Annotated in this window: 390 protein-coding genes and 7 pseudogenes (1 of these 397 cut by a window edge); 185 read left to right on the top strand and 212 right to left on the bottom strand. The window is 72.7% G+C overall.

The annotated features are described in order from the left end of the window. A protein-coding gene (locus tag IE274_RS12845; RefSeq protein WP_190115785.1) for a VMAP-C domain-containing protein crosses the window boundary here: on the bottom strand, window positions 1-202 show its 5' portion. It extends 1,589 nt beyond the left edge of the window; only the first 202 of its 1,791 coding nucleotides appear in the window; its start codon is at window positions 200-202; its stop codon lies off the left edge, out of view. 8 nt (window positions 203-210) lie between these two features. Continuing rightward, the gene (locus IE274_RS12840; protein WP_190115784.1) at window positions 211-549 is read right to left on the bottom strand and encodes a CU044_2847 family protein; all 339 of its coding nucleotides are present in this window, start codon (window positions 547-549) and stop codon (window positions 211-213) included. A gap of 160 nt (window positions 550-709) precedes the next feature. Between IE274_RS12840 and IE274_RS12835 the strand changes: the two genes are divergently transcribed. Continuing rightward, on the top strand, window positions 710-1,411 hold the full coding sequence (locus IE274_RS12835; protein ID WP_190115783.1) for a bleomycin resistance protein: 702 nt from the start codon (window positions 710-712) through the stop codon (window positions 1,409-1,411). A gap of 121 nt (window positions 1,412-1,532) precedes the next feature. Here IE274_RS12835 and IE274_RS12830 read toward each other — a convergent pair whose 3' ends face one another. From IE274_RS12830 to IE274_RS12815, 4 genes are all read right to left on the bottom strand, one after another. Then, window positions 1,533-2,585: a class I SAM-dependent methyltransferase gene (locus IE274_RS12830; RefSeq protein WP_229909495.1), complete on the bottom strand. Its 1,053-nt coding sequence runs from the start codon at window positions 2,583-2,585 to the stop codon at window positions 1,533-1,535. Between the two features lie 423 nt (window positions 2,586-3,008). Further along, window positions 3,009-3,752 carry a class I SAM-dependent methyltransferase gene (locus tag IE274_RS12825; RefSeq protein ID WP_190115782.1) on the bottom strand — a complete coding sequence of 248 codons (744 nt, stop codon included), beginning with the start codon at window positions 3,750-3,752 and terminating at the stop codon, window positions 3,009-3,011. 265 nt (window positions 3,753-4,017) lie between these two features. Beyond that, window positions 4,018-4,380: a 4a-hydroxytetrahydrobiopterin dehydratase gene (locus tag IE274_RS12820; RefSeq protein WP_190115781.1), complete on the bottom strand. Its 363-nt coding sequence runs from the start codon at window positions 4,378-4,380 to the stop codon at window positions 4,018-4,020. A 194-nt stretch (window positions 4,381-4,574) separates the two neighbouring features. Continuing rightward, entirely contained in the window at window positions 4,575-5,693 is a 1,119-nt protein-coding gene (locus IE274_RS12815) for an ADP-ribosylglycohydrolase family protein (RefSeq protein ID WP_372447061.1), read from the bottom strand. Here IE274_RS12815 and IE274_RS12810 point away from each other — a divergent pair. Then, window positions 5,692-6,579 carry a helix-turn-helix domain-containing protein gene (locus tag IE274_RS12810; protein WP_190115779.1) on the top strand — a complete coding sequence of 296 codons (888 nt, stop codon included), beginning with the start codon at window positions 5,692-5,694 and terminating at the stop codon, window positions 6,577-6,579. The two genes, IE274_RS12815 and IE274_RS12810, sit on opposite strands and share 2 nt — an antisense overlap. A 40-nt stretch (window positions 6,580-6,619) precedes the next feature. Here the strand turns inward: IE274_RS12810 and dnaK are convergent, their stop codons facing one another. After that, the gene (gene dnaK, locus IE274_RS12805) at window positions 6,620-8,641 is read right to left on the bottom strand and encodes a molecular chaperone DnaK (protein WP_190115778.1); all 2,022 of its coding nucleotides are present in this window, start codon (window positions 8,639-8,641) and stop codon (window positions 6,620-6,622) included. Between the two features lie 212 nt (window positions 8,642-8,853). Further along, window positions 8,854-9,279, bottom strand: a complete 426-nt coding sequence (locus IE274_RS12800) for an OsmC family protein (RefSeq protein WP_190115777.1) — start codon at window positions 9,277-9,279, stop codon at window positions 8,854-8,856. A gap of 350 nt (window positions 9,280-9,629) precedes the next feature. Between IE274_RS12800 and IE274_RS12795 the strand changes: the two genes are divergently transcribed. Both IE274_RS12795 and IE274_RS12790 read left to right on the top strand, forming a co-directional pair. Continuing rightward, window positions 9,630-12,983, top strand: a complete 3,354-nt coding sequence (locus IE274_RS12795; protein WP_229909515.1) for a S8 family peptidase — start codon at window positions 9,630-9,632, stop codon at window positions 12,981-12,983. Between the two features lie 286 nt (window positions 12,984-13,269). Continuing rightward, window positions 13,270-14,904 carry a DUF6345 domain-containing protein gene (locus IE274_RS12790; protein WP_190115776.1) on the top strand — a complete coding sequence of 545 codons (1,635 nt, stop codon included), beginning with the start codon at window positions 13,270-13,272 and terminating at the stop codon, window positions 14,902-14,904. Window positions 14,905-14,954: 50 nt separating this feature from the next. On the opposite strand, the gene IE274_RS12785 is transcribed toward IE274_RS12790, so the two are convergent. The 5 genes from IE274_RS12785 to IE274_RS12765 form a co-directional block, all read right to left on the bottom strand. After that, window positions 14,955-16,367 carry an amino acid permease gene (locus IE274_RS12785; RefSeq protein ID WP_190115775.1) on the bottom strand — a complete coding sequence of 471 codons (1,413 nt, stop codon included), beginning with the start codon at window positions 16,365-16,367 and terminating at the stop codon, window positions 14,955-14,957. 83 nt (window positions 16,368-16,450) lie between these two features. Then, window positions 16,451-18,904, bottom strand: coding sequence for a phage holin family protein (locus IE274_RS12780; RefSeq protein ID WP_229909494.1), 2,454 nt, complete (start codon window positions 18,902-18,904; stop codon window positions 16,451-16,453). A 228-nt stretch (window positions 18,905-19,132) separates the two neighbouring features. Continuing rightward, entirely contained in the window at window positions 19,133-19,999 is an 867-nt protein-coding gene (locus tag IE274_RS12775) for an AraC family transcriptional regulator (RefSeq protein ID WP_190115774.1), read from the bottom strand. A 58-nt stretch (window positions 20,000-20,057) separates the two neighbouring features. Further along, on the bottom strand, window positions 20,058-20,858 hold the full coding sequence (locus IE274_RS12770) for a phytanoyl-CoA dioxygenase family protein (protein WP_190115773.1): 801 nt from the start codon (window positions 20,856-20,858) through the stop codon (window positions 20,058-20,060). A gap of 591 nt (window positions 20,859-21,449) precedes the next feature. Next, on the bottom strand, window positions 21,450-21,878 hold the full coding sequence (locus IE274_RS12765; protein ID WP_190115772.1) for a hypothetical protein: 429 nt from the start codon (window positions 21,876-21,878) through the stop codon (window positions 21,450-21,452). An 82-nt stretch (window positions 21,879-21,960) separates the two neighbouring features. On the opposite strand from IE274_RS12765, the gene IE274_RS12760 reads away from it, so the two are divergent. Together IE274_RS12760 and IE274_RS12755 are read left to right on the top strand one after the other, a co-directional pair. Further along, window positions 21,961-22,755, top strand: a complete 795-nt coding sequence (locus tag IE274_RS12760) for an MBL fold metallo-hydrolase (protein WP_190115771.1) — start codon at window positions 21,961-21,963, stop codon at window positions 22,753-22,755. Continuing rightward, window positions 22,752-23,384, top strand: a complete 633-nt coding sequence (locus IE274_RS12755) for a DedA family protein (protein ID WP_190115770.1) — start codon at window positions 22,752-22,754, stop codon at window positions 23,382-23,384. Before IE274_RS12760 ends, IE274_RS12755 begins: the two co-directional genes overlap by 4 nt. An 81-nt stretch (window positions 23,385-23,465) precedes the next feature. On the opposite strand, the gene IE274_RS12750 is transcribed toward IE274_RS12755, so the two are convergent. The 4 genes from IE274_RS12750 to IE274_RS12735 all read right to left on the bottom strand — a co-directional run bounded on the left by IE274_RS12750 (window position 23,466) and on the right by IE274_RS12735 (window position 27,798). Next, window positions 23,466-24,482: an MBL fold metallo-hydrolase gene (locus tag IE274_RS12750; RefSeq protein ID WP_190115928.1), complete on the bottom strand. Its 1,017-nt coding sequence runs from the start codon at window positions 24,480-24,482 to the stop codon at window positions 23,466-23,468. 104 nt (window positions 24,483-24,586) lie between these two features. Further along, on the bottom strand, window positions 24,587-25,834 hold the full coding sequence (locus IE274_RS12745) for an aminotransferase class I/II-fold pyridoxal phosphate-dependent enzyme (RefSeq protein ID WP_190115769.1): 1,248 nt from the start codon (window positions 25,832-25,834) through the stop codon (window positions 24,587-24,589). 108 nt (window positions 25,835-25,942) lie between these two features. After that, complete coding sequence (locus IE274_RS12740) at window positions 25,943-26,860, bottom strand: hypothetical protein (RefSeq protein WP_190115768.1); 918 nt, start codon at window positions 26,858-26,860, stop codon at window positions 25,943-25,945. A gap of 239 nt (window positions 26,861-27,099) precedes the next feature. Then, window positions 27,100-27,798 carry an ANTAR domain-containing response regulator gene (locus IE274_RS12735; protein WP_190115767.1) on the bottom strand — a complete coding sequence of 233 codons (699 nt, stop codon included), beginning with the start codon at window positions 27,796-27,798 and terminating at the stop codon, window positions 27,100-27,102. A gap of 81 nt (window positions 27,799-27,879) precedes the next feature. Here IE274_RS12735 and IE274_RS12730 point away from each other — a divergent pair, with 81 nt between their 5' ends. After that, on the top strand, window positions 27,880-29,001 hold the full coding sequence (locus IE274_RS12730) for a PAS domain-containing protein (protein ID WP_190115766.1): 1,122 nt from the start codon (window positions 27,880-27,882) through the stop codon (window positions 28,999-29,001). On the opposite strand, the gene IE274_RS12725 is transcribed toward IE274_RS12730, so the two are convergent. Then, a complete protein-coding gene (locus IE274_RS12725; protein WP_190115765.1) occupies window positions 28,982-29,920 on the bottom strand; it encodes an RNA polymerase sigma factor SigF in 939 nt (312 codons plus the stop codon). The genes IE274_RS12730 and IE274_RS12725 overlap by 20 nt on opposite strands. A gap of 357 nt (window positions 29,921-30,277) precedes the next feature. Here IE274_RS12725 and IE274_RS12720 point away from each other — a divergent pair, with 357 nt between their 5' ends. After that, on the top strand, window positions 30,278-30,670 hold the full coding sequence (locus IE274_RS12720; RefSeq protein WP_190115764.1) for a CBS domain-containing protein: 393 nt from the start codon (window positions 30,278-30,280) through the stop codon (window positions 30,668-30,670). Window positions 30,671-30,715: 45 nt separating this feature from the next. On the opposite strand, the gene IE274_RS12715 is transcribed toward IE274_RS12720, so the two are convergent. The 3 genes from IE274_RS12715 to IE274_RS12705 form a co-directional block, all read right to left on the bottom strand. After that, window positions 30,716-31,300, bottom strand: coding sequence for a TIGR03086 family metal-binding protein (locus tag IE274_RS12715; protein WP_190115763.1), 585 nt, complete (start codon window positions 31,298-31,300; stop codon window positions 30,716-30,718). 403 nt (window positions 31,301-31,703) lie between these two features. Further along, the gene (locus IE274_RS12710; RefSeq protein ID WP_229909492.1) at window positions 31,704-32,666 is read right to left on the bottom strand and encodes an AraC family transcriptional regulator; all 963 of its coding nucleotides are present in this window, start codon (window positions 32,664-32,666) and stop codon (window positions 31,704-31,706) included. A gap of 55 nt (window positions 32,667-32,721) precedes the next feature. Then, on the bottom strand, window positions 32,722-34,350 hold the full coding sequence (locus IE274_RS12705; RefSeq protein ID WP_190115762.1) for an ABC-F family ATP-binding cassette domain-containing protein: 1,629 nt from the start codon (window positions 34,348-34,350) through the stop codon (window positions 32,722-32,724). A 186-nt stretch (window positions 34,351-34,536) separates the two neighbouring features. On the opposite strand from IE274_RS12705, the gene IE274_RS12700 reads away from it, so the two are divergent. Further along, window positions 34,537-36,024: a bifunctional phosphatase PAP2/diacylglycerol kinase family protein gene (locus IE274_RS12700; RefSeq protein WP_190115761.1), complete on the top strand. Its 1,488-nt coding sequence runs from the start codon at window positions 34,537-34,539 to the stop codon at window positions 36,022-36,024. Between the two features lie 169 nt (window positions 36,025-36,193). Further along, on the top strand, window positions 36,194-37,021 hold the full coding sequence (locus tag IE274_RS12695) for a methyltransferase domain-containing protein (RefSeq protein ID WP_190115760.1): 828 nt from the start codon (window positions 36,194-36,196) through the stop codon (window positions 37,019-37,021). A 50-nt stretch (window positions 37,022-37,071) separates the two neighbouring features. Here the strand turns inward: IE274_RS12695 and IE274_RS12690 are convergent, their stop codons facing one another. The 11 genes from IE274_RS12690 to IE274_RS12640 form a co-directional block, all read right to left on the bottom strand. Continuing rightward, a complete protein-coding gene (locus tag IE274_RS12690; RefSeq protein ID WP_190115759.1) occupies window positions 37,072-37,341 on the bottom strand; it encodes a gas vesicle protein K in 270 nt (89 codons plus the stop codon). Window positions 37,342-37,350: 9 nt separating this feature from the next. After that, a complete protein-coding gene (locus IE274_RS12685) occupies window positions 37,351-37,584 on the bottom strand; it encodes a gas vesicle protein (RefSeq protein WP_190115758.1) in 234 nt (77 codons plus the stop codon). Next, on the bottom strand, window positions 37,581-38,429 hold the full coding sequence (locus tag IE274_RS12680; protein WP_190115926.1) for a GvpL/GvpF family gas vesicle protein: 849 nt from the start codon (window positions 38,427-38,429) through the stop codon (window positions 37,581-37,583). The genes IE274_RS12685 and IE274_RS12680 overlap by 4 nt, the downstream gene beginning before the upstream one ends. Beyond that, window positions 38,422-38,820: a gas vesicle protein gene (locus IE274_RS12675; protein ID WP_190115757.1), complete on the bottom strand. Its 399-nt coding sequence runs from the start codon at window positions 38,818-38,820 to the stop codon at window positions 38,422-38,424. Before IE274_RS12675 ends, IE274_RS12680 begins: the two co-directional genes overlap by 8 nt. After that, window positions 38,817-39,899, bottom strand: coding sequence for an SRPBCC family protein (locus IE274_RS12670; RefSeq protein WP_190115756.1), 1,083 nt, complete (start codon window positions 39,897-39,899; stop codon window positions 38,817-38,819). Before IE274_RS12670 ends, IE274_RS12675 begins: the two co-directional genes overlap by 4 nt. Continuing rightward, window positions 39,892-40,506, bottom strand: coding sequence for a DNA primase (locus tag IE274_RS12665; RefSeq protein WP_190115755.1), 615 nt, complete (start codon window positions 40,504-40,506; stop codon window positions 39,892-39,894). Before IE274_RS12665 ends, IE274_RS12670 begins: the two co-directional genes overlap by 8 nt. Further along, on the bottom strand, window positions 40,503-40,817 hold the full coding sequence (locus IE274_RS12660; RefSeq protein ID WP_190115754.1) for a gas vesicle protein GvpG: 315 nt from the start codon (window positions 40,815-40,817) through the stop codon (window positions 40,503-40,505). Before IE274_RS12660 ends, IE274_RS12665 begins: the two co-directional genes overlap by 4 nt. Window positions 40,818-40,834: 17 nt before the next feature. Continuing rightward, a complete protein-coding gene (locus IE274_RS12655) occupies window positions 40,835-41,593 on the bottom strand; it encodes a GvpL/GvpF family gas vesicle protein (RefSeq protein ID WP_190115753.1) in 759 nt (252 codons plus the stop codon). Further along, entirely contained in the window at window positions 41,590-42,024 is a 435-nt protein-coding gene (locus IE274_RS12650) for a gas vesicle structural protein GvpA (protein ID WP_190115752.1), read from the bottom strand. Before IE274_RS12650 ends, IE274_RS12655 begins: the two co-directional genes overlap by 4 nt. A 138-nt stretch (window positions 42,025-42,162) precedes the next feature. Beyond that, on the bottom strand, window positions 42,163-42,492 hold the full coding sequence (locus IE274_RS12645; RefSeq protein WP_190115751.1) for a gas vesicle protein GvpO: 330 nt from the start codon (window positions 42,490-42,492) through the stop codon (window positions 42,163-42,165). 91 nt (window positions 42,493-42,583) lie between these two features. Next, entirely contained in the window at window positions 42,584-43,942 is a 1,359-nt protein-coding gene (locus tag IE274_RS12640) for an NAD(P)/FAD-dependent oxidoreductase (protein ID WP_190115750.1), read from the bottom strand. A 149-nt stretch (window positions 43,943-44,091) separates the two neighbouring features. On the opposite strand from IE274_RS12640, the gene IE274_RS12635 reads away from it, so the two are divergent. Next, complete coding sequence (locus IE274_RS12635; protein ID WP_190115749.1) at window positions 44,092-45,195, top strand: enolase C-terminal domain-like protein; 1,104 nt, start codon at window positions 44,092-44,094, stop codon at window positions 45,193-45,195. 30 nt (window positions 45,196-45,225) lie between these two features. Next, window positions 45,226-45,798 carry a nucleoside/nucleotide kinase family protein gene (locus IE274_RS12630; RefSeq protein WP_190115748.1) on the top strand — a complete coding sequence of 191 codons (573 nt, stop codon included), beginning with the start codon at window positions 45,226-45,228 and terminating at the stop codon, window positions 45,796-45,798. Here IE274_RS12630 and IE274_RS12625 read toward each other — a convergent pair. Continuing rightward, window positions 45,773-46,414: a hypothetical protein gene (locus IE274_RS12625; protein WP_229909491.1), complete on the bottom strand. Its 642-nt coding sequence runs from the start codon at window positions 46,412-46,414 to the stop codon at window positions 45,773-45,775. The two genes, IE274_RS12630 and IE274_RS12625, sit on opposite strands and share 26 nt — an antisense overlap. Window positions 46,415-46,553: 139 nt before the next feature. Between IE274_RS12625 and IE274_RS12620 the strand changes: the two genes are divergently transcribed. Continuing rightward, window positions 46,554-46,913 carry a VOC family protein gene (locus IE274_RS12620; protein ID WP_190115747.1) on the top strand — a complete coding sequence of 120 codons (360 nt, stop codon included), beginning with the start codon at window positions 46,554-46,556 and terminating at the stop codon, window positions 46,911-46,913. Window positions 46,914-47,224: 311 nt separating this feature from the next. Here the strand turns inward: IE274_RS12620 and IE274_RS12615 are convergent, their stop codons facing one another. The 9 genes from IE274_RS12615 to IE274_RS12575 all read right to left on the bottom strand — a co-directional run bounded on the left by IE274_RS12615 (window position 47,225) and on the right by IE274_RS12575 (window position 57,788). Further along, on the bottom strand, window positions 47,225-49,183 hold the full coding sequence (locus IE274_RS12615) for a DUF5107 domain-containing protein (RefSeq protein WP_190115746.1): 1,959 nt from the start codon (window positions 49,181-49,183) through the stop codon (window positions 47,225-47,227). Between the two features lie 149 nt (window positions 49,184-49,332). Then, complete coding sequence (locus IE274_RS12610) at window positions 49,333-50,229, bottom strand: arginase family protein (RefSeq protein ID WP_190115745.1); 897 nt, start codon at window positions 50,227-50,229, stop codon at window positions 49,333-49,335. 33 nt (window positions 50,230-50,262) lie between these two features. Further along, entirely contained in the window at window positions 50,263-50,844 is a 582-nt protein-coding gene (locus IE274_RS12605) for a GNAT family N-acetyltransferase (protein WP_190115744.1), read from the bottom strand. Window positions 50,845-51,001: 157 nt separating this feature from the next. After that, complete coding sequence (locus tag IE274_RS12600; protein WP_190115743.1) at window positions 51,002-51,253, bottom strand: LapA family protein; 252 nt, start codon at window positions 51,251-51,253, stop codon at window positions 51,002-51,004. Between the two features lie 177 nt (window positions 51,254-51,430). After that, on the bottom strand, window positions 51,431-52,384 hold the full coding sequence (locus IE274_RS12595; protein ID WP_190115924.1) for a S66 peptidase family protein: 954 nt from the start codon (window positions 52,382-52,384) through the stop codon (window positions 51,431-51,433). Window positions 52,385-52,461: 77 nt separating this feature from the next. Then, a complete protein-coding gene (locus IE274_RS12590; RefSeq protein ID WP_190115742.1) occupies window positions 52,462-54,462 on the bottom strand; it encodes a S9 family peptidase in 2,001 nt (666 codons plus the stop codon). 16 nt (window positions 54,463-54,478) lie between these two features. After that, entirely contained in the window at window positions 54,479-55,804 is a 1,326-nt protein-coding gene (locus IE274_RS12585; protein ID WP_190115741.1) for a M20/M25/M40 family metallo-hydrolase, read from the bottom strand. Next, complete coding sequence (locus IE274_RS12580; protein WP_190115740.1) at window positions 55,797-56,630, bottom strand: M55 family metallopeptidase; 834 nt, start codon at window positions 56,628-56,630, stop codon at window positions 55,797-55,799. Before IE274_RS12580 ends, IE274_RS12585 begins: the two co-directional genes overlap by 8 nt. Before the next feature lie 576 nt (window positions 56,631-57,206). After that, window positions 57,207-57,788, bottom strand: coding sequence for a TetR/AcrR family transcriptional regulator (locus IE274_RS12575; RefSeq protein WP_190115739.1), 582 nt, complete (start codon window positions 57,786-57,788; stop codon window positions 57,207-57,209). A gap of 162 nt (window positions 57,789-57,950) precedes the next feature. Between IE274_RS12575 and IE274_RS12570 the strand changes: the two genes are divergently transcribed. Then, entirely contained in the window at window positions 57,951-58,277 is a 327-nt protein-coding gene (locus tag IE274_RS12570) for a TetR family transcriptional regulator (RefSeq protein ID WP_190115738.1), read from the top strand. Between the two features lie 207 nt (window positions 58,278-58,484). Continuing rightward, a complete protein-coding gene (locus tag IE274_RS12565; protein WP_190115923.1) occupies window positions 58,485-59,642 on the top strand; it encodes an agmatine deiminase family protein in 1,158 nt (385 codons plus the stop codon). Window positions 59,643-59,812: 170 nt separating this feature from the next. On the opposite strand, the gene IE274_RS12560 is transcribed toward IE274_RS12565, so the two are convergent. The 4 genes from IE274_RS12560 to IE274_RS12545 all read right to left on the bottom strand — a co-directional run bounded on the left by IE274_RS12560 (window position 59,813) and on the right by IE274_RS12545 (window position 66,718). Next, entirely contained in the window at window positions 59,813-60,565 is a 753-nt protein-coding gene (locus IE274_RS12560; protein WP_190115737.1) for a class I SAM-dependent methyltransferase, read from the bottom strand. 207 nt (window positions 60,566-60,772) lie between these two features. Next, window positions 60,773-63,217: a SpoIIE family protein phosphatase gene (locus IE274_RS12555; RefSeq protein ID WP_190115736.1), complete on the bottom strand. Its 2,445-nt coding sequence runs from the start codon at window positions 63,215-63,217 to the stop codon at window positions 60,773-60,775. Between the two features lie 227 nt (window positions 63,218-63,444). After that, window positions 63,445-65,763: an MFS transporter gene (locus tag IE274_RS12550; RefSeq protein WP_190115922.1), complete on the bottom strand. Its 2,319-nt coding sequence runs from the start codon at window positions 65,761-65,763 to the stop codon at window positions 63,445-63,447. Window positions 65,764-66,274: 511 nt separating this feature from the next. Further along, window positions 66,275-66,718, bottom strand: a complete 444-nt coding sequence (locus IE274_RS12545) for an SRPBCC family protein (RefSeq protein ID WP_190115735.1) — start codon at window positions 66,716-66,718, stop codon at window positions 66,275-66,277. A 181-nt stretch (window positions 66,719-66,899) separates the two neighbouring features. Between IE274_RS12545 and IE274_RS12540 the strand changes: the two genes are divergently transcribed. The 3 genes from IE274_RS12540 to IE274_RS12530 all read left to right on the top strand — a co-directional run bounded on the left by IE274_RS12540 (window position 66,900) and on the right by IE274_RS12530 (window position 70,157). Beyond that, window positions 66,900-67,934: an Rv2578c family radical SAM protein gene (locus IE274_RS12540; protein WP_190115734.1), complete on the top strand. Its 1,035-nt coding sequence runs from the start codon at window positions 66,900-66,902 to the stop codon at window positions 67,932-67,934. A 144-nt stretch (window positions 67,935-68,078) separates the two neighbouring features. Beyond that, window positions 68,079-69,656: an alpha/beta hydrolase gene (locus tag IE274_RS12535; protein WP_190115733.1), complete on the top strand. Its 1,578-nt coding sequence runs from the start codon at window positions 68,079-68,081 to the stop codon at window positions 69,654-69,656. A gap of 84 nt (window positions 69,657-69,740) precedes the next feature. Further along, window positions 69,741-70,157: a RidA family protein gene (locus IE274_RS12530; protein WP_190115732.1), complete on the top strand. Its 417-nt coding sequence runs from the start codon at window positions 69,741-69,743 to the stop codon at window positions 70,155-70,157. A 179-nt stretch (window positions 70,158-70,336) separates the two neighbouring features. On the opposite strand, the gene IE274_RS12525 is transcribed toward IE274_RS12530, so the two are convergent. Continuing rightward, a complete protein-coding gene (locus IE274_RS12525; protein ID WP_190115731.1) occupies window positions 70,337-70,939 on the bottom strand; it encodes a TetR/AcrR family transcriptional regulator in 603 nt (200 codons plus the stop codon). A 61-nt stretch (window positions 70,940-71,000) separates the two neighbouring features. On the opposite strand from IE274_RS12525, the gene IE274_RS12520 reads away from it, so the two are divergent. Next, a complete protein-coding gene (locus IE274_RS12520) occupies window positions 71,001-71,501 on the top strand; it encodes an SRPBCC family protein (RefSeq protein WP_190115730.1) in 501 nt (166 codons plus the stop codon). Here the strand turns inward: IE274_RS12520 and IE274_RS12515 are convergent. Next, window positions 71,496-72,092, bottom strand: coding sequence for a HEAT repeat domain-containing protein (locus IE274_RS12515; protein WP_190115729.1), 597 nt, complete (start codon window positions 72,090-72,092; stop codon window positions 71,496-71,498). The genes IE274_RS12520 and IE274_RS12515 overlap by 6 nt on opposite strands. 350 nt (window positions 72,093-72,442) lie before the next feature. On the opposite strand from IE274_RS12515, the gene IE274_RS12510 reads away from it, so the two are divergent. From IE274_RS12510 to pssA, 9 genes are all read left to right on the top strand, one after another. Next, window positions 72,443-74,224, top strand: coding sequence for a 3-hydroxyacyl-CoA dehydrogenase family protein (locus IE274_RS12510; RefSeq protein ID WP_190115728.1), 1,782 nt, complete (start codon window positions 72,443-72,445; stop codon window positions 74,222-74,224). A gap of 118 nt (window positions 74,225-74,342) precedes the next feature. Beyond that, the gene (locus tag IE274_RS12505) at window positions 74,343-75,170 is read left to right on the top strand and encodes a TetR family transcriptional regulator (RefSeq protein ID WP_190115727.1); all 828 of its coding nucleotides are present in this window, start codon (window positions 74,343-74,345) and stop codon (window positions 75,168-75,170) included. 677 nt (window positions 75,171-75,847) lie between these two features. Further along, window positions 75,848-77,185: a crotonyl-CoA carboxylase/reductase gene (gene ccrA, locus IE274_RS12500; RefSeq protein ID WP_190115726.1), complete on the top strand. Its 1,338-nt coding sequence runs from the start codon at window positions 75,848-75,850 to the stop codon at window positions 77,183-77,185. 17 nt (window positions 77,186-77,202) lie between these two features. Next, window positions 77,203-79,254, top strand: a complete 2,052-nt coding sequence (locus IE274_RS12495) for an ethylmalonyl-CoA mutase (RefSeq protein WP_190115725.1) — start codon at window positions 77,203-77,205, stop codon at window positions 79,252-79,254. Next, complete coding sequence (locus tag IE274_RS12490; protein WP_190115724.1) at window positions 79,251-80,234, top strand: HpcH/HpaI aldolase/citrate lyase family protein; 984 nt, start codon at window positions 79,251-79,253, stop codon at window positions 80,232-80,234. Before IE274_RS12495 ends, IE274_RS12490 begins: the two co-directional genes overlap by 4 nt. Before the next feature lie 5 nt (window positions 80,235-80,239). Continuing rightward, window positions 80,240-80,764 carry a MaoC family dehydratase gene (locus tag IE274_RS12485; protein WP_190115723.1) on the top strand — a complete coding sequence of 175 codons (525 nt, stop codon included), beginning with the start codon at window positions 80,240-80,242 and terminating at the stop codon, window positions 80,762-80,764. Between the two features lie 7 nt (window positions 80,765-80,771). Further along, window positions 80,772-81,977, top strand: coding sequence for an acyl-CoA dehydrogenase family protein (locus IE274_RS12480; RefSeq protein WP_190115722.1), 1,206 nt, complete (start codon window positions 80,772-80,774; stop codon window positions 81,975-81,977). Between the two features lie 182 nt (window positions 81,978-82,159). Beyond that, entirely contained in the window at window positions 82,160-82,816 is a 657-nt protein-coding gene (locus IE274_RS12475) for a phosphatidylserine decarboxylase (RefSeq protein ID WP_190115721.1), read from the top strand. Between the two features lie 22 nt (window positions 82,817-82,838). After that, a complete protein-coding gene (gene pssA / locus IE274_RS12470) occupies window positions 82,839-83,654 on the top strand; it encodes a CDP-diacylglycerol--serine O-phosphatidyltransferase (protein ID WP_190115921.1) in 816 nt (271 codons plus the stop codon). A 120-nt stretch (window positions 83,655-83,774) separates the two neighbouring features. On the opposite strand, the gene IE274_RS12465 is transcribed toward pssA, so the two are convergent. Next, window positions 83,775-84,896: a glycerate kinase gene (locus tag IE274_RS12465; protein WP_190115920.1), complete on the bottom strand. Its 1,122-nt coding sequence runs from the start codon at window positions 84,894-84,896 to the stop codon at window positions 83,775-83,777. A gap of 306 nt (window positions 84,897-85,202) precedes the next feature. Between IE274_RS12465 and IE274_RS12460 the strand changes: the two genes are divergently transcribed. The 4 genes and pseudogenes from IE274_RS12460 to IE274_RS39410 all read left to right on the top strand — a co-directional run bounded on the left by IE274_RS12460 (window position 85,203) and on the right by IE274_RS39410 (window position 87,792). Further along, on the top strand, window positions 85,203-86,324 hold the full coding sequence (locus IE274_RS12460; RefSeq protein ID WP_190115720.1) for an ADP-ribosylglycohydrolase family protein: 1,122 nt from the start codon (window positions 85,203-85,205) through the stop codon (window positions 86,322-86,324). A 43-nt stretch (window positions 86,325-86,367) separates the two neighbouring features. After that, window positions 86,368-86,826, top strand: a pseudogene (locus IE274_RS40195) (tetratricopeptide repeat protein); the annotation flags it as partial. Next, complete coding sequence (locus IE274_RS40365; protein ID WP_372447069.1) at window positions 86,738-87,301, top strand: tetratricopeptide repeat protein; 564 nt, start codon at window positions 86,738-86,740, stop codon at window positions 87,299-87,301. The pseudogene IE274_RS40195 and the gene IE274_RS40365, both read left to right, overlap by 89 nt. Continuing rightward, window positions 87,298-87,792, top strand: a complete 495-nt coding sequence (locus IE274_RS39410) for an NUDIX domain-containing protein (protein ID WP_229909514.1) — start codon at window positions 87,298-87,300, stop codon at window positions 87,790-87,792. The genes IE274_RS40365 and IE274_RS39410 overlap by 4 nt, the downstream gene beginning before the upstream one ends. 33 nt (window positions 87,793-87,825) lie before the next feature. On the opposite strand, the gene IE274_RS12450 is transcribed toward IE274_RS39410, so the two are convergent. The 7 genes and pseudogenes from IE274_RS12450 to IE274_RS12420 all read right to left on the bottom strand — a co-directional run bounded on the left by IE274_RS12450 (window position 87,826) and on the right by IE274_RS12420 (window position 96,240). Further along, a complete protein-coding gene (locus tag IE274_RS12450; RefSeq protein WP_190115718.1) occupies window positions 87,826-88,311 on the bottom strand; it encodes a methylated-DNA--[protein]-cysteine S-methyltransferase in 486 nt (161 codons plus the stop codon). A gap of 33 nt (window positions 88,312-88,344) precedes the next feature. Further along, window positions 88,345-89,964 (bottom strand): AlkA N-terminal domain-containing protein, encoded by a 1,620-nt coding sequence (locus IE274_RS12445; RefSeq protein ID WP_190115717.1) that lies wholly within the window; start codon window positions 89,962-89,964, stop codon window positions 88,345-88,347. Between the two features lie 611 nt (window positions 89,965-90,575). Beyond that, a pseudogene (locus IE274_RS12440) lies at window positions 90,576-91,176 on the bottom strand (O-acetyl-ADP-ribose deacetylase). Beyond that, entirely contained in the window at window positions 91,173-92,585 is a 1,413-nt protein-coding gene (locus IE274_RS12435) for a phytoene desaturase family protein (protein WP_190115716.1), read from the bottom strand. Before IE274_RS12435 ends, IE274_RS12440 begins: the two are co-directional and overlap by 4 nt. Before the next feature lie 143 nt (window positions 92,586-92,728). Then, complete coding sequence (locus tag IE274_RS12430; protein ID WP_190115715.1) at window positions 92,729-93,583, bottom strand: inositol monophosphatase family protein; 855 nt, start codon at window positions 93,581-93,583, stop codon at window positions 92,729-92,731. 103 nt (window positions 93,584-93,686) lie between these two features. Continuing rightward, window positions 93,687-95,534: a gamma-glutamyltransferase family protein gene (locus IE274_RS12425; protein ID WP_190115714.1), complete on the bottom strand. Its 1,848-nt coding sequence runs from the start codon at window positions 95,532-95,534 to the stop codon at window positions 93,687-93,689. A gap of 268 nt (window positions 95,535-95,802) precedes the next feature. Then, window positions 95,803-96,240 (bottom strand): SsgA family sporulation/cell division regulator, encoded by a 438-nt coding sequence (locus IE274_RS12420; RefSeq protein WP_190115713.1) that lies wholly within the window; start codon window positions 96,238-96,240, stop codon window positions 95,803-95,805. Between the two features lie 258 nt (window positions 96,241-96,498). Here IE274_RS12420 and IE274_RS12415 point away from each other — a divergent pair, with 258 nt between their 5' ends. Beyond that, window positions 96,499-97,725, top strand: coding sequence for a cytochrome P450 (locus IE274_RS12415; RefSeq protein WP_190115712.1), 1,227 nt, complete (start codon window positions 96,499-96,501; stop codon window positions 97,723-97,725). Between the two features lie 47 nt (window positions 97,726-97,772). On the opposite strand, the gene IE274_RS12410 is transcribed toward IE274_RS12415, so the two are convergent. The 8 genes from IE274_RS12410 to IE274_RS12375 form a co-directional block, all read right to left on the bottom strand. Beyond that, window positions 97,773-99,056 (bottom strand): cytochrome P450, encoded by a 1,284-nt coding sequence (locus tag IE274_RS12410; RefSeq protein ID WP_190115711.1) that lies wholly within the window; start codon window positions 99,054-99,056, stop codon window positions 97,773-97,775. Further along, window positions 99,053-99,667 (bottom strand): GTP-binding protein, encoded by a 615-nt coding sequence (locus IE274_RS12405; RefSeq protein ID WP_190115710.1) that lies wholly within the window; start codon window positions 99,665-99,667, stop codon window positions 99,053-99,055. The genes IE274_RS12410 and IE274_RS12405 overlap by 4 nt, the downstream gene beginning before the upstream one ends. After that, window positions 99,648-100,004, bottom strand: a complete 357-nt coding sequence (locus IE274_RS12400; RefSeq protein WP_190115709.1) for a DUF742 domain-containing protein — start codon at window positions 100,002-100,004, stop codon at window positions 99,648-99,650. Before IE274_RS12400 ends, IE274_RS12405 begins: the two co-directional genes overlap by 20 nt. After that, the gene (locus IE274_RS12395; protein WP_190115708.1) at window positions 100,001-100,447 is read right to left on the bottom strand and encodes a roadblock/LC7 domain-containing protein; all 447 of its coding nucleotides are present in this window, start codon (window positions 100,445-100,447) and stop codon (window positions 100,001-100,003) included. Before IE274_RS12395 ends, IE274_RS12400 begins: the two co-directional genes overlap by 4 nt. A gap of 199 nt (window positions 100,448-100,646) precedes the next feature. Beyond that, window positions 100,647-102,758, bottom strand: a complete 2,112-nt coding sequence (locus IE274_RS39405; protein ID WP_307822145.1) for a sensor histidine kinase — start codon at window positions 102,756-102,758, stop codon at window positions 100,647-100,649. A gap of 441 nt (window positions 102,759-103,199) precedes the next feature. Next, entirely contained in the window at window positions 103,200-103,964 is a 765-nt protein-coding gene (locus IE274_RS39400; protein ID WP_229909489.1) for a DUF4232 domain-containing protein, read from the bottom strand. 193 nt (window positions 103,965-104,157) lie between these two features. Further along, window positions 104,158-104,844: a response regulator gene (locus IE274_RS12380; RefSeq protein ID WP_190115707.1), complete on the bottom strand. Its 687-nt coding sequence runs from the start codon at window positions 104,842-104,844 to the stop codon at window positions 104,158-104,160. Then, window positions 104,841-106,001, bottom strand: coding sequence for a sensor histidine kinase (locus IE274_RS12375; RefSeq protein WP_190115706.1), 1,161 nt, complete (start codon window positions 105,999-106,001; stop codon window positions 104,841-104,843). The genes IE274_RS12380 and IE274_RS12375 overlap by 4 nt, the downstream gene beginning before the upstream one ends. Window positions 106,002-106,276: 275 nt before the next feature. On the opposite strand from IE274_RS12375, the gene IE274_RS12370 reads away from it, so the two are divergent. Continuing rightward, on the top strand, window positions 106,277-107,131 hold the full coding sequence (locus IE274_RS12370; protein WP_190115705.1) for a class I SAM-dependent methyltransferase: 855 nt from the start codon (window positions 106,277-106,279) through the stop codon (window positions 107,129-107,131). Window positions 107,132-107,203: 72 nt separating this feature from the next. On the opposite strand, the gene IE274_RS12365 is transcribed toward IE274_RS12370, so the two are convergent. Next, window positions 107,204-108,763, bottom strand: coding sequence for an NCS1 family nucleobase:cation symporter-1 (locus IE274_RS12365; protein WP_190115704.1), 1,560 nt, complete (start codon window positions 108,761-108,763; stop codon window positions 107,204-107,206). 262 nt (window positions 108,764-109,025) lie between these two features. Here IE274_RS12365 and IE274_RS12360 point away from each other — a divergent pair, with 262 nt between their 5' ends. The 3 genes from IE274_RS12360 (at window position 109,026) to IE274_RS12350 (ending at window position 113,088) form a co-directional block, all read left to right on the top strand. Further along, a complete protein-coding gene (locus tag IE274_RS12360) occupies window positions 109,026-109,964 on the top strand; it encodes a dihydrodipicolinate synthase family protein (RefSeq protein WP_190115703.1) in 939 nt (312 codons plus the stop codon). Window positions 109,965-110,115: 151 nt separating this feature from the next. After that, on the top strand, window positions 110,116-110,835 hold the full coding sequence (locus tag IE274_RS12355) for a GntR family transcriptional regulator (protein WP_190115702.1): 720 nt from the start codon (window positions 110,116-110,118) through the stop codon (window positions 110,833-110,835). Window positions 110,836-111,201: 366 nt separating this feature from the next. Beyond that, window positions 111,202-113,088: a collagenase gene (locus IE274_RS12350; protein ID WP_190115701.1), complete on the top strand. Its 1,887-nt coding sequence runs from the start codon at window positions 111,202-111,204 to the stop codon at window positions 113,086-113,088. A gap of 81 nt (window positions 113,089-113,169) precedes the next feature. On the opposite strand, the gene IE274_RS12345 is transcribed toward IE274_RS12350, so the two are convergent. From IE274_RS12345 to IE274_RS12325, 5 genes are all read right to left on the bottom strand, one after another. Continuing rightward, window positions 113,170-114,186, bottom strand: a complete 1,017-nt coding sequence (locus IE274_RS12345; RefSeq protein ID WP_190115700.1) for a TIGR03842 family LLM class F420-dependent oxidoreductase — start codon at window positions 114,184-114,186, stop codon at window positions 113,170-113,172. Between the two features lie 48 nt (window positions 114,187-114,234). Next, on the bottom strand, window positions 114,235-115,638 hold the full coding sequence (gene hydA, locus IE274_RS12340) for a dihydropyrimidinase (protein ID WP_190115699.1): 1,404 nt from the start codon (window positions 115,636-115,638) through the stop codon (window positions 114,235-114,237). 91 nt (window positions 115,639-115,729) lie between these two features. After that, window positions 115,730-117,013 carry an aspartate aminotransferase family protein gene (locus IE274_RS12335; protein WP_190115698.1) on the bottom strand — a complete coding sequence of 428 codons (1,284 nt, stop codon included), beginning with the start codon at window positions 117,011-117,013 and terminating at the stop codon, window positions 115,730-115,732. Next, entirely contained in the window at window positions 117,010-117,852 is an 843-nt protein-coding gene (locus IE274_RS12330) for a nitrilase-related carbon-nitrogen hydrolase (protein ID WP_190115697.1), read from the bottom strand. The genes IE274_RS12335 and IE274_RS12330 overlap by 4 nt, the downstream gene beginning before the upstream one ends. 237 nt (window positions 117,853-118,089) lie before the next feature. Beyond that, window positions 118,090-119,586, bottom strand: a complete 1,497-nt coding sequence (locus IE274_RS12325) for an amino acid adenylation domain-containing protein (RefSeq protein WP_190115696.1) — start codon at window positions 119,584-119,586, stop codon at window positions 118,090-118,092. 446 nt (window positions 119,587-120,032) lie between these two features. Here IE274_RS12325 and IE274_RS12320 point away from each other — a divergent pair, with 446 nt between their 5' ends. The 3 genes from IE274_RS12320 (at window position 120,033) to IE274_RS12310 (ending at window position 123,207) form a co-directional block, all read left to right on the top strand. Beyond that, window positions 120,033-121,223, top strand: a complete 1,191-nt coding sequence (locus IE274_RS12320) for a Cmx/CmrA family chloramphenicol efflux MFS transporter (protein WP_190115695.1) — start codon at window positions 120,033-120,035, stop codon at window positions 121,221-121,223. Window positions 121,224-121,312: 89 nt separating this feature from the next. Then, entirely contained in the window at window positions 121,313-122,755 is a 1,443-nt protein-coding gene (locus tag IE274_RS12315) for an MFS transporter (RefSeq protein WP_190115694.1), read from the top strand. Continuing rightward, window positions 122,755-123,207, top strand: a complete 453-nt coding sequence (locus IE274_RS12310; RefSeq protein WP_190115918.1) for a MarR family winged helix-turn-helix transcriptional regulator — start codon at window positions 122,755-122,757, stop codon at window positions 123,205-123,207. Before IE274_RS12315 ends, IE274_RS12310 begins: the two co-directional genes overlap by 1 nt. A 36-nt stretch (window positions 123,208-123,243) precedes the next feature. Here IE274_RS12310 and IE274_RS12305 read toward each other — a convergent pair whose 3' ends face one another. Then, window positions 123,244-123,495: a helix-turn-helix domain-containing protein gene (locus IE274_RS12305; RefSeq protein WP_190115693.1), complete on the bottom strand. Its 252-nt coding sequence runs from the start codon at window positions 123,493-123,495 to the stop codon at window positions 123,244-123,246. Window positions 123,496-123,545: 50 nt separating this feature from the next. Between IE274_RS12305 and map the strand changes: the two genes are divergently transcribed. Further along, window positions 123,546-124,313: a type I methionyl aminopeptidase gene (gene map / locus IE274_RS12300; RefSeq protein WP_190115692.1), complete on the top strand. Its 768-nt coding sequence runs from the start codon at window positions 123,546-123,548 to the stop codon at window positions 124,311-124,313. Between the two features lie 145 nt (window positions 124,314-124,458). Here map and ggt read toward each other — a convergent pair whose 3' ends face one another. Next, a complete protein-coding gene (ggt, locus tag IE274_RS12295; RefSeq protein WP_229909488.1) occupies window positions 124,459-126,366 on the bottom strand; it encodes a gamma-glutamyltransferase in 1,908 nt (635 codons plus the stop codon). A 104-nt stretch (window positions 126,367-126,470) separates the two neighbouring features. On the opposite strand from ggt, the gene IE274_RS12290 reads away from it, so the two are divergent. From IE274_RS12290 to IE274_RS12280, 3 genes are all read left to right on the top strand, one after another. Then, window positions 126,471-127,232, top strand: a complete 762-nt coding sequence (locus tag IE274_RS12290) for a hypothetical protein (RefSeq protein ID WP_190115690.1) — start codon at window positions 126,471-126,473, stop codon at window positions 127,230-127,232. A gap of 187 nt (window positions 127,233-127,419) precedes the next feature. Then, window positions 127,420-128,643, top strand: coding sequence for a L,D-transpeptidase (locus IE274_RS12285; RefSeq protein ID WP_372447056.1), 1,224 nt, complete (start codon window positions 127,420-127,422; stop codon window positions 128,641-128,643). Between the two features lie 118 nt (window positions 128,644-128,761). Then, window positions 128,762-130,357, top strand: a complete 1,596-nt coding sequence (locus IE274_RS12280) for a CocE/NonD family hydrolase (RefSeq protein ID WP_190115689.1) — start codon at window positions 128,762-128,764, stop codon at window positions 130,355-130,357. 47 nt (window positions 130,358-130,404) lie between these two features. On the opposite strand, the gene IE274_RS12275 is transcribed toward IE274_RS12280, so the two are convergent. The 6 genes from IE274_RS12275 to IE274_RS12250 form a co-directional block, all read right to left on the bottom strand. After that, complete coding sequence (locus tag IE274_RS12275; protein ID WP_190115688.1) at window positions 130,405-131,301, bottom strand: amino acid ABC transporter permease; 897 nt, start codon at window positions 131,299-131,301, stop codon at window positions 130,405-130,407. Next, window positions 131,298-131,942, bottom strand: a complete 645-nt coding sequence (locus IE274_RS12270; protein ID WP_190115687.1) for an amino acid ABC transporter permease — start codon at window positions 131,940-131,942, stop codon at window positions 131,298-131,300. Before IE274_RS12270 ends, IE274_RS12275 begins: the two co-directional genes overlap by 4 nt. A 9-nt stretch (window positions 131,943-131,951) precedes the next feature. Then, entirely contained in the window at window positions 131,952-132,860 is a 909-nt protein-coding gene (locus IE274_RS12265; protein ID WP_190115686.1) for a glutamate ABC transporter substrate-binding protein, read from the bottom strand. A 13-nt stretch (window positions 132,861-132,873) separates the two neighbouring features. Continuing rightward, the gene (locus IE274_RS12260) at window positions 132,874-133,617 is read right to left on the bottom strand and encodes an amino acid ABC transporter ATP-binding protein (protein WP_190115685.1); all 744 of its coding nucleotides are present in this window, start codon (window positions 133,615-133,617) and stop codon (window positions 132,874-132,876) included. A gap of 121 nt (window positions 133,618-133,738) precedes the next feature. Next, window positions 133,739-134,179, bottom strand: a complete 441-nt coding sequence (locus IE274_RS12255; RefSeq protein ID WP_190115684.1) for a DUF6278 family protein — start codon at window positions 134,177-134,179, stop codon at window positions 133,739-133,741. Between the two features lie 193 nt (window positions 134,180-134,372). After that, window positions 134,373-134,816, bottom strand: a complete 444-nt coding sequence (locus tag IE274_RS12250) for a DUF3093 domain-containing protein (protein ID WP_190115683.1) — start codon at window positions 134,814-134,816, stop codon at window positions 134,373-134,375. A gap of 178 nt (window positions 134,817-134,994) precedes the next feature. Here IE274_RS12250 and IE274_RS12245 point away from each other — a divergent pair, with 178 nt between their 5' ends. Continuing rightward, complete coding sequence (locus tag IE274_RS12245; protein ID WP_372447055.1) at window positions 134,995-136,875, top strand: SGNH/GDSL hydrolase family protein; 1,881 nt, start codon at window positions 134,995-134,997, stop codon at window positions 136,873-136,875. Between the two features lie 201 nt (window positions 136,876-137,076). Here IE274_RS12245 and IE274_RS12240 read toward each other — a convergent pair whose 3' ends face one another. From IE274_RS12240 to pcaDC, 3 genes are all read right to left on the bottom strand, one after another. Continuing rightward, window positions 137,077-137,856 (bottom strand): exodeoxyribonuclease III, encoded by a 780-nt coding sequence (locus IE274_RS12240; RefSeq protein WP_190115682.1) that lies wholly within the window; start codon window positions 137,854-137,856, stop codon window positions 137,077-137,079. Window positions 137,857-137,922: 66 nt separating this feature from the next. Continuing rightward, window positions 137,923-138,555, bottom strand: coding sequence for an MBL fold metallo-hydrolase (locus tag IE274_RS12235; RefSeq protein ID WP_190115915.1), 633 nt, complete (start codon window positions 138,553-138,555; stop codon window positions 137,923-137,925). Window positions 138,556-138,621: 66 nt separating this feature from the next. After that, a complete protein-coding gene (gene pcaDC, locus IE274_RS12230; RefSeq protein ID WP_190115681.1) occupies window positions 138,622-139,917 on the bottom strand; it encodes a bifunctional 3-oxoadipate enol-lactonase/4-carboxymuconolactone decarboxylase PcaDC in 1,296 nt (431 codons plus the stop codon). 81 nt (window positions 139,918-139,998) lie between these two features. Between pcaDC and IE274_RS12225 the strand changes: the two genes are divergently transcribed. Continuing rightward, the gene (locus tag IE274_RS12225; RefSeq protein WP_190115680.1) at window positions 139,999-140,766 is read left to right on the top strand and encodes a DnaB-like helicase N-terminal domain-containing protein; all 768 of its coding nucleotides are present in this window, start codon (window positions 139,999-140,001) and stop codon (window positions 140,764-140,766) included. Between the two features lie 55 nt (window positions 140,767-140,821). Continuing rightward, entirely contained in the window at window positions 140,822-142,222 is a 1,401-nt protein-coding gene (locus tag IE274_RS12220; protein WP_190115679.1) for a DUF317 domain-containing protein, read from the top strand. Between the two features lie 65 nt (window positions 142,223-142,287). On the opposite strand, the gene IE274_RS12215 is transcribed toward IE274_RS12220, so the two are convergent. Beyond that, window positions 142,288-143,301: a DUF5655 domain-containing protein gene (locus tag IE274_RS12215; protein ID WP_229909486.1), complete on the bottom strand. Its 1,014-nt coding sequence runs from the start codon at window positions 143,299-143,301 to the stop codon at window positions 142,288-142,290. 96 nt (window positions 143,302-143,397) lie between these two features. On the opposite strand from IE274_RS12215, the gene IE274_RS12210 reads away from it, so the two are divergent. Then, complete coding sequence (locus IE274_RS12210; protein ID WP_229909485.1) at window positions 143,398-143,676, top strand: helix-turn-helix transcriptional regulator; 279 nt, start codon at window positions 143,398-143,400, stop codon at window positions 143,674-143,676. A 510-nt stretch (window positions 143,677-144,186) separates the two neighbouring features. Continuing rightward, window positions 144,187-144,369, top strand: a complete 183-nt coding sequence (locus tag IE274_RS12205; RefSeq protein ID WP_190115678.1) for a hypothetical protein — start codon at window positions 144,187-144,189, stop codon at window positions 144,367-144,369. Window positions 144,370-144,496: 127 nt separating this feature from the next. Here IE274_RS12205 and IE274_RS12200 read toward each other — a convergent pair whose 3' ends face one another. Then, window positions 144,497-144,982, bottom strand: coding sequence for an Asp23/Gls24 family envelope stress response protein (locus IE274_RS12200; protein ID WP_190115677.1), 486 nt, complete (start codon window positions 144,980-144,982; stop codon window positions 144,497-144,499). A 454-nt stretch (window positions 144,983-145,436) separates the two neighbouring features. Between IE274_RS12200 and IE274_RS12195 the strand changes: the two genes are divergently transcribed. From IE274_RS12195 to IE274_RS12180, 4 genes are all read left to right on the top strand, one after another. Further along, the gene (locus IE274_RS12195) at window positions 145,437-145,886 is read left to right on the top strand and encodes an STAS domain-containing protein (protein ID WP_190115676.1); all 450 of its coding nucleotides are present in this window, start codon (window positions 145,437-145,439) and stop codon (window positions 145,884-145,886) included. Window positions 145,887-145,942: 56 nt separating this feature from the next. Continuing rightward, entirely contained in the window at window positions 145,943-146,548 is a 606-nt protein-coding gene (locus tag IE274_RS12190; protein WP_229909484.1) for a hypothetical protein, read from the top strand. Further along, complete coding sequence (locus tag IE274_RS12185; RefSeq protein WP_229909483.1) at window positions 146,545-147,306, top strand: GAF and ANTAR domain-containing protein; 762 nt, start codon at window positions 146,545-146,547, stop codon at window positions 147,304-147,306. Before IE274_RS12190 ends, IE274_RS12185 begins: the two co-directional genes overlap by 4 nt. Window positions 147,307-147,391: 85 nt before the next feature. Next, window positions 147,392-148,108, top strand: a complete 717-nt coding sequence (locus IE274_RS12180) for a GAF and ANTAR domain-containing protein (RefSeq protein WP_190115675.1) — start codon at window positions 147,392-147,394, stop codon at window positions 148,106-148,108. A gap of 526 nt (window positions 148,109-148,634) precedes the next feature. On the opposite strand, the gene IE274_RS12175 is transcribed toward IE274_RS12180, so the two are convergent. Continuing rightward, on the bottom strand, window positions 148,635-149,477 hold the full coding sequence (locus IE274_RS12175) for a DUF1206 domain-containing protein (RefSeq protein WP_229909482.1): 843 nt from the start codon (window positions 149,475-149,477) through the stop codon (window positions 148,635-148,637). A 123-nt stretch (window positions 149,478-149,600) separates the two neighbouring features. Between IE274_RS12175 and IE274_RS12170 the strand changes: the two genes are divergently transcribed. Both IE274_RS12170 and IE274_RS12165 read left to right on the top strand, forming a co-directional pair. Then, a complete protein-coding gene (locus IE274_RS12170; RefSeq protein WP_229909481.1) occupies window positions 149,601-150,944 on the top strand; it encodes a bifunctional phosphatase PAP2/diacylglycerol kinase family protein in 1,344 nt (447 codons plus the stop codon). A gap of 191 nt (window positions 150,945-151,135) precedes the next feature. Beyond that, on the top strand, window positions 151,136-151,738 hold the full coding sequence (locus tag IE274_RS12165) for a GNAT family N-acetyltransferase (protein WP_229909480.1): 603 nt from the start codon (window positions 151,136-151,138) through the stop codon (window positions 151,736-151,738). Window positions 151,739-151,901: 163 nt separating this feature from the next. Here the strand turns inward: IE274_RS12165 and IE274_RS12160 are convergent, their stop codons facing one another. The 4 genes from IE274_RS12160 to IE274_RS12145 all read right to left on the bottom strand — a co-directional run bounded on the left by IE274_RS12160 (window position 151,902) and on the right by IE274_RS12145 (window position 153,413). Further along, the gene (locus IE274_RS12160) at window positions 151,902-152,252 is read right to left on the bottom strand and encodes an ANTAR domain-containing protein (protein ID WP_190115672.1); all 351 of its coding nucleotides are present in this window, start codon (window positions 152,250-152,252) and stop codon (window positions 151,902-151,904) included. A 67-nt stretch (window positions 152,253-152,319) separates the two neighbouring features. After that, on the bottom strand, window positions 152,320-152,676 hold the full coding sequence (locus IE274_RS12155; protein WP_190115671.1) for a PRC-barrel domain-containing protein: 357 nt from the start codon (window positions 152,674-152,676) through the stop codon (window positions 152,320-152,322). A 41-nt stretch (window positions 152,677-152,717) separates the two neighbouring features. Next, window positions 152,718-153,077: an ANTAR domain-containing protein gene (locus IE274_RS12150; RefSeq protein WP_190115670.1), complete on the bottom strand. Its 360-nt coding sequence runs from the start codon at window positions 153,075-153,077 to the stop codon at window positions 152,718-152,720. 66 nt (window positions 153,078-153,143) lie between these two features. After that, window positions 153,144-153,413 carry a hypothetical protein gene (locus tag IE274_RS12145; protein ID WP_190115669.1) on the bottom strand — a complete coding sequence of 90 codons (270 nt, stop codon included), beginning with the start codon at window positions 153,411-153,413 and terminating at the stop codon, window positions 153,144-153,146. Between the two features lie 707 nt (window positions 153,414-154,120). Here IE274_RS12145 and IE274_RS12140 point away from each other — a divergent pair. The 4 genes from IE274_RS12140 (at window position 154,121) to IE274_RS12125 (ending at window position 155,738) form a co-directional block, all read left to right on the top strand. After that, complete coding sequence (locus tag IE274_RS12140) at window positions 154,121-154,300, top strand: hydrophobic protein (protein ID WP_087886388.1); 180 nt, start codon at window positions 154,121-154,123, stop codon at window positions 154,298-154,300. Between the two features lie 92 nt (window positions 154,301-154,392). Beyond that, window positions 154,393-154,566: a CsbD family protein gene (locus IE274_RS12135; protein ID WP_087886387.1), complete on the top strand. Its 174-nt coding sequence runs from the start codon at window positions 154,393-154,395 to the stop codon at window positions 154,564-154,566. A 129-nt stretch (window positions 154,567-154,695) separates the two neighbouring features. Further along, window positions 154,696-155,322 (top strand): hypothetical protein, encoded by a 627-nt coding sequence (locus IE274_RS12130; protein ID WP_190115668.1) that lies wholly within the window; start codon window positions 154,696-154,698, stop codon window positions 155,320-155,322. Continuing rightward, entirely contained in the window at window positions 155,319-155,738 is a 420-nt protein-coding gene (locus IE274_RS12125; protein WP_190115667.1) for a hypothetical protein, read from the top strand. The genes IE274_RS12130 and IE274_RS12125 overlap by 4 nt, the downstream gene beginning before the upstream one ends. 192 nt (window positions 155,739-155,930) lie before the next feature. Here the strand turns inward: IE274_RS12125 and IE274_RS12120 are convergent, their stop codons facing one another. The 5 genes from IE274_RS12120 to IE274_RS12100 form a co-directional block, all read right to left on the bottom strand. Beyond that, entirely contained in the window at window positions 155,931-156,359 is a 429-nt protein-coding gene (locus IE274_RS12120) for a hypothetical protein (RefSeq protein WP_190115666.1), read from the bottom strand. A 140-nt stretch (window positions 156,360-156,499) separates the two neighbouring features. Further along, window positions 156,500-157,060 (bottom strand): DUF6328 family protein, encoded by a 561-nt coding sequence (locus tag IE274_RS12115; protein WP_229909479.1) that lies wholly within the window; start codon window positions 157,058-157,060, stop codon window positions 156,500-156,502. Window positions 157,061-157,192: 132 nt separating this feature from the next. Continuing rightward, complete coding sequence (locus IE274_RS12110; RefSeq protein WP_229909478.1) at window positions 157,193-158,257, bottom strand: fatty acid desaturase family protein; 1,065 nt, start codon at window positions 158,255-158,257, stop codon at window positions 157,193-157,195. Window positions 158,258-158,276: 19 nt separating this feature from the next. Next, entirely contained in the window at window positions 158,277-159,392 is a 1,116-nt protein-coding gene (locus IE274_RS12105) for a ferredoxin reductase (RefSeq protein WP_308437271.1), read from the bottom strand. 1,066 nt (window positions 159,393-160,458) lie between these two features. Further along, window positions 160,459-160,725 carry a DUF1876 domain-containing protein gene (locus IE274_RS12100; protein WP_190115664.1) on the bottom strand — a complete coding sequence of 89 codons (267 nt, stop codon included), beginning with the start codon at window positions 160,723-160,725 and terminating at the stop codon, window positions 160,459-160,461. Window positions 160,726-160,853: 128 nt separating this feature from the next. Between IE274_RS12100 and IE274_RS12095 the strand changes: the two are divergent. The 3 genes and pseudogenes from IE274_RS12095 to IE274_RS12085 all read left to right on the top strand — a co-directional run. Further along, window positions 160,854-161,689, top strand: a pseudogene (locus IE274_RS12095) (APC family permease); the annotation flags it as partial. A gap of 89 nt (window positions 161,690-161,778) precedes the next feature. Continuing rightward, entirely contained in the window at window positions 161,779-161,964 is a 186-nt protein-coding gene (locus IE274_RS12090; protein WP_190115663.1) for a hypothetical protein, read from the top strand. A gap of 78 nt (window positions 161,965-162,042) precedes the next feature. Continuing rightward, on the top strand, window positions 162,043-162,510 hold the full coding sequence (locus IE274_RS12085; protein WP_190115662.1) for an ABC transporter permease: 468 nt from the start codon (window positions 162,043-162,045) through the stop codon (window positions 162,508-162,510). A gap of 165 nt (window positions 162,511-162,675) precedes the next feature. On the opposite strand, the gene IE274_RS12080 is transcribed toward IE274_RS12085, so the two are convergent. From IE274_RS12080 to IE274_RS12070, 3 genes are all read right to left on the bottom strand, one after another. Beyond that, the gene (locus tag IE274_RS12080; RefSeq protein WP_190115661.1) at window positions 162,676-163,167 is read right to left on the bottom strand and encodes a LysM peptidoglycan-binding domain-containing protein; all 492 of its coding nucleotides are present in this window, start codon (window positions 163,165-163,167) and stop codon (window positions 162,676-162,678) included. Between the two features lie 242 nt (window positions 163,168-163,409). Continuing rightward, entirely contained in the window at window positions 163,410-163,847 is a 438-nt protein-coding gene (locus IE274_RS12075; RefSeq protein WP_190115660.1) for a hypothetical protein, read from the bottom strand. 955 nt (window positions 163,848-164,802) lie between these two features. After that, window positions 164,803-168,114, bottom strand: a complete 3,312-nt coding sequence (locus IE274_RS12070; RefSeq protein ID WP_307822142.1) for an AfsR/SARP family transcriptional regulator — start codon at window positions 168,112-168,114, stop codon at window positions 164,803-164,805. Between the two features lie 85 nt (window positions 168,115-168,199). Here IE274_RS12070 and IE274_RS12065 point away from each other — a divergent pair, with 85 nt between their 5' ends. Next, window positions 168,200-169,189, top strand: coding sequence for an ornithine cyclodeaminase family protein (locus tag IE274_RS12065; RefSeq protein WP_190115659.1), 990 nt, complete (start codon window positions 168,200-168,202; stop codon window positions 169,187-169,189). 61 nt (window positions 169,190-169,250) lie between these two features. Here the strand turns inward: IE274_RS12065 and IE274_RS12060 are convergent, their stop codons facing one another. The 8 genes from IE274_RS12060 to IE274_RS12025 form a co-directional block, all read right to left on the bottom strand. Further along, entirely contained in the window at window positions 169,251-170,516 is a 1,266-nt protein-coding gene (locus IE274_RS12060) for a sulfite oxidase (protein WP_190115658.1), read from the bottom strand. Between the two features lie 258 nt (window positions 170,517-170,774). Further along, window positions 170,775-171,383: a sugar kinase gene (locus IE274_RS12055; RefSeq protein ID WP_229909477.1), complete on the bottom strand. Its 609-nt coding sequence runs from the start codon at window positions 171,381-171,383 to the stop codon at window positions 170,775-170,777. 2 nt (window positions 171,384-171,385) lie between these two features. Continuing rightward, on the bottom strand, window positions 171,386-172,543 hold the full coding sequence (locus IE274_RS12050) for an ROK family glucokinase (protein WP_190115657.1): 1,158 nt from the start codon (window positions 172,541-172,543) through the stop codon (window positions 171,386-171,388). 240 nt (window positions 172,544-172,783) lie between these two features. Beyond that, entirely contained in the window at window positions 172,784-173,611 is an 828-nt protein-coding gene (locus IE274_RS12045; RefSeq protein ID WP_190115656.1) for an ATP-binding cassette domain-containing protein, read from the bottom strand. Beyond that, entirely contained in the window at window positions 173,608-174,669 is a 1,062-nt protein-coding gene (locus IE274_RS12040; RefSeq protein ID WP_190115655.1) for an ABC transporter permease, read from the bottom strand. Before IE274_RS12040 ends, IE274_RS12045 begins: the two co-directional genes overlap by 4 nt. Then, on the bottom strand, window positions 174,666-175,679 hold the full coding sequence (locus IE274_RS12035; RefSeq protein WP_443732139.1) for a sugar ABC transporter substrate-binding protein: 1,014 nt from the start codon (window positions 175,677-175,679) through the stop codon (window positions 174,666-174,668). The genes IE274_RS12040 and IE274_RS12035 overlap by 4 nt, the downstream gene beginning before the upstream one ends. Window positions 175,680-175,857: 178 nt before the next feature. Beyond that, window positions 175,858-176,850: a sugar ABC transporter substrate-binding protein gene (locus tag IE274_RS12030; protein WP_190115653.1), complete on the bottom strand. Its 993-nt coding sequence runs from the start codon at window positions 176,848-176,850 to the stop codon at window positions 175,858-175,860. A gap of 112 nt (window positions 176,851-176,962) precedes the next feature. Beyond that, complete coding sequence (locus tag IE274_RS12025; RefSeq protein WP_307822147.1) at window positions 176,963-177,712, bottom strand: GntR family transcriptional regulator; 750 nt, start codon at window positions 177,710-177,712, stop codon at window positions 176,963-176,965. Between the two features lie 140 nt (window positions 177,713-177,852). Between IE274_RS12025 and IE274_RS12020 the strand changes: the two genes are divergently transcribed. Beyond that, window positions 177,853-178,893, top strand: coding sequence for a Gfo/Idh/MocA family protein (locus IE274_RS12020; protein ID WP_190115652.1), 1,041 nt, complete (start codon window positions 177,853-177,855; stop codon window positions 178,891-178,893). Between the two features lie 70 nt (window positions 178,894-178,963). Here IE274_RS12020 and IE274_RS12015 read toward each other — a convergent pair whose 3' ends face one another. The 5 genes from IE274_RS12015 to IE274_RS11995 form a co-directional block, all read right to left on the bottom strand. Then, window positions 178,964-179,404: a PaaI family thioesterase gene (locus IE274_RS12015; RefSeq protein ID WP_190115651.1), complete on the bottom strand. Its 441-nt coding sequence runs from the start codon at window positions 179,402-179,404 to the stop codon at window positions 178,964-178,966. Window positions 179,405-179,500: 96 nt separating this feature from the next. Next, the gene (locus IE274_RS12010; RefSeq protein ID WP_190115650.1) at window positions 179,501-180,169 is read right to left on the bottom strand and encodes a response regulator; all 669 of its coding nucleotides are present in this window, start codon (window positions 180,167-180,169) and stop codon (window positions 179,501-179,503) included. Window positions 180,170-180,219: 50 nt separating this feature from the next. Continuing rightward, window positions 180,220-181,623, bottom strand: coding sequence for a molybdopterin-binding domain-containing protein (locus tag IE274_RS12005; protein ID WP_190115649.1), 1,404 nt, complete (start codon window positions 181,621-181,623; stop codon window positions 180,220-180,222). Further along, window positions 181,620-182,867: a hypothetical protein gene (locus IE274_RS12000; RefSeq protein ID WP_229909476.1), complete on the bottom strand. Its 1,248-nt coding sequence runs from the start codon at window positions 182,865-182,867 to the stop codon at window positions 181,620-181,622. Before IE274_RS12000 ends, IE274_RS12005 begins: the two co-directional genes overlap by 4 nt. A 170-nt stretch (window positions 182,868-183,037) precedes the next feature. Beyond that, window positions 183,038-184,312: a sensor histidine kinase gene (locus IE274_RS11995; RefSeq protein ID WP_229909475.1), complete on the bottom strand. Its 1,275-nt coding sequence runs from the start codon at window positions 184,310-184,312 to the stop codon at window positions 183,038-183,040. Between the two features lie 181 nt (window positions 184,313-184,493). Between IE274_RS11995 and IE274_RS11990 the strand changes: the two genes are divergently transcribed. Next, window positions 184,494-184,700: a hypothetical protein gene (locus IE274_RS11990; protein ID WP_190115648.1), complete on the top strand. Its 207-nt coding sequence runs from the start codon at window positions 184,494-184,496 to the stop codon at window positions 184,698-184,700. A gap of 18 nt (window positions 184,701-184,718) precedes the next feature. Here IE274_RS11990 and IE274_RS11985 read toward each other — a convergent pair whose 3' ends face one another. Together IE274_RS11985 and IE274_RS11980 are read right to left on the bottom strand one after the other, a co-directional pair. Then, window positions 184,719-185,144, bottom strand: a complete 426-nt coding sequence (locus tag IE274_RS11985; RefSeq protein WP_190115647.1) for a guanyl-specific ribonuclease — start codon at window positions 185,142-185,144, stop codon at window positions 184,719-184,721. A gap of 170 nt (window positions 185,145-185,314) precedes the next feature. Then, window positions 185,315-185,923 (bottom strand): dihydrofolate reductase family protein, encoded by a 609-nt coding sequence (locus tag IE274_RS11980; RefSeq protein ID WP_190115646.1) that lies wholly within the window; start codon window positions 185,921-185,923, stop codon window positions 185,315-185,317. Between the two features lie 198 nt (window positions 185,924-186,121). Between IE274_RS11980 and IE274_RS11975 the strand changes: the two genes are divergently transcribed. Further along, window positions 186,122-186,910 (top strand): SDR family oxidoreductase, encoded by a 789-nt coding sequence (locus IE274_RS11975; protein ID WP_229909474.1) that lies wholly within the window; start codon window positions 186,122-186,124, stop codon window positions 186,908-186,910. 167 nt (window positions 186,911-187,077) lie between these two features. Here IE274_RS11975 and alc read toward each other — a convergent pair whose 3' ends face one another. Continuing rightward, the gene (alc, locus tag IE274_RS11970) at window positions 187,078-188,199 is read right to left on the bottom strand and encodes an allantoicase (RefSeq protein WP_190115645.1); all 1,122 of its coding nucleotides are present in this window, start codon (window positions 188,197-188,199) and stop codon (window positions 187,078-187,080) included. Window positions 188,200-188,204: 5 nt separating this feature from the next. Then, window positions 188,205-189,542 carry an allantoinase AllB gene (allB, locus tag IE274_RS11965; RefSeq protein ID WP_190115644.1) on the bottom strand — a complete coding sequence of 446 codons (1,338 nt, stop codon included), beginning with the start codon at window positions 189,540-189,542 and terminating at the stop codon, window positions 188,205-188,207. A 321-nt stretch (window positions 189,543-189,863) separates the two neighbouring features. On the opposite strand from allB, the gene IE274_RS11960 reads away from it, so the two are divergent. Continuing rightward, on the top strand, window positions 189,864-190,664 hold the full coding sequence (locus tag IE274_RS11960) for an IclR family transcriptional regulator (RefSeq protein ID WP_190115643.1): 801 nt from the start codon (window positions 189,864-189,866) through the stop codon (window positions 190,662-190,664). A gap of 277 nt (window positions 190,665-190,941) precedes the next feature. Here the strand turns inward: IE274_RS11960 and IE274_RS11955 are convergent, their stop codons facing one another. Further along, entirely contained in the window at window positions 190,942-191,439 is a 498-nt protein-coding gene (locus IE274_RS11955) for a universal stress protein (RefSeq protein WP_190115642.1), read from the bottom strand. A 135-nt stretch (window positions 191,440-191,574) separates the two neighbouring features. On the opposite strand from IE274_RS11955, the gene yczR (IE274_RS11950) reads away from it, so the two are divergent. Beyond that, window positions 191,575-193,059, top strand: a complete 1,485-nt coding sequence (gene yczR / locus IE274_RS11950) for a MocR-like transcription factor YczR (RefSeq protein ID WP_190115641.1) — start codon at window positions 191,575-191,577, stop codon at window positions 193,057-193,059. 219 nt (window positions 193,060-193,278) lie between these two features. Here the strand turns inward: yczR (IE274_RS11950) and IE274_RS11945 are convergent, their stop codons facing one another. Beyond that, entirely contained in the window at window positions 193,279-193,596 is a 318-nt protein-coding gene (locus tag IE274_RS11945; RefSeq protein WP_190115640.1) for a DUF5955 family protein, read from the bottom strand. Window positions 193,597-193,776: 180 nt separating this feature from the next. Between IE274_RS11945 and IE274_RS11940 the strand changes: the two genes are divergently transcribed. Further along, window positions 193,777-194,400 (top strand): nucleotidyltransferase family protein, encoded by a 624-nt coding sequence (locus tag IE274_RS11940; RefSeq protein ID WP_190115639.1) that lies wholly within the window; start codon window positions 193,777-193,779, stop codon window positions 194,398-194,400. Window positions 194,401-194,684: 284 nt separating this feature from the next. Continuing rightward, window positions 194,685-196,307 carry a malate synthase A gene (gene aceB, locus IE274_RS11935; protein WP_190115638.1) on the top strand — a complete coding sequence of 541 codons (1,623 nt, stop codon included), beginning with the start codon at window positions 194,685-194,687 and terminating at the stop codon, window positions 196,305-196,307. Between the two features lies 1 nt (window position 196,308). Here the strand turns inward: aceB and IE274_RS11930 are convergent, their stop codons facing one another. Together IE274_RS11930 and IE274_RS11925 are read right to left on the bottom strand one after the other, a co-directional pair. Further along, the gene (locus tag IE274_RS11930; protein ID WP_190115637.1) at window positions 196,309-196,674 is read right to left on the bottom strand and encodes an Rdx family protein; all 366 of its coding nucleotides are present in this window, start codon (window positions 196,672-196,674) and stop codon (window positions 196,309-196,311) included. A gap of 4 nt (window positions 196,675-196,678) precedes the next feature. Next, a complete protein-coding gene (locus IE274_RS11925) occupies window positions 196,679-197,590 on the bottom strand; it encodes a HipA family kinase (RefSeq protein ID WP_190115636.1) in 912 nt (303 codons plus the stop codon). A 70-nt stretch (window positions 197,591-197,660) separates the two neighbouring features. Here IE274_RS11925 and IE274_RS11920 point away from each other — a divergent pair, with 70 nt between their 5' ends. Continuing rightward, window positions 197,661-198,944: a VWA domain-containing protein gene (locus tag IE274_RS11920; protein ID WP_190115635.1), complete on the top strand. Its 1,284-nt coding sequence runs from the start codon at window positions 197,661-197,663 to the stop codon at window positions 198,942-198,944. Then, complete coding sequence (locus tag IE274_RS11915) at window positions 198,944-199,753, top strand: hypothetical protein (RefSeq protein WP_229909473.1); 810 nt, start codon at window positions 198,944-198,946, stop codon at window positions 199,751-199,753. Before IE274_RS11920 ends, IE274_RS11915 begins: the two co-directional genes overlap by 1 nt. Window positions 199,754-200,060: 307 nt before the next feature. Here IE274_RS11915 and IE274_RS11910 read toward each other — a convergent pair whose 3' ends face one another. Then, window positions 200,061-200,708: a winged helix-turn-helix transcriptional regulator gene (locus IE274_RS11910; protein WP_190115633.1), complete on the bottom strand. Its 648-nt coding sequence runs from the start codon at window positions 200,706-200,708 to the stop codon at window positions 200,061-200,063. 84 nt (window positions 200,709-200,792) lie between these two features. Between IE274_RS11910 and IE274_RS11905 the strand changes: the two genes are divergently transcribed. The 3 genes from IE274_RS11905 to IE274_RS11895 are packed head-to-tail and all read left to right on the top strand — an operon-like array spanning window position 200,793 to window position 203,932. Beyond that, entirely contained in the window at window positions 200,793-202,004 is a 1,212-nt protein-coding gene (locus IE274_RS11905; protein ID WP_190115632.1) for a pyridoxal phosphate-dependent aminotransferase, read from the top strand. Between the two features lie 26 nt (window positions 202,005-202,030). Next, window positions 202,031-202,666, top strand: a complete 636-nt coding sequence (locus tag IE274_RS11900) for a cysteine peptidase family C39 domain-containing protein (RefSeq protein ID WP_190115631.1) — start codon at window positions 202,031-202,033, stop codon at window positions 202,664-202,666. Window positions 202,667-202,714: 48 nt separating this feature from the next. Continuing rightward, window positions 202,715-203,932: an FAD-dependent monooxygenase gene (locus IE274_RS11895; protein ID WP_190115902.1), complete on the top strand. Its 1,218-nt coding sequence runs from the start codon at window positions 202,715-202,717 to the stop codon at window positions 203,930-203,932. Between the two features lie 148 nt (window positions 203,933-204,080). Here IE274_RS11895 and IE274_RS11890 read toward each other — a convergent pair whose 3' ends face one another. Next, the gene (locus tag IE274_RS11890; RefSeq protein WP_190115630.1) at window positions 204,081-205,730 is read right to left on the bottom strand and encodes a glycine/sarcosine N-methyltransferase; all 1,650 of its coding nucleotides are present in this window, start codon (window positions 205,728-205,730) and stop codon (window positions 204,081-204,083) included. Between the two features lie 135 nt (window positions 205,731-205,865). On the opposite strand from IE274_RS11890, the gene IE274_RS11885 reads away from it, so the two are divergent. From IE274_RS11885 to IE274_RS11875, 3 genes are all read left to right on the top strand, one after another. After that, window positions 205,866-206,459 carry a histidine phosphatase family protein gene (locus IE274_RS11885; RefSeq protein ID WP_190115629.1) on the top strand — a complete coding sequence of 198 codons (594 nt, stop codon included), beginning with the start codon at window positions 205,866-205,868 and terminating at the stop codon, window positions 206,457-206,459. Between the two features lie 194 nt (window positions 206,460-206,653). After that, on the top strand, window positions 206,654-207,295 hold the full coding sequence (locus IE274_RS11880) for a hypothetical protein (protein ID WP_190115628.1): 642 nt from the start codon (window positions 206,654-206,656) through the stop codon (window positions 207,293-207,295). Window positions 207,296-207,536: 241 nt separating this feature from the next. Next, window positions 207,537-207,941: an acyl-CoA thioesterase gene (locus IE274_RS11875; RefSeq protein ID WP_190115901.1), complete on the top strand. Its 405-nt coding sequence runs from the start codon at window positions 207,537-207,539 to the stop codon at window positions 207,939-207,941. Window positions 207,942-207,980: 39 nt separating this feature from the next. Here the strand turns inward: IE274_RS11875 and IE274_RS11870 are convergent, their stop codons facing one another. Then, the gene (locus IE274_RS11870) at window positions 207,981-208,898 is read right to left on the bottom strand and encodes an oxidoreductase (protein ID WP_190115627.1); all 918 of its coding nucleotides are present in this window, start codon (window positions 208,896-208,898) and stop codon (window positions 207,981-207,983) included. A gap of 103 nt (window positions 208,899-209,001) precedes the next feature. Between IE274_RS11870 and IE274_RS11865 the strand changes: the two genes are divergently transcribed. After that, window positions 209,002-209,676, top strand: a complete 675-nt coding sequence (locus IE274_RS11865; RefSeq protein ID WP_190115626.1) for a helix-turn-helix domain-containing protein — start codon at window positions 209,002-209,004, stop codon at window positions 209,674-209,676. 170 nt (window positions 209,677-209,846) lie between these two features. Here the strand turns inward: IE274_RS11865 and IE274_RS11860 are convergent, their stop codons facing one another. Next, entirely contained in the window at window positions 209,847-210,527 is a 681-nt protein-coding gene (locus IE274_RS11860) for a S1 family peptidase (protein WP_190115625.1), read from the bottom strand. 138 nt (window positions 210,528-210,665) lie between these two features. Between IE274_RS11860 and IE274_RS11855 the strand changes: the two genes are divergently transcribed. The 3 genes from IE274_RS11855 (at window position 210,666) to IE274_RS11845 (ending at window position 213,503) form a co-directional block, all read left to right on the top strand. Continuing rightward, window positions 210,666-211,412, top strand: a complete 747-nt coding sequence (locus IE274_RS11855) for a hypothetical protein (RefSeq protein WP_190115624.1) — start codon at window positions 210,666-210,668, stop codon at window positions 211,410-211,412. A gap of 236 nt (window positions 211,413-211,648) precedes the next feature. Continuing rightward, window positions 211,649-212,911 carry a Cmx/CmrA family chloramphenicol efflux MFS transporter gene (locus tag IE274_RS11850; RefSeq protein WP_190115623.1) on the top strand — a complete coding sequence of 421 codons (1,263 nt, stop codon included), beginning with the start codon at window positions 211,649-211,651 and terminating at the stop codon, window positions 212,909-212,911. 10 nt (window positions 212,912-212,921) lie between these two features. Beyond that, complete coding sequence (locus IE274_RS11845; protein ID WP_190115622.1) at window positions 212,922-213,503, top strand: TetR/AcrR family transcriptional regulator; 582 nt, start codon at window positions 212,922-212,924, stop codon at window positions 213,501-213,503. 21 nt (window positions 213,504-213,524) lie between these two features. Here IE274_RS11845 and IE274_RS11840 read toward each other — a convergent pair whose 3' ends face one another. After that, window positions 213,525-215,366 carry an alpha-L-fucosidase gene (locus tag IE274_RS11840; RefSeq protein WP_190115621.1) on the bottom strand — a complete coding sequence of 614 codons (1,842 nt, stop codon included), beginning with the start codon at window positions 215,364-215,366 and terminating at the stop codon, window positions 213,525-213,527. 251 nt (window positions 215,367-215,617) lie between these two features. Between IE274_RS11840 and IE274_RS11835 the strand changes: the two genes are divergently transcribed. After that, window positions 215,618-216,220, top strand: a complete 603-nt coding sequence (locus IE274_RS11835; protein ID WP_190115620.1) for a hypothetical protein — start codon at window positions 215,618-215,620, stop codon at window positions 216,218-216,220. A gap of 122 nt (window positions 216,221-216,342) precedes the next feature. Continuing rightward, entirely contained in the window at window positions 216,343-218,574 is a 2,232-nt protein-coding gene (locus IE274_RS11830; protein WP_190115619.1) for an alpha-N-acetylglucosaminidase, read from the top strand. 127 nt (window positions 218,575-218,701) lie between these two features. Here IE274_RS11830 and IE274_RS11825 read toward each other — a convergent pair whose 3' ends face one another. Further along, complete coding sequence (locus IE274_RS11825) at window positions 218,702-219,346, bottom strand: DUF4360 domain-containing protein (protein WP_190115618.1); 645 nt, start codon at window positions 219,344-219,346, stop codon at window positions 218,702-218,704. A 407-nt stretch (window positions 219,347-219,753) separates the two neighbouring features. Between IE274_RS11825 and IE274_RS11820 the strand changes: the two genes are divergently transcribed. Further along, window positions 219,754-220,623 carry a chitosanase gene (locus IE274_RS11820; protein ID WP_372447052.1) on the top strand — a complete coding sequence of 290 codons (870 nt, stop codon included), beginning with the start codon at window positions 219,754-219,756 and terminating at the stop codon, window positions 220,621-220,623. Between the two features lie 135 nt (window positions 220,624-220,758). Here IE274_RS11820 and IE274_RS11815 read toward each other — a convergent pair whose 3' ends face one another. From IE274_RS11815 to IE274_RS11775, 9 genes are all read right to left on the bottom strand, one after another. Continuing rightward, window positions 220,759-222,168 carry a nucleobase:cation symporter-2 family protein gene (locus IE274_RS11815; protein WP_190115617.1) on the bottom strand — a complete coding sequence of 470 codons (1,410 nt, stop codon included), beginning with the start codon at window positions 222,166-222,168 and terminating at the stop codon, window positions 220,759-220,761. Between the two features lie 131 nt (window positions 222,169-222,299). Further along, window positions 222,300-223,667, bottom strand: coding sequence for a nucleobase:cation symporter-2 family protein (locus IE274_RS11810; RefSeq protein WP_229909510.1), 1,368 nt, complete (start codon window positions 223,665-223,667; stop codon window positions 222,300-222,302). 399 nt (window positions 223,668-224,066) lie between these two features. After that, complete coding sequence (locus tag IE274_RS11805) at window positions 224,067-225,467, bottom strand: 8-oxoguanine deaminase (protein WP_190115615.1); 1,401 nt, start codon at window positions 225,465-225,467, stop codon at window positions 224,067-224,069. Between the two features lie 77 nt (window positions 225,468-225,544). Beyond that, window positions 225,545-226,918, bottom strand: coding sequence for a nucleobase:cation symporter-2 family protein (locus IE274_RS11800; RefSeq protein WP_190115614.1), 1,374 nt, complete (start codon window positions 226,916-226,918; stop codon window positions 225,545-225,547). 62 nt (window positions 226,919-226,980) lie between these two features. Next, window positions 226,981-227,952, bottom strand: a complete 972-nt coding sequence (gene pucL, locus IE274_RS11795) for a factor-independent urate hydroxylase (RefSeq protein ID WP_190115613.1) — start codon at window positions 227,950-227,952, stop codon at window positions 226,981-226,983. A 5-nt stretch (window positions 227,953-227,957) separates the two neighbouring features. Then, window positions 227,958-228,365, bottom strand: coding sequence for a hydroxyisourate hydrolase (gene uraH, locus IE274_RS11790; RefSeq protein WP_190115612.1), 408 nt, complete (start codon window positions 228,363-228,365; stop codon window positions 227,958-227,960). Further along, entirely contained in the window at window positions 228,362-228,874 is a 513-nt protein-coding gene (gene uraD / locus IE274_RS11785; RefSeq protein ID WP_190115611.1) for a 2-oxo-4-hydroxy-4-carboxy-5-ureidoimidazoline decarboxylase, read from the bottom strand. The genes uraH and uraD overlap by 4 nt, the downstream gene beginning before the upstream one ends. 169 nt (window positions 228,875-229,043) lie before the next feature. Continuing rightward, window positions 229,044-229,421: a helix-turn-helix domain-containing protein gene (locus IE274_RS11780; protein WP_190115610.1), complete on the bottom strand. Its 378-nt coding sequence runs from the start codon at window positions 229,419-229,421 to the stop codon at window positions 229,044-229,046. Then, on the bottom strand, window positions 229,418-229,714 hold the full coding sequence (locus tag IE274_RS11775) for a YkoF family thiamine-binding protein (RefSeq protein WP_190115609.1): 297 nt from the start codon (window positions 229,712-229,714) through the stop codon (window positions 229,418-229,420). The genes IE274_RS11780 and IE274_RS11775 overlap by 4 nt, the downstream gene beginning before the upstream one ends. 145 nt (window positions 229,715-229,859) lie before the next feature. Between IE274_RS11775 and IE274_RS11770 the strand changes: the two genes are divergently transcribed. The 3 genes from IE274_RS11770 to IE274_RS11760 all read left to right on the top strand — a co-directional run bounded on the left by IE274_RS11770 (window position 229,860) and on the right by IE274_RS11760 (window position 233,285). Continuing rightward, the gene (locus IE274_RS11770) at window positions 229,860-230,678 is read left to right on the top strand and encodes a TIM barrel protein (RefSeq protein ID WP_190115608.1); all 819 of its coding nucleotides are present in this window, start codon (window positions 229,860-229,862) and stop codon (window positions 230,676-230,678) included. A gap of 39 nt (window positions 230,679-230,717) precedes the next feature. Then, on the top strand, window positions 230,718-231,608 hold the full coding sequence (locus IE274_RS11765) for a 2-hydroxy-3-oxopropionate reductase (protein ID WP_190115607.1): 891 nt from the start codon (window positions 230,718-230,720) through the stop codon (window positions 231,606-231,608). Window positions 231,609-231,818: 210 nt separating this feature from the next. Further along, on the top strand, window positions 231,819-233,285 hold the full coding sequence (locus IE274_RS11760) for a catalase (RefSeq protein WP_190115606.1): 1,467 nt from the start codon (window positions 231,819-231,821) through the stop codon (window positions 233,283-233,285). 347 nt (window positions 233,286-233,632) lie between these two features. On the opposite strand, the gene IE274_RS11755 is transcribed toward IE274_RS11760, so the two are convergent. After that, window positions 233,633-234,211 carry a YdeI/OmpD-associated family protein gene (locus tag IE274_RS11755; protein WP_190115605.1) on the bottom strand — a complete coding sequence of 193 codons (579 nt, stop codon included), beginning with the start codon at window positions 234,209-234,211 and terminating at the stop codon, window positions 233,633-233,635. A gap of 124 nt (window positions 234,212-234,335) precedes the next feature. Here IE274_RS11755 and IE274_RS11750 point away from each other — a divergent pair, with 124 nt between their 5' ends. Next, window positions 234,336-235,049, top strand: coding sequence for a hypothetical protein (locus IE274_RS11750; protein ID WP_229909472.1), 714 nt, complete (start codon window positions 234,336-234,338; stop codon window positions 235,047-235,049). On the opposite strand, the gene IE274_RS11745 is transcribed toward IE274_RS11750, so the two are convergent. Further along, entirely contained in the window at window positions 234,953-235,672 is a 720-nt protein-coding gene (locus IE274_RS11745; protein ID WP_190115604.1) for a TetR/AcrR family transcriptional regulator, read from the bottom strand. The two genes, IE274_RS11750 and IE274_RS11745, sit on opposite strands and share 97 nt — an antisense overlap. A 168-nt stretch (window positions 235,673-235,840) precedes the next feature. Here IE274_RS11745 and IE274_RS11740 point away from each other — a divergent pair, with 168 nt between their 5' ends. After that, window positions 235,841-237,277 (top strand): MFS transporter, encoded by a 1,437-nt coding sequence (locus IE274_RS11740; RefSeq protein ID WP_229909471.1) that lies wholly within the window; start codon window positions 235,841-235,843, stop codon window positions 237,275-237,277. Window positions 237,278-237,322: 45 nt separating this feature from the next. Here IE274_RS11740 and gcl read toward each other — a convergent pair whose 3' ends face one another. Beyond that, window positions 237,323-239,101: a glyoxylate carboligase gene (gene gcl / locus IE274_RS11735; protein WP_190115603.1), complete on the bottom strand. Its 1,779-nt coding sequence runs from the start codon at window positions 239,099-239,101 to the stop codon at window positions 237,323-237,325. Window positions 239,102-239,437: 336 nt separating this feature from the next. On the opposite strand from gcl, the gene IE274_RS11730 reads away from it, so the two are divergent. Continuing rightward, entirely contained in the window at window positions 239,438-240,205 is a 768-nt protein-coding gene (locus IE274_RS11730; protein WP_190115899.1) for a hypothetical protein, read from the top strand. A gap of 63 nt (window positions 240,206-240,268) precedes the next feature. On the opposite strand, the gene IE274_RS11725 is transcribed toward IE274_RS11730, so the two are convergent. Continuing rightward, on the bottom strand, window positions 240,269-241,924 hold the full coding sequence (locus IE274_RS11725) for an AMP-binding protein (protein WP_190115898.1): 1,656 nt from the start codon (window positions 241,922-241,924) through the stop codon (window positions 240,269-240,271). 8 nt (window positions 241,925-241,932) lie between these two features. Further along, complete coding sequence (locus tag IE274_RS11720) at window positions 241,933-243,684, bottom strand: AMP-binding protein (RefSeq protein WP_190115602.1); 1,752 nt, start codon at window positions 243,682-243,684, stop codon at window positions 241,933-241,935. A gap of 170 nt (window positions 243,685-243,854) precedes the next feature. On the opposite strand from IE274_RS11720, the gene IE274_RS11715 reads away from it, so the two are divergent. Beyond that, on the top strand, window positions 243,855-244,733 hold the full coding sequence (locus IE274_RS11715) for a helix-turn-helix transcriptional regulator (protein WP_190115601.1): 879 nt from the start codon (window positions 243,855-243,857) through the stop codon (window positions 244,731-244,733). A gap of 99 nt (window positions 244,734-244,832) precedes the next feature. Here the strand turns inward: IE274_RS11715 and IE274_RS11710 are convergent, their stop codons facing one another. Further along, window positions 244,833-245,984, bottom strand: a complete 1,152-nt coding sequence (locus tag IE274_RS11710; RefSeq protein WP_190115600.1) for a winged helix DNA-binding domain-containing protein — start codon at window positions 245,982-245,984, stop codon at window positions 244,833-244,835. A 374-nt stretch (window positions 245,985-246,358) separates the two neighbouring features. Between IE274_RS11710 and IE274_RS11705 the strand changes: the two genes are divergently transcribed. Further along, window positions 246,359-247,543 carry a magnesium and cobalt transport protein CorA gene (locus IE274_RS11705; RefSeq protein ID WP_233103061.1) on the top strand — a complete coding sequence of 395 codons (1,185 nt, stop codon included), beginning with the start codon at window positions 246,359-246,361 and terminating at the stop codon, window positions 247,541-247,543. 168 nt (window positions 247,544-247,711) lie between these two features. On the opposite strand, the pseudogene IE274_RS39395 reads toward IE274_RS11705, so the two are convergent. Next, window positions 247,712-248,321, bottom strand: a pseudogene (locus IE274_RS39395) (ISKra4 family transposase); the annotation flags it as partial. A gap of 105 nt (window positions 248,322-248,426) precedes the next feature. After that, a complete protein-coding gene (locus IE274_RS11690) occupies window positions 248,427-249,359 on the bottom strand; it encodes a hypothetical protein (RefSeq protein ID WP_190115596.1) in 933 nt (310 codons plus the stop codon). Window positions 249,360-250,335: 976 nt separating this feature from the next. Here IE274_RS11690 and IE274_RS11685 point away from each other — a divergent pair. Beyond that, complete coding sequence (locus IE274_RS11685; protein WP_190115595.1) at window positions 250,336-250,917, top strand: helix-turn-helix domain-containing protein; 582 nt, start codon at window positions 250,336-250,338, stop codon at window positions 250,915-250,917. Continuing rightward, window positions 250,914-251,468: a transposase gene (locus tag IE274_RS11680; protein ID WP_190115594.1), complete on the top strand. Its 555-nt coding sequence runs from the start codon at window positions 250,914-250,916 to the stop codon at window positions 251,466-251,468. Before IE274_RS11685 ends, IE274_RS11680 begins: the two co-directional genes overlap by 4 nt. Before the next feature lie 79 nt (window positions 251,469-251,547). Here the strand turns inward: IE274_RS11680 and IE274_RS11675 are convergent, their stop codons facing one another. Next, window positions 251,548-252,021: an NUDIX hydrolase gene (locus IE274_RS11675; RefSeq protein WP_190115593.1), complete on the bottom strand. Its 474-nt coding sequence runs from the start codon at window positions 252,019-252,021 to the stop codon at window positions 251,548-251,550. Window positions 252,022-252,155: 134 nt separating this feature from the next. On the opposite strand from IE274_RS11675, the gene IE274_RS11670 reads away from it, so the two are divergent. Further along, window positions 252,156-253,025, top strand: coding sequence for a hypothetical protein (locus tag IE274_RS11670; RefSeq protein ID WP_190115592.1), 870 nt, complete (start codon window positions 252,156-252,158; stop codon window positions 253,023-253,025). A 262-nt stretch (window positions 253,026-253,287) separates the two neighbouring features. On the opposite strand, the gene IE274_RS11665 is transcribed toward IE274_RS11670, so the two are convergent. Together IE274_RS11665 and IE274_RS11660 are read right to left on the bottom strand one after the other, a co-directional pair. Next, window positions 253,288-254,475 (bottom strand): hypothetical protein, encoded by a 1,188-nt coding sequence (locus IE274_RS11665; protein WP_229909468.1) that lies wholly within the window; start codon window positions 254,473-254,475, stop codon window positions 253,288-253,290. Window positions 254,476-254,652: 177 nt separating this feature from the next. Then, window positions 254,653-256,743, bottom strand: a complete 2,091-nt coding sequence (locus IE274_RS11660) for a nuclease-related domain-containing DEAD/DEAH box helicase (RefSeq protein ID WP_190115591.1) — start codon at window positions 256,741-256,743, stop codon at window positions 254,653-254,655. 265 nt (window positions 256,744-257,008) lie between these two features. Between IE274_RS11660 and IE274_RS11655 the strand changes: the two are divergent. Beyond that, window positions 257,009-257,203, top strand: a pseudogene (locus tag IE274_RS11655) (CorA family divalent cation transporter); the annotation flags it as partial. Window positions 257,204-257,319: 116 nt separating this feature from the next. Here the strand turns inward: IE274_RS11655 and IE274_RS11650 are convergent. Continuing rightward, window positions 257,320-258,225 carry a MerR family transcriptional regulator gene (locus tag IE274_RS11650; protein ID WP_190115590.1) on the bottom strand — a complete coding sequence of 302 codons (906 nt, stop codon included), beginning with the start codon at window positions 258,223-258,225 and terminating at the stop codon, window positions 257,320-257,322. A 164-nt stretch (window positions 258,226-258,389) separates the two neighbouring features. On the opposite strand from IE274_RS11650, the gene IE274_RS11645 reads away from it, so the two are divergent. Next, window positions 258,390-258,917, top strand: coding sequence for a 2'-5' RNA ligase family protein (locus tag IE274_RS11645; protein WP_190115589.1), 528 nt, complete (start codon window positions 258,390-258,392; stop codon window positions 258,915-258,917). 228 nt (window positions 258,918-259,145) lie between these two features. Here the strand turns inward: IE274_RS11645 and IE274_RS11640 are convergent, their stop codons facing one another. Together IE274_RS11640 and IE274_RS11635 are read right to left on the bottom strand one after the other, a co-directional pair. Beyond that, entirely contained in the window at window positions 259,146-259,586 is a 441-nt protein-coding gene (locus IE274_RS11640; RefSeq protein ID WP_190115588.1) for a hypothetical protein, read from the bottom strand. Between the two features lie 300 nt (window positions 259,587-259,886). Continuing rightward, window positions 259,887-260,516, bottom strand: coding sequence for a TetR/AcrR family transcriptional regulator (locus IE274_RS11635; RefSeq protein ID WP_190115587.1), 630 nt, complete (start codon window positions 260,514-260,516; stop codon window positions 259,887-259,889). 88 nt (window positions 260,517-260,604) lie between these two features. Between IE274_RS11635 and IE274_RS11630 the strand changes: the two genes are divergently transcribed. After that, window positions 260,605-261,036 carry a DUF4345 domain-containing protein gene (locus IE274_RS11630; protein ID WP_190115586.1) on the top strand — a complete coding sequence of 144 codons (432 nt, stop codon included), beginning with the start codon at window positions 260,605-260,607 and terminating at the stop codon, window positions 261,034-261,036. Beyond that, window positions 261,033-261,218: a hypothetical protein gene (locus IE274_RS11625; RefSeq protein WP_190115585.1), complete on the top strand. Its 186-nt coding sequence runs from the start codon at window positions 261,033-261,035 to the stop codon at window positions 261,216-261,218. Before IE274_RS11630 ends, IE274_RS11625 begins: the two co-directional genes overlap by 4 nt. A 73-nt stretch (window positions 261,219-261,291) precedes the next feature. Here IE274_RS11625 and IE274_RS11620 read toward each other — a convergent pair whose 3' ends face one another. Both IE274_RS11620 and IE274_RS11615 read right to left on the bottom strand, forming a co-directional pair. After that, entirely contained in the window at window positions 261,292-261,654 is a 363-nt protein-coding gene (locus IE274_RS11620) for a nuclease-related domain-containing protein (protein ID WP_372447067.1), read from the bottom strand. A gap of 358 nt (window positions 261,655-262,012) precedes the next feature. Then, window positions 262,013-262,588: a CGNR zinc finger domain-containing protein gene (locus tag IE274_RS11615; protein WP_190115584.1), complete on the bottom strand. Its 576-nt coding sequence runs from the start codon at window positions 262,586-262,588 to the stop codon at window positions 262,013-262,015. 103 nt (window positions 262,589-262,691) lie between these two features. On the opposite strand from IE274_RS11615, the gene IE274_RS11610 reads away from it, so the two are divergent. Next, complete coding sequence (locus IE274_RS11610; protein ID WP_190115583.1) at window positions 262,692-263,864, top strand: epoxide hydrolase family protein; 1,173 nt, start codon at window positions 262,692-262,694, stop codon at window positions 263,862-263,864. A gap of 84 nt (window positions 263,865-263,948) precedes the next feature. Here the strand turns inward: IE274_RS11610 and IE274_RS11605 are convergent, their stop codons facing one another. From IE274_RS11605 to IE274_RS11585, 5 genes are all read right to left on the bottom strand, one after another. Continuing rightward, window positions 263,949-264,767, bottom strand: a complete 819-nt coding sequence (locus tag IE274_RS11605) for a GNAT family N-acetyltransferase (RefSeq protein WP_190115582.1) — start codon at window positions 264,765-264,767, stop codon at window positions 263,949-263,951. A 55-nt stretch (window positions 264,768-264,822) separates the two neighbouring features. After that, the gene (locus tag IE274_RS11600; protein ID WP_190115581.1) at window positions 264,823-266,346 is read right to left on the bottom strand and encodes an amino acid permease; all 1,524 of its coding nucleotides are present in this window, start codon (window positions 266,344-266,346) and stop codon (window positions 264,823-264,825) included. Window positions 266,347-266,455: 109 nt separating this feature from the next. Continuing rightward, complete coding sequence (locus IE274_RS11595) at window positions 266,456-267,490, bottom strand: hypothetical protein (protein ID WP_190115580.1); 1,035 nt, start codon at window positions 267,488-267,490, stop codon at window positions 266,456-266,458. Window positions 267,491-268,644: 1,154 nt separating this feature from the next. Then, entirely contained in the window at window positions 268,645-269,115 is a 471-nt protein-coding gene (gene cynS, locus IE274_RS11590) for a cyanase (RefSeq protein WP_190115579.1), read from the bottom strand. A 115-nt stretch (window positions 269,116-269,230) separates the two neighbouring features. Continuing rightward, a complete protein-coding gene (locus IE274_RS11585) occupies window positions 269,231-269,839 on the bottom strand; it encodes a carbonic anhydrase (RefSeq protein ID WP_190115578.1) in 609 nt (202 codons plus the stop codon). A 125-nt stretch (window positions 269,840-269,964) separates the two neighbouring features. On the opposite strand from IE274_RS11585, the gene cynR reads away from it, so the two are divergent. Next, window positions 269,965-270,858 carry a transcriptional regulator CynR gene (gene cynR / locus IE274_RS11580; RefSeq protein WP_190115577.1) on the top strand — a complete coding sequence of 298 codons (894 nt, stop codon included), beginning with the start codon at window positions 269,965-269,967 and terminating at the stop codon, window positions 270,856-270,858. An 81-nt stretch (window positions 270,859-270,939) separates the two neighbouring features. On the opposite strand, the gene IE274_RS11575 is transcribed toward cynR, so the two are convergent. Genes IE274_RS11575 through IE274_RS11565 form a run of 3 tightly spaced genes read right to left on the bottom strand, consistent with a single transcriptional unit; the run spans window position 270,940 to window position 274,741 of the window. Next, window positions 270,940-272,193, bottom strand: a complete 1,254-nt coding sequence (locus tag IE274_RS11575; protein ID WP_190115576.1) for an LCP family protein — start codon at window positions 272,191-272,193, stop codon at window positions 270,940-270,942. A 2-nt stretch (window positions 272,194-272,195) separates the two neighbouring features. After that, window positions 272,196-274,286, bottom strand: a complete 2,091-nt coding sequence (locus IE274_RS11570; protein ID WP_190115575.1) for a bifunctional polysaccharide deacetylase/glycosyltransferase family 2 protein — start codon at window positions 274,284-274,286, stop codon at window positions 272,196-272,198. Beyond that, window positions 274,283-274,741, bottom strand: a complete 459-nt coding sequence (locus tag IE274_RS11565; RefSeq protein WP_190115574.1) for a hypothetical protein — start codon at window positions 274,739-274,741, stop codon at window positions 274,283-274,285. Before IE274_RS11565 ends, IE274_RS11570 begins: the two co-directional genes overlap by 4 nt. Before the next feature lie 510 nt (window positions 274,742-275,251). Between IE274_RS11565 and IE274_RS40040 the strand changes: the two genes are divergently transcribed. The 3 genes from IE274_RS40040 (at window position 275,252) to IE274_RS11550 (ending at window position 277,938) form a co-directional block, all read left to right on the top strand. After that, on the top strand, window positions 275,252-276,082 hold the full coding sequence (locus IE274_RS40040; protein ID WP_268255568.1) for a helix-turn-helix domain-containing protein: 831 nt from the start codon (window positions 275,252-275,254) through the stop codon (window positions 276,080-276,082). Between the two features lie 163 nt (window positions 276,083-276,245). Continuing rightward, the gene (locus tag IE274_RS11555; protein WP_190115572.1) at window positions 276,246-276,776 is read left to right on the top strand and encodes a hypothetical protein; all 531 of its coding nucleotides are present in this window, start codon (window positions 276,246-276,248) and stop codon (window positions 276,774-276,776) included. A gap of 58 nt (window positions 276,777-276,834) precedes the next feature. Continuing rightward, entirely contained in the window at window positions 276,835-277,938 is a 1,104-nt protein-coding gene (locus tag IE274_RS11550) for a DUF5937 family protein (protein ID WP_190115571.1), read from the top strand. A 6-nt stretch (window positions 277,939-277,944) separates the two neighbouring features. Here the strand turns inward: IE274_RS11550 and IE274_RS11545 are convergent, their stop codons facing one another. The 4 genes from IE274_RS11545 to IE274_RS11530 form a co-directional block, all read right to left on the bottom strand. Next, entirely contained in the window at window positions 277,945-278,178 is a 234-nt protein-coding gene (locus tag IE274_RS11545) for a helix-turn-helix domain-containing protein (RefSeq protein WP_190115570.1), read from the bottom strand. Further along, entirely contained in the window at window positions 278,178-278,765 is a 588-nt protein-coding gene (locus IE274_RS11540; RefSeq protein ID WP_190115569.1) for a DUF2975 domain-containing protein, read from the bottom strand. The genes IE274_RS11545 and IE274_RS11540 overlap by 1 nt, the downstream gene beginning before the upstream one ends. A gap of 86 nt (window positions 278,766-278,851) precedes the next feature. Then, a complete protein-coding gene (locus IE274_RS11535; RefSeq protein ID WP_190115568.1) occupies window positions 278,852-279,856 on the bottom strand; it encodes a hypothetical protein in 1,005 nt (334 codons plus the stop codon). A 96-nt stretch (window positions 279,857-279,952) separates the two neighbouring features. Next, window positions 279,953-281,335, bottom strand: a complete 1,383-nt coding sequence (locus tag IE274_RS11530) for an FAD-dependent oxidoreductase (RefSeq protein ID WP_190115567.1) — start codon at window positions 281,333-281,335, stop codon at window positions 279,953-279,955. Between the two features lie 363 nt (window positions 281,336-281,698). Here IE274_RS11530 and IE274_RS11525 point away from each other — a divergent pair, with 363 nt between their 5' ends. Both IE274_RS11525 and IE274_RS11520 read left to right on the top strand, forming a co-directional pair. Then, window positions 281,699-282,412 (top strand): Pvc16 family protein, encoded by a 714-nt coding sequence (locus IE274_RS11525; RefSeq protein ID WP_190115566.1) that lies wholly within the window; start codon window positions 281,699-281,701, stop codon window positions 282,410-282,412. After that, window positions 282,409-284,433, top strand: coding sequence for an ATP-binding protein (locus IE274_RS11520; protein ID WP_190115565.1), 2,025 nt, complete (start codon window positions 282,409-282,411; stop codon window positions 284,431-284,433). Before IE274_RS11525 ends, IE274_RS11520 begins: the two co-directional genes overlap by 4 nt. 137 nt (window positions 284,434-284,570) lie before the next feature. Here IE274_RS11520 and IE274_RS11515 read toward each other — a convergent pair whose 3' ends face one another. Then, a complete protein-coding gene (locus tag IE274_RS11515) occupies window positions 284,571-285,986 on the bottom strand; it encodes a hydrolase (protein WP_190115564.1) in 1,416 nt (471 codons plus the stop codon). Window positions 285,987-286,322: 336 nt separating this feature from the next. On the opposite strand from IE274_RS11515, the gene IE274_RS11510 reads away from it, so the two are divergent. Continuing rightward, window positions 286,323-288,914 (top strand): hypothetical protein, encoded by a 2,592-nt coding sequence (locus IE274_RS11510; protein WP_190115563.1) that lies wholly within the window; start codon window positions 286,323-286,325, stop codon window positions 288,912-288,914. Between the two features lie 22 nt (window positions 288,915-288,936). Here IE274_RS11510 and IE274_RS11505 read toward each other — a convergent pair whose 3' ends face one another. Then, the gene (locus IE274_RS11505) at window positions 288,937-289,608 is read right to left on the bottom strand and encodes an eCIS core domain-containing protein (protein WP_229909465.1); all 672 of its coding nucleotides are present in this window, start codon (window positions 289,606-289,608) and stop codon (window positions 288,937-288,939) included. Between the two features lie 326 nt (window positions 289,609-289,934). Between IE274_RS11505 and IE274_RS11500 the strand changes: the two genes are divergently transcribed. The 13 genes from IE274_RS11500 (at window position 289,935) to IE274_RS11440 (ending at window position 304,859) form a co-directional block, all read left to right on the top strand. Next, the gene (locus IE274_RS11500; RefSeq protein WP_190115561.1) at window positions 289,935-291,536 is read left to right on the top strand and encodes a phage tail sheath family protein; all 1,602 of its coding nucleotides are present in this window, start codon (window positions 289,935-289,937) and stop codon (window positions 291,534-291,536) included. A 64-nt stretch (window positions 291,537-291,600) separates the two neighbouring features. Then, window positions 291,601-292,044, top strand: a complete 444-nt coding sequence (locus IE274_RS11495) for a phage tail protein (protein WP_030360083.1) — start codon at window positions 291,601-291,603, stop codon at window positions 292,042-292,044. Then, window positions 292,044-292,550: a hypothetical protein gene (locus IE274_RS11490; RefSeq protein WP_190115560.1), complete on the top strand. Its 507-nt coding sequence runs from the start codon at window positions 292,044-292,046 to the stop codon at window positions 292,548-292,550. The genes IE274_RS11495 and IE274_RS11490 overlap by 1 nt, the downstream gene beginning before the upstream one ends. Next, entirely contained in the window at window positions 292,547-292,705 is a 159-nt protein-coding gene (locus IE274_RS11485) for a DUF6760 family protein (protein ID WP_087886307.1), read from the top strand. Before IE274_RS11490 ends, IE274_RS11485 begins: the two co-directional genes overlap by 4 nt. Before the next feature lie 3,120 nt (window positions 292,706-295,825). Next, on the top strand, window positions 295,826-296,335 hold the full coding sequence (locus IE274_RS11480; RefSeq protein ID WP_190115559.1) for a hypothetical protein: 510 nt from the start codon (window positions 295,826-295,828) through the stop codon (window positions 296,333-296,335). A gap of 79 nt (window positions 296,336-296,414) precedes the next feature. After that, a complete protein-coding gene (locus IE274_RS11475) occupies window positions 296,415-296,837 on the top strand; it encodes a phage tail protein (protein WP_190115558.1) in 423 nt (140 codons plus the stop codon). A gap of 33 nt (window positions 296,838-296,870) precedes the next feature. Further along, window positions 296,871-297,590 (top strand): CIS tube protein, encoded by a 720-nt coding sequence (locus tag IE274_RS11470; RefSeq protein ID WP_190115557.1) that lies wholly within the window; start codon window positions 296,871-296,873, stop codon window positions 297,588-297,590. Then, window positions 297,590-299,506 (top strand): VgrG-related protein, encoded by a 1,917-nt coding sequence (locus tag IE274_RS11465; RefSeq protein WP_190115556.1) that lies wholly within the window; start codon window positions 297,590-297,592, stop codon window positions 299,504-299,506. The genes IE274_RS11470 and IE274_RS11465 overlap by 1 nt, the downstream gene beginning before the upstream one ends. Window positions 299,507-299,558: 52 nt before the next feature. Next, window positions 299,559-300,011: a GPW/gp25 family protein gene (locus tag IE274_RS11460; protein ID WP_190115555.1), complete on the top strand. Its 453-nt coding sequence runs from the start codon at window positions 299,559-299,561 to the stop codon at window positions 300,009-300,011. Further along, entirely contained in the window at window positions 300,011-301,969 is a 1,959-nt protein-coding gene (locus tag IE274_RS11455; RefSeq protein WP_190115554.1) for a putative baseplate assembly protein, read from the top strand. Before IE274_RS11460 ends, IE274_RS11455 begins: the two co-directional genes overlap by 1 nt. A gap of 49 nt (window positions 301,970-302,018) precedes the next feature. Then, a complete protein-coding gene (locus tag IE274_RS11450; protein WP_190115553.1) occupies window positions 302,019-302,576 on the top strand; it encodes a phage tail protein in 558 nt (185 codons plus the stop codon). Beyond that, entirely contained in the window at window positions 302,573-303,964 is a 1,392-nt protein-coding gene (locus IE274_RS11445; RefSeq protein ID WP_190115552.1) for an NADase-type glycan-binding domain-containing protein, read from the top strand. Before IE274_RS11450 ends, IE274_RS11445 begins: the two co-directional genes overlap by 4 nt. Before the next feature lie 97 nt (window positions 303,965-304,061). Beyond that, window positions 304,062-304,859 carry a polysaccharide deacetylase family protein gene (locus tag IE274_RS11440; protein WP_372447140.1) on the top strand — a complete coding sequence of 266 codons (798 nt, stop codon included), beginning with the start codon at window positions 304,062-304,064 and terminating at the stop codon, window positions 304,857-304,859. A gap of 82 nt (window positions 304,860-304,941) precedes the next feature. Here IE274_RS11440 and IE274_RS11435 read toward each other — a convergent pair whose 3' ends face one another. Together IE274_RS11435 and IE274_RS11430 are read right to left on the bottom strand one after the other, a co-directional pair. Next, window positions 304,942-306,237 carry a cytochrome P450 gene (locus IE274_RS11435; RefSeq protein WP_190115551.1) on the bottom strand — a complete coding sequence of 432 codons (1,296 nt, stop codon included), beginning with the start codon at window positions 306,235-306,237 and terminating at the stop codon, window positions 304,942-304,944. A 177-nt stretch (window positions 306,238-306,414) separates the two neighbouring features. After that, window positions 306,415-307,032: a TetR family transcriptional regulator gene (locus IE274_RS11430; RefSeq protein ID WP_190115550.1), complete on the bottom strand. Its 618-nt coding sequence runs from the start codon at window positions 307,030-307,032 to the stop codon at window positions 306,415-306,417. Between the two features lie 81 nt (window positions 307,033-307,113). Here IE274_RS11430 and IE274_RS11425 point away from each other — a divergent pair, with 81 nt between their 5' ends. Further along, the gene (locus IE274_RS11425) at window positions 307,114-308,091 is read left to right on the top strand and encodes an oxidoreductase (RefSeq protein WP_190115549.1); all 978 of its coding nucleotides are present in this window, start codon (window positions 307,114-307,116) and stop codon (window positions 308,089-308,091) included. A 60-nt stretch (window positions 308,092-308,151) separates the two neighbouring features. Here the strand turns inward: IE274_RS11425 and IE274_RS11420 are convergent, their stop codons facing one another. The 5 genes from IE274_RS11420 to IE274_RS11400 all read right to left on the bottom strand — a co-directional run bounded on the left by IE274_RS11420 (window position 308,152) and on the right by IE274_RS11400 (window position 315,020). Next, a complete protein-coding gene (locus IE274_RS11420; RefSeq protein ID WP_190115548.1) occupies window positions 308,152-309,372 on the bottom strand; it encodes an XdhC family protein in 1,221 nt (406 codons plus the stop codon). Between the two features lie 69 nt (window positions 309,373-309,441). Then, window positions 309,442-310,899: an NCS2 family permease gene (locus IE274_RS11415; protein WP_190115547.1), complete on the bottom strand. Its 1,458-nt coding sequence runs from the start codon at window positions 310,897-310,899 to the stop codon at window positions 309,442-309,444. Window positions 310,900-311,122: 223 nt separating this feature from the next. Then, the gene (locus IE274_RS11410; protein WP_190115546.1) at window positions 311,123-313,513 is read right to left on the bottom strand and encodes a xanthine dehydrogenase family protein molybdopterin-binding subunit; all 2,391 of its coding nucleotides are present in this window, start codon (window positions 313,511-313,513) and stop codon (window positions 311,123-311,125) included. Between the two features lie 2 nt (window positions 313,514-313,515). After that, complete coding sequence (locus tag IE274_RS11405) at window positions 313,516-314,127, bottom strand: (2Fe-2S)-binding protein (RefSeq protein WP_190115545.1); 612 nt, start codon at window positions 314,125-314,127, stop codon at window positions 313,516-313,518. Next, window positions 314,127-315,020: an FAD binding domain-containing protein gene (locus tag IE274_RS11400; protein ID WP_190115544.1), complete on the bottom strand. Its 894-nt coding sequence runs from the start codon at window positions 315,018-315,020 to the stop codon at window positions 314,127-314,129. Before IE274_RS11400 ends, IE274_RS11405 begins: the two co-directional genes overlap by 1 nt. A gap of 384 nt (window positions 315,021-315,404) precedes the next feature. Here IE274_RS11400 and IE274_RS11395 point away from each other — a divergent pair, with 384 nt between their 5' ends. After that, complete coding sequence (locus IE274_RS11395) at window positions 315,405-317,099, top strand: PucR family transcriptional regulator (RefSeq protein ID WP_190115894.1); 1,695 nt, start codon at window positions 315,405-315,407, stop codon at window positions 317,097-317,099. A 233-nt stretch (window positions 317,100-317,332) separates the two neighbouring features. Further along, on the top strand, window positions 317,333-318,094 hold the full coding sequence (locus IE274_RS11390; protein ID WP_229909464.1) for a hypothetical protein: 762 nt from the start codon (window positions 317,333-317,335) through the stop codon (window positions 318,092-318,094). A gap of 117 nt (window positions 318,095-318,211) precedes the next feature. Here IE274_RS11390 and IE274_RS11385 read toward each other — a convergent pair whose 3' ends face one another. Further along, window positions 318,212-319,111, bottom strand: a complete 900-nt coding sequence (locus tag IE274_RS11385; RefSeq protein WP_233103346.1) for a GntR family transcriptional regulator — start codon at window positions 319,109-319,111, stop codon at window positions 318,212-318,214. Window positions 319,112-319,293: 182 nt separating this feature from the next. Between IE274_RS11385 and IE274_RS11380 the strand changes: the two genes are divergently transcribed. Then, window positions 319,294-320,163 carry a (2Fe-2S)-binding protein gene (locus tag IE274_RS11380; RefSeq protein ID WP_190115542.1) on the top strand — a complete coding sequence of 290 codons (870 nt, stop codon included), beginning with the start codon at window positions 319,294-319,296 and terminating at the stop codon, window positions 320,161-320,163. Window positions 320,164-320,398: 235 nt separating this feature from the next. Beyond that, window positions 320,399-321,466 carry a DUF2637 domain-containing protein gene (locus IE274_RS11375; protein WP_190115541.1) on the top strand — a complete coding sequence of 356 codons (1,068 nt, stop codon included), beginning with the start codon at window positions 320,399-320,401 and terminating at the stop codon, window positions 321,464-321,466. Between the two features lie 178 nt (window positions 321,467-321,644). On the opposite strand, the gene IE274_RS11370 is transcribed toward IE274_RS11375, so the two are convergent. Beyond that, window positions 321,645-322,133, bottom strand: a complete 489-nt coding sequence (locus IE274_RS11370) for an ATP-binding protein (RefSeq protein WP_190115540.1) — start codon at window positions 322,131-322,133, stop codon at window positions 321,645-321,647. A gap of 217 nt (window positions 322,134-322,350) precedes the next feature. On the opposite strand from IE274_RS11370, the gene IE274_RS11365 reads away from it, so the two are divergent. Next, a complete protein-coding gene (locus IE274_RS11365) occupies window positions 322,351-325,413 on the top strand; it encodes an alpha-mannosidase (protein WP_190115539.1) in 3,063 nt (1,020 codons plus the stop codon). A 451-nt stretch (window positions 325,414-325,864) separates the two neighbouring features. Here IE274_RS11365 and IE274_RS11360 read toward each other — a convergent pair whose 3' ends face one another. Continuing rightward, window positions 325,865-326,269, bottom strand: a complete 405-nt coding sequence (locus IE274_RS11360) for a putative type II toxin-antitoxin system PemK/MazF family toxin (protein ID WP_190115538.1) — start codon at window positions 326,267-326,269, stop codon at window positions 325,865-325,867. A gap of 167 nt (window positions 326,270-326,436) precedes the next feature. Here IE274_RS11360 and IE274_RS11355 point away from each other — a divergent pair. Together IE274_RS11355 and IE274_RS11350 are read left to right on the top strand one after the other, a co-directional pair. Next, window positions 326,437-326,790, top strand: a pseudogene (locus IE274_RS11355) (transposase); the annotation flags it as partial. A 292-nt stretch (window positions 326,791-327,082) separates the two neighbouring features. Beyond that, on the top strand, window positions 327,083-327,835 hold the full coding sequence (locus IE274_RS11350; RefSeq protein WP_190115537.1) for a hypothetical protein: 753 nt from the start codon (window positions 327,083-327,085) through the stop codon (window positions 327,833-327,835). Window positions 327,836-328,606: 771 nt separating this feature from the next. On the opposite strand, the gene IE274_RS11345 is transcribed toward IE274_RS11350, so the two are convergent. Then, the gene (locus tag IE274_RS11345) at window positions 328,607-330,349 is read right to left on the bottom strand and encodes a pyruvate dehydrogenase (protein WP_190115536.1); all 1,743 of its coding nucleotides are present in this window, start codon (window positions 330,347-330,349) and stop codon (window positions 328,607-328,609) included. 54 nt (window positions 330,350-330,403) lie between these two features. Continuing rightward, window positions 330,404-331,429 (bottom strand): protein phosphatase 2C domain-containing protein, encoded by a 1,026-nt coding sequence (locus IE274_RS39380; protein WP_372447139.1) that lies wholly within the window; start codon window positions 331,427-331,429, stop codon window positions 330,404-330,406. 1,530 nt (window positions 331,430-332,959) lie between these two features. Here IE274_RS39380 and IE274_RS11335 point away from each other — a divergent pair. From IE274_RS11335 to IE274_RS11315, 5 genes are all read left to right on the top strand, one after another. Continuing rightward, window positions 332,960-334,096, top strand: coding sequence for a helix-turn-helix transcriptional regulator (locus IE274_RS11335; protein WP_190115535.1), 1,137 nt, complete (start codon window positions 332,960-332,962; stop codon window positions 334,094-334,096). Window positions 334,097-334,138: 42 nt separating this feature from the next. Further along, window positions 334,139-334,624 (top strand): DUF456 domain-containing protein, encoded by a 486-nt coding sequence (locus IE274_RS11330; protein ID WP_190115534.1) that lies wholly within the window; start codon window positions 334,139-334,141, stop codon window positions 334,622-334,624. Between the two features lie 199 nt (window positions 334,625-334,823). Next, window positions 334,824-337,130, top strand: coding sequence for a glycosyl hydrolase family 95 catalytic domain-containing protein (locus IE274_RS11325; RefSeq protein WP_190115533.1), 2,307 nt, complete (start codon window positions 334,824-334,826; stop codon window positions 337,128-337,130). Window positions 337,131-337,235: 105 nt separating this feature from the next. Next, complete coding sequence (locus IE274_RS11320; RefSeq protein WP_190115532.1) at window positions 337,236-337,769, top strand: hypothetical protein; 534 nt, start codon at window positions 337,236-337,238, stop codon at window positions 337,767-337,769. Between the two features lie 16 nt (window positions 337,770-337,785). After that, entirely contained in the window at window positions 337,786-339,879 is a 2,094-nt protein-coding gene (locus IE274_RS11315) for an immunoglobulin domain-containing protein (RefSeq protein ID WP_229909461.1), read from the top strand. An 89-nt stretch (window positions 339,880-339,968) separates the two neighbouring features. Here IE274_RS11315 and IE274_RS11310 read toward each other — a convergent pair whose 3' ends face one another. Both IE274_RS11310 and rsgA read right to left on the bottom strand, forming a co-directional pair. Further along, window positions 339,969-341,402 carry a DNA-3-methyladenine glycosylase 2 family protein gene (locus IE274_RS11310; protein ID WP_190115531.1) on the bottom strand — a complete coding sequence of 478 codons (1,434 nt, stop codon included), beginning with the start codon at window positions 341,400-341,402 and terminating at the stop codon, window positions 339,969-339,971. A gap of 186 nt (window positions 341,403-341,588) precedes the next feature. Further along, complete coding sequence (rsgA, locus tag IE274_RS11305; protein WP_372447138.1) at window positions 341,589-342,713, bottom strand: ribosome small subunit-dependent GTPase A; 1,125 nt, start codon at window positions 342,711-342,713, stop codon at window positions 341,589-341,591. A 529-nt stretch (window positions 342,714-343,242) separates the two neighbouring features. Here rsgA and IE274_RS11300 point away from each other — a divergent pair. The 6 genes from IE274_RS11300 to IE274_RS11275 all read left to right on the top strand — a co-directional run bounded on the left by IE274_RS11300 (window position 343,243) and on the right by IE274_RS11275 (window position 351,716). Beyond that, the gene (locus IE274_RS11300; protein ID WP_190115530.1) at window positions 343,243-344,850 is read left to right on the top strand and encodes an AbeC-like domain-containing protein; all 1,608 of its coding nucleotides are present in this window, start codon (window positions 343,243-343,245) and stop codon (window positions 344,848-344,850) included. A gap of 16 nt (window positions 344,851-344,866) precedes the next feature. After that, the gene (locus IE274_RS11295; protein WP_190115529.1) at window positions 344,867-345,742 is read left to right on the top strand and encodes a 5'-methylthioadenosine/S-adenosylhomocysteine nucleosidase family protein; all 876 of its coding nucleotides are present in this window, start codon (window positions 344,867-344,869) and stop codon (window positions 345,740-345,742) included. A 76-nt stretch (window positions 345,743-345,818) separates the two neighbouring features. Then, window positions 345,819-346,364, top strand: coding sequence for a hypothetical protein (locus tag IE274_RS11290; protein WP_190115528.1), 546 nt, complete (start codon window positions 345,819-345,821; stop codon window positions 346,362-346,364). A 103-nt stretch (window positions 346,365-346,467) separates the two neighbouring features. Continuing rightward, the gene (locus IE274_RS11285) at window positions 346,468-349,350 is read left to right on the top strand and encodes a glycoside hydrolase family 2 TIM barrel-domain containing protein (RefSeq protein ID WP_190115527.1); all 2,883 of its coding nucleotides are present in this window, start codon (window positions 346,468-346,470) and stop codon (window positions 349,348-349,350) included. 136 nt (window positions 349,351-349,486) lie between these two features. After that, window positions 349,487-350,890, top strand: coding sequence for a prenyltransferase/squalene oxidase repeat-containing protein (locus IE274_RS11280; RefSeq protein ID WP_190115526.1), 1,404 nt, complete (start codon window positions 349,487-349,489; stop codon window positions 350,888-350,890). A gap of 61 nt (window positions 350,891-350,951) precedes the next feature. Further along, window positions 350,952-351,716 (top strand): hypothetical protein, encoded by a 765-nt coding sequence (locus tag IE274_RS11275; RefSeq protein WP_190115525.1) that lies wholly within the window; start codon window positions 350,952-350,954, stop codon window positions 351,714-351,716. Window positions 351,717-351,802: 86 nt separating this feature from the next. On the opposite strand, the gene IE274_RS11270 is transcribed toward IE274_RS11275, so the two are convergent. After that, the gene (locus IE274_RS11270) at window positions 351,803-352,228 is read right to left on the bottom strand and encodes an NUDIX hydrolase (RefSeq protein WP_190115524.1); all 426 of its coding nucleotides are present in this window, start codon (window positions 352,226-352,228) and stop codon (window positions 351,803-351,805) included. A gap of 126 nt (window positions 352,229-352,354) precedes the next feature. On the opposite strand from IE274_RS11270, the gene IE274_RS11265 reads away from it, so the two are divergent. After that, entirely contained in the window at window positions 352,355-352,804 is a 450-nt protein-coding gene (locus tag IE274_RS11265; RefSeq protein WP_190115523.1) for a VOC family protein, read from the top strand. Between the two features lie 6 nt (window positions 352,805-352,810). Here the strand turns inward: IE274_RS11265 and IE274_RS11260 are convergent, their stop codons facing one another. Continuing rightward, window positions 352,811-353,599, bottom strand: coding sequence for a helix-turn-helix domain-containing protein (locus tag IE274_RS11260; protein ID WP_190115522.1), 789 nt, complete (start codon window positions 353,597-353,599; stop codon window positions 352,811-352,813). A 9-nt stretch (window positions 353,600-353,608) separates the two neighbouring features. Beyond that, window positions 353,609-354,565 carry an AraC family transcriptional regulator gene (locus IE274_RS11255; protein ID WP_190115521.1) on the bottom strand — a complete coding sequence of 319 codons (957 nt, stop codon included), beginning with the start codon at window positions 354,563-354,565 and terminating at the stop codon, window positions 353,609-353,611. Between the two features lie 81 nt (window positions 354,566-354,646). Here IE274_RS11255 and IE274_RS11250 point away from each other — a divergent pair, with 81 nt between their 5' ends. Further along, window positions 354,647-355,537 (top strand): NmrA family NAD(P)-binding protein, encoded by an 891-nt coding sequence (locus tag IE274_RS11250; RefSeq protein ID WP_190115520.1) that lies wholly within the window; start codon window positions 354,647-354,649, stop codon window positions 355,535-355,537. A gap of 1,186 nt (window positions 355,538-356,723) precedes the next feature. Here IE274_RS11250 and IE274_RS11245 read toward each other — a convergent pair. Next, complete coding sequence (locus tag IE274_RS11245; RefSeq protein ID WP_190115519.1) at window positions 356,724-357,863, bottom strand: YihY/virulence factor BrkB family protein; 1,140 nt, start codon at window positions 357,861-357,863, stop codon at window positions 356,724-356,726. A gap of 17 nt (window positions 357,864-357,880) precedes the next feature. Between IE274_RS11245 and IE274_RS11240 the strand changes: the two genes are divergently transcribed. The 14 genes from IE274_RS11240 to IE274_RS11175 all read left to right on the top strand — a co-directional run bounded on the left by IE274_RS11240 (window position 357,881) and on the right by IE274_RS11175 (window position 372,408). Continuing rightward, a complete protein-coding gene (locus IE274_RS11240) occupies window positions 357,881-359,515 on the top strand; it encodes an acyl-CoA dehydrogenase family protein (RefSeq protein WP_190115518.1) in 1,635 nt (544 codons plus the stop codon). A gap of 365 nt (window positions 359,516-359,880) precedes the next feature. Next, window positions 359,881-361,176, top strand: a complete 1,296-nt coding sequence (locus IE274_RS11235; protein ID WP_190115517.1) for a GAF domain-containing protein — start codon at window positions 359,881-359,883, stop codon at window positions 361,174-361,176. Between the two features lie 139 nt (window positions 361,177-361,315). Then, window positions 361,316-361,888 (top strand): GNAT family N-acetyltransferase, encoded by a 573-nt coding sequence (locus tag IE274_RS11230; protein WP_190115516.1) that lies wholly within the window; start codon window positions 361,316-361,318, stop codon window positions 361,886-361,888. A gap of 405 nt (window positions 361,889-362,293) precedes the next feature. Further along, window positions 362,294-364,000, top strand: coding sequence for a nitrite/sulfite reductase (locus tag IE274_RS11225; RefSeq protein WP_190115515.1), 1,707 nt, complete (start codon window positions 362,294-362,296; stop codon window positions 363,998-364,000). After that, entirely contained in the window at window positions 363,997-364,176 is a 180-nt protein-coding gene (locus IE274_RS11220; RefSeq protein ID WP_190115514.1) for a hypothetical protein, read from the top strand. The genes IE274_RS11225 and IE274_RS11220 overlap by 4 nt, the downstream gene beginning before the upstream one ends. Then, window positions 364,173-364,889: a phosphoadenylyl-sulfate reductase gene (locus IE274_RS11215; RefSeq protein ID WP_190115513.1), complete on the top strand. Its 717-nt coding sequence runs from the start codon at window positions 364,173-364,175 to the stop codon at window positions 364,887-364,889. The genes IE274_RS11220 and IE274_RS11215 overlap by 4 nt, the downstream gene beginning before the upstream one ends. Beyond that, window positions 364,886-365,470, top strand: a complete 585-nt coding sequence (gene cysC, locus IE274_RS11210; protein ID WP_190115512.1) for an adenylyl-sulfate kinase — start codon at window positions 364,886-364,888, stop codon at window positions 365,468-365,470. The genes IE274_RS11215 and cysC overlap by 4 nt, the downstream gene beginning before the upstream one ends. After that, window positions 365,467-366,435, top strand: a complete 969-nt coding sequence (gene cysD, locus IE274_RS11205) for a sulfate adenylyltransferase subunit CysD (RefSeq protein WP_229909460.1) — start codon at window positions 365,467-365,469, stop codon at window positions 366,433-366,435. The genes cysC and cysD overlap by 4 nt, the downstream gene beginning before the upstream one ends. Window positions 366,436-366,437: 2 nt before the next feature. Next, entirely contained in the window at window positions 366,438-367,790 is a 1,353-nt protein-coding gene (locus IE274_RS11200; RefSeq protein ID WP_190115511.1) for a sulfate adenylyltransferase subunit 1, read from the top strand. 252 nt (window positions 367,791-368,042) lie between these two features. Beyond that, entirely contained in the window at window positions 368,043-369,173 is a 1,131-nt protein-coding gene (locus IE274_RS11195) for an ABC transporter substrate-binding protein (protein WP_190115510.1), read from the top strand. 43 nt (window positions 369,174-369,216) lie between these two features. Further along, window positions 369,217-370,008 carry an ABC transporter ATP-binding protein gene (locus IE274_RS11190; RefSeq protein ID WP_190115509.1) on the top strand — a complete coding sequence of 264 codons (792 nt, stop codon included), beginning with the start codon at window positions 369,217-369,219 and terminating at the stop codon, window positions 370,006-370,008. Further along, window positions 369,995-370,903, top strand: coding sequence for an ABC transporter permease (locus tag IE274_RS11185; protein WP_190115508.1), 909 nt, complete (start codon window positions 369,995-369,997; stop codon window positions 370,901-370,903). The genes IE274_RS11190 and IE274_RS11185 overlap by 14 nt, the downstream gene beginning before the upstream one ends. A 4-nt stretch (window positions 370,904-370,907) precedes the next feature. Continuing rightward, entirely contained in the window at window positions 370,908-371,771 is an 864-nt protein-coding gene (locus IE274_RS11180) for a sirohydrochlorin chelatase (protein ID WP_229909459.1), read from the top strand. Between the two features lie 100 nt (window positions 371,772-371,871). Continuing rightward, window positions 371,872-372,408 carry a GNAT family N-acetyltransferase gene (locus IE274_RS11175; RefSeq protein ID WP_190115507.1) on the top strand — a complete coding sequence of 179 codons (537 nt, stop codon included), beginning with the start codon at window positions 371,872-371,874 and terminating at the stop codon, window positions 372,406-372,408. Between the two features lie 48 nt (window positions 372,409-372,456). On the opposite strand, the gene IE274_RS11170 is transcribed toward IE274_RS11175, so the two are convergent. Beyond that, a complete protein-coding gene (locus IE274_RS11170; RefSeq protein ID WP_190115506.1) occupies window positions 372,457-373,458 on the bottom strand; it encodes a ketopantoate reductase family protein in 1,002 nt (333 codons plus the stop codon). Between the two features lie 143 nt (window positions 373,459-373,601). On the opposite strand from IE274_RS11170, the gene IE274_RS11165 reads away from it, so the two are divergent. Then, complete coding sequence (locus tag IE274_RS11165) at window positions 373,602-374,534, top strand: transglutaminase-like domain-containing protein (RefSeq protein ID WP_190115505.1); 933 nt, start codon at window positions 373,602-373,604, stop codon at window positions 374,532-374,534. On the opposite strand, the gene IE274_RS11160 is transcribed toward IE274_RS11165, so the two are convergent. From IE274_RS11160 to IE274_RS11150, 3 genes are all read right to left on the bottom strand, one after another. Beyond that, entirely contained in the window at window positions 374,506-374,925 is a 420-nt protein-coding gene (locus IE274_RS11160; protein ID WP_229909458.1) for a nuclear transport factor 2 family protein, read from the bottom strand. The genes IE274_RS11165 and IE274_RS11160 overlap by 29 nt on opposite strands. Then, a complete protein-coding gene (locus IE274_RS11155; RefSeq protein WP_190115504.1) occupies window positions 374,918-375,469 on the bottom strand; it encodes a DUF1697 domain-containing protein in 552 nt (183 codons plus the stop codon). Before IE274_RS11155 ends, IE274_RS11160 begins: the two co-directional genes overlap by 8 nt. 131 nt (window positions 375,470-375,600) lie before the next feature. Further along, a complete protein-coding gene (locus IE274_RS11150; RefSeq protein ID WP_190115503.1) occupies window positions 375,601-376,809 on the bottom strand; it encodes a S8 family peptidase in 1,209 nt (402 codons plus the stop codon). Between the two features lie 472 nt (window positions 376,810-377,281). Between IE274_RS11150 and IE274_RS11145 the strand changes: the two genes are divergently transcribed. Continuing rightward, entirely contained in the window at window positions 377,282-379,561 is a 2,280-nt protein-coding gene (locus IE274_RS11145; protein WP_190115502.1) for an MMPL family transporter, read from the top strand. A gap of 37 nt (window positions 379,562-379,598) precedes the next feature. Here the strand turns inward: IE274_RS11145 and IE274_RS40555 are convergent. Continuing rightward, window positions 379,599-380,033 (bottom strand): annotated as a pseudogene (locus IE274_RS40555) (YczE/YyaS/YitT family protein); the annotation flags it as partial. A 374-nt stretch (window positions 380,034-380,407) separates the two neighbouring features. On the opposite strand from IE274_RS40555, the gene yczR (IE274_RS11135) reads away from it, so the two are divergent. Continuing rightward, window positions 380,408-381,868 carry a MocR-like transcription factor YczR gene (gene yczR / locus IE274_RS11135; protein ID WP_190115501.1) on the top strand — a complete coding sequence of 487 codons (1,461 nt, stop codon included), beginning with the start codon at window positions 380,408-380,410 and terminating at the stop codon, window positions 381,866-381,868. A gap of 96 nt (window positions 381,869-381,964) precedes the next feature. Here the strand turns inward: yczR (IE274_RS11135) and IE274_RS11130 are convergent, their stop codons facing one another. The 3 genes from IE274_RS11130 to IE274_RS11120 form a co-directional block, all read right to left on the bottom strand. Beyond that, window positions 381,965-383,050: a CDP-alcohol phosphatidyltransferase family protein gene (locus IE274_RS11130; protein WP_190115500.1), complete on the bottom strand. Its 1,086-nt coding sequence runs from the start codon at window positions 383,048-383,050 to the stop codon at window positions 381,965-381,967. A gap of 277 nt (window positions 383,051-383,327) precedes the next feature. After that, a complete protein-coding gene (mgt, locus tag IE274_RS11125) occupies window positions 383,328-384,569 on the bottom strand; it encodes a macrolide-inactivating glycosyltransferase (protein WP_190115499.1) in 1,242 nt (413 codons plus the stop codon). 103 nt (window positions 384,570-384,672) lie between these two features. Next, window positions 384,673-385,062, bottom strand: coding sequence for a MarR family winged helix-turn-helix transcriptional regulator (locus IE274_RS11120; protein ID WP_229909506.1), 390 nt, complete (start codon window positions 385,060-385,062; stop codon window positions 384,673-384,675). Window positions 385,063-385,198: 136 nt separating this feature from the next. Between IE274_RS11120 and IE274_RS11115 the strand changes: the two genes are divergently transcribed. Then, window positions 385,199-386,251, top strand: a complete 1,053-nt coding sequence (locus IE274_RS11115; RefSeq protein WP_190115497.1) for a hypothetical protein — start codon at window positions 385,199-385,201, stop codon at window positions 386,249-386,251. A 68-nt stretch (window positions 386,252-386,319) separates the two neighbouring features. On the opposite strand, the gene IE274_RS11110 is transcribed toward IE274_RS11115, so the two are convergent. From IE274_RS11110 to IE274_RS11100, 3 genes are read right to left on the bottom strand one after another with little or no spacing between them, the layout of a single operon-like run. Continuing rightward, window positions 386,320-387,615: an ABC transporter substrate-binding protein gene (locus IE274_RS11110; protein WP_190115496.1), complete on the bottom strand. Its 1,296-nt coding sequence runs from the start codon at window positions 387,613-387,615 to the stop codon at window positions 386,320-386,322. Then, complete coding sequence (locus tag IE274_RS11105; protein ID WP_372447133.1) at window positions 387,615-388,529, bottom strand: carbohydrate ABC transporter permease; 915 nt, start codon at window positions 388,527-388,529, stop codon at window positions 387,615-387,617. The genes IE274_RS11110 and IE274_RS11105 overlap by 1 nt, the downstream gene beginning before the upstream one ends. After that, a complete protein-coding gene (locus IE274_RS11100) occupies window positions 388,451-389,437 on the bottom strand; it encodes a carbohydrate ABC transporter permease (protein ID WP_229909457.1) in 987 nt (328 codons plus the stop codon). Before IE274_RS11100 ends, IE274_RS11105 begins: the two co-directional genes overlap by 79 nt. Before the next feature lie 193 nt (window positions 389,438-389,630). Between IE274_RS11100 and IE274_RS11095 the strand changes: the two genes are divergently transcribed. Next, window positions 389,631-390,497 carry a phosphotransferase enzyme family protein gene (locus tag IE274_RS11095; protein ID WP_190115494.1) on the top strand — a complete coding sequence of 289 codons (867 nt, stop codon included), beginning with the start codon at window positions 389,631-389,633 and terminating at the stop codon, window positions 390,495-390,497. A gap of 103 nt (window positions 390,498-390,600) precedes the next feature. Here IE274_RS11095 and IE274_RS11090 read toward each other — a convergent pair whose 3' ends face one another. The 4 genes from IE274_RS11090 to IE274_RS11075 form a co-directional block, all read right to left on the bottom strand. After that, a complete protein-coding gene (locus tag IE274_RS11090; protein WP_190115493.1) occupies window positions 390,601-391,323 on the bottom strand; it encodes a 3'-5' exonuclease in 723 nt (240 codons plus the stop codon). A 147-nt stretch (window positions 391,324-391,470) separates the two neighbouring features. Then, window positions 391,471-392,712: a DUF5919 domain-containing protein gene (locus tag IE274_RS11085; protein WP_190115492.1), complete on the bottom strand. Its 1,242-nt coding sequence runs from the start codon at window positions 392,710-392,712 to the stop codon at window positions 391,471-391,473. A 105-nt stretch (window positions 392,713-392,817) separates the two neighbouring features. Beyond that, the gene (locus IE274_RS11080) at window positions 392,818-394,143 is read right to left on the bottom strand and encodes a copper amine oxidase (RefSeq protein WP_190115491.1); all 1,326 of its coding nucleotides are present in this window, start codon (window positions 394,141-394,143) and stop codon (window positions 392,818-392,820) included. Window positions 394,144-394,227: 84 nt separating this feature from the next. After that, a complete protein-coding gene (locus IE274_RS11075) occupies window positions 394,228-395,022 on the bottom strand; it encodes a Tat pathway signal sequence domain protein (RefSeq protein WP_190115490.1) in 795 nt (264 codons plus the stop codon). A 161-nt stretch (window positions 395,023-395,183) separates the two neighbouring features. Between IE274_RS11075 and glgX the strand changes: the two genes are divergently transcribed. Continuing rightward, window positions 395,184-397,292 carry a glycogen debranching protein GlgX gene (glgX, locus tag IE274_RS11070; RefSeq protein ID WP_190115489.1) on the top strand — a complete coding sequence of 703 codons (2,109 nt, stop codon included), beginning with the start codon at window positions 395,184-395,186 and terminating at the stop codon, window positions 397,290-397,292. On the opposite strand, the gene IE274_RS11065 is transcribed toward glgX, so the two are convergent. Next, window positions 397,267-398,727, bottom strand: coding sequence for an MFS transporter (locus IE274_RS11065; protein WP_190115488.1), 1,461 nt, complete (start codon window positions 398,725-398,727; stop codon window positions 397,267-397,269). The two genes, glgX and IE274_RS11065, sit on opposite strands and share 26 nt — an antisense overlap. Window positions 398,728-398,808: 81 nt before the next feature. On the opposite strand from IE274_RS11065, the gene treY reads away from it, so the two are divergent. Together treY and IE274_RS11055 are read left to right on the top strand one after the other, a co-directional pair. Then, a complete protein-coding gene (treY, locus tag IE274_RS11060) occupies window positions 398,809-401,268 on the top strand; it encodes a malto-oligosyltrehalose synthase (protein WP_190115487.1) in 2,460 nt (819 codons plus the stop codon). A gap of 117 nt (window positions 401,269-401,385) precedes the next feature. Beyond that, complete coding sequence (locus IE274_RS11055) at window positions 401,386-402,636, top strand: M14 family zinc carboxypeptidase (protein ID WP_190115486.1); 1,251 nt, start codon at window positions 401,386-401,388, stop codon at window positions 402,634-402,636. Window positions 402,637-402,771: 135 nt separating this feature from the next. Here the strand turns inward: IE274_RS11055 and IE274_RS11050 are convergent, their stop codons facing one another. Next, window positions 402,772-403,332, bottom strand: coding sequence for an FHA domain-containing protein (locus IE274_RS11050; RefSeq protein WP_229909456.1), 561 nt, complete (start codon window positions 403,330-403,332; stop codon window positions 402,772-402,774). A gap of 166 nt (window positions 403,333-403,498) precedes the next feature. On the opposite strand from IE274_RS11050, the gene treZ reads away from it, so the two are divergent. Continuing rightward, a complete protein-coding gene (treZ, locus tag IE274_RS11045; protein WP_190115485.1) occupies window positions 403,499-405,271 on the top strand; it encodes a malto-oligosyltrehalose trehalohydrolase in 1,773 nt (590 codons plus the stop codon). 141 nt (window positions 405,272-405,412) lie between these two features. Continuing rightward, window positions 405,413-406,414, top strand: coding sequence for an aldo/keto reductase (locus IE274_RS11040; protein ID WP_190115484.1), 1,002 nt, complete (start codon window positions 405,413-405,415; stop codon window positions 406,412-406,414). 139 nt (window positions 406,415-406,553) lie between these two features. Here IE274_RS11040 and IE274_RS11035 read toward each other — a convergent pair whose 3' ends face one another. Then, a complete protein-coding gene (locus IE274_RS11035; RefSeq protein ID WP_190115483.1) occupies window positions 406,554-407,681 on the bottom strand; it encodes an aminopeptidase P family protein in 1,128 nt (375 codons plus the stop codon). An 88-nt stretch (window positions 407,682-407,769) separates the two neighbouring features. Beyond that, a complete protein-coding gene (locus IE274_RS11030) occupies window positions 407,770-408,390 on the bottom strand; it encodes a LysE family translocator (RefSeq protein WP_190115482.1) in 621 nt (206 codons plus the stop codon). Window positions 408,391-408,518: 128 nt separating this feature from the next. Between IE274_RS11030 and IE274_RS11025 the strand changes: the two genes are divergently transcribed. Then, a complete protein-coding gene (locus IE274_RS11025; protein WP_190115481.1) occupies window positions 408,519-409,268 on the top strand; it encodes a metallophosphoesterase in 750 nt (249 codons plus the stop codon). 44 nt (window positions 409,269-409,312) lie between these two features. Here IE274_RS11025 and IE274_RS11020 read toward each other — a convergent pair whose 3' ends face one another. Both IE274_RS11020 and IE274_RS11015 read right to left on the bottom strand, forming a co-directional pair. After that, window positions 409,313-410,143, bottom strand: a complete 831-nt coding sequence (locus IE274_RS11020; protein ID WP_190115480.1) for a PDZ domain-containing protein — start codon at window positions 410,141-410,143, stop codon at window positions 409,313-409,315. 48 nt (window positions 410,144-410,191) lie between these two features. Continuing rightward, on the bottom strand, window positions 410,192-411,058 hold the full coding sequence (locus IE274_RS11015; protein WP_190115886.1) for a LysR family transcriptional regulator: 867 nt from the start codon (window positions 411,056-411,058) through the stop codon (window positions 410,192-410,194). A gap of 95 nt (window positions 411,059-411,153) precedes the next feature. Between IE274_RS11015 and IE274_RS11010 the strand changes: the two genes are divergently transcribed. Beyond that, the gene (locus tag IE274_RS11010; RefSeq protein WP_190115479.1) at window positions 411,154-411,912 is read left to right on the top strand and encodes a CTP synthase C-terminal region-related (seleno)protein; all 759 of its coding nucleotides are present in this window, start codon (window positions 411,154-411,156) and stop codon (window positions 411,910-411,912) included. 85 nt (window positions 411,913-411,997) lie between these two features. On the opposite strand, the gene phsA is transcribed toward IE274_RS11010, so the two are convergent. Continuing rightward, the gene (phsA, locus tag IE274_RS11005) at window positions 411,998-413,908 is read right to left on the bottom strand and encodes an O-aminophenol oxidase PhsA (protein ID WP_229909505.1); all 1,911 of its coding nucleotides are present in this window, start codon (window positions 413,906-413,908) and stop codon (window positions 411,998-412,000) included. 402 nt (window positions 413,909-414,310) lie between these two features. On the opposite strand from phsA, the gene IE274_RS40035 reads away from it, so the two are divergent. The 10 genes from IE274_RS40035 to IE274_RS10955 all read left to right on the top strand — a co-directional run bounded on the left by IE274_RS40035 (window position 414,311) and on the right by IE274_RS10955 (window position 433,142). Next, complete coding sequence (locus IE274_RS40035) at window positions 414,311-414,784, top strand: hypothetical protein (RefSeq protein WP_190115478.1); 474 nt, start codon at window positions 414,311-414,313, stop codon at window positions 414,782-414,784. 31 nt (window positions 414,785-414,815) lie between these two features. After that, window positions 414,816-417,197, top strand: a complete 2,382-nt coding sequence (locus IE274_RS10995; protein WP_190115943.1) for a tetratricopeptide repeat protein — start codon at window positions 414,816-414,818, stop codon at window positions 417,195-417,197. Window positions 417,198-417,206: 9 nt separating this feature from the next. Continuing rightward, window positions 417,207-423,593, top strand: coding sequence for a CHAT domain-containing protein (locus IE274_RS10990; RefSeq protein ID WP_190115477.1), 6,387 nt, complete (start codon window positions 417,207-417,209; stop codon window positions 423,591-423,593). After that, window positions 423,590-423,937, top strand: a complete 348-nt coding sequence (locus IE274_RS10985; RefSeq protein WP_190115476.1) for a hypothetical protein — start codon at window positions 423,590-423,592, stop codon at window positions 423,935-423,937. Before IE274_RS10990 ends, IE274_RS10985 begins: the two co-directional genes overlap by 4 nt. Window positions 423,938-424,023: 86 nt before the next feature. After that, the gene (locus tag IE274_RS10980; protein ID WP_190115475.1) at window positions 424,024-424,578 is read left to right on the top strand and encodes a nucleotide exchange factor GrpE; all 555 of its coding nucleotides are present in this window, start codon (window positions 424,024-424,026) and stop codon (window positions 424,576-424,578) included. Beyond that, window positions 424,575-426,716 (top strand): Hsp70 family protein, encoded by a 2,142-nt coding sequence (locus IE274_RS10975; RefSeq protein ID WP_190115474.1) that lies wholly within the window; start codon window positions 424,575-424,577, stop codon window positions 426,714-426,716. The genes IE274_RS10980 and IE274_RS10975 overlap by 4 nt, the downstream gene beginning before the upstream one ends. After that, entirely contained in the window at window positions 426,713-428,665 is a 1,953-nt protein-coding gene (locus IE274_RS10970; protein ID WP_190115473.1) for an Hsp70 family protein, read from the top strand. Before IE274_RS10975 ends, IE274_RS10970 begins: the two co-directional genes overlap by 4 nt. A 113-nt stretch (window positions 428,666-428,778) precedes the next feature. After that, the gene (locus IE274_RS10965) at window positions 428,779-430,467 is read left to right on the top strand and encodes a chromosomal replication initiator protein DnaA (RefSeq protein WP_190115472.1); all 1,689 of its coding nucleotides are present in this window, start codon (window positions 428,779-428,781) and stop codon (window positions 430,465-430,467) included. After that, window positions 430,464-430,964 (top strand): hypothetical protein, encoded by a 501-nt coding sequence (locus IE274_RS10960; RefSeq protein ID WP_229909455.1) that lies wholly within the window; start codon window positions 430,464-430,466, stop codon window positions 430,962-430,964. Before IE274_RS10965 ends, IE274_RS10960 begins: the two co-directional genes overlap by 4 nt. Before the next feature lie 3 nt (window positions 430,965-430,967). After that, window positions 430,968-433,142 (top strand): hypothetical protein, encoded by a 2,175-nt coding sequence (locus IE274_RS10955; RefSeq protein ID WP_190115471.1) that lies wholly within the window; start codon window positions 430,968-430,970, stop codon window positions 433,140-433,142. Between the two features lie 66 nt (window positions 433,143-433,208). Here the strand turns inward: IE274_RS10955 and IE274_RS10950 are convergent, their stop codons facing one another. The 4 genes from IE274_RS10950 to IE274_RS10935 form a co-directional block, all read right to left on the bottom strand. Continuing rightward, the gene (locus IE274_RS10950; protein ID WP_190115470.1) at window positions 433,209-434,561 is read right to left on the bottom strand and encodes a protein kinase domain-containing protein; all 1,353 of its coding nucleotides are present in this window, start codon (window positions 434,559-434,561) and stop codon (window positions 433,209-433,211) included. Then, window positions 434,558-435,541 (bottom strand): protein phosphatase 2C domain-containing protein, encoded by a 984-nt coding sequence (locus IE274_RS10945; protein ID WP_190115469.1) that lies wholly within the window; start codon window positions 435,539-435,541, stop codon window positions 434,558-434,560. The genes IE274_RS10950 and IE274_RS10945 overlap by 4 nt, the downstream gene beginning before the upstream one ends. Next, window positions 435,538-436,230, bottom strand: a complete 693-nt coding sequence (locus tag IE274_RS10940) for a vWA domain-containing protein (RefSeq protein ID WP_190115468.1) — start codon at window positions 436,228-436,230, stop codon at window positions 435,538-435,540. The genes IE274_RS10945 and IE274_RS10940 overlap by 4 nt, the downstream gene beginning before the upstream one ends. 193 nt (window positions 436,231-436,423) lie before the next feature. After that, a complete protein-coding gene (locus tag IE274_RS10935; RefSeq protein ID WP_190115467.1) occupies window positions 436,424-439,354 on the bottom strand; it encodes a GTPase-associated protein 1-related protein in 2,931 nt (976 codons plus the stop codon). 144 nt (window positions 439,355-439,498) lie between these two features. On the opposite strand from IE274_RS10935, the gene IE274_RS10930 reads away from it, so the two are divergent. From IE274_RS10930 to IE274_RS10915, 4 genes are all read left to right on the top strand, one after another. After that, on the top strand, window positions 439,499-440,305 hold the full coding sequence (locus IE274_RS10930; protein WP_190115466.1) for an alpha/beta fold hydrolase: 807 nt from the start codon (window positions 439,499-439,501) through the stop codon (window positions 440,303-440,305). After that, window positions 440,302-441,573, top strand: a complete 1,272-nt coding sequence (locus IE274_RS10925; RefSeq protein WP_190115465.1) for a cytochrome P450 — start codon at window positions 440,302-440,304, stop codon at window positions 441,571-441,573. The genes IE274_RS10930 and IE274_RS10925 overlap by 4 nt, the downstream gene beginning before the upstream one ends. 154 nt (window positions 441,574-441,727) lie before the next feature. Then, window positions 441,728-442,996: a DUF1266 domain-containing protein gene (locus tag IE274_RS10920; protein WP_190115464.1), complete on the top strand. Its 1,269-nt coding sequence runs from the start codon at window positions 441,728-441,730 to the stop codon at window positions 442,994-442,996. Between the two features lie 198 nt (window positions 442,997-443,194). Beyond that, a complete protein-coding gene (locus tag IE274_RS10915) occupies window positions 443,195-445,477 on the top strand; it encodes a tetratricopeptide repeat protein (RefSeq protein WP_190115463.1) in 2,283 nt (760 codons plus the stop codon). A gap of 402 nt (window positions 445,478-445,879) precedes the next feature. On the opposite strand, the gene IE274_RS10910 is transcribed toward IE274_RS10915, so the two are convergent. Next, entirely contained in the window at window positions 445,880-447,139 is a 1,260-nt protein-coding gene (locus IE274_RS10910) for a hypothetical protein (protein WP_190115462.1), read from the bottom strand. A gap of 322 nt (window positions 447,140-447,461) precedes the next feature. Here IE274_RS10910 and IE274_RS10905 point away from each other — a divergent pair, with 322 nt between their 5' ends. Then, a complete protein-coding gene (locus IE274_RS10905; protein WP_190115461.1) occupies window positions 447,462-450,869 on the top strand; it encodes an AfsR/SARP family transcriptional regulator in 3,408 nt (1,135 codons plus the stop codon). Window positions 450,870-451,120: 251 nt separating this feature from the next. Here IE274_RS10905 and IE274_RS10900 read toward each other — a convergent pair whose 3' ends face one another. The 5 genes from IE274_RS10900 to IE274_RS10880 form a co-directional block, all read right to left on the bottom strand. Further along, window positions 451,121-451,687 carry a hypothetical protein gene (locus IE274_RS10900; protein ID WP_190115460.1) on the bottom strand — a complete coding sequence of 189 codons (567 nt, stop codon included), beginning with the start codon at window positions 451,685-451,687 and terminating at the stop codon, window positions 451,121-451,123. 47 nt (window positions 451,688-451,734) lie between these two features. After that, complete coding sequence (msrB, locus tag IE274_RS10895) at window positions 451,735-452,142, bottom strand: peptide-methionine (R)-S-oxide reductase MsrB (protein ID WP_190115459.1); 408 nt, start codon at window positions 452,140-452,142, stop codon at window positions 451,735-451,737. A 48-nt stretch (window positions 452,143-452,190) separates the two neighbouring features. Continuing rightward, window positions 452,191-453,576: a UDP-N-acetylmuramate--L-alanine ligase gene (murC, locus tag IE274_RS10890; RefSeq protein ID WP_190115458.1), complete on the bottom strand. Its 1,386-nt coding sequence runs from the start codon at window positions 453,574-453,576 to the stop codon at window positions 452,191-452,193. 148 nt (window positions 453,577-453,724) lie between these two features. Next, the gene (locus tag IE274_RS10885) at window positions 453,725-454,198 is read right to left on the bottom strand and encodes an indole-3-glycerol phosphate synthase (protein ID WP_190115457.1); all 474 of its coding nucleotides are present in this window, start codon (window positions 454,196-454,198) and stop codon (window positions 453,725-453,727) included. 133 nt (window positions 454,199-454,331) lie between these two features. Next, window positions 454,332-455,168, bottom strand: a complete 837-nt coding sequence (locus IE274_RS10880; protein WP_190115456.1) for a pyrimidine reductase family protein — start codon at window positions 455,166-455,168, stop codon at window positions 454,332-454,334. 47 nt (window positions 455,169-455,215) lie between these two features. Between IE274_RS10880 and zapE the strand changes: the two genes are divergently transcribed. Further along, window positions 455,216-456,310: a cell division protein ZapE gene (gene zapE / locus IE274_RS10875; RefSeq protein ID WP_190115455.1), complete on the top strand. Its 1,095-nt coding sequence runs from the start codon at window positions 455,216-455,218 to the stop codon at window positions 456,308-456,310. Window positions 456,311-456,506: 196 nt separating this feature from the next. Next, the gene (locus IE274_RS10870; RefSeq protein ID WP_190115454.1) at window positions 456,507-457,889 is read left to right on the top strand and encodes a PhoX family protein; all 1,383 of its coding nucleotides are present in this window, start codon (window positions 456,507-456,509) and stop codon (window positions 457,887-457,889) included. Window positions 457,890-458,025 lie beyond the last annotated feature (136 nt).

The following is a 458,025-nucleotide window of genomic DNA, read 5'->3' as shown; positions in this document are numbered from 1 at the left end:
CGGGATCGTCTTGTCGCCGCCAGTCGCCGGACCAGGACACGGTGGCCCGCAGCCCGTCGGCGCACCCGGGCAGCGTCACACGGACTTCACGCAGGCCGTCGACGACGTGGGCGCAGGTGATCAGCCGGGTGCTGTCGACGAGCACGCCCGCCCCCAGCGGAGCACCGCCGCCGACGGTGCCGATGCGGGCACGCCAGTGCATGTCCGCCATTATTCGCCTTGCGCACCCTCGCGGGACCAGGTCAGTTTCACGGTCAAGTGCCCCTCGGCCGCGGTCTTCGCGATGACGGCACCCGCGGCGGCACTGAGCTTCACCCCGAACTCCAGTGAGATCTCATCGGGGTTGAGGGCCTGCGTACGGAAAGTGCGCAGGGCGGAGAGGGCCGCGCCGCGCACGTTGTCGAGCGCCGACTCGAATCTGCCCTCCACGTCGTGGATCTCACCGTTGCCGTCCCGCCGCGACACGGACTTGTACCCCGGGTCCCTGGAGTCCACCTCCACGACGACCGGCCCCTCGTCCGACTCCCACCGCATCAACTCGTTCGCCATGCACGCCCCCCTGGGTCAGGTGTCCCGTTCCCTTCCCTCCACGATCCCTCAACACGTCCTCCGAATACGCCAGAGTGGGCAAATACGTCCGCCCCTGCCGACCAGCCCCCCGGGCAGCAACCCCTCACTCCCTCTATTCAACTTTGACTAGACTGTCCGCATGGCTGAGAAGACCATCCCGCTGCTGCCCTGCCAGACCGTCCAGCCGATCGTCGACTTCTACACCGCACTGGGGTTCGAGACGACCTACCTCCAGAAGAGCCCGTACGCGTACGCCGTCGTCGAACGCGGCACCGTGGAGCTGCAGTTCTTCGGCATGAAGCAGTACGACCCGAAGGTGTCCATCTCGGGCTGCTACATCCTCACGGACGACGTGGAATCCCTGCACGCCGCGTTCCGCGCGGGGCTCAAGGCCGCGTACGGGAAGATCCCGAGCCGGGGGCTGCCGCGCATCGGGCCGCTGAAGGACATGTCCTACGGGGTGCGGCAGTTCCTGATGACCGATCCGGGCGGGAACAGCATCCGCGTCGGCCAGCCGATCAGCGAGGACCAGCAGCACCGGGCCGCCCCGAAGGAGACCTTCGCGCGGGCCCTGCACATCGCGGACCTCTTCGTGGACTCCAAGGAGGACCTGCCGGGCGCCGCGAAGGTCATCGACCGGGCCCTGGCCCTGACCGACGAGCGGCCCACACCCGCGCAGCACCTGCGGCTGCTCGTGCTGCGCGGGGACCTCGCCCAGCGGCTCGGCGAGGACGCCCTCGCGGGGCGGCTGCTGGAGGAGGCGGCCGGGATCGCGCTCACGGAGGAGGAGCGGGAGGAGGCGCGGGACGCGGTGGTGCGGCTGGTGGAGTTGCGGGAGTGAGGAGGTCGGGGGTGCGGCGGTCCGGGGAGGGGGCGGGGGTCGGGGGTGCGGGGGCCGGGGCGGCCCGAGGCAGCCCGGTAACCCCGTCCCGCGCCCCCCTCCGGCGCCCCGCCCCGGTCCGTCAGGCCTCCCGTACCGCCACGTGCACCGTGTGCGCCGTCAGCAGGAACAGGTCGGCGCGCCGGTGCAGGCTCTCCGGGTCCTGCGGGTCGAGGAGGCGGTCGAGGGTGGCGCGGTCCTCGGGGGCGAGGAGCGGGGTCTCGGCCTCGGCGGCGAAGTCGCGGTAGCGACCGAACGTGGTGACGATGTGGGCGCGGGCCGCGTCGTCCAGCGGTGCGGGCAGGTCGACGAGGAAGCTGCGGGTCGCCACGTGGCGCAGGCCGGCCGCGGCGAGCAGCGCGGCCCAGTCCTCCGTGGCCTCCTTCGCGCCCGGCAGGTCGGTCCGCATCCGCGCGAACCACTCCTCGTTGGCCGCGTCCAGGCGGGCCTGGAGGCCGGGGCGGCCGATGCCGAAGTCGCGGGGCAGGCTGCGCGGCGGCAGGCCGCCTTCGAGGATCGCGAGCGCGCCGCCCGGCGCGAGCCGGTCCGCGAGCGCCGTCAGGGCGGCCACCTGGTCGCCCACGTGGTGCACGGACCGAGCCGCCCAGATGAGGTCGGCGGGCGGCAACTCGCCGAGCCCGTCGGGGAGTTCCGCGCGGTGCGTACGCACCCGGTCCGCGAGGCCGAGGCGCGCCGCGCGGTCCGTCGTGCGCTCAAGCAGCGCCTCCTCGGGGTCCGCCGCGATCACCTGCGCCTTCGGGAACACCTCGGCGAACAGGCAGGTGACGACGCCGGGGCCGCTGCCCGCGTCGACGATCAGCGCCGGGTCGCCGTCGGCCGGGCTCCCGTCGGCCGCGGTGCGCCCCGCCTCGCGTACCGCGCGCAGATCGCGCAGCCAGGCTGCCACCTCCCGGTAGACGGGCGCCGTGACCTCCGCGTTCTGCTCAAGGACGGGGGCCATGACGGCCCAGTCGATGTCGGTGTGCCCGTGGCCGTGCCCATGCCCATGCCCGTGCCGGTGGCCGCCCCCGTGGTCGTGGCCCTGCTCATGCCCGTGGCCGCCCGCGCGCTCGGCCCCGTGCCCCTGCCCCGTGCCCGCTCCGTGCGCCATGCCCTCACGCCCCGTCACCGTCATCGCCGCCTCTCGTACGCTCTCCGCGCTCTTGCGTGGTTACGTCGCCAGCGTGCTCCCCCTCCCCCGGTTTCGGCCAGTCAGCTTGCCGTTTCGGCAAATGGGTGCGCTGCCGGGCGGCCGTCCCCGGGCCCGTGCCACCGCCCTCGCGGCCGGAACATCGCGTGCGCGCGGCCGACGCCGTCGTGGAGCACTGTGCGCGGCCGCTGTGAGCTGCGCGCGGCTGCTATGGCGGGAGACCGGCTGCGACCCGGACGATCCGGCGTCGTGGACCCAGCCGGTGCGCTGCGGGTCCGGCAGGGCGCGGGGTCCGTTCGCCGCCGCGTCCCACTCGCCCGTCCCGCATGCCGTGTTCGGCCCGATGGCCGGGGCGGGCCGCGGGGAGGCGCGCGCTTCGGTCGGCAGCGGGTCTGCGCCGACCAGCCCTCAGGCAGGCGGCTTGTGGAACGCGAGCAGCGTGAACTCCGGGTCGGGGCGCCGCACTTCCTGGTCCGGCAGCTCCGCGAGGCGCCGCGCGAACCGTCCCGCCAGCGGGCTGTCCGGCGGGATGCTGGTGAACCAGCCCCGGCGCAGGTCCTCGACGGTGCTGCGGGGGCTGCGGCCCTGGCCGTGGCCCGGGAAGCGGGCCCGGCCGACGCGGGTCAGGCCGTACGCGCCCGCATACCCTTCGACGCGCGCCGCCGCGTCCACCGGTGACCGGACGGGGCGGCCCGCGAGCACCGCGTCGATGTCGCTGCCCACGTTGTGCGAGGCGGCCTTGTCGACGGTGACGACGAGGACCCCGCCGGGCCGCAGGACCCGCGCGCACTCGCCGACGACGGCCGCCGCCTCGTCCGGATCGGACAGCAGGTGCAGCAGCCACACCGCCGACGCCGCGTCGAACGCGCCGTCGCGGAAGGGCAGGCTCCGGCTGTCCCCGAGCACGATGGCGCCGGGTACGCGGTCGGCCGCCATCCGCGCCATGCCGTACGCGGCGTCCACGCCCACCACACGCAGCCCCGGCCGCGCCGCCAGCCGCCGGGTCACCGAGCCCGTGCCGCAGGCCACGTCGAGCAACGTACGGGCCCCGGCGGGCAGCAGCGAGAGCACCGCGGCGGCGGCGGCCACGGCCCGCGGCTCACCCCCGCGGGACGCGTCGTACCGCACCGCCTCCTTGCCGTAGTCGAGCATCAGCCACCCACTCCGCATCCGGACCGCGCACGGCCGACCGACGCCTGCCCCCGGCCGGGCCCCGGCCCGGGCGGACGGCTCCCGGCGGGCCTCGAACCGGGTGGGCGGCGCATGGCCGTGACCGGACCGGGCGGACGGAACGTCGGAGTAGCCGGGCCAGGCTGACGACGCGTCGCAGCAGCCGGGCCAGGCCGACGACGCGTCGCCGCGACCGCACCACGCGGCTGCCGCCCGGCCACCCCGCCCAGCCCCGTTCCGTCCCGCATCATTCCGCCCCGTGGCCCGACGCCAGCGCCTCGACCCTGCGGGCCAGTTCGAAGTCCAGGTCGGTGAGGGCCCCGCCCGCGCTGTGGGTGTTGACGGCGAACACCACGGTGTTGTAGCCGAGGGTCAGGTCCGCGTGGTGGCCCAGTTCCTCCTGGACCTGGGCGATGTGCACGACGAACGCGGTCGCCGCGAAGTGCGCGACGAGGCGGTAGGAGCGGGTGAGCCTCACCTCGGCGGCACCCGAGGCACCGGCGGCGCCGGAACCGTCGGCGGCCTCCGTGCGGGGCGATGTGAGCGACCAGCCGGGAAGCTCGGCGAGCCGGTCCTCGATCTCCTTCTGCGACAGCGGTTCGAGAGGCATGGCCGCGCTCCTTCCTGCGTTTGTGCGGGTGTCGATCCTGTCGTGCCAGCGTGCCACAGCACCTGCCGGGCGGAGCGTCGGCGGCACGCCCCTTCGGGCCGCCGCCGCGCACATCCGGCCGCGCGGCCGACGTGGCTCCGCACACGCCCACGCCCACGCCCACGCCGTACAAGAGGCGCCCCCGCCCCGCCCGCTCAGCGCCGCACGCACTCCCCCGACAAGTCGTCCGCCACCGCCGCGATCACCGCGCGCCCCTCGGTCAACCGCACCCACTCCTCCGGCAGTTCGTGGTCGCCGTGCAGCGCGCCGAGCAGGTTGCCGCAGACGGAGCCGGTGGAGTCGCTGTCGCCCGAGTGGTTCACGGCGAGCAGGAGCGCGTCCGCGACGGCGGGGGTGGCCAGGGCCGCGTACACGCCGATGGCCAGGGCCTCCTCCGCGACCCAGCCCGCGCCCAGGGACTCGACGCGCTCCGCGCTCGGCTCGCCCGCGGCGGCCAGGTCGACGGCGGCGGTCAGGGCGGTGGACGTCTCCTCGTGCCCGGGGTACCGGGCGAGCAGCCGCAGGGTGCGCAGGACGGCGCCCTCCAGGGAGTCACCCGCGACGAGGTGCGTGACGATCGCGGCGAGGGCGCCCGCCGCGTAGTAGCCGGTCGGGTGGCCGTGGGTGATCTGGGCGCAGCGCGCGGCGAGTTCGAAGGCGCGGTCGGCGGGGGCGCGGGTGAGGCCGAAAGGCGCGGAGCGCATGACGGTGCCGCACCCCTTGGACTCGGGGTTGACGCGGCCGCGCGGGCCGAGCGCCAGGGCGGGGTCGGGGACGTAGCCCTGTTCCAGGCCGCTCAGGCAGGCGTTGCCGGGGGCCCGCTGGGCGTACAGCCAGGCCTGGGAGCTGAGGTCGGCGGGCCGCGGAGGTCCGGGCGGGGTGCCCTTCGCCTCGGGCCCCGGCTTCCGCTGGGTGTCCAGCCAGCGCAGATACCCCTCCTGCACCAGCCTCGGCGCCGCCCCGCCGATCCCCTTCCGCCGCTCGCGCGCGTGCGCGGCCCGCAGCGCCTCGGCGGTGAAGAGCGTCATCTGCGTGTCGTCGCTGATCAGGCTCACGCCCGCCGCGTCGGCCAGCGGGCCCCGGAGGCCGCGCGGGCCGTGCGCGGCGCGGATGGCATCGAGGGAGCTGAACTCGACCGCGTACCCGAGCGCGTCACCGACCGCGCCGCCGAGCAGACAGCCGCGCACCCGGGCCCGGTACGCGACGGTGGCCTCCCATGACAGCGGGCCCCACGGATTCTTCATGCACCACTCCTCGATTACCGTCTGTGCCATGCCAACTGTCGCGCCTCGCCGCCGGAACAGTGAAGTCGGCCCCCCGAACGCCGGGCCCCGCCGCGCCAAGGGCCCGCGCGCGGCCGAGCCGTCCGGTGCGGCCGAGCCGTCCGAGGTCGGCGCGCTGCTGCGCGCCTGGCGCGAGGAGCGGCGCGTCAGCCAGCTGGAGCTGGCGCTGCGCGCGGACTCCTCCGCGCGCCACATCAGTTTCGTCGAGACGGGCCGCGCCAAGCCCAGCGAGGACTTCGTCCTGAAGCTCGCCGAGCACCTGGACGTGCCCGTGCGCGAGCGCAACGCGCTGCTGCTCGCCGCCGGGTACGCGCCCCGCTTCAAGCAGACGCCCCTCGACGACCCGTCGATGGCCACGCTGCGCGCCGGTCTCGACCAGCTCCTGCAGGGCTACGAGCCGTATCCGGCGCTGGTCGTCGACGCCACGTACCAGGTGGTGGCCGCGAACCGCGGCATCGCGATGCTCCTCGGCGACCTCCCCGAGGACCTGCTCGCCCCGCCCCTCAACGCGATCCGGCTCGTCCTGCACCCGCGCGGCCTCGCCCCGAAGGTCCGCAATCTGCGCGAGTGGCGCGAGCATCTGCTGCACCAGATGGGGCGGCAGATCGCCCTGCACCGGTCGGCCGAGCTGAAGGCGCTGTACGACGAGGTGGCGGCGTACCCCGTGGCCGATCCCGGCGAGGACACGGCCGCCGACGGACAGGTGGCGCACTTCGCGCTGCCGCTGAGGATCGAGCACGAGGGCCGGGTGCTGTCCTTCGTCTCGTCGATCTCCACGTTCAACACGCCGATGGACGTGACCGTCGCCGAGCTGGCCATCGAGACGCTGCTGCCCGCCGACCCGGCGACGGTCAAGTACCTCCAGTCGAAGGCGTAGCCGGGCGCCCCCGTAGCGGCCCAGGAGCGGGGGCGCCGGGTCAGGTCCTGGGCGGCTGGTCGTCCTTGCCGCCGCCCTGCCAGCTACCGCCGTCGTCCCGCCTGCCGCCGCTCTCGCCCTTGCCGTCCTCGGGTTCCTCCTCCACGATCTCCGCCTCGACGACGCCCTCGTCCGCGCCGCCCCGCGCCCCGGCCCCGCCGTCTCCCGGCCCGGCGGTGTCCCCCTGCGGCGGCGCGGCGTCCTGCGGACCGCCACCGCCGTCCGGACCGGCCTGGCCTGCCTGGTTGGCCTGGTTCGCCTGCGCGGCCGCGTACATCGCCTGCCCCATCCGCTGGCTGACGGCGGCCAGCTTCTCCGCCGCCGCCCGCATGGCGAGCGTGTCGTCGCCCGTGAGCAGGGGCTTCAACTCGGCCGCGGCGGCCTCAACTTCGGCCTTGGTGTCGGCGGGGATGAGGCCGTCGGCGCTGTTGTCGCGCAGGAACTTCTCGGTCTGGTAGAGGAGCTGCTCGGCCTGGTTGCGGGTCTCGGCGGCCTCGCGGCGCTTGCGGTCGTCCTCGGCGTGCGCCTCCGCCTCGCGGACCATGCGCTCGATGTCGTCCTTGGGCAGCGCCGAGCCGCCGGTGACGGTCATGCGCTGCTCGCGCCCGGTGGCCTCGTCCTTCGCCGAGACGTGCATGATCCCGTTGGCGTCGATGTCGAAGGTGACCTCGATCTTCGGTACGCCGCGGGGTGCGGGCGGCAGGCCGGTGAGGTCGAAGACGCCGAGCTTCTTGTTGTACGCGGCGATCTCGCGCTCGCCCTGGAAGACCTGGATGCCGACGGAGGGCTGGTTGTCCTCGGCGGTGGAGAAGGTCTCCGAACGGCGCGTGGGGATGGTGGTGTTGCGCTCGATGAGCTTGGTCATGATGCCGCCCTTGGTCTCGATGCCGAGGGACAGCGGCGTGACGTCGAGCAGCAGGACGTCCTTCACGTCGCCGCGGATCACGCCCGCCTGGAGGGTGGCGCCGAGGGCGACGACCTCGTCGGGGTTGACGCCCTTGTGCGGGTCGCTGCCGGTGAGTTCCCGCACCAGCTCGCCGACGGCGGGCATCCGCGTGGAGCCGCCGACGAGGATGACGTGGTCGACGGCGGAGAGCTGCACGCCGGCGTCCTTGACGGCCTGGTGGAAGGGGCGCTTGCAGCGGTCGAGGAGGTCGGCGGTCAGCTCCTGGAACTGGGCCCGGCTGAGCTTCTCGGCGAGGTGCAGCGGGCCGTCCGCGGACGCGGTGACGTAGGGCAGGTTGATGTCGGTCTCGCTGGACGAGGACAGCTCGATCTTCGCCTTCTCGGCGCCCTCGCGCAGCCGCTGCAGGGCCATCTTGTCCTTGCCGAGGTCGATGCCGTGCGCGTTCTTGAACTGCCGCACGAGGTGCTCGACGACCCGCTGGTCCCAGTCGTCGCCGCCGAGCTGGGTGTCGCCGTTGGTGGCCTTGACCTCGATGACCCCGTCGCCCATCTCCAGGAGCGACACGTCGAAGGTGCCACCGCCCAGGTCGAAGACGAGGACGGTCTGGTCGTCGCCCTTGTCGAGGCCGTAGGCGAGGGCGGCAGCCGTCGGCTCGTTGATGATCCGCAGGACCTTCAGGCCCGCGATCTCCCCGGCCTCCTTGGTGGCCTGGCGCTGGGCGTCGTCGAAGTACGCGGGCACGGTGATCACGGCGTCGGTGACGTCCTCGCCGAGGTAGGACTCGGCGTCCCGCTTGAGCTTCTGCAGCACGCGGGCGGACAGCTCCTGCGCGGTGTAGCGGGTGCCGTCGACGCTGGTGCCGGACGCGCTGTCCGGGAAGCGCCAGCCGCCGTCGCCCATGTGGCGTTTGACGGAGCGGGCGGTGCGCTCCACGTTGGTGACCGCCTGGCGCTTGGCGACCTCGCCGACGAGGACGTCGCCGCTCTTGGCGAAGGCGACGACCGACGGTGTGGTGCGGGCGCCCTCCGCGTTCGCGATGACGGTGGGTTCACCGCCCTCCAGGACGGCCACCACCGAGTTCGTCGTCCCGAGATCGATCCCGACCGCACGAGTCATCTCCAACAACCCCTTCCGACGCGGCGCCACTTCGGCCTCCAGCACAAAACTTGAGCGGGCCATTGTCAATGCCGCGTACGGGGGTGGGGTGTGCGGGCGGGGCCCGGTCGGGAGGCGGGGCCCGGGCCCGGCGTCCGGCGCCGGGCGCCCGGACATGGCGAAGCCGCCGACCGATGGCTCCGGTCGGCGGCTTCGCCGCGGTCCTGCGGGGCTCAGGCCAGCTTGGCCGAGAGCGTGATCGTCGTGCCCGTCAGCGCCTGGCTGACCGGGCAGTTGGCCTTGGCGCCCTCGGCGGCCGAGAGGAACGCGGCCTCGTCGAGCCCGGGCACCTCGCCCTCGACGGTGAGGTGGATGCCGGTGATGCCCGTGCCCGGCTGGAAGGTCACGTCGGCGGACGTGACGAGCTTGGTGGGCGGGGTGCCCGCGCCGGTGAGGCCGTGGGACAGGGCCATGGAGAAGCAGCTGGAGTGCGCGGCGGCGATGAGCTCCTCCGGGCTGGTCTTGCCGTTCGCCTCTTCGGCGCGGGACGGCCAGGAGACGGCCTGCTGCCCGATGCCCGAGGAGTCGAAGGTCACGGTGCCGGAGCCCTCGGTCAGGCTGCCTTCCCAGACCGTGTGTGCGGAGCGCGTGGTAGCCACGATGCCAAATCCCTTCGGTGAAGTTCCTTGGGGTCCATCCGATCACACTCCGGGGCGGATCGGCGCGTCGGGCGGCCGTGCGCGACCGAAGCGGGGACCGCCCGATCCGGGGCGGCCGCACGCGCCGACCGAGGACCATGCAACGCGATGATCCCAACCATGCGTCCATAGAGATGAGTTGGGGCGCGGCCGAGCGCCTCGGCCAGGGCACTCCACCTGCACGAGGGGGAACGTTGCACCATCACACCGAGGGAACGACGGGCGGACGAGGGGCGGGAAGACCGTCCCGGCCGCGTGGCGCGTACGCGGCGGCCGTCGCCGCGGCGGCGGCCGTGGCGCTGGCGGCGGGCATGACCGACCCGGCGGCGGCGACCACGGACCGCGCACCAAACCGCGCACCGGACAGCCGCAGCACCGGCACCACCACCACCGACCCCAGCCCCGGCACCACCACCGGCGGGAACCCCGGCGCCACCACCAGGAACCCCGCCACGGCCCCCGCGAAACCGGGGACCGCGCACCACGTCACCCTCGTCACCGGCGACCGCGTCACCGTCGACGCCAAGGGCCGCCTCACCGGCTTCCGCCCGGCGAAGGGGCGCGAGCACATCCCCGTGCGCACCCGCGCCTTCGCCGGGCACACGCTGGTCCTGCCGTACGACGCGCAACGGCTCATCGCCGCGGGCAAGGTCGACCAGCGCCTGTTCGACGTCACGGAGCTGAGCCGGAAGGCGAACCGCGAGGCCCGGAAGAACGGCCTGAAGCTGATCGTCGGCTATCGGGGCGCCGCGGCCCGTGACGCCCGTACCGGGGTGCGCGCGGCCGGTGACACCACGGTCCGCCACGCCTTCACGTCCCTGGACGCGGACGCCGTGACGACCCCGGAACGGGACGCGGCGGCGCTCTGGAAGGCACTCACCGCCGAGCGGGGCGCCGCGACCACGACGGCCGCCGGGATCGGCCACCTGTGGCTGGACGGCACCCGCAGGGCGAGCCTCGACAAGTCCGTCCGGCAGATCGGCGCGCCGAAGGCGTGGGAGGCCGGGTACGACGGCAAGGGCGTCAAGATCGCCGTCCTGGACACCGGTGTCGACGCCACCCACCCGGACCTGAAGGAACAGGTCGTCGGGGCGAAGAACTTCACGCCGTCACCCGACACCAAGGACCGCGTCGGCCACGGCACGCACGTCGCGTCCATCGCGGCGGGCACCGGCACCAAGAACGCCGCCTACAAGGGCGTCGCCCCGGGCGCGAAGGTCCTGGCGGGCAAGGTCCTGGGGGACGACGGCTCCGGCAGCGACTCGGGGATCATCGCGGGCATCGACTGGGCCGCCGCGCAGGGCGCCGACGTGGTGAACCTGAGTCTCGGCGGCGGCGACATGCCCGGCGTGGACCCGCTGGAGGCGGCGATCAACAAGGTCTCCGCCGAGAAGGGCATCCTGTTCGCCGTCGCGGCGGGCAACAGCGGCGCTCCGGGCTCCGTCGACTCCCCGGGCAGCGCGGACGCGGCGCTGACCGTCGGCGCGGTCGACGACAACGACAAGCTGGCCCAGTTCTCCAGCCAGGGCCCGCGCATCGGCGACGGCGCCATCAAGCCCGACGTGACCGCGCCCGGCGTCGACATCACCGCGGCCGCGGCCCCCGGCAGCCAGATCGACCACGAGGTCGGCCAGAAGCCCGAGGGCTACCTGACGATCTCCGGCACGTCCATGGCCACCCCGCACGCGGCCGGTGCCGCCGCCCTCCTCAAGCAGCAGCACCCCGACTGGAAGCAGCCCGAACTCAAGGGCGCGCTCACCGCGTCCACCAAGGGCGGCAAGTACACGGCGTTCCAGCAGGGTTCGGGCCGCATCGCCGTCGACCGGGCCGTCAAGCAGAGCGTGTACGCCGATCCGGTGTCCCTCAACTACGGCACCCAGCTCTGGCCGCACACCGACGACAAGCCGGTCACCAAGAAGGTGACGTACAGAAATCGCGGCACGAAGGACGTCACCCTCGACCTGTCCGTGTCGGCCCTCGACCCGAAGGGGCGTCCGGCGCCCGCCGGGTTCTTCGGCCTCGGCGCGAAGAAGGTCACCGTCCCGGCGGGCGGGACGGCCGCCGTCGACCTGACCAGCGACACGCGCCTCGGCGGCACGGTCGACGGCGCGTACAGCGCGTACGTGGTGGCGAGCGGCGGCGGGCAGAGCGTGCGGACCGCGGCGGCGGTGCAGCGCGAGGTCGAGTCGTACGACGTGACGTTGAAGACGATCGGGCGTGACGGGCGGCCCACGGCGGACCACGAGACGATGCTGTCGGCGATCACCGGCGCCGACACCGGCACGAACCTCCACCCGAACGACCCGTCCGGCACCGTCAAGGTCCGGGTCGCCAAGGGGAGTTACCTGCTCGACTCCGCGATCTACGTCGATCCGCAGGACGGGGACAAGGGCGTGGACTGGCTGGTCCAGCCCAGGCTGACCGTCGACAGGAAACAGACGGTCACGCTCGACGCCCGCAAGGCCGAGCCCGTCGACATCACCGTCCCGGACCGCGGCGCGAAGCTCGCCTTCATGGACACCCGCTACACCTACGCGGGTTACGAGCTGGGCGCCCTGCGCGTCAGCGCCTTCCAGAGCATGCGCACCGCCCATCTCGGCCCCGCGGTGCCCGACGGCCTCGGCCAGCAGTGGCTCGGCACCTGGCGCAAGGGCGCCGACACGTCGTACGAGATGCTGCTCGGCGGCAAGGTGACCAGGCTCGCCACCGGCTACGTCAAGCACCTCAAGGCAGCCGACTTCGCGACCGTGAAGGTGAGTGTGGGCGCTTCGTCGGCGAACAAACAGGGCGGCCTGAGTGCGGCGGGGTATCTCCCGGAGGCGGGTGGCATCTCGATGATCCCGCAGGCGCAGAAGCTGCCGCGCACCAAGACGCTGCACCTGTCGGCGCTCGGCAAGACGAGGTGGGAGCTCACCTTCGAGCAGTACGGCGGTACCAGTGAGGAGGGCGAGCCCCTCATGGAGGGCTACTACCGCTCCGTCGCGCCGCGTGCGTACACGGCGGGCAGGAGCTACCGGGAGGCGTTCGGCGTCGGCGTGTTCGGTCCGCGTGTCGGCTCGGGCATGGGCGTGTTCCGCGACGGCGCCGAGCTGTACGGAGAGCTGCCGCTGTTCGCCGACGGGAAGGGCAACGTCGGCTGGACGGACCTGACGTCGGTGAAGACGGAGCTGTACCGCGACGGCACGAGGATCGGCGCCAACGAGGACCCGCTGTACGGCAGGGGCGGGGCCTTCGACGTCCCGGACGCGGACGCCACGTACAAGCTGACCACCTCGGTGCGGCGCGGCGCCGCCGTGTCGGCGGCCTCCACCCGGGTCGACGCCTCCTGGACGTTCCGCTCCCAGCGGGGTGGCCCGAAGGAACTCCCCGTGTCCACCGCCCGGTTCGCCCCGAAGCTGGACCTGACCAGCCGGGCGCCCGCGGGCGAGAAGCAGCGGGTGCCGGTGACCGTGCAGGGCGCGGCGGCCGGGGCGAACCTCAAGTCGCTTCAGGTGTACGCCAGTTACGACAGCGGCCGCACCTGGACCGAGCTGAGGGTAACCGACGGGCGCATCACCTTGCGCAACCCCGCCCCGGGCAAGGGCGTCTCTTTCCGCGCCAAGATCGCCGACAGGAAGGGCAACAAGTCGACCTTGTCGGTCCACAACGCGTACTACGGCAAGTAGCACCCAGGGCGTTCGAGGGGGCCGCGCTGGTGCGCGGGGTTCGGTACGAACAGTGAGACACCGTGGCGCGTTCCTTGTCATTGCGCCGCCCCCCTCGGCCGCCCGGCCCTGTACCACCCCACGCGCCCCCGCCACCGGGGCGCGTGGGGCACGCGACATGCGCGGTACGGGGTGCCAATGGCCGGAATGCCAACTGGGCAAGGCCCCCACGCAGTGACACTTTTAGGCCCCCTCGACCGTGTGCGCCTCAGCCACGCGACGGGGAGATCACCCAGGGGGTAAGGCCATGCGCATGATCTACGTGGACCGCGGTCCGTCGCCGGTGGAGCCGGAGAAGCCCGGCGCGGCCGGGGAGCGGGACTCGACGTTCGGCTGGTGGGGGGCGTTCAGCGTCGAGACGTTCGCCGACGCGTCGCCGCTGCGCTACACGCACGAGGACGCCACCGGCTGGCTGGCGTATCCGCAGAAGTTCTACGACCGCAACTTCTGGTTCGCCGACGGCGGCGTCCAGGTGTGGGCGTACGAGGAGACGTTCGACAACTGGCAGGACCGCTACGGCATGGACGCGGTCTGCGCCGTGTACCACTCGGGCCACGGCAACATGGACGGCAACGGCGTCTTCGAGGCCTGTCTCGGCGCGGCCTGGGACGGCCGCACCCGCGCGTACTCCAACCGGATGGCGCTCGGCAACGAGAAGGCCAAGTACATCTTCTGGTCGACGTGCTTCTCGCTGCGCGTCCTCGGCGGACACTCCCCGATCCGCACGTGGGCCGGTCCCAACGTCGGCTTCCGCATGCTCTTCGGCTTCGAGACGACCAGCATCGACCACCCGGACTACGGCCGGAAGTTCTGGGACAAGTGGGTGGCCGGGCAGACGTACTCCGATGCCTGGCTGAACGCGAGCTGGGACATCTGGAAGAACCAGGCCCCCTCGGTGTGCGCGGTCGGCGCCACCCAGGCCGAGGCCGTGAACCGGCTCAACACCGAGCGGACCTTCTTCCGCGACGCGGTGCCGGACAACTGGTACGCGTGGCGCTGGTACAACGCGCGCGCCTCGCTCGCCGAGCAGCTCACCGCGCTGCCGCAGGGCACCCAGACCGTCCAGCTCGCGCCGCGCGACCCGAGCGCCGAGCTGACCCAGGCGGGCCGCATCGCCTCCTTCCCGTCCGCCGCCCTCGAAGAGGTGCAGGTCGACCAGCGGGGCGTGCTCAGTGCCAGCTCCGGCGACCGCATCGCCTCCACGGGCCCGCTCGCGGCGCGCTGGGTGCGCCTCGCGGAGCCCAACGCGCGCAACACCACGCAGCTGCCCACCGACCGCGCCGTCGAGCTGGCGCGAGCCTTCGCCGAGCAGCACGCCGACGGCGCCGAACTGGTCGTCGACAGCGTGCACGACCTGATGCAGAACTCCGGCACCAAGGACGGCTCGGAGATCGGCGCCCCCACGACCCTCCAGACGCACGTCACGTTCCGGCAGGCCTTCGACGGCGTCCCGATCATCACGCCGGACCGCGGCGTGATCCGGGTCGGTCTCGACAACGACGGCACGGTCGTCCAGGCGCAGCTGTCCACCCGGCAGGCGACGAGCGCCCGGCGCGAGCCGAGCAGCCAGGTCGCGCCGCCGGCGGCCGGCGGCGGGCGGGCACCGCAGGCCCCCGCGTCCAGCGACCCGAACGAGGCCCTGGCGGCCGCGCAGCAGCGCCTGCTCGCCGACCTCGCGATCCGCGCCGCCGGCGACGGCGACATCCCCTCGGCGGTCTCGCGGGAGCAGCAGCCCGAGGTCAGGGACGTGCCGGGCACGTTCCAGGTCGGCTATGAGGTGGAGGGCAACGAGGCCTACCCGGCCGCCCGCAAGCTGATCGAGATCGGCCCCGAGGACGGCTTCAAGACCCAGCGCTGGGTGACGGCTCCGCTGGCACGGTAACCGGCGCGCCAAGGAGGCCGGGGAGACTCGCGGTAAGGAGGCTGAGGAGCCTACCGGGTGGCGGTCCGCTGCTTGCGGGCCGCCATCCACGCGTACACGAGGACACCCACGAAGAGGAACAGGACGCCCTGGTAGACGGCCGCGTACCCGGCGCCCGCGACCAGCCACATCGAGAAGCCGAACGCGAGCGCCGCGAGGACCGCGTCGCGCACCAGTCGGCCGCGGTGGACGCGGTCGCCCTGCCCGGAGGCGAGGAAGTAGATCTGCGCGGCGGTGGCGAGGAGATACGGCACGGTGGCGGTGAACGTGGTGACGAGCACGAGGACTTCGAAGACGCCCGCCGAACCGGCCGTGTAGTTGTAGACGGTAAGGAGCGAGGCGAGGACGACGGTGACCAGGACACCGACGGTCGGCACGCCGCGCCGCTTGCGCGCGAACGCGCTCGGGAAAAGACCGTCGCGCGCGGCGGCGTACGGCGTCTGGGCGCTGAGCAGCGTCCACCCGTTGAGGGCGCCGACCATCGACACGAGCGCGGCGAGCGCCACGGCCGTGCCGCCCCAGGAGCCGCCGAACATGGCGTTCACGGCGTCCGTGAACGGCGCCGTGGAGGCGACGAGCTTGTCGTGCGCGACCGTCCCGAACACGGCGAGGGTGCCCAGCAGATAGACGACGGCGGCGCCGAGCGTGCCGAGGACGGTGGCGCGCCCCACGTTGCGCCGGGGGTCGCGCACCTCACCGGCGCTGACGGCGGCGGACTCCACGCCCAGGTACGAGAACAGCAGGATCGCGGCCGACGCGGACACCGCGCCGACGGGGCTCTCGTCACCCGCGCGGAACGGCCCGAGGTTCGCGCTGTCGAAGAAGAAGAGACCGCCGAAGGCGACGAGCAGCAGCGGCAGGAACTTCAGGACGGTGGCGACGAGTTGGACGGCGCCGACGTAGCGGGTCCCGGCGAGGTTGGCGAGCGCGGGCAGGAGTTGCAGCGTCAGCGCGGCGAGACAGGCCGTCCACTTGTGGTCCGCCACCGGTATCAGCACGTCGAGATAGCCGACGGCGGCGACGGCGAGCGCCGCGTTCGACACCCACGTCGTGATCCAGTACGACCAGGCGGCGAGGAACCCCGCGAAGTCACCGAACGCGGCGCGCGCGTACACATACGGGCCGCCGGTGCGCGGGTCACGGCTCGCGAGCCGCCCGAAGACCAGCGCCAGACAGATCGCCCCCGCCGTCAGGACGGCGAACGCGACGAGGCTGATGGTGCCGAACGGCGCGACGGAGGCGGGCAGCAGGAAGATGCCGCCGCCGATGATGTTGCCCATGACGAGGCAGGTGGCGACGGGGAGGCCGAAGCGGCGGGCGTGCTTGTCACTGCCGTGCGGCGCTGCGTCCTCGTGCGCCGCGGCCGGAAGTTCCCCCAGGTCAGGGGCCGGAGCCGACGAGGAAACGGTTCCGGTGTCGTGCATGGGGTGGTGCGCCTCTCGTTGTGCCGTGCGCCCGGGATCGCCGGGGCCCGCCCATGGTCGGGCACGGCACACGCTGCGCAAAATCAATGTGTTTTGTCCTGTACGGCGTGGTCGGCGGCGGGAAATGCTGTCGGGGGACAGGCTTGCGGAAGGCGATTGTCCGCGGGGACGGCGGGGACGACGGGGGCCGTGGAATCGGCGGGCGCGGTGGCGGTGGAGACCGTGGGCGCGGTGGCGGCCGTGGGCGCCGTGGAGGCTGTGGACTTCACCCGCACCGCGTGCCCGCACTCCTCCTCCCGCCAGCGCCGCAGCACCGCGTGCACGGCCTCGGCGCCGACGAGTTCACCGCCGTCCTCGACGGCCGGGGACAGCGCGAGCGGGGACAGCAGGAACGGGCGGGACTGGGCGCCGCCGAGGCCGCCGTGGGAGCCGATCTGCTCCTCGAAGGCGAGGACTTCGCCGTCCTCGGGGTCGTACCAGGAGTTGACCATGATGTCGGCGGTGTGCGGGAAGGAGTCGGTGCGGCGGACGGCGTCGGCGGCGCCGGGGCCGAAGTCGGCGAGCGGGCCGGGGTCGGCGAGGGGGCCGGGGTCGGCGAGGGGGCCGGGGTCGGCGAGCGGGCCGGGGCCGCCGGGGCCTTCGGGACCGCCGCCGTCCAGGGCGCCCGCCGGCCCCTCCCGTGCCTCGTCCAGGCGGACCTCCGCGCCGCGCGCCCCGAGGACCAGCGCCCCGTGCTCGGCGCTGCGGACCAGCAGGAAGCCGACGCCGGGGTGGTTGGCGAGGGTGGGCAGGAGGGCCGGGTGGCGGCGGTCGATCTCCTCCCGGGTCATGCGGTGCGGCACGTCCGGGAAGGACACCAGGCCGAGGTTGCCGGAGGCGAGGACGATCGGCTCGGCGCGGCGGCCCGGCCGGTGCTCGCCCGCGCCCTCCTCGACGGGGCGGCGCAGCGCCGCCCGCACCGCCGAACGGGCCTCGGCGCCGCTGTGCGTACGCCGCGCCCTGCGGGGCACGGGCAGCCCGCACCCGGCGCGCACCAGGTCGGCGAGGGACAGGCCGTAGCGGGCCCGGAAGGTCTCGCCGGGGCTCTGGCCGTGGTCGGAGAGGAGCACGATGCGGTACGGCCGGGGCGCGTGGTCGGCGACCTGCTCGATGAGGGCGAGGGACCGGTCCAGGCGGCGCAGCACCTTCTCGGCGTCGCCGCTCGTGGGCCCCGAATGGTGGGCGACTTCGTCGTACGCGACCAGGTCGGCGTAGACGGCGGCGCGTCCGGCGAGCATGTCGCCGATGACGGCGGCGACCACGACGTCGCGCTCCACGACGGTCGCGAAGGCGCGGATGAACGGGTAGAGCCCGCCGCGGCTCACCCGGGGGCGGCGCTTGCGGAGCCGGGCGCGCGTGGACTCGCCGACCTCGCGGCCGACCTCGGCGACGAAGGAGAGGGCGGTGCGGACGGCGTTGGCGGGGTCGGAGAAGTAGGCGAAGTACCCGGCGCGGGACCGGTTGCGCTTGCCGCGCCGGGCGGCCATCGACAGGACGAGGGCAAGCTGGTCGGCGCCCCCGCTGAACAGGTTGCCGCGGCTCGCGCCGTCGTCGGCGAGCAGCCCCGGACCGCCGGTGCGGGCCACGGCGCGGCGCTGCAGCTCCGCCGCCGACGCCGGGCGGTTGGACACCATGACCTCGCCGGTGTCCTTCTCGTACCAGCGGAAGGCGGGGACGTCGAAGTTGCTGCCGTGCAGGATGGCGAGCTGGCTGGCACCGGTCTGGCTGGACCAGTCGGTGCGCCAGGGGGTGAGACGGTGGGTGGGAGGTGCGGGGGGTGCGCCCGGGGTCCGGGGGCTGCTCGCTGTCGCAGGTGCGCCCGCGCCCGCCTCGTCGCTCGCGCCCTCCTTGACGCTCCCGCCCCCGCGCTCGCTCTCGCCCCGGCTTCCACTCTTGCTCTCGCTCTCGCCGAGCCAGCGGGCGACAGTGGGCATGAGGCCCTTGCCGAGGGCGTCCCGCAGCACGTCGTGGCCGACGCCGTCGAGCTGGAGGAAGAGGATGCCCGGGGTGCTCGGCCCCTGGGCCCCGGCGGCGCGGCGGCGTCTTCGGTCGGCGAGACGGTACAGACGGCGGCGGTACGCGTCGTCGTCGCGGACGGCCAGGGCGCCGCCGGTCGCCGAGGCCACGGCCGACATCACGGCCGCGACGACCACAGCCGTCTCGGCGTTGGCGTCGCCGCGGCCGTCGGGGATGAGCCGCAGGGCGAGCAGCAGCAGCGACCCGTTCAGGAAGAAGTTGAGCAGGCCGAGTACCAGAGCGGGTACGAGGAGCAGCGCGCGGACGAGCAGCGGCCACACCAGCGCCGACAGGAGGCCGAAGGCACCCGCGCCCAGAGCCGCCGTGATCGCGATGCGGGTGGCGCTGTCGCCGTCGTCCGACTGCAGCTTGAAGTCCGGCAGGATGCCGGCGAGGGCGAGCATCGTGACCGTGCTCACCGCCCACACGACGATCACACGCCACAGTGCGCGCCCCACTGCCCGCCATCGCCCATCGCGCACCGCGTCCGCCCACCTCACATGCCTTGGCCTTGCCCCCAGCGTGTCACAGGCCAGGGGCCCGCACCGGTCCTGCCTGCCTCGGCCGTCCCCGAGCCGCCGGGCGGCAGCCCTTCCGCCGCTCCGCGGCGGTTCTCCCCACCCGCCCGCCGTGACTGTCGTCCCCGACGCACCCTCGACGGCCCGACCCGCCTGCCCGCCTGCCCGCCGCGGCCGTGGCGGGCCCCCTGCTCAGCCGTGTTCGGGCTCCACCGGGAGCCACAGTTCCGCGTCGGCCTCGGCGCTCCCCGATGACCAGCGGGTGCGCAGGATCTCCGGGCCGGTGCGGGTGCGGTACGGGTTCGACGGGAACCACTCGGTGAACACGTCCCGCCACAGCTCCTGGATGGCCCCCGGTACCGGCCCGGAGGTGGTGAAGACCGCCCACGTACCGGCCGGGACGGCCAACGCGGTGGTGCCCTCCGGCGCGGCCGCGGAGGTGATCACGCCGTGGTGGTAGTCGAGTTCGGTGCCCTCGGCGCGGCTGGGGTCCAGGTCGTCGCAGACCGCGACGATGCCGTGCGGCTCCTGGTCCGACAGTTTCTCCAGGCGCTCCAGGGTCCGCGGGTCGAGCCCGCGGACGAAGTCCATGATCGCCTGGTTCGGCCCCGCGTGCACCAGCGGTACCCGGGCCTTGAGCCCGACGACGGTGAAGTCCCCCTTGTCCACCACCCGGTACCGCATGCTGCTGCTCCCCTCGACGGTGAGGCGGAAGGCCATCCGCGACTGGGAGCTGAGCGCCGCGCCGGTGCGCCGGGCCTCTCCCGGCCCGATGCCGTGCATGGCGCGGAACGCCCGCGCGAACGCCTCGCCGGAGCTGTAGCCGTAGCGCACCGCGATCGTCAGGAGCGTCTCGCGTCCCGCGAGCACTTCGGCGCCCGCGAGGGTGAGCCGACGGCGGCGGACGTACTCCGACAGCGGCATGCCCGCGAGCGCGGCGAACATCCGCCGCAGGTGGTACTCCGAGGTGGCCGCGGTACGCGCCAGCTCCGCCACCTCGACGGCCCCGTCGAGATGGCGCTCGATGTGCTCCATGGCCTGGTTCAGCCGCTCCAGCATGCCCGCCCGGCCACCTTCCTCTTCTCCGTTGCCGACCACCGCGCCGGGACCCGGCGCTTCAGTCAGTGTCGGTCCTGTCCGGACCGGGGGTGTCCTGGCCCAGGCCCCGGCGGATCGCGAGCTCCACGGGTGCGTACGCGCCGTCGGCCCGCTCCAGTGCGTACGGCGCGGTCGGCAGCAGCGGCGGCTGGGCCAGGAAACGCGGCCGCACACCATGGTGCGGTTGCGCCGCGTGCACCAGGAACGGATGGCACAGGAAGACGTCGCCCGGGGACCCGGTGGCGAGGGCGAGGGGCCGGTGGTCGGACGCCGCCACCAGATCGGGCGCGAGGGCCAGCCCGCTCGCCCCCTCCTCCCCGTACTTCTCCAGCACCTTCGGTACGTCCAGGTGGGAGCCGACCCGGATCCGGGTCGGGGCGTCCTCCTCACCGACCTCGCTGAACAGGAACAGCATCAGCAGCGCCCGGCCCCGGGAACGCAGGTTCGTGAAGTACCAGCTCTCGCCCTCCGGCAGATAGCTCCCCTCGATGTGCCAGCCCGCGTCGTCCGGCTCCTCCGCGTGCGGGAAGCGCAGCGGGAACGTGCCCAGCGAGTAACGCGGCTCCCAGCGGCCCGCCCCGACCAGCAGGTCGTACGCGCGGTGCAGGGCCGGGGAGTTGGGCGCGGCGGCGAACGGGCCCTGCGCCATGCCCGCCACCCAGTGCACCGGCCGCGTCCACGTCGCCGGGTCGTCCGGGTCGCAGCCCGTCTCCCGCCACAGCAGCCGCGCACAGTCCGCGGCCACGCGTGGCGCGACGGCGCCCGGCAGCTTCACGAAGCCGTCACGAAGAAACCGGGATACCAACGTCGTGTCGTCCATGCCCCCACCCTGCGACACCCCCGCCCCCACACACCCGACACCACCCGCACCACATTTGTCAGGCACACCCCGCCCCCGACGGCCCGCCCCACCCCTGGCGACCGTCGCCCCCACGCCCCCACGCGGCAACCCCACCCCGCCGCTCCGCGACGCTCCTCCCCACCCACCCACCCGCAACTGTCGAACCCGTCGCGCCGGGGACAACGGTCACCACCGACGGGGCGAGCCGACGAGGGGCACCCGGGGAGGACCACAACCACACGCGGGCACCCGGACAAGATCGCCGCGGAGCGGCGGGGAGCAGGTGCCGTACGAGGAGGCGGGGACGACGCTCACCACGGCCGGGCCGGGCCGTCGGGGACCGCGCGGGGACCACAGTCACAGGCACGCGGGCGGGGGAAACCGCCGCACAGCGGCGGGCAAGGGATGCCACGCCAGGAAACGGGGACAACACTCACCACAGCCCGGCCGGACCGCCAAGGGCCACGCGGGGACCACAGTCACGGGCGGGCGGGTGGGAGACGCCGCGGAGCGGTGGGGGTTGCCGCCCCGGGGGCGACATGACGACGGGTGGGGGCGCCCGCGCCAGAATCAGCAACCGTCGTACCCCGCCGTAGGCATAGAGAGCCGACGGTGCACCCGCGCCTTCATCCCCGAGTCGTACGCCGGTTCCGCGAACCCGGCGGTTTCGATGCGGACGCCGCGCCGCGCGCACTCCGCGGTGAACTCGTCGGCGGAGCGGAGGGCTCGTTCGAGGACGCGGCGGCAGGGGACGACGAAGAGGTCGACGAGGCCGGCGTCGACGTCGCCCCAGAGGACGGCGTGGTCGGCGCGCAGGCCGCGTACGACGAGCTCCCGCGTCACGACGTACCCCTGGGCGGCAGCCCACTTCGCGCACATGGCGTGCTGGCTGCGCGAGTCCACGAGGAAGGGGTCGGCGTCCAGTTCCTCCAGGGGGGTCAGGCTGGCGATCGCCGCGACCCGCACCGCGCGTGCGGTCCCCGCGCCGGCATCTCCCATGGCGTCCCCCTCACCTCTGGCGTCAGCCGTTGACACTACTCCTGGCCGTAGGCTCGGAGACAGTCACACGAAGGAGGAACGGGTGCGGGCGGACGTCACGGTCACCTGGTGGGGCCATGCCACGTGCACGGTGGAGGATTCGGGCACCCGGGTGCTGACCGATCCGCTGTTCGTGCGCCGTCTCGCGCACCTGCGCCGCCGCCGGGGCGCGCTGCCGCCCCCGCAGGCCGCCGTCGCCGATGTCGTCCTGTTGTCGCATCTGCATGCCGACCATCTGCACGTGCCGTCCCTGGCCCGCCTGGCCCCGGGCACCCGGGTCCTGGTCCCGCGCGGCGCCCCCCGCTCCGTGCCGGGCCTGCGCAGGCTGTCCCACCTGCGGTTGACGGAGGTGGCCCCGGGCGACGAGGTCCCCGTCGAGAACAACAGCGGCGGCGGTGTTCTCGTACGCGTCGTACCGGCCCTGCACGACGGCCGCCGCCTCCCCCTGGGCCCGCACCGCTCCCCCGCCCTCGGCTATGTCGTCGAGGGCCGCGCCCGCACGTACTTCGCCGGTGACACGGGCCTGTTCGACGCGATGGCCGACGAGGTGGGCCCCGTCGACGTGGCCCTGCTGCCCGTCGGCGGCTGGGGCCCCTACCTGGGCCACGGCCACCTCGACCCGGCCCGCGCCGCCGAGGCCCTGGCCCGGCTCGCGCCGCGCAGCGCGGTGCCGGTGCACTACGGCACGTACTGGCCGATCGGCATGGACGCGGTGCGCCCGCATGAATTCCACGGGCCGGGTGACGAGTTCGTGCGGCAGGCCGCCCGCCGCGCGCCGGAGGTCGCCGTGCACCGGCTCGGGCACGGCGAGTCCGTACGGCCGGAGGTCGCCCGATGATCCTTGCCGCCGCGGCGGCGGTGGCGCCGGACTCCACCCAGCAGGCGGTCGGCTATCCGTCGTTGTTCCTGCTGGTGGTGCTCGGCGCGCTGGTGCCGGTGGTGCCGACGGGCGCGTTGGTGAGTTCGGCGGCGGTGGTGGCGTTCCATCAGAGCGATACGTCACCGTTCGCGCTGCTCATCGTGTTCGGGGTGGCATCGCTCGCGGCGTTCGCCGGGGACATGGGGCTGTACTGGCTCGGGCAGCGCGGCATGCGGTCGAAGAACGGTTCGCGCTGGCTGGAGGCCATCCGGGACCGTGCTCCGGAGGACCGCCTCAGCCAGGCCCAGGACAAGCTCCAGGACCACGGCGTCCTGGTCCTCGTCCTGTCGCGTCTCGTCCCGGCGGGCCGCCTGCCGGTGATGCTGGCCTGTCTCCTGGCCAAGCTGCCCCTGCGCCGCTTCGCCCGCGGCAACCTCCCTGCCTGCCTGGCCTGGGCGGTGACGTACCAGCTCATCGGGATCCTCGGCGGCTCCCTGTTCAACGAGCCGTGGCAGGGCGTGGCCCTGGCGGTGGGCCTGACGGTCTTCATCAGCCTGGCCCCGACGGTGTGGCGCCGCCTGCGCAGGGTCCGGTCCACGGCCTCTTGACCGCGCCGGGTGGTTCCGGCCCGTCCGGCGGCTGGTGACGGCCCGTCCGGCGGTCGCGGACGAGCGCGCGGCGCGGCCCCCTCAGCCGGAGAGCACCCGGGACCCGCCCACGGGCAGATCCCACAGGTCCTCCCGGTCCCGGCCGACGGCCGCCCACGCGTCCCGGACCCGCGTCAGCGGCTCGAGCACGGGCTCGGCCGACAGCAGGAACGTCCCCCAGTGCATGGGCGCCATCCGCCGCGCCCCCACGTCGAGCGCGGCCCGCACCGCCTCCTCCGGGTCGCAGTGCACGTCCCGCAGCCACCAGCGCGGCTCGTACGCCCCGATGGGCAGCAGCGCCAGATCGATCCCGGGGTAGCGCTCCCCGATCCGCTCGAACCAGTGCCCGTACCCGGTGTCCCCGGCGAAGTACACCCGCTGCCCGTCCCCGTCGGTGAGCACCCAGCCGCCCCACAGGCTCCGGCAGGTGTCCCGCAGTCCGCGCTTGGACCAGTGGTGTGCCGGTACGAAGTCGAAGCGGACTCCGCCGAGTTCGGCGCCCTCCCACCAGTCGAGTTCGACGACCCGGGTGAAGCGGCGGCGGGTGAACCAGCGGGCGAGGCCCGCGGGGACGAGGACGGGGGTGTCGCGCGGGAGTCTTCTGAGGGTGGGCGCGTCCAGGTGGTCGTAGTGGTTGTGGCTGACGACCACCGCGTCGACGCGGGGCAGCGCGTTCCAGGGGACGCCGACGGGGGTGACCCGGGCCGGGGTGCCGAGGATCCTGCGGGACCAGACGGGGTCGGTGAGGACGGTGAGTCCGCCGACGCGCACCACCCAGCTCGCGTGGCCCGCCCACGTCACCGCGACCGTGCGGGAGTCGACGCGGGGCAGCGGGCCCGGCTCGTACGGCAGCCGCGGGAGGTCGGCGAGCGCCGAGGGCGGCGGCCGGAGCGCGCCCTCGCGGGCGAACCGGGCGAAGGCCCGCAGCCCGGGCAGCGGCGCGGTGAGCCGGTCTGCGAAGGTCTTGGGCCACAGCCGGACGGTCCGCGTATCGGCCCGTGCGGACCCCGCGTCGGGCCAGGCGGTCCGCGTGCCCCGAACGCCCCCGCCCTCCGGCACCTCCCGTCCCCGCCGTCCCGGCTGCGTCTGCTCCGCCTGTTCGCTGTCCCTTGACAACTGCTCCGCCTGTTCGCTGTCCCGTGGCTGCTGCTGCGTCTGCTGCGTCACCGAGGAGGCTCCCATCGCTGTGCTTCGGCACGGAGGTCTTCGAAGGCAGTTCCGAACAAGCTCAACGCCCGTTCCACGTGCGGCAATTCCAGTGGCTCTGGGGCGGTGAGCGCGGCCATCCGCTCCTCCGGGTCCGCGCCGAGGAACGGTGCCGTGGACAGCCGGACGCGCAGCGCGCCGGGGTCGTCGCCGAAGCGGTGACCGCCGGGGGCGGGCATGCCGAGGCGCGCCTGGAGGAAGTCCTCCAGTTCCTGCGCGTCGGTGACGCCGCGCGCGGCCAGCTCGGACCGCAACGGCCCGAGGTCGGCGTACAGATGACGCCCCGCCCGGGCCGGCCGGGCGAAGCCGCCCGCCGCCACGACGGCCTGCCGGAGGGCCGCGGCCACGCGCGCGTGCAGCCGGGTGGCGGCGGTCAGGCGAGCGGTGATCTCGTCCGGTTCCCCGAGGGCGTACGCGGCCGCGGCGGCGACCGGCGCGGCGGGGGACGCGCCGAGCGCGGTGAGGACGTCCAGGACCCGGGCGCGCAGGGCCGCGGCGGGGCCGCCCGCCGGGAACCGGGCGATGGCGGCGGGCAGGGCGGGCGGCAGGAAGGCACCGGACAGGTCGCAGACGACGGTGACGCGTTCGGGGGCCATCTCGGCGGGGCCGACCAGGACGGTCTCGCGGGGGCGGTGCAGGGTGTCGCGCCAGGTCTCGTCGCTGACGATGTGCAGGCCCTCGCCCGCCGCGGCCTCGACGGCCTCGTACACGACGTCCGGCGGCGGCACGGTGGCCGTCGGGTCGTCGGCGACCGACATCACGAGCAGGCGCGGCGAGCCGCCCTCGGCGCGGACGCGGCGGACGGTTTCGAGGAGGGCGTACGGGTCGGGGACGCCGCCGCACTCGGCGGGCGTCGGCACGTGGTACACCGACCGGCCCAGGAGGCGTACTTGGGGCTCCCACCAGGCGGCGCACGGGCGCGGCAGGAGGACGTCGCCGCCGACGGCGGCGGTGAGCGCGAGCAGCAGCGGCGCGGCGCCGGGTGCGGCGGCGACGTGGTCGCGCTCGGCGGGCAGGCCGCGCCGGGTCCAGTAGCCGCAGGCCGCGTCCAGGAGGGCCGGGTCGCCGCCGGGCGGCTGTGCGTGCGAGCGGCCCGCGGCGGACGCGAGGGCGGCGGTCAGCTCGGCGAGGACCGGGAGCCCGGGTTCCGGCAGCGGCGGGCCGTAGCGGACGCGGCCGCGACCCTCGTGGTCCGTCCGCCGCATGGGTACCTCCGTGCGCTCCCGTGACCTCTCGTGTGCCGTCGGGTGTCTCCGTACCCACGGCTGTGCCGCTCCACCTTCCGGCGGTCGGCCTCGTGCCCCGTCCCGCGGTCAGCGCGGGGACGTCCGGTCGCGGCGCAGCCGGTGCACGGCGGCGCCGAAGGCCCCGGTGACCAGCAGTCCGCCCGCGGCCAGGGCCGCCGGGGAGTCGGTGAAGCCGCCGTTCCGCCCGGCGTGCACGCCGTGGGCCGTATGGGTGGCGGTGTGGGTGGGCTGATGGGTGGGCTGATGGGTGGGGGTGTGGGCGGTACGGGTGACGGTGAACGTCGCCTTCCACCGGCCGTCGTCGGGGCAGGCGCCGTCCACGGCCCACTGTGCGTCGGGGCCCACGGCGTTCGGGCCGCCGCCCTCGAAGGACGCGGCGGTGGCGATGCGGGCGGTGCCCTGGTAGGCGGCTCCGGCGCCGTCGGCGTTCTCGCCGTCGTCGCTGTTCTCGCCGTCGTCGCCGTTCGCGCCGTCGCTGTTCGCGCCGTCGCTGTTCGCGCCGTCGCTGTTCCTGGCGTCGCTGTTCCTGGCGTCGCCCCGGATGCCGACCTCGTCACCCGTCCCCGACGTCCCCGGGTCCGTGCCTGTCCCGGGGTCGGGCTCCTCGCCGGGTACGGTCCCGAGGTCGGGCTCGATGTCGGTCCCGAGGTCCGGCTCCGGCCCTTGCGGGTCCGTGAGGCCGTACGGGTCGCTCTGCTCGTGCCCGTCGCTCGGGAGCGGGAGCCCCTGGCCGCCGCCGCTCCGCACGCGCTGGAGCTGGACGCTGCCCTGCTCGAAGGCCTGGGAGCTGGCGGTCATGGTCTGCGGGGGCGCGGCGCCGGTGGCGGGGCAGGACACGGAGACGGTGACCTGTTCGCCGGGGGCGATGTGCTGGGGGGTCACTTCGGCGGTGGCGTCTCCCGCGTACGCGGACGGGGTGGCGGCGAAGGTGCAGAGGGCGGCGGTGGTGAGGGTCACGGCGAGGTGCGGGACGGAAGTGCGCATGAGGTCATTCGAGCGTGGGGGTGCGTCATCCGCGCGGTGTGGCCTCCGGCCGGGTGAGCGGTGGGGTGACGCTCCCGGGCACTCGGCGGACCTCCGCGCGGCCCTGCTGCCATCGGACGCCGAGGCCCACGCCCCGACCCTGCTGCCATCGGACGCCAAGGCCCACGCCCCCGTCCACCAGGACCGGCCGCCGAGCCCCGTACCCCGGCTCACCGCCCCGCGGCAGCCCGTGCCCCGCACTACGCCAACGACCGCAGCTCCCCCTCCAGCCCCCTCCCCCGCGTCTCCACCAGCGCCGCCGCCACCTCCGCGAGCTTGCGGTTGGACTGCTGGGAGACGCGGCGCAGGAGGGTGAAGGCGCGGTCGGCGTCGCAGGTCACGATGTGCATGATGATGCCGCAGGCCTGGTCGACGACGGGGCGGGTGCGCAGCGCCTCGCCCAGGTGGTCCAGTTCCGTGAGCGCCGCGCGGTAGTGCCGGTCGCGGACCAGACCCGCCGCCGCGAGGTCGCCGAGGGCCTGCGCGGGGCCGCAGCCCGCGTCGTCCAGGGTGCCGGGGCGGAAGCTGAACAGGCTGAGGGTGAGGGTGAGCCCGGAGCGCCGGAAGGGCAGCGTGACGCTCGCGCGGACCCCGGAGTCCAGGGCGAGCGCGCGGTACTCCGGCCACCGGTCGTCGTGCAGCAGGTCCTCCGCGTCGACCGGCGCGCCCCGCTCCTGGGCCGCGGGGATCGGCCCGTCGCCGGAGCGCAGCTGCGCCGAGACGAGGCCGGACAGGTCCGGGTGGGTGACGGCGGCCGGGTGCACCTGGCCGCCCTCGGTGACGGTCGCGCCCGCGCCGCAGCACTCGGTGGTGCAGCGCAGCGCCTGTTCGGCCAGTTCCGAGAGCCTGCGCGCCGGCAGGGCGGATTCCGGTCCGTCCGTTCCGAGCAGCATCGGCATCGTGACGCACCTCCTCGTGTCCTCCTTGTCGGGTTCCCGGTGGCACCCCCGGAAAACGGCCCCAGCCGATACGTTCGAGGCATGGCGGACACCGACCGTTTCGGCGAGGACCTGGCGGACTTCGTGCGCCGGGTCGCGGAGTTGAAGGCATCGCGTGCCGTCCCCTCCGGTGACCTGCGCACCATGCTCGACGCGGCACTGTTCGAACTCGACCACGTGGCGGAGCGCCTGTGGCCCGACTTCGAGCGCCTCGCCGCGGACGGCCCGGCGGCGGGCACGACGGCCGTGCGGGACGAACAGCGGCTGCTGCGCGCCGTCTTCCAGCGGTTCCCGCTGCCGGTCGCCCTGGTCGACGGCGAGACGGTGGTGCGGCGCATGAACACGGCGGCGGCGGATCTCACGGGCGTACGCGGCGGGTACGCGACGGGGCGGCCGCTCGCCGCCTTCCTCACACCGTCCGACCGGACCGCGTTCCGCTCACAGGCCGCGGCGGTGGCCCGCAGGGAGGGCGACCGCAGTCTGACGGTGCGGTTGCAGCACCAGCCCCGGATCCCGGTGCGGGCGACCCTGACCGCGCTGCGGCCCGGCAACGAGCCCCGCACGGTGGTCCTCGTGGTCCTGCAGCCCCCGGGCGCCCGGGACCCGCTGCCGCGCGGTGTGCGGGGCCGGACGCCGGACCTCGCGGAGGCGACCCGCAACGCCGAACTCCTGGAGCTGACCGACGCCATGACGGTCACGCTGCTCACCGCGCCGGGCGGCGATCCCGCTCAGGTGCTCGCCCGGGTCCCCGAGGTGCTGCACGGCCGGTTCGCGGACTGGGTGATCGCCGACGAGGGCGCGGAGCGGCCGCGGCGCCGCACGGTACTCGGGCCCGAGGGAGGCCCGGTCGCCGATGTCCTCGCGCAGGATCCGGCCGACTGCCCGCTGGTCATGGAGACCGCGCGGTGCGCGGCGCCGACGTTGCAGGTGCGGCCGGATCCCCCGGACAGCTTCGGCCGGGACCTCGACGGCGCCCCGGTCCTGGTCCGCGCGCATGTCACGTCGTTGCTGTGCGTGCCGATCGCGCGGGGCCCCGGCGGTCCGGTCGAGGGGGTGCTGAGCCTGTTCAGGACGGGCGCGCGCCTCGCGTTCTCGATGGCGGAGGCGCGCGCCGTGGATGTGATGTCGCGGCACATCGCCCTGGCTATGCGGCGTTCGGGGTGACCCGGGCGGCGCGGGCCCGCTCCTCGCGCCGGGCGGCGGTCGTGTGGTGGGACGCCTCCCGCAGGACCTCCTCGCGCATCCGCCCGCAGCAGCGGCTGATCAGGCGGGACACGTGCATCTGGGAGATGCCCAGGTGCTCGGCGATGCGGCTCTGCGTCATGTCGCGGAAGAACCGCAGGTAGAGGATGGTCCGCTCGCGTTCGGGGAGTTGCGCGAGGCGGGGTTTGACGGCCTCGCGGTCGACGACGACGTCGAGTGCGGGGTCGGGGCCGCCGAGGGTGTCGCGCAGGGCGTAGCCGTCGTCGCTGCCGGGGAGTTCGGCGTCCAGGGACAGTGCGGTGAAGCTGTCGAGCGCTTCGAGTCCGGTCGCCGCGTCCTCCTCGCTCATTCCGGCCCGCTCGGCGATCTCGGCGACGCTGGGGGCGCGGCCGGGGGTGGTCTGGGTCAGGTCCTGGCAGGCGAACCGCACGCGGTTGCGCAGGTCCTGCACCCGGCGCGGTACGTGCAGGGTCCACATGTGGTCGCGGAAGTGGCGCTTGATCTCGCCGGTGACGGTCGGTACGGCGTAGCTCTCGAAGGCGTTGCCGCGCTCGGGGTCGTAGCGGTCGACGGCCTTGACCAGGCCGAGGGCCGCGACCTGGCGCAGGTCGTCGAGGGCTTCGCCGCGGTTGCGGAAGCGGCCCGCGAGCCGGTCGGCCATGGGCAGCCAGGCCCGCACGATGTCGTCGCGCAGGGCGTCGCGCTCGGGCCCGTGGGGCAGTTCGCAGAGCCGCCGGAAGGCGTCGGCGGTGTCGGGGGCGTCGTCGTGCGGGTGCCGCTTGGATCGCGGCCGCTGGGCGCACGGCGGCTGGGGGCGTGCGGGGCGGATCGCGCCGTGGTGGCGTGTCGCGTCCTGGAATCGTGCTGCATCGGATCGCATGATGCGGGCAACTCCTTGAGCCGGTGCCTGGTGTGGACGGTCACCGTGGGAGGGCGCGCGCTTGCCGCACGGGGCACACCCGGGCGAGCGATACGGCTCCCACGGACGTGCCTCCGGTCCGAAGCACTGTTTTTCCGCCTGCCCCGCGCGCCGCGGGGCAAACACCTGCCTGCGCACACCGGGGTCACGGCGGCCGAGTGCGGCACGCGTCCGCCGCTCCCCTCGCCCGGATCCCCTGCTTCCGGAACCTCGGTGTGAGAGGGCCCGCCGGAGGGGTACCCGGGCAGCGGTGGCCAGGACCGGCGAGGCCGGAGCGACCGAAGTGACCGGAGTGACCGGAAAGAGGGGCTCAGCGCCATGGAGCAGCGGTACGTGCGGGACGTCATGACACCGGGAGTGGCGGCGGTCAGGCCCGACGCGTCGCTGGTGGAGGCCGCGCAGTTGATGCGCGCCGAGGACATCGGCGGGGTCGTCGTGACCGGCGGCGGTCAGGTCCTCGGGGTGCTCACCGACCGGGACATCACGCTGCGTGCCGTGGCCGACGGCGTGGACCCGCTGACGGTCAGCGCGCAGTCCGTGTGCACGCCGAACCCCGTGGTGGTCGCCCCCGACGACGCGGTCTCGGAGGCCGTCGGCCTGATGCGGGCCCACGCGGTGCGCCGACTGCCCGTCGTCGAGGACGGCAGGCCCGTCGGGATGGTGAGCATCGGTGACCTGGCGGTCGAGCGGGGCGGCGGGGCCGGGAGGTAGCGGGGGCGCCCGGAAGCCCCGGCGTCCGGCAAGGGCGCCCGGGAGCTAGGGCGTGCGGCCGAGGAGGTTCAGGAGCGCGGTCCGGGCGTCCGCTCCCGGCGGTGGCTGCACGGCCGGGGCGAACAGGCCGCTCTTGCTCAACTCGGCGGCGTACGGCGTCACCTCGCGTACGGCGTCGGCGACGAGGTCGTCCGGCAGGTGTTCGTCGGCGCCGATCGCCCGGGACAGGTCCCAGGTGTGCACGACGAGATCGGTGACCATCTGGGCGCAGTAGTCGGCCGCGGGCGTCCGGCCGTACGAGAGGTGCACGGCGCCGTCGAGGGCGCCCGGCTCGCCGAACGCGGCACGCGCGGCGTCGGCCGCGGTGTCCCAGGAGGCGACCGGGTCCGGGCCGAGGACGTCGCCGTCGAAGCTGTCGCCCACGGACGCGAGAGTGGCGCCGTCGCGTACGAGCGGCGGGACCCACAGCTGCTCGACGACGAGGTGCGTGACAAGGTCCCGTACGGTCCACTCCACGCAGGGCGTCGGCGCGTCCCACTGGTCCGGCCCGACGGCGTGCACCCGGTCGGTGAACAGGTCGAGGGCCTGGCCGTGGTGCCGCAGCAGCCGGGTCCTGTCCGTCGCGCTCATGCCGCCTCCGGTCGGTCGCCGGTGCGCGCCACCGCTGTGCGCACCCTCCTTCGAGTGTGACCCCGTCGCGCGCCGCGGGCACGGGCCGGACGGCCGGAATTCCCGGCAGGAGTGCCGGAGAGAGGGCGGGCCCGATAGCACCGCGCGGGTGCGAGGGGGGCGCGGAGAGGGGCGACCGGGCCCGCGGTCCAAAGCCGGCCCGGCAGACTCCGCCGGGCCGGAAGCACCGGGGTTCCGTCCGCGGCCGACGCCCCGGGGGAAGGCTAGGACCCCCGCGACGGCGACCGGTCCACCCGGTGCCGACGACACACACTAGGCGGGTGCCCCCGAGCCCACGATCCGCTCGGCGCGCCGGGTGTCCGAATAACGCACCGCACACCGGGGCGCGCGGCACCCCGTGCCCTCACCCCCGCAGCGTCTGCGACGGCAGCTCCCCGAAGCGGGCCCGGTACTGCTCGGCGAAGCGGCCCAGATGGGTGAAGCCCCAGCGGTGCGCGACATCGCTCACGCACCGCTCGTCGGGCCCGGCCGCGCGCAGTTCGTCCCGCACGCGCTGCAGGCGTACGTCGCGTACGTACGCCATGGGGGACATCCCCACGTAGCGGCGGAAGGCCTCCTGGAGCCAGCGCACGCCGACGTGCGTCTCGGCGGCGAGCGCGGCGGTGGTGAAGGGGTACTCGGGCCGCTGCTGGACGGCGTCCATGGCGCGCTTGACCGGGGTGGGCCGCAACTTGGCGACGGGGTCGGTGAGTTGCTCGCGGTAGCGGTGCCCGGCGGCGAGCAGCAGGCCGTTCAGCAGGGCTTCCTGGAGGGGCGCGGCGACCAGGGACCCGCTGAGCATCGCGGACTCGTCGAGCAGGTCGTCCGCGACCGCGCGCACGAGCCGGGTCCAGCCCCGGCCGGGCCCCCGGCTGGTGTCGAAGCCCGGATCGAGCTGCACCGGGCCGCGGGTGGGCCGGCCGAGCAGCCCCTCCAGGGTGTCCTCGAGCGCCGCCCGCTCCAGCTTCACGGCGAGCACCCGGCAGTCGCCGGACCAGCGGTCGACCACGGTGTCGCCGCACGGCTGGTAGACGGCGGCGCTGCCGGGCGTGGTGAGCGTGCCCGCGCCGGAGCCCTGGCGCCAGGCCATGTGGCCGCTGAGCGGGATGTTCACGTGGTAGGCCCCGAGTTCCCCGAGGCGCACGCGCACGTCCGTGCCGCAGGTCAGGCCCCCGACGGTGAGCGCGCCGAGGTGTCCGATGGCGAACTCGGCCAGGAAGGACCGCCGCCGGTCGAGCACGTCCAGGAAGTTGCTGTAGTAGGCGGATACCAACACCTCCCGGGCCTCGTCCACATCACTGGTCCGAAAGGGCGTCCTGACAGCCACGGTCTCTCCAACTGCGCAGCGTACGGCGTGGGTTTCACCACGCTACCCCGCGGCGCTACCGGGCCCGTTCCACTCTTTGCTCGTCCCATACGGCGGCCGGCGTCTCCCGGACGCGGCCGTCGGCACCGAAGACCAGGTACCGGTCGAAGGAGCGGGCGAACCAGCGGTCGTGGGTCACGGCGAGCACCGTGCCCTCGTACGCCTCAAGGCCTTCCTGCAGTGCCTCGGCCGACTCCAGGTCGAGGTTGTCGGTGGGCTCGTCGAGCAACAGGGCGGTGGCGCCCTCCAGTTCCAGGAGCAGGATCTGGAAGCGGGCCTGCTGGCCGCCGGACAGCTTCTCGAAGCGCTGCTCGGCCTGCGCGGTGAGTTCGTAGCGGCGCAGCCGGGACATCGCCGCGCCCCGGTCCTTGGCGTGCTCGCGCCACAGGATGTCGAGGAGGGTGCGGCCGATCAGCTCCGGGTGGGCGTGGGTCTGCGCGAAGTGTCCGGGCACGACGCGGGCGCCGAGCTTCCACTCCCCCGTGTGGGCCACCGGGTTGTCGGCATCACCCGCGAGGAGGCGCAGGAAGTGCGACTTGCCGGAGCCGTTCGAGCCGAGGACGGCGACCCGCTCGCCGTAGAAGACCTCCAGGTCGAAGGGTTTCATCAGGCCGGTCAGCTCGAGGTTCTTGCAGGTGACGGCGCGCACGCCGGTGCGGCCGCCGTGCAGGCGCATGGTGATCTCCTGCTTGCGCGGCGGCTCGGGCGGCGGCCCGGCCTCCTCGAACTTGCGCAGCCGGGTCTTCGCCGCCTGGTAGCGCGAGGCCATCTCGTCGCTGCGCTTGGCGTACTGCTGCATGTCCAGGACGAGCTTCTTGAGCTGCGCGTGCTTCTCGTCCCAGCGTCGGCGCAGCTCCTCGAAACGCTCGAAGCGCTCCTGCCGCGCCTCGTGGTACGTCCCGAAGCCCGCGCCGTGCACCCACACCTCCGAGCCGCCGGGGCTCGGCTCGACGCTGACGATCTTCTCGGCGGAGCGGGCGAGGAGTTCCCGGTCGTGGCTGACGAACAGGACGGTCTTGCGGGTCTCCTTGAGGCGCTCCTCCAGCCAGCGCTTGCCGGGGACGTCCAGGTAGTTGTCGGGCTCGTCCAGGAGCAGCACCTCGTCGGTGCCGCGCAGCAGCGCTTCGAGGACCAGGCGCTTCTGCTCGCCGCCGGAGAGCGTGCGCACCTCGCGCCACTGGGCCTTGTCGTACGGGACGCCGAGCGCCGCCGTCGTGCAGATGTCCCAGAGCGTCTCGGCCTCGTACCCCCGGGCCTCCGCCCAGTCGGAGAGGGCCTGCGCGTAAGCCAGCTGGGCCGCCTCGTCGTCGACCGTCATGATGGCGTGCTCGGCGCGGTCGACGGCCCGCGCGGCCTCCCGGATGCGGGGCTGTGCCACGGACACCAGCAGGTCCCGCACGGTCGTGCCGTCCCGCACGGAGCCGACGAACTGGGGCATCACACCGAGGCCGCCGCTCACCGTCACGCCGCCGCCGTGCGGCTGCAGCTCCCCCGCGATGAGCCTGAGCAGCGTCGTCTTGCCCGCGCCGTTCGCCCCCACGAGGGCCACCACCGCGCCTTCGCCCACCCGGAACGAGACATCACCGAGCAGCGCTCGCCCGTCCGGCAGGTAGTACTCGATGTGCGCGGCTTCCAGATGTCCCATGGGGACGATTGTCCGGGGCGCCGTTCGGTGACGGCAAACGGGTTTCCCGGGGCCAGGGCGAGGGGGTGCGGGCCGCCGGGGAGGGCGGGAGGCGGGGCATTCGGGCGCCGGAAGCGTCGGCGGGGGCCGGGGAGGCGTAGGCGCGTCGATCCGTTGCGGAACGCCGCCCGGGGGTACGCGACAGGTATGACCTCAGATGCCGACCGCCCCCTGTCCCCGGCCCGCGGGCCAAGGAACCGGCTGATCGCGCTGGACCGCCGGGTCTTCGACGCCGTGGCCACGCGGCACTGGCCCGGCGCCGATCGGCTGCTGCCGCGGCTCAGCCACGCCGCGAACCACGGGCGGCTGTGGTTCGCCACGGCCGCCGCGCTCGCCGCGACCCGGGAGCCCCGGGCCCGGCGTGCCGCCGCCCGCGGGGTCGCGTCCCTCGCGGTGGCGTCCGCGACGATCAACACCCTCGGCAAGCGGTCGGTACGGCGGACCCGGCCCGCCCTGGACACCGTGCCGCTGGTGCGCAGGCTGCGGCGGCAGCCCGTGACCACGTCCTTCCCCTCGGGGCACGCCGCGTCCGCGGCGGCCTTCGCCGTCGGCGTGGCCCTGGAGTCGCCCCGGCTCGGCGCGGCCGTCGCGCCGCTCGCGGGGGCCGTCGCCCTCTCCCGCGTCTACACGGGCGTGCACTTCCCGAGCGACGTCCTGGCCGGTGCCGCCCTGGGCGCGGGTGCCGCGTACGCCGTACGCGGCCTGGTGCCGACCCGGTCCCAGCTCCCGCCGCCCGGCCGGCCGCGCGCCGAGGCCCCCGCGCTGCCCGGCGGGCGCGGCCTCGTCGTGGTCACCAACAGCGGCGCGAAGACCTCCGACCGGGTCCGCGAGCTGCTCGACGCCCTGCCACATGCCGAGGTGGTGACCTGCGCGCCGGACGGCCTCGTGGCCGAGCTGGAGAAGGCGGCGGCCCGCGCCCGCGCGCTCGGGGTGTGCGGCGGCGACGGCACCGTCAACGCGGCGGCTTCGGTGGCCCTGCGGTACGGCGTGCCGCTCGCGGTGCTGCCCGGCGGCACCCTCAACCACTTCGCGTACGACCTCGGGGTGGAGGGGCCCCGGGAGCTCGCGCGGGCCGTGGAGGCGGGGGACGCGGTCGCCGTGGATGTCGGCCGCTTCCGCTCCGGCGCCGGTACGGGGCACTTCGTGAACACCTTCAGCCTCGGCGTCTACCCCGAGCTGGTGCGCGAGCGGGAGCGGTGGTCGCACCGGGTCGGCGGCTGGCCCGCGGGCGTGCTCGCGGCGGCGCGCGTCCTGCGCTCCGACCAGCGGCCGCTGCGCGCCGAGATCGGCGGCACCGAGCGGGCGCTGTGGCTCCTGTTCGCCGGGAACTGCGTGTACAACCGCCTCGGCCCGGCGCCCACGCGGCGCTTCGACCTCGCCGACGGGCTGCTCGACGTTCGCATCGTGCACGGCGGCCGCAAGCCCGGCTCCCGGCTGCTCGCGGCGGCGCTGACGGCTCCGGTGGAGCGCTCCCCCGTCCAGACGACGGCCCGGCCGCGGCGGCTGCGCATCGACGGCCTGACACCCGGCACGAAGATCGCCTACGACGGGGAACTCACGTCGGTGGAGGGCGAGTTGCTGTTGGACAAGCTGCCGGAGGCGCTGGCGGTGTACCGGCCGTCGCTGGCGACGTGAGCCACGCGGCGGCCTCGGGCGACCGGGCACCGGCCCGGTCGCCCCGGCCGACCCACCTGATCCGGCCGACCAGGCAGACCAGGCAGACCAGCTTGCCCAGCCGACCCAGCTTGCCCAGATACTGAGACCGGGGTCTCATCATTCGGCATGCGGCGCTTACAGTGCCGTCATGTCGAAACCGCAGCAGCCCCCCGCCGAGACCGCCGTCTACACGCACGGGCACCACGAGTCCGTCCTGCGCTCCCACACCTGGCGCACCGCCGCCAACTCGGCGGCGTACCTCCTCGGTTCGCTGCGGCCGCACCTGCGCATCCTGGACGTCGGCTGCGGCCCCGGCACCATCACCGCCGACCTGGCCGCGCTGGTCCCCGACGGGCACGTCACCGGCGTCGACCGCGCCCCCGGCATCCTCGACCAGGCGCGCGCCACGACGGCCGGGCGCGGCCTGGACAACGTGACGTTCGCCGTCGCCGACGTGCACGCCCTCGACCACGCCGACGACACCTTCGACGTCGTGCACGCCCACCAGGTGCTCCAGCACGTCGGCGATCCGGTGCGGGCGCTGCGCGAGATGCGCCGGGTGTGCCGCCCGGGCGGCATCGTCGCCGTGCGCGACAGCGACTACGAGGCGATGACCTGGTACCCGCATGTGCCGGGCCTGGACGACTGGCTCGACCTGTACCGCCGCGTGGCGCGCGCCAACGGCGGCGAACCGGACGCCGGGCGGCGCCTCAAGTCCTGGGCGCTGGAGGCGGGGTTCACCGAGATCACGGCGTCCGCCGGCACCTGGTGCTACAGCACGCCGGAGGAGCGGGCGTGGTGGAGCGGGCTGTGGGCGGACCGCACGGTGGCGTCCGCGTACGCCGAGCGCGCGACGGCGGGCGGGCACGCGGACCAGGACCAGTTGGCGGCGGTCGCGGCGGCCTGGCGGGAGTGGGGGCGGGCGGAGGACGGGTGGTTCACGGTGCTGCACGGGGAGTTGCTGTGCCGGGTCTGAGGTGACCCGACGGGCGGGGCGGCGGCAAGGGAGCGCGGACCGTGGCGGGTTCACTCCCTCGGCAGCAGGGGGCCCAGCGGTCCGAGGTCCAGGTTCAGGTCCTCGGGCCGCAGCCCGTAGCGCTCGCGGAGCCGCGTCATGCGGTCCTCCAGGAGCATCAACGTCCTGCCGACCCGCTCCTCCTGATCTTCCGTCAGCTCACCGGAATCGAAGCGCCGGATCGCCTGCCGCTCCATCAGCTCGCGCAGCAGCTCGACGACGGTCAGGACGAGGGCGACGAGGTCGCGCTCCACGGTGTCGGGTTCGAGGTCCATCCTCATCGCGCCTCCCTACTCAGGGCGCCACTCGCCCGCGCCGCCGCCCGCCACGGCCGTCGGCCACGGCGACGGCACCTGGGCGTTGACCGCGCTGATCAGCACCTTCAGGTCGATGCGGACGAGGTCGACGTCCGCGATGCGCAGGGTGATGTCGCCCGCGATGACCACCCCACCGGCGAGCAGCCGGTCGAGCACGTCGACGAGGGCGATCTCCCGCCGCGCGAACGGTTCGACGGACGCGCTCACGGCGCACCGCCCGCGTCCTGGTGTTCCGCCGCGCCCTCGTCGCCGTGCGGCTCCGCCCCGGACTCGGGGTCGTCCGTGAAGGAGTACGCCGCCCACGGTCCGGTCACCTCCACCCGCAGCCCCGGCCGCGCGCCCTGCGTGCGGCCGATCAGCTCCAGGAACTCCTCGGACCACGTACGCGGCACCAGATAGGCCGAGTTGAGGATGTTCCGGCCCGCTCCGGCGTCCGTCAGCGGGCCGCTCTGCACGGGGTGCAGCCGCGCGCCGGCCGCGTACCGGGCGAGGTCGCCGTGCAGCCGTCGCGCGAACACCTCAGCCCGTGCCGTGGACTCCTCGCGGGCCGCGTTCCCGGCGCGACGGCGGCGCAGGTAGTCCCGGCCGGACTCCGGCGGGCGCCGCGACGGCGGGGCCGCGTCCCCGGCGGCGGCACCCTCGCCGTCGGCGTCCCCGCTGCCGAGCCACACCTTCACACCCCACTCCACATGGCCGTCGATGCGCTCCAGGATGCGGTGCAGCCGGTCGGACTCGTCCTCCAGCATGGCGCGTACGCCGCTGTCGTCGCGGAAGACGGTCGCGAGCCGCAGCGGCAGCGGGCAGGTCACGGTCGCGAGAGCGGCGACGACGTTCTGGTGCGCGCGGGCCGTCGCGGCCAGCCAGGCCAGGTCCTCCAGGTGCGCGCGCAGCGGCTCCCGCCCGAAGTCCCGCTCCGGCACCGGGCTGACGACGGCCACCAGGCCCTCGTGGACGAGCTGGTGCGGCGGCGCGCCGCCCACGCCGGTGAGGTCGGCGTGCAGCGGCGCGGCCAACGGGCGGCACACGGCGTACACATAGCGCAGGTCATCGATCACGTTCACGTTCTCCTCGGCCGTCTTGCCCGGTGTCGTCGCGTGCGGACTCCCCGCCCCGGTCGAGGGCGCCTCGGCCCGCCGTCGGCGCACGCGTCTCCAACTCCTCCACCCGGCGCCGCAGTTCCTCGTTCTCCCGCGCGAGCGCGGTCCGGCGCGCACCGCTGGACAGCGCCGGGTCGTCCTCCCACCAGTCGATGCCCATCTCCTTGGCGCGCTCCACGGACGCGACGACGAGGCGGAGCTTGATGGTGAGGAGTTCGATGTCGAGCAGGTTGATCCGGATGTCGCCCGCGATGACGATGCCCTTGTCCAGGACCCGTTCGAGGATGTCGGCGAGGTTCGCGCCGCCCTGGGGGTAGGGCTCCGGCAACCGGCTCGCGGTCGTCATCGGCGGCTCCGGCCGCCGTCGGCCGCGACCAGGTCCTCGTCGGCGTCCTCGGCGGCCACGTCCTCGCCGTCTTCTGCCACGTCCTCGGCCCCGTCATCCACGTCGGCCGCGTCGTCGACGTCCTCGACGTCGCCCTCGTCGTCCGCGTCATAGGACTCCTCGCCGTCCTCGTACCCGGCCTCGTCCTCGTACGCGCCTTCCTCGTACGCGCCCTCCGCCTCCGCGACCGCCTCGTCGTGGCCGCGCACCACCTCGCCGTCGCGGATCTCGCCGCGCCAGCCGTCGCTCGCCTCGCCGCGCATCGAGATGTGCCGGGCGAAGTGCTTGAGGTCGAGGCGGACCCGGCGGCCCTGGGCGCGCCAGATGTTGCCGGTCTTCTCGAACAGGCCCTTCGGGTAGTACTCGACGACGAGCAGGACGCGGGTGAGCTGTTCGCCGAGCGGGTGGAAGGTGACCACGCCCTTGGTGGTGCCCTTCGCGCCCTCCGACGTCCAGGAGATGCGCTGGTCCGGCACCTGCTCGGTGACGTGCGCCTTCCAACTCCGGCTCGACCAGAAGACCTTGAGCTGCCAGTCGGAGTCCGTGTCGCCCGCCGCGGTGGCACCCTTGACGCCCTTGGCGTACGTGGCGAACTCCTGGAGCTGCGTCCACTGGTCGTAGGCCTCGCGCACCGGCACACCGACGTCGACGTACTCGAGGATGACGGTGGGTGTCTGGCCGCCCCCGCCCTTCTTGCGGCGCCCGGTGAGGTTCTTCAGGGCGCCCTTGACCGAGTCCTTGAGGTGGCTGCCGCCCAGCTCCACGGCGCTGCGCAGCGGGCCCTTGCCCTGGGCGAGCTTGCGGCCGCCGTCGAGGGCGAGCCTGCCGAAGCCGGGGCTGCGGCCGTCCGCGATGTCGTTGAGCTTGACGGTGGCCTCGCCGAGCTTGCGGCCGACCCCGATCAGGGCGCGCTCGGCCTGCGCCAGCGCGAAGGCCTTGGCCTCGTCCTTCAGGCGGTCCGCCGCCGGGCTGTGGGCGGCGGCGCGCAGCGGGTTCGGGGCGGTGGCCGTCCCGCCGGACTCCGTACGCGTGTCAGTCATCGCTGCCTCCCCTCGCCCGGGCGGTCTTCTTCGCGGTACGCCGCTGCGGGCTCCGCTTCTCCGTACCGCGTGAGGTCTGGGTGCCGCGCGAGGCCTGCGGCTTGCGGGCCGGGGCGGTCTTGCGCTCGCTACGGGTGGCCGCGGTGGCCTTCTTCGTGGCCGAACCCGCCTTCCGCGTACCCGACTTGGCCGCTCCGCCCGCGCTCCCGCCCGCGTCCCGGGCCTTGCCGGACACCTCGTCGGCGTCGGGAACGTCATCCGCGTCAGGCACGGCATCCGCGTCGGGGGTGACCCCCGACAGCCGGTCCCGCACGTCCAGGGTGCGGTCGTGCAGCCGGTCGGCGAGGCCTTCGAGCTGCCGGTCGAGCAGCGAGCCCGTCGCCGCCTTGCCGACGCCCCGCAGATCCTGCTTGAGCTGGTCGCCGATCTCCTTGAACTGCGGGTTGTTCTCCCACTGCCGTGTCACCGCGTGGGCGAGCGCGCCGGGGCTGAGCTGGAGCCTGCGGCCCGCCACCATCGTGCCCACGGCGAAGGCGAGCTTCGCCTTCTTCGTGCGTCCGAGAAGGTACCCCGCGCCCACGGCGAGGCCCACTGCCAGTCGATTCATGAGTTCCCAGTCCTGACTGTTCCGGCTGTTCCGGCTGTTCCGGCTGCGTCGGCGATCGTGCCGTCCGTCCGGGTCACGTCGCCGACGGGTCCGTGACCGAGACGGGCGAGGAGTTCGTCCTCGCGGCGGTCGAACTCGGCCCCGTCGATCTCACCGGCGTCCAACCGCTCGGTGAGCAGGGCGAGTTCCTGGGTGATGGCCGAGGGGTCGTAGTACTGCCGCTCCGCCTCCGCGGCCACCTGCCGGAGCACCCACAGGGTGCCCCGGGCGGGGGCCAGCGGCAGTGCGAGCAGTTCGCCGATGAGTCCCATGGCCGGGCCTCACCGCCTCACCGCACGCCCGCCGCGTCGTCGGCGGGCCGTGCCGGGCCCGGGTCGACGAAGCTGTACGGGGGCAGCGGGCCGTGCACGCGCAGCTCCAGGTGGGGCTGGTTCCTGCGCAGCTCCTCGACGGCGGCGACGAATCCGTCCGCGCTGTCGCGGGCCACCAGGAACGACACGTTGGCGAGCCAGCCAGTGCCCTCGGGGCCGGCGCTCACGGAGTCGGCGCACGGTTCCAGGGCGCGCCGCACCTCGGCGCCGTCACCGGCCTCGCGGGCCCACACGGCGGCGGTCACCTGTTCGCCGAGGCGCAGCTTCTGCTCGTAACTGCCGCCGCCCGCACGCCGGTTGACCTCGACCAGGGAGCGCAGCTCGGGGTTCTCGGCGAGCACCTGGTGCAGCACGGCCTGCTCGTCGTGGGCGGCCTTGACGTTGTACTCGGCCTTGCCTTCCAGGGCGCGCAGCCGCTCCGTGTAGTGCTCGGCGCGGTCGGCGAGCACCGCGACGACACTGTCGTCGTCCTCGGCGAGGCTGCCGAAGCGCATCGGGAGCACCGGTCCGGCCGCGCCCGCCTCGTCCAGGACGCTCTGGTGCGCGAGCAGGTCGCGGCGCTTGGGCCGCAGGTCGTCGGGGCTGTCGGAGACGAGCGCGGCGAGGTCGCCGTGCCGCACGACGCGCACCTTGTGCGCGGGGTCGCCGATGCCGCCCATGCCCTCGGGGAGCGCCGGGTGCGTTGCGGCGGCGATGCCGTAGATGTACGTGGTCACTCCTGCTCCTCCTTCCGGCCGCGGGACGGTGCGCGCCGGGCGCGCGGCCGGGCGGGCTCCTCCTCGCCGCGGCCCTCGTCGCGGGCCTGCCGGAACGCGTCGGAGACGGTCTCCGCGGCGCCGGACAGGGCGCCCTTGGACTTGCCGCGCGCGCCGGACTCGGTGATCTCGCCGACGAGGTCGGGCAGACCGGGGCTCTTGTGCGGGCCGGCCTCCAGGTCGAGGCGGTTGCAGGCCTCGGCGAACCGCAGATACGTGTCGACGCTGGCGACCACGACCCGCACGTCGATCTTCAGGATCTCGATGCCGACGAGCGAGACGCGGACGAAGGCGTCGATCACGAGCCCGCGGTCCAGGATGAGTTCGATGACGTCGTACAGGCCGCTGGTGCCGCCTGCGCCGCCGGACTGCTGTGCTGGGACGACGGTCATGCCGACCGGTCCTCCTTGCCTTGGGGATGTCGGGGGTTGTCACTGGGGGTCTGTGGGGGCTGGGGGTGTCAGGGGATGCGCGGCGGGCGCGTCGCGGGCGTCCGGGGCGGGTCTGTCTGCCGTCCGGCGGGGCGGGTGTCAGCCGCCGCCCGGCCGGGGCGGGTCGGCCCGCCCTCGTTCGTAGCGCCGCACGCGCCGGTACCCGGTCAGTTCGCCCCGCGGGTCGAGGGTCACGGCGTAGGTCGCGAGCAGGCTCATCGTGTCCGGCACGCGGACCAGTTCGAGGACCTCGACGGCCAGGTCCCAGCCCTCTTCGGTACGTTCGAAGGACGACACGGACTCGGCCGCCAGACCGGTGAGTTCCGCCAGTTGCTCACGCGCGCAGCGGAGTACGGCGACGGGTCCGGGCAGGTCGTCGGTGTCGGCTTTGGTCTTGCCGCCGTTCTGTTTGCTCGATGTCTGGGTCATGGCCACCTCCTGGTCCGAGTGACCCGGCGGGCGCGGGCCAAACCGCCGGGGTGTGCTTCCCGAACGGCGCGGGGCCCGCCGCCCGCCGCCGTCACTCCTCGGTCTTCTCGGCGGCCCCCTCGGCCCGCTCCGGCGCCCCCGCCACCCGCGCGGTCTCCGGCGACGCCGTGTCCAGCGGCACCGACCAGGACCTGACGAGGCCCAACTGCACGCCCTGGCGCGGCAGTACAGCGTCCAGGAGCCAGTCGGCGGCGACCCGGACGCGGTTGCCGGGCATCGCCGCCAGGTGGTAGCCGCGGGTGACGGCCCCGGCGAGCGGGCCGGACAGCGGGACGCCCAGCGGGTTGGCGGCGCCGCTGACGCCGCCGAGGTCGACGGTGAAGCCGAGGTCGTGGTGGCGGTAGGGGCGCCGGTTGCCGAGGTCGAGGGAGGCGGCGACGTTGCGGCCCGCGGCCTTCCCCTGCCGCCAGGCGTGCTGGGCGGTCATCGCCGTGTACTGCCCGGTCTCGGTCAGGTCCGGCACGGCCGCCGCGTCGCCGCACGCGAACACCTCCGGGTGGCCCGGCACGTTGAGGTACGGGTCGACGAGCAGCCGGCCCCGCTCCATCGGGCTGCCGATCCCGGCGACGAGCGGGTCGGGCCGCACGCCCACGCACCACAGCAGGGTGCGCGTGGGCAGCAGGTCGCCGTCGGAGAGCAGCACGCCGTCCCGCGTCGCCTCCTTCACGGACGTCCCCGTGCGGACCTCGACGCCGCGCCGCCGCAGCACCCGGTCCGCCGTGCCGGACAGCCGCCGGTCCAGCTCCGGCAGGACCCGTGGAGCGATGTCGAGCAGCACCCAGCGCGGCTCGATCCCGGCCCGCAGCGGCTGGCGGCGCACCAGCGAACGCGTGAACAGCGCGCCGTGCGCGGCGACTTCGACGCCCGTGTAACCGGCACCGGCCACCACGAAAGTGCACCGCGCCCGGCACGCCCCGGGGTCGTCGGCGGCCGCGGCGAGCTCGATCTGCCGCGTCACGTGGTCGCGCAGGTACAGCGCCTCGGGCAGGCCGCGGAAGCCGTGCGCGTGCTCGGCGACCCCGGGCACGGGCAGGAGTTTGTTGACGCTGCCGACGGCCAGCACCAGGCGGTCGTAGGAGAGTTCGCCGTCCTGGCCCTCGGGGTCGGCATAGCGCACGGCGCGCCGCGTCAGGTCGATGCCGTCCGCCTCGCCGAGTACGAGGCGTACGTGACGTAGTGCGCCCGCGAGCGACACGGTGACGCGGCGCGGTTCCAGGACGCCCGCGGCGACCTGGGGCAGCAGTGGCAGGTACAGGAAGTAGTCGGTGGGGTTGAGCAGGGTGATGTCGGCCCGGCCGCGGGTCAGGCGGGACAGGGTGCGGGCGGCCTGGAACCCCGCGAAGCCGGCACCGACGATGACGACGTGCGGTCGGCTGGCAGTTCGGCTCACAGCGTGCCTCCGGCGTGGTCCGGTACGTCCGGTGTGTTCCGGAACGGACCTCCCGCGTGCCCGGGCCCGCCCGCGGTGAAACGCCCGCCGTTTGCCGCCGCGCCCCGGGGTAACCCGATCCTCACACCACAGCGAAGGGCGTGTGCCCCATGGCCGAGTCCGGATACGTCAGCGTGGAGCCACCCATGGTGTCGGCGTACACGATCCCTGCGGACGCCCCGGAGGCCGACGGCACGTTCGCGTGGGACACCACGACGATCGTCGTCGCCGAGGTCTCCGCGGGCGACGCCACCGGCACCGGCTGGACCTACGCGCCCGCCGCCACCGTCGATCTCGTACGCGAGCAGCTCTCGCCCGTCCTCGCGGGCCGGGACGCCCTCGACATCCCCGCCGCGCACGACGCCCTGACGAAGGCGGTGCGCGACACCGGCCGCGAGGGGCTCGCCGCCCGGGCGATCTCGGCTCTCGACATCGCCCTGTGGGACCTCAAGGCCCGCCTCTTCGAGGTCCCGCTGGTGCGCCTCATCGGCGCGGCGCGCGACGACGTGCCCGTCTACGGCAGCGGCGGCTTCACCACGTACCACGACACGCATCTCGCGGCCCAGCTCAACGGCTGGGTGCACGGCCAGCAGATACCGCGCGTCAAGATCAAGGTCGGCGAGAGCTGGGGGCGGGCCGCGGCCCGTGATGTGTCGCGGGTGCGCCGGGCGCGTGATGTCATCGGCCGCCAGGCCGAGTTGTACGTCGACGCGGGCGGCGCGTACACCCGCAAGCAGGCGGTCCGGATCGGGCGGGTGCTCGCCGAGCACGGCGTGGGCTGGTTCGAGGAGCCGGTGGCCGCGGACGACCTGCGGGGGCTCGCGCTGGTGCGCGACGCCCTGGTCTGCGACATCGCCGCGGGCGCGTACGGGCACGGCCTCGCGTACTTCGCCCGGCTCATCCCCTCCGTCGACTGCCTCCAGGCCGACGCCACCCGCTGCGGCGGCCTCACCGCGTGGCTGCGCGCCGCCGCGCTCGCCCAGGCCCACGGCCTGGAGGTGTCGGCCCGCGGCGCCCCGCACGCCCATGCGGCCGTCGCGGCCTGCGTCCCCAACCTCCGCCACGTCGAGTGGTTCCACGACCACGTCCGCATCGAGTCCATCCTCTTCGACGGCGCCCTCGACCCCACCGGCGGCACAGTCCGCCCGGGCGCCGGCACCGGCCACGGGCTCCTCCTGCGCACCCCGGACGTGGAGGAATACCGGGTCGCGTGAGGGGGCGGGGCGGGGGCATGCTCGGCGGTCATGGATGCGATGAGGAGCAGCAGCAGTGGGGTGGCCGCCGGGTCGGCGGGGCCGGACGTCGTGCTGATCGGGGGGTGTTCAGGGGTGGGCAAGTCGTCGGTCGGATGGGAGGTGGCGGCGCTGCTGCGGGCCGCGGACATCGGCCACGCCCTGATCGAGGGCGACTTCCTGGACGCGGTCCACCCCGCCCCGGCGGGCGACCCGCACCGCTCCCACCTCACCCGCCGCAACCTCGCCGCCCTCTGGGCGAACTACGCCGACCTGGGCTGCCGCCGCCTGATCTACCCGAACACGGCAAGCGTCCTGCCCTCCGAGGAGTGGCTGTTCACGACGGCCCTGGGCGGCCCCCGCCTCATCCGCGTGCTGCTCACGGCGACGGCGGACACCGTCGAACAGCGGCTCAGGGGCCGCGAGTTGGGCTCGGAACTGGACCAGCAGCTGCGCCGGAGCGCGTTCATGTCCCGGCACCTGGACGCGCGGGTACCGCCGGACACCCACCGCGTGCCGACGGACGGTCGCGCGGTGGGTGACATCGCGGCGGAGGTGATCAGACGGGCGGGTTGGGGGGCCTGAGGGGCGCGCGGGAAGGCGGGACGCCGGGGAAGTCGGCGGTGCCACCGGGGTGGTGGTCGGGCGGGGTCACCGGAGGTGCGGGCGGCTCGGGGGCTCCGGACGGCTCGGGGGCCGCGGGCACCTTGGGGACCGCAGGGGCGTCGGAGGCCGCAGGGGCTTCGGAGGCCGGAGGCGCATGGGGGACCACGGGGGCCGCTGGCTGCCCGTGGGCCTCGGAGGCCTCGGCCGACCCGGGGGCCTTCCCCGGCGCTCGGGCCGCGTTGCGCATCAGCACGGCCGCCACGGCCAGCAGCGCGGTCACGATCAACGCGGCCGCCCAGCCCGGCAGGCCGAGCGCGATGACCAGGCCGAGGGTGAGCGCGGCGGCGGCGCCCGCGTACAGGGCGGCGACGCCGGACGACGCGTACAGCGCGGCCTTGCGACGCTGCTTCCGTGCCGCCCCGGAGACCTCCGCACGCAGTTCCTCGCGGAGTTCGTGGCGCAGTTCCTCGCGCAGCGACTGCCGTACCGTCTGCCGCAGGGATTCGTGCACCGCGTCGCGGACGACCTGCGACAGGGCGTCGCCCAGGGTCCTGTCCGCCGGCGGAGCCTTCTCGTCCTGGACCGGCATGGGCATGTTCTCGTCCTTCCTGTACGAGGCGATCGGAGCCGTCCGGGTACCCGTCGGGCCGGTCGCGTAACGGCCACGGCGGGACCGGGTGCGGGAGAGCCGGAAACGATCTCCTGTCCGCGCGGCGCCAACTAGGCTCGTCCCCATGGAGATCCTGGGAACCGTGCTGCGCGTCTGCGTCAGCGACTTGGAGGCGTCCGTCACGTTCTACGAGCGGCTGACGGGCAGCACCGCGATGCGTTTCGAGCGGGGTGGCGTGGCCGTCGCCTCGGTCGGCTGCTTTCTGCTCATGAGCGGGCCCGAGGCGGAGTTGGAGGTGCTGCGCAAGGTCGCCGCGACGATCGCCGTCAAGGACGTGGACGAGGCGCACGCGACACTCACCGCCTCCGGCGCGCACATCGTCGCCGGACCGGTGCCCACACCCGCCGGCCGCAACCTCATCGCGATGCACCCCGACGGCGCGGTCTTCGAGTACGTCGACCGCAACGCCCCCACCGCCCCCTGACCGCCGCCCCACCCTCAACCACCCGACCCGCACAGCCCACCCGTCACCGTCGCCCCACCCATCCCGGGGCGGACCGGGACGGGCAGGGCAGGGCGGGGCGGCGCAGACCGGGAGGGCGGGCCGGGGAGCGTCAGGACCGGCCGAGCCGCAGGCGCCGTGCCCGCACCCTGGGCAACGGCTCCGCCGCCGCACCGGACAGCGGCACAGCCACCAGACCCGACGCCCGCCCTACGGGCACCCGCCCCACCCGCACCGCGGGCATCGGCCCCGCCAGCACCCCGCACCACGGCCCCGCCCAGGCCCCCCGCCCCTCACGGCCGCATCCGGAAGTCGTACCTCTCCGGCAGCGGCTCGTCCGACACGGCGGCCCACACCTCGCCGATGACCTCGTCGGCCTCGCGCAGGTCCGCCACCTCGAAGTCCTCGTCGAAGACGGCGCGGGCGGCGGGGCAGTCACCCTCGGCGAGGAGCAACTGGGCCTCGATCAGGCGGAATCGGCCCGTTCGGCGGGTGCGGGGGTGCAGGCGGTGCCACACCGCGCGGGCCGCTTCGGCGCGGTGCGCGGTCAGGAGGGCGGCGATGGCCTCGCGGCCGAGGGCGGCGGTGGCCGCCGACCATACGACGCCGTCGTCGCGGCGCTCCGCGCACAGGTCGTCGAAGGCTTCGGTGTAGCGGTCGGCGCAGCGTTCGACGTGGCCGGACTCCTGGTCGGCGACGGCGAGGCAGCGCAGCAACGCCCAGCGGGACGGGGCGAGTTCCAGGCCGCGTTCCCAACTGCGCACGGCCTGGGCCAGATCACCGGCGTGCCACTGGGCGACGCCCAGGTGGTACTCGGCCTGCGGGCGTGCGGGCGCGGTCTCCAGCATGTCGCGCCAGTGCGGGGCGACCAGGGTGGGTCCGGGCGGCCCGACCCGGCGGGGCTCCGGCACGGCGCCGCTGCGCAGGAGTTCGAGCCAGGGCTCCTGCTCGGGCCCGAGCGTGGCCTCGGCGAACGGCGTGCCGGGCACCTTGTACTGCCCGCGCAGCACTTCGAGGGCGCCCCACCCCGACCCGACGGCGAGGACCTCGCCGGGCTCGGCGTCGGCGCAGGGCCGCCACTGGGCGTAGGCGGCGTCCACGGCCGCGGCGGGCAGGGCGTGGTCGAGGCGCTCCTGGGCCGCGCCGCGCGCCACGGCCCAGTCGGCGCCGTGCACCGCGTCCGGGGCGGCGGACAGCGGGCCGTACGACTCCAGCCACGCGAACTCGCTCTCCGCGTCGAGGCGGACGTGCTCCAGCTGGGTGCGGGCGAGCCCGGCCTGGATCTCGGCGTAGCCGCCGGTGCCGGGCTCGGTGAGCCACCGCTGCCAGCTGCGCCCGCCCGCGCCGGTGCCCCACACGAAGAGCTTGCGGCCGCGCAGCAGGGGGGTGGAGGTCTGCACGAGGCCGTGCCCGTCGGCGTCGAGGGCCGCGATCCAGCGGCGGTCCCCGTCGGGGACGTCGTAGAAGTAGTCGGCCGGGAAGTCGGCGCGCGGCGGGCGGGTGCGGTCCACGCCGTCGTACTCGGGCACCGGCACCTTCCGCAGCGTCCGCGCGTACCCGTAGTGCCAGGCCTCGTCGGCGGGGACGAGGACCCGACGGTCCTCGGGCACGGCGATGTTGGACCACCAGTAGACGGGCACGGGCCGCTCGTGGGGGTTGCGGAGGCGCACGCCGACGTGCAGGAAGTCGGAGTCCTCCGGCAGCCACAGGTCGACCTGGAAGGGGATGTCGCGCAGCCGCTCCCACTCCCACAGGCGCACCATCTCGCCGCCGTCGGGCGCGGTCAGGCGCGCGGCGTGCAGGGGCGCGCAGGACAGTGCCGTGTGGCCGGTGGCGCCGATGTTCCACTCGATGCCGCCGGAGTACCAGGCGCCGTTGAGCGCGAAGTCGGCGGGCTGGAACACCGGGTTGCGGTAGAGGAGTTCGCGCCCGGTCGGCTTGTGGAAGAGCGAGTGGACGCGGCCGCCGAGGCCGGGCAGGACGGTGACGCGCAGCCGGGTGTTCTCGATGACGACCGTGTCGAAGGACGTGGGGGTCCGCTCGCGGCCGTAGCCGTCGCGGATGCGCGCGGGCAGCACCGACCGGAGCGGTTCGTACGTGAGCTGCCGCGCCATGTCGCGCGGCAGCCCTTCGCGGTCCCGGTCGTCGAGTCCGTGCGCCGCGTCGAGCGGCTTGAGCGGCGGCAGCGGGTTCTCCGGCCCCAACTCGGCGGCGGGCAGGGTCAGTACGTCACGTCGCACGGTCGTCGCCAAGGCGTCCTCCTCAGTTCAAGGACGCTCCGCACGCCCCGGTGCCCCCGATGGCCTCCGTTGACCATGGAACACGCTCTTCCGCGCTCCGGCCAGGGCCTTCGCCGGTCAGGATTGCGCCCGGATTCCGTACAGCGGGGTGTGGTGCGGGGTCAGGATTCGGCAAAGGCGGCCACGACGACATCGGTGAGGATGTCGCCCGCGGTGCCGTCGGGGTCCAGGTCGGGGTCGTAGATCGTGACGTTGAGGCCGACGCAGCGCGGGGACCGCAGCAAGGGGCGGAGCAGCGCGAGGAGTTCGTCGGGGTGCAGGCCGTCCGCGTCGGGGGCGTCGACGGCCGGCATCACGGAGGGGTCGAGGACGTCGGCGTCGAGGTGCACCCAGAAGCCGTCCAGGTCGTCGTGTTCCAGGCCGCGGAGGGCTTTGCGGGCCACCTTGTCGGCGCCCCACTGGCGCAGCTCGCCGACGGTCACGGTCGGTATGCCCAACTCGCCGAGTTCGGCCCGGTCCTCGTCCTCGTCCCGCATCCCGAAGAGCCGGACGTCCTCGTCGCGCAGGTAGGGGCGCAGCCCTTCGAGATCGGTGAGGTCGCGCTGGCCGCGCCCGGTGGCGAGCGCCAGCTCCTCGCCGCCCGCGGCGCCGACGCGGTCGGAGTTGCCCGGGTGCCGGAAGTCCGCGGAGGCGTCGACGGCGGCGAGGCCGAAGCGTCCGACGCGGCGCAGCGCGAGGGACGCGCCGAGCTGGATGGAGCAGTCGCCGCCGAGGACGACGGGCAGGTCACCGGCGCGCACATGGCGCTCGATGCGGTCGGCGAGCCGTGGTGTGTACGCGGCGATGGCGGCCGCGTTGAAGACGCCGTCGCCCTCCTTCCAGTCGCCGCGGTCGTAGCGCGGCGGCACGACGACGCCGCCCTCAACGGCGTTCAGGCGCCGCAGGATGCCGCGCTCGCGCAGCGCTCCGGCGAGCTTGTAGCAGCCGGGCACGGTGCCGGGGGCGGGCGGACGCAGCCCCAGGTTGGAGGGCGCGTCGATGATCACAACAGTTCGCATGCCGCTCATCCTCCGTGACCGGCGCGGCCGCTTTCAATGCCCCCCGGCCGCGGTCTTCGCCCGCTCCGTGATCTCGGTCATCTCGGTGGTGAGGGCCCACCGCTGGTGGTCGCGCCAGGCGCCGTCGATGAACAGGAAGCGGGGCGAGAAGCCTTCGAGGCGGAAGCCCGCGCGCCGGGCCAGCGCGATGGAGGCGGTGTTGCGGGGCTGGACGTTGATCTCCAGGCGGTGCAGTCGCAGTTCCCCGAAGGCGTGGCGCACGACCAGCGCGAGCGCCTCCCCCATCAACCCGCGCCCCGCGGCGTGCGCGAAGGCCCCGTAGCCGAGGGCCCCGGACCGGAAGCCGCCCTCGACGATGTTGTTGATGTTGATGAACCCCGCGATGCCGCCGCCCGCCCGCTCGTACACGAGGCACCCGGCCTTGGTGGGGTCCTCGATGAGCACGCGCGCGTACGCCGCGTAGGTCTCGTCCGTCGTCGGCGGGAACAGCCAGGGCCGGTGCAGCTCACCGCTCTCCCGGGCCCGTGCGGTGAACTCGGCGGCGTCCGCGTACGTGAAGGGGCGGATGCCGACGCGGGGGCCTTCGGCGAGGTGGGCGGGGTGGGCGCGCGACATCCGGCCACGCTACCCGGCGGCCCGGGGCCTCACGGCACCCGGCCACCACCACGGACCGCACGCACCCGGCCACCACCACGGACCGCACGCACCTGCCCGCCACCACGGGCCGCACTCAGCTGCCCGCCGCCACGGGCCCGCCCCGACCGGCCCGCCCTCACTTGCGTCGGCTGACGAAGAACGCCCCGCACAGCGCGCCGATGAGGCCGGTGCCGAGCAGGGCCATCCACAGCGGCACGGTGACTTCCGGGATGAGCAACCGGATCTTGGTGCTGCGGGTGTTCTCGAAGATGAAGACCAGCGTGAGCAGGGCGATCACCGCGACGGTCACTCTGCCGGGCGTCATCAGCGCACCCACGCCGCCCTTCGAGGGGCTCGCCGAGCCGCCCGTGGAGCTCTTGGGGCTCATGTCTGGACCCTTCCGTTCCGTCGGAGCGCCGACCGCTCCCCCAGGGGTTCCAGGATGGGCAGCGGCACGGGATCCCGCGCGGTGGGTGTCGCCGGGGGCGGGACGGCGTGGGCCATCCGGGTGACGGCCCGGCCCCGGCGGCCCCTGACGGCCCCCGCCCCGGCGCCCCGTCCGGCGTCAGCCCGAGCGCTCCGCGAGCGCCGGTGTGTCAAGCCGCAGCACCCCCGCGTCCGCGTCCAGCTCCCCCGCCACCCCGAACGGAATCGTCAGCGCCCCGTCGCAGTGGCCGAAGCCGAACTCCTCCACGATCGGCACGCCGAGGCCGCCGAGGCCGCCGAGGCCGCCGAGGCGGTCGCGGAGGACGGAGCGGACGGTGTCGTAGGGGCCGCAGTCCTCCCAGGAGCCGAGGGCTACGCCGGTGACGCCGTCGAGCCAGCCGGCGCGCAGGAGTTGGGTGAGGTAGCGGTCGAGGCGGTACGGCTCCTCGCCGATGTCCTCCAGGAAGAGCAGCCCGCCGCGCGCGGGCAGCCGGGTCCCGGGCACCCCGGCGTCCGCCGACAGCAGGGAGAGGCAGCCGCCGAAGGTGACCCCGCGGGCCCGGCCGCCGACGAGGGGGCGGCCGGGTGAGTCGATGACCTGCACCGCCTCCGGCTCGAAGAGGGTGCGGCGGAGGTGTTCCTGTGCGCGGGCGTTCTTGAGGAAGTCGGCGGCGGCGACCATCGGCCCGTGCAGGGTGACGAGCCCGAGGCGGCGCGCGAACGCCTCGTGCAGGGTGGTGATGTCGCTGTAGCCGAGGAACACCTTGGGCGGGAAGGCCCGCAGGGCGTTCCAGTCCACCAGCTCGACCATCCGCGCGGCGCCGTAGCCGCCGCGGGCGCAGAACACCCCGGCCACGGACGGGTCGCGCCAGGCCCGCTCCAGGTCCCGGGCCCGGTCGAGGTCCTCGCCCGCGAGGTAGTCGAACTCCCGGTGCACGTCCAGGACATGGGGGGCGACGACGGGTTCCAGGTCCCAGCCGCGCAGGATGTCCAGGCCCGCTTCGAGGCGGTGCGCGGGCACGGGTCCGCTCGGCGCGACGACGGCGACGCGGGCGCCGGGATACAGCCGGGGCGGCCGGATCAGGGGCGGCATGGCGGCTGCCGGGCCCGGGGCGGGTGCGGGTGGCGGCACGGTGAGCTTCGGCGTGTCCACGGGCTCCTCGGACGCGGTCACTTGACCAGCTCCAGCGTCGGCGTGCCACCCGCCGGGTCGAGGCGGAACACCTGGGCGTACAGGGAGAGTTCGGCCTCCAGGGCCCTGATCATGGTGTCCGCGCGCCGGAACCCGTGTCCCTCGCCCTCGAAGGCGATGTAGGCGTGCGGCACCCCGCGCCGCTCCATCCGCTCCAGGAGGAGTTCGCACTGCGCGGGCGGGCAGATCACGTCGTCGAGGCCCTGGAGCAGCAGGAACGGGGCGGTGATGCGGTCGGCGTGGCGGGCGGGCGAGCGTTCCTCGTAGCGGCCCGGCACGTCGGCGTAGGGGCCGACGAGGGTGTCCAGGTAGCGCGACTCGAAGTCGTGGGTGTCGCCGCCCTGCCAGGAGGTGAGGTCGAGGACGGGGTAGATGATGGTGCCGCAGGCGTACACGTCGGTCGTGGTGAGGGAGGCCGCCGTGGTCCAGCCGCCCGCGCTGCCGCCCCGGATCGCGAGCCGCGCGCGGTCGGCGGTGCCCTCGTCGGCGAGCGCGAGGGCCACGGCCGCGCAGTCGTCGACGTCGGCGATGCCCCACTGCCCGCGCAGCCGGTTGCGGTAGGCGCGGCCGTACCCCGTGGAGCCGCTGTAGTTGACCTCGGCGACGCCTATGCCCCGGGATGTGAAGTAGGCGATGGCGAGGTCCAGGACGAGGGGGGCGCGGGTGGTGGGGCCGCCGTGCGCCCACACCACGTAGGGCGGCAGTTCGTCGCCGGGGGCGACGTGGCCGGGGTGGTGCGGCGGGTAGATGTGGGCGTGGATCTCGCGTCCGGCGGGGCCGAGGAAGGTGCGGATCTGGGGTTCGGGGTAGTACGTGGGGTCGACCGGGTCGTCGTGCGCGGCGCCGATGACGCGGGCCCGGCCGGTGCGGGTGTCCAGCTCGACGACCTCGTAGGCGCTGCGGGGGCTGGCGGCGATGCCCGCGACGCGGGTGCCGTGCACGGCGAGCGAGGCGGACCACTCCGTCCAGGGGCCGGCCGCGTCGACGACCTCGCCGGTCTCCGGGTCGAGGATGCCGAGCGCGCTGGCGCCGGTGCCGTGCACGACGGCGATGAGGCCGCTGTCCAGGGGCGCGAACCAGTTGAGGCCGAGCTGCCACAGGGGCCCGCCGAACTCCTCCTCGCGCGGACAGAGCGCCGTCGCCGTGCCGTCGGGCGCCGCCCGGTACAGGTTCCACCAGCCGGAGCGGTCGCTGACGTACAGGAGCCGCCCGTCCCGCGCCCAGTCCACCTGCGCGATCGACTCGCCGGGGCCGCCCGCGAGGACCCGGGCGCCGTCGAAGGTGCCGTCCGCGCCGACGTCGGCGACGAGCAGTTCCGTGCCGTCCCACGGCATCCGCGGGTGGTCCCAGGCCAGCCAGGCGACCTTCGTGCCGTCCGGTGCGAGCCGCGGCCCGGTGACGAAGCGGTGCCGCCCGTCGGACAGTTCCCGCACGGCCGTCCGGTTCTCGGCGGCCGAGCCGTCCAGCGGCACGGCGACCAGGACGCGCCGCACGTCGGTGGGCTCCTCGCCGGTGAACTCCTCCAGGACGCACCACACCTCGCCGCGGTCGAGGCGGATCTGCGGGTCGGCGAGGCGCAGCCCGCCGCCGACGCCGGACAGCGGGGTCAGGGGTCTGGGTTCGGCCTCGGGGACGTCGGGCTCGTAGGCGTACAGGCGCTGGTCGGTGAAGTGGGCGAACACCAGGAGCGGTCCGCGCGGGTCGCCGGGCCGGGCGACGGCGGCCCAGGGCAGGCCGCCGTACTCGATGACGCGGCTGCGGACGTTCCACGGCGCGGGCAGCACCGGTTCCTCGGCCCCGTCGGGGCGGCGCCGCACCAGGGCGCGCCGCCCGCCCTCGACGGGCCGTGGCTCCGTCCACCAGGCTTCGTCCCCCACGAAGCCGACGAACGCGGGGTGGCCGTCGTGGGCCGCGGCGAGCGCGGCGTCGATCGGGGACAGCCACGAGCCGTACGGCTTGGTCTTCGCCATGTCGTTCATCTCCCCCAAGGGTCGGTCAGGCCGTGCGCAGGAAGCGGTCGAGCACCCGGGTGCCGAAGTGCAGCGCCTCGACCGGCACCCGCTCGTCCACGCCGTGGAAGAGGGCCTGGTAGTCGAAGCCCTCCGGCGTCCGCAGCGGCGAGAAGCCGTAGCCGCGGATGCCGAGCCGCGAGAACTGCTTGGCGTCCGTGCCTCCCGACATGCAGTACGGAAGGACATGGCCCTCCGGTGCGAACTCCTCGACCGCCGCCCGCATCCTGGCGTACGTGGGTGTGTCCACCGGCGCCTGCAGCGCCACCTCCCGGTGGTGGAACTCCCAGTCGACGTCCGGTCCGGTGATCTGGTCAAGGGTGGCGCGGAACTCTTCCTCGCCGCCGGGCACAAATCGGCCGTCCACGTAGGCCGTGGCCTCGCCGGGGATCACATTGACCTTGTACCCGGACTGGAGCATGGTCGGGTTGGCGCTGTTGCGGACGGTGGGCTCGACGAGGGCGGCGGTGGGGCCGAGCTTCTCCATGAAGGCGTCGACGTCGAAGCCGGGCGCGTCCGGGTCGGCCTCCAGGCCGTACAGCGCGGCGAGTTCGACGAGGGCGGCCCGCACCGTCGGGGTGAGCCGCACCGGCCAGCGGTGCTCCCCGATGCGGGTGACGGCCGCGGCGAGCCTGGAGACGGCGTTGTCGCGGTTGACCTTGGAGCCGTGGCCGGCCTTGCCGCGCGCGGTGAGCTTGAGCCAGCCGGTGCCGCGCTCGCCCGCCGCGATCGGGTAGAGCTGGTTGCCCCGGCCGTCGTGGAACGTGAACGCCCCCGACTCGCTGATGCCCTCCGTGCAGCCCGCGAACAGGTCCGCGTGCCGGTCGGCGAGGAACCCGGAGCCGTCGAGGGCGCTGGCCTCCTCGTCGGCGGTGAACGCGATCACGATGTCCCGGCGCGGCCGCACACCCGTCCGCGCCCAGCTGCGCACGGCCGCGAGGATCATCGCGTCCATGTTCTTCATGTCGATGGCACCGCGCCCCCACACGACACCGTCGAGGATCTCGCCGGAAAAGGGGTGCACGCGCCAGTCCCCGGCCTCGGCCGGTACGACGTCCAGGTGGCCGTGGACGAGGAGCGCGTCGGCGGCGGGGTCGGTGCCCTCGACGCGGGCGACGACGTTCGTACGGCCCGGTGTGCGCTCCAGGAGCGTGGGCTCGACGCCCGCCCCGGCGAGCTGCTCGGCGGCGTACTCGGCCGCGGGGCGCTCGCGGCACTCGCCGTCACCCCGGTTGGTGGTGTCGATGCGGATGAGGTCTGAGGTGAACCGGACGACCTCGTCCAGTGCTTGAGGGTCGACCTGGTCAGCCATACTGCTCCTCAACAGCGGCGGAGGCGATCGTGGTGACCGCCTTGAACGTGCGGATGCCTTCGTACATGGTGTCGCTCGTGTAGGCGATTTTCCGTTCCGCGACGCGCCGCACGCCCGGAACGACCGTCGCGGCCATCGACAGGTGTTCCGCGTCGAACTCGACCTCCACGGTGTGCGGGCCGCCCGCCACCGGCTCGTGCCGCACGGCGAGGGCCGCCGCTTCCTTGGCGGCGGCCCTGATGTCGGCCGCGGTGCGCGCGGGGGTACGGCACACCGCCGCGTACCGCGACACATGGTCCTTGACGGCGACCTTCAGCGCGCCCGGCGCGTAGCCGAGGGCGTCCTCGCAGGCCAGGTCGTCGCCGGTGACGAGGACCACCGGGACGCCGTACTCCGCGACGACGTGCGAGTTCAGCAGGCCCTCGCTGGCGCGGACGCCGTCGACCCACACGCCGGTGATCTGGTTGGCGAGGTAGGTGTGCGCGAGGACGCCCTCCATGCCGGCGCCCGCGTGGTAGCCGACGAAGGCGATGCCGTCGACGTCGCCGTGCTGGACGCCTTCGATCATGGAGAGGGACTTGTGCCTGCCGGTGAGCATCTCGGCCCGCTCGTCGAGCTGTTCGAGGAGCAGATTGCGCATGGTCCAGTGCGCCTCATTGATGAGCACCTCGTCGGCGCCGCCGTCGAAGAACCCGAGCACGGCGGCGTTCACGTCCGAGGTGAACATCGACCGGCACCGCTCCCACTGGGGCGTGCCCGGCAGCACGTCGGCGGGCCAGGTGACGCCGGTGGCGCCCTCCATGTCGGCGCTGATGAGGATTTTCATGAGCTCCAGCCTTGGGTGCGGGACGGTGCGAGGGGGGCGTGGGCGCGGGGAGCGGCATCAGCACCGCTCACCCGGCCCACGGGCACCGCCGGTCCGAGGTAAAGATCTTCACACGGCGTCACGCTACGCCGTGTGGATCGCCCCGGCCTAGACCTCTCCGCCAAGGCTGCCGCTCGGTCACCCCCGCTCCGGGGCGACGTTCAGTCGCAGCAGCCGGTGACGTTCGGTGGGAGTCAGCGGCATGGGTCCATCCCTCGCTCCGGGAAGTTCGCAGAAGTTCGCAGGGCCTCGGTGCTCGACGGCGGGCGGGGCCTGCGCCGTCGGCGGGAGTGACGCCGCGGGGGCACTGACTGTATTTTCAGTCGAGAGTTTGGAGTGCGTCTGAGAGTGAGCAGGGAGCCGCCCGGCCGTCGGCCGTCAGCGGGGAGAGGGGTGAAGGCAGGGATGCGCAGGCCGGGCGGGATCAGCGGGCGGCAGACAGCGAGCAGCGAGGAACCGTAAGCGGCCAGCCGCGAGCAGCGGAAGGCGAGGGCGGGCCGGAAGAAACAGGCGGCGGGCAGGGGGCCCGCGCGGGCGCTACGTCCGCCGCAGCAGCGCCAGCTCCGCGTCGATGGCCCCGCGCAGCAGGTCCCGCGCGTGGTCGAGCTGCGTCCCGCCGCTGAGCCAGCGCATGCTGAGCCCTTCGAGGAGCGCCGTGAGTCGCTCACCGGCGGCGGCCAGGGCGGGCGCCGGGGTCATCGGCTGCACCTGGCCGAGGAGGGCGGCCACCTCCTGCACCCACACCAGGGTCGCCCGGGCGAGGTCCTCCCGAAGCACCGGGTCGAAGACGGCGCTGGCCCGCAACTCGCCCCAGGCGGAGCTGTTCTCCCTGACCTCGGGGGTGTCCTGGAGCTCCTGGAGGAGGGTCTCCTCCAGCTCCTCGCGGGGCGCGAGGGGTTCGGCCTCGGGGTCGCGGCCGGTGGTGTAGCGCTCGGCGCGGTTGCTGATGAACTCGAGGGTGTGGCGCAGGATCCCGGTGCGGTCCTTGAAGTGGTAGTAGATCAGCCCGGTGGAGACGCCGGCCTCGGCGGCGAGTTCTTCGACGCGCAGGCCGCGGACACCGCGACGGGCGATCAGCCGTGCGGCCGCTTCGAGGATCTGGGTAGTGCGAGGCGCCATGGATCCGAACCCTACCGGGCCGTCAGGGGCCCGGTGATCTCGGCCGAGCAGCACGGAAGGGCTCCGAAGGGCCGGTGGGGGCGCGGTGGGGGCGGACCGCGGGACGGTCATCCTGAGAGGGGCGGCCAGGGTCATCACCCGCCGCGGGGTCCGGGGCTGCGCGTGACGGAACTCGCCGCCGAGGCGGGCGTCTCCACGGCGCTCGTCTCCTACCACTTCAAGGACCGCGCGGGCATCCTGCGCCAGACCCTGGAGTTCATCAGCAACTGCGCCGAGCACTACACCGCCGGAAGCGACGGAGACGCGGGAGACGCGGGAGACGCCGGGGCCGAGCACCTCCCCCGTGACCCCCTGCGGGCACTGGAGCACGCCCTCCTGCTGGAGTTCCAGGACCTGCCCGAGGTCCCCGAGAACAGCACGGCCTGGGGCCGCGCCGCCGAAGCCGGACGTACCGCCGACGCCAGACACACCACACCCCTCTTTGACTGAATTTTCAGTCCGTGTCAGAGTGGCGGCACGGCCACCGCGAAGTGGCCGCCCGGCCGCACCCCTGGCGCAGCGCGCCATCCGGCCGCCCCCGGTACAGCACCCGCCGTCCACGCCACGCTCATCGAGCGCCCCACCAGGTCGACGGCTAGCTTGTGACCATCACGATGATCGGAGTTCACCGTGTCCCCCCTCACCCCCTTCTCCCCGATGGCCTCGATGCGCCCCTCCCGCCGCTCCGCCCTGCGCGGGCTCGCCGGGATCGGCGCCGTCGTCCTGGGCTCCGCCGCGTGCGGGCCCGGCGGCTCCGGCGTGACGAAGGCCGCGGGCACCGGGGGTGAGAAGACCTCCGCCGAGGGGCTCCGGCTCGGCGCCGAATGGGAGAGCCACGCGCGCACCTTCATGTCGTGGCCCGCCCTGGAGTCGGTGTGGGAGGAGGACCTGCCGTACGTACGGGAGGACATCGCCCGCATCGCGCGCGCCATCGCGGAGTACGAGTACGTAGTGATGATGGCCAGGCCCGACCAGCAGAAGGCCGCGCAGCGGGCGTGCGGGCGCGACGTCGAGGTCATCCCCCTGGCCGTCGACGACCTGTGGGCGCGCGACACGGTACCCGTGTTCGTGGAGGACGACGGCGAGGTCGTCGGCGTCGACTTCAACTTCAACGGGTGGGGCGACAAGCAGGAGCACACCAACGACGCCCGGGTGGGCCGCGCCCTGCTGTCCGAGTACGACATCCCCCGCGAGAAGGCGCCCCTGGTCGCCGAAGGCGGCTCCTTCGAGACCGACGGCGAGGGCACGCTCCTGATCACGGAGAGCTCGATCGTCAACGACAACCGCAACCGGGGCAAGAGCCGCGACCGGATCGAGGATGAGCTCAAGGAGACCCTGGGCGTCGAAAAGGTGGTCTGGCTCAAGGGCGTGCGCGGGGAGGACATCACCGACGCGCACGTGGACAGCCTCGTCCGGTTCACCGCGCCCGGTGTGGTGCTCCTGGACCGGGCCTTCCCCGGCATGCCCGCCGACTCCTGGTCACGCGCCGCCGACCAGGCCAAGTCCGTCCTGAGCGAGGCCACGGACGCCAAGGGCCGCCGCTTCGAGGTCATCGACCTGCCGCAGCCCGACCTGGACCGGATCACCGGCGAGGGCGACGAATTCGTGTCGACGTACGCCAACTTCTACGTCGCCAACGACTCCATGTTCATGCCGAGGTTCGGCGACCGCAAGGCCGACAAGCGCGCCAAGGGCATCCTGCAGGAGCACTTCCCCCAGCGCGACATCGTGCAGGTCGAGATCGACACCATCGCCTCCGGCGGCGGCGGCATCCACTGCTCCACGCACGACCAGCCCGGCAAGCCGGTCGACTGACCATCCGTCCCACCCCTCGGAGCGGTGGTGGTCACGATCCGACGCCTCCCCCCCCCGTCCCGCGCCAGAGCGCTGGTCGCGGGACTCGTCCTGCTCGCCGTGGCGGCGGCCGTCGCCTGCCGGACTCACCGGCACCGGCCTCAGGCCCGGCCGCGCCCGTGTGACGTGTCCTAAGGCGTGCCCGACGGGTCGGTGAAGGCCTGGCCGCGCCCCACCACCAGCCACTTCGACGGCAGTTCGATGCGGGTCCCGTCCGCTCTGCACTCCGTCGTGGTCAGCGGCAGCGACCCTGCGGCAAGGACGGTCAGGCCCGCCGAGCGGATCAGCTCCGGCACGGCGGCGTCGGCCACCTCGCCCGGTGCGATGCCGTGCGCGAACACGGGCGCCAGCTTGGGCGGCGGGCCCCCGGCGTCCTGGGCCAGGCCGCGCAGCACCGGCCCCGCGGCCTCGGCCAGCTCGACGAGGCAGGCGCGCCCCCGCTCGCCGGTCAGGGTCGCGATGGAGTCGACGAGCGGCTGCCGGTCGGCGGGCTCGCACTGGTGGAGTACGCCGCGCATGTACACGTTGGCGTCGCCGAGTTCGGCGTGCAGTTGCTCGGCGGTGCTCTTGTCGGCCACGTCGAGCTGGCGGAACTCGGCCTGGCCCGCCGGGTCCGCGTGCCGGGCGCGGTCGACGGCGGCGGCCGCCAGGTCGACGCCGAGGACGCGCGGGAAGCGGTCGGCGAGGAAGCGGGTCTGGGTGCCGTTGCCGCAGCCGAGGTCCACCATCGGCAGGTCGGGGGCCGTCAAATGCGGCTCGAACAGGGCCAGGTGGATGCCGGCGGTGAGGACGGGCTCGGAGTCCCAGAAGACGCCGCCCTCCTCCTGGGGTGCCTCGCTCCAGAAGCCCTCCCAGGCCTCCTGATACCGACTGGTGACGCCCATGCCAGCTCCCCGGGGTGCGACAAGCGCCGCCGAACCCGGCGACAAGATCGGTCTACCGCTCGGGGCAGCGCCCGACAAGCCGCACGCGCACACCTTCACGGCGCTTTCGAGGCGTGTTCCCCCCGCGTGCGCCTGCGCGCGGGGCCGTTCCCCCGGCGTGCGACCCACCGGCCCGGCTCGACCCGGCGCGACCGGGCCGGGTGCGGCCTACCGGTGCGGCGGCGACAGCTCGAACCACACGGTCTTGCCCGTGCTCGTCCGGCTGGTGCCCCACTCCTTGGCGAGGCTGGTGATGATGCGCAGGCCGCGCCCGAACTCGTCGCCAGGCCCCGTGGCGAGCAGCGAGGGCAGGGTCGTGTCGTCGTCCTCGACCTCGCACAGGAGCTGCCCGGAGCGGACCAGGCGCAGGCCGATGCGGCCGCCACGCGCGTGTCGTACGGCGTTGGTGACGAGTTCGCTGGCCAGGAGCACGGCGGTGTCGGCGATGGCGTCCAGGCCCCAGTCGCGCAGTTGGCGGCGGACCAGGTCGCGGGCCCTGCTGACCTCGCTGGGGTCGGGCGCGAGCCGCCAGTGCCCGACGTCGGCGGAGGACACGCCGTTCAGCCGGGCCATCAGCAGGGCGACGTCGTCCTTGCGGCCGCCGCGGCCCGCTTCCGAGAAGGTCGCGGCGAGGGCGCGAATGATCGTGTCGCAGGCGTCGTCCATGGAGGCGGCCGGATGGGCGGCCGACTCGACGAGGGTCGCGAGGCCCACGCCGATGTCCTCGCCGCGCACCTCGACCAGGCCGTCGGTGCACATCAACAGCCGGTCGCCGGGCGCGACCCGGACCCGTACCGACTCGAACGGCACGCCGCCGACGCCGATGGGCGCGCCGGTGGGCAGGTCGAGCAGTTCGCTGCGGCCGTCCAGGGCGCGCACCAGGACCGGTGGGATGTGCCCGGCGTTGGCGAGGTGGAGTTCACCGGCGATCGGGTCGTACACGGCGTACAGGCACGTCGCCAAGTAGTGCTCGCCGAGCCGCTGGGCGAGGTCGTCGAGTTTACGCAGGAGCTGGGCGGGCGGCAGGTCGAGGGCGGCCATGGTCTGCACGGCGGTCCGCAACTGGCCCATCATCGCCGCGGAGTTCAGGCCATGGCCCATGACGTCGCCGACCACGAGGGCGGTGCGGGCGCCGGGGAGTTTCACCGAGTCGAACCAGTCGCCGCCGACCCGGCCGAGCAGGGTGCCCGGGAGGTAGCGGGTCGCGATGTCGCAGCCGGACATCCGCGGCTGGATGTGCGGCAGCATGCTGTCCTGGAGGGTGTCGGCGACCGACTCCTGGTACGTGTACATGCGGGCGTTGTCCAGGACGAGCCCCGCGCGGGCGGCGAGTTCGGCGCCGGTGACGCGGTCCATGTCGTTGAAGACGGGCCGCTCGCGGTGGCGCAGCAGGATCATGAAGCCGAGGACGACGTTGCGTGCTTTCAGGGGCACGACCAGCATCGAACGGTGGTTGATCAGCGGCCGGATGTCGCGCTTCTCGAACTGCGAGGCGATGGCGTTGCCCATCTCCTCGGTGATGCGCGGTACGAGGACGGGGTCGCCCGACGTCATGCACTGGAAGAACGGGGTGTGCGCCGGGAACGGCATGGACTCGCCGACGGGCACCACGTCGTCCCAGCGGCCCGGCTCGTCCGTGTGCTCCACGGCGACGCGGTGCCACAGGGTGGTCTCGTCGGGCGGGCCCTCGGGGAAGCCCTCGCCCGCGACGACCTGTTCGCGCAGGTAGGTGCCCGCGACGTCGGTGAAGCGCGGCACGACGGCCTTGCTGACCTCGACGATGGTGCGGGACAGGTCGAGGGAGGTCCCGATGCGTCCGCTGACCTCGTTGAGGAACTCCAGGCGCTCCCGCACGGCCGCGTATTCGAGGTCCTCGCCGTCGTCGTCGGCGACGGCTGCCGGGGGCGTGCCCCCGGCAGCCGTCGCTGCGGCGCGCTGCCTGCGGGCCCGGCGCTCGGCGCGGCGCGGGACGCCCCAGTCGGGCGTGACGGGCACGCGGTCGTGCTGGCTGAACTCCAGGACGGGATAGCCCAGTTCGAGGACCTGGGCGGCGATGCGGGCGCTCTCGCCGACGCTCATGCTCGGCAGGATCTCGGGGAGGCGGTCCGCGAGTTCGTCGGCGCCCGGGAAGTCCGTGTGCAGGGCGAACCCCGGCGCTATGCGCTCCACCCGGTCGGTGTCCGGGTCGCCCGCGACGGCGAGGCGGGCGGCGTCGGCGGCCAGCACGAGCAGCCGCTCCGGTCCGGGCCCGACGAGCGGGTAGGCCCACCACAGGACGTCGATGCGCTCGCGCGCGCCGGTCGGGGCCGTGAGACGGGCGCGGCCCGCGGCGGGGTAGGAGAGCCGTCCGTCCAGGGAGCTGCCGAGGTCGGGCCCGAGCACGTCGTACTCCCCGTAGGCACCGTTGTCCTGCGGGAGGGCTCCGGAGACGGGCCGCAGGTCACCGGCCGGGCGGCCGACGGCCTCCTCCTTGGCGTACCCGAAGAGGCGGCGCGCGCCGGTGCTCCAGTGCGAGACGAGGCCGTCCGCGTCGACGACGACCACGGCCAGCGGGACTCGGCCGGACATGCCGCTCGGCGCGACCGGCTCGCCGTCCGGGATCTCACGCTCCATGGCCTCGGCTCCCTCCCTCGGCACGGCAAGATCTGCAACGCCCCCAACCACCGTACGACCGTATGGGGTTGCGGTGCGGCGCTATCGGTGAATTGGCCCGGCGAGGGGGCGCCTCCGGAGCGAGTCCCGCCCCTTCCTGTCGCCGGGCGGCCCGGCGCTCGCCGCGCGGCCGGACGGCCGGACGGTCGGACGGCCGCGCCGTGTCCTGGTGTGCGTGCGGCACGCGCTCAGTCCTCGTGGCCCAGTTGCAGGTCCCGCTCCGTGCGCCCGCCGCCAGCGACCTGGAGCACGGTGGCGACGGGCGGGTACCCGGCGGCGATCACCGTGTACTCGCCGGACGACAGGTCGACGAAGCGGAAGGTGCCGTCGGCGCCCGTGGTCAGCGTGTCCACGACGTTGCCCGCCGCGTCGAGGAGCGTCACGCGCGCGTCCTCCACGGGCCGTCCGCCTCCGGCCCGCACGGTGCCGCGCAGGACCGCTCCCCCGGCCAGCTCGATGTCCTGGCGGGTCTCGCGGGACGCCTGCACGCTGACGGGCAGGGCCGCCGGGCGGAACGCGGGCGCGCTGGCGGCCAGCGTGTACTCCCCCGCGACCAGCTCCGTGATCGCGTACCCGCCCTCGCGGCCGCTGCGGGCGGTGGCGACGACGTCCCCGCGGACGTCGGTGAGGGTGACGGCGGCGTCCCGGACGGGCGAGCCGTCGGCGGTGCGCACGCTTCCGGCGAGGCGGCCCGCGCCGCCGAGGACCACGTCGAGCTCGACGGCGCGCTCGCCGACGGTGACGGTGACGGCCTGCGGCTGGTGGCCGCCCGCCGCGGCGATCAGGACGAACGATCCGGCGCCGGGGGTGCCGAGCGCGTAGCGCCCGTCGTCGCCGCTCGCGCCGCGCCCGATCTGCTGGCCCGCGACGTCGATGAGGGTCAGGGCCGCGCGCGGTACGACGGTGCCGTCCGGGTGCTGCACGGTGCCGCAGACGGGCACTCCGGCGGCGTACGGATTGCGGGCCCCCGGGACGGTGGCCTGCTCGCCGGCGGGGGCGTGCGGGGTCTTCGAGGACACGGCGCTGGACACGAGGGGGGTCTCCTTGAGGAAGAAGGCGAGCAGCAGGCCGAGGACGAGGACGGGGACCAGGTAGAGGAAGATCCGCGGCATCGCGTCGGCGTACGCCTGGATGTAGCCCTCGCGCAGCGACGCGGGCATCGTGTGGACGAGCTGGGGAGTGATCGATTCGGCATCCGGCAGCCCCGCGGTGGCGGGCAGCCGGTCGGCGAGGGCGTCGGTGAGGCGGTCGGCGAAGAGCGTGCCGAAGACCGCGGCGCCGACGCTGCCGCCGATCTGCCGGAAGTAGTTGTTGGCGCTGGTGGCGGTGCCGAGGTCGGCGGGCGGCGCGGCGTTCTGCACGGCGAGGATCAGGACGGGCATGACCAGTCCGACGCCGGCGCCGAGGATCGCCATCCAGATGCTGTAGTGCAGCCGGGGCGTGTCCGCTTCGAGCCGGGAGAGCAGATACATGCCCACTACGGAGAGCGCGCCGCCGAGGATCGGGTAGATCCGGTAGCGCCCGGTGTGGCTGATGAGCTGCCCGGCGATGATCGAGGCGCCGACGACGCCGCCCATCATGGGCAGCATCAGGAGGCCGGACTCGGTGGCGCTCGCGCCGTCGACCATCTGCAGGAACGTCGGCAGGTAACTGGCCGCTCCGAAGAGGGCGATGCCGACGACGAGCCCTACGAGACCCGTGATGTTGAAGACCGAATCACGGAACAGGCGCAGCGGGATGATCGGTTCTGCCGCGAACCGCTCGGCGACCAGGAAGAGCACGGTCGACACGACCGCTCCGGCGGCGAGGCCGAGGATGACGCGCGAGCCCCAGGCGTACTCCGTGCCGCCCCAACTGGTCAGGAGCACCAGGCAGGTGGAGGCGGCGACGAGCAGCAGCGCCCCCAGCACGTCGAGCCTGCCCCGCGACACGGGCTTGGGCAGCTTCAGGACGAGCGCGACCACGAGGAGGGTGACCAGGCCGAACGGCACGTTGAAGTAGAAGCACCAGCGCCAGGAGACATGGTCGGTGAAGAAGCCGCCGAGCAGCGGCCCGGCGACGGACGCCAGGCCGAAGGAGGCGCCGATGAGGCCCATGTAGCGGCCCCGCGCGCGGGGCGGCACGATGTCGGCGATGATCGCCTGCACGCCGATCATGAGGCCGCCGGCGCCGACGCCTTGGAGGGCGCGGAAGGCGATGAGCTGGTCCATGGTGCGCGAGGCGCCCGCGAGCGCGGAGCCGATCACGAAGACGACGATGGCGAACTGGAAGACGCCCTTGCGTCCGAAGAGGTCGCCGAGCTTGCCGTAGATCGGCAGGCCGACCGTGGAGGTCAGCAGGTACGCGGTGATCGCCCAGGACATCTTGTCCAGGCCGTGCAGCTCGCCGACGATCTTCGGCAGCGCGGTGGCGACGATCATCTGCTCGAGGGCGGCGAGCAGCAGGGCCAGCATGAGGCCGACGAAGACCATGCGGACCCGGGCGGGGCTGAGGCCGTGCGGGGGCATCCCGGTGGCGTCCGCGGGTGGTGGTGGCCCCTGCGCGGGGTGCTGCTTGTCCGGATGGCCCCCGTCCGGATGAGGCGTGTCCGGGCGGTGCGGGCCCTCGGCCCGGCTCCGCTCCGGGCCCGCCGCCGGGGGCTGCGCGGCCGCCCGTTCGCCGTGCCCGGCGCCCATCGCCAGCGTCGTCCCGCCCACCTGCTGCTCCCCTCGTCGCGCTTGCGCCGCCCATTTCTCGCATTACGCGACAACTGGAGCAAGCGCGACGAGTCGCCCCCGGGCGCGCACCGGCGCGCGTAAGCGCCGGTGGGAGCCCTACGGCGTACAACTGGGCCGTCCCGAAAACCACTCGAAACGGTGAGCGTGACAACAACCCTGATGGGTTAGGGGAGTTGGCCGAGAGGGAGCGCCAACCGGCCGGTTGGCGCTCCCTCTCGGCCCGGGGCCGCTTCTCGCTCTCCGGGACTACTTCCCGGTTTCTCGCCCTCCGGGACTACTCCTCGGCCCTCGCCCTCCGGGACTACTTCTCGGTCTCGGTGGCGAGCTTGTCGAGCACGGCGTCGTAGATCCGCGCGAGGCCCTTGGGGGCGAAGGTCTTCTCGAAGAAGCCGCCGATGCCGCCCGCGCCGTTCCACACGCTGGTGACGACCACGCGCGAGGAGCCCTCGCCCGCCGGGGTCACGCGCCAGGTGGTGACCATGGACGAGTTGCGGTCCTTCTCGACGAGTTCGCCGTCGGTGGGCTCGCTCACCTCGAGCAGACAGTCGCGGATCCGCTTGCTGGTGGCCTGGAGCTTCCAGTGGACGAGGGTGCCCTCGCCGTCGCCGCCCTCGCGCACCTCGTACTCGCTGAAGTGCTCCGACAGGATCTTCGCGCGCGTGCCGCTGTAGTCGGCCAGCGCATCGAAGACGTCCTCCGGCTGCGCCGCGATGATCCGCTCCGTGGTCGCCTCGACCTGCGCCATTGCACTTCCTCCAGCAGTTGGGTGTCTCAGGGGTGGGACGGTCAGCCAACCACCCCGCGCACCGGCGCCCCAAATCGGGTCCGGGCCACGTTCGCACGATCAAGGGAACATGTGTTCTATTCTGTGGTGAGTGTTGTTGTCCGTGCTGGTCACTGCTGGTCAGTGCTACGGAGGAGGCGCCATGCGCTGGGAGAACCTGTCCGACGGGCCGCGAGGGAGCGCCGGGGACGCCGCCCTGTTCGGCGCCGACGCCGTGACCACCCGGACCTTCGACACCCCCGAGTTCCGCGGGATCACCTTCCACGAGGTGCGGGCGAAGTCGATCGTGAACCGGGTGCCGGGGGCGTCGCGCATGCCCTTCGAGTGGACGGTCAACCCCTACCGGGGCTGCACGCACGCGTGTGTGTACTGCTTCGCCCGCAAGACGCACTCCTATCTGGACCTGGACACGGGCCTGGACTTCGACAGCCAGATCGTGGTGAAGATCAACGCGCCCGAGCTGCTCCGCCACCACCTCGCCTCGGCGCGTTGGGGCGGCGAGCACATCGCGATGGGCACCAACGTCGACTGCTACCAGCGCGCGGAGGGCCGGTACGCGCTGATGCCGGGCATCATCGCGGCGCTGCGCGACCGCGCCAACCCGTTCTCGATCCTCACCAAGGGCACGCTGATCCTGCGTGATCTCGACCTGCTGCGACAGGCCGCCGCCGTCACCGACGTCGGCATATCGATGTCCGTGGGCTTCCTGGACGAGCAGTTGTGGCGCACGGTCGAGCCGGGCACCCCGGCCCCCGGGCGACGCCTGGAGGTCGTGCGCACCTTGAGCGGGCACGGCATCGAGTGCGGCGTCCTGATGGCCCCGGTGATCCCGTTCCTCGGCGACCACCCGGACCAGCTGCGCGCCACGGTACGGGCGATCGCGGCGGCCGGGGCGACGTCGGTGACCCCGCTGACGCTGCACCTGCGGCCCGGCGCGCGCGAGTGGTTCATGGCCTGGCTCACGCACCACCACCCGCATCTGGTGCGGCGGTACGAGCGCCTGTACGCGGACGGCGCGTACGCCCCGAAGTGGTACCAGCGCCGCATCACCCGCCAGGTGCACGACCTGGCACGGGAGTTCGGCATCGGCCCGTCCCGCGCGGGCGCCGCACGCCGCATCCCCGAGCCCCGGGGGACGGCACCCGCACCGGGTGCCACCCAGCTCACGCTGCTCTGATCCGGGCTGGGCCATCGGCGGGCTTCGTCATGCTCCTTTCAGGTAATTAGCCCTCAGAACGGCCGCTTCCGGGCGGGGATTCCGGGACGATGCCGCGGGGGTCGTGGGCCTCGCGGCCCCGAACCCTCCGCTCTGGGAGGCTCGATGAGAGCAACCGCCGTCTCACTGTGCGGCGCCGCCGCGCTGGTGACCGGTCTCGTCGCGGCGGTGCCGTCCGCCGCGGGCACCGATGCGAAGTCCGCACCGCGCACCGCGCACCACCTCGCCTGGAAGAAGTGCGCGACCAAGGACTACCCGAAGCTCCAGTGCGCGTCCCTGAAGGTCCCGCTGGACCACGACCACCCGCACGGCGAGCAGATCACGCTCGCCCTGTCCCGGATCGCGCACACCGCGAAGCGGTACCAGGGCCCGCTCCTGGTGAACCCGGGCGGCCCCGGCGGCAGCGGCCTGTCCATGGCCGGGTACGTCGCCAAGAAGCTCCCTTCGAAGGTCGCCGCCGGCTACGACGTCATCGGCTTCGACCCGCGCGGCGTCGGCCGCAGCAAGCCCGCCCTCACCTGCCGCCCCGGCCACTTCAAGCCCGTACGGCCCGCCACGGTGCCGGACACCGCCGCCCTGGAGCGGGCCAACCTCAACCGCGCGCGGGCCTTCGCGAAGGCGTGCGCCGCCAAGTACGCGGACGTCCTGCCGTTCATCGACACGGTGAGCGCGGTCAAGGACATGGACGCGATCCGCGCGGCGGTCGGCGCCGACCGGATCAACTACTTCGGGTACTCGTACGGCACCTACCTGGGCGCCGTGTACGCGAAGCTGTTCCCCGGCCGGGTGCGTCGCATGGCCCTGGACTCCGTGGTCGACCCGCACAACGTCTGGTACGAGGCGAACCTCACCCAGGACCACGCCTTCGACAGCCGCCACAAGGCCTTCATGGCCTGGGTCGCCAAGCACCACAAGCAGTACCGGCTCGGCAAGGACCCGGCCAGGATCGAGGCCGAGTGGTACGCGATGCGTGCCGCCCTCGCCAAGAAGCCGGCGGGCAAGAAGGTCGGCGCCGCCGAGCTGGAGGACACCTTCATGCCGGGCGCCTACTTCAACGGCTACTGGCCGTTCCTGGCGGAGGCGTTCTCCTCGTACGCGCGCACCAAGGACACCGACCTCCTGGTCGAGGCGTACGAGAACTTCGGCGCCGTGGACGCGGCGGGCGACAACAGCTACTCGGTGTACACCTCGGTGGGCTGCCGGGACGCGGCCTGGCCGCGCGACTGGGAGCAGTGGCGCCGGGACAACTGGCGGACGCACGCGAAGGCGCCGTTCATGACCTGGAACAACGCCTGGTACAACGCCCCGTGCGCGTTCTGGCCGGTGCGGTCGCTGCACCACCCCGACGTCACCAACACCTCGGTGGCGCCGGTGCTGCTCTTCCAGGCCACCGACGACGCGGCCACGCCGTACGAGGGCGCGATCACGATGCACCGCAAGCTGCGCGGATCGAGCCTGGTGGTGGAGCAGGGCGGTGGCAACCACGGCATCACGCTGAGCGGGAACGCCTGCCTGGACCGGCACCTGGCGGCGTACCTGACGAACGGCAAGGTGCCGCACAGCGGCGGTGAGGTCGACGCGGTGTGCAAGCCGCTGCCGGAACCCGAGCCGAAGGCCGCGGCCCGCGCGGGTTCGGCGGGCAGTGGCGCGGAACTCCACCGGATGCTGGGCTTCCGCGGCTGACGCGTGGGCTCCGGCGCCTGGTCGAACCCGGGCGCCGGGCATCCGTCGGGGGCGTTGTCGGACCCGTGGTCCACCATGGTCACCATGAGCCGACTGACACACCTTCACGCCCCCGACGGGGTCGCGCCCGCGACCGCGTACACCCACGTGGTGACCGGCACGGGCCGCCTCGTCGCCGTCTCCGGTCAACTCGCCCTGGACGAGCGGGGCGAGCTGGTCGGCGCGGGGGACGCGGCGGCGCAGGCCCGCCAGGTCTTCGAGAATCTGCGGCGCTGTCTGGCGGCCGCGGGCGCGGACTTCGACGACGTGATCAAGCTGACGTACTTCGTCACCGACGTGGCGCACATGCCCGCGGTCCGGGCCGCCCGCGACGCCTACCTCGACCCGGCCCGCCTGCCCGCCGCGTCGGCGGTGCAGGTGGCGGCGCTGATGGGACCCGAGTTCCTGATGGAGATCGAGGCGCTGGCGGTGGTTCCGGAGGAGGCCGCGACGGGCGCCTAGCGCTCCGGGCACCTGGCGGCTCCGGGCCCGCCCCGGACGCCTAGGGCGTTTCTGATGGCTCTTGGTCGGCCGCCAGGGAGATCGTCGGCGCAACGGGAGCTGCCCCGCGAGGTGCTGCTCGCCCCGGCGCCCACACCCGTGACAGCCATCTGACGGTTTCAAGAGCCGTCAGAAACGCCCTAGCGGTTCCCGGGCCCGGCGCCCAGCAGCAACAGCGCGCTCTCCCCCGCCAGTTCCTCCGCGTGCGCGGGCAGCTCCTGGCCGCGGCGCAGCTGGCGGCGGACGATGGTCAGCGGCATGTCGATCACGGCGAGCGCGACCCGGTCCGCGGCGGGCCCCGCCTCGGCGCCCAGCGCCGCGCACAGCCCGGCCACGGCCTCGCCCACCCGCCGGTGCCCCGCCGCCGCCCGCCCGGCACTCGCCGCGGGCCAGTCGGCCTCGGCGAAGTCGGCGGCGCCGTACAGGAGCAGGGCGGCTTCCCTCGGATGCGTCCGGCTCCACGCGACCACATGGACGGCCGCCGCCCGGGCCGCCGCGCGCGGATCTCCCCCGCCGGACCCCAGCGCCGCGAACCACCCCTCCTGGAAGCCCTCGACGGTCCGCAGCCACACCTCCGCGAGCAGCGCCGGACGCCCCGGGAACCGGTGGTACACCGACCCGCTGGGCGCGCCGACCGCCTTGGCCACGGCCGCCATGGTGACCGCGGACGGGCCCGCCGCCGCGGCCAGTTCGACGGCGGCGTCCAGAAAGCGGCTCACGTCGTACCGGGGTGGTCTCGCCATGTATTGGAGAGTACCCTCCAATTAAAGAGAGAGGCCCCTCTAAAACGCCCTTGGAGCCACCATGGCCGTCCTCAACGTCCACGAACGCCTCCTGCCCGTCGAGCCGGGCGCGGTCGGCGGTCTCATCGACGCCCTCGCCACCCCGGACGACCCGCTGTGGCCCACCGCCGACTGGCCGCCCATGAAGCTGGACCGGGGGCTCGCGCCCGGGTCGCGCGGCGGCCACGGGCCGGTCCGGTACACCGTGGCGGCGTACGCGCCGCAGCAGTGGGTGCGGTTCGCCTTCACCGGGCCGCGCGGCTTCGACGGGTTCCACGAGTTCACGGTCCACCCGCTGGACGACGGCAGCGGGCAGACGGTCCTGCGCCACACCCTGACGATGCGCGCCCGCGGCCCGGCGCGGCTGACCTGGCCACTGGCGTTCCGCGCCTTCCACGACGCCTGCCTGGAGGACAGCCTCGACCGCGCGGAGCGTGCCCTGACCGGCACGGTCCGGCGCCCCGCACGCTGGAGTCCCTACGTGCGCCTCCTGCGCCGCCTCACCCCCGACCGCCCCTCATGACGACCCCTGGGCCCGCACCGACACCCGGGCCAGGGCCGCCGCCGCGGCCGCCGCGAGGCGCGGGTGGCCGCAGGCGGCCGTGAGCACCGGTATGGCCCGCGCGTCCCCGAGCGCCCCGAGCCCCTCGACGCACGCCAGCGCGACCTTGCCGTAGGGGTCGTTGGGGGTCAGGCGGCGCTGCAGCGTGACGATCAGGGCGGGGGCCGACTCCGGGGCCCGCAGCTCCGTCAGGAGCCGCACGGGATGCAGGGCGTAGGCGACCCGCAGCTCGTTGGTGGCGAGCGCCGCCGCCGCGCGTGCCGTGCGCCGGTCGCCGAGTCGCGCGAGGGCGTACGCGGCGGCGGCGCAGCGCGGCGGATCCCGGTGGTTGAGCAGCAGCACCAGCGCCTCGAAGGCCCGCCGGTCCCCCAGTACCCCCAGCTTGACCGCTGCCAACTCCCGCGCCCACAGGGGCTGTCCGGCCGCGAGCAGCACCCCCGCGAGCTCGTCCGCGGCATGGGCGGCCAGCAGTCTCTCGTACGCGTCCAGCGCTCCCGACGCCGCCGCCTCGCGTCGTAAGCGATCCGTCACCGTCCGCAACTCCGCATCCATGCGCCGAGCCTAGTCGCGACGGACGTCACAGACACCGGGGGCTGGCGCGCTCGTTACTCACGGGTTAATCTCATGTGAGCGGGGCACACTCCTCGCGCAGCATTCTTTGCTCTTCGCACTTCGACTCTGGACGGCCTGGTGACGCAGCCGTCTCGAGTGTTGTCGGTTCGGTACGCATGTACCGCAGGACGGCGTGGCCACGGGACAGGGCCTGCCGGTTCTCCCTTCGCGCAACCTCCGCACGCCGTACGCCACTTCACGCCCGCTCGCGTGGCCCGTGTCCGGTGCGCCCCCGCCACGCGCCGTGCGCGTGCGCCCCTCAGTCGTCACTCACTTCCTGGAGTCCACGCATGGACACTCCCTTCAGCACGGTCGCCGTCGTCGGTCTCGGCACGATGGGCACCGGCATCGCCGAAGTCCTCGCCCACGCGGGCCGCGAGGTCATCGGCATCGACGTCAGCGAACAGGCCACGGCCCACGCCGTCGCCGCCCTGGAGGCCTCCACCGCGCGTGCCGTGCGCCGCGAACGGCTCACCGAGAGCGAGCGCGAGGACATCCTCGCCCGCTTCCGCGCCGGCACCGACCTGCGGGCGGCGGCCGAGGCCGACCTGGTCATCGAGGTCGCCCCCGAGTCGTACGAGATCAAGCAGCAGATCTTCCGTGAGCTCGACGGCATCGTGCGCCCCGACACGGTCCTGGCCACCGGCACGAACGCGCTGTCCGTGACGCGTCTCGCCGCCGAATCCGCGCACCCGGAGCGGGTGTTGGGCCTGCACTTCTTCAACCCGGCGCCCGCCATGAAGCTCGTCGAGGTCGTCTCGTCGGTGCTCACCGCGCCGGCCGCCGTGGCCGCGGTGACCGACCTCGCCGCCGCGCTCGGCAAGGAGCCCGTCGCCGTCGGCGACCGCCCCGGCTTCGTCGCCGACGGGCTGCTCTTCGGCTACCTCAACCAGGCGGCGGCGATGTACGAGGCCAAGTACGCGAGCCGCGAGGACATCGACGCGGCGATGCGGCTCGGCTGCGGCCTGCCCATGGGACCGCTCGCGCTGCTCGACCTGATCGGCGTCGACACCGCCCGCACCGTCCTCGACGCCATGTACACCGAGTCGCAGGACCGGCTGCACGCGCCCGCCCCGATCCTCAAGCAGCTCAGCGAGGCGGGCCTGACGGGTCGCAAGTCGGGCCGAGGCTTCTACACGTACGCCGAGTCCGGCAGCGACGAGGTCGTGCGGGACGCGGCGACGCCGCTGGAGGGCACCCGGCAGGCGCGGGGGCGTGAGGTCCGCTCCGTCGGCGTGGCCGGTTCCGGCACCATGGCGTCCGGGATCGCGGAGGTCTTCGCGAAGGCCGGGTACGACGTGGTGCTCGCCGCCCGCAGCGCGGAGAAGGCCGTCGCGGCCAAGGCCCGGGTCGCCAAGTCGCTCTCGCGCTCCGTCGACAAGGGGCGGCTCACCGCGGAGGCCGCGGCGAAGACCCTCGACCGGATCACGCCCAGCGGGTCCTACGAGTCGTTCGCCGACGTCGACCTCGCCCTGGAGGCGGTCGCGGAGGATCTGGAGATCAAGCGGCAGCTCTTCGCGACCCTCGACAAGGTCTGCAAGCCCGGCGCCGTCCTCGCCACCACCACGTCCTCGCTGCCCGTCGTGGCCTGCGCCCGCGCCACCTCCCGGCCCGGCGACGTGATCGGCCTGCACTTCTTCAATCCGGCGCCCGCCATGAAGCTCGTCGAGGTCGTGCGCACCGTCCTGACCGAGGACGACGTGCACGCCACCGCCCGCGAGGTGTGCGCCTCGATCAAGAAGCACCCGGTGGACTGCGGGGACCGGGCCGGGTTCATCGTGAACGCGCTCCTGTTCCCGTACCTCAACAACGCGATCAAGATGGTCCAGGAGCACTACGCGTCCCTCGACGACATCGACGCCGCCATGAAGCTGGGCGGCGGCTACCCGATGGGGCCCTTCGAGCTCCTCGACGTCGTCGGCCTGGACGTCTCGCTGGCCATCGAGAAGGTGCTGCACCGCGAGTTCCGCGAGCCCGGCCTCGCACCCGCGCCGCTCCTGGAACACCTGGTGGCTGCGGGCTGCCTCGGCCGCAAGACGGGCCGCGGCTTCCGCGAATATGCCCGGCGCTGACCGGCGCGCGGACCCCGGGCCCAGAGCACACGAGGCGGTGCGCGCCGAGCGCGCGGACTGGGGCGGGCTGCTCGAACCGTCGGGCAGCCCCCTCCCGCAGGCGCACTCAGCTGCGCACATGCAGTACGTTCGGGGCATGCCCAAGGCCGCCAAGTCCTCACGTACGACAGCTACGCCCGACGCTCCGGAGAGCGCCGCGGGCAGCCGCGCCGCCGCACAACGGCTCAAGATGCGCCGCGAGCTGGCGGCCGCCGCCATGGAACTCTTCGCGTCCAAGGGCTACGAGGCGACCACGGTCGACGAGATCGCGGCGCAGGCCGGGGTGGCCCGCCGGACTTTCTTCCGGCACTTCCGGTCCAAGGAAGAGGCGATCTTCCCCGACCACGACGACACCCTGATCCGGGCGGAGGCCGTGCTCAACGCGGCGCCCGCGCACGAGCACCCGCTCGACACGGTGTGCCGGGGCATCAAGGAAGTCATGAAGATGTACGCGGCCTCGCCCGCCGTGTCCGTGGAGCGGTACCGCCTCACGCGCGAGGTGCCCACGCTGCGCGAGCGGGAGATCGCCTCCGTGGCGCGCTACGAACGTCTCTTCACCCGCTACCTCCTCGGTCACTTCGACGAGCACGCGCACCACCACGGCAACGACGACCCGCTCCTCGCGGAGGTCGCCGCGTCCGCCGTCGTCACCGCCCACAACCACGTCCTGCGGCGCTGGCTCCGGGCCGGGGGCCAGGGGGACGTGGAGGGGCAGCTCGACCACGCCTTCGGGATCGTCCGCCGCACCTTCGGCACCGGGATCCCCGCCGGGCGGGACACGACGCCCTCCGGGGCCTCGGCCACCGTCTCCGACGGCGGGGAGGTCCTCGTCACGGTGGCCCGCACGGACGCACCCCTCGACGAGGTCATGCGCACCATCGAAAAGGCACTGCGCACCCGCGCCTGACCGTCGGCCGCTCCCCCGCCGATCGGCGCTGCCCGCCTCGCCCTCACACACCGGGCGGGCTCTCTCCCACCCGCCCACCCTCCCTCCGGCCCTCCGGGGCGAGCAACAGCCCGGCACCCTCAGCCCCCGAAACACCTCGCCCCACATCCCCCTTCAGCCTGCCCCAGCAGGTTTCAGCCCGTTCGGCATTGCGGACGAGCGCGCCCCACGATCGGCGCGGGCTGCCGCACCCGCACGGGACGTCAAGCGGCGGCTGGGGTTCAGGGGGCGCGGCGCCCCTGGTTTCGGGAAAGGGGTGGGGCTGGGGCGCCCCGCGACGGACAGCCCACCCGCACACGCCCTCTGACCTGCAATGATCGATCATCGCTCAGATGAACCCGCCCGGTGACAACTGAGAGAAATTGTTGGCACTGAGTGTCTTGCCGACTGGCACGCGGTGTCATACGTTGATGTTGTCCGAGCGGCCGACGGGTGGAGAACTTCCCCCCTGACGCTGTCCCCGCAAGCCATTGGCGAGCGCGCCCGGACGCCTGCGTCACAGGCACCCCGCGCCCCACCACGGCGCCGCCACCGCACCACCTCCGCCGAACCGACGGCACCACCCCGCTTTCCAGCACCACCCCGACGTACCCCTCAGAGCGCCACCCCCCGGTGGCGCCCTTCGCCGGAGGCAACCCATGCAGGAAATCCTGGACGCGATCCAATCGCCGGACACCTCGGCCGCCGACTTCGCCGCGCTGCCGCTGCCCGAGTCGTACCGCGCCGTGACCGTGCACAAGGACGAGACGGAACTGTTCGCCGGGCTCGCCACCCGCGACAAGGACCCGCGCAAGTCGCTGCACCTGGACGAGGTGCCGGTGCCGGAACTCGGCCCGGGCGAGGCCCTGGTGGCCGTGATGGCCTCGTCCGTGAACTACAACTCCGTGTGGACGTCGATCTTCGAGCCGCTGTCGACGTTCGGATTCCTCGAGCGCTACGGCAAGTTGAGCGACCTCACCAAGCGCCACGACCTGCCGTACCACATCATCGGCTCCGACCTCGCGGGCGTCGTCCTGCGTACCGGCCCCGGCGTGAACGCCTGGCACCCGGGCGACGAGGTCGTCGCGCACTGCCTGTCGGTGGAGCTGGAGTCCTCGGACGGCCACAACGACACGATGCTCGACCCGGAGCAGCGCATCTGGGGCTTCGAGACCAACTTCGGCGGCCTCGCGGAGATCGCCCTGGTGAAGTCCAACCAGCTCATGCCGAAGCCGGACCACCTGAGCTGGGAGGAGGCGGCGGCGCCGGGCCTGGTGAACTCCACCGCGTACCGCCAGCTCGTCTCGCGCAACGGCGCCGGCATGAAGCAGGGCGACAACGTGCTCATCTGGGGCGCGAGCGGTGGACTCGGCTCGTACGCCACGCAGTTCGCGCTGGCCGGTGGCGCCAACCCGATCTGTGTGGTGAGCAGCCCGCAGAAGGCGGAGATCTGCCGCGCGATGGGCGCCGAGGCGATCATCGACCGCAACGCCGAGGGTTACCGGTTCTGGAAGGACGAGCGCACCCAGGACCCCAAGGAGTGGAAGCGCTTCGGCAAGCGCATCCGCGAGTTCACCGGCGGCGAGGACATCGACATCGTCTTCGAGCACCCCGGCCGCGAGACCTTCGGCGCCAGCGTCTACGTCACCCGCAAGGGCGGCACCATCACCACCTGCGCCTCCACCTCGGGCTACATGCACGAGTACGACAACCGCTACCTGTGGATGTCCCTGAAGCGCATCATCGGCTCGCACTTCGCCAACTACCGCGAGGCCTGGGAGGCCAACCGGCTCATCGCCAAGGGCAGGATCCACCCGACGCTCTCCAAGGTGTACTCCCTGGCGGACACCGGGCAGGCCGCCTACGACGTGCACCGCAACCTCCACCAGGGCAAGGTCGGCGTGCTCGCGCTGGCGCCCGAGGAGGGGCTCGGCGTGCGCGACGCGGAGAAGCGGGCCCTGCACCTCGACGCCATCAACCGCTTCCGCAACATCTGAGGGGCGAGGGCTCATTCATGACTGAGCGTCAGAAGGACCGGCCGTGGCTGATGCGCACCTACGCCGGCCACTCCACGGCGGAGGCGTCGAACGAGCTGTACCGGCGCAACCTCGCCAAGGGCCAGACGGGCCTGTCGGTCGCCTTCGACCTGCCGACGCAGACCGGCTACGACCCGGACCACATCCTCGCGCGCGGGGAGGTGGGCCGGGTCGGCGTCCCGGTGTCCCATCTCGGTGACATGCGGCGGCTGTTCCAGGACATCCCCCTGGAGCAGATGAACACCTCCATGACGATCAACGCGACGGCCATGTGGCTGCTCGCGCTGTACCAGGTCGTCGCCGAGGAGCAGGGCGCGGACATCACCCAGCTCCAGGGGACGACGCAGAACGACATCGTCAAGGAGTACCTGTCGCGCGGGACGCACGTCTTCCCGCCGGGGCCGAGCCTGCGGCTGACCACCGACATGATCACGTACACGGTGGCCAACATCCCGAAGTGGAACCCGATCAACATCTGCAGCTACCACCTGCAGGAAGCCGGGGCCACGCCGGTGCAGGAGGTCGCGTACGCGATGAGCACGGCGATCGCCGTGCTCGACGCGGTGCGTGCCTCCGGACAGGTGCCGGAGGAGAAGTTCGGCGATGTCGTCGCGCGGATCTCGTTCTTCGTGAACGCCGGGGTGCGGTTCATCGAGGAGATGTGCAAGATGCGGGCCTTCGGGCGCATCTGGGACCGGGTCGCGCGCGAGCGGTACGGCATCACCGACGCCAAGCAGCGGCGCTTCCGCTACGGCGTGCAGGTCAACTCGCTCGGCCTGACCGAGGCGCAGCCGGAGAACAACGTCCAGCGCATCGTCCTGGAGATGCTCGCCGTCACGCTGTCGAAGGACGCCCGCGCGCGTGCCGTGCAGCTGCCCGCCTGGAACGAGGCGCTCGGCCTGCCGCGCCCCTGGGACCAGCAGTGGTCGCTGCGCATCCAGCAGGTCCTCGCGCACGAGAGCGACCTCCTGGAGTACGAGGACATCTTCGCGGGCTCGCACGTGATCGAGGCCAAGGTGGACGCCCTGGTCGAGGAGTCCCTGGCGGAGATGGACCGCATCGAGCAGATGGGCGGCGCGATGGCCGCCGTCGAGTCGGGCTATCTGAAGTCGCAGCTGGTGTCCTCGCACGCCGAGCGCCGGGCCCGGATCGAGGCGGGCGAGGACAAGATCATCGGCGTGAACGTCTTCGAGACGACGGAGCCGAACCCGCTCACCGCCGACCTGGACACCGCGATCATGACGGTCGACCCGGCGGTCGAGGCGCGCGTCGTGGCCGCCATCGGCGACTGGCGCACCACCCGGCAGGAGTCCTCCGACCGGCAGGGCCTGGGCGACCCCTTCCACTTCCCCACCGTCCACCAGGCGCTCGACCGGCTCAAGGAGGTCGCGGCCGGGACCGGCAACCTGATGGAGGCCACCCTGGAGTGCGCCCGCTCCGGCGTGACGACCGGCGAGTGGGCGGGCGCCCTGCGGGAGGTCTTCGGGGAGTTCCGGGCGCCGACGGGCGTGTCCGGGGCGCCGGTGGCCGTCACCGCGGAGGCGGGCACGCCGCTCGCCGTCGTCCGCGAGAAGGTCGAGAAGACGTCCGCCGACCTCGGCAGCGGCAAGCTCCGTTTCCTGGTCGGCAAGCCGGGCCTGGACGGGCACTCCAACGGCGCCGAGCAGATCGCGGTGCGCGCGCGTGACGCCGGGTTCGAGGTCGTCTACCAGGGCATCCGGCTCACCCCCGAGCAGATCGTGGACGCCGCGCTGGCGGAGGACGTGCACGCCGTGGGCCTGTCGATCCTGTCCGGCTCGCACGCACAGCTCGTGCCGGACGTCCTGACCCGGCTGCGGGCGGCGGGCGCGCACGACATTCCCGTGATCGCCGGGGGCATCATCCCCACCAGTGACGCCGAGGACCTGAAGGCGGCGGGTGTGGCCGCCGTGTTCACCCCCAAGGACTTCGGCATCACGGAGATCATCGGCCGTATCGTCGACGAGATCCGCAAAGCGAACCACCTCGACCCCCTGGAGGTCCCCGCATGACCCCGTCCCAGCCGCAGCCCGGCGCCGTGAACCGGCTCCGCCCGCGCCGCTCCTGCCTGGCCGTGCCGGGCTCGAACCCGCGCTTCCTGGAGAAGGCCCAGGGCCTGCCCGCCGACCAGGTGTTCCTGGACCTGGAGGACGCGTGCGCGCCGCTCGCCAAGCCGGAGGCGCGGCACACCATCGTCAAGTTCCTCAACGAGGGCGACTGGACGGGCAAGACCCGGGTCGTGCGCGTGAACGACTGGACGACCGAGTGGACGTACCGCGACGTCGTCACCGTCGTCGAGGGCGCGGGGCCGAACCTGGACTGCATCATGCTGCCGAAGGTCCAGGACGCGCAGCAGGTCGTGGCCCTGGATCTGCTGCTCACCCAGATCGAGAAGACGATGGGCTTCGAGGTCGGCAAGATCGGCATCGAGGCGCAGATCGAGAACGCCCAGGGCCTCAACAACGTCAACGAGATCGCGACGGCCTCCCAGCGCGTCGAGACGATCATCTTCGGCCCGGCCGACTTCATGGCGTCGATCAACATGAAGTCGCTGGTCGTGGGCGAGCAGCCGCCCGGCTACCCGGCGGACGCGTACCACTACATCCTGATGAAGATCCTGATGGCGGCCCGCGCCAACAACCTCCAGGCGATCGACGGCCCCTACCTGCAGATCCGCAACACCGACGGCTACCGCGAGGTCGCCCGGCGCGCCGCCGCGCTCGGCTTCGACGGCAAGTGGGTGCTGCACCCGGGCCAGGTCGAGGCGTCCAACGAGATCTTCTCGCCGTCCCAGGAGGACTACGACCACGCCGAGCTGATTCTGGACGCGTACGACTACTACACGTCCGAGGCGGGCGGCAAGAAGGGCTCCGCGATGCTCGGCGACGAGATGATCGACGAGGCCAGCCGCAAGATGGCGCTCGTCATCTCCGGCAAGGGCCGGGCCGCCGGCATGAAGCGCACCAGCACGTTCGAGGCCCCGGAGGCGTAGGGATCATGCAATTCGGCCGCACCTACGAGGAGTTCGAAGTCGGCGCCGTGTACAAGCACTGGCCCGGCAAGACGGTCACCGAGTACGACGACCACCTCTTCTGCCTGCTCACCATGAACCATCACCCGCTGCACATGGACAGCAACTACGCGGAGAGGACGACCGACTTCGGCAAGAACGTCGTCGTCGGGAACTACATCTACTCGCTGCTCCTCGGCATGTCCGTGCCGGACGTCTCCGGCAAGGCGATCGCCAACCTGGAGATCGAGTCGCTGCGGCACGTGGCGCCGACGTTCCACGGCGACACGCTGTACGGCGAGACGACCGTCCTGGACAAGACGCCGTCGAAGTCCAAGTCGGACCGCGGCATCGTCCACGTGGAGACCAAGGGCTACAAGCAGGACGGCACGCTGGTCTGCGTGTTCCGCCGCAAGGTGATGGTGCCCACGGAGACGTACATCAAGGAGCGCGGCGGCGAACAGCCCGGCCGCCCGGAGCTGAACACCCCGCCGCAGAAGACCGAGAAGTGAGGCCGTGATGAGCCGACTCGCCCAGACCGCCGGTCTGACCGACATCCAGCAGGAAATCCTGGCCACCGTCAGGGACTTCGTCGACAAAGAGATCATTCCGGTGGCGACGGAGCTGGAACACCGCGACGAGTACCCGCAGGCGATCGTGGACGGCCTCAAGGAGTTGGGCCTGTTCGGCCTGATGATTCCGGAGGAGTACGGGGGTCTTGGTGAGTCGCTGCTCACGTACGCGCTGTGCGTGGAGGAGATAGCGCGCGGCTGGATGTCGGTGTCCGGCATCATCAACACCCACTTCATCGTGGCCTACATGCTCAAGCAGCACGGCACGCAGGAGCAGAAGGACCACTTCCTGCCACGGATGGCGACGGGCGAGGTGCGGGGCGCGTTCTCGATGTCGGAGCCGGCGCTCGGCTCGGACGTGTCGGCGATCACGTCGAAGGCGGTCAGGGACGGCGAGGAGTACGTCCTCAACGGCCAGAAGATGTGGCTGACCAACGGCGGCTCGTCAACTCTGGTCGCCGTACTCGTCAGAAGTGACGAAGGACACCCCGAGGGCACGGCCCCGCACAAGTCGATGACGACCTTCCTGGTGGAGAAGGAACCGGGCTTCGGCGAGGTGCGCCCGGGCCTGACCATCCCGGGGAAGATCGACAAGATGGGTTACAAGGGTGTCGACACCACCGAATTGATCATGGATGGCCTGCGCATTCCGGCCAATCGCGTGCTCGGCGGGACGACCGGCCGCGGCTTTTACCAAATGATGGACGGCGTCGAGGTCGGCCGCGTGAATGTGGCCGCGCGTGGCTGCGGGGTCGCGCAGCGTGCCTTCGAACTGGGTGTCTCCTATGCCCAGCAACGTCACACTTTCGGAAAGCCGATCGCTCAGCACCAGGCGATTCAGTTCAAGCTGGCCGAGATGGCTACCAAGGTCGAGGCCGCCCATGCGATGATGGTGAACGCAGCACGCAAAAAGGACTCCGGGGAGCGAAACGACCTCGAAGCCGGAATGGCGAAGTATCTGGCGTCCGAATACTGCAAGGAAGTCGTAGAGGACGCGTTCAGGATTCACGGTGGCTACGGCTTCTCGAAGGAGTACGAGATCGAGCGTCTGTACCGTGAGGCGCCGATGTTGCTCATCGGTGAAGGTACCGCCGAGATCCAGAAAATGATCATTGGCCGACGACTCCTCGAAGAGTATCGATTCCAGGGATAAATGTCCGACTTGGGGTGATTCCTTCGAGATTTATTCGAGAAGAAGATCACACACTGTCAGCACGCTCCGGCGGCCGACTCGGCTTCCTGGCTTGCCCAGTTGTGGCTCGCAACCGATACGATCCCGGGAAAGCCGCCGTCCCCCCGTATGCAGTGCGGCATCATCCGCTACGAAGGTCATCCATGCCCCACAGCCAAACCTCTGCACCTCGCGACAGCCTGGCCGGCGTTCGCCTCGCGCGCGGAGCATCGCCGTGGCTCCTGCCGACTGTCGCCACGGCGGCGCTCAGCCTCGCCCGGTCGCGCCGCTCCAAGGGCGCGGCCGTGATCGCCGTACCCGCCACCGCACTCGCGGCGGGCATGCTGTGGTTCTTCCGCGACCCGGAGCGCGAGATCACCCGGGGCCGGGTCATCTCGCCCGCCGACGGTGTCGTACAGAGCATCATGCCGTGGAAGGACGGGCGCACCCGCGTCGCCATCTTCATGAGCCCGCTGAACGTGCACGTCAACCGCGCGCCGCTGGCCGGCACGGTGACGTCCGTCGAGCACATCCCGGGCGGTTTCGTCCCGGCGTTCAACAAGGAGAGCGAGAACAACGAGCGCGTTGTCTGGCACTTCGACACCGAACTCGGCGACATCGAGATGATCCAGATCGCGGGCGCCGTGGCCCGGCGCATCGTGCCGTACGTGCCGCAGGGCACGAAGGTGGAGCAGGGCGAGCGCATCGGCCTGATCCGCTTCGGCTCGCGCGTCGACATCTACCTGCCGGAGGGCGTCGAGGTGGATGTCGAGGTGGGTCAGAAGACCGTGGCTGGGGTGACTCGCATTGACCGTGACTGATTCGGAGACACCCGCGGGCTGGGTGCCCGAGGCCGCTGAGGACGACGCGGACGAGGAGATGCCCCTCTCGCTGCGCCTCTCAATAGCGGACACCCTCACGCTCGGCAACGCCACGTGCGGATTCATGGCGGTGTACTTCACCACCACCGGCATCCTCATCCCGCACCTGTCGGGCGACGAGTCGGGCATGGCCCGCAACAGCGCGGCCACCGCGGTGATACTGATGCTGTGCGCGGCGGTCTTCGACCTCTTCGACGGCCTCGTGGCCCGCAAGCTGCGGTCGTCGCCGATGGGTGCGGAGCTGGACAACCTCTCCGACCTGATCAGCTTCGGCCTGGCGCCCGCGTACTTCGTGCTCGTGTACGGCATGGTCGCGAGAGACGCGCATGAGCGGGTCGCGGCGGTGGGCGCGATCGTGGTGCTCCTGGCGGTGGTGCTGCGGCTTGCGAGATTCTCCTGCGTGACCCTGCGTGACGGAGTGTTCCAGGGCATGCCGTCGCCGTTCGGCGCGCTGACCGTGGTCTCGATCGTGCTCCTGGAGCTGCCCTTCGTGGCCACGCTCCTCGCCATCATCGGCACCGCGTGGCTGATGGTGAGCCGGGTCGAGTACCCGAAGCCGCGGGGGCCGCTGGCGGTGGCCATGCTCGCGTGGATCGTCTCCGCGATGGGGCTGCTGGCTGCGTGGGCCTTCGACGCGCCGGGTGGGCAGCTGCTGCTGCAGACCGGATGCGCGCTGCAGCTGGTGCTCGGGGCGGTCATCCCCCTCTTCGCCACGGCTCGGCGGGTGAACAACTTCCGGGACAACCGGCGTGAGGCGCGGGCCACGCAGGTGCCGTAGCGGATCTTGTACGTCGCCCTGAGGGGCCCGAACCGTTCGGTTCGGGCCCCTCAGGCGTTGTTGTGGCACCCCTGTGCCCCGTCCGGCAGCACCGTCAGGGCGAGGCTCACCGGGCCCCGGTCAGGTCAGGAAGTCGGTGGCGATCTTGGCTGAGAGGCGTTCCAGGAGGGGACCCGCCTCGGCCACGCAGCGGGCCACGTCCGGTTCGATGTCCGTGAGGGCGTACGCCCGGCGGATCCCGGCCGTGCCGAGCGCCGACGGGGGCAGCGCGAGGCGCCCGCAGACGGCGACCACGTCCACCCCGGCGGCACGAGCGGCCGCCGCCACCCCGGCGGGCGCCTTCCCGTGGAGGGTCTGCTCGTCGAGGGACCCCTCCCCCGTGATGACGAGCGTCGCCCCGGCGAGCGCGGGCGCGAAGCCGAGGACGTCCAGCATGACGTCGATGCCGGGCCGGAACGACGCCCCGAGCCCGACCAGCGCCCCGTACCCGATGCCGCCCGCCGCACCGGCGCCCGGCGCGTCCGCGTACTCCAGGGCCTGCGGTCCGACGTCCCGAGCGAGGACCCGCGCGAAGTGCGCGAGCGCGGCGTCGAGGGCGGCGACGTCGTCCGGCGTGGCGCCCTTCTGCGGCCCGTACACCGCGGGCGCCCCCTTGGAGCCGGTCAGCGGGTTGTCGACGTCGCTGGCGAGCACGATGTCGACGTCCGCGAGCCGCGGGTCGAGGCCGGACAGGTCGGCGGACGCCAGCTCGCCCAGCGGACCGCCGCCGGGCGCGACCGGCTCCCCGTCGGCGTCCAGGAACCGCGCGCCGAGCGCGGCCAGCATGCCCGCGCCGCCGTCGGTCGTCGCGCTGCCGCCGACCCCGAAGACGATGGTGCGCGCGCCCGCGTCGAGCGCCGCGCGGATCAGCTCGCCGCTGCCGTACGTCGTCGCCGTGAGCGGCGCGAACGTCCCCGCGGGCAGCAGTTGCAGCCCGGAGGCCTCGGCCATCTCCACGACGGCCGTACCGTCGCGCAGCGCGTACGCCGCCACCACCTCGGCGCCCAGCGGCCCGGTGACCCGCGCCTCCCGGCGTTCGAACCCGGCCGCCACGGCCGCGTCGACCGTGCCGTCACCGCCGTCCGCCACGGGCAGCGCCCGCACCGGGAGGTCCGGCACCGCGTTGTGCAGGCCCGCCGTCACGCGCTGCGCGACCTGCACCGCCGTGAGGGACCCCTTGAACTTGTCCGCGGCGATGAGCACATGGCCGCGGCCGGTGCCCCCGGCGCCGTGTCCCGCGCCGGCTCCCGCCGTCTCTGCAGCGTCCGCCACCTTGCATTCCCCTTGCTTTCGGGCCTTGCTCGCGTCAAGGCAGTCGCGCCGCTGCGACCATAACCGCAGGAGGGGGCCGCTGCCCATGGTCGACCGGGTCACTCATTGATCCACTGCCCCGAGATGTCCGTTTACATCGGGGCAAAGCAGTATGGGAAAGAGGCGGAGGATGATCGATCATTGCCGTCCTCGATCGGCATCGCGCGGCGCGCCCCCGCCTTCGGGTAGACCGGACCCATGACGTCGACGGCACCGGACATTCCGCTCGCGGACCGCATCCATGGCGGCTGGCTCGGCCGGGTCGCCGGGAACATGCTCGGCAAGCCCGTCGAGCGCGGCGACTACTGGACGCGCAACCGCATCGACCGCTATCTGCGGCACACCGACGCGCTCCCCCTCACCGACTACCTGCCCGCGCCGCCGGAGGGCACGGCGGGCTTCGAACTGCGCCCGGAATGGCCCGCCTGCGTGCGCGGCCGTATCGACGGCAGTTGCCGTGACGACGACGTGGACTACGCCATCCTCGGCCTGGAACTCCTGGAGTCGCGCGGGTTCGGGTTCAGCACCGAGCAGGTGGGCGAGCTGTGGCTGTCACGGCTGCCGTACCTCCAGACGTTCACGGCGGAGCGCGCCGCGTACCGCAATCTCGCGAACGGCCTGAAGCCGCCGCTGACGGCGACGTACGACAATCCGTACCAGGAGTGGATCGGGGCGCTGATCCGCGCGGACGTCTTCGGCTGGACGTGCCCCGGCGACCCGCGTCGTGCCGCCTCCCTGGCCCGGCGGGACGCGGTGCTCTCGCACACCGGCAACGGCGTGTACGCGGCGATGTGGGCGGCGGCGCTGGTCGCGGCGGCGTTCACGGCCGCCGCGCCCCGGGACGCGCTGGACGCCGCCCTCACCGTGATCCCGGCGAGCAGCCGGTTCGCGCGGACGGTGCGCCGGGTGACGTCGCTGTACGAGGCGTCGCTGAGCTGGGAAGAGACCCTGGCGACGGTGGAGAGCGAGACGGCCGGGCTCGGCTGGATCCACGCCGTGCCGAACGCCGCCGTCCTCACGGCCGGGCTGCTGTACGGCGACGGGGACTTCACCCGCACGATCGCGCTGACCGTGCGCGGCGGCCTGGACACCGACTCGAACGGCGCGACGGCGGGCTCGGTGGCCGGGGTGCGGTGCGGGGCGGCGGCGATCCCGGCCCAGTGGCGCGATCCGCTCCGCGACCGGGTGCGCAGCGCGGTGTTCGGTTACGACGGGGTGCGGATCAGCGAACTGGCGGAGCGGACAGAACGGTTGGCACGGCATCCCGGGGTGACGGAGGCGTCGGGGGTTACTGAGGGGTCGGGGGTGCCACCGGCGTGAGGCGTGTCGCGGGCGGCCGGGGCGGCCACAGCCCGAACTCGGTGTGCACGTCGCGCTCCTGAACGCCGTCTCCAGCGACGACGGCTCCGGCTTCGTCATCGACTTCACCGGCGAACGCCCGTACCTCAACGCCCGTCGCACACCGGGCCACGGCGTTCTCCGGCACGGCGGCGAGGCCACGCCCTTCACCGTCCTGCCCGACCCGCCCCTGCCCCCGCTCACCGAGACACCCGCCTACACCGCCCCCGCCGCCGAACGCAGCCGCCAGGCCCGGCTCGTGGTGGAGCATCGCAACGCCGTGGCCGACGGCCGCGCGGGCCACCTCGGGCACGCGCTCGCCGACCTGACGCGCGTCGCCGAGGAGCAGCGACTGCTGCTCGGCCCCGACCATCCGCAGACCCTCGACAGCAGCTGTGAACTGGCGATCGTGTACGCGCAGTGGGGCCGGTACAACGACGCCCTCGACCTCTGTGCGGACACCGCCGCACGCCGGACGCGCGCCCTCGGCCCACGGGACGTCCACACCCTCGTCGCCCACCAGCAGTGCGCGTTCCTGCTCGGACGGATCGGCCGCCACCAGGAGTCGTACTCCGCCTACCGCGCCGTCCTGTCGTCCTGGGACACCACCCTCGGCCCGGTACCACCCCGGCACGCTCCTGTGCCGCCACAACCTGGCCGTCGCGCTGATCCTGCTCTTCCGCCACGAGGAGGCCGCCGCGGCGGCCCGCGCCGCGTACAGCGGCCGCGCCCTCGCGCACGGCCCCGACCACCCGGACACGCTCGCCAGCGGACACGAACTCGCCGTCACCCTGCGCGGGGCGGGGCGCGGACGCCCACGCCGTGGCAGCGGACGTGCACACGGCTCGCGGGCGCGTGCTCGGCCCCGACCACCCGGACACCCGGGCCACCCGGAACCTGCTCACGCCCCCGAAGCGCCACGGCGGGTGATCCACCTGGCGCTACGCTGCCTGTCGTGACCACTCTCGACTACGCCACGTACATCGCGAGCCTCCCCCGCGTCCTCGCCGGAGCCGCCTCCGTCATCCGCGACCGCGCCGGACGCGTCCTGCTCGTGGAGCCCAACTACCGTGCGGGCTGGGCCCTTCCGGGTGGCACCGTCGAGTCGGACGACGGCGAGAGCCCGCGCCAGGGGGCGCGGCGCGAGACCGTCGAGGAGATCGGCCTGGACATCGAGCCCGGCGGGCTGCTCGCGGTGGACTGGGTGCCGGGGACGGCGGCGCGGCCTCCGCTGGTGGCGTACCTGTACGACGGCGGGGTGCTCGACGACGACCGGTTCGAGGCGATCCGGCTGCAGGAGGAGGAACTGCTCTCCTGGCGCCTCGCCACCCGCGAGGAGCTGCCGACGCATCTCTCGGCACCGCTCGCGCGCCGGGTGCTCGCCGCACTGGACGCGCTGGCCGCGGGGGCGGGCACGGTGGAGCTGGAGAACGGGCACCGGGTCGGCTGACCCGGCGCCCCTGTCGCCGCCCCTCCGCCCCGCCTAGAAGAGAACCGAGCCGCTCTCGAAGGCGAGGAGGCGCTGCTTGCGGTCGAGGCCGCCGCCGTAGCCGGTCAGGCTGCCGTTGGCGCCGATGACGCGGTGGCAGGGGACGATGACGCCGATGGGGTTCTTGCCGTTGGCGAGGCCGACAGCGCGGGAGGCGGCGGGGTTGCCGAGCTCCTCGGCGAGCTCGCCGTACGTACGGGTCTCGCCGTACGGGATGTCCAGGAGCCGCTGCCACACCGAGCGCTGGAACGGGGTGCCGTCCAGGCGCAGCGGCAGGTCGAACTCCTTCAGCTCGGCCGCGAAGTAGGCCTCCAGCTGTTCCGTCGCCGGGCCGAAGGGGGACGGGTCGCGGTCGCCGAAGGTCTCCTCGGCGGGGCGGTGGCGCTGCTCGGTCATGTAGAGGCCGCTGAGGGTGCCGTCGGTGGCGACGAGGGTGAGCGGCCCGTAGGGGCTGTCGATGACGGTGTGCTGACGGTGCATGGTGAACGCCCTTACGGGGGAAGGTGGTTGCCCCTATTCGGGGAGGTAGTTGATGGCGTGGTCCTCGGTGGCCCACAGGTACTGCACGGCGTAGGCGCGCCAGGGGCGCCAGGCGGCGGCGCGTGCCGTGAGGGCGGCGGGGGTGTGCGGCAGGCCGAGGGCCTGGGCGGCGCGCCGGATGCCGAGGTCGGAGGGCAGGAACGCGTCCGGGTCGCCGAGGGCGCGCATCGCGATGACCTCCGTCGTCCAGGGGCCGAAGCCCGGCAGGGCGGTGAGTTGGGCGCGGGCGCGCTCCCAGTCGTTCTCGACGCCCAGTTGGAGGGTGCCGTCGGCGAGGTGGCGCACCAGCGTCATCAGGGTGGTGCGGCGGCTGCGGGGCAGCGCGAGGGACTCGGGGTCGAGCTCCGCGAGGGCCTCCGGCGCCGGGAAGAGGTGGGTGAGGCCGCCCTCGGGGTCGTCGACGGGCTCGCCGTGGGCGGTGACCAGGCGGGCGGCGTGGGTACGGGCGGCGGCGGTGGAGACCTGCTGGCCGAGGACGGCACGCACGGCGAACTCGGCCTCGTCCACGGTCCGGGGCACCCGCCGCCCCGGCGCCTGCGCGACGAGCGGGGCGAGCAGCGGATCGTCCGCCAGCTGACCGTCGACGGCGACGGGGTCGGCGTCCAGGTCGAGCAGCCGACGGCAGCGGCTGATGGCGAGGGTCAGGTCGCGCGGGTCGGTGAGGGTGAGGCGGCAGCCGATGTGGTCGGGGTGCGGGGTGAGGGCCACGATGCCGTGCCCGTAGGGCAGGCGCAGGGTGCGGCGGTACGCGCCGTCGCGCCACTCCTCCACGCCGGGCACGGCGGTGGCGACGAGGTGGCCGAAGAGGTTGTCGGGGTTGAGGGGGGCGCGGAAGGGGAGGCGGAGGGAGAGGGTGCCGGGGGCGCCTTCGACGGGTGGGGTGCCGGGGGCGGCGAGGGCGGTGCCCGGGCCGCTGGCGGCGGATGTCCCGTTGGCCACGGAGGCCGCACCGGACGTGGAAACCCCACGCGCACCGTGCGCACCGACGCTGGCGTTGGCATGCACATTCGCATTGACGTTGGCTCTGGTGGCCGCGCGCCTGTCACCGGGCCGCTTGGCCGCCCGGGCGCGGAGTTCGCCGGGGGCGAGGGCGAAGACTTCGCGGACGGTGTCGTTGAACGTACGGATGGAGGAGAAGCCCGCGCCGAAGGCGATCTGGGCCATGGGCAGGGCGGTGGTCTCGATGAGCAGCCGGGCGGTCTGGGCGCGCTGCGCGCGGGCGAGGGCGAGGGGGCCCGCGCCGAGTTCGGCGAGGAGCTGCCGCTCGACCTGGCGGGTGCTGTAGCCGAGGCGGGTGGCGAGGCCGGGGACGCCCTCGCGGTCGACGATGCCGTCGCCGATGAGCCGCATGGCGCGGGCGACGAGGTCGGCCCGCTGGTTCCACTCGGGCGAGCCGGGGCTGCTGTCGGGGCGGCAGCGCTTGCAGGCGCGGAATCCGGCCTGCTGGCAGGCGGCGGCGCTCGGGTAGAAGCTCATGTTCGCGGGCTTGGGGGGTACGACCGGGCAACTGGGGCGGCAGTAGATGCGGGTCGTGAGGACGGCGGTGAAGAACCATCCGTCGAACCGCGCGTCCTTGGACTGCACGGCCCGCACACGCCGCTCGAAGTCCCCAGGCGCCCCTGCGGGCGCGGCTGTCGGGGCGGGGGTGGGAGCGGGGTGGTCAGCGGGGCGCTGCGCGGCTGTCGGGGCGGGGTGGTCGGTGGTCTGCGCTTCGGCCGGGCGAGGGTGATCGGCGCTCTGCGCCCCGGCCGGGCGAAGGTGATCGGCGCTCTGCGCCCCAGCCGGGCGAAGGTGATCGGCGCTCTGCGCCCCAGCCGGGCGAAGGGGGCCGGTCCCGCGTGCGGCCGGGGCGCCGGGACGGCCGGGGCCGCGTCGGGCTCCCGTGCCACCGGGACGGCCGGTGCCTTGGGCCGCCGCCGCGTCGGGGCGGCCCGCGACGGGTGTCCCCGCACGGCCGGGACCATCGGCAGCCCGCGCCTCCACCGGGCCGGAGCGTTCGGCGCCCCGTGCCCCCGCCGGACCGGAGCTACCAGCGCCCTTCGCCCCCGTCGCCGGGTGCGTACCGGGCGCGGCCTGGCCCTCGGGCAGGCCGGCTGCCGGTGCGGATGTGGTGGTCTCGGGGTCTCGGGCTGGGGTGCGTGTCACGGGCGGCATGGGTCAAGCATCGGTTATCCCCGCACCCCGGGGCTGGCGAGAATGCGACATCAACCTTGCGCGGCCAGGGCCTCGTCGAACGCCCGGTACGCGGCCTCGCCGAACAGCACGAAGCGGACCTCGTCCAGGTCCACCTCCTTCGGCACCGCCCCGGCCGGGTCCACCTCACCCGGGTCCGCCCCGGCCGAGCCCTCCCCCTCCGGGCCCGCCGCCAAGGCGCCCCGCACCGCCCCCACCGCGATCCGCGCCGCGTCCGCCAGCGGCCAGCGGTACACCCCCCGTGGAGATCGCCGGGAAGGCGACCGTACGGGCGCCCAGCCCGGCCGCGACCCGCAGCGACTCCCGGTAGCACGAGGCGAGCAGCGCCGAGCGGTCCTCCGTCGGTGACCACACGGGGCCGACGGTGTGGATGACGTGGTCCGCGTGCAGGCGGCCGGCCGTCGTGGCCACGGCCTGGCCGGTGGGGAGCCCCTTGCCGTAGTGCGCGGCCCGGAGGCGGCGGCAGTCGGCGAGGATGTCGGGGCCGCCGCGCCGGTGGATGGCGCCGTCGACGCCGCCGCCGCCGAGCAGCGAGGAGTTCGCGGCGTTCACGAGGGCGTCGGCGTGCTGGTCGGTGATGTCGCCCTGGACGAGGGTGATGCGGGCGGTCACGATGACTCCCGCAGCCGCTTCCAGACGGCCTTCGCCGCGTTGTGGCCGGACATGCCGTGCACGCCGGGGCCGGGCGGGGTCGCGGAGGAGCAGATGAAGACGGCCGGGTGCCGGGTGCGGTACGGGTACGCGGTGAGCCGGGGCCGCAGCAGCAGCTGGAGTCCGCTGGCGGCGCCGCAGGCGATGTCGCCGCCGACGTAGTTGGCGTTGCGGGCGGCGAGCTGCGGCGGGCCCGCGGTGGCGCGGGCGAGGACGCGGTCGCGGAAGCCCGGCGCGAAGCGTTCGAGCTGCCGCTCGATGGCGTCGGTGAGGTCGCCCTGCCAGCCGTTCGGGACGTGGCCGTACGCCCAGAAGACCTGCTTGCCCGCGGGTGCCCGGGACGGGTCGACGACGCCGGGCTGCACGGTGATCAGGAACGGCGCGTCCGGCGCCCGGCCCTCGCGGGACGCGGCCCGCAGCGCGGCGTCGATCTCGTGGCTGCTCGCGCCGACCTGGACGGTGCCCGCGGCGCGCGCCTCGGGCGCGGTCCACGGCATGGGCCCGTCGAGCGCGTAGTCGATCTTGAAGGCGCTGGCGCCGTACCGGTAGTGGTCGTAGTAGCGCCCGAGTCCGGCGATCCGGGCGAGCGCGGCGGGCGAGGTGTCGAAGACGTACGCGCGGGCGGGCGGCAGGTCGTCGAGGCGCTTGACCTCGTAGTCGGTGTGGATGATGCCGCCGAGGTCGGTGAGGTACGCCGCGAGCGCGTCGGAGATGGACTGCGAGCCGCCGCGGGCCACCGGCCACCCGCGGGCGTGCGCGGCGAGCGCGAACACCATGCCGACGCCGCCGGTGGCGAGGCCGCCGAGCGGCGCGATGACGTGGGCGACGAGCCCGGCGAACAGGGCCCGCGCCGGTTCGTCGCGGAAGCGCCGCATCAGCCACGTCGACGGCGGCAGGCCCACCAGACCGAACCGGGCGAGCAGCGCCGGGTCGCGCGGCAGCGCGGTCCGCGGCAGTGACATGAAGTCCCGCAGCAGCGTGTCCCAGTGCGGCAGGAACGGCTCGACGAGCCTGCGGTACGCCCCCGCGTCGCGCGGCCCGAAGGAGGCCGCCGTCTCGGCGACGGAGCGCGCGAGCACGGCGGCGCGGCCGTCGAGGAGCGGGTGCGCCATGGGCAGTTCGGGCTGGAGCCACGTCAGGCCGTACCGCTGCAGGGGCAGGGCGCGGAACGCGGGCGAGTTGATGCCGAGCGGGTGCGCCGCCGAGCACGGGTCGTGCCGGAAGCCGGGGAGGGTCAGCTCCTCGGTGCGGGCGCCGCCGCCGACGGCGCCGCGGGCCTCGAAGACGGCCACGGAGAAGCCGCGGCGGGCCAGCTCCACGGCGGCGGTCAGACCGTTCGGTCCCGCCCCCACGACGACGGCATCGAGCATCGACGGCACCTTCGGACTCCTTCGTCAGCCGATGGCCAGTGCCGCCCCAGGATATGCCGGAGCACGGGCCGTTTCCGGGCCCCGGCCCCCTCCGGCACCGTCCGCGGGTCGGACCCCGCGGTGGCGTGCGGAGGCGGTCGCGGTCAGGCCCCGCCCGCCAGCGCCGCCACCACCCGCTGCGCCGTCGCCTCGTCCCGTGCCGCCGTGAACGGCAGGGCGTTGCCCCCGGTGATGGCGAACGGCACGCCGTCGCGGGTGCGGTGGGTGCCGCCCGCCTCCTCGACCAGGAGCAGGCCCGCGGCATGGTCCCAGGCCAGCTCCCAGCTGAACGCGACGGCGTCGAGGGTGCCGCGGGCGATGGCCAGGTACTCCAGGCCCGCCGAGCCGCACGGACGCGGGGCGAAGCCCTCGGCGGTGAGGCCGAGCAGGGCGCGCTTCTGGTCGTCGGTGGTGAAGTCCGGGTGGGACGTGGCCACCGTCAGGGGGCGGCCGGGCTCGGGGGAACCGGCGCGCAGGGGCGTGCCGTTCAGCGTGGCGCCCTTGCCGCGGACCGCCACCGCGAACTCGTCGAGCGCGGGCGCGTACGTCCAGGAGGCCAGGACGACGCCGTCCAGGGCGAGCGCGACGAGCGTGCAGAAACCGGGGTCGCCGTGCACGAACTGGCGTGTCCCGTCGACGGGATCGACGATCCACACCGGCGCGCCGCCCGCTATCGCGTCGTATATCGCCGGGTCGGCGTGCACCGCTTCCTCGCCGACGACGACCGAGCCGGGCAGCAGCGCCGTCAGCTCTCGGGTCAGGTGCTCCTCCGCGAGCCGGTCCGCGACGGTCACCAGGTCGTGCGGGCCGCTCTTCTGGACGACGTCGTCCTCGGCGAGCTGCCGGAACCTCGGGGTGATCTCCGCCGCCGCGGCCTCGCGGACCACACGCTCCACGTCAGCGGTCTGTCGTGCGAGAAAGTCGTCGATGCTTTCCTTGATTGCCTGTGTTTCGATCATGCCTCCATGAGAGCACGTGCCACTGACAACGCGGACTCCCGGGGTGAACAACGGGTGGAATCGGGATGAAAGGGCGCCCCGCACCCTCACCGCCCCCGCGCCCTCACCGCCCGACCGCGTACCCCTGCATCCCCCGCGGATTCGCCGCCGCCGAGAGCACCCCGGTCCGCGGGTCCCGCGCCACCGCGCACAGCCGCCCCTCCGACCAGGGGCCGCCCACGGTCACGTCGTGTCCGCGCCGCCGCAGCTCCGCCACCGCCTCCGGGTCGGTGCGGGACTCGACGACGAGGCTGCCCGGCCGCATCCCGCGCGGGTAGAAGGACTCCGGGAAGGACTCGGTGTGCCAGTTGGGGGCGTCGACGGCGCCTTGCAGGTCGAGCCCGCCGCGTACCGGCGGGCGCAGCGCCACCGACAGGAAGAAGTGGACCTGCCACTGGTCCTGCTGGTCCCCGCCGGGCGTGCCGAAGGCCATGACGGGCACGCCGTCCTTGAGGGCGAGCGAGGGTGTCAGGGTCGTGCGGGGGCGGCGGCCCGGGGTGAGCGAGTTGGGCAGGCCGTCCTCCAGCCAGGCCATCTGGAGCCGGGTGCCGAGCGGGAAGCCGAGTTCCGGCACGACGGGGTTGGACTGGAGCCAGCCGCCGGACGGCGTCGCCGCGACCATGTTCCCCCAGCGGTCGACGACGTCCAGGTGACAGGTGTCGCCCCGGGTCCCGCCGTCCGGCGCCACGGTCGGCTCACCGACACCCGCGACAGTGGGCTCACCGGCACCCGCCACGGTCGGCTCCCCCGCCCCCACCGCGAGCCCCCGCGCCCCCGCGTCACCCGCGGCGACCGCCCGCACATGCGCGGCCAGCCGCGGCTCCCGCCCGCCGGGCCGCCCGGGCCGCAGCTCGTACGAGGCCCGCTCACCGATCAGCTCCCGGCGCCCGGCGTTGTACGCGTCCGAGAGCAGCTCGGCGACCGGCACCTCGGCCGCGTCGCCGTACCAGGCCTCCCGGTCGGCCATGGCGAGCTTGCAGCCCTCGACGAGCAAGTGGGTGCAGGCCGCCGAGCCGTACGCGGGCAACTCGGCAGGAAGCAGGGCGAGTTGCTGGAGGAAGGCGGGGCCCTGGCTCCAGGGGCCCGCCTTGCAGAGGGTCCAGCCGTTCCAGTCGTACGTGACCGGATCCTCGTACGTGGCCGACCAGTCGGCGAGGTCGGCGGCCGTGAGGGTGCCGGTGTGGTGCTTGCCGCTGGTGTCCAGGGTGGGGCGCGCGGCCTGGCGGACGAGGGCTTCCGCGATGAAGCCGGTGCGCCACACCTCGCGGGCGGCGTCGATCTGCGCGTCGCGGTCGGCGCCGCCCGCCGCTTCGGCCTCGGCGACGAGCCGCCGCCAGGTGGCGGCGAGGCGCGGGTTGCGCAGGAGTGCGCCGGGGGCGGGCGGGGTGCCGCCCGGGAGGTAGACCTCGGCGGACGACGTCCACTCGGTCACGAACAGTTCCCGTACGGTCGCGATGGTCTCGGTGACGCGTTCCACCGGCGGGTGCCCGTCCTCGGCGTACCCGATGGCGTACTTCAGGACGTCGGCGAGCGGCTTGGTGCCGTGGTCGCGAAGGAGCAGCATCCAGGCGTCGAAGGCGCCGGGCACGGCGGCGGCGAGCGGCCCGGTGCCGGGCACGAGGTCGAGGCCGAGGGTGTCCCGGTAGTGGGCGACGCTCGCCCCGGCGGGCGCCACGCCCTGCCCGCACAGGACGCGCACGTCGCCGCCCGCCGGGGCGATGATGATCGGCACCTCACCGGCGGGCCCGTTCAGGTGCGGCTCGACCACGTGCAGCACGAAGCCGGCCGCGACGGCGGCGTCGTACGCGTTCCCGCCGTCCTCCAGGACGGCCATCGCGGACTGCGAGGCGAGCCAGTGGGTGGACGACACCATGCCGAAGGTGCCCTGGAGCGTGGGGCGCGTCGTGAACATGACCGCAGGCTAGTGCCGTCCCACACCACCAGTCCCACTGGCCCCACCGGGCTCCCGCGCCCCGGTGAGGGCCGGAACCAGGCCGTACCTCTGCGCCCGCGGTACGGTCGTCACCCCGTCGCGGGTGCCGGGTCCCCCGGCCGGGCGGGGAGTTGTCCGCCCGGGTCCGCAGCATCGCGCGAGGCGGGGACCACCCGTCCGGTCAGCCGTCGGGGAACGGCTGCGGCGGTCCCCGTGGACGCCGCCGCGCCGTCCGCCTCGGCCACGGTTACGCCGCGTGCTCCCCGAACGGGGTCCCGCTGTCCCCGAGTTCCCCGAAGCAGGCCGCCACCAGTTCGTCCAGGCAGATCCGCTCCTCGCCCGGCACCACCACGTCGCGGGTGGCGGCGAGGAAGGCGGTGACATCGCCCGCGGCGACGTGCAGGACGCCATGGGCGCGGCCCGCCGGGCCCGGCATGCCGAACAGCTCGATGCGCACGCCCTTCCCGCGGCCCCCTTCAAGGGTGGGCTCGACGCGCACGTCGCCCTCACCGGCCGGACCCCGGCAGCCGTCGGTGAGCAGTTGCCGGTCCAGGCGCCAGCGCGTCGCCTCGCCGCCCTCGCAGCGGAACGTCATGGTGACCGCGAAGGGATCGGCGGCCGCGTAGGCGAGTTCGGCGGAGAGGGGGGCGCGGCCACCGGGTGTCTCGCCGGTCTCGAGTTCCATGCATACCGTCGCTCTGACCTCGGCCTCCACGGCGTTCCTCCAGGGGGGTTGGGGGGTGGTGAATCCCGTATGCCCCGACGGGCTCGGGGAATGCGGGGAAAACAGTTGATGGGTGACAGGTAACAGCTGACACGCGTCGACTGACAGACATCGAGGCCGGAAATCTCGGCTGACAGGTGGCAGCTGACGCACTCTGTTGGTTCTTTTCCTTGATCAATAGGCTGGGCCGGCCAGGCAGTCGCCCTCCGAAGGAGCCCCGTGTCCACTGCGCAGCCCATACCGGACATTCTCTCGCCCGAGTTCGCGGCCAACCCCTACCCGGTGTATCGCGCCATGCGGGAACACACCCCGCTGCTGTGGCACGAGCCCACCAAAAGCTACATCGTCTCCCGCTACGAGGACGTGGCCCGCGTCTTCAAGGACAAGGAGGCGCAGTTCACCACGGACAACTACGACTGGCAGATCGAGCCCGTGCACGGCCGGACCATCCTCCAGCTCAGCGGCCGTGAACACGCGGTGCGCCGGGCCCTGGTGGCCCCGGCCTTCCGCGGCAGCGAGCTGCAGAATGTCTTCCTGCCAGTGATACGCCGCAACTCCGAAGAGCTGATCGACGCCTTCCGCGACCGCGGCTCCGCGGACCTGGTCGCGGACTACGCCACCCGCTTCCCGGTGAACGTGATCGCCGACATGCTGGGCCTGGACAAGGGCGACCACGACCGGTTCCACGGCTGGTACACGACCGTCATCGCCTTCCTGGGCAACCTGGCGGGCGACCCCGAGGTGGCGGCCGCGGGCGAGCGGACCCGGGTGGAGTTCGCCGAGTACATGTTCCCGGTGATCGCCGAGCGCCGGAAGAACCCCGGCGACGATCTGCTCTCGGCGCTGTGTGCCGCCGAGGTCGACGGCGTGCGGATGAGCGACGAGGACATCAAGGCGTTCTGCAGCCTGCTGCTCGCCGCGGGCGGCGAGACCACCGACAAGGCGATCGCCGGGATCTTCGCGAACCTGCTCACGCACCCCGACCAGCTCGCCGCCGTGCGCGCCGACCGCACCCTCGTCGACCGGGCGTTCGCGGAGACCCTGCGGCACACCCCGCCGGTCCACATGATCATGCGGCAGAGCGCGGTCGACGTGGAGCTGGCCGGGGGCACCGTTCCCGCCGGTGCCACCGTGACCTGCCTCATCGGCTCCGCCAACCGGGACGGCGAGCGCTACCGCGAGCCGGACCGGTTCGACATCTTCCGGGACGACCTGACGACCACCACCGCGTTCTCCGCGGCGGCCGACCACCTCGCGTTCGCCCTCGGCCGCCACTTCTGCGTGGGCGCGCTGCTCGCCCGCGCCGAGGTGGAGACGGGCGTCAACCAACTCCTGGACGCCATGCCGGACATCCGGCTCGCCGACGGCTTCGTACCGTCGGAGCAGGGCGTGTTCACGCGGGGCCCCGCGGCCCTGCCCGTGGAGTTCACGCCCGTGCCGCGCTGAGCACCGTGCCGCCGCGTGCGGCGCGGAGCGTCTCCGCGCCGCCGCCGTCACTGCGCCACGGGCGTGAACTGGACCGGCAGGGCCGTCAGTCCACGCATCCAGATGGACGGCCGCCAGGTCAGCTCCGCCGGGTCGACGGCGAGCACCAGGTCCGGCAGCCGCTCGAGCAGCGTCTCGACCGCGGTGCGGGCGATGACGTCGGCGAGCAGCGGCGCCGGGTAGGGGCAGCGGTGCTCGCCGTTGCTGAAGGACAGGTGCGCGGAGTTCTCGGAGCCCACCTGCGCGCCGGGCCAGATCTGCGGGTCGGCGTTGGCGGCGGCGAGGCCGAGGACCAGGCAGTCGCCCGCGCGGATGCGGCGCCCGCCGAGCTGGGTGTCGCGGACCGCCCAGCGGCCGATGAAGTTCTGGGTGGGCGTGTCGAGCCACAGGACTTCGTTGAGGGCCTGGCTGACGCTGAGGCGGCCGCCGGAGACGTTCAGGGCGAACCGCTCGTCGGTCAGGAGCAGCCGCAGCGCGTTGCAGATCCAGTTCGCGGTGGGCTGCTGGGCGGCGGCGATCACGGAGATCAGGTCCTGGACGATCTCCTCGTCGGACAGGCCCGCCGGGTGCTCCAGCATCCGCGAGGTGACATCGGCTCCCGGGTGCTGCCGCCGCTCCCGCACCAGGTGGTGGACGCGCTCGCCGACCCGGATGTACGCGGCCACCGGGTCGTCGCCCTCGGCGGCGTCGAGCGACATCCGCAGGTCCTCGACGAGGGCCTCGGTGTCGGCGGCGCCGGGCGGCATGCCGACCATGTGGACGGCGGCGCGCATGGCGAGGGGGTGGGTGTAGACGCTCATCAGCTCGGCGCTGCCGCGGCCGGAGAAGTCCGCGATGAGCTGGTCGGCGATGTACGCGCACTCACGGCCGAGTTCGAACTGGTCGACGCCTTCGAGGGCCTCGGTGATGACGCCCGCGCGGCGGCGGTGCTCGGCGCCCTCGGTGAACAGGACGGAGGGCTGGTAGCCCACGAACGGCATCAGGGGCCAGTCGGCGGGGATGTTGTCCCACTGGTTCCAGCGCCGGGAGTCGCGGGCGAACAGCTCGTCGTGCGCGGTGACGTAGGAGACCTCGGAGTAGCCGAGGACCAGCCAGGCGGGCACGCCGCCGTCAAGGACGACGGGCGCCACCGAGCCGTGCTTGCCGCGCAGGTTGCGGTACAGGTCGAAGGGCGTCTGCTGGTACTCCAGGCCGCTCAGGGGCACCGCGTCGGGGTGCGCGGCATGGGCGGGGCAGCCGGGCGGCGGGGTGCTCGCCTGCTGCCCGGCGGCGGGTCCGGTCGCTTCGGTCATGCTGTCAGTTCCCGTTCCCGTGCCAGGTGGTGGAGGTGGTCGACGAGGGTGATCAGTACGTCCTTGCCGGACGAGCGGACCCGGGCGTCGCAGTCGATGAGGGGGACGTGGTCCGGCAGCGCGAGCGCGGTGCGGATGTCCTCGAGGGAGTGCCGCGCCGCGTCGTCGAAGCGGTTCACGGCGACGACGAAGGGCGTGCCGTGGTGTTCGAGCCGGTCGATGGCGTACCAGGACTCGTCCATCCTGCGGGTGTCCACGAGGACCACCGCGCCGAGCGTCCCGGCGAAGAGCCGGTCCCACAGGAACCAGAAGCGTTTCTGGCCGGGGGCGCCGAACAGGTAGAGCACCAGGCGGTCGTTGAGGCTGATGCGGCCGAAGTCGAAGGCGACGGTGGTGGTGTTCTTGCCGGACGACTCGGGCATCTTGTCGACTCCGGCGCCCGCCTGCGTCATCACCTCCTCGGTGTTGAGGGGGCGGATCTCGCTGACGGAGCGGACGAGGGTGGTCTTGCCGACGCCGAAGCCGCCCACCACGACGATCTTCAGGCCGTTTTCGGCCGTGTCGCGCAGCGGTGTCCGGGACGACGGCAGCTCAGAGGTTGCGGAGCCCATGGAGCACCTCCGTGAGAAGAGCGGAATCGGGCAGCGCGGCGGCGGCCGCCACGCGGGGGTGACGAGGGGTGATGCGGCCGGTCGCCAGCAGGTCCTCCAGGAGGATGCGGACGACGGTGATGGGCAGCGAAAGCTCCGCGGCGAGCTCCACGACGGCCGTGGGGTGGCGGCACAGTTCGAGGATGCGCCGGTGCTCCGACTGCTGGCCGACGGCCGGCTCGCACTCGGCGACGATCAGCGTGACCAGGTCGAAGGAGCTGCCGTCGGAGCGGCTGCGGCCCCCGGTGACCGTGTAGAGCCGGTCGGGGTCGCCCACGTCGACGGGCCGGCGCATCACGAGACGGGGCGCGCGGGGTCCCCGGGGGTCTCGGGGTTCCCGTGCCCTTGGCCGCGGGGCTCGGCCCGCAGGTGTTCGCCGATCTGGGACACGAGCTGGCTCATCTGGTGGCCCACCACACCGGGGTCGGCGTCCTCGTCGGCGATGACGGCGAGGTGCGCGCCCTGTCCGGCCTCCACGACGAAGAGCAGCCCGCCGTGGAACTCGGTCATCGAGTGGCGTACGCCGCCGGAGCCGTCGCCGAACTCCATGGACGCGCCCTGGGCGAGCGCCTGGATGCCGGAGCAGATCGCGGAGAGCTGGTCGGCCTGGTCGAGGCTGAGGCCGGGGCTCCAGCAGAGCTTGAGTCCGTCCCGGGACAGCACGAGGGCGTGCCGGGTGCCGGGGGTGCTGTCGAGGAGGGTGTCCAGGAGCCAGTTCAGGCTGTTGTCGGTGGTCTGCATGGTGATGAGGGGCGATCACCGGGTGCGCGAACGCCCGTACCTCCCTTTCGATGCGGGACGGGGGTGGGGAAGGTGTGGAACGAGGTGAACCGGGGTCTCGACGCTGAGGACCCGTGTGGGGCGTCGGGGGACGCCCGGTGCGCACAGGTCGCCGGGTACGCGGTCCGGGCGGACCGGCCCCGGCGGGTGCGCGGACCGTTCACTCGGCCCGCGGTGGCTCGCTCTCGCGGGTGGCCTGCGGCGGCTCGCTCGCGCGGACGGCCGGTGGTGGTTCGCTCGCCCCGGCGGCCCGGGGCGACTCGCTGTCTCCGGCGAGCCGGTGCGGCTCGCTCTCCCCGGCGGCCCGCCGGGCGCGGTGGAAGGCGCCGAACCGGGCGCCGAGGTCGCGCGGCGGGCGCTGGGCCCCGGCCGGGTCCGTGCCGGGGGCGGGGTCCGGTGCGCCGGTGTCGGTGCGCCGGGCGCCGGGGTGGGGGTCCGGGGTGCCGGGGGTTCCCCGGCCTCCCGGGGTGGTGTCCGGGCCGCTCCGCGCGGCGTCCCGGGCGGCGGAGTTGGCGGCCTGGCGCTGCTGGAGTTCGGCGTGCGCGGCGGCCATGGTGCGGCCGGGGCGCCGCATCGGGAGTCCGCCGAGGGGGACTCCCCGGCCGTCCGTACCACCGCCGCCGTCCGGGCCACCGCCGCCGTCCGGGCCGCTGGTGCCGTCCGGGCCGCTCCGGCCGTACGTACCGCCCCGGCCGTCGGTGCCTTCCGGACCGCCCCCGCCGTACGTACCGCCCCGGCCGTCCGTGCCGTGGCCCGACGCCCGGCCGTACTCGTCGGCCCCGTCGGCGGCGCGCTCGCGCACGGCGGTGTGCTCGGCCGTCTCCGCCCGCTCGCCGGGGGCGCCGCCGAGGCCCGCGTCGGCGGGGGCGGTGCGGGGTGCGGCGGAGGGCTCGGCGGGGCTCTCCGGGGCGGATCGCGGCGTGGGCACGCCGCCGGCTCCGCTCCCGGCCGCCGCGGGCGCGCCCGCGTCGACCGCAGGTGCCCGCTCCGGCTGCGGCTGCTGGGCGATGAGCTGCGGGGGCAGCAGCACGACGACTCCGGTGCCGCCGCGCGCCGAGGGGCGGAAGCTGACGTTGATCCCGTACTTCACGGCGAGCCCGCCGACGACGGCGAGGCCGAGCCGGGTGCCCTGGAGCAGCGCGAGGTCGGTCATCCGCCCGGACACCGACTCCTCGGCGCGGCGCTGGGCCGCCTCGGACATGCGGAGGCCGCTGTCCTCGATGGTGACGACGATGCCGGTGCGGGACTCCTCCACGTAGACGTGGACCTCGTCGGTGGGCGGGGAGAAGTTCGCGGCGTTGTCGGCGAGTTCGGCGAGCAGGTGCATCACGCCCTCGGCGGCGAAGCCGACGACGGCGACGCGGGTCGAGCAGTGCAGCCGCACCCGCTGGTAGGCGGCGATGCGGCCGACGGCGCCGCGCAGGATGGACTCCATCACGATGGGCTTGTTCCAGGCGCGGCTGGAGCGGCCGCCCATGAGCAGGGCGAGGCGGTCGGTCATGAGGCCGAGCTGCGAGGTGCTGTGGTCGAGCCGGAGCAGGTCGCCGAAGACCTCCTCGCCGTGCCGGTCCTGCATATCCCGCAGGTCGGCGAGCATGCTGACCGACTTGGCCTGGACGCGGCTGAGGGCCTTGGCGCTGGCGGCCTGGGCGGCGGCCGCGCGCCGCTCGCTCAGGGCGAGTTCACGGATGGCGGTCTCGGTGAGGGCGCGCAGCGCGGGGTCGTCGGGCCAGTGCGTGCCGGCGAGGGCGCGGTCCACGGAGGCGCCGCCGCGCAGAGTGGCGACGACGTCCGGGAGGGTCGCGGTGGCGAGGAGGCGTACGTCGTCGGTGCTGCGGGCCAGGTCGTCGGCGGCGCGGCGGCCGCTCGCGACGGCGGTGGCGGCGCGCTGCTCGGCGTCGGCGAGGGCGCTCACGCACACCCGCAGCAGTTCGCGCTGGGAGGGCAGGGCGGGCGGCCGGGTCTGCCGCAGGACGTCGTCGGGGGCGCCGCCCTCGCGCACGAGCCGCACCACGCCCGGCAGCGTCACCTGCGCCAGGCCCATGTCCTCGGCGGTACGGGTGTCCAACTGGCCGCGCACGTCGAGCAGTTCGGCCTCGGCGTCGGCGACCCGCGCCCGTAGCCTGTTGGCCGTCGCGAGGCCGACGAGGACGGCGACGGCGAGCAGGATCCAGCCCCCGGCGGCCGCGGCGCCCACCCAGGCGCGGGCCTTTTCCGGGGCGAGAGCGGCGGCGGCCGCGGCCGCCGCCGCGGCGGCTATGAGGAGACACACGGGCAGCGTGGGGGCCGTTCGCCGGCTGCTCGGGGTGCGGTCCGGACGACGATCGGCGGGCTGTGTCATTCCGTGGTCCCTCGGTGTCGGCACGGGTGCGCGGGCCGTCGGCCCGCCCTCGACTGCGTGCCGCCGCGAGGGAAGTCCGCCTGGTGGCGCTGTCTTCCGACGGCACTTGTGGTGGTCATGCTAGTCACAAGATCGCACAGTGGAAGCGGGCATTCAGCTCCGGGGGGCTCCGTCCGGAAGGTTCGTCGTGAAAGGACTCATCGGGGCGCCGTGCGTGCTATCGCGGTGCCGGATCCGACACCCCAGGCCGGACGGTGACACACCGTCGGCCACCCACGACGTAGGGTGCATGGGTCAGCCATCTACTGTCGGCAGGAGCTCTCCTGCGGCTGAAATCGCACCCCCGTGATGGCGATTTCAAGCCAACCTCCCCTACTCTGCGGCGCGTCCCGTGGCACCGGTGGCCCCGGGCCGACTCGCGCCTTCGCCGCCGCCGGGCCTGAATTTCTCCCAGGCCGTCGTCCCGATGCGGCCGGTGCTGCCGAGGTCGATGCCGCCGTCCGGCGTGACGGTCCGGGCCGGGGCGCCGGGGGCGGGGACGACGCGCAGATGGGGCGCGTGCACGGCGGGATGCGTCAGGTCGGTGTGGGTGTTGCGCCAGACCACGACCACCGTCGCCGACTCGTGCGGCCGCAGCGCCACGGGGTGCGGTCCGGGGTCGGGCACGCCGGTGGTGATCGGCTCCGTGCCGCGCAGGGTGCGTACGTCGAGGGGCGCGCGGTCGTCGCCGAGCGCGCGCAGGCCGGGGTAGCCGTCGAGCCGGTAGGTGCCGGTGCCGCAGTACGTCAGCGTCAGGCGCATCGCGCGCAGGCCCATCGCCGTGTCGACGGGGCCCGGTTCGACGAGGGCGCCCCGCTGACCCGCGCAGTCCCGGGACGCCTGCGGCGGCTCGGGCGGCGGCGCACCGTACTGCGGGGCACTGGCGGCGCCGGACGGGAGGCCGTCCGGGGTGACGCCGCGGGACGGGGCGGGCCCGGCTGCGGTCGGGGGCAGTCCGCCCTGGCCCGCCACGCGGGTCGCGGAGCCGTCCGCGTCGTCGCGCGCGGATCCCTTCGACTGGCCGCACCCGGCGACGAGTATCGCTAGGGCGCAGAGCGCACCGACGTGGGCCGTCCGGCGCGGCGGGAGGAGAGTCACGCCCGGATCATGCCACGCGGCACATCCCGCCCCGCCCGGCCGGACCACGTCCCACCCACCCGACCGGCCCACCCAACTGGCCCGCCCCACAACCCACCCGACCGGCCCGCCCCACGACCCGCCGGGCAGGCCCGCCCCACGACCCGCCGGACCGGACCGCCCCGCGCGCCACGGACCCCGCCCACGCACGCCCTCACAGGGCGTCCGCGCCCGCGTCCCCCTCGACCCGCGCCCGCACCAGCCCCGACTCATAGGCGAACACCACCAGTTGGGCCCGGTCGCGCGCGCCCAGCTTCGTCATCGCCCGGCTCACATGGGTCTTGGCCGTGAACGGGCTGATGACCATGTGCGCGGCGATCTCTTCGTTGGTGAGGCCGCGTGCCGCCAGGGCCGTCACCTCGCGTTCGCGGCGCGTGAGGCCCTCCAGGCCGGGCGGTGTCGCGCGGTCCGGCGGCCGGGCCACGAACTCGCCGATCAGGCGCCGCGTCACGGCGGGCGAGAGCAGCGCGTCGCCGCGCGCCACGACCTCGATGGCCTGCAGCAGGTCGGCGGGCTCGGTGTCCTTGAGCAGGAAGCCGCTGGCCCCGGCGCGCAGCGCCTCGAAGACGTACTCGTCCAGGCCGTAGTTGGTGAGGATGACGACGCGCACGTCCGCGAGGCGCGGGTCGGCGGCGATGCGGCGGGTCGCCTCGATGCCCGTCATGACCGGCATCTGCACGTCGATGAGCGCGACGTCGGGCACGAGTTCCCCGACGAGCGCCACGCCCTGCGCCCCGTCGGCGGCCTCGCCGACCACCTCGATGCCGTCCTCGGCGTCCATCAGGGCCCGGAACCCGGCCCGCATCAGGGCCTGGTCGTCCACGAGCACGACCCGGATCACCCGGCTCCCCCGGGCGCCCCCACCGGCAGTTCGGCCCGCACCGAGAAGCCGCCCTCGTCCCGGGCCCCGGCGCGCAGCGCGCCGCCGAGCGCCTCGACCCGCTCGCGCATCCCGGTGAGCCCGACGCCGGGTGCCACGGGCCGGTCCGGGCGCGCGGCCCCGTCGTCGTCCACCCGGACGACCACCTGCCGCTCCCCGTAGTCGAGGTGGACGCCGACCGCCGCCGGGCCGCCCGCGTGCCGGGCCGCGTTGGTGAGGCACTCCTGGACGATGCGGTACACGCCCTGTTCCAGGTCCGACGGCAGCGCGCGTTCGCGTCCGGTCACGGTCAGTTCGACGGGCAGTCCGGCGGACCGCGCGCGCTCGACGAGCAGGGCGGGGCTGCCGGTGGGCCCGTCGGTGCGCAGGACTTCAAGGGTGGAGCGCAGTTCCCGCATGGCTTCGCCGCTGGCCTCCTGGATCGCGAGCAGCGCGGGCGGGACCTCCTCGCCGCGCTTGCGGGCCAGGTGGGCGGCCACGCCCGCCTGGAGCTTGACGATGGAGATGTGGTGGGTGAGGGAGTCGTGCAGTTCGCGGGCGATGCGCAGGCGTTCCTCCCCGGCCCGGCGCAGCGCCACCTCCTCCCGGGTCCGCTCCGCCTCCAGGGCGCGCTCCTCGGTCTGGCGGAGGTAGGCCTGCCAGGTCGTGGCGGCGATGCCGGTGGCGACGGCGCACACGAACCAGCCGGTGAGCAGGAGGGTGCGTTCGACGGCGCCGTCGCGTCCCGGGTCGGCGCCGAGGAAGGCGGCGAGGAAGGCGAGTCCGGTGCCGGTGGCGAGCAGCCGGTGTCCGGCGTGCGCGGCGGTGTGCACGGCGGCGAGGACGGGGAACGCCGCCGCGGTGGCCGGTTCGGCGTGCAGGACGAAGGCGGCCATGCAGAGCGCGCTGGCGACGAGGACGACGCGTGGCGCCCGGCGGTACTCCGCGAGGACGAGCGAGCCGACGCACGCCAGGGCGTAGTCGACGGCGTCCGCGCCGCCCTCGTACACCGTCGCGAGCACGACGACCACGGCGATGAGCGCGGCGAGTGCCACGACCACCGCCCTGGCCTTGCGTTCGTCCAAGTGGACATGGCCACCGAGCGTGACCCGGCCGTCCGGCCCGTGTTCCCCCATCATGTCCGGCACCCTAGCCCGCGCCCCTGACCGCGACGTCCCCCGCACGGACCGCTCCCGCGCTACTCCCCGCGTAGTAGTCGCGCGGCCGCCCGCCCCCGGCGAGGTAGGTCCAACTGCCTTCGCCGGTACGACGACCGGAGGGCACCGGCACGGCGACGATCGGCGGCACACAGCACCACACGGCGGCGCCGCACATCGGCACCGCGCGACACCGCACACCGGCGCCGCACCCCGGCACCCCACGAGCCCCCGGCCCCCGAGGCGAAGGACCCGCCATGACGACGCACACCCGCACCGAAGCCCGCCCCAACGCCCGCCAGGAGGAGCTCTGGAACGGCCCCATCGGCCGGCACTGGGCCGAACAGCAGGACCGCTACGACGCCATGAGCGGCGACCTCAACGACCGTCTCTTCGCGGCCGCGCGCATCAGCGGCGGCGCCCGGGTCCTCGACATCGGCTGCGGCGCGGGCACCGTCACGCGGATCGCGGCCCGGCTCGCCGGACCGGACGGGCACGCGGTCGGCGTCGACATCTCCGCGCCGCTCCTGGAGCGGGCCCGGGCCCGCACCGCGACGGAGGCGGTCACGAACGTCTCGTACGAACGGGGGGACGCCCAGACGCACGACTTTCCCGACGGCGGCTTCGACGTGGCGATCAGCCGGGGCGGCGTGATGTTCTTCGCCGACCACGCGGCCGCGTTCGGCAACGTGGCCCGCGCGCTGCGTCCCGGCGGGCGCCTTGTGTTCGTCTGCCCGCAGCCCGCGAGCCCCGACATCGAGGAGTCCCGCGCGCTCGGCCTGCTCGCGGGACTCCTCGGCGCCGAGGGGGCCGCGCCGTCCTCGGACCACACCGACGCCCGCGCCGCGATGGCCTCGCTCAGCGACCCCGCGCACATCCGCCGCTCCCTCGCCGCCTACGCGGAGGTGGCCGTGACGTCGCTGCCCGTCGAGACGTACTGGGGCCGCGACCCGTCGGACGCCATCGACTTCCTGCTCTCCCGCACGCCCGGCCGTGTGGTGCCGAGGGTCACGCGCAAGGCCCTGGAGGACGCGCTCAGTCCGTACGCGGGCGGGCGCGGGGTCCGCATGCAGGCACGGGTGTGGCTGGTGACGGCGGTACGCCCGAGCTGACGCGCGGGCCCGCCGCCCCCTCGACTCCCCTGCCTGCCAAAGACCTTGTTTCCCGTGGCCGCTACCGCCCCCCTACTTCGCGTGCTCCCGGCGCGACCACATCAGCGCGAGGTACACCACGAACGCCGCCCCGAGCCCCACGGCCCACCCGTAGTCGGCCAGCGGCTTGAGGAAGGAGACGATGCCGTCGTCGGGGAACGGCCCCTTCCCCGGGTCGGAGTGCGAGCCGCCGACGGCGAGCACCCCGCCCACGGCGAAGGCGGCGACGGCCCGCCAGTTCCAGCCGCCCGCGTACCAGTAGCGCCCGTCCTGCCGGTAGAGGTCGGCGAGGTCGAGGGCGGTCCGGCGCACGACCCAGTAGTCCGCGATGAGGACGCCCGCCACCGTGCCCAGCAGGCCGCCGACCACGCCGAGCCAGACGTAGATGTACAGCTCGGGCGTCTCGATCAGCTTCCAGGGGAAGATCAGGACGCCCACGACGCCCGTGATCAGCGCGCCGGTACGGAAGGTGATGAGCCGGGGCGCCAGGTTCGCGAGGTCGTACGCGGGCGAGACGACGTTCGCCGAGATGTTCACGGAGACCGTCGCGACGAGCACCGTCACCAGCGCGAACAGCAGCCCGAAGACGTTGTCGGCCTTGGCGGCGAGGTCCACGGGCTCCCAGACGGGCTCCCCGTACACGGCCTGCGAGCCGGACGTGACGAGGACGGAGAGCAGCGCGAAGGCCGTCATCGTGGTGGGCAGGCCCAGGGTCTGGCCCCACACCTGCGCGCGCTGGCCCTTCCCGAAGCGGGTGAAGTCCGGGATGTTCAGGGACAGCGTGGACCAGAAGCCGATCATCCCCATGAGCGCGGGGAAGAACACCGGCCAGAAGTCCGCGCCCCAGCCGAGCCGCGACGGCTGGTCGAGCAGCGGCCCGAGCCCGCCCGCCTTGCCGGAGATCCAGACGAGCAGCACGACCGCGCCGACGAGCACGAAGGGCGCCGCCCAGTTCTCGAACCGCCGCAGCGTCTCCATCCCCCGGTGGATGATGGCGAGTTGGAGGGCCCAGAACGCCACGAAGCACAGCCACAGCGTCCACGGGTACCCGCCGATGTGCGAGGCGTCGGCCCACGCGCCGCCGAAGACCTCGTTGAGGAGGACGAAGATGCCCTGTCCGCCGATCCAGGTCTGGATGCCGAACCAGCCGCAGGCGACGGCGGCCCGGATCAGGGCGGGCAGGTTCGCGCCGCGCAGCCCGAAGGAGGCGCGCGCGAGCACCGGGAACGGGATGCCGTACTTGGGACCCGCGTGCCCGGTGAGCAGCATCGGGAGCAGCACGACGACATTGGCGACCGCGATGGTGAGGACGGCCTGCTTCCAGTCCATGCCGAGCGCGACCAGGCCGGAGGCGAGCGTCCAGGACGGGATGTTGTGGGCCATGCCCACCCACAGGGCCGCGAAGTTGTAGGTGGACCAGCGGCGTTCGGCGAGCGGGATCGGCTTGAGGTCGTCGTTGGCGAAGCGGCTGTCGTGGGGGTAGGCGCCGGGCAGCAGCTCTACGCGGCCGTCGGGGGCGGTGCGTTGGGCGGGCGCTCCCGCGGGTGGACCGGCGGGGGCGGTGGGCGGCCCCGGGGGGACGGTGTCGGTCATGGGCAGGCCCTTCGCTGGAAGGAGGGGTACCAGGGGCCGTGCGGAAGCCAACAGGATGCCCCGAACACCGTGCTCGGCGGTACACCTGTGACCTGTTGACACGGGGCGCCGCTGGAGGGGCGGCCCGGCCGTCGGCTCAGCCCCCACGCCGCCCCCGCGCGCCCCTGCGCACCCTCTTGGCAGCTCCGGTGCCATGTGAAATATTACTGAGGTCCCCATGAGAACCGCTCCGCGCGTCGCCCCGCACCCGTCTGGAGTCCCCATGAGCACCGGCACGACCGACCCCTCCGGCACCCCCGACGCCTCCTGGAGCCCCGCCCGACCCTGGCGCGGCATCATGGTCGCCACCGCCCTCCCCCTGCGCGCCGACCGCACCGTCGACTACGACGCGTACGCCGACCACGTCCGCTTCCTGATCGACGGCGGCTGCGCCGGCGTCGTGCCCAACGGTTCGCTCGGCGAGTACCAGACGCTGACGCCCGAGGAACGCGCCCAAGTAGTGCGGGTCGCCGTGGAGGCGGCGGGCGACGGCGCCCGGGTCATGCCGGGTGTGGCCGCGTACGGCAGTGCCGAGTCCCGCCGCTGGGCCGAGCACGCGGCCGAAGCGGGGTGCGGGAGCGTCCTGCTGCTGCCGCCGAACGCCTACCGCGCGGACGCCGACGCCGTGCGCGCCCACTACGCGGAGGTCGCCGCGGCGGGCCTGCCGGTCGTCGCGTACAACAACCCGGTCGACACCAAGGTCGACCTGGTCCCCGCGCTGCTCGCCGAGTTGCACGCGGCCGGGCACATCGTCGCCGTCAAGGAGTTCAGCGGCGATGTCCGCCGGGCCTATGAACTCGCCGAGCTCGCCCCGGACCTGGACCTCCTGGTCGGCGCCGACGACGTGCTGCTCGAACTGGCCGTCGCGGGCGCGGTCGGCTGGATCGCCGGGTACCCGAACGCCTTCCCGGCCTCCTGCGCCGAGCTGTACCGCGCCGCGACCGCCGGTGACCTGGAGCGTGCCCTCCCCCTGTACAAGTCCCTGCACTCGCTGCTGCGTTGGGACTCCCGGACCGAGTTCGTCCAGGCCGTCAAACTCTCCATGGACCTCGCGGGCCGTCACGGCGGCCCGACCCGCCCGCCGCGCCTGCCCCTGTCGGGCGCGGCCGGGCAGGCGGTGCGCGCCGCCACCGAGAAGGCGGTCGCCGACGGCCACCGCTGAGGCCCGCCCGGGAACGCGGGCCAGGGAGCCCCGGGGCCCCGAGAGCCCCCGTCCTCGCCCGCTCAGCTGCGAAAACAACGTGACATTGTACGCTGGTGATCCGCTCGGCCACGAAGGCGCGGGGCGCAGGCACGAAGGGATCACCACCGCCATGGGCCATCTGACTCAGCGCGACCTCATCACCACCCGCGAGCGCCTGCGCGACCAGGTGGCGAACGCGCTGCGCGCGGCCCTGATCTCCGGCGAACTCAAGCCCGGCGAGGTCTACTCGGCGCCCGCGCTCGCCGAGGACTTCGGCGTCTCGGCGACGCCGGTGCGCGAGGCGATGCTCGACCTGGCGCGCGAGGGCATGGTCGAGCCGGTCCGCAACAAGGGCTTCCGCGTCACCGAGGTCAACGAGAAGGACCTCGACCAGTACACGGAGATCCGCACCCTGATCGAGGTCCCCACGGTCGGCCGCATCACGCGCACCGCCGCCCGCGAGGACCTGGAGGCGCTGCGCGAGGTGGCCGAGGAGATCGTCCGCGCCGCCCGCGTCCACGACGTCATCGGCTATCTGGAGGCGGACCGCCGGTTCCACCTGTCGCTGCTCGCCCTGGCGGGCAACGAGCGGCTGGTGGAGGCCGTCAGCGATCTGCGCAAGCGCTCCCGGCTGTACGGCCTGACGGGCCTGGACGAGCGCGGCGAACTGCTGCCGTCGGCCGAGGAGCACATCGAACTCCTCGACCTGATGCTGGCCGGTGACGCCAAGGGCGCCGAGAAGTGCATGACGCGCCACCTCGGCCACGTGCGGAACCTGTGGGCGAAGGGGCGTCAGCCCCAGGAACCCGCCAAGCGCCCCCGCCGGGGCGGGCTCGGCACCGCCCGCTGACCCCGGCCCGACCCAGTCCTGTGGCGCCGCTCGTGCGGCGCCACAGCCGCATCCGGGTGCGCAACACTCGTCCACCGCACCAGATGTGACGCTGCGTCAATCTCTCCCCAGGCCCGCAGAAGGCTTCCTCTGGCCATGTGATGTGTGCAATATTACATGTCACGCATTCTTCGTGGGCATGACAGTTCAAGGGGTCCGCGCAGCTCAGCACCCCTCGGCTGTCGCCACGGTTCGCGCACCCCCCACGGCCGTGCCTCTTGTACGGCTGCCGACCGCCCGGAGGGCACTTTGAATCGGACGTCACCACCACAGCAGTCCCCAGCACCGAGAACCCCCCTTGCCCGGCTCCTGATATCGGCCCTCGTGATGTGTCTGGGCCTCACCCTGGTGGCCTTCACCGGCCAGGGGGCAGCGGCGGGCACCGAGGCCAAGGCGCCCGCGCCGCGCCCGGGCACCGCCCCTTCGCCCGCCACCCCCACCTCGACCGAGGACCTGCGGGCCAAGGAGGCGGAGCACGCGGCCAGGCCACCCAAGGACCCCTCGAAGCGCCCGCCGACGCACACCGTCAAGCAGGCGCCCAAGGCGGCCCGCAGCGCCCCGAAGGCGGCCTGCAACGTCTCCGACTTCACCTCGAAGACCGGCAGCGCCCTGGTCCAGCAGATCAAGTCCGCGGAGACGAGCTGCGTCAACACGCTGTTCACCGTGTCCGGTTCGGACGCCCGGGCCCTCTTCCGCGAGGAGCAGATGGTCACGGTGTCCCACGCGCTGCGCGACACCGCCGCCAACTACCCGGGGAACAACAGCGGTTCGATCACGCAGGTGGTCCTCTACCTGCGCGCCGGCTACTACGTGCAGTGGGGCGACCCGGACAACGTCGGCGACTACGGTCCCGCGCTCAAGAGCGCCGTCCAGGGCGGCCTGGACACGTTCTTCGGCTCGTCGCGGGCCTTCGACGTCAGCGAGGCGAACGGCGAGACGCTGGCCGAGACGGTCACCCTGATCGACAGCTCGGGTGAGAACGCCCGCTTCCTGAACGTCGTCAAGCGGCTCCTGAACGGCTACAACTCCTCGTACAACGCCCACTGGTGGATGGTCGTGGCGGTCAACAACACCTACACGGTGCTGTTCCGCGGGCACCAGCTGCCGGAGTTCGTGGCCGCCGTGCAGGCCGACCAGAGCGTCCTGACCCAGCTGCGGGACTTCGCCGTCGCGCACGACGACCTGCTCGGCACCGACAAGTCGTACCTCACCTCCAATGCCGGGCGCGAGCTGGGCCGCTTCCTGCGGCACGAGCAATTCGGCGGACTCGTACCGCAGTTGGTCAAGCAGCTCCTCGACCGCAGCCGGATCACCGGCCGCACCGCCCCGCTGTGGGTGGGCCTGGCCGAGATGACGGACGCGTACGACAAGGACAACTGCTCGTACTACAACACCTGCGACCTGCAGAACCGCGTGCGTGACGCCGTCCTGACGGTCAAGCACACCTGCGCCCCGAGCCTGCGGATCGTCGCCCAGCAGATGACGTCCACCGAGCTGGGCTCCGCCTGCTCCAGCCTGCTCGCCCAGGACTCCTACTTCCACGGCGTGGCCAAGGACAACGGCCCGGTCGCCAACGACAACAACACCACGCTCGAAGTCGTCGCGTTCGACTCCAGCGCCGACTACAAGACGTACGCGGGCATCATCTTCGGCATCGACACCAACAACGGCGGCATGTACCTGGAGGGCAACCCGGCCCAGGCGGGCAACCTGCCGCGGTTCATCGCGTACGAGGCGGAGTGGCTGCGCCCCGACTTCCAGATCTGGAACCTCAACCACGAGTACACGCACTACCTCGACGGCCGCTTCAACATGTACGGCGACTTCGCGGAGGGCATGAAGACGCCGACCGTGATGTGGGTGGAGGGCTTCGCCGAGTACATCTCCTACTCGTACCGCAAGGTCACCTATGACGACGCGATCAAGCAGGCGGGCAAGAAGACGTACCGGCTCAGCACGCTCTTCGACACCACCTACGACAACGCCGACTCCACGCGGATCTACAACTGGGGCTATCTGGCGGTCCGTTACCTGGTCCAGTCGCACCCCCAGGACGTGACGGCCCTGCTCGGCCACTACCGCAAGGGCGACTGGGCCGCGGCCCGCACCCTGCTGACGAACACCATCGGCACCCGCTACGACGCGGACTTCGCGAACTGGCTGGACAAGTGCGCCGCGGGCGACTGCGGAACCCGCCCCAGCGCCCGGAGCTGACGATTCATCAGCTCTGAAGGACACGGCGCGCAGGCGGACAACGGCGTCCGCCTGCGCGTCGGCCGCACCGGACCGGCACGGTCATTCCCCGAACGCGGGGATGACCGTGCTGCCGTACCCGTCGATGACCTGCTCGCGGGCGTCGTGCATCGCGTACACCGCGAACTGGTCGACCCCCAGGTCCCGCAACGTCGCCAGTTTCTCCCGGTGTTGCTCGGCCGTACCGATGACGCAGAAGCGGTCCACGATCTCGTCGGGCACGAAGGCGGTGTCCGGGTTGCCGGTCCGGCCGTGGTGGGCGTAGTCGTACCCCTCACGGGCCTTGATGTAGTCGGTCAGCGCCTCCGGCACCAGACCCGAGTGCTCCCCGTACTTGGCCACCAGGTCGGCCACGTGATTGCCCACCATGCCGCCGAACCAACGGCACTCGTCCCGGGCGTGCGCCAGGGCCGCCGGCGAGTCGTCGTCGGTGAGATAGGCGGGCGCCGCCACACAGATCTTCACCGCCGACGGATCACGGCCCGCCGCCGCGGCCGCGGCCCGCACCGCCTTGACCATCCACTCCGTCAGGAACGGGTCGGCGAGCTGCAGGATGAACCCGTCGGCCTTCTGGCCGGCGAGGGCGAGTGCCTTGGGCCCGTACGCGGCCATCCACACCGGCAGCTTGCCGTCCCGCACCCACGGGATGCGCAGGGTCCGCCCGTCGACGTCCGCCTCCCGGCCCTCGGCGAGGTCGCGGACGACGTCGATGCACGCGCCGAGGCGGGCCAGGGTGTTGGGCTTGCGGCCCGCGACCCGCATCGCGGAGTCGCCGCGGCCGATGCCGCACACGGTGCGGTTGCCGTACATGTCGTTGAGCGTGGCGAAGGTGGAGGCGGTGACCTCCCAGGTCCTGGTGCCCGGGTTGGTCACCATCGGGCCGACGGTGAGGTGTTCGGTGTGCTCCAGGATCCGGCTGTAGATCACGAACGGCTCCTGCCACAGGACCGCCGAGTCGAACGTCCAGCCGTAGCGGAACCCGCACCGCTCGGCGCGGCGCATCAGGCCGACCACGGCGGACGCGGGCGGGTCGGTCTGCAGGACGAGTCCGAAATCCACGAGGGACCTCCTTGCTGGTTCAGATGAGTGACCGGCGCGGGCGGCAGGTCAGCTCAGGTACTGGCAGGTGGCGCGCGGGGTGTACAGGCCGTGTCCGGCGCGGCCGGTGAACTCTCGCTGGTCGATGACGAGTTCGCCGCGCGACAGGACGGTCTCGACGCGGCCGGTGACCTGCTTTCCCTCGTACGCGGAGTAGTCGACGTTCATGTGGTGGGTGGCCGCCGAGATGGTCTGCGGCGCCACGGGGTCGTAGATGACGACGTCCGCGTCGGCGCCGGGGGCGATGGTGCCCTTCTTCGGGTAGAGGCCGAACATGCGGGCCGGGGTGGCGCAGGCGATCTCGATCCAGCGGCGCCGGGTGAGGTGCCCGTCGAGGACGGCCTGGTGCAGCAGGTCCATGCGGTTCTCGACGCCGGGCAGACCGTTGGGGATCTTGGAGAAGTCGCCTCGGCCCAGCTCCTTCTGGCCGGTGAAGCAGAACGGGCAGTGGTCGGTGGAGACCACCTGGAGGTCGTTGGTCCTCAGGCCCCGCCAGAGCGCCGCCTGGTGCTCGCGCGGGCGCAGCGGCGTCGAGCAGACGTACTTGGCGCCCTCGAAGTCCGGCTCGGCGAGGTTGTCAGTGGACAGGAACAGATACTGCGGGCAGGTCTCCCCGAACACGTCGAGTCCCTTGTCCCGCGCGGCCGCCAGCTCCGCGACGGCCTCCTCGGCGGAGACGTGCACGACGTACAGCGGGGCGCCCGCGACCCGGGCGAGCTGGATGGCGCGGTGCGTGGCCTCGGCCTCCAGGATGACCTTGCGGACCTCGCCGTGGTGGCGCGGGTCCGTCTCGCCGCGCTGGAGGGCCTGCTCCACGAGCACGTCGATGGCGATGCCGTTCTCGGCGTGCATCATGATCAGCCCGCCGTTGGCGGCGGAGCGCTGCATGGCGCGCAGGATCTGCCCGTCGTCGCTGTAGAAGACGCCCGGGTAGGCCATGAAGAGCTTGAAGGAGGTGATGCCCTCCTCCACGAGCAGGTCCATCTCCTTCAGCGTCCGGTCGTTGACGTCGGACAGGATCATGTGGAAGGCGTAGTCGATCGCGCACTTGCCGTCGGCCTTCGCGTACCAGGCGTCCAGGCCCTCGCGCAGCGCCCGGCCGACGGTCTGGACGGCGAAGTCGACGATGGTGGTGGTGCCGCCCCAGGCGGCGGCGCGGGTGCCGGTCTCGAAGGAGTCCGACGCGAAGGTGCCGCCGAACGGCAGCTCCATGTGGGTGTGCGCGTCGACGCCGCCCGGGATGACGTACTTGTCGCTCGCGTCGATGACGCGGTCCGCGCTCCAGGCCGCGGCGGCCTGGGTGCCGCGCGCGGCGAGCGCCGCGATCCGGCCGTCCTCGATCAGGACGTCGGCGTGCAGCTCCTCGGCGGCGGTGATGACGAGACCGCCGCGGATCAGGGTGCGGGTACTCATGGTGGTGCGCTCCCTTTCGTACGTACGGGGGTACGCGAGTGCGCCCGGTGTGCGGACACGGGGCGAGCCCGCGCACGGGGCCGGTCGCGGCCTAGACGCTCCGCAGGGCCCGCTCCAGGATGGCGGCGCCCTCCTCGGCCTCGGCGACGGTCAGCGACAGCGGCGGGGCGACGCGCAGCACGCTGGTGCTGTGCCCGCCGCCCTTGCCGATGAGCAGCCCGCCCTCACGGGCCGCCTCCAGGACGGCCGCGGCGGCCTGCGGATTCGCCTCTTCCGTGCCGGGCCTGACCAGCTCGATGCCGATCATCAGGCCCCGGCCACGCACCTCGCGGACCACCGGGAGCTGGGCGCAGACGGCCCGCAGCCGCTCGATGAGCAGCCCGCCGACGCGGCGCGCGTTGCCCTGGAGGTCGTGTTCCAGGAGGTACGAGAGGTTGGCGAGGCCCGCGGCCATGGTGACGGGCGAGCCGCCGAAGGTGGAGATGGAGTTGGCGTCCAGGGAGTTCATGATCTCGGCGCGGCCGACGACGCCGCCGATGGACATGCCGTTGCCGATGCCCTTGGCGAAGGTGAGCAGGTCCGGCGGTCCGGCCGCGGCGTGCGCCTGCCAGCCCCAGAAGTGGTCGCCGGTGCGGCCCCAGCCGGTCTGCACCTCGTCGGCGATCCACAGGATGCCGTGCTCGGCGAGGACCTCGCGGAAGGCGGCGTACAGGCCGTCGGGCGGCGAGGTGAAGCCGCCGACGCCCTGGATCGGCTCGGCGATGAGCGCCGCGACGCCGCCGCGGGACTGACCGAGCATGTCCCGCAGGTCCGCGACGCAGGCCGCGGTGAACTCGGCGTCGCTCAGGGCGGCGTAGGGGCCCCGGGAGCGGACGCCGCCGTGGACGTACAGCGTCTGCAGCGGCGACAGGCTCGTGGGCGACCAGGACTGGTTGCCGGTGATGCCGACCGAGGTGAAGGAGCGGCCGTGGTAGCTGTTGCGCATCGCCAGGATCTGGTTGGAGCGGCGGTGCGCGGTGGCGAGGAGCAGCGCCGTGTCGTTGGCCTCGGTGCCCGACGTCGTGAAGAACACGCGGGCGTCGGGGATGCCGGACAGGGCCGCGACGCGCTCGGCGAGGTCGACCATCGGGCGGTTCAGATAGAGCGTGGAGCTGTGGATGATCCGGCCGGCCTGCTCGGCGACGGCCTTGGTGACGTCGGGCAGCGCGTGCGCGGTCATGGTGGTGAGGATGCCGCCGAAGAAGTCGAGGTAGCGCCGGCCCGCGGCGTCCCAGACGTGGCGGCCCTCGCCGTGAGTCAGCTCGACGGGCTCGTCGTAGTAGAGCGCGAGCCAGTCCGGCAGCACGGCCCGGTGCCGGGCGTAGAGATCCTTCACGGGTTGACCAGCCCTTCGTACGCGTCCGGGCGGCGGTCCCGGTAGAACGCCCACTGTTCGCGGACCTCGTCGATCAGGTCGAAGTCGAGGTCGCGCACGACGAGTTCCTCCGCCTTGTCGCTCGCCGTCTCGCCGACGAACTGCCCGCGCGGGTCCACGAAGTAACTCGTGCCGTAGAAGTCGTTGTCGCCGTACTCCTCCTGGCCGACGCGGTTGATCGCGGCGATGAAGTACTCGTTGGCGACGGCTGCCGCGGGCTGCTCCAGCTGCCACAGATAGGCGGACAGACCGCGCGAGGTGGCCGACGGGTTGTAGACGATTTGGGCGCCGTTGAGGCCCAACTGGCGCCAGCCCTCGGGGAAGTGGCGGTCGTAGCAGATGTAGACGCCGACGCGGCCGACGGCGGTGTCGAAGACGGGCCAGCCGATGTTGCCCGGCCTGAAGTAGAACTTCTCCCAGAATCCCTTGACTTGGGGGATGTGATGCTTGCGGTACTTGCCCAGATAGCTGCCGTCGGCGTCGATCACCGCGGCCGTGTTGTAGTAGAAACCGGCCTGTTCGACCTCGAAGACCGGCACCACGATCACCATGCCGGTCTCGCGCGCGAGGTCCTGCATGCGGCGCACGGTGGGCCCGTCCGGCACCTGCTCCGCCCAGCGGTAGTGCTCCTTCTCCTGGACCTGGCAGAAGTAGGGAGCGTTGAAGACCTCTTGGAAACCGATGACCTGCGCGCCCTGCCGCGCGGCTTCGCGGGCGTGCTCCTCGTGCTTGGCGATCATGGATTCGGTGTCGCCGGTCCAGGTCGCCTGGACCAGTGCGGCGCGTACGACATTGGCCATGAGCTGCTCCTTCGACGGGACGTCAGAGAGCCTCTACGCCCGTAGACTTCTTGCGTAGACAGACGAACGTAAGCCCCATCGACGGCCTTGCCAAGACCATCGTCGTAACGCGGCGGAGTCGATCATGTTTCACACCCGGGCGGGTGACGGCGCGACCCGCTGGAGCGCGGGCGGCGCCGGGGCGCGTTCGGGTCGGCCGGGGGCGGCACGGGACGGCTCGACGCGGCTCGGCACGGCTCAGGTGGTGAAGCCCGCGACGCGCAGGGCGTGCACGAGGTCCCAGTGGCGCTCGTCCGACGCCGCCCGCGCCGCCTCCAGGAGCTGCGGGATGAGCCGGGGCGGGTCGGTGTGCGCGCAGGCCGCGACGTCCTCGGCGCTGCGGACCAGGACGAACGCGTCGAGCAGCGCCCGGGCCTCGCGGGTGCGCCCCGCGTCGGCGAGGGCGATCAGGGACTCGGCGATCTCCGGGGCGGGCCGGGCCACGCCCTGGCGCAGCAGCTTGCGGCAGTCCTCCGCGCGGCCCGCCCCGGCGAGCGCGTCCGCGACGGCCACGAGCCGGTCGGGCGGCAGCGACGCGGCCTCCCACAGCAGGGTCGCCCAGTCCGCGGCGAGGCCCGCGTGGTGCAGCTCCTCGGCGAACAGCGGGAGCCTGGCCGCGGGCCACCCCGCCGCCTCGACGAGCACCCCGTGCGCCTCCCCGCTGCGGCCCTCGCCGCGCAGCCGGAGCAGGGCCCGCACGGCGTCGACGGTGACGCGCTCGTCGGCGAGGTGCTCGTCCGCGAGGTGCGCGTCGGCGGCGGCACGGGCGTCGGCCGCCTCCCGGTCGGCCGCGGCGGCCCGCTCCACGGCCCTGGTCCGCCTCGGGGCGCGCGGCGCGGTGTCCATGGCCTGGGCGTAGCGCGCGCCGCGGGGAGCGCCGGGGGCGCCGGGCGGCCCGTCCGCCACCGGGGCCCCGTCCGCCAGGGGTACGTCGATGGCGCCCACGCCGTCCGCCTCATCGGCGTCGAATCCGGCGAACCCGGCGAAGCGAGCGCCCCGGGGACGGCGGCGGGGGTCGGACTGGTGGGGCACGCGCGGGGTCCGGTCGGGCGGGTCGGCCTGGGCGTGCTCGTCCCGGGACTGGTCCGAGGCGTGGTCCGAGGGATGGCCCGAGGGGTGGCCCGACTCCGCCCTGGGGGGCGTGACTTCCTGCCCGGGGCCCCCGAAGTCCACCCACTGGGGCGCGCTCGCCCGGTCCAGGCGGTCGATGCGCGCGCGCAGCTCCCCGCAGCGCGCGGCGGCGCGTTCGTGGTCGTCGCGCACCCACGCCAGGTCCAGGTGGATGCGGTCCACGTCGTCGGGCGTGGGCGCGACGGCGAGAGCACGCGCCAGCTCCTGCTGCCGCTCCAGGGCGAACCGCTGCTCCTGGAGCATCAGGTCGAGCCGCTCGCTGAGGAGTTCCCGCGTGCCGGGCCGGTCGTCGTGCGCGGCCACCGACGCCGCGTGCAGGGCCCGTGCGCGCGCCGTCTCCGCGTGCGCGACGCCCACCCCGGCGTCGGCCGCGAGATCGTGGAGCAGCGCCTGCACCACGTCCCAGGGCGGCACCTCGGCGCCGTCGAGACAGGCCCGCATGCCGTCGGGGTCGCGGGACAGGAACACCCCGCACCACCCGGCGTCCCGGTCGATCCGGGCCAGGAGATCGTTCAAGTACTTTGCGAACTCCCGGATCTCGTCCGGGAGTTGTCCCACTGCCATGGTCGGCACCGCCCCCTGGGAGACTAGGGTCTGCCGGTCCGGAAGATAACACCAGATGGGTTACGGGACGGCTACACGCGGTTTTCCGAAGGCTTCATTAATTACTTGGACGTGCGGCGGGAGACGTGGTTAGTCTGCGCACATGTCCAGTCCCGAGGCGAACAGACGCTAGCCACCGGCGCTCCGGTGGCCGCTCCACGGACTCCTTGAGTTCTCATCCGCCGCGTCGCAGCGACGCCGACGTCGTGCCGTTCCCGGGCCCGACGCCTCCCGTCGCTCCGCGGCCCCTCCGCCACGGGATCGCCGCAGTGCCGTAGTCACGGACTGCTCTTTCACCCTCTTCCTCACCCGCGCGGCAACCGCGCGGCCCCAGCGCGGCCTTCGCCGCGCCGCCGAGGGCTGCCCGCGGGCCCCGTGGACCCTCTCAGTGCTTGCGGAGTCTCGCTGTGCCATTCGTCCTGTATCTGCTCGGGCTCGCCGTGTTCGCCCAGGGCACGTCCGAGTTCATGCTGTCCGGCCTGGTGTCGGACATCGCCGCCGACATGGCGGTGTCGGTCCCGGCTGCCGGTTCGCTGACCTCGGCGTTCGCCGTGGGAATGATCGTGGGGGCGCCCCTGATGGCGGTGTTGAGCCTGCGCTGGTCGCGCCGCCGCGCGCTCCTCGGCTTCCTCATCACGTTTCTGCTCGTCCATGTGGTGGGCGCCCTGACCACCAGCTACGCCGTCCTGCTCGCCACCCGCGTCGTCGGCGCGCTCGCGAACGCCGGTTTCCTGGCCGTGGCCCTGACCACCGCGACGAGCCTGGTCGCGCCGGACGCCAAGGGCCGGGCCACGTCGATCCTCCTCGGCGGCACCACCCTCGCCTGTGTCGCGGGCGTGCCGGGCGGCGCGCTGCTGGGCCAACTGTGGGGCTGGCGCGCCGCGTTCTGGGCGGTGGCCCTGATCTCGGTGCCCGCCGTCGTCGCCGTCGCCCGGGCCGTACCGCCGTCCACTCCCACCACGGCGCACACCGGCGTCCGCGCGGAACTGCGGGCGCTGCGCTCCCCCGGGCTCCTGGTGACGCTGCTGCTCGGCGCGCTCGTCAACGGTGCGACGTTCTGCGTCTTCACGTACCTGGAACCGCTGGCCACGCACGTGTCCGGCATCGACGACGCGTGGGTGCCCGGGCTGCTCGCCCTGTTCGGTCTTGGCTCGTCGGTCGGGGTCGCGATCGGCGGGCGGCTCGCCGACACGCGTCCGGTGCCGCTCCTGGCGGGCGGCACGGCGGCGCTGCTCGCGGGCTGGGTGGTGTTCGCGCTGACGGCGGGCAACCCGGTGGCGGCGGTCGTCCTCGCCTTCATCCAGGGGATGCTGTCGTTCGCAGTCGGCTCCACCCTGATCGCACGGGCGCTGTACGCGGCGACGGCGGCACCGACGCTCGCGGGCGGCTTCGCCACGGCGGCCTTCAACCTGGGGGCGGCGGTGGGGCCTTGGGCGGGCGGCAGGGCCATCTCCTCGGGCCTCGGCTACCGCGCACCCCTGTGGGTCGGCGCCCTGTTCGTGGCGTCGGCGGTCCTGGCGGCAGGGGCGGCGCTCCTCGCGCGACAACGCCGACAGAACCGCCAACACCGCCAGCGGCGCCAACGGCGCCAACACTGACGACACCGGCAGCGACGGAAGGCCGCCCTCGACATTTAGTTATGCTGTTGTAATGATTACAGACACACAACTACTTTTCAGGGGCGTTCATGACCCACCTCACCTCTCGCGGACGCTGGTCGGTGCTGGCCGTCTGCTGCTTGAGCCTGCTGATCGTCAGCCTCGACGTCACCGCTCTGAACGTCGCGCTGCCGTCCATCCAGCAGGACCTGAACAGCCCGCTGTCCGGCTTGCAGTGGACGGTCGACGGCTACACCCTCGTCCTGGCGAGCCTGCTGATGTTCTCGGGCTCGCTCGCCGACAGGGTGGGCCGACGGCGCGTCTTCCAGGTCGGCCTTGCGGTCTTCACCACGGCCTCACTGCTGTGCAGCGCGGCCCCGGGCCTGGGCTGGCTGATCGCGGCACGCGCGCTCCAGGCGATCGGCGGTTCGATGCTCAACCCCGTCGCCCTGTCGATCATCAGCGACGTCTTCTCCGACTCCCGCGAGCGCGCCCGCGCGATCGGCGTGTGGGGCGGCGTCGTCGGGATCAGCATGGCCGCCGGGCCCATCATCGGCGGCGCGCTCGTGGAGTCGGCCGGCTGGCGGGCGATCTTCTGGATCAACGTACCCATCGGCCTGGCCGCGCTCGCCCTGACCCGGCGGTACGTGCCGGAGTCCCGCGCCGAGCGCCCCCGCCGCGCCGATCCGGTCGGGCAGGTCCTGGTCGTCGTCCTGCTCGCCACGGTGACGTACGCGATCATCGAGTCGCCGGTCAGGGGCTGGACGTCGCCGCTCGTCGCCGGGTGCGCGGTCGCGGCGCTGTGCGCGCTGCTCGGGTTGCTGCGCTACGAGCCCCGGCGCGTCGACCCCCTCATCGACCTGCGGTTCTTCCGTTCGGTTCCGTTCGCGGGCGCGACCGTCATCGCTGCCGCCACGTTCTTCGCGCTGGGGGGCTTCCTCTTCGTCAGCTCCCTGTACCTGCAGAACGTACGGGGGCTCGACCCGCTGCACGCCGGTCTGTTCATGCTGCCCATGGCGATCACGGCACTGGTCGGCGCGCCACTGTCCGGGCGGATCCTCGCGGCCCGGGGCCCCCGTGTGCCCCTGGTGGCGGCCGGGGCCGCACTGTGCGCGAGCTCCGTCCTGCAGGCGCTCACCTATTCCGCCCACCTCTCGGCGGCGCCGCTGTTCTGCGCCTACGCGCTGTTCGGCCTCGGCTTCGGGATGGCCACCGCCCCGATCTCCCACACCGCCGTGTCCGCGATGCCGCGCTCACAGTCCGGGGTGGCCGCCGCGGTGGCCTCGGCCTGTCGCCAGTTCGGCCAGTCGCTCGGCGTGGCGGTCATCGGCGCGCTCATGGCGACCGGCGCGCACACGGGCACGGCGGCCTTCGTCCAGGCGAGCCGGACGGCCTGGTGGATCATCGCCGGGTGCGGCGGCGCGGTCCTGCTGCTGGGTACGCTCACCTCTGGCCGCTGGGCTCAGTCCACGGCCCGGCTCACCGCGGAGCGGTTGGCCGCCGAGGAGACCAGAACGACGGTGAAGACTTGATGGAGCGCCCCGGCGACGACACGGGCCGACAGGTGGACGACGCCACCGTGCGGGCGGCCACGCGAGCCTGGCAGGGACTGAACACCCTGCTGATGGACCGCCACAATCGCCGCAAGGAAGTCGCCGAGGCGCTCGGCATGAGCTTCAGCCGCATCCGGGCCCTGCGCAGGATCGCCCCCGGCCCGCTCACGCTGCGGGAGTTGGCGCAGCGGATGAGCACCGACCCGCCCTACACCACCGTCATCGTCGACGACCTGGTGCGGCGCGGCTTCGCCGAACGCGTCCCCCACCCGGTCGACCGGCGCGCCAAGCTGGTCCGCCTGACCGCCGAGGGCGAGGCGGCCGCCGCCCGCGCCGCCGCGATCCTCTCCGCCCCGCCGGAGGACCTGCTCGCCCTGGACCGCGAGGACATCGAGGCCCTCGACCGCGTGGTGTCGAAACTGCTCGGCTGACCTCGACCGCGCGGCACCGAGTGCGCCGGGGCGGCCTCAGACGGGAATCAGCGCGCACCCCCGGGCCACCTCGTCCATCGACAGCTCCAGGGCCACCGCGAGCGCCGCGACGGTGAAGAAGGCGGGCGTCGGCGCCCGCCCCGTCTCGATCTTGCGCAGCGTCTCCGCCGAGATGCCGGCGCTCGCGGCGACCTCCACCATGCTCCGCTCACCGCGAGCCGCGCGCAGCAGGCGGCCGAGCCGCTCGCCGCGTTCGCGCTCTTCGGGCGTCAAAGGGGTTCGAACCATGTTCCCACCCTACCCCCGAACCCCATTTAAATACCGGTATAGTAATTGGCATGGTCGAACTCAAGACAGACACATCCATCGAAGCCATGCGGGAGGCCGGGCGCGTGGTCGCGCGCGCCCTGACGGCGGTGCGCGAGGCGGCAGCCGTCGGCGTGGTCCTGCGGGACCTGGACGAGGTGGCGCACCAGGTCCTGAAGGACGCGGGCGCCACGTCGCCGTTCCTGCACTACCACCCGGCGTTCGCCCCGGTCCCCTTCCCCGCCACGCTGATCACGTCGGTGAACGACGCGATCGTGCACGGCATCCCGGACGGCTATCGCCTGCGCGACGGAGACCTGGTCTCCGCGGACTTCGGCGCGAGCCTGGACGGCTGGGTGGGCGACTCGGCCATCAGCTTCATCGTCGGCACCCCGCGCCCCGAGGACGTCCTGCTGATCGAGACCGCCGAGCGCGCCCTGGCGGCGGGCATCGCCGCGGCCGTGGTGGGCAACCGCATCGGGGACATCGCGCACGCGGTCGGCACGGTCTGCCGGGACGCCGGGTACGGCATTCCGGAGGGCTTCGGCGGCCACGGCGTGGGCCGCAGCATGCACGAGGACCCGTCGGTGCCGAACGAGGGCCGCCCCGGCCGCGGCTTCCCGCTGCGGCACGGCATGGCGATCGCCATCGAGCCGATGCTGATCGCGAGCGGCAAGGACGGCTATCACGCGGCGCCGGACGGCTGGACGCTGCGCACGGACGACGGCAGCCGCGCGGCCCACGTGGAGCACACGGTGGCGATCACGGACGCGGGCCCGCGCATCCTGACGGCCCTGTGAGCAGCCCCCGCGCATGAGCGAAGAGGTCCGCGCCGCCCGAGAACCGGAGCGGCGCGGACCTCTCGTCCTGCGCAAGCGACAGCAACGGAGGCCGAACGGCGGGCCGCCCGACGCGCCGGGCCCGACCCGATCGGCACCGCCCGGACTACCGGCTCGGCTTCACCACCATCGCCGACCCGCCGCCCCTGCGCTCCTTCTCGGCCGCCGCGAGCCACTGCCCGCCCGCGAGCCGCTGCACACCGGTCGCGGCGCCGATCTCCGGGTTCTGCTTGAAGGAGTGGCCGATCGCCTCGAGCCTGCGCCGGGTCTCGCTGTTCCACAGGCCCGGTTCGAGCTCCGTCTGCGCGGCGTTGCGCTGGCTGGCGCGCGGCGCGGCGATCGCGTCGACCAGCGGCAGGCCCCGGTCGAGGAAGCCGGTCAGGGTCTGCAGGACAGTCGTGATGATGGTCGCGCCGCCGGGCGAGCCGAGCGCGACGACCGGCCGGTCCTGCCCGTCCAGGACGATGGTCGGCGACAGGGACGAGCGCGGGCGCTTGCCGGGCCCCGGCAGGTTCGGGTCGTGCACGGCAGGGTTGGCGGGCGCGAAGGAGAAGTCGGTCAGCTCGTTGTTGAGCAGGAAGCCGCGCCCGGGCACGGTGATCCCGCTGCCGCCGGTCTGCTCGATGGTGAGGGTGTACGCGACGACGTTGCCCCACTTGTCGGCCGCCGTCAGATGCGTGGTGTTCTCGCCCTCGTACGTCGTCGGGGCCGCCTTGTCCCCGGCGCCGCACGGCACCGGGTTCCTCGGGTCGCCGGGCGCGAGCGGGCTCTTGAGGACGGCGTCGTTCTTGATCAGGCAGGCGCGGGAGTCCGCGTACTTCTGCGAGAGGAGTTCCTTCTTCGGCACGTCCTCGAAGGCCGGGTCGCCCACCCAGCGGCCCCGGTCGGCGAACGCGATGCGGCTGGCCTCGATGAAGCGGTGCAGATAGCGCGTCCGGGTGGCCTCGGAGAGGTCGGTGCGCTCCAGGATGTTCAGGGCCTCGCCGACGGTGGTGCCGCCGGAGGAGGACGGCGCCATGGAGTAGACGTCGAGGCCTCGGTAGGACGTCTTCGTCGGGGTGCGGCGCTTCGCCTCGTAGCCGCGCAGGTCCTTCATGGACAGGTCGCCGGGGCGGGCGTTGCGTCCGGAGCCGGGGTCCACGGGCGGCTTGTTGACGGTGCGGACCAGGTCGCGGCCGAGGCTGCCGTCGTACAGCGTCCCGATGCCCTTGTCGCCCAGCTCGGCGTACGTCCGCGCGAGGTCGGGGTTCTTGAACGTCGAGCCGACGACGGGCGGCTTCCCGCCGGGCAGGAAGAGCTTCGCGGTGTCGGGGAAGTCCGCGAACCGCGCCTGGTTCGCGGCGGTCTGCGAGCGGAAGGTCTCGTCGACGGTGAAGCCGTGGCGCGCGAGGCGCTCGGCGGGCTTCAGGACCGTGCCGAGCGATTCGCTGCCCCAGGAGTCGAGGGCATCCTGCCAGGTGGCAGGCGTGCCGGGGGTGCCCACGGCCAGGCCGCTGGTGACGGCGTCCGCGAACGGCAGCGGCTTGCCGTTCTCCAGGAAAAGGCCGGAGTCCGCGGTGCGCGGCGCCGTCTCGCGGCCGTCGAGGGTGCGCACCGTGCGGGACTTGGCGTCGTAGTACACGAAGTAACCGCCGCCGCCGATGCCCGCCGAGTACGGCTCGCTGACGCCGAGCGCGGCGGCCGTGGCGACCGCCGCGTCCACGGCGTTGCCGCCCTTCTTCAGGACCTCGATGCCGGCGGCGGACGCGTCCTGGTCGACGCTCGCCACCGCGCCGCCGTGGCCGACGGCCACCGGCGTCTTCTCCGGGGTCGTGGCGCCCGGGCCGCCCGATCCACCTGTTCCGGCCGTAGGGGCCGATTCCGGTCTTGCGCCGGGTTGGGCCGAGGTGGCCGATTCGGCGCTCGTGCCCGGTTGCGCTGAGCGCGAAGGCGAAGGGGGCGCCGCCGCACCGACCGTCACCAATACCCCGCCGACCGCACATAGCGTCAGATTCCGTACGAGACCGCGCCGCATTCGTACCTCCAGTCAACAGCCGTCTGCGCAGCGTAACTTCGGGCCCTCCGCGTGGCCATGGACTCTTCGAACGAGGCTCCGAATGGCCGCTAGCATGCGCCCCCATGACTGAAGACGTGCGCTATCTCGTCCTCGGCCTGCTCGCGGCCGTGCTCGGTGCCACCCTGGGCTGGCTGCTGCGTTCGCACCTGTGGAAGCGCAGGCTCCGCCGCAAGCAGGCGTTCTTCGGGCTGCCCGCGAACGCCGAGTCGCTGCTCGTGGTCAACCGCGAGGCGAGCGGCCCCGAACTGCTCGTGACGCGGCACGACGTGTTCTCGCTGCTCGAACTGGCCGCCCTGATCAAGGAGTGCGGGGCGCACGCCCAGATCGTCGCCCACGACGCCGCCCAGCAGGGCTTCGGCGAGCGCACCGAGTTCTGCGTCGGCAACCCGGCGGTGCACCGCCGCATGGCCGCGCACATGCACTCGCTGCTCCCCGGCGTGCGCGTCAACACCGACCCGGAGCCGGGCCCGGACCGCGGCGCCTTCCAGATCGGCTCCGAGCGCTACCGCATGGAGGGCGGCAGGACCGAGTACGTCATCCTGGCCCGCCTCACCGCCGGACAGGCCGAGGAGGCACGGCCCGTCTTCCTCTTCTGCGGCCAGCGCGCCATCACCAACCAGGCCGCGACCCGCTATCTGGCCCGCCACCACGAACGCCTCGCCCGCAAGCACGGCAACCACTCCTTCGCGCTGCTCCTGAAGGTCGTGAACTCGCAGGCGTACGGACCGGACGTGGTCGAGCTGGTCGCGGACGTGACCCGCCCCGCCCAGGAGCCGATTCCCACTCCCGCCCCGGCCGCGCGCAACTCCCACCGCGCCAAGTGAGCGGCCCGCGAGCGGGCGGCAGGCCGGCGGCACATGAGCGCCACGTGAGCGCGCCGCCACGGAACGTATGCGGCTAATAACGCCTCTATGACGTAGTCGGCAATTTCCGGGCACCCTGCAACCGAACCGGACCTTCCGCACTCTCTCTCCGCGCAGCCAGTGAACATCCGCACGGAGGTACGTTTCCTTGAGGTCCCGCAGGTCCCTGAGCCCGTCGCAGCGCCGACGCTCCATACGCCCCCGCCACGCCGCCGTCGCGGGCGTCGCGGCTCTCGCGGCCACCCTGTCCGCCTGCTCGGACGGCGGCTCCGGCTCCGGCTCCGGCGGCGACGCCAAGGCCGCCAAGCCGAAGGTCACCGTGAACCTCACCGGCGACCAGGCCAAGGCGGGCGTCCCCGTCACCGTGAAGCTGGCCACCAAGGACGTCAAGCTGAAGGACGTCGCGGTCGCCGACGCCGAGGGCACGAAGCTGGCGGGCAAGGTCGCCGCCGACGGCCGCAGCTGGACCTCCGCCCGCAACGCCGCGCCCGGCACCAGCTACACCCTGCGGGCGACCACCGACGAGGGCGGCGAGGCGAAGCAGTCCTTCAAGACGGCCGCGCCCGAGAAGGTCAACAAGGTCACCATCACGCCGGGCAGCAACCTCAAGACCGTCGGCGTCGCCCAGCCCCTGTCGATCGTCTTCGACCACCCGGTCAAGAACAAGGCCGACGTCGAGAAGCACCTCAAGGTCACCACGTCGAACGACACCACCGGGTCCTGGGGCTGGATCAAGAACTACGACGGCAAGGACCGCGTCGACTGGCGCCCCGAGGAGTACTGGGAGTCCGGCACCAAGGTGGAGCTCGACGCCCAGCTCAACGGCGTCGACTCGGGCACGGACGGCGGCTGGTTCGTGCGCGACTACGACACCGCCGTCACCGTCGGCAAGAACCAGGTCGTCAAGGTGAACCTGGACAGCAAGACGGCGACGCTGACGCGGGACGGCAAGAGCGTCAAGCAGGTCCCGATGTCGGCCGGCACCCCCGGCGGCGAGAAGGCCTCCTGGGGCGGCACGTCGGTCCTGATGGCCAAGGAGGGCACGATCAACATGCGCTCCGAGACCGTCGGCCTCGGCGACAGCTACGACAAGATGGTCGACTACTCGATGCGGCTGACCTGGTCGGGCATGTACGCGCACGCGGCGCCCTGGAACTCCGCGTTCTTCGGCAACACCAACCACAGCTCCGGCTGCGTCGGCATGAGCACCTCCGACGCCTCCTGGCTGTACGGCCAGGTCCAGGTCGGCGACCCGTTCGAGGTCAAGGGCTCGGGCTCCAAGGGCACGCCGGACCCGGGCAACGGCTACGGCGAGTGGAACCTGTCCTGGGCGGAATGGCAGGCCAAGAGCGCGCTGAAGTCGGCCTCTTGAGGTGACATCCGCGTCAACAATCGTTACCGGGGCGTAACTTACCGATGGGTTACCCCCGGTAAAGAACCGCGGTTACCGTTCGGTCACTTTGCACTTTCAACAAGTGAGGAAGTGACCCGTGCGAGACCCCCACCAGTCCCTGCGGTCCACGACCGCGGGGGCCGTCTCCGCCGCCCTGATCGCGGGCGCCGCCTTCGGTCTGGCGCCCGCGGCCCAGGCCGCACCCGCCGAACGCCCCGCCGCGGCGGCCGCCGCCGGTGTGCGGTTCGTCGACATCCCCGGCGACGGCGGCACCGTCCTCAAGGCCAACGTCGTGACGCCCGCGGGCGCGAAGGCGGACAGCTCGTACCCCGCGATCGTGCTGCCCACGAGCTGGGCCATGCCGCAGATCGAATACATCGCGCAGGCCAAGAAGCTCGCCGCCGCCGGGTACGTCGTCGTCAGCTACAACTCCCGCGGCTTCTGGCAGTCCGGCGGCGAGATCGAGGTCGGCGGCCCCGAGGACATCGCCGACGCCTCCAAGGTCATCGACTGGACGCTCAAGAACACGCCCACGAACCCCGCCAAGGTCGGTATGGCGGGCGTCAGTTACGGCGCGGGCATCAGCCTCCTCGCCGCCGCCCACGACAAGCGGGTCAAGGCCGTCGGCGCGCTCAGCGGCTGGGGCGACCTCGTGGAGTCCATCTACAGCGGCCGCACCCAGCACGCCCAGGCGGGCGCCCTGCTCGGCGGCGCGGGCCACCTCACCGGCCGCCCCAGCGCCGAGCTGAAGCGCATCCTCAAGGACTTCCTGGGCTCGAACCTCGACAGCGAGGACGAGATGATCGCGTGGGGCGGCAAGCGCTCCCCCGCGACCTATCTGGACCGCCTCAACAAGAACGGCGCCGCGATCCTGCTCGCCAACGCCTGGGGCGACACCATCTTCCCGCCCAACCAGTACGCGAGCTTCTACGAGAAGCTGACGGGCCCCAAGCGCCTGGAGTTCCGCCCCGGCGACCACGCCACCGCCGAGGCCACCGGCCTGCTCGGCCTGCCCAACGACACCTGGACGACCACCCGACGCTGGTTCGACCACTATCTCAAGGGCGAGAAGAACGGCATCGAGAAGGAACAGCCCGTCCAGCTCAAGTCGCGGTCCACGGGCGGCTACGAGGGCTACCCGGACTGGAAGTCGGTCGGCGCGACGAGCAAGAAGATCGACCTCGCGGGCTCCACCACGATCCGCGCGAACGTCGACTCCGGGGCCAACGGCGGCATCGTGATGCTGTCCAACACCCTGGACCAGTTCCTGAAGTTGCCGCCGGTGGCGTCGATGCCGCTGCTTCCGCGCCGGTACGCGGCGGTGTGGCAGTCCGAGCGGGAGACGCGGGACCAGCGGGTGCGCGGCACCGCGAAGCTGCACACCACGCTCACCAGCACCAAGGAGAGCGGGACCCTCGTCGCGTACCTCTACGACGTGGGCCCGCTCGGCCTCGGCAAGCTGGTCAGCAACGCGCCGTACACCTTCCACGGCAAGACCCCGGGCAAGCCGTTCGCCGTCGACCTGGAGCTGTTCTCCACGGCCTACGACGTCCCGGCGGGGCACCGGCTCGCCCTGGTCGTCGACACGGTCGACCCGCTCTATGTCGAGCACAACCCGTCCGGCGCGCAGCTGACCTTCTCCTCGCCCGGAACCGACCCGTCGTACGTGTCGGTCCCCCTGCGCGAGCAGTGATCTCCGGCTGCTGCCGGGCGGGCCTGGCCCTCCAGCTGCTGCTCCCGTCAGGGGCCGGGGGCCCTGGGGGGACCCCCGCCCGGCAGCAGCGTCCCTGGTTCAGCCGGGGCGACTTCCACGGCCTCTGTCTTGGGACTGCGCTGCTGACGCTTGGACACCCAGTAGGCGAACCACGAAAGCAGCATGCACATCCCGATGTAGATCGGTGAGATCACCATGACCACGGGGATGAAAGGCAAATCGTAGTCGAGATTCGACGCGATCAGCTTCCCGGCATGGAGGAACTCCTCATAGGTGATCAGATAGCCGAGTGAGGTGTCCTTCAGGGCCACGACCAGCTGGCTGATGATGGCGGGCAGCATGGCCCGCACCGCCTGCGGCACCAGGACGTACGACATGACCTGGGTCTTTCTCATGCCAAGCGCGTAAGCGGCCTCCCTCTGGCCGCGCTCGACCGAGTTGACGCCGGAGCGGAACACCTCGGCGAGCACGGAACCGTTGTAGAGCGTGAGCCCGGCGACCAGCGCCGGCAGCGGCTGGACCTTCAGCGCCACGAAGACGAAGAAGATCATCACGAGCACGGGCATCGCCCGGAAGAACTCCACCAGGAGCGTGGCCAGCCAGCGCACCGGCCGGTGGTCCGAGAGCCGCCCGGTGGCGAGCAGCCCGCCGAGCGCGAGCGAGAGCACGGCGGCGATGGCGAACGCCTTCAGCGTGTTGCCGAGCCCGCGGAGCAGCAGTTCCTGGATGCCCTTGTACTCGAACGGCGTCCACTTGGTGGCGGTGAACTGGTCGGTGTCGAACAGCAGGTACAGGATCCAGCCGACGAGCGCGACGATCAGGGCGGTGGACAGGATGCCGTAGATCAGGTGTCTGCGGCGGGTCCGCGGGCCCGGGATGTCGTAGAGCGCGGTGGCTTCGGGAGCGTGGGCGGTGGTGGTCATCGGGCGACTCCCCAGCGCTTCTCGAGGATGTTGAAGACGGCGCTGATGGCGAGGGTGATGATCAGGTAGCCGAGGGCGATCCAGACGAAGGTCCAGATGATGCTGTAGCCGAGTTCGCTGAGGGTCTTGTAGGTGCCGAGCAGTTCGGTGACGCTGAACGCCCCGGCGATGGCGGAGTTCTTGGCGAGCGCGATGAGCGTGGAGCCGACCGGCGGGATGACCGACCGGAAGGCCTGCGGGAGCACCACCGCGGACAGGGTCTGACTGAAGGTCATGCCGAGGCTGCGGGCCGCCTCGCCCTGTCCCTTGGGCACGGTGTTGATGCCGGAGCGCAGGGCCTCGCAGATGAACGCCGAGGTGTAGCAGCCGAGCGCGAGCACGGCGAACACCTTGAAGGGCAGGACGAGTCCGAACCGCGGCAGCCCCAGCAGCACCGCGAAGAACAGCAGCGTCAGCGGCGTGTTCCGCAGGACCGCCACCCACACCGCGCCGAACACCCGGAAGGACCCGACGGGCGCCACCCGGAACGAGGCCATCACGAACCCCAGCGCGAGCGCGAGCAGCGAGGCGTACACGGTGAGTTCGACGGTGCCGAGGAAGCCCTCGCCGAAGTCGGAGAAGTTGTCTGTCAGTACGTCCACGACGCCTCCTCAGCTCGCCGGGTAGCGGTCGATGGCGGGCGGCTTCGGCGCCGGGACGCCGGAGAGCCCGAGGGTGGCCTCGTACGCCTTCTTCCAGTCGCCGTTCTTCTCCCGGGCGGCCAGGGCGTCGTCGATGGCGAAGCGCAGCGTGGTGTCGCCGCGCGGCACCCCGATGCCGTAGGGCTCCTTCGAGAACGGCTTGCCGACCAGCTTGAGTTCGTCGGGCACCTTGGCCGCGTACCCGATGAGGATCGCGTCGTCGGTGGTGACCGCGTCGACCTGATAGGTCAGCAGGTTGTCGACACACACGGAGTACGTGTCGTACGCGACGAGCGTCGCCTTCGGGTAGTCCTGCTTGATGCGCTGGTACGGCGTGGAACCGGCCGCCGAGCACACGCGCTTGCCGTTCAGGTCCTGCGGGCCCTTGATGTCGTCCTCGTCGTGCCGCACGAGCAGGCCCTGCCCGGCCATGTAGTAGGGGCCCGCGAAGCCGACGAGCTTCTTGCGGAGGTCGTTGATGGTGTAGGTGCCGACGTAGTAGTCGATCTGCCCGTTCTGCAGGGCCGTCTCGCGGTTGGCGGACGCGATCGTCTTGAACGAGATCCGGTCCGGGTCCAGGCCGAGGGAGGCCGAGACCATCTTGGCGATCTCGATGTCGAAGCCCGAGTACCTACCGGTCGCCGGGTCCTTCTCACCGAGGTAGGGCTGGTCCTCCTTGGCGCCCACCACGAAGCGGCCGCGGCTCTTTGCCTTGCGCCAGGTGCCGGACTTCGTCAGCTCGAAGCCCTGCGCCACCGTGTACTTCGGCAGCTCACCGGCCGCCGGGCCCTTGGTCGGGGGGCTGCCCTCCTTGCCGCAGGCGGCGGTGGCCAGCGCGGTGAGGACGAGCGCGGCGAACAGACGTGTCGTACGGAGCATGCTCAGCCCCCCGTCAGTGCTTGAGGATCTTGGAGAGGAAGTCCTTGGCGCGCTCGCTCTCCGGGTGGTTGAAGAAGTCCTCGGGGGCCCGGTCCTCGACGATGCGGCCGTCGGCCATGAAGACCACGCGGTTGGCGGCCGAGCGGGCGAAGCCCATCTCGTGGGTGACGACGACCATGGTCATGCCGTCGCTCGCGAGCTGCTGCATGACCTCGAGGACCTCGTTGATCATCTCCGGGTCGAGGGCCGAGGTCGGCTCGTCGAAGAGCATCACCTTGGGGTCCATGGCCAGCGCGCGGGCGATGGCCACGCGCTGCTGCTGGCCGCCGGAGAGCTGCGCCGGGTACTTCGCGGCGTGCGCGCTGAGGCCGACGCGTTCGAGCAGCTCGCGCGAGCGCTGATCGGCCTCGTCCTTCTTGCGGCCCCGGACCTTCACCTGGCCCATGGAGACGTTCTGCAGCACGGTCTTGTGCGCGAAGAGATTGAACGACTGGAAGACCATGCCCACTTCGGCGCGGAGCCGCGCGAGCGCCTTGCCCTCCTCGGGCAGCGGCTGTCCGTCGAGGCTGATCCGGCCCGACTGGATGGTCTCCAGCCGGTTGATCGTCCGGCAGAGCGTTGATTTGCCCGACCCCGAAGGGCCGATGACCACGACCACCTCCCCCTTGCCGACGGTGAGGTCGATGTCCTGGAGGACATGCAGCTCTCCGTAGTACTTGTTCACGTCACGCAGCTCGATCAACGGATCGACGGCCATGCCCAGACCTGCCCACTCATCGCGGTGTCGGTCAGCGCAAACTATCCACGCGAAAACGGGACTTATTGGACGACACGCACTTATGGGCATTAACCGTATTTGAGGCTACGTTGCCCGGCGGCTACGTCTCGGACGCCTCCGCGTATACCTGAGACAACTCAGGGGTCCCCTGAACCGCCCAGTCGAGCCCCGCCGCGACCACGTCGATCTCCCGGCCGGACACCAGGCGCACCACCGGGGTGCCGCCGGGCAGCACCTGCCAGACCGCGCCGGGCACGGTCCGCACGATCACCGTGCCCAGGTACAGACCCGCGTCGTTGCCGAGCCAGGGCAGCGTCTCCGCGTCGTCGCGCCAGCGCGGCGGCAGCTGGTCCAGGGCGGTCAACGACGCCGGGGAGTCGTCGAGTTCGAGCCCGGCGCCGCCCGCCTGCGAGCGCAGCAGTTCGCACTCGGACAGCAGTTCGCCCACACCGACCGGATCGTCCTCGAAGGCCGCCGCGAGCCGCAGCCCCGGCTCGCTCGGGTGCCGCTTGCGCCACTTGTCCAGGAACGGAATGTTCATGACCGGCCTCTCCGTGGGGTGCCCGGGTCGGCCTCCCGGGCGGGCCGGGCGGCCGGACGGCGGATCCGCGCTCCAAGGAATGTATCTTGCGGCAGTTGCTCACGGAATCAGCGGAATCGGCAGAATCAGGCGGGTCAGCGGCGGGCGCGGGCGGATCCGCGGCAGGTGGCGGCTCGGCGCGGGCGCAGGTGGATCAGCGGCGGGTGAAGGCCAGGATCGTGGCCAGGTTCATCGGGCGGCGGGTGGAGAGGTAGAGGTAGGGCGCGGCGTGGTGCGGGCCCCGCAGCTCCACGCGCAGCGCGGTGGGGACGTAGGCGCGCAGCAGGAGCAGGGCGTAGGCGTTCGCCTTGTACGTGCGCCACTCGAAGGCCTCGCCCGCGTCGAGGATCTCCGTGGGGCCCAGGTCGTCGATCGGGATGACCCGGTCGCCCACGACGAGCGTGCCGGGTGTCACGACGATGCGGGCGGAGCCGTAGCGGTGGACCAGCGGGCCGAACACCCCGCCGACGAGGAGCACGCCGAACGCGGCGGCCAGGGGGCCGAAGGGCAGCAGTAGCCCGCCGAAGAGACAGCCCGCGAGCACGACGAGGAACCACCACACGGCCGGGACACTCAGGCGCTCATCGTAAAGGTGCATGCCGCCATCCTGGCACTGGCGTACGGACGGGGGTCAGGGGGCCGCCCCCTCGCCCGGGTGCGCCGGGCCCGTGCGCGTGACCTTGGCCGGATCGGGCGCCGGTGTCCATGCCGCGTTCATTGACGGGCATCTGACTGCTCCTTAGTTTCATCACGCACCGTCTGTCGTCCGTAGCCGCATGACGCACAGCAGTCCGTCGTGCGGGTCATGTCCGCCATGCACCACGTCGTGGGAGGGGTCCGTCGTGCGAAGACGCATCTTGCGAGGACGCATCTGGGGAGCCGCCGCCGTACTCGCCCTGCTCACGGGTCTCGCCCCGGTGGCCGCCGCCGAGGCCGCGCCGGTTCAGGCTGAGCGGTCGCCCTCTTCGAAGAGCGCCCGGCCGCTCCCCCTGGAGCGGCTGTTCGACAACCGGGCCGTCAGCGACGACGCGCGCCCCGGCGACGCGGACTTCGACGGCGCCGGTGCCTCACTGTCCGCGCGGGACCTGGCGGCGGCCGGCTGGACCCCCGGCCGGGTGCTCGGCGTCGACGGCGCCCGTGTCACCTGGCCGGACACGGCGGCGGGCGAGCCGGACAACGTACGGGCGAACGGGCAGGCGGTACGGGTGCGCGGGCGCGGGGACGCCCTCGCGTTCCTGGTCGCCGGCACGGGCGGCGCCACGACCGGCACGGGCAGCGTGCGCTACCGGGACGGCTCGCGCGGAAGCTACCGCCTGACGGCACCGGACTGGCGCGGCGGCCCCCTCGCCACCAAGTCCGTCGCCCTGCCCCACATCAACACACCCGGCGGCCAGCTCACCGAGCGCGCCCGCCTGTACGTGGTCACGGTGCCGGTCGACCGCGGGCGCGAGGTGGCGTCCGTGGTGCTGCCCCGGGACCCGGGCGCGGGCGCCGACCTGCACGTCTTCGCGCTGTCGGTGCGGGTCGAGGCCAAGGGGTGGACGGGCACCTGGGCTGCCTCGACGGCCGGGTACACGGCCGTGGGGCCCTGGGCCGACCGGACCGTGCGGCTCGTGGTGCACACCAGCGCCGGGGGGCCGCGGGTGCGGATCCGGCTCGACAACACCTTCGCGGGTACGCCGGTACGCATCGGGGCCGCCACGGTCGCCGTGCGCGCGGCGGGCGCCGGGGCCCGGGGGGAGCCGGTGGCGCTGCGGTTCGGCGGGCGCGCGGAGACCGAGATTCCCGCCGGGGCGCAGGTGTTCAGCGATCCCCTGCGGTTCGCGGTGCCGTCGGACGCGCACCTCCTCGTCAGCTTCCACCTGCCCGGGCCCGTGGCCGGCGCGCCCGTGCACAGCCAGGCCCTGCAGACCTCGTACGTCAGCGGGCCCGGCGACCACACGGCCGACGGCTCCGGGGCCGCGTACACCTCGACGCTGCGGACCTGGCCGTTGCTCACCGGTGTCGATGTCGGGGGCGGGCCCGGGTCCGTGGTGCTGCTCGGGGACTCCATCACGGACGGCGTCGGCTCCACGCCCGACACCGACCGGCGCTGGCCCGACGAGCTGGCCCGGCGCCTCCTCGCCCAGGACGACGTGCCGCGCTACGGCGTCCTCAACCAGGGCATCTCCGCCAACCGCGTCCTCACCGACCGCTACCCCGGCGACGGCGTGTCCACCGACACCGGTGGCGTCAGCGCCCTGCACCGCCTCGACCGGGACGTCTTCGCCCAGACCTCCGCGCGGACGCTCGTCGTCTTCGAAGGCGTCAATGACCTGCGGGCCGGGGCCGCCGCCTCGGACGTCGTCGCCGGGCTGCGGGAGATCGCCCTGCGGGCGCGGGAGCGGGGGGTGCGGGTGGTCGCGGCGACCGTCGTTCCCTGTGAGGGGGAGGCTCGGTGCACGGGCGCGGTGGACGCGGAGCGGGTGAAGGTCAACTCCTACCTGCGGGACGGGGGTGACTTCGACGCCGTCCTCGACTTCGACGCCGTCCTGCGCGACCCCGGCCGTCCCTCGCGCATGCTGCCCGCCTACGACAGCGGGGACCATCTCCACCCGGGAGACGCGGGGCTGGCTGCGCTGGGGCGGTCGGTACGGCTGAGCGCGCTGGTGCCGTAGCCCTGCCGGGGGCTCTCTCCCACCCACCCGCCCAAACTTGGACCGGCTGAGCAACAGCCCGGCACATCTCAGCCCGTCCGGCGTTTGAGGACGAGGCCGCAGGCCGATCGGGGGCGCCCCGTCCCACCCCGAAGGGGACACCCACCCCCGGGGGCCAGGGGCGAAGCCCCGGATTCGGGACGGGGCGGGGCTGGGGAAAGCTCACAGATCCAGGTCGACCACCACAGGCGCGTGGTCCGACGCGCCCTTGCCCTTGCGCTCCTCACGGTCGACGTAGGAATCGGACACCGCCTTGGCGAACGCCTCGTTGCCGTAGACGAGGTCGATGCGCATGCCGTTGTTCTTGGGGAAGGCGAGCTGGCGGTAGTCCCAGTACGTGTAGGGGTGGTCGTACTTGAGGGGCCGGGGGACGACGTCCGTGAGGCCGGTGTCGCGGAGGGCGGCGAGGGCGGCCCGCTCGGCGGGGGTGACGTGGGTGGCACCTTCGAAGAGGGCGGGGTCCCAGACGTCGTCGTCGGTGGGGGCGACGTTGTAGTCACCGAGGACGGCGAAGGGCCGGGCCCCGGCGGCGTCGTCGGTGACGGCGGCCTTGAGGGCGTCGAACCACTGCAGCTTGTAGGCGTAGTGGTCGTGGTCGACCTCACGGCCGTTCGGCACGTAGACCGACCAGACCCGGGCCGCGCCGCACGTCGCGGAGATGGCACGCGGCTCCTGCGCCCCGTCGTACTCGGGCCCGCCGGGCAGCCCCGTGGTGACGTCGTCGAGGCCGACGCGGGAGATCAGCGCGACGCCGTTCCACCGCCCGGTGGCGTTCACCGCCGACTCGTACCCCACCTCCCGCAGGGCCTCGGCGGGGAACTGCTCCGCCGCGCACTTGGTCTCCTGGACGCACAGCACGTCCGTGCCGGTCTTCTCCAGCCAGGCCAGGAGGCGGGGAAGACGGGCGGTGATCGAGTTCACGTTCCAGGTCGCGATGCGCATGGGAAACAACCTACCCGCCACCACTGACAGCCCCGGATCCCCCGCCCCCGACACCGCCCCGCACGCTCACACCTCCGCCGACTCCCCCGGCGCCAGCCGCACGTGGTCCGTGCCGCCGAGCCGCCCGATGTGCCCGCCGTAGATCGGCAGCGCCAGGTCCGTGAGCAGCGCGTCGTGGATGTCGTAGGCGCGCCGCGGCTTGACCTCGCGTACGTACTCGATGACTTCGGAGATCTTGTTCCAGGGGGCCATCACCGGGACCATCAACGTGTCGACGGGCTGCTCGGGCACGGTGAACGCGTCGCCGGGGTGGAAGACGGTGCCGTCGACGAGGTAGCCGACGTTGGTGACGCGGGGCAGGTCCGGGTGGATCACGGCGTGCAGTTCGCCGTGGACCTGGATGTCGAACCCGGCGGCCGTGAACGCGTCGCCGTGGCCGACGGTGTGCACCCGCCCCGGGAAGGCCGCCGCGAGCTGGTCGGCGACGGACGCGAGGGTCCACAGCTCGGTGGCGGGGTCGGCCTCCAGGGCGGCGCGCAGCCGGCCCTCGTCGAAGTGGTCGGGGTGCTCGTGGGTGACCAGGAGAGCGTCGGCCCCGGCGGCCGCGTCGGCCTCGCTGAAGCCGCCGGGGTCGATGACGAGGAGGCGGCCGTCCTTCTCCAGGCGCACGCACGCGTGGGACTTCTTGGTGAGCTTGATGTGAGACGTCTTCATGCCCCCATCCTGCTCCCCGGGGCCGACCGGGGCGGCCCCGAGGGTGCCCCGCTACTCCTGCGGGGTCGTCTCCTCCCGGATCACCTTCTGCGCCACCCGGAACGCGCTGTTCGCCGCCGGGACCCCGCAGTACACCGCGGCCTGCAGCAGCACTTCCTTGATCTCGGCCGGGGTGAGGCCGTTGCGGAGGGCGGCCCGGGTGTGGAACGCCAGCTCGTCGAGGTGGCCGCCCGCGACGAGGGCCGTGAGGGTGACGCAGCTGCGGGTGCGGCGGTCCAGGCCCTGGCGGTTCCAGATCTCGCCCCAGGCGTAGCGCGTGACGAGGTCCTGGAAGTCGGCGGAGAACTCGTCGGCGGCGGCCATGGCGCGGTCGACGTGCGCGTCGCCGAGGACCTCGCGGCGGACCTTCATGCCCTGTGCGTACGCGTCGGGGCGGGCGTCCGTCGCCACCGGCTGCTCGACCGCGGCGATCTCGGCGACCGGCACGGCCGGGGGCGGGGCGAGCACCGGCTTGACGGGCGGCGCGGTGATGGCGTGCTGGCCGGTGGCATGGGTGTCGGGCGCGGCCTGCCAGGCGGAGGAGAAGTGGCGGACGAGGAGGTCGGTGACCGCGGCGGGCTGTTCCACGGGGGCCAGGTGAGAGGCGCCGGGGACGACGGCGAGGCGGGCGTCGGGGATGCCCGCGACGAGGGTGCGGGCCTCGCCCTGTCCGGTCACCCGGTCGTCGGAGCCGACCAGGACGAGGGTGGGCACTCCTATGCTGGCCAGCTCCGCGCGGATGTCGAAGGCGGCGAGCGCCTCGCAGGCGGCGATGTAGCAGCCGGGGTCGGTGGTGCGCACCATCTGCACGGCCCAGTCGGTGATGGCGGGCTGGGCGGCGGCGAAGCCGGGGGTGAACCAGCGCTCCGGCGAGCTGCGGGCGATGGGGTCGAGGCCGTTGGTGCGGACGATGACGCCGCGCTGGCGGAACTCGTCGGCGGTGCCGAACCGGGGCGAGGTGGCGATGAGCGCCAGCGAGGCGACGCGGTGCGGGTTGCGCAGCGCCAGTTCGGCGCCGATGGCGCCGCCGAGCGCGCAGCCCGCGAAGCCGAAGCGCTGGACGCCGAGCTCGTCGAGCGTGGCGAGCACACGGCGGGCGAGTTCGCCGACGGAGTCCACCGGGTGGGCGGGGGCGCCGCCGTGTCCGGGCATGTCGAAGCGGATGATCCGCCAGTTCTTGCTCAGTTCGGGCACCTGTCGGTCCCACATGTGCCATGTGGTACCCAGTGAGGGACCCATGACCAGGACAGGAGCGTCTTCTGGCCCGTCAACGCGGTATTGCAAGGTGTTCATCGGTGTCTCACTCACCCGCCCGACCCTCTCATCTGTCACCTGCACACCCTCATCCAGGTCTGCCCCTGGCCCAAACACGCGGCCACGTACGCCCGGATGATCCGCGCCGACCACGCCCGCCGCAGCCTGCGCATCCACGCCGAGCGCCTGGCCCAGACCGCCGTGGACACCACCCTGCCCCACCGCGCGAAGGCCACCGTCCAGCAGGCCGACGCCCTCGCCCGGTTCCTGGACGACCTCTCCGGCCGCTTCGCCGCGCACCCCGGCTCCCTGCCTCGCACCGCGCTGCCGCCGGCACCCGCCAGGGACACGAGCGAGGAAGCCCTCGACGAGGAACGCCTCCTGATCGCCACCGCGACCGCGTACCCCGCCGAGACCCGTCAGAGGCGCTGGCTCGTGTCCGAAGACTTCGCGTTCCCCCTGCACGCGGCGCTGTGGCAGTGCCTCACCGCGCTCACGCACCGCGGCGATGCCGTCGACCCGATCACCGTGCTCTGGGAAGCCCAGCACCGCGGCCTGCTCGCACACGACATCGCTCCCGCCGACCTGCTGACCCTGCTCTCCACGCCGGTCGGCTCCCCAGAACACTGGGGCGAGAAGGTCCTGCAGCGCGCTCTGCTCACCCGCGCGCAGACCGTCGCCGTCAGCATCACCGCCTTCACCGACGACCCGGCCAACAGCCCCCACCAGCTGATCACCGGCAGCCGCCGGGCCCTGGCCGACCTCACCGCCGTGCGCTCCCGCTGGCAACAGGCCACCAGCCCAGCAGTACCGCGTACCGCCCGCCCGGCCCGAACCCCGACTGCCCCACGGGCCGGGCCGCCACCGCGGATCACCCCACCCCCCGTCCGAGCCACCCGCTAAACCCCCCGGTCCGGGCCGACCTCCCCCTCGGCCCGGACCGGCGAAACGAGCCCCTATGCCCGACACCACGCCCGACGCACACGTGCGCCTCGCCCTGCACCCCCAGCACCCCAGCGCCGTCGTCGCCACCCTCACCGGCCCCACGCTGCACACCGCCCGCGCCACCCTCGCCTCGGAAGGCTTTAGACCGGCCAGCGACGACACGATGCTCCTCGTCCGTATCGACCACGAGGAGCCCTACTACGCCAACATCACCGCCAACCTCCTGCGCGACACCGGCATCACCGTGGACATCAGCGACCAACTGCAGGAGGAGATCGACACCGAGTGGACGTGGGCCGACCACCCGATGACCTGGCTCGACCGCGACGGCATCCGGCTCGTATCCGCGGACGCCCAGAAGATCCACGACGACATCCAGTCCGGCCGCCTCACCATCCACCTGCACGCCCACGACGGCCACACCACCGTCGCCGTCGGGACCTACCAGCACGCCGAGAGCGTCCACCTCCACGGCGAGAACCACCTGCGGGTCGTCAGCGGCTCCTACGACACCCCAGGCGAGGCCATCACCGACTTCGAGCGCCTGTACGGCGACGCCGTCCGCCCCGGCCCGCCACCGCCCACCGACACGGAACAGCAGGCCGCCCAGGCTCTCGCCGGCAACTCGACATCAGAGGCAGCCATCGCCGCGGACGCACCGGGGAAACCGCCAGCGTCGAAGACGGAGTTGGTGCCGGTGTACGCGGCCGACCCCGGCGACCATGAAGGGCTGCTGGACACGTTCCTCGAGGAACAGGGCGAGTGGGAGAAGTACCGCACCTGGGAGGACTCCACGACCGTCGCGAATCACGAGTCCCTGACCCTGCGAGCGATCTTCGACCACGATGCCGTATGGCGCGAGACCAAGTGGACCTTCGCGGCCTACGAAACCCCCGTCAGTGACCGCCTTTGGCACGGCACGGCCACCGCCTCCACACCGACCGCGATCGTGAGCGCTCTGCTCGACGCAGTGGCCACCGAGAACGCATGGGGCCGCAACCTCTCCACCAGCGCCACCGAGACCGCCATCACCGAGGCGACCAGCCCGCTCACCGACGCGGAGTGGAAGCACACCATCGACGGGCGCTACATCACCTGGCAGGCCCCCGGCCCCCAGGAAGGCGGCGTGCAGTTCGACGCCTTCGCCGCCCAAAGAGCCGACAGCCCTCTTCCCGCATGGACCATCTGGGGCGGGCACGCCGTCCACCAGCCAGCCTGGGCGCTGCAACTGTCCGCGAACGCCCCGGCAGCCCTGGTGCAGTACATAACCTTCGAAATGGCCGAGGGCCAAGGCACCCGCCTCGTACGTCCTGCAACGCCTGACGGTCCGGCGCTCCACACCACGCCGGCGCCAGCGCCAGCGCCAGCAGCAGCGTCTCCCCTGGCCGCGCAGCTTCCCGGGCGAAGCCGGTGAGCCCCGGCGCGCCGCGCGAAGCGCCCGCCTGGGTTGCAGGGCGATACCTAGCAGACGATCCCCGGTTAGCAAAACCGGGGATCCTCCGGACCATTAGTGGTCCACCACCATCCCTGCCCGTCACGTCGAAAGGCAGCATCACGACGCCAGCCCACAACTCCACACTCCGCCAGTGCTCCAGCGAGAGATCTCCATGCCGCCGTGTAGCTGAGGCGGAACAGGTCCTGGGCACGCTCCAGGTCCCGCTCCGTACGCAGCTGCAGCTCCAGGTCTCCCGTGCCGTGGTGGCCGAGCCCCGTCACGTCTCGGGTGAAGCCGGGGACGAGGTCGACCTCCTTCGGGTCTGCCTTGAGATAGACGAGGAGCTTGGTCTGCTGCGGCGGGCAGAGGCTGGCGAAGTTCCGCAGCCGTCGGTAGGCGCGGTACTGCTTGCGCTGCACCCGGGTGACGCCGTCCCCGAGTCCGACCAGGACCTCGTCGACTGCCTCGGCCAGCTCGGCCATCGCACCGCCCTGCTTCCGGACCGGCGGCACCCCGGCCGCGCGGCGGCGTACCCGCTTGGCCTGAGCCGAGTGCCCCATGACGGAGGCCACGGTCTCAAGGCCGAAGTGATCGCTGCCGAAGTACCGGTAGCGGACCAGGTCAATCGAGCGCCGGTGCTCGCGAACGGCGTGCGCGTCGTAGGGGGTGAAGTCGCCGGCCACGCAGATCAGCCGTGGTGCGCTCCACAGGATCTGGGACGCGGCCGTGACCCCGAGCCGGTCGCGGACCAGGTTCCGGAAGGCGTCCTTGTGGTTCGTCAGCCAGGCCATGTAGTAGAGGCCCTGGTTGATCACGCCTGCGTCGGTGCCGCGCTTGTACTCGACGATCACGGGTGCGCCGTTCTCGTCGAGGCCCAGCGAGTCGATCCGCCCGCCGTCGGCGCAGTCGATGACGTACTCGCTCGCGAGGAACGTGACGCCCAGCATCGTCTCCATGTGCGCCTCGACGAGGTCCTGCACATCCGCCTCCACTGCAGCCAGACGCGGCACGACCTCACTCACGTCGCCCGCCGTGTTGAACAGCTTCAGACCCACCACTCCCCCTCCATGATCACGGTGCCAGAGGGGAACGTCAGCGAGTCCTGGGATATTTCCGCGACCGAAGCAGTCTTGAAGGGAACCGAAGAGCCGCACATGCACAGCCAGAACAACGGGATATCGGACACGGATGCCCAGTACAGTCCCTCGCACATCCGCGCCACCTGGGGCGGGACCGGCAGCGTCGAGGACGCCTCCCGAGCCTTCGGGTTCTCAAGGGCGAAGGGCTACGACCTGGTTCGCCGCGGGGAGTTCCCATGCCGTGTGCTGCGCATCGGCCGCAGCACACGCGTCGTCACCGCGTCCTTGCTCCGCGTCCTCGACAGTGGCGAGCCGGAGTACAGCAATGCCCACGCCTCACGCCCCCTCCCGTAGCACGCAGAAGCCCCCACCGGAGCAAGCCGACGGGGTTCCTCGTCTGTCACGACTGTGTCAACGTCCCCTGTTCGCGTGCCGCGCTTTCGGACTCACACAGCATCGAAGCGGACCCGTCCCAATCTGAGGAATTCGGCGGTGAGGCGCCGGAGAGCAGCAAATTCAGCCTCGGAAAGCGCGGGGATCTCGCACGGCACATCCCCTTCCACTGGAACCGCATGGGGTTCACCGCCCGCCAGCAAGCCATCTGGTCACGCGCCGCCCGAGAGGCGGTGATCGGGATTGGCTGAAGGGCCCCGCCGAACAGCAGCAGCGGGCCCGCTTCTCCGACACCCCTGATGTTCTTGGTGGCGAAGTCCCGGCACGGGAAACCGGAGCCGCGCGTAATCTTCCCGCGCCATCCGTAAGTTGGCGCTGCGCACGCGTGATCAGGATTGAGTGGGGAACTCGTCTGTCGGCGTAGCCACCGGAGTCGCCTGTGGCTCGCCGTTCATCGGCAGGAGAAGACAGATGCTGGCATTCGTGGCGGCCATGCTCTTCGTCATCGCCTTCGTCATCCACGCAACCGAGACGTCGACCGAGGCGGTCTTCAGCCCGACGAGTCTCATGCTCGTCGGGCTTGCCCTCCTCGCCGTGCACTCTGGCGGCGTGGGGGCCGGATGGTCCCCTCAACGTCGCGGACTCCGACGCTGAGCCAGGTCTTCGGGCTCCGACCGGTCTGTCAGACCTGTGGCCGAGGACCCGGACACCGTTGTCGCCATGCCGCGCGCGAAGCGCCCGCTGAATCCGAACCGCCGCACGCGCCTGCTTGAGCGTGGCGCTACTGCACCCGGCCCTCGCTGGTCTCTGGTGTGTCCTCCTCGGGCAGGTGCACGTCGTTGACAGCGATGTTCACTTCGACGACTTCGAGACCTGTCATCCGCTCCAACGCCACGATCACGTTCTCGCGCACGTCCGCGGCGACCTCGGTGATCCTCACGCCGTACTCCACAACCACTTCCAGGTCGACGGCGGTCTGCTTCTCGCCGACCTCGACCTTGACACCGCGTCCCGCGCTGGCGCCTGCGCCGGGGACACGGTCGCGCATCGCGCCCATGGCGCGGCTGAACCCGCCTCCCAGTGCGTGGATTCCGGACACCTCACGTGCGGCGATCCCGGCGATCTTCTCCACCACTCCGTCCGCGATGGTCGTCTTTCCGCGGGTCGCCGCCTGCTCCCTCGCTTCGGTCTGCAGCCTCGCACCGACGGCAGTGTGGGGCTCGCCGGGTTGGGGCTTGGGCTGGGTCTGGCTGATCGGCTCCGTCACGCGAAGCCACCTCCCTGGGGGTTCACGGACTTCCCTACGCAGACGACCATCGGCCGCCGCATGTCGTAGCAGTCTCCAAGTACCTTGTGGCACACCGGATATGCAATCCAGGTACCGACGAACCTGGCCGACGTCCAGCCCTTGAGACCGGGCGGCTTCCGGCCGCCTGCAGGGGCGGAATGAGGGCTACCCTGAGGTACGGACGTCCCGGACCCCGGCGGACCTGTTGCTACTCAGCACAGATGACCGCGGGGAACGGGCTCTCTTCGTCCGATCACCCGGTGCATCCCCTGGAGGGAACGGAACGGCCTCCTTGTCCCGGTGGACAGATTGCCGGACCGTCCGTTCGCCTGCCTCCACCGCATGTATGCCCTTGCCGGGAGCACCCCCAGAGGAGCCGGGAGTCCGGCCACAACGCATGGCTCTGCCCGGCAGGTCTCTGGAACGAGGCGTCATGTCCCTACCGCAGTTGAACGTCTACCGGCACGACCGAAGGACCCGGGCTCTGATCACCCTGGCCGGCGAGATCGACCTGGAGACCGTGCCGCTCATACGCACAGCCCTCGGACGCTGCCTGCACGATGGCGTGCGCACCATCGACGTCGACCTCACCCGCGTCACCTTCTGCGACTGCAGCGGCCTCAACGCCTTCACCCAGGCGTTCCTGCGCACCGCCGCTGCCGGAGGGACACTGCGCCTGCATTACCCGCCACCTGCGCTGGCCTGGATGATCGAGCTCACCGGTTGCGGCATCCTACTCAAGGGGCTTCCGGCCGTCCCCGGGCCGGCTTGCATCCCTGCCGTCCTCCCCACCACCGTCCCGGTCCCGCTTCCCATGGCCGGCTTCGAGACGTTGCACCGGCTCGCTCCGGCCGTCCCCGCTGTTCCGGGCGGTGTGCTGTGATGGCCTGGCCCCGGCGGGAGCCGTCACGGGCGCCCGCTGGCAACGAGTCGTCCGACATGTCCGCGGTGCGGCTGCGTCGCGTGAACCGTTGGCTGGTGGAGGACTTGCTTGAGGATCTGGCGGATCTCTACGTGGCCTCCTGCGAGACCGAGCCCAGTGAGGAGTACCGCAGTCGCAGCCGGGAGGAGTTCCTGAGCCGTCTCACCGGTGACATCCGCCGGCCCGGGTTCGCCATGGTGATCGCGGAGACCGACGGCCTGGTGGGATGCGCCTTCGGATTCCCGGTACGCAGCGACGGCTCCTGGTGGCACGGCTTCGACGGTGCGCTACCGCGCAGTATCGAGCAACTCACCGAGTCCAACAGCGTCTTCGCGATCACCAACATGCTGGTCCGCCCCCATCCGCAGGACCAGGACCTGGCCGGCCGTCTGCAGGAGCGACTGCTCGTCGACCATCAGGCATTGCTCGGTGCCACCTTGGTGGATCCGGCCGATCACCCCGCCCTTGGCGTCTTCCGGTCCTGGGGCTGGCGGGACATCGGAGAGATCTGGCGGCCGACCGACCCCACGGCGTTCCGTGTGCTGGTGCTGCCCCTCGGCGAGCGAACCGTGGAGCGGCTGGAGGAACTGGCCCATCACGCCTGGACCCGGTGGCCCGGGTGACACCCAACGGCCGGTCGTCCCGGATCCGCGTACTGGTCGCCGAGCAGGCGGCCCGGCGTGGTGGCCGGGTCGGCGTGGTGGATGTGTGCACCGCGGCGGTGGCTTCGCTGCCGGTCGGCGGGGCCGGGATGTCGGCGATGTCCCGGACTACGGCAAGCTATCCGCTGTGCAGTACCGATGGCATCAGCGAGCAGCTGGAGGAGCTGCAGCTCACGCTGGGCGAGGGACCGTGCGTAGATGCCTTCACGCACGGATCGGCCATCTTGACACCCGACCTGCGGACCGGCGAACTGCAGGACTGCTGGCCCGTGTTCGCCGACGCGGCCCTGGAGACCGGAGCACGCGCGGTATTCGCGCTCCCCCTGCAGATAGGGGCGATCAGCCCCGGGGTTCTGGATCTCTACGCCCAGGTCCCGGTCCGGCTGAACGCGGAGGAACTGGCCGACGCACTGGCCTTCGCCGAGTTCGCGACGCTGGTCCTACTCGACGCCCGGATCGACGCGACGGGCGAACCACCCGACGACGGCGCAACCAAAAGGCACATCGAGGACCTGGGCGGGTACCGGGCGGAGATCTCCCAGGCCACCGGCATGCTCACCGTCCAGCTCGGTGTCGGTATCGACGAAGCCTTCGTCCGGCTGCGCGCCTACGCCTACGCCCAGGGGCACCGGCTCACCGTCGTGGCCGCCGACGTGGTGGCCCGTCGGCTCCGCTTCTCCCCGGACACGGACCCGACCCGGACCGACGAGGACACCTGATGCCCTCGTCGGTCCGAGCAGCGCACGACGCGCCACACTTCCCGTCCCATTCCGGCAGGACTAGTTTCTTTAAAGGGTGTTGACGATGAATGAGCGGCTCCTGGCCAAGACCTTCGTCGAGCTGGCGGACAATCTGGTCGCCGACTTCGACCTGATCGACTTCCTGCGCCTGCTGACCGACCGCTGCGTGGGGATACTCGGGGCGAGTGCCGCCGGAGTACTGCTCGCGGACCGGGACGGCGAACTTCGCGTGATGGCCGCCTCCGACGAACAAGTACGCCTGCTGGAACTCTTCCAGCTCCAGAACGACGAGGGCCCCTGCCTGGACTGCTACCGCACGGGTCTTCCGGTGACCGTCCCCGACCTGCTCACGGAGACCGCCCGCTGGCCCCGCTTCGCCGCGCAGGCCCAGCTCCACGGGTTCGGCGCGGTCCAGGCCCTGCCGATGCAGCTGCGGGACGACGTCGTCGGCGCCCTCAACCTCTTCCGAACCACTCCTGGCCCCTTCGACCCGGTCGGCACACCCATCGCGCAGGCCCTGGCCGACGTCGCCACCATCAGCCTCCTCCAACAACGCTCCACACAACGCTCCACGGTTCTCAACGAGCAGTTGCAGACCGCGCTGAACAGCCGCGTCCTGATCGAGCAGGCCAAGGGCAAACTCGCCGAACGCCAGGGCATCGACATGGAACAGGCATTCACCGCCCTGCGCCGCTACGCCCGCGCCCACAACCGCCGCCTGTCCGACGTGGCTCGCGCCCTCATAGACGACACCGAGCCCCTGGCCGGTCTGGCGTCCTGACCCGTGCCACGAAGGTCTTCGGCCGCCGCTGGGGCATCACCAGCGTTCTCGGACGACCGTTCTGGTTGACGCGTCTTTGGCCGAACGGCCCCGCATGGACACTCTGGGCGCGGGCAGAGTCCCTGCGCCGGGAGCGCGGGATCCGGGTCCGGCCCTCCCGAAGGAGCCACGGCGGGCTGATCCTGGCCGCCGGTTCCGGGCGTGGATGGATCTGTCTCCCGGCCCGGTGCGGCCTTCTGCAGCGAACTCCGCACCGGCACGTCTTGGGAGAGAGGGCTCCCATGGGTGCCGATGTACTCCCGCGTCGTCGGCGTCCATGGTCGAGGTGAGCCCGACCGCGAGTGCCGGAGGGGGGATCGGCCGTGGTCGGGCTCGCGCAGGTCCAGCATCCACCCCGCACGGAGAATGGCGCCTGGCGTGATGAGACCAAGCAGTCGCATCGGTTGCGGTCCCGAGCCGCGCTCCGAGTGCGACGGTCAGGTCCAGCAACGCTCGATGCAGACCTGGTGGCCGTGGTGGTTTCTGTTCACAGGCGGCGCCAGCGGGCGGAGGCGAAGGAGAAGGCGCCGAAGAGGATCAGTCCGATCGCGACAGCGACCAGGAGCCAGGGGCCCGCCGGGGTCTGTGTGAAGCTGCGGAGTGTGGCGTCCACCCCCTTAGCCTCGTCCGCGTCGAACTGGACGGCTGCGATCAGGATGAAGACGCCGGCCGCCGCGAACACCGTGCCGCGGGCCACGCCGCCGACCATCCCCAGGCCGGTCACGATCTGCCGCGTGCGGTGGCTCATCGCGCCCACGTCCAGATGTTTCAGGAACTTGCGCATCGCCGCCCGTACCGCGAGCACGACACCGATGCCGATCAGGAGGCAGCCCCCGGCCCCCACAAGGACTTGGCCGTACGACAGCTTCAGCACCGATGCCGTCCAGTCCTGCGACTTCGCGTTACCGCTGGAACCCTGACCACCGCCTGCGGCGAAAGCGGCGGTTGCCCAGCAGACCGACGCGTAGAAGATCGCCCGCCCGCCGTCCAGAAGCCGTGAGGCGGCCTTCCGCTCGGGCCCTCTGGTGAGCACCGCGCGGGAGCCGCGCCACAGCGCCATGCAGCCGAAGCCGACGGCCAGCGTCCACAGCATCGCCTTCCCGAAGGGCTGCTCCGCGACCTGGTCCAGCGCACCCTGACGGTCCGCCGACTCCTCACCGCTGCCGAGGGCCATCTGGATCGCCAGGGCGCCGATGAGGACGTACACGACACCACGCGCCATGAAACCCGCCCGGCCCGCGGCCGTCAGCGTCTCCTCCTTGGCGGCGTGGGCGGCAGAACCTGCACCCCGGCCCTTTCCTTGTGCTTGAGGTGCTTGAGACGACGTCACGAGGCCCTCCCGACAGCCAGGGGCGCGCGGGGCGCGTCCTGGACACCGAGTGCCCCCGTAAGGAGGCGTGATGCGTCGTACGCGCAGCAGCCTGTTCACCGTTGGCAGGGGTACTCGGCCGGCATGCGAACCCACGAACCGCGGCTCGGCGAACGCACGACGCTCGCCTCCTCGGCCGCGAAGGTCCTGATCGGCAACCGGAGCGCGCGCCGGGCCGCGTTGCGCGGCACCGGCTCGCTGGTCCTGGCCTGTGCCGCCATCCAGGCCGCCACCAAGGTGCTCGACAAGCGCCGACCCCTGCGGCATCCGCCGAAAGAGGTGGTGTCCTCTCAGCACACAGCCGGTGCGGCCGCCTTTGCGACCGGCGCCACCTTGGAGACGCCCCGACTGGGAGCCGTCCTCCTTCCCGTCGCGGTGGGCATTGCCGTCTCCCGCCTGCGCGCGGGAGCACACGCTCCCGGCCGCGTTCTGGTGGACGTCGCGTTCGGCGTGGGCATCGCCGCGGCAACCTGTCGCTGGTGGCCGCTGCACCGCGACAAGCCCGCCGACAGCGCCCGCCCGAAGCTCCCGGTTCCCGCCCTTCCGTCCGGCGAGGGTCTTGTCGTGGTCGTCAACAGCGACGCCGGCGGCGAGGTCCCGGCCGACGTCGAACTGCGCACCCTGCTGCCCAAGGCGGACGTACGGCTCTGCGATGCCGGTGAGGATCTGCACACGGTGCTCCGGCAGGCCGCCGCGCAGGTACAGGCGCGCGGCGGCGCACTGGGCGTGGTCGGGGGCGACGGCACGGCCAACGCGGCGGCCGTACTGGCCGCCGACAACCGGCTGCCGCTCGCGGTGTTCCCCGGCGGCACCCTCAACCACTTCGCCGCCGACCTCGGACTGCCGACCCTGCAAGCAGCCGCCGACGCCGTGGAGGAGGGCCGCGGTGGCACTGTCGACCTCGGCCGGATCAGCGGCGACGGCACCTGCACCTACTTCCTCAACACCTTCAGCATCGGCGTCTACCCTGAACTCGTCCGGGCCCGCGAAGCCCGCGAGACGTCCCTCGGCAAATGGCCCGCCCTCGCCGTCGGCCTGCTCCGCGTCCTCGCCGACGGCACCCCCATCGACATCACCCTCGACGGACATCCCCGACGGCTGTGGCTGCTCTTCGCCGGCAACAGCCGCTATGACCCGCCCGGCTTCGCCCCCTCCTACCGCCCCACCCTCGACGATGGACTCCTCGACCTGCGCATCGTCGACGGAAAGCACCCCTTCGCCCGCACCCGCCTCGTCGCGGCCTTCCTCACCGGCACCCTCGCCCGCTCCCGCGTCTACCAGGAAACCACCGCCACCCGCCTGCGCATCGACGGTGTGAGCAAGGCGGGCGACTACACCCGGGACGGCGAAGTGAGCCCCGCCGCCGACACTCTCGTTCTCGACAAGAGGAGCCGCGCCCTCACCGTCTACCTGCCCGCGCCACCGTGATTCCGGGCCATCAGCGGACGGCAACGTAGTGCCCATCCGGGGCTATGCTGCGAAGCAGACGCCCCAGACCCCGGCCACGCACTGCCAGTTGGGCACGATGCTGTACCGCATGTCTTCCGGTCTCCTGAACCGAGGCGCCCATGCACACTCCGCAGCACCCACATGAACCCGACAGCTCACAGCCGTCCGCCATGGATACCGTGCGTCTGCGCCGCCTAAACCGCTGGCAGGCCGAGGAGCTACGAGAGGACCTCGCGGACCTGTACGTGGAATCCTCCACAACTCCATCCGGTGAGGAGTTCCACGGCCGACAGGAGTTCCTGCACCGCCTCGCGCACGACGTCCAACAGCCGGGATTCGACATGCTGGTCGCCGAGGCGGAAGCACTGGCCGGCTGCGCGTACGGAGTTCCCGTGGCGCGAGACGGCTCCTGGTGGCAGGGGTTCGACGGCCCTCTGCCCCAGAACCTCGAGCAACTCACCGCGTCCGGACATGTCTTCGCGATCACCGAAACCCTTATCCATCCGCATGGGCACGCCCGCGGGCTCGCCCGCCGTCTGCAGGAGCGCCTGCTCGCCGACCACCAGGCATCCCTCGGCGTCACCTTGCTCGATCAGTCCGATCACTTGGTGTTCGCCGCCTTCGAAGCCTGGGGCTGGCAGGAGATCGGGCAGATCCACCGGCAGCCACCGTCCCCGGCAGCGTTACGCGTACTCGTCCTCCGGCTCGGAGCGCGCACGGCAGACCATCCCGACGGCCTGGCTCACAACGCCCGGACCCAGCGACCCGAGTAGCCGCGTTCGGTTTGCAGACGCGGAGCGTGCGGAGATGCTGCCGGGCCCTCGTTTGGAATCCGTACCGCGGGCTACCCGAGCGGGGCGCCCGACGGTCGACCCGGACGAAGGCACCGGAGAGTTGAGAACACAGCTCCCGGTGTCGCCCGTAGCGCACGAGCCATCACCGCTGATCACGGAGGCGCCTCAGCGCGCGATGCAGTTCGCGTTGGATCCGCTCGGGGAGCAGCTCGCCCCGGGCCGTGGCGATCAGGGCCGCGGCCACGTCACGGAGTTTGATGTTGCAGTGCTGCGAGACGTCCACCAGCAGTCCCCAGGCCCGTTCACTGGAACAGGGCGCCAGGGCCATCAGCATGCCGCGCGCCTGGTCGATCACCGCACGGCTCGACAGCGCCCTGACCAACTGATCGTTTTCCGCGCGCAGTTTGATGACCTCGGCCACCAGAGACGCATCCCCTGCCGAAGACGCAACCGTCACCCGCAGTTCGTCATAGGGCGTGGTCGCCTGATGCATGGTGCCTACCTCACGACGCAGTGACGAGAGCCATAGCCCGCGCATACCCCACGGGCACCACAGGCGGTCAGCGGCGGGCGAGTTGCCGCTCACCGGCCGTCCCGGGCTCGTAGGGCAGCCCGTAGTGCTTGAAGATCGCTGCCTCGTCCTCGGCGGGCAGGACGTCGTCGGTGCCGATCGATGGGGCTGTCTTCACCAGTGCTTTGGCATAGGCGACCTTGAGGTAATCCGGGCCGACAATCGCGTCGTCGAGGGGGACGAACATCAGCCGGCGCCGGGTGGGCAGTCCGGTCCGCACGGTGGCCATGGCCGGTTCGTCGGTGGTGGTGTCCACATAGACCGCTTCGAGGACACCGATCTTGTGTGCCTCGGTGTCGACGACGGCGAGGTCGCGCCACTCTCGGACATCGGCTGCGTGAATCATGACGTCTCCCTCCCGGAGGGCTGTTCTGGTTGGCCTGCCGCTCATCGCCGGTCGGCTGCATGGAGGCGCCGCAGCGCACGGCGTAGCGCCCGATGTATCTGCTCGGGAAGAGACTTGTCTTCCGTGGTGGCGACCAGGGCCGCAGCAACCTCTCGCAGCCTGAGATCGCACTGCCGCGCAACATCCACCAGCAGCCCCCGGGCTGCCGACCGGCGGCACGGAGTCAGGACCATCACCATGCCGCACGCCTGATCGATGACCGCGCGGCCAGCCATCGTCCGGCGCAGCTGATCGTTCTCGGTGCGCAGGGCGGCGACATCTTGCCCCGGGGACACGCTTCCCCAGGTGGCCTCGACAGCCAAGTTCACCTGCTCCGCTTGGATCGTGGTCGTCCGCGGCATGACAGGTACCTCGCCGAGTTCCTCGTGGCTGGCCTGACTCCCCGGAGTGTCTGGGCGATCTCCAGGTCACCTGTGGTGCTCACGGTCCCGGCGGTCCTGCCGCATCCAGCGCCCTCGGCGCTGGCGTCGGTAGCGGCGGTCCCAGCGATTCTGCCGATCCCGGTAGTCCCGGTACTCCCCGTAATCGGAATCACTCCCGCGGCCCCGGCCCCCGGTACCGCCCCTGCCGTAGTGGACAAGGGCGAAGACCAGCACGGCCGCGGCCACCCACCACAAGGCGTTGAGGAAGCCGAGCCCGAACAGGACCGCGAGGAGGATGAACAGGAGCACGAACACGGCGGGCCTCCCCGGAGCGGAATGAGCATCGCTGCCGGGGACTGGGGCCTCACCCCACAGCGTAGTCCCGCCCAGCGTCTGCGGATACCTCGCCGCGTCACTGCGTAACTGCACGACGTAGATGCGCACTTGGCATCTGGTCAGCGACTGCGGCTGAGGCTAGCGTGCGCCGTGCCGCCCCAGCCCCCGGCAGCGCCGAACAGCCCTCGCGCTCCCCAGGAGCGCACCGTGCGCATCGCTGCCGGAACCCGCCGCGTCACGAGCCTGGCCGCTCCCGCACCCGCCCCTCGCCACGTGATCCCGGCACGGTCTTGATGCGCTCCACGCGGGCACCGATCCGCTGCCCGCCGCATCGCACGCATCTGCCCCCAGGCGGTACGCATGTACGCGCTGATCGTTCCGGCCGCAGTCCCCTTCGTCCTGCTCGCCACCGTCATGGGCCTGTCCTGGTGGGAGGAGCATGTCCTGCCACCGGCCGAGCCGACCGAAGCTCCCGTCCAGACTCCGATTACCCCGGCAGTCCCGGCTGTGCTCCCCCAACCCGTCCGCCCCCACGAGCCGTTGACAAGGGAAGTTGCCGGGCGTTGACTGACAGCACGGCGTAGGGCCATGCCGCTCCGGACCGTTCGGGCGAGGCATTCCACCTTCCCGCTTCGCCCGGACCCCGCGGAAATCAGGAAACCTCTCCGCGATCTGGAGGCCCGGCGATGCTCTTGTGGATTCTTCTCCTTCTGCTGATCCTGGTGATCTTCGGGTTCGGCTTCACCATGCAGATCCTGTGGTACGTCGCGGCTGTACTTCTGGTCCTCTGGCTCGTCGGCTTCGTGATGCGCGGGCGCGGTGGCGGTGGCAGTGGCAGGCGCCGGTTCGGCCGCAGCCACGGCTGATCCACCCCAGCCCCCTGTCCTGCCCGCGGATAGGGCGGCTTGCACGGCAATCAGGCGCGGGAGCCCATCCAGGGGACGAGCAGAGGACAGCCATGAGCGTGGGACGAACGATCAGGCACAAGACACAGGCTTTCACGGGCCGGATCACGGAACGCTTCGGCAGGACCACCGGCAACAGGCGGCTGCGGAGGCAGGGCAGGACCGACCGGATCTCCGGAGATCTGAAGCAGTCCGGTGACAAGGCCAAGGGAGCTTTCCGGCCCTGACCACGAATGCCCCGGTTGGCGCCCACGTCGCGTGGGCACCAACCGGCCGGCCCCAACACGAGTGAGCCGACAGGGATTGATGAAAATGCAGCAGAGCGATCAACGGGTCAAGACCCCAAGAGGTCAGCCATGATCACCATCGTCATCATCGCGGTGCTCGTCATCGCGGCAGCCGCCCTCTTCTTCGTCGTGCGTGGACGTACCCGGGGCAGTGGCGGTCGTGAGCTGAAGCGGCGCTTCGGGCCCGAGTACGACCGTGCCGTCGCCCGACACGACGGCGACACCAAGGGCGCCGACCGGGAGCTCAGGGAGCGGGTGAAGCGGTACGGCTCCCTCAAGGAGCAGCCGCTGTCGCCCGAGGATCGCGAGCACTACGTGTCTCAATGGGCCACCGTTCAGGAGCAGTTCGTCGAATCCCCGCAGAAGGCCGTCATCGAGGCCGATGCGCTGCTGTCGCATCTGGCCAGGGACCGGGGCTTTCCCGACGGCGAGTACTTCGAGGAGCAGCTGGCCGCGCTCTCCGTCCACCACGCCCACTCCGTCCAGGGCTACCGCAGCATGCACACAGCCGCCCGCGGCCAGAGCGGCACCGAGGAAATGCGGGAGGCCATGATCGGAGCCCGCAGCCTCTTCGAGGCCCTGGTCACCGAGCAACCAGCCGAACCGGACCGGCGCCGTCCGCAGTCTCCCGACGCCCGCGGCCACGCGCCGTGGGCACTGAACCGGCGCCATGCGAAGGGAAGTAGCACGCGATGATGTACGACCAGGAACGCGCACAACAACCCCAGGGCGAGCGCCCGGATCTCGTCGAACAGCACGCCGGGCAGGCGCCTCGCACCGAGGCCGCTCGCGCACCGCGTGAGCCGGTCACCGGTGCTGATGCGCCCATCCGCACACCGGGGTCCGCACTGCTGGCGCAGGGCGAACGGGACAAGCTCACCATGCGACTCCAGCAGGCCCTCAACACCTTCGTCGAAAGCCCGCACCAGGCCGTGGAGGACGCCGACGGCGTCTTCGACGAAGCCGTCACCCAGCTGGCCGAAACCCTCGCGGAGCGGCGCCGCGTCCTGCGCGCGAGCTGGCAGGGCCAGGACACCGAAGCTCAGACAGAGGAACTACGGCTCGCGCTACGACAGTACAAGGAGACCACAGAGCTACTGCTGCACATGTAACGCCCGCCGAGCAGTGAAACTGCCGCCCCGCAGGAAGCACAGCCGCCGCCCGAAGCCGGTGCGCAAGCCCACACCGGTCGAAAGTGCGGCGGTTGTGTTCCGGCGCCGGACCGATCCGCTCGATGCCCAGCAGACGGCACCGAGCATGACGTGGTGGAAGCGGCTCGGAGGATCTCCCGCCGGCCGGGCTTGTCACACGCGCAGCGCCACCGGCTTCACGCTCCAGCAGGTACCGCAGGAGGCTCCTTCTTGGACCGTGGTCGCGATGAGGAACTGCGGGGGATTCATCAAGGGGTCCTCCACCTCGATCCTCAGATCATGGTCCGCCAGCTGCAAAATCACACCGTCGCCGCTCGGGAGGGCGGTCCAGGTTGTCTTGCCCGTCCCGCTCGGCATCGTCATCACCACCGCGCCGAACTGCGCCGTCGGCACCCCCAGGAGCTTGCCGGTCGCCTTGTTCATCAACTGGAATCCGGCCCCGCAGACATTCACGGTCCAGTGCTCGCGCGGCCCGTCCTGCGGAACAAGCATGGCGGCGATGGCACTACCACCGAAACCGATCGCCGCCAGACTCAGTCCCGCATCCGATTGCAGCGTGACGGTGCCCACAAGTAACGCCATGAGGTCCCCCCATTTCCACCTGCCCCTCGACTGCCGCCGACAGCCGCCCCCGCCCCCATCACAACCCCGCAATCCAGCCACCCCGCCCGACCGGCCTGGCAACAACTCGCTGTCGTGAACCCATTGTTGAAGCAATCGCGTCAACGATCAGTCACGGGACCTCCACCAGCGGCGTCTTGGCCTGAGCCGGTAGCCGCCGTCAGATCCACTCGGGCCTCGGCCCGAGCGGCGTGCCACCCGACGAGTTGCGGCAACAGCCCCCACAATCCGCCGCACACCAAGAACGTCGCACTCCCCGCGATCACACCCTCCACCCGGCCGAGCACCACATCGACGACGAGCAGCACAGAACCGGTCAGGGCCAGCATCAGGACGCTCATGCCCGCCCCTGCGAGCCTGGAAGAGGTCCGCACGACCTCGGGCTTGGCCCCGCGCTGGAACAGCGTGCGGTGCAGCGCGGCCGAAGTGGTGAACAGGGCCGCCGCGAGCACCGCGAACAGCAGCGTCGTGATGTACATCGCGCGCTGCGCCGTATCGAGCATGGGGAAGCGGGCGGTGAAGGCCAGCGTCAGCAAGAACGCGAACAGGATCTGGACGCCGGTCTGGATGATCCGCAGTTCCTGGAGCAGCTCGCCGAAATTGCGGTCGGCCCGCTCCAGCGTCGTCTCCTCGCGCGGCGTACGGGGACTCTCCTCGGCCATGTCCCAGCAAGCTAGTCGACACACGCCGAACCGTCGCCAGGCCAGGCAGAGCATTCCGAGCCCACGAGGCGTGCAGGCAGACAGGCCCAGGACTCACCCTCCGAGCGAACACCTGGATTCCGTCTGTGGAGTTCATTTCCCCGGCACGGCGAAGCGCAGGATGCGTCCCCAGGTCGAGCCGTACTGCCGCCACAACGGGCCGGTGACGTAAGGGATGCCGTACTTCTCGCAGAGTTCCCGCACGCGCGGGGCGATCTCGGCGTAGCGGTTGCTGGGCAAGTCGGGGAAGGCGTGGTGCTCGATCTGGTGGCCCAGGTTTCCGCTGAGCACGTGGAAGAGCGGGCCGCCCTCGATGTTGGCGGAGCCCTGGATCTGCCGCAGATACCACTGCCCGCGGGTCTCGCCGTCGATGTGCTCCTCGGTGAAGGTCTGCACGTCGCCGGGGAAGTGGCCGCAGAAGATGATGGTGTGCGACCACAGGTTGCGCACGGTGTTGGCGGTGAGGTTGCCCAGCAGGCAGGGCAGGGCGGAGGGCCCGGCGAGGAGCGGGAAGAGCACGTAGTCCTTGGCGAGCTGGCGGGTGGCCTTGGTGAGGAACCCGGTCAGGTCGGCTGCGAGGGAACGCCACGACTTGCGGCCGGCGGCGACGGCATCGGGCTCCAGGTCGTACAGCGCGATGCCCCACTCGAAGAGCGGCGCGAGCACGAAGTTGTAGAGCGGCTGGGCGAGATGGCGCGGACGCCAGCGCTGGTCGCCGCTCATCCGGAACACGACGTATCCGAGGTCCCGGTCACGGTCGACGACATTGGTCCAGGTGTGATGCAGGTGGTTGTGCGTGTGCTTCCAGGCTTCAGCCGGAGTGAGGAAGTCCCACTCCCAGGTGGCCGAGTGGATCGCCGGGTCGCCCATCCAGTCCCACTGGCCGTGCAGGATGTTGTGGCCCAACTCCATGTTCTCCAGGATCTTGGCGACGGAGAGCATCGCTGTTCCCGCGGCCCAGGCGGGCGGGAACAGCGAGACGGCCAGAGCGGCCCGCCCTCCCGCCTCCAGGCTGCGCTGGGTGGCGATCACGGTACGGATGTAGCGGGCGTCGTCGGTGCCGCGCGCGGCGATGATGTCGGCACGGATCCGGTCGAGCTCCTCACCGAGTTCCTTGCCCAGGGCCGTCTCGATGGCGGCAGGATGGGTCAGAGCCACGGGGATCTCCTTTGGGTGGCTAGGCGTCGAGGGCCAGCGGTCCGGCCGCCGCCGAGACGCAGGTCTGGATCATCTGGCCGGCCCGGTCGTGGACTTCGCCGGTACGCAGGTCGCGCACGCGGCCGTACCTCAGCGGGGTGAGGCAGCCGAAGCAGATCCCGCGCCGGCACCCGTACGGCATCACCACCCCCACCGACTCACCCACGACGAGAAGCGGGGTGACCGCGCCCGCAGTGACCTCAGTACCGGTACGGGTGAACAGCACCCGGCCACCGCAAGCGGCATCGTGCTCCGGCGGCAGGACCGGATCCCACTGGAAACGCTCCACATGGAGCCGCTCGCCGAGCCCCGCCCGGCCCCAATGGCACTCCACTGCGTCGAGCAGGGCGGCCGGGCCGCACGCCCAGGTCTCCCGCTCCGGCCAGTCGGGGCAGAGCCGGGCCAGATCGTCCGGGGCGAGCCTGCCGTGCGGCCGAGTGTGGTGCTCGACATAGTCCAGCCAGTCCAACCGCCGCCGGGCCGCGCGCAGTTCGGGACCGAAGATGCTGTCCCGGGCGCAGGGTGCGCTGTGCACCAATACGACATCAGGGTGTGGGGGCCGACGGCTCATGAGCGTACGGAGCATGCCCATGACCGGGGTGATGCCGCTGCCGGCGGTCACCAGCAGGATGCGGGAAGGGAGACGGTCCGGCAGAACGAACTCGCCTTGCGCCGGACCGAGTCGAAGCACCGTGCCCGGTGGAGTCCGGCGGGCCAGCTGCGGGGAAACCCTGCCGTCGGGCGCGACCTTGACGGTGATCGTCAGGAGCCCGTCCTCCCGGCCCGGCACCGAGGTGAGGGAGTACGTGCGCCACTGCCCTACGCCGTCCATCTCGACGCCGACCGGAAGGTACTGCCCAGGACGGTGCCCCGACCAACCCCGGCCGGGCCGCAGAGCGAGCGTGACAGCATCCGGAGTCTCTGGCCACACCCCTGTCACCCGCCCTACTGGGAAGCGGGCGCCGAGCAGGGGGTCGAGCAGTCCGAGAAAGTCGTCCGGGGTGAGCGGGCTGGTCAGCCAGGAGGCCACGTTCAGTAGTCTGCTTGCGAGGGCCGGTAACTCAGGCATACGCGGATTCCTCTCGTCGCGCAGCACGACGGGTGCTGCGTACGTCGAGTCGTCCCGGGCCCGGCTGAGGCAAGGTAACCACGACTGTGTGAACGGACGCGCGCCCAGGAGGCGCATCCCGCCACACGCGGTCTGCGGTATCCGGCGGGCGCGCGTCCGCGCAGTGCGGTGGCCTGCGTGGGCAAGCCGGGGCGTGCCAAAGGTAATTGGCCGAATGACCGTGCCGGTTCCACGACACCCGCCCGCCCCCGTGAAAAGAGACTGACTTGGGAGCCTACTCACCAGGCTGCTGGACCTTCGCGGGGAGGCCGCCGAACGCCATTGACTGGCTGACCTGGAAGCCACATCGGTGAGCCAGCCTGCGCCCGCACAGCCCGCTTCGCTATCGCGACCTCCGCCACCGCACCCCGGCGTCGCGATGACGCGTGAGCGCTCCGGAGTTCGCCCGTATGCTCGTCTATTTCGGGCGAAGTCGAGAATGCTCCGACACGGTAGGGGACGATGAAGTACGCGTGCGCAGCGTAGAGGGCCGCCTTGCGGCAGATCAGCCCGAATTCGCCCACTGACCCGGGCTTGAACTGGAAACAGATATGGAGCTCGTTCGGGGGAACTTGGATCTTCCCGATCCTCTGGTGCTCCTCGATCACGCTCCAGTAGGTGCTCTCCAGCGACATGTCGCCCCCCGTATTCAAGGCCATGCGGCTTCAGGGTCAGGGCACCGCCGCACAATCCGGTTACTCATTGAGTTACCCGATGCTGCGGCCTCGGCACAGGGCCCGGATGGCCCAGATCCCCGCTGCTCGTCCCCCGCCTCCCGAACCGGTCCCGGCGCCGTGGGCCTATGGGGTCAATCGAGCCGACGCACAGCCGCTCAAGAGACACTCCACGAGCTGGGCCACTCGACACGGACGCCGAGCGCGGCTCCCACCGACCTACTGCTGCGCTGCTGACCAGAACCACAGGCGGGCACCGGCAACGGCGTCGGGCCAACCGCTTCCGGGCACCGCCCATTGCACCCCCGGCCAATGTGGGCAGCAGGAGGCGGCGGCAACCCCACTCGTCGCCCTACAACAGCTCACGCGGTCCGCGGAGTTCAGTGATGCCGCGGTTCGACGGGCCCGGTCAACTGCACGATGTCGTCGGACGCCACGTCGTGCAGCCGTATGGCCAGGTCCTCCAGCGCCCGGCTGGCGGCGAGTTCATCGCCGATCTCCGGTACCGGTCGGTCGATGGGGTTCCTGCGGGCCACCCCCCTGCCGCTGACGCTGGACGTGTCCCCGACGGTCAGGACAGCGCGGGCGCGGGTCTCGTCGCCCTCTTCGGAGATATAGATCTGCACGGTCCACTGCTTGGCTTCCATCACGGTCACTCCCGCTCTGCTGCTTTCAGTGTGCGCTGTCACCCGTGTCCGCCATAGACCCAAACGGCCCCGCGTCCAGGCCGCGCACCGCCCACGAGGTCTTCGCCAAAAGCATCAACTCTCGCGATGTGGTGCACCTGACGTCGGTATTGAAGCGCCTGTTGATCGGCCGTGCCATGCGCAGCGAAGAACGGCACGAGACGCTGCTGCCCAAACGGCTGGTCCTGCCGGTGTTCGCCTCGGACCCCCTCTCCTCGGTGGCGTACGCCACGCAGGAGATCCTGCTTGTCCTCGCCCTCGGCGGCCTGGCATAGCTGCACTTCGCGCCGTGGATCACCGCTGCGGTCGTCGCACTCCTGACGATAGTGGTGCTCTCCTACCGCCAGGTCGTACGTGCCTACCCGATCGGTGGCGGATCGTACGGAGTCGCCGCCACCAACCTCGGGCCGTCGGCCGGACTCGTGGTCGCCGCCACCCTGCTGGTCGATTACATGAATCTGCGCGGCGTGCGCGAATCGGGGCGGGCCCTCGCCGCGCCCACGTACCTGTCCGTCGGTGGCGTAGTGATCATGATCGGTACCGGGCTCTTCCGGTATCTGCTGGGTGACGCGCCGGTCGCCGAATCCGCGGGATACGGGATCGCTCCCGAGGGCGGCGACGCCCAGCTGACGGACTGGCCCTGGTGATGCTGGTCCTGCGCGTTTTCTCCGGTAGATGCACGGCCCTGACGGGGGTGGAGGCCATCTCGAACGGCGTGCCCGCCTTCCGCGAACCGAAATCGAAGAACGCCGCGACGACGATGGCCGTGATGGGCGCCATCGCCCTCGGCCTCTTCGTCGGAGCGACCGCGCTCGCCCTGGTCTCCAGAGTGCATATCGCCGAGGACGCCTGTCGGCTCACCGGACTCGATGCCGACTGCGCCGTGTACCACCAAGGCACGGTGATCGCCCAGGTCGCCACGGCCGCCTCACCAACGCCCTGCGGAGCCACTACCTGACCAGTGACCTGCGCAAGACCTCGACTTGCTGGGAGGCCACGCACCACAAGGACGGAGTGCTGCGCGCCAAGGGCGTACCGACCAGGTGGAACGTCACCTACGACGGCAGCGGCATGGGGCACTGCTGGACCCGGATCACCCTCACCTGGAAGACGCCGGGGCACCCCGCCCACCACACCTACCTGACTGCCCAGCCCGATCTCGCGACCGAGCTCATCTCCGGGATCCAGTCCGGCAGGTAGCTGCCGAGCGCCTCGCCCTGAGAACCGGCGCATGGGCCGGTTGGCTTCGCCCATCGCAGTGCGGTGCACGTTGAGGGCGTGAGGGTCATCGAGCCGGACTCGGAGGCCTTCTGCCTACATCTGACCGGCACCCCAACTGGGCGTCTACAGGCGGGCGTTGACGTCCCCACCACGGCGGGTGGCCTGATTCTCGGCGACACCTTCGCATACACCGCCCTGACCCTGCTGCGGTCTCTGCTGATCATCGGCATCGGGGTGTCGCCCTTCGGTGTCTCCTGGGGCGATCCGATCGCAGCCGGCGCACTGACATCCTGTGGGTTCTGGTGGGCACGGGGGGCGGGAGTGCTGGCGGGCGCGGTGTTCCACACCCCTGAACAAGCGGGCGCCGTCGGAACCGCCGTTGGCATCAGGCTCGGCGTGCTCGGCGGCTGCATGTGGCCCCTGACTGTCGTGTCCGCGTGGCTGCGGGTGGCCAGCCACGCGAGACCGCATGCATGGGCCGTCGACGGCTGGACCGCACCACTCTCTCGCGGTGGTCAACTCTGAGACATCGCACCGCACTTAACTGTTCTCGCGGCCTTCGCGGCCGACTTGCTCGCCCTCGCGGTGACCATGCCGCACCGCCAACTCACCCGACAGGGCAGTCCGTAGCGGCCACGAACGTGCCTCGACCGATGCACCGGTCGAGGCACGGGCTCTTGCCGACGGTACTCAGGAGCCGATCGGGATACGCAGGACCTGCCCCGGGAAGATCTTGTCGGGGTCGCTGAGCTGGTCCGGGTTCCCGCGCATGATCCGCTGATAGACGGAGGCGTCCCCGTAGTACGCCTTGGCCAGGGACGACAGAGTGTCGCCCTTGACGACCTTGTGCTGGCGGTAGCCGTAGTAGCCGGGCACGATGAGCGGTCCGTACAGGACGGGGATGGTCACGACGTTGATGTCGCTGCCGTCCTTGGCGCTCTTCTCGTAGACCTGGACGAAGAGCCGGTCAGCCTTGAACGCCGCCTGTCCCAGTTCGACGCTGACGTGGAACTGCGCGTGCTCGCCGGTTCCGCCGCCCACCTCGAAGTATCCGTTCACCTCGTCGTGGCCCTCGGAGACGCGGTAGTGGAGCGTGGCTTCGTACCCGGTGCCGATGCCGCCGAGGTGCAGCGGGTTGCCCACCAGATCCAGCTTGCGGGGCTGATCGATGCGGTTGGTCATGAGACCCCCTCGATTGAGTGGACCGCCTTTCATCACTCAGTCGACTCCCGGTTCCCGGACGGACCCATGGGCCCTTCGGGCCAGCATCGGGACCATTCGGCATCCAGGGCGGCTATGAGCCGAAGCAGGGGGTGCTTCTATCTGTTCGGTCAAGGTCTGTGGTCGTGGTCAGGCTGCTTGTTCGCGCCGGGGTTGGCAGAGGGTGGTCTTGTTCGCGAGATCCGGGATCAGGCAGCAGATGTTCACAGTTTCGACAGCGCCCGACTGGCGCACTGTTCGATCGAGTGATGGGTCGTCCTGGCCGGCCTCGGCCGCAGCGCACGGCAGCGACCGAGGTCTGGGTCTGCGGTTCTCAGGTCAGGACACGTTCTTGACCCAGTCGGTGATGACGCCGACGTACTGCTGTGCCATCGGCTCGTGCAGGCGTGCGGAGCGTCGAGCGGAGTGAAGGTGACCGGCTGGCCGGTGGATTCCAGCAGGCGCCGGGCCTGGGCTGCCTGGATGTCGGGCATCGCGCCCATGAGCTGTCCGGTGTCGGGGGCGGTCATGTGGAAGTGGTGGGTGAGCAGGACCGGGGTTTTCTCCTGGGCGAGCATCGTGGCATGGTCGACTCCGCCGTTGGCGGTGTCGGTGGTCCACGCCTGGGCCCATTCGGGGTCGTACTCCTTCAGGTGCTGCACCGGGGTGGGGGACGCCCACCACATCAAGCAGCTGCGGCACAGCCCTACGAGCGGGGTACTGGCTGTAACTGTATGACCAGGTGGAAGACCTTTCAGGCCGCCTCAGGGCTCCCCAGTTCCCGGCCCACTTCAGCAGCTCGCGGTCGCCCGCCGCGGCTGGGAACTCGCCGGCGGCGAGGACTGTCCCCGTCAAGGAGAGCACCGCAGCCACAGGGGCATCCTGGTGCGTGCCCACTCCCAGCACCACCTCCCCCGCAGGGCGACGACGACGGGCCTGTGGCGCGAGCGACGTACTGGGCACCGTCGAAGTAGACATGCCCGTTCCCCTTCCGGTCCGGCGAAGTGTCGCGTCGCCGGCACCGGGCCGCGTCAGACGGTCAGAATCGTGAGAACACCACAGTCATCGGCAGGCCCCTATCGAGACACACCCCGCCAGCCCGGCACCGACAACGCACCATCCCCGGCCAACAGCCGACACTGCGAAAATCAGACGCTCCGGTCAGCGGCCGATCGTTCACGATCGATTCGCAACTGGCGGCCGCGCAGCGGCACTGCTCCCGGCGGGCACTCGATACGCTCGCAGGCGCCACACCCGTATGACCGGTACTTGGTCGGCAAGGGCCTCATCTGTCACGTCGCTGTCACCAACAGCGTCGACAGCCCTGGACCACCAAGATCAAACCTGCGTGAACCGCGTCGAACTGGACCACGTGGACGCCAGAAGACAGTTCTTCCTACCTGTGCCACGTGGTGCCGAGGGAGGGGCCGAGGACCAGAACAGGGGCGTCTTCTGGCCCGTCAAAGCGGTATTGCAGGGCTGCAGTCTTCGTCTCGCTCACCCGCTCCACGCTGCCACACCGCACAAAATCGCACCGACGGGGGTGGCCGCCTCCACCAAACCACCGCAGACCTTCACCAGCGGCCCGGAGCGGCGGTCACCGGCCCGGGGCGCCGGTCAGGGAGCGAGCGCGGCCTCGGCAAGATCGTGCCAGTCCTGGGTCCGGCCGGCACGGGTCACCTCGGCGAACACTCGTTCGCCGAGGTGCGCGCGCGTCTCCTCGGTGATCCGGGTGGCGTCCGGCTGCGAGCGGTCCGGGGTGCCACGCACGCCCTCGCTCGCCGCGAGCAGCCGGGCGGCCCGCTCGTGCTGCCCCTGGCGCAGCGCGAGGTCCGCGACGCCGATCAGCACCTGCGCGGTCAGCGGTACGTACGCCAGCTCCACCGCCGTGCGGAAGGCCTCGGTCCGGTGGGCGCGGGCCGTGTCGATGTCGGCGGCGAGGTAGCCGGACAGGTCCTGGACCATCGTGCGCGCGTAGCTGTTCGGCCCGGTGTCGCGCAGCATCGCCCGCACCGTGGCCAGGTGCTCGTACGCCTCGTCCCGCCGCCCCCGCCAGCGGGCCAGCTGCGCCCTCGAAAGGGCCAGTTCGACCAGCGCGTCCGGCCAGGCGACCCGGTCCGCGCAGCGCTGCGCCTCGGCCATGGTGGACTCGCTGGTCCCCGCGTCGCCGAGCAGCCAGTAGAGCTGGGCCTGGTGCGCCCGCAGGCCGACCACGTCCTCGATCGCGCCCAGCTCCGTCAGGGCCGTGATCGCCTGCTCGTAGTGCTCGCAGGCGCGGGTGAACTCGCCGCGCAGGGCGATCCGGTCGGCCAGGGAGGTCAGCGCCAGGGACATGCCCCACCGCTCGCCGAGCGCGCGGAACTCGGTCAGGGCCCGCTCGATGTCCGCCTCCCCGTCGGCCTCGTCGGTCCGCAGCCGGAGCCGCCACCGGCCGCGGTTGAGCCGGGCCTGGGCGCGCATCCACGGGTCGTCGTCGGCGAGCAGCGGTTCGAACGCGGGCAGGAACCCGGTGGGCTCCCGCAACATCCGCTCCATCACCGCGGCGCTGCTGAGCAGCGGGTGGCGGCGCTCGGTGCGGCGGGCGAAGCGGTACGCCTCGCGGATCCACTTCTCCGCCTGGTGCTGGTCGCCCTGGCCCGCGGTCACGAACAGCGTCACCACGACGTACGCCATGGCCCGCACGTCGTCGGGCACCTCGCCGGGCAGGGCGGCCGCCGCCACGCTCAGCTCGATGCCCTCGGCCTTGCGCCCGCTCAGGAACCAGTACCAGCCCACGGCCGCGACGAGCCGCATCGCCTCGTGGGCGCGGCCCTCCGCGATGGCGTCGCGCAGGGCGGCGCCGATGTTGTCGTGCTCGGCGTCGAGGGCGGCCAGCCACCGCAGTTGCTCGGCGCGGCACAGGTGCGGCTCGGCGGTCTCGGCGAGGCCGGTGACGTACGCGAGGTGTGCCCGGCGCGCCGACTCGGTCTCCCCGGCCTCGGCCAGCCGGTGCGCCGCGTACTCCCTGATGGTGTCCAGCATCCGGTAGCGCGGCTGCGCCGTGTCGTCGGCGAGCAGCAGGGACTTCTCGATCAGGGCGGTCAGTACGTCGAGGACCTCCTCGCCGTCGAGGAGCCCGTCCTCGCAGACCCGCTCGGCCGCTTCCAGCGTCGCCCCGCCGGAGAACACCGACAGCCGTCGCAGCACGCCGCGTTCGGCCTCGGTGAGCAGGTCCCAGCTCCAGTCGACGACCGCGCGCAGCGTCTTGTGGCGGGGCAGCGCCGTGCGGCTGCCGCTGCTGAGCAGCCGGAAGCGGTCGTCGAGGCGGAGTGCCAACTGCTCGACGGACATCGTGCGCAGCCGGGCCGCGGCCAGTTCGATGGCGAGGGGAACGCCGTCGAGCGCCCGGCAGATCCGCGCCATGGCCGACAGGGTCCGCTCGTCGAAGGCGATGTCCTTGCGGACCGCACCGGCCCGGTCGCGCAGCAGCAGCACCGCGGGCGAGGCCCCGGCCTCGGCCGGGTCGGCGCCGCTCGCGGGCAGGGCCAGCGGCTCCACCTGCCACAGCGCCTCCCCGGTGATGCCGAGCGGCTCCCGGCTGGTGGCCAGGATCCGCAGGCCCCGGCACTCGCCGAGCAGCCGGTCGGCGAGCGTCGCGGCCGCCTCGATCATGTGCTCGCAGTTGTCCAGGACGAGCAACCGCGCACGGTCCCGGAGCGCGGCGACGAGCCGGTCCATCGCGTCCCCGCCCGGGTCCCGGCCCGCCTCCCCGCCCGTGGCCCCGCCGAGCAGCGCCTGGTCGCGCAGGCCGATCGCGGTGAGCACGACCTGGGCCAGCTCCCCGCCCGCCCGCACGGCGGCCAGCTCGACCAGATACGCCCCGTCCGGCAGGTCGCCGAGCATCCCGCGCGCGGTCTCGGTGGCGAGGCGCGTCTTGCCCGAACCGCCGGGCCCGGTCAGGGTGACGAGGCGGTGCTCGGCGACCAGGTCGGTGACGGCGGCGACGTCGTCGTCCTTGCCGACGAAGCTGGTCAGCCCGGCGCGCAGGTTGGTCCGGGGGTGCTCCGCCCGGCCACCGAGTTCGCCCCATCCATCGCGTTCGCCCCGTCCGCCGCGTTCGGCCCACCTGCCGCGCTCGCCCCGTCCACCGCCCGTGCCCCCTGCACCGCGCCCACCCCGGTCCCCCCGCAGCAACGCCGTGTGCAGCGTGGAGAGTTCGGCCGAGGGTTCCACGCCCAGGGCCTCGGCAAGCCGCTCGCGCAGGTGCTGGTAGGCCAGCAGCGCCTCGCTGCCCCGCCCCGCCTCGGCGAGCGCACGCATCAACGCCGCGACCAGCCCCTCCCGCAGCGGGTGCGCGGCGGCCAGCTCGGTCAGTTCGGGGACCAGTTCCGCGCCGCGGCCGAGGTGGATGTCGGCGTCGGCCCGGTCCGCGAGCGCGGCGAGGTGCAGCTCGTCGAGGCGGGTCGCCGCGGCGACGACGGCCTCGCTGCCGTACGGCGCGATGTCCGCGAGGGCTGTGCCGCGCCACAGCTCCAGGGCCGCGCGCAGCAGCTCCGCCCGGCGCGGCACGTCCTCGGCGGCCCGCGCCCGGCCGACGAGCCGCTCGAACCGGCTCACGTCGACGGCGTCGGGCGCCACGGCTAGGCGGTACCCGCCGGACTCCGCCCCGATCGACCCGTCCGGCAGCGCCCTGCGGAGCCTGGACACCAGCACCTGCAGGGCGTTCGCCTCGTCCGCGGGCGGCCGGTCGCCCCAGATCCAGTCCACCAGCCGCGGCCGGGTGACGACGCGGCCGGGTTCGAGGGCGAGCGCGGACAGCAGGGCGCGCAATCGAGTGCCCGGCACCTCCACCGCTGTCCCAGCGGCGGTCCGGACCTCGAGCGGCCCGAGCATCATGATGTGCACCTGCTCATAGTGCCGCACCGTTCCGACGCGTGGCCAACCGCTCACGCGCAGGTCATGGCCCCCGCTCCAGCGGTCGCAAGGGCCGGGGGACCCGGTGTTTCGGTGCGGCGCGTTCGGTGAGGATCACCGCATGACCCCGCACCTCGAATCCCCCGCACCACAGGAATCACTCCCGCCCCTGCCCCACCTCGACGCCGCCACCCTCGCCCGCCTGGTCCCGATGGGCGCCGCCGTCGACGCCGTCGAGGACGTGCTCGTCAACGGCGGACTCGACCCCGAGGCGGAACCCGCGCGGTCCGTCGTCGGGGTGACGGGCGGTCAGCTGCTGCTCATGCCGTCGTCCACGGCCTCGTACGCGGGCGTGAAGGTGGCGACCGTGACCCCCGGCAACCCGGAGCGCGGCCTGCCGCGCATCCAGGGCCTCTACCTCCTGCTCGACGGCGCGACCCACCAGCCCCGCGCCCTGCTGGACGGCATCGCCCTCACCTCGCTGCGCACGCCCGCCGTGTCCGGTGCCGCGCTCCGGCGCCTGGCCGTGCCGGACGTCCGGCGGCTGCTGGTGTTCGGGACGGGGCCACAGGCGTGGGGTCATGTGGAGGCGGTACGGGCGGTGCGTCCCGGTCTCGCGCACGTGGACGTCGTCGGGCGTGACCAGGGGCGGGTGGCCGCGTTCGTGGAGCGGTGCCGGGCGGCGGGGCTCGCGGCGGCGGCCGCGGTGCCCAAGGACGTCGCCCACGCCGACGTGGTGTGCTGCTGCACCACGGCACGCGAGCCGCTGTTCGACAGTTCGCTGCTCGCCCCGCACGCGACGGTCGCCGCGGTCGGCTCGCACGAGCCCGACGCCCGCGAGGTCGACGAGCGGCTCCTCGGCCGGGCCACGGTCGTCGCCGAGTCCCGGTCCGTGGCGATGCGCGAGTGCGGCGACATCGTGCAGGCCGTCGCCGCCGCCGCGTTGGACCTCCGCCGCCTGCGCACCCTGCGCGAGCTGGCGCGCGGCGAGGTGCCGGTCGACGACGGCAGACCGCGCCTGTTCAAGTCGGCGGGCATGGCCTGGGAGGACCTGGCGGTGGCGGTGGCGGCGTACGAGAAGTGGGGAGCGGGGCGGGGCGCCGAAGCCTGAGCCCGCGCGGGCCCGGCCGGGCGCCGCACCCGGCCGCGCGGTCCGGCCCACCGCCCGGCCCTCACCCCACCGTCACCGGATGCCGGACCACCGCGTCGAACAGGTACCCCTGCGTGTTGTGGACCGTCGTCGGCGGCTGGGTGCGCCCGGTCGTGTCCGTGGCGCGGGCGAGGAGCGTCGCCGGTCCGGGTGTGCGCGGGCGCCAGTCGGTGGACCAGCGCACCCAGGAGCCGCGCCGGGGTACGTCGTGGAGGCGGGCGCGGTGCCAGGTGGCGCCTTGGTCGGTGCTGACGTCGACGCGGGCGACGGTGCCGCCGCCCGACCAGGAGCGGCCCGTGAGACGGTGCCGCGCCCCGGCTCGGAGCGTCGCGTTCCAAGGGAGCTCGAAGGCCGACTTGAGGGTCTGGCGGGTGAGCGGCGCCGAGCCCTCGGCCGGGTGGTGGGCGCCGAACAGGCGGTAGAAGTCGGTGTTCCAGGGCGAGAGGAGCGGCGCCGTCGAGACCTCGATGTCGCCGACCCATTTGATGGACGCGATGCCGACCCAGGAGGGCACGACGACGCGCACGGGGCGGCCGTGGTCGGGCGGCAGCGGCTCCCCGTTCATCTCGTACGCGAGGAGGACGTCGTCCAGGGCCTTGGCGAGGGGCAGCGGGCGGCGCACCCGGCCGAGGTTCGTGCCGTCCGCCGTGACGTAGTCGTCGTCGAGGCCGCGGGGCATGACGTCCACCGCGCGCCGCGAGAGGCCCGCCCGGCGCAGGACTTCGGCGAGCCGGACCCCGCGCCAGCGTGCCGTGCCGATGGCGCCGAGCGTCCAGGCGGTGCCCGGCACCGGCTGGCCCTGCTGGGTCTGGAAGAGGCTGCGCCCGTTGCCCGCGCACTCCACGAACGCGGTGCGTGTCGTCGACGGCAGCTTCTTGAGTTCGGCGAGCGTGAACTCCCGTGCGCCGCCGGTGAGTCCGTCGCCCCACACGGTGAGTCGCCACGCGGCGGCGGCGAGGCGGGGCGTGGTGGTGTGGTTGCGGACGAAGAAGTGCGAGGCGGGCGTCAGTGGGCCGGTGTCGGCGAGCGCGTCGAAGCGGGTCTCGGCGTTCGTGCCGCGCACGGTGAACACGTCGTCGGGCAGCGGTTTGACGATGCCGGGCGAGGTCGCGGCGTGCGCGCGCGGGGCGTGCCCCACCGCGGGCACGGCGGTCGCGAGGCCCGCGGCGGCGGCGAGCCGCAGCAGGTCGCGGCGGGCCACCCCGTCGGCGCGGGCCTCCCCCGCGATCCACTGCCGCAGCCGGCGGCGGTCGTAGGCGGTTTCGTCGATCGGTTCCAGGGGCGTCATGAGGGCAGCCTTCCGCGGCGGACGTGTCGGTCTTGCGGGTGCGCGAATGCCGTACGGCGTCAGGGACTCGGGCGACGTACGGGACGAGGAGCGACGTACCGAGAGGGAGCGGAGAGGATCAACAACAGCGGTGCGACGGCAGCACACGGGCCCGGCGGGCGCCTAGGGCGGAGCTGCTGCGGCTGAGGATCATGGCGACATGCTACGAGGCCGTGGCGGGGTGCCGCCACGGCCTCGGGGACGCTTCGTGCGGAGCGGCTACGGCGTCGTCGTCGACACGACGTACACCATGGGGTGCTTCGGGTCGGAGCGGTTCACGACGATGTCCTGGGTGGGGGTGGGGTTCTTCATCTCGTGGGTGAGGCCCCACCAGGGCCCGGGATCGGTGAACTCCCAGCCGACGACCCTGCGGTCGCGCCTGCTGATGGTGATGTCGTTCTTCTTCAGCGCGCTGACGCCCTTGCCGGTGCCGGTGGCCCGCAGGAACTTGTCGAGGCCGTCGTTGCTGGTGAGGAACTGGACGTACAGGCGGCTGGTGCGCCAGTTGTTGGTCTCGTAGTAGGCGACCTCTTCGGAGTACGGCGGGATCGGCACGTCGTACAGCCGGCGCTGGACCTTGGAGGGCCAGCCCGCGGTGAGGCCGGTCGCGGAGTACTTCTTCTCCTTGTCGCGGCCGCTGTTGCGGCTCTGGTTCGCGGAGATCAGCAGGTACACGGCGGGTACGCCGATGAGCAGCACGATGATCGTCGCGGTGAGCCAGCGGCGGCGGAGCATGTGGCGGCGGTCCTCCGGGGGACGCCGCTCCCCGTCGCCGGGTCCGGGCGGGCCCGGCAGGTCCGGGGACGAGGGCTGGCGGGGCACGGTCATCGCTACTGGGTTCCCTGGGTGGTGCGGTCGTTGGAGCGGCGGGCCTCGGCGTAGCGCTCGTACCGCTCGTAGCGCTCGACGCGGCGGCGGTTGGCGCGGCGGAACCGGCGGGCGACCAGGCGGGCCAGGTCGGCGGCGCCCACCATGCCCGCCTCGGGGCCGAGCTGGGCGCGGGCGATGCGGGCCTCGGGGCGGTAGCCGCGCCCGGTGAGGTGGCGGCGGAAGGCGTCCCTGGCCGGGCCGATCAGGAGGTCGTCGGCCGCGCTGACGCCGCCGCCGATGACGAAGCAGGACGGGTCGAGGGCGGCGGCGAGGTTGGCGATGCCGACGCCGAGCCACTGGCCGATGTCCTGCAGCAGCTCGACGCACATGGCGTCGCCCTCGCGGGCCAGCTCGGTGATGAGGGGCCCGGTGATGTCGGGGACGTTGCCCTTGACGCGCTCGATGATGCCGTACGCCACTGGGGAGTCCGCGGCGGCCAGCTCGCGGGCCTCGCGGACCAGGGCGTTGCCGGAGCTGTACTGCTCCCAGCAGCCGCGGTTGCCGCACGGGCAGCGGTGGCCGCCGGGCACGACCTGCATATGGCCGAACTCGCCCGCGACGCCGAACTTGCCGCGCTTGACCTGGCCGTCCTCCAGGATCGCGCCGCCGATGCCGGTGCCCAGGGTGATCATGACCAGGTGGTCCTCGCCGCGGGCCGCGCCGAAGCGCCACTCCGCCCACGCGGCGGTGTTCGCGTCGTTGTCGACGAGCACGGGCACCGCGAGGCGGCCGGAGATGCGGTCGCGCAGCGGCTCGTTGCGCCAGGACAGGTGCGGGGCGAACAGGACGCGGTTGCGGTCCGCGTCCACCCAGCCCGCGGCGCCGATGCCGACGGCGTGCACGTCGTGCCGGTCGGACAGGTCAAGGACCAGCTCGACGATGGTGTCCTCGACCACCTTCGGGCTCTTGGACTTGTCCGGCGTCTCCGTGCGCAGCGTCTCCAGGATGTTGCCGTCGGCGTCCACGACGCCCGCCATCACCTTCGTACCGCCGATGTCGATGCCGACGGTGGGGACGCGGGGCGCCGTCAGATGGGATCGGCGCTCACGCGTGCCCACGGTCCGCAGAACGGTGGCTCGGGCGGAGCCGCGGTGCGTGAGGTCGCGGTAGGTGCTCATCGGGCCGATTCTGCCTCACTCTCGCGGGGGCGCGCACAACGGGACCGGGGTGCCGGGGGCACCCCGGTGCCCCTCCGTGGGCTGAGGTGCCCCGCACTTCGGGGCGGGGGAGGTCCGGTTCCCTCAGGGGCGCGGGGAACTGCGCGACCAGCCACGAACAAGCCGCAGACGCGTCTGCTCATGACTCGGCAGCTGCGTCTGCGGCTTTTCTCTGGCTGAGCGCGCAGTTCCCCGCGCCCCTTACGGGGCGCTGTCCCGTTCCAGCTCGTGGCGGAGGTCGTCCAGCTCGGAGCCGCCCGCCATCTGGCGGGTCAATTCGTCGAGGGTGATCTCGTCGCGGGTGTGGCTGCCGGACATCGCACCGCGCTTCAGGAGGACGAAGCGGTTGCCGACCAGGTAGGCGTGGTGCGGGTTGTGGGTGATCAGGACCACACCGAGGCCGGCGTCACGGGCGGCGGCGACGTACTTGAGGACGACGCCGGACTGCTTCACGCCGAGCGCGGCGGTGGGCTCGTCGAGGACGAGGACCTTCGCCCCGAAGTACACGGCGCGGGCGATCGCCACGCACTGGCGCTCACCGCCGGACAGCGTGCCGATGGGCTGGTCCACGTCCCGCAGGTCGATGCCCATGCGCAGGAGCTCGGCGTGCGTGGTCCGGCGCATCAGGTCCACGTCGAGGCGCTTGAACGGGCCGGTGCCCTTCGTCGGCTCGGAGCCGAGGAAGAAGTTCCGCCAGACCGGCATCAGCGGGACGACGGCCAGGTCCTGGTAGACGGTCGCGATGCCGTGGTCCAGGGCCTCGCGGGGGTTGCCGAGGGTGGTCTCCTCGCCCTCGATCGTCAGGGTGCCCGCATCGTGCTTGTGCAGACCCGCGATGATCTTGATGAGGGTGGACTTGCCCGCGCCGTTGTCGCCGAGCACGCAGGAGATCTCCCCAGCGTGCACTTCGAGGGAGACGCCTTCGAGGGCGCGGATGTTGCCGTAGTACTTGCTGACGCCGTCGAGCTTGACCAGGGGGGTGCCCTCGGTCGGCGTCGCCTCGGTGTCGGCAGCGGCCTTGGTCGTCATTTCGTCGCCTCCGCGCGCTTGCGGACCCAGGCGTTCAGCAGGGTCGCGAGGAGCAGCATCGCCCCGAGGAAGAACTTGAACCAGTCCGGGTTCCACTCGGCGTACACGATGCCCTTGCTGGTCATGCCGAAGATCAGGGCGCCGACCGCGGCGCCGACCGCCGAGCCGTAGCCGCCGGTGATCAGACAGCCGCCGATGACGGCCGCGATGATGTAGATCAGCTCGTTGCCGACGCCCTCGCCGGACTGCACGACGTCGTAGTTGAAGAGCAGGTGCTGACCGGAGACCCAGGCGCCGAAGGCGACGCCCATGTACAGGCCGATCTTGGTCCTGCCGACGGGTACGCCGACCGCGCGGGCGGCCTGCTCGCCACCGCCGACCGCGAAGATCCAGTTTCCGGCGCGGGTGCGAAGCAGGATCCAGGTGGCGACCGCGATCATCGCCAGCCACCAGACGATGGTGATCTTGAAGTCGACGTCGCCGATGGTGATCGTCGAGGCGAACACGTCCTTCGCCGACGAGAAGCCCTCCATGTCGGAGATCGACTTGGTGGAGACGGTGTCGCTGATCAGCTTGGTGAAGCCCAGGTTCGCGCCGGTGAGCATCAGGAACGTGCCGAGCGTGATGATGAAGCTCGGCGGGTCCGTGCGGATCAGCATCACGCCGTTGAAGACGCCGATGGCGAGGGTGGCGAGCAGGGACACGCCCACGCCGACCCAGACGTTCGCCGTCATCTGGTAGCTGAACATCGACGAGATCAGCGCGGACGTCGTCACCATGACGCCCGCCGACAGGTCGAACTCACCGCCGATCATCAGCAGCGCCACCGGCACCGCCATGATGCCGATCGTGGAGGCCGCGTACAGGACGGTGGCGAGGCTCGTCGCGCGCAGGAAGCTGTCGGCGACGACGGCGAAGAACAGGAACACCGCCACGGCGCCCACGACCGAGCCCAGCTCGGGCCGGCCGAGGAACTTCTTCAGCGGCGAGGTCTTCAGGAGCCGCTCGTCGGTCACCTTCTCGGGCGACGGTGCGGGTGCAGGTGCGGTCGCGCTCATCGGGTCCCCCGCTTCGCGTATTCCTCCAGCTCGGCGGCCTGGTCCTTGGTGATGATCTGCGGTCCGGTGAGGACCGGCTTGCCGCCGCCGAGCACATCGGCGTTGTACTTGTAGAGCCACAGCAGGTCCACGGCCTCGTACCCCTGGAGGTAGGGCTGCTGGTCGACGGCGAAGCCGAGCGTGCCGGACTTCAGGCCGCCCGCGACCTTCTCGTTGAGGTCGAAGGTGTCGATCTCCGCCTTGCTGCCCGCGCCGTCCTTGGCCTTGACGGCCGTGTCGGCGAAGGGCGCGCCGAGGGTGACCACGGCGTCGATGTCCTTGTCGGCCTGCAGCTTGGCCTCGATGGAGGACTGCACGTCGGGCATGTTGGTGCCCTCGACGTAGAGGTTCTTCAGCTCGCCCTTGAACGTCTTCTTGGCGCCGTCGCAGCGCTGTTCGTGGCCGACGTTGCCCTGCTCGTGCAGGACGCACAGGGCCTTCTTCTTGCCGCGCTTGTTGAGCTCCTCGCCGACGGCCTCGCCCGCGATCGTCTCGTCCTGGCCGATGTGGGTGAGGGCGCCGAACTTCTTGGACTCCGCGGAGCCCGAGTTCACCGTGACGACCGGGATCCCGGCCTTCGTCGCGCGGGCCACCGCGGCCTTCATCGCGTCCGGCTTGGCCAGCGTGACGATGATGCCGTCGACCTTCTTGTCGATGGCGGCGTCCACGAGCTGCGCCTGCTGCTGGGCCTCGTCGTGGTGCGAGTACAGGAACTTGATGTTGTCCTTCACGGCGGCCTGCTTGGCGCCGCTCTGCACGATGTCCCAGAACGTGTCGCCGTCGCCCGAGTGCGTGATCATCGCGACCGTCCAGCGCGGCGTGTTCACCGCGGCCCTGCCCTGTGCCTGCTGCGCCTTGCGGGCGTCCTCGGCGCGCTTGCCGCCGGTGCTGCTGCATCCCGCCAGGGACGCCCCGAGCACCGCCACCAGGACGGCACCCACCGCACGTACTCCAGTCCGAACCCTTGCCACGACGTCGTGCCCTTCTTGCTGTCCAGTGTCTGCTGTGCCTGCGGTGTGCCCGGCCCGGGCCGCATTTGCGTTCGCGGCGCCGTTTTGGTTTGCAGTGCTTGCTGTGCTCTTCGGTGCGGCCGGGCCCGCTGCCCGGACCCGGCCGCCCAAGTATCGGTCACCCGGATCAGCCGTGTGGTCATCGGGTACCGCGGGCGGTGTACTTCTCCAGCTTCGGTACGTCCTTCTTGGTCACGACGGCCGGTCCGGTCAGGACCGGTTTGCCGCCGCCGATCACATTCGCGTTGCTCCGGTAGAGCCACAGCTCGTCGATCGCGAGGTAGCCCTGGAGGTAGGGCTGCTGATCGACGGCGAAGCCGACCTCGTCCGCCTTGAGCCGTTTGACCACTTCGGCGTTGAGGTCGAAGGTGTCGACCTCGGCCTCGCTGTCCGCGTCCTCCTTCGCCTTGACGGACACGGCCGCGATCGGCGCGCCCAGGGTGACGACCGCGTCGGTGTCCTTGGCGGCCTGGAGCTTGGCGCTGACCGAGGACTGGGCGCCGGGCGCGTTGGTGCCGTCGACGTTCAGGTTCTCCACGGTGCCGTCGAAGGTCTTCTTCACACCCGCACAGCGCTGTTCGAGCGAGACGTTGCCCTGTTCGTGGATCACGCACAGCGCCTTCTTCTTGCCGCGCCTGTTGAGTTCCTCGCCGACGGCCTCGCCCGCCACGGACTCGTCCTGCCCGATGTGCCCGAGGGCCCCGAAGCGGGTGGAGAACTCCCCGCCCGAGTTGATCGTGACGACGGGGATACCGGCCGTGCGGGCCTTGCCGAGCACGGCCTTCATCGCCTCCGGCTTGGCGAGCGTGACGATGATCCCGTCGACCTTCTTGTCGATCGCGGTCTGGACGAGTTCCGCCTGGCCCTTGCCCTCCTTGTCGTTGGAGTACAGGAACTCGACGTTGTCCTTCTTGGCGGCCTCCTTGGCGCCGTTCTGGACGATGTCCCAGAAGGTGTCGCCCTCACCGGAGTGCGTCACCATCGCGATCTTCAGGCGCGGGGTCCCGGCAGCCTGGCCACCGGAGTCCCCGGAGTCCTTGCCGTCCTCCGAATCCTTGCCCCCGGAGCCGCTGCACCCTGCCGCGAGTGCGATGACCGCTAGGAGCGTTGCTGCCGTGCGGGCTGTACGCATGAGGGGTCCGCCCTTCTCCCGGCCGCGGATCGCGGCTTCGGCCGCGCTGATGCGGCTTGAGGAGTTCTAACGGCGGGAGCGGGCCAGCGTCAATGACTTTGTCAGAACATTCTTACGGCCGCACCAGAAGTTGGAACTCGAAGGAGTACCGCGAGGCCCGGTAGATGTGCGAGCCGAACTCGACCGCGCGACCGGTGTCGTCGAAGGTCGTGCGCCGCATCGTGAGCAGCGGCGCACCCTCGGGCTCGGCCAGCAGTTCGCCCTCCGCGGCCCCGGCGGCGCGGGCGCCCACGGACTGCCGCGCGCTGTGCAGCGTGATGCCCGCGGCCCGCATCAGCCGGTAGAGGCCGGTGGCCTCCAGGCGCTCGGTGTCGAGCGGGAGCAGTCCGGCAGGGATGTGGTTCTTCAGGTACGCCATGGGCTCGCCGTGCGCGAGGCGCAGCCGCTCGACCAGGTGCACGTCGCTTCCCTCGGCGACCCCGAGGGCGGCGGCGGTCTCGGCGGTCGCGGGCTCCAGGACGTTGCGCAGGACCCGGGTCTCGGGCCGCTGTCCGGCCGCCTCCAGGTCGTCGTAGAGGCTGCTGAGCTCCAGCGGGCGCTTGACCTGGCTGTGCACGACCTGGGTGCCGACGCCCCGGCGGCGCACCAGCAGGCCCTTGTCGACGAGCGACTGGATGGCCTGGCGGACGGTGGGCCGGGACAGGCCGAGGCGGCCGGCCAGGTCGATCTCGTTGCCGAGGAGGCTGCCGGGGGTCAGGGCGCCGCGCTCGATCGCCGCCTCCAGTTGCTGCGCCAGCTGGAAGTACAGCGGGACCGGGCTGCTGCGGTCGACTCCGAGGTGCAGGGCCACCGTGGGGTCCACGGCCGGTTTGGCGGCTTTGGCTGCTGCTGGTTCGGTCACGGGGTGAGCGTAGTCCGGGGAGATGATGACGGGAAGTTCGGAAGTTCTGTTGTCAGGACAAACCATTGACAGGAGCGCGGGTGCCTCGCGAAGGTGTGCCCATGCGCATCGGACTGATCGGAACGGGACGTATCGGCACCTTCCACTCGGCGGCCCTGGTCGGCCATGCGGGGGTGGACTCGCTCGTCGTCGCGGACGTGGACGCCGCCCGCGCGGCGGACCTCGCGGCCCGGGTGGGGGCGGAGGCGGCGCCTTCGGTGGACGCGTTGTTCGCGGGTACGGAGGGTGGCTCGGCCGCGGGCACGGCGGCGTCCGGCGTGGACGCCCTGGTCATCACGGCGGCGACCTCGGCACACGCGGAGCTGATCGGCAGGGCGGCGCGGGCGGGTCTGCCGGTGTTCTGCGAGAAGCCCATCGCCCTGGACCTGCCCGGCACCCTCGCCGCGCTCGCGGAGGTCGAGGCGGCGGGCACCGTGCTCCAGCTCGGCTTCCAGCGGCGCTTCGACGCCGGGTACACGGCGGCCCGCGAGGCGGTGCGGGCGGGACGGCTCGGACGGCTGCACACGGTGCGGGCCATGACGTCGGACCCGGCGCCGCCGCCCGCCGCGTATCTGCCGCTCTCCGGCGGCCTGTACCGCGACTGCCTGGTGCACGACTTCGACATCCTGCGCTGGGTCACCGGCCGCGAGGTGGTCGAGGTGTACGCCACCGGATCCGACGCCGGACCCGCGATGTTCCGCGAGGCGGGCGACGTCGACACGGCGGCGGTGCTGCTCACCCTTGACGACGGCACGCTGGCCACGGCCACGGCGACGCGCTGCAACGGCGCGGGCTACGACGTACGGATGGAACTCGCGGGCGAGGCCGACCAGGTGGCGGTCGGCCTGCACGACCGCACCCCGCTGACCTCCGCCGAGCCGGACGGCCCGCCCGCCCCCGACAAGCCGTGGCCCGGCTTCCTCGAGCGCTTCGCGCCCGCGTACGAGGCGGAGCTGGCCGCGTTCGTGGAGGTCGTGCGCGGCGAGCGGGCCAACCCGTGCGACGGCCGCGAGGCGCTGCACGCGCTGCGGATCGCGGAGGCGTGCGAGCGGTCGCGGGCGGAGCGGCGGCCGGTGCCGCTGGCGGAGATCGACGGGGGCTGAGGGCGCGGGCGCGGCGGCGGCCCGGTCGGGGCGGCCGCGGCCGCTGCTCGGGGGCTCGGCGCGACGCGGCTCAGGTGGCAGCGGTGCGGACCGTGCCCTGGGCCAGCGCGCACAGCGACTCCGCGCCGCCGTCGTCCACGGCGAACACATCGCAGCGGACGACGGCCTGACGGCGGGTCGCGTGCGCGACCGTCGCGCGGGCCACCAGCCTGACGCCGGCCGCGGGCCGTACGAACTGGACGGTGAAGCCGGACGTCAGGACCGCGGGGCCGAGCGCGGTCCCGGCCGCGAACGTGATGCTGTTGTCCGCCGCGTACGCCAGCACGCCGCCGTGCACGAAGCCGTTCTGCTGCAGGAGTTCGGGCCGTACGGGGATCTCCAGCGTGGCCGCGCCGTCCCCGAAGGCGGTGACCTCGGCGGCCACGAGGCGGCTGAAGGGCTGGGCGTCCAGGGTCTTCCGGGCGAGGTCGAGGTCGAGCGCGGGCGCGGCGGAGCCGTCATGATCCGTCATGGACGACGTTCTACCAGCGCACGTGCGGGTGCCGCAGCCCCCGCAGCAAGGCCCCCCGCGAGATCCCCCGCGACCAGGTGGCCGTCCGCGCCTGCCTCAGACGTCGTTGAGGAGGCCCGCGTCATGGACGAGGAGCGCGATCTGGACACGGTTGTTGAGGTCGAGCTTGGTGAGGACGCGGGAGACGTGGGCCTTCACGGTGGCCACGCTCAGATACAGCTCGGCGGCGATGTCCGCGTTGGACGCCCCCTTGCCCACGGCGACGGCGACCTCCCGCTCCCGGTCGCCGAGCGCGTCGAGCCGGTCGAGGGCGCGGCGCCGCCGGTCGAGTTCGGGCCCGCCCCCGGCCACCTGCGAGATCAACTGCTGCGTCACGGTGGGCGAGAGCACCGGCTCGCCCGCGGCCACCGCCCGCACCGCCGCGACGATCTCGGCGGGCGCGGTGTCCTTGAGGACGAACCCGGCGGCCCCGGCGCGCAGCGCCCGCAGCACCTGCTCGTCGGCGTGGAAGGTGGTGAGCACGACGACCTCGGGGGCGTCGGGCCGCTTGCGCAGGGCCTCGGTGGCGGCGAGGCCGTCCATCGTGGGCATCCGGATGTCCATCAGGACGACGTCGGGCCGGACCTCGGCGACGAGCGCGGCGACCTCGCTGCCGTCGCCCGCCTCCCCCACGATCTCGATGTCGTCGGCGCCGCCGAGCATGAAGGAAAGACCGGCGCGGACCAGCGGGTCGTCGTCGACGAGCAGCAGCCTGATGGGTTTCATGGGCCTACCGTAACCAGCGTCGCGGGCCCGCCCGGCCCGCCCCGGCCCGGTCATGCGGGGAGCCTGAGGCGCAGCGGACCGCACCCGATGCGGTCGGCCTCGGCGGCGACGTAGCGCGGCATGAGCCTGCGGATGTCCGCGGCCCGGTCGCCGTCGTCGGAACGGATCAGGAAGGTGACGTCGCCGGTCTGGCAGGAGGCCTGGTACAGGGCCATGTCCTCGCGCAGGAAGCCGCGTCCCCGCGTCGCGTCCTTGGTGTCGCCGACGGCGGTGATCCGCCGTGCGCCCTCGAACGAGAGCCCGTGGAAGAGGTCCGCGAGCCGGGGGTTCTCGACCGTCATCAGGCGCAGCCGGGGATGGCCGAACATGACGTCCCGGTCGCAGGTCCGCACCGGGCCGCCGCTCCTGCTCACCAGCGGTCGGTCGTAGCGGCTGCTCTCGTCGGAGCCGGGCAGCCGCAGTCCCTTGATGCCGCAGACCGCGTCGCGCTTCTCGTCGCTGAACCGCGCGGGGGCGGCGAGCCGGTCGGTGGGGTCGGTGAGTTCGCTGTCGCACCCCTGGTCGTCCATGTAGTGGTTGACGAGCTTGACGACGGCGCGGGCGAGCCGGGCGCGTTCGTCGGGGTCGACTTCGTCGTCGTACACCGTCCAGCCCGCCTCCATGTCGACGACGAGCGGGCCGTCCCGCTCGCTCGCGCGGCCGATGCAGCCCTCCGGTACCGCGAGCCACGCGCGCGTGTCCGACACCATGCCGAGCAGACCGCCGCCCAGGGGCGTCATCCGCGCGGACAGGTACTCGTCGGCCCACACGTCGCGGGCGCCGCCGAACCGGGTGTCGAGCCGGTGCAGTTGGGCGCGGACCCGGTGGCCGCGCGGCGAGCGCAGCTCGCAGCGGCCGGAGGGGCCGTCCGAGGAGATGCGGTCGTAGCCGATGTCCAGCTGGGAGTACTCGATGTCCCGCTTGCCGTGGAACAGGTCCGCGACGTCGTCCTCGTTGAGGGCGCCCCAGCACGCCCGCTCCCGCTCGAACGGCCCCGCCTCGGCCTGCCAGGCCACGACGGTCCCGCCGAGCAGCGCCCCCGCGAGCGCCGCGGCGACGGCGCGCCGCCGGTGGCCGCGGGTGAGGCGGCGCAGGCTGCGCCAGTGCCACCAGGGGGGCGGGGCGGCGGCGATGGCGGCCGCGAGGACGCCGAGGGGCTTGGCGTCCGGGGCGGGACTCGCGTCGCCGTCGGGCCCGGCCGGGCCCGGGGCGTCCTGGCCCTTCGCCGGACCGGCGCCGTCCGCGGCGCTCCCCGCACCCCCGGCACCCTCGGCCGCGCCTTCCGCCTTCTCCACGTCCTTCTCCGCGCCCTCCTCGACGCCCTTCTGCGCGCCCTCCTCCACGTCCTTCTTCTCTACGTCCTTCGCCGCCTTCTCCACGTCCTTCTTCTCCACGTCCTTCTCCGCGTCGCTCATCGACGGCTCCCCTCCGCGTCGGTGGCCGGCGCGACGGGCGCGCAGCCGAGGCGCCGCGCCACCGCGTTGGTGAACGTGGCGAAGTAGTCGGACGTGGCCCCCGTCGGCGTACCGAGCAGCAGGAACGCCGTCGGGCGCCCCGCGCACCCGGCGCGGACGAGCCGCTGGTCGGAGCCGAAGACCCCGGTGCCGCGCCAGCCCTTCGCGGGCGCCCGGGTCCCGGTCGCGCCGTCGAGGAGCGCCGTGAGCCGGGGCTGACGCACCATCACGGCGTCGAACAGCGGCTGGTCCTCGCGCTCGCCGAGCCGGAGGGAGCGCCCGATCCGCGCCGAGCAGGACTGCAGGTCCTGGTCGACCGCGCCGACCTGGTACACCAGGCGCATCGCGGTCTCCTTGGTGAGGTCGGCGCTGACGTCGAGGCCGGGGATGCGGCAGACGGGGCCGCGGGAGAAGGTCTCCGCGCGCTCCGGCAGTTCGGGCACCGCCGAGCGGACGCGCAGCGGCTCGCCGTCGGCGCAACCGACGGCCTTCATCCCCTTGTTGGCGGCGGCGACGAGGAGTTCGGCGACGGCCTGGGAGCCGCCGAGGTCGGGGCTCTCGGGCACGCGGTCGTCGGCGTCCACCTCCTCGTGGGCGTCGAGGGTGACGGCGGTCGGGCGTCCGTCGCGGGTGTCGCAGCGCTCGGGCAGGACGAGGATGCCGTGGTGGCCGTCGGCGGCGCCGGGCAGGCCGCCCGGCAGGGGCATGGCGCGGTCGGCGAGATAGCCGCCGAGCCAGGCCACGCGCTTGGCGGCGGGCTCGGGCGCCGGGCCGTAGCGCACCCGGACCGTGGTGTGCTGCCGCTCCGTGTCGCCGTCGCCGTACGTGTGGCTGGAGCTGACGGTGAGTCGGCACTCGCCGCGCGGCGCGCCGGGCGTGGGCGCGTCGCCCGTGGACGTCCGGCTGCGGCCGTCGTCGCCGTCGAAGCCCTCGTCGCCGAGGATGCCGGGCCCGCTGTCCTGCTCCCAGGCGCCCCAGCAGTACTGGTCCCGGCCGTCGAAGGGCCAGGTGTCCGTGGCCCAGGTGCCGAGGCCGCCCGCGAGCAGCGCGACGACGAGACCGGTGGCGACACCGCCGCGCCGGGTCCGGACGAACCTCCGTACGCGGGCGAGCCGTTGGGCGTCCGCGCCCCGCGGCCGATCCGCCCCGCTGCCGACCGATATGTCCTCTGGGGCGTCCCCCGGCGCACCGCCGGACGACCCCACTGGGCGCTCCCCCGTCACGATCTTCGACCTCCGCCTCTGCGTGTGTGGCGGCTGATCGTACAGAAGGTGTGCGGAAGCGAAGACACCAGGTCGTCAGGTCCACGACAGCCCGGCCGTGCGACCCCGGAGCAGCGGACAGCCGGGCCGCCGCCCCCAGGGCACCCACGCCCTCACGCCCAGGGCAGCCACGCCTCGACCGCGAAGCTCCCGCCGGGACCGCCCCCGTGGGTGAGCCGTCCGCCCGCGAGCGCGGCGCGTTCGGTGAGGCCGATGAGGCCCTGGCCGGAGCCGGGCACCTGCGGCACCTCGCCGGGGGGCGCCGGATTGCGGACGGACAGGGTGAGGCCCTCGCCGGGCACGCCCGCGACGACGACGGTGACCTCGGCGCCGGGCGCGTGCTTGCGGGCGTTGGTGAGGCCTTCCTGGGCGATGCGGTACGCGGTGCGGCCGATCGCGGCGGGCACCGACTCCGGTGCGGGGACGCGCAGGTCGAGGACGACCTTCATGCCGGCCTCGCGGGACTCGGCGACGAGCGTGTCGAGGGCGGCGAGGGTGGGCTGCGGCCGCCCCGAGGCGTCCGCGTCGCCGCCGCGCAGGACGCCGATGACCTGCCGCAGGTCCTGCAGCGCCTCGTGCGAGCTCTCCCGGATGACCCCGGCCGCGCGGGCGATCTCCTCGCGGGGCGCGTCGGGCCGGAACTCCAGGGCGCCCGCGTGCACGCTGAGCAGGGTGAGCCGGTGGGCGAGGACGTCGTGCATCTCGCGGGCGATGGCCTCGCGGGCGAGCTGCTGGGCCTGCTCGGCGCGCAGCGCGGCCTCGTTCTCGGCGCGCCGGGCGCGGTCGCGCAGGGCGAGCAGGAGCTGGCGCCGGGAGCGCACGAACATGCCCCAGGCGACGGTGGTCGCGGCGAACAGCGAGGTCAGCACGATCGAGAGGACGTAGGGCAGATCCGGGTCGGGCCGCCACCAGTAGAAGGGCACCATCAGCACCACGGCGGCGCCGACGAGCCAGGCGGAGTACTTCCAGGGCCGGTGCACGGCGAGCGTGAAGTAGGCGACGAGGGCGGCGCCGCCCGCGGTGTTGGACAGCAGGCTGACGGCGACCATCGTGACGGCGAACCCCACCGGCCAGCGCCTGCGCAGCCACACCCCGGCGCAGGCGAGCGCGCCGAGCAGATGGTCGAGCGCGGCCCAGCCCTCGGAGACGGTGGGGTTGTGCTGCACCTCGTCGCTGATGACCAGGCCCAGGAAGACGGCGATCAGGAAGCAGGCGAAGTCGACCAGCCAGTCGCGCACGGTCCGCTTGTGCCGCCCGGTCCTGCCGGTGGCCCGGTCCGGGTCGAGCTCGGCGGCGACCGCCGACGGCAGGAACCACTGTCTGCGGGCCACGGGCTCCGCCCCGGTCCCGACGTCTGCGGTGCCCGCGGGCTGCGTACGACTCTTCACACTCGACAAATCTACGCACCGCTCGGCGCCCGGCCCGGTCCCCGGACGTGATCATCGACGAAAGTCGGCACGTCCGAGACTTTGGGCGAACCGGCCGGGCGGCGGGCAGCGCCTTGCGACGGACGAGGCCTCGCCCCGTGGCCGATGTGCGTGCGGGGCCGCGGGACGAGGCTGTCGTGCCATGAAACAGCTGCTGGAGTTTCTCGGTGTGATCCTGTTGATCCAGGGCGCGGTGGGCCTGTTGAACGAGCTCACCGGCTGGCTGGGCGACTGGGGCGCGGTACAGCACCTCGCCTTCGTCGACGGCTACGAGATGTATCTGAGCATCGCGCTGATCGTGCTCGCGTGCGCGCTGTTCGCCGCGGCGGAGAGCCGCAGGTTCGGCTGAGCCGGGCCCCGGACGGGGTCAGCAGCCGTGGTCGACGAGGTCGAACGAGCGGTAGTGGTCGGCGGTGTAGTAGTCCTCCTGCTGGGACTCACCGGTGACGATGCGGCGCGCGCCCCGGTTCGGGGAGCCCGGCGTCTTGACGGTGTACTCGTGGTAGTAGCCGTTGTTCTGCTTCGGCAGGATGCCTTCCCGGTTCTGGAAGACGGTGCCGTCCTGCGGGTACGGGTAGGGGCCGCCCTTGTCGATCAGCTTGAGCGTGTCGTGCGCCTGGGACGGCAGGGCGGAGTAGCAGATCTCGCCGACGGCGGCGGCCGAGAACCCGGCGGGCGCGACGGCGACGGCCCGGTGGGGGGCCGCGGCGTTCGCGGTGCCGGTGACGGAGCCGCCGACGAGCAGCGCGGCGGCGAGGGCAGTGACACTGAGGATCCGTGGGGGGATTCGCATGCACCCAGGATGACGCGCGTAGAGGTTGATGTGTCAACGTCAAGTGCAGCGAATTTTCCGGAAGTTAACCGCCTCCCCGGACTTCTCACGTTCACCCGGGCCCCGGCACACCGTCTTCGCGCGCAAACCCCCCGGTTCGACCGAGTTGGCCGCAATCCCCGCACTTCGCACTAGTAACTCCCGTACTCCGGGCGGCCGTCGCGCTCGTACGTGTGGATGGCGACGCCCTTGGACGTCGTACGCGCGCCGGTGTGCCGGAACGCGGTCGGCAGGCCGCCGTCCGCGAAGAGGCGCTTGCCGGTGCCGAGGGCCACGGGGAACGTCAGCAGGTGCAGCGTGTCGATCAGGTCGTGCCGCAGGAGGGACTGCGCGAGGCCCGCGCTGCCGTGCAGTTGGAGTTCGCGGCCCGGCTGCTCCTTGAGGGCGGTGACGTCCTTGACCAGGTCCTCGCGGCCGATGAGCTGCGCGCCCTGCCAGTCGGCGGCGGTCAGCGTGGTGCTGGCGACGTGCTTCGGCAGGGCGTTCAAACGGGAGGCGATGGGGTCGGCGGGGTCGGTGTGCCGCGGCCAGTACGAGGCGAAGATGTCGTACGTCCTGCGCCCCAGCAGGAAGGCGTCCGCCCGGTCGAAGACCTCCGTGACGAACCGGAGGAAGTCCTCGTCCCCGTAGGGAAACGACCAGCCGCCGTGCGTGAAGCCGCCGCTGGTGTCCTCCTCCGGGCCGCCCGGGGCCTGGATGACGCCGTCGAGGGTGAGGAACTGGGTGAGCGTGAGCTTCATGGTTCGGCCTCTCCGGGAGCGGCGCCGCGTCCGCGGTGCCGTGGTTTTCCCTGTCTCACCCACTCAGACCGCCGCCCGCGCCGGAAGTCATCGCCGCCCCCGGATTCCCCGTCCGTTTACCGCCAGCCGTGCCCCGCGCCCACGGCTTTCATTGAACTCACAAGCACTTCGCACCAACAAACACGAAGAGGTACGGACATGTCTTCTCGCACCGGAAATCTCGCCGGAGATCCGGCCGCACAGCCGACCGGCAAGCTGACCGGCAAGACGGCTCTGGTCACCGGTGGCAGCCGCGGTATCGGCGCGGCGACGGCCCTGCGGCTCGCCCAGGAGGGCGCCGACGTGGCCATCACCTACGTCCAGGGCGAGGACGCCGCCCGCGAGGTCGTCGCCAAGATCGAGTCGATGGGGCGGCGCGGGTTCGCGATCCGGGCCGACGCGGGCGACGCCGGGGACGCCGCGGGCGCCGTCGAGCGGGCCGCCGACGACCTCGGCCGCCTCGACATCCTCGTCAACAACGCCGGGGCGGGGGTGCTCGGGCCCGTCGCGGACCTCGGCCTCGGCGATGTCGACCGGGTGCTCGCCGTGAACGTCCGCGGGACCTTCCTCGCCTCCCAGGCCGCGGCCGGGCGGATGGGGCGCGGTGGGCGCATCGTGTCCATCGGCACCTGCATGGTGCAGCACGTGCCCGGCCCCGGCGGCACGTTGTACGCCACCAGCAAGGCCGCGCTCATCGGGCTCACCAAGTCGTTCGCCCGCGAGCTGGGTGAGCGGGGCATCACCGTGAACCTCGTCCACCCCGGGCCCATCGACACCGACATGAACCCGGCGGCCGGGCCGTACGCCTCGGCGCAGGCCGCGGGCACGGCCCTCGGACGCTACGGCTCCGCCGGGGAGGTGGCGTCCGCCGTGGCCTACCTGGCCGGGGAGGAGGCGTCCTACGTGACCGGGGCGGAGTGGTCGGTGGACGGGGGGCATGCGGCGTAGTCGGCCCTGCCGGGGGGGCTCCCCCCGCTGTCGGCGCTCCGCGCCTCGTCCTCAAACGCCGGACAGGCTATCTATAGCCCCTCCGGCGTTTGAGGAGCGGGGTCTGGGGCGGAGCCCCAGTTTCGGGAAGGGGCGGGACTGGGGAATGCCCCGCAGGGAACCGGACCTCAGCCCCCGAGCTCCCGGTACCGCGCCGCCAAAGCATCCGCGCCGGCGGAGGTCGGCGCCCCGTACAGCCGGAGCCGCGAGATCCCCCCGTCCGGGAAGATGTCGACACGGGCATGCGTCCCGACAGCAGCGGCGGCCAGCGTGAAGCGGTGGTTGGTGTCCGGCTGAAGGCGAGTGCGGGGCAGGACCTCGACCCACTCGCCGGAGGCGCCGTCGCGGACGGACACGGAGGCCCACCCCGCGGAATTGCCCTTGAGATAGGCGGTGTCGATCTCAAGGGCCCGGATCTCGGACTGCGCGGCAAGCCGGTACTGGATCCAGTCGTGGCCCCGGTCCCGACGCCGCCGCGTCTCCCACCCGTCGTCCATCTTCCGGGACCGCCCGGGCTGAATGGTGTTGGTGGCGGGCGAGTAGAACCGGTCGGAGGCGTCCTCGACCTGCCCCCCGTTTTCGAGGGCGACGACGTCGAAGGTGCCGAGGGCGCCGAGCCAGGCGGGGTCGGCGACGACTTCGCCGTACACGCGCAGGCGGGCGATGCCCCCGTCGGGGTGCTGGTTGACGCGGAGGTGGGTGAACCGCTGGGGCACGTCGACGGCGAACCCGTTGGCGGCGTGGCCGCCGACGGGGGTGCGGGCCACGAGGGTGGTCCACTTGACGTCGTCGGAGAGGAGCTCGGCAGGCGTGGGCGAGCCTTCGATGTTGGCGCCCTGGACGGACACGGCCTGCGGATAGTTGCCGCGGAAGTGGGCGGTGTCGACGACGATGCCGTGGATGACGCCGGGCGCGCCGAGCCGGACGAGCGCCCAGTCGTGGTCGTCCTCGGTGGGCCAGGGATGCTCGGCGGCGGCGCCGCGCCGCCGCCGGGTCTCCCAGCCGTCCATGATCTTGCCCTTGTGGCCGAAGTGCTCGGGGTCGAACTCGGCGTCGTTCGGCAGCAGCAGGTTCTCGCGCATGGCGAAGAACTCGTCGTTGGCGGCGATGACACCGGCCCCGAGCTGGCGGTCCGCGAGGTTGGCGTACTGGGTGAAGGGGAAGTCGGCGGTGCGGTAGTCGGCGTAGGGCTCGCCGCCGCCGTAGGGGTTCGCGTCGCCGGTGAAGCGGGGGATCGGTGTCGCCGTCACGGTGATCAGTTCTTCCTTTCCAGAAGTCGGCCCGTCGGCGGGGTGAACTCGCCGTCGGACACGATGCGTTGGCCGCGCAGCCAGGTGGACTTCACGACACCGCTGAGGGTCTTGCCCGCGTAGGCGGTGACGCGGTTGCGGTGCTGGAGGCGCGCGGGGTCCACGGTGAAGGTCTCGTCGGGCGCGAGGACGGTGAAGTCGGCGTCGCGGCCGGCTTCGATGGCGCCCTTGCGGTCCAGGCCGACCAGTTCGGCCGTACGCGTCGACATCCAGCGCACGACGTCCTCCAGGCCGTACCCGCGCGTCCGGGCCGCCGTCCACACGGCGGGCAGGCTCAGCTGGAGGCCGGAGATGCCGCCCCAGGCGGTGGCGAAGTCGGCGGTCTTGAGGTCGGCGGTGGACGGGGAGTGGTCGGTCACGACGCAGTCGATGGTGCCGTCGGCGAGCGCCTGCCACAGCAGGTCCTGGTTGGCGGCCTCGCGGATCGGCGGGCAGCACTTGAACTCACTGGCCCCGTCCGGGACTTCCTCGGCCGTGAGGGTGAGGTAGTGCGGGCAGGTCTCGACGGTGAGCCGGACGCCCTCGCGCTTGGCGGCGGCGATCAGGGGCAGCGCGTCGGAGGAGGACAGGTGCAGGATGTGGATGCGGGCACCGATGCGCTTCGCGACGGCGATGAGGCCCTCGATCGCGGTGTCCTCGCTGACGCGCGGGCGGGAGTGCAGGAAGTCCGTGTAGCGCGGGCCGCTCTTGGCGGGGGCCGCGGCCAGCTCGTGCGGGTCCTCGGCGTGCACGATGAGCAGTCCGCCGAATCCGGCGATCTCCCCCATGGACACGGCGAGTTGATCCTTCGTCAGCTCCGGGAACTCGTCGACGCCGGACGGCGAGAGGAAGCACTTGAAGCCGAACACGCCCGCGTCGTGCAGGGGCCGCAGGTCCTTGACGTTGTCGGGCAGCGCGCCGCCCCAGAAGCCGACGTCGATGTGCGCCTTGGCGGCGGCGACTTCCTTCTTCGTACGGAGGTTCGCGACCGACGTCGTCGGCGGCAGGGAGTTGAGCGGCATGTCCACGAGGGTGGTGATGCCACCGGCGGCCGCGGCGCGGGTGGCCGTCCAGAAGCCCTCCCACTCGGTGCGGCCCGGGTCGTTGACGTGGACGTGGGTGTCGACGAGGCCGGGCAGCAGCGCGTCGTCGCCGAAGTCCTCGACGCGGGCGTGCGTCGACACGGCGGCGTCGTACGCGCGCACCGCCACGATCGTGCCGTCCGAGACGACGACGGACGCGGCCCGCGTCCCTTCCGGGGTGATGACGCGCGTCGAGCGCAGCACCAGTTCCTCGCCGGACACCGCGGCCCCTCTCTGTTCGCCGGTACGTCGCCGCCGGCCTTCCGGCCAGCGGAATTCAACGTTCTGTTGAAGAAGTCTTCGCCTCGGACCCTGATCCGTCAAGGGCCTATACGTTTCCACAAAGTGGAATTAGAATTCCGCAGACCAGAACGTAGCTATCTACAACGCGGACCGTCAAGGGCCGCCTCCGCCCGCCCCGAAGACCGGACAAACGCCCACTGACCGGCACTGACGTGACGGCCGCACCGGGGCTGTCCGGGAAAGTGCCCGGTAGGCTGCTGCCTTGCCTGCCCTCCCGTAAGGCCCCGAAAGGAACGCGCCGTGCCGACGTCTAGCGCCAGCACCACCGACGCCGCGAAGTCCCCCGCGAGCGGAGGCGTGCAGTCCCTCGAGCGCGCCTTCGACCTGCTCGAGCGCATGGCGGACGCGGGGGGCGAGGTCGGCCTCAGCGAGCTGTCCGCCAGCAGCGGTTTGCCGCTGCCGACGATCCACCGGCTGATGCGTACGCTCGTCGCCTGCGGATACGTCCGCCAGCAGCCCAACCGCCGCTACGCCCTCGGGCCGCGCCTCATCCGCCTCGGCGAGTCCGCGTCCCGGCTCCTCGGCACCTGGGCCCGGCCCTATCTCGCCCGCCTCGTCGAGGAGACCGGCGAGACCGCGAACATGGCGCTGCTCGACGGGGACGAGATCGTGTACGTCGCCCAGGTGCCGTCCAAGCACTCCATGCGCATGTTCACCGAGGTGGGGCGGCGGGTGCTGCCCCACTCCACCGGTGTCGGCAAGGCGCTCCTCGCGCACACCCCGCCCGAGGAGGTGCGTGCCCTCCTCGCCCGGACCGGCATGCCCGCCGCCACCGAGAAGACCATCACCACCCCCGACGGGTTCCTCGACGCCCTCGAAGAGGTGCGGCGTGCGGGGTACGCCGTCGACGACAACGAGCAGGAGATCGGGGTGCGGTGCCTCGCCGTGTCCGTGCCCGACTCCCCCACGGCGGCGGCCATCTCCATCTCCGGCCCGGCGGGCCGCGTCACCGAGGACGCCACGGAGAAGATCGTCCCCGTCCTCCAACAGGTCGCGGCCGAACTCTCCGAGGCCTTGGCCACGTCCACACCGTCGGCCTGACCGGCCGGGCCCTCGCGGGGCGCCCCAGTCCCGCCCCTTCTCCGAAACCGGGGCTCCGCCCCTGGCCCCCGGGGGGGGCGGGTGTCCCCTTCGGGTGGGACAGCCGCCGCCGATCGGCTTGCGGCCTCGTCCTCAAACGCCGGACGGGTTGAAATGTGCCGGGCTGTTGCCCCGCAGAGGCACAGCCGGGGCGGGCGGGTGGGAAGAAGCCCGTCCGGCGTTTGAGGACGAGGCGCGGAGCGCCGATCGGGGGAGGACCGGCCCACCCACAGGGACGTCAACGCCACCCGCGCCCCGAGGGCCCAAGCGCTCGCCGCAACCCCCGCACCACCATCACCGCACCCCCCGCATGCCCGTCCACGTACCGCCGCACCCGCCCGCGCCCCCACCGCCGCCCGCCCCGAGCCCCGATCACCAACAGATCCTCCGGCCGGGAGGCCACGGCGCACAGGACCGGTCCGGCGGGCCCCCGCACCACACGCCGCTCCACCGCACCCCCCACCGGCACCCCGGCGAACACCGACGCGAACGCGGCGTCCAACCGCTCCCAGGCGACCAGCTCCCAGTGCCGAGCCCAGTCGGGGTCGGGCCACCGCGCGTACAGGGCCTCACCCTCGGGCGGCTCCCACGCGAGGACGACGACGAGCCGCCGCCCGCCCCACCGCGCCTCCCGCGCCGCCGCCCGCAGCGCGGCAAGGCTGGCCCGTGACCCGTCGGGACCGCTGACCCCGACGACAACCCGCCCTTCCGTCCCCGGCCGCGTCTCCGTCCTCATGTCCGCCACCTCTTCGCTCTCCGTGCCGTGCCACAGGAAGCCACATCCGGGCCACATTGCCCCCCGAGCTCCCCGTCACCACGGAGTCTGTACGCTGATTGGCCTGGCCAGCAGGGCCAATAGCAAGGAGTTGGCATGGCAGAAGCACGCGCAGCCGTCCCTTCCGTGGACCGCCGTCTCGGCGGTACGCAACTGGCGGCCCTGGTGACCGGCGCAGCCGGGGAGCGCCCGGGCTACCGAGCGCTGGCGCACGCCGTCCGCACCCTCCTCCTGGACGGCCGGGTCCCCCTGCACACCCGCCTCCCCGCGGAACGCGAACTCGCCTCGGCACTGGGTGTCAGCCGCGCCACGGTCACCGCGGCGTACGACCTGCTGCGCGAGAGCGGCTTCGCGGCCAGTCGCCGGGGTGCGAGCACGTGGACGGAGCTGCCGGAGGGGCGGCGCCCGGCGAGCGTGGCCGCGTTCGCGGTGGGCGCGCCGGGCGAGGGCGTCCTGGACCTCGCGGTGGCCGCGCCCGCGGCCCCGGCGGCGGGCCTCGGCGAGGCGGTGGCGGCGGCCGCCGCGCTGCTGCCCGCGCACGCGCCGACCTCGGGCTACCACCCGTACGGGCTGCCGGAGTTGAGGGCGGCGGTGGCGGAGCGGTACACGCGGCGCGGGCTGCCGACGCTGCCGGACCAGATCCTCGTCACGACGGGCGCCCAGCAGGCGATCTCCCTCGTCCTCGCGCTCCTGGGACGGCCGGGCGACCGGGCGTTGGTGGAGAACCCCTCGTACCCGAACGCCCTGGACGCCATCCGCCGCGCGGGCCTGCGCCCGGCGCCGGTGCCGGTCACGGACGCGGGCTGGGACACGGCCCTGGTCGAGTCGACGCTGCGGCAGACCGCGCCGCGCATCGCCTATCTCGTACCGGACTTCCAGAACCCGACGGGCGCCCTGATGCCGCGTGAGCAGCGGGTCCGGATCCTGGATACGGCGCGCGCCACGGGCACGTGGCTGCTGATCGACGAGACGATCGCCGACATCGCCCTCGATGTGCCGCCGCCCGCGCCGTTCGCCGCGCTCGCGCCGCACGGGGTGGCCGAACAGGTCGTGACGGTGGGCTCGTTGAGCAAGTCGTACTGGGGCGGCCTGCGGATCGGCTGGGTGCGGGCGGGGTCGCGGCTCATCACGGAGCTGACCACGGCGCGGATCCCGGCGGACATGGCGACGCCGGTGCTGGACCAGTTGGTGGCGGCGCAGTTGCTGCCGGGGCTCGACGAGGTGCTGCGCGAGCGCCGTGCGGGGCTGCGGGAGTCCCGGGCCGCGCTCGCCGCCGCGCTCGGCCGTCACCTGCCGGACTGGCGCTGGCAGTTGCCGCCGGGCGGCCTGTCCCTCTGGGTCGACCTGGGCGCGCCCATCGCCTCGTCCCTGGCGCGGTCCGCGCTCGGCCACGGCGTCCGCGTCGAGGGCGGCTCGCGCTTCGGCGCCGACCCGGGCACCCACGAGCACCGGCTGCGGCTCCCGTTCACCCTGGCACCGGACCGGTACGAGGACGCGGCCACCCGCCTGGCCGCCGCGCTCAGCGGCGCCGGCCCGCGCCCGCTGGGCGCGGAGCCGGATCGCATGGACTGGGTGGCGTGACGCGGCACCGGGCCCGGACGGGCGACGTCACGGCACAGAGCCCTGGCAGCCCCGCGACAGCCAAGGCCCCTCGCGGGGGGGGGCGGCGTGACGGCGTGGGACGCGGCTCCGTGGGCGGAACGCGGCGGGACCCGGCTGGGGGAACGGGGCACCGCCGCGTTCAGCACACGGCTCAAGCACACGGCTCAGCGCACGCGTCGACGCACGAGAGCCACCGCATCAGCTGGGATGCGGCGGCTCTCCGAACAGTTCGACCGCTCCTCTGACGCCCGTGAGGGCACCGGTCAGGGCGCTGACCGAGCCGATCGAGCTGGCGACGAGCAGCAGGGAGCGGCGCAGCCTGCGGGCCTCGGGTGCGCCCGTCGCGGCCATGGCGGCAAGGGCCGCTAACTCGTCCTCCGCTATCGCCCGGTCCGGGAACTCGCCCGGGTACGCGGCGAGTTCGCGGCGCAGCCGGGACACGGCCGCCCGCAGTTCCGTCACCCGCGGATCCTCGAAGTTTCCCCTCACCGCTCTCTGCCCAACGCTCCGCAACACAGCTCTCCCCCTCGCACTTCGTTGTGCGCCTGTACGCGCGCGGGCCCGGGCGGACCCGCCGCGGCGGCCGGACACCGGAGGGGCGCGGGCGGGTGGGGCCACACCGCGACGCGGGCGTCACTTTCGGCCACGCCCCCGGCCGGAACAGGGTCCCCAGAACCCATGCGGTAAGCAAGAGTCATGACCGAATCACTGTCACCTTCCGCCCCCGCCGTCTCCGCCGAGGTCGTCGGCCTGCTGCTGGCCGCGGGTGGTGGACGGCGCCTCGGCGGATGCCCGAAGGCCCTTTTGGAGCATCGGGGCGAGCTGTTCGTGGAGCGGGCGGCACGGGCGCTGCGGGACGGCGGCTGCACCCGCGTGCACGTGGTGCTCGGGGCCACCGCCGATGTCGTACGGGAGCGGGCGGACCTGCCCGGGTGCGTCCTGGTGGACAACCCGGACTGGCGCGAGGGCATGGGGTCCTCGCTGCGGGCGGGCCTCGCCTCGCTGCGCGGGACCGGGGCGGGGGCGGCCCTGGTGTGCCTGGTGGACCAGCCGGGCATCGGTGCGGCGGCGGTGGCCCGGGTGCGGGCGGCGTACCGGTCCCCGGCGACGCTCGCGGCGGCGGCGTACGCGGGCGAGCGCGGCCACCCGGTGCTGTTCGGCGCCGACCACTGGGACGGCATCGCGGCGAGCGCCACGGGCGACCGGGGTGCCCGCGCCTACCTCAAGGAGCACACGGCCACGGTCGTGGCCGTCGAGTGCGGGGACGTGGCCGAGCCGTCCGACGTCGACACGTTCTCCGATCTGGAGCGCCTGGAGTGAGCCCGTTCGCCGACTTGGAGCGGGTCAGGCGAGCTGATCCACTGGGAGTGACGGGCATGGCACTCAGCGCCATGTTCTGTCGACGAGAAGAATCTCGACATCAACAATCCATTGAACTTCCACCATAAGGAAACTAGTATCCACTGCTCAGAAGCGCCCGACCCGGTGGCGGGCGCCCGCAGCCGTATCCCGACCCCGCGGCACTGAGTGCCGTGACGACCGGCCCGGCGGCTGTCGGGGGCACCCCGCCCGTGAAGCAAGCTCGCTGAAGGAAGTGACAGCTCATGTCCGCACCAGCGCCGTCCCCGCTGGCCATCGTCGACGCCGAGCCCCTGCCCCGGCAGGAAGAGGTCCTCACCCCCGCGGCCCTCGCCTTCGTGGCCGAGCTGCACCGCAGGTTCACGCCCCGGCGTGACGAGCTCCTCGCCCGCCGAGCGGAGCGCCGCGACGAGATCGCCCGCACCTCGACCCTGGACTTCCTCCCGGAGACCGCCGCGATCCGCGCGGACGACTCCTGGACGGTGGCCCCCGCCCCGGCCGCCCTGAACGACCGCCGCGTGGAGATCACCGGCCCCACCGACCGCAAGATGACCATCAACGCGCTGAACTCCGGCGCGAAGGTCTGGCTCGCCGACTTCGAGGACGCCTCGGCTCCCACCTGGGAGAACGTGATCCTCGGCCAGCTCAACCTCGGCGACGCCTATGAGCGCCGCATCGACTTCACGGACGAGCGCAGCGGCAAGTCGTACGCCCTGAAGGACGCGGGCGAACTCGCCACCGTCGTGATGCGCCCGCGCGGCTGGCACCTGAACGAGCGGCACCTCACCGACGCGGACGGCACGCCGGTGCCGGGCGCCCTCGTCGACTTCGGCCTGTACTTCTTCCACAACGCCCAGCGCCTCATCGACCTCGGCAAGGGCCCGTACTTCTACCTGCCGAAGACGGAGTCGCACCTGGAGGCCCGCCTCTGGAACGAGATCTTCGTCTTCGCGCAGGACTACGTGGGCGTCCCGCAGGGCACCGTCCGCGCCACCGTCCTGATCGAGACGATCACGGCCGCGTACGAGATGGAGGAGATCCTCTACGAGTTGCGGGACCACGCCTCCGGCCTCAACGCCGGGCGCTGGGACTACCTCTTCTCCATCGTGAAGAACTTCCGTGACGGCGGCCAGAAGTTCGTCCTGCCGGACCGCAACCTGGTCACGATGACGGCCCCGTTCATGCGCGCGTACACCGAACTCCTCGTCCGCACCTGCCACAAGCGCGGCGCGCACGCCATCGGCGGCATGGCGGCCTTCATCCCGTCCCGCAAGGACGCCGAGGTCAACAAGGTCGCCTTCGAGAAGGTCCGCGCCGACAAGGACCGCGAGGCGGGCGACGGCTTCGACGGCTCCTGGGTCGCGCACCCCGACCTGGTCCCGATCGCCCTGGAGTCCTTCGACAAGGTCCTCGGCACCGAGCCGAACCAGAAGGGCCGCCTCCGCGAGGACGTCTCCGTCGCCCCCGGCGACCTGATCGCCATCGACTCCCTCGACGCCAGGCCCACCTACGACGGCCTGGTCAACGCCGTCCAGGTCGGCATCCGCTACATCGAGGCCTGGCTGCGCGGCCTCGGCGCCGTCGCCATCTTCAACCTGATGGAGGACGCGGCCACCGCCGAGATCTCCCGCTCCCAGATCTGGCAGTGGATCAACGCGGGTGTGATCTTCGAGGACGGTACGCCCGCGACGGCGGACCTGGCCCGCGAGGTCGCCGCCGCCGAACTGGCCGCGATCCGCGCCGAGATCGGCGCGGAGGCCTTCGCGGCCGGCAAGTGGCAGCAGGCCCACGACCTGCTGCTCCAGGTGTCCCTGGACGCCGACTACGCGGACTTCCTGACGCTGCCCGCGTACGAGCAGCTTCGCTGAGCTAGCCCGCTGCCTCGCTGTTGTCGCCCTCGGCGCCGGAAGGTGCCGGGGGCGACGTCGTCCCCCGCTCCGTGTGCCCGAGGCTCCGCCCCGGCGCCACAATGTCCCGGACCAGGCGCTTCACGGCGGTCGGCTCCGGGAAGCCCTGCCCGCGGCGGTCCCAGACCGGCTCGCCGTCGACGCGGACGACGAACACACCGCCGGTGCCGGGCTTGAGGGCGAGGGTGTCGAGTTCCGCCTCGAAGGTGGTGAGCAGTTCCTGGGCGAGCCAGGCCGCGCGGGGCAGCCAGCGGCACTGGGTGCAGTACTCGATCTCGACGCGGTGCCCGGTCGGCTGCGGCACGCGGTCCTCGGTCGGCTGCGTCATGGGGTCAGTACTCCTTGGCCGGGCGCGGGTCGGGCTTGCCGTGCAGGTTCGGGACCCGCTTCAGCCAGGTCGGGCGGGACGCCTCGGTGGCCCGGGCGCGCCGCGCGTCCTCGGCGGCGAGCTGGGCGGGCGAGGCGAAGTCGGTGGGCAGCCAGGCGGCGGAGGCGCGGGCGCGGGCGGCGAGGTGGCTGACGTACGCGTCCCGCAGGGCGTCGGGGGTGGCGAAGCCGGGCTCGTCGGCGAGCCAGGCGTCGGGGACCTCCGCCGTGATCTCGCGGAGCAGGTCCTCGGTGACCCGGTGGGCGAGTTCGGCGTCGGCGGTCTTGGTGTCGGGGCGGTAGCGGCCGAGGGCGTGCTGGCGGAAGTCGTACGCCTTCTCCGCCGCCGCGAGCAGGGGCGTGGCGTCCCAGCGGTGGTGGAAGACGAGGGCGGCGCCGTGGTCGATGAGCCACAGGCGCGGCTCGCGGGTGCCGAAGGTCGGCCAGACCATGAGGTTCGAGCTGTGCACGGTGCGGTCGACGTTGGCGGTGAGGGCGTCGAGCCAGACGACCCTGCCCGCCTCCAGCGGGTCGACGTCGAGGTCCGTGTCCGGGGTGAAGTCGCGGGCTCCCGGCAGGTAGTCCATGCCCAGGTTCAGGCCCGCGCTGGCGCGCAGCAGGTCCTGCACCTCCTGGTGCGGTTCGTGCGCGGCGACGGCCGGGTCGAAGTGGGCGAGGACCAGCTCGGGCACGCGCAGGCCGAGGCGGCGCCCCAGTTCGCCGACGATGATCTCGGCGACCAGCGCCTTGCGGCCCTGCGCGGAGCCGGTGAACTTCAGGACGTAGGTGCCGAGGTCGTCGGCCTCGGCGATTCCGGGCACGGAGCCGCCGGCCCGCAGGGGTTCCAGATACCGGACAGCCGTCACTTCTCGCAGCACACCAGCCACCCTAACCGGCGGCCGCAAGCCATTTTTGGAGCGGGCGGTGCTTGATCCATAAGATCCTCCGATGATCACTGGAAAGCGGTTCGCGGCGGGGTTCTGTGCCCTGTTCGCGGCCCTGAGCATGGGGCTCTCGCCCACGTCCGCGTTCGCGGACGACGAACCGGACCGCACGGAAGGACCCGTCCCCAAGGTCGAGCTGCTGCTCGACGCGAGCGGGTCGATGCGGGCCCGCGACATCGACGGCAAGAGCCGCATGGCCGCGGCGAAGCAGGCGTTCAACGAGGTGCTCGACGCCACCCCCGAGGACGTCGAGCTCGGCATCCGCACCCTCGGCGCCAACTACCGCGGCGACGACCGCAAGACGGGCTGCAAGGACACCGAGCAGCTCTACCCGGTGGGCCCGCTGGACCGCAGGGACGCCAAGACGGCGGTCGCCACGCTCGCGCCCACCGGCTGGACCCCGATCGGCCCGGCCCTGCTGAAGGCCGCCGACGACCTGAAGGGCGGCGAGGGCTCGCGCCGCATCGTCCTCATCAGCGACGGCGAGGACACCTGCCAGCCCCTCGACCCGTGCGAGGTCGCCCGCGACATCGCCGCCCGGGGCATCCACCTCACCATCGACACCCTCGGCCTGGTCCCGAACACCAAGATGCGCGCGCAGCTGAGCTGCATCGCCGAGGCCACCGGCGGTACCTACACCTCCATCCGGCACACCGAGGAACTCACCGACCGCGTCGGCCAGTTGGTGGACCGCGCGGCCGATCCCGTCGTCACCCCCGTGGCGGTCGAGGGCGCCGCGAGCTGCGCCGCCGCGCCGCAGCTCAAGCCCGGCCTGTACACCGACCGCACGGGCTTCGGCGAGCACCGCTGGTACCGCGTGGACGTCGAGCCGGGCCAGGAGCTGCGCGCCTCGGTGAGCGTCGCGGCCGACCGGGCCGTGAACAACGACTACGGCGTCCTGATGCGGGCCGTCACCCGGCACGGCCGGGAGATCGTACGCGGCTCCGAGGCGGGCGACGGACGCACCGACGCGATCTCCACGGGCCTGCGCTACCCCAAGCCGGAACAGGATGACGACGACGCCGGGACGGAGGCGGTCTGCCTCCAGGTCTCCCACTCCTACGCGCCCGCTGCCGGCACCCCCGCGGCCGCCAAGGGCAAGCCGGGGCTACCGGTGGAGCTGGCCGTCGACGTCGTGGGCGCGCCGGACGACGCGTCCGACGTGGCGGCGTTCGGCCTCGGCCGCGGCTGGTGGCTGCTGGGTGCGCTGGTGCTGACCGGCTTCGTCGGCGGCTTGCTGTGGGGCTGGGTGGCGCGGTGGCGCGTCACGGTCTGGAGGACGAGCTGATGCGTACGACACACCTGTTGCGGACCCGCCTGTGGGCGACCGTGGGGCTGGCGGGCCTGGCCGCGCTCCTCACGGCCGCTCCGGCCCTCGCCGCCTCCACCGACGACGACACGCCACGAACCGACGCGGGCACCTCCTTCCGCACCGCGACGGAGATCGAGCAGGGCCACCGGGCCACGGCGAGCGCGTCGACCGGCGACTACCTGTACTGGTCGTTCCCGGCGGACGCCGGTCAACGCCCCACGGTCAAGGCCACGGTGAAGCTCCCCGAGTCGGCGGCACACCGGCCCGGCACCCGGTGGCGCGTCGACGTCTACGACGGCCTGAGGCGCCGTCAGTCCTGCATGTACGGCATGCAGTCGAGGCCCGCGGACGCGGCGACGGTCGACCTGGCCTGCACCCTCCGCCCGGTCCGCGCCTGGTCGGACACCTGGTCCAACGACCCGCTCCCGGGCACGTACTACATCCGCCTGACAGCGACCGGCCTCAGGACGGCCGACCTGGGCGCCCCCGTCACCGCCGAGGTGGAAGCGAACTCCAAGGACATCGGCGGCGCGGCGGCGGTGGACGGCACCCTGGCGAAGCCCCTGGTGCCGGGCGCGTCGGTCGACTCCGACGACCCCGACGACGCCGCCGACTCGGGCACCCGAGCGGCCCTGTCGACGGCGGAACCGGAGGACGGCTGGGCGTCGGGTTGGTGGACGGACCGCTGGATCTGGACCGGCGCGGGCGGCGTCCTCGCGGCACTGGCGGGCATCGGCGGCTACGCCCTGACGCGCGGCAACGGAAGAGCCCCGTCGGGCGCCTGACCCCGAGGCACGAACCACCGGAGCGACCGGGGGCCCGTCCCATAACGACCGGGGGTCCGTCCCCTAGCGACCGGGGGTCCGTCCCATCCAGGACGGGCCCCCACGGGCCTCCACGGGCCCCCACGGGCACCCTCCGGCCCGCGCCCCGGCACATATCCAGCCCGTCCGGCGTTTGAGGACGAGGCGCGAAGCGCCGATCGGCGGCACCCCGTCCCACCCGAAGGGAACACCCACCCCGGGGTCCAGGGGCGAAGCCCCGGGATCGGAGAAGGGGCGGGACTGGGGCGCCCCGCGAGGACACCCCACCTCACCCCTCCCGCAACACCTTGGCCAGCACCCCCTCCCCCACCACCTCGGCAACCCCACCCCGCACCGCCTCACGCAGAGTCAACTCCCCCCGGGCAATGGCGACGCACGCCTCCGCGCCAAGCCGAAGGCGAGCATCCGGCTCCGCAGCAGCCCGCCCCTCGGCGTACACCCCCAGCCCATCGTCCGCAGAGCCGAGCCGCAGCAGGAACTCCCCCTCGTCAAGGCGGACTTCGACCACACCGTGCCCACCGAGCGCCTCCAAATGCCCCCGCAACGGCAAGGCGAACCAGTGCGCGCGCACGGCGTCGGTGGGCGTGCGCTCGCCGAGGTCGACGGCCCCCCACTCCCCCAGCGCCTGCAGCACGGGCAGCAACGCCCGCCCGCGAGGGGTGAGTTCGTAGACGTAGGCGGAAACAGGCGGAGCCATCCGCCGCCGCTCGGCGACGCCGCCCTGCTCCATGTCCTTGAGCCGCGAGGCCAGCACGTCCGTGCTGACGCCGGGCAGATCGGCGTGCAGATCGGTGTAGCGCCGCGGTCCGGCGAGCAGTTCGCGGACGATCAGCAGCGTCCACCGGTCACCGACGGCGTCCAGCGCCCGGGCGGCGGCACAGTACTGGTCGTAGCTTCGGCGTGGTCGAGGTGGCATGCGTCGCAGTCTAGACAAGTTGTTGGACTTTCCAAGCGGCAGCTTGGTAAAACCAAGTTACGCACGCCACGGGAGGCACAGCACATGGAGTTCCGGCAGTCGAGCAAGCTCAGCGAGGTCTGTTACGAGATCCGGGGCCCGGTCATCGAGCACGCGAACGCCCTGGAGGAGGCGGGCCACAGCGTGCTGCGCCTGAACACCGGCAACCCCGCGCTCTTCGGCTTCGAGGCACCCGAGGAGATCGTCCAGGACATGATCCGGATGCTGCCGGGCGCGCACGGCTACACGGACTCGCGGGGTGTCCTCTCGGCCCGCCGCGCGGTGGTGCAGCGCTATCAGGCGCTGGGCCTCGACGACCTCTCCGTGGACGACGTCTTCCTCGGCAACGGCGTGTCCGAGCTGGTGACGATGGCCGTACAGGCACTGCTGGAGGACGGCGACGAAGTCCTCATCCCCGCCCCGGACTTCCCGCTCTGGACGGCCGTGACGACCCTCTCCGGCGGCAAGGCCGTGCACTACCTGTGCGACGAGCAGGCCGACTGGTACCCGGACCTCGACGACATGGCCGCGAAGATCACCGACCGCACGAAGGCAGTCGTGATCATCAACCCCAACAACCCGACGGGCGCGGTCTACCCGCGCGAGATCCTGGAGGGCATCCTCGACCTCGCCCGCCGGCACGGCCTGATGGTCTTCGCCGACGAGATCTACGACCAGATCCTGTACGACGACGCGGTGCACCACAGCGTCGCCGCCCTCGCCCCCGACCTGGTGGTCCTGACGTTCTGCGGCCTCTCCAAGACCCACCGGGTCGCGGGCTTCCGCTCCGGCTGGCTGGTGGTGACCGGCCCGAAGCAGCACGCGCGGAGCTATCTGGAGGGCCTGACGATGCTGGCCTCCATGCGCCTGTGCCCCAACGCCCCCGCCCAGTACGCGATCCAGGCCGCGCTCGGCGGCCGCCAGTCCATCCACGACCTGACCGCGCCCGGCGGCAGGCTGTACGAGCAGCGCGACCGGGCCTGGCAGAAGCTGAACGAGATCCCGGGCGTCTCCTGTGTGAAGCCGCGCGGCGCGCTGTACGCGTTCGCGCGCCTGGACCCGAAGGTGCACGCGATCCACGACGACGAGAAGTTCGTCCTGGACCTGCTGCTCCAGGAGAAGATCCAGGTGGTCCAGGGCACCGGCTTCAACTGGCCGCGCCCCGACCACTTCCGCATCCTGACCCTCCCGTACGCTGACGATCTGGACGCGGCGATCAGCCGCATCGGCCGCTTCTTGAGCGGCTATCGCCAGTAGCGAGTCGCCCCTGGAGGTGCGCACCGGTGACCCTCTGCACCACCTGCCAGCTGCCGTCCCTGACCCAGTTCGCCTCGCCCGAGCTGGTCGGGCCGATCGTGTACGAGGGCCACGACCGCGCGGACGACCCCGCCTGGCGGACGTCGGGTGCCGTCACGCTGGCGGACTACGCGCGCTGGTGCAGCCACCTGTGCGGGATGGCCTGCCTGCGGATGGCGCTCGGCCCGGACGCGCCGTCGCTGTTCGAGCTGCGCGACGGCGCACTCAAGTACGGCGGGTACACGGAGGACACCGAGGGCACGATCCGCGGGCTGATCTACGCGCCGTTCGCCGCGTACGTACGCGACGTGCACGGCGTGGACGCGACCGTGCACCGCCATCTCGCGCTGGACGAGATCCCCGCGCTCCTGGACGCGGGGCGCACGGTGATGGTGTCCGTGCACTTCGAGATCCGGCGCCCGGAACGGCCCGCGCCGGGCCGGGGCGGGCATCTGGTCCTGATCACGGGGCGCACGGCGGACGGCGGGCTGCACTTCCACAACTCCTCGGGCATCGACGCGCGCACCCGCACGGCCGAACTGTCCCGGTCCCAATTCGAGCCCTTCTTCGCAGGCCGGGGCGTATCGCTCGGCCGCCCCGGGGGCGCGCCGACCACGCGCTGACAGGCGCTCATGACAGAACGTCACCCTCCCTGCCAGGATGGCGCGATGATGCATTCAGGCAGGGTCGCCGTCGTCGGCGGCAGCGTCGCGGGGTGCGCCATGGCGCTGGCGGCGCACCGTGGCGGCGCGGACGAGATCACGGTGTACGAGCGGGCGGGCGGCCGCCTCGCGGAGCGGGGCGTGGGCCTGGCCGTGCACAACTCCCGTTACGCGGAGCTGGAGTCGGCCGGGTACATGGACGCCGACATGCCGTGGGTGCAGCTCGTCAGACGCCGCTGGTACGTACGGGACGAGCGGGCGTCGGGTCCGCTCGGGCACCTGATCGGCACGATGCCGTTCCCCTTCCGCACCTACAACTGGGGCCCGCTGTGGGGCGAGTTGCGGCGCCGGGTGCCGGAGTCCGTGGAGTTCCGCACCGCCACGTCGGTGACGGCCGTGCGCACCGGGGCGGTCGGCGCGGAGGTGGACACCGCCGAGGGCACCGAACGGTTCGACGTGGTGGTCGGCGCGGACGGCTACCGCTCCGTGGTGCGCGCCGCCGCCCACCCCGGCCTGCGCGCCGCGTACGCCGGATATCTGGCCTGGCGCGGCGCCTACCCCTCGGACCGCCTCGCCGACCCGCACCTGTGGGACGAGCAGGACTGCGTGTACGTGGTCTTCGACAGCGGCCACGTGATCATCTACCGGATCCCGGACGGCGTCGGCGGCCACCGCGTCAACTGGGTGCTGTACACCGCGCCACCCCCGGGCCTGGACGCCGACCTCGGCTTCACCAGCCCCACGAGCCTGCCGCCCGGCGGCCTCACCGACGCCCTCGGCGCCCATCTCGGGTACGTCGCCGATGAGTTGCTGCCGTCGTACTGGGGCGCCGTGGTCCGCGCGACCCGCCCCGACGAACTGTTCCTCCAGCCCATGTACGACTTCACGGCGCCCCGCTACGCCCTGGACCGGGTGCTCCTCGCGGGCGACGCGGCCACGGTCGCCCGGCCCCACACCGGCGCGGGCGCGGTGAAGGCGCTGCAGGACGCCACGGTCCTGGAGTCCGCCATCGCCACGGCGACGACCTGGCCGGAGGCCCTGGAGTCCTACGACACCGACCGCACCGTGGCGGGCCGCACGATGGTCGACCTGGGGCGGCGGCTCGGCCTGGCCCTGGTCGAACGGACGCCGCCGTGGCGCGAGTTGGACCAGGCGGGCCTGGAGGCGTGGTGGCGGCAGGCGGACGGGACGGGGGCGTTCGGGGGGCGTGAGCTGCCGTCCCGTTGAGGCGCGGGCCGGAGCACGGGGGGCGGGCCGGAGCACGGGGGCGCCCGGTGCGACGGCTGGCGGGCCGGAGCGCCGTGACCCGTCGGCGCTGCCCCGGTGCTCCGGCCCTTGCGCTGTTCCTCGAAACCTCAGCGGCCCGCGGGCACGCTCAGGCGCCGTCGCCGCGCCGGAAGTGCAGGATGCCCCAGGTGATGTACCCGTCGCGACCCGCGCCGACCCAGCGGGCGAGGCCCTTCTTCATCTGCGTGAGGTAGTCGTGGCTGACCTGGCCGGCCAGTCCTTCCGCCTCCTGGCGCTCGGTCTCCTCCAGCACGCGCGCGTAGTGCGTCACCAACTGCTCGCGGTGCTCCTCGAACCCGCCCGTCGGGGCGAACCCGAGCCGCGCCAACTCCCGCGCGTAGAAGCCGGGTGAGCCCATGTCGTCCAGGTGGATGCGGTCGAGGATCGGCTGCAGCACACCCGGCGGACAGTTGTCGACGGCCATCGGGTCGGTGAAGATGAGCTGCCCGCCGGGCCGGAGCACCCGGGAGATCTCCTCCAGGACGCGGACGCGGTTGCCGCTGTGCAGGAAGGCGTCCTGCGACCACACGACGTCGACCTGGCCGTCCGGATAGGGGATGTCCTCGAAGGACCCGTCGACGACCTCGATGAGCCCCGAAAGGGACCGGGCCGCGTTGAGCTCCTTGTGCCGCTGGTTCTCCACCTCGCTGAGGTTGAGGGCGAGCACCCGGCAGCCGTACGTGGACGCCAGGTACCGCGCGGAACCGCCGTACCCGGAGCCCAGGTCGAGGACCACGGAGTCCTCGGTGAGGCCGAGCTTGGCTGCCATCCGCTCGACGGTGCGGCGGCTGGCGTCGGCGATGGGCTCGCCGGAGTGGTCGTACAGGCCGATGTGGATGTCCTCGCCGCCCCAGACCCGGGCGTAGAAGTTGTCCGCGTCGGTGGAGTTGTAGTAGCTGCGGGCGACGCCGACGGCGCCGCTGTAGCGCTCGTCCTGCTCCTCGTCCGCGCGGTACTCCTTCTCCGCGACGTGCACGAAGAAGTCGGGCTGCTCGCCCCGGTAGGTGTGCTGGAAGTCGCCGTACGTCTCGATGCTCTGGAAGCCCACCTCCGACATCAGCCGTCGGGTGTAGTCCTTGCGGAGCGGGAACATGTTGAGGTGGTAGACGGAGTCGTCCGGGAAGCTGTACCGCATGCGCACGAGGCCCTCGTCCACGTACTCGGGCTCCACCGAGACGTCTTCGCCGCAGTAGTAGTAGGTGTGCTTGCTGGTGTAGCCGTCGTCGAGGATCGCGTCGTAGTTGCGCTGGTCGAGGACGAGGATGCCGTCGTGCTTGAGCATCGCGTAGAACTCGGCGAGCGCACGGCGGCGGTCGCGCTCGGAGAACAGGTGCGTGAAGGAGTTGCCGAGGCAGACGATCGCGTCGTACGCCCCGTGGACGTCGCGGTTCAGCCAACGCCAGTCCGCCTGGACGACCCGCATCACATGGCCGTCCTTCATGCCGTTCGAGAAGGCGGCCGACAGCATCTCCGCGCTGCCGTCCGCGCTGACCGTCTCGAACCCGGCGGCCAGTAGCTGCACCGAGTGGAATCCGGTGCCCGTCGCGACGTCCAGCACGCTCTTCACGCCGCGTTTGCGCAGCAGGTCGATGAAGAAGTCTCCTTCGCTCTGCGCCCTCCTCTCCCAGTCTATGAGCGAGTCCCATTTCTCCACGAAGCTGGGCACGTACTCCTCGGTGTAGTGGCCGGTTTCTCGTACTTCGACAGGGTTGTCGCCGAACTTCTGAGTCGGATGCACGATGAACACCCTTCGACTTCAATGGGGGATGGCCTGGGCACATCGCTATCCCAAGGCGGGTACCCCCATGCGTCCATGCTTCGTATACATACGCTGGGCTGACAATTCGCCGACCAGAACAGGACCGTCAACGCCATGGGTGATCTTCTTCTCGTACGTCACGGCGAGACCGAATGGTCCCTGTCGGGACAGCACACCAGCTGGTCGGAGATCCCTCTCACCGAAAACGGACGCGCCCAGGCGCGGTCCGTCGCACCCCTCCTCGACAAGTACCGCATCGACGCGGCCTTCACGAGCCCGCGCGTGCGCGCGCGTGCGACGGCCGAACTCGCGGGCTTCGCCGACGCGCGCGTCGACGAGGACCTCTCCGAGTGGGACTACGGCGCGTACGAGGGCGTCACCACCGTCGAGATCCACCGCACCCGCCCCGACTGGTTCCTCTTCACCGACGGCGTCGCCGCCGGGCCCGCCGAGCACCCCGGCGAGACACCCGAGCAGGTCGGCGAGCGGGCCGACCGGATGCTCGCCAAGGTCGACGCGGCCCTCGCCAACACGGAGGGCAGCGTTGCCCTCTTCGCCCACGGCCACTTCCTCCGCGTCCTCACGGCCCGCCGCCTCGGCTTCTCCGCTGCGGCGGGCGCCCACTTCCAACTGGCCACCGGCACCGTGAGCCGCCTCAGCTACGAACACGCCCGCCCGGTCCTGGCCACGTGGAACGTCCGTCCCTGACGCCGGGGCCTGCCGGATATGTGCTGCTGCTGTATTTCAAGCCCCTCCGGCGTCTGAGGAGCGGGGTCTGGGGCGGAGCCCCAGTTTCGGGAAGGGGCGGGACTGGGGAATGCCCCGCAGGGCCATTGTCAGTGGGGCGAGGCACCATCGGGTACGAGGAGCCCCGGGTGCTCCGGAGACGAGGTGGTGCACTCATGGCCAAGCCGACCACGGCCGCCCAGCGGCGCGTCATCGCCGCGGCGGACCCGGTCACGGGCCGCCTCAGCGGCACGGACGCCCAGCTGACCGCCCTCGTGCGTCTCCAGCTCGCCTTCCGGCACCCCCGCCCACCGCACGCGTACTTCCTGACCCCGGCGGGCCACCGCGTCCGGGAGGAGCCCGAGCGGGCCGTCCCGGAGACGGCCCCCGTGGAGCCCGTCCCGGGCGTATTCGCCGCCCGCACGGGCACGGAGGACACCCCGCCCCCGGAGGACGGCCCCGCCCGCACCCGCGAGGTACGCGGCGCCTGGCTCGGCCTGGTCGAGATGCGCCGGATGACGAACCCGGACGGCGACCGCGACCGCCCCTGCGCATGGGAGCGCACGCACCTGGTGCAGGCGGCCGCGATAGCCCTGGAGGCGGCGGGCCGCGCCCCCGCGCGGCCGGGCCGCGACGGCTACCGCGTGACGCCGACCCCCCAGCCGGAGGCGGTGGCGGTACGCGAACCCACCCCGGAGGGCGTCCGGGCCTGCGCCACGGCCCTGGAGCGGGCCGGGTGGCAGGTCAGCGAACACAGCGAGCGGGCGGCGCCAGGAGCGGCCGGGCGGTATGTGCTGGTGTCACCGCGTAGGGGGTGAGTTCCGGCGGTGGCCGGAATGCCGCACGCCGAGGGGATGTTGATGTTCAACCTGATGACTTGTTGGACCGGTTCCATCCGTTCCGTCTGCCGAACCCGTCGAAGTAGAAGCCGAAGTGGAAGTTGAAAGGGAAGCCGTGTCGCAGCAGCCAACGCCGGAGACCAGCCCGGACTCGTCCCCGCAGCCGACCCCCGACTCGTCCCCGGACTCGAACCCGGACTCGTCCTCGAAGCCCTTTTCCGTGGGCATCAGTGTCCGCGGGTACGAGACGGACTCCCAGGGGCACCTCAACCAGTCCGTGTACCTGCAGTACGCGGAGCACGCGCGCTGGTCGGCGCTGCGGGCGGCCGGGATCGAGCAGCGCGATCTCATCGGGAAGGGGGTCGGCCCGGTCGCGCTGGAGAACACGGTGCGGTATCGGAGCGAGCTGCGGGCGGGCGACGAGGTCGAGGTGACCTGCCAGTTCGTGTGGGGTGAGCGGAAGACGTTCCGGATCGAGCAGACCGTCGTCCGGGCGGACGGCCAGGTGGCCGCGACGGTCTCGGCTCTCGGCGGCCTGCTCGACCTCAAGGAGCGCAGGATGGTGGCGGAACCGAAGGAGTACTTCAGGGCGCTGGCTTCGGACCCGCGCGTGCTCGGTCTCTGACCGGTCCGGCCGGTACGGGACGCCCGGCGTACGGGGGCGTCAGCCGTCGGTCAGTGCCGCGAGGTCGGCCGCGTCGAGGCGCAGCCCGGCCGCGGCGGCGTTCTCCTCCAGGTGGGCCAGGGACGACGTCCCGGGGATGGCGAGCATCGCCGGGGACACGGCCAGGGACCAGGCGAGGGTGACCTGCGCGGCCGTGGCGCCGTGCCGGTCGGCGACGGCTCGCAGGCCCGCGATGTGCGGGGCGCCCGCGCCGCCGAGCGGGAAGAAGGGCACGAAGGCGATCGCCTGCCGCGCGCACGACGCGATCATCGCCTGGGCATCGGCGTCCCGGTGCCCGGGGCTGAACCTGTTCTGGACGGCGGCGACGGGTGCGACGGCCTGGGCCTCGGCGAGCTGCGCGGGTGTGGCGTTGCTGACGCCGAGGTGCCGGATGAGGCCTTGTTCGCGGAGTGCGGCGAGGGCTTCGAAGCGGCCGTCGCCGGGCCCGTCCTCGCCGAGGAAGCGCAGGTAGACGAGGTCGAGGTGGTCGCGGCCGAGCTCGCGGAGGTTCCGGTGGACGTCGTCCTTGAGCTTCGCGGGGTCGGCGGCGCCGAGCCAGTTGTGGTCGGGGTCGCGGTCGGGGCCGACCTTGGTGGCGATGACCAGGTCCTCGGGGTACGGGTGGAGGGCTTCGCGGATGAAGGTGTTGGCGGCGAGGTCCTCGTAGAAGTAGAAGGCGGCCGTGTCGATGTGGTCGACGCCGAGTTCGACAGCGCGACGCAGTACGGCGCGGGCCGTGTGGGGGTCGCCCGCCGGGCCCTCCCAGGTGCGGCCCGGCAGCCGCATCGCGCCGAAGCCCATGCGGTGCACGGGCAGGTCGCCGCCGAGGAGCCAGGTTCCGGCGGCGGAGGCGGGTGCGGAGGTGATGGGGGTGCCGGCGGAGGTGGCGGCGGCGGGCAGGTCGTTCGTGTTCGGCATGGCCACATCCTGTGGGTGCCGGGGCCCGGGTGGGCGCGAGTGGCACGTTGTTGCCAGTTCGGGGAGGCTGTCCCGGTCGGGGGCGGGGAGGGGGAACGGAGACATGGGGCACAGGGAATCGGCTGACTTCGTCACGTTGCGGGGCGAGGAGGAACTGGTGCGGCGTGCCGGTGATCTCTTCGCGTCGGCGCGCGAGGAGTTCCTGTGCGGGGCCGCCGACCTCGTCACCTGGTCGGGCGGGGTCAACGCCGCCTTCGCCGACGGGAAGCGGCCGCCGCTGCGGCCGGGGCGCCACGACGGGCTCGCGATGCGCAAGGTGTACACGCGGCGCGCGCTCGGTGACCCGCACTCGGAGCGGCGGCTCGCGGCGATCGCCGCGTCCGGCGCGCAGGTGCGGATCTCGGCCGCGCCGCTTGCCCGGGAGGCGATCGTCATCGATCGGCGGGTGGCGATTCTCGCGGGGTCCGAGGGGCGGGGCGCTCGTACGTACACGGTGGTGCGGGCGGCCGACGTGGTCGAGGGGATCCGCTCGCTGCTGTACGCGACGTGGGAGGCCGCCGACGATGTCGCCGACTGCCTGGGGGCGGCCGCACTGCCCGAGTTGGACGAGGAAGCCCGGTCGGTGCTCGGGGCGTTGTCCGCCGGGCTGACCGATGAGGCTGCCGCTCGGCGCCTCGGGATGTCGTTGCGGACCTATCGGCGGCGGGTGGCCGGGCTGATGGCCGCGGTGGGGGCCAGCTCGCGGTTCCAGGCGGGGGTGCGGGTGCGGGGACGTTAGGCCTCGCGGGGCGCCCCGGGCCCGCCCCTTCTCCGATCCCGGGGCTCCGCCCCTGGACCCCGGGGGTGGGTGTCCCCTTCGGGTGGGGACGGGCCACCGCCGGATCGGCGCTCCGCGCCTCGTCCTCAAACGCCGGACGGGCTGAAGACTTCGCCGCGGTTCCCTTGTCGTCAGGTACGCGCGTACCCGACCCGGAGGCCGTGCGCGCTGAGGATCGGGGGCAGCGGCTGGAAGTACGTCGTGCCGCCGGACGCGCAGTTGCCGCTGCCGCCCACGACGATGCCGAGCGCCGCGTCCCCGGCGAATCCGGGGCCACCCGTGTCGCCGGGCTCGGCGCAGACGTTCGTGCGGATGAGGCCGTACACGGTGCCCTCCGGGAAGGTGACCGAGGCGTTCAGGGACTGGATGGTCCCGCAGTGCAGGCCGGTCGTGGGGCCCGTACGGCAGATCTGCTGGCCCACGACGGGCTGCGGGGCGCGGTTGATGCGGATGATCTGGCTTCCGGCCCTGATCTCGCTGGGGTAGGTCAGGCCGGTGTTCGTGTAGCGCACGAGCGCGTAGCTGCTGCGGGGGAAGACGACGGTGTCGGTCACGCCGACCGGAACGGTGAGGCGGGGGTCGGCGTACCACTGGGTGCCGACGGTGCCGCAGTGGCCGCCCATGATCCCGTAGAAGCGCGTGCCGTTGGTGACGTTGAAGGCCACCGGGCAGCGGCCACTGGCGGAGTAGAGGACGTCGCCGCCGCGGACCGCCGTCTGGGCAGGGGCGGCGGTGGCCGTGGGGGCGGCGAGCAGGCCGAGGGCCGCGAGGGCGGCGCACAGTAACTGGGCGATGATCAGCCGGAGTCTCATGGGGTCTCCTGTGGGGGGCGAGGATGTGCGCACGGGCGAGCGTGGGCATTGTTGCGAAGTCCGGCGAGCGCGTCACGGATCGCGGCACGGGACGTCTTGCCGACTCTCGTCGGCTTCGGAGGCGGGCATACTGGCAGCATGGGCACTGACCCGCTGGACGAACCCTCCCGGACGATCGACGACGCACAGCCCGACGACCAGCGCGGGCAAGGCGCCGATGAACGACATCAATCGGCCGACGAATGCGACGCCGCCGCCAACCAACGCGAAACCACGGCCGACCAACGCGACGCCGCCGCCAACCAACGCGAAACCACGGCCGACCAACGCGACGCCGCCGCCAACCAACGGGAAGCCGCCGCCAACCAGCGGGAAGCCGCCGCCGACCAGCGGGAGGCCAGCGTGGACGCGTGGCAGGACAAGCTCACCGCTCAGAAGAAGCTACTGGACGCACGGAGTCGCGCAGCGGGGGATTCGACCCCGAGCATCCGGAAGTGCTCGTACGAGCAGATCGGACGGTCCCAGGTACTGCTGGCGGCCAGTCAGGAGCGCCTGGACCGCAGCAAGGCGGCACTGCGCCGCTCGGATGCGGCGGACCTACGGGAACAGGCCAGCATCAACCGGGAGACCAAAGCCGCAACCCAGCGGATGGCGGCGCAGGACCCGGTGCCGCTCAAGATCCTGCAGGCCCGGGCGCGCCTGCTGCGGGAGCGGGCCGTAGCGGCGGCCGAGGCACTGGCCAAAGCCGAGGACGCCCTGGCCCACGAGCACGGACGACGTCACCGCGCCCAGCAGACGGCCGAACACCGCCACCGCGCCACCGAGGCCCGCGGCTCGGCCGACGCGCTGCGCACCCCCGCCGCGCCGCCCAAGGGCGAGAGCTAGCAGGACACCCACGAGGAGCCTTACGCGTCGGCGCTCCATCCCGGCACCGCGCTGACGGCTGCCTCCCGCTTCCCGCGCCTCCCTCACCTCCCGCGTGCCTCCCGCACCTCCCCCTCGCCTCGTTTTGAAGCACTTGCTTCAGAATATGTTAAGGTCCGTCCCGGGTTTTGAAGCGACTGATTCAAAACGAATCGCGCCCCGTCGCGACCACCAGCCACAACCAGGGAGGGACCTCCATGCCGCTCGCGGTCTATGTGTTGGCGCTCGGCATCTTCACCCAGGGAACATCGGAGTTCATGCTGTCGGGGCTACTCCCCGGCATGGCCGATGACCTGGGTGTTTCCATACCCGACGCCGGTCTGCTGATCTCGGCGTTCGCGATCGGCATGGTCGTCGGCGCGCCCCTGCTCGCCGTGGCGACGCTGCGCTGGCCACGGCGCACGGCGCTCGTGCTGCTCCAGGCCGTGTTCATCGCGGGGCATGTCGTGGGCGCGCTCGCGCCGGGCTACGGCGTGCTGTTCGCGACCCGCATCGTCAGCGCGCTCGCGTACGCCGGGTTCTGGGGCGTGGCCGTCGCCACGGCCGTGGCGCTCGTGCCGAGTGCGGCCAAGAGCAAGGCAGTCGGCCTGGTCGCGGGCGGTCTGACGCTCGCGACGATCGTCGGCGTCCCGGCCGGTACCGTCCTCAGCCAGTCCGCGAGCTGGCGCGCCGCCTTCTGGGCGGTGGCCGCGGCGACCGCCGTCAGCCTGGCCGCGACCGCGCTCGCCGTGCCGGGCGGCCGGGGCTCGCCGGAGGTGTCGTCCGTGCGCGCCGAGCTGCGCGGCATGAAGCAGCCGCAGCTGTGGCTGTCGTACGCCATCACCGGCTTGGCCTTCGGTGCGGTCATCGTCACCTTCTCCTACCTCGCCGCCCTCCTCACCGACGAGAGCGGACTGAGCGAAGGCCTGGTGCCCGCCGCGCTCGCGCTGTTCGGGGCGGGCGGCATGCTCGGCCTGCTCATCGGCAGCCGCACCGCGCAGGCACACGCCGTCGGCACGCTCGGGTGGGGGCTCGGCGGGCTCGCCGTGATCTCGGCGGCCCTCGCGCTCACCGCGGACACCGCCATCGCCGTCGTGCTCGTCCTCGTCTTCCTGCTCGGCATGGCGGGCTACGTCACCAACCCGGCCCTGCAGTCCCGGGTGTTCGGCCTCGCCCCCGACGCGCCCACCCTCGTCGGCGCGACCAACACCGCCGCGTTCAACGTCGGCAACACCCTTGCCCCGATGCTCGGCGGCCTCACCATCGGCGCCGGGTACGGGTACACGTCGGTGGCCTGGGTCGGGGCCGGGCTCGCGGGGCTCGGGGGCGCGGGGGCGCTGTGGGCGGGACGGCTTGAGCGGGCGACGGCGCGGACTCAAGGGCGGGCACCCCTGGCGGACCCGGCTGATCCTGCCGACCCGACGGGCGCAGCGGACAGTGCGAACAGTGCGGGTTTTGAAAAGGTATTCCAAAACGGGTAGGCTCCGGCCCATGGCCAGGCCACGACAGTTCGACGAGGACCGCGTCATCACCGCCGCCATGGAGACCTTCTGGCGCCACGGGTACGAGGGCACGTCCACCCGCGACCTGTGCGACAGCACGGGCCTCGGCCCTTCGAGCCTCTACAACACCTTCGGCGGCAAGCGCGAACTGTATCTGCGCGCCCTTGAGCGGTACTACGCGACGGTCACCGCCGAGCAGGTCGCGCGCCTGAACGAGCCCGGCTCCGCGAAGGAGCGGCTGCGCGCCATGATGCTGCACTCCATCGACAGCGACCTCGACGACGCCGAGGGGCGGCGCGGCTGCTTCGCCATGAACGCCGCCGTCGAGGTCGCCGCCCTCGACCCGGACGTCAAGAGCGCCGTGCGGCGCTGCTTCGACCGGGTCGAGGACGAGCTGTGCGCGGTCGTGGGCGCGGGCCAGGCCGCGGGCGAGATCCCGTCCGGACGCGACGCCCGCGCCCTGGCCCGCCTGGTGCAGAGCACGTACTACGGCCTGCGCGTGCTGAGCCGGGTCCAGGACGACCGGAAGGCTCTCCTGGCGACGGTGGACAGCACGCTCGCGGACCTCTGAACCAGTTCCAAAACGAACGTTCTACCGCGTGAACAACTGTGTTCTGGGAACGACCTGTTGGGACTGGTTCGGGCTCGACCACAGCAGCTTCATGTGCGCCTCACCGGTGTTCTCCGCGTAGTCGACGCGGATGCTGTGGCGCTTCCCGGCCGTCAGTGCCACCTGCGCCTTGTCGACCTTCGGCTCGTGCGGATTCCACGAGTCGATGACGAGCTTGCCGTCGATCCAGACGCGGACCACGTCGTCGGAGACCGTCGTGAGGGTGTACGTCTCCGTGCGGCGCGGCTCGACCGAGCCCGTCCAACGGACGCCGAAGCGGTCGGAGGGGATGGACACGGCCGGTGAACCCCCGAACTTCCAGGCGTGGTTGACCGTCGGGTCGGTGCGGGTGACCTTCGGGGTGCCGGACAGCTCCGGGTTGTCGAAGATCTCCTGCTTGAGGCCCCTGCCCTTGCCGGGGCGGGCCGTGCGGCCGGGGTCCACGGTCAGTTCGATCACGGTGGCGGTCGGGTTCGTCGCGGCGCCGGAGGGGGTCACGTCGAAGCCGTCGCCGGACCGGGTGACGGTGACCCGCTGGGAGCTGCCGAGCACGCGGGCCGACGTGACCTTGAAGTCGGTGCGCGCGGTCAGGTGCAGGGGCTTGCCCGCCCCGGGCCACTGCGTGACCGCCGCGTACAGCTTGTCGCCCTTGCGGCTCACCGCACCCCACTTCGGCTCCGCGACCAGCCCGCCGTAGCGCGCCCCGTACACCGCCTCGCCCTGGCCCGCCGTGCGCAGCCAGGTGCCCATCTCCTTGAGGCGGTCGACGGACGGCTGCGGGACGCGGCCGCGCGCGTCGGGGCCGACGTTCAGGAGGTAGTTGCCGCTGCGGGACGTGGTGGCGAGCAGATTGCGGACGAGGCTCGTGCTCGACTTCCAGTTCTGGTCGTAGCGGGCGAAGCCCCAGTTGTCGTTGAGCGTCATGCAGGACTCCCAGAGCTGGCCGTCGACCGGCGCGTCGGGGATCTCCTGCTCGGGCGTGCCGTAGTCGCCGTCGACCACGCGGCGCTTGCCGACGCGGTTGTTGATGACGAGGTCGGGGTTCAGGCCGCGCAGATACGACTCCAGGCGCTCGCCGTCCTTCGAGGTCCACGGGTTGTGCGGGTCCTCGGTGTCCCACTCGCCGTCGAACCACAGCAGCGCCGGGTCATAGTTGTCGACCAGCTCCTTGAGCTGCGCGTACATGCGCTTCTCGTACTTCGGGAAGGTCGCCGGGTCCGCGAAGTCCGGGTCGTGCCAGTCCCAGATCGAGTAGTAGAAGCCGAGCTTGATGCCCGCCTCGTCGGCGGCCTTCTTCAGTTCGGCGAGGATGTCGCGGTTCTTGTCGAACGACGAATGGTCGCGCAGGTTCCAGGAGTTGACCTTCGTCGGCCACATCGCGTAGCCCTCGTGGTGCTTGGACGTGATGACGATGTACTTCATCCCCGCGTCCTTGGCCGCCCGCACGACCGCCTTCGCGTCGAAGTCCGCGGGGTCGAAGGCCTGCGCCTGCTTCTCGTAGGCGTCCTTGGGGATCTTGCACTGGCGCTGGATCCACTCGGCGTTGCGGCACACGGTGCCGTCGGGGCGCCGGTACTCGCCCTCCAGGTTCGAGTACGCGCCGAAGTGGATGAACATGCCGAAGCGGTCCTGCCGGAACCAGTTGGTGCGGTCGGCGGTGAAGGGGTCGTCGGCGGCGTGGTCGGTGCCGGGGCCCATGGTCGGCCGGGGCGACTTGTCGGGGGCGGACTGCTCCGGGGCGGGCGCGGCGGTGGCCGTCGGGAGGGCCGTGGCCGCGAGGGCCGCGGTGAGGAGCAGGGCGAGCGTGGGGACTCTGCGACGCATGTGCGGGCTCCTGTTCGTTGACGGAACGCTCGGGAACGTAGGAGCAGATACATCCGATGTCAATGGGAGGAACGGGACCCTCCTGGGGATTAGTTGGGGCGTACGGTGCCTGCTGATCCGATGAATCGAGGTGGTCCGGGGTGCAGTCGAAGTAATCCCGGGAACATGTTTGGTGGCCCTGGATCTCGCGTTCCGGCGTGTGGCAGGCTCCTCCAAGTCCCCCCACCAGACCCGGAATTCAGGACTTCTCTGTGCGTCGAATACCTGCCGTTGCCACCTGCGTCACCGCCGTGCTCGCCCTCGCGCTCACCGGATGCGGAGGTGACGACGAGAAGAGCGACAAGGGCGCGTCGGGTTCCACGGGCTCCGTGGAGGAGCCCGCGAAGGACGACGGAAAGGGCGCCGAGGAGGGCGAGAAGGCCGACGGCAAGAAGACCGCGTCGCCCACCCCGAGCCGTACGAAGAAGACGACCGCCTCCCCGACGCCGACGCGCACCAGCCGCCCGACCGCCGCGGCCACCCCCACCAAGCCCCGCGCCAGCGCCCCCGCCGTGCCCCCGAAGAAGACCACGCGCCCCGCCTCCGGGCCGCAGTCCGTGCAGGGCACCTGGTACCACGTGCGGCGCGGCACCGGCGGGCGGCTCATCGTCCTCACCATCAACGGCACCTCGATGAACATGGCGTCCGGCGGCAAGTCCTGCCCCGGCAGCATCACTTCGGCCATGGTGATCCGCGCGACCTGCATGGGTGAGTCGGCCGCGGGGACGGCCCGGCTCAGCGGGGGGCAGCTCACCTTCGCCTGGCCGGACGGCAGCGGCAACGACTACTTCCGGCGGACGCAGCCCGCGGCCTGAACGGCGGCCGACGGCACGGTGACGGGCAGAGCAACCTCCGGCCAGAGGGTTACGGAACGGGGCGGGGCCGGGCAAGAGTCACTTCGGTACCCGCCACCCGCCCCGACCCCCCGGAGCCCCGCATGCCGCACCCGCCCCGCCGTCGCACCGTCCTGACCGCGTTCGCCGGCACCGCCGGTGCCGCGGTGGCCTGTTCGCCCGCCTCGTCGCAGGGCGCGGGCGGCCCAGCGCCCGGCGTCTCGGTCAGTACGCGCTCCGGGGCCGGGCCCGCCGCCGCGGCCACCGCGGCGGCGCGGCGGCTGCTCCCCGACCACTGGGAGCAGATCACGTTCAAGACGGTGCCGGGCGACGACGCCTTCCGGGTGTCCGGAAAGCGCGGTCGCGTCGTCGTCTCGGGACCCACCGCAGCCGTCCAACTCACCGGTCTGCGGCACTACTTGCAGCACACCGCGCACGCCTCGATCACCTGGGCGGGCGACCAGCTCGACCTCCCCGCGACGCTCCCCGACCCCGGCGCCCCCGTCACCCGGCGCGCCGACGTCCCGCACCGCTTCGTCCTCAACGACACCAACGACGGCTATGTGAACGCCTACGCCGATTGGACCTACTGGGAGCACGAACTCGACGTACTCGCCCTGCACGGCTACAACGAGGTCCTGGTGTACGCCGGGGCCGACGCCGTCTATCACCGGACGTTTCAGGAGTTCGGGTACGACGACGAGGAGCTGCGGGCCTGGGTGCCGGGTCCCGCGCACCAGCCGTGGTGGCTGCTGCAGAACATGTCGTCCTTCCCGCACCCCGTGTCGCGGCAGTTGCTCGCCAAGCGCGCCCGCCTCGGCCGCCGCATCGCCGACCGGGCCCGCGAGCTGGGCATGACGGCGGTCCTGCCCGGCTACTTCGGCACCGTCCCGCCCGGTTTCGCCGACCGCAATCCGGGGGCGGCGACCGTGCCGCAGGGCGACTGGGTGGGCTTCGCGCGGCCGGACTGGCTGGACCCGCGCACCGACGCGTTCGCGCGCGTGGCCGCCGCGTTCTACCGGGTGCAGGACGAGCTGATCGGCCCGTCGACGATGTACAAGATGGACCTGCTGCACGAGGGCGGCAAGCCCGGTGACGTGCCGGTCGGCGAGGCCGCGAAGAGCGTCGAGAAGGCGCTGCGGACCGCCCACCCGGGCGCGCTCTGGGTGATCCTGGGCTGGCAGCACAATCCGCCGAAGGCCATCACGGACGCCGTCGACAAGTCCCGCATGCTCGTCGTCGACGGGCTCAGCGACCGCTTCCCCACGGTCACCGACCGCGAGTCCGACTGGGGCTCTACGCCGTACACCTTCGGCTCGATCTGGAATTTCGGCGGGCACACGGTCCTCGGCGCGAACACGCCGGACTGGGCGGAGCTGTACGAGAAGTGGCGCACCAAGGACGGCAGCACCCTGCGCGGCATCGCGCTCATGCCGGAGGCGGCCGACAACAACCCGGCGGCGTTCACCCTGTTCTCCGAACTGCCTTGGCTGGACGGCGACTTGGACCTGAAGGCGTGGTTCGACGCGTGGTCGGTGGCGCGCTACGGGGCGGCCGACCCGCACGCGCGGGCCGCCTGGGACGTGCTGCGCCGCACCGTCTACGGCACGACGCGCGCGGACGAGTGGGCCGAGGGTGCCGACGGTCTGTTCGGCGCGCGGCCCGGGCTCGGGGTGACGTCGGCGGCCTCCTGGTCGCCGAAGAAGCTGCGCTACGAGGCGGCCGACTTCGAGCCCGCGCTCGGGAGGCTCCTCGCGGTGCGCCGGGAGTTGCGCGGGTCGTCCGCGTACCGCCGCGATCTGCTCGACGTGGCCCGGCAGGCCCTGTCCAACCGCAGTCGGGTCCTGCTGCCGCGGATCAAGGACGCCTACGACCGGCGGGACACCGCCCGCTTCCACGAGCTGACCCGCACCTGGCTCGGCCTGATCGACCTCCTCGACCGGCTCGTGGCCACCGACGCCCGGCATCTCCTCGGCCGGGCGCTCGCCGACGCCCGGGGCTGGGGTGCCGACGCCCGCGAACGGGACCAACTGGCTTACGACCAGCTGTCGTTGCTGACCGTGTGGGGCACCCGCGCCGGGGCCGACGCGGGCCTGAAGGACTACGCGAACCGGGAGTGGGCGGGCCTGGTCGGCGGCCTGTACCGGCTGCGCTGGAAGACGTACTTCGACGAGCTGCGCGCCGCGCTCGACGAGGGCCGCGCGCCGAAGGACATCGACTGGTTCGCGCTGGAGGACCGCTGGACCCGGAACCCGGGCCGCCTCGCGGTCCGCCCCACCGGGGACACGTACGCGATCGCGAAGCAGGTGCGTTCCGTGCTCGCCGGGGCCGAGTGACCGCGCCGGGTCTCCCGGCACCCCGCAGAAGTGGTGAGTCGCCGCGCCCGCGGACGGACGGAAGCAGGATTCCGCCGCGGGCGCGACCCCCTCACCAGGATCTGGTCAGCGCCTCACCGGGGCACGATCAGGCAGGGCACTCCTTCCACTTCACGCGGTAGATGGTGCTGATGTCCCCGTCGGTCGAGTCCATCGTCATGAAGCTGGTCTTGGTGCGGTCCGAGGTGCCGAGGTCGACGCGCAGCTCGGTGTTGATGTTGAAGTTGCGCTGTTTCCCGCAGGGCGCCCAGACGAGCTGGGTGACCTCGGTCTCGTCGGTGGCCTGCCAGTTGTCGGCGACCGGGCCGTTGAAGGCGTGGGTCTTGGCCGCCGTGTCCGGTGAGCCCTGGAAGTAGTAGGACGCCTTTTCGGTGCCCTTGGCGCCGCGCTCCAGGTTCGCGAAGCCGCGGTAGTCGGCGCTCGCGATCGCGTAGGTGAATCCGTGGGGGACGTGGACGATCAGGCTGAGCTGGCAGTTCTTCCGGAACGCCGTGGGTGAGGAACTCCCGCCCGCCTGGGCGAGGTAGTCGCTGTACGTGACGGTGAAGGCCGTGTTGTCCTCGGATACGGCGACGGCGGCGGTACCTCTCGGGCAGCCCGAACCGTTCACGGTGGCGACGTCGATCACGATCTTGTCCGGCGGCGGATCAGAGAACTCCGACGGATTCTGCGCGGGCAGACCCGCGCCGATCAGGGCGGCGAGAGCGCCACCGGCGAGCAGTGCAGCGGACATGGTTCTCCCAATTCTTGCTTCGGCCCACGGCGGCACGCGCGCAGGGCGCGGCGCCGTGAGGTGGGGGATGTAGCGGTGCTGGGAGGAACTGACTCAGCCCTCGCCCGGGGGCCGGGAGCGGTCCGCGGGCGATGAGCGGAGGCTGAGGGTGATGGGATAGTACGGACCAGCGTGAGCAGCGACTAGGGCGATGTCCGGCCATGTATGGGCGAAGTCGCGCGTCCCGTGGGGCTTCCGGGGCGGGTCTCCTGGACGGCGGGGCGCGCCGGGACGTGATCCCTGGGCCCCGAGGACGCACCACACCTCCGACGACTCTTGCTTGACGGGTATACGTCATCTCCAAACTCTGGTAGGAAACCTTCCTAACAGAACAGCGGAACGCTGAACTCCCCCACCTGGAGGACCCGTTGCACGCTCACCGCACCCCCCATGGGCGCACCACGCGACGTGCCGTGATCGGCCTGGTCGGCGCCACTCTGGTCGCCGGTTCGCTGGCCCTGACCCAGACCGCGGGCGCCGCCCCGGCACCGGCGCCCGCGAGCGCCGCCCCCGCCGTCTCCGCCGCCGCCGGGCTCGACGACCCGGCGAAGAAGGAGATCGCGATGAAGCTGGTCTCCAGCGCGGAGAACTCCTCACTCGACTGGAAGTCGCAGTACAGCTACATCGAGGACATCGACGACGGCCGCGGCTACACGGCGGGCATCATCGGCTTCTGTTCCGGCACCGGCGACATGCTCGACCTCGTCGAGCTGTACACCCAGCGCAAGCCCGGCAACGTGCTCGCGAAGTACCTGCCCGCGCTGCGCGAGGTGGACGGCAGCGACTCGCACGCGGGCCTGGACCCGAACTTCACCAAGGACTGGAAGAAGGCCGCGCAGGACTCGGCGTTCCAGAAGGCCCAGAACGACGAGCGGGACCGCGTCTACTTCAACCCGGCGGTCAAGCAGGGCAAGGCCGACGGCATCGGCACGCTCGGCCAGTTCGCCTACTACGACGCGATCGTCATGCACGGCGACGGCGGCGACAGCACCAGCTTCAGCAACATACGCAAGCGCGCCCTGACCAAGGCCAAGCCCCCGGCGCAGGGCGGCAACGAGGTCACCTACCTGCACGCCTTCCTCGACGCCCGGGTCTGGGCGATGAAGCAGGAGGAGGCCCACGAGGACACCAGCCGCGTGGACACCGCGCAGCGCGTGTTCCTCAACAAGAAGAACCTGAACCTGAACCCGCCGCTGGACTGGAAGGTCTACGGGGAGTCGTTCCACATCGGCAGCTAGCCGACACCCGGATCGGCGGCCGACGGTTGGCCGCCGTCCGGATCGGCAGGCAGCCAGGCAGCACCCGGCGCGGGCGGGGCTCTCAGGGCACCGGCGGATGCCCCGAGCACCTCGCCCGCCGCCGCGGCACCCGCCTCAGTGGGTGGTCGCGGGCGCCTCGGCAGCGGGGGACTCGGCCGCCGGACTCCCCTCGCTCCCCAGGTGGTTGAAGACCAGGTTCAGCGACACGGCGAGGACGCAGCCCGTCGAGATGCCGGAGCCGAGGACGATCTGCGCCCAGTCGGGGAACGCGTCGTAGAAGCCGTCCGAGAGGGCGGGGGCCAGGCCCGCGCCCAGCGTGACGACCACGATCAGGGCGTTGTCGCCGCGGTGCAGGTCCGCCTGGAGCAGGGTCTGCATGCCGCTCACCGCGATCGACCCGAAGAGGAAGAGGCTGACCGCCGCGAGGACCGGCATCGGGACGACGGAGATCAGCGCCGCCGCGGCCGGGCTGAGGCCGATCAGGACGAGGATGGCGCCGCTCAGCGCGACGACGAAGCGGCTGCGCACCTTGGAGATCACGACCAGGCCGATGTTCTGGGCGAACGCGCTGGCGTGGAAGGCGTTGAAGAGCGGGCTGAGCGCGGAGCCGAGGGCGTCGGCGCGCAGACCGCGGGCGATGGTCTGCTCGTCGACGTCCTTCTCGACGATCTTCCCGAGGGCGATCATGTCGGCGGTCGACTCGGTGAGGATCACCAGCATCACGACGCACATCGAGATGATCGCGGGGATGTTGAACTCCGGGGCGCCGAAGTGCAGCGGCGAGGGGATGCCGACCGGGTCGGCGCCGTCCAGCTTGGAGAAGTCGGCCAGGCCCATCGGTATCGCGAGCAGCGTGCCGAAGACCATCGCGAAGAGCATGCTGACCTGCTTGAGGAAGCCGCGTGTGAAGCGCTGGAGCAGCAGCATCGCGAGCACCGTGGCGCCCGCGAGGCCGATCGAGCGCGGCTCCGGCGTGCCCGTCGCCGAGTCGTCGACGATCCAGTCGTACGCGACGGGGATGAGCGAGACGCCGATCAGGGTGATGACGGAGCCCGTGACCACCGGCGGGAAGAACCGGACGAGCCGTGAGAAGTACGAACTGACCAGGAACCCGAAGACGCTCGACACGATGATCGCGCCGAAGACGACCGGCATGCCCGCCTCGACGCCGCCCTGCGTGGCGATGACCGTCAGCATCACGCCGACACCGGCGAACGAGACGCCGTTGACGAACGGCAGCCGCGAGCCGATGAAGGTGCCGATGCCCAGCGTCTGGAGCAGCGTCGCGATGCCGGCCATCAGGAGGCTGCCGCCCATGAGCACGGCGGTGTCCCCCGGCGACATCTTCGCCGCGACGGCCACGACGAGCGGGACGGAGACCGCGCCCGCGTACATGGAGGCGACGTGCTGGAGGCTCGCGACGAGCATGCGGCCGGGCGGCAGGATCTCGTCGACCGGGTGGACTTCGGGGGCGCCCGCTTGCGCGTCGGCGGGTCGACCGGTGGGGGGCGGTGCAGAACTCATGGTGGCGCTTCTTCCGTTGTGTGACGCCGGAAGTCGGCCCCGTCCCGTGGGAGTTCTTGAGACGCGAGACGGGGCCAACACGACCGACTGGAAAGTAACTTCCGCGATACGGGCGGCGGCACGACGCTACGTCAGTACACCCCGGCGGCGGAAGACCCCGCGGGTGAGGAGTGTGTGCGCTGTTCGGCGATCTCCCCGCCGGGTTCCATCGGTGCCGTGACCTCGTCGTCCTCGCTGCCCTTGCCGGTGTGGTTGAACAGCAGGTTCAGGACGACCGCGGCGACGCAGCCGGTGGAGATGCCGGAGTCCAGGATGATCTTCGCGGTCTCCGGGAACGCGTGGTAGAACTCCGGCGCGGAGATGGGGATCAGGCCCACCGCGAGGGAGACGGCGACGATCAGGACGTTGTTGTCCTTGTCCAGGCCCGCCTTGACGAGGGTCTGGATGCCGCTCGCGGCGACCGAGCCGAACAGGACTACGCCCGCGCCGCCGAGCACGGGCCGGGGCACGACCGCGATGAGCGAGGCGGCCATCGGGCACAGGCCCATCAGGACCAGGAAGCCGCCGCCGGTGGCGACGACGTACCGGCTGCGGATCTTCGTCATCGCGACGAGGCCGATGTTCTGCGCGAAGGCGCTGCACATGAAGCCGTTGAAGAGCGGGCTGACGGCGGAGCCGAGGGTGTCGGCGCGCAGGCCCGCGGCGATGGTCCTCTCGTCGGCGGGGCGGTCCACGATCTCACCGAGGGCCAGCATGTCGGCCGTCGACTCGGTCATCGAGACGACCATGACGACACAGAGCGAGACGATCGCGGCGGCGGCGAACTGCGGGGCCCCGAAGTGGAACGGCGTCGGGAAGCCGACCACGTCCGCGTCGGCGACCGGCCCGAAGTCCGTGACGTCGAAGGGGATCGCGACGAGCGTGCCGATGACCAGGCCGAGCAGCACCGCGATCTGCTTCACGAAGCCGCGCGTGAAGCGGCGCAGCAGCAGCACGATCACCAGGGTGATGCCCGCGAGCGACAGGTACTCGGTCGAGCCGTAGTCGTCGGCCGCCGGGTTCGGGCCCTGCATCCAGCCGAAGGCCACCGGCATCAGGGAGATGCCGATGAGCGTGATGACCGTGCCGGTGACCACGGGCGGGAAGAAGCGGATCATCTTGGAGAAGAACGGCGCGGCGATGAAGCCGAGCAGACCCGCGACGATCACCGCGCCGAAGATGATCGGCAGCGCGTCGTCCTTGTCCTTGGTGGAGTCGACGACCGCGAGCATGGGCGCGACACCGGCGAAGGTGACGCCGTTGACGAACGGCAGCCGCGCGCCGATCTTCCAGACGCCGAGCGTCTGCAGGAAGGTCGCGAGTCCGGCCGTGAACAGACAGGCGCCGGTGAGGAAGGTGAGTTCCTTCGCCGACAGGCCGACGGCCGCGCCCACGATGAGCGGCGGCGCGACGACGCCCGCGTACATGGCGGCGACGTGCTGGAGGCCGGTCGTGGCCATCTTCAGGGGTGGCAGCTTCTCGTCGACGGGATGCGGGGCGCCGTCGACCGGCTGTTTGGTATGCCCCGTCGTCGCGTCGGCGGCGTCGGCCGCGGCGCCGGCTTCGTCGGGGGTCCTGCCTTGCTTGGTGAACCTGGGCTTGGTCGCCACTGCGGCTCCTCCGGTTGTTTTCCAGTCCCGGCTGCGGACCGGCAACTTTTCGCTTCTGGGAGGTGGTGCATGGTGCAAGGACGTGCGCGTGCTCAAGGGGTGCGGCTATGAAGTTGTGGTGCGCCCAGGCAGTGCTGACCGCCCCGGGCACGTGAGGCTTTGGGCCACGTGCCGGGGCGGCACCCGAGCAGCCCGCTCGGCTGCTCGGGTCCGGTCAGGGGCCGTCCCCCCTGACCGGAGATCCAGGGTTCAGCTCCCCGCGGCGATGCGCGCGAGTCGCTGTGCCTCGTCCCGCGTGACGCGGGCGATGGCGTCCTCGTCGACGTGCAGCAGGCGGCCGTTCTCGACGACCGGCTCGCCGTTGACGAGGGAAAGGGTCACCGGCGCGGCGGCGCCGAAGACGATGGCGGTGACCGGGTCGGCGATCGAGGAGTGCCCGATGCCGTCGATCTTCCACAGGACCAGGTCGGCGAGCTTGCCCGCTTCCAGGGAGCCGATCTGGCTCGCCCGGCCGAGGACCTGGGCACCGCCGTACGTCCCCAGGCGCAGGGCCTGCCGGGCGTTCAGGGCGGCTTCCTTGTGGGCGCCCAGGCGGTTGATGAGGAGCGCGTTGCGCAGTTCGGTGTGCAGCTCGCCGGCCTCGTTGGAGGCGGTGCCGTCGACGCCGAGGCCGACGGGGACGCCCGCGGCGAGCATGTCGGGTACGCGGGCGATGCCGGCGGCGAGCCGGGCGTTGGAGGAGGGGCAGTGGGCGACGCCGGTGCCGGTGCGGGCGAACGCCTCGATGTCGGAGTCGTTCATGTGGACGCAGTGCGCCATCCACACGTCCTCACCGAGCCAGCCGGTGGACGCGAAGTAGTCGGTCGGGCCGAGGCCGAAGAGCTCGTGGCAGAACTTCTCCTCCTCGACCGTCTCGCTGCCGTGGGTGTGCAGCCGGACGCCGAGGCGGCGCGCCAACTCCGCTCCCTGCTTCATGAGTTCGGTGGAGACGGAAAACGGCGAGCAGGGGGCGACGGCCACCTGCGTCATGGCGCCGAAGGACGCGTCGTGGTGCTTCTTGACGGTCTCCTCGGTGGCGGCGAGCGCGCCCTCCAGGGTCTCCACGGCGAAGTCCGGCGGCAGGCCGCCGTCCTTCTCGCTGCGGTCCATGGAGCCGCGCGCCAGGGTGAAGCGCACACCCATCTCGCGGGCCGCCCCGATGATGGCGCCGGAGAGGTCGCCGGAGCCCTGCGGGTAGACGTAGTGGTGGTCCATGGCGGTGGTGACGCCGCCGCGGGCCATCATGCCGAGGGAGCCCTGCGCGGCGGCGCGGACCATCTCCTCGTCGATGCGGGCCCAGGTCGGGTACAGCGCCACCAGCCAGTTGAAGAGGTTGTGGTCGGTGGCGAGGCCCCGGGTGATCCACTGGTAGAAGTGGTGGTGCGTGTTCACCAGGCCGGGGGTGGCCAGGTGGCCGGTGCCGTCGACGCGGCGTACGACGTTCTCCAGGCCCTCGGGAGCCTTCCCCGCGCCGATCGACTCGATCGTGTTGCCCGCGACGACCACGTACCCCGAGGCGTACTCGGTGTCGTTGGCGTCCACGGTCGCGATGGCGCAGTTCTCGATGACGATGCGCGCTGCGGCGCCGCCGGGGGTTGCCGATGCTGCCATGGTGCTTCCTTTTCCTGCGAGTGGCGGAGGGGGTACCCCCTGCTCGTGAAGAGCTTGGGGGCGGGCACGGCATGACCCTAGGAAGATTTGAGTGCCGTGGCGGTGGCGCCACGGGTGCCGAGGTGGTGGAAGAACAGGTTGAGCGAGACCGCGGTGAGCGCGCCCGCGCTGATGCCGGAGCCGAGGACCGTCTGGGCCCACGCGGGGAAGTCCGCGTAGAAGGCGGGCGCGGCGAGCGGGATGATGCCCGCGCCGAGCGACACGGCCACCAGGATGATGTTGGAGCTGTCGTCCAGGCCCGCCTCGGACAGCGTGCGGATGCCGCTGACCGCGATGGAGCCGAAGAGGACGATGCCCGCGCCGCCGAGCACCGGCATCGGTACGAGGCTGACGACCGCCCCGAGCGCCGGGAAGGCGCCGAGCACGATCAGCGTGCCGCCCGCGACGGCGACGACGTAGCGGCTGCGTACCCGGGTCAGCGAGACGACGCCGACGTTCTGGGCGAAGGCGCTGGTGGGGAAACCGCCGAAGACCGGGCCGACGAGGGTGGCGATGCCGTCGGTGCGCAGGCCGCGCGTGATGGTCCTCCCGTCCGTCTTGCGCTCACAGATCTCGCCGAGCGCGAGCATTCCGGCGCTCGACTCCGTCATCAGGACGAGCATCACGATGCACAGCGAGAGGATCGCGGCGGGCTGGAACTCGGGGGCGCCGAAGGCGAACGGCTCGGGCACGGCCGCGACGGGCGCGGACTTCAGGGCGGCGAAGTCGGCCATGCCGAACGGGATCGCGGCGAGCGTGCCGATGAACAGGCCCATGAGCAGGGCGACTTGCTTGAGGAAGCCGCGGGCGAAGCGCTGGCAGAGCAGGATCACCACGAGCGTGAAGGCGGCGAGCGCGAGGAAGCGCATGTCGCCGAAGTCGGCGGCCTCCTTGTCGCCGCCCTGCGCCCAGGTGACGGGCACGGGCATCAGGGTCACGCCGATGAGGGTGATGACGACGCCGGTGACGAGCGGCGGGAAGAAGCGGAGCAGCCGCCCGAAGAAGGGCCCGACGGCGAGGCAGAAGACGCCCGCGACCATCACCGCGCCGTAGATGGCGGGGAGTTGATGACCCTGCGCGCTGTTCTCGGCGATGGCGAGGATCGGCGCGATGCCCGCGGAGGAGGCGGCGTTCACGAACGGCAGGCGGTTGCCGACGAACCCTTTGACGCCGAGGGTCTGCAGGATGGTGGCGAGCCCGGCGATGAGCAGGCCGGCCGCGATCAGCCGGGTCTGGGCGGCGGTGTCGAGGCCGACGGCCTGGCCGATGATGAGCGGAGGGGTGACGACGCCCGCGTACATGGCGGCGATGTGCTGGAGCGCGGCGGGGACGAGCCGCGACGGCTGGAGCTTCTCGTCCACCGGGTGACACACGGGAGTTGACGTCCCGTCGGGTATTGCGGGCGGTGCCATAGCTGTCGTTCCCTCCGGTGTGGCGCGCCCCGGACGTCAGGTGCCGGGGCGCGCGTCCCGCGTCAGAGGTTGGTCATGTCGACCGGGATCCTGGCCTCGGTGCCTTCGCGCAGGATGGTGGCCTCGATGAGGCCGTAGGGGCGGTCGGCGGCGTAGTAGACCGCGCCGTCCTTGGCCTCGTTGTCGAGGCCGAAGGCGGACAGGTCCTGGCGGAAGTGGTGCTTGTTCGGGGCGGAGAAGCGGATCTCGTCGATCTCGCCCCGGTTGTTCAGGACCCGCGTGCCCATTTGGTAGAGCGTCTGCTGGAGCGAGAGGGAGTAGGTCTCCACGAAGGCCTGCAGGATGTGCTTCTTGGCCTGCTCGTAGGACTTCTCCCAGTTCGGCATGCGCTGCTCGTCGCTGGACCAGTTGTGCCGCCACCACGTCGACAGGGACGTGGCGAGGATGCGGTCGTAGTCCTCCTTGAGCGTCGTGTACTTGTCCTTGATGTAGCCCCAGAACTCGGAGTTCGTGGAGTTCATCACGGTCAGGTCCTTCAGACCGCTCAGGACCTCGAACTTCGCTCCCCCGTCGCCTTCGGCGGAGTAGGTGATCTGGGCGAGCCGCGTCTCCTGGCCCTTGCGCACGAAGGAGTGCTTGACCTCGTCGGCGCCGATGAACTGCGAGTTGGCGTCGGAGGCGGCGATGCGCTCCCAGGCGTACTCCTCGATGCGGATGCGCGCCCGGTGGATGGAGGGCTGGCTGTCCACGAAGTGCCGGGCGAGGTGGATGCCGTACTGCTCGGCGGACTCGATGCCGTATTCCTTGGCGAACGCGAAGCAGGTGTTCTTCGTGGTGTCCGTCGGCAGGCAGTTGGCGTTCGAGCCGCTGTAGTGGACGTCGTCCAGGTCGCCGGAGAGGGCGACGGAGACGTTCAGGTCCTTGATGTGGTGGGTGTCGCCGTCCCGCGTGATCTTGACGACCCGGTTCTCGGCCTTGCCGTACTGGTTCTGGCCCAGGATCACAGGGCGGGCGCGGCGGGAATCGTCTGTCATGTCTGCTAGCTCCCTCGGTAAACGGAGTAGCCGAACGGGTTGAGCAGCAGCGGTACGTGGTAGTGCTCGCCCGGTACGACGGCGAAGGTGATCGCCACCTCGGGGAAGAACACACCGTTCGCACCGCTGTCCCGATTCGCGGGGGCGTCCTGCTGCGCCTCGGCTTGCTTGTCCTGCTTGTTCAGGAAGTACGTCTCGACGGCGAAGTCGAGCCGTACGCGGGTGGTGCCCTCCGGCAGCGCCGGCAGGTCCTTGCAGCGCCCGTCCGCGTCCGTGGCCGAGCCGCCGAGCGCGATCCAGTCCGCGCCGCCGCCGGAGCGGGCGGCCAGCGCGATGGCGACGCCCTCGGCGGGGCGGCCGACGCTGGTGTCCAGGATGTGCGTGGACACGGATGCGGTGGTGTCGGTGCTCATGCGTTCTCGTCCTCCAGAAGACGGGCCAGGCGGATGCGGTTGATCTTGCCGAGTTCGGTGCGGACGATCTCCCGCTCCTGCTCGGGCGAGTTGCCGATCCGGTCCCGGACCGCGTCCCGCATCTGCTCGCCGGTCCTGCCGGTGGCGCAGATGAGGAAGACGTGGCCGAACCTGTCCTGGTAGGCCAGGTTGAGGTCGAGCAGCTCGGCCTTGAGCCCCTCGGACGCCCCGGCCATGCCCGCCTGCTCGCGGGACGAGGTCGGGTCGCCCGGCTTCGGGCGCCCGATGGGCGGGTGCCCGGCCATCGCCTCGGCCAGGTCGTCGGCGGTCAGCTCGGCCATGGCGGCGTCGCTGGCTGCGTAGAGGGCGTCGGCGGTGGTGAAGGGGCGCTGGGCGAGCAGTGCGCTCCCCCAGGCCGACGAGGCGCAGGCCTCGTGGAGCTCGGCGGTGGCCGCCGGCTCCGGCAGGGCGTTGAACCGGGCCAGGCCCGGTGTCGTACGGGAAGTCACGGGGTGCCTCCGTGGCCATGTGCTGGACGGGCTGCGGAACAGCTAAGACCTTCAACAACATCCCGTCAACAGTTTGTTGAAATCATTTGAACAAAGAAGCCGCCACCCCGCGATCCGGGTGACGGCTTGGCCGCGCAGCGTGACGCCGCCCCGCGCCGGGGGCGCGGAGCTACTTGCCCTTCGCGGCGTTCTCCCTGTTCAGGTAGTTGTACACGGTGAAACGGCTGACCCCGAGGGCGCCCGCCACGGTCTCCACGCCATGGCGCACGGAGAACGCGCCACGGGCCTCGAGTATCCGTACGACCTCCTGCTTGGCCTTGCGGTCGAGCTCCGCGAGGGGCATGCCGCGCTTGCGCTCCAGGGCGAGCAGGATGTGGTCGAGGGAGTCCGCGAGCTGCGGCAGCCGCACCGCGAGCACGTCCGCACCCTCCCAGGACAGGACCACGTCGTCCGGGCCCGCCTGGTCCGGCGGCAGCATTTCGCCGCCCATGGCGTCCACGAGCGGCTTGACGGCGGTGACGAAGGGGTCGTCCCCGAATCCGGTCACGGGGCGACCTCCCCCGGCTCGGCCCGGTCGCCGGAATCCGTCCGCCCGCCGGGCTCCGCGATCACATTGACCTGGAGCGAGACGCGGGTGGCGCCGGCACCCAGGGACCGGCGCAGCATCGCGTCGACAGCCGTCAGGACCGCGTCGACGTCGCCCTCGGCGGTGTTGCCGAAGGGGCCGACGTCCACGGCGTCCAGGTCGGCGCCCTGGATGACGTCGCGGGCGGCCAGGGCGTGGGGCGGCGCCTCGTCGAGGTCGAAGGGCTCGGTCGTGAACTCCACTCTCAATCGCACGGCGCCAACTTAACTCGGCATCCGGCCGTCCAGGCGGCCCCGTCCGATTTTCCGGCGGAGCCCCTTGACAGCTTCCACGGATCGGATGCAGTCTTCCATCAAGCAGAAATGAACTTCCGCAATACGGAAGGAGCGCGGAAGCCCCATGGGATACTCCGACCAGCGCTTCAATGTGAACCTGTCGATCCTCTTCACCGAGCTCCCGCTCCTGGAGCGCCCCGCGGCCGCCGCGAAGGCCGGCTTCGGCGCGGTCGAGCTGTGGTGGCCCTGGGTCGACGCCCCCACCCCCGAGCGGTCCGAGCTCGACGCCCTGAGAAAGGCGATCGAGGACGCGGGCGTGCAGTTGGTGGGACTGAACTTCTACGCCGGACAGCTTCCGGGTCCCGATCGCGGCGCCCTTTCGATCCCCGGCGAGGAGAGCGCGAAGTTCCGCGCGAACCTCGCGGTGGCGGCGGACTTCGCGAAGTCGCTCGGCTGCACGGCGCTGAACGCCCTGTACGGCAACCGCGTCGACGGCGTGGACCCAGCCGTCCAGGACGAACTCGCCCTGGAGAACCTGGTGTTGGCCGCCCGGGAGGCTTCTCGCGTGGGCGCGGTTCTGTTGATCGAGGCGCTCAACGCCCCCGAGTCGCCCAAGTGCCCCATCGTGAGCGCGCCCAAGGCGATCGAGATCGTGGACAAGGTGAACGCCGCGACGGGGCTCGACAACGCCAAGTTCCTCATGGACCTGTACCACCTCTCCATGAACGGGGAGGACCTGCCCTCGGTCATCGAGCGGTACGCGGCCAGGACCGGGCATGTGCAGATCGCCGACAACCCCGGCCGGGGCGCCCCGGGCACCGGTTCGCTGCCGCTGGAGGAGCTGCTCGATCAGCTCCGGACGGCGGGGTACGACGGGTGGGTCGGCCTTGAGTACAAGGCGGGCGACCGCCCCAGCGCCGAGTCGTTCGGCTGGCTGTCCTAAACAGCTGACACAGAAACACCGAGTAGGAGAGGTTCCCTCATGAGCACGCTTCCCAAGGTCGCCTGGATCGGACTCGGCATCATGGGATCGCCCATGTCCGAGAACCTGATCAAGGCGGGGTACTCCGTCACCGGCTTCACGCTGGAGCAGGACAAGCTCGACCGGCTCGCCGCCGCGGGCGGCACCGCCGCCAAGTCGATCGCCGAGGCCGTCGGGGACGCCGACGTGATCGTGACGATGGTGCCCGCGTCCCCGCAGGTCGAGGCCATCGCGTACGGCCCGGACGGCATCCTGGAGAACGCGAGGTCCGGCGCGCTCCTCATCGACATGTCGTCGATCACCCCGCAGACCTCCGTCGACCTGGCGAAGGCCGCCGAGGACAAGGGCATCCGCGTCCTGGACGCCCCCGTGTCCGGTGGCGAGGCCGGTGCCATCGAGGCCGTCCTCTCCATCATGGTCGGCGGCGAGCAGGCCGACTTCGACGCGGCCAAGCCGCTCCTGGACGCGCTCGGCAAGACCATCGTGCTGTGCGGCCCGCACGGCTCCGGCCAGACGGTGAAGGCCGCGAACCAGCTCATCGTCGCCGTCAACATCCAGGCGTGCGCCGAGGCCGTGGTCTTCCTGGAGAAGTCCGGCGTGGACCTGACGGCGGCCCTGGACGTGCTCAACGGCGGCCTCGCCGGTTCGACCGTCCTGACCCGCAAGAAGGACAACTTCCTGAACCGGGACTTCAAGCCGGGCTTCCGCATCGACCTGCACCACAAGGACATGGGCATCGTGACCGACGCCGCCCGCAACGTCGGCGCGGCCCTGCCCGTCGGCGCCGTGGTCGCCCAGCTCGTCGCCTCCCTGCGCGCACAGGGCGACGGCGGCCTCGACCACTCCGCGCTGCTCCGCTCCGTCGAGCGCCTCTCCGGCGCCCAGCTCTGACCGAGGGCCCGCACCTCGCAGGCCTGAGAGCACCCCAGACTTCCGGGCCGCGGCGGCGTTGACACCTGTCCTGTCGCGCCCAGACGCCGCCGCGGCCCGGAACCCTCCACCCCGCTCATCAACTTCAACAAACTGTTGACGTAGCAGCTCAGGGGTCCCTACGCTCCCCATCACGTCAGCAGCCACAGCACGGAAGGCCGACCCACCACCATGTCGCAGCGTGTGCTCACGACCGAGTCCGGCGCTCCTGTCGCCGACAACCAGAACTCCGCCTCCGCCGGTGTCGGCGGCCCGCTGCTCCTCCAGGACCAGCACCTGTTGGAGAAGCTCGCCCGCTTCAACCGCGAGCGGATCCCGGAGCGCGTCGTGCACGCCCGTGGCTCGGGCGCCTACGGCTACTTCGAGGTGACCGACGACGTCACCGCGTACACCTCCGCGGACTTCCTCGGCGAGGTGGGCAAGCGCACGGAGACCTTCCTGCGGTTCTCCACCGTGGCCGACAGCCTCGGCGGCGCGGACGCGGTCCGCGACCCGCGCGGCTTCGCGGTGAAGTTCTATACCGAAGAGGGCAATTACGACCTCGTCGGCAACAACACCCCGGTGTTCTTCATCAAGGACCCGATCAAGTTCCCGGACTTCATCCACTCGCAGAAGCGCGACCCGTTCACGGGCAAGCAGGAGCCGGACAACGTCTGGGACTTCTGGGCGCACGCCCCCGAGGCCACGCACCAGGTGACCTGGCTGATGGGCGACCGCGGCATCCCCGCCTCGTACCGGCACATGAACGGCTACGGCTCGCACACCTACCAGTGGACGAACGCCGAGGGCGAGGCCTTCTTCGTCAAGTACCACTTCAAGACGAACCAGGGCGTCCGCTGCCTCTCCGCCGAGCAGGGCGCCGAGCTCGCGGGCAAGGACGCCAACTCGCACCAGACGGACCTGCTCCAGGCCATCGAGCGGGGCGTGAACCCGTCCTGGACCCTGCACGTACAGGTGATGCCGGCGGCGGACGCGGCCGACTACCGCTTCAACCCGTTCGACCTGACCAAGGTGTGGCCGCACAGCGACTACCCGCTGCGGCGCGTGGGCCGCCTGGTCCTCGACCGCAACCCGGACAACATCTTCGCCGAGGTCGAGCAGGCCGCGTTCTCGCCGAACAACTTCGTGCCCGGCATCGGCCCCTCGCCGGACAAGATGCTCCAGGGCCGCCTGTTCGCGTACGCCGACGCGCACCGCTACCGCCTGGGCGTCAACCACACCCAGCTCGCCGTGAACGCGCCGAAGGCCGTGCCCGGGGGCAGTGCGGACAACTACGGCCGCGACGGCCTGATGGCGTCCAACGCCTACGGCCGCGACCGCAGGAACTACGAGCCGAACTCCTACGACGGCCCCACCGAGACCGGCAAGCCCCTGTCGGCCCCGCTGGCCGTCACCGGCCACACGGGCACGCACGAGGCCCCGGCCCACACCAAGGACGACGACTTCTTCCAGGCCGGCGAGCTGTACCGGCTGATGTCCGCCGAGGAGAAGTCCCGCCTGGTGGCGAACATCGCGGGCGGCCTCTCGCAGGTCTCGCGCGACGACGTCATCGAGAAGAACCTCGCCCACTTCCACGCCGCCGACGCCGACTACGGCAAGCGCGTCGAAGCGGCGGTGCGCGCCCTGCGCGACGACTGAGGTTCACCAACCCCCAGGCTGCGCGGGGGACTTGACGGGAGGTCGGTCCCCCTGCGCGGAGACCCGCAGCGCCGTGGACCCGGATGAGGGGTGGCCCACGGCGGGCGGGACGACGTGGACCGCGGCGGCTCGGACGAGCCAGTGCGGTGGTGAAGGTCTCCCGGCGCGCCTTCGACCTGAGAAGGCGCGGCCGGGGACTGTCGCCCGCGCCGCCGCGGTCCCGGCACCCCCCTGAATCCCGCCCGGCGGCGCGTATGCATGTTCCGCCAGTCGCACGCCGTCGGGCGGCAGCAACTCCCGGACCCCGGGGCGCGTCGCGCCCCGGGGGCTTCGTCGTCCCCGGGGTCTCAGCGCACCTTCTCCCCCGCCGCCAGCGTCGCCACCATCCGCTCCAGGCGTGCCGCCCGCGTGCGGTCCGTGCGTGCCGTCTGCAGCCGCAGGATCACCCGGAACCGGTCCGTCTTGCCGAGCCCGTCGTACGTCCGGGCGGCCCGGGGCTCGGCGGCCAGCGCGGCCGCGAGGTCGTCGGGGACGCGCGCCTCGGCCTGCGGGTCGTACGCGGCGTCCCAGCGGCCGTCCGCCTTCGCCGCCGCGATCTCGGCGAACCCGCGCGGCCGCACCCGGCCCGCGGCGATCAGCGCCTCCACCCGGTCGATGTTCCGCTTCGACCAGGTGCCGCGCGGGCGGCGCGGGGTGATCTTCTGCAGGAAGTAGGTGTCGTCGTGGCGGCGGCGCTGACCGTCGATCCACCCGAAGCACAGCTCCAGGTCGATCACCTCGTCGATCGTCACGGAGGCGACGCCCGAGGCCTTCTTGGCCAGCTTGAGCCAGATGCCGGGGCTGTCCTCGTGGTGCGCGTCGAGCCACTCCTCAAGGGCGCTCCGGTCGGCGAACGCGCGGACGGGGAGGCCGTCGAACGTCTCCATGGCAGGGCTCCTTCGCTCCGTACGCACCTCACGCCACGGTATACGGCCCGCTCCCCCGCACGGCGGAGACGGTTCGGCGCCCGGACTGACGATCCCCGTCCACGGCGGCGGAAGAGTAATTGCCATGACGACGACAGCAGTTCACGAGGACGACATCCGCACCGGCACGGACGCGGACACGGGGTGGGGCATGGCCGGGGGCACGGACACCGGCGCGAACCCCGGCACACGTACAGGCGCAGGCCACCACGCCAGCACCAGCACCGGCACCGGCACCGAGCGCCCCGTCCCCCGCTGGGCCGAGCGCGTCGCGCACCTCATCCCCCTCGTCCTGCTCGCCCAGTGCGTGTGGCGGCTCCCCTTCGCCTTCGGGTTCGACATGGGTACCGGCACCGGGTCGATCGGCAGCCTGTGGATCTCGGTGCCGTACATCTTCGCGCTGAGTCTGCTCACCGAGGCGCTCGCCCTGCTGGGCTTCGGGCTCGTGCGGGGCTGGGGCGAGGTGGCGCCGGGCTGGATCCCGCTGCTCGGCGGGCGGCGCCTGAACCGCTGGGTGGCGGTGGTGCCCGCGACGCTCGGCGGCCTCGGCGCGACGGCCCTGTTCGGGCCCTTCACGCTGGGCGCCCTCGGCCTCGGCGTCTCGTTCGGGGAGTACGACAGCGGCTTCTGGGAGTTCCTGTTCCGGGCCTGCGTCCTGCCGGTCGGCCTGTGGGGCCCGCTGGTCCTGGCCCTGACGGTCCACTACTTCGTACGCCGCGGCCCCGCCGCCGCACGGGCCGCGATCCCTGCCGTGAACACGTCCACGGAGAACCCGAACCGCGTGTCGGCGTCGTCCTGAGCCAGCTCCGCGAGCCGCGCCAGCCGCGGCAGGCCGTCGGCGTCGGCAGTACGCAGCCACGGCGGCGGGTGGGCCGCCAGGTCGGCCGGGTCGAGACCGGCGGGCGGGCGGTCCCGCGGGACGTCCTCGAACTCCACGAAGCCCACGACCAGGCGGATCGTCTCCATACAGGCGCGGTAGGCGTCCGCGAGGCCGAGGCCGACCGCCTCGAAGAAGCCGATCAGGGCGTCCACGTTGCGGAGCATCACCGGGTGCGTGGCCAGGGTGATGTTCTCGCTCAGGGCCAGGGTGGTCATGCCGGGGTGGCGGCGGTAGTGGGCGCGCAGGTCGGCGCAGAAGGCCCGCAGGCCGGCCCGCCAGGCTTCCGGGGCCGGGTCCAGGGCCGGTGGCCGCCAGGCCGCCTGGAACACCTCGGCGGCGACCGTGATCAGGTCGCGGCGGTCGTCGACGTAGTTGTACAAGGCGCGTGGGGAGACGCCCAGTTCGGCCGCGAGGGAACGCATCGTGAGGGCGGCGGGGCCGTGCCGCCCCAGGAACGCGAGAGCCGCCTCGCCGACGCCCTGCCGGGTCAGGGTCGCCCGGCCCTTCCGGTGGGTGGGCCGTTGCCGTGTGGTGCCGCTCATCCCCTGAGGCTAGCGCCCGCTCCCCTCGATGGCGGCTCCGCTCCCCTGGGCCCGGCGCCCGCTCCCTCCGAGGCCGCTCCCGCTTGAACTTCACACATGTTGACTTTAAGGAGTCCGAGCGCCAGGGTGGCCCGGGTAAGGATTGCCTCACCTCGCTTGGAGCCGTCGATGCGCCGTCTCTCCGGGCTCGCCATGGACCTCGGCCCGCTGCGCGAAAGCCGCGATTTCCGGCTGCTGTACGCGGGTTTCCTCGGCGCCCTCATCGGCACCCTGATGACCGGGGTCGCGGTGGCGGTGCAGGTGTACGACCTCACCGGCTCGTCCCTGCACATCGGGCTCGTCAGCCTCGCCCGCGCGCTGCCCATGGTCGCGGGCGTCCTCGTCGGGGGCGTGCTCGCCGACCGGATGGACCGCCGCACCCTGATGATCGTCACGCGCCTTCCGCTCACCCTCGCCGCCGGCGCGCTCGCCGCCAACGCCCTTGCCCCGGAGCCCCAGTTGTGGCTGATCTACGCGGCCACCGCCACGACGGGCCTGCTGGCGGGCCTCGGCGGTCCCGCCATGCTGGCCGCGGTCCCGGCCCTCGCGGGCACCGGCCGCCTCGCCGCCGCGGGCGCGCTGCTCTCCGGCTCCACCCAACTCGCCGCGCTCATCGGCCCCGCGGCGGGCGGCGCGCTCATCGCGGGCCCCGGCCTCGCCGCCTGCTACGCCGTCGACGCGGCGGGCTTCCTGGTGTTCACGGCGGCGCTGCTCTTCGTCCGGCCGCTGCCGGTGCCCGCGGGCGGCGGCGCGTCCGGCAAGGGGGTGCGGCGGGCGTTCGGCTCGCTCGCGGACGGGTTGCGGTTCGTACGGCGGCACCGGCTCGTCCTCGGGCTGCTCCTGGTCGACGCGGCGGCGATGGTCTTCACGATGCCGCAGGCGCTGTACCCGGCCCTGGCCGACGAGCGATTCGGGGGTGGCGCGGCCGTCGTCGGCCTGCTCTACGCGGCGCCCGCGTGCGGGGCCCTGGTGGGCGCGGCGACCAGCGGGTGGACGGCCCGTGCGGGCGGGCACGCGCTGATCGGCGCGGTGCTGCTGTGGGGCGCCGCCCTCACCGGCTTCGGCGCCGGCTCCTGGCTGCCGCTCGCCCTGGTGCTCCTGGCCCTCGCGGGCTTCGGCGACCTGATCTCCGAGACGCTGCGCTCGGCGCTGCTCCAGCACGGCACACCGGACGAACTGCGTGGCCGTGTCAGCGGGTTGTGGATGGCACAGGCGACGGTGTCGCCCGCGCTCGGCAACACGGCGGTCGGCTTCCTGGCCGAACTGACCGGCGCGGGCGCGGCGGTGACGATCGGCGGCCTCGTCTGCGTCGGGGCCACGGTGGCGGTGGCGGTGGCGTTCCCGTCGCTGCGGCGGGCGCGGCTCGGCTCCGCCCCGGCAGACGGCGACGTGCGCGAGGAGACGCCGACGGACGGCGGCGCACGCGAAGAGACCCCGACGGACGGCGGCGCACGCGCGAAGGCTCCGGCGGACGGCGGCGCACGCGCGAAGGCTCCGGCGGACGGCGGCGCACGCGCGAAGGCCCCCGCCCCGGAGCCGAACTCCGGTGCGGGGGCCTCCTCTTGAGCGACCGGTGCACCTCCGACCAGGCAACCGGTGCGCCGCGACGTACTACGCCTTGAGCGTCTTGATGGCACTCGGCGCGTGCCACGGCTCCGTGGCGATCTCCTCGAACTCGGTGACATCGCTGATGTCCGCCGTGCGGCTCATGGAGATGTTGGTGATCCGCTCCAGGATCGCCTCGACGACGACCGGCACCCGGTACTCCTGCGCCAGCTTCTTGGCCTCCTCGAAGGCGGCGCCGAGGTCGGCCGGGTCGGTGACGCGGATGGCCTTGCAGCCGAGGCCCTCGGCGACCTTGACGTGGTCGACGCCGTAGACGCCGAGCTCCGGCGAGTTCAGGTTCTCGAACTCCAGGTTGACCTGGAAGTTGATGTCCAGGCCGATCTGGGCCTGGCGGATCAGGCCCAGGTAGGAGTTGTTCACGAGGACGTGGACGTAGGGGATGCGGTGCTGGGCGCCGACGGCCAGTTCCTCGATCATGAACTGGAAGTCGTAGTCGCCGGAGAGGGCGACGACCTGGGCGTCCGGGTCGGCCGTGGCGACACCGAGGGCGGCCGGGATGGTCCAGCCGAGCGGGCCCGCCTGGCCGCAGTTGATCCAGTGCCGCGGCTTGTAGACGTGCAGCATCTGGGCGCCGGCGATCTGGGAGAGGCCGATGGTGGTGACGTACCGGGTCTCCGGGCCGAAGGCCTTGTTCATCTCCTCGTACACGCGCTGCGGCTTCATCGGGATGTCGTCGAAGTGCGTACGGCGCAGCAGCGTGGACTTGTGCTCCTGGCCCCGGGCGATCCAGGCGCTCCGGTCGGGCAGTTCGCCCGCGGCCTTCAGCTCCGTGGCGACCTCGACGAACAGCTCCAGGGCCGCCTTGGCGTCGGAGGCGATGCCGTAGTCCGGCGCGAAGATCTTGCCGATCTGGGTCGGCTCGATGTCGACGTGCACGAACGTGCGGCCCTCGCGGTACACGTCCAGCTTGTAGCCGGTGTGGCGGTTGGCCCAGCGGTTGCCGATGCCGAGGACGAAGTCCGACTCCAGGAACGTCGCGTTGCCGTAGCGGTGCGAGGTCTGCAGGCCGACCATGCCCGCGTTCAGCTCGTGGTCGTCGGGGATGGTGCCCCAGCCCATCAGGGTCGGGATGACCGGAGTGCCCGTCAGCTCCGCGAACTCCACCAGGAGTTCGGAGGCGTCGGCGTTGATGATGCCGCCGCCCGCGACGATCAGCGGCCGCTCGGAGTTCACGAGCATGCCGATGGCCTTGGCGATCTGGGCACGGCTCGCGGTCGGCTTGTAGACCGGCAGCGGCTGGTACGTCTCCGGGTCGAACTCGATCTCGGTGAGCTGGACGTCGATGGGCAGGTCGATGAGGACCGGCCCGGGACGGCCGGAGCGCATCAGGTGGAATGCCTGCTGGAAGACGCCGGGGACCTGCGCGGCCTCCAGGACCGTGACGGCCATCTTCGTCACCGGCTTGGCGATCGAGGCGATGTCGACGGCCTGGAAGTCCTCCTTGTGGATCACGCTCGTGGGCGCCTGGCCCGTGATGCACAGGATCGGGATCGAGTCACCGATGGCGGAGTAGAGGCCGGTGATCATGTCGGTGCCCGCCGGGCCCGACGTGCCGATGCAGACACCGATGTTGCCCGGGTGGGTGCGCGTGTACCCCTCGGCCATGTGCGAGGCGCCCTCGACGTGGCGGGCGAGCGTGTGATCGATGCCGCCGCCTTCCTGGAGCGCCTTGTAGAAGGGGTTGATCGCGGCCCCCGGCACACCGAACGCGTTGGTGACGCCCTCGCGCTTGAGGATCTCAACTGCCGCGCGGGCAGCGGTCATACGAGCCATTGAGTTCTCCTGCTTCGGCTGACGAAGCCACGGCCCCCGTCGCGCCCCGCGGTGAGCCGTGCCTTCCGGTCCTGCTTCCGCGCCGTGGTCCGCCTTTCGACTTCTTCCACATTGCGGAAATTATGTTCTGCTATATGGAAGCAATGTAAGGGGGTGCGCGGGGGCCGTCAAGGGATGCCGGGGCACGCGGGGGCGGGTGCGGGCAGGCGGGGGCGCGCGTCCAGCTCAAAATGGCGTATCGGCGCGGTCACCTTCCGTACGACGATGAGCTCCGTACGATGGGGAGCTTCGGCAACGGGCGGGCGGCGACGGGCGGCGGTGCGGGCGATGGCGACGGACGACGTACTGGTGCGGTGCCCGGTGTGCCGCCGCGAACAGGCCTACGCTCCCCCGGCGTTCCCCTGCGTCTGCGGCGAGCCCGTCGCACCCCCCGTCCGGCACGGCGCCGCCGTCCCGCTCACGCACCGGACCGGGGCGGACGCGTGGGTGACGGTGCGCTGCGCGGCCTGCGGACGCACGGCGGACTGGCCGCGGCCGGAGCTGGGGTGCGCGTGCGGGACCGTGCTGCGGATAGTGGTGGCGTCGGACGAGGTGAGCGAACCCCCGGCGCACGGCGGCAGCGACCCCGCCCGGCCCGAAGAAGCGGGCGGCCACCCCTCCCTCACGCCGTCCCACATTCCCCTGCCGCGGACCGCGCCCACCCCCCGGCCCGCCTTCCGCCCCTTGGCCGTCCGCAGCGCCCGGGACGCGGTGACCACGGCGGCCCTCTATCTGCGCTGGCTCGGCTACGAGGACGTGCGCGAGGCCGGACCCGACGAGGAGCGCCCGCCGTCGGGGACGCGGCTCGCGGCGCTCGGCGTGCTCGCGCAGGTCGAGCCCGCAGTCCGGGAGACGTCGCTGCGGGATGTCGAGTGCGCCTGGCTGACCGCCATGGCGCACTCGGCGACGTGCGTGTGCTTCGCCCTGTGCGACTTCACGCCCGCGGCCCGCGACCGCGCCGACGAGCTGGACGTGGCCCTGTTCCGCATCGACCTGTCGGGCACCCCGGAGCCGCTGAACGGCGCGGCGGACGAACTGGCGGCGACGGGCGCCTGACGCCCCGGACCGGGGCGCGCCGCGCCGCAGACGGACGTGGCGGCCATGCGCCCGGCGGCGGACTCAGCCGAACCGCTCCCGCAGCTCCACCTTCCGCACCTTCCCCGACACCGTCATCGGGAAGCTCTCCAGGATCCGCAGCCCCACCGGGACCTTGTAGTGGGCGAGCCTGCCCGCGCAGAACCCCCGCAGTTCCTCCAGCGTCAGCGTGTCCTCGGGGTCGCGCAGGATGACGCAGGCCAGCGGGGCCTCGCCGTACCGCTCGTCCGGCACTCCGACGACCTGCACGTCCGCGATCTTCGGGTGGGCGTACAGGAACTCCTCGATCTCGCGCGGGTAGATGTTCTCGCCACCACGGATGATCATGTCCTTGATGCGGCCGACGATCTGTACGTACCCGTCATCGCGCATCACCGCGAGGTCACCCGTGTGCATCCAGCGCCCGGAGTCGATGACCTCGGCGGTCCGCTCCGGCTCCTCCCAGTAGCCGAGCATGACGCTGTACCCGCGCGTGCACAGCTCGCCGGACTCGCCGCGCGGCAGCGTCACCCCGCTCACCGGGTCGACGATCTTCACCTCGATGTGCGGCAGCACCCGCCCCACCGTGCCGGTGCGGCGCTCCAGGTCGTCGTCCATGCGGGTCTGGAGGGAGACGGGCGAGGTCTCGGTCATGCCGTAGCAGATGGAGACCTCCGCCATGTGCATCTCGGCGACGACCCGCTTCATGACCTCGACGGGGCACGGCGAACCGGCCATGATCCCGGTGCGCAGCGACGACAGGTCGTAGGTGGCGAAGTCGGCGAGGTTGAGCTCGGCGATGAACATCGTCGGCACGCCGTACAGCGAGGTGCAGCGCTCGCGCTCGACCGCGTGCAGGGTCGCCACGGGGTCGAACGACGGCGCCGGGATCACGACGCAGGCGCCGTGCGAGGTGGCGCCGAGGTTGCCCATCACCATGCCGAAGCAGTGGTAGAAGGGCACGGGCAGGCACACCCGGTCCTGCTCGCCGTAGCCGATGGTGCGCCCCACCCAGTACCCGTTGTTGAGGATGTTGTGGTGGGAGAGCGTGGCCCCCTTCGGGAAGCCGGTGGTGCCGGATGTGTACTGGATGTTGATCGGGTCGTCGCAGCTCAACTCAGCTTCACGGGCGGCGAGTTCGGCCGGGTCGACGGACCGGGCGGCGGCCAGGAGCGCACCCCACGACGGGTCGGCGATGTAGTGCGCGGCCCGCAGGTCCGGACACTCGCCGCGGACCTCCTCGACCATCGCCCGGTAGTCGCTGGCCTTGTGCTCCCGGGTGGCGACGAGCAGTGAGACGCCCGACTGCTTGAGGACGTACGCGAGTTCGTGCGCGCGGTACGCCGGATTGACGGTCACCAGGATCGCGCCGACCCGCGCGGTGGCGTACTGCACGAGCACCCACTCGGCGCAGCTCACCGCCCAGATGCCGACCCGGTCCCCCCTGCCGACCCCGGAGCCGATCAGACCGAGCGCCAACTCCTCGACGGCGGCGCCGAATTCGGCGTACGTCCAGCGGGCACCGGCCGCGATGTCGACGAGCGCGTCACGGTCGGGCCAGGCCGCGACGGCACGGGCGAGGTTCTGCCCGATGGTGTCGCCGAGGAGGGGGGTCCGGCTGGTGCCGTGCGCGTACGAAAGCCCCGCGCCACCGTCCGGGCCACCGGCACCGCCCGCACCGCCCGCACCCGTGGAACTCACCGTCGTGCTCACCGGAAGTCCTCCTCGCGGTACTCGGCGCCGGAGCCCTCGGCCGTGGCCTCCCGCAGCTCGATGCGGCGGATCTTGCCGGACACGGTCTTGGGCAGCACGCCGAACTCAAGGCGCCGCACGCGCTTGTACGGGGCGAGCACCGCCCGGGAGTGCTCGAACAGCAACTTCGCGGTGTCCGGGCCCGGTTGATACCCCTCGGCGAGCACCACGTACGCCTTGGGCACGGCCAGACGTACCGGATCCGGGGCGGGCACGACCGCCGCCTCGGCCACCGCCTCGTGCTCCAGGAGCGCGCTCTCCAGCTCGAACGGCGAGATCTTGTAGTCGGACGCCTTGAAGACGTCGTCGCTCCGGCCGACGTAGGTGAGGTACCCGTCGGCGCTCCGCGCGCCGATGTCGCCGGTGCGGTAGTAGCCGTCCGCCATGGCCTCGGCGGTACGCTCCGGGTCGCCGTGGTAGCCCGTCATCAGGCCGACCGGATGCGCCGACAGGTCGAGCGCGATCTCGCCCTCCTCGGCGCCCGGCGCCCCGGTGACCGGGTCGAGCAGCGCGACGACGAAGCCGGGCGTGGGCCGCCCCATCGACCCGGGCCGCAGCTCCTGGCCGGGGGTGTTGGCGACCTGCACGGCCGTCTCGGTCTGCCCGAAGCCGTCCCGGATGGTCACGCCCCAGTCGCGCCGCACCTGCTCGATGACCTCGGGGTTCAGCGGCTCCCCGGCCGCGACGACCTCGCGCGGCGGCGTCCGGAGCTGGGTGAGGTCGGCCTGGATCAGCATCCGCCACACGGTGGGCGGCGCGCAGAAGCTGGTGACCCCGGCGCGGTCCATCTCCCGCATCAACCGGCCCGCGTCGAAGCGCGTGTAGTTGTGGATGAAGACGGTCGCCTCCGCGTTCCACGGCGCGAACAGGTTCGACCAGGCGTGCTTCGCCCAGCCGGGCGAGGAGATGTTCAGATGCACGTCGCCGGGCCGCAGCCCGATCCAGTACATCGTCGCCAAGTGGCCCACGGGGTACGACACATGGGTGTGCTCGACGAGCTTGGGCCGGGCGGTCGTGCCGGAGGTGAAGTACAGCATCAGCGGGTCGTCGGCGCGGGTGGGGCCGTCGGGGGTGAAGTCGGCGGGGGCGGTGTCGACGCCGTCGTAGGAGATCCAGCCGTCGGCGCCCTCGGCGGACGCGGCTCCGGCTCCGGCTCCGGCTCCGGCTCCGGCTCCGGCTCCCTGAGCGTCCCCTGCGCCGACGACGATCCGGGTGTACTCCCCCGGCACGTCCGCGAACTTCGCGATGTCCTCGCCCCGCACCACCACGTGCCGGGCCCGGCCGCGCTCGATGCGGTCGCGCAGGTCGGCGGCGCCGAGGAGCGGCGTCGCCGGGATCACCACGGCCCGCAGTTTCATCGCGGCGAGGGCGACCTCCCACAGCTCGGCCTGGTTGCCCAGCATCACGACGATGCGGTCACCGGCGCCGACGCCGAGCCCGCGCAGCCAGTTCGCGGCCCGTGCGGAGCGCCGCGCGAGCTCCGCGAAGGACAGGCGGGTCTCCTCCCCGTCCTCCTCGACGATGTGCAGCGCCGTGCGGTCGTTGCCGTCGGCGATGGCGTCGAACCAGTCCAGGGCCCAGTTGAAGTGCGCGGGCCGCGGCCAGGCGAAGCCCTCGTAAGCGGCCCGGTAGTCCGCCCGGTGGCGCAGCAGGAAGTCCCGCGCCGCACGGAACTCCGCCGTGCCGCCACCCGCTCCGGTCGCCGTCATCCGCACCCCTCGCATTCCGATCGCATTCCCGATACCGCCGCCCGTCCGTACCATCGTGTAATTCGTGATGCAGGTCTCACTACCCCCGAAAGGGGGTGGCGTCCCGCGAGGACAGCGGACATCGCGGTGGACATCAGGGGCACGGGGCCGAAAGCTGAGGGAGCGGGCGCGTGAGTGCTGCGGACGGCGGCGAGGCGACGGAGGTACGGGCCGCGCTGCTGCGGCTACGGCGTGGGACGGGTCTGCCGGTCGCCTTCGGCGGCCTCGTGACCGGCGCGGACGGCACCGCGCGGGTACGGATCGCGGAGCTGAGCGGCACCGCCACGCGCTCCCTGAACGGCCTCGCGATCCACATGGGCAACGGCCTCGGCGGCAAGGCGGTCGCGCTCGCCCGGCCGTGCGCCGTCTCGGACTACGGCGCGTCGCGGCAGATCAGCCACGAGTACGACACCGCCGTCGCGTCGGAGGGCCTGCGGGCGGTGCTCGCGGTGCCGCTGGTGGTACGCCGCCGGGTGCGCGGCCTGTTGTACGGCGCCCTGCGCACCGCTCAGCCCCTCGGCGACCGGGCCCTCACCGAGGCCGTGGCGGCGGCCCGGGACCTGGAACAGGCCCTCGCCGTACGGGACGAGGCCGCCGCGATGCTGGCGGCGGCCCGGGAGGCGGTCGCGGAGACGGCCCCGCGAAGGTACGACGCCGGGGACGCGGCGTGGGAGCGCGTACGGGAGGCGCACGGGGCGCTGCGCGCGCTGGCCGCACGCATCGGTGATCCCGTGCTGCGGGAGGAACTCCTCGCGGTGTGCGGGACGCTGACGGACGCGGCGGCCGACTCCACCGGCCCCGAGCCCGGCCCCGGCGTCCGGCTCGCCCCGCGCGAACTGGACGTGCTGGCCTGCGTGGCCGGGGGCGTCACCAACGCGGTCGCCGCCGACCGCCTCGGCCTGCGCCCGGAGACGGTGAAGGGCTACCTGCGGTCGGCGATGCGGAAGCTCGGGGCGCACACGCGGTGGGAGGCGGTGGTGGCGGCGCGGCGGGCGGGGGTGTTGCCGTAGGTACGCGGGGGCCGCCATGGCGGCGAAGGGCTGCCGTGGCGGCGGGGGGCAGAGCCGCGCGTTCGGGCCGCGCGGACTGAGCCCCGCACCCGCCCCCGCTCACCTCTCGGCCGCTACTACCCCGAACCCGATGTCGTACGAAGCCGCGTCGGCGGCGACCAGCCGTGCCGTCCGCTCCGCCTCCGCCGCGACCTCGCTCCGCTGGGCCTTGGTGAGCTTCCCGAACGGCTCGACGGTGAGCCGCACGGCCCCGTCCTTGGACTCGTCCAGGCGCCAGATCCCGGCGAGGAACCCGTCCACCAGAAAGGTGCAGTGGGCCTGGTTGCCCGTCCAGGTGCGGCTCTTGTGGTCGAGCGCGACGACGCGGGTGCGGTCGGCGTGGGACAGCAGCAGGTTGTCGAACTCGGGCAGGAAGCGGGGCGGGGCCGGGGTGTCGGCGTCGGGGCGGGGCGCGTCGGGCAGGTCGAACAGCTCGACGCCGCGCTCGTCGCGGAACGTGCGGAGCCGGGGACGCAGCCGCTCGAAGGCCGCGCGCAGCCGGGTGAGCCCGGCCCAGGCCTGCATGTCCTTGACGGAGGCGGGCCCGAAGGCGGCGAGGTAGCGCAGGACGGTGTCGTCGGGGGCGGGCTCCTCGACGAGGGGGCGGCCGAGCCAGTGCTCGGCGGTGGTGAGGGCGACCTGGCCGCTGCGGCGCCAGAGCCCGCGCGGGGTGACCTGGATGAGGGGCAGCCGGGCGCGGGCGGCGATGCCGAGGGACTGCGGGTCGGCGTCCGGCCAGTGCCGCAGCAGCTCGGCGCGGATCTGGGCGAGGGTACGGGGCTCGTCCTCGACGTACGCTCGCGCGAGCGCGGTGAGCCGGTCCAGGTCCACGCCGACGAGTCCACCCCGGAACATCCGCAGCTCACGGTCGATGGCGGCCTGCGTGAGCGGCCGCAGCGTGAGCACGTCGTCGGCGGTGAGGGTGTGCACGGTGGACCGCATGGTGACGGCCCGGACGGCGGCCCGCTTCTCCATCAGCCCCGACAGCTCCATCGGGTCGAACTCCGCGAGGCGCGCGGCGAGCGCGTAGTACGGCGGCTTCACGTTCTGCGCCTGCAGCCCGACGAGGTGCGTGAGGGCGGCGTCGACGGCCATCGGCGTCCGGCTGAGGAGGAGCTGCCGGGCGAGGGTGGCGCGGTTGAGGGCCTGGCGGGTGAGGACGGGGGCGCCGGCGGCGCGGGGGGTCGCGGGGGTGCCCGGGGTCTTCGTCATGCTCCGCACGCTAGCGGTGGTTGCGGACAGATACGGTCCGCAAGGGGCGTGCGGGTCGGCGGCGGTGACGCCGTGAGGGCGCCCGCCCCGCCCGCTGCCATCCGCTACCGCCACCACCCGCCGCTGCCGCTGCCACTGCCACTGCCACTGCCACTGCCACTGCCACCGACCGTCGCGCGCCCTGTGGACCACCGCCACCCGCTACCAGCTCCCTCCCCTCCCCCACGGCTGCCGCGCCCAAAGCTGCCGCGCCCACGACTGTCGCCCGCACGGCTCTGTCGCGCCCGCGACATCTGCCGCATATATCCTGCTCCGGGCATGTCCGGGGCGGGGGCCACGCGTGCCGGGCCGAAGTCGGACGACCACGGGAAGGGCTGCCGGTGACTCCGGAGCGACGACCACACCGCCCGCAGCAGGCGCGCAAGCACGCGTGGCGACGGGCATCCTCCCAGTCGGCGCAGTCCGCACAAGGCACGCCGCCCGCCGACGGGTCGGGCCACCACCCGGACCGGACCCCCGCGCCCACGGCGCCGTCCGCGCCGAGCGTCGTGGAGGCGGCGCTGTACCGGGACGGCGTACGCGTCTCCTCCCCCGACTCCCTGGCGGACACCTTCCGCGAGCTGCGGGCGCAGCCCGACGGCATGGCGTGGATCGGTCTGGCCCGCCCGACAGAGCAGGAACTCCTGTCCCTGGCGGCCGAGTTCGACCTGCACGAGCTGGCGGTCGAGGACGCGATGGAGGCGCACCAGCGCCCGAAGCTGGAGCGGTACGGCGAGACGCTGTTCGTCGTCCTGCGGGCGGCCCGCTACCTGGACGCCCCCGAGGAGGTCGACTTCGGCGAACTGCATGTGTTCGTCGGCGCGGACTTCGTCATCACGGTCCGGCACGGCGCGGCCCCCGATCTGTCGGCTGTACGCCGCCGCATGGAGAAGACGCCGGAGCTGCTGCGCCTCGGCCCGGAGGCGGTCCTGTACGCGATCCTGGACGCGGTCGTGGACGGCTACGCCCCCGTCGTGTCCGGCGTCCAGAACGACATCGACGAGATCGAGACGGAGGTGTTCGGCGGCGACCCGTCCGTCTCCCGCCGCATCTACGAACTCTCCCGCGAGGTGGTCGAGTTCCAGCGGGCGACGCGCCCCCTGGTGAGCATGCTGCACGCCCTGATGGCGGGCTTCGCGAAGTACGGCACGGACGAGGAACTCCAGCGCTACCTGCGCGACGTCGCCGACCACGTCACCCACACCAGCGAACGCGTCGACGGCTTCCGCCAGGCCCTCACCGACATCCTCACCGTCAACGCCACCCTGGTCACCCAGCAGCAGAACGCGGAGATGCGGGCCCTGGCGGAAGCAGGCTTCGAACAGAACGAGGAGATCAAGAAGATCTCGTCGTGGGCCGCCATTCTGTTTGCACCCACGCTGGTGGGAACGATCTACGGGATGAACTTCGACGAGATGCCGGAGTTGCACTGGGCGTTCGGGTATCCGTTCGCGATCGGACTGATGGCGGTGGTCTGCGTGAGCCTGTACTTCATCTTCAAGCGGCGGGACTGGCTGTAGCGGGGAGCCAGTAGGCTTGCTCGACTTCGCGTACGCGAAGGGTTCAGAAGGGCTCTCCCGGCCCCCTGGGGAGAATCTGGGGAGAATGCGCGGCGCTGGGGAGCGGGCCATCACCCGCCGCACGTCATTCGCCGTTGGGTGTAGCTCTCCCCGGGAGACGCCTGCGGTTCAGACCGTGAGGTCGTAGTCGTGCTGGTCAGAGGTGGAATAGAGCCGTTCGTGCTCGCGGGCGAGATGGAAGGCGAAGTAGGCGTCGAGGTCACCGTTGTCCTTCACCGCCCGGAGTTTGAGGACGGCCTCGGCGCCGCTCAGCCCCCACCTTGCCCCGGTGATCTCCAGACGGTCGCCGATGAGATGCCTGCATGCGCCCTCGATCGGGCCGGTGGCGATCGGCCAGCCCTCGGCCAACGCGGTCTCGTAGCAGAGTTGGTCAAGGTGGCCGGCCAGGTAGCGGACGCAGGTGGCTGCGGCTTCGCGTTTCGCTCCGCGCAGGCCGGCCCGCTCCGCCTGCGCGGTGATCTCCGCGGCTGGCCCGGCCGTGGAGGATCGTGGTCAGATGCCCGGCGACCCAGGCTTCGGCTGCCGGGGTGCCGGGCCGGTGGAAGCTGTGCGCGGCAGCCCAGACGTACTCGCTGACGTGCACGATGTCGAGCAGGACCTACACGGTGATCCCGCGCCGGTCGGCTTCGGCGCGGATCGGGGCGAGTTGGTGGCGGGCGCCGTCGACCAGGACGACCCAGGTCCGCACGTGGTCGCGGTCGCGGGCCTGGGCCGCCGCCTCCCGCGCCTCCAACTCCCCGATCAACGACCCCATCAGCGTCTCCTCCTCCACCCACACGGTAGAGACCCGACCACGCCGCCGCCCCTCATGCGCAGTCGTACGTCAGCCCGCCCGCTCATAGGTAAGGACGGTCTTCGGGTGGTTGCCGATCTTGCGTAGGCGCAGCGGGCCGTCCGAGGACTTCACGTCGAAGGAGTACTTGGTCTCCTCCGGCGGGCAGTTGACGGTCCTGGTGCCCTGATCGAGCTTGAAGTTGCTCATGGACAGGTCGTGCTGGTCGATGCCGGAGACAGTGGCGCTGCCCTTGCATCGCGGGCCGGTGCGGGACTCGATGACCACGCGTGCGCGTCTGCCCGGCTCGACCTGGTGGAGGGTCAGCCGCTGGCTGCCGTCCGTGGCTCGCCACCGGCCCACGAACCAGGGGTGGATGGGCTTGTACTTCGTGGCCACCTCGGCGAATCCGGAGCCTTTGCGCCAGGTCAGCGTGGTGGTTTCCAGCATGCTGGGATCGACGAAGTCCACTCGGGCGCCACCGTCGCGGATGCGGGCCTTCGGCCAGGCGATAGTGTTTTTGGTCGGGTCGGTGGTCCAGGAGGAGAGGTCTCCGGTGGCGACGGCCGCGATCACCTCTTGCGGTTCTTCGCCGTCCCTGCAGTACGCGCCGAAGCCGGCCGCGAGCCACACGGTGTCCCGGTACGCCTTTGCCCTGATGCCGTGGCACGGTTTGGTGCCGGTCTCATAGACCGTCTTCCGGGCGGACCAGGCGTCGTCAGAGGCGTGGCGATGCTGTGCCTCCAGGCCGCGGCGAGTGAAGCGGAGGGACACCTGTCGGCCGTCGGACAGTTCGAGGACGGTGTGGTCGTCGTCGTCCTTGACGACCCGTGAATCAGGCTTGTCCTCGGGTTCGCGGTGGGACTTCGTGTGCTTCGCGCTGCTGCCGGACGGTCCCTTGTCCGATTGCTCGGCGCAGCCGCTGACGGCTGCGCCGAGCATCAGCACCGCTACCGCCCACGCCGCTGCGCTCTTCGTTCTCATGCCGTGTCAGCTCCCCTGTACGCCGTGCCGCGATGCCCGGGCCGGTGGGTGGCACGAACTCGGCGATGCTAGTCGGTGGGCGGCCCGCCCCGCTCGACCCCCGGCACGGTGCGGCCCCGGCGGTTCCGTCACTCGTCGACGACGGCGGCGACCGCACCCGGGCCGTCGCCTCCCGCGCCTCCAACTCCCCGATCAATGACCCCATCAGCGTCGCCTCCTCCACCCACCCGGTAGAGACCCGACCACGCCGCCATCACCCACAACCACGATCTCCCAGCTCAAACCATCGGGGCCGTCCCCGGAAGAGAGCTACACCCTTCGCCGTTTCCTGCGTGGCTCACCCCGGCCCTCCCCGGCTGTGCCGAACCGTCACCGACGGTATTGACCGATCAGGATGTGGACAGGAAGGGCCGCGCCACTGTGCGGGAGATCAGGCACCGCATGTTGCAGCAGCCCAGATCAAGGACCTGGTCCGCTCGGCGGATCGGCTTCCTGGCTCATCCCCGATGCTCGCTCGCGCAGCACCGCCCGCAACTCGTGCCATGCGCGCACGACAGCGATCAGGTTCGTCAACACGACACGAACTTGGGACAGCAGAAGCCCCAAGAGACCCAAGAGCGCGAGGATCCCCAAAGCCAAGGTGGCCCATGTCACCACGCACCCCTTCCCGTTGACCCCATAGCACGCGAAGCACCTGGGGTCACCGACCCACCGTCTTGGTCCGCATACTCCCGTCGCAAGAGATCAAAGTCTGCACGGCAAATGAGGCATTTTGTGATCTTCACGCCGAAGATCACTCGCGGGCCGTCTGCCGCAGGGCGCATGACCGCTAACGCCTTGGCCCGCGACGGCCGGAACTCCGCCGGGCCCGTCCAAGCGCTACTCGGCGCCGAGGGCACTAGTGCTTCGTTCCTCTTTGGCGGGGCAAGCGTAGGGGTGCGGGGTACAGATTCGGTCTGCTCGGGGGCGAGTTGCTGTGCCGGAGTTGTTGTCGGCCCGTCCGGCTTCGGACGTGGCGGAGGAGGACAGGGTCCGCAAGTTGGCTGGCGCGAGGCATGCGCCGGGTGACTGGATTCTGCGGGCGAGGATCATTACGTTGAGCTGGGACGGCCTGCGGGTTCCGGTGATCGCCCTCCAACTGGGCTGTCACCACAAGACGGTCCGCAAGTGGCTGCACCGGTTCAACGACCAGGGCCTGGACGGGCTCGGCGACCGGCCAGGCTGCGGGCGCAAGCGCCGGCTCACCGAGGACGAACGCTCCCGGATCATCGCCCTGGTAAAACTGCCCCCGCCCGGCAGACTCGAGATCCAGCCGTCCAATGAGCTGTGGGCGGCCGACGTGAAGGGCCCGGAGGAGTGGACCCTGGACGCGCTCGCCGCGACCGCCCGGGCCGAGGGTATCCGGGTCGGCCGGTCCCAGGTACGGCGGATTCTCCTCGCGGAGGGCGTGCGCTGGCGCCGCACCCGCACCTGGACCACCAGCCGGGATCCGGAGTTCTCCCCAAAAGGACCCGGATCGTCGGGCTCTACACCGACCCGCCGCTGGACGCTACGGTGATCTGTGCGGACGAGCTCGGACCGGTCATCCCGCGAGCCTTCCCGCCCGCACCCGGCTGGTCGCCCGACGGACACCGCATCAAGAACGAGCTCGACTACAGCCGCGGCCCGGAGAAGACCTGGGTCTACGGCGGGCTGCGGGTCCGTGATGGCATCGAGGTCACCACGACGGCCGCTTCCCGCAATAGCGTCAACTACCAGCATTTTCTGCTGAAGATCGAGGACGCCAACCCGTCCGGGACGATCTGGATCGTGACCGACAACCTCTCCAGCCACAACAGCAAGTCCACCCGCGAGTGGCTGGAGGATCACCCCCGCATCCAGCACGTCTTCATCCCGGTCGGCGCCTGCTGGCTCAACCTGCAGGAGGGCTGGTGGCGCCTGTTCCGCAAGGCGGCCCTGGCCGACCGCTCCTTCTGCGGCCCCGACGACATCGCCGAGGTCACCACCGCGGCCACCGCCCAGCTCAACGCCCGCGCCAAACCCTGGATCTGGGGACGTCCCACCCCGCCGACACGCATCCTCCGCCGCCGCTTTGAGTACCGCCTTTGAGGAACGAAGCACTAGAGCTTGTCCGGCCGATCATGTGAGTCAGACCATGGTCAAGCAGGTGTAGACGTTAGTGACTGCCTCAGTGCTGGATCAGGCCGCCGACCGGGATGGGCGTGACGTGGCCGGTTGCCGGAAAGGTCTGCGCCAGGGCGAGGCCGATGTCGACAAGCGATGACCGGCGCAGGCCAGCGACGTCGGGGATCGCAGTCCAGGCCGACTCGGTGATTTCGCCGTTCGGCTCAGGCCGGAGTTGGCCGCCGGTGATGCGGACCTGGTAGAAGATGCCGACATTCTGATGTTCTGGTCCGCCGGGGATGGTGCGTTCGGCTGCGGGGATGATCCGTGAGTCCACGCCCAGCAGGCGTTCGACCACCGCGTCGCAGCCGGTCTCCTCCGCTACTTCCCGGATCACCGCATCGAACGGATCCTCCGCGTGCTCGACCCTGCCGCCCGGAAGAGTCCAGTTGGCCTCACCCTTCGGTGGTACGTGACAGGCGAGCAGCACCCGTCCGTCCTCGATGCACACGGCATACGCCGCCAGCCGGAAACTCATCCCCGTACCTCCCTGCCGGACGTTATCCCAACGTCCAAGATCCGCGCATCGCTAGCTTTGCTGCTGGCCCGTCACTGGGACTTGTCCCGTCGATTACGTTCGCAGCCAGGTGAGGAGGGCTGCCCGTCTCGATCGTGCCCGCCGACACAGCGCTGCGCGCAGGGTGGGCCCTGACCAGCAGGGATTCGGGCCCGAAATCGGGCTACCGGTACCGTCCCCAGTTCTTCGCCGAGATATGGAAGCCTGGCGAGCCCTCGCGCGTCTTCCCGATCGCGTGCAAGGGCAACCACAGCGGGCTCTCCACCTCGCATGCTCAGCTCGCCTCGGCTTCCGCCCACGCCGAGGCGGTGCACATCGGAGCATGGGATGAGACACCGTGTCTGGTGTTCAGCACGGAGCTTCCCCTCGACGGCCCGCTTACGGTGCACGCGCTGGAGGCCAAGGGAGATGGAGGTTGGCTGGACGCCCCAGCCCGCGTCCTTGATCACACGTTGGAGGACGAGAACGTCTACCCCGGCATCCAGCCGTCCGCAGAGAGCGACAAGCCCGTGGAGCCCGTGCCCGGCTATCACGTGAAGCCGGACCTCTACGCGTGGTTTCAGCACGCCCTCGCCCGCACCGCCGCAGCCGGTCTCACCGCCTTCGCCGGGGACGGAAGGGCGACCGCCCCGTACCTCACGAAACGGCAAGGGCAACGACACTTCACAGGCTTGACGCACGCAGCCACTGACAGTGTCCAGGACGCGCGGCACCGGTTCCTCGGCATCGACTTCGTCGGCACGGACCACGTGTTCCGGCTGAACCGGAAGCGCGTCGAGACGTTCTCCGGAGTCGCGGAGGATCTCTTCCGCCACCTAGCGGAGGGACGGGTGGAGCAATACCGCCGCGAGGTCTACACGCGCCGGTCCACCTGGCCGCGCGATACCTGGGCCTCACGGTGGAACGGGCCCATCTCCGTGCACCCTGATGGTTCCGTGCTCGCTATGCGCCTACTGCGCCAATAGCCCACGAGCATGCAGGTGCGGGCGCGCCGCTCAGCCTTGCACAGGCGGTCGTGCGTCTGATCCAGATTGTGGAGCAGGCTCACGACCGCCGACGCGACACTCACGACGCTCCGCGTCTCGTGGGATGCCCGTGATACGCAGTACCCGGTCACCATCGCGAACATGCCAATGCCGTTGTCCTCCGTGCGAACAGACTTCGTTCAAGCGGCTTGCTCTCACCTCGATGGCAGCCCCTGGGTCTGCTGAGGCCGCCGGGAGATCGTCAGCTTAGGTTGCTTCGATGGCGCCGAGGGAAGGCATCGCCGACCGGCCAGTTCTTGGGCAGACCAAGGGCAGTGTTGGTGGGACAGGTCGCTGGCCGGTGTTCGACTTGGACCTCGCCCAACTGTGCGGTTGCCCAGGTAGGGAGGACAGGGGCCGGAAGCGACTTGGGGTCGGGACTTTGCCAGAGGACGGGTGTGTTCTTCGTCCAGGTCCAGGGTGCTGGGTTGTCGACAATGAGCACGCCACTGACCCGGCTGTGGGCATGCTCGTAGGTGGCAGTCCAGTAGCCGTCGAGCATTCGGCCGAAGGTCGGTGTCGGTGTGCTGGCATGGGCGTACTCGACCGAGGTCCCGTACAGCGCGCTCTCGGTGTCCTCGTCTTCGGGGAACACGGCCGCATGGCCAACCGCCACAATGAACGGCAGCGCTAGGTCGCCGTACTTCCCGCCCTTCCTCTTGACTGCGTCGAGCACACGATTCGATTCGTCGTCGACCCAAATCGCGGGGTGGATACCGATCGTCCTGCTCGTTGGATTGCCTCGCTTACCGGGGCTTCGTGGGATCGCCTCGAACGTGAGGCACCAGCCAGCCTCCTGCCAAGTGTGCTTGGGCAGTGGCACCTTGCGCTCGTACTCGGCGATGACTTGGTCGGGGTTCAGGCTCGCGAGCCACCGTGTCAGCCCGGCCTTGAGCCGCTTCTGCGGCGGCGTTGCCGACCCGGTCCTGTCAAGCTTGTACGACACGAAAAAGTTTGGGCTCAGCACACCATCAATGGCATCGGCTAGCTGAGGTGGGAGCGGGTTAGACACGGTGTCGCCCAGGCGCTGGGCCGTCCAAATTGCCTCGACGACAAATTGCTCGCCGTCACGGGTGACCAGGAAATCGGGGTTCTTGCCACGCGTGCCTACTTGATGCTCGATCTCCACGGTACAACCGGAACCGAGCAGCATCTCGTGCAGGTACAGCTCCCACAGTGCTGAGGAGACGTTTACGTCGGAGTTCCGGTCTAGCAGCCGACTGCGCAGGCCGGGCTGAGCCTGGTCCGGGAAGTGCGACCACCACTCGTTGATCACACCCCGAACCTGGTCCCAGAACGGACCGGCGATCCTGTCGAAGAACTCGGCATCCGGCTCCGACGCTCGTTTCGGCGACGCATCCGCCCGATTCCAGCTCGTGTATACGGCCATGACCAACGATCGTAGATCGCCCCGCCGGCTCCTCCCATACATTTTCCGCTGCGCCGAAGCTAACGACGTTGACGACATCCTTTGCGTTTGCTGCAGCGTCGACGGATACCCGAGGCTTCCTCTGCGTCGCACCCCTGAGAGCCTCTCCGCTCCCAAGTGTTCCCTGCACTGCAACCCCTACCGGTCCACGCTTCCAAGCCACAGCACGTCACGAGCCCGGGTCATCGCCACGAACAGCTGGCTGCGTAGCAGCTCTTCGCGTTCGCGTGCCGTTTCAGATACCTCCACAACGCCGGGGCCGTCGGCTGATGCGCCGTTCGGGAAGGCAGCATCGTGCTGCGGCAGATATACACGCTTGAACTCCAGCCCCTTGGCCCTGCGATACGTCCCCAGCTTGACCGCATCGACGGGACGGCCGTCATAGTGCTCCAGCAGGCATACCGGGACCTCGGCACGGGAGAGTAACCGCTGGTAGTGACCGATGGCCCGCATGGACGGGCACAGCACGGCGGCGTCAGCTCGCGCTCCGTCACGCAGAGCGCACAAGACGGCCAGAAGGGCCTGGTCGTGTTCGGCCACGGTCGGCTTCGTGACGCGGACCACCTGGCCGTCATGGTATGTGAGATCGACGTCGCGGCGGCCGGGTGTGCGCAGGCCGTCAATATCGTCGAAGGAGTCGTCGGCAACGACCTCGAGGGCCGTGTCGAGGATCTGCTTGCAGTTGCGGTAGTTAGTGCGCAGCACTTGTCCGCGGTCGCCGCGGATATCGATGCCGGCATCGGTGAGGCGGAACCCACCTGGGTAGACAGCCTGTTGACCATCACCGACCAGTAACAGCCCGTTGGGGACGTCACCAACCAGGGTGTGCAGGAGGCGAACGCCGACGAGGGTGAGGTCCTGGACCTCGTCGACGATCACGGCGGCGTAGTGCGGCCCGTCCGTGCGCCGCGTAGCCTCCGCCAGGGCGAGGGTGAGGACGTCGTTGAAGTCGTGCACGCCGCGTTCTATTCGCAGGGATTCGTACGCCTCGTACAGCGCCCACACCGCCTCCCGGTGCGGTCGGCGCAGGCTGGCCCTGCGTCGGCGCCTGGGCACGGTCGTGTACTCCTCGAAGGCGGTGATGCCACGGCCCTTGATGACGTAGTCGATCTCCTCACGCCAGTAGCCCGGCGCCGGGTCGATCTCCGCCAGTCGACTGTCGCGCCCGACGTGCTTCCAGGCCAGGCTGAAGGCGGTCTCAGCCTTGTCCCCGTGGAGGCGGACCTGGACGCCGCCTTCCTGCAGGAACTCCCGGGCCCAGGAATGCAGGCTGCGGAAGTCCACGCGGTCCGCGACGGCCGGGGACATGGTCTTGAGGAACGTGCCCTGCACCCGGGGCAGATTGTTGGCGAACGTGACGTACAAGATCCGGCCGCTGGTGCGCCGAGCGAGGTGAGCCGCGCGGTGCAGGCCCACGACGGTCTTGCCCGTGCCCGCCGGACCGCTGATGCGTGCCGGACCCGACCAGTTGCGGCGCACGAGCGCGACCTGGTCGGGGTGGAGGAACGTCATCCACTGCTCGATCGGGGCTCGCAGCACCTCGTCCAGGGCAGCGTCCCGCAGACCGGCCAGGTCGAACAGCCCATCTGAATCAGTCTGTTGAGGCGGCTCCGGCGCAGACGGCACCTGCTGCCCGACTGCCGATCCCTCGTAGTCGGGGAAGACTCGCTCCAGATGATCGGCGATCGCACGGACCGATTCCGCACGCAGCCTGGAGCGCTCTGCCAGCAGCGCGGGGCCGACCTCGTACTCGCCCAGAAGTCTGATCCTCCCGAGCGCGGCGTCGACCCGCTGACCCGCGAAAACCATGAGCGGCTGGACTGCCACCGGAGACATACCTAGGGACGCGACCGCGCCTTCCGCGGCCTGCGTCACCGCTAAGAGCTTCGCCGCGTGCTCATCGCGCACCTCACCATCAGCGCAGAGCTTGCCGTCCATAGCCTCTGGAGCGGACCGCCAGTTCTTGACGTCGATGACGAAGACACCGCCGGGGCCCACCAGCAGCATGTCGACATTGGCGGTCCGCGTCCCCGGCCAGCGTCGATCCACGAGCAGCCGCCAACCGCGCTCCGTGAGCACCAACAGCTGGGCAGCGACCAAGCGTTCCCCCTCACTCGCCGCTTCCCACTGACGTGCCTGCTGACGCGCGGCCTGCCACTGCTCACGCAGCAGCCGCTCCTGCCGTCGTGCCTCCTGCGCCCGCCGCGACGCCGACCCGCCTGCCGCCATACCAAGCCCCCTCCTACGCGGAGTAGCGATCATAGGACGGTCCTCGACCGGAGCGGCAGGGTACACAACCACCAAGTCAGAGTTCCCTGCCCGCCCCTACTGTCCGGCCCCCACTGGGGAGAATCTGGGGAGAACGAAGCCCCATTGGGGAGCGCCTGGGGAGAACCGACCGTGCAATCAGGCAGCACAGCGAAAGAGTTGGAATCACTCATCACCGCCGGCCAAGGCGGGAAGCCAGCCAATCTTCGCAGGTCAGCGCCACGCAGACGACAACTTCAAGAAGATCTCCTCGTGGGCGGCCATCCTGTTCGCGCCCACACTGGTGGGAACCATCTACGGCATGAACTTCGAAACGATGCCCGAGCTGAAGTGGGCGGCCGGGTATCCGTTCGCGATCCTGCTGATGGCAGTGGTGTGTGTGAGCCTGTACTTCATCTTCAAGAGGCGGGACTGGCTTTAGCGCCGGGCATGAAGCCCTCAATCCACTTCGCGTACGCGAACGACCTGGAGAGCCCGTTCTGACCCTCTGGGGAGAATGCGCGGCACCAGGGAGCGGCTTGCCGCCGAGGCCGTGTTTCAGGAAGCAGGTGACTCGTGAGCGGCGAGTTCTTCGGCCAATTCCATGCAGCGCAGGCGGGCCGGGGAGAAGTCGTAGGGCATCTTGCCGACGGCTTCGAATGCGCTCATGGAGTCTTGCCCCCTGCCAGAGCTTCGGCCGATCTCGTCCTCACCCTCATCAGCGGTAGCGGGGTGCAGAGCGTCCCAGGAGTCGAAGAGCGCATCGTCGCTCTCCGCCAGGCCGGAATCCTCGATGACGGCTTGCAGCGCCTTCTCGAAGGAGTGCCGTTCGGCAGCCACCCGGGCCACGCGGGGGTCATCGACAGCGATCGTGTCGTCGAGTGCCTCCTCGGCGGCAGCAACACGGTCGGAGTCCTCCCGCAGATCCGGGTGAGTGGCCAGGGCGATGAAACGGCTGGCCTGGACGGCCGCACCGAGCGGGCCGAAGATCCGCTCGGTGACCAGCAGGCTGTCCAGGTCCGCCTGGCGCAGGGAGCCCTCGGGCAGGCTCTTGAGGCGGCTGGTGACGAAGTCGGAGAGCAGACCCATCCTGCTGCCCTCGGTACGCATGCGCCGCATGGCAGTCCGCTGCCGCCGCAGTTCTGCTTCCTGGGCGACGAGGGTTTCCTCCAGCCGTTCCAGGATGCTCGCGATGCCGTCGTCGCTGTCGGCACCGGCGGACACCGTGTCGGCGAAGGCGTCACGGATGTCGTCCAGGGCGATCCCGGCGTCGGCCATCTTGCGGATCCACAGCAGCCGGATCATGTCTTCGTAGCCGTAGCGGCGGCGGTCGTCGCTGCCCCGCTCGGGCTCGGGGAGCAGGCCGATCTCATGGTAGTGACGGATCGCCCGCGGTGTGGTGCCGACGAAGGCCGCCGCGTCACCGATCTTGACCTGACGCTGCGGGATGAACGACAAATACATGAGCCGAGGCCTTCCTCAGTGGGGCGGGACGTGAGTCCACCGGACCACATGCCGCTACGGAAGGTGCAACCCGAGCCACTCCGCCGGCATCCGTCAACTCGTCGCCCTCGCCCACCTCCCAGCGCAACGCACGCAGTAGCGGACTGGCCTGCGATGATGACGGCGTGCCAGAGCCAGGGACCACTGCCGTCGTCATTGTCCTGCCCGAGGCCGCCCTGCTCCTCGATGCGGCGTGGCGTATCGACCCGGCTCTGGTGCGCCGTGGGGTGCCGGCGCACGTCTCGCTCCTCTACCCGTTCGTGCCGGAATCGGCGCTGACAGATCAGGACGAGAAGGGCGTGCGTGCCCTGGCTGCGAGTTTCCCGGCGGCTGATCTGCTCTTGGAGGAGGTTGTGACGGCGTCCGGCTTCGTCGCCGTCACCGTTCCGGGACTCCAAACGATCGTCGATGCGTTCCGCACCCAGTGGCCCGGGTTGCGCCCGTACAAAGGCCGCTTCGGGGCGCAGCCCGCCGCCCATGTCACAGTCGCTATGGGTGCGGACGACCCGACAACTGCCGCCCGTGTCCGCGCTGCCATCGGCAGCCTGCTGCCGATGCGCACCCGTGCGGCGGCGGTCCAGCTGGTGGCGCTCACGGAGGAAGGCTGGCAGCAGCGGTTCACCGTGCCGCTCGGCGTCCCGGACGGGCCGTGAACACCGCTCGCCAGGCCCTCGCCCCAGGCCGCGAACACAGCCCGAGGCCGGAACCCCACCCTCGGCCGCTCCCTGGGCCCCCGCCCGGAAAACGTCCGTCTGGACGACCCGCTGCTCATCGAGTGGCGCGGCGACGGGCCAGCCGTCCGGAGCGCCGATCCCTCCGAGGAGTGAACACAGCCGTACGGGCCGCCACCCGGCGAGGGCGGCGGCCCGGGTGATCCCCGATCAGCGGCGGCCGGTGGCCAGGACCACGAGGAACTGGCCGCCGCCCGCCTCGACGCCGGCGGTCACCGGCACCCCAGGTAGCAGTCGGGAGAACCGGTCCACCAGCCAATCCGCCGCCTCTTGGGCGTCCTTCCTGGTCGGACAACGGCCCACCATCTCGCGGCCCCCCTTGCGTTCCAGCCTGTCGGCAACAGCGGTCAGCGGCGCGGGTTCGACTACGTACAGGCGCTCCGGCCAGGCGATGACCACCTTGACCGCACCCTTGCGGCTATTGCACCCGCGGTGCGCGAGCCGCTCGGCGACCTTGGCCTTCCGGTCGGCGGTCCGGCTGTCGACACTGGGCCCCCGCGGGTCGTTCACCGACTCGTCGGGGTCGACCGGTTCGTCACACACCCAGCACCGCCAGCCGTCGCGCTCGGCCACATCATCAAGAAGACTCATCCAGGCAAACTAGCCTGCCCGGCTGCCACCCGCGCACCAGGGCCCCGACTGGCCAACAGCGCTGCGACACCATGCTGGCTCTATAGACGACAAGCGTGCTTCAGGCGCAGCGCCTGTTCGGCGCGCGCCCTCGTCCGTGACGTGGACGGTGGCGATCCCCAGCGCGGCGGGCCATGCGACGCGCTCCAAGGCGAGCCGGATCGCGGTGGGCCTCGCCGACGCCGTCGCCCTACTCGGCCGCGTGGTCCGACCCAGCCGAGCCGAGTGCGCAATCTGTGCGCCCTCCCGGCCAAGCGCCCTCTAAGCGCCCGCGCCAGGCGCTTGTCGCGGCCAGTCGGGGGCGGGGTCCTCAGCGAGCAGCGGCCGGAGGGCGCCGAGGGCCGCGCCGATGCAGACGTCGCGCAACTGGGTGCGGGTACAGGTCTCGTGGGTGAGCCAGTCGACGCAGAGGACCCGGACGAAGACCAGCCAGCTCTTCAGGACGCCGGACACGGCCTCGCGGGCACTCTCGTCAGCGAGTGGGAGTACGGTCAGCAGCCGCGCACGGAGGGCGTCCAGCTCGTTCGTCATGATCGTCTGGATCACCGGGTCGCCCGCGAGGACCCGGTTCGCGGCGAGGACAGCGTTGCGGTTCGCCACGAAGTAGTCGAGATGGACGTCCATGCCCTGGATGAGCTGTTCCACCAGGGAGTCGGCGGGGTCGAAGCGCGTCTCGGCGAGCAGCTGGTCCGCCGCCTGCTGGTAGATGGCCGCGAACAGGGCGTGTTTGCTGGGGAAGTGGCGGTAGAGCAAGGCCCGGGAGACGCCGGCCTCGTCGGCCACTTCCTCCATCAGCACGTCGGCGTATGGGTGTGCGGCGAAGAGCCGTGAGCCGACGGCGAGGAGCTGGGCGCGGCGGTCGGCAGGGGCGAGTCGCTGGCGGGGAGGCATGAACGCAGCTTAGTTGACATGCGTCTACTAACGCGCCAGTGTAGTAGACGCATGTCAACTAAGTTCGCCAGGACGGCTTGGAGGGGTTATGGCCAGGGCTCTGCGCATACTCACGCAGCTGATGGGCTGGTCCTGCGCAGCGATCGGCCTGTTCCACATGGCACTCGGCAACGCGGCGATCCCCGGGGCCGGTTCCGCCGGGGCGACGGTCGACAGCTGGGGCCGGTTCATGGGGGCCGTCTTCGTCGGCTACGGGCTGGCCTGGCTCTGGGCGGCGCGGCAGCGCCCGATCCCGGCTCAAGCGGTGCGGTGGCTGGCCGGCCTCTTCCTGTTGGGTGGCGTGGGCCGACTGCTCTCGCTCGCCGCGCACGGCTGGCCGCAGTGGTTCCAGATCGCGCTGACGGTGATCGAACTCGGCCTGCCGCCGGTCTTCTTCTGGCTGGCCGACGCGGAGGAAGCGAAGGACGTAGAGGAACGGACCCCGCGAGGCGACGCGGAGACTGTTTCCGCCGACCGATGAACGCGCGTGAGCTCGTCCCCATCGCGCACTTGGGCGGGGAAGCTGACGTTGCCAGCCGCCTGGAGTGGCCCGCAGTACCCGCTCCGGCTCGCGCGGCGCCGTCCGTGCGCACGGTCGCCGACTGGATCACCCTCCACCCCGACACCCTCGCCGAAGAGGACGTCACCCAGTTCAAGGGCTAGATCAAACCCACACCCCTGTAAGGGACTTCACCCAGATCCCCGCCCGCCGCACCGGCGTAACAGCTGCCCGGCATCACTTCGCGAACGGGCCCACCACCTGGTCGGCGATCGCGCGGACCGATTCCGTACGCAGTCTGCGGCGCTCCGCCAGCAGCGCGGGGCCGACCTCGTGCTCGCCCAGGAGCCAGATCCTGCCGAGCCCGGCGTCGACCCGCCGGCCCGCGAAGACCATGAGCGGCTGAACTGCCACCGGAGGCAGGCCAAGAGACGCGACCGCACCCTCAGCGGCCTTCGTCACCGCCAACAGCTTCGCCGCATGCGTGTCGCGCGGCTCGCCGCCGGCAAGGAGCTTGCCACCCGAAGTCTCCGGCGCAGACCGCCAGTTCTTGACATCCACGACGAGAACCCCGCCGGGGCCCACCAGCAGCATGTCCACATGGGCGGCACGCGTCCCCGGCCACCGCCGATCCACGAGCAGCCGCCACCCACGCTCGTGAGCACCAACAGCTGGGCGGCGACCCGGCGTTCGCCCTCGCTCGCAGCTTCCCCTTGCCGCGCCTGGCGACGAGCGGCCTGCCAGTGTTCACGCAGCTCCCGCTCCTGCCGCCGTGCCTCCTGCGCCCGCCGTGACGCCGATCCTCCTGCCGCCACCCCCAGCCCCCTCGTACGCGGAGTGGCGATCACAGGACCGTCCGCGAGCGGAAGGGCAGGGTGCGCAATCGCCAAGTCGGAGTTCCCTTTCCGCCAACGACGCCCAGGCAGCTGTGTGCGCTCAGGCACGGTGAAAGCGACGACTACTCCGCTGAGCCGGGCTTGCTGCGCTGGTTGGCGTGGAAGCGTGCCTTCTTCTGGCGATTCCCGCACGTGTTCATGTCGCACCATTTGCGGGTGCGACTCTGGCTGGTGTCGAAGAAGGCGGCCTGGCAGGTCGGTGACGCGCACAAGGCCAGTTTTCCGTCTCGTTCGCCTGCGATGACGCTGATCGCGTCGGCGGCGATCACGCTGAGGGCGTCTTCCACGCTGGAAGCCGAGCTGAGCCGCCAGCGCCGCTGCCCCTCGGGGGTCAGGATCGCCGCGGCCCGACCCCGGACGCTGAAGTCGTTGACGACCTGGACAGCGGACGCGGGGAGGGCGTCCTGGATCGCGGCCGCTGTCGCGGCGGCGTGAATCGCCTCCCTCAGTTCCCGGGCGAGGTCGAGCTGGGCAGGGGTGCAGGAGTCCACGGCGAGGCCGCTCACTGCCAGCCAGTCGGCGAGTCGGTGCGGCACGGGAATGCGCTCCACAGCGTCGCCATGACGCTCCGACAGAGTGCCCGTGAAGCTGGTGGCCAGCACCTTGCCGAGGCGGAAGTCAGGGAACGCAGCACACATGGAACCACCTTAGCCGGTTGCGGCGCGACTCGGGGGACTGCTAGAACCGTCTTAGCCGGTTCGCGAACGGTCTCAGCCGGTTCCACGATGGCCAGGAGGTCTCATGCTCCGCCCCGCCAGCGACGTACAAGCATTCGAAGCTCACGCGCCTGCCGCCGCCCTCGACGATCTGCGCGCGCGACTGGCCGCGGCGCGGCTGCCGGAGGCCGAGACGGTCCAGCGCGCCGCGCCCGGCCCTCGCCGATGGGAGCAGGGTGTTCCGCTCGCCGACCTCGTCGACGTCGTGGACTACTGGCGTACCGGGTACGACTGGCGGTCGTTCGAAGCGCGCCTCGACCGGATCGGCCAGTTCCGCACGGCCATCGACGGGCTGGGAATCCACTTCCTGCACCGCCGGTCCGCGCGCGCGGATGCCACTCCGCTGATCTTGACGCACGGCTGGCCGGGCAGCATCGCCGAATTCATCGATGTGGTGGACGAGTTGGCAGATCCGAAAGACGCGGACGCGCCGGCGTTTCACGTGGTGGTTCCGTCGCTGCCGGGCTTCGGCTACAGCGACAAGCCCGCCGCCACCGGGTGGGGAGTCGAAAAGATCGCGGCCGCATGGGTGGAACTCATGGGGCGCCTCGGCTACAGCAGGTTCGCAGCCCACGGCGGCGACTGGGGAGGCGTGATCACCACGGTCATCGGCGGCAGGTTCCCGGCACACGTTCTCGGCATCCACACCACGCTCGCGCAGGCACCGCCCGGGCTGTCGACGGACGGGCTGACGGCGGTCGAGCGCGAGTGGACCGAGGAGACCCGCCATTTCTGGCGCCACCGCGCGGCGTACGCGAAGCAGCAGGCGACCCGGCCGCAGACCATCGGCTACTCGCTCGTCGACTCACCGGTCGGGCTTCTCGCCTGGATCCTCGACAAGTTCGCCGAGTGGTCGGACACCGACGACAGCCCGTTCGAGACGATGTCCAGGGACCGGATCCTCGACGACGTCACCCTGTACTGGCTGACGCGGACCGGCGCGTCGGCGGCCCGCATCTACTACGAGAGCCACCACTCGCTCGATCCCGAACTCCGGGTCGACGTCCCGGCGGCGATCAGCGTGTACCCCCGCGACATCGAGAAGTGTCCGCGCCCCTGGGCACAGGAGCGGTACCGGCAGATCGTCCGATGGAGGTCGCCCGAAGCCGGAGGGCATTTCCCGTCGTTGGAGGTTCCCGAGTACTTCGTCAGAGATCTGCGAGAGGGCCTCGCGGCCGTGCTGGCCGCCGGTCGGTGAACGCGGCCGGGTGCCGCCGACGCCCGATCACCGCCTGCTCCGGCGCCAGGCGTCGCCGGCTGACGAACGGCTCCGCATCCGAGGTCAGGACTCTTGTTCCGCGACGGCTCCCAGGGTGTAGAAGTGGATGGGTGTGTTCGGCTCGAAACCGATACGGGGGTACACGGGAGCCCCGGCGACGGTCGCGTGCAGCGTGGCGCGGGTCAGGCCGGTGGCTCGGGCGCCCTCGTACAGCGCCTTGCGCGTGACCGCCTCGCCGTAGCCCCTGCGCTGCCACTCGAGGTCGGTGGCGACGTAGGCGACGAAGAGGCGCCCCTGCGCTTCGACCGTCGCGGCGCACGCCACCGGAACGTCGCCGCGCATGCCCAGGTAGGCGTACATCTCGCTCGTCCAGTACGCGGATCCGACCAGGCCGTCGCGGCCTTCCTCCAAGGGGAACCCATAGGCACGCGCTTGGAGGTCCGCGTAGGCCCGCAGGTGCTCGTCGGTGCGCACGCGCACGAACGTCAGGTCGGGGTGGACCGGGTCGGGGATGGGCAGCAGGTCTCCGGCCATGCCCGTGCCGGGGAAGGCGTACTGCAGGCCGGCCTGCTCGGCCGCCGTGGGCAGCGTGGTGCGCGCCTCGTCGTCGAGGAGGTCCTCGAAGAGCCACAGGAAACCCGGGTGCTTCTTCGTGCGCATGATGTCCGCCGCCTGGCTCAGGCGTTGCGCGACGAGGTCGGCTCCTGCTCCTTGGTCGGTCAGGGTGACGCAGTTGTAGAACGAGAATCGGCAGTCGGCCCAGCGGACGGCGATGCCGGGCAGGTCCCGCACATCCGCGTCCGCGGCGCGGTCGAGCACCATGGCCCGCCAGGCCACGGTGAGCTGCTGTGCCGATTCGATGGACTCCGTGCGTCCAGTCACCGTACTCCCCTGGTCGTTGCGGTCGTTGAGGGTGCGTCACCCGGTGTCGCTGCCATCAGATGATGCCCTCGAACTGCTTGTCCTCGGTAGGGGAACTGGAGCGGGGCACGTGGTACGAGTCGCGTCCGAAGCGCCGCCACAGGGCGGCGATGAGGAAGGCCACCACTACCGCGACGGGGGTGTAGTTGAAGGAGGTGGCGGTGACCGGGCTGCTCTGCGGCAGCAGGAACAGCACCGTGACCGCTCCCGCCCACACCACCGCCACCCAGCCGATCGGCCGGCTCCAGCGGCCCAGGTGCCAGGGGCCGGGGGTGAAGCGGTCGCGGTGGAGCAGGCGCAGCAGCACCGGGATGGCGTACGCCGAGGTGAATCCCACGGCCGAGATGGCGGTCACCGCCGAGAACGCCGAGTTGGAGTACAGCGACGGCAGCGCGAGCACGAATGCCACGGCGACCGCGAGCCAGACCGCGTTGGCGGGGATGGCGGTGCGGCGGCTGACCTTCTTCCAGTGCGTCGATCCGGGCAGGGCGCCGTCCCGGGCGAAGGCGTAGATCATCCGGCTGGCGCTGGCGGTCACGGTGTAGCCGCACAGGAACTGGGCCACGATGATCACAAGGAGCAGGGCCTTGGCCGCCGCCATGCCCAGCGCGTCAAGCAGGATCTGCGCCACCGGTACACCGGTTTCGCTGCCCAGCGTCCCGGTGTAGTCCTGGATGGCGAACAGCAGCGTGGTCAGCAGGATGCCACCGGCGATCCAGGACACCGCCACCGAGCGGAAGATCCCGCGGGCCGCGGCGACGGAGGCGTGGTTGGTCTCCTCGCTCAGGTGGGCCGAGGTGTCGTAGCCGGCCAGGGCGAACACCGGCAGCAGCATGCCCAGCAGGATCACGTAGACCGGGGCGCTCCAGCCGGTGTTGTTGGTGAACTCGGAGAAGACGAAGCCGGCCGACTGGTGGTCGGAGGGCACCAGCGCCAGGGAGCCGATGATGACGACGGCCCCGCCCAGGTGCCACCACGCGCTCACGGACGTCAGGATGTTCATCAGCCGGGTGCCGAAGAGGTTCAGGATCGCGTGCAGCGCGAGGATGACCGCGTACAGGGCTAGGAGGGAGCCCGGGGTCGGCGTGTAACCGAACTGCAGGTTCATCCACGCGGCGGTGAACGTCGCGATGCCGTAGTCCTGGGCGGCGATGCCGCCGAGCAGGCCCAGGAGGTTGAGCCAGCCGGTGTACCAGCTCCACCGCTCGCCGCCGAGTTGGCGAGCCATGTAGTACAGGCCGCCGCTGGTGGGGTAGCGGGAGGTGATCTCCGCCAGGGCCGCGGCCAGGCACAGCACCAGCGGCCCGATGGCCAGCCATCCCCACGTGATCACCGCGGGGCCGCCCGAGTTCAGGCCGTAGCCGAACAACAGCAGGGTCCCCGACATGATCGAGATGACCGACAGGGACGCCGAGAAGTTGCCGAACGCCCCCATCCGGCGGTGGAGTTGCTGGGTGTAGCCCAGCGACTGGAGGATGCGCGCGTCCTCGTCGTCGTTGACGGGGTTCGGCCGCTGGCGCTGTGCTCTTATCGAAGTCATTGGTTCTCCGCAGGAAAGCTGAATGAGCTGAAAGAGGGCGTGCGGACGGGGTGGCTGCCGGGGCTCCGACGGGACGTGGCGGCGCTCGCCCGCGGGGCCCGGCCGACGGTCATGGGTGTCTGCCCGGATGCCGCGGGTGGGATCTCCGACAGGCGTCGCGGTCCTCCTCGAATGCCTTCCGCCACTGGTCGTCGGGGTGCCGGGCGTCGTGCTGCCACGGGGCGGGCGTGGCGAAGTCGCCGATGGCGTCGAACACTTCGGTCGCCCACTGGGGGAAGCCGCCCCGCGCCAAGGCGTAGGCGAGGTAGTTGAGGTCCAGCTGGGAACTGGTGGCCGGATCGCACTTCCGGAACCAGCCCTCGAATGCCTTCGTGACGGCTCGGGTGGTGTCCTCCCTGGTCCACAGGAGGTTCAGGGTGACCTCGGTGCCGCTCTCCCGCCGCTCCCGGTGCTCCTGCACTCGGGCGTAGAGCGGCAGCAGGAGCAGGGGCGAGTCGGGCGGCGCGAAGGAGACCGTCCAGCGGGCGAAGTCCGTCGCGACCGCCTGGCGGCCCGCCGGCCCCGGGCGGGCCTGGAGCGCCTGGGACATGCGGTGCCATGCCTCGCGGTTGAACGGATCTCGTCGGTGCACTTCCCCCAGCAGTCCCCATGGCCCGTGCGGCAGCAGGTACTCATGGGGTGGCGGAGCCATGTGGTGCTCCGGGTGGCGTCCGGTCGTGTCTGTTTCGGCCAGGGCCAGACGGCAGATCCAGGGCACCGAGTCGTCGGGGTTCCCCTCCCCCGCCTTGTGGCACGCGTCCCGGGCCCGGGCCACCAGTTTCTCCAGGTCCCCTGCGCGCCGGTAGTCACGCGCCCAGTGCCTTCGGTGGGCCTGCAGCACCCGTTCGGTGGCGACTCTGGCGTACATCACCCGGGCGGCGAGGCTCTCCGGTTCTTCTTTCAGCCACAACTCCACAACGTTGGCCTGCGCTGCCACCACGCCGAGGACCTGAGTGCGGGATGTCCACTGCGGCCAGTTGCCCGTTCGGGCAAGGACCTGCCGCATCTGCATCCAGTAGCCCGCCTGAATGTCCTGCACCGCCGCATAGAGGTCGGCGTCGCGGCCGACCGGGTTCGCCCAGCCCGCCGGGTTCGAACTCTCCATCAGTGCCCACCTCGGCCGACCGGACCCAGGGCGGGCCGCAGCGGACCGCCGTGAGCCTTGCGGCTCGCCGGGGGGTGTGAGCACGACACCGCACGGTGTGCACTGGCGGCCATAGGCAGTAGGACCCTCGGGGCAGTCGGGACGGGGTGGCACGGTCGTGCAGAGGTCAGCGGCGCGGGTCGGGGGGCAGGGTAGGGACGACCGCCGGCGCATCACCCGGCCGGTGGCTGCCGCCCGTGGCCGATAGCGAGTGCATGACAGGTACTTAAGTGCCTGGAGAGGCGCATGACCAGAGAATCCCAAGATTGTTTCGTTGCCCAGATGCAAGTTTCGGCCACGCGACAACGGAGCGTTGCCATCCGTAACCGAACCCGCCGACCGCGGCACTCAGGCGGTGCGCCGCCGCGGCTCGGACGTGCGCAGCGCCGCGCTCGCGGTCGTGCGGAACAGGGCCGCCACCCCGAGCGGAAGCGGGCGGACCCCGGTTGACCTGGTCATACGCCGCGCTCAGCGCAGGGTGCGACGGCCCGCGCGGTAAGGGCGGCGCCGGTCGGTCCGCGCCGTGGGCGGTCGGTGGAACACGGGCCGGACCGGCCGTACGGTCCGACGATGGCCCGCACGACCGCTCACCACGAGCGCGCGCGGGTCGTCGCGGGGCGGCTGAGACTGGCCGGACGACGCTTCCTCGTCGCCGACGAAAGCCGCGGATCGGGCGGGAGAATCTTGCATCGGTACCGTCACGTCGGCGGGCCGCCTTGACATGATCTTCTTCGTGGACGCCGATTCCGCCCGCCGCATCCGGGCCACCGCCGATGCGAGATCACCATCAACTCACCTTCAGAATGGGCGAGTTGCTCGCGGGGCAGGCAAGTTGGGGGCGGAAGAGGCAAGTTGGGGCGCACCGAGGGCGCTCAGGTGCCGCGAGAAGCGCTGCGTTCAGGCGTGCACGGGTGCCCCGGTGACGGTCCGCCAGACGCGGCATCATTCGGCCAGTTCGATGCGGTGGTCACTGAATGTGATCACCGAGGAAGTCCCGGGTGAGCGTGACCAGCCCTACGGCGGCCTCCTGGCCGCACCCCCGGCAGGCGGGGCGGGCGGGGGCGCCGACTGCGCGGTGCCCCCGCCCGTCCCGGGTGTGCCGTGCCGCCGGTGTCTCAGAAGGGCTTGGTCGGGAGGTACTTGCCGTCCAGGGTGATGACCGCGCGCTCGCCGCCCTCGGGGTCGGCGACCTTCTTCACGTCCAGCTTGAAGTTGATCGCGGAGATGATGCCGTCGCCGAACTCCTCGTGGACCAGGGCCTTGAGGGTGGTGCCGTAGACCTGGAGCATCTCGTAGAAGCGGTAGATCGTCGGGTCGGTCGGGATGCCGCCGGGGACGGAGCCGCGGGTGGGGATGGTCCCGAGCAGCAGCACCGCGTCGTCGTCCAGGCCGAGCAGCTCGGCGACGGCCTTGGCGGCGGGCTCGGGCAGGGCGTGCTGGCCGAGGACGGCGGCGGTGACGTACGCGACGGACAGGCCCGCGGCGTCGGCGAGCTGCTGCCAGGACAGGTCACGGCGGGTCTTGGCCTCGACCGCGGCGATCGCGAGCTGCTGCCGGGCGGTGTTGTCGAACTGGGCGTGCACCATGAGAGGGGTGTCCTTTCGTAGGGCCGCCCGCTCCCCCGGTCGTGGGAGGGGTCGGGCAGCAGGGGTCCCGGGGTGCCGGTCGGGCCGCGCCGGGGAGGGGGGATGGAGGGGCGGGTCAGGCGGCGCGGGCCGGGCGGGCGTCGGTGGCGAGTTCCTCGACGGTGCCGGTGGGGATGTCGAAGACCCAGCCGTGCAGCCGCACGGTGCCCTCGGCCAGGGCGCGGGCCACCGCGGGGTGGGTGGCCAGGTTCGCGAGCTGGGCGGCGACGTTCTCCCGTACCAGCGCAGCGAGTCGGTGCCCGGCGTCGACGGCCGCGATGCGGGCCCGGGCGGCGTCCGCGTGGCGCAGCCAGCCCGCGACGGCCGGAGCGGCACTGAGGTCGTGGCCTTCGGCGAGGGCCGTCATGGCGCCGCAGGCGGAGTGCCCGCAGACGACGATCGCCCGCACGCCGAGGACGGCGACCGCGTACTCGATGCTCGCGGCGACGCCGTCGGCACTGTCGGCGCCGGGGGCGTACGCGGGGACGAGGTTGCCGGCGGTGCGGATGACGAACAGGTCGCCGGGGTCGGCCTGGGTGATCAGCTCGGGGACGACGCGGGCGTCGGCGCAGCCGATGAACAGCGTGCCGGGGTGGTGGGTGGTGGCCAGGTGGGCGAAGAGCCCGGCCTTGGCGGGGAAGACGTCCCGCTGGAAACGGTCGATTCCCTCAGCGAGATGACGCATGGCCTCGCACTCCCTTCGATCGGGCGGTCGGTGGGGCCGACGTCATTCACTGTGCACGACCTGCATCTATAGCGTCCAAGACGTACTATCACTGCCAGCTATTGGTGCCATCTATAGTTGTGGGCATGAAGCCGGAACTGCGTCATCTGCGGTACTTGCTCGCGGTCGCCGAGCACGCCAACTTCACCCGCGCCGCCGAGGAGCTGCGCATCGCCCAGCCCACCCTGTCCCAGCAGATCAAGCAGCTGGAGAAGGCCGTGGGCGTACAGCTCCTCGAACGCACCGGCCGCACCGTGCGCCTCACCGACGCCGGAGCCACGTACGCCGACTACGCCCGGCGCGCGCTACGGAACCTCGCGGCCGGTGAGCGTGCGGTCCTCGACGTACGGGACCTCTCGCGCGGACATCTCCGCCTCGCCGTCACCCCCACCTTTACCGCCTACCTGACCGGCCCGCTCGTCGCCGACTTCCACACCCGTCATCCCGGGATCACCCTGGACGTGCGCGAGCTGCCCCAGGACCGCGTCGAAACCGACCTCCTGGCCGACCGGCTCGACCTCGGCATCGCCTTCAGCGGCGCCCACCTTCCCGGCATCGAGGCCACCGCGCTGTTCACCGAGGCCCTCAGCCTGGTCGTCGGCCACCACCACCCCGACACCGGCGCCCCCGGACCGCTGCCGGTCACCGACCTCGGCGAACGCCAACTGGCCCTGCTCAGCGGGGACTTCGCCACCCGCAGGCACATCGACCAGTACTTCGCCGAGCACCACGTGCGGCCGCGGATCGCCCTGGAGGCCAACTCCATCGCCGCCCTCACCGAAATCGTGGCGCGCACCCCGCTGGCCACCGTCCTGCCCGACGCCATCGCCCACGACCACACCCGGCTCACCCCCATCCCCCTCACCCCCGCGCTCCCCTCCCGCACCGTCACGCTGCTGCGCCGCGAAAGCACCTACCGGAGCGCCGCCGCGCACGCCTTCACCCAGCAGGTCACCCAGTGGGCGCAGGCCCTGACATGAGACCGGAGGGCTGCCGACGCTTGCAGGGGAAGGCCTGGCGCCCCTTGAGGGCGGAGGGGCGGGTGACCTACTGACGTCCAGTCACCTTCCTTGCCGGGCCTGCCGCTTGCGCTCCCGGGACGTCTCCCCCGTCTCCGTCACCGGCCGGTCGTGCCGCAGGTCGGCGAAGAGCCGGGCCGACCTCTCGGCGTCCCACTTCAGGACGTTGCCCTTGGAGGTGGGGACGCCGATGCCGGACACGGGCACGTTGATCTGCTTGCCCTTTCCGCCCGCGACGCCCTGGACGGCGCGGAACATACCGGCGAGGTCGCGCAGGCTCATGCCCTTGTCGACGATGAGGGTGTCGAGCCCGGCCTGCACCGCGGGGCCGATCTCCAGGGGGTCGAAGAGGGTGCCGGGGCGGGCGGCCTGGTGGGCGAGGGTGGACAGGAACTTCTGCTGGTTCTTCGACCGGCCGAGGTCACCCTCCCGCTCCTGATGGCGCTGGCGGACGAAGGCGAGGGCCTGCTCGCCGTTCAGGGTGTGGCAGCCCTTGCGCAGGTCGGCGCCCGACTTCTTGTCCTTGATGTCGCGGTCCAGGCACATGCGGACGCCGCCGATGGCGTCGACGATGTTCACGAATCCGGCGAAGCCGATCTCCGCGTAGTGGTCGATGCGCAGGCCGGTGTTCTTCTCCACGGTGTGTACGAGGAGTTCGGGGCCGCCGTACGCGAACGCGGCGTTCAGCTTGTCCCGCTCGGGCCGCTTCGTCTTGCCCGTCAGGGTGTCGAGGCGGCCGGGCACGGTGACCCAGGAGTCGCGCGGCAGACTGACCATGCTGGTGCCGTGGGCGCCGGTGTGCAGCAGCATCATCGAGTCGGTGCGCCGCCCGCCGCCCCCGCCCGCGTGCAGGTCCCGCACGTCGCCCTCGGAGAGGCCGTCGCGGCTGTCCGAGCCCACGATGAGGTAGTTGGTGCCCTCGCCGGGCGGCGGCCGGTCCCCGTAGGCGCCCAGGTCGACGTCGCGCTGGAGCCGGGTCTCGGCCCAGCCGTACGTACCGCCCACCGCGACAGCCACGAGGGCGAGGACGACGAGCACCGCCTTCCGCAGCCGCCTGCGCTTCTTCGGCTGCCTGGCGTGGGCGCGGCGGGGCCCGTAGCGGGAGCTGGGGCGGTCGGCGAACCGCTCCTGCGCGGTGGGGCTTTCGGGGGCGGCGTACGGCACCTGGTCCGCCTCCCCCGTAGGTATGCGGTCGGCCTCCCCCGCGCGCGTGCGGTCCGCCGCCCGCGCGGGTGTCCGGTCCGCCGCCCCCGCGCGCACGGCGTGTCCGGCCTGCTGGTCGAGCGGGTCTGTCATGGTCAACTCCCTTGCAGGCTCTGCCGCGTCTCTTCGGGCGGCGCTTCGAGCAGATACGGGTCGGCGGTGCCGGTGCGCTTCACGCTGTGCCACTTCAGGCGGGTGCCGAGCAGCGCCGTGGTCACGGAGTGGATGACCACCAGGTACATCAACTGCCGGTAGACGAACTGCTGGAGCGGCAGGACCCACAGCACGCGCAGCCGTTCGCGGTCGAGCCGCAGCGCGTACGCGGCGGTGACCAGCTGCACGGAGAGGAACCCGAACCAGACGAGCGCGGCCTCCACGGGATCCCGGAACAGCGCCCCGAACAGGGCGAACATGTCCACGACCGGCGCGCACAGCGGAAGGACGATCTGGAACAGCGTGACGTAGAGCATGACGCGGCGGCCGAAGCGTCCGGCGGGGCCGACTTCCACCACCGCGTGCCGGTGCTTCCACATCGACTGGAGAGTGCCGTAGCACCAGCGGTAGCGCTGGCGCCACAACTGCCGCAGGGTGCTGGGCACTTCGGTCCAGGCGACCGCCGACTCCTCGTACACGACGCGCCAGCCGGCCCGCCAGAGCGCCATGGTGAGGTCGGTGTCCTCGGCGAGGGTCTCGTCGCTGACGCCGCCGACGCCCATCAGCGCGTCCCTGCGGTAGGCGCCGATCGCCCCCGGCACGGTCGGCATGCACTCCAGGACCTCGAACATCCGCCGGTCGAGGTTGAAGCCGAGCACGTACTCCAGGTGCTGCCACTTGCCGAGCAGGCGACGACGGTTGCCGACCTTGGTGTTGCCGCTGACCGCGCCGACCGCCGGATGGGCGAGCGGCTGGACCAGGCGGGCCAGGGCCTCCGGCTCGAAGATGGTGTCCGCGTCGACCATGACGACGATGTCGTGACGGGCGTGCGCCAGGCCGGTGTTGAGGGCGCTCGGCTTGCCGCCGTTGGGCTGCCGGAGCACCGTCACGCGCGGGTCGTCGATCTCCTCGGCGATGTCGGCGGTGGCGTCGGTCGAGCCGTCGTCGATCACGATGATCTGGAACTGCGGGTGGGTGGAGGCGAGCAGCGAGTACACGGTGGAGGCGATGCCCGCCTCCTCGTTGTACGCGGGCACCAGGACCGTCACCGGTTCCCGCACCTCGCGCAGGCGGGGCGCGCCGGGCCGGTACCGGCGCAGCCTGCGCACGTGCAGCCGGGCGAACACCGCGAACAGCAGCATCCGCAGGACGCCGAGCGTGCCCGCGAGGGTCAGCGTCCACACCATCACGGTGAGGAAGGCGTGCCCGAGCCGCTGGGACCAGATCAGGCCCTCGCCCTTGATCTCCTGGGCGAGCGGGACCGCGTCGACGAAGGAGGGACGGCCGAGCCCGCCGCTGATGGTGGTGAACCGCCGCACGCGGCGGTCCCGCAGCAGGTCCTGGGCCTCGTGGAAGCCCAGGTCGGTCTGGCTGTGCTGGGTCACGAGGCCGCGCCACGGCTTGCGGGCCTTGTGGTCCGACGCGACCACCAGGTACCCCTGCTCCGCCGCGCGCTTCGCGGCAGGCCACTGAGGGCCGCAGAGTGTGTCCGCGGCCGTGGTGTGCGGCAGCCGCAGCAGGGTGGTGTTGACGCCGCCCGCGCCCGCGAGAGCGGTCTGGGTGAGCGACAGTTCGAGGCGCGCGCGCAGCGGCGATGCCACACCGAAGTCGCCGCCGCTGTAGGTGTACGAGCCGACCTCGTGGCCCTCGTACAGGATCCGTCGCAGCAGCTTCGGGTGCCGGGCGGCGTCCTTCCCGTACACGAAGAAGGTCGCCCGCGCGTGGTGCTTGCGCAGCAGGTCGAGCAGGCGCGGCGTCCACACCGGGTCGGGCCCGCCGTCGAACGTGAGGGCGACGGTGCCCGGCGGCATGGCCGCGGTGGTGACGCCCTTCGGGCCGAACCGCAGCAGCGGCTTCCCGTCGTCCACCTCGCGCGGGATCGGCCGGGTGCACGGCGGCTTGGTGCGCGCGGCGTCGATCTGGTGGGTCGTCCAGCCCTCGAAGAGGAGGGTGACGGCAACCACCAGGAGTACGAGCAGGAGCACGAGCCAGTGTCCGCGCGGCGGGCGCCGGACAGCGGCGTCCCGCCTCACTGCCGGGGGCCTCCGGCCGGGGGCGGGGTGGATCTGCCGGACACGGGGCGGCGGTGGTCGTCGCGGTCGGCGTGGGCCCGGGGTTGCGGGTGGGCTCCGGTCTCCGAGTGGGCCCTGGTCCGTGCGGGGGCCCCGGTCGGCTGCCGGTGGGCCCCGGCCCGGGCCCGTACGCCGGGGCCGTCCGCCGACTCACCGGTGTCCGGGCCGGACGGCGCCGGTGCGTTCGTGCTCGGCGGGTGCGTGCCGACGGGCTGCAGGAGCCCGCTGACCAGCACGCCGACGAACAGCAGATACCCGACGCAGACACCGCTCACGACCAGCGCGACACCTTGCAGTGCCCGCCTGCGCCAGCCCGACTGGTCGATGAAGACGGGGGGTTGCGGGTCGGCGGCCCGGGGATGCCGCGCCACCGGGCGCACGCGCGGCGCCGCCTGGTGCGGCAGGGGCGGTGCCATGTCGTGCCCCGTGGGCTGCGCCCTGCGCGCAGGGGGTACGGGCGACGACCGCCCGTCGTGCGGTGTGCTGGCTATGTGGGGGATGCCCTGCACTGGTGCTCCTGATCTGCGGCCGCGCACGCGCGACTCTTTGTGTGGGGGGACGGACCCGAGGGTCCGCTGTGGTGCCCGTGAGACGTCGGGAGCCGCATCCCGGTGCCCGGCGGGTACGGAGGGATCCGCCCCGCGCATGCCGTGCGGCCTTCCCGGGTGGGGCCGGGACGCCCACGTACGCATGTGCCCTCGCAAGGACCGGGAGGCCAGGGTGCAGCTCAGTCAGCCTTCACGCAGCCCCCGACCCTACTCGGGCACCCGGGTGACGGGGCAACAGGCCGCGCCTGTACGCAACCGGCTACGGTGCGGTCGGTGTCTGTCAGGGGGTCGGGGACGTCGCCGGGAGGTCACCGCCACGGGAGGGAACGGGGCATGCCAGGGGGCGGGAGCGGGAGTGCTGTCGGCCGGGGAGTCGCGATGACCCGGGTGGGCGGCGATCGGTGGCGCGTGACGCGGCCCTGGCCAGAGCCGCTGCGTCCGTATCTGCACAGCTATGCCGGGTACTGGGAGGCGACGGTCTCGCCCTTCCGGGTCCGGATCGTCCCCACGGGGCGGGCCGTCGTCGTGATCAGCCTGGCGGCGCCGTTCGCCCGGGCGCACCGGCTGCGGGGGACGGGCACCGCCGAGCATGTGGTGGGGTCGCTGGTGGCGGGTCTTGAGGACGGGCCCCGGGTGTTGGACCATCCCGGCGGCCAGGAGGCGATCCGGCTCGAGCTGACGCCGCTGGGGGCGTACCGGCTGTTCGCCGTGCCGATGCGGGAGTTGACCAACCGGGTGGTCGAGCTGGACGGCGTGCTCGGCCCCCGGGCCGGGGAACTCGTGGAACGGCTGTCCGCCATCGGCGACTGGGGCACCCGGTTCGACCTGCTCGACGCCGCGCTGCTGGCCCGGCTCGAACGCGGCCCGGCGCCCGCGCCCGAGGTGCGGCACGCCTGGCGGCTGCTCGCCCGGTCGGCCGGGGCGATGCCGATCGCCCGCATCACCGCCGAAGTGGGGTGGAGCCACGGCTACCTGGTCCGGCGCTTCACCGAGCAGATCGGCCTGACGCCGAAGACGTCCGCGCGCGTGCTGCGCTTCCACCGGGCCGTGGGCTTGCTCGCCCGCGGGGCCGTGGACCTCAACGAGGTGACCAGCGCCTGCGGCTTCTACGACCAGGCCCACCTGAACCGCGAGTTCCGCGCCCTGGCCGACGTCACACCCGGCGAGCTGGCGGCCGCACGGGTGGCGGAGGGGGCCGTGTCTCTCTAGGGCGGGTGCGCGACGGGTCTCGTCAGGACGCGTGCGCGCCGCGAGGTCAGATTTGTCCAAGCCAGCCCGCCCGCGCCTCACTAGGGTCCCCGACTGTGATCTTCAGGCCGACGGCCTGGGCCAGTACGCCGATGCTCCGCATCGCCACTTCAGGGGGACCCCGATGTCGAATCCGAATCAGCCCGCGCGCCGTGGGCGGTGGGAGCGCTACAAGGTGACGGGCCCGTTCTCGCCGCAGGACCTGGCCGGTCTGTGGGGGGCCATCGCGGGCGTCGTGCTGCTCGCCGTGCTCCTCGGCTGGGCGCTCGACATGAAGGGCGGTGTGGTGATCGTCGCCGCGATCCCGTTCATCTCGTCCTGGTTCGACTCCAAGCGCATCCTGTTCCAGTTCGACGCCGCGGGCGTACGGGTCGGCAACACGATCCTGCCGTGGAACGACGTCACCCAGTTCGTCGTGGCCATGCCCCCGAACGGCGAGCACTCCCTGATCGGCGCACGCCTGCGGCAGGGCGCGACGCTGCCGGTCGGGGCGGAGGTCCCGCCCGCGCACCCGGCCATGCCCGCATCGCTGTACGTGGCCGTCCAGCACCAGAAGTTCGACCTGACCAAGATGGTCAACAAGGCTCGCAAGTACGCCCCGTCGCACATCCAGATCGTGGTCGCCGAGCCGTCCGGGGAGCGGGTCGCCTCCTGAGCGGGTGACCCGGGGGGACGCCGTCCGCGCCGGCCCGGGGCCGGGGCACCATGGGGTCATGAGCGTCACGATCGACATCACGGGTCTGGCGTCGGAGCGCATCTCCTTCGTGCCGTCGCCCCTCGCCGAGCTGGGCAGCGCGCTGCACGCGCTGTCCGAGCCCGACCACCATCCGTCGCTGCACGGGTGGGTCGCTTCCGTGACCGCGTCGCTCGACTCGCACCTCACCGACCGCATGGGCGAGGCGGACTTCCTGTGGCGCGCCACCCTCTCGGACGTGTTCATGCCCTTCGGCGCGATCCCCGGACGGCGCGCCCTGCCCGGCGCCACCCTCGCCGACGACCTCGACCTGCTCGACCGGCTCACCGACGAGCAGTTCGTGGACGCCGCCCTGGAGTTCGGCTGGGTGCACTACGACACCCGGACCCCGGACGTCCTGGAGGACGCGGCGGGACGGCAGCGGGCCCTGGAGCTGGCGGCGGCACGGGGCGGGCCGCAACTTCGGCTGGCCCAGCGGCTGCTCGACGACCCACCGGCCGTACGCGCCTGGTTCCGGCGGTTCCTGGAGGACTGCGACCGGGCCTTCTTCGCGGACACCTGGGCCCGGGTGAGCGGCCGGCTGACCGCGGACGCCCGGCGCAAGCGGCAGCTCCTGCTCCACAAGGGCCCGCGCGAGGCCCTGACGGCCGTGTCACCGGCGGTCTCCCTCGACGAGACGGGCACCCGGATCACGGTCGACAAGATGACCTCCGGCCAGATCCGGACGGGGGACGGCGGGCTCGTCCTCATCCCCACCAGCGTCGGCTGGCCGCACCTGATGGTGCTGTTCCGCTACGGCTGGCAGGCCTCGATCACGTACTCCGTCAGCGCCCCCGGGCCCGCCGCCCCCACCTCCGTGGAGGAGCTGACGCGCCGCATGTCCGCGCTCGCCCACCCGGCCCGGATGCTGCTGTGCCGGCACCTCGCGCGCGCGGCCTGCACGACGGGCGAGCTCGCCGACGCGTACGCCATGACGGCGCCGGAGATCTCCCGGCACCTGTCGGTCCTGAAGCGGGCCGGTCTTGTCACCACGCGCCGTCGGGGCCGCTACGTGCAGCACCAGCTGAACCTCGACGCGGTGGCGCGGCTCGGCCGGGACTTCATCGAAGGGGTGCTGCGCTGAGCAGAGCTAGGTCGGCTCGGTGGGGTCGTGGGTGATCAGGTCGCCCGGCTGGCACTGGAGGACCTCGCAGATCCTGGACAGGGTCGAGAAGCGGATGGCCTTGGCCCGGCCGTTCTTGAGCACGGACAGGTTGACGACGGTGATGCCGACCTGCGCGGACAGTTCCGTCAGGGTCATGCCGCGCTCGGCGAGGATCCGGTCCAGGTGGATGCGGATCGCGTGGAGTTCCTCGTCGGACATCAGATGGTCCCTTCGAGGTCCTCTCGCATCCGTACGCCTTCCCGCATGATCTTGCCCATCACGACCGCCGCGAGTCCGGCGAGGACGAGTTCGAGCGACCCGGCCATCTCGGGCCCGGAACCCGCGACCGGCGCCATGCTCCCGACCAGCCAGGACCGCGACCAGCCGACGGCGAGACTCGCCACCGGGGCGCCGATGGCGACGACCCAGCCGAGGGTGGCGAGCCGTCGCGACACCACCTCGGTGAACGGCCCCTTGTCCACGACGGCGTCCAGGAGCCGGGAGAAGAGCAGCAGCGCGACGGCGCCGAACAGCAGCCAGGGCAGTTCGCCCCCGAGGTCGGCGGCACGCTGCGCCACGGAGGGGCTGTCCTGGCAGAGCCGCGTGCCGCTGCCGGACGCCTCCACGCCCTTCTCGATCGGGAGGGCGTCCGGAGCGATGGCCGTATTGGCCCAGAAGCCCGTCTGCACGCACACCGCCCCGTCGTCGGCCATGTGCGTGACGCCCTTACCGATGAAAGCGAGCCCACAGAGCACCGCGAGCAAAAGGGTCACCGAGGCCAGGGTCCTCGTGAGCCGCGTGTTCATCGCATCCCTCCCTATCGATTTTCGATATGACCACGGTAGCGGGCCATATCGATAATCGACAAGTCGCGGCTGTGCGCCGACGTGATCTAACCCCCGGCCCGGACCCCGGCCGGGCTCGTCGCCGGTGCGAGGTCGTCGGTCGCGAAGCGCGGTACCTCGTCGTTCTCGTCCCGGTTGCCGTTCTTCTCGTGGATCCACTTGCCCGCCAGGGCCGGGATCCAGGCCGAGTACGCGCTCTGGGTGAGGTCGGCGGGGATCTCGGCGCCGCGGCGGTTGAGGTCGGCGGCGGGGAGGCGCAGGGTCGGGTCGATCTGCTCGGACGGGGAGTTGGCCATCGCGGCGTCCCACACCTGCAGGGCGAAGGTGGTGCAGTTGCGGGCGGGCGTTCCGGCCCAGCCGCCGGTCAGCAGGTACGTCCAGCTCGGCAGGAGCGTGTACTTCTCGTCGGCCTGCTCGCGCCGTGCGATCTCCCGGTCGAACGCGGCCTGTTGAGTGGCGCTGAGCGTCTTGCAGCGGGCCGCACGGGGGGCGTACGCGCCGTCGCGGTCCTGCTTGCGGCTGGGCCGGTCCCACTCGACCAGGGGCTTGCCGGGGGCGTTGATGTCGTAGCCGGTGTAGTTGACGGACATGCCGTCCACGGGGCTGCCGTCGCCGTTGCGGCCGTCGGGGTCCTGCGGCTGGAAGGAGTACGTGTCGTAGCGGGCGGTGTCGCCCCCGGCGAGCTTCCGCTGGAACGCGCCGTGCGAGTTGAAGTGCACCAGCCAGCTGTGGCCGAAGACGTGCTGGCTGACGTTGAGTTCGTACAGGAGCTTGTTCGTCTGCTCGCCGTAGGAGAGCTTTCCGTACTTGCTCTGGAAGTCATCGGACTTCCAGAGCGCGTGGGCGCGGGTGCCCACGTCCCAGACGTAGCCGCCGGTGGTCTTGTCGGTGATCTCCGTGCTGTAGACGCACAGGGTGTTCTCGGCGGGCGCCGCGGCCCGGGACGCCGACGGCTTCGGCGAGGGCTCCGCCGCGGCGGCCGGGGCGGAACCGATGGCCGCGGTCAGGGCGGCGACGGCGCAGGCGGTGGGAACGAAATTGCGTAAAGTCACGCCAAAGGTATACATGGGGTCGGTCGTTGATGATCATTTCATGATCGATTTCGCGCCAGGCACCGCGGGCCTCCGACCGCTCCCCCGCGCCGGGGTTCAGGCCGCCCGGCGGGCGAGCGCGTGGCGTACCACCTTGGCCAGCACCGCCGGGTGGAACAGCAGAGTGGGCGGGGCCGTCATGTTCAGTACGCGGACGAACCGGGCCCAGACGTCCGGGTCGCGTACCGCGAGGGCGAAGACGTGCTGGTTGTACCAGTGGGCGAAGCGGGCGGGAAGTGGCTGGTTGCCGGGGGCCCACATGAGGTCGGAGCTGGTGGCCATGGTCCAGGGGACCTTGATGAGGCGGGCCGCGCCGCGCTGGTAGGCGCGGCTGAGGCCGTCGAGGCCGGACGGGTGGGCCCGGCGACGGCGCAGCAGGCCGCCGAGCAGTTCCGCTTCCATCGCGCCGACCGTGAGCCCCTGTCCATACACCGGGTTGAACACGCACAGCGCGTCGCCGACCGCGATCAGGCGCTCGGGCCAGCGGGGGTTCTTGTGGTGCAGGCGCCACTCGTTGCCGGGGTTGGTGTAGCGGTGGATCTCGCCCTGGCGGGTGCCGCGCTTGATCTGTTCGGCGAGGCGCGGGTTGCCGAGGCTCTGGGCAAAGTCGAGGTAGCCCTCGTCGTCGGTGGGCGGCACGTGCTGGTCGAAGCCGAACAGCGAGCACATCCAGCGGTGCCGCTCGACGGCGAGGACGACTCCGCCGCGCGCGACGCCGGGTGCGAAGGTCATCTGGTACGCGACGTCGAAGTCCGGGCCGTCCTGCCGGTCCTGCGGCGGGCGTTCGTAGCACGCGGAGGTGTAGGTGATCTTCGCCTTGATGAGGGTCTTGGCGGACGCGGGCAGGTCGGCGTCGGTGAGCCAGCGGTCCACGGAGGTGGAGCGGCCCGACGCGTCGACGACGAGGTCGGCGGTGACCTCGACGGATTCGTCGGTTCCGGCCGTGCGGTAGTGGACGCGGTCCAGGCGGCCGGGGGCACCGGCCGTGACGGTCTCGCAGTGCGTGGCGGCGAGCAGGCGCACCGGCGTGAGGGCCGACACCCGCTGGCGCAGGCGGCGTTCGAGCTCGTCGCGGGTGAAGGTCTGGATGGACACGCCGACCGGATCGCGCGGCGCGTAGCCGGTCGGGAGCAGGAAGCTGATGCGCTCGCCGTAGTCGAAGACGGGGGCGCCGAGGTCGGCGAGCTCCGCCCGCAGCCCGGGGAAGAGGCGTTCCAGGGCCTCGCCGCCCTTCGCGAGCAGCGCGTGCGCGTGATAGCCCTGCGGGATGTGCGGGTGCACGCCCGTATCGGGCGCAACCGGGTCGCGCTCCAGGACGAGCACTTCGGCGAAGTGGTCGGCCAGGACGCGCGCGGCGACGAGACCGGCGTACCCACCACCGACGACGACGGCCCGCTCCCAGCGGGCGCCGGACCGGGGGCTGCGCTTGTTCGTGGCCATGACCTGTCCCGTTTCTGTCGGCTTCTGTCGGCTTCTGTCGGCTCGGCTCGGCACTGCTCGGCACTGCTCGGGGCTGTTGCCACTTCACCCTGTGCCGCCGGGGCGATCAAGACCGGCCGGGGAGCGCACGGGAGCACAGGGCGTGGCGACACCGCCACCGCCCGACTCCCCTGCCGGTCAAGGCCGTTCGGGGAGCGGGGTAGCGGCGTCACGCGGCTGCCGGGGCGGTGTCGGGGACTTTGAGGCATCAACTCTGCCCCATGGTCGTCCCCGGCGTGCGTGGGGCGCGGGTCGTGGAGGGCGGACCATCGGAGGTGGGGTGGCGAGGAGGCCGGTCCGGTGGCGGCAGGTGGGAGTGCGGGTGTGATTCATGAGGTGGATGAGGTCCTGAAGGGACTGTTGCGTGGTGGGGCGCTGGCCGGGTCCGGCATCGACGTGTCCTTCGACGTCCCCACCCGTGACTGGGCCGCCCGGCGCAACGCCCCGGTTCTCAACGTCTACTTGTACGACCTCCGGGAGGACTCGTCCCGGCGGCAGCGCGGCCACGCGCCGGTGCGGGACGACCGGGACGTCGTGGTGCGGCGGCGCCGGCCGCCGCGCTGGTTCCGGCTGTCGTATCTGGTGACGGCCTGGACGAAGACGCCGCAGGACGAGCACCGGCTGCTGTCCGCCGCGCTGGCGACGTTGCTGCCCCATGAGCTGCTGTCGCCCCGGGAACTCCCGGACGCGCTCGGGCGCCTCGGCCTCACGGTGCCGGTGACGGTGGGAGGCCTGCAGTCGGAGTCCCGCTCCATGGCCGACATCTGGTCGGCGCTCGGCGGTGAGTTGAAGCCGTCGCTGGATGTCGTGGTGACGGCGCCGGTCCCCGCGTTTCCCGACTACGACGCGGGGCCCCCGGTCACCGAGGGCGCGGCGGTGCGGATCCGCACCGTGGACGGCGGCACGCCCGCGTCGGCGGAGCGCGCCCACCGGCCCCACCAGGTGGCGGCCGCCCGTGCCGCCCATGGGCAGGGGCAGGCGGCGGGCGGCCGCGCGGAGCGTGCGCGGGCGGCGAACCGTCGTACGGAGCAGTCATGAGCACCTCCCCCCTGGACCATCCCTCCCCCGGCGGCGAGGAGGGCCCGGCCCGTGCCCTCCTCGCCCGCCTCTTCGAGCTGCGGCGGACGGTGACCGCGCTGGTCGAGCACCGCTCCGCGCACGACCCCACCGCCACCGACCCGTTGCGCGGGCTGTACGTGTCCGACGAGGCCGTGAGCCGTCTGCTGCGTACGTGGTCGGGCGCGGCGGCGGACGAGGACGTACCGTCGGACGTCCTCGACGGGTGGCCCCGGGACAGCGACGACCGGCTGGCGCGGACGGCCGTCCGGACGCGGCTGACCGAGCTGGACGCGGCCGTCCTGCTCATCGCCCTGGCCCCCGACCTCGACCGGACCTTCGAGCCGCTGTACGGCTACCTCAACGACGACGTGAGCCGCCGCCGCGCCACCGTGGGGCTCGCGCTCGACCTGTGCGGGGTGCCCGCGCACCTGCCGGAGGCCCGCGCCCGGTTCCACTCCTCGGCGCCGCTGCGCTCCTTTGGCCTGCTGACCGTCGAGGACGCCGAACGACCCCTCCTCACCCGCTCGTTGCGCGTGCCCGACCGGCTGGTCGCCCACCTCCTGGGCGACGACACCGTGGACGCCGCGCTGCTCGGCCTGCTGCGCCCGATGCCGGAGCCGCCGCCCGCCGCCGGGCTCGACGAGGACTTCGTCAAGCGCCTCGCCGCGCACATCGGCGACGGGCCCGGCACCGTCTACCTGCGGGAGCACCGCGAGGGCGACGCCCTGACCACCCTCGCGGCGGCCCTGGCAGCGGCGGGCGTCGACGCGCTGCGCTACTCCGGCCCCGCCGACCACGTCCCCGAACTGCTGCGCGAGGCGCGCCTCGGCGGCAAGGCGGTCGTGGTGTGCGGACTGCCCGACCGACCGGGGCCGATGGTCGAGGAGTTGACCGGGGCCGCCGACGTGACCGTCCTGCTCACCGGTCCCCGCCCGTACGACCCGCAGTGGTCACCGCACGACCCCCTGGTGCTCCAGGCGCCCCGGCCGCCCGCGGGCGGAGCGGCCGCCTGGCGGACCGCGCTCGGCCCGGGCGCCGACGCCTTCGACCTGGCCGGGACCGTCGCCCCGTACCACCTCGGTGGGGAGCGGGTCGCGCGGGCCGCCCGGGCCGCCGCCGCGCTGGCCGTCTTCGACGGGACGCCGCTCACCGCCGCCCACGTCCGGCTCGCCGCCCGGCGGCAGTCCGCCTCGGGCCTCGAACAGCACGCTCGCCGCATCCAACCCGACGTGGACTGGGAAGACCTGGTGCTGCCCGAAGGGCCGCTCGGCCAGCTCCACGAACTCGCCCTGCGCGCCCGCCATCGCGACCGGGTCCTGGGCGACTGGCGGCTGAGCGCGGGCGGCGGTCGCGGGCGCGGGGTCCTCGGCCTGTTCGCGGGCGAGTCCGGTACCGGCAAGACGCTGTCCGCCGAGGTGATCGCCGCCGATCTGGGCGTCGACCTCTATGTGGTCCAGCTGTCGTCGATCGTGGACAAGTACGTCGGCGAGACCGAGAAGAACCTCGAACGGATCTTCACGGAGGCCGACCGCACGGACGCCGTGCTGCTCTTCGACGAGGCCGACGCCGTCTTCGGCAAGCGCTCGGAGGTCAAGGACGCCCACGACAGGTACGCCAACCTGGAGAGCGCCTACCTGCTGCAGCGCCTGGAGTCCTTCGACGGCATCGCGCTGCTCACCACCAACCTGCGGGCCAACATCGACGACGCGTTCACCCGCCGCCTCGACCTGGTGGTCGACTTTCCCTTCCCGGACGCCGGACAGCGCCTCGCGCTGTGGCACCACGGCCTCGCGCACGTGCCGCGCGCCGACGGCCTCGACACCGAACCCCTCGCCCGGGACTTCGAGTTGTCGGGCGGGGCGATCCGCGGTGCGGTGGTCACCGCCGCGTACCTCGCGGCCGGCCGGGACGAGCCGGTGGGCGCGGGCGATCTGCTGGAGGGCGCGCGCCGCGAGTACCGCAAGGCGGGCCGCCTTGTCCCGGGCGAGGCGAACTGGTGAGGGAGCGCCCGGCGGCTCACCGGTGACGGAGGGCTCAGCGGCTCACCGGTGACGGGGCGCACAGCGGACACAGCGAAGGGGGGCCGGAGACCTGGTCAACGGTCACCGGCCCCTCGTCCCATGTCACGCCCCACCCGTCAGACGGTGAAGCGGACCGCCTCCAGCTGAAGGTTCAGCTCCATGGGGCTGCCGCCGTACGTCCACTTCCCGGGCTCGGTGCAGGACTGCCCCATCCACTGCTTGTCCTTCACGTACGCGTCGTGGCACACCGAGCCGTCGAAGACCTGCATGGTGTACCCCTGCATCGGGTTGATGTCCCCGTCGGTGCTGCCGAGGTACATGTTCTTCTCGTCGTCCGCCTTCTCCCACTCGTCGCCCTTGCGCCAGCCGTCGACGACATAGGCGCTGGCTCCGGTGACGCCGTTGGTGCTGGAGACCGCGACGTTGAGGGCCTTGACGGCCTTGCCCTCGCCCACCTCGCCCGCCTCGGCGCCGTCGCACTCGGGCTTCTGCCAGCCGCCGTCCGCGAGGTAGACGCGGTAGCAGATGTGGCGGCCCTCGCTGCGCTCGGCGAGCTTGCGCACGGCGGCGGCCGCGGTCACCTTGCGCGGCTTCTTCTTCTCCTCGGGCTCGTCTCCCCCGCCGCCTCCCCCGCCGCCGCCACCGCCCTTCTCCTCGTCGCCGTCCGCGCCGGAGTCCGCGGGCTCCTCGTCCGGCTTGTCGTCGGGCTTCGGCGGGGCGCTGCTGATCGGTGCGGAGGGGCTGGGCTTGGCGATCGCGCCGGCCTTCTCGGGCTTCTCCAGGGCGGCGCTCTTCACCTGCGGCTTGTACGTCAGCCAGATCATCACGAACGCGATGGCGAGCGCGAGGACCAGGCCGAGCGTGGTGGCCAGCCAGCCCGGCAGGAACCCGCGCTGCACATAGGTGCCGTCGACGTCCATCGGCTCGGTCCCGGAGCGCCGCAGCGACACCGCGTACGGCTGCTCCTGCTTGGAGCCGAACCAGATGATCTGCCGGGGCCGCAGCGTCGCCTTCACGAACGCGGCCCGGCCGGGCTCGATCTGGACGTTGCCCGGCTGCAGGTCGTACGACAGCTTGTCGCCGGTGTCGCTGCCGCTGAGCGAGGCGGTGACCTTGGTGTTGCCGAGGTTGTCCACGGCGAGCCGGGGCCGCCCCCGGAACCGGCCCTTGACCGTCGGCGGCACCAGTTCGGCGCGGACCTCGGTGAAGGGGGTGATGGTGAGGTTGCCCTCGGGCACGGTGACGGCGTCCGGGTGTTCCGTCGGCGAGATGCGGATCGCGTACGGGTTCGGTCCCGCGGTCGCGTCCGGGGTGCGCGGCGGGGCGAACGTCAGCTCCACCGTGCCGGTCGTCCCCGGGTAGAGCCGCAGCGACCGAGGCTCCACCGTGGTCCAGGGCGCGAGGGCGCCGACCGGTTCGAAGTGGTACTCGTCGACGACGTCGCCGGTGTTGCGCACCCGCAGCCGCACCGTGGTGCTGCTGCCGGGGTCGACGGTCGCGGACGCGGGTTCCAAGGAGGTCCAAAGGCTCACGCCTCGACACTAGGAGCGGCCGCGGATCATGTCACCAGGCGGCCGGGCAGACCCGGTTGCCCGGACGGGCGGGAACCCCACCGGACCGGGCAGCGCGGGGCGGGACGGCTTCGGGGGCAACCGGGTCTGCCCCCGAAGGCACCCCTGCGGCTCTGGGCCGCGCACCCCGGCCACGGCACCATGACGGCGACTCTCGCCGGCGGTGGACGGCGACGCCCGCCGACGTTGGAGGCGCTCATGCGGCAGCGGCAGACCGATTCACGCGGCCACGAGGGACGGGACGGCCGCGCCGACCGACAGCCCCGGTCGGCGCGGCCCTCTTCTCCCGTTTCTCCCGTGCCGCGTACCGCCGAGGGGATGACCCCCGCCGGGCTGCGCGCCATGAACGACGCGGCGGGCAACGGGGCCGTCAACCGGGTGCTGTCCGTGCAACGTGCGGGCGGCAGCGGGTCGGGCAGGCACTCGCGGCCGGAAGACAGCGGGTCCGGCAGGCACTCCCGGCCGGAAGGCAGCGGGTCGGGGCGGCGCTCCAGGAGGGACGCGGCCCCGGAGCGCGGCCCCGGCGACGTCGTGGCCGACATCAAGACCCACGTGGACGGGCCGCCGATGGTGAGCTACGGCGCGCGGCGACAGGGCCGGGCGCACGAGGAGTTCTGGATGCGGTTCCCGCGTTTCAAGAACGGCGAGGAGGCCGAGGAGACCCTGCACGAGACCAGTGCCCTGCTGTTCGACAGCATGAAGGGCGCCCAGGAGAGGGCCAAGCAGGAGGATCCGGACCGCGACGCGGAGGACGCCAACAACCGCGAGGTCCAGGGCATGCTCATCAACGACCGGCTGCTGTTCGCCTCGAACTTCAACTCGTCGGTCGACACCCTCGTGAGCCAGGGACGACAGGCGTACGGACACGAACCCTCCCTGCCGGAGCTGCTCGCGTTCCAGCAGAGCCAGGACGGGCGCCGACGAGGACTGCACACCTACGAGGCGGAGAACCTCGAAGCGAAGCTCGCGAGCTACCGCCGCAAGAACGCGGCCATCGCCACCGGGCAGCGCGGCGCGGGCGAGCAGGGACGAGGGCCGGACCCCACCGCCAAGGTGCTGCAGGCGCAGGTCGACACCCCCGTCATCGTCGTGAACATCGAGGACAAGAACCTGCGCACCATGCTCACCAGCTCCAAGTACGCGGGCCGGGTGTTCCTGCTCCGGTTCGCGGAGCTCGACCCCAGGCCGAAGATGCTGGGCAAGAACAAGGGGCAGCCGAAGCAGGAGGAGTCGGTGCACGCGGAGCAGAAACTGCTCCTCGCCCTGAGCCGTGCCGGCGTCGATCCTGGCCAGACGGCCACGAAACCCCTCGCCATCATGGGGAAGTACCGCCCCTGCATGGGCTGCGCCGCGGCGTTGATGTACTACCGGAACCAGATGGGGTTCGGCAATCTGAGCTTCGACGAGAACTACGGGAACTACTTCCAGGGCTCCGTGAACTCCCTGAAGACGCACCTCAAGCACACCATGGACGACGACTATCTCGCGTACATCAAGCAGATGGTGCACAACGACGTCACGAGCACCCCGGCGATGGCGCACGAGGCGGCTCCGGCGGAAGCCGTACACCGCCGTGGCGGCCTCTCGCTGAAGGTCCCCGGGCGGCTCGCGGCCCGCCAGGCCGACGTCACTCCGTCCGCCAGCGACGCCGAGTTCGACGCGGACGGGACCTACACCCGCGTCGCGCGGCCGCTGCAGGACACCTGGACGGTGGACACCGCCCCCGCGGGCATCGGCAAGGGCACGGCGACGCACAAGATCCCGCGCCGCAGGACCGACAAGCTCACCCAGGACCAGGCGGACCAGCTCCACGGGCTCTGGAACGGCGGGGCCGGCGCCGACGCCACCAACGAGAGCCGCCAACGGGCGATCGAGCTGCTGTTCAACTACCACAGGTCCACCACCATGTCCCTCAAGCACCTCGGGGCCGCCATCGACCTGTCCGACAACAGACTCAGCAGCTATCTCACCCGCTATGAGCAGGAGGGCCACTGGACGCACACACCGCAGCGGTCCAACAAGCCCGCCAGGGGTGCGGCGAGCACCACGACCGCGCGGAGCAGGAAGAAGGGCGCGGCCGAGAAGCAGTTCTCCAAGGGAGGGGAGCTCGACGACTTCGGCATGGACGCCATCAAGGAGACGATTCGCAGCCTGTCCCGCAACGACTGGTGCAAGGACTGGGAGCGGCTCCACCGGGGCAGGTCCACCGGCGAGCTGAACCCCACCAAGGCACCCGTCGACCTCCTGGCCAAGCTCGCCCAGCTCCGTCGCGACCGGCGCTACAACGTCCCGGAGATGTCCGCGTACCTGCACACGGGCAAGAACGGGGACAATCTGCGCAAGGCCATCAAGCGCAAGGGCGAGCCGCGGCTCGCCGAGCTCGAAAAGGGCCTCGACAAGGGCAAGGCGCCCGCGCGGCACCAGGACGTCGAGAGGGGAGAGGCGTCCGCCGCGGCCGCTCCGTCGAGCCATGCGGTGGTTGATCCGTCGGCCTACGCCGCGGCAGACCAGTCGGCCTACGCCGCCACCGATCCCGCGGCCTACGCGGCGGCTTACACCGCGTCCGATCCCTCGGCCTACCCGGCGGCCTACACGGCATCCGACCCGTCGGCCTACGCGATGGCCGACACGTCGTCCTACACGTCGTCCTACACCATGGCCGGAACCTCGGCCTATGGCGGCGAGAGCAGCGCTTCCGGCGCGGGACACCAGGCGCCGGCGCCCGAAGTCCCGGGCTTCACGCTCCACTTCGACCCGAGCACCGGGCAGCCGTACTACCTCGACGACGAGACCGGCGCCCACTACGTCCGCATCGGGGGCAACATGGTCCGGCTCCAGGTGCAGGACTCCTACGACGTCGACATGAGCGGCACCGGGGGCCAGTACTGACCCGGTCGCGACCGGCGCGGTGTCAGGCCTCGTCGTCCGTGTCGTGCCCGGCCGGTGCCGGTCGGCCGGGCAGCGACAGGTCGGGCGTCTCGCCGCGTGCGACCTTCCTGCCGTTCGAGGCCGCCTGGAGCTCGAAGGGGTCGCCGGGGCTCGACACCTTGACGCCGGTGCCGTCGTCGGTGCCCGCCACGGGACCCAGCGCGTTCTGGAAGCGGTGGCCGAGCTCGTGGTACATCACCTCGTCGGGCAGGTTCCGCTCGGCGGTGACGATGTGCGGGCCGACGGTGTAGGCGAGGGCGCCGAACTCCCGGGCGGACTGCTGGGCTTCGGGGCCGTCGTGCTTGCGTACGTCACCGAAGTTCATGCCGTACGCCTGCTCCGCCCGCTCGCGGATGCGCGGCTCCAACGGGCTCCCCGGGGAGGCCAGCGCGGAACCCAGGGACAACTGCCGCTGCAAGGCGGGCTGTTCGGCGGCCGACGCCTCCACGTCGCCGTGGCCGCAGCCGGGTCCGTGGGCGTGCCGCTCCGCCTCGATGGCGCGGGACACGGCCGCGTTGCCCGCCAGGCGCTGGAGGGTGAGCATCCGGTCGGCCGCGGCGCCCGGCCCGTTCACACGGCGCGGCCTGGCCTGACTCGCGCGGTGGGACGTGTCCTGATCTCCGGCCTGCTGGGCCTGTGTTCCGTGGGCGTGCACGACGCTCCCTTCGGCGCGGGACAGAGCTGACCCGACACCCTTGACCGACGGGGCGCCGTCCGTACAGGTCCGTCGGGGCAGCCGTGCGGGCAAGGAGGCGGGTCGGCGCGTCCGCATCCCGGGCCGCCTGCCACGGCCAAGTGTCTCTGCGGGCACGGACGTTGCCCCGGGCCCGGCACCCGAGGACGTTTCGGTGGCGGGAGGGGCCCGCGAGGGTGAGGGGGTTACGTCCCGCACCTGGCCTGTTCCCGTGCCCGGCCTGTGCCAGGCCTGTGCCCGGCCTGTTCCGTACCCGGCCCGATCCGTACCCCAGAGGAGAGCAGAGCATGCCGTCCTACCTGTCGCCCGGCGTCTACGTCGAGGAGGTGGCCAGCGGTTCGCGCCCGATCGAGGGGGTCGGCACCTCCGTGGCGGCCTTCGTCGGGCTCGCGCCGACCGGACCGCTGAACGAGCCGACGCTGGTGACGAACTGGACGCAGTACGTCACGTCCTTCGGCGACTTCACCGAGGGCTACTACCTCGCGCACTCCGTCTACGGCTTCTTCAACAACGGCGGCTCCGCGGCGTACGTGGTGCGCGTCGGCGGCTCCGCCGAGGGCGCGAACGCGGACGGCGACGCACCGGCCGCGGTGACCGGTTCGGCCGCCGCCCCGGCCGCGCTGCCCGCCGCCGAGCCGAAGCAGCTCGGCACGTTCTCCGTGTCGGCCACCGGGCAGGGCCGCAACGGCCAGTTGTCCGTGGAGGTCGCCGACCCCGAGGGCGAGGGTGCCGCCGACCGCTTCAAGCTGATCGTCAAGGACGGCGACAAGGCCGTCGAGACGTACGACGTGAGCGCCAAGAAGGGCAGCCGCTCCTACGTCGTCACGCAGGTCAAGGAGCGCTCCAAGCTCATCGCCGTGACGGAGGCCGCGGCGGCGGCGCAGCTCGCCCGCCCCGAGAACCAGACCGTCGCGCTGCCCGCGCCGCCCGCCCCGGCGGCGCCCCTGCCCGCGCCGACCCAGCGGACCCCGGCCGGGCACGCCGGTCCGGCCGAGTACCTGGGCGACTCCGCGGACCGCACCGGCTTCGGCGGCCTGGAGGCCGTCGACGAGATCTCCATGGTGGCGGTGCCCGACCTCATGGCCGCCTACCAGCGGGGCACCATCGACCTGGAGGCCGTCAAGGCCGTGCAGCTCGGGCTCATCGCGCACTGCGAGCTGATGGGCGACCGGGTCGCGGTCATCGACCCGCCGCCGGGCCTGAATGCCCGTCAGATCCGGGTGTGGCGGCAGGAGACGGCGGGCTACGACTCCAAGTACGCGGCCCTGTACTACCCCTGGCTGAAGTCCTTCGACCCGGCCTCGGGGCAGTCCCGCATGGTCCCGCCGAGCGGCCACGTCGCCGGCATCTGGGCCCGCAACGACTCCGAGCGCGGCGTGCACAAGGCGCCCGCCAACGAGGTCGTGCGCGGCGCCGTCGACCTGGAGCTGCAGATCACCCGCGGCGAGCAGGACCTGCTCAACCCCATCGGCGTCAACTGCATCCGCGCCTTCCCCGGCCGCGGCATCCGCGTCTGGGGAGCCCGCACCCTGGCCTCCGACCCCGAGTGGCGCTACCTGAACATCCGCCGGTACTTCAACTACCTGGAGGAGTCGATCCTGATCGGCACCCAGTGGGTGGTGTTCGAGCCGAACGACCACGCGCTGTGGGCCCGCATCCGCCGCAACGTCTCGGCGTTCCTGGTCAACGAGTGGCGCGGCGGCGCGCTGTTCGGCCAGCGGCCGGAGGAGGCCTTCTACGTCAAGTGCGACGAGGAGACCAACCCGCCGGAGTCGGTCGACCTCGGCCGGGTCATCTGCGAGATCGGCATCGCGCCGGTCAAGCCCGCGGAGTTCGTGATCTTCCGGCTTTCCCAGTTCTCCAGCGGGAGCGGGGAGTTGGAGGAGTAGGCCGCCGTCGGGTTCCCGTACACATCCGTCAACAAGCCCAGCGGCTTAGAAGGACAGCGAACTCATGAGTCTGATGCAGGGTGACTCCCTCACTTCACACAACTTCGGTCTGCAGATCGACGGTGTGATGGTCGAGTACCTCGCGGAGGTCAGCGGCCTCACTCTCGAACAGGACGTCATCGTCCACCAGCAGAACTCGGCGCAGGGCAAGCCCGAGGTGAATCTGCTGCCGGGCGTGCAGAAGAACGGCCAGTGCACCGTGGTGCGCGGCATGACCCAGTCGTCGTCGTTCACGACCTGGATCAACGACTCGATCAACGGTCAGATGAGCACGGCCCGCAAGAACGCCTCCATCATCATGATGGACTACCAGGACAATCCGGTGAAGCGGTACAACCTGCGCAACGCCTGGTGCAGCAAGGTCGACGCCAGCACCCTCAAGGCGGGCGAGGCCGCGGCCCTCACCGAGACCGTGACCATCGTCTTCGAAGAACTGGTCATCGAGTAATGCGGCGCACGGCCGCCGGTGCGCCGGGCGCGGGCACGGCCGCCGCGCCGCCACCGGCCCCCCAGACCGCGGCGGCGGGAGCGGATGCCCCCGTCCCGTCTCCCGCCGCCGCACCCTTCGACGCGACTCCCCGGGAGCTGCGCACCGAGTTCCCGTTCCAACTCCCGCGCGGATACGTCGACGAGTCGGGCACCGTGCACCGCGACGGCGTGATGCGCCTGTCCACGGCGCGGGACGAGCTGGTACCGCTGCGCGACGTGCGGGTCCAGGAGAATCCGGCGTACCTGTCAGTGGTGCTGCTCGGCCGCGTCATCACGCGCCTGGGCACGCTGCCGATGGTGCACGACGGGACGGTGGAGAGCATGTTCGCCTCCGACCTCGCCTTCCTGCAGGACTTCTACCGGCAGATCAACGCCGAGGGCCACACCCGCGCCGCGGTGGAGTGCCCGCACTGTTCCGAGCCGTTCGAGGTGGAACTCGGCGGGAGCCGCCTGGGGGAATCGTGACGTACGCGACCGACCGACTGCACGAGGAGATCGCGTACGTCGCCTACCACTTCCACTGGAGCCTGGCGGCGATCCTGGACCTGGAGCACCACGACCGCCGCCGCTACGCGGACCAGATCGCGTCCTTCGTGACGCGCGCCGGGGCGGAGGGCTGAACTGTGGGTTTGTTGAAGCGGCTTCGGGGGTGGGGTGGGCGCGGGGGCGCCGGGGACGCCGAGGGTGCGGATGGCGGTGCCGAGGGTGCCGGGCCCGAGGGTGCCGGGTCCGGCGGTGCGGTGCCGGGTGGTGCCGCGTCCGGGGGTGGGCTGTCCGGGAGTGCGCTGTCCGGGAGCGCCGTGTCGGGCGGTGGCTCGTCGGCCGTGGCCGCGTGGACCGGGCTGCCACCCCTTCAGCGCGCTGTCGCCGGGGGGCGGGCCGGGGTCGCGGACTCCGCGTTCGGCTCCCGGCTGCCCACGTGGCAGAACCCGTCGTTCGCCGGGGGGTCGTCGCTCACCACGGTGCTGGGCACCGGCTCCGGTGGGCTGCTCTCAGGTGCGCCCGCCGGAGCGGCGCTGAGCGAGTCGGCGCGGCCCGTCACGGGGCTCGAACGACCTTCGGGCTCCTTGCCGTTGGGGGGTTCGTCGCCGGAGGCGGGGGTGGGCGCGGGGCGGATGCCGGTGGTTCCGTTGCGGGCGGTTTCCGGGGTGGGGACGGGGACGGCTTTGCACGGGGGCGGGGGCGCTCCCGCTTCGGCGTCGGCTTCGGCGTCGGCGCCTGCTGTGCCTGCTGTGTCTGCTGTGTCTGCTGTGTCTGCTGTGCCTGCTGTGCCTGCTGTGCCTGCTGTGCCTGCTGTGCAGAGGGTGCGGGCGCGTGGGGCCGGGTCGGGTGGCGCCGGGTCGGGTGGGGGTGCGGTGTCGGCTGCTCCGGCCGCGTCGGCTGGTCCAGTCACCTCGGCGTCTCCGGTCGCGTCTGCGTCTCCGCGTGCGTCGGCGTCTGCGCCTCCGCGTGCATTGGCTTCTGCGGCTGGGCCGGTGGTGTCGGCGGCGACGGCGGTGTCCCGGGCTGTCTCCGATGGGGCGGTCGGTTCCGGTCGGGCGGTCGGTTCCGGTGGGGTGCTCGGTTCCGGTGGGGTGCTCGGTTCCGGTGGGGTGCTCGGTTCCGGTCGGGCGGGTGTCCTGGGGGCGTCCGGTTCGGCGGCGCACAGTTCGACGGCGTCCGGCTCGGCAGTTCCCGGCTCGGCAGTGCCCGGCTCTGCCGAGGTGTCGGTGGCGTCCCGTGCGTTGCCGGTTTCGGCTGCTGCGGGCGAGTCGTCGTCAGGTGGGCTCGCCCCGGCGCCGGGGGCGGTGGCACGCGCGGGTGCCACCGCCCCGGCCCCGGCTGCCTCTCCGAGTCCGGCCACTGCTCGTGGTGTCCGCGTAGCCCCCGTACCGCTCGCCGCGCCCCCCGCCGCCCGGACCCGCCCCTTGACCAAGGCGTCGGCCGCCTCGACGGCGGTGCAGCGGCGCGTGCTGCCGGTCGCACGGCGGGAGTCCGCGCCCGCGAGGGCCGCCGCGAGCGGTACGCCGTCCGAGGCGTCCGCGGCGGCCGACGGTGGCGCCCCGCTCCACCGCACGGTCACCGAGCCGCCAGCCCCAGCGCCCGGCACCCGCAGCGAGCCCGTAACCCCCCGCGCCGAAGCCCCCGGCACGACCGACCACGCGACCCCGAGCACACCCACCACCAGCGGCCAGCCGCCCGTCCAGCGAGCCGTGGACCAGAGCACCAGCCCTCGGAGTGGTACCCGGCCTTCGCCCGCCCCCGGGCCGATCGGCTACCGGGTCGGCAACTCGGCGTCGGCAGAAGTACGTTCAGCGGGATCCGGCGGCACGGACGCATCTCCCGGAACCCCGCCCCGCCCGACCCCCACTCCTCCGGTGCAGCGGAAGGCCACGCCCGCACACCCGAACCCAATGCGCCCCTCGCCCTCCCTCAACGGGCCACGCGCATCGGGCAGTTCGCGCGCGCCCGAACCCCCGGCCGACCGAAGCACCCCCTCTAGTCGCCCGACCCGGGAGACCACCCCGACGCCACACAGCACACCGACCGCCCCCAACTCACCCGGCGGACCCGACGGACCCACCGCTCCCACCGCTCCCAGCGCACCCGGCACCCCGATGCCGCGACCGACCCCAAGCACCAAGTCCCCCACCCCACCCACCACGCGCCCCTCCGCCACACCCCCCTCCACGACAACACCCCCTGCCCACCCCCAGGTACAACGCGCCACAGCACCCCGCGCCCCCAAGCCCACCTCCACCTCCGCCCCCGCCTCCGCGTCACCCGCGCCCACCACCCCGAGCGGTCCGAGCGGCGCCCCCGGCACACCAGCCACCCCCGGCGAGGCGACCCCGACGCCCACGCCGTCCGCCACCGCACACGACACGACCCCTCCCGTGCAGCGCGCGCCCCACAACACCCAGGGCACAGCCGCGCCCACACCCCGCGGCGCCACCGCGCCCACGCCTCCCACGGGCAGCGGCACCTCCTCCTCCACAGGCGGCAGGCTTCCCTCCCTCACGGGCAGCGAAGCCCCCTCCGCCACTCCGCCGGAGTCGCCCAACTCCCGCCCTCCTGCGTCGCGTTCACCCCGCCCTCAGCCCTCCGCCACCACCTCCGCCCACCCGGCAGTACAGCGCAGCACCACCCGCAAGCCCCCGCGCCCCGGCCTCGGCGCCCCGGTCCCCTCAACACCGACCGCCGCACCCACCGCCGCACCCACTGCCACGCCGACCTCCGCATCCGCCACCACGCCGACCTCCCCGCTGCCGACCCCCGCAGCCCCAAGTGCACACCCGGGCTCCACCGCACCGGCCCATCCCGCCCTCGCACCCACACCGGTTCCGGCCCTCGCACCCACCCCCGGGCAGCCTCGCGTCGACCAGGCCGCCCCGACCGTGCACCAGGTCCAGCGCGCCACCTCCCCCGCCACACCCCTACGCCGGCGAACTCCCCTCGGCGCCCCCCTCACCTCCACGCCTGCGGAAGCAGCGCCCGTCACCGCCACCCCGAAGCCGCCCCGCGCCGCCTCGCACCCCACCGGCCGCACACCCGCGCCGGTCCAGCGCGCCACCGCCGTCCCACCCCCCAGCGGCCCCAGCACCGCTCCCCTCTCCGCACTCCCCCCTGCACCCCCTGGACGTACGGACACTCCTCCCGCAGCCACCGCCCCCGCGGTCCAGCGCACCGCCACACCCCCCAGACCCGCCCACCTGCGCGTCGTCCCGCCACCCGGCACCAGCACCGCCCTGCCGCTCCCGGTGACCTCCCTCGCCCCGCCCCCGTCCGCGGTGGAGCCCCCGCGCCCGCGCCCCGTCGCGCCCGCGCGGAGCAGCCCGGACGGGCCCGCGATCCAGCGGTTGCCCTTCCGGTCGTCGCGTTCCTCCGGCACGAGCGGGGCGATCGGCGCGCTCGCCTCCGAGGCCGCCGCCACGGTCGCCACGACGCTGGGCCGTCTCCGCCCGCACCGGGAACGCCCCGGCGATCCGCCGCCGCCCTACAGCCCGTCCGACGAGGACACGTCGTCCCCGCCGCCGCCCTACTCCCCGCCCGCCAACGGCGCCCCGCCCCCGTACTCGGCGGTGGCCCCGGGGGCGCCCCCGCCCGCGTACACCCGGGTCCCCAAAGGCACGTTCGACCCGAAGGACCTCACGGACTTCCAGCTCGACGAGTTGACGCACCGGATGATCGGCCGGATCACCCGGCTGATCCGTACCGAACTCCGCATGGACCGCGAACGGATCGGCAGGCTCCGCGACGACCGCCGCTGACCGGCCGCCACCCGCACACCCCCGCACCCACTGACCCCCTCGTACCGCTCACCCCGCACGACAGGAAGGCGCTCCCGCGATGCCCCGCCAGGACCCGGGCTCCACGATCTGGTTCTCCCTCTCCATCGACGGCGAGAGCCTCGGCTACTTCAACGGCTGCGAGGGGCTGTCGTCCCAGGTCGAGATCGAGCATCGGCAGGAGGGCGGCAACAACGGCTTTGTGTGGCAACTGCCGTCCCGTGTCACCTTCTCCACCATCCGGCTGACCCGGCCGCTCACCCCGGAGACCGTGAAGGTCGCCAAGTGGATCTCGTCCGTGCAGACCGGGATCAAGCGGCCCACCGCCGAGATCGCGGCGCTGCGCGCCGACGGGTCGCGGGTCGCCCGCTGGGGGCTGATCGACGTGCTGCCCGTGAGCTGGCAGGGCCCCACCCTCGACCCCGGCAGTCCGGCCGTCGCCACGGAGGTCCTGGAGATCGCCCACCACGGGTTCACGGACTGACGGCGGCGGAGAGCAAGGAGCGGGAGACACCCCATGCCCAAGAGCAAAGGCGCAGGCAAGAGCCTCGTACGCGCGACCCTCGCCATTCATGAGCCACCCCTCGGCACCAGCACCACGCCCGGCGGGCTCATCAAGACGTTCGACTTCGACTTCAACCCGGCGCAGCTGACGATCGGCCGCCGCGCGCAGTGGACGGTGACGCCGACGGCGACCGAACGGGACGGCGCGAAGCCGGAGTTCATGGGGTCGGAGGCGCGCGAGATGAGCGTGGAGGTGTTCCTGGACTCCTCCGACGAGCCCACGGACAACTCGGTCCTGAAGAAGGTGGAGTCGCTGATCGACTGCTGCGGGGTGACGCCGAAGAGCAAGGCCGCCGAGCAGCCGTCGCCGCCGTGGGTGGTGTTGCAGTGGGGGTCGTTCGCCACGGCCCGGTTCACCGCGTACGTCAGTTCCGCGCAGGCCTCGTACACACTGTTCGGCACCGCGGGCATGCCCATCCGCGCCACCTGCCAGCTGCAACTGCACGAGATCCCGAGCGATGCCGAGTGGCAGAACCCGACCTCGGGCGCGCTCACCGCGCAGCGCGTGCACCGGGTCGTGGCGGGCGACTCGATCCAGTCCCTGGCCTGGCGCGAGTACGGCGACGCCACGGTGTGGCGGGCCATCGCCGAGGCCAACGGGATCGACGACCCGACCCGTCTCACGACCGGCACCGAACTGGTGCTGCCCGCGCCGCAGGAGGTGCGGCGCTGATGGCACCCACCGCGTTCTCCAGCGTCCTCAACGTCACGATCGGCGGCTCCGAACTGCCCCCGGACGTGGCCCTGATGCTCGTCGACGGCTGGGTCGACCAGGGCGCCGGGGTGCCGGCCGCGTTCCGCCTCACCTTCCGCGACCCGTACCACCAGCTCCTCGGCATCCTCAAGGTCAAGTTCGGTACGAAGGTGGTGATCACGCCGGTCGCGGACGGCAAGGGCACCGGCGATCCGCTGCTGACGGGCGAGGTCACCGCCCTGGAGGCCGACTACGACGGCACCGGCTCCTTCACCGTCATCCGCGGCTACGACTACGGGCACCGCTTCCTGCGCCAGCGCCGCGTGGCCGCGTACACGAACGAGACCGCGTCCTCGATCGCCCGGACGCTGGCGGGCCTCGCGGGCGTGCCGATCGGCAGGATCGAATCGGGGGGCGGGCGCTACGAGTTCATCAGCCAGGCCAACGTCACCGACTGGGACTTCATCGCGCGGCTCGCGGACGAGAACAAGATGGTCATGTCCCTGGACGCGAAGGGCAAGTTCAACTTCGTGAAGCCCAAGCCGTCCTCCGGCGCGCCCTCGCCGGACACGGACAGCAGGAAGAGTCCCTTCGTCCTGAAGTCCGGCGTCGACATCCTGCGCCTGCGCACCGCGGTGACCGCCGCCGACCAGGTCAGCACGGTGCAGGCACGCGGCTGGGACGTCGCGAACGCGCGGGAGATCGTGGGTACTTCGCGCTCCGCGCGCAATCCGGGCTTCGCCATCGGCGCCACTCCCGGTGAGGCGGCCGGCGCGTTCAGGAAGACCACGCTCGTGCAGACGTCGACGCCCTACGACAAGCCCGCCGAGGTGGATCACGCCGCCGACGCGCTCTTCGACGACGTGTCGTCCTCGTTCCCCGAGCTGGAGGTCGTCGTGCACGGCAACCCCAAGCTGCGCCCCGGCGTGCCCGTGGCGCTCGGCGACGTCGGCAAGCCCTTCGAGGGCAAGTACACGACCACCTCCGTGCGGCACGTCTTCGGCAACGGGCAGCGCTACGAGTCCTGGGTCACGGTGAGCGGCCGCCAGTGGCGTTCGCTGTACGGGCTCACCTCCGGCGGCACGGACAGCGCGCCGCGACTGCCCGGGGTGGCCAACGCCGTCGTCACCGACGTCGAGGTGAAGGGCAAGGACGCCCGGGTCAAGCTCAAGTTCCCGTGGCTGGACGACACTTACATCAGCGACTGGACGCGGTCGGTGCAGCTCGGCGGGCAACGCGGCGGCGGCATCTTCCCGTTGGACGTCGGCGACGAGGTGCTGGTGGGCTTCGACCGGGGCGCCCTCGACCACCCGTTCGTGATCGGGGGGCTCTACAACGGCAGGAACAAGCCGACCCGCGACAGCGCCCCGCTGTACTCCGGGGCGCGCAACCAGGCCAGCCGCCACACCCTCTCCGACCGCACCGGCAACCGCGTCGACCTGCTCAGCCAGCGCGTGGGCCGCCACCGGGGCGTGCGGATCACCACGGGGGACGACAAGTTGAAGGTCAGCCTGGACAGCTCCAAGACCGAGATCACCGTGGACAGCAAGGGCTCGGTCAGCATCAAGGGCAGCCGCTCCGTGTCCGTCCGGGCGGGGACCGACCTCAGGCTGAGCGCCGGGGGCAATGTGTCCATCCAGAGTGGCGGGATGCTCAGCCTGCGGGCCGCGAGCGCCGTCAACATGAACGCGGGCGGCGGCGGATTCACCATCAACACGTCGTTCTTCAACGTCAAGGCGGCCGGTCTGGCGACCCTCATGGCGGCGGGCGGGGTCACGCTGAACACCGTCGGGCCGATGGCGCTCACCTCCGGCGCCACGATGGCCCTGACCTCGACGAACATCGGGCTGAACGGCGCGGTCCTGGTCAACCGGAAACCGCTGCCCTTCCAATGACGCCCGCGCCCCCGCTGCCCCCGCATCCCGAGAGAGGACCGGTGATCTCCTGATGGCCGAACAGTTCGTCGGCTCCGGCTGGGCGTTCCCGCTGCGCATCGGTCCCACCGGCGGCATCGCGCTGGTCAGCGGGGAACGCGAGATCGAGGAGGCCATCCGGCTCGTTCTCGCCACCGCGCCGGGTGAGCGGCCGATGCGTCCGGAGTTCGGCTGCGCCATCCACGACCTGGTGTTCGCGCCCGTCAACGAGCAGACCGCGGGCCGGATCCAGCACGAGGTGCACCTGAGCCTGGACCGCTGGGAGCCGCGCATCGAGGTGCGGGAGGTGGAGGTCACCTCGGGCGGCGACCAGAGCGTGCTCTACATCGACGTCCGGTACGCCATCCGCGGCACCAACAACCCGCGCAGCCTCGTCTTCCCCTTCTACGTCATCCCCTCCCACGAGGACCCGGAGGCCGCGGAGACGTCCGAAGGCCCCGGCAACTCCCCCGAAAGCGACCGCTGATGCCCCTGCACTCCCCCAACCTCGACGACCGCCGCTTCCAGCAGTTCGTCGACGACGCCAAGCGCTACATCCAGCAGCGGGCGCCCGAGTGGACCGACCACAACGTCTCCGACCCCGGCGTCACCCTCGTCGAGACGGTCGCCCACATGGCCGACCAGATCGTGTACCGCCTCAACCGGGTGCCGGACAAGAACCACCTGGCCTTCCTCGACCTGGTCGGCATCACGCTCTTCCCGCCGGTCGCCGCGCGCACCGACGTCACGTTCTGGCTGTCCGCGCCGCGCGAGGAGGCCGTCGCGGTGCCGGCCGGCGCCGAGGTGACGACGCTGCGCACGGAGGCCGAGGACGCGGTCGTGTTCGCCACCGAGCGCGAACTGCGCATCGTCTCCAGCGCCTTGCGGCACCTGATGGTGCAGCTCAAGGGCGAGCCCGTCACCGACCGGACCACCGAACTCGCCGAGGGCGCCGACGTCCCGTGCTTCACCGCGGCCCCGCGCCCCGGCGACTGCCTGCTGTTCGGCCTGACCGCGGCCGTCCCGCACTGCGCGGTCGCCCTCGAACTGGACAGCCGCGTCGACGGTGTCGGCGTCGACCCCCGGCAGCCGCCACTCGTGTGGGAGGCCTGGACGGCGGACGGCTGGCGGCCGTGCGAGGTCCACCGCGACGGCACCGGCGGGCTCAACCGGCCCGGGGAGGTCGTCCTGCACGTGCCCGGCGGCCACGTCCTGTCCCGCAACGGCGGCCACGAGGGCGGCTGGCTGCGCTGCCGCGTCACCGAACCGCTGTCCGGCCAGCCGTTCTACACCACCTCGCCGACGGTGCGGTCCGCCGACGTGTGCACGATCGGCGGCACCACCCGTGTCGTGCACGCCGAGACGGTGTACGACGAGGCGCTCGGCGAGTCCAACGGCCTGCCCGGACAGCGGCTGCGGCTCGCGCACGCGCCCGTCGTCGGCGACGACCCGCCGCTGCTCCTGCAGACCGCCGAGCGCAACGGCTGGGAGGACTGGCGGGTCGTCCCGCACTTCGCCGAGTCCCGCCCGGACGACCGGCACCTCACTCTCGACGCGGCCACCGGCGACCTCGCGTTCGGGCCCGCGGTCCGCGAACCCGACGGCTCCCTGCGCCAGTACGGGATGGTCGCCCCCAAGGGCGCCGTCATCCGCGCCCGCCGCTACCGCACCGGCGGCGGCCGGGCCGGCAACGTCGCCCGCGGCGCGATCCGCGTCCTGCGCACCTCCATCCCGTACATCACCGAGGTCGGCAACCGCGAGGCCGCCCACGGCGGCGTGGACGGGGAGACCGTCGAGGAGGCCAAGGTGCGGGCCCCCATCACGCTGCGCGCCCAGGAGCGCGCCGTGACCCTGCGCGACTACGAGGAACTCGCCCGCCGCGCCGCCCCCGAGACCGCCCGCATCACCTGCCTGGAGGGTGCCCCCGACGAGCACGGGGCGTACGCGGTGCGCGTCCTGGTCGTCCCGCAGGCCGTGCCCGACCCCGGCGGCCGGCTGCGCTTCGAGCAACTCGTCCCCGGCGACGCCCTGCTCGACCGCGTCACCCGCCACCTCGACGAGCGCCGCCTCATCGGCACCCGCCTCGCCGTGGGCCCGCCCTACTACCAGGGCATCACCGTCGTCGCCACGGTGCACGCCTTCCGCGGCGTGCAGACCGACCGGGTACGCCGCGAGGCCCACGACGCCCTCTACCGCCACCTCGACCCGCTCACCGGCGGCGGCGACGGCCGCGGCTGGCCGTTCGGCCGCCCCGTCCAGGCGGGCGAGGTCTTCGCCGTCCTGCAGCGGGTCCCCGGCGTGGAACTCGTCGACGAGGTCGTCCTGCACCCCGCCGACCCCCTCACCGGCAAGCGCGGCGACCCGACGGACCGCATCGACCTGGAGCCGACGGCGCTGGTCTTCTCCTTCGACCACCGTGTCCGCGTGATCGGGGACGCCACGTGACGATCACGTCGTACGCGGGAGCCCTGAGGCCCGGCCCGGGAGGCCCCCGATGAGGGGGTCCGTCGACGGTCTCGGCTCCTCCGCGCCCCTCGGCATGATGCTCCCTGCCGTGTTCGCCGACGACGATCTCGCGCAGCGCTTCGTCGGCGGGATCGACGACGTCCTGGCGCCGATCCTGAACGTACTCGACTGCCTGGACTCCTACTTCGACCCGGCGCTCACACCGATCGACTTCGCCCAGTGGCTCAGCACCTGGGTGGGCGCGGAGACCGACGGCACCGAACCCGAGGCGCGGCTGCGCGCCGCGGTGGCCGCGGCGGCCGTGCTGCACCGCGTCCGCGGCACCCGGCGGGGCCTGTCGGAGGCCGTACGGCTCGCGTTCGGCGCCGAGCCGGAGATCACGGAGAGCGGGGGCGCCACCTGGAGCGCACGCCCCCGCGGCCCCGTCCCCGGCGCTCCCCGCCCGCACCTGCACGTCACCCTGCGGCTGCCCGACCCCACCCCGGCGGACACCCACCGCCTGGACACCCTCGTGGCGGCCGCCCGCCCCGCGCACATGCCCTACACCGTCACCGTGACGGCCACCGAAAGGACCCAGCAGAGATGACCACGCAGAACTGCGCCGAGTGCGACACCCGCGCGGAACCGGGTCAGTCCTTCTGCGACGCGTGCGGGGCCGTGCTCCGGTGGGACGCGGCGGGGGCGCGGAGCGGGGCGCCGGGGGGTGCTTCGGCTGCCGCCTCGGGGTCCGGGTCCGCGACGGGGACCGGTCCCGCCGTGGGCTCCGGCGCGGCCCCGGGTCCCGGTTCGCACTCCGGCTCCGTCGCGGGCTCCGCCCCCGCCCCCGGCTGGGATGCGTTCTCCCGCCCCGGCGGCACCGGTCTCGGCACGACGGGCGCACCCCGCACCGCCTTCGCACCCGAACCGTCCCCCGCGTCCCCGGACCTGACGGACACCACCCCCAACACCCCGGTGCACCCGGCCCCGGACGACTTCCCCCCGACCACCCCCGCGCCACCCGACGCACCGAACGCACCCAACTCGTTCAACTCACCCCCAGCACCCGCGCCCTCCGCGCCACCCGTGCCCGACGACCGCGCCCGTTCCCTCCTGGTCCCCGTGGCCGACCCGGATCCCACCCCTCCGGCACCGTCCCCGGCGGTGGCCCCCGTCCTGCCCGGCCGCCCCGACGCGGCTCGCCCGCAGGTACGCGCCCCCGGCCACCAGCACCGGGCGGGGCAGGGCCCGCCCTGCCCCTGGTGCGCGGCCCCGAACCGTCCCGACCGCCACTTCTGCGGTCACTGTGCGATGCGGCTCGCGGACGACGGCGTACGCACCAACACACCCGTGCGACTCCCGTGGTGGCGACGCCTGTTCGGCCCCGGCCAGCACGAGGCGCCCTGGGCGGGCGACCGCCCCCGTCTGCGCCGCGTCTTCGACCGGGTCGGCACCTGGGTCACCGCGGTCGTGGTCGTGACGCTGCTCATCCTCGGCGCGGTGTACATCCCCGACGGCTACCAGGCCACGCGGGACCACTTCGCCAAGCGGGCCCCGGTCGAGCCGGACCGGATCCGGGCGTCCCGCTCGTACCAGGGCCACGGCCCGAAGCTGGCGTTCGACAAGCTGAACAACACCTGGTGGGGGCCGGGGGTGGCGCAGTCGGGCCAGGGCGAGTGGATCGAGGTGGGGTTCGCGCGGCCGACCCGGCTCCTCGACCTCATCATCACGCCGGGGGTGTCGACGCGCGCCGACCAGCTCGACAAGTCGGCGCTGCCGCACCGCGTCAAGGCGACGATCACCAAGAAGGACGGCAGCACGGCGACCCGCGACCTCACCCTGGACCCGGGCGCGGGCGGCCAGCGCCGCGCGTTCCGCGTGGGCGAGGTGACGAAGGTCCGCTTCACGATCATGTCGGCGCACGCCGCGTCCGCGAAGAAGCAGGTGGCCATCTCGGAGATAGAGATGTTCGGCCGCTCGGACGGGAGCCGCACCTGACCCTGCCCGGGGGCCGGAGGGGCGCCTTCCGCTTGAGGCTCCGCGCACGCCAGACCCCCTGCGCGGACTCTCTATACACCCTGTGTATAGTTCCCGCATGCCTGCCATACACAAGATGCGGAAGCCCGCGACGAGGTTGCGTCCTCGCACTGCCTTTCTCGGGCTGGTCACGCTCGCCGCGAGCGTGGCCCTGTCCGGCTGCGCCAAGCTGGACACCGTGTCCCCCAGCACCGTCCGCAAGGACGCGGTGGACGCGAAAGCCGCAGATCAGGGCAAGTTCGGCAGTGTGGACTGCCGCAAGGCGAAGTGCATCGCGCTGACGTTCGACGCGGGGCCCAGTGAGAATACGCCACGGCTGCTGAAGATCCTCAAGGAGAAGGCCGTGCCCGCGACCTTCTTCACGCTCGGCAAGAACCACATCGTGAAGTACCCCGAGCTGGTCAAGCAGATGGACGCCGAGGGGCACGAGGTCGCGAGCCACACGTGGTCGCACAAGATCCTCACCAAGATCGACGCCAAGGAGGCGCGCGCCGAGCTGGAGCGCCCGAACAAGGCGATCGAGAAGCTCATCGGCAAGAAGCCGACGCTGATGCGCCCGCCGCAGGGCCGCACCAACGACACCGTCAACAAGATATCCCGCGAGCTCGGGCTCTCCGAGATCCTGTGGACGGTGACGGCCAAGGACTACACGACGAACGACTCGGCCCTGATAGAGAAGCGGGTCCTGGAGCAGTCGAGCCGCGACGGGATCATCCTGCTGCACGACATCTACAAGGGCACGGTGCCCGCGGTGCCGGGCATCATCGACGCGCTGAAGCAGCGCGGGTACGTCTTCGTGACGGTGCCGCAGCTCCTCGCGCCGGGCAAGGCGGAGCCGGGCAAGGTGTACCGCTAGGCAGCAGGTGTACCGCCAGGCAGGTGGGTCAGGGCGCGGGGCACCGGGCGCCCGGGGGGCACTCCGCGCACGGCACCCGTGTTCACCACTGCACGTACAGCGCCTCCGGTGCCCGGTGGATCAGCGTCGGGCGCATCCGCACCGGCGGGCCGTCCGCGGCGAGGCGCAGGCCCGGGAAGCGGCGGGTGAACAGCGCCAGGGTCACCCGTAACTGTTCGCGGGCGAGCTGGGCGCCGGGGCAGCCGTGCGCGCCCAGGCCGAAGGCGACGTGCCGGGCGACGGGGGTGCGGGTGATGTCGAAGACGTCGGGCCGTTCGTAGCGCCCCTCGTCGCGCCCCGCCGCGCCGAAGCCGACCAGGACCTCGGCGCCCGCCGGGAGCTCGGTGCCCGCGAGGGTGACGGCGCGGGTGGTGACCCGGCGGAAGCCCTGGAGCGCGGTGTCGTAGCGGGCCGCCTCCTCGATGGCGGCGGGGACCCGCTCGGGCTCCTCGCACACGAGCTTCCACTGCGCGGGGTGGCGCAGCAGGTGCAGCAGGGTGGTGCCGATCAGCGCCGTGGTGGTGAGGTGCCCGGCGAGCAGGAAGTTCTCCAGGTGGGCGACCAGTTCTGCGCGCTGGCCGAGGGTCAGTTCGGGGTCGGCGCCGTCGGGGTCGGGGTCGGCGGGGTCGGGGTCGGGGTCGCCGTCGTCGGGGGCGAGCGAGGTGACCATCTCGCTGCACAGGTCGTCGCGCGGCGCGGCGTGCCGGTCCTGTACGTAGTCGTCCAGGAGCCGCCGGAGCGCGACCATGTCCTGGGCCGCCGTGACCTGCTGGTCCTCGGGGAGCGGCCGGAACAGCAACCGCTCGGTGCTGTGGCCGCCGCGCACGACCACCGGTACGTCCGCCGGGTCGAAGCCGAGGATCCGGCCGACGACCTGTCCCGGCAGCCGCAGCGCGTACGCCGCCATCACGTCCACGTGCGGCCCGCCCCGACCGCCGGGTCCCGCCTCGGCGAGGGCGTCGACGAGGGCCGTCGCCCGCTCGGTCACGTACGGCAGGACGGCGGCCACCCGGGCCGGGGACAGGCCGCGGGCGATGGGTGCGCGCATGCGCTGGTGCGCGGGGCCGTCGGCGTTGATGACGACGCGGCGGCGGGCGCCGTCGCCCTGGGCGAGGACGGCGAGGGCCGCGGGGGCGGGCACGATGTCCCCGCGCACCGCGTTGGCCGACGAGAACACGTCCGGCCTGCGCAGCACCTCACGGACGTCGGCGTCCCTCGCGACCAGCCAGGCCTGCAGCTCGGGCACGAAGGTGAGCCCTTCGGCACGCCGGGCGCGCGCGTAGAGCGGATACGGGTCGCGCATCAACTCGTCGAGCCTGGCGTGCTGCTGCTGGTCCATCTTCCTCATGGTGCCCGAGCCGCGGAGCCGCGCGAAAGGGCGAGGGCGGCTTCCGGCCGGGCCGCCCCGCACGCGCTCGCCCCGGTCGGGGCACCAGGCGCCGCCTGCGCCTCATGGGCCCCGGAGGCGCGCCGGACCCGGCCCCGGCGCACCCGCGCCGCGCGACCGGGGAACCCCTCAGCCCCGCCGGACCCTCGCGTCCAGCGAGGGCGCGATGACGGCGAACGCCTCGTCGGTCAGCGCGGCCGGGTCTGCCGTACCGTCGCTGGAGCTCCACCGGTGCAGCACCGCGTCGAAGGCGTTCAGCGCCATCCCGGCGGCGAGCCTCGGATACAGCTCGGTCGCGGCGTCCAGGCCTTCGCGGCGTGCCAGTTCCGCCGCCAGGTCGTCGCGCCACTGCGCCTGCCGCTCCAGGAAGCGGGCGAGCAGCGCGGGCGTATCCAGGATGAGCTGGACCACGCGCAGCGCCCGGTCGGAGTGGTCGGCGCACTCGCCGAGCGGCACCCAGACGGCGTGCCGCAGCGCCGCGGAGGGGCGTTCCCCGGCGGGCCGGGCGGCCAGCTCCGCGCACATGCCGGTGCCCATGTCCGCGAGGAACTGGACGACGACGTCCTCCTTGGACGCGAAGTACCGGAAGAACGTCCGCTTGGAGACGCCGGCCGCGCCCACGATCTCGTCGACGGTGACGACGTCGAACCCCTTCAGGGCGAGCAACTGCAGCGCTGCTTCCGTCAGTTCGTCCGCGACGAGCTGACGTTTGCGCTCGGCCAGGCTGACTTCACGACGAGAACTCACCCTGCCATGCTACACGCCATGCCTTGCATGGCACTCGGTATCGCATTGACACTCGGTGTCACGAGAGGCAGCATGTGCCGCATGACGCAGCAGCACAGGCAGCAATCGCGGCAGGGCGGCTGGAACGCCGCCTCCATACCGGACCAGTCCGGGCGGGTGTACGTCGTCACCGGGGCCAACAGCGGCCTCGGCCTGGCCACCACCCGGGCCCTCGCCCGCCGGGGCGCGCACGTGATCCTCGCGGTGCGGGACGCGGCGAAGGGCCGGCGGGCCGTCGCCGAGATCACCACCGGGCAACCGGAGGCGAGCCTGGAGGTACGCCCCCTCGACCTGGCCGACCTCGACTCGGTGCGCGCCTTCGCCGCGGACCTGGGCGCCGACCGGGCCCGCCTGGACGGCCTCATCAACAACGCGGGCGTGATGGCCCCGCCGCGCACGCTCAGCGCCCAGGGCCACGAGCTGCAGTTCGCCGCCAACCACCTGGGCCACTTCGCCCTCACCGGCCTGCTGCTGGACCTGCTCACGGCGGGCCCCGACTCCCGCGTGGTCACCGTGACGTCGACCAACCACCGACAGGCCGATCTCTTCTTCGACGACCTCTCCGGCGAGCGCACGTACGCGCCGATGGCCTTCTACAACCAGTCGAAGCTCGCGGGCGCCGTCTTCGGCCACGAACTCCACCGCCGCCTGACGGCGGCGGGCAGCCCCGTGCGCAGCGTCCTCGCCCACCCCGGCTACACGGCCACCAACCTCCAGACGGCCGCCCCGACCGGCTTGGTCAAGTTCCTGTTCGGCCGCCTCCTCAAGCCCCTGGCCCAGTCCCCCGACCAGGGCGCCCTCCCTCAGCTCTACGCGGCGACGGCCCCGGAGGCGCGGAGCGGCGACCTCATCGGCCCCGACGGCATGGCGGAACTGCGCGGCGCCCCGAAGCGGGTCCGGCTGGCCCCCAGGGCCAAGGACGAGCGAACGGCCCACCGCCTGTGGGACGTCTCAGAGCAGCTGACCGACGTCCACTTCACGTTCGGCGCAGCGAGCGTTCAAAGCCCGTCCGGCGATTGAGGACGAGCGCGCAGCGCGATCAAACGGCAACCCCGTCCGGGGCACCGCCCGGGGGCAGCCTCAGGCGACCGACCCGATCCGCCCGCCAACCCTCCGCGTTCCCTCATGGTGGATGGGCGTGTGCGCCCCGGTGAGCGAGACCCCGCTCCCGCCCCGCCGGTTGGCGACGATCTCCGCGCCGATGGACAGCGCCGTCTCCTCCGGCGTACGCGCCCCGAGGTCGAGCCCGATGGGCGACCGCAGGCGGGCCAACTCCAGCTCGGTGACGCCGACTTCGCGCAGGCGGCGGTTGCGGTCCTGGTGGGTGCGACGCGACCCCATCGCGCCCACATAGGCCACCGGAAGCCGTAGAGCGCACCGCAGCAGCGGCACGTCGAACTTGGCGTCGTGGGTGAGGACGCACAGGACGGTGCGGCCGTCGACCTCGGTGCGCTCCAGGTACTCGTGCGGCCACTCGACGACGATCTCGTCGGCGTCGGGGAAGCGCAGGGGCGTGGCGAAGACGGCCCGGGCGTCGCACACGGTGACGCGGTAGCCGAGGAACTTGCCGACGCGGACGAGGGCAGCGGCGAAGTCGATGGCCCCGAAGACGATCATCCGGGGCGGCGGTACGGAGGACTCGACGAGGACGGTCAGGGGCTGCCCGCAGCGGGAGCCGTCCGCCCCGATCCCGACGGTGCCGGTGCGGCCCGCGTCCAGCAGGGCACGGGCCTCGCCCGCCACGGTCCGGTCCAGCTCCGGATGCCCGCCGAGCCCGCCCTCGTACCCGACGGCGGTGTCCGGGGCGACCTCGTGCGGGGGTCCGTCGCCGTGCGCGACCCCCTCGGCCCCGGCCCCGCCGTCCGCACGGACGAGCAGCACCCGCCCCATCAGCTCGGCGGGCCCCTCGGTGACGCGGGCGACCGCGGCCGCCTCGCCCCGGGCCGCGGCCGCGAGCGCGGCGGCGTACACCGGCCGCGCGGGCGAGTCCGCGCGGACCGGTGTGACCAGGATGTCGATGACTCCGCCGCAGGTCAGGCCCACGGCGAAGGCGTCGTCGTCGCTGTAGCCGAAGCGTTCGACGACGGTCTCGCCGTCGTCGAGCGCCTGGCGGCACAGCTCGTACACCGCGCCCTCCACACAGCCCCCGGAGACGGACCCGATCGCCGTGCCGTCGCTGTCGACGGCGAGGGCGGCGCCGGGCTGCCGGGGCGCGCTGCCGCCGACGGCCACGACGGTGGCGACGGCGAACTCACGCCCCTGCTCGACCCACCGGTTCAGCTCTTCGGCGATGTCCAGCATGTCGGTCTCCTCAGGGGGTCTGCTGAGCCTCCCCGAGAGGCTCAGCGGCTAGGGGGCCGGCGCGGCGCCTCAGTGGACGCCCATCCAGCTTTCGATGGGGCTGAGGGCGAAGTACACGATGAAGATCAAGGTCAGGCCCCACATGAAGGCCCCGATCTCCCGTGCCTTGCCCTGAGCGATCTTGATGGCGACCCAGGCGATGACACCCGCCGCGACACCGGTGGTGATGGTGTACGTGAAAGGCATCAGGACCACGGTCAGGAAGACCGGGATCGCCGTGGCGCGGTCGGCCCAGTCGACGTGCCGTGCGTTCATCATCATCATCGCTCCGATGACGACGAGCGCGGCGGACGCGACCTCCTGCGGGACGATCGCGGTGACGGGCGTGAAGAACAGACAGGCCGCGAAGAACAGACCGGTGACCACCGAGGCGAGGCCCGTACGGGCGCCCTCGCCGACGCCGGTCGCGGACTCGACGAAGACGGTCTGGCCGGAGCCGCCCGCCACGCCGCCGATCGCGCCGCCCGCGCCGTCGATGAACAGGGCCTTGGACAGGCCCGGCATGCGGCCCTTGTCGTCGGCCAGGTTGGCCTCCGTACCGACGCCGATGATCGTCGCCATCGCGTCGAAGAAGCCCGCGAGGACCAGGGTGAAGACGATCATGCCGACCGTCATCGCGCCGACCTCGCCCCAGCCGCCGAACTCGACGTCTCCGAAGAGCGAGAAGTCCGGTGTGGAGACCGCGCTGCCGTGCAGCTCGGGGGCGCCGTTGGCCCACTGCTTGGGGTTGATGACGTCCATCGCGTTCAGGGCGACGGCCACGACGGTGCCGGTGATGATGCCGATCAGGATGGCGCCGGGGATGTTGCGGGCCTGCAGCATGAAGATCAGGAGCAGGGTTCCGGCGAAGAGCAGGACGGGCCAGCCCTGCAGCTCGCCGCCGGGGCCGAGGGTCAGCGCGGTGGCCTTGCCCTGGTGGACGAAGCCGCCCTTGACCAGGCCGATGAGGGCGATGAACAGGCCGATGCCCATGGTGATGCCGTGCTTGAGCGCGAGCGGTATCGCGTTCATGATCATCTCGCGTAGGCCGGTGACGACCAGGAGCATGATCACCACGCCGTACATCACACACATGCCCATGGCCTGCGGCCAGGTCATCTCGGGTGCGACCTGCGAGGCGATGACACCGGACACGGAGAGCCCGGCGGCCAGGGCCAGCGGCACCTTGCCGACGAAGCCCATGAGCAGGGTGGTGACGGCCGCGGCGAACGCCGTCGCGGTGATGAGGGCCTTCTGCCCCATCGTGTCGCCCGCCGCGTCCTTGCCGGACAGGATCAGCGGGTTGAGCAGGACGATGTACGCCATCGCCATGAAGGTCGTGATGCCGCCGCGCACCTCACGCGCGACCGTCGATCCCCGGAGAGATATGTGAAAGTACCGGTCGAGCCAAGACCGTCCGGCCGGGACGCGTGAGCCGGAGCCCGCGTCCTCGGCGGTGGTCTTGGGCTCCAGTGACTGCTGGGTCATGGTGCCTACTCCCAAGGTTCAAAGGGGCACCCGCTGCAGACACACACGGACGTGTCTGTGATGACTGCGGGATTTGGGATGGTGCGTGGGCTGCACGACCCGGGGGACGGCCCGAGACGAACGAAAGGTCCCCCTGCGGAGGGGAGCGGGACTCCGGGCGGCGCGGGCATCGGAAGTGTGACGTTCCGTGTCCATCAGAGGAGGCACGCACCGCCCGGAGAACTCAGGTGCCGGTGAGGTGTTCTGGACGTACCGGCGTCCGATTGAGCTCCAGACCCGTCGCGTTCCGGATCGCCGCGAGGACGGCCGGGGTGGACGACAGGGTCGGGGCCTCGCCGATGCCACGCAGCCCGTACGGCGCGTGCTCGTCGGCGAGTTCGAGCACGTCGACGGGGATGGTCGGCGTGTCGAGGATGGTGGGGATCAGATAGTCCGTGAAGGAGGGGTTCCTGACCTTCGCGGTCTTCGGGTCGACGATGATCTCCTCCATGACCGCGACGCCCAGGCCCTGGGTGGTGCCACCCTGGATCTGGCCGAGCACGGACAGCGGGTTGAGCGCCTTGCCGACGTCCTGCGCGACGGCCAGCTCGATGACCTTGACCAGGCCCAGCTCGGTGTCCACCTCCACGACCGCGCGGTGCGCGGCGAAGGAGTACTGGACGTGGCCGTTGCCCTGGCCGGTGCGCAGGTCGAAGGGCTCGGTGGGGCGGTGCCGCCACTCGGCCTCGACCTCGACGCTCTCGCCCGCCAGGACGTCGACCAGGTCGCCGAGGACCTCGCCGCCGTCGGTGACGACCTTGCCGCCTTCGAGCAGCAGCTCGGCGGTGGCCCAAGCGGGGTGGTACGTACCGAACTTGCGGCGGCCGATCTCCAGGACCTTCTCGCGCACCAGCTCGCAGGAGTTCTTGACGGCGCCACCGGTGACGTACGTCTGCCGCGACGCGGACGACGAACCGGCGCTGCCCACCTGGGTGTCGGCGGGGTGGATCGTCACCTGCGTGACGCCCAGCTCGGTCCGGGCGATCTGCGCGTGCACGGTGACGCCGCCCTGGCCGACCTCCGCCATCGCCGTGTGCACGGTCGCCACGGGCTCGCCGCCCACGACCTCCATGCGCACCTTGGCGGTGGAGTAGTCGTCGAAGCCCTCGGAGAAGCCGACGTTCTTGATGCCGACCGCGTAGCCGACACCACGTACGACGCCCTCGCCGTGCGTGGTGTTGGAGAGGCCGCCGGGGAGCTGCCGGACATCGGCGCCCTCGCTGGACTCCCACTGCCGCTCGGGCGGCAGCGGGCGGGCCTTGACGCGGCGCAGGATCTCGGCGACCGGCGCGGGCGAGTCCACGACCTGCCCGGTCGGCAGGAGCGTGCCCTGCTCCATGGCGTTGAGCTGCCGGAACTCCACCGGGTCCAGGCCGAGCTTCGCGGCCAGCTTGTCCATCTGAGCCTCGTAGGCGAAGCACGCCTGGACCGCGCCGAAGCCGCGCATGGCGCCGCAGGGCGGGTTGTTGGTGTAGAGGGCGATGGCCTCGATGTCGACGTCCTCGATCACGTACGGGCCGACGCTCAGCGAGGACGCGTTGCCGACGACCGCCGGGGACGCGGAGGCGTAGGCGCCGCCGTCCAGGACGATCTTGCACTTCATGTGCGTGAGCTTGCCGTCCTTGGTGGCGCCGTGCTCGTAGTAGAGCTTCGCCGGGTGCCGGTGGACGTGGCCGAAGAAGGACTCGAAGCGGTTGTAGACGATCTTGACCGGCTTGCCGGTGCGCAGCGCCAGGAGGCAGGCGTGGATCTGCATCGAGATGTCCTCGCGACCGCCGAAGGCGCCACCGACGCCGGAGAGCGTCATGCGCACCTTGTCCTCGGGCAGGCCGAGGACGGGGGCGATCTGTCCGAGGTCCGAGTGCAGCCACTGGGTGGCTACGTAGAGGTCGACTCCGCCGTCCTCCGCGGGCACCGCGAGGCCGGACTCCGGGCCGAGGAAGGCCTGGTCCTGCATGCCGAAGGTGTACTCGCCCTTGACGACGACGTCGGCCTTCTTGGCGGCCTCGGCCGCGTCGCCGCGGATGATCGGCTGGCGGTGCACGATGTTCGGGTGCGGCACGTGCCCGATGTGGTGGTCGTCGCGGCCCTCGTGCACGAGCACGGCGTCGGATGCGGTCGCCGAGGCCTCATCGGTGATGAGGGGCAGCTCCCGGTACTCGATCTTGATCTTGGCGGCGGCGCGCCGGGCGGTCTCCGGGTGGTCGGCGGCCACGAGGGCGACCGGCTCGCCGTGGTGGCGGACCTTGCCGTGCGCGAGGACCGGGGTGTCCTGGATCTCCAGGCCGTAGTTCTTCATCTCGGCCGGCAGGTCGTCGTAGGTCAGGACGGCGTAGACACCGGCCTGGGCGAGGGCCTCGGAGGTGTCGATGGACACGATCTCGGCGTGCGCCACGGTGGAGCGCAGGGTCTGGCCCCACAGCATGTCCTCGTGCCACATGTCCGAGGAGTACGCGAACTCGCCGGTGACCTTGAGGGTGCCGTCGGGCCGCAGGGTCGACTCGCCGATGCCGCCCTTGGTCTGCGAACCCTGGGTGATCTTGGTGGGCGCGCCGGTCGTACGTGTGGATCCCATGGTCAGACCGCCTCCTCTTGGCGATCCTGGCGGGCGGCCGCGAGCCGGACGGCGTCCAGGATCTTCTCGTAACCGGTGCAGCGGCAGAGGTTGCCGGACAGCGCCTCGCGGATGTCCGCGTCGGTCGGCTGCGGGTTGCGCTCCAGCATCTCGTCGGCCGCGATCAGCAGACCGGGGGTGCAGAAGCCGCACTGGACGGCGCCCGCGTCGATGAACGCCTGCTGGACCGGGGAGAGTTCGCCGCCCTCACCGGTCTGCGAGTCGGTGCCCCTGGCCCGCCACTGCTGCGCCTCCTGCAGCGAGGTGCCGCACGCGCCGGTGGCGCAGCCGCCGCCCGGGTGGGCCGCTTCCCCTGAACGGCGCTGCTTGGCGTAGTCGGCGAGGCCCTCGACGGTGGTGACCTCGCGGCCCTCCACCTGCCCGGCCGCGACCAGGCACGAACACACCGGCACCCCGTCGAGGCGGACGGTGCAGGACCCGCACTCGCCCTGCTCGCAGGCGTTCTTGGAACCCGGCAGGCCCATCCGCTCCCGCAGCACGTACAGCAGGGACTCGCCCTCCCACACGTCGTCGGCTTCCTGGGGACGGCCGTTGACCGTGAAGTTGACACGCATTACGCGACTCCCTCCGTGCTGCTGCGGCCGGTGCCGCGGTAGGACTCCCACGTCCAGCCGAGCGTGCGGCGGGCCATGATGCCGACGGCGTGGCGGCGGTAGCTCGCGGTGCCGCGGACGTCGTCGATGGGGTTGGCGGCGCCGGACGCCAGCTCCGCGAACTGCTTGGCGACCGACGGGGTGATGATCTTCCGGCTGTCCCAGAAGCCGCCCTCTTCGAGCGCCGCGTTCAGGAACTCCTCGGCGGCCTTCGCCCGGATCGGGGTCGGCGCGGCCGAGCCGATGCCGGTGCGCACCGTGCGGGTCTCGGGGTGCAGCGCGATGCCGAAGGCGCACACGGCGATGACCATGGCGTTGCGCGTACCCACCTTGGAGTACTGCTGCGGCCCGTCGGCCTTCTTGATGTGCACGGCCCGGATCAGCTCGTCCGGCGCGAGGGCGTTGCGCTTCACGCCGGTGTAGAACGCGTCGATCGGGATCAGCCGCGAGCCGCGTACGGACTCCGCCTCCACCTCGCAGTCGGCGGCGAGCAGCGCCGGGTGGGCGTCACCGGCCGGGGACGCGGTGCCGAGGTTGCCGCCGACGCCGCCGCGGTTGCGGATCTGCGGGGACGCCACGGTGTGCGAGGCGAGCGCGAGGCCGGGCAGCTCCGCGCGCAGGTTCTCCATGATCTGCGTGTACGGGACCGACGCGCCGAGCCGGACCGTGTCCGCGCCGACCTCCCACTCCCGCAGCTCACCGATGCGGTTGAGGTCGAGGAGGTACTCCGGGCGCCGGTGGTCGAAGTTGATCTCGACCATGACGTCCGTGCCACCCGCAATCGGCACAGCGGTGGGGTGCTCGGCCTTCGCGGCGAGCGCCTCCTCCCAGCTGGCGGGGCGAAGGAAGTCCATGAGTGGCTCTCTCTTCGTGATCGTGCCTGGCGGCCGGATCCCGCTGGGGATCCGACCGGGGCTTACTAGGCTGACGAGCCGGGGCGATCGTTCCGGCCAACGTTCTGGCCGAGGCAGTCCTTCGCCTCTCGACTACTCGTTCATGTGCTGTTAACGCGGAGTGGGGCAAGTACACCGCCCGGTCGTCCGATGGGGTCAGTCACCGAAACCATGAAGGAGTTGGCTGGCCAAGGCGCGAGTCTTGTAGATTCGTATGAAGAATGGTCCCCAGTAACCTCGCGGATTCCCTCTAGAAACCGCGGCGCCCCCGGGGCTCCGCGGCCCCGAGTTCGTCCGGGGCCACGGCCAGACATGAAATCGAGACAGATCGGCGGCGACGACACCATGCGGCTGCGCGCACTCCTTGACACTGACGCGCTGGGCCTCAGGCTGCTCGGCGGCGAGGACGAGCTGGACCGCAGCGTGCGTGGCGTGATGACCACGGACCTGCGCGACCCCAGCCGCTACCTCGCGGGCGGCGAGCTGGTGCTCACCGGTCTCGCGTGGCGCAGGGACGCCTCGGACACCGAACCTTTTGTCCGTATTCTCGCAGCCGCCGGGGTCGCCGCGCTGGCCGCGGGCGAGGCGGAACTGGGCGCCGTGCCCGACGACCTCGTCGAGGCCTGCGCCCGGCACCGGCTGCCCCTTTTCGCGGTCAACGAGTCGGTGGCGTTCGCGACGATCACCGAGCACGTGGTGCGGCAGGTGTCCGGCGAGCGCGCCGGGGACCTCGCGGCCGTGGTGGACCGCCACCGCCGCCTGATGACGTCGGGCCCCGCGGGCGGCGGCCCCGACGTGGTCCTTGACCTGCTCGGCACCGACCTGGACCTGCGGGCCTGGGTGCTGTCCCCCGCCGGGCGGCCCATCGCCGGGGCGGGCACGGCGGGCCCGGCCCTGCCCGCGGCGGTCTGCGCGCGGCTCGCCGGGGAGCAGCTCGCCGCCGCCCGCACGGGGCGCCGGGGTCCGCACCGGGTGAGCGTGGACGGCATGACGTACTCGCTGTTCCCCATTCGGTCCAGCGGCCGCGGCGCGGTGAACGCCTCCCGGGACGTGCGCGAGACGGTCCTCTCGGACTGGCTGCTCGCCGTCGAGGCGGACGCGGGCGACTGGCCCGAGGAGCGGCTCGACCTGCTCCAGGGCGTCACCCAGCTGATCGCGGTGGAGCGGGACCGCAGGGACGCGGCGCGCACGGTGCGCCGCCGCCTCGCCCAGGAGGTCCTCGAACTGGTCCAGACGGGCGCCGCGCCCGCCGAGATCGCGGCCCGGCTTCGGGTCGCGGCGCCGGTGCTGCTCCCCGGGCTCGGGGCGGCGCCGCACTGGCAGGTCGTGGTGGCGCGGGTCGAGTGGGACGGGTCCGACGGCGCCGACGGCGCGGGAATCGAGGGCGGCCCGGTGGCCCAGTCGCTCCTGGAGGAGATCCTGGTCGACCCGGCGGCGGCCGGGCCCGACCCGTCCGACCGGATCGCGGTGGCCCACACCGGCGACGAGGCCATCGCCCTGGTGCCGCTGCCCGCGCTGCCCGCCGAGGGCGACGGCGCCGAGCCGGGGCTGCTCGCGGACGCGCTGCTCGCGGCCGTGCGGGAGCCGCTCTCCGCGGGCCTCGCGGACGACGGGCGGCTCACCATCGGCGTCAGCGCCTCCGTGCACTCGGCGGAGGGGCTGCGGGGCGCCCTGGAGGAGGCCCGGCACGCCCGCAGGGTCGCCGCGGCCCGGCCCGGCCGGGTGTGCGCGGCGGGTCACCAGGAGCTGGCCTCGCACGTGCTGCTGCTGCCGTTCGTGCCCGACGACGTGCGCCGCGCGTTCACCGCGCGGCTCCTCGACCCGCTGCGCGAGTACGACCGCAGGCACCGCGCCGAGCTGATCCCGACCCTGGAGGCGTTCCTCGACTGCGACGGCTCCTGGACGCGCTGCGCGACGCGGCTGCACCTGCACGTCAACACGCTGCGCTACCGGGTCGGGCGTATTGAGCAGTTGACGGGCCGTGACCTTTCCCGACTTGAGGACAAGCTGGACTTCTTCCTGGCCCTGCGCATGAGTTGAGGCCCACGGGCGGGGTTCGCGGCGGTTTCCCGGCGGTTTCGCGGCGGTTCCTCAAGAGCCGCGGCCGTCTCCCCCGCCCCACGGCCTCCCGCTTCCCCCCTGCTGCCATTCCCCCTCGTTTGTGAAATCTTTCACCCATCCCCTTGGCCGAGCGCGCCGATCCGTGCTGAGATTCGCCCACGACTCAACAGCTCAATGGCGCGCTAGGGGAGGGCAACGTGGCGCATACCGCCATGTCTGGTACCGGAACGAACGCTTCGAACGATCCACTCCAGACCGCGGTATGGCGGCTGCGCTCGCGCGGCTGCTGGACCGACGCGGCGGCGCTGCTCGCCACCCGAGAGGGCGCGGACGTCGCCGTCCAGAGAACCTCGCTCCTCATCGAGCGCTGCCTGTTCACCGGCGACGGCTGGGACGAGGCCGAGGACAGCCTGCGCACGGCGGAAGCGGTCGCCGACGATGACGACGCCCGTGGCGCCGCCGCCTGCGAGCGCGGCCAACTCGCGTACGCGGCCACGGTGTTGAACGTACGCGACCGGGCCGACGAGGCCCGCACCGCGCTCGGCCGGGCCGCCGCGCTGCTCGCCCCCGGCTCCCCCGGGCGCCCCCTCCTGGACTTCCGCCGCGGCCTGATCGCCGAGCACATCGCGGACTCCCCGCAGGCCGCCCGCGCCGCCTACCGCCGCGCCCACGCCGGCGCCACCGCCCACGACGACCCGCTGCTGCTCTCCTTCACCTGGCGCCACCTCGCCGGACTCGCCCTGCGCGAGGGCGAGTTGGCGGACGCCCGGCACGGCTTCTCGGAGTCCCTGCGCATCCGCGAGGAACTCGGCTTCCTCGTCGGCACGGCCCCGGCCCTGGCCGCCCTCGCCGACGCGGAACCGGAACCGGAGGCGTCGCGGCTGCGCGCGGAGGCGACGCGGCTGTTCCGGCTGTTGGGGGGTGTGCCGTCGTGGCTGGCGGCACAGTTGACGCCACCGGCACCGGCGGCCTGAGGCGGGGGGGCCGGGCCGGGCGTCGCTGCCCGGCCGGACGTCGCAACCGGGTCGGACGTCGCGACCGGGCCGGACGTCGCCGCCTGGCCGGGCACCCGCTCGGCCGTCGCCGCGCGGTCAGGCGTCGGCGCCCGCGAAGTGCTCGCGCACCAGGGACTGGACCACCGGCAGGTCGCGGGCGCCGAGGGCGTCCAGGAGGGCCATGTGTTCGGCCGCGTCGGCCACGAGGTCCGCGCGGCGGCCGGTGACGGGACCCGTGACCAGGGGCCACTGGGAGCGGCGGTGCAGGTCGTCGGCGACCTGGACCAGCTGCTGGTTGCCGGAGAGGGCGAGCAGGGCGCCGTGGAAGGCCCGGTCCGCCTCGGCGTAGCGGGCCAGGTCGGCGCAGGCCGCGGCGGCCACGGTCGCCTCCGCCAGGGGGCGCAGCCGCGCCCACTGCTCCGCGGGCACGCTGCGGGCGAGCCGCAGCATCACCGGCACCTCGATCAGGGCCCGCACCTCCGCCAGCTCCCCCAGCTCGCGCGCCCCGCGCCGGGTGACCCGGAACCCCCGGTTCGGGACCACCTCCACCGCGCCTTCGAGCGCGAGCTGCTGCATCGCCTCCCGCACGGGCGTCGCCGAGACGCCGAAGCGCTCGCCGAGGGCCGGGGCCGAGTACACCTCGCCCGGCTCCAGCTCGCCGCCGACCAGCGCGGCACGCAGGGCGTCGAGCACCTGGCCGCGTACGGAGGTGCGCTGCATGGGCTTGCGCGGGGGCGGGACACCGAGGTGGCGGGTGGGGGGCAGAGGGGTCGGGGTGTCCGGGGCGCTCTGGATGCCCGGGGAGGCCGGGGTGTGCAGGGAGGCCGGGAGGTCCGGAGAGCCCGGAATCGCCGATATGCCGGAGGTGGCGTCGTCCGACGCGTCCAGCGCGTCCCGGCCGTCGCCCGGCTCCCCGCGCGTGCGCTCGCCCCGTGCCGCCGGATCCGCCTGCCGCGCCCCGGGCTGCTGCTCCGGCACGCGCGCGGCGGCGCGCATGGCGGTCACATCCGCCGTCCGCACTCCCGTCCGCTCCACGCCTGCCTCCCGCACTCCCGCGCCCCGTCCGTCCGAAACGTACGAGAAGCACCATAGGCGGACACGACCGCAGTTGAAACCTCGATCATGTTGGGTAAGGTTAGGCTTACCTGCAATCGATCGTGATTCGGTGGTCCCCGCGCATGTCCGTTCCCACCCTGGAAAGCGGCGCTCGACGTACGGAGCGCGCGCAGAGCCCCGTCACCGCCGCCTACGCCCGCCTCACCGAGGTGTTCCCCGGGCTGCGCATCCAGGAGCTGGCCGAGGACGAACAGCCGCCGCGGGGCGGGGGCTGGGTCGGGGCGGCCGGGCTCGCGGAGGGCGGCGCCGCGTTCGAGGAGTTCCTCGCCTGGGACGACGCGCAGGTCCTCAAGGACTACGGCCAGCAGGCCCGCCCGGACGTCGTCGCCAGCTTCGCGCTGCACCGGTACGCCTGGCCCGCCACGCTGCTGTTCACGGTGCCGTGGTTCCTCCAGCGCCGGATCCCGAGCCACCCCGTCGAGAACGTCTTCTTCCAGCGCGCCCTCGGCAAGTTCGCCGTCCGTCCGGGCGGCTTCGCCTGCCTCCCCGACGACCCGGCGGCCACGCTGCCCGGCGCCCGCGTCGTGGCGGACGAGGAGGCGCTGCGCGCGGAGCTGCGGGCGGCCGTCGCGGAGCACATGGGGCCGCTGCTCGACGGCTTCGGGCCGCGCATGCGGCGCCGGGGCCGCGCGCTGTGGGCCGTCGCCACCGACGAGATCGTCGAGGGCCTCTGGTACGTCGCCCACCTCCTCGGCGAGGAGCAGCGCGCCACGACCGAGCTGGAGCAGCTCCTCCCGGGCGCCACGAAGCCGTACGTCGGCACCGCCGCGTTCCGCGAACTGACCGGGCCGAACGGCGAGCGGCTGCCCACCCGGGACCGCGCGAGCTGCTGCATGTTCTACACGCTGCGGCCCGCCGACACCTGCGTCACTTGCCCCCGTATGTGCGACGCCGACCGCGTCGCGCGGCTGACGGCCGACGCCGCGAGCTGACGCCTCCCGCGGCCCGCCGGGCCCGCCCGGACGCCGCCCACCCCCGAACCACCCCTTCGTGCGCGTTTAATCGAACCCAATTCCAGCCTCTCCGGCGTGAGTTCGACGTATTCGGCGCTCGGTGAGGCCTTCACCACCCCCTTGGCGTCCTCTTGCCGGAAAACCGCCTTGGGCGCCGTGCGGGGTGGGTCAGTATGGCGCCCGAACTCGCCCTACGCGACGCAAGGGACGCCAGATGAGACTGACCGACATATCGCTGGACTGGCTGCTGCCCGGCGGGATCCTGCTCCTGGGCATGGCAGTCGCGGTGGCGGTGCTCGCGCGGGGCAGGAAGGCCCAGGCGAAGGCAGCCACCAGCGACGACTCGTGGGAGCGCAACGAGGAGCGCCGCAGGCGCAAGGAAGCCGTCTACGGCACCGCCTCCTACGTCCTCCTCTTCTGCTGCGCGGCGGTCGCCGCCGCCCTCTCCTTCCACGGCCTGGTCGGCTTCGGCCGGCAGAACCTGAACCTCACCGGCGGCTGGGAGTACCTGGTCCCCTTCGGCCTCGACGGCGCCGCCATGTTCTGCTCCGTCCTCGCCGTGCGCGAGGCAAGCCACGGAGACGCGGCGCTCGGCTCCCGGCTCCTCGTGTGGACGTTCGCGGGGGCCGCCGCCTGGTTCAACTGGGTGCACGCGCCGCGCGGCATCGGGCACGCCGGTGCCCCGCAGTTCTTCGCCGGGATGTCCCTGTCCGCGGCCGTCCTCTTCGACCGGGCCCTGAAGCAGACCCGCCGGGCCGCGCTGCGCGAGCAGGGGCTCGTGCCGCGGCCGCTGCCGCAGATCCGCATCGTGCGGTGGCTGCGGGCGCCCCGGGAGACCTTCGGCGCGTGGTCGCTGATGCTGCTCGAAGGCGTACGCACCCTCGACGAGGCCGTCGAGGAGGTCCGCGAGGACCGGCGCGAGAAGGAGCAGGCGCGGACGCGGCGGCGGGACCAGGAGAAGCTGGAGCGGGCGCAGCTCAAGGCCATCAGCCGGGGGCACCGCGGGTACCACGGGCGCGGTGGACGGCAGGTGGACGTCCAGGTCGGCTCCTCTAGCGGGTCCGCGCAGGTCGGCGCGGACCCTGCCATAGCGGCGCCACCGCCATCCCCGCCGCCCCAGGAAGAGCTTCCCGTCCGGCCCCGGCCCTCCCTTCAGGCCGTCCCGAATGACCCGTCCCGCCCGGTCACCGTCGACCTCACCGCCGAGGACGACACCCAGGCGCTGCCCAGGCTCGACTCCCTGGAACAGAAACTGAAGGATCTTGAGCAACAGTTCGGGTGACGGGTGACGGCCAGGCCGGAGCGCCCCCGATTCGGCGCTCCGCGCCTCGTCCTCGATCTCCCCCAAGCTCTTGAGGAGCCGGGAGGGACCCCCTCGACGGGCTCTCTCCCACCCGCCTGCCCGAACGTGCACCAGCCGGCCAACAGCCCGGCACCTTCAGGCCGGGGCGGCGAAGTCTTCAGCCCGGCTCCGCGTCCAGCTCGAACCACACCACCTTGCCCACGCCGTGGACCCGCACTCCCCAGGTGTCGGCGAGGGACTGGACGAGGAGAAGCCCCCGCCCATGGGTGTCCTCGGCGTTCTCGGGCACCCGGGGCCGAGGACAGCGCCCCACGAAGTCCCGGACCTCGACGCGCAACCGCCGGGGCCCCAACGTAGCGGTGAGAATCGCCTCCCGGTCGGTGTGGACGAGCGCGTTGGTGACCAGCTCACTGGTCAGCAACTCCGCCGTCTCGGCCCGCCCGGGCCGCCCCCAGTGCCGCAAGAGCTCACGCAGCGCACCGCGGACCTCGGACACCGCCCGCAGGTCGGCCCGCCCCAGCCGCCGCCGCAGCTGCGCCCGCCCGGCCGCCTCGTCCCCCCGCCGCGGAGCACTCGCCTCCGCGCCGAGGGCACCGACCGACCCGACGGAACCCCTGGCTGCGCCTCCTCTTAGGTGTCTCGTCATGACCCCCGCCCACCCGATGACCACCATGACCAAGCCCCCCGACCGGTCTCCGACTCGAACACGCTCACGGGATGCATGCCCGCCTCGCAGGACCGCACGCATGTCCATTGGTCAATCAAAGAGACGGATGCGCCGATGGGTTGGGGGGAAGTGAAGCCGAGTACGCCCCGATCGTCCCCCGCTCGACCCCCGTGAGCGACCACGCGAAGGAGCCGCTGTGCACGACGACCGACCGCTGGTGGAGGAGCGCCTGGAACGCGCGCTGCGGCAGTTCATCAGGCCCGCCCAGTACGCGGCGAGGGTGCCGCTGACCCTGTCCGTGTGGCACGCGCCGGGCGAGCCGGTGCCCGTGGCCGAGGCACTCGCGGAGACGTATGAGCCGTTCGAGGCCGGAACCGACTGGGGAAAGCCCTGGTCGACGAGCTGGTTCCGGCTGGAGGGCGAGGTGCCGCGGGAGTGGGAGGGGCGGCATGTCGAGGCGGTGATCGACCCGGGGTTCACCGGGGAGGGTCCGGGCTTCCAGGCGGAGGGCCTGGTGTACGACGCCTCGGGCGTGCCGCTGAAGGGCATTCACCCGCGCAACCGTCATGTGCCGGTGGCCGCCCGCGCCCGGGGCGGCGAGCCGGTGCGGCTGCTCCTGGAGGCGGCCGCCAACCCGACGGTGCTGCACGACTTCGTACCGACCCCGCTCGGCGACATCATGACCGCGGGCGATCGGCCCATCTACCGATTCGCGGCTGCCGACCTCGCCGTACTGGACGAGGACGTCTGGCAACTGGTCCTGGACATCGAGGTCCTCGACGAGTTGATGCGGGAGCTGGATGTCGCCAGGCCGCGGCGGCACGAGATCCTGCGGGCGCTTGAGGACATGCTCGACGCGCTGGATCTGCACGACGTGGCGGGGACCGCCGCCGCGGGCCGGGCCGCGCTGGCCGAGGTGCTGTCCCGGCCCGCCGCCGCCAGCGCCCACCGCGTATCGGCTGCCGGGCACGCGCATATCGACTCGGCGTGGCTGTGGCCGCTGCGCGAGACGGTGCGCAAGGCGTCCCGCACGTTCGCCAATGTGACGGCGCTCGCGCGTGACTATCCGGAGCTGGTGTTCGCCTGCTCGCAGGCGCAGCAGTACGCGTGGGTGAAGGAGCACCAGCCGCACATCTGGGAGCGCATCAAGAAGGCGGTCACGGACGGCAATTGGGCGCCGGTGGGGTCGATGTGGGTGGAGTCGGACGCCAACATGCCGGGCGGGGAGGCGCTGGCCCGGCAGATCGTGCACGGGAAGCGGTTCTTCCAGGAGGAGCTCGGGGTCGAGACGGAGGAGATCTGGCTGCCGGACTCCTTCGGGTACACGGCCGCGTTCCCGCAGTTGGCGAAGCTCGCGGGCGTACGGTGGTTCCTCACCCAGAAGTTGAGCTGGAACCAGTCCAACAAGATGCCGCACCACACCTTCTGGTGGGAGGGCATCGACGGGACCCGGGTCTTCACGCACTTCCCGCCGGTGGACACGTACAACTCCCAGCTGCACGGCACCGAACTCGCCCACGCGGAGCGGAACTTCGCCGACAAGGGCCGCGCGACCCGCTCCCTGGTGCCGTTCGGCTGGGGCGACGGCGGTGGCGGTCCGACCCGCGAGATGCTGGAGCGGGCACGGCGGCTTCGCTCCCTGGAGGGCTCGCCGCGCGTCGAGGTCGAGCGTCCCTCGGCGTTCTTCGCGGCGGCCGAGGAGGAGTACGGCGAGCGGGCGCCGGTGTGGTCCGGGGAGCTGTACCTGGAGCTGCACCGGGCGACGTACACCTCGCAGGCTGCCACCAAGCGCGGCAACCGGCGCGCCGAACACGCCCTGCGGGAGGCCGAGTTGTGGTGTACGGCGGCCGCCGTACGGGACGCCGCGTACGCCTATCCGTACGACGATCTGGACCGGCTGTGGAAGACGGTCCTGCTGCACCAGTTCCACGACATCCTGCCCGGCTCCTCCATCGCCTGGGTGCACCGCGAGGCCCGCGACACCTACGCGCGCGTCCTCGCCGAGCTGGACTCGCTCACCGCGGAGGCGGTACGCCACCTCGGCGGCGGCGAGGCCTCGGTGCTCAACTCCTCGCCGTACGAACGCAGCGAGGTCGTCGAGCACGAGGGGCGGCTCGTGCACGTGAACGTCGGCGGGCTCGGCACCCGCGCGCTCGCGGAGGCCGCGGGGCAGGAGCGGGAGCCGGGCGCGGTGACCTCCGCGACCCGGACCGGCCACGAGATCGTCCTCTCCAACGAGCACCTGCGGGTCACCGTCGACTCCGACGGGCTGCTCGCCTCCGTCCTCGACCGGGCCGCCGACCGCGAGGTCCTCGCGCCCGGCAGCCGCGGCAACCTCCTCCAACTGCACCCCGACCACCCCACCCACTACGACGCGTGGGACCTCGACAAGCACTACCGGCACCGGCACACCGACCTCACCCGGGCCGAGTCCGTGGAGCTGGTGGAGGACGGGCCGCTGCGCGCGGCCGTGCGGGTGGTGCGCGTCTTCGGCGCCGGGTCGCGGATCACGCAGGAGCTGCGGCTCGGCGCGGGCAGCCGTCGGCTCGACGTGGTCACCGAGGTCGAGTGGCGCGAGTCGGAGAAGGTCCTCAAGGCGGCCTTCCCGCTCGACGTGCAGGCCGAACGGTCCGCCGCCGAGATCCAGTTCGGGCACGTGCAGCGGGCCACCCACGCCAACACCTCCTGGGACGCGGCGCGGTTCGAGATCTGCGCGCACCGGTGGCTGCGGGTGGCCGAGGAGGGCTACGGAGTCGCGGTCCTCAACGACTCCACGTACGGGCACGACGTGACCCGTGCCCCGCACGCCGAGGGGCTCGGGACCACCGTCCGGCTCACGCTGCTGCGCGCGCCCCACAGCCCCGACCCCGACACCGATGTCGGCACCCATCACTTCACGTACGCGCTGCTGCCCGGGGCGGGGGTCGGGGACGCCGTCGCCGAAGGGCTCGCCCTCAACCTGCCGTTGCGGGTCGCCTCCGCCCCGGCGGTGGCGCCGCTCGTGCGGGTCGACCACCCCGGGGTGACCGTGGAGTCCGTCAAGCTCGCCGAGGATCGCAGTGGCGATGTGGTGGTGCGGCTGTACGAGTCCCGTGGCGGGCGGGCCCGTGCCGTCCTCACGACCTCGTTCCCCGCCGCCCGGGCCGACGCCACGGATCTCCTGGAGCGCCCCCTCCACCCCGCCGACACCTCCGGCGCGGGGCTCTCCCTGGCCCTCCGCCCCTTCCAGATCCTGACGTTGCGGCTGCGTCCGGCGTAGCCCTCGCGGGGGCGCCCCAGGCCCGCCCCTTCCCGAAACCGGGGGCTGCCGCCCCCAGACCCCCACTGTCGGCGCTCCGCGCCTCGTCCTCAAACTCCCCCAAGCTCTTAAGGAGCAGGGGGGACCCCCACGACGGGCTGTCTCCAGCCCCTCCGGCGTTTGAGGAGCGGGGTCTGGGGCGGAGCCCCAGTTACGGGAAGCCCTGATGCTCGCTAGTAGGAGTTCTGAGGGTATCGGCTGGTCAGAGCATGCAGAAGCCCTGCTCGCGCGCCTCTCGGGTAGCGCGCGGGCAGGGTTGGTGCCGGTCACGCCTGGATGTGTTCGGAGCTATCCAAGGCGCGAAGCTGAGCAAGCCACTTCAGATGTCGCCCGATCGTGCAGCAACCCCGAGCTCAGTGGCTAGTACTCCAGCCGTAGATCGTGATCTCGATGGTGGGTGGCGCCTCTCCGCCTACCCGAGTTCACCGAGACGGAGGGCGTCCCTTATCTCGCTGAGCTTCGCGGTTGTCGCCGGGGTCCGTTCCTTCGCCTGTTCGCCGAGACGGAGGGCGTCCTCAATCTCGCTGAGCTTCGCGGAGGACAGGACGCCCGCCCGCTCGATCAGGTCGTCCTGGGACACGGTGGTCAGCCACGTGCAGGGGGTAAAGCCCGGGCGCGGGAACGCGAACCGCAGCACGCCTTCGAAGGGCAGGCCTTCCACGGCACCTACTTGCACTTCGACGCCCAGACCGCTGATGTCGACGCCCGCAGGAGTGACGACCTGCATCGCCCGGATCCTGGACGCGTCGTCTGCCGCCAGCAGTACGACCAGCCGCCGCTCGTCGAACTCCACCCACCAGACTTCGCCACGTTGCACATGTCCTCCTGACTCAGGACGGCAGGCGGAACTGCGCGACCCTGACGCGTTGTGGAGACGGGTGCGGCCACCGTTGATCATCGTGAGTTGTATGGACTGACGAAGAGACGGTGGCCCCAGGTCACAGCATAGAACCCACCCGTTGGCGGGACGCGTTCGAGGGCCTGATGGGCCGGATCGCGGGGCGCTTCGCCCGGGTCGAACCCCGGTGCAGGGCGGCGCGGTTGGCGCTCGGTCTATGGGCCGATCTGCCGCGCAAGAACTGCTGGACCATCGCCGAGTGGGCCGGCGAGACCACTCCGGACGGCATGCAGGACTTGTTGGGCAGGGCCAAGTGGGATGCCGATCAGGTCCGCGACGACGTGTGCGGCTACGTGGTGGAGCACCTGCACGACGACCGGGCGGTGCTGGTCGTCGACGAGACCGGCGATGTGAAGAAGGGCACTGGCACGGTCGGCGTCCAGCGCCAATACACCGGTACTGCCGGCCGGATCGAGCACTCCCAAGTCGCCGTCTACCTCGGGGCACCCGGGGATCGTGCAGGGGGTACGGGGCTTATGGGGCAGGGGGAACCTCGTGACGGGGTGAGGCTGACCAAGTTGGGGCTTCCGACTGACATTCGCAGGCACCATCAAAAGGCGCCACCGAGCCGCCTAGAACGGCTGCCCTATTGCGGCGGACGGCGACGTGAACACATGCGTGCCTCATGCGCCACGGTAAGAAACACGTACCCCGCAAATTCGAACAAGCATCAAAGATTGACAGACCCTAAGGCACTAGCGCGCGCTTGGTTACGCGAGCACCATCAGAGGCATGACACGCTCTCAGCTGGTAATTGATCTATCAAGTCGTACAGTCCTCGCTGAAGGATGGACCAGCTCCGACATTGGCTGGACCGTATGGTGGGGCGTGTCAATCGTGTGGAGCTTCTTTGCGATTCTTGGGGCGGCGGCGATAACTTCGGAGTCCCAAGGGCGCCTAACGGCGCTTGACAGGTTAGAGGCTCGAAGTGGGCTCGATGCATCGCAGCGGGCGGAGAGGGTTCGGCTGCGGGCAAGGCTTAATGGGGTTGGCGTTGTGGTGCCCATGGCTTCCCTGTACTTCATCGCCAGCATTATAGTGTTCATCGTCCTCATGGTGAATAATACGTCGACGGACCGCCTGGAAGAGGCTGCACGCAAGCAGAAGGAGAACCCGAACTACTACGCCGAGCAAGCGAAGAAGTCTGGACTCTTTATCTCCGATGTGCGGTACGGGTACGAGGACGGCTCTGCCATCGCCAGGTTCACTGTGAGCAATAGCAGCCACAAAACGCACAGCTTCGAGATTTCTCCGGCCACGATTCGAGTACGCAAGAGCGATGAATCTAGGGTAATCAAGCTAAACTGCTATAGATACGATGAGCCAAAACTCGAAGGTCGCCATAGAGTGAAGTGGCTCGTGCTCCTTGATTGCGATTCCGGGAACACGAACTTCGTAGGGTCAATTAAGGAAATGAAGGGGCCCGGATTTGAGAGCATTGACGGCCTTCCTGTGACTGCACCTAGCAGGAAATCGCCAAATTGAGCACCGTTCTCATTCCCGCGTGCCCACCCCATGACTTCCGTACAGTCGCCAGAACGGTGCAACTCGATCCCCGAACTCCGTTGCCGCCCGTGTCCGTCCCGCCCATCGCGAGGGGCCGCACAAGGTCCACGTCCACCGCATCCGCGGTGAAGTCGCCCAAGCACCAGTCGCACCAGGCGTGACCGCGTTCCTGTATCCGTCGGCGGAGCCTCGCCGCTGCGTCGTGCCGCTTCGCTCGGCGTCTAACGCGTGAACGGCGAGGCGGCCGATGTCCGTTCGCGGGGCCGGTACCGCGCACCGCTACCGATTGGGTCAGGTGGGCATGGGATGCCCGAGCCGGCGAGGACCGGTCCGGGCGGTTGCGCGCTTCGGCTTCCGCGTCTGCCGCGACCGTCGCAAGTTCGGCAATGGCGGGGTCCAGTTCCCCGGTGACGGTGAAGTCCACGCGGCGCAGGTCGAGCCGACGCCATCCGCCCTTGCCGCCCGGCTTGACCATGAGCCGTGCCCCAGCGTCAATGAGCCTGGCGCGGCGGGCTGCTGTGCCTCCCTGGTGCCAGTCATCGGCGTACGTGCGGCCCGTGGGGACCACGTCACGGCGCGGCTCGCGCTTCTCGCGGGACTCCAGCTCGGCCAGCCTTGCGTCAAGAGCGTCTGCGTGGCGCTGCCAGGCTGCCTGAGCGCTCTTGGACTTCTGCCGCCCCTTCTCGTGCTGGTGCTCCTCGGACTCCGCCGTGGTGGCGTCTGTCTCGGGCTGCGGGTCATCCACGCGGGTCAAAGCCGCGGCACGTTGCGCAAGTTGGAGCGGGCCATCTGCACCATCCGTCCCACCCCGCCGTCGAGGACGATCTTGCTGGCGGAGAGCGCGAACCCGGTCACCATCTCCGAGCTGATCTTCGGCGGGATGGACAGCGCGTTGGGGTCGGTCACGATGTCGACGAGGGCCGGCCCCTTGTGGGAGAAGGCGTCCTTCAACGCGCCCGCGAGCTGCTTCGGCTTCTCCACCCGCACCCCATAGGCCCCGCACGCGCGGGCGACCGCGGCGAAGTCCGGGTTGTGGTTGGTCGTCCCGTACGACGGCAACCCCGCGACCAGCATCTCCAACTCCACCATCCCCAGGGACGAGTTGTTGAAGAGCACGACCTTCACCGGCAGGTCGTACTGGACGAGAGTGAGGAAATCACCCATCAGCATGGAGAAGCCGCCGTCCCCGGACATCGACACGACCTGCCGCTTACGGTCGATGAACTGGGCCCCGATGGCCTGCGGCAACGCATTGGCCATGGAGCCGTGGCTGAAGGAGCCGATGATGCGCCGCTTGCCGTTGGGGGAGAGATAGCGGGCCGCCCAGACGTTGCACATGCCGGTGTCGACGGTGAAGACGGCGTCGTCGGCGGCGAGGTCGTCGAGGACGGAGGCGACGTACTCGGGATGGATCGGGACGTGTTTGTCGACCTTGCGGGTGTACGCCTTGATGACGCCTTCGAGCGCGTCCGCGTGCTTCTTCAGCATCTTGTCGAGGAACCGCCGGTTCGACTTCGGCGAGACGCGCGGGGTGAGGCAGCGCAGCGTCTCACGGACGTCGCCCCACACGGCGAGGTCCAGCTTGGAACGGCGGCCCAGGTTCTCGGGCCGCACATCGACCTGGGCGATCTTGACGTCGTCGGGCAGGAAGGCGTTGTAGGGGAAGTCGGTGCCGAGGAGGATGAGGAGGTCGCACTCGTGGGTGGCCTCGTACGCGGCGCCGTAGCCGAGCAGTCCGCTCATGCCGACGTCGTACGGGTTGTCGTACTGGATCCACTCCTTGCCGCGCAGAGCGTGCCCCACCGGCGACTTGATCTTCTCGGCGAACGCCATCACCTCGGCGTGCGCGCCCGCCGTGCCGCTGCCGCAGAAGAGCGTGACCTTGTCGGCCTCGTCGATCATCGCGGCGAGCTTGTCGATCTCGGTGTCGCCGGGGCGTACGGAAGGGCGGGACGTCACGAGGGCCGTCTCGGCGGCCTTCTCCGGGGCGGGCTCGGAGGCGACGTCGCCGGGCAGCGACACAACGCTGACGCCGGAGCGGCCGACGGCGTGCTGGATGGCCGTCTGGACCAGGCGCGGCATCTGCTTGGGGCTGGAGATCAGTTCGCTGTAGTGACTGCACTCGCGGAACAGCTGGTCCGGGTGGGTCTCCTGGAAGTAGCCGAGGCCGATCTCGGAGGACGGGATGTGGGAGGCCAGGGCGAGCACCGGGGCCATGGAGCGGTGCGCGTCGTAGAGGCCGTTGATGAGGTGCAGGTTGCCGGGGCCGCAGGAGCCCGCGCAGGCGGCGAGGGAGCCGGTGATCTGGGCCTCCGCGCCGGCCGCGAACGCGGCGGTCTCCTCGTGCCGCACCTGGATCCAGTCGATCGCCTTGGTGCGGCGGATCGCGTCCACGACGGGGTTGAGGCTGTCGCCGACGACTCCGTAGAGGCGCTTCACCCCGGCGCGGACGAGGATGTCTACGAACTGCTCGGCGACGTTCTGCTTGGCCATCTCTTCATGCACCCCTTCGGTCTCTTTGGGTCCATGAATTCACAGCGGCGCCGCTCACGCCTCCCAAACGGCGGCAGCGGTGCGGTCGTCGGCGTAGCCCTTGACCCGTACCTGGGTGTCGGCGAGGAACGCGGCGAGGCCGGGCGGGCCGCCCTCGGCCCATCGGCGGGTGAGGTGGCGGGCCAGCTCCGGTTCGCCGCGCAGCGGCTCGGCGAGGCCGCCGCTGCACAGCAGCAGCGTGTCACCCGGGCGGGCGACCGAGGCCCGGAACCGGAACGGGTCGCGCGGCGGCGCGGGCGCGGGCTCGTACGGGCTCGGGGGTGTGGTGATCCCCAGGTCCATGGTGAGCCGGTCGCCGTCGGGGGTCTCGGCGGGCGGCGGTGAGCCGAAGCCGACGACGGCTTCGCCCGTCGCGTCCGCCGTGCGGGGCTCTATGTCCTGCCATTCGCCGCCGCGCAGCCGGAACAGGCCGCCCGCGCCGACGCCGAAGAACACGCGGGTGCGGCAGTCGGGGTCGGCGGGCAGCAGCAGGCAGCGCAGCGTCGCCGTGTACTCGTCCGGCTCCAGACCGAGTTCGGCGGCGCGGGCGCGGAGCTTGCCGAGGCTGCGGTCGGTGAGACGGTGCAGGCCCGACTTGAGGTCGCCGCGCCGCGCCGCGCGGATGTCCTGGGCGAGGCGGGCGTGGCTGCGGCCCACGGCGCGGCCGATCCAGGCGCAGACGTCGGCCGCGGCCCGGTGCGCGCCCGGGGTCGCGCGGGCGCCGGTGGCCATGGCGACCAGGACGAGGGCGTCCTCGCCGGTGCCGAAGCGGGCGGTGAGCAGCGCGTCGCGGCGAGGCTCGCCCCGGAACCGGGCCGAGTCGCCCCGCACGGACGCGGCGCGCACCGTGCTCGTGCCGTAGCGGGCCCCGTCGAGCACGGTGTCCGCGACCAGCTCCCGCAACTCGTCCGGATCGGCCACGGGCAGCCCGGTCGGCTCCGCCTCGTAGGTGGGCGGCCCGTCCCCGACGTACGCGGGCACCCCGAGGGGCACCTCTGCGTCCTCCCGCTCCGCCCCTCCGACCGCACTGCTCCCGCTCACCGATCCCCCCTCACTCGACGCCCGCCCCGCCGCCGTCGAAGCCCCGGCGGGCTCGGCCTGCCGCCCCGAGGGGAACGTGACGGGTCCGGCGGAGGCGGTGGTGGCTGCCCAGGGGGCGGGGGCGCGGTAGGCGGGAGGGTGGTTGGGGCGGGTGGGAGGTGCGGGCGCGGGGTGCTCGGGGGGTGACGGAGGCTCGGGGCGCGCGGATGCGGCTTCGGTACGTCCGGAGGTCGCGGTGGGGGCGGGGTGCTCGGCGAGCGGTGGCGGTACGGGGGACGTGGGGGTGGTGTGCGGCGGGGGCGTGGCGGCCGGAGGGCGAGGCGCACCGGTGGCTGGGGGCCGCGGCGGTGCGGCGGCCGGGGGCTCGGGGGGTGCGGCGGCCGGACGTGGAGGTGGCTCGGGGGCCGGGAGCTGGGTTCGCTCGGGGGCCGGGGCGCGTGCCGAGTCGGGGATCGGACGCTGGGGCAGCTCGGAGCTCGGGCGCTCGGGTGGGGCGGCGGCCGGACGGTCGGGGTGCGTGGCGGCCGGGGGCTGTGACGGCTCGGCGAGCGGGGGCCGGGGCGGCTCCGGGGGCACGGGTTCAGGTGGGGCGGCGGCCGGAGGCTCGGGGGGAGCGGTCGCCGGTGGAGCGGCGGCGGGAGGCTCGGGTGGTGCCCCGGCCGGACGGGCCGGGGGCGTGGCGGCCGGGCGTCGAGGAGGCTCGGGGGCCGGTGGCCGTGGAGGCTCGGCGGCCGGTGGCCGTGGAGGCTCGGGGGCCGGTGGCCGTGGGGGTTCGGGGGTGGGGCGTTGGGGTGGCCGAGGGGCCGATGTGGTCAACCAGTCCGGGAGGGCTTGGCGTTGGTCCGGGGCGGGGGCCTGCCCCTGAGCGGGGTCGGGCTGGTCCGGCGCGGGGTCGGGCTGCCCCTGGGTGGGGCCGGGGTGGTCCGGGGCCGTGGCGGGCCGCCCCTGAGCGCCGTCCCGTTGGCCCGGCACGCTCCCGGACCGGGGGTCCCCGGCCGCGCACACCTCACGCCCGGCGTCAGGCGCACCCGCCCCCGGCGGACCGCCCCCGGCCGCCCCGGCCGTCTCCCCCTCGTCCCCGCCGGCCGCGCAGGCCACCGTGTCGGAGGCCGAGGCGAAACGGTCGTCCAGGGTGTCGGGTGCCGTGGCCGGGCCGGTGTCGTCCTTCGAGTCGTCGTACAACTGGCCCCACCAGTCGTCCTCCTGGCCGGAACGGGCCCCGGGACCGGTGTGCCTCTCCCCCTGCTGGCTCATGCCCCTATTGTCCACCGCACAGGGCGTACGAAAACGGTGCATGCCGAAATTCCGGCCGGGGTGGGCCGGAGTGGCGCGCGAAGCGCCGGGCGGCCCCACCCCCCACGGGAGGACCGCCCGGCGCAGGGGGACACCTTGGCAGACCGCCGGGTGCAGCGGGGATGATGTTCGCGGCGGGTTTACGCCGTGGCTGCTTTCCGCCACGGCGGGCGGAACGCGCCAGGACGATCGGGAGGCCCCGCCTGCCCGGAACGCATCGGGGAGGGACGTCGCCGCATGCTGGCTGCGATAGGTCTGGACGAGACGCACGAGGCGGCGTACCGCGCGCTGGTGTCGGTGGGCGCCGCCGACGTGCCCGACCTGGCGCGCCGGCTCACGCTGGGCGAGCCGGAGACCGAGCGCGCGCTGCGCCGCCTGGAGCGGCACGGCCTGGCCGCGCAGGCCTCGGGCCGGGCGGGCCGCTGGGTGGCGGCGCCGCCCGGCGTGGCCCTCGGCGCCCTGCTCACCCAGCACCGGCACGAGTTGGAGAAGGCCGAGCTGGCGGCGACGCTGCTTGCCGAGGAGTACCGGGCGCGCGCCGCCGAGCCGACCGTCCACGACCTGGTCGAGGTGGTGACCGGGGCGGCCGCCGTCTCCCAGCGTTTCCTGCAGTTGCAGCTCGGCGCCAGCCACGAGGTGTGCGCGCTGGTGACCGGCAGGCCCGTCGCGGTCACCGGCGTGGAGAACGACGCCGAGGAGCAGGCCGCCAACCGGGGCGTGCGCTACCGCGTGGTCATCGAGCGCGAGGTACTGGCCGCGCCCACCGGGCTGATGGAGGTCGCGGCGGCGATGCGGCGCGACGAGCGCATCCGGGTCGCCGACCGCGTACCGACGAAGCTGGTCGTCGCCGACGGCACCCTCGCGATGGTGCCGCTGACGTCGCGGACGGCGGAACCCGCCGCGCTCGTGGTGCACGCGAGCGGTCTCCTGGAGTCCCTGACGGGCCTCTTCGAGGCGGTGTGGCGGACGGCGCTGCCGCTGCGCCTCGGCGAGGGCGACGCCGTGCGCGAGGCGGGCGCCGACGGCCCGGACGGCACGGACCTGGAGGTGCTCTCGCTGCTGCTCGCCGGGATGACCGACGCCAGCGTCGCCAAACAGCTCGACCTGGGCCTGCGGACCGTGCAGCGCCGGGTCAAGCGGCTGATGGAGCTGACCGGCGTGACGACCCGGCTGCAGCTCGGCTGGCACGCGTACGAACGGGGGTGGGTGGCCCGCGAGGCGGCGGCCGGGTCCGGCGCCCTGCCCGTCCCGGCCCCGGCGGCACCGGTGGTCCCGGCGGCCCCCACAGTCTCCGCGGCCCCGGCGGCCCCCACAGCCCCCACGGCCACCGACCCGCCCCCGGGAGCCGACCCCCACGCGAGCCCCCAGGACTGACCCCGACCTGCGGTTTCGTACCCGCTCCTGCACTCTGGGCAGATGGGAGCGTGGGAACTCCTGCTGGTCGGCGTGGTGATGCTGCTCGGCCTGTGCGGAGTGCTGGTGCCCGGCGTACCGGGGTCCTGGCTCGTATGGGCCGGGACCGCGTGGTGGGCGCTGCAGGACCCGAACGGGCTCGCCTGGGGCGTCCTGGTCGGCGCGACCCTGGTGCTCCTGCTGTCCCAGGCCGTGCGCTGGCAGCTCCCGCCGCGACGGCTGCGCGAGTCGGGGGCGACGCACCGGATGGCGGCGTACGCGGGCGGGGGCGCCCTGGTCGGGTTCTGCCTGGTGCCGGTGCTCGGGGCGCTGCCGGGGTTCGTCGGGGGGATCTATCTGGCGGAGCGGATACGGCTCGGCGGGCGCGGGGAGGCGATGACGGCGGTGCGGACGGCGCTGCGGGCCGGGGGGTGGAGCGTGTTCGTGGAGCTGTTCGCGTGCCTGCTGATCGTGGGGGCGTGGGTGGGGGCGGCTGTCTGGGGCAGCTGAGGTCCGCCAGCGGCACTTTTACATCCGACCTCTACCGACTCATTGACGTACCCCAGTGCCATCTCTAGCCTCCAGCACCGAGAGAGATCCGATGACTCGGCCAGGAGGCCTGATGCCCAGCTCCTCCCCCTCGCCCAGCCCGTCCAGCCCGTCCAGTGCCTCCCGCCCTGCCCGCTCCTCCAGCCCTTCCCGAAGAGCCGTGCTCGCGACCGGACCCGCGGTCGGCGGGGCGCTGCTCGCCGGAGGACTTCCCACCCAGGCCGCGCAGGCCGCGTCGGCGGCCACCCCACGGACCGAGGGACGCACCGCACCGGACCCCTGGCGCACCGTCCTCGACGACGCGGACATGGTCTGGCAGCGGCTGCCGAGGACCTGGTACGAGGGCCCGTTCCTGGGCAACGGCTTCCTCGGCTCCGGGATCTACGCCGAGCCGGGCCGTGAGACGACGGCCGTCCGGTTCAACGTGCAGCACTCCGAGGTGCAGGACCACCGCCCGGAGTTCGGCTCGCTGTTCGGCCTCGCGCGGCTGCCGATCGGCCACTTCACGCTGGAGCCCGTCGGGGCGATCACCGGCATCGACTGGCGGCTGCGGCTGCGCGACGCCGAGCTGACGGGGACGCTCACCACGGACCGGGGCACGCTCCGCGTCCGGGCGCACGTGCACAGCACGCGGTCCGTCCTCGCCGTGGAGGTGACCGCGAGCGCGGGCGAGCGCGGCTTCCGCTGGGTGTTCCACCCGGCGGAGGCGATCAGCCCGCGGGCCGCGTTCAAGCCGCTGCCGACGGGCTACGAGGGCAATCCGCCCGCGCGCGTCGAGAGCCACGACGGCGTGTCGGCGGCCGTGCAGCCGCTGCTCGCGGGCGGCCGGCACGTCACCGCTTGGCGGGAGCAACGACGGGGCCAGGCGCGGACGTTGTACGTCCACGTGGCGCACTCGCACCCGAAGACCACGGCCCGCGACCGGGCGGTGCGCGCGGTCCGGGCCGCCGCCCGGCTGCCGTACGACGCCCTCACCGCCCCGCACCGCGCCTGGTGGGGCGCCTACTACCGCAAGAGCTTCCTGTCGCTGCCGGACGCCCGCATGCAGCGCTTCTACTGGATCCAGCTCTACAAGACGGCGGCAGCGGCCCGCCGCGACGCCCCGGTGATGGCGACCTGCGGCCCCTGGCTGGAGCCGACGCCGTGGCCGAACACCTGGTGGAACCTGAACGTGCAGTTGGAGTACTGGTTGATCCACGGCTCCAACCACCTCGAACTCGACGCCGTCACGCGGGCGTTGAGCGAGTTCCGGGACAACCTCGCCAAGGAGGTGGCCGCGCCGTACCGCGCGGACTCCCTCGGCGTGCCCCGCACCACCGACACCCGTCTGGTCAACGGCGCCTCGGTCACAGGCGGCGGCTACGGCGTGGGCGTTCCGGGCCAGGACCCGCCGACCCCCGAGGTCGGCAACCTCACCTGGGCGCTGCACAACGTCTGGCTGAGCTACCGCCACACCATGGACACCGCGATCCTGCGCGACACCCTCTTCCCCCTGCTGCGCGGCGCCGTGAACTACTACCTGCACTTCCTCCAGCCGGGCCCGGACGGCAAGATGCACCTCCCGGCGACCTTCTCCCCCGAGTACGGCGGCAACAGCCGCGACTGCAACTACGACCTGATGCTGCTCACGTGGGGCTGCCGCACTCTCCTGGAAGTTGCCGAACTCCTGGGTGTGGACGATGCGTTGGCGCCGCGCTGGCGTGAGGTCCTGGCCAGGCGGGCCGCGTACCCGACGGACGCGAACGGCTACATGATCGGCGCGGACATCCCCTTCGCGAAGTCGCACCGCCACTACTCGCACCTGCTCGCGGTCTACCCGCTGTACGAGGTGACGGGCCGGACGGCCGCCGAGAAGGCGCTGATCGAGAAGTCCCTCGCGCACTGGGTCGGCTTCGAAGGCGCCCTGCAGGGCTACACGTTCACGGGTGCGGCGTCGATCTCGGCGCTGCTCGGCAAGGGCGAGGACGCGCTCAGGTACCTGGGCGAGCTGATGAACCGGTTCATCCAGGCGAACACCATGTACAAGGAGTCGGGTCCGGTCATCGAGACGCCGCTGTCGGCCGCGCAGTCGCTGCACGACATGGTGTGCCAGTCCTGGGGCGACGTCATCCGCGTGTTCCCGGCGCTGCCCGCCGCATGGCGGGACCTGGTGGTCCACGACTTCCGCACCCAAGGGGCGTTCCTGCTCAGCGCGGTGCGCGAGCAGGGGGCGACCCGCTGGGTGCGCCTGGTGAGCGAGGCGGGCGCGCCGTGCGTCGTGCGGCACGGCATCGCGGGGCCGGTCGAGGTGCGGGACGGACGCGGGCGACCCCTGCCGGTCGCGGACGCGGGCGGCGGCGCGCTCCGGATCACCCTCGGCAAGGGCGGCTCGGCGCTGATCACGGCCCGGGGCGACCGTCCCGACCTGCGGATCAGGCCGGTCGAGCCGAACGCGGACGCCCCGAGGTGGGGGCTGCCCGCGAACTGACGGGGCGTTGACACCACGAGCCAAAAAGACTTAGGTATGCCTTACCTAAGTTGAGGCTCGCTCAGGCGTGCCTCTTCCCCGACACCCAGAGAGGTGCCGTCCACCATGCCCACCCGCACTCACGTCCGCGCCTGCGTCACCGCCCTCGCCGCCGCCGCGCTCACCGCCGCCTTCGCCGGTTCCGCGGCGGCGGCCGACGTCACGGCCGAGCGCACCATCACCGACGGCGGCAAGACGTACCAACTCCAGCTGACCGGCCCGGACTCGGCGGCGGCCGCGGGCGCCAACGTCACGGTCTCCGGCAAGGGCTACAACACCGGGCAGGGCGTGTACGTCAGCCTGTGCGCCGTGACCGGGGCGCCCGGCGCCAACAAGCCGACGCCGTGCCTGGGCGGCCAGGACCAGTCCGGCACGACCGGCGCCTCGCACTGGGTGTCCAACGTCGGCGGCGGCACGGTGCCGAACAGCTCCCGCTTCGCCGCGGGCGGCAGCTTCTCCGTGAAAATCCACGTGAAGGCCGACCTGGGCAACGGCCAGGTGTGCGGCGAGACGGTGGAGTGCGCGATCGTGACGCGCGCCGACCACTTCGACTCCGGCGACCGCAAGTACGACGTGCACATCCCGGTCGCCTTCCAGTAGTCCGGACGACCACGCGATGAGACGCACCTCGCTGCTGACCGCGTCGGCGCTGACGCTCGCCACCCTCTCCACGGGCTTCGCCCCCGCGGGCCCGGAGGGCACCGACTCCCAGGAGGAGAAGGTGAGTTACCGGCGCACGGGCGACTTCACGACGGCCGGACGACCGCTCGACGTACTGATCCACCCCGATGCGAAGAAGTTGTACGTCGGTTCCGACGACGACACGGGGACGGCGGACGTCAACGAGATGGGGCTGTACGTGCTCGACCGGTCCAGCGGCGCGGTGCGCGGCCGGACCGCCAAGGCGCCGGGCTCGAACGGCGTGCCGCGCGAGTCGGCCGTCCGCAAGATCGCCGCGCCGCTGCCGGGCGACGGCGTCGTCTTCCACTATCCGCTCAAGGGCCTCGGCACGGCCAAGGGCGGCGACCCGGAGGCCAAGGGCGTCTGGCTGCCGGGCGCCAAGGTCACCGACGTCGGGCCCGGCCTCACGGACGGGACGACGCTGGTGGCGCAGGGCGCCGTCCTGACGGAGGTCGAGACTGCCACCGGGGCGCCCGAGCGGACCCTGACGCTGCCGGGAGGCGGGCAGTTCGCCCTCGACACCGCGCGCAAGGCGGTGTGGTCGGCGGACCTCGCGCAGAACAAGCTGTACCGCGTCGACACCACCTCCTTCACCGTGACGAAGACCGTCGAACTCCCCGTCACGGATGGGTCGGAGGGCTTCACCGCCGTCGACCCGGCGACCGGCTCGGTGTGGGTCGGGCGGCAGCACACGGTGATGGTGTTCGGCGCGGACGGCGCGGCGCGCGGCAGTGTCGACGGCAAGGACCTGGCGCGGGACGTGGCCTTCGACGGCTCCCGCGCCTACGTCGCCCGGCAGGACGTCGGCGATCCGGACGCGCCCGACTACGACGGCCGGGGCTCGCTGACGGTCCTCGACACCGGCACCCTGAAGCCGGTCGCCGAGCCGGTCTCGCTGCCCGGCAACGAGGCCCAACTCGGCTACGCGGCCGTGGCCGTGGCACCGGGCGGCGCCGAGGTGTTCGTGACCAGCCCGGCCCAGGGCCGCATCACCCGCATCGAACGCGACACCCCGCCGAAGGTCACCGCGTCGCCCGCCGACGTGACGGCCGACGCCGGGGCCGAAGTCACCCTCACCGCACGGGCGGAGGGCTCCCCCGAGCCGACCGTGCGCTGGCAGGAGAGCACGGACGGCGGCAGCTCCTGGAGCGCGGTCGACGGCGCCACGAAACCCTCGTACACCTTCACCGCCCGTGCGCGGCAGGACGGGCACCGCTACCGCGCCGAGTTCACCAATGACGCCGGTAGGGCCCACTCGGCGCCCGCCACCCTCAAGGTCCGCGGCGAACCGGACGACGAGGGCTCCGCGACCGGACCCCAGGGACAGCGCCTGACCGTCACGCCGGTGAGTGAACTGGCGCCCAGAAAACAGAAGTTGACCGTGTCGGGCACGGGCTACGACGAGAAGAAGGGCATCTACGTAGCGCTGTGCGTCGACAACGGGCCGGGCAGGACGCCGACGCCCTGCGTGGGCGGCGCGGCCACGGACGGCGGCTCGAAGGCGTCGGCGTGGATCTCCGACAACCCGCCGCCGCACGGCGCGGACCTGGCCACCCCGTACGGCAAGGACGGTTCCTTCAAGGTCGAGCTGACCGTCGACGCGAAGGACACGTCGACGGACTGCCTCACCACGCGCTGCGTCCTCGCGACCCGCGCGGACCACACCCTCCCCGGCGACCGCTCGCAGGACGTGCGGGTGCCGGTGACGTTCGCCGAGGGTGACGGGTCCGGGGGCGGGGACGGCAATGGTGACGGCGGGCCGGACGACGGCGGGTCCGACGACGGCTCCGACGGGGGCGGCTCGGACTCCGGCGGATCCGGGGACACGGACGGCTCCGGCACCGGCGGCGCCGGCGCCTCCGGCGGGACCGTCGGCGGTACCGGCAACGCGGGTTCGGGCGGCAGCCTGGCCTCGACCGGTCAGACGATCGGCGGCGCGGCGGCACTCGCGGCGGCGCTGACGGCGGCGGGCTGGTACGCGATGCGACGCGCCCGACGCGGCACGAACGGCCTGGGCGGGACGGGGTGAACTCCGCCACCCGCTAAGCAGAGTCGAGCAAGCAGCAGGGGGCTTCCGCGCCACAAGGCCACGGAAGCGCCCTGCTGCCGTGCGGGCGCCTACGCCGTCAGGAGGTGGGGCTCCTCCCCGTGCGACCTCGCAGGCTCCGCCGCCTGTTCCGCCGCCCGTTCCGCTGCCCGTTCCGTCCGCAGATGACGCACCGCGTACGACCGCCACGGCCGCCATGCGTCGGACACCGGCTCGCCCGGCGGGGCCACGTCCGGGTCGCCGAGGGCGCGCGTGCGGATGGCCGCGGCGGCGACGGCGTCGACGCCGTCCACCGCGCGCAGGTGCCGCTCGGCGTCGTCGCGGTCGGCGCCCGCGTCCAGGCGGACGGTGCCGTCGGCGAGGGCGGCCGCGAGCGGGACCCGTTCGGCCAGGGCCTCGGGCGCCGGGAAGACGTGCGTGAGCGTGCCGCACGGCGACGACAGCGGCGTGCCGTACGCGACGACGAGCCGCCGCGCCTCCTCCCTGCCCACGGCCGCCCGCACCGCGAACTCCTCCGGGTCGGCGACGCCCGGCGAGCGCAGGCCGGGGCGGGCGCGGACGAGGGGGGCGAGGCGGGGGTCGGCGGACAGGCGCTCGTCGACGGCGTACGGGTCGGCGTCCAGGTCGAAGAGCCCGCGAAGGCGCTGCACGGCGGTGGTCAGGTCGCGCAGGTCGGTGAGGTGGAGGCGGGCCTCGAGCCAGCCGCAGCGGTGGCTGTCGCCGCCCTTGCGCGCGTCGCGCTCCTCGACGGCGACGATCCCGGAGGCGTACGGCAGCCGCAGCGTGCGCCGGTACGTCCGGGCGCCGCGCTCCCCGCTGACGTCCTCCACGCCGGGCAGTGCCTCGTGGGCGAGCAGGTCGAAGACGGCGGCGGCCTGGTAGGGGCCGCGGTGGGCGAGGCGGAGCGGGATCCCGGCGGAGGGGGTGCCGCGGCCGCCGCCCCGCTTGGGCGCGGCGGCGCGCAGGCCGGTGGGCGTCAGCTCGTACACCGCCCGGATGGTGTCGTTGAACTGCCGGACGCTCGCGAATCCAGCCGCGAACGCGATCTCGGTGACCGGCAGGTCGGTGGTCTGCAGCAGCACCCGCGCGGTGTGCGCGCGCTGGGCGCGGGCGAGCGCGACCGGGCCCGCGCCGAGCTCGGCGGTGAGCTGGCGCTGGACCTGGCGGGCGCTGTAGCCGAGCCGGACGGCGAGGCCGCCGACGCCCTCGCGGTCGACGACGCCGTCCCCGATCATCCGCATGGCCCGGCCGACGACGTCGGCGCGGACGTTCCATTCGGCGGAGCCGGGCACGGCGTCGGGGCGGCAGCGGCGGCAGGCGCGGAAGCCGTTGCTCTGCGCGGCGGCGGCCGTCGGGTAGTAGCGGACGTTCTGGCGCTTGGGGGTGACGGCCGGGCAGCTCGGCCGGCAGTAGATGCCGGTCGTCTCGACGGCGAAGAAGAACTCGCCGTCGAAACGGGCGTCGCGGCTGCGGACGGCTTCGTACCTGGTGTCCTGGTCACTCACGTCATCCAGTGTGAGCCGGGACGGGCACAGGTGCTAGCGGAAATCGGACGCCACGCTCGCGGCCCCGCCGCACCGGGGACCGAGCGGCCTCCGGTGCGGCAGCACGCCCCTGGAAGGGGCGCGGGGAACCGCGCGATCGGCCCCCCGCCGGCCCGTAGGTCGAATCACCCCGGGCCACCGGAGCGCTCAGCGCAGACGCCCACGCTTCGCCTCCATGGCCGCCTTGCCCTCGGCCCCGCGCCGCTTCCACTCGCGGCGCATGTCGGCCCGCACCCGGGCGTCGGTCTTGGCGACGATGCGCTGGTTCTCCCGGATCAGCTTCCGGTAGCTGTCGAGGCGCCGCTCGGGGAGCGTGCCGTCCTCCAGGGCGGCGAGCACCGCGCAGCCGGGCTCCGCGACGTGCGCGCAGTCCTGGAAGCGGCAGCCCTCGGCCAGTGCCTCGATCTCGGAGAAGACCTGCCCGACGCCGGTCCCGGCGTCGTAGAGGCCGACGCCGCGGAGCCCCGGTGTGTCGATGAGGACACCCCCGCCGGGCAGGACGAGCAGGTTGCGGGTGGTGGTGGTGTGCCGCCCCTTGCCGTCCACGTCGCGGATCGCCTGGACGTCCATGATGTCGGCGCCGGCGAGCGCGTTGGCGAGGGTGGACTTGCCCGCGCCGGACTGGCCGAGCAGCACCGAGGTGCCGCCGGAGAGGGTCGCGGCGAGGATGTCGACGCCGTCGCCGTCGGCGGCGCTGACGGGCAGCACCTGCACGCCGGGCGCGGTCGTCTCGACGTCCTCGACGAGGTACGACAGGGCGGTGGCGTCGGGCACGAGGTCGGCCTTGGTGAGGACGACGACGGGCTGGGCGCCGGACTCCCAGCCGAGCGCGAGGAACCGTTCGATGCGGCCGAGGTCGAGCTCGGCGGCCAGGGACACCGCGATGACGGCGTAGTCGACGTTGGCGGCGAGGATCTGGCCCTCGGACCGCTTGGACGAGGTGGACCGCACGAACGAGGTGCGCCGGGGCAGGTAGGCGCGTACGTAGCGGGGGTCGCTGCCGATCGGGTCGACGGCCGCCCAGTCGCCGGTGCAGATGACCCGCAGGGGGTCGTGCGGGGTGACGTACGTGGTGTCGGCGCGGATGACGCCTTCGGTGGTGACGACGAGGTCGCAGCTGCCCCGGTCGACGCGGACGACGCGGCCGGGCAGCAGCCCCTGCGCCGCGTACGGGGCGAAGGCGGCGGCCCAGTCCTCGTCCCAGCCGTACGGCACGAGGGAATCCACGGCGGGCACGGCGGAGGCCCCGGAGGCAGCGGTGTCCGCGAACACCGGGGAAGCAGCGGAAGCAGCAGAAGAAGCGGAAGAGGTACGGAAAGCGGAGGAAGACAAGGGGAACCCTTCACAGGGTGGCCCCGGCCCACGCGCCGGACGGGCGCGGCGAAGGACGAGAGAGGTCAGCCGGAGACCACAGAGGTGATGTGGATGAACGTCTGGGTGCGGGCAGCACCGTTCACAACGACAGCCATGGGTCACACCTCCTGGGTCCTGCTCAGCCGACTACGGCGGTCGCGTCTCGCTTCCGCCGAGGAACGCGTTGACTGTAACTCCGGCCTCCGCCGGGCCGCCACCTGTTTTTCCGCCGCTCGGTCCCCCGCTTGGTCCCCGCCCCGGTCCCCGCCCGTCCCCCGCCCGATCCGCACCTCGCGCCACCGCCGGGCGGCCTCACCCCACCACTCACTCAACTACCAGGCAGGACAAGGCAGTTGGGGCATCAAATCTGACGCGTTCCCCCCTGACGGGCCTCCGTATCGCCGATAGGATGGTGTGCTCTCTCGGGCGGAGCACTTACGGGGGACGTATGACGACGCCTGAATCACCCATCTTCGACCGCACCGCGACCCGGAGACTGTGCGCCGGGGTCTATCTGGACACCGAGTTCCGCGACGCCGTCCTGCACCGGGTGTACAACGCCCGCAAACGCCGGGTGGCGCCGTCGTACGGCTACGACCTCGTGCCCGTCGTGACGCACGCGTGGCGTGCCTGGTGGCTGTCCACCATCGGCGACGCCGTCCTGCTCACGCTGTGCTGCGCGGCGATCCTGCTGTACCCGCTCCCGGCGCTCCTCGCCGCCGTGGTCCTCTTCGACGTCGGCCTCGTGCTCGCGGCGCTCACGTACGGCGTGCGCTCCCTCCGTGCCGTGCGGGACAGGTCCACCGGCGGCGCCGAGGCCGACGCGCCCGAGGCCTCCTGGCACCGGGACATCGGCTACGGAGTCGTCATCGCCGCCCTGCTCACCGTGGGCGTGTTCGCGGCCGTCAGGGACAGCGTGCGCGACGACGGCGGCATCACCGCGGCCGCCGTGATCGCGCTGACGCTCCCCGCCGTCCTCGCGGTGCTCGGCACGCTGCGGCAACTCGCCGTGAACCGGCTGCGCGCCCACGGCACCGACCCGCGCCGCCCGCGCGCCCGCGGCCGACTGGCCGTGATCGAGAGCCAGCAGCGGCACCCCATGGTGGTGTACTCGGGCGACAGGCCCTTCGTCGGCAGCGGCAGCCGCCTGCGCACCTGGTCGTTCGCGCAGCGTCTGGTCGAGGCCAAGCCGCTCGGCGTCGACAAGGACGTCGAGTTCGAGAAGAAGCCGTTCGCCACCCGGGAGTTGGTGGAGGAACTGCGGCGCGCGATCACGACGCTCGGCTCTGAGGAGGACCCCGAGACCCGGCTCCCGGGCCTGCGGGTGCTCGACTCCCTCTTCGTGGAGGGCCGTTACGCGCGCGGTTACGCGGACGACCTGGAGCCGGACGCCGGTGCCGCGCTGGTCGAGCGGGTCCTAGACCGCCCGCAGGAGACGGTCCGGCACTATCTGACGTGCCAGGTGGAGTCCTGGGGCGGCGAGGTGGTGACCACCGTCTTCGTCCACGTGTCGCTGCAAGGGCGCACGATGTACATCGAGTTCAGCAGCCGGGCGCTCGCGCCGACCCGCCTCGCGTACCAGGTCGTCGACACCATCGGCGGGACGGGCACGCTGGCGACGCTGCGCGCGGCCGCGTACCACGGCATCCGCATCCGGGACATCGCGCTGGCGCCCGTGCGGCTGCTGCGGGCGCCGCTGCCCCTGCTCGGCGCGCTGGGCGGCGGGGGCGACGCCACCGTGGCGCAGCTCAAGCGGGGCCGGGACATAGGCGCCGACTGCAGCGCGCGCGAACTGGCGGCCATCGGCGCCGACGAGAACTACTTCCAGACCTTCGACGTCGTGAAGCACCTGAAGATCATCGAGCAGCGGCTCCTGTCGACCGTCGGCGACTACCTCACCGAGCGCGGCGTGGACACCTCCGAGTTCCGGCGGCGGGCCACGGCCATCCTCAACAACGGGGTCATCAGCACCGGCAACAGCGGGATCATCCAGACCGGCTCGGGGGACATCGACATGTCGGGAGCCATGGGTGAGGGCACGAGTGTCGGCAAGTGATCCCGGGAGGGACGCCGTGGGGAACAACGGGGTCATCAGCACCGACAACAGCGGGATCATCCAGACCGGCTCGGGGAGCATCACCGTCTCCGCCAAGAGCGCCGACGACCCCGACCCCTCGCCGGGACCCGACCCGGAGACCTGGGACCTCGGCGTCGTCACCGTCCTGTCCGTGGAGACCCGCGCCCTCATCGCCGCGCTGTCCCGGCGCGGCACGCAGCGCAAGACGGTCACCGCGCGCCGCGAACGGTTCCGCGAGTTCCGCTGGGCCGACGCGGGCCGCCCGGTGCGGGTCGCCGTCACCCAGGCGCTGCACCCGGGCCAGTTGTCGGCGGGCAGCGCGGTGGCGGCCCTGCGCGACGCGTACGCCCCGCGCTTCCTCGCCCTCGTCGGCATCGCCGGTGCCATCCACCCGGACCTGCGCCTGGGGGATGTCGTCGTGGCGCAGGAGGTCGTGCACTACGAACCCCGCAAGGTGACGCCCGAGGGAATCCGACGGCGCGGCCGCAGCCACCCCGTGGCCGCCGAGGTGCAGCACGCCGTCAACGACTTCTTCACCGAGCACGACGAGCCCTGGCCGCTGCCCGGCGCCGGGGACCACCGGGCGCGGCGCGGCCCCATCGGCTCCGGCGAGGCCGTGCTCGCCGACACCGAAGCCGCCGAGCGGGCCTACCTGCGCCAGTACAACGAGAAGGTCCTCGCGGTGGAGACGGAGGGCGCGGGCCTCGCCGAGGCCGTGTACGCGGGCCCCGCGCACGGCGCGCCCGAACCGTGGCTGATCGTCCGTGGGATGTCGGACACGGCGGGCCCCGACAAGGACGACCAGCACCACGCCGTCGCCGCCCGCAACGCGGCGGAGGTCTTCTGCGCCCTGCTCCCCCACCTGCTGTGACCCCTGCCGCGCGCCCTGCCGGGGCCCCGCAGGCGACCGCACTCGCCCTGATCGACCCCGACCGTACGGAGGCAGGATGGCGCAGCCGGACGAGGTGACCCTCGGACGCGTACTGCTCACCGAGTACGAACAACTGAAGGCGGAACAGACCGGCCGCATCCGGCTGCGCGACAACTTCCTGTACGCGATGCTCGCCGCCACGGCCGCCGTCATCGCCTCCACGATGCGCGTGGGCGACCACCTGGCGCTCCTCCTGCTGCTCCCGCCGATCGCGCTGCTGCTCGGCTGGACGTACCTGGTCAACGACGAGAAGATCTCCGCGATCGGCCGCCATGTGCGCACCACCCTGGCCCCGCGCCTGGCCGAAGTCCTCGACGCCGACGAGGAGATCCTGACCTGGGAGTCGGCCCACCGCGACGACCACCGCCGGGGCTCGCGCAAGGCGCTCCAGCTCGCGGTGGACCTGCTGGCGTTCACCGTCTCGCCCCTGGCCGCGCTGACCGCCTTCTGGGTCAACGGCCACCTCACCTGGCCGCTGCTCGCGGTCTCGGGCGCGGAGACCGCCGCCGTCGGGGTCCTCGCCTGGCAGATCGTGGGGTACGCCGACCTCGGGCGGGGCTGAGGACACCGCGCGCGGCCGTTCGGTCCACACAGCGCGGCAAGAATCCAACAACCTGCCGACGCAAAGAATTGAGACCGCACCTTCCGCGGGTTGTGATGGACCCATGGAACTTCTCCACCACGAGGACGTGTCCCCCGGCACCGGCGGTCTCGCGCCCCGCGCGTGGTACGCGGGCTCGGACGCCGCCGTGCTCTCACTGAACGGGAGCTGGCGGTTCCGGCTCTCCCCGGGCGCCTACGGGCTCGACGAGTCGTTCGCCGCCGCCGGCTTCGACGCCGCCGCCTGGGACGAGGTCGTCGTGCCCGGGCACTGGGTGCTCCAGGGCCACGGCGCGCCCGTCTACACCAACCAGATGTATCCGTTCCCCGTCGACCCGCCGCGGGTGCCGACGGAGAACCCGACCGGTGACCATCTGCGTGGCTTCGACCTGCCCGCGCACTGGCCCGCGGACGGGGCCGCGGTGCTGCGGTTCGACGGGGTCGAGTCGTGTGCGCGGGTGTGGCTGAACGGCACTGCGCTCGGCGACTTCAAGGGGTCTCGGCTGCCGCACGAGTTCGCGGTGGGACATCTGCTGCGGCCGGAGGGCAACGTCCTCGCCGTACGGGTGCACCAGTGGTCGTCGGGGTCGTACCTGGAGGACCAGGACCAGTGGTGGCTGCCCGGGATCTTTCGGGACGTGACGCTCCTGCACCGGCCGGAGGGCGCTGCGCGGGACTTCTTCACGCACGCCTCGTACGACCACGAGGCGGGCACGGGCACGCTGCGCGTGGACTCCGACGTGCCGGGCCGGGTGCGGGTGCCGGAACTGGGCGTCGACGTCGCGACCGGGCAGAGCGTGACCGTGCCGGTCGAGCCGTGGTCGGCGGAGCGGCCCCGGCTCTACGACGCGGAGCTGGCCACGGCGGGCGAGCGGATCGCGCTGCGGGTGGGGTTCCGGACGGTCGCGCTCACCGCCGGGCTGATCACCGTGAACGGGCGGCCGTTGCTGTTCCGGGGCGTGAACCGGCACGAGTTCCACCCGGAGAAGGGCCGCGCACTCGACCGCGACACCATGCGCGCGGACGTCCAGCTGATGAAGCAGCACAACATCAACGCCGTCCGCACCTCCCACTACCCGCCGCACCCCGCCTTCCTGGACCTGTGCGACGAGCTGGGCCTGTGGGTCATCGACGAGTGCGACCTGGAGACCCACGGCTTCACGACGCTGGGGTGGCGCGGCAACCCCGTCGACGACGACCGCTGGACCCCGGCCCTCCTCGACCGCGCCGCCCGCACCGTCGAGCGGGACAAGAACCACCCGTCGGTGATCGTCTGGTCGCTCGGCAACGAGTGCGGCACCGGCAAGGGCCTGCGCGCGATAGCCGCCTGGATCCGCGACCGCGACCCGGACCGGCTCCTGCACTACGAGGGCGACCCCTCCTGCCAGGACACCGACATGTACTCGCGCATGTACGCCGACCACGCCGAGGTCGAACGCATCGGGCAGCGCGCGGACGAGGGACCCGAGGCGCGGCGCCGACTGCCCTTCGTCCTCTGCGAGTACGGGCACGCCATGGGCAACGGCCCCGGCGGCCTGCGCGAGTACCAGGACCTCTTCGAGCGGTACGAGCGGCTGCAGGGCGGCTTCATCTGGGAGTGGATCGACCACGGCCTGCGGCACCCGGAGTTCGGCCACGCCTACGGCGGTGACTTCGGCGAGGAACTGCACGACGGGAACTTCGTCTGCGACGGTCTGTGCTTCCCCGACCGGACGCCGTCCCCCGGGCTCCTCGACTACAAGCAGGTCATCCAGCCGGTGCGCTTCACCTACGACCCGGTGTCCGGCACGGTGTCGGTGACCAACCTGTACGACTTCGCGGACCTCTCGGAGCTGGCGTTCGAGTGGACGTACCTCGTGGACGGCCCCGAGCACCCGGTGTCGGGCCCCCTCGACGTGCCGCCCGAGCTGGGCCCCGGCGAGAGCGTCGAGCTGAAGCTGCCCGACCCGCCGCCGGTCGCGGGCGGCGCCGAGATCCGGCTGCACGTGTCGGCGATGGTGTGCGAGGAGACCAACTGGACCTCCCTCGACCACGTGGTGGCCCGCGCCGACTTCGCCGTCACCCCGCGCCCGCCCGTGCCCGTCGCCACCGGTGAACGCCCGCGTCGCCGCGGCTACGACATCGCCCTCGGCCCCGGCCGCTTCGACGCCCGCACCGGCGAGCTGCGCGGCCTGGACGACCTCACCCTGACCGCCGCCCCGCGCCTCGACGTGTGGCGGGCGCCCACCGACAACGACGACGGCGCGCCCTGGCAGCCCGACACGCGCTACGGCCCGCTGTGGCGCAAGCTCGGCCTGGACCGCATGCAACACCGCCTGGACGGCGTGGAGTCGGGCGCGGACGGGCTCACCGTCCGCACCCGGGTGGCCCCGGCCGCGCGCGACCTGGCGCTGCGGACCGTCTATCGCTGGACGTCCGACGGCACGGCCCTCAGGCTCGCGGTGTCGGTGACGCCGGAGGGCGACTGGCAGGTGCCGCTGCCCCGGCTCGGCGTCCGGCTCGGCCTGCCCGCCGCGCTCGGCTCCGCGCACTGGTTCGGCGGCGGGCCCGGCGAGGCGTACCCGGACACCAAGTCGGCGTCCAGCGTGAGCCGTTGGTACCTGCACGTCGACGGCATGCAGACGCCGTACGTCCGCCCGCAGGAGAACGGGGCCCGCCCCGACGTCCGCTGGGCCGAGCTGCGCGACGGCTTCGACGGCGGCGGGGTGCGGATCGTCGGCGACCCGGAGTTCTGGTTCACGGCCCGGCGCTGGAGCAGCGAGCAGCTGGACGCGGCGGCCCACCGCACGGATCTGACGCCGGGTGACACGGTGTGGGTGCACCTCGACCACGGGCAGCGCGGCATCGGCTCGCAGTCGTGCGGCCCCGGAGTCCTTGAGCGCCATGAACTCCGGGTCGCACCGGCGGAGTTCACGTTCACCTTCACCATGGCCGAACGGGGGTGGTGAGAGAAGACTGAACGGGGCGGCGCGCCCCGCGGCCACCGGGCTCGGGACCCCGTCTGACCCGGAGGAACACGGTTACGGCCGCCTAGACTGGGAATGACGACGACCCACGCGCCGCCCTGGGGGGAGGGAACACCCTGTGTCACAGCAGCAGCTCCGCCGCAGCCCGGTCCGGCCGGATCCCGAGCCGCCGCCCCCGGGCGATTCGCGCCAGGGCCGGTTCGTGGGCTGGCTCGGCGGCCTCGGCTGCGTCGCGGCGGGGTACGCGGTGTTCCAGTCCCTGGTCGGCGTGTTGCCGCAGGAGCTGTCCACGGACGCCGCGCGCTACGGCATCGCGGGCGTCAGCGGCGTCGGCACGGGCGTGGCCGCCTGGCTGGCGGCGGCCCTGCTGCGCGCCCGGGCGGGCACGGACGACTCCGGCGCGCCCACCGCGCCGCGCCCTCCCGGCACCGGCACGGCCTCCGGCGCCGCGCACGCCCCCGGCCCCTTCCCGGCGCTCGCCGCCGCGACCCACCGCACCCTGCACGCCGAGCTCGCCGTCCTCGACGACCCCGACCGCGGCCTCCTCACGGGCTGGCCGCACGCCCTCGACGAACAGACCCTGCCGGTGCGGCCCACCCCCACCGGCACCGCGTACGGACTCCATCTCGTCCTCGAACTCGGCGTGCAGGACGGCAGGTTGAACCCCTCGGAGCTGGTCGAGACGCTGTGGCGGCAGCGGCTTCCCGACGGCGGCTGGGCCGCGCGCTCCCAGGGGGCGGCGCCCCGGCCCGAGGTGACGGCCCTGGTGCTCGGAGCGCTCGCCCGCGCGGGCGCCGACCCGGCGCGGCTCGCCGACGAGGCGGCGCGCTGCGCGGCCCGCTTCACGGCGGACCTGGAGCCGTCCGGCCTGGCCCGCACGCACGTGGTGACGACGGTGCTGCGGGGCATGCTGCGCGCGGCGCCAGCGTCCCCGGCCATCGCCCGGCTGCGGGACGAGCTGGTCGACCGGACCATCACCGACCCCGCCCGCGAGCACCGCCGCTGCTGGGGCCCGGCCCTGCGCGTGCCCGCGGCGCACACCACCCGCCCCTCGCCCGCGCACACGGCGCAGGCCGTCGTCGCCCTGGACCGCGCGGCCCGCGTCCTGGGCGAGGACGGCAACACCCGGGCCGCGCGCGAGGACGGCATCCGCTGGCTGCTGTCGTGCCCGCTGTCCGGGCACGAGGAGTGCGCGGACCTGCTCAACACGCAGGAGGAGGTGCGCCGCCCGCACCCGCAGGACTCCTGGCGTCAAGAGGTCCTCTTCGTGCGGCACTTCACGGCCGCGTGGATGGTGCGGGCGCTGCTGACGCCGGGCGCCTGGGAGATCGCCGTGGCCGAGGGGCGCGAGGAGGCGTGGCGGGCGCTGCTCGCGGACGCGGTCGCCGGGGTGCTGCGCCAGCAGGACGACGGCATCTGGAACTGGGACGGGCACGATCTCGGCCGCCCCCTGTGGATGACCTATCAGGGCCTTTCGGCGCTGCGGGCCCATGCCGTATGGATGTATCAGCCGGACCGCTGAGAGCCGGTCCTTGAGTCCCGGCGGGCGGGGCGGCGGAGCGGACGGAAGGCGGCGTGACCGCATGGGTGGTCGGCACGTGCTGCGGGCCAGGCGGCTCCTGTCGGGGTCCCTCGACGGGCTCGTCGACCTGATCGGGGCCGACGAGGAGGAGCTGGTGCGGGCGGCGCGCACGGTCGTCGCCGAACTGGGCTCCCCCGGGCGGCTCTCGGCGCTCGTGGCGGAGCTGGCGGCGGGTGTCGGCGACCCCTCGGGGTGCGCGCGGCTGTCGTACCGGCACGTCCTCGGCTTCGACAAGCTGCTGCTCGTGGACGTCGGCACCCGGCACATGCTGCGCGCGCACGTCTGGCATCCCGGCGCGCACCGGGCGGGCCGGGAGGACATCCACAACCACCGTTCGGCGCTGGCCTCGTTCGTGGTGCGCGGCACCCTCGGCATGGAGCTGTACGAGACGGCGGGCGACGGCCCGCTGGCGGCGGCGCGCTATCGCGAGTCGCTGTCGGCGGAGGTCAGCGACTGGCTCCTGGAGCCCGCGGGCCGGGCCCGGCTGCGCCTGACGCAGACCGCCGAGTACGCGGCGGGCAGTGGCTACGCCCTGCCGTCGCACGCGCTGCACCGCGCGTGGTGCGCCTCGCCGGGGGCGACGGTGACGCTGTTCCTGGAGACGGGTGCGGGCAGGCGGCGCTACACGGACGTGTTCACGGGTGGCGGCCGGGACGGGCGGGCGCAGGCGTACGCCAAGGAACCGCTGGAGGTGGCGGAGTATCTGGCGGAGCTGCGGGCGCTCGCCGAACTGATCGGCGGGAGCGAGGAGTTGGCGTGCTCCTAGGCCAACAGGGCCTGGGGTGAGGGGGCCTGGGTCCGGGTGGTGCGACGGCGGGACCTGGGCCTAGGCGGTGCGGGGTCCGGGGGCTGTCAGTGGATGCGCAGGCGGCTGAGCGCCTGACCCACGATCTCCCGGTTGTAGTCGTCGATCTCGACCGTGCCCAGCTCGCCGGGGGTGAGCCAGCGGTGGTCCTGGTCGGGGTGGGGCAGCGTCACGTCGAAGCTGAGCGGACTGACGAGGAAGTTGTCCTGCCAGTTCTTGACCTCGTGCCCGCGGTACTGACTGACGAAGGAGGACTCGCCGACCTTGCGCACGACATGGCCGAGCAGCCCGGTCTCCTCCTTCAGCTCGCGCAGCACGCCGTCGCGCGGACTCTCGCCCGGCTCCAGCTTCCCGCAGGGCACCCCCCACACGCGTGGCAGGAACCGCTCCGTCTCACTGCGACGCACGAGCAGCACACGGCCCCGGTGGGCCACGACGGCTGCCGCAAGATGGTTCTCGCCAGGGATAGCCATGCCACCACCGTAGCGAGGAATCGGGCCCCCGGACAGTCACGGACGCCGTCCGCGCCCCGCCCGCGCGCCCCCGGCGCGTCCGATTCCTTCAAGACCCGCACGGAGGGGCTGCCTACGCTTTCCGGCATGAACAGCAACGACACCCCCGACACCCCGAACGCCACCACCCCCGGCACGCACGTCACGCCCCGCCTCGACATGGTGGGGATCGTCACCTCCGACATGGCGGCGTCGCTCGCCTTCTACCGCAGACTCGGCCTTGACTTCCCGGCGGGCGCCGAGGACCTGCCGCACGCCGAGGCCACCGTCCCCGGCGGCCCGCGCTTCGCCCTCGACACCGAGGCCACCGTCCGCTCCTTCTCCCCCGACTGGGAGCCGGTGGCGGGGGCCGGGCGCATCGGTCTCGCCTTCCACTGCGGTACGCCCGCGGGCGTGGACGCGGTGTACGAGGAGCTGACGGCCGCCGGGTACCGCTCTGAGCTGAAGCCGTTCGACGCCGTGTGGGGACAGCGGTACGCGACGGTGCTCGACCCCGACGGCAACGGTGCCGACCTCTTCGCGCCGCTGCCGGGCTGACCTCCCTCAGCCGGTCCGGCCGAGCAGCTCGGTCAGTGGCATGCCCGTCAACTCCTTGACATCACGGGCCAGATGGGCCTGGTCGGCGAAGCCCGCGGCGGCGGCCGTGTCCGCGTACGGCCGTCCGGCCCGGGCCAGCGCGAGGGCCCGCTGGAGCCGCAGGACGCGCGCGAGCGTCTTGGGGCCGTAGCCGAACGCGGGCAGCGAGCGGCGGTGCAGTTGCCGGGCGCCCAGGCCCGCGGCGGCGGCGGTCTCGGCGACCCCGCGGCCCGCGTTCAGCGACCGCGCGACCTCCGTCAGGAGCGGGTCGGGCGGCGGCCGGTCGGCCGCGCGCTCCGCGGCGACGGCCTCCAGGGCGGCCACGGGATCCTCGGCCGCGTCCACGCGTGCGGTACGGCGGCGCACTTCGGCGGCGCCCCACAGGTCCGCCAACTCCACGCGCTGGTCCCGCAGTTCGTGGGCGGGGGCGCCGAGGATCGCGGGGGCCGTGCCGGGCGCGAAGCGGATGCCGACGTACCGGCCGGGCTCCCCCGCCGCGGGCCGGTACGCGCGCGTGTCCGGGCCCGCGACGAACAGCCTGCCCTCGGTCCACAGCAGGTCCATGCAGCCGTCGGGCAGGACGGGCGAGCCCGCCGGGGCGCCGGAGGCTTCGGCCGGTACCGCGGTCTTCGTCCACACGACGGCGCCGGGCAGCACGACGGAGGGCCGCTCGGCGTACGAGGGCCGCTCGGCATACGGGGACCGCTCGGCGTACAAGGGCGTCGCACCCTCGTGCCCACCGCTCCCGACCGTCATGTCCCCAGGCTACGACGCGCCCGTGCGGTGGTCCTGAGGGCTGACCCCGTACTCCCGCTTGAAGGCGCTGGACAGGGCGAAGGCGCTGCCGTAGCCGACCTTGCGGGCGATCGAGGCGATCGTCAGGTCGCTGTCGCGCAGCAGGTCGGCGGCCAGGGCGAGGCGCCAGCCGGTCAGGTACGTCATGGGCGGCTCGCCGACCAGCTCGGTGAAGCGCCGGGCGAGCGCGGCCCGGGAGACGCCCGCCTTGGCGGCGAGGGACGCGACGGTCCAGGGGTGCGTCGGGTCGTCCTGCAGGAGCCGCAGGACCGGGCCGACGACGGGGTCGCCCATGGCCAGGTACCAGGCCGGGGGCTCCGCCTCCGGGCGGGAGAACCAGGCCCGCAGAGCCGCGATGAGCAGCAGGTCCAGGAGCCGGTCCAGGACGACCTCCTGGCCCGGCTCGTCCTTGTCGATCTCCTCCGCCAGGAACGGCGTCAGCGGGCAGTCCCACACCTCCGTCGGCAGCACCAGCAGCGGCGGCAGCGCGTCGAGGAGCCGCCCGGTGATCTCGCCCCGCATCTGGTACGTCCCGATCAGCATCTGGACCGCCCCGTCGCGCTGGCCCCAGCGGCGCAGGCCGAGCATGGCGTAGTGGCCCTCGGCGGCGCCGTTCAGCGGTGCGCAGGACTGGCCGGGGCCGATCTCCCCGAAGGGCGGGGTGGCCTGGTCGCCCGTGACCAGGTACGGGTCGGGGGCGCGGGCGATCGCCACGTCGCCGGGGCGGAGCAGGCGGGGCGGCCGGTCGGGGTGCGGGGCGCCGTCGGCGTTCTCCGGGACGATCCAGGCCTCGCCGGCCACCATGATCATGACCGATACGGGTGCCCCGTCCGCGATGCGGACCGACCACGGCGGCTCGAAGCACGCGCGGAGCATGAAGGCCCCGCGGGCGCGGGGACCCTCCAGGAGACCTGCGAGTACGTCCATGGGGGCAGCGTAGACGCACGCGTATGTGCGTGAGCCCTTCGCGGATGGTGCCCGTGCGGGGAGCGGGAGTTGACTGTGGCCATGACGACAAACGAGCAGAACACGCAGCCCACGCAGAGCACTCCGGCCACTGGGGTCGCTCCGGCGCCGGTGACCGTGCTGGTCACCGGGGCGACCGGGCGGGTCGGCAGCCGCGTCGCCGAGGCCGCGCTGGCCGCCGGGCACGAAGTCCGCTCCGCCTCCCGCTCGGGCGCGGTGCAGTTCGACTGGTACGACTCGGCGACATGGGCGGACGCCCTGCGCGGCGCCGACGCCGCGTTCCTCGCCTACCAGCCCGACGTCGGCGCGCCCGGTGCCGCCGAGATCGTCGGCGCGTTCGCCCGGCGGGCCGTCGAGCTGGGGGTACGCCACCTCGTCCTCCTCTCCGCCCGCGGCGAGGACCAGGCCCGCGCCACGGAGGACGCGCTCGACGTGCCCGGGGCCCGGTGGACCGTGGTGCGGGCCAGCTGGTTCGCCCAGAACTTCAGCGAAGGGCCGCTGGCTGACGCCATGGTCGAGAGCGGGGAGCTGGCGTTCCCCGGTGGTGAGGTCCTCGAACCCTTCATCGACGTACGGGACATCGCGGACGTCGTCCTCGCCGTGCTCGCCGAGAGCGAGCGGTACGGCGGGCGCGTGCTTGAGGTGAGCGGTGGACGGCTGCTGTCCTTCCGGGACGCGGTGGCCGAGGTCTCCGCCGCCGTCGGGCGGGAGTTCGGGTACGTGCCGGTGCCCGCCCCCGAATACGGGGCCGCCCTCCGCGAATTCGGGGTCCCCGACGCGGAGGTCGCATTCCTCGTCGAACTCTTCGAAACGAACCTCGATGGGCGCAACGCGCACATCTCCACCGGCGTCCAGGAAATACTCGGCCGGGCGCCGAGGGAATTCTCGACGTTCGTCCAGGAAGCAGCCACCACCTCAACCTGGAAGCAGTAACCCCCACCCGCCCTTCCCTCACACTCCCGCACCCCCTCAACGGCCGGGCTGGCCGGAGGGGCCGGGCGGGCCGGAGGGGCCGGGCGGGTGCCGCGTGCCGGTGGGCGCCACGCGCCGGGGGCACCCTTCGCGGGTGGGCACCCCTCGCGGGTGGGCACCCCTCGCGGGTAGGCACCCCTCGCGGATGGGCACCCCAAGCCGGTGGGCGCCCCTCGTGGGTTGATGCCCCTCGCGGGTGGGACAGTCCCCCGCCGATCGGCCCTCCGGGCCTCGTCCTCAATCGCCGGACGGGCTGACTTCCCCACCCACCCGCCCTATCCCGCCCCGCGGGCGGGGCTGACGAGGGTGGGCGTCCCGCACAGGCAGGACGGTCCTCCCCCGATCGGCGCTCCGCGCCTCGTCCTCAAACGCCGGACGGGCTGTTCCCCACCCACCCGCCCCTTTTCGCCCTTCGGGCGGGAGGGATGGGCGGGCCGTCGCCCTCTCGGGCAGGGGACATGGGCGGGCCCTCACCCCCTCAGGCAGGAAGGGCATGGGCGGGCTCTCACTCCCTCAGACAAGAGGGCATGGGCGGGCTCTCACTCCCTCAGACAAGAGGGCATGGGCGGGCTCTCACTCCCTCAGACAAGAGGGCATGGGCGGGCCCTCACCCCCTCGGGGCTGAGGATGAGCGGGGCTTCGGCGCTCAGGCGTGAAGGGGTGGGGTGGGCGGACCCAGCCTGTCCGGCGCTTGAGGACGAGGCCGCAGGCCGACCGGCGGAGGCCCGGACCACCCAACCATGACCGCGACCGATCCAGCCCGTCCGGCCCCTGAGGACAAGACCGCAGGCCGACCGGCGGAGGCCCGGACCGCCGAACCGTGACAGCGACCGATCCAGCCCGTCCGGCGCTTGAGGACGAGCGCGCAGCGCGATCGGCAGAGGCCCGGACGACCTAACCATGACCGCGACCGATCCAGCCCGTCCGGCCCCTGAGGACGAGCGCGCAGCGCGATCGGCGGGGGGCCGGGGGCGGCAGCCATCGGGATCGGGGAGGGGCGGGGTTGGGGAAGGCGCCGCAGGCCTGGCCCAGGTTGAGGGCGAGGCGCCGCCGGGCTCGGCCGGGGTGAGGCGAGGCGTCGCCAGGTTCGGGCGGGGTGAGGCGAGGCCTCGTCGGGGTCGGCCGGGGCAGGGGAACGCGCCGCGGGCTATTCCGGGTCGGGGTGGTCGCCGTTTCGTTTTGAGTGGTGGTGGGTGCGGAGGCGGGAGGAGACGTCGTCGGGGGGCAGGAAGCGGGACCAGCGTTCGGGGAACTCGGACGGCATGTCGGGGTCGTCGGGATCCTCCGCGGCCCGAGCGGCCGCGGCGCGGGCGACGAGCTCGGCGGCCTTCGCTTCGCGGACGCGTTCGTTGGCCTCGCGGGCGGAGGCCGTGGCGACCGAGGGCCACACCCGGTCTATGGCGGCGTTGACGGCGGCGCCCACGAGCACCGCGAACGCCGAGATCCCGATCCACAGCAGCACCGCGACGGGCGCGGCCAACGACCCGTAGATCGTGGGCCCTTCGACGGTGCTCGTGAGATAGATGCGCAGCAGGAAGCTGCCGAGCACCCACATGCCGAGGGCGATGAGCGCCCCGGGCATGTCCTCGACCCAGGGCGACCGCACGGGCACGGACACGTGGTAGAGGGTGGTGAGAAAGATGATGGAGAGGAGGGTGACGACGGGCCAGTAGAGGATCTGGACGACGGTCGCCGACCCGGGCACGAGCTTCACGACCGCGTCCGGCCCGGCCACCATCAGCGGCAGCGCGACGGATCCGATGACGAGGGCGACGAGGAAGAGCCCGAAGGCGAGGATGCGGGTCTTGACGATGCCGCGGGCGCCGTCGAGTCCGTACATGACGGTGATGGTGTCGATGAAGACGTTGACGGCGCGCGAGCCGGACCAGAGGGCGAAAAGGAACCCTATCGAGATGACGTCGGGCCGCCCGACCTTCATGACGTCTTCGAGGATGGGCTGCGCGATCTCGCGGACGCCCTTGTCGGAGAGGATCGTGCGGGACGCTTCGAGGATGTTGTTCTCGACGCTGGTGATGGTGTCCGCACCGGTCCACCGGTCGACGTACGCGAGCAGCCCGATGAGGCTGAGCAGCAGCGGCGGCACGGACAGCAGCGTGAAGAACGCCGCTTCCGCCGCGAGCCCGAGGACGCGGTACTCGATGCAGGAGTTGACGGTGTCCTTCAGCAGCAGCCAGGCGGTCCTGCGCTTGGAGACGTTGCGGTAGAGAGCGCGGGCCCGTTTCCAGCGGCCGTGTGGCCGCCCGGGTGTTTCTTTTGCCTGGTGCACCTCCTTACCGTAGCGGCATGGCAGCCACCACCCACACAGTGACCAACCAGGCTCCGCCCCTGGTGGGATATGACGTCTTCGCGTGCGACCGCGCTCTGGTGGAGGGGGTCGAACGGCATCTCGAACCGGCTCTCCTGGAGACGGCCAGAGAGGAACTCTCCACGCTCGGCCGCACCGCTGGTTCCGCCCAGGCACAGGAGTGGGGGGTGCTCGCCAACGAGAATCCACCTGTACTGCACACGCATGACCGGTATGGGAACCGTGTCGACGAAGTCGCGTTCCACCCGTCCTGGCACCGGCTGCTCGGCAAGGCGGTCGGCGCGGGCCTGACGGCGGCGTGGCACCGCCCGGGCGGGCACCTGCGGCGCGCGGCGGGCTTCCTGGTGTGGACGCAGACGGAGGGCGGGCACGGCTGCCCGGTGTCGATGACGCACGCGGCGGTGCCCGCGCTGCGCGCCGATCCGGCGCTGGCCGCCGAGTGGGAGCCGCGGCTGACGTCCACGGTGTACGACGAGGGGCTGCGGCCGGCCGCGCAGAAGGCGGGCGTGCTCTTCGGGATGGGCATGACGGAGAAGCAGGGCGGCAGTGACGTACGGGCGAATACGACGCGGGCGCGGGCGCTCGCCGAGGACGGTACGTATGAACTCGTCGGGCACAAGTGGTTCTGTTCGGCGCCGATGTCGGACGGTTTTCTCGTGCTCGCGCAGGCCGAGGCCGGACTCACTTGTTTTCTGGTGCCACGGGTTCTGGAGGACGGTTCCCGGAACGTATTCGGCATTCAGCGTCTGAAGGACAAACTCGGAAACAAGTCGAATGCCTCCAGCGAGGTCGAATTCGACGGCACGTGGGCGCGCCGGGTCGGCGACGAGGGGCGCGGGGTGCGCACCATCATCGAGATGGTGGCGGCGACCCGGCTGGACTGTGTGATCGGCTCGGCGGCGCTGATGCGGCAGGCGGTGGCGCAGGCCGTGCACCACGCCACGTACCGGGAGGCGTTCGGCGGCAAGCTCGTCGACAAGCCGCTGATGCGCAACGTACTGGCCGATCTGGCCGTGGAGTCGGAGGCGGCGACGACGCTCGCGCTGCGCCTGGCGGCGGCGTACGACGACGGGGGCGAGCGGGAGCAGGCGTTCCTGCGGCTCGCGGTGCCGGCCGCGAAGTACTGGGTGACGAAGCGGTGCACGCCGCTGGCGGGCGAGGCGCTCGAGTGCCTGGGCGGCAACGGGTACGTCGAGGAGTCGGGGATGCCGCGCCTGCTTCGCGAGGCGCCGCTGAACTCGATCTGGGAGGGCTCGGGCAACGTCCAGGCGCTTGACGTGCTGCGGGCGTTGCAGCGGGAGCCGCAGGCGCTCGCCGCGTTCCTGGAGGAGGTGGGCGCCGCGCGCGGGGCCGATCACCGGCTGGACGGCGCGATCAAGGACCTGCTGACCGAGCTGGCGGACCTGGACGGCATCGAGGCGCGGGCGCGCCGCCTGGTCGAGCGGATGGCGCTGGTGCTCCAGGGCTCGCTGCTCGTGCGGCACGCCCCGCCGGAGGTCGCCGACGTGTTCTGCGCCTCGCGGCTCGGCGGGGACTGGGGTGCGGCGTTCGGCACGCTGCCGCACACCCTGGACCTGGGGGCGGTGGTGGAGCGGGCGGCCGTGCGGCTCTGAGGGGCCCGGCGGTCCGGACGGGCGGCGGGCGCCGGCCTCTTCGCGGGGCGGCGCCCGGGGCCGGACCGGCCTGCGGGGAATTCACGCCCGACGGGCGCTGTCACGGGGGTGGTGCTGCGCCGACACGGCACCACCCCCGGTTTTCAGGCCCCGTCGGGACGGGTGCCGCACTGGGCGGCACACGGTCAAGTTTCAAACACCGCACGACTGTTCGCCAGAGTTGCAGAGGGTTGCAACTCTGGACGGTGTGCGGGGTCCGGGATCGTACGACCTGGGTGAAGCACGTCCTTCGACGCGCCCGGAAGGGCACGATGGAAGACGTGTCCCCCTCTGTCGGCGGGCTCGGGGAGCGGGAGGAACCGGTGATGAACACGCATGCGACGTTCGACCTCGAACGGCTGACGGTCGTGCAGACCGCGCAGGCGGCACGGCTGCTGCGGGAGGTGCGCGACGCCAGGATCGCCGGACAGCGGCCCCGCGTCGGGCCCCGGCCGGTGATCGGGGCGTCCTGGGACCGGATGCTGGCGAGCGGCGTCGACCCCGAACACGACTTCCGTACGGGCGTGTTGAGCATGGACGAAGTGGAGCGGCGGCGGCAGGCGTCACCGCTCAGACATGTGCTTCCGGTGCTGCGCGAGGGGCTGCTCTCGGTCGCGGACGTCGCGCAGCACATCATGGTCGTCGCGGACGCCGAGGGGCGGTTGCTGTGGCGCGAGGGCAACAAGTCGGTGCTGCGGATGGCCGACGGGCACGGCTTCGAGATAGGAGCCGACTGGCGGGAGAGCACCGTCGGCACGAACGGCGTCGGTACGCCGCTGGTGGCGCGGCGCCCGGTCCAGGTCTTCTCCGCCGAGCACTTCGTGCGCACGCACCACCGCTGGACCTGCACGGGCGCGCCGATCAGCGACCCGAGGGACGGGCGGCTGCTCGGCGTGGTCGACATCAGCGGGCCGCTCGACACCATGCATCCGGCGACGCTCGCCCTGGTCTGCTCGGTCGCCAAGCTCGCCGAGGCGCGGTTGCGCGAGGCGCATCTGACGGCCCTGGACCGGTTGCGGTCGGTGGCCGCGCCGGTGCTCGCCCGGATGGACGGGCGGGCCGTCGCGGTGGACTCCCACGGCTGGACGGCGGCGGTCACGGGCATGCCGCCGGTGGACCGGCTCGCACTGCCCAAGTCCCTTGCCGACGGCCGGTCCTGGCTGCCCGCGCTCGGCATGTGCACGGTGGCGCCGCTGCCCGGCGGCTGGCTGCTGCGCCCGGACGGCGAGGAGCGGGACGTGGCGGGGCCGGGGACGCGGGTCGTGGTGGACGTGGCCGCGCCGCACCGCTGGACGGTCACCGTCACCGGCAGCGCGGACTGCTGGACCCATGAACTGTCGCCCCGGCACGCCGAGTTGCTGTATCTGCTCGCCGTGCACCGTGCGGGCCGCACCGCCGCGGGGCTCGCCGCGGATCTGTTCGGTGATCCGGCACGCACGGTGACGGTCCGCGCGGAGTTGTCCCGGGTCCGGCGCTATCTGGGCGGCCTCCTCGCCCACCGTCCGTACCGCTTCCAGGAGGACGCGGACGTCCAGCTCCTCCTGCCGGACGACGCCTCGCGGCTGCTCCCGCACTCCCTGGCCCCGGCGGTGCTGCGGGCGCGGGCGGCGGCGGAGCCTTGACCGGGGCGGGGCCCGGTGGGCCGACTTACACGAGTCATGCGGTTCGGCGGCCGCCGCTTCCGGGACCCGGGGTCGGCTCTCGCGGCCCCCGGCAATTCCGCCTTGGCCCGCCCCCACCTCGCATGATTGCCTGACCGGCATGAGCATCACACTCACCACCTGGTCCCTCGAACAGACCGCCCCGACCGATCTGCTCCCGGCCGCCGCGCCTGACGGCGACATCCGGATCGTGCGGGCCGAGGTGCCGTCGCCCGAGTTCAGCCGGTTCCTCTACGCCTCCGTCGGCGCCGACATCACCTGGGTGGACCGGCTCTCCCTCAGCTACGCACAGTGGCAGGAGCATCTGGCCCGGCCCGGCGTGGAGACCTGGGTGGCGTACGACAGGGGCACGCCCGCGGGGTACGTGGAGCTGGACCCGCAGGACGACGGGGTCGTCGAGATCCTCTACTTCGGGCTGATCCCGGCGTTCCGGGGGCGGCGGATCGGGGGGCACCTGCTGTCGTACGGGGCGGCGCGGGCGTGGGATCTCGCGGAGCGGTGGCCCGGGCGCCCGGCGACGAAGCGGGTGTGGGTGCACACGTGCAGCCTGGACGGGGAGCACGCGATGGACAACTACCTGCGGCGCGGGTTCCGCCTCTTCGACACGAAGGTCTCGCAGGAGCGGGAGCAGGACACCCCGGGGCCGTGGCCCGGGGCGGGGCAGCTCGGCTGACGTTCGCCGCGTCACCGGCACCCTTGGCCGGGGCGCCCCCGATCGCGCTGCGCGCTCGTCCTCAATCGCCGGACGGGCTGAAATTCCCCCGGCGCACCCAGCCCGGCGCGGGAACCAGAGCACAACCTGTCCAGGATGCGGGACGTAGACGTCCAAGATACGGACGGAGGTGGACTGCGTCGAAAGGCGCATGCCACGCTTCCGTCATGTCTCGAGCTGGAACCGCCTTGGTGAGTCGACGTCACGTCGACCTCGGCCGCATGTCCAGCGCCATGTGTCCGGCGAGCTGAGAAACCCAGCACCGCCGCATTCCCTCTTCTGACCCCAGCCCCGCGCACCGCCGCGCCTTCTGCGCGAGTGTGCAGGTCAGAGCCGCTTTCAGCCCGCTGTGAAGGACATACACCCATGGCTGCCAACTCTGAAGACACCGCGACCGCCGCCCCCCGCGCGCCCCGGCGCAAGGCGAGCCGCCACCGTGGCGAGGGCCAGTGGGCTGTCGGTCACTTCACCCCGCTCAACGGGAACGAGCAGTTCAAGAAGGACGACGACGGTCTCAATGTGCGGACACGCATTGAGACGATCTACTCCAAGCGCGGTTTCGACTCGATCGACCCGAACGACCTGCGCGGCCGGATGCGCTGGTGGGGTCTCTACACCCAGCGCAAGCCCGGGATCGACGGCGGCAAGACCGCGATCCTGGAGCCGGAGGAGCTGGACGACGAGTACTTCATGCTGCGGGTGCGCGTCGACGGCGGCCGCCTCACCACCGACCAGCTGCGCGTGATCGGCGAGATCTCGCAGGAGTTCGCACGCGGCACCGCCGACATCACCGACCGGCAGAACATCCAGTACCACTGGATCCGCATCGAGGACATGCCGGAGATCTGGCGGCGTCTGGAGGGCGTGGGCCTGTCCACGACCGAGGCGTGCGGCGACACCCCGCGGGTGATCCTCGGCTCGCCCGTCGCGGGCATCGCCGAGGACGAGATCATCGACGGCTCGCCCGCCGTCGACGAGATCCAGCGCCGCATCGTCGGCAACCCGGCCTTCTCGAACCTGCCCCGCAAGTTCAAGTCCGCGATCTCCGGCTCGCCGCTCCTGGACGTGGCGCACGAGATCAACGACATCGCGTTCGTCGGCGTCGTCCACCCCGAGCTGGGCCCCGGCTTCGACCTGTGGGTCGGCGGCGGCCTGTCCACCAACCCCAAGATCGGCCAGCGGCTCGGCGCCTGGGTGCCCCTGGAGGACGTGGCGGACGTCTACGAGGGCGTCATCTCGATCTTCCGCGACTACGGCTACCGGCGCCTGCGCACCCGCGCGCGGCTGAAGTTCCTCGTCGCCGACTGGGGCGTGGCGAAGTTCCGCCAGGTCCTGGAGGACGAGTACCTGCTGCGCAAGCTGGCCGACGGCCCCGCCCCGGCCCAGCCCGTGCAGCGCTGGCGCGACCACGTCGGTGTGCACCGGCAGCAGGACGGCAGGTTCTACGTCGGGTTCGCCCCGCGCGTGGGCCGCGTCGACGGCACCGTGCTGACGAAGATCGCCGACCTGGCCGCGGCGCACGGCTCGGGCCGTCTGCGGACCACCGTCGAGCAGAAGATGATCGTGCTCGACGTCGCCGAGGACCAGGTCGATTCGCTGGTCGAGGGCCTGGAGTCGCTGGACCTCACGGTGCGCCCGTCGTCGTTCCGGCGCGGCACGATGGCCTGCACGGGCATCGAGTTCTGCAAGCTCGCGATCGTCGAGACGAAGGCGCGCGGCGCCTCCCTCATCGACGAACTGGAGCGCCGCATCCCGGAGTTCGACGAGCCCCTCACCATCAACATCAACGGCTGCCCGAACGCCTGCGCCCGCATCCAGGTCGCCGACATCGGCCTCAAGGGCCAGCTCGTCCTGGACGACGACGGCAACCAGGTCGAGGGCTTCCAGGTGCACCTGGGCGGCGCGCTCGGCCTGGAGGCCGGGTTCGGCCGCAAGGTGCGCGGCCTGAAGGTCACCTCCGCCGAGCTGCCGGACTACGTGGAGCGCGTGCTCAAGCGCTTCCAGGCCGAGCGCGAGGACGGCGAGCGGTTCGCCACCTGGGCGGCCCGCGCCTCCGAGGAGGCGCTGTCGTGAGCGAGCGCGCGGCCCCCTTCTACTGCCCCTACTGCGGCGACGAGGACCTGCGGCCGAACGAGCAGGGCCACGGCGCGTGGGAATGCGCGGCGTGCAACCGCGCCTTCCAGTTGAAGTTCCTCGGTCTTCTGACCCGTGGACTTCAGCGCACCGACCCTGGAGGGGAACCGATATGAGAGCCGCTCAGGAGCCTGACACAGCGACCGCGGCCGAGCTGCGCGCGCTCGCCGAGCAGGCCGGGCGCGACCTGGAGGACGCCGCCGCGCTCGACATCCTGGCCTGGGCCGCGGCCACGTTCGGCAAGCGGTTCTGCGTGACCTCGTCGATGGAGGACGCGGTGGTCGCCCACCTCGCCTCCCGCGTGCTGTCCGGCGTGGACGTGGTGTTCCTCGACACCGGATACCACTTCCCGGAGACCATCGGCACCCGGGACGCCGTCGAGGCCGTCATGGACGTCAACGTCATCACGCTCACGCCGCGCCTGACCGTGGCCGAGCAGGACGCGGCGTACGGCCCGAGGCTGCACGACCGGGACCCGGACCGGTGCTGCGCGATGCGCAAGGTCAAGCCCCTCGAAGAGGGCCTGGCCGGGTACGCCGCGTGGGCGACGGGGCTGCGCCGCGACGAGTCGCCGACCCGCGCGAACACGCCGGTCGTCGGCTGGGACGAGAAGCGCCAGAAGGTCAAGGTCTCGCCGATCGCCCGCTGGACGCAGGACGACGTGGACGCGTACGTGATCGAGCACGGCGTCCTCACCAACCCGCTGCTCATGGACGGCTACGGCTCCGTGGGCTGCGCGCCCTGCACCCGGCGCCTCCTCGACGGTGAGGACGCGCGCGCGGGACGCTGGGCGGGCCGCACCAAGACCGAATGCGGGCTGCACGGATGACGGCCCCTCAGACTCCTCACCCGCTGCGAACGTTTCAGGAGACCCACGTGACCGGAGCCACCGTCTGGCTCACGGGCCTGCCCAGCGCGGGCAAGACCACCATCGCCCACGAGCTGGCGCGGACCCTGCGCGAGGGGGGCCACCGGGTGGAGGTCCTCGACGGCGACGAGATCCGCGAGTTCCTCTCCGCGGGCCTCGGCTTCAGCCGCGAGGACCGGCACACCAATGTGCAGCGCATCGGCTTCGTCGCCGAACTCCTCGCCCGTAACGGCGTGTTGGCGCTGGTGCCGGTGATCGCGCCGTTCACGGACAGCCGCGAGGCGGTCCGCAAGCGCCACCAGCTCGGCGGCACCGCGTACTTGGAGGTGCACGTGGCCACGCCGGTGGAGGTGTGCTCCGTACGGGACGTGAAGGGCCTGTACGCCAAGCAGGCCGCGGGTGAGATATCGGGGCTCACCGGCGTCGACGACCCGTACGAGGAGCCCGAGTCGCCCGATCTGCGCATCGAGTCCCAGGACCAGACCGTGCAGGAGTCCGCGGCAGCCGTCTTCGCGCTGCTCACCGAAAGGGGTCTGGCATGACGACCGCCGCCAGCGTTCACGAAGCCGGTAACTCCGGTGACGCCGAGGGGAGTCCGGTGAGCGACAGCCCGTACGCGCTGTCGCACCTGGACGCCCTGGAGTCCGAGGCCGTGCACATCTTCCGCGAGGTCGCGGGCGAGTTCGAGCGGCCGGTGATCCTGTTCTCCGGCGGCAAGGACTCCATCGTCATGCTGCACCTGGCGCTGAAGGCCTTCACCCCGGCGCCGGTGCCCTTCGCGCTCCTGCACGTCGACACCGGGCACAACTTCCCCGAGGTCATCGAGTACCGCGACCGGGTGGTGGCCGAGCACGGCCTGCGGCTGCATGTCGCGTCCGTGCAGGACTACATCGACCGCGGTGTGCTGCGCGAGCGCCCCGACGGCACCCGCAACCCGCTGCAGACGCTGCCGCTCACCGAGAAGATCCAGGCCGAGCGGTTCGACGCGGTCTTCGGCGGCGGGCGCCGCGACGAGGAGAAGGCGCGCGCCAAGGAGCGGGTGTTCTCGCTGCGCGACGAGTTCTCGCAGTGGGACCCGCGCCGCCAGCGCCCCGAGCTGTGGCAGCTCTACAACGGCCGGCACGCCCCCGGCGAGCACGTCCGGGTGTTCCCGCTGTCCAACTGGACGGAGCTGGACGTCTGGCAGTACATCGCCCGCGAGTCCATCGAGCTGCCGGAGATCTACTTCGCGCACGAGCGGGACGTCTTCCAGCGCTCCGGGATGTGGCTGACCGCGGGCGAGTGGGGCGGCCCGAAGGACGGCGAGGACGTGGTGCGGCGCCAGGTGCGCTACCGCACGGTCGGCGACATGTCCTGCACGGGCGCCGTCGACTCCGACGCGACGACGCTCGCCGCCGTGATCACCGAGATCGCCGCGTCCCGGCTCACCGAGCGCGGCGCGACCCGCGCCGACGACAAGCTCTCCGAGGCCGCGATGGAAGACCGCAAGCGCGAGGGGTACTTCTAGCCATGACCAGCATCACCGACCACGCCGCCGGGGAACTCGCCGGTCTGTCCGCGACCACGCTGCTGCGGTTCGCCACCGCGGGCTCCGTCGACGACGGCAAGTCCACCCTCGTCGGCCGCCTCCTGCACGACTCCAAGTCGGTCCTCGCCGACCAGCTGGAGGCCGTCGAGCACGCCTCCCGCAGCCGCGGCGCCGAGGGCCCCGACCTGGCGCTGCTCACCGACGGCCTGCGCGCCGAGCGGGAGCAGGGCATCACCATCGACGTGGCGTACCGCTACTTCGCCACGCCCCGGCGCCGCTTCATCCTCGCCGACACCCCGGGCCATGTGCAGTACACCCGCAACATGGTCACCGGCGCCTCGACGGCCGACCTGGCCGTGGTCCTCGTCGACGCCCGCAACGGCGTCATCGAGCAGACCCGCCGGCACGCCGCCGTCGCGGCCCTGCTCCGCGTGCCGCACGTGGTGCTCGCCGTGAACAAGATGGACCTGGTCGCGTACGCGGAGCCGGTGTTCGCGGAGATCGCGGAGGAATTCACCGCGTACGCGGGCGAGTTGGGCGTCCCGGAGATCACCGCGATCCCCATCTCCGCCCTCACCGGGGACAACGTGGTCGAGCCGTCCTCGAACATGGACTGGTACGGCGGCCCGACGGTCCTCGAGCACCTGGAGACCGTGCCCGTCAGCCACGACCTGACGAGCTGCCACGCGCGCCTGCCGGTGCAGTACGTGATCCGGCCGCAGACCGCCGAGCACCCGGACTACCGGGGGTACGCGGGCCAGATCGCCGCGGGCACCTTCCGGGTCGGCGAGCCGGTCACGGTGCTGCCGTCGGGGCGGACCTCGAAGGTCGCGGGCATCGACCTGCTCGGCACGTCCGTGGACGTGGCGTGGACCCCGCAGTCTGTGACCGTGCTCCTGGAGGACGACATCGACGTCTCACGGGGTGATCTGATCGTCCCGAGCACTGATACGCCGCCGACGACCCAGGACATCGCGGCCACCGTCTGCCACGTGGCGGACACCCCGCTCACCGTGGGCCAGCGGGTGCTGCTCAAGCACACCACCCGCACGGTCAAGGCCATCGTGAAGCAGATCCCGTCCCGGCTCACCCTGGACGACCTGTCCCAGCATCCGAACCCGGGGCAGCTCGTGGCCAACGACATCGGCCGGGTCCTGGTGCGCACCGCGGAGCCGCTCGCGCTCGACGCGTACGCCGACTCGCGCCGCACCGGCTCGTTCCTGCTCATCGACCCGGCGGACGGCACGACGCTCGCCGCGGGCATGGCGGGCGAGGCCTTCGCCAAGGCCGAGGACGCCCACGCGGCGGCGGACGACGAGGGCTGGGACTTCTGACCATGACGGCCATCGATGTGTACGCGACGTTCGCCAAGGAGGGCGGACGCGTCGGCAGCGGCGCGCTCGGCAGCGGGCAGGGCGGGGTCGGGCGATGTGCGGCGTGACGCCCTCGGCGGGAGAGGTGCACGCGCACCGCTCGCGCGCCCACGCCCCCCGCCGTCCCTTCGCACGCAGTCGAAGATCCGCCGACATTCTCCCGGCCACGCCGTTGAGGCTGTGACCGCCGGGCCAACGAGAGGAACCCCTCCCGTGCTCGCCTACCGCTCGTCCCGCACCGTCCGCCGTCGCGGCGCCCTCGGCGCCGCCGCCGTGCTCCCCCTGCTCGCGCTGACCCTCTCCGCCTGCGGCTACGGCTCGGAGTCCGACTCGAACGACAGCGGCAAGGCCAAGATCGCCGCCAACGCGAAGAAGATCGAGGGCCTGGACACGGTGAAGATCGGATACTTCCCGAACCTCACCCACGGCACGGCCCTGGTGGGCGACCAGGAGGGCATCCTGCAGCGGGAGCTGGGCGGCACCAAGGCGTCGTACGCGCAGTTCAACGCCGGTCCCTCGGAGATCGAGGCGCTGAACTCGAAGTCCATCGACATCGGCTGGATCGGCCCGTCCCCGGCCATCAACGGCTACACCAGGTCCGAGGGCGAGAACCTGCGCATCATCGGCGGTTCGGCGTCCGGCGGCGTGAAGCTCGTGGTGAACCCCAAGAAGGTCAAGTCCCTCGACGACGTCAAGGGCAAGAAGATCGCGACGCCGCAGCTCGGCAACACCCAGGACGTGGCCTTCCTCAACTGGGTGCGGGAGAAGGGCTGGAAGGTCGACGCACAGAGCGGCAAGGGCGATGTGTCGGTGGTCCGCACCGACAACAAGATCACCCCGGACGCGTACAAGTCCGGCTCGATCGACGGCGCCTGGGTGCCGGAGCCGACCGCGTCCAAGCTGGTCGCCGAGGGCGGCAAGGTGCTCCTGGACGAGTCCGACCTGTGGCCGGACAAGAAGTTCGTGATCACCAACATCATCGTGTCGCAGGAGTTCCTGAAGAAGCACCCGAAGGTCGTCGAGGCGGTGCTCCGGGGCTCGGTGAAGACGAACCAGTTCATCAAGGAGAACCCGGAGAAGGCGAAGGCGGCGGCCAACGCCAAGCTGAAGCAGCTCTCCGGCAAGGCGCTGCCGCCCGAGGTCATCGACCCTGCCTGGAAGTCGATCCAGTTCACCGACGACCCGCTGGCCGCGACGCTCGACACCGAGGCCGACCACGCGGTCAGGGCGGGCCTCCTCGAGGAGCCCGACCTGAAGGGCATCTACGACCTGAAGCCGCTCGGCAAGGTCCTGAAGGCAGCGGGCAGGCCCGCGGTCGACGACGCCGGACTCGGCGTCAAGTAGTCGCAACCCAGAGCCAGTTCAGGGATCCCAGGAGGTGACGACCATGGCCACCACGCTCGTCAAGACCATCGGCGGCGAGGCCGGAACGCGCGATGTCGCAGCCCGCATCGAGCACGTCTCGAAGTCCTTCGCCACACCGGCGGGGCAGCAGCTCGTCCTCGACGACATCACGCTCGACGTCGCGCGCGGCGAGTTCGTCACCCTCCTGGGAGCCTCCGGGTGCGGCAAGTCGACGCTGCTGAACCTCGCGGCCGGGCTCGACCGGCCCACCGCGGGCACCATCGCCACCGACGGGCGGCCCGCCCTGATGTTCCAGGAGCACGCGCTGTTCCCGTGGCTGACCGCGGGCAAGAACATCGAGCTGGCCCTGCGGCTGCGGGGCGTACCGAAGGCCGAACGGCGGCCCAGGGCCGAGGAACTGCTCACTCTCGTCCGCCTCCAGGGCGCGCACGGCAAGCGGGTGCACGAGCTGTCCGGCGGCATGCGCCAGCGCGTCGCGCTGGCCCGCGCGCTCGCCCAGGACAGCCAGCTCCTGCTGATGGACGAGCCGTTCGCCGCGCTCGACGCCATCACCCGGGACGTCCTGCACGACGAGCTGATGCGCATCTGGCGCGAGACCGGCGTCTCGGTCCTGTTCGTCACGCACAACGTCCGCGAGGCGGTACGGCTCGCCCAGCGCGTCGTGCTGCTCTCGTCCCGGCCCGGCCGGGTGGCGCGCGAGTGGAACGTCGACATCGACCAGCCGCGGCGCATCGAGGACGCGGCCGTGGCGGAGCTCTCCGTCGAGATCACCGAACAACTGCGTGGGGAGATCCGCCGCCATGGGCAGCACTGACACGACGACGCCCGCCAAGACGGGCGGCCCGGCGGACGCGCACGACCTGGCCGGTCTGGAGGCGGGCCTGGACGCGCTCGACACCGTCCAGACGCGGCGCACCCCGCTGCGCGAGACCCTGGTCCAGAAGGTCCTGCCGCCGGTCACCGCCGTGGTCCTCGTCCTCGTGGTCTGGCAGATCCTGGTCTGGGCGAAGGTCACCGACGACTACAAGCTGCCCGCCCCATCGGCGGTGTGGGACGAGGTCGAGGCGGCCTGGCGGCAGGGCATCCTGCTCGACTACATCTGGACCAGCGTCGAGCGCGGCCTGTTCGGCTTCCTGATGGCCCTCGCCATCGGCACCCCGCTCGGCCTGATCGTGGCGCGGATCCGCTTCGTGCGGGCGGCCATCGGCCCGATCCTGTCCGGCCTGCAGTCGCTGCCCTCGGTGGCGTGGGTGCCGCCCGCGGTGATCTGGCTGGGCCTCAACGACTCCATGATGTACGCGGTGATCCTGCTCGGCGCGGTCCCCTCCATCGCCAACGGCCTGGTCGCGGGCGTCGACCAGATCCCGCCGCTGTTCCTGCGGGCCGGCCGCACCCTCGGCGCGCAGGGGCTGCGCAGCGCCTGGCACATCGTCATGCCCGCGGCGCTGCCCGGTTACGTGGCGGGCCTGAAGCAGGGCTGGGCGTTCTCCTGGCGCTCCCTGATGGCCGCGGAGATCATCGCGCAATCCCCCGACCTGGGCATCGGCCTCGGCCAGCTCCTCGAAGCGGGCCGCACCAACAGCAGCATGTCCCAGGTCTTCCTCGCCATCCTGCTCATCCTGATCGTCGGCATCGCCATCGACCTGCTCATCTTCAGTCCCCTGGAGCGGTGGGTGCTGCGCAGCCGCGGCCTGCTGGTGAAGAGCTGATCCCATGCACCCCGCACCCCGCACCCCCCGCCCCGCACGGACGCCCCGGGCGCCGCATGCGCCCCGGCCCGTCCTGCTGGTCGTCGCCCACGGCAGCCGCGACCCGCGGCACGCCGCGACGGTACGGGACCTGCTGAGCACCGTCCGCCGCCTGCGCCCCGGCCTGCGCGTCGAGGTGGGCTTCCTGGACTTCAACACCCCCTCGGTGCCCGCCGTGCTCGACTCCCTCGCCGAGGAGGGGGTACGGGACGTCGTCGCCCTGCCCCTGCTGCTCACCCGCGCCTTCCACGCCAAGGCCGACATCCCGGCGGTGCTGCGGGCGGCGCCGCCGGGCCTGCGGGTACGGCAGGCGGGGGTGCTCGGGCCCTCGCCGCTGCTGCTCGCGGCGCTGGAGACACGGCTGTACGAGGCGGGGCTCGACCCCGCCGACAAGCCCACGACCGGGGTCGTCCTGGCCTCGGCGGGCTCCACCGACCCGGAGGCGATCGCAGTGATCGCTGAAATCGCGCGGGAGTGGCGGCACACCGGTTGGTGCGCCGTGCGGCCTGCGTTCGCCTCCGCGACTCTTCCCCGCACGGAACAGGCGGTGCGCCTGCTGCGGGGGACGCCCGGGGTGCGCCGGGTGGCCGTAGCGCCGTACGTCCTGGCCCCGGGCTTTCTGCCCGACCGGATAGCCCGGGGCGCGGCCGAGGCGGACGTCCTCGCGGACGTGCTGGGGGACTCCCCGCTGGTCGCCCGCCTCCTCCTGGACCGCTTCGACTCGTGCCGCCGCTTCGCGGCGGATCTTTCCCACCCGCCCACCCGTACGGGGAACATCACGGCACCGCCGCAGCCAGGGTGGCACCCCCCGCTGTCGGCAGCGGGCTGACACCCCGAGAGGGACACGGGGTCACCCTGACCTGATCTTGCCCAGGCCCCCGGCCAGAAACCGCTTGCGGTGGCCCCCACCCCCCAATACCGTCTCGCGGATGACGTCCGAGCCGTCCTCCCCCGAACTGAGGTCCGAGCGCCTCGTGCTCTCCGCCTATGTCGCGTCCGACGAGTCGGACTTCGTGGCGCTGTTCCAGGACGAGGCCGTGGGCAGCTGGTTCGGCGAGGGGATGCGCAGCGCGGACGAGGACCGGGCGCTGTTCGCGCGGCTGTTCCGCCTGGTGTACGCGGAGAAGCGCTTCCCGGTGTGGGCGGTGCGGCACGAGGGCCGGTACGCGGGGCACGCGGAGATCAAGCCGTCGCCCGAGCCGTGGCTGGACGGGCAGGAGATCGTGTACGGGCTGTCCCGGGACAGTTGGGGCCTCGGCCTCGGCACGGAGCTGGCGCGGCTGCTCACCGACCACGGGCACCGCGCGCTCGGCCTGGCCGAGGTGCACGCCACCGTCGACGCGCTGAACACGCCGTCCGTGGCGGTCCTGAAGCGGCTCGGCTACACGCAGAGCCGCGAGGTGCGGGAGGACGACGGGAGCACGACGCTCCAGTTCACGTCACGAGCGGAACACTGGCCGACGTAAAACAGCCGCCCAAAGCCCCCGCCCTTCAAGCGGCCCACCGGGCAGCCCCTACCCCTTGTCCACCAGCGCCGCCAACTCCCCCACCGCCATCGACCCGGCCTCCCGACGCTCCCGCGCGAACTCGTTCGCCAGCCTCTGCAGCACGTCGTTCACCGGCGTCGGAACCCCGTGCAGCCGCCCCAGCAGCGCGATCTCCCCGTTGAGATAGTCGGCCTCGATCGTGCCGGTCCCCCGGCTGAGGCTCTGCCACGAAGAGCCGCCCCCGCGCGTGGCGCCGGGGAGCGGTTCGAGCGTGACGCGGTCTCCGCGGCTCTCCCGCTGCTCCTGCTCGCCGACCGCGTCGACCCCCGCGGCGGCCAGCACCGCCTCGCCCTCGGCGCGGGCGCGCCGGTAGAGGGCGACGGCGTCCTCGTCGGTGAGGGGTCCCACCAGCGCCTCGACGGCGTTGGCGAGGTTGGCGAGGAGCTTGCCGTACTTCCAGCGCAGCACGTCGGCGACCACGGGCGCGAGCAGCTTGGCGCTCTCCAGGTCGGCGGCGACGCGGCGCGCGGTGTCGTCGGTGCCCGCCGGATAGCGGCCGAGGTGCAGGATGCCCGTGCAGGGGGCACCGGCGGCGGAGACGGTGCCGGGTTCGACGTACGTGGCGGGCAGGAACACGCACATGCCGTACACGCGGCGGAAGCGGCGCAGCGCCATCCGCTCGCTCTCGACGCCGTTCTGCGCGCAGATCAGCGGCAGCGCCTCGGCGGCGGTGCCGCCGCCCGCGACGGGCCGGGTGCTCCAGGCGGTGAGGGCGGCTTCGGCGTCCTGGGTCTTCACGGCGAGGACGAGGACGTCGTCGGCGCGCAGTTCGCCGAGTTCGGCGGGGTCCTGGACGACGGGCGGCCGGTGGGTGCGGGTGCCGTCGGGCGTCCTGAGGGTGAGCCCGCGCTCCCGCAGCGCCTCGTGGTGCGCGCCGCGCGCGACCAGGACGACCTCGTGCCCCGCCTCGGCGAGGCGCCCGCCGACGCTGCCGCCGATGGCCCCCGCTCCGATGATGATGTAGCGCATGACGCGAGCCTCGCACAGCGAACAGGTGAACGGTCAAGATCTTTCCGTATCTTGACCTTGCCCTCCAGGTCCTGTCGTCCGAGGTCCGAACCCCGCCTCCGCAGCCTTGACCTTGCCCCAGGGGCAGACTTCACGCTCCCGCCATGGACAGCGACGACTACCTGACCCAGAGCCCGTACACCGCCCCGGGCCCCCGCCTCGACTCCCTCCTCGGCGCCACCCCGCTCCCCCGCGACCCCGCCGCGCTCGGCGCCCTCGTGCGCGGCGTCGTCCTGCACCGCGAGGAGGGCGACAGGTTCGGCTACGCGGTGCCCGAGGAGCGCATGAACGAGGACGCCGAGTCGCGGTACGCCGCCGATCTCCTGCGCATCCTGGCCGAGCGCGGCACCACCCCGCTGACCGAGCCCCGGGAGCCCGCGGCGCGATTCGTCGGCACCTGCCGGGACTTCGCGCTGCTGCTGTGCTCGCTGCTGCGGGCGACCGGCACCCCGGCACGGCTGCGGTGCGGCTACGGCACGTACTTCCAGCCGGGGTTCCACGACAACCACTGGGTGACCGAGTTCTGGACGGCCGGGCGCGGCTGGGTCGTCGCGGACGCGCAGCTCCTGGTGGAGGTCACGCTGGGCAGCGGTCTGTACGACATCTCCTTCGACCCCATGGACGTACCACGTGATCAGTTCGTGGTGGCCGGGACCGCGTGGCGGGCGTGCCGGGAGGGGCGGGCGGACCCGGACACGTTCGGGGTGAGCACCGTCCCGGAGATCAGGGGGCTCGCCCTGGTGCGCGCCGACGTGGTGGCGGATCTGGCGGCGCTCGGCGGTACGGAGCCGCTGCCGTGGGACGGCTGGGGCGTGATGGAGAAGGAGAACGAGGAGGTCACGGACGCGGAGCTCGCGCTGCTCGACGAGGTGGCCGCGGTCACCGAGGCCGCCGGGCGGGCGCCGGACGCCCGGCGGCCGGACGGGGTGCGCCGCCTGCTCGCGGATCCGCGCCTGGCCGTCCCGGCCGAGGTCGTGTCGCACACCACGTACTGCGGGGTGCGCACGGTCAGCCTGTCGGGGGCGGCTCGGGGGTGAACGGGGTGCCCTGATGGAACCAGAGCAGCCAGCCGTCGTCGGTGCGCCGCCACAGGGAACTGCGGTGCGCCAGGCGGCCGTTGGTGTCGGTGTCGAAGGTCAGGTGCACGACGCCCTCGGCGACCTGGACGCCCCGCATGCGGGAGGTCGTGGTGGGGCGGCCGCCCGGCTCGGGCCGGGCGGTGAGCACCTTGACGATCGACTCGCGGTCCCAGCGGGCCCCGGACGCGCCGAACTCGGTGAACTCCGGGTGCAGGAGTGCGCCGAACAGCGCGGGCGAGGCCCGTACTTCCGGGTCGAGCAGCCGCAGCTCGTTCTCGATGGCGGCCTCGACGGCGGGCGAGCGGTCGGGCAGATCGGGCAGGCCGGGTGGGGCGGGCGTGTCAGGCATCGGTCAGCTCCACGAGCTTGGAGACGGTGTTCCAGTTGCGGCTGGTGGCGATGAGGCCCTTGGTGAGTGCGGGGCGCGCGAGGGCCTCGCCGAGCTTGGAGCGGCCGAGGCCGTCGGGGGCGTACAGGTACAGCGCGCGGTCGCCGAGGCGGAACTCCTCCGGCAGGAAGGCCGCTTGGTCGATGTCGGCGTACCGGGCGGCGTCGACGGGTGCGGAGAAGTACGTGACGTGCAGTTGCTTGCCCTCCAGCGCGGCGGCGGGAAAGGGGCAGCCGTCGGCCACGGCCCGCAGATAGTCCGCGTCCCGCACCAGGACGTCCACGGTGAACCCGAATTCCACCGCCAGGGCCGCGCTCAGCTCGGCGGCGAGGCTCTCCTCGTCGCCGTGGTCCGCGGTGAAGACGGCGTTGCCGCTCTGCAGATAGGTCCGTACGCCGCTGTGGCCGAGTCCTTCGAGGAGCGGGCGCAGGCGTGCCATCGGCACCTTCCTGCTGCCGCCCACATTGATGCCGCGCAGCAGGGCCGCGTAGATCTTCGTCGCCATGCGCACACGATAAGGCGGCCGCCGTGCCCCGTGGGGGTGGGCACGACGACCGCCGGCTTCGGGGCGGGATCCGGCGGGCCGGGCCGGGCACCGCCGCCCCGACCCGCCGGACCTGCCCTAGCAGGCCGTGATTACTCCACGACCTTCAGGAGCTTGTTGGGCGTGCCCTCGCTCGGGTTGGAGATCTTGTCCGGCGTGGCACCGTCGGTCAGGGCCTTGGCGACGGCGTCGGGGGCGGCGTCCTTGTGGGCGCCGAGGTAGACGGCCGCGGCGCCGACGACGTGCGGGGTCGCCATCGAGGTGCCGGAGATCGTCTTGGTGGCGTCGTCGCCGGTGTTCCAGGCGGACGTGATGTCCGAGCCCGGGGCGTAGATGTCCACGACCGAGCCGAAGTTGGAGAAGTCCGACTGCTCGTCGTCCTTGGTCGAGGAGGCGACCGTGATGGCCTCCTTGACGCGGGCCGGGGAGCCCTGGCTCGCGTCGCTCGACTCGTTGCCCGCGGCCACACCGAAGGTGACACCGGAGGCGATGGACTTCTTGACGGCCTCGTCCAGGGCCTCGTCGGCGCCGCCGCCGAGGCTCATGTTGGCGACGGAGGGGCCCTGGTGGTTCTTGGTGACCCAGTCGATGCCCGCGACGACCTGCTCGGTGGTGCCGGAGCCCTGGTCGTCCAGGACGCGGACGGCGACGATCTTCGCCTTCTTGGCGACGCCGTGCGCGTCACCGGCGATGGTGCCCGCGACGTGGGTGCCGTGGCCGTTGCCGTCGTCGGCGTTGTCGTCGTTGTCGATCGCGTCGAAGCCGGAGCTGGCGCGGCCGCCGAAGTCCTTGTGGCTGACGCGGACGCCGGTGTCGATGACGTACGCGGTGACGCCCTCGCCCGCGGCGTCGGGGTACGTGTACTTCTTGTCGCCGGCCGTGTCGGCCTGGTCGATGCGGTCCAGGCCCCACGACGGCGGGTTGTCCTGGGTGGCGTCGATCGAGAACTTCTTGCTCTGCACGACCTTGCCGACGGCCGGGTCGGCGGCGAGGCGCTTGGCCTCGGTCTCGGTCAGGCTCTTGGCGGCGAAGCCGTTGACGGCCGAGGAGTAGTTGCGGCTGAGCTTGCCGCCGTACTCCTGGGCGAGGTCGGACTTGGCGTCCTTGTCGGCCTTCTCGTCGAGCAGCACGATGTAGCTGCCCTCGATGGCGCCCTTGGCGTCGGCGCCGTAGACCTTGCCCTCGGCGGGAGTCGACGCACCTGCGAACGATCCGGCGAAGATGGTCACGCCGACCGCGGTGGCGGCGGTGGCTATCGCCGCGGTCAGCTTCATCGTGCGAGCACGCTTGTGAGTTGCCATGAAGAGGGGTCTCCTCGTGGTGCGTTGTGGGGGGATGTGGGGGGATTCAAAGCTTTTCGTGCCGTGCGCAGCCATGGCTGCGGCGCCCGGGGAACTCCGAAAGAACTGAAGATCTTTGGGCGTTGGGACGAAACCTTGTCTGAATGACGCGCGCAGATCAATACCTTCATACGCCTGTGACTTGTTCAACAAGGTTCCGTAATAACAAAAAGGGTTCGCAGTGGCAGATCGGACACGATGGAACGTATACATCCGCCTGAGCGGCTCCGGCACGCCTGTTTCGGGACCCTTCCCCGGTGTGTGTAGGTGCCAAGTCCCCGATAGATGTAGGGGGCTTGAGTGGCCCCTCTCCTCCCACGGTCGGGCCGCGCGTCACCTGCGGGCACGATGAGCCGTCGGCCGTACCGCCCTAGCGTCGAGAACAAGGTGGTGGCACGGTGCCGCCGCCACACGACGGGGGGCGGACGCCATCATGAGCAGCGCAGGGACACCCGTGCGGGGCTTCGCCGCGCGAGCCGGGGGCTGGAGCGCACGCCACCGCTGGGCGGCGGTCGGCATCTGGGTCCTGTTCGTCGTCCTCGCCATGGGCGTCGGTTCGGCCGTGGGCCGGGCCGAGGCGCCGGAGGGCGGCCTGAAGGGCGAGACCAGCCAGGCGCAGCGGATCACCGACGACGCGGGCGTCGAGGAGCCCACCGGCGAGACGGTGCTCGTGCAGACCCGCGGCGACGACGGACCGAAGGCCACCGACCCGCGCTTCCGCGCCGCTGTCGACGACGTCGTCGAGGCGGTGCGAGGCACCGGCGAGACCTCGGCCGTCACCTCCCCCTACACGTCCGGCACGGTCTCCAAGGACAACCGCAGCGCCCTGGTCCAGGTCGACCTGCGCGGCGACCCCGACGACTCCGGCGACCGGATCGACCCGGTCCTGAAGGCCGTCGAGGGCGTGGCGGACCGGCACGAGGACGCGGGGCTGCGGATCGAGGAGATCGGCGGCGCCAGCATGGAGAAGACGTTCGACGACGCCTTCGGCAACGACTTCGAGCAGGCCGAGTACTCCGCCGTGCCGGTGGCCTTCGGCATTCTGCTGATCGCGTTCGGCGCCCTGGTCGCGGCGCTGCTCCCGGTGCTGCTCGCGATGTCCGCGATCGTGGCGACGATGGGCCTGATGGCGCTGGTGAGCCATGTGCAGCCGATGAGCGACGTGGCGAACTCGGTGATGCTGCTCGTCGGGCTCGCCGTCGGCGTCGACTACTGCCTGTTCTATCTGCGGCGCGAACGCGAGGAGCGGGAGAAGGGCCGCGACCCGCAGACGGCGCTGCGGATCGCCGCGGCGACCAGCGGCCGGGCCGTGGTCGTCTCCGGCATCACGGTGTGCGTGGCGATGGCGGGCATGCTCTTCACCGGCATCACCGACTTCGAGGCGATGGGCCTGGCTTCGCTGATGGTGGTGGCGGTGGCGATGGTCGGCTCGGTGACCGTCCTGCCGGCGCTGCTCTCGCTGCTCGGCGAGCGGGTGGAGAAGGGGCGGCTGCCGTTCCTGCGGCGCCGGGCGCGGTCCGGCCGGGCGGACGCGGGCGGGAGCAGGCTGTGGCGGGCCGTGGTCGGCGGGGTGCTGCGGCGGCCGCTGCTCTGGACGGTGGCCTCGGCGGGCGTGCTCGCGGCGATCGCGCTGCCCGCGCTCGGCATGAAGACCCAGGAGCTGACCCTGGACCAGGAGTTCGGCGACTCACTGCCGATCGTGGCGACGTACGAGCGGGTGAACGAGGCGTTCCCCGGTGGCGCGGAGCCGGCCGAAGTGGTCGTGAAGGCGGACGACATCGGCGCACCGGCCGTCACCAAGGCCATCGCCGACTTCCGCGCCCGGGCGGTCGGTTCCGGCGCGTCGCAGGGGCCGGTGGAGGTGGCCCTGCACAAGAAGGAGAACGTGGCCGTCCTGAGCGTGCCGCTGATCGGCGGCTCCGACCAGGACGAGGCGGCGAAGAGCCTGGCCCTGATCCGCGACGAGGTGCGGCCCGCGACCCTCGGCCGGGTGGACGGCGTCGAGGCGCCCGTGACCGGGCAGGTCGCCTCCTCCCACGACTTCAACGAACAGATCAGCTCGTCCGTGCCGCCCGTGTTCGCCTTCGTGGTCGTCTTCGCCTTCCTGCTGATGCTGCTGTCCTTCCGTTCCCTCGCCGTCGCGATCACCTCGATCCTGCTCAACCTCCTCTCCGTCGGGGCGGCCTACGGCATCCTCGTCATGGTCTTCCAGCACGGCTGGGGCGCGTCCCTGGTCGGCGCGGAGGGGGTGGGCGCGATCGTCGCGTGGCTGCCGCTGTTCCTCTTCGTGATCCTGTTCGGCCTGTCGATGGACTACCACGTGTTCGTGGTCTCGCGGATCCGGGAGGCGCGGCTGCAGGGGCGTACGACACGGGACGCGATCGCGCACGGCGTCGTCACCACCGCGGGCGTGGTGACCAGCGCGGCCGTCATCATGGTGGCGGTGTTCGCGATCTTCGGGACGCTGTCCATGCAGTCGATGAAGCAGATGGGTGTCGGCCTCGCGGCCGCCGTCCTCATCGACGCCACCGTGATCCGCGGGGTGCTGCTGCCGGCCGTGATGGCGCTGCTCGACGAGCGGAACTGGTATCTGCCGCGCTGGCTGCGGTGGCTGCCCGATCTCTCCCACGACGAGCCGGACGCAGCCGGGACCGCCCCGGCCGCGGCGCCGGAGTCCCCCCGTACGCGCACCACGGCAGGAAGTACTGGGTGACGGGCCCCATCGCGAGCGCGTAGAGCACGGTCCCCACCCCCACGCTCCCGCCGAGCAGCCAGCCCACGGCGAGCACGGCGATCTCGATCAGGGTGCGCACGAACCGGATGGAGCGTCCGGTCGCGGCGGCCAGGCCGGTCATCAGGCCGTCCCTCGGCCCCGGCCCGAACCGGGCACCCACGTAGACCGCGACGGAGAGCCCGTTCGCGAGGATCCCCACCATCAGAAGACCGATCCGGGTCCCCAGGCCCAGGTCCGCCGGTACCAGCCAGAGGCCGAGGTCGGACGTGTACGCCACCACCACGACATTGGCGCCCGTGCCGAACCTCGGCCGCTGTCTGAGCGGGATCCACAGCAGCAGCACGAGGGCGCCGACCACGGCACTGACGGTCCCGAAGCTCAGCGGGGTGTGGCGCTCGACGCCCTGGTTCAGCACGCTCCAGGGGCTGACGCCGAGCCCGGCGCGGACCATGACGCCGATGCTGAGGCCGTAGAGGGCGAGGCCGAGGAGGAGTGGGGGCAGACGGCGCAGGGGGCGGTGGGTGAGGGGGAGGTAGGTGAGCGGGGGTGGGGCGGGGGTGCGGGGATCGGGCCGGTCGGGGGTGGTGTCGGGCGTGGTGTGGGTGTGGGTGTGGGTGTCGGTGTCGCTGCCGCTGTCGGCGTGGTGCCGCATGCCGGGGTGCCTCCACAGATGTTCGTACGCCGCGTCGGCTGTTCGTACGCCGCGTCGGCGCCGCGAGGCCCATGCCTCACGGCCCCTGCCTCAAGACGCGTGCCTCAAGGCCAATGACGGCGAGTCTGTAGAGTGATTGGCCTTTGTTACATGGCCAATCCCGGGAGAATGGCATGGCGGAGCGGGAGACGCGGGACCGGACGCTGGGGAGCCGCCAACTCGCCGCCCTGCTCCCGGACCCGGCGGGCGCGCGGCCCGCGTACCGCCATCTCGCGCGGGCGATCGGCGCGCTGATCCTCGACGGCCGGATCGCCCTGCACGTCCGGCTCCCCGCCGAACGGGAGCTGGCCACCGCCCTGCACACCAGCAGGGCGACGATCACGGCTGTGTACGACCTGCTGCGGGAGGGCGGCTACGCACGCAGCAGACAGGGTGCGGGTACGTGGACGGCGCTGCCGGAAGACCGCGCGCCGCACGGCGTCACCCGGCACCTGCGGCCCCACGACAGCGCGATCGACCTGGCCAGGGCCGCGCCCGCGCTGCCCGAGCAGGTCCTCGTCGACGCGCTCGCCGAGGTCACGCCCCGCCTCGCGGAGCACACGCACACACCCGGCTACCACCCCTACGGCCTGCCCGAGCTGCGCGCTGCCGTCGCCGAACGCTTCACCCGGCGCGGCCTGGCCACCGTCCCCGACCAGATCCTGGTGACGTCCGGCGCGCAGCACGCCCTCACGCTCGTCCTGGGGCTGCTGTGCGGCCCCGGCGACCGGGTGCTGGTCGAGAACCCGTCGTACCCGAACGCCCTGGAGGCGATGCGCCGGGCCCGGCTGCGCACGGTGTCGGTGCCGGTGACCGACAGCGGCTGGGACGTCGAGATCATGGAGTCGACGCTGCGCCAGGCGGTGCCCCGCATCGCCTATCTGATCCCGGACTTCCACAATCCGACGGGCTGCCTCATGCCCGCGGCGGAGCGGGCCCGGGTGCTGCGTGCCGCGCACCGCTCCGGGACCTGGCTCGTCGTCGACGAGACTCTGGCCGACCTGGCCCTCGACGTGCCCGCGCCCGCGCCGTTCGCCTCCTGTGCGGCGAACGGCGCGGGCGGGGAGGTCATCACGGTGGGCTCGATGAGCAAGACGTACTGGGGCGGCCTGCGCATCGGCTGGCTGCGGGCGCCGTCGCGGCTCGTCACCGAGCTCGCCGGGCAGCGGGTCGCCACCGACATGGGCGGCTCGGTCCTCGACCAGCTCCTGGCCCTCGCCCTGCTGGGCCGCGCCGGGGAGCTCCTGCCACGCCGCCTGGAGGAACTCCGGGAGCGGCGCGCCGCCCTGGCCGCCGCCCTCACCGAGCACCTCCCCCAGTGGACCTGGCGGCTGCCGTCCGGCGGCCTGTCGTTCTGGGTCGACCTGGGCGCGCCCGTCGCCTCGGCGCTCGCGGAACGGGTGCTCGACTACGGCGTCCGGATCGAGGGCGGCGGCTGCTTCGCCCCCGACCCGGGCCTCTTCGAGCGGCGCCTCCGCATTCCGTACACCACCGCCCCGGACGCCCTCCGCGAGGCCGTCCACCGGATGTCCGCCACGCTCACCGACGGCCTGACGCCCTCCCCTGCGGGGCGCAGACCGCACTGGATCGCGTGAACGCCGCGGTACGACGCGTCCCGAAAGGGGCGCGGGGAACTGCGCGGCCAGCCACTGACGGCCCGCGGATTCCACACCGCACCGTCCGGCAAGCGCTTACGCGGCCGTCGTGACCTTGCGCTGCTCGAAGGAGTCCAGCGTCCGCGAGAAGTCGCGGGTGGAGAGCAACAGCTTGTAGACGATGGCGAGTTCGAAGACGAGCAGGAGCGCTCCGGCCACGATGGTGGCCGGGACCACCACGTCGAACAGCGGGCCGATGATGAAGACGCCCATCTGGAACTCGATGCCGCTCACCAGGTGCGTACGGATGCGGTGCCGCAGCAGGAAGGAGCGTGCCCGCAGGTACGCGGGGAACTTGCCCCGGAACTCCTGGTGCAGGTCGATGACTTGGGGCTTGCGGCGCTTGGTGCCCGGCGCGGCGGGAGTGCCGTCCTCACCACCGTCCTCAGCACCGTTCTCGACACCGCTCTCGGAGTCGACCTCGGCGGTGACCTCGGAGTCAGCCTCGGCGTCCGCCTCGAACTCGGCCTCCTCCCGTCCCTCCGCCTTGGCCCGCTCCAGGTCCTGCTCCACGTCCGCCTCGGGGTTGTCCCGCAGCAGGTCCTCCATGAAGGCCAGTTCGGCGGCGTTCTCGGCCCGGCGGGCGGCCCGCACGCGGGCCTTGATCTGCTTGCGCATGGTGTGCCGGATCTTGAATATCTCCAGCGAGTTGATGTACCGGAGCGTGTCCAGGAAGACCACGGCGACCGCGAGCCAGATATAGGTCTCGTCGTGCGTGCGCGCGTACTGACCGCCCATCAGGGCGACCCCGCACACCATCACCCGGATCCGGTCGAAGACGAAGTCGAGCCAGGCGCCGAAGACCGAACCGGTGCCGGTCAGGCGGGCGACCTTCCCGTCCATGCAGTCCAGGACGAAGCTGAAGTGGTAGATCACCGCGCCGAGCACCAACCAGCGCCAGTCGCCGAACGCGAAGCACACCGCCGAGGCGAGCCCGAGCACGAACGCGCCCCAGGTGATCTGGTTGGGCGTGATTCTCGTGTACCGCGCCGTCAGCCGCACGAGCGGCGTGGCGAGCGGGTCCACGAGCATCACCGTCCACCACGCGTCGCGCTTCTTCTGGGTGATGCGACGCACCTCGGCGAGCGGCGGCACGTCGGGGCGCACGGACTGTCGTGACATGGGTCAACTTCCTGGCGTTCGAATGAAGTTCGCTTCACGCTAGGTAGCTGTTCACGAAAGGAACAAGCACCGACGGACACAACCTTTGCCGGGGGGTAAGGGTCAAACAGACAGGCCAAGTCCATGGGCAAGACAGGACAGCCCCGCGTTATGCGAGCGTTACCGAATGACCCGGCCGTTACCTAATGGCTTCACGGAGCGTTACGTCACGCCTGGTCGGCACCCCACGCACCGATGCCGAAGTGCCACCAACTCACCCTGAAACAACGCCAAACGGTCATCGCCCGGCACCTCCGGCCTTCACAGCGCCGTCACGCGCGGCCCGCACAATCTCCTCCTCGATCAAGTCGGCCGCCATCTTCGTGCCGCCCTCCCCGGCCATGCCCGCGCGCACCTCGTCCAGCCTGCGGGCGACCTCCGGGTCGGCCACGAGGGCAAGGACGGCCGCGCGCAGCGTCTCGGCGTCGGCCTCCTCCATGGGCAGGTGCCGGGCGACCCCGAGCCCCTGGAGCATGTCGGCGTTGCCGAACTGGTCGACGGCCTGCGGCACGGCGACCATCGGCGTCCCCGTGGCGAGGCCCTCCTGGCTGCCGCCCGCCCCGGCGTGCGTGATGAACGCGTCGGCCTGCCGGAGGATGGCGAGCTGCGGCACCCAGCGGTGCACTTCCACGTTGGCGGGCACGTCACCGAGGTCGGCGATGTCGACGTGCTTGCCGATCTGGAGCACCAGGTGCCAGCCGGGCAGGCCGCCGAAGGCCTCGACGCAGGCGCGGTAGAACCCGGGCTGCTTGGTGAACGCCGAGCCGAGCGACACGAGCACGACCTTCTCCGCGTCGGCCGGGCGCTGCCACTCCCCCTGCGCGGCCCGGTCGCCCTGACAGGCGCCGACGAAGGTGTGCACGCTCTCGTCGACCCGGTCGGCGTTGGGCTGGAAGACCTTGGGGATGAGGACGAGCGAGCGCGGCGGGCGGCCGACGAACGGGTCGTGGTGCTGGGTGATGCCGTTCGTCTCCAGCCAGGCGTGGAAGCGCGCGAAGTAGGCCTGGCCGCGCTCGGTCTCCCGCAGCGGCGCGTACAGCGGCTCGCCGACCTCCTCCTCGTACCCCTCCCAGGCGACCAGGTTCGGCGAGAGCGAGATCTCGGGGACGCCCCAGTTCCGGGCGAGCACCCGCGCGGGGTAGGAGGTGATGTCGTGCAGGACGATGTCCGGCTCGTCGCCCTCGTACGCCGCGCGCAGCTGCGGCAGGGCGTTGATGGCGTCGTTCAGGAACGGCTCGATGTTGTCGATCAGCGTGTCGCCCCAGACCTCCGGGTCGGCGTCGGGGCCCGGGAGCGTGGTGGTGTAGAGCACGGGCTCGGCCCCGGTCTCGGCGATCTTCTGCTCGAAGGCGTGCGGGATCGCGTACGTGACGCGGTGGCCGCGGGCGACGAGTTCCCGGATCACTTCGAGGCTCGGGTTCACATGCCCGTGTGCGGCGATGGAGAACATGGCGATGTGGGCACGCTGGGATGTGGTCATGTCCTGACCATAAACGAGACGATACGTCTCGTCAAACCATTTTCCGCTACCCCCGGGGCACCTCACGGCCGCCCTCGAATCCACCCCCGAGGGCACTCCCGGCTCACCCCTCGGGCGCCCCCGCGTTGTACCGCAGCAGATACTCCGCGAAGCGCTCCAGGTCCGGCTCGCTCCAGCCCGCGAGCCGCTCCCGGAACGCCACCCGGCGACTGTCGGTGGCCCGCTGGAGCAGCCCCGTGCCACGCTCGGTGAGGTGCAGCACCTGCACCCGGTGGTCGCCCGGCTCCAGACGCCGCTCCACCAGGCCCGCCTTCTCCAGGGCCCCCACCTGTCTGCTGATCGTCGATTTGTCGAGCATGTAGTACGCCGCCAGGTCAGTGGCCCGGCAGCCGCCCCGGTCCTCCAGATGACTCAGGAGCGTGAAGGACACCAGGGACAGTTCGGGGTGCATCCGGGCGGCACTGGCTCGCGCCCGGCGCGCGAACGCCGTCATCTCGCGCTGGATGATCTCGATCGACCCGCCCGGACCCGGCTCGTTCTCGGCCACGATTTCCGCCTCCTCCGCGAATGGTTGTACAGTACAACATTGAGTGTGAGTTGTATAAACCAACCATTGGGAAGAGGTCTTCATGACGGCCACCGCCCGCGGCCCCCTGCGCCACGTCCTCGTTCATCTCGTGACCCCGCTGTTGATGTGCCTGGGCATGGGCCTCGCCTACATGAGCGCCTTCGTCACCCCCGAGCCGCACCACCTGCCGGTCGCAGTCGTCGGCTCCGACGCCCGCGCCCACGACGTCACCCGGTCCCTGGGGGCGCGGGCGGGCGACGCCCTCGACGTCCGGCCGCTCGCCTCCCGCGCCGAGGCCGTCGACGAGCTCAAGTCCCTCGACATCTCCGGCGCGTACGTCCCCGACGCCAAGACCCCCGAGCTCCTGATCGCCTCCGCGGGCTCCGACATGAGCGCGCTCGCCACGGAGAAGGCCTTCACTCCCCTCGCCGCGGCCCAGGGCGCGCCCCTGAAGGTCACCGATGTGGCCGCCCCCGTCGACGACGACCCGACCGGACAGGGGCTCTTCTTCCTCCTGGTCGCCGTGAGCATCGGCTCGTACGCCTCGGTCGCCGCGCTCGGCGCCGCGGGCGCGGGCCTGCGGATGCGCACGCGGGCCGCGCTCGCCGCCGGGGTCTCGCTCGCCGTCAGCGTGATCGGGGCGGCGCTCGCGGGACCGGTGTTCCACCTCGCGCACCACGGGCTCGCCGGAGTGTGGGCTATGGCGTGGCTGTACTCGGCGGGCATCCTGTTCATCGGCCTCGGCCTGCACACGTTCCTGAAGCGCTGGACGACCCTCGTGATGATGATCCTGTTCGTGATGCTCAACTTCACGTCGTCCGGCGGTCTTTTCCGGCCCGAGCTGCAGAACGGCTTCTACGGCTCCCTGCACTCCTTCTGGAACGGCGCGGGCTTCGTCGAGGGCGTCCGGGGCCAGTTGTACTTCGACGGCCACGATCTGGGCCGGTCCGTCCTGACGCTCGTGGTGTGGCTGGCGGCGGGCCTCACGCTCACCGCGGTGGCGGCGCTGCGGGAACGCGGGCAGCGCGCGGCCGCCCTGGCCGCGTCGCGCCCCGCCGCCGCACCGGCCGGGGAGGCCGCCGAGGAGGAGATGGAGGAGTCGGTCGGCGTCTGAGGCGGTACGCGTATGGGGCGGGGACCACGCACACGCGTGGTCCCCGCCCCATACGCGTACCGCAGTCGTCAGCGCTGGTAGCGCTTCAGGACCAGGTTGCCGTCCTGCACCAGGCGTTCGCGCAGCTCGCCCATGCCGATCGCACCGCTGTAGTACTCCTGGAGCGCGGGGGTCGCGATCTTGTCCTTCCACTCCGGGTAGCCGCGCACGGGCTGGGCGGGCGCGGGCCGCAAGTGCCCCGCGAGCGCCGTACCCGTCGCCCAGTCGTCCTTCTTGGTGCGCAGCGCCGGGTCCTTCAGGGCCGCCTTGCCCGTGGGCAGCATCCAGTCGCCGCGGGCGAGCCGCACCATGTTCGCGGGCCGCAGGAAGAAGTCGATGAACTCGGCCGCCTCCTTCTTGTGCGGGCTGTCCTCGGCGACCGAGAGGGTCTGCGGGCTGACCCCCTGCGCGAGCCCGTCCGCCCCGGCGGGCGCGGGCAGGACCTGCCAGTCGAAGCCCTTGGGTGCCTGCTGGGAGATCTGCTGCCGGTAGGAGAACCCGAGCGGCACCATGGCGTACTTGCCGCCGAAGAAGCCGGGCAGCGTGTCCGAGCCGCCCATGCCGAGCGTGCTTCCCGACGCGCTCCCGTCGACGTTGACCTGGTCGTGGACGGTTTGCGGCATGACCTCGTCGGCCTTCTCGAAGCGGATCTCGGCCTTGCCGTCGGCGCGCCGGTGGAACAGCTTCCCGCCGGTCGACAGGGACAGGTTGAGCGTGGCCGACACGGGGTCCTTCAGCGGCCAGGCCACCCCGAACTTGCCGTCGCCGTGGCCGAGTTCCTTCGTCACCGACCGGAACTCCGGCCAGCTCCACGGCTTCTCGGGGGTGGGGATCCGGACGCCGGACTCCTTCAGCCACTTCGCGTTGGCGATGAGGACGCGCGGCTCCTGGAGGAACGGCACGCCGTACACCTTGCCGCCGAAGGTCGCGGTCTCCCAACTGGCCTGCGGGATGTCCGACTTCAGCCGCTCCGGGAGCAGCTCGCCGAGGTCGGCGAGATAGCCGCCGTACGCGAAGTCCGCGAGGTCGTCGGACGCGTCATGGATGATGTCCGGCGCCTCACCGCCCTCGAAGGAGGTCAGCAACTGGTCGTGGATGCTCGTCCAACTGCCCTGTACGTACTCGACCTTGACGTCGGGGTGGGTGGCGTTCCACTCCTTCACCAGCTCCTTGTTGGCGGCGACGGACTCCTGCTGCCAGGCGAGGGACTGGAAGCGCAGGGTGATCCGGCCGCCGGAGTCGCCGTCGCCGTCGTCGGAACACCCGGCGAGCAGCAGGGCGAGCGCGGCGGCCGAGGCGCCGAGTGCGCGGACGCGTACCGCCATCAGCTCTTCACCGCCCCGGCCAGCATCCCGCCGGTGATCCGCTTCTGGATGATCGCGAAGACGACGAGCGAGGGGAGCGTCGCGAGGAACGCGGCGGCGGCGAGCGGGCCGAGGTCGGCCGCGCCCTCGGCGCCGAGGAAGTGCGTGAGGACGACCGGCAACGTCTGTTTCTCCGGGGTCTTGAGCAGGACGAGCGCGAAGAAGAACTCGTTCCACGCGGTGATGAAGGCGAACAGGGCCGTCGCGACGATGCCCGGCGCGAGCAGCGGCGCGGTCACCGAGACGAGCGTCCGCAACTTGCTCGCGCCGTCGACGGCGGCGGCCTCCTCCAGCTCGGTGGGCATGGCGCGGACGTACCCGACGAGCATCCACAGGGCGAACGGAAGCGCCCACACCACGTACACCATGATCAGTCCGGGCAGCGAGTTGATCAGGTGCAGGTTCTTCAGGACCAGGAACAGCGGGATGATCACCAGGACGAACGGGAACGCCTGGCTGATCACGACCCAGCCGGTCGCGGCCCGCGCGAGCAGCGTGCGGTGCCGCGCCATGACGTACGCCATCGGGGTCGCGATGACGACGGCGACGACGGCCGCGCTGAAGGCCACGATCAGGGAGTTCCCGGCGGCTTCGAGCAGGGGCTGTTCGTCGAAGGCCTGGCGGTAGTTGGCGAGGGTGGGGTCCTTGGGGATCCAGGTGGGGTGCAGGCTGCTCAGTTCGCGCGCCGGTTTGAACGACGTGGAGATCAGCCAGAGGAACGGGAAGGCGAGGAAGACCAGATACGCGAGGAGCGCGAGGTACTGTCCCGCCCGCGCGGGCTTGCTGGTACGTCGCGTCACCGCTGGTCGCCTCCCCGCAGCCGGCCCACCAGATACACGGCGAGCAGCACCGAGATCAGCGCGACCATCACACATCCCATCGCCGCCGCGTAGCCGAACTGGCCGTAGCGGAAGGCCTCTTCGTACGCGAACAGCATCGGCAGCCGGGTCCGGCCGCCCGGGCCGCCGTTGGTCAGGACATACACCAGGGCGAAGGAGTTGAAGTTCCAGATGAAGTTGAGGGCGGTGATGGCGAGCGCGATGGGCCTGAGGGCGGGCCAGGTGACGGTGCGGAAGCGGCGCCAGGCGCCCGCGCCGTCCATCTCGGCGGCCTCGTGGAGTTCGCGCGGCACGTTCTGCAGTCCGGCGAGCAGCGCGACCGTCGTCTGCGGCATGCCCGCCCAGACGCCGACGACGATGACGGCCGGCAGCGCGGTGCCGATGCCCGTCAGCCAGTCCCGGCCGTCCCCGAAGCCGAGATCGCGCAGGGTCTCGTTGAGAATTCCCGCATCAGGGTTGTAGACGAGGCGCCACATGATGCCGACGACGACCTCCGGCATCGCCCACGGGATGATCGCGAGCGATCTGGCCAGCCAGCGGAAGCGCAGGTCCTGGCTGAGCAGCAGCGCCAGGCCGAGGGCGAGCACGAACTGCGGCACCGTCACACCGACGGCCCACAGCAGGCCGATCCGGAACGAGTCCCAGAACAGCGTGTCGTGCACCAGGTCCTGGAAGTTGAGCAGGCCGATCCACTCGGTGGGCTCGGTGCGGCCCGACTGGGAATCGGTGAAGGCCAGCGAGATGCCGTAGAGCAGCGGGCCGACGCTGAGGACGAGGATCGGGAGCAGCGCGGGCAGGACGAGGAACCAGGCGCCCTGGTCAAGGACGCCCGTGGATGCCGCGCCCCCGCGCCGTTCATCGCCCTCGCGTCTGCGGCGGCCTCGCCACCGGCCCCGGCCGGAGCCGCCGCTGTCGGGCCGCTCGCTCTCGGTCGCCAATGTCACGGAATCGGCTCCTTTGGGCGGCTGATTAGGTTTTGGCCGCCCAGGCGGCCCCCGTCATCGTGCTGATGTGACCTTGATACGTCAAGCGACCGCGCACGCCGGAAGTCCGGTCTGGCCTGTGCGAATGCGAGACTTGCGCGGCGGCTGGAGCACACCGGCCGCGGGTGAGGCACCGGGTGCGGGAGGCAAAGGCATGGACGAAGCACGGGCACGGGACGTACTGAACTCCGCGGGGCTCGCGGGGGGCGCCCGCGGCCACGCCGAGCTGATCGCCCTCGGCGAGAACGCGGTGTTCGCCGTGGGCGACCTCGTCGTGAAGGTCGGCCGGGACGCGCCGGAGCTGCTCGACCGGGCGCGGCGCGAGCTGGCTGTCGCCGAGTGGCTGCGGGCGTCCGGGGTGCCGGCCGTGCGGGCCGCCGAGCCCAAGCCCTGGTTCGCCTCCGGACACCCCCTGACCCTCTGGCACCGGCTCCCCGAGGCCGTCCGCCCCGCCGGACCCGCCGACCTCGCCGAGCTGCTCCGCCTCGTGCACGCCCTGCCCTCCCCCTCCTTCCGGCTGCCCCGGCGTGAGCTGCTCGGCGGTGTGGAGCGGTGGCTGCGGCTCGCCGGGGACTCCATCGACGCGGAGGACGCGGAGTATCTGCGGGCGCGGCGGGACGGGTTCGCGGCGGCCGTCGTCCCGCTCGTCCCGCACCTCACCCCCGGGCCCCTGCACGGGGACGCGCTGCCGCGCAACGTCCTCGTCGGCCCCGACGGGCCCGTCCTCGTCGACCTCGAGACGTTCTCCTCCGACCTCCGCGAGCACGACCTCGTCGTGATGGCCCTCTCCCGGGACCGGTACGGGCTCGGGGCCGAGGCCTACGACGCGTTCACGCGCGGCTACGGGTGGGACGTGCGGGAGTGGGAGGGCTGTTCCGTGCTGCGTGGGGCGCGGGAGACGGCGAGTTGCGCGTGGGTCGCGCAGCACGCTCCGGCCAACCCTCGGGCGTTGGCCGAATTCCGCCGCCGCGTGGCGTCTCTGCGGGACGGGGACCCCACGGTCCGCTGGCACCCGTTCTGACCGGGCGGGACGGGCTTTCTCCCCACCCACTCGCCCCAACTATGCGTCTGGCCGGGGCAGTCGGCACTGCCTGCCCCAAGACCCCGGGGGGAGCCTCGCCGGGTCAGACCGTCGCGTCCGCGTCCTCGCGCAGGGGCCACGTCCCGTCCACCACAGCGGCAGCGTCCCCTTTGCGGCGCAAGAAGGCCTGGAAGTCGGCCGCCCACTCGGCGTACCAGCGGACCTGCTGGCGGTGGAGTGCGGCGGCGCCGAGGTCGGCGACCTTGGGGTGGCGGGTGGCGAGGGCGTGGGCGAGGCGGGCGGCGGCGAGGGCGTCGGCGGAGGCGTCGTGGGCCGACTCCAGGACGACGCCGTACTCGGTGCAGACCGCGGCGAGGTTGCGCTTTCCGCGCCGATAGCGGTCGACGGACCGGTCGATGGTGTACGGGTCGACGACGGGGCCGGGCTCCGCCCCGCCGAGCCGGTCCCGCAAAGACGGAAGCCCGTGCCGCCGCAGCTCTGCGGCGAGCAGGCTCAAATCGAACGCGGCGTTGTAGGCGACGACGGGCACACCGGACTGCCAGTACGACACCAGGACCGCGGCTATCGCGTCGGCGACCTCCGCCCCGGGCCGCCCCTCGGCAGCGGCCTTCTCGTCGGTGATCCCGTGCACGGCAACCGCGTCCTGCGGGATCGGCACGCCGGGGTCGGCGAGCCACTCCCGGCGGCCCAGCTCCTGCCCGGCCCTGACCTCGATCACCGCCCCCGTGACGATGCGCGCCTCGCGCGGATCCGTGCCCGTCGTCTCCAGGTCGAAGCCGATCAGCAGCTCCTGGTGCCAGCCCATGGCCGCCCCCTTCGTCGTGGTGCTTTCCCCCAGTGGTCCCCACGATCCCATGCGCCACTGACAATCAGATGGCCGGATTCCGCTTGTCCCCGCCCGGCCCGGCGCGCAGCCCCGCACCCGGCCCGCACCCGGCCCGGCGCGGCCCTCTCACGACACCGGCCGCGAGTCCGCCCACGCCGTCTCGAACTCCTCCCGGTACGTCGCGAAGAGCCCGTGCTCCCCGTGGTCGCCCGGTTTCACGACCCGGCCGCCCCCGCGCAGCACGAACACGGGCACCTCCATGCCGCGGGTGCGGCGCAGATAGGACTGGACGACGGCGATGCCGTCGGCGCCGTCGCCGTCGACGAGGTAGGCGGTGAAGCGGGGGGTCTCGTCGAAGACCTGGATCTCGAAGGCGCCGGGGTCCCGCAGCCGGGACCGCACCCGTCGCATGTGCAGGATGTTGGTCTCGACGGAGCGGCTGAGCTCACCCCGTTTGAGTCCGAGTTCCCGCTCGCGCCGTTTGACGGCGCTGCTCGCGGGGTTCAGGAACAGCAGCCGCACCCGGCAGCCGGACTCGGCGAGGCGCACCAGACGCCGCCCGGAGAAGTTCTGGACCAGCAGATTCAGGCCTATCCCGATGGCGTCGACGCGCCGGGCCTCGCCGAACAGGTCCTCGGCGGGGAACTGGCGAAGGAGGCGTACCCGGTCGGTGTGCACCCCGACCACGTCGGCGTACCGGTCGCCGACCAGTTCCTCGACGGCGTCGACGGGCAGGCGCCGCGCGGAGGGCGTGTCGGAGCCCGCGCCGAGGATCTCCAGGAGCCGGGCCGAGGCGCGCTCGGCCTGGGCCAGGACGGTCGGGGACAGGGCCCGGTTGCGGGAGACGACGTTGCGGCTGACCTCGAGTTCGTCCAGGGCGAGTTCGACCTCGCGCCGGTCGTCCAGGTAGGGCTCGAAGCACGGCCAGTGCTGGACCATGAGCTCCCGCAGCTGCGGCAGCGTCAGGAAGCTCAGGACGTTGTCGTCGGCCGGGTCGAGGAGATAGCCCTTGCGGCGGCTCACCTCGCGCACGGCGACGGCCCGCTGCACCCACTCCTGCCCGGCCGGGCCGGCCGCGGCGACGACCCAGTCGTCGGCGTGCACGGGTTCGTAGACGGGGCGCAGAACAGCGGCCACGACCGCGCGCAGCCGCTGCTCCACCAGGTTCAGCCAGATGTAGGCCCGCCCGGCCCGCTGCGCGCGCGTGCGCACCTCGCGCCAGGCGTCGGCGCCCCAGTCCAGCTCGGGGCCGATCTGCGATGCCATGTCCACCGGCCGTGCCAAGGACACGGCCGACGGCGGGACATTGGCGGAGCCCTCCTCGTGACCCTCGTCACCAGGGGGCAGTTCCCGCCCACCCGAGCTCACCCACGCACCGCCTTCCGCTCCCCCCGGACTCTCCCCCAGTCAACGATCAAGGAAGGGTACTCCGGGAGCGGTGGGCGGTGCAGCCGGATGGAGCGGGCACTTTCCTCAATTGCCGATCGGGATCTGTCCGTTGTGGCCCGCGAGATCCTGCGGGGTGAGCGGGTTCATGGCCGTGACGTCGCGCGGGGCCAGCGCGAAGCCCTGCCAGTGGACCGGCATGGGCTGCTGGTCCTCGTCCCGCGCGATGTGGTGGAAGCCGATGTTGACCCAGGTGATGGGGTGCTTGAGGGTCTCGCCGTTCGACCACTTGTCGACGCTCTTGGGGTAGCCGTTCGGGCACCCTATGTTGGCGCTCGCGTACTGCTCGCACTTCTTGTACTCGGTGAAGTACACGTCGTGCTTGGTGTAGGGCCGTCCGATGTGCTTGTTGCTGGCCCCGGGCACGATCTCGTACGAACGCGGGTGCTTGTCCTTGTTCTTGCCCGTGGCGCTCACCACGCGCCACCAGCGCATGTCCTTGCGGTCGCCGGTGAGTTCCTTGGTGACGGGCGTGCGGGTGGTCTTCGTGGTCGGGCTGCCGCCGTTGGCCGACGGGGTGACCTTGGAGTCGTACTGCTCGACCTTGGCCTTCGGGGAGCCGTCGAGGCCGAAGTTCAGCCGCCAGAAGACGTTGTGCGAGTGGCTCTCGGCCTTGGCCTGGTCGCCCTTGCCGATGGGCCAGCCGCGGCCGTCGCCGCCGTCGAAGTCGAACGGCGAGAGGCTGCCGGTCGCGCCCACGTTGGAGGTGATGGTGCCGTCCGAGGAGAAGCGCCACTCGGTGATGTACTCGTACCAGGAGGCCTTGTTGACGGTGTAGACCAGCAGGTCCTTGCCCTGGGCGGTGTAGACCTTGCCGTTGCCGCCGGTGGACTGGTCGTGGGTGAGGCGGTACGCGTGCCCACGCGCGCGCGTGGTGGTGCACAGGCCCTTGACGTTGCCCCGGTCGGGCACCTTCACGGTCTTGATGGTGCCGCCGGGGCACTCACCGGCCTGGAGGGGCTGCAGGGCCTGGCCGAAGTCGGTGTCCGTGACATCCTGGAACTCGGCGTCGCCGTCGTCGTAGGGCACGTGGATCTGCGCGAGGCGGGCGCTGGTGAGGACCGGTATGGGCTTGGGCTCGCCCTTGGGCTGGTAGCTGATCTTGTCGAGGATCAGCCCGGAGTACGTGTTGTAGTGCCAGCACATCCGCCAGGTCGTACCGCCGTCGACGGTCTGCTCGATCTTGTAGGCGGCGCTGCAGTCGGCCGCGGCCGCGGGGGCCTTGGGAGCGGCGGCCGCCGGTCCCGCGGGGCCCGCGGCGGCGAGGCCGGCCCCGATCAGCGCGGAGACCGCGAGGACCGTGCCGGCCCTCCTGCGGGCGCGCGAAAGTCTGTTGCCGTGAGAGGCGTCCATACGGAAATGACTCCTTCAGGAGGAGAGTGTGTGGGTGCCCTGCCCCGCCGGCCGGCGGAGGCGGGCCGTGGCCTGCCGGGCTGCTCAGCCCAGGCGGCCCACGTCACGCGCGCTGAGGTCCACCACGAACGAGCGGGTGTCGATCCACGGGCCGCGCTTGACCTTCGCGACGACCTGGAAGCACCGGTGCTTGCCGCACTCGGACAGCTCCGAGGGGATGCGCAGGTTCGTCTGCTTGCTGAAGATGAAGCCGCTCAGTTCCAGGTCGCCGGGGCCGGTGAGGTCCTTGCCGGTGGCCTTCTTGTAGTCCTGCTTCAGGCCCTTGCCGAGCGGGTCGGCGATCAGCAGTTGGGTGGCCTCGTTCAGCTCGTCCTTGGTGGGCGGCGGCTGCACGTTCTGCGCGGTGTTCGAGGACTCCACCTTGCCGGTCTCCAGATTGACCGTCTTGGTGATGGCCGCGTCCTTCTTGTAGTCGTAGTAGACGATCTGCGCCCGGCGCGCGGCGTCGCCGCCCTCGGCCGGGTCGTTCTCGGCGAGGTTCGTGGAGAGCCGCTGCGGCCCCCGGTCGCCCTCCACGTCCCGCGCGCTGGACCGCAGGCCGTTGCTGTCCAGCGCCGCCTTCTCGGCGCGCTGCGTCTCGGCGTCGGTCAGCGGGTCGCTGCCTATGCCCTTGTCGCCCTCCTCGGGCGCGTCCTCGACGACTCCGTCGGGCGCGATCGCGTCCTGGCGCGCCGAACCCGCCGCGGTGCTGCGGTCCCCCCTGTCTCCCGCTCCCGCCCCCTCGGGCAGCGTGACGACGACCATCGCGGCGGTCGCGACGACGGCAAGCGCGCCGCCCGCCACGACCTTCCCCAGATGACGTCTGACTAGTTCGCCCATATCCTCCCCCTATCTGCTCGTACAGCCCGATTTTTTGGGCATGTCGAGTATGTGGTCAGACGGTTAGACGGACTCAACTCCCGTGCGGTTGCCCCACTTTCGGGCAGAGTCTGAGCAAACTCCAGTCATGCGACGGGGGTGGTCGTGGAAGAGTCATAGGCATGCAGGTCTGGCCTGGGCAGGCGTATCCTCTCGGCGCCACGTACGACGGTGCCGGCACCAATTTCGCGGTCTTCTCCGAGGCCGCCGACCGATTGGAGCTGTGTCTGCTGCACGACGACGGTTCGGAGACCGCCGTCGAGCTGCGCGAGTCCGACGCGTTCGTCCGTCACGCCTATCTGCCCGGGATCATGCCGGGCCAGCGGTACGGCTTTCGCGCGCACGGCCCGTACGACCCCGCGCGCGGCCTTCGGTGCAACTCCGCGAAGCTGCTCCTCGACCCGTACGCGCACGCGCTGAGCGGCCGGACGGACTGGGGCGAGGAGGTCTACGGCTACCACTTCGGGTCCCCGGACCGGCGCAACGACCTGGACTCGGCGCCGCACATGATGACGTCCGTGGTGGTCAACCCGTACTTCGACTGGGGCGACGACCGCCCGCCGCGCACGCCGTACAACGAAACCGTCATCTACGAAGCGCACGTCAAGGGCCTCACGATGCTCCACCCCGAGCTGCCCGACGAGCTGCGCGGTACGTACGCGGCGCTCGCGCACCCGGCGGTCATCGAGCATCTGACGGCGCTCGGCGTCACCGCCCTGGAGCTGATGCCGGTCCACCAGTTCGTGAACGACCACCGGCTCGTCGACCTCGGCCTGAACAACTACTGGGGCTACAACACCATCGGCTTCTTCGCGCCCCACAACGCGTACGCCTCCTGGGGCGACCGCGGCGAGCAGGTCCTGGAGTTCAAGTCGGCGGTGCGGGCGCTGCACGCGGCCGGGATCGAGGTCATCCTCGACGTGGTCTACAACCACACGGCCGAGGGCAACCACCTGGGCCCGACGCTCTCCTTCCGGGGCCTGGACAACGCCTCGTACTACCGCCTCGCCGACGACCCCCGCTACTACACGGACACCACGGGGACCGGCAATTCGCTCCTGATGCGCAACCCGCACGTGCTGCAACTGATCATGGACTCGCTGCGGCACTGGGTCACCGAGATGCACGTGGACGGCTTCCGCTTCGACCTCGCGGCGACGCTCGCGCGGCAGTTCCACGAGGTGGACCGGCTGTCCTCGTTCTTCGACCTGGTGCAGCAGGACCCCGTGGTCAGCCAGGTGAAGCTGATCGCCGAGCCGTGGGACGTCGGCGAGGGCGGCTACCAGGTGGGCAACTTCCCGCCGCTGTGGACGGAGTGGAACGGCAAGTACCGCGACACGGTGCGGGACATGTGGCGCGGTGAGCCGCGCACGCTCGCGGAGTTCGCGTCCCGGCTGACCGGCTCCTCCGACCTGTACCAGGGCGACGGGCGGCGGCCCCTCGCCTCGATCAACTTCGTCACCTGCCACGACGGGTTCACGCTGCACGACCTGGTCGCCTACAACGACAAGCACAACGACGCCAACGGCGAGGACAACCAGGACGGCGAGAGCCACAACCGGTCCTGGAACTGCGGGGTCGAGGGCGAGAGCGACGACCCGGACGTCCTCGCCCTGCGCGCCCGCCAGCTCCGCAACTTCATCGCCACGCTGATGCTGTCCCAGGGTGTGCCGATGCTCAGCCACGGCGACGAGTTCGCCCGTACCCAGGGCGGCAACAACAACGCCTACTGCCAGGACAACGAGGTCGCCTGGGTGCGCTGGCCCGAGGGCGACAGCACGCTCCTCGCCTTCACGCGCGCGATGGCGTGGCTGCGCCGCGACCACGCGGTCCTGCGCAGGCGCCGGTTCTTCCACGGCCGTCCGGTCGAGGGCACGCACGACGAGCTGTCGGACATCTCCTGGTTCACGCCCGAGGGCGAGGAGATGACCCAGGAAGACTGGGACGCGGCGCAGGCCCGGGCCCTCACGGTGTTCCTCAACGGCAACGCCATCTCCGAGCCCGGCGAGCGCGGCGAACGCATCACCGACGACTCCTTCCTGCTGATGTTCAACGCCTCCGCCGAACCCATCGACTTCGTGGTGCCGGTGAACCAGGGGGCGCAGTGGCATGTGGTGGTGGACACCGCGCGGGAGGACGGGGTGCCTCCGGGGACGGGCGGGAAGGTGCGGGCGGGCGAGCGGGTGACGCTGGTCGACCGGAGCCTCACGGTGTTGCAGCGTCCGGCGTGAGGGTGCCGTGCGGCGTGACGGTGCCGTCCGGGGTGACGGTGCAGTCCGGGGTGTGGGTGCCGTCCGGCGGGCGGGGGGCTTCCTTCGTGGGGGTGGCGACGTCCGGTACGCGCACGTGGCCCTCGCCTGCGCGCGCGTGCCCGTCGGCGTCGCCCCTCCCCGGGCGGGCGAGCAGCGCCACCGCGAAGGCCACCGCCGCCGCCGCGCTGCCGAGTGCGAACGCGGCGCCCGCCCCGTGCGTCTCGGCGAGGCGTCCGGCCACTGCGAGCGTGACGGCCTGGCCACCGACGAAGGCGCTCGCCGCGAACGTCATGCCCTCGGCGAGCCGCGCCTGGGGCACGGAGCGTTCGGTGAGGGCGAAGCCGGTGATGAGGTTCGGGGCGTAGACGGCGCCGAAGACGGTCACGACGGCGTACAGGGCCGCCATGCTGTGCGTCCACACCAGCGGCAGCGAGAGCAGCGCCGCGGCGGCCGTCGCGACCCGCCAGCGCGCGTGCAGCCCGAACCGCTCCGGCAGCGCGGCCGTGGCGAGCCCGGTGACGGCGCTCATCACGCCCATCGCGGCATAGACCAGGCCCGCCTGCCCGGACGCGCCCAACTCCTCGGTGAGCGCGGTGATCCCGGCACCGCAGGCGCCGAGCAGCACGCCCAGGAAAACCAGGCCGACCCGGACGACGTACACCTCGCGCGGCAGCGGCGGGCGCCCTCCGGGCCCGCTCCGCGCGGTCGGCCCGCCCGGCCGCACCGCGCGGGCCGTCGGGTACAGCGCGAAGCCCGTGCCGCAGCCCGCGACCAGGACGGCCGCGACGCCGAACGCGTACGCGGGGTGGCCCGCCAGGGCGGCGAGGCCCACGAGGGCCGGGCCGAGGACGAAGGACAGCTCGTCCATCGTGGACTCCAGGGACAGCGCGGTGCCGACGAGCCGCGCGTCCCCGCCCCCGTTCCGGACGAGCCGCACCACCCGGGCCCGGGCGAGCGGCCCGATCCCGGGCACGCTGGCACCCGCCAGGACGCCCAGGAGGAGCAGCGCGGGGGTGGGCAGCCCCAGGAGCGCGCCGAGCGTGTACGCGGCCACACAGAGGGCGTTGAGCGCCGCGAACGCGAGCACCACGGGCCGCTGCCCCCGCCGGTCCGCGAGCCGTCCGACGAACGGCCCCGCGGCCACCTGCCCGAGCGCCAGGGCGCACGCGACGGCGCCCCCGGTGGCGATCGACCCACTGGTCCGGCTCACCAGCAGCACACTCCCGAACTGGATCACCGCCACGGGCAGCCGCCCCAGGAACGACACCACCGGGAGCGTGGCCCCGGTGACGGCGAGCACCTGCCGGTAGGCGTCGCGGGTGGCTCGGGGGGCGGGAGCGGTGGGAGCGGGAACGGTGCGGGCAGGAGCGGTCGGGGTGGGAGCGGCGCTGGTATCGGTGTCCCTTTCGGCCATCGTTGGACGCTAACGGCGGTCCCGCGCGAGCGCGCATGCGTCGAAGGCACGAAAGGCGGTGGGGCGGGTACGTACGTTCGCATGACGTCAGCGCGCTCTGTGCCCGTGGTTCCGCCGCCGCCCACCGCCACGTACCGGCTGCAGCTACAGCCCGGCTTCCCGTTCGCGGCCGCCGCGCGGGCGGTGCCGTATCTGGCCTCGCTCGGGGTCTCGCATCTGCATCTGTCGCCGGTCCTGGAGGCGGTGCCCGGGTCGACGCACGGGTACGACGTCGTGGACCACGCGCGCGTGCGTGCCGAGCTGGGCGGGGAGGACGGGCTGCGGGCGCTCGCGCGGACGGCCCGGACCGCGGGGCTCGGCCTGGTCGTGGACATCGTGCCGAACCACATGGCGGCGGTGCCTCGGCACAACCGGGCGCTGTGGGAGGTCCTGCGCCAGGGACCGGAGTCCCCGTACGCGCGCTGGTTCGACATCGACTGGGAGGCGGGCGGCGGCAAGGTGCTGCTGCCCGTGCTCGGGCATCGGCTCGGCCGCGAGCTGGAGCACGTGCGCGTGGCGGACGGCGTCCTGCGCTACCGCGATCAGGAGTTCCCGCTGCGGAAGGGCACCGAGGGACTGCCGCTCGACCGGCTCCTCGACGCCCAGTGGTACCGCCTCGCCTGGTGGCGGCTGGCCCGCACGGAGATCAACTACCGGCGGTTCTTCACCATTTCGGAACTCGTCGCCGTGCGGGTGGAGGACCCGGAGGTGTTCGACGCGACGCACGCGACGGTGCTGCGGCTCCTGCACGAGGGCGTCGTGGACGGGCTGCGCGTGGACCACCCCGACGGTCTCGCCGACCCCGGGGCGTACCTCCAGCGGCTGCACGAGGCCACCGGCGGGCGCTGGACGGTCGTCGAGAAGATCCTCGCCGACGGGGAGCGGCTGCCCGCGGCCTGGCCCGTGGCGGGCACCACGGGCTACGACGCCCTGCGGCACGTCGACGGGGTCCTCACGGACGATGCGGGCGCCGGTGAACTCCTCGCCCAGTACCGCGGGTTCGCGGCGCCGCCCGCCGACCGCGGCGGCGACTGGACGGCGACGCTGCGGCGCGCCGCGTACAAGGTCGTGACGCGCGAGCTGGCCGCCGAGGTCGACCGCCTCACGCGCGAGGCGCTCGCGCTCTGCGCGGCGGACCCCGCGCTGCGGGACCACGCGCCGTGGATGCTGCGGACGGCCCTGCGGGAGCTCCTCGTACGGCTTGAGGTCTACCGTCCGTACGCCACCGGGGGCGCCGATCCCGAGACGGTCCTGACGGCCGTGGCGGCGCGGGAGGCGCAGCGGGTGTTCGCCGTCCCCGAGGAGGCCGAGTCCGTGGCCGTCGTGCGGGACCTCGTGCTCGGCAGGGCGCCGGGGAACGGGGCGCGCGCGGCGTTCCGGGCGCGGTTCGCGCAGACGGCCGCCGCGCTGCGGGCCAAGTCGGTGGAGGACACGGCGTTCTACCGGCACGCGCCGCTCCTGTCGGCCGCCGAGGTGGGCGGCTCGCCCGCGCGGCCCGCCGTGGACGTGGCGGAGTTCCACGCGTACTGCGCGCGCGTGCAGCGCGACTGGCCGTACTCGGGGACGGTCCTGACGACGCACGACTCCAAGCGCAGCGCGGACGTGCGGGCGGCCATCAGCGTGCTCTCGCAGGCGCCCGCGCGCTGGGCGGGGCTGCTCGCGGAGGTGACGCGGCGCACCGCGCGGGCGGGCGGCAGGCGGGCGCCCGACCCCCAACTGGCGTGGGCCGCCTGGCAGACGGCGGTGGGCTTCGCGCCGTCCGCGCTCACCGCGCGCGCTACGGAGGAGGCCGGTCCGTACGGACAGCGGCTCCAGGAGGCGCTGTTGAAGCACGTGCGGGAGGCCGGGCTGCACACGAGCTGGACGGAGCCCGACGAGGCGTACGAGGGGGCGGTGACGGCGTTCCTGGAGGCCGGGCCGTGCGGGCCGCCGCTGCACGCGGTGACGGAGTTCGCGGCGGAGCTGGCTCCGCATGTGCGGGCGAATGTGCTCGGCGGGGCGCTGCTGCAGTTGACGATGCCCGGGGTGCCCGAGCTGTACCAGGGCACGGAGCGGGACTACCGGGCCCTGGTGGACCCGGACAACCGCCACCCTGTCGCGTTCGAGGGCACTGCGGACGGTTCGGCGGAGGGTGCCGCCGACCTGTCCGCCGAGAAGCTGGCGACGACTGTCGCGGCGCTGCGGCTGCGGGCCCGGCGGCCGGAACTCTTCGGTGGCGCGGGCACGTACGAGCCGCTGTCCGCGACGGGGCCCGGCGCCGGGCACTGCCTGGCCTACGCGCGCTCCGGGGACGTACTGGTGGCCGTGACGCGGCTGTCGCTGCGGCTCGCCGAGGCGGGCGGCTGGGGGGACACCGCCCTGCCGCTCCCCGCGGGCGGCTGGAACGACCTGCTCGCCCCGGGACGGGAGTTCAGCGGGCACGCGCGCGTGGCGGAGCTGTTCGCGGAGCTGCCGGTGGCGCTCCTGGAACGGACGTGCGAAGCCCCGCCGACGGGGCGGTGACAAGGCGGAGGGGTGCGCTTCTTGCGCGGGCCCTGGGGAGCCCGGGGCCGGAGTGCTTGACACCTGAACCGCCGCGTGGCGTACTGCGGATTGGGTCAGCGGACGGACCGGGCGGGGGTGAGTCAACTGGCGGAAAACCGCTATCCCACTGTTCCCGAACTCTTCCTGTCCGTTCAGGACCTGGCGGCCCGCCGTTCCGAGCTGAGCACGCTGCGCCAAGTCGGCACCTCACGCGCCGGCCGTCCCCTGCACCTGCTGTCCGTGGGCCACGCCCCGCGCGCGGTCCTCGTGGTCGCGGGCGCCCACGCCAACGAGCCCACCGGCGGCTCGACCCTCCTCGCGCTCGCCGAACAGTGCCTGCACGACCGGCGGTTGCGCGCGGACACCTCCTGGCACTTCCTGCTGTGCGCCGACCCGGACGGCGCGAGCCTGCACCGCACCCCGGCGCCGCGCACCCTCCTCGACTACCACCGGCACTTCTTCCGCCCGGCGGGCCCCGAGCAGCCCGAGTGGTCGCCGTCGGTGCTCCCGCCGGACCGGCTGCCGCCGGAGACCCGCGCCCTGACGGGCGTCATCGACGAGCTGCGGCCCTACCTGCAGGTGTCCCTGCACTGCACCGACCTCGGCGGCAGCTGGGTGCAGCTCACCCGGGACATCCCGGGGCTCGCCGAGCCGTTCGCCAAGTCGGCGGCCCGCCTGGGCATCCCGGTGGAGACGGGCGCGTCGGACGCGGCCGGGTGGCCGGTCTCCGGTCCAGGCGTGCACGTGCTGCCGGGCCCGGGTTCGGCGGCGGCGTACCCGAGCCTGCCGGAGGACGCCCGGCACACGACGTGGCACCACGTGCACCGGTACGGCGGTACGACCGCCATCGTGGAGGTGCCGATGTGGGCGAGCGACACGGTGGGCGACGTGGCGGCGCACCCGGCGCCGCGGACGGCGATGCGGTCCTTCGCGTCCCGGCTGCGGCACGACGCGGGGCTGGTCGAGGACGTGCTCGGGGACGCGCTGCCCCGGCTGCCGCGCGCGGAGGGGCCGCTGCTCCGGGCGGCCAAGTGGGCGCTCGGCCTGGTGCCGGGGCTCGCCGACGACTGGGGGCGGCTGCCGCCCGCGGGCACGTCGATGGCGTACATCGGGAGCGTGGACGCCTTCGGGCGGCGCCTGCCGCTGCGGGCGGCGGCGATGCTGCTCCGGGTGCTCGACGGCGCGGGCGACCGGGCGGCGCCGCGTCTGGACCGCCTGGTGACGTCCTGGAGCGAGGCGTTCGCCGAGCGGTTCGGGGCGCGGTGGGTGCCGTTGGAGCACCAGGTGGAGCATCAGGCGCGGACGACGGTGGAGGCGGCGCGGCACGCGCGCGGGGCTGTCGACTGATCTCGGCCGAGTCGGCCGGCGGCGCGCGGGCGGGCTTGGAGCTCCGTCCAGCGGGCGTGTCCTGGGCACGGGAGCACTCGGGCAGCCATGCGCAGGCCGTCGTGCAGCGTCACGCGGGCCGTCGGGCGGCCGTGCTCAGGCCGTCGCGAGGCAGAACGACAGGCTGCCGAAGGACACCTGGTCCCCGGCCTGGACGACGGCGGCGCCGATCACCCGGCGGCCGTTCACGGACGTGCCGTTGGTCGAGCCGAGGTCGCGCAGGACCCACATGCCGCCCTGCGCGGACAGTTCGGCGTGCAGCCGCGAGACCGTGTCGTGGCTGAGCCGCAGGCCGTTCGCCGGGTCGCGGCCGATCCGCAGCGGGTACGCGCCCGGCGCCGGCAGGAGCAGTTTCGGCAGCCGCTCGGACTGCCAGGCCCTGCGCAGCTTCACCGTGAACCCGGAGACCGCACCCACGGAGCCGAGCACCAGCTTCGACCAGCGGCTCTCGGTGCGCAGGTCGGCGGTGAGCGCGGCCAGTTCGTCCCGGCGCCGGGCGGCGAGGGCCAGCTCCATGCGCCGTACGAACGTGTCGTGCGAGAGCCGGCCGAGCGCCGCGCCCTCTCTGAGCACCTCCAGGGCCCGCTCCCGCTCGGCGTCGGTCAGCCGCGCCGGGGTCGTACCGGACTCGGAGGGCAGCGAAGAAGGCGACGTCACGTCGGCAATTGTCGGCCAGGCCCAGCCAGGTGTCCAGAAAGGGCCGGGCGGGGGCCGCAGGTTCGCGCCCGTCCCGACACGGGGCGGGCCTCGCGGGTCCGACGGGTATAGGCAAGTCCATGGGCACGGTCGATGACGGCCGGGACGACGGACGAGGGGACTGCCGGTGAGGTTCGAGGTGTGGGCGCCGCGCGCGGAGCGGGTGGGCCTGGTCCTGGAGGGCGCCACGCGCGCGTTGGCGCGCGACAAGGAGCGCCCGGGGTGGTGGGCGGTGGAGGCGGCGGCGACCGACGGCGCGCGGTACGGCTTCTCGCTGGACGGGGGTCCCGCGCTGCCGGACCCGCGCTCGGCACGGCAGCCGGACGGCCCGGACGGGCTGAGCGCGGTCGTGGACCACGCGCGGTACGCGTGGCGGGCGCCGTGGGCGGGGCGCGGGCTGCGGGCCGCGGTGCTCTACGAGCTGCACGTGGGCACATACACCCCCGAAGGTACCCTGGACGCGGCCGCGGGGCGCCTCGGCCACCTCGTGGAACTCGGCGTCACGCACGTCGAGTTGATGCCGCTGTGCCCCTTCCCGGGGCGGCACGGCTGGGGGTACGAGGGGGTGTCGCTGTGGGCCGTGCACGAGCCGTACGGCGGCCCTGAGGCGCTGAAACGGTTCGTCGACGCGGCGCACGGGCACGGCCTGGGCGTCGTGCTCGACGTGGTCCACAACCACCTGGGCCCGTCCGGCAACCATCTGCCCGCGTACGGGCCGTACTTCACGGACACGCACCAGACGCCGTGGGGCGCCGCCGTGAACCTGGACGCGCCGGGCTCGGACGAGGTGCGGGCGTATCTGGTGGGCAGCGCGCTGGCCTGGCTGCGGGAGTACCGGATCGACGGGCTCCGCCTGGACGCCGTGCACGCACTCCGGGACACCCGCGCGCGGCACTTCCTGGAAGAGCTGTCGGCCGCCGTGGACGAGCTGTCGGGCGAACTGGACCGCCCGCTCGCCCTGGTCGCCGAGTCCGACCTGAACGACCCGCGCGTGATCACCCCGCGCGCGGGCGGCGGCCTCGGCCTGTACGCGCAGTGGAACGACGACTTCCACCACGCCCTGCACACCGCCCTCACCGGCGAGTCCCAGGGCTACTACGCGGACTTCGCGGCGGCGCCCCTCGCGGCCCTCGCCAAGACGCTGACACATGGCTTCTTCCACGACGGTACGTTCTCGACGTTCCGCGACCGCGGTCACGGGCGGCCGGTCGACCGCAGGCGCACCCCCGCGTACCGGCTGCTCGGCTACACGCAGACGCACGACCAGATCGGCAACCGCGCACAGGGAGACCGGCTCTCCGCCGCCCTGTCCCCCGGGCTGCTCGCGTGCGGGGCGGCGCTCACGCTCACCGGTCCGTTCACGCCGATGCTGTTCATGGGCGAGGAGTGGGCGGCCGGTACGCCCTGGCAGTTCTTCACCGACCACACCGACCCGGCGCTCGCGGAGGCCGTACGGCAGGGCAGGCGGCGGGAGTTCGCGGACCACGGCTGGGCGGCGGACGCCCCGTCGGGACAGCGGCACGGTGAGCAGGTGCCGGACCCGCAGGACCCGGCGACCCGCGAGCGCTCCTGCCTCGACTGGTCCGAGCCGGAACGCGAGCCCCACGCGCGCGTGCTCGCCTGGTACCGCGAGCTGATCGCGCTGCGGCACGCCCGCGCCGACCTGACGGACCCGGATCTGGCGGCGGTCCGGGTGGCGTACGACGAGGCGGCGCGCTGGTTCGCGGTGCGGCGCGGGGAGCTGCGGGTCGCGGTGAACCTGTCCGGGGAGGCGGCCGGGATCCCGCTGGGCACGCCCCACGCGCGCGTGCTGGCCGCGTGGGACGCGGTCGCGGCGCCGGGGGCGGACGGGGTGCTGCGGCTGCCGCCGGAGTCGTGCGCGGTGCTGGCGCTCGCGTAGGCCCTTGGTGTCGTCGGGCGGGCCTCTTCGCCTCGTCGCGCGCTCCGGACGACGCCATGGAGACCCTTGCCCTACATGTAGACCCTTGACCTGAAGGGCCCTTCAACTATTAGCGTGCGCCGGGACACGTGAGGAGATCCGATGGAACAGCGGTACCTGGGCCGGACCGGACTGCGGGTGAGCGAGCTGTGCTTCGGCGCCATGATGTTCGGTGGCGGCGAGGGCGGCGCGGACGAGGCGACGGCGCACCGCATGCTGGACGCGTTCACGGCGGCGGGCGGCACGTTCATCGACACGGCGGACGCGTACGGCGGCGGGGCCTCGGAGGAGGTCCTCGGCCGGTGGCTCAAGGGCCGCCGCCGCGACGACCTCGTCATCGCCACCAAGGTGTTCCTGCCGATGGGCGAGGGCCCGAACGACCGCGGCCTGAGCCGCAAGCACATCCTGTCGGCCGTCGACGCGAGCCTGCGCCGCCTGGGTACCGACTACATCGACCTCTACCAGACGCACGTGTGGGACGCGCACACGCCGCTGGCGGAGACGCTGTCCACGCTCGACGGCCTGGTGCGCGCCGGGAAGGTCCGCTACCTGGGCACGAGCAACGTCAGCCCGGCCCAGCTGCAGAAGACGCTCGACGTGTCCCGCGCGCGCGGCTGGGAGCCGTACGTCTGCCTGCAGCCCCGCTACAGCCTGCTCGCCCGCGAGGTCGAGTGGGAGCTGCTGCCGCTGAGCGCGGCCGAGGGCGTCGGCGTCATTCCGTACAGCCCGCTCCAGGCGGGGTGGCTCTCGGGGAAGTTCCGGCGCGGCATGGACGCGCCGCCCGCGGGGGCACGCGGCAGCGGGGACTGGGAGGGGCGCGCCACCGAGGAGACCTGGCGGGTCGTGGACGCCGTGCTCGCCGTCGCCCAGGAGACCGGCCGCACGCCCGCCCAGGTGGCGCTGCGCTGGCTGCTCCAACGGCCGGGCGTGACCTCGCCGATCGTGGGCGCCCGCTCGGTGGAGCAGCTCACGGACAACCTCGGCGCGGCGGGCTGGGCCCTGTCCGCGGAGCAGCACCGCCGCCTGACGGAGGCGAGCGCGCGGCCGCTGCCGTATCCGTACGACCTGCTGGCGCACTTCACGAACGAGCGTCCGCACGGCTGAGCGCCGGGCCGCGCGGGCGGGCCTCCGGGGATGTCGACGGTGCCTCCGAGGACGTCAACAGCGTCTCCGTAGACGTCGATCGGCAGCTACGGAGGCGCGGTCCGCGTCCCCGTAGAAGCCGGTCGACTCTCCGTAGCCATCAGTCGACGATGGCCATCTCGCGCGCCGTGTCGTTGAGGCGGCGGCCGCCGTCCGCCGTCACCGTGACGATGTCCTCGATGCGCACGCCGAAGCGGCCCGGCAGGTAGATGCCGGGCTCCACGGAGAAGCACATGCCCGGGACGAGGGGCTGCTGTTCGCCCTCGATCATGTAGGGCGGCTCGTGGGTGGTGACGCCGATGCCGTGGCCGGTGCGGTGGATGAAGTACTCGCCGTATCCGGCCTCGGTGATCACCGCGCGCGCCACCCGGTCGACGTCCTGGCAGGCGATGCCGGGCCGCACCGCGCGGCAGGCGGCGTCCTGGGCCTCGCGGACCACGTCGTGGACGCGCTGCTCCTCGGCGGAGGGCTCGCCGACGTGCACGGTGCGGGAGGTGTCGGAGCCGTAGCCGTGCCGCAGGCCGCCGAAGTCGAGGACCACCATGTCGCCGCGCTCGATGACGCGGTCGCCCGCCTCGTGGTGCGGGCTGGCGCTGTTGGGCCCGGAGCCGACGACGGTGAAGTCGACCTGCTCGTGTCCGAACTGCCGCAGCAGGTCCGCGAGATCACCGGCGACGTCGGTCTCCTTGCGGCCCGCGAAGGGGACCTTCTGGATCTCCTCGTACGTGGTGTCGGCGGCGGCCCCGGCCGCGGCGAGCCGCTCCAGCTCGGCGGCGTCCTTGACGGCGCGGAGCATCGGCAGGGCCTCGGTGAGGGTGGTGTAGGAGCTCTCGGGCAACTGCCGCTGCAGGCCGAGCAGATGCATGGCCCAGGCGTTGTCGCTGACGCCGAAGCGGCCGCGCGCGTCGAGGAGGGGCGCGGTCACGTCGTAGGGGTCGACGCCGTCCGTCCAGTCCCGCAGGGTCATCGCGGGGGCGCCGGTCGCGCGCGCGGCGTCGGGTGCCTCCAGTTTCGGTACGACGAGGACCGGGTCCTGGCCGGGGGCGATGACGAGCAGGGTGAGGCGTTCGGTGTCGGCGGGCACGCGGTAGCCGGTGAGCCAGACCAGGTCGGGCCCGGGCGCGACGAGGACGCCCGCGAGGCCCGCGTCGGCGGCGGAGCGGGCGGCGCGGTCCATCCGGGCGCGGTAGTCGTCGGCGGTGAACGGCGCGGGCGTGACCGTGGTCATCGGGCCTCCTGAGGCTGGTGGTGGGGTCTCCCCGGCATCCTGCCCGCCCGCCCCGCCGTGCGCGAGCACGTATCGCGGCGCCGCCTCCTCAGCCCTCGATCGCGAGCCGCACGCCGAGCAGCACGAGCACCCCGCCGGACACCTGCTCCAGCCTGCGCCGCACGGCGGCCCGCGAGAGCACCGCCTTCATCCGGCCGACGAACCACACGTACAGGCCGTAGTAGCCCACTTCGTAGACGGCCCACAGCGCGGCCAGGCCGATCATGACCGGCAGTTGGGGCGCCCCCGACGGCACGAACTGCGGCAGGAAGGACATCGCGAAGACGGCGGCCTTCGGGTTGGCGAGGTTGAGCAGCAGTCCGCTCCGGTAGGAGGCCCACGAGGAGCGCGCCTTGACGGGCGCGTCGTCCTCGGCGTCCGCCTTCTTCTTGCGGGCGTTCCACAGCGTCTGGGCGCCGAAGCCGAGCAGCACCGCGGCGCCGACGACGCGCATGACGTCGTACGCGAACTGTGAGGCCGCGAGCAGCGCGGTCAGGCCGCAGGCGGCGACGACGCCCCAGATGAACACGCCGGTCTCGTTGCCGAGCACGGTCATGAACCCGGCCCGCCTGCTCCGCAGCGACTGCTTGATGATCAGGACCGTGCTCGGCCCGGGCGAGGCGGCGATCAATGTGCAGGCGCCGAGGAAAGCGATGAGGGTCGTCAGCATGGCGCCCATCATGGGTGGCCGGATCTACTCCATGCCACCGGTTTGCGATTGGCCGTTCCCCACCGGCCGTTCTAATGCTTGGCTGCCCATAGACCATTAGATCGATACGGTGCGGAGGGGCGTACGACATGCTGGTACTGGCACAGATCAGTGACCTTCACCTGGACGGGACGGCGCGCGCGACGGAGCGGGCCGAGCGCGTCCTGGACCATCTGCGGGCACTGCCGGGGCCCCTCGACGCGCTCCTGGTGACCGGCGACATCGCCGACCACGGCGAGGAGTCCGAGTACAAGGAGGCCGCGCGCCTCCTGTTCACCGACGCCCCCTGGCCCGTCCTGACCTGCCCCGGCAACCACGACGTGCGCGGCCCCTACCGGACGCACCTGCTCGGCGAGAGCTCGCCTTCGGACGCGCCGGTCAACCGCGCCCACCGCGTCGGCGGTACCGAGATCCTGATGGTCGACTCCCTCCTGCCCGGCAGCGACGAGGGGCAGCTCGACGACGAGACGTACGCGTGGCTGGAGGACCGGCTCGCCGCGCTCGACGACGGGACGCCCGTCCTGCTGTCCTTCCACCACCACCCCGTCCGGATGCACCACCCGCGCCTGGACACCTGGCGGTTGCGGCAACCGGAGCCCCTGGCCGCCCTGGTGGAGCGGCACCCGGAGATCGTGGGTCTGATCATCGGGCACGCCCACACCCCGGCGGCGACCACCTTCGCGGGGCGGCCGCTGCTCGTCGGCCCCGGTGTCGTCTCGACGCTGCGGCTGCCGTGGGAGGGCGAGGGTCTGGTCGACCTGGACGCCCCCGTCGGGCTCGCCTTCCACATCCTGGACGACGAGCGGCGACTGACCACGCACTTCAGGGTCGTTGCGTGACAGGGCACTTCGGGGTGAGAGCGTGACAGGGCACTTCGGGGCGGTTACGTGACCAGGCCCGGCCGGGCCGACAACACCTGCCGCGTACCGCTCGCGTGACGGACCGTCAGCATGACGTTCCTGCCCGGCCTTGCGCCCGCGACGGCCTTCGCCAGGTCAGCGGCGGAGGTCACCCGGGTACCGCCGAACATCACGAGTACGTCGCCGCGTACGAGACCCGCCGCGTGGCCGGGGCCCGGCTGGTGCACGCCGACCAGCAGGGCGCCGGTCCCGCCGGGGGCGTCGACGGCCTCGACACCGAGAGCGGGGCGCTGGGTCTGCGGTCCGACGGCCGCGGAGCCGCTGCCGGAGGACGTCTTCTTCGGGGACGCGTTCGGGGGCGCCTTCGGGGGTGGGGCGTGGTCCGGTCCCGCGCCCGGGGTCGTGGCCGAGGCTGTGCCCTTGGCCGTGCCTGAGCCCTTGCCCGAGGCGCTGCCCGCGCCCTTGCCGGGCTCCGTCGCCGCGCCCGGCGGCCCCTGCCCCGGGCCCTGCCCGCCCGGCAACCCGGCGCCCTGCGCGCCTGCCTGGCGCTGCATCTCCGCCATCTTGCTCATGCCGATGACCGTGGCGCCCACGGTGCCGAGGCCGATGCCCGAGAGCACCAGGACCGTGGCGCAGAACAGGCCGAAGAGGAGCGAGAAGAGCCGTCTGCCGCGACGGCGGGCGGCGTGCGGACGGTGCCCCTTGGCGGATGTGGCGGATGCGGGGGATTTGGCGGATTTGGCGGATCTTCCGGGTTTCCCCGATGTCGCTGGTGGGGTGAACGTGTCGGATGCACGGCCGGGGTCGGACTCGTCTCCCGGCAGCGGCTTGGGACGCAACGCGGTCTGTTCCATGGCTCGCCTCCGGCCACAGCCCTACCCGGCGTGACCCCGCGCGACGATTCACGAACGGGTGACGTCCAGGCGTGCGGCGAACACTTCGGCGGGGCCGTGCGGGGCGCCGGCGTGCACCAGTTCGGTGCGGTGGACGACGCGCGGCTCGGTGAGCGGTACGCCGACGGTGCCGGGTGCGGCGGCGGCCGACTCCGGGAGCAGGACGAGGCCGTGGCCGGCGGCGGCGAGGGCGGTGAGGGTGCGGACGTCGGTGCCCTCGTAGCGCAGGGCCGGGCGGAAGCCGCCGAGGCCGTGGGCCGCGCGCAGTTGGTCCAGGGGCAGGCCCGCACCGGGGGCGTCCAGCCAGCGGGCATCGGCCAGGTCGCCGAGGCGCAGGCCGGTGCGGTGGGCCAGCGGGTGGTCGGCGGGCAGCAGGACGCGGACGGGTTCCTCGCCGACACCACGGACGCTGAGCGGCGCCACGTCGGCCAGCCGCAGCGGGTCGCTGGGCGCGGCCAGGCCGTCCACGAGGCCGAGGGGCGCGGCGCCCGTTGCGACGGCCTCGGGGATGTCCGCGCGCGGCAGTACGCGCAGGGTGACGCCGGTCGGCGGGAGCGCCCGGAGCGTACCGGGGGTCAGGGCCGTCGGCGCGGCGACGAGCGTGAGGCCCTCGTCGACCGCGCCCGCGAGGGCCGTGACCTCGGCGCGGGCCGCGTCGAGGCGCAGCAGCAGCGGGCCCGCGTGCTCCAGGAGCCGCTCGCCCGCGCGGGTGGGCTCGACGGGGCGGCGGGTCAGGAGCGGGGTGCCGAGGTCCTGCTCCAGGGCGGCGATGTGCTGGGAGACGGCGGACTGGGTGTAGCCGAGTTCGCGGGCGGCGGCGGAGAACGAGGCGAGGCGGGCGACGGCGACGTACGTACGCAGGAGGTGCGGGTCCATGCCGTCCAGGATTCCGCATCCCATCAGAGACACTTATCGCGGATGCAGGTTTCATCGTTGGACGTGAACGGGTGGGGCCGCCCAGGATGATGTTCATGACCGAAACCCCGGACCCCGTGGCCCGTATCGCCCTGATCGCCGACCGCTCGCCGTCCGTCATCGCGCACACCCGCGTCCCCTCACTGCTCTCCGCCCTCGCCGCGCGCGACGGGCTGCTGCTCGACGCCTACTGGATCCCGACGCCGGACGCCGAGGAGCCGGACGCGGTGCGCGGCTTCGACGCGGTGTGGGTGCTGCCGGGCAGCCCGTACCGCAGCGAGGCGGGCGCGCTCGCCGCGATCCGTGCCGCCCGCGAGGACGGCATCCCGTTCCTCGGCACGTGCGGCGGCTTCCAGCACGCGGTCCTTGAGTTCGCGCGGAACGCGTGCGGGCTGACCGGGGTCGCGCACGCCGAGAACGACCCCGACGCCGACGACCTGCTGATCACGCCGCTCGCCTGCTCGCTCGTCGGCCACGAGGGCACGGTGCGGCTCACGCCGGGATCGCTCGCCGAGTCGCTGCTCGGCGCCGACCGCGCCCAGGAGCGCTACCACTGCCTGTACGCCCCCGACGGCAGCACCCACCTCGCCACCCTGGAGGAGCACGGCCTGCGCTTCACCGGCGTGGACGAGGAGGGCCAGGCGCGGGTCGCCGAACTCCCCGGCCACCCCTTCTTCCTGGCCACGCTCTTCCAGCCGGAGCAGTACGGCGACGGCTCGCGCCCGCACCCGTTCGTGCGGGGGCTCGCGCGGGCGGCGGTGGCGCATGCGGCGGAGGCGCGGGTGCCGGAGGGGCGGGAGGTGCGGACGGCCTGAACCCGCCCGCACCCGCCACCGGGCACCCGGCACCCAGCCCCGGCACCCGGCCTCCCGCGCCGGTGGCAGCCGTCAGTGGCAGCCGTCAGTGGCCGCTCCCGTGCCCGCCGTGCCCGCCGCCCCCGTGGTCGAACTTCAGCGCCTCCTTCGGCATCACGACGAACGGCCGCATCATCCCCATGTCCTCGTGTTCGAGGAGGTGGCAGTGGTACATGAACCGGCCGTATGCCCCGTCGAACTTGCCGATGACGCGGAGGAGTTGACCGCCGGGCACCCGGAACACGTCCTTCCAGCCTCGCTCGTTGGGGGCGAGCGGGATCGGTGTGTCCGGCTTGTGGGCGATCGGGGCGCGGGTGCCGCCGATCGTCACGTCGAAGCCCGAGGCGTCGTACGCGTCGCGGCCGAGGAGTTGGAAGTCGGCCAGGTGGATGTGCATCGGGTGGGTCACGTTCGGGTTCACCGCGAGGTTGAGGAAGCTCCACTGCTCGTACGCGCCCTCACCGATGGTGAAGCCCAGGCCGTCGTTGAACGTGCGGGCGATGCGTCGGTACGTCTTCAACACACCGTCCGGACCGCGCAGTTGGATGATGCCGTCGGTGGGGACCTGGACGGGGCCCGGGTCCTTCACCTCCACCATCTCCCACATCTCCGGGTGGCCGCCGCCGCCCTTCGTGGCGGGCGGGGTGAGCACGACGAGGCGGTGGCCGTGCGGGACGCCGTGGCCGATGGGCCGGAAGGAGCCGGACAGCACCTCGGGGAGCCGGAAGGTCTCCTGGGCGCCGCCGCCCCGGCCGACGCGGAACTCCATGACGTGCGGATACGCCACGTCACCGGCCGGGTCGGGCACGCCGGGCGCGGCGTTCGGGCCCTTGTTGACCAGGCGGAGCCGCTTGCCCGCGAGCGTCCGGAAGTCGATGAGCAGGTCGAAGCGCTCGGCGGGCGCGACCGTCAGCACGGGCAGGGTCGCGTCGAAGTCGACGGGCACGGGCCGGGGCAGCAGGCCGCCGTCGCTGCCGATCTGGTGCAGCACGCCCGGCACCGGTTCGTTGTCCTCGTCGACGAGGACCAGGTCGTACGTCCGCGCGTTCGAGGCGTTGACCAGCCGGAAGCGGTACCACCCCGGTGCCACCTCCGCGTACGGCCAGATGCGGCCGTTGACCGTGGTGTACGGGCCGGTGAAGGGCAGCGAGACCGGCTTGCCCGTCTCCGCGTTCTTCGGGTCGACGATGGTCGTCTTGTGCAGGAGGCGGCCGGTGAGGCGGCCGTCCTCGTCGGTGTCCAGGTTCCGGTCGGCGAGGAGCAGCGGGATCTCCCGCTTCCCGGACGGGAGTTGGAGTGCGTCCTCCTCGTCGTCGCGGACGAGGTACGTGCCGTAGAGCCCCGCGTACACGTTCCACCGGGTGATGTTCATGGCGTGGTCGTGATACCACCACTGGACCGCCTGGTGGTCGTTCGGGTACTCCGACAGCTGGGCGTCGCCGTACCCCACCGCGTTGTCCGCCCAGCCGTCGTTCCCGCCGCCCGTCTGCGCGCCGTGCACATGCGTGACCGTCCACGCGGGCAGCGCCGCCACGTCCTTGTTCGGCTCGATGCCCTCGCGGCCCGGGCGGGTGCTCGGCGGCGGCGAGGTGCGCGGGGCCTCGACGGCCGTGACGGGGAACTCGCCCTCCTTGGGCACGCGGTTCGTCCACGCGATCCGCACGCGCTCGCCGCGCCGCACCTCGATGGTGGGCCCCGGCACGCACCCCTCGTACCCCCACATGAGCGTGGGCGGCAGCTGCGGGTGCAGGCGCACCCAGGCGGGGCGGACGGCGATTTCCGTCTCTTCCAGGACGTCGGTGCCCGCCGGGCGCAGGACGGGCGGGATGGTCAAGGGCGCTGCGAACGGTGTCAGTTCGCGGGTTTCCGATGCCCCCGCGTCGGTGTGCGCGTCGGTGTGCGCGTCCGCACGCCCGTCCGCGTGGCCGTCGGCGTCTGCTCCGGTGTCGGTCTGCATGTCAGTCACGTCGGTCAAGGTCGAACACCCCCGTGTTCCGCTGTTTCCGCTGCGCTTCAGCCTTCACCTCGGAAGACTCACGGCCCGCGACGAAAGTTCCATGAATCCCGCATTCCGGAAAAACGCCGCATGACGGGTGCATGGCGGGGTGCCGGGGGGTGCGGGTGGGAGCTCCCGGGCCACCGGGGCGGGTGGGAGCTCCCGGGCTACCGGGGCGTGTGGGACCCCTCGGACCTCCGGCGCGGGCAGGAGTCCCCGGACCACTGGTGCGGGTGAGAGATCGCGGTTTCCCGGTGCGGGGCGGGCGGCGCCTCTAGGCTGACGGGTCCCGGGACCCGGGTTCGCACCCACCGCCCGCCCCGGCCCTGGCCCCGTCCGCCGCCGGAAGGAGAACGCGCCCCCATGCCCGACGCCCTGCCGCTGCGCGCGGAGCTGCTGCTCGACCAGGAGGCCCCGGAAGCCCTCGGCCAGGACCTGGTCGCGGCACTGGAAGGGCTCGGTGTCCGTACGGCCCGCGTCCGCCGGGCCGTCGACCACCGTGGCGCGGGCGACCTCCCCTGGCTCGTCCTCGCCTCGCTGCCGCTGCAGGCGTTCCTCAGCGGCCTGGGCGCGGAGGCGGTGCGGGACGCGTATGTGTCGTTCAAGGGCGTGGTGCGGCGCGGGGCGGGCCGGACAGCGGCGGGTGACGGGGCGCCGCGGCCGCTGGTCCTCCAGGACGCCCGGAGTGGTCTGAGCATCGTCCTGGAACCGGATCTCCCCGCCGAGGCGTATGAACAGTTGCTGGGCATCGACTTGGCAGAGTTCCACGTGGGGCCGCTGCACTACGATCGACAACTCGGCCGCTGGCGCTCAGAGTTGGACGAGGCGGCGGGCTGAAGGACCGCCACCTGCCGCTGAACGGGGGCTTGTGAGAGTGGGGGCACGGGCGGAGTCGGACGCCACCGAGGCGGAGGCGTGCGCCACGCGGGTGGAGATCGGGCGCGTACGCCTGGCCGCCGGGGACTTCGACGGCGCCCTCGCCGAGTTCCGCCGCGCCCACGAAGCGGCGCCCGAGGACTCGGCTCCCCTGTTCTGGCTCGGCTGCGCCCACGCCCATCGAGGTGAACTCGACGCCGCCGAGGCCCACTTCACCCGGTGTCTCGCGTGCGCCGCGCCACACCCGCGCGCCCTCGTGCAGCGCGCCTACGTACGCGTGGCGTCGGGGGACCGGGGCGGGGCACGGGACGATCTGCGCGCGGCGGCCAGGGGTGGAGGGCTGGACGACGAGGGGCGGTGGGTGGCGGCGGTTCTGGCGGGGGTGGGGGGTGGCCCGGCGGGGTCGGCGGGGTCGGTGGGGTCGGTGGAGGGGGCGGCGGACACGGTGGCGGGTGGCTCGGGCGCTGGGGGCGGCCCGGCGGCGGTGACTCCGGGCGCGGCGAACGCCACGGGCGGCCCTGCGCACGCGCAGTGCGACGCGGCATCGGACGGCACCGCAGGAGCGGCGGGCTCGGCGGACGTGCCGGGCGGCACCGCACCATCGGGTGCCGCCGCACCATCGGACACTGCCGTACCATCAGGCGCTGCCGCACCATCGGGCGCTCCCGCCACAAGCACGAGCGCAGCCGACGTCCCGGCGCCCGCGAGCGCGGACACAGCCGACACCCCCGCCCCCGGGCACGGCGCCCCCGTCGTCGCCGCGCTGCTCCGCAAGGCCGGGCTGGCCGCGCTCGGCGACGCCGAACCGGACTGGCCGCGAGCCGCCGCGCTGTTCGGCGCGGCGTGGGACATCGAGCCGGACGCCGGGCGTTCCGCCGCGCTGTACGGCGTCGCCCTTGCCGTGGGCGGGCGGCGGGGCCTCGCCGTCGACCTCCTCGGCGCCGCCGCCCGGCGCGACCCCACCGACCACCGCGTCACCCACGCCCTCGCGATCACCCTCCTCAACTCCCCCACCGCAGACTCCCCTGCGCCCCCCGCACCCCCAGCGCCCTCAACGCCCCCAGCGCCCTCAACCTGTGAGCGCACCATCGCCGCCTGGGGCACCCTCCTCTACGACAGCTCCTTCTGGGACCGCATCCGGCTCGCGGCCGGGCAGCGATACGGCGTCGACGTGGGCGCCGACCTCGTCCCCGACCTGCGTACCGCGCTCCGCGACCGCGTGGCCCAGTACCTGCCCGACGAGGGCGACAGCGGCAGCCGCGTACCCCCGGACGTGCTCCTCCAGCGCGAGGCCGACGCCGCCCGGCTCCTCGACGAGGCCGGGGGGTTCCCCGGACCCTGGGGCACCCCGCTGCGCTGCGGCCCGCTGGCGATCGTCGCGCTCGGCAGGGTCGGGGAGTTCGGCGCCTTCGCCGCCGCCGACGGTGATGGTGACGGTGACGGCGGCTCACGTACCCGTACCGGAATCGGCATCGCCGCCGAAGCCGAACCCATCACGGGCACCGGCGCACCCACCCCCCGCCCCACCCTCATCCACCCCTTCTCCGAACTGGGCTTCGCCCAGCTCCATTTGGCCGCCGGGCTTCCCGGCGACGCCCTCGCCGCCCTCGCCGAGCTGCGCTGCCGCGACTGTCGCGCGCGGGCCCGTGCACAGGGTGCGCCCGCCGCGCCCGTGTGTGAGCCGGACTGCTCCCGCTTCGACGCTCTCAACCCCGGATACGCGGGCCTCCCCGACCGCCGTCGACGGCTCGCCCGGGACGCCCGGGAGTTGGCCCTGCACGCCCGCGTCGCCCTCGGCAGGGACCACCTCACCATCGAGCACGCCGACTTCGACACCGCTGCCGCGTGCTGGCGGCGCGCCCTCGTCCACAGCAGGGAACTGAAGCGCTACCGGCATACGCAGGCAGCCGTCGTCGGCCTCGCCCTCTCCGCCGCCAAGGACGCCCACCGCGCCGGGCACCTGACCAGAGCGGTACGCACCCTGGAGACGGCCCGCTCCGTCATCGGCGCCAATGAACGCCCGCGCCTGGACGGCCAGTTGGCGCGCGTGCTTGCCGATCGCGGCATCCGCGAGGCCAACCGCGAGGACGCCGACCTGGAGGCGTCCGCAGCGGACCTGCGGCGCTCCGTGGCGCTCGGCCCGCGACTGCGGCGCGCGCAGCTCAGCCTCGGTATCGTGCTGCGCGGCCTCGCCCTGCACCGGTGGGGCTCGGGCAGCCTGTCCGGTGCGCGCGCCGCCCTGGTGACGGCCGTCGAGCAACTGACCGCCGCGCTCGCCCACTTCCCCGACGACCCGGAGCTCACGGAGGAGCGGAACCGGGCTCAGGGCGAACTCGACTTCGTACGCAACCAGTTCGACGAGAGCGGGAGGTGACCGACGGCCGTGCTCCAGTACGAGGAACTGCGCATCCGGGTCCGCCCGTTCGGCCCCTCGCACTGCCTCGTGGCCGTCAGCGGGCCCGCCTGCGCCCTCGGCGTGATCGCCGTGGACGGCGCACCGGCGGCGTTCCGGGCCCGCTGGGACCGGCTGGTCGCCGCCGATCTCGGCCTCGCACCCATGGGCGAGCGGCACACGGCGGAGCAACTGCGTGAACTCGGGCGGGATGTGTACGAGTTGCTGTTCGGTGGGGGGAGGGAGGGCGCAGTCGGCGGCGGCGTGCAGAGTGTCGCGCCGGGCGGGACCGGCGGGGCCGGGAGCTGTCTGGCCGCCGCCCTCGACCTCGCCCAGCGCCTGCGGCCCCCGCGCGGTCTGCGGCTCCGCTTCGACCTGCCGCCGGCCCTGCGGGAACTACCGCTCGAAGCGCTGTGCGCGCCCGCCGGGCTGCCCCAGCAGTCCCTCGCCCTCGGCCCCGGCTACTCCCTGGCCCGCTCCCTGCCCGGCGGGCCGCTGGGCCGCCGCCTGCCCGACCCGGCGGACGAGCCGAGCCTGATCCGCCTCGTCGTCGTCTGCGCCGCCCCGGCCGGAGCGGGCCACGCGCTGCGCGTGGCCGCCGAAGTGGCCGCGCTGCGCCAGGAGTTGCCCGAGGTGGCCGTCCGTACCACCGTCGTCGAGCGGGCCACCCGCGAGCGCCTGGAGTCGGCGCTCAGTGCCCACGGCGACCTGCCGACGATCGTGCTCCTCATCGCCCACGGAACGTACGACGAAGACCTCGGCAAAGGCGTCGTACGTCTTGAGACGGAGCAGGGCGGCGTGGACCCGGTGCCCGCCGATCTGCTCAGCGGCATCCTCCTCAAGGCGCCCCGGCTGCGGCTCGCGGTCCTCAACCTCTGTTCCGGGGCCGACAGTTCGGGGCCCGACGGGGTGCACAGCGAGCCGTTCTCCGGGCTCGCGCAGGCAATGATCGGCGGGGGCGTGCCCGCCGTCGTCGCCATGCGCGGCCGGGTCAGCGACGTGTCGGCCGGGCGCTTCAGTCCGGAGCTGCTGAAGGGGCTCGCGGCGAACCGGACCGTCGACGAGTCGATGGCCGCCGCGCGCCGCCGCATCTCCCATCTGCCGCAGCACACCGCCGTCGAGTGGGCCACGCCCGCGCTGTTCCTGCACGAGGGGTACCGGCACGGGTGGCTGTTCAAGGCGCGGGAGGTACGTGACGACGACGGCACGGCGGCCGACCCGCTGCGGGACGGCGCGGACGCGCTGCGCGCCTACCAGCGGCCCGTGGGGCACGTCGGCGCGGCCACGTTGATCGACGCGGCGCGGTTCGCGCGCGATCGCGGCGAGTGGGCGCAGGTGCAGCGGATCCTGCGGACGCCGACCCGGCAGTACGAGGACGAGCAGCGGCAGTTGCGGGACGAGGCGGCGTTCGAGCTGGCCTGGCCCGAGCTGGAAGCACTCTGCGGGGTGCTCGCCGCCGGGCGGGACGGGGCAGACGCGGCGCGGCGGCTCGCCGCGGTCCGGGACGCGCTGCCGTGCCCGCTGCCCGCCGCGCTCGTCGACCGCGCGGAGCGGCTGCGGCACGCCGCCGACCTTGCCGACCGGGCCCGCGCCGCGGAGGCCGCGGCCGACTGGCCCACCGCGATCGCCCTCTACGAGCAGATCCTCACCACCACCCCCGACTCCCCCACCCCCCGCACCCGCCTCGCCGCGGCCCGCACCCGACTCCACCTCACCACGACCCTCACGACGGCCGCGCACGCCCACCACCACGCCGACTGGGCCACGGCCGCCCGCGCCTACGCCGAGGCGCTGACGCTGCTGCCGGACCACGCGACGCTCACCGCACGGGCGGCGTATGTGCGGGGGCGGATCGCGGAGGGGGCCATGGATTGGTGGGGGGCGGTGGAGGCGTTTGGGGTGTGTATGGGGGGTGGTTGGGGTGGTGGGGAGGGTGCTGGGGGCCGTGGGGATGGCGTGACGCCCGGTGGGGAGGGGGCGGCTGACCGGTACGGGGGTGCCGCCGGGGAGCGTTTGGCTGGCGGGGAGGGTGTGGCTCCCGGGTACGGGGGCGGCGCCGGGGAGGGCTTGGCTCCTGGGTACGGCGTGGCCGCCGAGGTCGGCCCGCCCTACGGAAGCGCCGTGGCCGCCGCCGAGCTGGGCGCGCCCGCGGGGAACGGGGCAGTCACGGCCGAGGTGGGCGCGCCCGCCGGGAACGGGGCAGTCACGGCCGACGGTGCGGCCGCCGGAGACGGCGCGGCCCCCAGGCCACCGGGGTCGGCGGCAGCCCTCGCACCCGCGCCCCCGACCAACGGCGGCAGCGGCAACAGCTCAGCCCCCTCGGGTACGCCCCCCACCGGCGCCTCCGGCGACCCGGGATCTACAGACATCTCCGACGCCGCCGTCCGGTTCGCCTACGCGCGCGGGCGGGCGGCGGCCGACGCGGGTGACTGGGCGACGGCGACCGCCGCGTTCGGCGCGTGCCGGGAGGCGGTGGCCGGTGGCGGGACGGCGGGGGCCGACCTGAGCGGCGCGGGTCGGCCGGGCCCGCCCGAGGCGGGGGGCGACCTGGCGCACACGGGTCACACGGACACCGCCCAAGTACGGGCGGACGAGGCGCCCACACCCCGGACGAACACCACCCCGGCAAGCACCCAGCACCCGCACACCGACCAGACAGCCGCACTCCCGGCCAGCGCCGACCAGACGGACGCCGCGTGCACGGACGCGGCAACCACTGCGGCCGCCCACACCCACGGCCACCCATCCCCCACAGCCCCGCCGCACGCCGACCCCGCACCCGCACCCGCACCCGCACCCGCACCCGCACCCGCACCCGCACCCGCACCCGCCAACCACACCCCGCCCGACGCCCCGCCCGCGCCCCACCTCCCCATCGGCAACCAAGCCGCCCCCGGCCCGAACACCCCCCGCCCCCGCGACCCCCGCCTCGACCGTCTGGTCACCGTCGAGCCCCGCACCGCCCGCCTCGACGGCCCGCGAGGCAGCGCGCCCCGCCTCGCCCCAGACCCCCACGACCCGTACCGCGACGTCACCCTCCGCTGGGCCTACGCCCAAGGGCGCCGCTGCCAGGAACTGCGGGACTGGGGCGACGCCGTGGCCCACCTCGCCGCCCTCCCGGCCCAGTTCGACGACGTACAGACCCAACTCCGGTACTCCCGAGGTATGTTCGCCGACTTCCGCGGCGATTGGGAGGACGTCATCGACGGGTTCGGCGGGCTCTCGGACGAGTACGCCGACGGCGAGGTGAAGGTGCGCCGCCTCTACGCCAGGGCCCGCGCCGCCGCCGACGGGCGCGGGGACTGGGCCGCCGCCTCCGGGCTCCTGGCCGACCTCCCCGACACGGCCCGCGACGGCACCGTCGGCCCGCTGCGCCGCAAGGTGGAGGGCCGCCGCGCGGAGGCCAGGGGCGACTGGGCGGCGGCCTGCGCCATCTACGCCCGCGCCTTCACCGGCGGCACCCCCGGCGGCTCGTCCGACGGCACCCCGCCGCCGCCCCACACCCTCCTGCGGCCGCGCGCCCCCGAGCCCGGCGGCACCCCCGCCCCGGGGAGCGCCCCCACCACCGACACCACCCCCGCACCGGGCGCCGCACCCCCCACCGCCCTCACCCCCCGCCTCACCGCCACCACCCGCGAATCCCTCCACCTCCACCTCTACGCCCTCGCCCGCACCCACGAACTCTCCGCCCGCTGGGCCGACGCCCTGCACGCGCTCCTCGTGCTGCCCGACGGGTGGGCCGATGTCGCCCTCCGGCGGCGGTACGCACGCGCCCGGGTCGCCGAGGAGGCCGTCGAGGAGGCCGGGCGGGCGGCAGCGTGGCGGGACGTCGCCGCCGCGTACGACCTGCTCGGCGAGGAGAGCGGCGCGGGCGGGGAGAAGGGCGGTGCGGGTGGGAGGAAAGGTGCCGGTGGGGAGGGGGATCACGCCGCGCGAGCGGACTACGCGCGGCTCCGTGCCGCCGAAGCCGACGGCGACTGGCCCGCCGTCCTGGCCGCGGCCCAGGCCCTGGGGTCCTACCGCGACGCCCCCGCCATCGCCGCGTACGCCAGGGGCAGGCTCGCGGACGCGCACCAGGAGTGGCGCCGGGCCGCCGAGGCGTTCGAGGAGTGCCGCGGGCGCGGAGACGCGGACGCACACCTCGCGTACGCGCGCGGGCGCTCGCTCGAAGCGGACGGGCGGTGGAGCGAGGCCGTCGAGGAGTACGGGCGCGCGGCGGACCGGCTCGACCGGGCCGATGTGCGGCGCCGCAGGCTGCGGCGCCTCGTCGACCTGTTGCCGTGGGCGGACGGCGCCACCCGGGGCCCGCTGGCCGCGGACCCCTTCGCGCTGCACGACGAGACGTACCCGTACCGGGCGCTGCGCGCGGTGGGCGTGCACCCCGGTGTGTCGATGGACGCGGTGAGCGACGCCTCGTACACGCTCCTGGAGCGCGGCGGCATGACGTGGTCGGAACGGGTCGCGTGGGACCGGCTGCGGCTGCCGGGCAGGCGGTTGCAGGTGGACGCGCTGCTGTACCGGTGGCAGCGGCCGGACGGCCTGCGGGCCGCGCTTGCCACGCTCTCGCCGGACGACGAGCACGCCGGGCCCGGCTTCGTGGACGTGCTGTGCGAGCGGTTCCCGGGCGACGCCCCGCTGTTGCTGCTGCTCGCGCGGGGGCGCGACGCGGCCACGGGCGAGTGGGAGCGGCGGCTCGCGGCGGCGCCGGGCGACATGGCGGCCGTGCACGGTCTGGCCGTGGCGCGGCTGTGGCAGGCGCAGGATCTGGAGCAGAGCGGGGCGTGGGAACACGCCGTGCGGACGTGGGAGTTGGCGCTCGCCTACTGGGCCACACTGCTGAGTGACGACGCGTACTGGGACGGGTGGCGGGCGGAGCGGGCCGCTTGTTACGAGCGGGATCTGACGCATGAGGACATGACGCGACTGCGGTGGGAGCTGAGCCGTCATCTGTTCGGTCTGCTGTCGTCCTACGAGCAGCGTCACACCGAGCAGGACCGGCCACAACAGGCCGCATGGTACGAGGAGTTGGCCGAGTTCCTGGAGGCGGAGCTGGCTGGGGCGCGGATCCTGAAGGACGTCGGGGGGCTGACCGGGGTGCCGGGGGCACGTGCCGCCCTCGCCTGCGGGCCGCGATACGTACGGCTGCTCGATCTGCAACTGCCCCTGGCCGAGCTGGCGGCGGACCTGGACGCGGCCGCGAAGGACGGCAAGGACCCGGGCGAGTACGCGGTGCGGGAACTGCGGTGGGCGTTCTCGGACCTCGCGCGGGCCCTCGTGCTGTGCGCGGTGCGCAAGTTCGAGCCCGCCCTGCGCGCGCTGCCCGCGTTCCCGACGCTGACGACGCTCCCCGACGACTGCGCGGGGCCCGCCGCCGCGCCCGACCCGCGCCGGCACATCGAGGGGTGTGCGTACTGCCAGGAGTTCCTGCGCCGCGATCCGGCTTACGTCCATCTGCCGCACCGGCACGCGCGGTTGCTGCAGGACGGGGTCGAACTCGCCGTCCGGGTGCGCCTGGAGCTGTCGCGGACGGCGCTCGCCGACGGCGAGTGCGGGCTCGGCCGGGCCCTGGAGCAGTGGGAGCGCCTGGTGCGCGTGGCACGCCGCGCCGGGATGACGGCACGGGCGAAGAAGGCGCTGGTGCGCACCGTCCTGGGGCGGGTGGAAGCGCTCCTCGACGAGGACCGGGTGCGGCGCGGCGACGTCCTGGACGAGGCGATCGCGCTGGTCGAGGCGGTGCCGCCGGTCCTGCACCCGCTGGAGCGCGAGGTCCGCGACCAGCTCGACGGGCGCCTGTCGTCGCTGTACTCGATGCGGGGCGTGTGGCGCGGCTACACCCGCACCAAGCACGGCATGCGCTCCGACGTGTACGGCGCGGAGTCCGACCTGCGCCGCGCCCTCGCCCTGAACCCGGCGTCCAACCACGCGCGCGACAACCTGGCCCGCGCCCTCGTCTTCACCCTCGACGCCCGCACCGACGAACTCCCGGCCCGGCTGCGCCTGTTGCACGAGGCGCTCGGGCTGCTCGACGTGGGCCTGGGCCAGGCCCTCACCCACAACTACCGCGAGACCCTGGGCGAGTCCCTGGAGGAGCTGGACCGGCTGCTCGCCACGGACCTGGGAGTCGTGGGCGTGGGTGAGCTGATGCGCAGCGACGGCGCGGAACCGCCGCCCGACGAGAACGACCTGGCGTCCTGGGCGGCCACCCTGACCGACCGGGCGGAGGCCGAACTCGCCGGTGGTGACGTCCGCAAGGCCCTGCACCACCTGATCCGCGCCACCCGCGCCGACGTCATGGACGGCAGGGTCCGGCGGGCGCTGCTCGACGCGGTGGGCCGCTGGCTCACGGCCCTCACCACCGAAGGAGGCGACCCCCCGTGATCAAGGACCCGGAGAGCGCGCCGAGCCCCTACGACGCGCTGGCCGAGGCCGGTGTGACCCCGTGGACCTCGCACGCGGACCTGCGGGACGTGCCGTTCGAGCTGCTCGCCCGACGACTGATGACACCGCACACGCAGGCGGCCTGGGACGCGCTGCGCACCGTACCGGGGCGGCTGCTCGTCGATCTCTTCCTGTACGACGTGGACCTCGCCGCCGAACTCCCGGGCGCCGTCGCGGAGATCGACCGGACGCTGGCCGAGCCGGGCGGCCCCGGCCCCGGGGCACCCCTGTCCGAGGAGACCGCCGCCCGCCTCCTCACCGACCTCGTCCGCTTCGACATCTGACCACCCCGAAGACAGCCCCGAGACAGCCCGAATAGCCCAGAGACAGCCCGAACACCTCGAAGACAGCCCCGAAAGGAGGCGTACTCATGAACCCGATGGACCCGCCGGGCCCCCCGCGCCCGGATCCCGACGGCCCCGACGACCCGTACGGGCCCGCCGCCCTCGCCGCGTACGAGGGCTCCAGGGCGCTGGCCGCCCGCGACGCCGCGCACCGCGCGCACACCGAGCGGCTGCTCCTGGTGTGCGCCGACACGCTGGACGCCTGCGGGCGGCTGCTGGCCGACGGTCCCGGCGGCGCGGACCCGGCCGCGTACCACCGGAGTCTCGAACTCGTCGTGCGGCAGCTGGAGTCGGCCGTCACCGGCGAGGGCCTGGAGCTGTTCGGGCGCGTCGGGGAGCGCGCGGACCCCGCCACGCACCACGTCGTGGAAGTGCGCGCCGTCTCGTCGGGGGCGGGGGACGACGAGGTCCTTGAGGTCGTGCGGCACGGGTATCGATACCGGGGTCAGGTGCTGCGCGCCGCCCGGGTCGTGGTCGCGGCGGCGGACAGCGGCTGCAGCAGCGGCAACGACAGCAACGACGACAGCGACCGCGAGAGCGGCACAGGCAGGGCCACGCGGGAAGGGACCACGCACGGATGAAGGCCATCGGGATCGACCTCGGCACGACGAACAGCGCCGTCGCCGCCCACGATCCGCACCGCGGTGACATCGCGGTCCTCACCAACAGCAAGGGCGACCGCCTCACGCCGTCCGTCGTCGGTCTGGTGCGGCGCGACGGCAAGGAGCAGACGATCGTCGGCGAGGACGCCCTGAACTGGGCGGTGCGCCAGCCCACGGACACCATCGTGTCGGTGAAGCGCCTGATGGGCCGGGACTTCGCGGACACCTCGGTGGTGGAGGCCCGCGACCGGCTCAGCTACGAGATCGTGGCCGGGCCCGACGACGACCCGCGGGCCCACGTCACGCTGGGCGGCCGCACCCGCACGCCCGCGGAGATCTCCAGCGTCATCCTCGACAAGGTGGTGCGGGACGCGGCGCGCACCCTCGGCGAGCAGGTCACGCACGCGGTGATCACGGTGCCCGCGTACTTCCGGGACGCGCAGCGGGCGGCGACGCGGGAGGCCGCCGAGCGCGCGGGCCTGGTGGTGAAGAAGATCATCGACGAGCCGACGGCGGCGGCGGTCGCCTTCGGCCTGCACAAGCCGGACGGCGCCCGCAGCCGCGTCCTGGTGTACGACCTGGGCGGCGGCACCTTCGACATCTCCGTCCTGAACACGGTCAAGGACCGCGAGGGGCACAGCCAGTTCCAGGTGCTGCGCTCCGCCGGGGACATCTGGCTGGGCGGCGACGACTTCGACCTGGTGATCGTGGAGCGGATCATCGCCTGGATGCGCGAGGAGCGGGGGGTCGACCCGGCGGGCGACAAGGAGTTCCTGTTCCAGGCGAAGAAGGCGGCGGAGGCGGCCAAGCGGGAGCTGAACGAGCTGCCGGAGACGTACATCGTGATCCCGGCCGCGTACCGCGGTCCCGAGGGGATCGTCGACGTCGAGATGGCGCTCACCCGCACCGAGTTCCAGGCGATGATCGCACCGCTGGTGGCCCGCACCATGGACCTGGTCAAGGAGAGCCTGTCGGGCTTCGAGCTGACGCCCGCCGACATCTCCGACGTGCTGCTCGTCGGCGGCGGCACGCTGACCCGCCCCGTGTACGAGGCGGTGGAGGCGTACTTCGGCGCCGACAAGGTGCGCCGCAACATCAACCCGATGGAGTGCGTGGCCTACGGCGCCGGGGTGCTCGCGCAGACCCTCGACGGCGTGGAGTGCCCGGCCCCGAAGTGCGCCCGGACCAACGAGTACACCGCGGAGACGTGCGTGGACTGCGGGCAGAGCCTGGTCAACGGGCGCCCGGTGGGCTCCACGGGCCTGTTCGAGTCGACGCCCATGGCCATGGGGATCGCCGCCGTCAAGGGCGCGCAGCGCGACGTGTTCGTCGAGATCATCCCGGCCGGTTCGCCCTACCCGCTGCCGGAGCCCCGCCAGCGCACGTTCCACGCGACGGACAGCCGGCTGATCCGGGTGCCGGTGTACGAGGGCGACAGCCATGTGGCGAGCGAGAACCACGAACAGGGCGTGGTGGAGTTCGAGCTGCCGCAGGAGATCGAGATCAACTGCCATGTCGACGTGTCCTTCAACTACTCGGCGGACCGCATCATCACCGTGCGGATCGCCGTGCGCGGCACCGACATGGTCCTGGAGGCGACACCGAGGCGCGAGAAGCCCCGCACCCCGCCGCCCGAGACCGAGCAGGAGGTGGACAGCGCGGTGCTGCGCGAGGAGCTGGGGCTCGCCGTGCGCGAGGCGCAGCGTTTCCTGAAGCAGTACGGGACGTACATCGAGCAGACGCAGGAGATGAAGGCGCGCCGCGACATCGCGCAGGCGCAGCGGGCCGTGGAGATGGGCGACAGCCGCGAGTACAAGCGCCTCACCGAGCTGCTCCTCGACGACATGTACCACCAGTGCGGGCTCGCCAGTCAGTTCCGGCAGGCCGAACTGGCTTCGGACGGCGCGCCGTTGGAGACGGTGAACGCCATCAGTGACGCCGTCGAGCAGGTCAAGGCCGCCCACCGGCAGGGCAACCGCGTCCAGACCGCCGAGCAGGCCAAGAACCTGCGCAGCATGATCGCCGTCGCCTACTCGGAGCGCGCGGTGCCGACCCTGCCGAGCAAGAAGGACTACGGAGGCATCCTCCAGGTCCCCGACGACACGGTCGGCGGATGACGGCAGCCAGGGCCGGGGCGGACCGCGTCAGCCTCGGCGTGGACTTCGGCGCCACCGGGGTGCGGGCGCTGTTCGCCGGGCCCGGCGAGCAGGTGCGCCGCCTCGACCTGCCCGCGGACGGGCCGCCGTGGCTGCTCTGCGCCCCGGCCGGTGCGGGCGTGCTGCCGGTGACGTTCCCGAGCCTCAAGTCCCTGCTCGGCAGCGGGAGTCCGCTGCCGGGGCGGGGCGACGGAGCCGACGTGGACACGGTCGTGGTGCGACTGCTGCGGGCGCTGCGCGAACGCGTCGAGGAGCAGGCGGACGCGTTCGTCGCGCAGACCGTCATCAGCGTGCCCGCGTCCTTCCAGTCGGCGCAGCGCCAGGCGCTGCGGGACGCGGCGAGCGAGGCCGGGCTCACGCCCGTGCGGCTGATCAGCGACTCGATGGCGGCGGTCATGGGGCACACCACGGACCGGGACAACGGCACGTTCCTCGTGTACGGCATGGGATACGACGGCTTCGAACTCGGCCTGGTGCGGGGCGTGCGCGGGCACTGCCGCGCGCTCGGCTACGACGGCGCGGGCACCTCCGGGGGCCGCGCCTTCGACGAGGCCACCCTGGAGTCCGCGGTGCGGCTGCTGCGGGCGCACCGCGGGCCCGCGTCGGTGACGGGCGGCCCGGCCGAGGTGTGGCTCGGCCTGCGCGAGCGGGCGCAGGCGGCACGGGAGGCGCTGAGCGGCCCGCCCGCCGACGACGGGTCCGCGGCCACGGACTTCGCGGCCCTCACCCTCGACCTGGGGACCGGGCCCGCCCTGCGCATGGGCATCACCCGGCCGAACCTGGACGCGTTCCTGGAGCCGCACGTCCAGCGCACCGTGCGGCGCGCGCACGCTCTGCTCGACGAGTCCGCGGTGCCCCGCGCGGACGTGGACACGCTGCTCCTGGTCGGCGGCGGCACCCGGATGGAGCAGGTGCGTGCGGGGGTGGCGGGCCTCGGTCGGCGCACCGCCCACGGGCCGCCGGAGCTGCTGGCCCTCGGCGCCCTCAAGCACGCGGTGCGGCTCGGGGGCGGCGGCGCGCCCTCGTCCCGCTCGACGGCCCTGGAGGAAGGCCTCCTGGAACCGGCCGACCCCGCCCGCGACACCCTCGCCGACGCCCCCGCCCTCACGGCGAGCCTGGTCCCGCCCGACTTCCCGCCCGGCTCACCCACCGGTGACGGCCCGGCCGCGCCGCGCCAGGACGTCGCCCACGCCCGGGACCTCGCCCGGCAGGGGCGCAGGCGGGAGGCGGTGGCGCTGCTGCGGGACATCGTGGCGGAGGCGCGGGAGGTGCTGGCGGGGCTGGAGGCGGGGCTCACGACGGGAGGGGCCGCGGACCCGGCCGCGGACACGGGCTTCGGCACGGGTGCCGGGGCGCCGTTCGGCGGGGCCGGGGAGGGAGGCGTCCTGGCGCCGGACAGCGAGCCCGAGGACCCCGGCCGTGCGGAGAAGCCGGACGACGAGGCCGTCGCCGTACGGCAGCGGCTCGGCCGCGACAGCGTGCGTCAACTCGCCCGTGCCCGGCTGCTGTTGGAGCAGGGCCGGTACGAGCGCGCGGTGCAGGCCTCCCATCTGGCCTGGCAGCAGGCCACCGCGCACACGGACCGCGCGGACGTCCTCGACGCGATGATCGACGTGCACTGCGCGGCCGCGATGGCCGACATGTCGCCGGACCACTTCGCGGACGCCGAGCGGTGGCTGCGCTGCGCCTACGGCCACGATCCGACGAACGAGCGGGTGCGGGGGCTGCTCGCGCGCCGCACCTTCCGGCACGCGGAGGAACTGCACCGGATCGGCGCGCGGGATGAGGCGATTGAGGCCCTTGGCAAGTGCCTCATGTGGGACCGTGAACACCCCGGAGCCGAGGCGCTGTCGCGCCTGCTCGGCCGCGACGGCAGGAACCGGCGCGGCCGGGGGGACGTCCTCGACTGACGAGACCTCCCGGGCGAGGCGCCTCGGCGGTCACGCAACCGGCCCGGGACCCTCCGAGCCGTGCCGAGACACTCCGAGCCACTCCGAGCCACTCCGAGACAGGGAGTACGCGTTTGACGCCCGCGGAACTGCTGGACAAGCAGGATCTCATCAAGCAGCTTCAGGACCTCGCGGGCAGGCGGACGCTCAGCCCGCGCGCCGCCGAACTCCGTGCGCTGGCCGATGACTTGACGCACAGCAACCGTCTCGACAAGTGGGCCGAGCTGGACCTCGTGGGCGCCTATGTGCGCCCCGAGACCGTCACCACGGCCGGTTCCCGGCCGTCCGCGCGCCGCGACGGCGTCCTGGAGGCCGCGCTCGGCGTCCTCGTCTTCATCCCGCTGCTGATCACCTGGTTCGGCCTGCGGGACGCCGTGCGGGCGTACGGGGAACTCGCCGAGGAGAACCGCAAGGAGGCGACGCGGCCCTTCCTCCAGCTCTGGCAGTCCGGCTTCGACGGGCACCTGTCGCCGCTCGGGCGCTTCGAGAACGTGGCGCTGACCGCGGTGGTCCTCATCGCCCTGCTCGTCCTGCTCTCCGTGGTGCACGCGCGCGTGCGCTGGCGCGCGGACAAGGAGGAGGCGGACCAGGAGGCGGAGCGGGAGCGGCTGCTCGCCCGGCTCGCGTCCGTGCTCACCCGGCTCCAGATGCTGCTCGCCCAGCACCGCAGCGCCTCCCCCACCCAGTTCGCCGCCGAACTGACCAAAGCCGCACGGCAGATGAACTCCCTCGCCGCCAAGGCCGAGATGAACCACAAGGAGCTGACCGCCGCGGCCGGGGCGGTGGCGACCGCGACGACCTCCATGCAGGACGCCGCGACCAAGCTCACCAAGGAGGTGCCGAAGCTGGGCGCGGCGGCGAACCGCATGGAGACCACGCTGCGCGACGTCCAGGCGGCGACGGTCCAGGCGGGCGCCGCCCACGCCGCCGCGGCCGACGTCATCGCCGAACGGGTGAAGGCCGCGGGCACCACGGTCGAGACCTCGCTGCAGGCCCTCCTCACCGCCCAGCGGGAGCTCGTCACCAAGACGGAGTCGGTGGCCCGCGCCACCCAACAGGCCTCCCAGGCCCTGGTCACCAGCACCGGCCGCACCAGCGACGCCGTGGACGGCATCCGCGAGGCGACGGAACGCTGGGACGCGGCGGCGGCCCACTGGCAGGACGCGGCGGCCCGGGTGGAGTCGGGCGTGCGGTCCGCGGCGGGGTCCCCGCCGGGGGCGCCCGCGCGCAATGGGGCGACGCGTCCGGCGGCGGATCCGCACGGGACGGCGGCACCGGATCCGTACGGAGTGCCGGGCGCGGGCGGGTACGGGGCACCGGACACGGAGCCGTACGGTACGTCGCTGCCCTCGTACGACGCGTCGACCGGCCACTACGGCACGCCCGCGCCCACGCCGAGGCCCGGCGGCACGAACGGGGCGCCGGTGCCCGGCCCGCGGGCGGCGGCACCGCACCGGGAGGCCGACGGCGGCCGCACCCCGGAACACACGCCGACACGAGCACCCGCACCCGCACCCGCACCCGCACCCGCACCGAGCCCACCCCCGGCCCCCCACCAGCCCACCACCCCGCAAGACGCCCCCCGCGACACCCCGCACCACTCCACCCCGCAGGACACCCCGCCCGCTCCGACCGCACCCGGCGCCGGGTCGGACAACGGCTCTGACACCGCTTCCTCGGACGTCGCCTCCCCCCGCACCCGCGCCCTGCGCCCACCCACCCGTCGCCCCTCCCCTCCCCCGCCCTCCGGAGGTGACGCGTGAGCCCGTCCCGACGGCGCGGGCGGGGCACGGGCAGTCGGGTCGCGGGCGTGGTCCTCGCGGGCTGGCTGTTCGCGGACCTGCTGCTCGTCCTCGCCCTGGTGTCGATGGCCGACCGGCCCGACCCGCTCGCGGCGCGCCCGAAGCCGTCGAAGAGCGCGGACGGGAACGGCGCGAAGCCGAAGCCGAAGCCCACGGGGCCGCGTTCGGTGGAGCGCAGGCCCGAGGAGTTCACGGTCAAGGGCACGGACAAGGACTCCCTCGTGGCGCAGATCGGCCGGTCCACCAAGAAGTGGCAGGGCCGTACGGCCGCGCTCGTGCTGACCTTCGGCGGCGACCGGAACGGCACGGCGTACGCCCACCGCGTCAACTCACTGCTGGGCAAGAGCCGTCCGGAGATGTTCACCCGCAAGACGGCGACGGACGACTTCCACGACCTGAGCAACAGCCCGTCGACCGCGGTGGTCCGCGTGTACTTCTTCACGGCGCCGGGAGGCTGACCGGTGGCGACGACCTGGCGGCCCGGCGTCCGGGGCACCGACGGCGCACCACCACCGCTGCCCGTGCTGCCGCAGTTCCCCGGCATGCGCGGGTACACCCAACTGCGCACCGCCCTCACGGGCCTGGGGTTCCGGCACGCCGCCGAGCTGTTGCGTGAGCCGGGGCGGCAGCGGGCGGCGGGCGGTGTCTTCGGCACGCTGCCGAAGGCGGAGACGGACGACGGCTTCCGGGTCCTGGACGGCCTGTGGTTCCCCGGTCGCGGTGGGCTGTGGCAGCGCGTGGACGTGCCGTTCGTGCGGCGGGCGCGGGAGGCGTGGCAGGTGTCGGCCGATCCGCGCGCGCTGACGGCGGCGGCGGTCACGGACATCCTGGAGACGCTCGCGCGCGACCACCCGATGGGGCTGCGCCGGGTGGTCCTGTGGGAGCTGTGCTGTCTGCTGAAGGACGGCGCCGCGGCGGGCACCGCGATCACCGCCGACGACGTCGCCGCGCTCGGCGTGCACCGCAGCGAGGCCCGCCTGCTGGCCGCCGCCGTCGACGCCGCGTTCCCCGCCGACGGCCAACAGCGGCGCGCGGCCGAGGAGTTCAACGACATCTGGCCGAGCCTCCGGCTGCGCCGGGCCGAGCACGTCGCGGACCTGCTGCCGGCCGCGCCGGACGACCACGTCCTTGCCGCCCTCATCGGCGGCCTGCGGGCCCGCTCCGCGAAGGTGCGCTTTCGCGCGTACGCGGCCCGCCGGTCGCTCGCATGCGGCGACCCGCGGGCGGCGGCGGCCGCCTGGCTGGCCGCGCTGCGGCAGGCCACGGACGCGCCGGAGCTGCGGGCGGGGCTGCTGCGGGCGGCCACCGCGCTGGCCGACGCGCCGTCCGCCCCGGAGCGGGACGCGGTCAGGGCGGGGACGGACGGCCGCCGCGTCGGCCTGACCTGGCGGGCGCCGCACGTGCCCGGCACGCGCCCCGCAGCCCCCGTGACGTACACCGTCCTGCGCTTCGACGACGACGCCCCGGAGGCCGCCACCGAGATCGCGGTGATCGACGTGGTCGGCCCGGAGGCGCGGCTGTTGACGGCCCATGACCCGGACGCCCCGCTGGGCCGTGCCCTGCGCTACGCCGTGCTGCCGGTGCGGGGCGGCCGCGTCGCCGGGGTGCCGCACGTGACCGCGCCCGTGCTCATCGCCCCGGACGTCGCGGGGTTGACGACCGTGCCGGTGCCGGGCGGCCTCCGGCTGCGCTGGCGGCCGCACCCGGCGGCCACCGAGGTCCGGGTGCTGCGCCACGGCATGCCGGATGTCGGCGCGGCCCACGGGCCGATGGTCGTGCCCTGCTCGGCCGACCGGGCGCTGGACACCGCGCTGGACGTGGGGACGTACACATACGAGGTGAGCTGCGGCTATCCGGGCCCGGGCGGCGGTGTCGCCTGGTCGTCGGGGGTCCGGGTGACGGCTCGCGCCGAACGGTGGCCGACGCCCGTCGAGAAGCTGACCGCCGAGCGCGTCGAGGACGCCGACGACGCCGGAGACCGCGTGCTGCTCGCCTGGCACCCGCCGGAGCGCGGCCGGAGCATGCTGCTGCCGTGGCCGGGAGGTCCGGTCGCACCGGGCTCGGACGTCTCGGAGCGCTTCGCCAGGACCACGGGCGTCCTCGCGCCGGGCGGGGACGCGCCGGACCTGCGGCCGGAGGCACCGCGCCCGCACGGGCGGGCCGCACCGGCCCAGTACCTCGAAGTGCGCGTGCCACCGGCCAGGCGGCTGCGCATGACCGCGGTGAGCGTGCTCGGCGAGCGCGCGGTCGCCGGGCCCAGTGTCGTCCTCGAAAGTCCGCAGCAGGTACAGGATCTGATGGTGCGTCGGCTAAGTGCCGGGCGCGCCGAGGCGTGGTTCACCTGGCCGGAGCCCGCCGTGCTCGTGCTGGTCTCCTGGCACGACGGCGCGCGCGGCGACGCCCGCCACGTCGCGCGCAGCGCCTACAAAAGGGCGCTCGGCCGCGTCGAGTTGGACGTACCGGACCTCGCCTGCACCATCACGGTCACCCCGGTCACCCGCCCGGACGCCGTCGCCGTCCCCGCGCCGCCCGCGCACGCCGACCTGCCCGCACTCCCCGCGCCGCCCCCGCCGGAGCCACCGCCGTGGCGGAACTGGTGGCGCCGCTGGCTGCGCCCCCGCGCGCACCGCGCCTGAGGCCCCCGCGCGGCGCCCCCGCTCCCGACGGCGCCGCGCCCGGCGGGTCCCACCCGGCCCCGGCTCCTACTCCTTGACCTCCGCCTCCACCCCGCCCCCGAACTCGAGGAGCAGCCCCGACTGCAGCGCGATGGTGCGGCCCGGCTCCACCTCCCGTACCGAACCGTCGTCCTTGCGGACCGTCCAGACGTTCTGGGTGCGGTTGGTGAGGCCGTAGCGGCCGCGCTGCTTGGGGTGTTCGGTGACCTCGCCGACGACGGCGCGGAAATCGTGCCGGTCGGGGTCGCCGTCCAGGTGGTGGGCGTAGACGCGGGCGCTCGGGTCGAGGCGGATGCCGCGGCGGGTGCGCAGGGTGGTGCCGGTGGCGGTGACCAGTTCCAGGCGCGGCGGGAGCTGGAGGGGACGGCCGCACTTCCAGCAGTCCGGGGGCGCGCCGTCGGGCTGCGTCAGGTTCTGCTTGCCGCACAGGCGGCACTGGGTGATGGCGTCGAGGACCTGGCTGAGCGCGTCCCGCCACTGCGTCTCGCGGACCCGCCTGGCGGGCACCTTCAGGCCGTCGGTGAACGTCTGCACGAACAGGTCCCGCAGGATCTGCGGCAGCGCCGCCCAGGTGGCGATGACGGTCGGCTGCTCCCCGGCGAGCGGGCGGTTGCGGGTGTCCCCGGGGTCGTACACGAACACCAGCTCGGTGCCGTACAGCTTGCGCTTGGCGGCCTCTCCCATGCAGTGGATGCGCATGGCCTGGGCCCCGTTGAACGGGTGGTCGTTCATCAGGAGCAGGAAGAGCAGCACGGCCAGCGAGTGCAGGTCGGTCTGGGTGCCGGGCTGCGCGCCCCGGTCGCCGCGCACCAGCTCCGGCGCCATGAAGTCCATGGTCCCGGCGACCCCGGCGGTGCCGCCCTCGACGACCGCGTTGTCGTTGTCGCAGACCAGGACGTCGCCGGTGCGCGGGTCGAAGAAGATGTTGCCCCAGTTGATGTCGCGGTAGGCGATGCCTTTGGAGTGCAGCGCGCGGTACGCCTCTACGGTGTGCAGGGCGACCGTCACCAGCGTGCGCATCGTGGCGTCCCGCACGGACGGGTCGCGCCGGAACAGCGCGGGCAGGTCCTGGAAGCGCGCGGGGCGCACGTCCATCAGATAGCCGAAGCCGGGCTCCTTGCCGTCGGGGTCCATGACGATGGACCGCGGCCACAGGAAGCGGTCGTCGTCCCAGCCCTTCTCGATGAGCCCTTCCAGGATGTGCCGCTGGCGGGCGTCGGCGAGCTGCGGGTAGTACCACTTCACGGCGCGGTCGCCGCGGACCGTGGACACCCGGTACACCTCGCCCTGGCCGCCGGACCCGAAGAGCTCCCCGACCGTGACCTGTTCCCCGGCCTCGGTCACCAGCTTCTTGCCGGTGGCGAGCATGCCGTTGCTCATGCGGTCCCCGTTCCTTCCCTCATGCCGTCCCCGTTCCTTTCCTCATGTCCCCATGCCGTTGTAGCTCCTTCGGGAGCCGTCGCGGACGCGGCGGGCTCCTGGCTCGCGGGCGCGGCCGCGAAGGCCGCCACGAGCGTCGTGTCGTCCCCCGAGTACTTCGCCGCCCGCGCCAGCCAGTCCTCCAGCTGCTCCTGTACGGCGGCGACGCCCTGCCCGGCGGCGCGCTCGCGCACACCGGTGGCGAAGTCGAGGAAACCCTGGTGGTCGGCGAAGCTCTTGGAGAGCCCGTCGGTGGACAGGAGCACGGCGGGCGGCGGGCCGCCGGTGATGGGCTGCCAGTAGGTGCGGGTCTTGCGCCAGGGTTCCGGCTCGCACAGCGAGTCGGTCTCGTCGCCCATGTCGGGCCCGGTGGACAGGGGGGTGTGCGGGACGCCGCCGTCGTCGACGAGCACGATATCCCCGTCGCCCAACTGCCAGCACAGCAGCATCTGCCGGGTGAGCACGGCGCCGAGCAGGGTGCTGCCGTACGCGGCCAGGTCCCAGGTGCCCTTGGGAGCGTCCTGGTCGCGGCGGGCGCGGGCCGCGGCGGGCCGGCCGGGCCCGGCGCCGTGCGCGGGCGAGCTGGCGTCGTGCACGAGGACCCGCTGCTGCCAGCGGTGCCCGACGGCTTGCGGGAGCAGCCGGGCCTCGGCGCGCAGCCCCGGCCAGCCCGCCGCGTCCGCGCCGACCCGCACCGCCTCGTGGGCGAGGACCTCCGCGCACGCCGTGAACGCCTCGACGGCCCAGCGCGCGCCCTGGTCGCTGCGGAAGTGCGCGGCGGAGCCGTGACCGTCGGCGACGGCGAGGACGACGGCGCGGCCGCCCGCGGTGGCCTTGGCGGCGCACCAGTCCTGGCTGTACTTCTTGGCGACGCCCTTGACGGCGCCGCGCAGCAGCTCCCAGTCCGCTGCCCCGTCGTGTGGCTCGCGGACCGCGGTCACCAGATCTCTTCTTCGTCGCCGCCCTTGGTCAGCGGCGGGCCCACCGGTGCCGCGGGTTTGGCGTCCTCGACCTTGGGGGTGGAGGCGTCCTTCACGACGGCGGTGGACATCCAGCGGATGGCGGCGGCGAGCTGGCGCGGGTTCTTGGCCTGCAGCGGCTCCAGTTCCGGGTTGGCCAGGAACTCCTTCAGCATGCTCTTGTCCGCGTCGTCCCCGATGGCGACGGCGACGCGCACGGCCCGTTTGCCCCAGGGGGTGCTGTCGATGGCGCGCAGGCCCGCCCGCCAGTCGTCGGTGGGCTGCCCGTCGGAGGCGAGCGCGAGCACCGGGGGCAGGGCGCGCTGCGGCATCGGCGGGGTCTCCAGGGCCCCGGCGGCGAGCTTGAAGGCGGCACCCATGTCGGTGCCGCCGTAGGTGTGCACGTCCTCCCAGGAGAAGCTCTCCACCGGCGTCGGCTCGCCGACGTGCCAGCTCGCGCCGCTGGCGAAGGAGATGGCCCGCACGAGCAGCGAGGCCGCGGGGTTGGCGTCGGCGGCCTGCTGCATCTCCGGGATGGCCTCGCGGATGGCGAAGTTGAGCTGGCCGATCTTGCCGTTCACGCTCATGGATCCCGAGCAGTCGAGCATCCAGATGAAGTGCACGGGGCGGCTCGCCATGGCGCCGCCGGGGAAGTTGTCTGCCGTTTCCATGGGCACGATGCTGGTGTTGTTCGTTCGGCTCACGCTGGTCCTCTCCAGGTGGATCGGGGTGGATCAGGTCGGTGCTGACGGTTCCGTCGGTGCTGACGGTCTCGTCCGTGCTGACAGTTCCTCGGTACGAGGTGACGTACGGGGAACGAGGCGCGGTTGCGGGACGTGGCGGGCGGACGGGGCGTGGCGGCGGCTACCCGTCGCGGAAGCCGTGGCGCCAGGCGTTCCACTCCTGCAGCCGGGCCTCGCCCTGGCGATGGACGATGGCGGTGGCCACGTCGCCGAGGCGCCGCTCGTCGAGGCGGGCCACGACGGGCGCGAGGATCTCGTGGAGGAGTTCCTGGGCGACCTGCCGCCAGTCGTGGCTGACGCCGGGACGCCGCTGGGGCCGCCACAGGTAGTAGTACGCGCCGATCTCCTCGGGTTGTGGCGGGAGGTTCCGTTCCAGCTCGTCGCGGCGGCGTTCGTCGAGCATCAACTGCCGGTAGGGGTGGAGGACTTCGGGGCCTTCGGAGATCAGGTACTCGAACACGGGTGAGCGGGCGAGCTGGTGGGCGTCGGCGCGGACGAGGGCGAGCGCGACGAGGGCGCCCACGCCCCGGCGGACGGCGACGTCCAGGGGCGCCGCGTCGTCTTGCAGCGCCTGCAGCCGGTGGACGCTCTGCGGCAGGGAGAGTCGTTGGTCGGCCAGGTCCTGGGCGAGGACGAGGAGTTGGGCGGTGGCGCGCTGGTGCCGCCGCAGGTCGCGGTCGTGGAGCAGGTCGCGGGCGAAGGCGACGGTCTCCTGGTCGATCCGGTCGGGCGCGGTGACGACGCCGGTGATGTGGGTGCCGAGGCGCGCCTGGACGAGCAGCGGCACGGTGCAGGTGCGGGCGACCCAGGGCAGTTCGTCGGGTGCGGGGCCGCCGGTGCGCCAGACGAGCCGCCACACCTGCCGCAGCGTCGCCGGGTCGCTCACGCGGCGCCCCGGCAGGATCTCGGTGAGCTTGCCGAACAGGTCGATGCCACGCAGCCCGTTGCCGGGGCCGCTCCAGCGGGCGGCGGCCTCGGCGAGGCGCAGCGACAGCGGCGAGTTCTCGTCCAGGTTGCGGCGCAGCCAGTCGCCCTGCGGCGAGGCGGCGAGTTCCCGCAGCAGGTCGAGCCGTCCGGTGCCGCCGTCGGCGCCGAGCAGCTTCAGGACGCGCCGGGTCAGCGGGGCGTAGTCCACGGCGTCGAGGACGTGGACGGCCTGTTCGCGGTCGGCGCCGTCGGTGGCGCGCAGGGCGCGGGCGAGCCGGTTCATGGCCGATTCGATGCCGCGCCCGCCGTCGGCGCGGACCGCGAGCGCGAGCCGCAGCGGCTCCACCCAGGCCGCCGGGGGCTTGCGCAGGGCCCGCCACAGCGCCTCGTCGGCGTCCCCGCCGTACGCGGCCCGCAGCGCCCGCTCGTTGTCGCGGCCCAGCGGCAACTCGGCGCAGACGGCGCCCAGTTCACCCGGCAGCTCCCCCGGTCGGGCGGCCCCGAGGCGGCGGCGGGCCAGCGCGAGCGCGAGGGGCGCGGCGGCGGCCGGGGCGTGGGTGTGGAGCTCCTGGCAGAGGGTGGTGAGGCGGGTGAGGTCGGCGGGTGGGGGGACGTCGGTGTGCGGGGGCGGGGGGATGTCGGCAGGTGCTTCTGGTGCGGCCGCTTCGGAGGCACCCTCCTCGGGGGCGCTCGCCTCGGAGGCACCCGCCTCGGAGGCACCCGCGTCACCGCCACTGCCGCCGTCGCCGGCTGCCGATGGATCACCACCGCCCGCCGACAGGCCGACGCCACCTGGCGAAGGGCCTCCCACACCCGCCGAGGGCCCCCCGCCGCTCACGCCCACCGCCGCCACCAGCGCGGCCACCGCGTCCCGCAGTGCGTCGCCCGTCAGCGCGGCGACATCGCGGCCGGACAGCAGGCCCCCGCCGAGCAGGGCGGGCACGAGGCGCGTCGGTGAGAAGTGGTCGGCGTCGGGGTCGGCGATGGGGTCGGAGTCGGCCGTGGGGTGGCCGCCGGACTCAGACGTGTGGACGGCGCCGGACTTGACCATGCGAGCGGCGGCGGACTCGGCCGTGGGGTCGATGCCGGACGCGGCCATGGGGTCGGCGGCGCCGTCGACCCCGTCGCGAGCTGCGACGACTCCGCCCGCGTCCCCCGCGGCCCGGGGCAACGGCACCCCCGCGACCCAGAGCCGAGCCGTCCACGTGGCCCACAGGTCGGTGGCGGCCGGGCTCCCCGGCCCGTCGATGCCGTCGTGGACCCGGTACAGGTGATCGAGCGTGGTGACGTCGAAGCGGTCGAAGTCGGCGTCGGGGCCGATGCCGATGATGTGCTGCGGGGCCCGGGCGGGGTCGGCGGCCCGGGTGGTGAACGTCAGCGACGGAACGTAGGCGGGCGGCAGCGAGGCGCAGGCCAGCGCGATCCAGCGGGCGACGGTGTCCGGGCTCTCCTCGGCCACGACGAGCTGGCGCCCGGCCGGGTCGTCGAAGAGGCGGCGCACGTCGGCGAGGAAGGGGGCCACGCGGGGCTCGTGCGCGCGGGCGAACGCGGTGAGCCGGGCGCGGCTGAACGGGCCGTCGGCGCCCGGGAGTTCAGCACCGCCCACGCCCGCGTCGGCTTCGAGCGCCGCCCCGGCCGCGAGCAGCGTGACCGGCCACTCCTCGGCGAACCGCGCCGCGTCGGCCCCGGTGAGGTGGATGGCCCGCACGCCGCGTCCGGCAGCGGCGGTCCGGCACAGCAGGCTGGCGCCGTCGGGCAGCCTGCTGAAGCTGAACGGCGCCGCGCGCCCGGACGCGCCCGCGTCCGGCCCGCACCCCGCGCCGATCGCCAGCACCACCCACTCGGCGACCTCCGCGTCAGCCGCGGAGACCGCTGCCGAGGCCGCTGTCGAGGCCGCTGTCGAGGCCGAGGTCGAGGCCGAGGTCGAGGTCGAAGGGAAACCCGGCCCGGCCGCCCCCTCGGCTGCCGGGGCGGACGCCTGCGCGGGCACGGAGACCGGTGCGCCGACCGGGTCAGGTGGGTCGGATGGGACAGGTGACGCGGGCGGGACAGGGACGGGAACCAGCCGGACTGCTCCGGTGACCGGCTCCTCGTCGAGCCGGTAGTTGAGGTGGCGGATGGCCATGCCACATTGTGACCATCCGCGAGCACCGCCCGCAGGAAGTCGGCCAACTTCCCGTATCCACCGGGAGTTTCACCCCGCCACACCCGGCCCACGGACCACGTCGCACTCTTGCGCGACCCGCCGGTCCCGGCCATCGTGACCGTCGTGACCGCCTTCATCCTTCCCCATCAGCTCGTCGGCGACGGACCGCACAAGGTCATCGCCGTGCACGGCTGGTTCGCGGACCGCTCGGCGTACGCGCCGCTGCTCGCCGACCTCGACACCGGCGCCTTCCAGTACGCCCTGGTGGACCTGCGCGGGTACGGCGAGGCCAAGGACGCCGTCGGCTCGTACACCACCGCCGAAGGCGCCGCCGACCTCATCGACCTGGCCGACCGGCTCGGGTGGGAACGGTTCTCGCTGGTGGGACACTCGATGGGCGGGAGCGTGGCGCAGCGCGTGGTGGCGCTCACGCCGCACCGGGTGCGGCGGCTCGTGGGCATCTCGCCGGTGCCCGCGTCGGGCCTGCCGCTGCCGCCCGAGCAGGCGGAGCTGTTCGCGTCGGCCGCGCACCGGCCGGAGCACCGGCGCGTCATCATCGACATGACGACGGGCGGGGTGCGTCCGGGCGCCTGGCTCGACCGCATGGTCGCCCGGTCCCTGGCGTGCAGCGACACGAAGGCGTTCCGGGCCTGGCTCGACTCCTGGACGGGCGACGACTTCCACGCGCGCCTCGCCGACTGCCAGGTGCCCGCGCTCGCCGTCACCGGCGCCCTCGACCCGGCCCTGTCGGCGGGCCTGATGCGGCAGACCTGGCTGGCCTCCTTCGCGCGCGGCGAGCTCGTGGACCTGCCGGGCGCCGGGCACTACGCGATGGACGAGGCTCCGCTGGACCTGATCCGCGCGCTGGAGGACTTCCTGCGGGCCGACGACGGCGCGGCGGAGACCGCGCCCGCGGCCCCCGGCGCATGACCCCACCGCCCGGGCCCGCCGCCGCGCTCCCCGACGTCTTCGACCCGCGCCAGTACGCCGACGGCGTGCCGTACGACCGCTACCGCACCCTGCGCGACCACCACCCCGTCGCCCGGCAGGAGGAGCCGGCCGTGCTCGGCTGGCCCGCGGGGCCGGGGTTCTGGGCGGTGACGCGGCACGCGGACGTCACGGCCGTCCTCCGGGACCCGGCCACGTACTCCTCGTGCCTCGGCGCCACCCAGATCCGCGACCCGGACCCGGAAGATCTGCCGTTCATCCGCCGCATGATGCTCAATCAGGATCCCCCAGGACACGGGCGGTTGCGCACTTCGGTGAGCCGCGCCTTCACTCCGCGCCGGGTCGCCCGCTTCGAGGAGCGGGCCCGGGAGCGGGCCCGGACGCTCCTCGGGTGGGCCGTGGCCGGGGCCCGCGCCGGGGACGGCACCTGCGACCTCGTCCCCGCGGTCACCGACGACTACGCGCTCCTGAACCTCGCGGACCTGCTCGGCGTGCCGGACAGCGACCGGGAGCTGCTGCTGCACTGGACGCAGCGGGTCATCGGCTACCAGGACCCGGACGAAGCGGGCGAGCCGACGCTCGGCCCCGACGGGCGGCCGGTGAATCCGCGGTCACCGGCGATGCTGGCGGACATGTTCGCGTACGCCACCGAACTCGCCGCGCACAAGCGGCGCCACCCCGGCGACGACCTCCTCACGGCGCTCGCCACCACACCCGAACTGGCCGCGGGCGAGCTGGAGATGTTCTTCTTCCTGCTCACCGTCGCGGGCAATGACACGGTGCGCGGCGCGGCGCCCGGCGGGGTCCTGGCCCTGGTCGAGCACCCGGACGAGCTGCGCGCGCTGCGGACGGGGGCGGCGCCGGTGCCCGGCGCGGTGGAGGAGCTGCTGCGCTGGCATCCGCCGGTGCTGACCTTCCGGCGGACGGCGGCCCGGGACACCGAGCTTGCCGGGGTGCGGATCCGGCGCGGCGACAAGGTCGTCGTCTTCCACGCGGCGGCCAACCGGGACGAGCGGGTGTTCGCCGAGCCCGACCGGCTCGACCTGCGGCGGACGCCGAACCCGCACGTGTCGTTCGGCGGCGGCCCGCACGTCTGCCTGGGCGCGCACTTCGCGCGGCTGCAACTGGCCGTCTTCTACGAGGAGTTCCTGGCTGCGGTGCCCCAGCCGCGCCCGGCCGGGGTGCCGCGGCGGCTGGTGTCGCACTTCATCAACAGCCTGAAGTCACTGCCTCTGCGGGTGGCGGACTGACTCGGCGGGCGGCGGCCGGGTGACGGACTGAGGCGGCGGGCAGCGGCCGAGTAACGGACTGGGGCGGCGGCCGACGCACTGAGGCCGGCCCTCCCGCCCCCGTCGGATACCGTTCGGGAAAGATCATCCCCAGCACGGAAGCGAGCATCCGGCCATGTACGCGGCAGCCGAAGACGACTACCACGACGATGTGTTCCCGGTCGTCCAGGCGCCGCAGGACGGCACCCGCTGGCAGGCGCCCGCCGACCTGGAGGAGCACCTGTACGAGCTGATCGAGGCCGACGACGGCTACGGCTATCTGCGGGCCCTCGCCGTCGAGGGCCTGTACCGCCCGGTGCTGCTCACGGACTTCGCCGCGGCGCCGGACGCCCCGGCCCTGTTCAGCGTGGAGGTCCCCGACGGCCGCAGGGTCGCGCAGGTGTACACGGCCGGGCTGCTGCCGCGCCCGCACCCCGACGTGGTGTACGAGTACGTCACGCTCGGCACGCTCGCCCGGGAGTGGCCCGAGGGCCCCGGCCAGATCGACGTCATGGTGGTCAACACGCAGACGCCCTGCGAGCAGTACTACCTCACCACCGCCGAGGAGCGGCAGGTCTGGGCCGACCTGCACGACGAGCACCACCGCCCGGGCCGCGTCGACGACCGCGTGGACACCCGCCGCACCGGGGCGCCGGACGGCCCCGTCCTGCACGGCCTGGCCTGCGGCGCCCACCTGTGCTTCGCCAACGGCGCGCCCTGGAACACCCTCGACTGGCACGGCGCGGGCTACAGCAACGAGGTGGCGCGCCTGGAGGAGTGGTGGGGCGTGCGGGACCGCGAGGAGTGGCACGGCGTGCAGGAGCGGCTCCTCAACCGTGAAGTCAGCCCCTGGTACTGGGACTTCGTCCTCGGCGCCCGCACCGCCGTGCTCGCCGAGCAGGGCCCGCCGCTGGACGCGGAGCTGTGGCGCCGCTGCGTCGAGGTGACCCTGCGCAACCGCGTCGTGGAGACCGGCGGCCCCGACGTCCCGCACCGCCCCGGCGACGACCCCGAACTCGACCAGTTCGTCGACGCCCTGCGGGCCCTGGTCGGCAAGGTCCTGCGCTACGAGGCCCGCTTCCGCGCCGACGGGCTCCTGCCGCCGGACGGCCACGTCGCCACCGTCGCGGCCTGGGACCTCGGCCGCGCCTCCAAGATGGCCCGCTGGGGCCGGGGCGCCCGTTACGCCACCCACGCCGAGCTGGTCACCGGCCTCGAACGCGCCTCCCACGAGGCCCGTGCGGCGTACGCCACCTGGGAGGAGTTCTCCGCGGGCTACATCCTGGGCCGCTGCCTGCACTTCGACGAGGAGGAGTTCGGCACCTGGTACACGTCGGTGCTGCGGGCGCATCGGGCGCTGACGACGGATCCGGACAGTCCGTGGCTGACGGTGGCGTTCCGCTGACGGTCGCCCTCGACCGGCCCGTCCGACGGCGCCCCGTCCCCGGGGGCCCACCGCGTCCCCGCGCCGAAAGGCGGCACCTTTCGGCCGCCTGGACCCCGCCCCCGTCCGCACCGCGGATACCGCTCGCCTGTACGGAAAGGATGCCCTGAACGGGGGCCGATTCCCGGCGATTCGGTACGTGGGTGGAGGGGGTGCTCGGTGCGGGGGCAGGAGCAGGGCGGCCAGAACGAGTTGAGCGGGACGGTGCACGGTCCTGCCGTACAGGCGCAGACCGTGTACGGCGGCATCCACATCCAGTCTCCGACGGCCCCGCAGCCGCCGCCCCACCCGCCCTGGCAACTGCCGCCCGCCACCCGCATCACCGACCGCACCGCCGAACTCGGCCTGCTCGAACGCCAGCGGCGCCGCTCCGGGCACGCGGGCCACCACACGCTGGTCGCGGTCAGCGGCCTGGGCGGTGTCGGCAAGACCGCGCTCGCGCTGGCCTGGCTGCACGCGCTGCGCGCGGACTTCCCCGACGGCCAGCTGTACGCGGACCTCGGCGCGCAGTCGCCCGGCGGGCCCGCCGACCCGGGCGAGGTCATCGGCCGGTTCCTGCGGGCGCTCGGCGTACCGGCCGCGCAGGTCCCCGCCGGACTCGCCGAACGGGCCGCGCTGTACCGCTCGTTGGCGTCGGGACTGCGCCTCGTGGTGCTCCTGGACGACGCCGCGTCCGCCGCGCAGGTCCGGCCGCTCCTTCCGGGCGGCCCCAGCGTCACCACCGTGACGAGCCGCTGGCGGATGCCCGGCCTGACCGTCGACGGCTGCCACTCGGTGCAACTGGAACCACTGGGCGTGGACGAGGCCGTGGAACTGCTCGCGGCCACGCTCGCCGACGACCGCGTCGCCGCGCAGCCCGAACAGGCGCGTGCCCTGGTCGAGTTGTGTGCCGGCCTGCCGCTCGCGGTGCGCGTCGCGGGGGCGCGCCTCGCGGCCCGGCCGCGGCGCGGGATCACCACCATGGTGCGGGCGCTCACCGAGGAGCACGACCGTCTGGAGGGGCTGGCGATCGACGGCGACCACAACGTCCGGGCGGCACTCGACCTCACGTACCAGGAACTGCCGCCGGAGGCGGCGCGGTTGTACCGGCTGCTGGGGCTGCATCCGGGCACGGAGTTCGGGGACGCGGTGGCGATCGCCGTGCTGGCCCGGCCGGGGACGGCGGTGGGGGGCGCGGGGGCGCCGCCCGACGACACGGGGACACCGCCCCCGCCCGGACCCGGGACCGCACCCGATGGCGCCGGGGCACCGACAGCGCCCGCGCGGGCCGCGCCCGCCGCCGACGCCCCCGGCGCCGCCCGCGCCCTCGCCCTCCTCGACCTCCTTCACCAGGCGAACCTGCTCACCGACGCCGACGAGGACCGGCACCGCTTCCACGACCTCGTACGCCTGCACGCGGCGGCGAAGGCGGTCCAGGACGAGCCGCCGTGGGAGCGGGCGGCGGCGCTGCGCCGGATCGCGGACCACTATCTCGCCACGGCGACCGAGGCGGAGTGGGCCGTCGACCCGCAGCACCGCACGATGGCCCGCGACCACGGCCCCGGGCCGGTGCTCACGGAGGAGTTCGGCGCGGGATCGGAGGCGGCGCTCGACTGGCAGGAGCGTGAACTGCCCACCCTGATGGCGGTGTTACGCCTCGGGCGCACCGCCTTCCCCACCATCACCTGGCAGTTGGCCGACGCCCTGTGGCCCCTCTTCCTGCGCCGCAAGTTCTACGCGGAGTGGCGGGCCGCGCACGAGGAGGGGCTGGCCGCGGCCGAGGGGCTCGGCGACACGGCGGCGCAGTGCCGGATGCTGACCTCCGGCGGCGTGGGCGAGCTGGGCACGGGCTGCCACGAGCGGGCCCTGGAGATGTTCGAGCGCGCGGCCCGCCAGTTCCGGGCCGACGGCAACGCGCTGGGCCACGCCCGTACGCTCAACTACCGGGGCCTGGCCCACCAGCGCCTGGGCCGACTCGACGAGGCGGCCCGGTACTTCACCCGGGCGGCGGAGGCCCTGCCGGGCGTCGGCGACGTCCGCGCGGGCGGCCTGGCCCGCCTCAACCTCGCCGACGTGGCCCTCACCCGCCGCCGCCCGACCGAGGCGGCCCGGCACGCGACGGCGGCGCACACGACGCTCCGCGAGGCGGGCGACACGTACAACGCGGCCCGCGCGTCCGTCCTCCTCGGCCGCGCCCACCTCTCCCGCGACGAACCCGACCTGGCCGAGGCCCACTTGGCCCCCGCCCTCACCGCTCTGCGCGCCATGTCGGCCGCCTACGAGACGGCCCGCACCCTGCACGCCCTGGCGGAACTGGCCGAACACCGGAACGACCCCGCCACGGCCCGCTCCCACTACGACGAGGCCCTCACCCTCTACGGCACGGCAGGCCGCGCCACCTCTCCGGACGCCCGGACGGCACGGTCCCGCCTGGCGTCCCTGCCCGGGCCGCCGGAAGGGTGAGCCGCACCCGCACCACCCCCAACCCCCCAACCGGAACCCCCGCCACCACCAATGCGTGCACCAGCGACGCCCACACCGGCCACGGCAGCACCCCCGGCCCCCCGCACCGGGGCCCCCGCAGCACGACAGCGGCCCCCCGCGGGCCGACCCGCAGGCGGCACACGCCCCCGTCATGGGCGGCCACCACCAGCGCGCCCGGGTACCGGGCGGCCAGCACCCCCGGACGGCACGGCGCCGCCGACCCCTCGTGGACCACGTCCCCGACCCGCGCCCACGCACCCGGCGCGGGCAGCGCCACGCGTACGTGCTCGTCCACGAAGTCCGGCCCGCGTTCCGGGCACCGCAGCCGCACCCGGACCCGCTCGACGGACCTGGCCTCGGCCACGGTCGTCACCCACGCCGTCAGCGGCATGACACGACGCTCCCCGGCTCGTCGTACTCCAGGACGTGCGGCAGTCGGGCCGGGTCCGTGGCCGGGAGGGCGCCGGGTGGGCGCAGGCGGAGCTTGCGGTAGAGGAGGGCGCGCATCTTGCGGGCGAAGCGGCCGGGCTCGGAGCTGATGCGGGCGGCGACGCGCTCGTGCAGGTCCGCGCGGTACGTCGCGGCGGCGCGCGCGAGCTGGCGGCGTACCGGCTTGTCGTCGTGCAGCCGGGGCGCGAACGAAGCGAGCTCGGCCATCGGCGAGCCCGGATCCACATCCCCGTCCGGCAGGCACGCGAACAGCACCGGCCGCCCCGTCATCGCCCCGTACAGCGACACCGACCCGTGGTCGCCCACGACGAAGTCGGCGGCGACGAGCGCCCCCACCCAGTCCGCGCGCGGGCTGACGACGCCGAGCCCGCCCCGGCCGAGCCCCGCGAACCAGCTGCGGACCTGCCACTCGCTGTGGGTGTGCCACACGTGCGGATGCAGCAGCGCCGCCACCCGGTAGTCCTCGGGCGGCAGTTCCGCCACCAGGCGGTCGATCAGCTCCCGGCCGCACGAGCCGAGCAGCGACCCCGGGCCCCAGGTGGAGCAGACGAGGACGAGCCGCTGCCCCGCCCCGGTCCGCAGGGCCTGCCGGTACAGCGCCCGCGCGGGCCTGCTCGCGGTGACCCGGTCGAAGCAGGGGTCGCCGACGACCTCCGCGACCGGCACCGCCTCCGGGCACTCGCGGCCGAGCCGCGCCAGTTCCTCGCGGTGCGCGAGGACGATCGCCTCGGGGACCACCGAGCCGTCCCGTACGAGCCGCTGCCTGCTCAGCCCGTACACACCGCGCGCCGCGACGGCCCCGCCCCGCCGGGCCCGCACGATCTTGTTGTGTCCGGCGCCGTGCGGCAGCACGACCACCGGCGCGTGCAGTTCGTGCAGGCCCCCGTGGCCCGCCGCGAGCGCCAGGTCGAAGACGGTCCCCACGGCCTGGCTCCACGGCAGCACCAGCGCCCGCAGCTCGTCGAGGAACTCGGGCACCCCGCCGCTGAACACGTCGGGCGCCGCGGTGAAGAACACCTGCACCCGCCAGTCGCCCTCCAGGAGCCGCACCGCGTCGAGGAGCCGCCGCCCCGACGTCACCGTGTGCACCACGGCGAGTACGCGGCGCCGGACGGGGCGGGTGGCCCAGCGCGCTACGTCCGGGCGCACGGGCACCGGTTGCCCGTGCGCTTCCCACATGGTCACGCTCATGATTCGTGTCCCCCGGTTCTCTGGCTTCTCCAGTTGTCCGCCGTCGGCTCGGCGGTTCGCTCGGACGCGCACAGCGTGCCTGGGGGGACTGGATGGCCGGGTTGCAGGAATCCTGCAGTCCGAGTGCCGCTCGCCGACGGCATACGCCAGCGCTCCGGCTCGCACCGGCGCGCACCACCTGTGCCTCAACTCCCTTGTTCGCAACGCCTGTTGTGGTTCACCGGGCAGGGCGGGGGAATGTTCCGCCCAGGGACACGCGTGCGGAACCGCCGACAGCGGCGGCGCGGTGTGCCCGCCGGGCGTGCGCCCATCGGGGGTGACGGTGGACTTACGGGCCCTCGGGCCGCTCGAACTCTGGCAGGACGGCCGACGCTGCGAGCTCGGGTCGCCGAAGGAACGCTGTGTACTCGCGGTCCTGGTGCACGCCCACGGCGAGCCGGTCTCCGTCGACACGCTGATGGACCGCGTGTGGGACGACGAGCCGCCCCGCACGGCGCAGGACACGCTGCAGAGCTATCTGTCGCGGCTGCGCTCCCGGCTGACCAGGGCGGCAGGCGAACAGGCCTTCCTGGAGCGGTACGCGCCCCGCCTGTACCGATTACGGGTCGCGCCGGACGCCGTCGACCTGCTGCGCTACCGGCGGCTGCGCACCGAGGCCGCGGTGACCGCCAGGAAGGGCGACAGCGGAGCCGCCGTCGACCTGCTCCGCACCGCCGAATCCCTGTGGCGGGGCGAGCCGTTGACGGAGTTCACCGGCGCCTGGGCGCGGTCGGCGCGCGCCCGCCTCCTGGAGGACCACCGCCGCGTGCGCGAGGAACGCATCCGCCTGGAGCTCGACCTCGGACGGCACGCCGACCTCATCGGCGAGCTGCGCGAGCTGGCCGCCCAGAACCCCCTGGCCCAGCGGGTGATCGCCGCCCTGATGCTGGCCCTGTACCGCTCGGGCCGCGACGACGAGGCCCTCGGCCTGTACCGCGCCACCCGCGCCCGCCTGCACAGCGGCCAGGGCATCGAACCCTGCTCCGAACTCCAGGAGCTGCATCTGCGCATCCTCGAACAGGATCGCGTCCTGATGACGACCACGCCGGATTCCCGGGGGCACACTCTGTCCACGGTGTCCGCCCTGGCCGCGGGCGCCAGCCCCGAGCCAGTCGGGGAGCCGCACGCGCCGGACTCGCCCCACGGCGCCCCGGAGAAGGACGGCCAGGAGGACGCCGTTCGCGACAAGCGCGACCAGCCCGCCAGGCGCGACAAGGGGGACCAGGAAGGCGGCGGGCCGCGTTCCAACCTCCCCCGCGACATCCGGGACTTCACGGGTCGGGCCAGTGAACTCCGCGTGCTCCTGGGCGAGTTCGCCGACCCCGGGCCCGCCGACCCCACCCCTCGCACCTCCCTCCCCCTCACCGTCATCCACGGCATGCCCGGTGTCGGCAAGACCGCGCTCGCGCTGCACGCCGCGCACCGCCTGGGTGCGGCCTGCCCGGACGGCCTGTTCTACGTCGACCTGCGCGGGTACGGTGCCCTGCCCCCGTACGACCCGGCGGAGGCCCTCGCCGTCCTGCTGCACGCGGCCGGGTTCACCGGCGAGCTGCCCGGCGCGCTCGACGCCCGCGTGACGCGCTGGCGGGAGTGGACGGCGCGGCGGCGCGTCCTCGTCGTCCTCGACAACGCCCGCGACGCCGAGCAGGTCCGCCCGCTGCTGCCCGGCGCCGCGTCCTGCCGCGTCCTCGTGACCAGCCGGAACCGGCTGACCGGCCTGGCCGGCGCGACGCCGCTGTACCTGGAGGTGCTGTCCACGGCGGAGGCCGCCACGCTGTTCACACGGGTCGCCGGGGCGGGCCGGCTGCCCGCCGACGCCTCGGGGCTCACCCGGACGGTGGCCGCGTGCGGCTGCCACCCGCTGGCGCTGCAGCTCCTCGCGAGCCAGTTCCGGCACCGCGACTCCTGGAGCCTGGACCACCTCACGGACCGCCTCGTCCAGGCGGCCGATCCGCTCGACGAGTTCGACAGCGACGCGGTGGCGTCGGCGTTCTCCCTCTCGTACACCGAACTGCCGCCGCAGGCCGCGCGGTTGCTGCGCCGCCTGGCGCTCCACCCGGGCCCGGACATCACCCTGCGCGCGGCGACGGCGCTCGCGGCGGAGGGCACCGGCCGCGCGCACGAGGCCGACGTCCCCGACCCGCCGCGGGAAGCCGCCCGCACCCGCAAGATCCTCGATCAGCTCCTCGACCGCAATCTCGTCGAGGAACCCGTGGCCGACCGCTACCGCCTGCACGACCTCACCCGCGCCTTCGGCCTGCGCATGGCCACCCGCGACGAGCCGCAGTCCACCCGCCGCGCGGCCCTCAAGCGGCTGCTCAACTGCTATCTGACGGGGGCGTACCGCGCGTCCGTCCGCATCGACCCGCACCACCGCGTCCTGCCGCCCGGCCCGCACCTGACATGCCCGTACGCGCCCCGCTTCGGCGACGCCGGGGCCGACGCGGCCGACGCGGCCGACGGCGCGGACGAGGCCGCCGCCTGGCTGAGCGTCGAACGCGGCAATCTCCTGGCCGTGGCCCGCACGGCCGCCGCCCAGTCGCCGGAACACGCGGTGCTGTTCCCGCACGTCCTGGCCAAGTCCCTGCGGCTGTGGGGCACCTGGGACCTGGCGGCGGAGCTGTTCGAGGCGGCGGTGGCCGCGGCCCGACTGCGCGAGGACCGGGTGGCCCTGGCCCGCACCCTCGTCGAGCACGCCGACGTACTGACGCAGAAGGACCACGCGAAGGCCCTGCACCGGGCGACCGAGGCGCTGTTGCTCTTTCAGGACTTGAACGACGTACGCGGCCGCGCGGACGCCCTCCTCCAGTCCGGCCGGGCCCACTTCGCGGCGGGGCGCGGCAGCCTGTGCCTGCGGGTGCTGCGGGCGGCGCACACGCTGTACGAGCGGGTCGACGACCCGTGCGGCCGGGCCGACGTGGCCAACATGATGGGGGTGGCGCTGCACGCGGCGGGCCGCCACCGGGAGGCCCTGGAACAGTTCCGCACGATGCTCCGCATCCACGAGGGCACCGGCTCCCTCTACGGCCAGTTGCGGGCCCTCAACAACGTGGGCGAGGTGCACCGCCTCGACGGCCGCCACGAGGAGGCCCGCGCCCACTTCGAGCGCTCCCTGCGCCTGGCGCACCGCGTCGGGGGCCGCCAGGAGCGCGCGAACCTGCTCACCAACCTGGGCAGCGTCTGCCAGGCCACCGGCCAGGTGGAGCAGGCCCTCACCTACTTCCGCCGCGCCCTGACCAGCTACCACGCGGCGGGCGACGCGCGCGGCGAGTCGGACACCCTGATCAGCCTGGGCTCGGCGTACACCGCGAACCGGCGGCCCGGCGCGGCGCTGTGGCACTTCGCGGAGGCCGAGCGCATCGCCCGTAGCATCGGCAGCCCCTTCGACGTGCAGGCCGCGCTCCTCGGCACCGGCACGGCGCTGCGGCTGCTCGGCCGGTACGAGGCGGCGCTCGACGCGCTCCACGAGGCGCTGCGCCTGGCCCGCGAGGTCGGCAGCCCGCTGGCCGCGGCCACGTCCCTCGACGGTCTGGCCCGCACGGCCCCGCACACGCAGGACGCGCCCTCCGCACGGGGTTTCGCGGAGGACGCGCTGGAGTTGTACGAACAGCTCGGCTGTGACGGGCGGGCGCGGGATCTCCGCCTGGCCCTGGCAGAGCCCGGGGTGACTAGCCCCGCCAGATCCACATGAAGATCTTCTCCTCGCCCGGCACCGGGGAGGAGAGGTCGTGCCGGTTCGCGCGTCGTGCAGAGGTCACGTATCGCTCCGTGTTGCTAGTACTTGAAGGAAATCGTCGCCCCGAGTTGACGCACAGATTAGCGATCTGAACGCAGAACCGGAATGCCAAGTTCAAACAATCTCAGGGCGCACAGGAGCGCACGACCGGCGCTCGACTGCACTCCCGTAACACGCCCCCTCCGCTCCCCTCAGTTCTCCGGCGTTCACCCGCTCAACGGCCGCCCCACCAACGTCCCCGGCGGCACGTCCACCTCCCTGGCCCGGTCCCCCGGCGCCAGTTGATCGGCGTACCCCGCCTCGCCCCACACCAGCTTCTTGAACTGCTCCGGCGTCAACAGCCCCTGCCACGGCTCCCCTCGGGGACAGAACACGGACTCGCACCCGGGGCAGTAGTGCGCGGGACCCCAGAGCGCGTCCGCGCGCCCCGCACCGGCCCGCTCCGCCGCCTTCTCGCGGCCGTCGCCCCGCACCACGACGAGCGTGCCGATGAACAGCAGCACGGCGAGGACGATCCCGCCCCAGACGTACAGCGGCTTCTCCGGGTCCGTGCCCATCCAGGCCCAGCCGAGGGACAACGCGACGAGGACCATGCCCTCGGCGAAGTGCAGCAGGCCGTCGCCGGACTTGCCGGGCCCCTTGGCGAGCCGCGTCGCCAGGTCCGTGCGGGCGGCACCCCGGCCGCCCGCCGCCGCCCGCACCGCGGTGACCTCCGTGCCGCCGCAGCCCGGGCAGCTCACTCCAACCGGCCCGTGGGCCCCCGTGGTCGACATGCCTTCACGCTAGTCGCCGACCACGGCCCCGCTGAGCCGGGTTCAGGTCAGCTCTCGTCCGGGTCGAGCCGCAGCGAGATCGAGTTGATGCAGTACCGCTGGTCCGTCGGCGTGGGATAGCCCTCGCCCTCGAAGACGTGCCCGAGGTGCGAGCCGCAGCGGGCGCAGCGCACCTCGGTGCGGACCATGCCGTGGGAGGTGTCCTGGATCAGCTCGACGGCCTCGGAGTCCCGCGGGTCGTAGAAGCTCGGCCAGCCGCAGTGCGACGCGAACTTCTCGTTCGACGTGAACAGCTCCGCGCCGCAGGCCCGGCAGGAGTAGACGCCCTTGGTCGTGGTGTCGGTGTACTCACCCCGGAACGCGGGCTCCGTGCCGGCCTGGCGAAGGACCTGGTACTCGGCGGGGGTCAGCTCCGCGCGCCACTGCTCGTCGGGCTTCTCGACGTCGTACGACATGGGTCGCATCCCCTTCGTGGACAGTCCGGCCCGCCGCGGCGGGCCGGGCTACTTCGACAGTTCGGCCAGGATCAGCGGGCCGAGGTCGGTGACGTCGCCCGCTCCCATGGTGAGAACGAGATCACCGGGCCGCGCCATTCCCGCGATCGCCGCGGGCGCCGCCGCCTTGTCGTGCACGGCCACCACGTCGGCGCCCGCCGCGCGCGCGGCGTCGATGATGAGGTCGCTGGTCACACCGGGGATCGGGTCCTCGCGGGCCGGGTAGATGTCCAGGACCACGGAGGCGTCGGCGAGCGCCAGGGCCGCGCCCATCTCCGTGCCCAGCTCCTGGGTGCGGGAGAACAGGTGCGGCTGGAAGAGCACCAGGAGGCGGGCGTCGGCGGCGGCGCCGCGCATGGCCTCCAGGTCGGCGGTCATCTCCGTCGGGTGGTGCGCGTAGGAGTCGACGACCTGCACTCCGGCGGTCTCGCCCTTGAGCTGCAGGCGGCGCTTCACGCCCGTGTACGAGGCCAGTGCGGGGGCCAGCTCGGCGGCCGGGATGCCGAGGGCGACGCCCGCGGCGAGGGCGGCGACGGCGTTGTGGGCGTAGTGCCGGCCGGGCACGGAGACCGCGAAGCGCAGCTCGGTGCCGTCGATGACGGCGGTCACGTCGCTCTTGAGGCCCTGCGGGGTCACGTCGGTGATCCGCACGTCGGCGTCGGCGGCCTCGCCGTAGGTGACGACCCGCAGCTCGCCGTTGCGCTTGGCGACGCGCCGCGTCAGCTCCCGCGCGCCCTCGTGGTCCGCCGCGATCACCAGCGTGCCGCCGGGGACGATGCGGTCGGCGAAGGTCTCGAAGGACTCGTAGATCTCGTCCATCGAGGCGTAGTTGGCGTGGTGGTCCAGCTCCACGTTGAGGACGATGGCGACCTCGGGCGCGTACTTGTGGAAGCTGCGGTCGCTCTCGTCCGCCTCGGCCACGAAGATCTCGCCGCTGCCGTGGTCGGCGTTGGACCCGGGCGCGTCCAGGTCGCCGCCGATGGCGTACGACGGGTGCAGGCCGAGCGAGGCGAGGCTCACCGCGAGCATCGACGTCGTCGTGGTCTTGCCGTGGGTGCCCGCGACGGCGATCGGGCGCAGGCCGTCCATCAGCGAGGCCAGCGCGTCCGAGCGGTGCACCACCGGGATGCCGAGGTCGGCCGCGCGGGCCAGCTCCGGGTTGTCGGAGCGGATCGCGGACGAGACGACGACGCAGGTCGCGTCGTCGGCCAGGTGGCCGGCCGCGTGCCCGATGTGCACCTGGACGCCGAGGGCGCGCAGCGCGTCGGCCGTGGCGGAGTCCTTCGCGTCGCTGCCCGCGACCTTCGCGCCGCGCTGGGCGAGGATCTTCGCGATGCCCGACATTCCGGCGCCGCCGATGCCGATGAAGTGCGGTCGGTCCATGGCGGTAGGCATCGAGTTCTCTCCGAAGGGTGGGGTGCTGCGTGCGCGGGGTCAGCCTACTGGGCACCGCCGGACGGGGTTGATCGGCCTTCGGCCTCGTCCTCGGTCTCCCCCGGGCTCCAAAGGAGCAGGGGGATCCCACGGCGGGCCGCCCCTCCCCCTACGACTCACTGTGGGCGAACAGCTTCAGGACCGGTACGCCTACCTTGTGGCGGGCCCGGGAGGCCCAGTCGCGGTGGAAGAACTCCTCGACCAGGTGCGGTTCGGTCAGGACGATGACCTCGTCCGCCCCCGCGTCGTCGACCAGCTCCTGGAGCGCCTCCAGCGGGTGGTCCTCGATCAGGCGGCCGGTGGCCTCGCTGCCCGCCGCCCGCAGCGCCAGGAGGGACACCTGGAGGGCCTGCTCGGCCGGGCCGACCGCGTCCTGGCCCTCCGGCACCTCGCCCTCGCGGACAGCCTCGTCGAGCTCGCCGAGTGCGACGTCGTCGATGGCCCGCAGCAGGCGGTCCGCCTGGTCGCCGCGGGGTTGGAGCAGGACGTGGAAGGTGACCGGCTCGTCACTGTGCAAGGTGGTGACGAACTCCACGTCGGCGGACGTCAGGGCCTTCTCGATCATCAATACGCTTGTGAACACGACAGGCGCCCTTCTCCTCCGTGGGCCGTGCGTCCGGCCCCCTGCGGAAACCATCCTGCCCCCGCCTGAGCGGGGGCTGCGAGATTTAGTGTGCCCCGCGAAAGCGAAACGGAACGGAATATTCCGCCGATTGTCAGGAGCCCCGGCGGTATCGGGTGAACAGGAACCCGGCCTCCTCCAGAACGGACGCCAGTACGAATTTCGCGGGCACCGCGACACCGGGTCCCCCCGCGATGCGCTGGGCGTCGCCCGCCGTGAGCATCGGCGACACCGTCAGGCACAGCTCGTCGAGCGCGCCCGCCGCCACGAACTGGCCGAGCAGCCGCGGGCCGCCCTCGGTGAGCAGCCGGGTGAGGCCCCGCTCGCCGAGCTCCCGCACGACCCGCGCCGGGTCCGCCCCGGCCCCCTCGCCCGCGATCACGACGTCCGCGCCCGCCTTGCGCGCGGCGGCCACCCGCTCGGCGGGCGCGGCGGCGCCGGTCAGGACCAGCGTGGGGGTGAGGGGGGCGGTGAACAGGGGCAGCGTGAAGTCCAGGTCGAGGCTCGCGCTGACGACGGCGATCGCGGGGGCCGGGGCCTGTCCGGCCGCCGCCCTGCGGGCCGCGAAGGCCTCCCGGGCGCGGGCGGGCCGGTAGCCCTCCTGGCGTACCGTTTCCGCGCCGACCACGACCGCGTCCGCGAGCCCGCGCAGGGTGCCGAAGACCCGCATGTCGGTGGCGTTGGAGAGGGGCTGGGAGCGGCCGTCGTGCTGGGCGGCGCCGTCCAGCGTCGAGACCATGTTGGCGCGCAGCCAGGCGCCGGCCCCGGCACCCGCCCCGGCACCGGTCCCCGCCGGGTAGGCGTACGCGTCGGCCAGCTCGTCCAGGGACCACTCGCGGTCCCCCGTCACCCCCTCCCGGGCACCCGCCGGGGCGCTCTTCGCCGAGGTCGGCTCTACTGTGTGGTCGGTCACAGGGAACAGGCGTCGCATGCCGGGCAGTCTTACACGGCCCCGCGACGGCTCTACAGTGGAGAATCGTGTCAACAACCTCCCCTGCCGCCGGGCAGAGCCCCATAGCCGAAGCGGGCCCCGCGTCCCTGTGCGCCCGCGAGCCGCAGGTGCCCGCGGACCGTCTCGTCGCCGAGATGGTGCCGCCGCCGCGCTTCGACTCGGTCCGCTTCGATACGTACATCCCGGACCCGGGACAGCCCAGCCAGACCGAGGCCGTGCGTGTCCTCAGCACCTTCGCGGGCGGGCTCGGCGGGGCGCACGCGTCGGGATCGGGCAAGCGGCGTTGGTTCTCCCGGGCGAAGCAGCCGGCGCCGAGCGGGCCCCGTGGGGTGTACCTGGACGGCGGCTACGGCGTCGGCAAGACCCACCTGCTCGCCTCGCTGTGGCACGCCACCCCGGCCGAGCCCGCGCTCAAGGCCTTCGGCACGTTCGTGGAGCTGACCAACCTCGTCGGGGCGCTCGGCTTCCAGCAGACGGTGCGGACGCTCAGCGGCCACCGGCTGCTGTGCATCGACGAGTTCGAGCTGGACGACCCGGGCGACACGGTCCTGGTGTCGTCGCTGCTCGGCAAGCTCGTCGAGGCGGGCGTGGCGCTCGCGGCCACCTCCAACACGCTGCCCGGCAAGCTGGGCGAGGGCCGGTTCGCCGCCGCCGACTTCCTGCGCGAGATCCAGGGCCTGTCGGCCCACTTCAAGGCGTTGCGCATCGACGGCGACGACTACCGCCACCGGGGTCTGCCCGAGGCCCCCAAGCCGTACTCCGACGAGCAGGTCACCAAGGCCGCGTACGCCACCGAGGGCGCCAGCCTCGACGACTTCCCGCATCTGCTCGGCCATCTCGCGCGCGTGCACCCGAGCCGGTACGGCGCCCTGACCGACGGCCTCACCGCCGTCTGCCTCACGGACGTCACGCCGGTGCCCGACCAGTCGACGGCGCTGCGCCTGGTCGTCCTCGCCGACCGCCTCTACGACCGGGAGGTGCCGGTGCTCGCCTCCGGGGTCCCGTTCGACCGGTTGTTCAGCGAGGAGATGCTGAACGGCGGCTACCGGAAGAAGTACTTCCGGGCGATCTCGCGGCTCACGGCGCTGGCGCGGGACGCGAAGGGGCTCGTGCGGGACTGAGTGGGCGTCCCGGGCGTCCTGTGCGTCCCGGGCATACCGGTCGTCCCCGTCGTCGGGATCGGGGCCGTTCACGTCACGGCGGGCGGGCCGTCCCGGCGACGGTTGATCGCGTGGGCGTCCAAACCCTCGTGCGCGGGGCGTGTGCGTGGTACACACGTGCGGGTCATGTTCCTGTCCGCCAGCAGGAGGTTGCCCCATGTCAGACGCCAAGCTGTCCGCGACCAGACGTCAAGTGCTCGCCCGCTCCGGAGCGTTGGGGGCGTCCATCGCCTTCACCGGCGCCCTGTCGGAGCTGTTCGCGGGCACGGCCACCGCGGCCACCCAGGGCAAGGCGGGCTACGGCCCGCTCGTGCCCGACCCCGAAGGACTGCTCGACCTGCCGAAAGGATTCCGCTACCGGGTCCTCTCCCGCGAGGGCGACGAGCTGCGCTCGGGCGAGGGCAAGGTCCCCAGCAACCACGACGGGATGGCCGCCTTCCAGGGCCGGCGCGGCGGTGTCCACCTCGTACGCAACCACGAGAACCGCGTCACCGCGAAGCTCGGCGTCCCGACGGTCAAGGGCCTGACGTACGACCCGATGGCCAAGGGCGGCTGTACGGCGCTCGGGCTCGACCGGCACGGCCGGGTGGTCGACGAGCGCGTCGCGATCGCCGGTACGGCCGTCAACTGCGCGGGCGGCCCGACCCCGTGGGGCACCTGGCTGACCTGCGAGGAGACCGAGGACAAGGCCGGTACGAACGGCTACACCAAGGACCACGGCTTCATCTTCGAGGTCGACCCGGTGGACCCGCGGCGCACGGGAGCCGTGCCGCTGACCGCCATGGGCCGCTTCCAGCACGAGGCGGTCGCCGTCGACCCGTGGCGCGGCGTCGTCTACGAGACCGAGGACGCCTTCCAGAAGCCGTTCGGCCTGTTCTACCGCTTCCTGCCGAACAAGCCCGAGGGCGGCAGGGGCTCGCTGCGCGCGGGCGGACGGCTGCAGGCGATGCGGGTCCCCGGCCTGCCGGACCTGTCCGCGGTCCAGGAGACCGGCGCCACCTTCGACGGCGTCGAGTGGGCCGACGTACCCGACCCGCTGGCCGCCCAGACGCCCATCCGCAACCAGGACTTCGGCCCGAAGGGCATCACGCACGCCCAGAAGCTGGAGGGCTGCTACTGGGGCGGGCGCTGCGTCTACTTCGTCTCCAGCTACGCGCGCAGCGCGGAGGGCTCGGCCGCCGACCACTACGGCCAGGTCTGGCGCTACGACCCGGCGCGCCGCCGCCTCACCCTGGTGATCGTCTTCGGCCCCGACACCGACATCCAGCTCCCCGGCGAGTCCCCGGACAACATCTGCCTCGCGCCCAGCGGCGGCCTGATGGTGTGCGAGGACGGCAGCGGCACCCAGCACGTGTACGGCGTGACACGCGGCGGCAAGGTGTACGCGATGGCGCGCAACGCGCAGAACCTGGGCACCCCCGAAGAGCCCGAGTGGGGCGAGTTCGCGGGCGTCGCCTTCTCCCCCGACCACGACACGATGTACGTGAACTGCTACACGCCCGGCACCACGTTCGCCGTGACGGGACCCTGGCACAGGTAGCGCCGCCGCCTGCCCCGACGCACCATCGGGGCAGGCGACCGGAAGAGGTGCGGGCTGTGGCCAAGGGCAAGAAGCACGCGAAGGGCGAGGGCGGCAAGGGCGACAAGGCCGCCAAGGGCTCGGCCGGGCCCGGCAA

The organism is Streptomyces flavofungini (assembly GCF_014650815.1).
Taxonomy (GTDB): domain Bacteria; phylum Actinomycetota; class Actinomycetes; order Streptomycetales; family Streptomycetaceae; genus Streptomyces; species Streptomyces flavofungini.
This window is presented reverse-complemented; position numbering and strand designations above follow the sequence as displayed.

Excerpts from the sequence above, each read along its gene's own strand:
- IE274_RS11080 (WP_190115491.1), bottom strand. The coding sequence starts at position 394,143 with ATGGACGCCTCTCACGGCAACAGACTTTCGCGCGCCCGCAGGAGGGCC.
- IE274_RS12195 (WP_190115676.1), top strand. The coding sequence starts at position 145,437 with ATGTCCCTACCGCAGTTGAACGTCTACCGGCACGACCGAAGGACCCGG.
- IE274_RS11710 (WP_190115600.1), bottom strand. The coding sequence starts at position 245,984 with ATGACGAAGACCCCGGGCACCCCCGCGACCCCCCGCGCCGCCGGCGCC.
- IE274_RS12150 (WP_190115670.1), bottom strand. The coding sequence starts at position 153,077 with ATGCCGCGGACGACCACGATCCAAGCGGAGCAGGTGAACTTGGCTGTC.
- glgX (WP_190115489.1), top strand. The coding sequence starts at position 395,184 with ATGCAGGTCTGGCCTGGGCAGGCGTATCCTCTCGGCGCCACGTACGAC.
- IE274_RS11115 (WP_190115497.1), top strand. The coding sequence starts at position 385,199 with ATGACGGCCACCGCCCGCGGCCCCCTGCGCCACGTCCTCGTTCATCTC.
- IE274_RS11435 (WP_190115551.1), bottom strand. The coding sequence starts at position 306,237 with ATGGACCAGCAGCAGCACGCCAGGCTCGACGAGTTGATGCGCGACCCG.
- IE274_RS11350 (WP_190115537.1), top strand. The coding sequence starts at position 327,083 with ATGACACGCTCTCAGCTGGTAATTGATCTATCAAGTCGTACAGTCCTC.
- IE274_RS11475 (WP_190115558.1), top strand. The coding sequence starts at position 296,415 with ATGCCCCGCCAGGACCCGGGCTCCACGATCTGGTTCTCCCTCTCCATC.
- cynR (WP_190115577.1), top strand. The coding sequence starts at position 269,965 with ATGAAGCCGGAACTGCGTCATCTGCGGTACTTGCTCGCGGTCGCCGAG.
- IE274_RS12820 (WP_190115781.1), bottom strand. The coding sequence starts at position 4,380 with ATGCCTCTCGAACCGCTGTCGCAGAAGGAGATCGAGGACCGGCTCGCC.
- IE274_RS12360 (WP_190115703.1), top strand. The coding sequence starts at position 109,026 with ATGAGCACCGGCACGACCGACCCCTCCGGCACCCCCGACGCCTCCTGG.
- IE274_RS12665 (WP_190115755.1), bottom strand. The coding sequence starts at position 40,506 with ATGAATCGACTGGCAGTGGGCCTCGCCGTGGGCGCGGGGTACCTTCTC.
- IE274_RS11600 (WP_190115581.1), bottom strand. The coding sequence starts at position 266,346 with ATGACTTCGATAAGAGCACAGCGCCAGCGGCCGAACCCCGTCAACGAC.
- IE274_RS11030 (WP_190115482.1), bottom strand. The coding sequence starts at position 408,390 with ATGCTGACGACCCTCATCGCTTTCCTCGGCGCCTGCACATTGATCGCC.
- yczR (WP_190115501.1), top strand. The coding sequence starts at position 380,408 with ATGGCGGAGCGGGAGACGCGGGACCGGACGCTGGGGAGCCGCCAACTC.
- hydA (WP_190115699.1), bottom strand. The coding sequence starts at position 115,638 with ATGAGTACCCGCACCCTGATCCGCGGCGGTCTCGTCATCACCGCCGCC.
- IE274_RS11130 (WP_190115500.1), bottom strand. The coding sequence starts at position 383,050 with ATGTCACGACAGTCCGTGCGCCCCGACGTGCCGCCGCTCGCCGAGGTG.
- IE274_RS12010 (WP_190115650.1), bottom strand. The coding sequence starts at position 180,169 with ATGAAACCCATCAGGCTGCTGCTCGTCGACGACGACCCGCTGGTCCGC.
- IE274_RS11335 (WP_190115535.1), top strand. The coding sequence starts at position 332,960 with ATGCTGGCTGCGATAGGTCTGGACGAGACGCACGAGGCGGCGTACCGC.
- IE274_RS11640 (WP_190115588.1), bottom strand. The coding sequence starts at position 259,586 with ATGAGTCTTCTTGATGATGTGGCCGAGCGCGACGGCTGGCGGTGCTGG.
- IE274_RS11110 (WP_190115496.1), bottom strand. The coding sequence starts at position 387,615 with ATGGCGGTACGCGTCCGCGCACTCGGCGCCTCGGCCGCCGCGCTCGCC.
- IE274_RS10980 (WP_190115475.1), top strand. The coding sequence starts at position 424,024 with ATGAACCCGATGGACCCGCCGGGCCCCCCGCGCCCGGATCCCGACGGC.
- IE274_RS11850 (WP_190115623.1), top strand. The coding sequence starts at position 211,649 with ATGCCGCTCGCGGTCTATGTGTTGGCGCTCGGCATCTTCACCCAGGGA.
- IE274_RS12225 (WP_190115680.1), top strand. The coding sequence starts at position 139,999 with ATGATCCGCGCCGACCACGCCCGCCGCAGCCTGCGCATCCACGCCGAG.
- IE274_RS12755 (WP_190115770.1), top strand. The coding sequence starts at position 22,752 with ATGATCCTTGCCGCCGCGGCGGCGGTGGCGCCGGACTCCACCCAGCAG.
- murC (WP_190115458.1), bottom strand. The coding sequence starts at position 453,576 with ATGCCTACCGCCATGGACCGACCGCACTTCATCGGCATCGGCGGCGCC.
- msrB (WP_190115459.1), bottom strand. The coding sequence starts at position 452,142 with ATGTCGTACGACGTCGAGAAGCCCGACGAGCAGTGGCGCGCGGAGCTG.
- IE274_RS12605 (WP_190115744.1), bottom strand. The coding sequence starts at position 50,844 with ATGTCGCGCGCCCACCCCGCCCACCTCGCCGAAGGCCCCCGCGTCGGC.
- IE274_RS11395 (WP_190115894.1), top strand. The coding sequence starts at position 315,405 with ATGCGGCTGCGCGCACTCCTTGACACTGACGCGCTGGGCCTCAGGCTG.
- IE274_RS12770 (WP_190115773.1), bottom strand. The coding sequence starts at position 20,858 with ATGGACGACACGACGTTGGTATCCCGGTTTCTTCGTGACGGCTTCGTG.
- IE274_RS12125 (WP_190115667.1), top strand. The coding sequence starts at position 155,319 with ATGATGTACGACCAGGAACGCGCACAACAACCCCAGGGCGAGCGCCCG.
- IE274_RS10925 (WP_190115465.1), top strand. The coding sequence starts at position 440,302 with ATGACCCCACCGCCCGGGCCCGCCGCCGCGCTCCCCGACGTCTTCGAC.
- IE274_RS11240 (WP_190115518.1), top strand. The coding sequence starts at position 357,881 with ATGGCAGCCACCACCCACACAGTGACCAACCAGGCTCCGCCCCTGGTG.
- phsA (WP_229909505.1), bottom strand. The coding sequence starts at position 413,908 with ATGCAGACCGACACCGGAGCAGACGCCGACGGCCACGCGGACGGGCGT.
- IE274_RS11015 (WP_190115886.1), bottom strand. The coding sequence starts at position 411,058 with ATGGACCCGCACCTCCTGCGTACGTACGTCGCCGTCGCCCGCCTCGCC.
- IE274_RS11375 (WP_190115541.1), top strand. The coding sequence starts at position 320,399 with ATGAGACTGACCGACATATCGCTGGACTGGCTGCTGCCCGGCGGGATC.
- IE274_RS12815 (WP_372447061.1), bottom strand. The coding sequence starts at position 5,693 with ATGGCACAGACGGTAATCGAGGAGTGGTGCATGAAGAATCCGTGGGGC.
- IE274_RS11345 (WP_190115536.1), bottom strand. The coding sequence starts at position 330,349 with ATGGCCAAGCAGAACGTCGCCGAGCAGTTCGTAGACATCCTCGTCCGC.
- IE274_RS12395 (WP_190115708.1), bottom strand. The coding sequence starts at position 100,447 with ATGCAGACCACCGACAACAGCCTGAACTGGCTCCTGGACACCCTCCTC.
- IE274_RS11040 (WP_190115484.1), top strand. The coding sequence starts at position 405,413 with ATGGAACAGCGGTACCTGGGCCGGACCGGACTGCGGGTGAGCGAGCTG.
- IE274_RS12275 (WP_190115688.1), bottom strand. The coding sequence starts at position 131,301 with ATGACCACCACCGCCCACGCTCCCGAAGCCACCGCGCTCTACGACATC.
- IE274_RS11155 (WP_190115504.1), bottom strand. The coding sequence starts at position 375,469 with ATGGCGACGAAGATCTACGCGGCCCTGCTGCGCGGCATCAATGTGGGC.
- IE274_RS12825 (WP_190115782.1), bottom strand. The coding sequence starts at position 3,752 with ATGCTCGACTACGGCAAGGAGGCGGTGCGGTACGACGCGTCCCGCGGG.
- aceB (WP_190115638.1), top strand. The coding sequence starts at position 194,685 with ATGTCCGCACCAGCGCCGTCCCCGCTGGCCATCGTCGACGCCGAGCCC.
- IE274_RS12620 (WP_190115747.1), top strand. The coding sequence starts at position 46,554 with ATGGAGATCCTGGGAACCGTGCTGCGCGTCTGCGTCAGCGACTTGGAG.
- IE274_RS11170 (WP_190115506.1), bottom strand. The coding sequence starts at position 373,458 with ATGCGCTACATCATCATCGGAGCGGGGGCCATCGGCGGCAGCGTCGGC.
- IE274_RS11105 (WP_372447133.1), bottom strand. The coding sequence starts at position 388,529 with ATGTGTGATGGTCGCGCTGATCTCGGTGCTGCTCGCCGTGTATCTGGT.
- IE274_RS11165 (WP_190115505.1), top strand. The coding sequence starts at position 373,602 with ATGGACAGCGACGACTACCTGACCCAGAGCCCGTACACCGCCCCGGGC.
- IE274_RS11385 (WP_233103346.1), bottom strand. The coding sequence starts at position 319,111 with ATGCGCGCCGCCGCGCGCGTGCCGGAGCAGCAGCCCGGGGCGCGGCAG.
- IE274_RS12045 (WP_190115656.1), bottom strand. The coding sequence starts at position 173,611 with ATGACGACCAAGGCCGCTGCCGACACCGAGGCGACGCCGACCGAGGGC.
- IE274_RS12245 (WP_372447055.1), top strand. The coding sequence starts at position 134,995 with ATGACGCACAGCAGTCCGTCGTGCGGGTCATGTCCGCCATGCACCACG.
- IE274_RS11180 (WP_229909459.1), top strand. The coding sequence starts at position 370,908 with ATGCACCCCGCACCCCGCACCCCCCGCCCCGCACGGACGCCCCGGGCG.
- IE274_RS11330 (WP_190115534.1), top strand. The coding sequence starts at position 334,139 with ATGGGAGCGTGGGAACTCCTGCTGGTCGGCGTGGTGATGCTGCTCGGC.
- IE274_RS12165 (WP_229909480.1), top strand. The coding sequence starts at position 151,136 with ATGGATACCGTGCGTCTGCGCCGCCTAAACCGCTGGCAGGCCGAGGAG.
- IE274_RS10920 (WP_190115464.1), top strand. The coding sequence starts at position 441,728 with ATGTACGCGGCAGCCGAAGACGACTACCACGACGATGTGTTCCCGGTC.
- IE274_RS12645 (WP_190115751.1), bottom strand. The coding sequence starts at position 42,492 with ATGACCCAGACATCGAGCAAACAGAACGGCGGCAAGACCAAAGCCGAC.
- IE274_RS12745 (WP_190115769.1), bottom strand. The coding sequence starts at position 25,834 with ATGCGGCGGACGGACCACGAGGGTCGCGGCCGCGTCCGCTACGGCCCG.
- IE274_RS11625 (WP_190115585.1), top strand. The coding sequence starts at position 261,033 with ATGAACGCGCGTGAGCTCGTCCCCATCGCGCACTTGGGCGGGGAAGCT.
- IE274_RS12700 (WP_190115761.1), top strand. The coding sequence starts at position 34,537 with ATGACCTCAGATGCCGACCGCCCCCTGTCCCCGGCCCGCGGGCCAAGG.
- IE274_RS12550 (WP_190115922.1), bottom strand. The coding sequence starts at position 65,763 with ATGCCCCCGCACGGCCTCAGCCCCGCCCGGGTCCGCATGGTCTTCGTC.
- IE274_RS12310 (WP_190115918.1), top strand. The coding sequence starts at position 122,755 with ATGGAGCGCCCCGGCGACGACACGGGCCGACAGGTGGACGACGCCACC.
- IE274_RS11840 (WP_190115621.1), bottom strand. The coding sequence starts at position 215,366 with ATGCGTCGCAGAGTCCCCACGCTCGCCCTGCTCCTCACCGCGGCCCTC.
- IE274_RS12735 (WP_190115767.1), bottom strand. The coding sequence starts at position 27,798 with ATGCCGATGCTGCTCGGAACGGACGGACCGGAATCCGCCCTGCCGGCG.
- IE274_RS12810 (WP_190115779.1), top strand. The coding sequence starts at position 5,692 with ATGCCAACTGTCGCGCCTCGCCGCCGGAACAGTGAAGTCGGCCCCCCG.
- IE274_RS12060 (WP_190115658.1), bottom strand. The coding sequence starts at position 170,516 with ATGACGCCCCTGGAACCGATCGACGAAACCGCCTACGACCGCCGCCGG.
- IE274_RS12530 (WP_190115732.1), top strand. The coding sequence starts at position 69,741 with ATGAGCCGACTGACACACCTTCACGCCCCCGACGGGGTCGCGCCCGCG.
- IE274_RS11545 (WP_190115570.1), bottom strand. The coding sequence starts at position 278,178 with ATGTCCGACGAGGAACTCCACGCGATCCGCATCCACCTGGACCGGATC.
- map (WP_190115692.1), top strand. The coding sequence starts at position 123,546 with ATGGTCGAACTCAAGACAGACACATCCATCGAAGCCATGCGGGAGGCC.
- IE274_RS12100 (WP_190115664.1), bottom strand. The coding sequence starts at position 160,725 with ATGGAAGCCAAGCAGTGGACCGTGCAGATCTATATCTCCGAAGAGGGC.
- IE274_RS12255 (WP_190115684.1), bottom strand. The coding sequence starts at position 134,179 with ATGAACATTCCGTTCCTGGACAAGTGGCGCAAGCGGCACCCGAGCGAG.
- IE274_RS12585 (WP_190115741.1), bottom strand. The coding sequence starts at position 55,804 with ATGGCTGACCAGGTCGACCCTCAAGCACTGGACGAGGTCGTCCGGTTC.
- IE274_RS11855 (WP_190115624.1), top strand. The coding sequence starts at position 210,666 with ATGGGCACTGACCCGCTGGACGAACCCTCCCGGACGATCGACGACGCA.
- IE274_RS11175 (WP_190115507.1), top strand. The coding sequence starts at position 371,872 with ATGACGTCCGAGCCGTCCTCCCCCGAACTGAGGTCCGAGCGCCTCGTG.
- IE274_RS11555 (WP_190115572.1), top strand. The coding sequence starts at position 276,246 with ATGTCGAATCCGAATCAGCCCGCGCGCCGTGGGCGGTGGGAGCGCTAC.
- IE274_RS11300 (WP_190115530.1), top strand. The coding sequence starts at position 343,243 with ATGACGACGCCTGAATCACCCATCTTCGACCGCACCGCGACCCGGAGA.
- IE274_RS11400 (WP_190115544.1), bottom strand. The coding sequence starts at position 315,020 with ATGGACTTCCTTCGCCCCGCCAGCTGGGAGGAGGCGCTCGCCGCGAAG.
- IE274_RS11910 (WP_190115633.1), bottom strand. The coding sequence starts at position 200,708 with ATGCCACCTCGACCACGCCGAAGCTACGACCAGTACTGTGCCGCCGCC.
- ggt (WP_229909488.1), bottom strand. The coding sequence starts at position 126,366 with ATGCGGCGCGGTCTCGTACGGAATCTGACGCTATGTGCGGTCGGCGGG.
- IE274_RS12260 (WP_190115685.1), bottom strand. The coding sequence starts at position 133,617 with ATGGCCGTCGATCCGTTGATCGAGCTGCGTGACGTGAACAAGTACTAC.
- IE274_RS11235 (WP_190115517.1), top strand. The coding sequence starts at position 359,881 with ATGAACACGCATGCGACGTTCGACCTCGAACGGCTGACGGTCGTGCAG.
- IE274_RS11805 (WP_190115615.1), bottom strand. The coding sequence starts at position 225,467 with ATGGCAGCATCGGCAACCCCCGGCGGCGCCGCAGCGCGCATCGTCATC.
- IE274_RS12670 (WP_190115756.1), bottom strand. The coding sequence starts at position 39,899 with ATGACTGACACGCGTACGGAGTCCGGCGGGACGGCCACCGCCCCGAAC.
- IE274_RS11500 (WP_190115561.1), top strand. The coding sequence starts at position 289,935 with ATGCCGTCCTACCTGTCGCCCGGCGTCTACGTCGAGGAGGTGGCCAGC.
- IE274_RS11610 (WP_190115583.1), top strand. The coding sequence starts at position 262,692 with ATGCTCCGCCCCGCCAGCGACGTACAAGCATTCGAAGCTCACGCGCCT.
- IE274_RS12610 (WP_190115745.1), bottom strand. The coding sequence starts at position 50,229 with ATGCGAACTGTTGTGATCATCGACGCGCCCTCCAACCTGGGGCTGCGT.
- IE274_RS11825 (WP_190115618.1), bottom strand. The coding sequence starts at position 219,346 with ATGTCCGCTGCACTGCTCGCCGGTGGCGCTCTCGCCGCCCTGATCGGC.
- IE274_RS10940 (WP_190115468.1), bottom strand. The coding sequence starts at position 436,230 with ATGGAAACGGCAGACAACTTCCCCGGCGGCGCCATGGCGAGCCGCCCC.
- IE274_RS12835 (WP_190115783.1), top strand. The coding sequence starts at position 710 with ATGGCTGAGAAGACCATCCCGCTGCTGCCCTGCCAGACCGTCCAGCCG.
- mgt (WP_190115499.1), bottom strand. The coding sequence starts at position 384,569 with ATGACCACATCCCAGCGTGCCCACATCGCCATGTTCTCCATCGCCGCA.
- pucL (WP_190115613.1), bottom strand. The coding sequence starts at position 227,952 with ATGACAGACGATTCCCGCCGCGCCCGCCCTGTGATCCTGGGCCAGAAC.
- IE274_RS11905 (WP_190115632.1), top strand. The coding sequence starts at position 200,793 with ATGGAGTTCCGGCAGTCGAGCAAGCTCAGCGAGGTCTGTTACGAGATC.
- IE274_RS12510 (WP_190115728.1), top strand. The coding sequence starts at position 72,443 with ATGGACACTCCCTTCAGCACGGTCGCCGTCGTCGGTCTCGGCACGATG.
- IE274_RS11880 (WP_190115628.1), top strand. The coding sequence starts at position 206,654 with ATGGCCAAGCCGACCACGGCCGCCCAGCGGCGCGTCATCGCCGCGGCG.
- IE274_RS11120 (WP_229909506.1), bottom strand. The coding sequence starts at position 385,062 with ATGACGGCGTTCGCGCGCCGGGCGCGAGCCAGTGCCGCCCGGATGCAC.
- IE274_RS12450 (WP_190115718.1), bottom strand. The coding sequence starts at position 88,311 with ATGCACCGTCAGCACACCGTCATCGACAGCCCCTACGGGCCGCTCACC.
- IE274_RS11065 (WP_190115488.1), bottom strand. The coding sequence starts at position 398,727 with ATGGCCGAAAGGGACACCGATACCAGCGCCGCTCCCACCCCGACCGCT.
- IE274_RS12265 (WP_190115686.1), bottom strand. The coding sequence starts at position 132,860 with ATGCTCCGTACGACACGTCTGTTCGCCGCGCTCGTCCTCACCGCGCTG.
- IE274_RS12730 (WP_190115766.1), top strand. The coding sequence starts at position 27,880 with ATGGCGGACACCGACCGTTTCGGCGAGGACCTGGCGGACTTCGTGCGC.
- IE274_RS11755 (WP_190115605.1), bottom strand. The coding sequence starts at position 234,211 with ATGGAGACGTTCGACGGCCTCCCCGTCCGCGCGTTCGCCGACCGGAGC.
- IE274_RS11145 (WP_190115502.1), top strand. The coding sequence starts at position 377,282 with ATGAGCAGCGCAGGGACACCCGTGCGGGGCTTCGCCGCGCGAGCCGGG.
- IE274_RS12840 (WP_190115784.1), bottom strand. The coding sequence starts at position 549 with ATGGCGAACGAGTTGATGCGGTGGGAGTCGGACGAGGGGCCGGTCGTC.
- IE274_RS40035 (WP_190115478.1), top strand. The coding sequence starts at position 414,311 with ATGCCCGACGCCCTGCCGCTGCGCGCGGAGCTGCTGCTCGACCAGGAG.
- IE274_RS12135 (WP_087886387.1), top strand. The coding sequence starts at position 154,393 with ATGAGCGTGGGACGAACGATCAGGCACAAGACACAGGCTTTCACGGGC.
- IE274_RS12490 (WP_190115724.1), top strand. The coding sequence starts at position 79,251 with ATGACCCCGTCCCAGCCGCAGCCCGGCGCCGTGAACCGGCTCCGCCCG.
- IE274_RS40040 (WP_268255568.1), top strand. The coding sequence starts at position 275,252 with ATGACCCGGGTGGGCGGCGATCGGTGGCGCGTGACGCGGCCCTGGCCA.
- IE274_RS12205 (WP_190115678.1), top strand. The coding sequence starts at position 144,187 with ATGCTGGCATTCGTGGCGGCCATGCTCTTCGTCATCGCCTTCGTCATC.
- IE274_RS11035 (WP_190115483.1), bottom strand. The coding sequence starts at position 407,681 with ATGACCACGGTCACGCCCGCGCCGTTCACCGCCGACGACTACCGCGCC.
- IE274_RS12630 (WP_190115748.1), top strand. The coding sequence starts at position 45,226 with ATGGATGCGATGAGGAGCAGCAGCAGTGGGGTGGCCGCCGGGTCGGCG.
- IE274_RS11630 (WP_190115586.1), top strand. The coding sequence starts at position 260,605 with ATGGCCAGGGCTCTGCGCATACTCACGCAGCTGATGGGCTGGTCCTGC.
- IE274_RS11425 (WP_190115549.1), top strand. The coding sequence starts at position 307,114 with ATGACGCAGCAGCACAGGCAGCAATCGCGGCAGGGCGGCTGGAACGCC.
- IE274_RS11290 (WP_190115528.1), top strand. The coding sequence starts at position 345,819 with ATGGCGCAGCCGGACGAGGTGACCCTCGGACGCGTACTGCTCACCGAG.
- ccrA (WP_190115726.1), top strand. The coding sequence starts at position 75,848 with ATGCAGGAAATCCTGGACGCGATCCAATCGCCGGACACCTCGGCCGCC.
- IE274_RS10880 (WP_190115456.1), bottom strand. The coding sequence starts at position 455,168 with ATGCGACGCCTGTTCCCTGTGACCGACCACACAGTAGAGCCGACCTCG.
- IE274_RS12545 (WP_190115735.1), bottom strand. The coding sequence starts at position 66,718 with ATGGCGCAGGTCGAGGCGACCACGGAGCGGATCATCGCGGCGCAGCCG.
- IE274_RS12160 (WP_190115672.1), bottom strand. The coding sequence starts at position 152,252 with ATGCATCAGGCGACCACGCCCTATGACGAACTGCGGGTGACGGTTGCG.
- IE274_RS12575 (WP_190115739.1), bottom strand. The coding sequence starts at position 57,788 with ATGGCGCCTCGCACTACCCAGATCCTCGAAGCGGCCGCACGGCTGATC.
- IE274_RS12625 (WP_229909491.1), bottom strand. The coding sequence starts at position 46,414 with ATGCCCATGCCGGTCCAGGACGAGAAGGCTCCGCCGGCGGACAGGACC.
- IE274_RS12460 (WP_190115720.1), top strand. The coding sequence starts at position 85,203 with ATGACGTCGACGGCACCGGACATTCCGCTCGCGGACCGCATCCATGGC.
- IE274_RS11020 (WP_190115480.1), bottom strand. The coding sequence starts at position 410,143 with ATGGAACAGACCGCGTTGCGTCCCAAGCCGCTGCCGGGAGACGAGTCC.
- IE274_RS11595 (WP_190115580.1), bottom strand. The coding sequence starts at position 267,490 with ATGGAGAGTTCGAACCCGGCGGGCTGGGCGAACCCGGTCGGCCGCGAC.
- IE274_RS11845 (WP_190115622.1), top strand. The coding sequence starts at position 212,922 with ATGGCCAGGCCACGACAGTTCGACGAGGACCGCGTCATCACCGCCGCC.
- IE274_RS12355 (WP_190115702.1), top strand. The coding sequence starts at position 110,116 with ATGGGCCATCTGACTCAGCGCGACCTCATCACCACCCGCGAGCGCCTG.
- IE274_RS10935 (WP_190115467.1), bottom strand. The coding sequence starts at position 439,354 with ATGGCCATCCGCCACCTCAACTACCGGCTCGACGAGGAGCCGGTCACC.
- IE274_RS12220 (WP_190115679.1), top strand. The coding sequence starts at position 140,822 with ATGCCCGACACCACGCCCGACGCACACGTGCGCCTCGCCCTGCACCCC.
- IE274_RS12330 (WP_190115697.1), bottom strand. The coding sequence starts at position 117,852 with ATGGCCAATGTCGTACGCGCCGCACTGGTCCAGGCGACCTGGACCGGC.
- IE274_RS12775 (WP_190115774.1), bottom strand. The coding sequence starts at position 19,999 with ATGCTGGAGCGGCTGAACCAGGCCATGGAGCACATCGAGCGCCATCTC.
- IE274_RS11215 (WP_190115513.1), top strand. The coding sequence starts at position 364,173 with ATGAGAGCCGCTCAGGAGCCTGACACAGCGACCGCGGCCGAGCTGCGC.
- IE274_RS12720 (WP_190115764.1), top strand. The coding sequence starts at position 30,278 with ATGGAGCAGCGGTACGTGCGGGACGTCATGACACCGGGAGTGGCGGCG.
- IE274_RS11940 (WP_190115639.1), top strand. The coding sequence starts at position 193,777 with ATGACCGAATCACTGTCACCTTCCGCCCCCGCCGTCTCCGCCGAGGTC.
- IE274_RS12565 (WP_190115923.1), top strand. The coding sequence starts at position 58,485 with ATGGCCTCGATGCGCCCCTCCCGCCGCTCCGCCCTGCGCGGGCTCGCC.
- IE274_RS12480 (WP_190115722.1), top strand. The coding sequence starts at position 80,772 with ATGAGCCGACTCGCCCAGACCGCCGGTCTGACCGACATCCAGCAGGAA.
- IE274_RS12525 (WP_190115731.1), bottom strand. The coding sequence starts at position 70,939 with ATGGCGAGACCACCCCGGTACGACGTGAGCCGCTTTCTGGACGCCGCC.
- IE274_RS12495 (WP_190115725.1), top strand. The coding sequence starts at position 77,203 with ATGACTGAGCGTCAGAAGGACCGGCCGTGGCTGATGCGCACCTACGCC.
- IE274_RS12040 (WP_190115655.1), bottom strand. The coding sequence starts at position 174,669 with ATGAGCGCGACCGCACCTGCACCCGCACCGTCGCCCGAGAAGGTGACC.
- IE274_RS11415 (WP_190115547.1), bottom strand. The coding sequence starts at position 310,899 with ATGACCCAGCAGTCACTGGAGCCCAAGACCACCGCCGAGGACGCGGGC.
- IE274_RS11225 (WP_190115515.1), top strand. The coding sequence starts at position 362,294 with ATGGCTGCCAACTCTGAAGACACCGCGACCGCCGCCCCCCGCGCGCCC.
- IE274_RS11660 (WP_190115591.1), bottom strand. The coding sequence starts at position 256,743 with ATGGCGGCAGGCGGGTCGGCGTCGCGGCGGGCGCAGGAGGCACGACGG.
- yczR (WP_190115641.1), top strand. The coding sequence starts at position 191,575 with ATGGCAGAAGCACGCGCAGCCGTCCCTTCCGTGGACCGCCGTCTCGGC.
- IE274_RS12740 (WP_190115768.1), bottom strand. The coding sequence starts at position 26,860 with ATGCGCACTTCCGTCCCGCACCTCGCCGTGACCCTCACCACCGCCGCC.
- IE274_RS11745 (WP_190115604.1), bottom strand. The coding sequence starts at position 235,672 with ATGAGCGGCACCACACGGCAACGGCCCACCCACCGGAAGGGCCGGGCG.
- IE274_RS11520 (WP_190115565.1), top strand. The coding sequence starts at position 282,409 with ATGAGCACCTCCCCCCTGGACCATCCCTCCCCCGGCGGCGAGGAGGGC.
- treY (WP_190115487.1), top strand. The coding sequence starts at position 398,809 with ATGACGTCAGCGCGCTCTGTGCCCGTGGTTCCGCCGCCGCCCACCGCC.
- IE274_RS11285 (WP_190115527.1), top strand. The coding sequence starts at position 346,468 with ATGGAACTTCTCCACCACGAGGACGTGTCCCCCGGCACCGGCGGTCTC.
- IE274_RS11010 (WP_190115479.1), top strand. The coding sequence starts at position 411,154 with ATGACCGAAACCCCGGACCCCGTGGCCCGTATCGCCCTGATCGCCGAC.
- IE274_RS12520 (WP_190115730.1), top strand. The coding sequence starts at position 71,001 with ATGGCCGTCCTCAACGTCCACGAACGCCTCCTGCCCGTCGAGCCGGGC.
- IE274_RS11955 (WP_190115642.1), bottom strand. The coding sequence starts at position 191,439 with ATGAGGACGGAGACGCGGCCGGGGACGGAAGGGCGGGTTGTCGTCGGG.
- IE274_RS11565 (WP_190115574.1), bottom strand. The coding sequence starts at position 274,741 with ATGGCACCGCCCCTGCCGCACCAGGCGGCGCCGCGCGTGCGCCCGGTG.
- IE274_RS12370 (WP_190115705.1), top strand. The coding sequence starts at position 106,277 with ATGACGACGCACACCCGCACCGAAGCCCGCCCCAACGCCCGCCAGGAG.
- IE274_RS11490 (WP_190115560.1), top strand. The coding sequence starts at position 292,044 with ATGCGGCGCACGGCCGCCGGTGCGCCGGGCGCGGGCACGGCCGCCGCG.
- IE274_RS11410 (WP_190115546.1), bottom strand. The coding sequence starts at position 313,513 with ATGGGATCCACACGTACGACCGGCGCGCCCACCAAGATCACCCAGGGT.
- IE274_RS11405 (WP_190115545.1), bottom strand. The coding sequence starts at position 314,127 with ATGCGTGTCAACTTCACGGTCAACGGCCGTCCCCAGGAAGCCGACGAC.
- IE274_RS12420 (WP_190115713.1), bottom strand. The coding sequence starts at position 96,240 with ATGGAACTCGAGACCGGCGAGACACCCGGTGGCCGCGCCCCCCTCTCC.
- IE274_RS11440 (WP_372447140.1), top strand. The coding sequence starts at position 304,062 with ATGCCTGCCATACACAAGATGCGGAAGCCCGCGACGAGGTTGCGTCCT.
- IE274_RS11185 (WP_190115508.1), top strand. The coding sequence starts at position 369,995 with ATGGGCAGCACTGACACGACGACGCCCGCCAAGACGGGCGGCCCGGCG.
- IE274_RS12170 (WP_229909481.1), top strand. The coding sequence starts at position 149,601 with ATGCGAACCCACGAACCGCGGCTCGGCGAACGCACGACGCTCGCCTCC.
- IE274_RS12425 (WP_190115714.1), bottom strand. The coding sequence starts at position 95,534 with ATGTTCACGACGCGCCCCACGCTCCAGGGCACCTTCGGCATGGTGTCG.
- IE274_RS11920 (WP_190115635.1), top strand. The coding sequence starts at position 197,661 with ATGATCACTGGAAAGCGGTTCGCGGCGGGGTTCTGTGCCCTGTTCGCG.
- IE274_RS12030 (WP_190115653.1), bottom strand. The coding sequence starts at position 176,850 with ATGCGTACAGCCCGCACGGCAGCAACGCTCCTAGCGGTCATCGCACTC.
- IE274_RS12650 (WP_190115752.1), bottom strand. The coding sequence starts at position 42,024 with ATGACCGTCGTCCCAGCACAGCAGTCCGGCGGCGCAGGCGGCACCAGC.
- IE274_RS12130 (WP_190115668.1), top strand. The coding sequence starts at position 154,696 with ATGATCACCATCGTCATCATCGCGGTGCTCGTCATCGCGGCAGCCGCC.
- IE274_RS12080 (WP_190115661.1), bottom strand. The coding sequence starts at position 163,167 with ATGACCAACCGCATCGATCAGCCCCGCAAGCTGGATCTGGTGGGCAAC.
- IE274_RS11930 (WP_190115637.1), bottom strand. The coding sequence starts at position 196,674 with ATGACGCAGCCGACCGAGGACCGCGTGCCGCAGCCGACCGGGCACCGC.
- IE274_RS11265 (WP_190115523.1), top strand. The coding sequence starts at position 352,355 with ATGAACAGCAACGACACCCCCGACACCCCGAACGCCACCACCCCCGGC.
- IE274_RS12365 (WP_190115704.1), bottom strand. The coding sequence starts at position 108,763 with ATGACCGACACCGTCCCCCCGGGGCCGCCCACCGCCCCCGCCGGTCCA.
- IE274_RS11895 (WP_190115902.1), top strand. The coding sequence starts at position 202,715 with ATGCATTCAGGCAGGGTCGCCGTCGTCGGCGGCAGCGTCGCGGGGTGC.
- IE274_RS12180 (WP_190115675.1), top strand. The coding sequence starts at position 147,392 with ATGAATGAGCGGCTCCTGGCCAAGACCTTCGTCGAGCTGGCGGACAAT.
- IE274_RS12580 (WP_190115740.1), bottom strand. The coding sequence starts at position 56,630 with ATGAAAATCCTCATCAGCGCCGACATGGAGGGCGCCACCGGCGTCACC.
- IE274_RS11200 (WP_190115511.1), top strand. The coding sequence starts at position 366,438 with ATGACCAGCATCACCGACCACGCCGCCGGGGAACTCGCCGGTCTGTCC.
- IE274_RS11190 (WP_190115509.1), top strand. The coding sequence starts at position 369,217 with ATGGCCACCACGCTCGTCAAGACCATCGGCGGCGAGGCCGGAACGCGC.
- IE274_RS12190 (WP_229909484.1), top strand. The coding sequence starts at position 145,943 with ATGTCCGCGGTGCGGCTGCGTCGCGTGAACCGTTGGCTGGTGGAGGAC.
- IE274_RS12590 (WP_190115742.1), bottom strand. The coding sequence starts at position 54,462 with ATGAACGACATGGCGAAGACCAAGCCGTACGGCTCGTGGCTGTCCCCG.
- IE274_RS11390 (WP_229909464.1), top strand. The coding sequence starts at position 317,333 with ATGTCTGGTACCGGAACGAACGCTTCGAACGATCCACTCCAGACCGCG.
- IE274_RS11470 (WP_190115557.1), top strand. The coding sequence starts at position 296,871 with ATGCCCAAGAGCAAAGGCGCAGGCAAGAGCCTCGTACGCGCGACCCTC.
- IE274_RS12505 (WP_190115727.1), top strand. The coding sequence starts at position 74,343 with ATGCAGTACGTTCGGGGCATGCCCAAGGCCGCCAAGTCCTCACGTACG.
- IE274_RS12475 (WP_190115721.1), top strand. The coding sequence starts at position 82,160 with ATGCCCCACAGCCAAACCTCTGCACCTCGCGACAGCCTGGCCGGCGTT.
- IE274_RS11150 (WP_190115503.1), bottom strand. The coding sequence starts at position 376,809 with ATGGCAACTCACAAGCGTGCTCGCACGATGAAGCTGACCGCGGCGATA.
- IE274_RS12290 (WP_190115690.1), top strand. The coding sequence starts at position 126,471 with ATGACTGAAGACGTGCGCTATCTCGTCCTCGGCCTGCTCGCGGCCGTG.
- IE274_RS12435 (WP_190115716.1), bottom strand. The coding sequence starts at position 92,585 with ATGCTCGATGCCGTCGTCGTGGGGGCGGGACCGAACGGTCTGACCGCC.
- IE274_RS11075 (WP_190115490.1), bottom strand. The coding sequence starts at position 395,022 with ATGGGCGAACTAGTCAGACGTCATCTGGGGAAGGTCGTGGCGGGCGGC.
- IE274_RS12715 (WP_190115763.1), bottom strand. The coding sequence starts at position 31,300 with ATGAGCGCGACGGACAGGACCCGGCTGCTGCGGCACCACGGCCAGGCC.
- IE274_RS11540 (WP_190115569.1), bottom strand. The coding sequence starts at position 278,765 with ATGAACACGCGGCTCACGAGGACCCTGGCCTCGGTGACCCTTTTGCTC.
- IE274_RS11450 (WP_190115553.1), top strand. The coding sequence starts at position 302,019 with ATGAGGGGGTCCGTCGACGGTCTCGGCTCCTCCGCGCCCCTCGGCATG.
- IE274_RS12690 (WP_190115759.1), bottom strand. The coding sequence starts at position 37,341 with ATGAGGATGGACCTCGAACCCGACACCGTGGAGCGCGACCTCGTCGCC.
- IE274_RS11255 (WP_190115521.1), bottom strand. The coding sequence starts at position 354,565 with ATGGACGTACTCGCAGGTCTCCTGGAGGGTCCCCGCGCCCGCGGGGCC.
- IE274_RS12375 (WP_190115706.1), bottom strand. The coding sequence starts at position 106,001 with ATGATGGGGGAACACGGGCCGGACGGCCGGGTCACGCTCGGTGGCCAT.
- IE274_RS12695 (WP_190115760.1), top strand. The coding sequence starts at position 36,194 with ATGTCGAAACCGCAGCAGCCCCCCGCCGAGACCGCCGTCTACACGCAC.
- IE274_RS12765 (WP_190115772.1), bottom strand. The coding sequence starts at position 21,878 with ATGGGAGATGCCGGCGCGGGGACCGCACGCGCGGTGCGGGTCGCGGCG.
- gcl (WP_190115603.1), bottom strand. The coding sequence starts at position 239,101 with ATGACCGCTGCCCGCGCGGCAGTTGAGATCCTCAAGCGCGAGGGCGTC.
- IE274_RS11160 (WP_229909458.1), bottom strand. The coding sequence starts at position 374,925 with ATGCCTGACACGCCCGCCCCACCCGGCCTGCCCGATCTGCCCGACCGC.
- IE274_RS11740 (WP_229909471.1), top strand. The coding sequence starts at position 235,841 with ATGCGCCGTCTCTCCGGGCTCGCCATGGACCTCGGCCCGCTGCGCGAA.
- IE274_RS11885 (WP_190115629.1), top strand. The coding sequence starts at position 205,866 with ATGGGTGATCTTCTTCTCGTACGTCACGGCGAGACCGAATGGTCCCTG.
- IE274_RS11975 (WP_229909474.1), top strand. The coding sequence starts at position 186,122 with ATGTCTTCTCGCACCGGAAATCTCGCCGGAGATCCGGCCGCACAGCCG.
- IE274_RS11460 (WP_190115555.1), top strand. The coding sequence starts at position 299,559 with ATGGCCGAACAGTTCGTCGGCTCCGGCTGGGCGTTCCCGCTGCGCATC.
- cysC (WP_190115512.1), top strand. The coding sequence starts at position 364,886 with ATGACGGCCCCTCAGACTCCTCACCCGCTGCGAACGTTTCAGGAGACC.
- IE274_RS11690 (WP_190115596.1), bottom strand. The coding sequence starts at position 249,359 with ATGAGAACGAAGAGCGCAGCGGCGTGGGCGGTAGCGGTGCTGATGCTC.
- IE274_RS12555 (WP_190115736.1), bottom strand. The coding sequence starts at position 63,217 with ATGGAGCGTGAGATCCCGGACGGCGAGCCGGTCGCGCCGAGCGGCATG.
- IE274_RS11665 (WP_229909468.1), bottom strand. The coding sequence starts at position 254,475 with ATGGCCGTATACACGAGCTGGAATCGGGCGGATGCGTCGCCGAAACGA.
- IE274_RS12140 (WP_087886388.1), top strand. The coding sequence starts at position 154,121 with ATGCTCTTGTGGATTCTTCTCCTTCTGCTGATCCTGGTGATCTTCGGG.
- IE274_RS10900 (WP_190115460.1), bottom strand. The coding sequence starts at position 451,687 with ATGTCGACCACGGGGGCCCACGGGCCGGTTGGAGTGAGCTGCCCGGGC.
- IE274_RS11370 (WP_190115540.1), bottom strand. The coding sequence starts at position 322,133 with ATGACGAGACACCTAAGAGGAGGCGCAGCCAGGGGTTCCGTCGGGTCG.
- IE274_RS11250 (WP_190115520.1), top strand. The coding sequence starts at position 354,647 with ATGACGACAAACGAGCAGAACACGCAGCCCACGCAGAGCACTCCGGCC.
- IE274_RS11765 (WP_190115607.1), top strand. The coding sequence starts at position 230,718 with ATGAGCACGCTTCCCAAGGTCGCCTGGATCGGACTCGGCATCATGGGA.
- IE274_RS11800 (WP_190115614.1), bottom strand. The coding sequence starts at position 226,918 with ATGGCACCGCCCGCAATACCCGACGGGACGTCAACTCCCGTGTGTCAC.
- IE274_RS11990 (WP_190115648.1), top strand. The coding sequence starts at position 184,494 with ATGAAACAGCTGCTGGAGTTTCTCGGTGTGATCCTGTTGATCCAGGGC.
- IE274_RS11650 (WP_190115590.1), bottom strand. The coding sequence starts at position 258,225 with ATGTATTTGTCGTTCATCCCGCAGCGTCAGGTCAAGATCGGTGACGCG.
- IE274_RS10975 (WP_190115474.1), top strand. The coding sequence starts at position 424,575 with ATGAAGGCCATCGGGATCGACCTCGGCACGACGAACAGCGCCGTCGCC.
- IE274_RS11320 (WP_190115532.1), top strand. The coding sequence starts at position 337,236 with ATGCCCACCCGCACTCACGTCCGCGCCTGCGTCACCGCCCTCGCCGCC.
- IE274_RS11260 (WP_190115522.1), bottom strand. The coding sequence starts at position 353,599 with ATGACGGTCGGGAGCGGTGGGCACGAGGGTGCGACGCCCTTGTACGCC.
- IE274_RS12560 (WP_190115737.1), bottom strand. The coding sequence starts at position 60,565 with ATGGGCGTCACCAGTCGGTATCAGGAGGCCTGGGAGGGCTTCTGGAGC.
- IE274_RS12305 (WP_190115693.1), bottom strand. The coding sequence starts at position 123,495 with ATGGTTCGAACCCCTTTGACGCCCGAAGAGCGCGAACGCGGCGAGCGG.
- IE274_RS11985 (WP_190115647.1), bottom strand. The coding sequence starts at position 185,144 with ATGCGAATCCCCCCACGGATCCTCAGTGTCACTGCCCTCGCCGCCGCG.
- IE274_RS12600 (WP_190115743.1), bottom strand. The coding sequence starts at position 51,253 with ATGAGCCCCAAGAGCTCCACGGGCGGCTCGGCGAGCCCCTCGAAGGGC.
- IE274_RS11720 (WP_190115602.1), bottom strand. The coding sequence starts at position 243,684 with ATGACGGCGACCGGAGCGGGTGGCGGCACGGCGGAGTTCCGTGCGGCG.
- IE274_RS12430 (WP_190115715.1), bottom strand. The coding sequence starts at position 93,583 with ATGATCGAAACACAGGCAATCAAGGAAAGCATCGACGACTTTCTCGCA.
- IE274_RS11090 (WP_190115493.1), bottom strand. The coding sequence starts at position 391,323 with ATGGGCTGGCACCAGGAGCTGCTGATCGGCTTCGACCTGGAGACGACG.
- IE274_RS12485 (WP_190115723.1), top strand. The coding sequence starts at position 80,240 with ATGCAATTCGGCCGCACCTACGAGGAGTTCGAAGTCGGCGCCGTGTAC.
- IE274_RS11275 (WP_190115525.1), top strand. The coding sequence starts at position 350,952 with ATGGGTGGTCGGCACGTGCTGCGGGCCAGGCGGCTCCTGTCGGGGTCC.
- IE274_RS11445 (WP_190115552.1), top strand. The coding sequence starts at position 302,573 with ATGACCACGCAGAACTGCGCCGAGTGCGACACCCGCGCGGAACCGGGT.
- IE274_RS12155 (WP_190115671.1), bottom strand. The coding sequence starts at position 152,676 with ATGATTCACGCAGCCGATGTCCGAGAGTGGCGCGACCTCGCCGTCGTC.
- IE274_RS11615 (WP_190115584.1), bottom strand. The coding sequence starts at position 262,588 with ATGTGTGCTGCGTTCCCTGACTTCCGCCTCGGCAAGGTGCTGGCCACC.
- IE274_RS12020 (WP_190115652.1), top strand. The coding sequence starts at position 177,853 with ATGCGCATCGGACTGATCGGAACGGGACGTATCGGCACCTTCCACTCG.
- IE274_RS11465 (WP_190115556.1), top strand. The coding sequence starts at position 297,590 with ATGGCACCCACCGCGTTCTCCAGCGTCCTCAACGTCACGATCGGCGGC.
- IE274_RS12240 (WP_190115682.1), bottom strand. The coding sequence starts at position 137,856 with ATGCGCATCGCGACCTGGAACGTGAACTCGATCACCGCCCGTCTTCCC.
- IE274_RS12120 (WP_190115666.1), bottom strand. The coding sequence starts at position 156,359 with ATGGCGTTACTTGTGGGCACCGTCACGCTGCAATCGGATGCGGGACTG.
- IE274_RS12325 (WP_190115696.1), bottom strand. The coding sequence starts at position 119,586 with ATGGCAGTGGGACAACTCCCGGACGAGATCCGGGAGTTCGCAAAGTAC.
- IE274_RS12785 (WP_190115775.1), bottom strand. The coding sequence starts at position 16,367 with ATGCACGACACCGGAACCGTTTCCTCGTCGGCTCCGGCCCCTGACCTG.
- IE274_RS12795 (WP_229909515.1), top strand. The coding sequence starts at position 9,630 with ATGACCGACCCGGCGGCGGCGACCACGGACCGCGCACCAAACCGCGCA.
- IE274_RS11575 (WP_190115576.1), bottom strand. The coding sequence starts at position 272,193 with ATGACAGACCCGCTCGACCAGCAGGCCGGACACGCCGTGCGCGCGGGG.
- IE274_RS11270 (WP_190115524.1), bottom strand. The coding sequence starts at position 352,228 with ATGGCTATCCCTGGCGAGAACCATCTTGCGGCAGCCGTCGTGGCCCAC.
- dnaK (WP_190115778.1), bottom strand. The coding sequence starts at position 8,641 with ATGACTCGTGCGGTCGGGATCGATCTCGGGACGACGAACTCGGTGGTG.
- IE274_RS12725 (WP_190115765.1), bottom strand. The coding sequence starts at position 29,920 with ATGCGATCCGATGCAGCACGATTCCAGGACGCGACACGCCACCACGGC.
- IE274_RS12115 (WP_229909479.1), bottom strand. The coding sequence starts at position 157,060 with ATGGCCGAGGAGAGTCCCCGTACGCCGCGCGAGGAGACGACGCTGGAG.
- IE274_RS11815 (WP_190115617.1), bottom strand. The coding sequence starts at position 222,168 with ATGAGTTCTGCACCGCCCCCCACCGGTCGACCCGCCGACGCGCAAGCG.
- IE274_RS12410 (WP_190115711.1), bottom strand. The coding sequence starts at position 99,056 with ATGACCGAAGCGACCGGACCCGCCGCCGGGCAGCAGGCGAGCACCCCG.
- IE274_RS12005 (WP_190115649.1), bottom strand. The coding sequence starts at position 181,623 with ATGAGCGACGCGGAGAAGGACGTGGAGAAGAAGGACGTGGAGAAGGCG.
- IE274_RS12015 (WP_190115651.1), bottom strand. The coding sequence starts at position 179,404 with ATGACGGATCATGACGGCTCCGCCGCGCCCGCGCTCGACCTCGACCTC.
- IE274_RS12315 (WP_190115694.1), top strand. The coding sequence starts at position 121,313 with ATGACCCACCTCACCTCTCGCGGACGCTGGTCGGTGCTGGCCGTCTGC.
- IE274_RS11760 (WP_190115606.1), top strand. The coding sequence starts at position 231,819 with ATGTCGCAGCGTGTGCTCACGACCGAGTCCGGCGCTCCTGTCGCCGAC.
- IE274_RS11025 (WP_190115481.1), top strand. The coding sequence starts at position 408,519 with ATGCTGGTACTGGCACAGATCAGTGACCTTCACCTGGACGGGACGGCG.
- IE274_RS11830 (WP_190115619.1), top strand. The coding sequence starts at position 216,343 with ATGCCGCACCCGCCCCGCCGTCGCACCGTCCTGACCGCGTTCGCCGGC.
- IE274_RS11810 (WP_229909510.1), bottom strand. The coding sequence starts at position 223,667 with ATGGCCACGACCGGCCTCCAGCACGTCGCCGCCATGTACGCGGGCGTC.
- IE274_RS11860 (WP_190115625.1), bottom strand. The coding sequence starts at position 210,527 with ATGAGACTCCGGCTGATCATCGCCCAGTTACTGTGCGCCGCCCTCGCG.
- IE274_RS12535 (WP_190115733.1), top strand. The coding sequence starts at position 68,079 with ATGAGAGCAACCGCCGTCTCACTGTGCGGCGCCGCCGCGCTGGTGACC.
- IE274_RS10950 (WP_190115470.1), bottom strand. The coding sequence starts at position 434,561 with ATGAGCAACGGCATGCTCGCCACCGGCAAGAAGCTGGTGACCGAGGCC.
- cysD (WP_229909460.1), top strand. The coding sequence starts at position 365,467 with ATGACGACCGCCGCCAGCGTTCACGAAGCCGGTAACTCCGGTGACGCC.
- IE274_RS11420 (WP_190115548.1), bottom strand. The coding sequence starts at position 309,372 with ATGCTGGACATCGCCGAAGAGCTGAACCGGTGGGTCGAGCAGGGGCGT.
- IE274_RS12515 (WP_190115729.1), bottom strand. The coding sequence starts at position 72,092 with ATGGATGCGGAGTTGCGGACGGTGACGGATCGCTTACGACGCGAGGCG.
- IE274_RS12675 (WP_190115757.1), bottom strand. The coding sequence starts at position 38,820 with ATGACGACCGCGAGCCGGTTGCCGGAGCCCTACCCCCAGGGCGGCGCG.
- IE274_RS11635 (WP_190115587.1), bottom strand. The coding sequence starts at position 260,516 with ATGCCTCCCCGCCAGCGACTCGCCCCTGCCGACCGCCGCGCCCAGCTC.
- IE274_RS12350 (WP_190115701.1), top strand. The coding sequence starts at position 111,202 with ATGTGTCTGGGCCTCACCCTGGTGGCCTTCACCGGCCAGGGGGCAGCG.
- IE274_RS12705 (WP_190115762.1), bottom strand. The coding sequence starts at position 34,350 with ATGGGACATCTGGAAGCCGCGCACATCGAGTACTACCTGCCGGACGGG.
- IE274_RS11550 (WP_190115571.1), top strand. The coding sequence starts at position 276,835 with ATGAGCGTCACGATCGACATCACGGGTCTGGCGTCGGAGCGCATCTCC.
- IE274_RS11675 (WP_190115593.1), bottom strand. The coding sequence starts at position 252,021 with ATGAGTTTCCGGCTGGCGGCGTATGCCGTGTGCATCGAGGACGGACGG.
- IE274_RS12540 (WP_190115734.1), top strand. The coding sequence starts at position 66,900 with ATGCGCTGGGAGAACCTGTCCGACGGGCCGCGAGGGAGCGCCGGGGAC.
- IE274_RS12050 (WP_190115657.1), bottom strand. The coding sequence starts at position 172,543 with ATGAGCACCTACCGCGACCTCACGCACCGCGGCTCCGCCCGAGCCACC.
- IE274_RS11315 (WP_229909461.1), top strand. The coding sequence starts at position 337,786 with ATGAGACGCACCTCGCTGCTGACCGCGTCGGCGCTGACGCTCGCCACC.
- IE274_RS10910 (WP_190115462.1), bottom strand. The coding sequence starts at position 447,139 with ATGAGCGTGACCATGTGGGAAGCGCACGGGCAACCGGTGCCCGTGCGC.
- uraH (WP_190115612.1), bottom strand. The coding sequence starts at position 228,365 with ATGAGCACCGACACCACCGCATCCGTGTCCACGCACATCCTGGACACC.
- IE274_RS12405 (WP_190115710.1), bottom strand. The coding sequence starts at position 99,667 with ATGGGCTCCGCAACCTCTGAGCTGCCGTCGTCCCGGACACCGCTGCGC.
- IE274_RS12790 (WP_190115776.1), top strand. The coding sequence starts at position 13,270 with ATGCGCATGATCTACGTGGACCGCGGTCCGTCGCCGGTGGAGCCGGAG.
- IE274_RS12830 (WP_229909495.1), bottom strand. The coding sequence starts at position 2,585 with ATGACGGTGACGGGGCGTGAGGGCATGGCGCACGGAGCGGGCACGGGG.
- IE274_RS11730 (WP_190115899.1), top strand. The coding sequence starts at position 239,438 with ATGGCGACGGACGACGTACTGGTGCGGTGCCCGGTGTGCCGCCGCGAA.
- IE274_RS11530 (WP_190115567.1), bottom strand. The coding sequence starts at position 281,335 with ATGGCCACGAACAAGCGCAGCCCCCGGTCCGGCGCCCGCTGGGAGCGG.
- IE274_RS11380 (WP_190115542.1), top strand. The coding sequence starts at position 319,294 with ATGTCCGTTCCCACCCTGGAAAGCGGCGCTCGACGTACGGAGCGCGCG.
- IE274_RS11915 (WP_229909473.1), top strand. The coding sequence starts at position 198,944 with ATGCGTACGACACACCTGTTGCGGACCCGCCTGTGGGCGACCGTGGGG.
- IE274_RS10870 (WP_190115454.1), top strand. The coding sequence starts at position 456,507 with ATGTCAGACGCCAAGCTGTCCGCGACCAGACGTCAAGTGCTCGCCCGC.
- IE274_RS11865 (WP_190115626.1), top strand. The coding sequence starts at position 209,002 with ATGGGGCACAGGGAATCGGCTGACTTCGTCACGTTGCGGGGCGAGGAG.
- IE274_RS11495 (WP_030360083.1), top strand. The coding sequence starts at position 291,601 with ATGAGTCTGATGCAGGGTGACTCCCTCACTTCACACAACTTCGGTCTG.
- cynS (WP_190115579.1), bottom strand. The coding sequence starts at position 269,115 with ATGGTGCACGCCCAGTTCGACAACACCGCCCGGCAGCAGCTCGCGATC.
- IE274_RS12635 (WP_190115749.1), top strand. The coding sequence starts at position 44,092 with ATGGCCGAGTCCGGATACGTCAGCGTGGAGCCACCCATGGTGTCGGCG.
- IE274_RS11980 (WP_190115646.1), bottom strand. The coding sequence starts at position 185,923 with ATGAAGCTCACGCTCACCCAGTTCCTCACCCTCGACGGCGTCATCCAG.
- IE274_RS11870 (WP_190115627.1), bottom strand. The coding sequence starts at position 208,898 with ATGCCGAACACGAACGACCTGCCCGCCGCCGCCACCTCCGCCGGCACC.
- IE274_RS12595 (WP_190115924.1), bottom strand. The coding sequence starts at position 52,384 with ATGCCGCCCCTGATCCGGCCGCCCCGGCTGTATCCCGGCGCCCGCGTC.
- IE274_RS12660 (WP_190115754.1), bottom strand. The coding sequence starts at position 40,817 with ATGGGACTCATCGGCGAACTGCTCGCACTGCCGCTGGCCCCCGCCCGG.
- IE274_RS12250 (WP_190115683.1), bottom strand. The coding sequence starts at position 134,816 with ATGCACCTTTACGATGAGCGCCTGAGTGTCCCGGCCGTGTGGTGGTTC.
- IE274_RS11750 (WP_229909472.1), top strand. The coding sequence starts at position 234,336 with ATGACGACGACAGCAGTTCACGAGGACGACATCCGCACCGGCACGGAC.
- IE274_RS12055 (WP_229909477.1), bottom strand. The coding sequence starts at position 171,383 with ATGACCGTGCCCCGCCAGCCCTCGTCCCCGGACCTGCCGGGCCCGCCC.
- IE274_RS11585 (WP_190115578.1), bottom strand. The coding sequence starts at position 269,839 with ATGCGTCATCTCGCTGAGGGAATCGACCGTTTCCAGCGGGACGTCTTC.
- IE274_RS11230 (WP_190115516.1), top strand. The coding sequence starts at position 361,316 with ATGAGCATCACACTCACCACCTGGTCCCTCGAACAGACCGCCCCGACC.
- IE274_RS11095 (WP_190115494.1), top strand. The coding sequence starts at position 389,631 with ATGGACGAAGCACGGGCACGGGACGTACTGAACTCCGCGGGGCTCGCG.
- IE274_RS12065 (WP_190115659.1), top strand. The coding sequence starts at position 168,200 with ATGACCCCGCACCTCGAATCCCCCGCACCACAGGAATCACTCCCGCCC.
- IE274_RS11770 (WP_190115608.1), top strand. The coding sequence starts at position 229,860 with ATGGGATACTCCGACCAGCGCTTCAATGTGAACCTGTCGATCCTCTTC.
- IE274_RS11455 (WP_190115554.1), top strand. The coding sequence starts at position 300,011 with ATGCCCCTGCACTCCCCCAACCTCGACGACCGCCGCTTCCAGCAGTTC.
- IE274_RS10970 (WP_190115473.1), top strand. The coding sequence starts at position 426,713 with ATGACGGCAGCCAGGGCCGGGGCGGACCGCGTCAGCCTCGGCGTGGAC.
- IE274_RS12210 (WP_229909485.1), top strand. The coding sequence starts at position 143,398 with ATGCACAGCCAGAACAACGGGATATCGGACACGGATGCCCAGTACAGT.